The sequence below is a fragment of the Pseudoxanthomonas sp. G3 genome (genome assembly GCF_057654715.1).
Genome location: NZ_CM172805.1, coordinates 1,109,218 through 1,551,460, shown reverse-complemented (window position 1 = coordinate 1,551,460; position 442,243 = coordinate 1,109,218). Strand labels below are relative to the sequence as shown.

Here is a 442,243-nt window from a genome sequence, read left to right as displayed (position 1 = left end):
GGTGAATACCTGGAAGAAACGCGCACCCACGAGCAGGTGCTCACCCGCGTGTTCGAACAGCTGGACATGGACACCGAAGAACAGTCGCCCGGCCGGCAGGTGGTCGCCCATCTGGGTGCATCCCTCGTGCAGGCCATCGAGATGGCGATGAAGACCGGCACGCCGGAGGCCGCCGAACTGGTCGCCGCCGAATGCGTCGTGCTGGCCGAGACGAAGGACCACCAGAACTGGGAACTGATCGGCAAGCTGGTCGAGCAAGGCGGCCCGCTGGCCAACGTCCTTGAGCCGGCCTACAAGGCGGTCGAAAGCGATGAAGACCACCACCTCTACCACACGATGGGCTGGAGCCGGGAGCTCTGGATCCAGTCGCTGGGCATGCCGGCCGTGTTGCCGCCGCCTGAAGAAGTGAAGCAGGTCGAGACGGCCATCGGCGCGTCGCGCGCCGAGCAGAGCCGGGACGAGATGCTGGGCCGCAAGCGCCATTGAGGTCCAGGCACCGAAGGGCGGCTAGTCGCCGCCCTTCTTGCCGATGAAGGTGATCTCGCCGGAGGTTTCAAGCACGGCAAGTTCCACCTTCGCCAGGCTCGCATAGCCGGCGGAGCGGCGTGCGATGGCGAAGTCCCGTTCGCTGACGGCCTGCTTCTTCAGTTCATCCCGGAACAGTTCGCCGTGACGGGCCAGGATCACCGGCCGGCCCTCGACCCAGGCATCGAACTTGCGGTTCTTGGCGGAAAGCCTGCCCACGGCGGCGTTCATCGCCAACAGCGTGGCCGCCAGGATCAAGCCGCCGATCAGCGAGGTGTCGCTGCCGATCAGCGAGTTCTGCACCGCGGTGCCCAGCAACACGACGACCAGCAGGTCGAACGGCGTGAACTGCCCGACCGTGCGCTTCCCGGTGGCGCGCACCATCAGCAGCACGACGACGTAGACGGCGATCGCGCGCAGGACGAACTCCCACCACGGCATGCCCAGTTCGAACAGACTGCGCGTCACGTCTCCCATATCGCGGTTCTCGCTGTCATGGCTTGCCGGCGGGTTTCTCGTTGCCTTCGGCGGTGTAGGCCGGCGGCGAATAAACGTTGAGCGTCTTCAACGGCGTTCGTCCGGTAGCCCGGATCTCGTGCTCCTCGCCCCGCTCGATGACGAGCAGGCTGCCCAGCCGCAGCGCGCGCCGCTCGCCTTCCACCACGGCGATGCCGTGCCCGGCCACGACGAAGACCCATTGGTCGGCCCCCCGATGGCGGTTGCCGGCCCCGCCTTCATGGCCGCCCGGCTTGATCACCATCTGCGCCGCCTGGACGCCATTGCATTCAAGGAGGGGAAGGAAGCCGATCCCCATCCGCGCGTGTCGATACTTCATGGGCCACCGGAATCGCATGCGATTCACACAGCTTGCCGCCGCGGCCGTCACTGCGCCGTGAGCGGCAAGGCGGATGTCGACATGTCCTTCAGGCGCCAACGTCCACCCTGCGACGAACCCAAGGCACACAGGAGACGCCATCGTGCAACCCAAGAAGGAAGAAATCTTCGTGGTGGACGAGCTGGGCCAGCATGTGTCCCTGATCCGGGTGACCCCGTATCACCAGGCCAACGACGTCGGGGGCACATCGTGGGTCGAGGGCACGCCCGAGATCCTCACCGCGGATGGGCTGCAGGTGACGGCCCACCCGGACGGTTCGTTCGAAGTCGTTGCGACGGGGGCCAAGTACCGGCCCGCGCAATAGCTGAATTCCGTCGGCCTACTTCTTCAGCCCCGCGACGACTTCCCGCACGCTGAGGCCCAGTTCGAGCTGCAGGCGCACGTACTCGCGCTCCTTGCGCGACAGGGCGCGGCCGACCTCGATGCGTACGTCCTCGGCCTCCAGGATGCGCAGGATCCGCGGCAGCGCCGAGCCAATGGCGTCCGGGCCGTAACCGGCTTCGCGCAAGGCGGCACTGAGGATGGCTTCGGTATCCATGACGCGTCCAGATCGAATGAGGGCGTCGCATTGTGCGCCAGTGCGTCGGGGATCGGGTAACCCGACGCAAAGCCGCGTTCAGCGTTTCACCACTTCCCGAAGAACGATGAGATGTCGAAGTAGATCTTCTTTTCCTCGCGCGACGGCAACTGGATGGTGATGAGATCCATCGGAACCGCGCCCATCAGCAACGCCTGGGACTTCACTTCCGCGCCCGGATAGTGCTTCTGCAGCCATTGCCGCTCGGCCTGGATGCTGCGTACCCGCACGGCGGATTCGGCCGTCAAGCCATTGGCCTCGGCGCTGCCTTCCCGATGGCCCGATGTCGATTGACATGCTGCCAGCAGCAGGGTGAGTAGCATTATGATCAGAACGCGCTGCATGCGACCTCCCGTTTGAAAATCCATGTCGAAGCCTTTCCGCGGTCAGGGCGTGTCCAACGAGGCGCCGTACCGATATCGGTAGATAAAACGCCGGATGCCGGTGCTGCCGAAGACCAGCCACAGCCCGATGACCAGTTCCGCGAGGGTGGCAAGCACGTTGGCCACCTGCTCGTGCGACCACTCGAAGTAGGCCGCAAGCGCCTGCCGGGTACGGATGAACAGCGTGAGCCAATAGATCGCGTCCACGATGCCATAAGCCAATACCCAGACCCCCATCAGCGTCAGGCCCGTGGACAGCGCCAGCGACGCGTCCATGGGTGGCTCGGTGCGCGGTTCGCGCATCACCGGCAGCAGCCTGCGGGCGATGCTCAGCGGAAAGAACCAGAGCAGCACGCAGATGAGCGCGCCGGAAAGCAAGGCCAGCGCATTGAAGATCGCCCACGCCCTGCCCTGATCGTCCACGGCGAAGAACTGGACGACCCCCGGCACCTGCTTGATCACGCCCAGGAACAGGAACACCGAAAAAAGCCTGACCGCGACGGCGACAAGATCCTCTCTACTCAACATGCTGTCCTCACTGATGCCACCGAATACGTCATCCCTCAACACCCCATCGGCAGCTCGAACGTCACCGTCGTCACCGCCACCCACGCGCCCTTTCGCTGGACCTCCACCCGCACCCGTACCGTGCTGATGCCCACGTAGGGCGACACCGCGCCTACCGCATCGCCCTTGTCGAGATGCGGAAGCCAGCCGTCGGCGATCGTCGGATCGCCCTGCTTCGCTGCATGGGCGCGCACGGCGGCGTCGAGTTCGGCGCGTGTGTAAGCCGGGAAGCAACTGTGCTGTTCGGCGGTGGGGGTCGGCAGGACGAACGACACCGCATCGATGGCGTTGGCGGGTTGCCACGTCGACGTGCAGTGCTTCCAGTCGGTGAGGTCCAGGTGCGGGCCCTCCGCGCCGAGAGCGAGGCTGGTTTCGTACTGCACGCGCACGCGGTAGGTCTCGCCAGGCTTCGCTGGCTGCAGTTGCAGCGTGGTGCCGGACAGATCGTCGCCCAGTTCCACGGGCACGTTCAGCGTCGCGGGCACGGGCCCCTCGTGCGTCCAGCCGGAGAACGAAGATTCTCGATCCGCATGCGGCAGCACGCGCAGGCCCGCCAACGCGGGCGCCTGCGCAACCAACGGCGCGCAGAACAGAACGCCCAGCACAAGTACGACCGCCGCCAACGCGCGCGCCCGACACCGCGGCTGGCTTCCCTGTATCCCTTTCATCCCTGCACCCCATCGGGACGCCGACGTCCCGCGCCGATGGTAGCGCGATCGCGCACGACAGGCCGTCGCGCGGAGCTCCGAAGCCGGGTTAGGATTCCGACGGGCCCGGGAGGGGATGACCGGTGCCCGCCCCGATGACCGACGTCTGGCCGCCTGCGGGAGGGCCGCCATGCTACGCAGTCTCTTTCTGACGGTCGTGCTGTTCGCGCTTGGCGTGCCCTTGGGCGCGCCGCCGGCATTCGCCTTGGATCCGGATACCGGCATCACCCAACTCAAACACAGCCGCTGGATGGCCGACGACGGCGTGCCGCAGGGCATCTATGCGCTGGCGCAGACGCCGGATGGCTTCCTGTGGATCGGCAGCGATGCTGGCCTGCATCGTTTCGATGGCGTGCGTTTCGATCCCGAACCGGCCACGGGGAACGCCGGCTACGCACCGATCTCCGCGCTGATGGTCGCGCGCAACGGCGACCTGTGGATCGGCTACCAGTCCGGACGGATGGCGGTGCTGCGTCACGGCACGCTGCTGGACCGCTCGCTGCCCGCCAGCGACCGTTGGGTGTTCCAGTTCTTCGAGGACCGCACGGGCGCCGTGTGGGCGATGACCGGCAACACCAGTCACCCGCTGATGCGCTACCGGGACGGCCGGTGGGAAGACATCGGCAAGGACTGGGGCTTCGACGCCAATTACGCCTGGTCGATGGCCGAATCCGCCGACGGCCGCCTGTGGCTGGGCGAAGGAAGGGAAACCGTCGTGCTGGCCCCCGGCGAACGCCGCTTTCGCCGCATCGGCATCGAGGAGGTCGTCGAATCGGGCGACAACTTCGGGCTGGTCACCGATCGCGCCGGGCGCGTCTGGCGGTCCAGTCCCCTGAGCGGCACGCGTCGCCTGCCCGATGCGGCCACCACGACGGGCGAACCGGCGAATACGCCCCGCGTGCCCGTCGCCAACGCGAAACACTACTACCGTAGCGCCCTGTTCGACCAGGACGGCGCACTCTGGGGCGTTACCTATTCGGCGGGCATTTACCGTATCGCCAGACCGCATGCGCTGTACGAGGGCGCATCGCCTGTCGAAGAGAGTTTCACCGCCAAGGACGGCCTGTCCTCCGATCGCGCGCAGGCGATCCTCGAGGACCGCGAAGGCAACGTCTGGATCGGCACCAGCGCGGGACTGGACCGCTTCCGCGCGGCAAACATCCGCCCCGCTGCCGGCGTGCCACCGCATTCGCCACTGGGCTACGTGCTGATGGGTACGCGCGACGGCACGGTCTATGTCGCCGATTCGGACAGCCTGCTGCGCATTCCCCCGGGTGGCGAAGCGACCCGCGTACTCGAAGGGCTCGCCAATCCGCAGGCGTTGTGCGAGGACGGCGGTGGCGCGCTTTGGGTGAAGACCGGGGATGCGCTGTTCCGCGGGGTCGGCGGGCACTTCGAGCGCATGCCGATTCCCAAGCAGCGCCGTGCGGCATTGGATTGCGTGGTGACCGCCGATGGCCGCCGCATCTTCAGTCGCGTCCGCGGTGGCCTGATGCGCTACGAGGACGGAGCCTGGATGGACATGCTTCCCGACGCGACGGGAGAAGCAGGCCCGAAGATCCCCGCGATGATTGCGCGTCCCGATGGCAGCCTGCTGCTCTACGCGCGTTCGCAAGGCCTGATGCGCGCCGACCTGCCGGCGACGCGGATGCTGTGGAAACACGCCGACATCCCCGGCAATGAAATCACCGTGCTGCACCCGATCGGGCAGGACGTGATCGTGGCCAGCCTCGGCGGCGTGGCCCGCCTGCGCGCGGACAAGGTGACGCTGCTCAAGCGTCAGGACGCCTGGTTGCAAGGCATCACCGGCATCGCGGAAAGTCGCGACGGCCATATCTGGCTGCAGTCGCGTGCCGGCATCGCCCGCCTGCCGCGCGACGCCTTCCTGCGCAGCTTCGACGATCCGGCGCAGGCGCTGGACGTCGAATTGCTGGACTACGACGACGGCCTGCGCGCACCGCCCGCGCCCGGCTACGCACGCAACAGCGCGCTGGAAGGCGGCGACGGCCGGCTGTGGTTCCTGACGACGGATGGCGTGGCGCAGATCCAGCCGACCCATCTGGTGCGCAATCCGGTGCCGCCGCCGGTGCGGATCGTGGGCTTGGCCTATGGAACGCAGCGGTTGCGCGATCCCTCCTCTGCCACGTTGCCGGCGGGGGTGTCGCGGATCGAGATCGACTACACCGCGCTGAGTCTGAGCATTCCCAAGCGTGTGCGCTTCCGCTACCGGCTGGACGGCGTGGACGAGGACTGGGTCGAGGCGGGTCATCGGCGCCAGGCGTTCTACACCAATCTCGACCCGGGCCAATACCGCTTCCACGTGATCGCGGCGAACGACAGCGGCGTGTGGAACGAGGAAGGCGCGACGCTGGCCTTCACCGTGCCGCCGACGTTCCTGCAGTCGGCCTGGTTCAAGGCGTTGCTCGTGCTGGCCGCCGTCCTGCTGCTGTGGGGCCTGTACGCACTGCGCCTGCGCTACGAGACCGCGCGCCTGCGCGACCGCTTCCAGGGACAGATCGCCGAACGCACGCGCATCGCACGCGAACTGCACGACACGCTGCTGCAGGAATTCCAGGCGCTGACGCTGCGCTTCCAGGGCGCCGTAGACAGCCTGCGCGCGGAGGGACGCACGCACGAGGCTCTGACCCGTGCGCTGGACCGTGCCGACGAAGCCCTCAAAGCTGGCCGCGAGCGCGTGCACGACCTGCGCACGCCGCATACCGGCGACGATCTGGCCGCGGCCCTGCAGGACACCGCAGCGCATCTCGTCGAGGACGGCGCGCTGGACCTGCAGGTCACCGTGGAAGGTGCACGACGAGCGCTGATCGACACGGCCGCTGAGGAAGTGCGCCGCATCGCCGAGGAAGCGCTGCGCAACGTGGTGCGGCATGCGAAGGCGCGCAGTGCGCGCGTGGTGCTGGCCTACCGCGCAGACGGCCTGGCGATGACGATCCGCGACGACGGCATCGGCCTGCATCCGGCGGCGGGCGCCGACCGCGACGGGCACTTCGGATGCGCCGGCATGCGCGAACGCGCACAGCAGCTGGTTGGGCGCCTCGATATCGGCAACGCGCCCGAGGGCGGTACGCGCGTCGAGCTGTTCGTCCCGGCACGGCGCATCTACCGCCGGCGCCGGTGGAGGCTCCGGCCATGGCCGGCAACGCAGGACCCGGACGCCTGACCCGCACGGCGCATCCTCACCGCCTGAACATCCGGCCACCGGTACTGCATCGCTTCACGGGCGCATGACCCGGGCCGACCTATGGTCGGCCAAAGCGTGGAGGACTTCCGATGACGATGATCAGACTGCGGGCCACCGGCACGCGCACCGGTTTTGACGCCCTGGTGGCCGATCTGCACGGCCTGGATGGCGTGGAACGGGCCGAGGAACTGCTGGACCTCATGCCGCATATGGACGATGACGATTCGAGTTCGGCCGGTTTGATGGACGACCGGGGCGGCGACGTGCGGGCACTGGAGGTGGAAGTGGTTTCGGCCTACGCCGACAGCGTCCGCGAAGCCGCCGACGACATCGCCGGCCAGTACGGCCTGGTGATCGAATACGTCGACGACTTCTGAGGCGCGATGGGCGAGCTGGTCTACACCACGGACACGATGCCGGGCTTGCGCCGGCAGCGGCGCGGGCGCGGCTTCGCCTATCGGGACCCACAGGGACGCACGGTCCGTGACGCCGCCACACTGGCGCGCATCCGCCAGCTCGCCATTCCACCGGCGTACACCGATGTGTGGATTTGCGCCGACGCACACGGCCACTTGCAGGCCACCGGACGCGATGCGCGCGGCCGCAAGCAGTACCGCTATCACCGCGACTGGCAGGCCGAACGCGGTGCGCGCAAGTACGATCGCTTGCTCGCCTTCGCCGATGCCCTGCCCCGCCTGCGCCGCCGCATCCGTGCCGATCTGGCTTTGCCTGGCTTCCCGCGCGAGAAGGTGCTCGCACTCGTGGTCGCCCTGCTGGGACAGACGCTGCTGCGGGTCGGCAACGCCAGCTACGAAAAAGCCAACGGCTCCTACGGCATCACCACGCTGCGCAACGTGCATGCGCGTTTCATCGCCGGCAGCGAGGTGCGCTTTGCCTTCCGCGGCAAGGGCGGCAAGGCGCTGGAAGCGCGCGTGACCGATGCGCGGCTGGTGAAACTGGTGCGCCAGTGCCGTCAGCTGCCGGGCCAGGCGCTGTTCCAGTACCGCGAAGGCGACACCGTGCAGCGGATCAGCTCCGGCGACGTCAACGCGTACCTGCAGGAGGCGTTGGGCGGCCCCTTCACGGCCAAGGATTTCCGCACTTGGGGTGCCACCCTGTTCGCCTTCCGCACCCTGGCGGCGACGGAGGTGCCGGAGGCGGAAAGCGCGCGCCAACAGCTTCGCCAAGCCGTGCTGCGCGACACCTCGGCCATCCTGGGCAACACCCCGCGCATTTGCGAGCGCTGCTACGTGGACCCGCGGGTGTTCCAGGGCTGGGAGGACGGCCGCGTACAGCGCGCGGCGGCGCGTGCACGGGGCCAGCGCCAGTGGGAGCAGGCCGCGGTCCGCTTTCTCAAGCGCACGCGCCGCGCCTCATGAGCGGCGCCGGCGTTTCTTTTCGGGAGCGGGCGCGGCCTGCAGTGCGTTCAAGGCGTCGCTGACCGCCGCCAAGTCCTGGCGGCGCCGCGTGTAGTCGCCCCAGGGGTGGGAACCCAACCGGCTCATGCGGCGCGGTGCGGTGGACAAGGTGTAGGCGTTGCCGCCCTTGATCCGGCCCAGTTCCTCCCAGCGCAGCGGCATGGACACCGGCGCGCCCTCGCGCGCGCGCAGCGAGAACGACGCCACGCTGGTCGCGCCGCGGCCGTTGCGCAGGTAATCGATGAAGATCTTGCCGGTGCGGAATTTCTTCGTCGCCGTCGCGACGTAGGCCAGCGGTTCGGAGGCGGCCATCGAATCGGCGAACGCGTGCGCGAAGCCCTTGACCTGCTCCCACGACGCGGCGGGCTTCAGCGGCACCACCACGTGCAACCCCTTGCCACCCGAGGTGCGGACGAATGACGTGAGGCCCAGCGAGCGCAGGCGCTTGCGTACCAGGCGTGCGGCCTCGACCACGCGCGTCCAGGAAACGTCGGGGCCGGGGTCCAGGTCGAAGACGATGCGGTCCGCATCATCCGGCGCATCGGCCATCGCGCCCCACGGGTGGAACTCCAGCGCATTGAACTGCACCAGTTCAAGCAGGCCGGCCTCGTCGCGCACCACGAGGTAATCGGCGCGCGTGCCGCTCTGTTCTTCCAGCGGCACCGCATCGACGCGCTCCATGCCCGGCGTGTGATGTTTCTGGAAGAAACACGGCCGGCCCGCGCCCTGCGGGCAACGCACGATCGACAACGGCCGCCCGACGATTTCCGGCAACAGCCAGCGCGCCATGGCCCGGTAGTAATCGAATACCTGCTGCTTGGTGATGCCGTTGTCGGGAAACACCACGCGCTCGGGGTGGGTCAGTTCGATCGCAGCGGGGGCGGCGCGCGTGCGCTTGGCGGCAGGCATGGGGGCGTCTCCGACAGGGGCGCGCACGTCGCGCAGGTCCGCCGGGCGCTTGTCGCGGCGGATGGTTTTCAGCGAGGGCTGGCGCAGCAGGCCCTGGTTGCCGCGGCCATGGTGGAAGACTTCCGCCACCAGCCGGGGGGTGACCCAGCGGGCGCGCCGCAGTTCCGGGTCGTCCACCTCCACGTGCGCGGTGGGCGTGGCGCTGGCGCCCTTCGCCAGCTGGGTGGCCAGCGTGGCCAACAGCGCGTCGCTGAAGCCGGTACCCACGCGACCCGCATACCGCCAGCCGTTCTGGCCATCGGGCGTGGCCAGCAGCAGCGCACCCAGGCCGCTGCGGCTGCCCTTCGGCGCGGTGTAGCCCATGACGGCGAATTCCTCGGCGTCGCGCTGCTTGATCTTCCGCCAGGCATCGCCGCGACCGGCATGGTAGGGCGCGTCGGCGCGCTTGGAGATGATGCCCTCCAGCCCCCGCTCGATCGCCATCTTCAATGCCTCGTCGCCGCGGCCGACGATGTGCGAACTGTAGACCAGACGGTCCGGCGGCGACTTCAGGATTTCCGCCAGCAGCGCCTTGCGCTGGTACTGCGGACTGCCGGACAGATCCACGCCATCGACCTGCAGGATGTCGAACAGCACGAAGGACAGGGTGGCGTTCTTCTCGCCCGACAGCGTGGCCTGCAACAGGCCGAAATCCTCCTGTCGCCCCGCACCGGCGACCAGTTCGCCATCGAGCACCGCATCCTCGAGATCGAGCGCTTCCAGCGCCCCGACGATCTCCGGCGCCTTGCCGGTCCATTCGCGTTCGTTGCGCGACCACAGGCGCACGCGTCCGCGCCGGATTTCGGCGATCAGGCGGTAGCCGTCCCATTTGGCCTCGTGCAGCCAATCGTCGCCGGCGGGCACCTCCTGCTGGAGCTTCGCCAGTTGCGGGGCGCGGAATCCCGGGTGCTTCGACGTGGCGCGTGCGCCATCGAGCCGGGCGGCACGGTGCGCCCAGCGCTCGCGGGGCGCGGCATTCTCCCCCGCACGGGAGGCCGCACGCGCGCTCGCTTTCGCCGGTGCGCGCTTGCGCCTGGCCGGGCGCGAGCCCGGTGGCGGCGTGACGTCTTCCAGCAAATCATCGGCTTCGCGCGGGCCGGCGAAATCGTCGCGCTCCTTGAACAGCAGCCACTGTGGCTGGCGCGCGGGCGTATGCGTGCGCACCAGGTGCCAGCCTCCCTTGAGCTTGTCGCCGAACATGCGGAAGCGCAGGTGTCCTTTCGCCAGCTGCGCCTCGGCATCGCCATCGGTGCTCCACAGGCCGCGGTCGAAAGTGGCGACATGGCCGCCGCCATACTGCCCCTTCGGTATCTCGCCTTCGAACTCGGCGTAGTCGATGGGATGGTCCTCGACCTCGGCGGCCAGGCGCTTCACGTCGGGGTCGAAACTGGGGCCCTTCGGCACCGCCCAGCTCTTGAGCGTGTCGCCCACCTGCAGGCGGAAATCGTAATGGCGCCGGCTGGCATGGTGCAGTTGCACGACGAAGATGGGGCGCTTGCCGCGCCCGCGCGGCGCGTCCGCGTCCGGCTCGGGGGTGCGGTCGAAACGGCGCTTGCGACGGTATTCCTGCAGGCTCATGGAGGCTCCTCGCCTCCGTTATGACGCCACGCCCGTCAACAGCGCGTGCAAGCAGCCGCCGGAACTACGTGCGGGTCAGCCAGGCGACAGGCTGTTGCGCGCATGCCAGGCGCGCAGGGCGGGCGACACGGCATCGTCGAGCGGCACGTCGAGCACCCGGTAGGCATCGAGCGCGTCGCGCAACGTGGCCCACGGTGTGCCCGACCGCGCGAACGGCCACCCATCCACGGGACCGTAGCGAGCGATCGCGGCCTGCTCGCCCGCGTGCAGGTGTTCGCGCTGCGCGGCCAGTCGCGCCGCCACCCAACGGCGCAGCGGATGCAGGGCGAAACCCGCCTCCTCGAGGGCAGTGCCTGCGGCACGCAAGGCGCTTTCCGCGCCCCGGAACCACTCGGTCCGGCCCGCCGCACGCGCGGGCACGGTGAGTGGCGGCGGCGCGGCGTGCAGGCGGAGATCGCGCTTCAGACGCGTCTCCCACCCCCGGGCCTCGCGCACGCTGCCGGCCTCGGCCAACCAGCCGCGGTCGAGGTCGAAGAATGCGTAGTAGCGCGGCGAAAACGCCTGCATCCGCCGCAGCGGATCGGTGGCGATGCCCAGCTTGGCGTGGTCTTCGTAAGCGCAGGGCAGCACGTACAGGAAGGCGCGTCCGCTGGCGCCGGTGCCGACGCCTTCCACCGGCACGACGCGGCGCCCGCCCGCCATGCGTCAGCGCGATGCCGTCTTGCGCGCTGCCTTCTTCGCAGGCGTCTTCTTCGCGGCCTTGGCCGCCTTCCGCGGGGCCTTCTTCGCGGGCGCCTTCTTCGTCGCCGCCTTCTGCGCCGGCGTGCGCTTCTTGGTATCCAGGCTCTTCTGCAACAGCGCCATGAAATCGACCACGTTGGTGGCGGCGTCCTCGCGCTCGGGCGCGTCGTCGTCCTTGATCGTCGTGGTGGCGCCGCGCGCCTTGATGCGTTTCTTGATGATGGCTTCCAGGCGCTTGCGGAACTCGTCGTGGTAGTCGTCCGGCGCCCATTTCGCCGACATGGAACCGATCAGGCTCTCGGCCATCTCGCGCTCCTTGGCGGTGATGCGGTAATCCGACGCCTTGCCGGTGGGCAGTTTGTATTCCTCCGGATCCACCAGTTCCTGCGGGTAGCGCAACATCATCAGGATCATCGCATCGCCTTCCGGCACCACGGCGCACAGGTATTCCCGCGTGCGGATCACCACCCGCGCCACGCCGACCTTGCCGGTGCTGGCCAGCGTGTCGCGCAGGAGCACGTAACCCTTCTCGGCCTTCTTGCCCGGCACCAGGATGTACGGCTTCTCGAAGAAGCGGAGGCCGATCTCCTCGCGGTCGACGAACGCCTCGACGTCGACGGATTCATGCGTCTGCGGCGCGGCGGAGGCGATGTCCTCCTTCTCGACGACGACGTAGCTGCCCTTGTCGTACTCGAAGGCCTTGATGATGTCCTTCCATGGCACTTCCTCGCCGGTTTCGGCATTGACGCGCTCGAAGCGGATCGGCTTCTTGTCGCGCGAATCCAGCATGCGGAAGCTGATGTCGACCTTGCGCTCGCCCGACATCAGCGAAACGGGGATGTTGAGAAGGCCGAACGAGAGGGTGCCGGTCCAGATCGGGCGCGCCATGGAATGCCTGCCACGGGAAGGGGGGGCCTGCATGCTGGCCAGCGCGGACGAAAGCCGGCGTGAAAGCCCCCGCCCCCGTGCACGCCCATCACATGGTGTGGGTGGGCTTCTCGCCGTTGAGGCTGCCGGCCAGCATCGTCTCGATGCGGTTCTTGATGGCTTCGCCTTCGCTGGTCTCGGCGAACTGCACGCCGATGCCCGCCGCCCGGTTGCCCTGCGCACCCGCGGGCGTCACCCACACCACCTTGCCGGCGACCGGCAGGCGGTCGCTGGATTCGGGCAGGGTGAGCAGCAGGAAGACTTCATCGCCCAGGAAGTAGCGCTTGGGCGTGGGCACGAAGATGCCGCCGCCTTTCACGAACGGCATGTAGGCGTTGTACAGCGCGGCCTTGTCCTTCACTGCCAGCGACAGGATGCCCTGCCGTCCACCTGCTGCATTCATCGACGTCTCCGTGTTTCGGTCAGCGGCGCGCCCCGACAGCGCGTCCGCGATCGCCACCGGCCCACGCCAGCAGCAGTTCCACCATGGCCAAGTCGCCGCGCACCGTGGTCCGCAACAGATCGCGGGTGCGGTTGGCGGCGTCGAACCACGCGGCCAGCTTGGTCAATCGGGCCGGATCGGTCAAGCCGGCGCGGCCCGCCTGTTCCAGCGCGAGGTCCGCCGCGTGGCGCAGGCGCGCGTCGGCGAGTTCGTCATTGGCCCACCGCTGCGCGGTTTCCACCACGCCGATCTCACCCTGCTCCAGCCGCGCGAGATCGCGCGCGACGGCCTGCCGCAGCGCCAGGCCATCGTGGCGCAGCCAGTCGTCGGCCAGGCCCGGATGGCCGCGTGCGGCCTCCAGTGCGCGCTCGGCATCCGCGCCCGCGTGACCCTGCGCGCGCAGCCAGTCGAGCGCCTCGTCGCGCGGCGGCAGGCGGAACTCGATGCGCTGGCATCGGCTGCGAATCGTCGCCGGCAAACGCGCGGGCTGCGCACTGACCAGCCACAGGTAGCGCCCCGGTGCGGGTTCCTCCAAGGTCTTCAGCAGCGCATTGCAGGCGGCGCGGTTGATCGCATCGGCGGGATCGAGGATCGCCACCTGCGCCTGCCCGTATTGCGGCGTGAGCGCCAGCTTCTGCGAAATCTCGCGGACCTGGTCGATGACGATTTCGGTGCGCAGCTTGGTGCCGTCCTTGGTGGGCGCGAACGTCACCACCTGCAGGTCCGGATGCGTGCCCGCGTCGATCAGGTGCGCACTGCGGTCGTTCGGCGCGGGTTCGCCCTGCGCGTCGCGCTGCTGCGCCAGCACGCGCCGGGCCAGGCGATCGACCACCGCACGCTTGCCGAGCCCGGCCGGCCCGCAGACCAGCAGGCCGTGGCCGAGGCGTCCGGCCTCCAGCGCCGCGACCGCATGCTCGTAGGCGCGCTGCTGCCAGGGCGAAAACGCGGTGCTCATGCCAGGTCGCTGTCCGTCAGCGTGCGCAGGTAGGCGGTGATCGCGGCATCGACCGCCGCCGCCACGCCGGCCGGCGGCTGGCCGGCATCGATCACGCGGAAACGCTGCGGTTCGGCGGCCGCGCGCGCGCGGAACCCGGCCCGCACGCGTTCGAAGAAATCGTCCTGCTCGCTTTCGATGCGGTCCGGCCACAGATCGCGGCCGGCGGTGCGCGCGCGACCTTCGCGCACGTCCAGGTCGAGCAACAGCGTCAGGCCCGGCTTCACGCCGACGGCGCGGCGTTCCAGCGCGGCGATCCATTCCGGATCCAGACCGCGGCCGGCGCCCTGGTAGGCATAGCTCGAGTCGGTGAAGCGATCGCTGACCACGAACGCGCCGCGACGCAGCGCCGGGCGCACCACCTCGCGCACATGCTGCGCGCGGGAAGCGAACATCAGCAGCAGTTCGGTCTCCGGCGCGAGCGCTTCGTCCTGCGGATTCAGCAGCAGCTCGCGAATGCGCTCGGCCAGCGGCGTGCCGCCGGGTTCGCGCGTCAGCACCACCTCGTGCCCCTCGGCCTGCAGGCGGTCGCGGATGGCCACGATGGCGCTGGTCTTGCCGGCGCCTTCGCCGCCTTCCAGGGTGACCAGGCGCGGCTGCGAGAGGAGCGCTTCGGTCATGGCGCTGCCGCCTTGCGCAGGGTCTCGCGGCGCTTCACCAGGTAACGCGCGACAGCGGCGTTGTGCTCGGCCAGCGTGGCCGAAAAGACATGCCGCCCGCTGCCGTCGCCGACGGCAACGAAATACAGGGCATCGCCCTCGGCGGGATTCACCGCGGCGCGCAGCGCATCGGCGCCCGGCATCGCGATCGGCGTGGGGGTCAGGCCCTTGCGGGTATAGGTGTTGTACGGCGTGTCGGTGGTCAGGTCGCGGCGGCGGATGTTGCCGTCGTAGCCGCTGCCGATGCCGTAAATGACGGTGGGATCAGTCTGCAGCGGCATGCCGATCTTCAGCCGGCGCGCGAATACGCCGGCGATGGTCGGCCGTTCCTCGGCGATGCCGGTTTCCTTCTCGATGATCGAGGCCAGGATCAGCGCTTCTTCGGCCGACTGCAGCGGGATGTCCTGGGCACGCGCCTCCCATGCGGCCGTCAGCGCCTTCTCCATGGCTGCGTACGCACGCTTGAGCACGTCGAGGTCGGACTCGCTGCGGGTGTAGACATAGGTCTCCGGCAGGAAGCGTCCCTCCGGATGCTGTCCGGGATGGCCGAGCGCGGCCATCAGTTCGGCATCGCTCATCTGCGCGGTCTTCTGCTGCAACGGGACGGCGTTGCGCAGGGCCGCGCGCAGCTGGCGGATGTTCCAGCCTTCCACCAGGGTGACGCGGTACTGCAGCGTGCGGCCTTCGCGCATGCGCTGCAGCAGTTCGCGCGGGGTCAGGGTGGGTTCGAGCGCGTATTCGCCGACCTTCAGCTGGCTGGCGGTATTGGTTTCGCGTGCGAGCAAGCGCCACTGCAGGTCGGAGCCCATCGTCACGCCCTGCTCGCGCAACTTGCGCAGCACGGTGGGGAATGCATCGCCGTTGGCTACCTCGACCGTGGCCTCCGCCGGGCCGCCGATGGGACTGTCGGCGAACCCGCGGTGCCCCTGCCACAGCCACACGCCTGCGCCGACCGCCAGGGTCAGCAGCAGGAAGAACAGGATGACGATAAAACGGCAACCGCGCTTGAGAGCTGACGCCACGCGATCCTCGGCGATGGGAGCAGGCCGTGCAGGATACCCGGTCGCCGTCTCAGGCTGTAGGCGTGGCGTCAGCCTTCCAGCGCCCGCAGCACGCCACGGGCCTTGGCGCGGGTCTCGTCCAGTTCCTTTTCCGGGACCGAGTCGGCCACGATGCCGGCCCCGGTGCGGAAGCGCGCCACGCTGCCGGCGCCGTCGGCGACGATCTCGGCGCTGCGGATCAGGATATTCAGGTCGAGGTCGCCATCGCGGTTGAGCCAGCCGAATGCGCCGGTGTACGCGCCGCGCGGCACCTGCTCGAGCTCCGCGATGATCTGCATGCAACGCACCTTCGGGCAACCGGTGATGGTGCCGCCGGGAAAGGTCGCGCGGATCACGTCGCCGGGCGTGGCATCGTCGCGCAGGTGGCCGCGCACGTTGCTGACGATGTGGTGCACGTGCGCATAGCTTTCCACGGTCATCAGTTCGTCCACCTGCACGCTGCCGGGCGTGCAGACGCGCCCGAGGTCGTTGCGTTCCAGATCGATCAGCATCACGTGCTCGGCGCGTTCCTTCGGGTGGCCGACGAGTTCGCGGATGCGCGCGGCATCGTCGTCGCCTTCGAAGCGCGGACGCGTGCCGGCGATGGGCCGCGTCTCGACCACATCGCCGCGCACCGAGACCAGGCGCTCCGGCGAGGAACTGACCACCGTCCAGTCCGGTGTGGCGAACAGGCCCGCGAACGGGGCCGGATTGGCGGTGCGCAAGCGCGCGTACAGCGCCGCCGGATCCAGCAGCGCATCGAAACGCGCCTGCCACGCCCGCGAGAGATTGACCTGGAAGATGTCGCCGGCGTGCAGGTAGTCGAGGATGCGCAAGACACCGTCGGTGAATGCGGAGGGCGCGTCTTCATCGATCCGGGACGGCGGTCGCCACGCGGGCAACGCCGGCTGCTGCGCGGAGGCCGCCACATCGTCGAGCGTGCGCGCGATCAGCTCGCCCTCCCCGGCTTCAGCCACCACGACGCAATCGCCGGTGCTGCGGTCGCGCAGCACCGCGGCAGGACAACGCAATGCGAGCGCAACGGGCTGGGTATCGGGGCCCTGCGGCAGCTGCAGGACGGGTTCGACCTGCTGCGCCAACTCGTAGGCCAGCAGCAACGCCCAACCGCCGCGGAACGGCCAGCGCGGCTCCTCGCGCAGCGTGCGCTGCGCCTGCCAGTGACGGTCGAGCGCGGCCAGGAAGTCACCGTCTTCGGCCCGGCCCTGCAGGTCGCGGGTGACGCCGTCGGCGCCGAGGCGCAGCCCGGTGCCATCGGCCACCAGCAGGAAATCCCAGCGTCCCTGCGCAGTGCCGGAGGCGACCGATTCCAGCAGGACGGGATAACGCTGCGGGTCCTGCCGATGCAGGGCCAGCATATCGGTAGCGGAGGGAAGCGCGCGGGTTTCGATCATGCCATCGTCGTTCCAGCGAAAGCTTGAACCCAAATTGCTCTACTTGTTCAAGGAACAGGAGGCGAAATCAAGATGGATCCCGGCCTTCGCCGGGATGACGATCTCTTGTCCGCAGTGAAATCAGATCCGCTTGAACACCAGCGTGCCGTTGGTGCCGCCGAAGCCGAAACCGTTCGACACGGCCACATCGATCTTCTTCTCGCGCGCCGTGTGGGGCACGTAGTCGAGATCGCAGCCTTCGCCCGGTTCGTCCAGGTTGATGGTCGGCGGGATGATGCCGTGGTGGATGGCCAGCACGGAAAAGATAGCTTCCGCACCGCCCGCCGCACCCAGCAGGTGGCCGGTCATCGACTTGGTGGAACTGACCATGATCTTGTACGCGTGGTCGCCCAGCGCGCGCTTCATCGCCAGCGTTTCGGCCAGGTCGCCCAGCGGCGTGGAGGTGCCGTGCGCGTTGAGGTACTCCACCTGGTCCGCATTCAGGCCCGCGTCCTTCAACGCCGACCGCATGCAGCGCGACGGACCTTCGCCGTTCTCGCTGGGGGCGGTCATGTGGAACGCGTCCTGCGATGCGCCGAAGCCGGCCAGTTCGCAGTAGATGCGCGCGCCGCGTGCCTTGGCGTGTTCGTACTCCTCCAGCACCAGGATGCCGGCGCCGTCGCCCAGCACGAAGCCGTCACGGTCCTTGTCCCACGGGCGCGAGGCCCGGGCCGGATCATCGTTGCGCGTGGACATGGCCTTCATTGCGCAGAAGCCGCCCACCGAGGTCGGCGACGAGCCGCGTTCGGCGCCGCCGGCGATCATCACGTCGGCATCGCCGTACTGGATGGTGCGCATGGCGATGCCGATGGAGTGGTTCGAGGTGGCGCAGGCGGAGACCGCGGAGTAACCCGGCCCCTTGAGCCCCTTCATGATGCTCAGGTGGCCCGGCAGCATGTTGATGATGGTGCTAGGGATGTAGAACGGGGAAATCTTGCGCGGACCGCCCTCGTGCAGCTTCACCGCGGTTTCCTCGATACCGAGGATGCCGCCGATGCCGGCGCCGATGATGGCGCCGATGCGCTCGGCGTTGGCTTCGGTCACTTCCAGGCCGGCATCGTCCATCGCCATCAGCGATGCCGCCAGTCCGTAGTGGATGAACGAATCCATCTTCTTCACGTCCTTCGGCGAGACGAAGGTCGTGGGATCGAAGCCGCGGATCTCGCCCGCGATCTTCGTGGTATAGCCCTCGGTATCGAAGCTGGTGATCGGGCCCAGGCCCGAGCGCCCGTTGACGATGCCGTCCCAGCTGGTGGCCATGTCATTGCCCAGGGGGGACACCAGGCCCATGCCGGTGATGACGACGCGACGACGCTGGCTCATATCGTATTCCTCATGACTCTTGGCGGCCGCGCCCTACGCAGGCGCATGGGGGCCGGATACGCGCGGGGCCGCATGCGCGGCCCCGACACGGTTTGCTGCAGACGCGGGACTTACGCCTTGACGTGCGCCTTGACGTAGTCGATGGCCTGCTGCACCGAAGTGATCTTCTCGGCTTCCTCGTCCGGAATCTCGCACTCGAACTCTTCTTCCAACGCCATCACCAGTTCAACGGTGTCCAGCGAGTCGGCGCCCAGATCGTCGACGAACGATGCGCTGGTGGTGACTTCTTCTTCCTTCACGCCGAGTTGTTCGACGACGATTTTCTTGACGCGTTCTTCGATGCTGCTCATGGATTCGCTCCAGACGGAGATTGGGTGACTTGTTGGACTCTGCCGACGCTGTGCGAGGGCAAACCGGGGGATAGTGTAGTGGAAACCGGGGGCGTGGGGCAGACAGCTGCAACCACCACCGAATCAATCACTTACAGCTATTTTGTACTACGGCATGTACATGCCGCCATTGACGTGCAGGGTTTCGCCGGTGATGTAGCTGGCCGAGGGCCCGGCCAGGAACGCTACGGCGTTGGCGATATCGGCCGGTTCGCCCAGGCGGCCCAGTGCGATCTGCTCGCCGAGCGCCTTCTTGGTGTCTTCCGGCAGGTCCTTGGTCATGTCCGTGGCGATGAAGCCCGGCGCGACCACGTTGACGGTCACGCCCCGGCTGCCGATCTCCTTCGCCAACGACTTGGAGAACGCGATGATGCCGGCCTTGGCCGCGGCGTAGTTCGCCTGCCCCGCATTGCCGGTGACTCCGATGACGGAGGCAATGTTGATGATGCGGCCCTTGCGCGCCTTCATCATGCCGCGCATCACCGCTTTGGATGTGCGATAGACGCTGGTCAGGTTGGTGTCGAGGATGGCCTGCCAGTCCTCGTCCTTCATCCGCATCAACAGGTTGTCGCGGGTGATGCCGGCGTTGTTGACGAGAATCGAGATACCGCCGAATTCCTTGGTGACCGCATCGATCAGCGCGTCCACGGCGCCGGCGTCGGTCACGTTGAGCTCGCGCCCATGGCCTCCCACGGCTGCGAGGCGCTCGCCGATGGCCTGTGCGCCGGATGCGCTGGTCGCGGTTCCGATGACGGTCGCACCGTGCGCGGCGAGCGTATCCGCGATGGCGGCGCCGATGCCGCGGCTGGCGCCGGTGACCAGCGCGATTTCACCCTGCAGGGGCTTGCTCATGGTGGATGTCCTCGGAACGGGTCCGCGCGATGGCGGCGGACAGGATAAGGGAACGCGCGCAGTCGCGTATCAGGATTGCCAGTCGGCCAAGGCGGACTGGAAGTCGCCGACGCCGCCGATGGCGCGCGCATCCAGCCCCTTGTCGATGCGCTTGACGAGGCCGGCGAGCACCTTGCCCGGACCGCACTCTGCGATGCGCGCCGCGCCGCCCGCTGCCAGCGCCTGCACGCATTCGGTCCAGCGCACCGGCAGGTAGAGCTGGCGTACCAACGCGTCGCGGATCGCGTCCATGCCGTCGTGCGCCTTCGCATCGACGTTCTGCACCACCGGCAGCGACGGCACATGCCACGCCAGGCCCGCCATCACCTCGGCCAGGCGGTTGGCGGCTTCGCGCATCAGCGGCGTATGCGAGGGGACGCTGACGGCCAGCTTCACGACCTTGCGGATGCCGCGTTCGGTGAGCAGCGCGATGGCGCGCTCGACCGCATCGCTATCGCCGCCGATCACGATCTGGCCGGGCGAGTTGTAGTTGGCCGGCACAACGACCTTGCTGTCGGAGGCCAGCGCGCAGACTTCGGCGACCAGCGCATCCTCGGCGCCCAGCACCGCTGCCATCGCGCCAACGCCTGCCGGCGCCGCGTCCTGCATCAGCTGGCCCCGCAGGCGCACCAGGTGGGCACCATCCTTCAACGACAGCGCGCCGGCAGCCACCAACGCGGTGTATTCGCCCAGACTGTGGCCGGCGAGCTGCGCAGGTTGTGCGCCGCCCTGCTGCTGCCACGCGCGCCACACGGCGATGCCGCCGGCGAGCAGCGCGGGCTGCGTGTACTCGGTGCGGTTGAGCATTTCCTCGGGGCCGCCCTGCGACAACGCCCACAGGTCCACGCCGGCGCCTTCGGACGCTTCGATGAATGTCTCGCGCACAATCGGGTACAGCTCGGAAAGCTCGGCCAGCATGCCGACCGACTGCGAGCCCTGGCCCGGGAAGACGAAAGCGAGTTGCGTGGAGGCCACTCGAATACCCTGCACGAAAAATCAGGCGGCGATGATACGGGCGAATCGACTGGATTGTCTGTACCGGGGCGTATGCGCGCACGATGCGGCATCGCGCCGCATGCGGTCGACGGAGGCCGCGCGCGCGTGGAACACGCATCGTCAGAAACGCGAAAGGCGACGCTGTGCAGCGTCGCCTTTCGTCTTGCGGATGCCTGACGTCGTTGCTCAGTAGCGCAGCAGCACCGAGCCCCACGTGAAGCCGCCACCGAAGGCTTCCAGCAGCAGGAGCTGGCCGCGCTCGACGCGACCGGACCGGACCGCCGTATCCAGCGCGAGCGGCACCGAACCGGACGAGGTGTTGCCGTGCTTGTCGACGGTCACGATCACTTGGTCCATCGACATGTCCAGGCGTTTGGCCGTGGCTTCGATGATGCGCAGGTTCGCCTGGTGCGGAATCAGCCAATCCAGATCGTGCTTGTCCAGTCCGTTGGCTTCGAGCGTCTCGTCGACCACGCTGTCGAGCGCCTTCACCGCGTACTTGAAGACGTCGTTGCCCTTCATGTGGATGCGGATGCCGTTGTTCGGCTCGTCCTTGTTGAACCCGGCCGACACGCCGACCGGATTCCACAGCAATTCCTTCTTGCTGCCATCGGCATGCAGGTGGGTACTGAGGATGCCGGTTTCATGGTCGGCCTTGAGCACGGCGGCGCCGGCGCCGTCGCCGAACAGCACGCAGGTGGTGCGTTCGGTCCAGTCGACGATGCGGCTCAGCGTCTCGGTGCCGATCACCAGCGCGGTCTTCGCGTCGCCGCAGCGGATGAACTTCTCCGCCACGCTCAGCGCGTAGATGAAGCCGGAGCACGCGGCATTGACGTCCATCGCAGCGCAGCCGGTCGCGCCGAGGCGCGCCTGGATTAGGCAGGCGGTGGAGGGAAAGATGAGGTCGGGAGTGGTGGTGCCGACGACGATCAGGTCGATCTCGGAAGCATCCACGCCGGCCGCTTCGAGCGCGCGCAGCGCAGCCTGGTAACCCAGGTCGCCGGCGGTCTCGCCTTCGGCGGCGATGTGGCGTTCGCGGATACCGGTGCGGGACTGGATCCACTCATCGCTGGTGTCGACCAACTTCGACAGGTCTTCGTTGGTCAGCACTTTCTCAGGCAAATAGCTGCCCGTACCGGCGATGCGCGCGTAAATGCGCCCCTTGTTGCCCGGCTCGCTCATGCACGCTCCCATTGCCGGCCCGACAGCGGGCCCAGGTTGTCATCGATCATGCGGAAGGCGCGCCCAGCCGAACGGCGGGCGCGCTGCATGGATCAATCTTCCTCGACCGCCGAGGTCTTGGTGGCGATGACCTTCTTGCCGCGGTAATAACCGTCGGCGGTCACGTGGTGGCGCAGGTGCGTCTCGCCCGTGGTCGGGTCGGTGGACAGCTGCTTGGCGGTCAGCGCGTCGTGCGAACGACGCTGGCCACGACGGGACGGGGTGACGCGGGATTTCTGCACAGCCATGGGATTGCTCCAGCTCTTGTATCTGTTGGTGAACCTTTCGGTTCGTGTTGCCAGACCGCCGTAGCGGCTAGTTCTTCTTCAGCGAGGCCAGCGCCGCGAACGGACTGACCTTCGCCACCTCTTCTTCGTCCGCCGCCCATTCGCGTTCCACCGCGTCGGACGCCGGGTCCACTGCCACGACCGGCACGGCGAGGACCAGTTCGTCCTCAACCAGGTCGGCGGGGCGCAGCATGCCGTCTTCCGGCACCAGCAGCGCTTCGTAGTCGGGCGGCAGCGCGGCTTCTTCTTCCTCGCTGCGTACCAGACCCAGCCGTTGCTTCAGCGTCACCGGCAGCACGAAACGCTGCAGGCTGCGCTGGCACACCAACGGTAGGCCGGCCTCGATCTTCAGTTCCAGGTACGGGACCCGCAACGCATCGTGATCGAACTCCACCGTGTAGCGCACGTCGCCTTCGGTATCGGCCAGAAGGCCTTGAAGGCGCGTCATGGCAGACAACGGAAGGCGGCCTTCGAAGCTGCGCCGGTTCGCGACCATGCGCCACGCATCCAGCAGCTCGGGCGTATTCGCGGACATAAGCCGCTGAATGTTAAGGATCAAACCCTGAACTGTCAAACCATCCCACCCGACCACGATGGCTTGCCGCCGGCCCAGCCGGCGGGCAGACTCCCCGCCCCGCTCCCACCGGTCCCGTCCCATGCCGCTGCTGCTCGCCTCCACGTCCCGCTACCGCCGCGAGTTGCTGGAGCGCCTGCGCCTGCCCTTCCATATCGCCCGCCCCGAAGTCGACGAAACCCCGCTGGACGGGGAGACCGTGCCCGCCATGGCCGCCCGCCTGGCCCAGGCCAAGGCGGCCACGATCGCCGCCCAGCACCCGGGCGCCTGGGTCCTGGGCTCGGACCAGGCCGCCGAACTGGACGGCGCCCCGCTGGGCAAGCCCGGACACCGGGACGCCGCCATCGCCCAGCTGTCCGCCATGGCCGGCCGGCAGGTCCGGTTCCATACCGCCGTGGCTCTGGTGCGGGACGACGAGGTCTTGGCGGCGCACGATCTGACCACGGTCCGCTTCCGTGCCCTCGGGCCGGCCGAGATCGAGCGCTACGTGGACGCCGAGCAGCCTTTCGACTGCGCCGGCAGCTTCAAGTCCGAAGGCTTGGGCATCGCCCTGTTCGAGGCCATCGAATCGACCGACCCTACCGCCCTGGTCGGTCTGCCGCTGATCGCCGTGTGCCGGATGCTGCGCGAGGCCGGGTTCGACCTGCCCTGATCCGCCCAGTCAGCGCAAGACGACAGGCTGTTCGGCCCAAGTCTCCACGCTGCCGTCGCCGCCGGTGATCCGCAGCCCCAGCCAATGACGCCCAGCCGGCAACGCGCCGACATCGACGTCTGCCCTGAATTGCACGTGCGGCATTCGTGGGTCGCGCGATGCGTCTTTCAGGAAGCCGCGCAGCCATTCGTTCGCTCCGGCGTCTTCCGCGACGGCGACCACGCGGCCATCCAGGGTGACTTCTATCTTCGCGACACCCACGACGTCCTTCACCGCCCAGCCGCCCACGCTGAACTGACGTTGCACGGTGGCGCCCGCCGACGGCACGTCGATGTTCGCCACGACCGGCGTGATGCATGCACCCTCGCCGCGTGCGGCCGGCAATGGGAACAGCAGGAACCGGCGCGCGCCACGATCAATGTTCACCGGCTGCGCCGGCGGCAACGCGCCGACGACACCGCACAGGTGTTGGTAGTGCGCGAGCAGCGCGCTGAACTTCACGTCGGTCGCGCCGACGACCAGCAGCGTCGGCGCGCTGCGTTCGCCCGCGTCGTGCAGGCCCCACAGCTCAAGCTGCGGCGCGCGGCCATGCTTCCGGTTCAAGGGATGGTCGAGCACGCGGATGTCGGGATTCCCCACTGCGAATCCCAGTTCCGCACCGGTCTTGAAACTGTCGGCCAGCAACACGGTATCGGCGGGCATCCGCGACTGCGCGGCCCGCACTTCGTCCGCCAGCGTGTCCCAGCCGGTGAAGTTCTCGGGGTAGTACTTGCTGCCGGCAAAATGCAGGCGCACGCCCGGCATCGAGACGGCCACGTAATAACCGAGCATGAGCACCGCACCTGCGGTGGTCAGCGTCCACGTTGCCCGACGTAGCGGCGTGCTCCATTCGCGCAGCAACACGGGCACGATGGCCAGCAACGCGAGATAGCCAGGCAATGTCCAATGGAAGCTCACGCGCTCGTTGTCGGCGAAAAAGCCGAGCGCGAAGAAACCAAAGGTGGAGATCGCGCCCAGCAAGGCGAAGTAACGCCTGGCGGCGCCTCGGCCGTCATCGCCGCGCAGTCCGCGCACGCAAATCACCAGGAAGGCCCAGAACAGCAACGGCGTCGCCATGACCGCCTGCACCAGCAGGAAGCGCATGCCGTCGGTGTGGAAGCGCCAGGGGTGACGGTCCAGCAACTGGAAGCGCAAACCCGCGTCCGCGTGCTCGATGTTCCAGCCGAGCAACGGCACCCACGCGAGCATACCCACGACGAGCGCCACCCACACGCGTGCGTCGCGCAACGCCCGTCTGCCTTCCGGCAGCCAGAGCAGTGCGATCAAGCCCACGCCGATCACGCCCGCGAAGCGGTAGTGGCTCAGCGCACCGATCGCCAAGCCCATCGCGAGTTCGATCGCCGCCCATCCGTGCACACCGCGCAGCAAACGCGCGCCCGCGTCGGCGCAGAGCACAGCCGCCACCGCCATCGGCACATCCGGCAGGGCCAGCACACCGAGCGTGCCCGTCAGCGGCATCAGCGTCGTCAGGGTCGCGGCCTGCCAACCGTTGGTGGCATCGCAGGCGCGCATCGCGCAACGCGCGACCAGCCACGGCAATACCGCCGCCAACAGCAGGAACGGCGCGCGCACGGCCAGCACATGATGTCCGCCCAACTCGACCCCGAGTCGGGTCAACCAAGCCGTGAGTCCGGGCAGGTCCGAGTAAGCCGCCGCCAGGTGCTGCCCTTCCTGCCAGTAGAAGGCTTCGTCCACGAACAGCGGCAACCGCGCGGCGATCGCGATCTTGACCACCGTCACGATTGTCCACACCGCGATGAACCATCGTCGCGCGCGTTGTTCTTCGTCCATCTCGCTACACTGCCCGTATCCACGATCGGAACCGAGAGCGCGATGTCCGCCATTCCCAGCACCCGCCCTATGCTATCCGAAGGCCTGGCCGACGCCCTCAAGCGGGCCCAGGCCCAGGTCAATTCGCTGGTGCTGGGCAAGGCGCATGAAGTGCGGTTGGCCTTCGTCGCCTTGCTGTCCGACGGTCACCTGCTGATCGAGGATTTGCCTGGCCTGGGCAAGACCACGCTGGCGCATGCGCTGGCCGCCACCCTGGGCCTGACCTTCCAGCGGGTGCAGTTCACCTCGGACCTGCTGCCGGCCGATGTGCTGGGCGTATCGGTGTACGACGCACAAGCGCGCGCCTTCACCTTCCATCCCGGCCCGGTCTTCACCAACGTGCTGCTGGCCGACGAGATCAACCGCGCCCCGCCCCGCACGCAGAGCGCGCTGTTGGAGGCGATGGCCGAACACCAGGTCACGCTGGATGGCGTGACGCATGCGTTGCCCGACCCGTTCTTCGTCATCGCGACGCAGAACCCCGTCGACCTGTCCGGTACCTATCCGTTGCCGGACTCGCAGCTCGACCGCTTTTTGCTGCGCCTGGCGCTGGGCTATCCAAGCGCGGAATCCGAGCGCGCCCTGCTGGCTGGCACCGACCGGCGCATGTTGATCGCGCAGGCGATGCCGTTGTTGTCTTCGGACGAGGTGATGGCGCTGCGCCAGGCCGTCGGCGATGTGCACGCCAGCGAAGCGCTGATCGACTACGTGCAAGCCGTGCTCACGCGCAGCCGCCAGCAGCCCGGCGTGCGGGTAGGCCTGTCGCCGCGCGCCGGCATCGCGCTGTTGCGGGCGGCCAAGGCCTACGCCCTGCTGCTCGGCCGCCACCACGTGTTGCCCGACGACGTCCAGGCCCTGTTCGCCGCCGTCGCCACCCATCGCCTCGTGCCTGAAGCCGAAGCGGCGTCGGCCGCTGCGCTGGCCAAGGCCATCCTGCACGCGGTGCCGGTGGATTGAGGGTGGCCGGTTTGCGCGCATCGCTGGCACGCCGGCTGGCCCTGCTCGCCCGCCCGCGCGCGGCCGAAGTGTTGCCCGTCCAGCTGGACCGCCGGCGCGTGTATGTCCTGCCGACGGGCTTCGGCCTCTTCTATGCCGCGCTCGTCTTGACGATGGCCTTGGGCGCACTGAACTACAACAACAATCCGGCGTTGCTGATGGCGCTGCTGCTCGGCGCGACAGGGTTGGCGAGCCTGATCTTCGCCCACCTGCAATTGTCCGGCCTGCGCATGGACGCGGTGTCGGCCGACGCGGTGCACGCCGGCGAATCGCTCATGTTGCACGTCGCGCTATCCGCGCACGACGGTCGCCTGCGGCGAGGCCTCAGGCTCGATGGCGCCGAGGCCGTTGCCTTCGCGCCCACGATGTCCGCCGAGGGCGCGGTGGTGGAACTGCGCTTGCCGACGCACCGTCGCGGCTGGCATGACATCGGCCGGCTGCGCGTGTCGACCACGCAGCCCCTCGGCCTGGCGCGTGCCTGGTCGTGGATCTGGCCGCCGCCGTTGCTCGTCTATCCCGCGCTCGAAGTCCTCGGCCCGCCCTTGCCGGAGGGGGGACGCACAGGTCAACGCGCGAAGCTGGACCCGGCCGGTGACGACGTCCACCACCTGCGCGGCTATCGCCCGGGCGATGCCCCACGCACCATCGCGTGGAAGCCCTCCGCGCGGCGCGACATGCTGCTGGTCCGCGAGTACGAGCAACCGGTCGGCGCGGAAATCCGATTGGACTGGGATGCCCTGGGTGCGCTCGCGCACGAGGAACGCATCCGGCGCCTCGCGCACTGGGTAGAGCTCGGCGAACGCGAAGGCCGGCGCTATCGGCTCACGCTGCCTGGCCAGCCACCCCTGGGGCCCGCGAACGGCCCCCTTCACCGCCACCTTTGCCTGCGCGCCCTCGCGCTGATGCCACATGCCGACCGCCCGGCCTGACGCGCCCGTTCCCGACCGCACCAGCCGACTCTGGACGCTGGGAAGCGCAGCGCTGTGCCTGCTGGCGCTGCTGCTGCAGTTGTCGCCCGCGCTGTCGCTCGGGCTCGGTATGGCGGCCGTGGGCTTGGCCACGGCAGCCTGGTGGCGCCCGATGCCCGCCTGGCTTCGCGTGTTGCTGGCGTTTGCCATGCTGGCGGCGGTGATCTATGCCAGTGGCATGCGCTTCGGGCGCGATACGGGCTGCGCGTTGCTGGCTGCGATGCTGGCGATCAAACCCACTGAAACCCTGAGCCTGCGCGACAACCGCAGCTTGGTCGGTTTCGGGTTCTTTGCCCCATTTGCGGCTTTTCTGCTCGACCAAGGACCGATGACGACGACGCTCGGTCTGCTCGGCATTTGCGCCGGATTGATCGCGCTGCAGCGGCTGGCCGACGTCGAGGCGGAGGCGACCGCAAACGCGCCTAGGTTGTTGCCACGCCTGGCGCTGGTCGGTCGCTTGGTGTTGATCGGCCTTCCCTTGGTGCTGGCGGCGTTCTGGTTGTTCCCCCGGCTCGCATCTCCGCTTTGGGGCGTACCAGATCGCGCGCAGGCGAGACCAGGCCTCTCCGACGACATGTCACCGGGCGGCTGGATCGACCTGATGGCCGACGACAGCGCCGCGTTCCGCGCCCAGTTCTTCGGCAGGACGCCCTCTCCGTCACAGATGTACTGGCGTGGCCCGGTCCTGTGGAATTTCGACGGCCGTACTTGGACGCAGTCTACTTGGCTGCGCGGGTTGCCGCCCGCCACGACAACCCGTGCCGACACGGCGTGGGACTACCAGTTGGAAGTCGAGCCCACGGATCGACGCCAGTTGATCGCACTGGATCTGCCCACTTCCGCCCCAGACAGCGCGCATCTGGCTCGTGATTATGGCCTGACCGTCCGCGCGCCCTTGAGCGCACTGACACGCTGGCGCATGCGCTCGGCCGCGCCACTGCGATTCGAAGTGGATCTTCCGCTGACACTCAGGCAACAAGCGTTGCAGTTACCCACCGGGTTCAACCCCCGGACCCTTGGCCTGGGGCGGCAGTGGCGACAGGAAGCGGATGGCAACGACGCCGCCATCGTCCAGCGCGCGCTGGCCTGGATCCGTGAGGAATTCGCTTACACGCTCGACACGCCCCTACCCGGCAGGAACGCCGTGGACGAATTCCTGTTCGACCAGCAGCAGGGCTATTGCGAACACTTCAGTTCCTCGTTCGTTTTCCTGATGCGGGCCGCAGGCGTGCCTGCGCGCGTGGTGACCGGTTATACCGGCGGCGTCTACAACCGCCTGGGGGGTTATTGGGTGGTCCGGCAGATGGACGCCCATGCCTGGGCCGAAGTCTGGCTGCCCGAGCGCGGCTGGGTCCGCGTCGACCCGACCGCGGCGGTGGCGCCAGAGCGCATCTACGATACGCTGGAGGATCAGTTGGGCGAAGGCGAGGCCGCCGGTCCACTCACCCTGGAAGGGTTTGGCAGCGTCAGCGACTGGCTACGACGGGGCTGGAACGACCTGGTGCTCGGTTTCGATGCCCGCCGACAGACGCAGTTACTGGAACGCCTGGGTGCGAACAGACTCGGCGGCGCCGGGCTCGGCGTTCTGTTCGGCCTTGCGGCCATCGGCACGCTCGGCTGGATGGCGTGGTGGCTGGCGCGCGCCGAGCGCGAACGCGATCCCCTGCTGCGCGCCTGGCATCGCCTGGGCCGGCGCTACGCGCGCTTCGGGTTGGGCCGCGAGCCGCACGAAACCGCCATGGACTGGGCGCGCCGCGTCGCCGCACGACGTCCGCACGGCGCGAACCTCCTGTTTTCGCTCAGCCGGCGTTTCGCTGCCGCGCGCTACGCTCCGGATGAGGGGGATCACCGCGCACTGATCGAAGACCTGCGCCGGCACCGCCCGTGACCCACTGGAGACTGGCCATGAACCTTCGTTTCGCTGTCCTCGCCGCTTCCGCCACCGTGCTGCTGTCCGCCTGTGCCACGGCGCCCGCACCGTTGCAGGGCAGCTTCACCCCCGTCAATCCGCGCGACTCGGTCGCGACCCCGCAGGTGGGCGCTTCCGTCCGCTGGGGCGGCCGCATCATCAGCACCACACCGGGCCAGAACAGCACCTGCTTCCAGCTGGTGTCGCGTCCGCTTGCCGCGACGGGCCGCCCGCTGGCGAGCGCGCCGGACGCGACGGACGGCCGCTTCATCGCCTGCCGCGCCGGCTTCTACGATCCGGCCGTGTTCGCCGAGGGCCGCGAAGTGACCTTCGTCGGCAAGATCGATGGCTACGAGAGCACGCGCATCGGCGACTACGACTACCAACTTCCGCGCGTGGCGGCCGAGGTGGTCTACCTGTGGCCCGAAGTGCGCGAAGTCGAGGTCGTGCGCCCCTACCCGTACTACGATCCCTTCTGGGGTCCGCGCTGGGGCCGCTGGGGCTGGTGGTGAACACCGCCATCGCCGCATGAAAAAAGCCGCCCTCGGGCGGCTTTTTCTTTGGGTCCGGTGATGGGTCAGCCCGGTGTGCCGAAGCGTCCCAGCGGTGCCCCGGCCAGCAGGTGCAGGTGAATGTGGAACACCGTCTGCCCCGCGTGTTCGCGGCAGTTCATCACCACGCGGTAGCCGTCCTCGGCGAAGCCTTCGCGGCGCGCGTACTCGGCGGCCGCCAGCGCCAGCCTGCCGACCAGCACCGCCTGCTCCGGACGCGCGTCGTCGAGCGTCGGGATGGCTTCGTGCTTGGGGATGAAGAGCACATGCACCGGCGCTTGCGGCGCGATGTCCTTGAAACCCAGCACCTCGTCGTCCTCGTAGACGATCGTGGCGGGAATCTCGCGACGGATGATGCGGGCAAAGATCGTGTCGGTCATGGTTCGTCTTCCAGGGCGGGTCAGGTCATTTCGCTGCGGCCGCCGAACGCATGCGCCAGCGTGCCGCGATCCACGTATTCCAGCTCGCCTCCCAGCGGCACGCCGTGCGCCAACCGGCTCGGCCGGACACCGTGCTGCCGCGCCAGTTGGGCGAGGTAATGCGCCGTCGCCTCGCCCTCTACCGTGGGATTGGTGGCGATGATCAGCTCGCCCGCTTCGCCCGCAGCCAGCCGGTCCGCGAGCGCATCGAGTCCCAGCTCGCGCGGGCCGATGCCATCGAGCGGCGACAGGCGCCCGTGCAGGACGAAGTACACCCCGCGATACCCAGTCGCCTGCTCGATGGCCAGGCGGTCCGACGGCGATTCCACCACGCACAGTTGATGACGATCGCGGCTGCCGCTGGCGCAGATCGCGCACAACGTGCCTTCGGTGAAGTCGCGGCATTGCGCACAGTGACCGATGCGCTCGAGCGCATCGGCGAGTACGGCGGCCAGGCGCTTGCCGCCGTCCCGTTCGCGATCGAGCAGGTGGTAGGCCATGCGCTGGGCCGTTTTCTGCCCGACGCCGGGCAGCACGCGCAGTGATTCGATGAGCTGTTCGAGCAGCGGACTGGACATCGTCACCCCCGATCCGAACCCGCCCTACACGGGCGTCGGACCGGTGCGCGTCAGAACGGAAGCTTCATGCCCGGCGGCATCGGCATGCCGGCCGTGGCCGCACCCATCCGGGACTTGGACTCGGCATCGACCTTGTTGGATGCGTCGTTGAAGGCGGCCGCGATCAGGTCTTCCAGCATCTCCGCATCGGACAGCACCGACGGATCGATGCGCACCTTCCGGCACTCCTTGGCGCCGGTCAGCGTGACGCTGACCATGCCGGCGCCGGCGTTGCCGGTGACTTCCAGCTTCGCGAGTTCTTCCTGGGCGCGCTGCAGGTTCTCCTGCATCTTCTGCGCCTGCTGCATCAGTTGGGCGATGTTTCCACGCATGTCGTGATCACTCTTCGTAAGGACGGATGGAATCCGGGACGAGCTTGGCGCCATGCTGCTGCACCAGGCGCTGTACATCCGGATGGTTCATGAAGGTTTCCTCGGCCTCGCTCTGCCGCTCCCCGCGCTGCCGGTGGCTGCGCTGCTTGAGCGTTTCGGCATCTGCGGCGGCCGTGGCGGTGGCGAACGCCAGCCGGGGCGCGACGCCGTAGCGTTCGGCGATGGCGTCGGCCAGTTCGCCCAGCGTGCGCTCGGAGCGCAGGTAGTCGAACCCGCTGTCCAACGCCAGCGTCAGCGTGCCGTGGGCGTAACCGGAGAAGGACACGTTCTCGACCAGCTGCTTGCCGACCCCTTTCAGGCCGCACGTGCTGGCGAAATGAAGCCAGGTCTCGGCGTCGATGATGCCGATGTCCGCCGGCATCGCCGTGCGTGCAGCCGGCGCAGCGGGCGGCGGCGCCACCGGGGGGGCGGGCGCCCACGGCGGATCATCGGACGAAGGCGGCGGCGAGACGGCCGTCTTCGCTTCACGGACAGGCGCGGCCGGCGTCGGCATCGCCTCGCGAACGGGCTCAGGGGTGCGTGCCGGCTTGGGAGGCGCCGCGGAAACGGCAGCGCCCGGGTCGGCTACTGCCGGCGCCGGTTTTCCTTCGCCACGCATTTCGCCGTTCTGGGCCGGACGGAACGCCAGCATGCGCAGCAGGCTCATCTCGAAACCCGCGCGCCCGCTCGGCGCCAGGTGCAGGTCGCGCCGGCCGTTGATCGCCATCTGGTACCAGAGTTGGACCACTTCCGGCCGCAACTGCCCGGCGAACGCCTCGACATCCACGCCTTCGGCTTCCACTGCGCCGGAAGGCACCAGCTGGCGTACCTGGATGCGATGGAGCGCTTCGGCCACGGCATCGAGCACGCCGCTCCAGTCGGGGGAAAACTCCGCCAGGCCCGCGATCACGCGCAGCAGCGTGTCACCGTCCCCCTGTGCCAACGCGGCGAGCATCGCGTTGACCTGGGTGCGGTCCACGGTGCCCAGCATCGTGCGCACGCCGTCGTCGCGCAGGGCACCGCCGGCGTAGGCAATGGCCTGGTCGAGCAGCGACAAGCCGTCGCGCAGCGAACCGTCGGCCGCGCGCGCGAGCTGTGCGATCGCCCCGGTATCGGCTTCGATCTGCTCGGCGCCGAGGATCTTGGTCATCTGCCCGCGGATCTGTTCTTCGTCCAGGCGCTTCAGGTTGAACTGCAGGCAGCGCGACAGCACCGTCACCGGCAGCTTCTGCGGGTCGGTGGTGGCGAGCAGGAACTTGACGTGCTCCGGCGGCTCTTCGAGCGTCTTCAGCAGCGCGTTGAACGCCGCCTTCGAGAGCATGTGGACTTCGTCGATCAGGTAGACCTTGAATTTGCCGCGCGACGGCATGTACTGCGCGTTCTCGATCACTTCGCGCACGTCGTCCACGCCGGTGTTCGACGCGGCGTCGATCTCCAGCAGGTCGATGTAGCGGCCGGCGTCGATGTCCAGGCAGGCCGCGCACTGGCCGCACGGATCGGCGCTGGTGCCCTTCTCGCAGTTCAGCGACTTGGCGAAGATGCGGGCGATGGTGGTCTTGCCGACGCCGCGGGTGCCGGTGAACAGGAAGGCGTGGTGCACCCGCCCCGAATCCAGCGCGTTGGTGAGCGCACGGACCACGTGTTCCTGGCCCACCAGTTCGGCAAAACGCTTGGGGCGCCACTTGCGGGCGAGGACAAGGTAGGACATGCCGACATTGTGCCACGGCCGGCAAGCGGCCCCGGCCGAAAGACGCCCGCCACCGGCTTCGCTTGTGGCCTGCTTCACCGGAGGCTAGAATTCACGCCCCTGAAAGCGGCCCGCAGCCGCGTTCAGGTCCCGGAGAGGTGTCCGAGTGGTTGAAGGAGCACGCCTGGAAAGTGTGTAAGCGTCTAAACCGCGCTTCGGGGGTTCGAATCCCCCTCTCTCCGCCAGATTGAAAGACGTAGTGATGGCTCCAGGTCCGTGATGTTTCGCCGGGACGTGGAGAGGGGGTGAGAACCCCCGGGTTCGACAAACCGCGTAGCGGTTTGCACGGCGAAGCCGCCCGCAGGGCGAAGGCGCGCAGCGCCGAGTGAATCCGCCCTCTCTCCGCCAGATTCGATGCATCCCGGCGTATCGGGATGACGGCGAACCGCGCTCCGGCGCGGTTTCGTTTCTATGGTGGCCCCGTCGGCCCCTCGCGACGCTAGGTCGAAAATCCCGCCAGGGCCGGAAGGCAGCAACGGTATCGATCGACGCGGGCGCCGAGGTCAGCCGGCGGGGCCACCGCCTTTTCTGCCACGGGCTATTCACTGACCCCTGCCGTTGCGACGGCATCTTTCTCAGCGCAGCGGAACTACCGCGGGGCGCGGCAGCAACGGTATCGATCGACGCGGGCGCCGAGGTCAGCCGGCGGGGCCACCGCCTTTCCGAAGCCCGAGAATTCACTCTCCACGGCCGTTGCGACGGCATCGTTGCCATCGCGTCCGATCTATCGCGAGGCGCGGCGCGACCACCGCCTTTTCTGCCCGACGGGATGCGCGCGACTCAGTCCGCGATGAGGCCCAGCGCGTCGGGTTCGCGCCCGGTCACCCAATAGTCGATCACCTGCCAGCGCTGGGTGTCGATGACGGCAACCCGGTCGCCGCCGCTGATCGCGACATAAGCGCGGGGGCGGTCCGACGCGACCACCACGCCGATGGGAAGCGCCGCGTTGCCCAGCATGGTGGGCTGGTAGTCCATGTCTTCGCGCGAAAGCGGTACGGTCGCCACGGGTACCTTGGTCCTGGCGTTGAACACGGCCAGCGTAGCCGCGCGCGCATGGGTGACGAAGGCCAGCGCACCGTCGGTGGCGAAGGTCACGCGGATCGGGAAGCCCTTGCTGCTCATGCGGCGCTTGACCGCCAGCGTGCGCGGGTCGTGCACGGTGAGCGTGCCGTCCTCGCGGTTGGTCACCCAGACTTCGGCGCCGTCCGGTCGAACGGCCACGCCTTCCGCGCCCTTACCGGCGGCTTTTTCGATCCTCGCGCCCGTGGTCAAGTCGATCCGGCTGATGGTCCCGGCCTGGATCTTGGTCAGGTAAGCCACCTGCCCGTCCGGCGACAACGCCACCATATGCCCGGTGCCACCACCGACGTCGATGCTCTGCTCCACCTCGCCCGAGGCCACGTCGACCACGATCAGGCTGGCGGACGCTTCGGTGGTGACCAGCACGCGGCGCCCGTCGGCCAGGAAGCGGACGCCATGCGGCGCGCTGTGCTGGCCCAGGTCGATGGTGCGCGTCGGCTTGCCGCCGACGAGGTCCAGCACGGACAGCGTGTTGCCGGACTTCGCACCGCCGTAGTTCGTCACCACGGCGACGCGGCCATCCGGCGCCACCGCGATCTCATGCGGCGCCTCGCCGGTCCGGTATTCGCCGACGCGGCGGCCGTCGCGCAACGAGAGGCGCCAGACGGTGTCGGCGGACTTGTTGCCGACCAACAATTCGGCAGACCGGGCGTCCTGTGCGCACAGGCACGCGAGGGCGACAGCCGTGCCGAAAACGACGCGACGCAGAACGCTCACGGCCCCTCCCCGACGGGATGAAGCCAGTCCGCATCGCCTTCACGGTAATGCTCGCGTTTCCAGATCGGCACACGCTGCTTCACTTCATCGATGATGTAGCGGCAGGCGTCGAACGCGGCTCCCCGGTGCGCGGCACTGACACCGACCCACACCGCCAGGTCGCCGATCGCCAGCGCGCCGACGCGGTGCGCACAGCACGCCGCTAGCACGTCGAAGCGTTCCATCGCCTCGGCAACGATCCGTTCGCCCTCGCGTTCGGCGAGTGCACCATAGGCTTCGTAATCCAGGCCATTCACCGCGCGACCGGCATGATGGTCGCGGACCCAGCCTTCGAAAGTCGCATGGCCGCCGGCACGCGGATCGCGCAGGGCGGCGCCCAACGCAGCGACATCGAGCGGTTCCGCGGAAAGAAGAAAACGGGGCATGGATCAGCCCCCGCTCACGGGCGGGATGAAAGCGACCTCGCTACCGGACCGCAGCGGATCCTGCCAGCGCGCGAATTCGCCATCGACGGCCACACGCAGATGCTCGCGCGGCCAAGCGATCCCATGGCGCATCTGGACCTCCGCATACAGGCCGGAAAGATCGGCCGCGCTGGTGGTGACCGATTCGCGGGCCGCGCCCGCGCGTTCGCGCAGGCTGGCGAAATAGAGCACGGTGAGCGTGACCGTCATGGCGACCCCACATCGCGCTTGCCGCCCCGCTTGGCCACCAGCTTCGCCGGGCCCAAGACGATAGATTGCGACAACGCTTTGCACATGTCGTACACGGTCAGGGCGGCCACCGTGGCACCGGTCAGCGCTTCCATCTCGACGCCCGTGCGGTGCACGGTGCGCACCTGGCATTCGATCAACAACGTGGTCTCGCCGTCCCAGTCGATCGACAGGCGGCAGCCGTCGATGGGTAACGGATGGCAGAACGGGATCAGCTCGTGCGTCCGTTTGACGGCCATCGTCCCGGCGATGATCGCCGTATCGACAATGCCGCCCTTTGCGCTGCGCAGCCCGTTGCGTTTCAGCTGTCTTGCGACCTCGGCGGGAAAGCGTACGCGGCAGGTCGCCCGCGCCTCGCGCGCGGTAGAGGCCTTGCCGGACACATCGACCATTGCAGGCCGGCCGTCGGCGTCGAGGTGGGTCAATGCGGTGCGGGGCATGCGGGTCCTGAGAGTCAGCCGCCGATAAGATACATCTCGACGCGGCGCCGGTCCCGCACTTCCGGGCGGCCACGCAACTCGCTGTAGCGGTCGCCCCGCGCCGACCACAGGCCAGCCACGTGCGCGACCAGCGCATCTTCGCCCTGGCCCAGGACCGCGCGCAGGTCCGTGCCGTCCGATGCGAACAGGCAGGTGAACAACCTGCCATCCGCCGATACGCGAGCGCGGTGGCAGTCGCCGCAGAACGGCGTGCTGACCGAGCTGACGAAGCCCACTTCGCCGCCGCCATCGTCGAATCCATAACGCTCGGCCACCTCGCCCCGGTACTCCGCTTGCAGCGGATGCAACGGCCAGCGCGCGGCGATCCGGTCGCGCAGCACGGACGAGGGGACCATCCGCTCCAGCCGCCAGTCGTTGCTGTCGCCGACGTCCATGAACTCGATGAAGCGCACGACGTGCCCGGTGCCGCGGAAGCGATCGACCAGTGGTAGCACCTCCGCTTCGTTCACGCCCCGCTGGACGACGGCGTTGATCTTCAGGCTCGCGAAACCCGCCGCCACGGCCGCATCGATCCCGGCGAGCACGTCGCCTACCTGTCCGCGCCTGCCCGACATCTCGGCGAACACGGCGGGATCCAATGCATCCAGGCTGACGGTAATGCGCCGAAGTCCTGCGTCATGCAGCGCTTGCGCCTGGTGCGCGAGCAGCACGCCGTTGGTGGTCAGCGCGATGTCGTCCAGACCGGGGATCACAGCCAGCCGTCGCACCAGTTCGGGCAAACGCTTGCGCAGCAGCGGCTCACCGCCGGTCAGACGCAGCTTTCGCACGCCCAGGCGCACGAACGCACGCACGAGGGTGTCGATCTCGTCAAACGACAGGCGCTGCGAGGCATCGGTGCCGTAATCCTCGGGGACCCGGTCGGCCGGCATGCAGTAACCGCAGCGGAAATTGCAGGCATCGATCACGGACAGCCGCAGGTCATGCAGCGGGCGCCCGAGCAGATCGTGCGGCTGGGGCGCGGCGTTCACGGCAGCTCGACGGGCGTTGGCCCGGCCAGCGCGATACCCTCGCCGGGCGACGCGACGCGGTGGCCGCGTGCACGCAAGGCGTCGCCGTCCGCATGGCTGGCGTAGTGGTAGAGCACGCAGCGGGCCAGCAGCGTGGATGGGTATTCGCGCTCAAGGTCGTCGATGCCGCTGTGCGACGGATTCCCGTGCAGCCCGCAATCGTGCGCGATCAATTCGTCAGCATCGGCGTGGCGGACCAGCATCTCTGGAATGGGACGCGTGTCGCCCGTCCACACCACGCTGCCACGCAGGCGCAGGCCGAAGGCGGTCTCCGGCCAGTGGTGCCGCACCGGAAACACCTCCAGTCGCTGTCCGTCGTGCCAGAACGCGTCGCCGACCGGCACCAGCTGGAACGCATCCCAGAAGTTCGCGCCCCCCTCGGCCAGTACGTTCGGATAGCTGGCGATGCGCTGGTGAAGCAGCGGCACCAGCGGCGCCGGCACGTACAAGCGGACCTTGCCGCGTCGGGCCGGGTCGAAATACGTGGCAACGAACAGGCGTTCCATGCCGGCCACGTGGTCAAGGTGCACATGGGTGATGAAGACCGCATCAGGCATATCGCCGTAGCGGGCATGGTACGCGGTCAGGCCCTCGCCGCCGCAATCGATCGTCAGCCACGGTGCGCCGTCGCGCTCCAGCGTGGCCATGGCCGAGCCCAGTTCGACCGCACTGGCGTTGCCCACGCCGAGGAAGCGCAGCACCCACGTCATCTCAGTAACCCCGCGACCAGGCGTGGTCGTACGCGCGACGCAGGTGGGCGAAATCCACGCCGACCTCTTCAGTACTGCGCGCGCCCCGCAGCTTCAGCAACGAGCGCCTGAGGCGGGCCAGGTTCTGTTCGCGCCACGCCGTCGCAGGAATGCGCAGGCGCCCGCGATCGAAGTCGATCAGCCACCCGTGGCCACTGCTGTCGAACAGGATGTTCTGTGCGTTGAGATCGGCATGGTCCAGGCCGGCACGATGGAAGCGCGCCACCAGCCGACCCGTGCTTTCCCAGGGCGCTCGGCCTTCGTCCCGCGATGCGATGTCGGCGAGCGTGCGCACGTCCATCAACCGCTCGACCAAGATGGCGGCGCGGTAGAACATGCCGTCACGCACGTAGCTGGCCGCCACGGGCCGCGGAACCGGCAGGCCACGCGCCAGCAATGCGCGGGTCAGGCGGAATTCGGCAAAACTGCGCGTGCGGTCCGGGCCGTGCCACAGGTAGCGATCGTTGCTGAACCGCGACGCCAGGCCGCCGCGCCGGTAGTGCCGCAGGACGCACTGGCTGGACGGCGCATCGATGAACCAGGCGCCGCCGCGGCCGCCGCTGTCGACCGGCCGGGCGCGCTCGCCCCACTTTTCCGGCAGGAACCAATCCGGGCTCGCTTGCCGCAGGTGTTTGCGGTCGAACAGAATCGCACCGTATCCGCTGCCTTCGCGGAACGGCGTCAGGGATTCCGAGGCGTCAAAACCGACCATTCAGCGAGTCTAACAACACTTGTCCACGATTCCCCAATCGCTCTGCCTGCTTCGCCTGTCCGCCCTGGGCGACGTGACCCATGTCGTGCCGCTGGTGCGCACGTTGCAACGCCACTGGCCGCAGGTGCGCCTGCATTGGGTCATCGACAAGGGAGGCTTCAAGCTGCTGGAAGGGCTGGAGGGCGTGACCTTCCACACCTACGACAAGAAGAGCGGACTGGCCGGCATGCGGGCGCTGCGCGCGGAACTGCCGGCGAAGGGCTTCGACGCGCTGCTGCAGATGCAGGTGGCCCTGCGCGCCAACCTCCTGTCGGCCTTCATCCGTGCACGCCGGCGGATCGGCTACGACCGCAGCCGCTCGAAGGACCTGCACGGCCTGGTGATCAACGAGCGCATCCCCGACCGTCCTGGCATCCACGTGCTGGATGCGATCGGCAGCTTCTGCGAACCGCTGGGCCTGACCCAGGACGAGGTCGTCTGGCGCCTGCCGGTTCCCGAGGACGCATACGCCTGGGCGGCGGCGCAATGGCCTGCGGACGGGCAGCGCACGCTGATGATCTCGCCGTGTTCGAGCCATGAGCGCCGTAACTGGTACGCCGACCGCTACGCCGCGCTCGCCGACCACGCCGCCACGCAGGGTTGGCGCATCGTGCTGTGCGGTGGCCGCAGCGATCTCGAACGCCGCACTGCCGATGCCATCACCGCGGCCATACGCGCCCCTGTGCTGGACCTCGTCGGCAAGGACACGCTGAAGCAGCTGCCCGCCCTGCTCGCCCGCGCCGACCTGGTGGTGACGCCAGACTCCGGCCCCATGCATATCGCCAACGCGATGGGCAGCGCGGTGCTGGGCCTGCACGCCGCCAGCAATCCGCATCGCAGCGGCCCCTACTCCACCACGCGCTATTGCGTGGATCGCTATGACGATGCCGCCCGCAAGTACCGCGGCAAGCCGGCCGCCGACCTCCCCTGGGGCACGAAGATCGAGCACGACGGCGTCATGGACCTCGTGACGGTGGAAGACGCCGTGGCGGCGTTCGAGCGGCGACGCGCCGACCTGGACGGCTGACGTCGTGGACCTCGCCGCCCTGCTCGGGATCCGCTGGCCGCTGCTGCAGGCGCCCATGGCGGGCGTACAGGGCAGCCGGTTGGCGCTCGCCGTGTGCGAAGCGGGCGGCCTGGGCGCACTGCCCGCCGCCGCCCTGACGCCGGACGCGCTCGACACCGAAGTCCGGCGATTGCGCGCAGGCACGGACCGGCCCTGGAACCTCAACTTCTTCTGCCACGCGCCGCCAGCGTCCGACGCCTCGCGCGAGCAGGCCTGGCGTGAGCGGCTGCACGCCGATTACGCGCGCTTCGGCATCGATCCCGCGAACATCGTCGCCGCGCCAGGTCGACGTCCCTTCGACGCCGACGCATTGGCCTTGGTCACGGCGCATCGGCCGGCGGTGGTGAGCTTCCATTTCGGCCTGCCTGCGGAGGCGTTGCTGGCCGGCGTGCGCGACGCAGGCTGCCGCGTGCTGGCCAGTGCGACCACGGTGGACGAAGCGCGCTGGCTACAGGCGCGCGGCGTGGATGCGGTGATCGCGCAGGGCTGGGAGGCCGGCGGTCACCGGGGACACTTCCTGTCCGACGACTTGGACCTACAGTCGGATCTGGCCACGCTGTTGCCGCAGATCGTCGCGGCCGTCGACGTGCCGGTAATCGCGGCCGGCGGCATCGCCGATGCGCGCGACGTGGCCGCTGCGATGGCACTGGGCGCGGCGGGCGCGCAGGTCGGCACCGCCTACCTGTTGTGCCCGGAAGCCGACACGCGCGCGGTTCACCGGCAGGCCTTGCGCCAGGCGCGCGCGACCGCGGTCACCAACGTGTTCACTGGGCGCCCCGCGCGCGGCATCGTCAATCATGCGATGGCCGCCTGGGGGCCGATGGCAGCGGATGCGCCCGCGTTCCCGCTGGCGACCGCCTTCTCCGCCCCGCTGCGCGAGGCGGCCGAGCCGCACGGCCTGGACGACTACTCCCTGCTGTGGGCGGGCCGGTGTTTCCCCGCCTCCGAGGAACGGCCCGCGGCAGCAGTCACCGAAGCCTTGGCGCAGGGCTTCCGCGCGATGCCTTACGGGACGTCGCCGGTGCGGTAGTCCTGGTACGACTTCTCTTCGACGTAGCTCGACCCCAGCGCCAAGTTGATCGCCTTCTTGATACGGGCGCGCTCGTCGTTCTCGATGTAGACGCTGCGCGCCAGGCGGACGAAGGCATCGTCGAAGGCCTGCGCCTTCTCCTTCAATCGCACCTCGTCCTCGATCTCCCACAGCCGTTCATTGACGGCCTTCAGCTGGGCGCGCAGTTCGACAATCGAATGGCCCGCCGCCGGGTGCGCCATCCAGGCCTGCTCGAGCGCCGCCAACTCGTCGCGCACGTTCGCCAGCTTTGCCGGATCGGTCATGCGCTCGGACTTGATCTGCAGGATGGCGATCTTGTCCAGCAGCTCGCCGAACGATACGGGGACGAGGATTTCGGACATGGCAGGCTCCCGGCAAAGAACGCCATTCTAGGCGGCGACTTCCATCGCGGCATCCCTCGCGCGGAGGCCAGAACGCAAAAAGCCCCCTTTCGGGGGCTTTCGCGAATCTGGCGGAGAGGGAGGGATTCGAACCCTCGATACGCTATTAACGTATGCCTGATTTCGAGTCAGGTACATTCAACCACTCTGCCACCTCTCCGGTGGCCCCGGACGCGTCCGGGGCCGTGAATGATACGTGGCGGGCCGCTTCCGGACAAGCCGACGGACATGATTGACGTGCGTCCGCGGCCATCGGCATGCACATCGATGAACCCCGACCGCCCTCCTGCATGCGTCGGCCTTGCCGGTTGTCCTGTCCGTCCGGATCATTGCGTATGAACGGGTAGGCGAAGACCGTCCCACAGCGCAGGACACCATGATCGAATTCGGCCACATCTCCCACGTCGGCCTCCGCAGGGAGCTGAACGAGGACACCTACTACGGCGACAGCGAGCTGGGCCTGTGGCTGGTGGCCGACGGCATGGGTGGTCACGCCTGCGGCGAGGTGGCCAGCGCGCTGGCCCGCGAAACCATCGTCCGCGAGGTGCGCGACGGCACGCCGCTGGCGCAGGCGATCCGCATCGCTGACGAAGAAATCATCCGCACCTCGCGTCGCCGCAACGACACCCTGCCGATGGGCACCACGGTGGTGGCGGCCCGCATCCAAGGCAACCGCTTCGAAGTGGCCTGGGTCGGCGACAGCCGCGCCTATCTCTGGCGCGAGGGCCAACTGGCCCAGCTCAGCCAGGACCACAGCTACGTGCAGGAACTGATCGCGCAAGGCGCGCTGACGGCGGAGCAAGCGCGTTCGCACCCTCACCGCAACGTCGTGACCCAGGCATTGGGAGTCACCGACCCGAACCATCTCAACGTGGAAACGATGACCGGCGAACTACGCCCGGGCATGCAGCTCCTGCTGTGCAGCGACGGCCTGACCGAGGAAGTGGACGACCGCAGCATCGCCGGCACGCTGAAGCACGACGACTGCAGCGCGCAGGAATGCGTGGACACCCTGATTGCCGCTGCGCTGGATGGTGGTGGTTCCGACAACGTCACCGCGATCCTGGTGCGCTGCCACTGACCCGGCTCAGGCGCCGGCCTGCTCCAGTACCGGCGGATCCCACAGGCAACGCCCGCCCGCTTTCTTCCTGAGCTTTTCCAGGCGGGCCTCGTGTGCGGCCAGTTCTTCCGCGGAAACCACCACGCGCGGGCGCTGCCCAGCGCTTGCAGCGTCGAAGGCGATGACCGTCGCCACGGTGGCACCTGCCGTCGCCTCTTCCGCGCCACCGAAACCGATCTCGCTCTGGCCCGCGGTCAGGTTGAGGTAGACATCGCACAGCAGTTGGGCGTCGAGCAGCGCGCCGTGGAGCTGGCGGTGGGTGTTGTCCACGCCCAACCGCTTGCACAGGGCATCCAGCGAATTGCGCTGCCCGGGGAAGCGCTGGCGGGCCAGCAGCAGCGAGTCCTCGACGGTCACGCGATCGGCCAGCCGGCCGTACCGCTCGCCCAGGCGCGACAGCTCGTAATCCAGGAAGCCGACATCGAACGCCGCGTTGTGGATCACCAGCTCCGCCCCCTCGATGAAGGCCAGGAACTCATCCGCGATATCGGCGAACAGCGGCTTGTCCGACAGGAACTCCAGGCTCAGGCCGGTGACTTCGGCCGCGCCCTGTTCGAATTCGCGCTGCGGGTTGATGTACTGGTGGTAGGTGCGCCCGGTCGGCCGGCGTTCAAGCAGTTCGACGCAGCCGATTTCGACGACCCGGTTGCCCTTCTTCCATTCCAGGCCGGTGGTTTCGGTGTCGAGGATGATCTGGCGCATCAGGCGAAGGTTTCCGGGATGGGATTCAGATGGAACAAGCCGACCTCACGCTCTACGTGGGGCAGCATGACCATTCTCTCAAAGACGAATCCCAGCTTCTGCAACAGGCGGATCGAGGCGGCGTTATCGGGATTGACGATCGCCAGCAGGCGACGGGCTTGCAGCCGCCCGCGCGCGTCGGCGATCACGGCCCGCGCCGCTTCCTCGGCATAGCCCTGCCCGACGTACGCCGGTAGCAGCGCATAGCCGATGTCGGGCGCATCCAGGCCCTCGCGGCGCACAAGGCCGCAATTGCCGATCAGCGCGCCCGTTTCCTTCACCTCGACCGCGTACATGCCAAGACCATGGTCTGCATAGCTGCGCAGCGCACCCTGGCGCAGGTACTGCCGCGCCTCGTCAAGCGTTCGCACGCCGCGGTCGGCGATGTTCTGGATGAAGCTCGGTTCGTTCAATAGCGCCAGCATCATGGCGGCGTCGGCGTCGACGCCGTCGTCCATTGCACGCAGGCGCAACCGCGGTGTTTCAGCCACCAGGGATCCCGGCGCGAGCGAGGCCGCGGTCATGCGATGGCTCCGCTGCGGAAGCGCATGGCTTCGTTGCGGGCCAGGACGTCGACGCGCTCGTTGTCCGGGTCGCCGTTGTGTCCCTTCACCCACTTCCATTCGATGCGGTGGCGGCCGGCGGCGGCATGCAGGCGCTCCCACAGATCGCGGTTCTTCACCGGATCACCGCCCGCGGTCTTCCAGCCGCGGCGCACCCAACCGGGCATCCATTCGGTGATGCCTTGGCGCACGTACTGCGAATCGATGTGCAGGGTCACCTGGCAGGTCTCGGTCAGCGCTTCCAGCGCAGCGATGGCCGCCATCAGCTCCATGCGGTTGTTGGTGGTCTGGCCCTCGCCGCCCACCAGTTCGCGCTCCTTCTCGCCGTAGCGCAGGAGGGCGGCCCAGCCGCCGGGGCCGGGATTGCCCAGACAGGAACCATCGGTATGGATGCTGATGTGCTTCATGCGATCTCGTAAAGGTTCAGGCGGCCGGCGCCGCACGCCAGGCGCGGGCGACGGGTGCCGGGGGAATCAGGGCGGCGACGCGCTTTTCCGCTTCCAGCAGGCAGGCGGCCCGCAGCGGCGCGGGGCTGCTGCCCGGGGCGTCAGGAAGTCCGCGCCAGACCGGGCCGTAATGGAGGACATGCTGGGAAGCGGTCAGGCCGGCGGCGGCCAGTTGCAGCCGCCACTGGCCCAATGTCCGAGGCACCAGACCGGTGCGGCGCCATCGCCAGCGGTAGGGGCTCATCGGATTCAGGACGAACAGCCACAGGCGCCCGCCCGGCTCGAGGACACGGGCGCACTCCTGCAACAGCGGCTGGGGATCGCCGGCATCCAGCGCGTGCTGGAGCACGATGACGCCGTACGCCTCGGTCGGCAGCGGCAGCGGCAGCGCGCACTGGACCTGGCCAGAGAGGCGGGAGGAACCCGCCCGGGCCCGCAGGTGCACGCCGCGGGTGGACGGGGCGGCCGTCGCCGCGACCTCCGCCCCTTCGGGCGAAATCCACAGCCAGGGCTGGGGGGTGCGACTGGTGAGCGCCTGGCTGACGCGGGCGTGCTCTGACGCCAGCACCGGTCCGCCGCGCCCGGTCCCGAACCATGCCAGGGCATCGGGTTGACGGGTAAACGCGAAGGCAGGCATGTTCGGATTGTAGAGGACGCCGCCCCTGGGCGTCCGTCACTATCCCGGAGTTCGTCCACCGATGCGCCTGCTCGCCCTGCCCGCCTTCGAGGACAATTACATCTGGGCACTGGTTGATGACGACGGCGATGCGCTGGTGATCGATCCTGGCGACGCCGCACCGGTGCTGGCAGCCACCGGTAATGGCTTGTGGCCGGCCGCGGTGCTGGTCACCCATCACCACCCCGATCACGCCGGCGGCCTGGGCGCACTACGGGAGCGCTGGCCTACCCTGCCGGTGTTCGCGCCCGACGACGACCGCATTCCGGATGCCACCGAACGGGTCGGCGCTGGCGATACGGTGCGGCTGAAGAACTGGACACTCGCAGTGCTCGACGTCCCCGGACACACCCGCAGCCATATCGCGTTCCACGGCGGGGGATCGGAAGGGCCGCCCCATCTCTTCTGCGGCGACACGCTTTTCAGCCTGGGCTGTGGCCGTCTGTTCGAGGGCACGCCGCCGCAGATGCTGGATTCTCTGGACCGCTTGGCATCGTTGTCGCCTGCCTCCCTGGTCTGCTGCGGCCATGAGTACACGCTCGCCAACGGCGCCTTCGCCCAGGCCGTCGACCCGCACAATGCAGCCCTGCGCCGACGCGTCGAGGAAGCCCGCGCGATGCGCCAGGCGGGGCGTCCCTCGTTGCCGGTGACGCTGGGCAGCGAAATCGCCACCAACCCTTTCCTTCGCGTGGATACCGCACCGGTACGCGATGCCGTCGCGCACCGCCTGGGGCGCGCGCCGACCGATCGCGTGGAGACGTTCGCCACGCTGCGGCAGTGGAAGAACGAATTCCGCGCATGAGCATCGGTAATTCCCTGCGCGCCGCAGTCCTGACAGCGCTGCTCGGCGCCGCCCCGTCGATGGCGCTGGCCGCCGATCCCATGGCGACGACGGAGCCGGCGCAATCCCCGTCATCCGAGAGCCTCGCGCCCACCGCTTTGGTGACGGGCCATCAGCGTAGCGGTCTGGAGATCTACCAACGTTTCCGCGATGGCCTGGCCGATCCCGAGTGCGACAGCGCCGCGACCAACGGCCGCTGGAAAAAGCAGTTCGGCCATGCGCCGGGACAGCTCGCGCGCACCGAGGACGATCTACTGCCGTTGTTCGGCTACGTCGTCGACGCGCTGCGCGACGCGCAGCTGCCCACCGAGTTCGCGCTCATCCCGTTCGTGGAAAGCGGCTACAGGCCCGGCGCCCGAAATCCGAACGGTCCGGCGGGGCTGTGGCAATTCATCGGCATCACCGCGCGCAATCACGGCGTGCCGATGCGCGAAGGCTACGACGGCCGCTTGTCGCCCGTTGATTCCACCCAGGCGGCCGTGCGCTACCTCAAGACTTTGCATGGCATGTTCGGCGGCGACTGGCGGCTGGCGGTGATGGCCTACAACGCGGGCGAGTACCGCGTGCTCCAATCGATGCGCCGTGCCGGCATGAACGCGCGCAACGCGCGCCCGGCCGAGCTGCCGGGACTTTCCAGCATCACCTATGCGTATGTCGAGAAGCTGCACGCACTGGCCTGCATCTTCCAGCAGGCGGACGACCGCGATGCCTGGCTGGACCAGCTCGATCGCCCCGTTCCGCGACTGGCCGCCCATACCCTGCCCGACGGCGGCACGCTGGCCTCGTGGGCCACCGCGCATGGACATTCCCCGACATTGCTCAACCGCCTCAATCCGGCCCTGGCGGGGCGTTTCAGTCGCGGTACGCGCCCCCTGCGGCTGCTGGCGCCGAGTCTGGTTGCGGAGACCGACGCCGCAAGCGGGGCCCTCGTCGCAACGGCGAGCGCAGCGACGACCGCTCCGCCGCAGGACGAGGATGCGTCGTCGCCGGGGCGCACGCACACGGTCAAGAGCGGCGAGTCGGCGTGGAGCATCGGCAAGCGGCACGGCATACCCGCCGCCCGCCTGCTGCGCATGAACGGACTGAAGCCTGGGGCCGTCTTGCGTCCAGGCATGGTGCTGCAACTGGACGAAGCTTCGGACGATACCCCCTGAAACAGGAATCCCGCCTTTCGGCGGGATCCTGGAGCGGTTGCATCGTGACCGTTACAGCCGGTCTTCGAACACCTTGACCTTGAAGCGCTTGCGCAGCGCGTCCACGTAGGCCTGCGTGGCGATGCCACCGTTCAATTGAGTCATCTGCTGCTGCATCGTCGCGCGCTCCTCGGGCGGCATGTCGGCCAGCACGCCCTCGGTCACCTTGTTGACCGTGAACACGGCGTAGGCGCCGTTGCCCAGCGCCACCTTGCCCGGCGTCGACTTGCCTTCCACCGGACGTGCCGCTGCGAAGATGGCCTCGTTCGCCTCGGCCGTCGGCATCGGCATGCCGCGGCGCATGCCCGGCAGCTCGTTGAAACGCAGGCCCTCGGCAGCAGCGATGGTGGCGAGTGACTCGCCCTTTTGCAGACGGGCGACCAGCGCGTCCGCAGCGGCGACCGCAGCCTTCTCGCGGCGATCCGCGCGAATCGCGATGATGACCGCCTCACGCGCCTTGTCCAGCGAAAGCGCCTGCTCCGGCGTGTGCTGGGCCACGCGGATCACGACGCTGTGGTTGGGCGCAATCTCGATCGGGTCGCTGACGGTACCGTCCTGCACCAACGTGTCGGAGAACGCCGCGCGCAGTACAGCGGGCACCGTGGCGATACCTTCCGGTGCATTGCGCGAGAACGGACCGACCTTCTGCAACGGCAGGCCCACCGCCTGCGCGGCGGGCGCCAACGCCGTCGGGTTCTTCAACGTCTCGTTGACCACCTTGCCGGCCAGGTCGTTGTAGGCGCGCTCGCGCTCGCTGCCGACTTCTTCGGCCGCCAGTTCGCCGCGCACTTCCTCGAAGCTGCGGCCCGCGCCCGGCTTGATCTCCTTCAGCTGCAGCACGTGATAACCGAAATCGGACTTCACCGGCCCGCGGATCTCACCTGCCTGCATGGCGAACGCAGCGTCTTCGAAAGGTTTGACCATCGATCCGTCCTTGGCGAAGGGCGGCAGTTCGCCTCCTGAGTCCTTGGAACCCGGGTCCTCGGAATTGGCGCGCGCAAGCGCGGCGAAATCGGCGCCTTCGCGCGCCTGCTTGGCGAGCGCGGCCGCTTTCTCCTCGGCCTTCTTCTGGGTAGCGGCATCCGCATCGGCAGCGATCAGGATGTGCGCGACGACGCGCTGTTCCGGCGAGACGAAGCGCGACTTTTCCGCCTCGTAACGCTTGCGCAGCGCGGCCTCGTCGGCGGGTGCGCCGGCTGGCAGCGTGGCGGCGTTGATCTCGATGTACTCCAACGCCACCTGCTCGGGCTGCTTGAAGTCGTTCTTGTGGCCGTCGTACCAGGCCTTGATGTCGGCATCGCTGACCGGAGCGACATCCTCGGCGACCGGCGGCAACAGCGCAATGCCGATGTCGCGGGTCTCACCCAGCAACTTCCACATGCGTTCCTGCTCACCCTCGGTGACGAAATCGGAATCGTTGATCGCCATCGGCACCAGCATCATGCGCAAACGCTCGCGCTGTTCTTCCTCGAATTTCTGCGGCGACAAGGCGGGGACCTGCGAGGACAGCATCAGTTGATACTGCTCGGGGCTGAACTTTCCGTCGACCTGGAACGCCGGCTCGCTCGCGATCATCTTCTGCAAAGCGGCATTGCCGACGACGATGCCGGCGCGCTTGGAACCCAGCGCGAGCACCTTCTGGTCGATCAACTGCTCGAGGACCTTGCGCTTGTTGTCGGCGCTTTCGAACTCGCGCGGATCGAATGCCTCGCCGGCCTGCTGGCGCGCTTGCTGACGCGCCTGCTCGAAGGCCGCGCGGAATTCATCCTGCGTGACTTGTTCTCGCTGCCAGACCATCGACACGGGCCACCACTGCGGCGCGGATTCCCACCACGTCGGCGGAGCCTCGACGACCGCGACATCGCCGGCGGTACCGCCGGTCATGTACTCGTTCACGCCCACAAAGGCGAACGGGATGATCAGCAAGCCGAGGATCAGGCTGGCGATCCAGCCGGAGGTTTTATCGCGGAGTTTCTGCAGCATGTGCGGACGGGACCCGAGTTCGTTCAGCCGCGCAGTTTAGCGCGCCCGCTCACCGGCGTCTCGCCGCCCGACGGCTAGGTTCCGCTACCGTGCAACGCGGAGCGTGGAGGGACGTGCCCGGCGCACGGACAGCAAGAAGCCCGCTTTCGCGGGCTTCTTGGGGTCTTAGTGGCGGAGTGGACGGGACTCGAACCCGCGACCTCCGGCGTGACAGGCCAGCATTCTAACCGACTGAACTACCACTCCGCATCAAGACGAACATTGTAAGGTGGTTTGCGTACTTTCCGCTAGACCATCCGACAAAATTTTTTAACATCGCATCGCCCCGAGGTGGTGGGTGCTGAGGGTTTCGAACCCCCGACCCTCTCCGTGTAAGGGAGACGCTCTACCGCTGAGCTAAGCACCCAGGTGCATCAAGCACCCTGCCATCGGCAGCGAGTCGATTAGTTTACGGCATCCTTCAGGGCTTTGCCAGCCTTGAACGCGGGGTTCTTGGACGCCTTGATCTTGATGGTGTCACCCGTCTTCGGGTTACGGCCCGTGCGGGCGGCACGCTTGCGGACCTGGAAGGTGCCGAAGCCGACCAGCGTCACGCTGTCGCCCTTCTTGAGGGCCTTCGTGATGCTGGAGATGACGGCGTCGACGGCACGGCCGGCTTCGGCCTTGGAGACTTCTGCTTCGTCGGCGACGGCATCGACCAATTCGGTTTTGTTCATTGAGTAACTCCCTTTGCGGAACAACCGCGGAATGAGTAACCGGACCCCGGAGCTTCGCGCGCCCTCGGGACCCGGTCGTTGTTTCCACGCGTTTCGAGGCGTCGCCTGATGCGCGCGGGTGACGTTGTTATACCAGTGCGAAAAATGCCACGCAAGCCGAAAACCCTGTAATGACGCGGGTTTCGGGGGTTTTTAGCGACCGTTCGTCACCGCATTCAGTGCTTCACGCCGGGTTGCTGCGACGCTTTGTCGCCGTCCTTCTCCGAGCCGGGCACGCCACGTTCGGTACCGCCTGCGCCTTCCGCCGGAACGGGCGTCAGCGGACGTTCCAGCGCGAGATCGAGCACTTCATCGATCCACTTCACCGGCACGATCTTCAGCCCTTCGGTTACGTTCGCCGGAATGTCGGCCAGGTCCTTCTTGTTCTCGTCGGGAATGATGACGGTGGTGATGCCACCACGCAGCGCCGCCAGCAGCTTTTCCTTCAGGCCGCCGATCGCAGTCACGCGCCCGCGCAGGGTGATTTCGCCCGTCATGGCGACGTTGGCCCGCACCGGATTCTTGGTCAGCGCCGATACCAGCGCGGTCGCCATCGCGATACCGGCACTGGGCCCGTCCTTCGGCGTGGCGCCGTCGGGCACGTGCAGGTGGACGTCATGCTTCTGCAGGAACTCCGCATCCACGCCGAGACTCGCGGCACGGCTACGGACCACCGACAGCGCAGCGGAGCCGGACTCCTTCATCACGTCACCGAGCTGGCCGGTCAGCAGCATGCCGCCCTTGCCCGGAACCAAGGCGACTTCGATCTGCAGCAGGTCGCCGCCCACTTCGGTCCACGCCAGGCCCGTCACTAGGCCGATCTCGTTCTGCTCTTCGGCACGCCCGAAGTCGTAACGACGGACGCCCGAATACTTCTCTAGGTTCTTCGAGCTGATCTGGACAGCCGCCGCCTTCGCCTTCTTCTTCGCCAGCGCCTTGGGCCCGGCAAGCGCGATCTCCTTCACCACCTTGCGGCAAAGCTTGGCGACTTCGCGCTCCAGATTGCGCACGCCCGACTCACGCGTGTAGTACCGCACCAGGTCGCGGATCGCGCTCTCGGCGATCCTCAGTTCTTCCGGCTTCAGGCCGTTGGCCTTCAACTGCTTCGGCACCAGGTAGCGCTGCGCGATGTTGACCTTCTCCTCCTCGGTATAGCCGGGGATGCGGATCACTTCCATGCGGTCCAGCAGTGGGCCGGGGATGTTGAGCGAGTTGGACGTCGCGACGAACATCACCTCGGACAAGTCCAGGTCGACTTCGAGGTAATGGTCGTTGAAGGCATTGTTCTGCTCGGGGTCCAGCACTTCCAGCAGCGCCGAGGACGGGTCGCCGCGGAAGTCCATCGACATCTTGTCGATCTCATCCAGCACGAACAACGGATTCTTGCTGCCGGTTTTGTTGAGGTTCTGCACGATGCGGCCCGGCATCGAGCCCACATAGGTGCGACGGTGGCCGCGGATCTCGGCCTCGTCCCGCACGCCGCCCAGCGACATGCGGACGAACTTGCGATTCGTCGCCTTGGCGATGCTCTGGCCCAGCGAGGTCTTGCCCACGCCGGGAGGACCGACGAGGCACAGGATCGGGCCGCGCAGCTTCTTCACCCGCGACTGCACCGCGAGGTATTCGAGGATGCGTTCCTTGACCTTTTCCAGGCCATAGTGGTCGGCATCCAACGTGTCCTGGGCGACCTTCAGGTCCTTGCGCACTTTGGTGCGCTTGTTCCAGGGCACGCCGAGCAGCCAGTCGAGGTAGTTGCGGACCACGGCGGCTTCGGCCGACATCGGCGACATCTGCTTGAGCTTGTTGAGCTCGTTGCGCGCCTTCGTTTCCACCGGCTTGGGCATGCCGGCTTCTGCGATCTTGCGGGCGAGTTCTTCCTGCTCGTTCGGCGCTTCGTCCAGCTCACCCAGTTCTTTCTGGATGGCCTTCATCTGCTCGTTGAGGTAGTACTCGCGCTGGCTCTTCTCCATCTGCGACTTCACGCGGCCGCGGATGCGCTTTTCCAGCTGCTGCACATCGATTTCGCCATCGACGAAACCGACGAGCAATTCCAGTCGCTCGCCCACTTCGATGGTCTCCAGCAGGCGCTGCTTGTCGCTCAGGCGCACGCCGAGGTGCGCGGCGATCGTGTCGGCCAGGCGGCTCGGCTCGTCGATACCGGCCAGCGTCTGCAGCAGTTCCGGCGGCAGCTTGCGGTTGGTCTTCACGTACTGCTCGAACAGGCTCATCAGCGAACGCGCGACCGCTTCGATCTCGCGCGGCTCGCGGGCGTCGGTGGAATCGACCTCTTCGCCCTGCCCGTACAGCGATCCGTCGCGTTCGACCACGTTGCTGACGTTGACACGCGCCGTGCCCTCGACCAGGACCTTGATCGTGCCATCGGGCAACTTCAGCAACTGCAGCACCTGCGCCAGCGTGCCGACGGTGTACAGATCGGCAGCGGCCGGGTCGTCGGTCTCGGCGGATTTCTGCGCTAGCAGGATGATGCGCTTGTCGGCTTCCATCGCCTGCTCCAGTGCGCGCATCGACTTGTCGCGACCGACGAACAGGGGAATGACCATGTGCGGAAACACCACCACGTCGCGCAGCGGCAGGACCGGCAGGTCGAGGATTTCAGTCTGGGGGCGGCGGGGCATGGGGGCTCCAGAAAAGTTCGAATTCGGGGGTGTCGAAACACCAATGGGCCCGTTATGGGGCCATCTGGCCAGGGATGCAATAGCGGTCAGGAAACGCCAGTAAAACCAGCGACTTGCGGGACGGCCAGAAAGTGAACAGGCGCCCCGTGGGCGCCTGCGTTCTGATGCATTTTCCGTGCCGGATTACTCGGCCGCGGCGACCTTCGGAGGCGGCGGACTCTGGTAGATCAGGTACGGCTCGGACTTGTGCTCGATGACGGACTCGTCGACGACCACTTTGCTGACATTTTCCATCGATGGCAGGTCGTACATCGTGTCCAGCAGCACCGATTCCACGATCGTGCGCAGACCACGCGCGCCGGTCTTGCGCTTGAGCGCCTTGCGAGCGATGGCCGACAGCGCGTCGGGGCGGAACTCGATTTCCACGCCCTCCATCTCGAACAGTTTCTTGAACTGCTTGGTGATGGCGTTCTTGGGCTCGGTCAGGATCTTGACCAGCGCGGGCTCGTCCAGCTCCTCCAGCGTCGCGACCACCGGCAGGCGGCCGACGAATTCGGGGATGAGGCCGAACTTGATCAGGTCTTCCGGCTCAACGTCGGTCAGCAACTTGCCCGTCTCGGTCTTGCGCTCGGCGCTCTTCACCTTCGCGCCGAAGCCGATGCCGCTGGCTTCCGTGCTGCGCTGCTGGATGATCTTGTCCAGTCCGGCGAACGCGCCGCCGCAGATGAACAGGATGTTCTTGGTGTCGACCTGCAGGAATTCCTGCTGCGGATGCTTGCGACCGCCCTGCGGCGGCACGCTGGCGACGGTGCCTTCGATCAGCTTCAGCAGCGCCTGCTGCACGCCTTCGCCGGACACGTCGCGCGTGATCGACGGGTTTTCGCTCTTGCGCGAGATCTTGTCGATCTCGTCGATGTAGACGATGCCCTGCTGCGCCTTCTCGACGTCGTAGTCGCACTTCTGCAGCAGTTTCTGGATGATGTTCTCGACATCCTCGCCCACGTAGCCCGCCTCGGTCAGCGTGGTGGCGTCGGCGATGGTGAACGGCACGTTGAGCAGGCGCGCCAGCGTCTCGGCCAGCAGGGTCTTGCCGGAGCCGGTCGGACCGGCGAGCAGGATGTTCGACTTGGCCAGTTCGACGTCGTCGTTCTTCTGGCGGCTTTCGATGCGCTTGTAGTGGTTGTAGACGGCCACGGCCAGCGTGCGCTTGGCGCGGTTCTGGCCGATCACGTATTGATCCAAAACCTCGAGAATCTCGCGCGGCTTGGGCAGATGGCTGCGCGCGGACTGGGCCTTCTCCTCCAGCTCCTCACGGATGATGTCGTTGCAGAGCTCCACGCATTCGTCGCAGATGAACACGCTGGGGCCCGCGATCAGCTTGCGGACCTCGTGCTGGCTCTTCCCGCAGAACGAGCAGTACAGGATTTTGGTGCTGTCGCCGGAACGGCCCTGACGATCTTCGCTCATGCTGGTATTACTCGGTCGCTCAACCTGCCCCAGGGGGCTTTCGGTCGGAGAATAGCACACGGTCCCGGCTTGTCAGCCGGGCCCGTGAACAGGGGGATTTGCGCGTGAAACCGGGCCAATCCGGGCAATCAGCCGGCCTGGATGGAATCGTCCGGACGGCGTTCCAGCACTTGGTCGACCAGTCCGTAGGCCTGGGCATCCACCGCGCTCTTGAAGTTGTCGCGCTCGGTGTCGCGCTCGATGGTCTCCAGCGCCTGGCCGGTATGCTTGGCGAGGATTTCGTTCAGGCGGGCACGCAGCGTCAGGATTTCGCGGGCGTGGATGTCGATGTCCGTGGCCTGGCCCTGGAAGCCGCCCAGCGGCTGGTGGATCATCACGCGGGAGTTCGGCAGGGCATAACGCTTGCCCTTCGCGCCGGCCGCCAGCAGCAACGCGCCCATGCTGGCCGCCTGGCCCACGCAGATGGTGCTGACGTCGGGCTTGATGTACTGCATGGTGTCGTAGATGGCCATGCCCGCCGTCACCACGCCGCCGGGCGAGTTGATGTACAGGCTGATGTCCTTCTCCGGATTCTCGGCCTCGAGGAACAACATCTGCGCCACGATGACGTTGGCCACGTGGTCGTCCACGCCGCCCACCAGGAAGATCACGCGCTCCTTCAGCAGGCGCGAGTAGATGTCGTAGGCGCGCTCGCCACGGCTGGTCTGTTCGACCACCATCGGCACCAGGTTGAGGGCTTTGGTTTCGATACTCATCTGTTCTCGCGCCTATCGTTCGGGGGTAGGGGTCCGGCCTAGGATAGCCGGACCGCCTGCCCGGACGGGAGCCCGGCTCAGTTGCGGATGGCTTCCTGGAAGGAAAGCGTCTGCTCGGTGTGCTGGGCGCGCTCGGCGATCCAGTCGATCACCTGCTCCTCCATGACACGACCCTGCAGACTGTTCATCAACTGGGGGTCGTTCCGGTACAACTCAATGACCTGTTCCGGCTCTTCGTAGGTGGAGGCGATCAGGCGCAGGGTCTCGTTCAGGCGCTTGGGGTCCAGGCGCAGCTGGTTGCGGCGGGCCACCTCGCCCACCAGCAGGCCGACCAGCACGCGCTTGCGGGCGGCATCCATGAAACCCTCATGGGCGTTGTCCGGAATCTGGACCTGCTGGCCCTGGCGGCGCGCCTGTTCGGCAGCTTGCTGGACCATCACGCGGGCCTCGTTCTCGACCAGGCGCGGCGGCATCTCGATATGCGAATAGGCGGCGATCAGCTGCTCGCCGACCTCGCGGCGCAGGCGGGTCATGAGCGCACCCTTGAGTTCGCGCTCCAGGTTGCTGCGAATGTCGGCCTTGAACTGTTCGGCATCTCCACCCTTCACGCCGAAGCTGCGGATGAAGTCGCGATCGACCTCAGGCACGACGGACTCCGCCACTTCCGTGACCTTCACGTGGACGTCGACCTGCCGGCCGGCCAGCTGCGGCACGCGCCAGTCGGCCGGAAACGTCACCGACACGGTCTTTTCTTCGCCCTTGGACAGGCCGACTAGGGCCTGCTCGATCTCACCAAACATCACGCCCGAACCGATCAGGGTGGCACCCTTCTCGATGCCTTCGGCCGGCATGCGCTCGTCGCCCGCCTGCGACCAGGTTTCCAGCGAAACGCGGTCGCCGGTCTGCGCGGCACGCTCAACAACCTGGAAGGTGCGGCGCTGCATGCGCAGGTTGTCCACCATCTGCTCGATGTCGGCGTCGGTCACGTCGGCCGTGTGGCGGACCACGCTCAACGTGGCCACATCGATGTCGCCGAAGTCCGGCACGACCTCGAAGGTCGCCACGAAATCCAGTTCGCCCTCACCCTGCTTCTCGATGCGCGGGTTGCCGGCAAGCTGGAGGTCCTGCTCACGCACGGCATTGCTGAACGTCTCGCGCAGCAAGCCGTCCAGGGCTTCGGCGCGCACTTGGTCGCCGTAACGCTGCTCGATGACCTTGGCCGGCACCTTGCCCGGCCGGAAGCCCTTGATGCGCGCGGTGCGCGACAACTCGCGCAGGCGGCCGCCAATGTGGGTGTCCAGACGGTCAGCCGGCAGGCTGAAGCTCATGCGGCGTTCGAGATTGCCGATCGATTCGACCGAAACTTGCATACTCACTGACTCCTGCGGCCACGGCACAGCCGGGGCGATGTTGATAATCCGGGACGCCTGGGACACGGGCGCGAGGCCCGGCCGGCGGAACTTGTTAGTTTCGCCGATTCCGGGGCTGGCTGCCAGCATTGGGCACGGAACGGGCTTGGGCCGCCTTTTAGGGCCTGTCGCCTCGCCCGGATGGCGGGTCTCGCAAGGCACCGCAACGCGCTGGCGGCGACGCCAACGACACGCAGAGGATTGCCAGGGGGTGGTGCGAAAGGAGGGACTCGAACCCTCACGGGGGTTACCCGCTGGAACCTAAATCCAGTGCGTCTACCAATTCCGCCACTTTCGCAGTGCGGAGGATTGTAACCGCGCGCCGGCCGGTGCCGGAAGAAAGACCTTCGGCGCGGCGTGCTACTCCCACTTCCGCACAAAAGAAAAACGCCCGGGGAAACCGGGCGTTTTCGGGTTTGGTGGGCCGTCAAGGATTCGAACCGCGCCTGGACCGAACTCCAGCCACCCTGACCCCGAACGCGCCGCAGCGCGCCCGATGGGTGAACTACCACGCAAAAGAAAAACGCCCGGGGAAACCGGGCGTTTTCGGGTTTGGTGGGCCGTCAAGGATTCGAACCTTGGACCTATTGATTAAGAGTCAACTGCTCTACCAACTGAGCTAACGGCCCCGAAAAACTGGCTGCGTAGTGTAACCGCATCTTCTTTTTGTGTGAACCCCCGCAACCGCGGACGTTCCTGATCAGTGGGGTGGCTGAGGGGACTCGAACCCCCGACATCTGGAATCACAATCCAGTACTCTAACCAACTGAGCTACAGCCACCACTGAAACTTTCCCTGCCGCCGCACACCGGAAGTGGCGCGCCCGACAGGACTCGAACCTGTAACCGCCGGCTTAGAAGGCCGGTGCTCTATCCGGTTGAGCTACGGGCGCCCGGTCCGGATTCTCGCCCTACCCTGTCGGTCACGCCAGGGCAGTCCATCAGCTGGTCGGGGTAGAGGGATTCGAACCCCCGACCCTCTGCTCCCAAAGCAGATGCGCTACCAGACTGCGCTATACCCCGACGAGGGTCCCGGCGTGGCGTCTGGACGCCAACGAGGCCGCGTATTGTCGGAACACGGGGCCCGCCTGTCAAACGAAACATGAAGATCCACGGCTTGGGATATGCTCCTGCGTTGGGGACAGACGTCCGATGACCACATGAGGGGACCATGATACGCAGCGGCAATCCGGCACTGAAGGAATCCACCTTCCTCGACCTCGGCACAGGCAGCGTGGTGTCGCGCGACGGCGGCACGATGACGCTCAACGGTACCGTCAACAAGACCGGCATCCTGCTCCTGTTGACCGTGCTCACCGCGGCGTTCGCCTGGAGCCAGTCCGTCGTCACCGGCCCCGACGGCCAGCCGATGGTGGCGCCCGGCATCGCGATCTACGCACTGGGCGGCGCGATCGGCGGCCTCGTCCTGGCGCTTGTGACCACCTTCAAGAAAGAATGGTCCCCGGTCACCGCGCCGCTGTATGCGCTGGTGGAAGGCTTCTTCCTGGGCGCCATCTCGGCGATGTTCGAACTGCGCTTCCCGGGCATCGTGATGCAAGCGGTACTGCTGACGTTCGGCACGCTGGGCGCGCTGTTGGCCGCTTATCGCAGCGGCCTCATCAAAGCCACGGAAAACTTCAAGCTCGGCGTTGCCGCAGCGACCGGCGGCATCTTCCTGATCTATCTGGTGAGCTTCGTGCTCTCGTTCTTCGGCATCAAAGTGCCCTATATCCACGAATCCGGCCTGATCGGCATCGGTTTCAGTCTGTTCGTGGTGGTGATCGCAGCGCTGAACCTGGTGCTGGACTTCGACTTCATCGAATCGGGCGTGGAGGCCGGCGCGCCGAAGTACATGGAATGGTACGGCGCTTTCGGCCTGATGGTCACGCTGGTGTGGCTGTATGTCGAGTTCCTGCGCCTGCTGGCCAAGCTGCAGTCGCGCGACTGACGCTTGCGGCATGCAGAAAGAAAAAGGGCGCCCTCGGGCGCCCTTTTTTTATGCGCCGCCGACGGCGGCGGCCCTACCCCGGCGCGACGGCCAGACCATAAACAGTACGGTTACGCCAGCCAGCAGCCAGCAGTAGTGCACCTTGCCCATCAGCGCCAGCGGCGACAGGCTGGCCAGCGAGGCGGCCAACAGGATCTGCGCGCCGTAAGGCAGCAGGCTTTGCACGATGCAGACGAAGATATCGAGCACGCTGGCCGCGCGCGCGGGCGGGACGTCATGACGCTCGGCGATGTCGCGGGCCACGCCGCCGCTGATCAGGATGGCTACCGTATTGTTGGCGGTGAACACGTCCGTCAGCGAGGCCAGCGCGGCGATGCACCACTCGCCGGTGCGACGGCCGGTATTTCCGCGGGCGATGCGGGTGATCTGCCTCGCCAGCCAGTCCAGGCCCCCGCTCGCCTTCATCAGTGCGCCCAGACCGCCGATAAACAAGGCCAGCAGGGTGATTTCCACGACGCCCTCAAAACCGGCATAGATGTCGTCGGCGAAGTTGGGCAACGCGTAGTCAGTCGGTCCGAACCATAGGCCGAAGAGCCCCGCCACCACCAGCCCGATGGTCAGCACGACCAGCACGTCCAGCCCGGTGACGGCCAGGACCAAGACCAGCACGTAGGGCAGCACCAGCCAGGCGGAGGTCGGCTCGGCGGCCTCCACCGGCGAGGCGTCCCCCACAACGCCCAGCACCACGAGCGTCAGCAGGGCGGCGGGCAGCGCGATCTTCACGTTCTCGCGGAATTTCTCCCGCACCGTACAGCCCTGGGTGCGCGCCGCAGCGATCGCGGTATCCGAGATCACCGACAGGTTGTCGCCGAAGGTGGCGCCGCCCAGCACGGCGCCCACGACCAGCGCGCGGTCGATGCCGGCGGCATCGGACACGCCCAGCGCGATCGGCGTGACCGCCGCGATGGTGCCCATCGAGGTGCCTACCGCCAGCGAGAGGAAGCCCGCGACGAGGAACAGGCCCGGCAGGATCAGCGCCGGCGGCAACGCACCCACGCCCAACGCGACCACCGCGTCCACGGCCCCGATCTGCTTGGTGACCATGGCGAACGCGCCCGCCAGCAGGAAGATCAGGCACATCAGGATGATGTTGCTGTCGCCGATGCCCTGCAGCAGCGTGTCCATCGCCTTGATGCCGGCGCGATGCGCGATCCACAGGCCCAGCGCGATCGCTGGCAGGATCGCCACCGGCGCGTGAAGGCGGTAGAAGCCCATCGCATCGCCCTGTTCGGTGTAGTACAGCCCGGCACCGAAGAACAACGCGAGGAACAGCAGCAGCGGGGTCAGCGCCAGGGCGCTGGGACGGACGGACATGGCAGGGCCTTCTGCGTGGGGCCGCGGATTGTGCGTGCCGCCAGCGTAGCGTCCAACCCCATGGATGGGACATAGGCGAACAAAAACGGGACGCTGAGCGTCCCGTTCTCGTTCACCGCGTTGTCCGCAGGACTCAGACGCGGCTGGCGATCGCCTTGGCGAACGACATGGTGGTGCCCTCGCCGCCCAGGTCCGGGGTCAGCGAATCCTTGGCTTCCAGCGTGGCGATGATGGCCGCGCGCAGGCGCTCGGCCTTCTCCGGCTGGCCCAGGTGGTCCAGCATCTGGGCCGCGCCCAGCAGCAGTGCGCAGGGGTTGGCGACGCCCTTGCCGGCGATGTCCGGCGCCGAGCCGTGCACGGCCTCGAAGATCGCCGCGTCGACGCCGATGTTGGCGCCCGGCGCCAGACCCAGGCCGCCGACCAGACCGGCGCACAGGTCGGAGATGATGTCGCCGAACAGGTTGGTGGTGACGATGATGTCGAACTGCTCCGGACGCATCACCAGTTGCATGCAGGTGTTGTCCACGATCATCTCGTTGGTCTGGATGTCCGGATACTGCGCGGCCACTTCGCGGGCGACCTTCAGGAACAGGCCCGACGTCGTCTTCAGGATGTTGGCCTTGTGGACGATGGTGACCTTCTTGCGGCCGGTCTTGCGGGCCAGGTCATAGGCGTAGCGCACGATGCGCTCGGAACCCTTTCGGGTGATCTTCTGCGTCAGCAGCGCGGTCTCGCCGTCTTCGGAAATCGACTGGCCCTCACCGATGTACGCGCCTTCGGTGTTCTCGCGCACGGTGATCAGGTCCACGCCCGTCGGGAAGCGCGACTTGGTGTTCGGGAACGACTTCGCCGGGCGCACGTTCGCGTACAGGTCGAAATGGCGGCGCAGCGCCACGTTGATCGAGCTGAAGCCCTCGCCCACCGGCGTGGTCAGCGGGCTCTTCAGGGCTACGCCGTTCTTGCGGATGGAGTCCAGCGTGGCCTGCGGCAGCAGGTCGCCGTGCTTCTCCAGCGCGACCATGCCGGCATCGGCCTCTTCATAGGTCAGGCCGACCTTGAGGGCGTCGAGCACGTACAGGGTGGCGTCCATGATCTCCGGGCCAATACCGTCGCCGCGGATGACCGTAATCGTCTGGGTCATTGAATGGGGTTTCCGAACAGGGGCGCGCGTGCTGGCCGGAGCCGGAGCGGGCGCTATGGGGAAGGTCTGTGCCCGCCATTATGCCCGAGGGCCCCTCGGGGCCCCAAATCGACGATGGTCGGACACCCGGCGCACGGGCCGGGTGGAACGGCTCAACCGTGGTCGTGGGCCGCAGGGGCGGCAGCTTCGCCACCTTCCAGCTGGTCCAGGAAATCCACGGCACGGCGCAAGTGCGGAATGACGATCGAACCGCCCACCACCAGGCCCACCGAGAAGGTTTCGAAGAATTCCTCGCGGGTCACGCCGGCCTCCTTGCACTGGGCGACGTGGTAGCTGATGCAGTCGTCGCAGCGCAGGACCATCGAGGCGACCAGGCCCAGCAGCTCCTTGGTCTTCACGTCGAGCGCGCCTGCCTGGTAGGTCTGCGTGTCCAGGGCGAAGAAGCGGCGCACGACCTGGTTCGGTTCGTCCAGGATGCGCTTGTTCATGCGCTGCCGGAATTCGGTGAACGCCTTCACCCGATCCTGGCTGTCGTCGGCGGCGCTCATGCGGTCTCTCCCGCCAGCAGCGCGTCGAGCTTGCCCGCGCGGTGCAGCGCGATCATGTCGTCGTACCCGCCCACGTGGACGTCGCCGACGAAAATCTGCGGCACGCTGGTGCGCTTGGCCTTGGCGATCATCTTTTCGCGCTCGGCCGGGTCCAGGTCGATGCGCACTTCCGTCCAGGCCTGGCCCTTGCTCTTCAGGAAGTTCTTCGCGGCCACGCAGTACGGACAGATGGCCGTGCTGTAGAGGGTGATTTCCGGCGCGGTGGCGCCTTGCGGGGTGTCGCTCAAGGGAGTTCTCCGGAACGAAAAAGGACGTATGCGGTCCCAGCCAATATCGGGCCGACCGGGCCGGGTTCCAGCGGGCGACGTGGAACAGTGCGGACCGGTACTGGCCCGGTTAACCACGTATTCACTCGCCTGGATCGACGACCGGTCATCCTGATGACGGCGTCATTATCCGCCACGGAGCCTCCATTTGCGCCCATTGTTGCTCGCCACCGCCCTGACCCTCGCCCTCGCGGCCCCGCTGGCAGCTTCGCAGGACAGCCGCCTGCCGGACATCGGTTCCTCCGCCGGCGAGCTGCTCACCCCGGCGCGTCAAGCCCAGTACGGCGGCATGATGCTGCGCGAGCTGCGCAACTACGGCTACCTACTGGAAGACCCGCTGGTCACCGACTGGCTGCAGAGCGTCGGCAACCGCTTGGGCGCCGACAGCGACAACCCGCAGCAGGCTTACACCTTTTTCATGATGCGCGACCGGCAGATCAACGCCTTCGCCACCCTGGGCGGCTACATCGGCATGAACGCCGGTCTGGTGCTGACCGCCGACCGCGAGGACGAAGTGGCCGCGGTGCTGTCCCACGAGATCGCGCATGTCACCCAGCAGCACGTGCTGCGCGGCGTCGAACGGGCGCAGCGGGACCAGGTGCCGATCCTGCTGGGCATGCTGGGCGCCATCGTGCTGGCGCAGGCCGCCGGCGGCAGCTCCAGCGGCGATGCGTCGCAGGCGGCCATCGCCTCCGCGATGGGCCTGATGCAGCAGCGGCAGATCGACTACACCCGCTCCAACGAATCCGAGGCCGACCGGGTCGGCATCCGCACGCTCTCGCGCGCGGGCTACGACATCGACGCGATGGCCGGCTTTTTCGCCAAGCTGCAGCAGGCCACCCGGGTGGCGCGCGGCAGCGGGCGTGAAGCGATTCCCGACTACCTGCAGACCCACCCCGTCACCACCACTCGCATCAGCGAAGCGCGCCAGCGTGCCGATCAGCTGCGCGGCGACCAGGTCACCACGGTCACCGCCGTGCCCGGGGGCGAACGCGTGGAACGCTTCGACCGCCGGGGCATCACGCTGCCGGAAACCCGCAGCGCGAATCCGTTGCTGCCGGTCCCGGTCACCCTGCCGTCGCTCGCCTTCGGCCAGGGCGACACCGGGGACTTCGACTGGGCCCGCGAACGCCTGCGCGCGCTGAGCGCCGACACCCCGTCGGCCGCCGTGCGCGAGTACGAGACCCTGCGTCGCCAGACCGGCAAGCCCCTGGGCGGGCCGCAGCGCTACGGCCTGGCCATCGCCCACCTGCAGGGCGGCGACGTGCGCACGGCGCTGGCCGAACTGCGCCGGCTGGAGAACGACTACCCGGACAGCCTGTGGGTTTCCCTGACCCTGGGCGAAGCCGAATCCCGGACCGGCGACACCGCCGCGGCGAACCGGCGCTTCGACGCCCTGGTCCAGCGCATGCCGCAAAACCGCCCCGTGGCCCTGACCTACGCCAAGGTGCTGAACGAACAGGGCGGTGCCGAGGCCGGCCGCCGCGCCCAGGCCGTGTTGCGCCCGCTGATGGCGCGGGCAGGCGACGACCCGGTCTTCCAGCAACAATTTGCCCGCGCCAACGAACTGGCCGGCGACACCGCCCGGGCGGGCGAGGCCTATGCCGAAGCCGCCTACCTCAACGGGCGCCCCGAACAGGCCCTGATCCAGTTGCAGAATCTCAAGAAGCAAAGCGACCTGGACTATTACGCCCGGGCGCGGGTCGATGCCCGGATCGCTGCAATTACCCCCGAGGTGCTCGAACTGCGCCGTCAGGGCATCCGGGACCCCGACGTGGAGCGTCGCTGACCCCTCCGGATGGGCCGTGTGACAGCCCCGTGGCCCGTCATGTAATCGTCATAAAATTGTCGTCTACTGGCGCAGCCCCCCCACGCCACCGGACGCCGCGTGCAGAAGCACATCCTGATCGTCGACGACGAACCCGCCATCCGCGACATGGTGGCGTTCGCCCTGCGCAAGGGCGAGTACGAGCCCATCCATGCCGGCGACGCCCGCGAGGCCCAGAATGCCATCGCCGACCGTGTCCCCGACTTGATCCTGCTGGACTGGATGCTGCCCGGCACCAGCGGCCTGGAGCTGGCCCGGCGCTGGCGCAAGGACGCCATGACCCGCGATGTGCCGATCATCATGCTGACCGCCCGCGGCGAGGAGAACGATCGCGTGGGCGGGCTTGAGGCCGGCGTGGATGACTACGTCGTCAAGCCGTTCTCGGCGCGGGAACTGCTGGCCCGCATCCGTGCCGTGATGCGCCGCTCCCGCGACGACGACGAGGATGGCAGCGTGGCCGTAGGCAGCCTGCGCATCGACGGTGCCGCGCACCGGGTGTTCGCCGGCGACACGCCGGTACCGATCGGCCCGACCGAATACCGCCTGCTCCATTTCTTCATGACCCACCCCGAACGCGTCTACTCGCGCACGCAGCTGCTGGACCACGTCTGGGGCGGCAGCGTCTATGTGGAGGAGCGCACCGTGGATGTCCACATCCGGCGCCTGCGCAAGACGCTGGAACCGCACGGCCTGGAAAACATGGTGCAGACGGTGCGCGGCTCGGGCTACCGCTTCTCGGCGGCGATGTAGGCGATCGACGGCCCGCGCCGCGCGTCGCTGTCATACATATCTGCCTACAATCGATCCATGCCCCACCACATCCGTTCCGCGTGGTTCAAGACGCTCGGCCAGCTGGCCGGCATCCTGGCGCTGGCCGTGGTCGTCGGCCTGCTGCTGGGCCAAGTATGGCCGGTGGTCACCCTGGCCGCGCTGGGCGTGGTGGCCTGGCATTACTGGCGACTGCGCAAGGTGCTGCTCCGGCTGACCGCGCGGCAACGGCTTGAACCGGCCCAGGGCCAGGGCGTGTGGAACGAACTCGACCGCCTGCTGTTCCGCGGCCAGGCCGAGATGCGCACCCGCAAGCGCCGGCTGCTCGACATGCTGCGCGCCTACCGCGCCGCGGCCGCGGCCCTGCCCGACGCCGTCGTCGTGGTCGAGCGCAACAGCCAGCGCGTGCAGTGGTTCAACAAGGCCGCCGGCAGCCTGCTCGGCCTGCAGTACCCGGCGGATATCGGCGCGCCGGTCGGCGACCGCCTGCAACCCCTGCCGATGTCGCACTGGCTGGCCGCCGGCCGCAACGCCGAGCCGATGCTCGATGCCGCCTCGCCGGTGGACCCGGACCTGCGCCTCAACCTGCGCCTGATCCCCTATTCCGACCAGTACTGGCTGCTGGTCGCGCGCGACGTCAGCAAGATGCTGCGCCTGGAGCAGATGCGCCGCGATTTCGTCGCCAACGTGTCGCACGAACTGCGTACTCCGTTGACCGTCGTGCACGGCTACCTCGACATGCTGGAGCCAACCGAGTACCCGGACTGGGCGCCGATGCTCAGCGAAATGCAGAAGCAGTCCCAGCGCATGACCCAGCTGGTCGAAGACCTGCTGACGCTCTCGCGCCTGGAAGCGCAGGAGAGCCTGCCCGACGAGAACGTCGCGATGGCGCCGATGCTCGCCACGCTGCGCCGCGAAGCCGAAGCACTGAGCCAGCGCCGGCACACCATCGTCGTGCAGGACGACGCCGGCGTGGACCTGGCCGGCTCCAACAAGGAACTGCACAGCGCGTTTTCCAACCTGGTCAGCAACGCGGTGCGCTACACCCCGGTCGGCGGCACCATCACGGTCCGCTTCGCACGCGAAGGCGAGGGCGCCGTGCTCAGCGTGCGCGACACCGGCTACGGCATCCCGTCCTCGCACCTGCCCCGCATCACCGAGCGCTTCTATCGCGTGTCGACCAGCCGCTCGCGCGAAAGCGGCGGCACGGGCCTTGGCCTGTCCATCGTCAAGCACGTGCTCAACCTGCACCAGGCCCGGCTCGAGATCGAAAGCGAAGTCGGCCACGGCAGCACATTCTCCGTGCACTTCGGCGCCGATCGCGTGGAACCGCGCCTCGACGCCCCCACCCCCGCCCTGACGGACCAGACCGCATGAACGCCGCCCTCGACACGACGCCCGCCGCCCCGACCGGTGAAGACGTGCTGCGCGATCCCGCGCTCTACCTCAATCGCGAACTGTCGCAACTGGACTTCAACTTCCGCGTGCTGGCGCAGGCGCAGGACCCGTCGGTGCCGCTGCTGGAGCGCCTGCGCTTCCTGTGCATCTCCTGCACCAATCTGGACGAGTTCTTCGAGATCCGCGCCGCCACCGTCCGCCACGCGCAGGACTTCGGCCTGCCACCCGGCGCCGACGGCATGAGCCCGGCCACCGTGCTCAACAAGATCCACGACCGCGCCGCCGAACTGGTCGACGCGCAATACAAGTGCTGGAACCAAGTCCTGCGCCCCAGCCTGGCCGAAGCGGGCGTGCGCGTGTTCGGCCGCGACAGCTGGAACGCGCGGCAGACGCGCTGGCTGCGCGCCTACTTCCGCAACGAGATCATGCCGGTGCTGTCGCCGCTGGGCCTGGACCCGGCGCATCCGTTTCCGAAGATCCTCAACAAGTCGTTGAACATCGTCGTCGTGCTGAAGGGCAAGGATGCGTTCGGCCGCGCCGGCCACCTGGCCATCGTGCGCGCGCCGCGCTCGCTGCCGCGGATCATCCATCTGCCGCAGCGCGTGTCCGGCGGCGAGCACGATTTCGTCCTGCTGTCCTCGGTGCTGTCGGTGTTCGTCGACGAGTTGTTCCCGGGCATGGAGGTCAAGGGCTCCTACCAGTTCCGCGTGACCCGCAACTCCGAGGTCGTGGTTGACGAGGAGGAAGTGGAGAACCTCGCGCTGGCGCTGCGCGACGAGTTGGTCGGCCGTGGCTACCGCCCCGCCGTGCGGCTGGAGATCGCGCACGACTGCCCCAAGCCCATCGTGCGCACGCTGCTGCAGAACTTCGCCCTGCCCGACAACGCGGTCTACCCGATCAACGGGCCGGTTAATCTCAATCGCGTCATCCAGGTCTACGACCTGGTGCAGCGCCCGGAGCTGAAATACCCCGCCTTCACCCCGCGCACCTTGCGCGACAGCGATGCGATCTTCGAAAAGGTGGCCGACGGCGATGTGCTGCTGCACCACCCCTTCGACTCGTTCGCCTCGGTGCACGAACTGATCAAGCAGGCGGCCGTCGATCCCGAGGTGCTGGCGATCAAGCAGACCCTGTACCGCACCGGCAAGGATTCGGCCATCGTCGATGCACTGGTCCAGGCCGCGCGCAACGGCAAGGACGTCACCGTGGTGGTCGAGCTGCGCGCGCGCTTCGACGAGGACGCCAACCTCGGCGTCGCCGACCGCCTGCAGGAAGCCGGCGCGCAGGTCGTGTACGGCGTGGTGGGCTACAAGACCCACGCCAAGATGCTGCTCATCGTCCGCCGCGAGGGGCGCAAGCTGCGCCGCTACGTGCACCTGGGCACCGGCAACTACCACAGCGGCACGGCGCGCGCGTACACCGACATCGGCCTGATCACGGCCGACCCGGACGTCGGCAACGACGTGCACCTGCTGTTCCAGCAGCTGTCCGGCCTGGCGCCGACCACCAAGCTCAAGCGCCTGTTGCAATCGCCCTTCACCCTGCACCCCGGCCTGATCAAGAAGATCGAACGCGAGGCCAAGCTGGCCAGGGCCGGCAAGCCCGCGCGCATCATCGCCAAGATCAACGCGATCAACGAGCCGCGCATCATCCGCGCGCTCTACGCCGCCTCGCAGGCCGGCGTGCAGATCGACCTGATCGTGCGTGGTGCCTGCGCGCTGCGCCCTGGCGTGCCCGGGATTTCCGACAACATCCGCGTGCGCTCCATCGTCGGGCGCTTCCTGGAACACAGCCGCATCTACTGGTTCGGCAACGACGGTTCGGCGGAACTGTACTGCGCCTCCGCCGACTGGCTGGAACGCAATCTGCTGCACCGCGTGGAGACCTGCTTCCCCCTGCTCGACAAGGACATCGCCGCGCGCGTGTTCAAGGACGGGCTGCAGAACTACCTGGACGACAACTGCAACGCCTGGGAACTGCAGGCCGATGGCAGCTACCTGAAGTTGACCCCCGGCGACGACGCGCCGCACTCGGCGCAGGGCACACTGTTGGCGAAAGTGTAAGAAGCCAGCGGCGCCGCCACCGGCTAAACTGCGCGCATGGTGCCCTTCTCATCCCCCACCTCCCCGCCGTTGCAGGACGGGGACATGCTGGCCGCCATCGACCTGGGTTCGAACAGCTTCCACATGGTGGTCGCGCGTTCCGTCCTGGGCCAGTTGCGCGTCGTGGACCGCCTGCGCGAGACCGTGCGCATGGCCGATGGCCTCGACGGCAAGGGCGGCCTCTCCGCCGCCGCCCGCCAACGCGCACTCGACTGCCTCTCGCGCTTCGGCCAGCGCATCCGCGACATCCCGTCCACGCGCGTGCGCGCGCTGGCCACCAACACGGTGCGCCAGCTGCGCGAGCCGCTCGATTTCCTGGTCCCGGCCGAAGCCGCGCTGGGCAAGCCGATCGAAGTGGTCTCGGGCCGCGAAGAGGCGCGCCTGATCTATCTGGGCGTCGCCCATGCGCAGCCGCCCAAGCCCAACCAGCGACGGCTGGTGATCGACATCGGCGGCGGCTCGACCGAGTTCATCATCGGCCGCGGCTTCGAGACGCTGGAACGCGAAAGCCTGCAGGCCGGCTGCATCGCCAGCACGCGCCGTTTCTTCCCCGGCGGCAAGCTCTCGCGCAAGCGCTGGAAGGAAGCGCTCACCGAGATCGGCGCCGAGTTCCAGCAGTTCGCCGGCCTTTACCGCAGCCTGGGCTGGCAGGAAGCCATCGGCTCCTCCGGCACCAACAAGGCCATCGGCGAGATCTGCGCGGCGATGAAGCTCACCAAGGGCGCCGTAACCGCCGAGGCGCTGCCGCAGGTACGCGACAAGTTGCTGCAGGCTGACCGCATCGAGGACATCGACCTGCCCGGGCTGTCCAACGACCGCCGGCCGATCATCGCCGGTGGCGTGCTGGTGCTGGAGGCCGCGTTCGAAGCGCTGGGCCTGCAGCGCCTGATGGTCAGCAAGGCGGCGATGCGCGAAGGCATCCTGTTCGACATGCTCGGCCGCGGCGGCGACAACGACCCACGCGACCTGTCCACCGCCGCGCTGATGCAGCGCTACGGCATTGACGAGTTCCAGGCCGCGCGCGTGGAAGCCACCGCGATGCGCCTGTTCGAACAGGTCGAACAGAGCTGGGGCCTGGACGACGACGATGCACGCATGCTCGGCTGGGCCGCGCGCCTGCACGAGATCGGCCTGGTCATCGCGCACAGCCAGTATCACGTGCACGGTGCCTACCTGCTGGAGCACTCGGACATCGCTGGTTTCTCCCGACAGGAACAGCAGGTGCTCTCGGCGCTCGTGCGCACGCATCGCCGCAACGTCCCAAAGAACGCCTTCGACGCCCTGCCCGACCGCCTGCTGCTGAGCGCCAAGCGCAAGGCCGCGCTGCTACGGCTGGCCGTCCTGCTGCACCGCTCGCACGACAACGAAGCGATCCCCCGGCTGGACCTGACCGCCCAGGGCGAGCGCCTGGACCTGGTGGTCAGCAAGAAATGGATCGATGCCCGCCCGCTGCTGCGCTCGGACCTGCTGGGCGAGCCCGAGGACATGCAGGGCCTGGGCGTGGCGTTCAAGCCGTTCGTGGCCTGAGTCGGGCCGGCCCTCCACCTCCACTTCTGTGACTTGAAGGTACACTCGGGGCTGCCGAGAGGTCTGCGGCGTGGCCCGTCGCCCGTTGCTCCCACGCCATCCTCCCCGTCCGCCCCTGCGGCGGGAGCAGGCCCGACGGCTGTTGTACTTCGTCGTATGCCTGTCTTCAGGAGGAAGCCGTGATCGATCGAAGAACCCATGAGGACCTGCTGTCCGACGCCTGGCTCGAAGGCGGTCCCGGTGCCGCCGCGATCGGCCGCAACGTGGATCGCATGCTGGATGCGGTGCGCCGCCACCTCGACATGGACGTGGCGTTCGTCTCCGAGTTCAACGGCCGCGACCGCATCTTCCGCCACGTGGCGAGCCGGCTGGACCCGGCCCCGATCCGTCCCGGCGATTCCAGCCCGCTCGAAGAGGGCTACTGCATGCGGGTGGTCGAAGGGCAGATTCCGCAGCTGATCCCCGATACGGCGGCCGTGCCGCTGCTCGCCCATATTCCCGAAACCGCGTTGCTGCCCATCGGCGCCCACCTCAGCGTGCCCATCCAGCTGCGCGATGGCCGTGTGTACGGCACCTTCTGCTGCTTCAGCCTGGCCTCTAATCTGTCGCTCGGCCAGCGCGACCTGCAGATGATGCGCGCCTTCGCCGACCTGCTGGCGTACCAGATCGACGGCGACCTGGACGCCGTGCACGCTCATGAAGAGAAAGTGGCGCGCGTTACCGCCGTACTGGAGCTCGGCCAACCCCACGTGGTGTACCAGCCGATCTTCCGCAGCAGCGAGCGTCGCATCGTCGGCGTGGAATGCCTCTCGCGCTTCAAGCTGGAACCGCAGCGCACGCCGGACGTGTGGTTCGCCGAAGCGCGCGAGATCGGCCTGGGCGTGCGTCTGGAGCTCAATGCCATCCTCTCGGCGCTGGATGGCCTGCGCGGCCTTCCGGGCGATTTCTACGTGGCCCTCAACGTGTCGCCACAGACGATCATCAGCGGGGGCATCGACGGTTACATCGACGATCTCGACCCGCACCGGGTCGTGCTGGAAATCACCGAGCACTCGCTGGTGGACGACTACGGCCTGCTCAACAAGCACCTTGCGCCCTTGCGCGAGGCCGGCGTGCGCGTGGCCGTCGATGACGCCGGCGCGGGCTACGCCAGCATGCGCCACGTGCTGGCGATCCACCCGGACATCATCAAACTGGACCTCAGCCTGACCCGCGACATCGATACCGACTCGCCACGCCGCGCCCTGGCCGCCGCCCTCATCGAGTTCGCGCGCCAGACCCAGTCGCACGTCGTCGCCGAAGGGGTGGAGACCGCCACGGAACTCGCGGCGTTGCAGGCGCTGGGCGTGGACGACGTGCAGGGTTACCACCTGGCACGGCCGCTGGAAGTGGAGATGCTGGCGCAGATGCTGGCCGCCGAACGAACGCGCAACTGATCCGGCGCGACGCTCTGGCATGATGCCGTTCCCGTCCTCCCTGCTTCCTCCATGAAGACCTATCCCCTCGCCGATGGCTTGGCCACGTCTCGCATCGGCTACGGCTGCATGCACCTGAGCCGTGCCTGGGATGCCTCGCCGGTCACTGCGGACGAGCGCCGCAACGCGCAACGGCTGGTGGAAACCGCGCTGGCCCACGGCATCACCCTGTTCGACCATGCGGACATCTATGCGCGCGGCAAGTCCGAGCGGGTGTTCGGCGATGTGCTGCGGGGCTCGCCAAGCCTGCGCGCGCGGATGGTCCTGCAATCGAAGTGCGGCATCCGTTTCGCCGATGATCCGCCGGGCACCCCGCAGCGCTACGACTTCAGCCATGACCACCTCGTGGCGTCGGTCGATGGCAGTCTGGCGCGGCTGGGCGTGGAGTATCTGGATGTCCTGCTGCTGCACCGCCCCGATGCGCTGGTAGAGCCGGAAGAAGTCGCGCGGGCCTTCGATGCCTTGCACGCCAGCGGCAAGGTGCGGCACTTCGGCGTCAGCAATCACACGCCCTGCCAGATCGAGCTGCTGCGCCGCCATGTGCGACAGCCGCTGGTGGCCAACCAGGTGGAAATCAGCCTGTTGCACCTGCCGCTGATCGACGAAGGCGTGGTCGCGAACACCACTGGACATGCCTATGCCTCCGCCGCTGGCACGCTGGACTATTGCCGTCTGCACGACATCTGCGTGCAGGCCTGGTCGCCCCTGGCCAGCGGCAAGCTCGCCAGCACGTCCGAGTTCTCCGACCCGGTGATCCGCGAGACCGCGACCCTGCTTCGCCAACTGGCCGATGCGAAGGGCGTAGCACCCGAAGCGATCCAACTCGCCTGGCTGCTGCGTCATCCCGCGGGCATCCAACCCATCGTCGGCACCACCGACGCCGTCCGTCTGGTGGCCTGCGCCGCAGCGGACGACGTGCCGCTGTCGCGCGAGGAGTGGTATGCGTTGTTTACGGCGGCGCGGGGCGGACGGGTGCCGTAACGGGATGCCTTACGCGTGTCATGCCTAGTGTCCGATCGGATACTGATCTCATTGAATGGAGAATCATCTTGATGCGACTCACCAACGGATGGATGTCACTGATCCTCATTATGCTGCTGGCGTTGTCTCCTGCCACGGCTTTGGCCGGGCTTCCGTTCGAGGCAACGCTGGAGGAAATGGCGGTAGGTGCCGACCATATCTTCGTCGGCCGCGTCACCGGCGTTGACATGATCGATGGCGAGGGGAAGCAGATCACCAACCCCAAGGCACGAACCGGACCCGGATTGCGAAACCAGATCAGGCTTCGGATCACCGTTGACGAAGTCCTGCTGACAAACGCCTCCCACGTACCATCGCACGTGTATGTGCCATTGGCCTCCCACCTCCATTATTCGTTGGGTCAGATCCAGGGCGCGCATGCCACTCCCTCCGAACCGCGCCTAATCCTGTTGCAAGGCCCACGCTTCGAAGGCATCAAGCCGGGGGTCTTCATGCGTCCGCTTGAGGAACGACAGGAGGCCCTCCGCCTGCGCGACGCGGCGCGCTTGCACTCCCTGGCCCCGTAGACTTCTCTCCTGTTAGCCAAACCGCGCCTTTCGAACAAGGGGAATGCATGGGCACCTGGGGTATCGGCTCGTTCGAGAACGACGACGCGGCGGATTTCATGATCGACGCACTCGAGAGCGGCGACCTGTCGCTGCTCGGTGAGGTGTTCGACAACGTGCTGACGTCGACCGAGTATGTAGAAGCGTCCGATGCGACCGTGGCCATTGCCGCGGCGGAGATCGTGGCGGCTGCGCTCGGGCGCCCCACGCCTGCCGCGCAGCAGGAAGAAGGGTTGACGGAGTGGCTTGCCCGCATCCGCCCCACCCTCGATGCCGACCTCGCCACCCGGGCGCGGACGGCGCTGACCCGCATCCTGGCCGACAACTCCGAACTTCGGGAACTGTGGGAAGAGACCGACGAGTTCCAGGACTGGCAGGCCGTCGTCACCGAACTCCTTAGCCACCTCGACCCCTGACCCACCGCGTAGCAACCTTCTCCGCACGACGCCTCTTCTGGACGCCCGATGACCGATCCCTACAATTCGTCCTCCGCCTACGCGCCTTCGCCTGCCACCGGCACGCACCTCAGCGACGCCATGGTGACCACCGCCATGGACCTGCCCGGCTACCGCATCCGCCGCAACCTCGGCATGGTGCGCGGCATCACCGTGCGCTCCCGTTCGATCGTGGGCAACTTCCTGGGAGGCTTGCAGTCGCTGTTCGGCGGCAACATCACCATCTATACCGAGCTGTGCGAACAGGCCCGCGACGAAACCTACCGCGACATGCTGCAGCACGCCCGGCAACTGGGCGCCAATGCGATCGTCGCCGTGCGCTACGACGCCACCGACGTGATGGCCGGCCTTACCGAGGTGCTGTGTTATGGCACGGCAGTGGTGGTCGAACCGCAGGATTTCTAGACCCGATGAAGCCGTCGAAAAACAAACGCCCCTGGCTGCGCCGGCTCGTGCTGCTCGCCCTGGTGCTGGCGGTGTATCCCGCCTTCGTGCTGACGTATACCTGGTCCCACGTCCTGCAGAGCCCGCTGCCCGGCGGCCGGCACGGTCCGCTGGATGCCTACCGGCACACGCTCGCCAGTGCGGTCGTGGCCTATACGCTGGACGCGCGTGCCATCAATCTGGTCAACGGCGTGATGGAACGGCGCGGCAAGCGCGCCAATGCCATGGACATCCACAACAACCTCTTGGGCGCCGGCATCGGCTCTCGCGCCGCCCGCTTCTCGGACATCGAACCGGCCGTGGCGCGCAGCGTGGCGGCCGGCCAGGTCGATGCCGCATCGCCCGACCAGACCACCTGGTTGCCGCAGGACGACTGGAAGGAAGGGTTCGCCTGGTAGCGCGGTCCGCATCGAGCGCCATGGGACTCGTTGTAGATACGGGAGAGTGTCGGCACCGACCGGGCGTCACATACGCGCAAGGCATGCGGGCCATGCGCGTCGCACCCGGGCACATCGCGTCCGACGCGCGTCGCATCCCTCTATAGGCGTCGAGAACGGGAAACCCCGCGCCCCACATGGGGCGCCGGATAGCGCGTCAATGGGATGTCATGGCCTCCCGCTCCCGACGCGGATCCGGCGATCTTCATCCTCACCTGCGATCGGACCTCAGACCCCCACTGTCGGGTCGCGCCACACACGTCACGGCATGGCACGCCATGGAACGGGTATTGAAGGACCACACCTATTGGTCTCTTCGTGGATACCGAATGGCCTCATTCGCGTCCTTTCCGGCATCGCGCGCGTTGCTTGGCCGTATCGGCTGCCATGGGCGAAGTACTGGCCGGCGATGCTCCGGATCATGGCTGTCGATACCGGTGCATGTCTCGCTTGATACCTATTGGTATCAATGGACACACATGGCACGTCACCGTCCATATGCGGCCGTGTGGCGCGCCTTATGCGAGCGTATGGGCGGCCATGCGAAGTGGTATCAAAGCCCATGCGACGGCATAGGTCCCGAGACACGTATAGGCTCGGCTATAGTCGCCCACAGTCACGGCCGGCCCCACGCCGACGGGCAGTCCCTCGCGTTCCTTGCCGGAGGTTGTCATGAAGCGTGTGTTCCGTTTGATCCTGGCCGTCATCGCCGGGCTGTTCGTCGGCAGCCTCGTCAACATGGCGCTGGTCATGCTCAGCGGCCATGTGATCCCGCCCCCTGCTGGCGTGGACACCACCACCCCCGAAGGCCTGAAAGCAGCGATGCCGCTGTTCGCGCCGAAGCACTTCCTGTTCCCGTTCCTGGCCCATGCGATCGGCACGCTCGTCGGCGCGTTCGTCGCCACGCTGGCGACACCCGGGCGGACCCGCGGCCCGGCCTGGGTGGTGGGCGCCCTGTTCCTGACCGGCGGCATCGCCGCGGTTGCGATGCTGCCCTCGCCGCTGTGGTTCGCCGTGGTCGACCTGGTGCTCGGCTACCTGCCGATGGCGTGGCTGGGGCATCGGTTGGCACGGGGCACGCGGCCCGCATGAAGGCACGCGGTCCAACCGCGGGGCACTTCAGATGAAACTGGACGACGTCCGCACGCATGCGCTGTCGCTGGAAGCGGTGACCGAGGCGCCGCACCACACGTATTCTTCGTTCCGTGTGCGCGACAAGATCTTCGTGACCGTCCCGCCGGAGGAAACACACGTACATGTGTTTCTCGGCGAGGAAGACCGCGAGCAGGCCTTGGCGATGTATCCCGCGTTCGTCGAGAAGCTGTTCTGGGGCAGCAAGGTGCTGGGCCTGCGGATCGCGTTGGCGAAGGCCACACCCAGCGTCGTCAGGGCGCTGGTGACCAAGGCCTACAAGGCCCGCGTGCGCAAGGATGCGGGACCGCCCCGCACGCGCCGGACGCGCTGACACCGAAGGGCTGTACGATCGCGCCATGGAAACGCTCATCCTTATCGGCGCACTGGCCGCCCTCGCTACGCTCGGGTGGCGGATGTATCAGCATTACCTGCGCAGGTATCGCATCTGGACCCTGGGCCACCGCTATGCGCTGCCGGTCGGGGAGACGCACACCTTCAGCTTCTCCGCGCGGTTCCTCGAGCATGCGATGGCCATCGACTGCCGCGCACGCGTGAACTATCCGGGCCTGGCCGGCAAGATCGAGGGCAGCAAGAACAACGAATTCTGGGTGGTCACCTGGGAGATCTCCATGCCGGCGAGGCGGAAGGCCTTCGACGACATCCTGCATCGGCTGCACACGTCGATCGACGAGGTTGGTTCGAACACGAACACGATCATCTGCACGTCCAGCCTGCCGGGCAGTGGCACCGGCTTCGTTCTTTACACGACGTGACCTCGGTGATGGCGCACACCCACGAAGCGCAGCTGCTGTCCTACTTCTCCAGACCCACGGACCTGGCCGACGGCCTGCGTGCGTGGCCCGCGTTTCGTGGCGGGACCGGCTACGCGGTGGATCTGTGTGAGGGAGCGGACTGGGTACGTGTGCGCAAGTTGGTCGATGAGGACGAGGACACGGCTTACGTGGTGCTCATCGGTGGTGGCGATGCCGGGCTCTTCGAGCGCGTGCTGCAGGCGGTGGCCCATGCGCTTTCGCATGACAGCGACTATGTCGGCGTCAAGCGCGCCTTGTCCCCACACGTGAGGACCCGCTGGTTGGCGCATCTGCTTGCCGACGAGACCCCCGCCACCTGAACGGTCCCCGCGCCCAGAACGGGCCCAGCGCACACCGTCATCCCACGGTCACCGATCCGACACATCCGCTACATCTCTCGCCCCCAGCATGCGCAAAACGTGGAGCTGCGCATGCGCTTTGCCATCGTCACCGAGACGTACCCGCCGGAAGTCAACGGCGTCGCCCTCACCGTGCAGGGGCTGGAAACCGGCCTGCGCCAGCGGGGGCACGCGGTGTCGCTGGTGCGCCCGCGGCAGACGACCGAGACCGTGGCGCCGGACGATACGCTGCTGGTACGCGGCGCCCGCCTGCCGCGCTACCCCGGCCTGAAATTCGGTCTTCCGGCCACCCGGCGCCTGCTGGCGCAGTGGAAAAATTCCCCGCCGGACGCGATCTACGTGGCCACGGAAGGCCCCTTGGGGTGGTCGGCCGTGCGCGCCGCGCGCCGCCTGGGCATCCCGGTGGCCACCGGCTTCCACACACGCTTCGACGAATACATGCGCGACTATGGCGCGCGCTTCCTCGAACACACCGCGCTGCGCTGGATGCGCCGTTTCCACAATGGCGCGCAGGCCACGCTGGTGCCCACGCGCGAGCTGGCCGATTTCCTGCAGGCGCAGGGCTTTCAGCACGTCGTGCGGCTGGCGCGTGCCGTCGACGCACAGCACTTCAGCCCGGCACGCCGCGACGACACGCTGCGCGCGCAATGGGGTCTGCAGCCGGACGATGTGGCGGTGATCTACGTGGGTCGGATCGCGGCGGAGAAGAACCTGGACCTGTCGATCCGGGCCTTCGAGGCCATCCGGCAACAGCACCCGACCGCGAAGTTCGTCTGGGTGGGCGACGGCCCGCTCCGCGAACCGGTGGCGCAGGCGCATCCGGACTTCATCTTCTGCGGTATCCAGCGCGGCGAAGCGCTGGCGCGCCACTTCGCCAGCGGCGACTTGTTCCTGTTCTCCAGCCACAGCGAAACCTTCGGTAACGTCACCCTGGAAGCGATGGCCAGCGGCGTGCCGACGGTGGCCTTCAACTACGGCGCCGCGCGCGAGCATCTGATCGATGGCGTGCACGGCGCGGCGGTGGACGACGACGAGGCGTTCCTGGCCTCCGCCCTGCGCCTGGCGGCGGACCCGTCGCGGCGCCGTGCGATGGGCGCCGCGGCCGCCACGGCGATGCGCGCCCTGCGCCCCGAACAGGTCGCCGCCGATTTCGATGCCCTGCTGACCGATCTCGCCCTGACCCGGAGAAGCCACCATGCGTCCGCTGTTGCCGCGTAATGCCTTCATGGGCCGGGACACCGGCTGGTGCCTGCGCGCCAATCGCTGGGGCGAGTGGACCGGCGTGCGCCGTTTCTTCGCCGTCGTCAGCCGCCTGGGCGACGGCGTGTTCTGGTACGTGCTGATGGCCGCGCTGATCGTCGCCGACGGCCTGGACGGCCTGGCGGCCTCCGCCCACCTGGCCGGGACGGGCGTGATCGCGCTGACGCTGTACAAGCTGCTCAAGCGCTGGACGCGGCGTCCGCGCCCGTTCGCCTCCGACGTGCGCATCCGTGCGTGGATCGCACCGCTGGACGAATTCAGCTTCCCGTCCGGGCACACGCTGCACGCGGTCGCGTTCACGCTGGTCGCGCTGGCGCACTACCCCGTGCTGGCGCCGCTGCTGATCCCGTTCGCCGGCTGCGTGGCGGCCTCGCGCGTGGTGCTCGGCCTGCATTACCCCAGCGATGTGCTGGCGGCGACCGTGATCGGGTCGGCGCTGGCCGGACTGTCGATCTGGCTGGTGCCCGGCGTCAGCCTGCTGGGCTGATCGGAACGCGTCAGCGCTTGTCCAGTCGGGCGCGCGTGATCGCGGGTTTCAGCTGGCCCGCCCAGTCCCGGTCGTTCGCCACCTGCGCGTCGTCGCGGCTGCGCTCCAGCGCGTCGAAGTCGAGATCGGCGAAGGCCCAGACCTGGTCTCCCGAGGTCTGCACCACCACGCCGTCCGCAGGCAGGCCCCGATCCATCGGCGCGAAGATCGCGGCCTCGCCGGTGTTGATGTCCAGCGCCGGACTCCAAGCCGCTTCGCCCGCCGTCACCGACTGCGCCACGAACACGCGGTTCTCCAACGCGCGCGCCAGGCACCCCACGCGCACGCGGGTGGCGCCGGCCTCGGTGTCGGTGCAGCTGGGCACCAGCAGCAGGCGCGCACCGGCTTCGGCCTGCGCACGCACGGGCAAAGGGAATTCGCTGTCGTAGCAGACGGCCACACCGGCGCGCACGCCGTCCACGTCGAATACGGTCAGCGCGTCGCCGCCGTCGATGACGCCCAGGCCTTTCTCGAACCCGGTGAGTTGCAGCTTGTCCTGCCAGAGGTGCGCACCGTGCGGGGTGAACACATCGCAGCGGTTGCGGTAGCGACCGTTCGCCTTCGCCAGCAGGAAGGTGCCGGCGACGATGTGCAGGTCCAGCGTCTTCGCCAGGTCCGCGTACAGCGCCAACCATGCATCGCGGTATGACTGGATCGCGGCGAGCGAGGCATGCAGGTCTGCCTGCGTGGCGGCATCGAACGTAGCGGCCAGTTCCAGCGACAAGTACTCCGGCAATACGGCGATGTGTGCGCCCTGCGCGGCCGCATCGCCCAGCACGGCCGCCTGGCGTTGCGCGAACGCAGTGAAATCCGCCGGCGCCTGGATCGGATATTTGGCGACGGCGACTTTCATCGGGCAGTCTCCAGCGGGCGCAGCCAGAACGTCAGCGTGTGATCGGTCTCGCCCTGCCCGATTTCGTCCCAGCGCAAGCGCATCGTCATGCCGGGGCGCCGCTCGTAGCCGCGCTTGCCCCAGAACACCTCGTTGCCGCGATGGTTGGCCGGCCTGCGCGAATCATTGTCATCACGATCCACCGCGCAGAACGCGGTCCAGGCGAACCTACCCAGCGCGCGTGCATGCGCCTCGCGATGATCGAAGAAGGCATGGCCGATGCCGCGACCGCGATACCCCGGCAGCAGCACGGATTCGCCGAAATAGAACACGTCTTCCGGATCGAAGGCGCTGTCGAGGAAAGGTTGGCGGAAAGCTTCGGTGTCATCGACCAACGGCAGGCCGGTGGATGCGCCCACGACCTGCGCGTTCTCCATGGCCAGCACGAACAGGCTTTCCGACGAGGCCGCATACGCCGCCAGGTAGTCGCGCTCGTAGGCGAGGTCGCCTTCATAGAGGTAAGGCCAGTCGCGGAACACCGCTACGCGCAGGCGCGCGACGTCGTCCAGCCAGGGCGTGATCTCCGGCCCGCGAAAAAGGCCGATGGTGTGCGCAGAGGTCATCCCTGAACTCTAGCGCACGCCATCGGCCGGGGCGAGACAGCCCGGGGACGTTCAATCCCACCAGCTGTAGACGACGAGGCGTTCGCTCGGCAGCACCACCAGCCAGGTGCCGCCGCGGGTATCACGGGTGAAGTACGCACCTTCCTGCCAGGCGGAGGAGAGCCTGCGGCGCATGCCGGGACCGACGTCCACGTGCATGACGCCCGGCCACAGGCCGGATCCGTCATCCCACTTGCGCCACGTCTCCGGCAGCGGCGACGGTCGCCAGGCTTCGTAGCGCGCCGGTCCACGCGACGACAGCACACCGCGCGCGATGGTGGCGCCGTCGAAGTAGTCCAATCCTTCGCGTTGGATCGCGGTGGCCGCGGCGTCGGACAGTTCCAGCATGACCGCACCATGCGACTCGCACCTCACCAGCAGACCCAGCAGCATGCACTCCAGCTGTCCGGGCGACATCGCGAAGCGCTGCATGCCCGAGGTCTCGATGGCGGACGGCAGCACCTGCTGGGCGCGGTGGTAGATGCGGACGCGGTTCATGGCCCACCCCGCCGCCAGCAGGAGAAGAAGGACCGCGAGCGCGGCCCTCCCCCGATGGCGTTGCCGCTGGCGCGCCATGGCTCAGCGCAGTTCCGTGCCCAGCGCATACCAGTCCACCTTGCGGGTGACCCACATGATCACGGCCAGGATGCCGAACAGCAGCAGCGAGCCCATCAGCAACGCGTTGTCCTCCGATACCAACAACCCGTACAGCACGCCGTACAGCAGCGTCAGCATCGTGGCGAACCCCGCCGCACGCGCCCAGCTATGCAACACACCCGACAGGTAGACGAACTGCAAGCCGATACAGGCGACCGCCGACACCAGGTAGGCCTGCCAGAACGCGATGTGCTCGGAGAGGCTGAGCAGCAGCAGGAAGAAGATCGCCAACGCCAGGCCAACCAGCAGGTATTGCAGCGGATGGATGGGCAGGCGCTTGATCATTTCGAACAGCGCGAAGCCGACGAAGGTCAGCACCACGAACAGGATGCCGTACTTGCTGGCCCGGTCGGCCTGCGTGTAGACGTCGATCGGATCGACCAGGCTGACGTGCAGCGCGTCGACGCTGGTAGTGAGCGGCGCCGCGAGCACGCGGCCGTCGACGATGCGCTCCGCCCGCACATCCGGGCCGTCCTCACCCCGCAGCTGCTTCTGCGCGTTGCTGGCCAGCGAAGAGATCTTCCACGTCGCATTGAAGCCGGACCCGGTGACCTCGCTGGTGGGCGAATAGCCTTCGAACTTCGGATGCGGCCACTTCGATTTGATACGGATGTCGTTGTTGTCGCCCAGCGGCACGACCGACAGCGACTCGGTGCCCTTGAGCAGCAGCTTCATCGCCACGCGCTGGCCCGCCGCCCGGCCCGCCGCGACGGGCGGCAACTCGGCATGGATCCCGTCCAGGCGCGCGCCGAGGTAGCCGGTGCCGGACTTCAGCGGCAGCATGGCGCCATCGACCGTCAGTTCCGGCGTGTCGGCGACACCGCGCACATCGGCAACGCCGAACACGAGGTACGGCGCGCCGTACTGGCGCTCCGCGCCGTTCGCCGAGGGGCCCGGCAGCGCGGGTTCGAACGTGGCGGCAAGATCGGCATGCCACTCGTAGACGCGGACCTTGTACAGGCCCACGGCGCGCTCGGCGGGCTCGAGTCGACCGGTGACCTCCAGCGTTTTCGGCATCTGCAGCAGATGGCCCGTGGTCTTGTCTTCGCGGAGGCGCTTGATGCCCTTGTCGTCCAGCCATTCAGTGCGACGGACCTCGGTCCATGGCACGACGCGGATCGGCCCGGTCACGCGCTGCTTGCCGGCCGTGCCTTCGATGACGCGCTCGACGGCCTGGTGCCGGTAGGCCTCGCGCTCCTGGATGGTGCCCCGGATCATCATCAGGGGGATGAGTAGCAGCAGGACCAGCCCGCCGATGGTGAGGAAACGCAACAGCAATTTCAGTGACTTCATGTCGATGCCCCGATTGGATACGCGGTGCATCGTCCCCGGCCCGTGTGCAACGGGCAGGTGGCCTGTTTGAAGACTGTGTGAAGTGCGGCGTCAGACCGCCGGAAGCGAAAGGATCGCCTCGGCGCCGCCATCGGGACGGTTGCGCAGCGTGGCTTCGCCGCCATGCAGGCGCATCACCTCGCGCACGAACGGCAGGCCCAGGCCGGAACTGCGTTGGCCGTTGTCCGGACGCGGCAGGGAATAGAAACGCTCGAAGACCCGCTCATGCGCGTAGTCCGGCACGCCAGGACCACGATCGCGCACGAAGAAGCGCACCTGCTCGGCGTCGGCTTCGACGGCCAGCTCGACCGTGCCGCCGGCCGGCGAGAACGCGATGGCGTTGTCCAGCAGGTTGCCCAACGCGCGGCGCAGCAGGAAACCGTCGCCTTCGACCGTCCATGCCCCCTGCACCGGCGCCTTCACCACCTGCACGCCGCGCGGCGTCAGCCGGTCGTCCATTGCCTGCACGACGTCGTCGGCGAGCGCGTCGGCCTGCACGCGCTCGCGCCGCTGCAGCCAACCGTGCTGTTCCACTTCCGCCAGCGCGAGCAGCTTGTCGATGGTCTCGGTGAGCCGCTGCTCCTGCGCCTGGATGTTGCGCGCGAAGCGCTGCCGGTCCGCCTCCGGCAGCGGCTCCTGCAGCAGTTCGGCGGCGCCGCGGATGGCGGCCAGCGGGCTTTTCATCTCGTGCGTCAGCGATTGCACGTACTGCTCCACATAGGCCTTGCCGGCCAGCTTGCGGCGCATCGTCTCCAGCGCGCGCCCCAGGTCGCCAATCTCGTCGGCGCGGGGTCGCGGCGGCGGCACGGGTTCGCCGGCGCTGACCGCCTGCGCATAACGGTTGAGCCCGCCGATGCCGCGCACCAGCCACCAGGTCATCAGCACGCCGATCAGCGCGGAGATGCCGATCAGCCAGGCCCCGCGCAGCAGGATGCTGCGCTGGCTGGCGACGATGAAGGGCTCGATGCTGCGGTTGGGCTGCGACAGCGTCAGCACGCCGAGCAGCGTGGCGCGATTGTCGGGGTCGTAGATGGGCGCGGCGACGTGCATGACGGTGTGCGCGGTATCGCCTGGCGCCTCCGGGCTGGACCGCGCGCCGTACTCGCCGCGCAGCGTGCGGTAGACGTCGTTCCAGCGGGAGTTGTCGCGCCCTACATCGCGCCCCTGCGAGTCGAACACGACCACGCCGCGCGCATCGGTGACGGTGACCCGGTAGTCCACGGTGCGCTTCCGGAAACGCCACACCCACGCCTTCGGGTCGCGCTGTTGGGCGAGCGCGACATGGCGCGCGAATGCGCCGTCGGCGATGCGTCCGCCCTTGAGGTCGTCGGCGGCCACTTCGGCCAGCAGGTTGGCGGCATCCACCAGAGTGGACTCCATCGCCTGGCGCACGCCGGGCTTCACTTCATTGACGAAGACGCGCATCACGAAGAAAGCGGCGATGCCGACGATCAGGAAGAAACCGAGGACCAGCTTCAGCCCGAGCCGCATCGGTCAGGCCTCGACGGCGTAACCCAGGCCGCGATGGGTGCGGATCGGGTCGGGGTCGGCACCGGCCGCGCGCAGCTTGGCGCGCAAGGTCTTCACATGCGTGTCGACGGTACGGTCGGCGCTGTCGGCATCGCTGTCCCAGCCGCGGTCCATCAGCTGCGCGCGGCTGAGGATCGCGCCGGGACGCTGCAACAACGCATCCAGCACGGCGTACTCGTAACGGGTCAGGTCGAGCAGCTGCTGGCGATAGCGGATGCGGTGGCCCTCGCGGTCGATGGCGAACGCGCCGCGCGCGATCCAGTCCCCCGCCGATGCCTGCGTCGTGGCGCCCGCGCGGCGCAAGCGCGCCCGCACGCGGGCGACCAGCTCGCGCGGCGAAAACGGCTTGGTGACGTAATCGTCGGCCCCCAGTTCCAGACCCAGCACGCGGTCGATCTCGTCGTTGCGGGCGGTGAGGAAGATCACCGGCACGTCGCTAAACCCGCGCAGCTCGCGGCAGACGTCGAAGCCGCTGATATCCGGCAAGCCGACATCCAGCACCACCACGTCCACGCCGCCGGCGCGCACGCGCGGGGCGACGTCGCGGCCCAGCAGGCAGTGGTCGGCCTCCAGCCCTTCGCTGCGCAACGCATACAGCACGGCATCGGCGATGGCGATTTCGTCTTCGGCAATCAGTACGCGCGGCATGGCGCAAGCATATATGCTGCGCGCCATGAATTACCGCCATGCCTTCCACGCCGGCAACCATGCCGACGTTCTCAAGCACCTCGTCCTGCTGGCCATGGTCGACGCGCTGAAGCGCAAGGACGCCCCGTTCTTCGTGCTGGATACCCACGCCGGCCGCGGCCGCTACCTGCTGGGCGGGGCGGAGAGCCGCAAGACCTCCGAAGCCGATGAAGGCGTGTTCAAGCTGGCCGGCGTGCCTCGACTGCCCGAGCTGGCCGAGCGTTACCTGCGCGCGGTGGAAGCCAACAACCCGGTCGGCGCGCTGGTCGCCTATCCCGGCTCGCCGCTGCTGGTCGCGCAGGCGATGCGGTCGCAGGACCGGCTCGCCGCCTGCGAACTGCAGCCCGAAGAAGCGGCTGCGCTGAAGGAGCTGTTCGCCCACGACGAGCGCGTGGCCGTGCATGCACGGGATGGCTATGCGGCGATGAAGGCCTTGCTGCCGCCGCGCGCGGGCAGCCAGCGGATCGCCCGCGGCCTGGTGCTGATCGATCCGCCGTACGAAGCGCAGGATGCCGAGTACCCGGCCATCACCGCCGCCCTGCGCGATGCGCTAGCACGCTGGCCCGCCGCGACCTACGCCGTGTGGTACCCGATCAAGCAGCGGCGCAGCCTGCTGCCGTTCTTCCGCAAGATGGCCGCGTTACCGTCGAAAGGCGCCTTCGTGGCGGAGCTGCAGGTGCGGCCCGACGATTCCCCGCTGCGCCTCAACGGCAGCGGCATGTTGGTGGTCAATCCGCCCTGGCAATTGGCCGAGGCTCTGGCCCCGGTGCTGCCCGTGCTGGCGGCGACCCTAGGCGAAGCCGGCGCCAGCCATCGGCTGGAGTGGTTGCGCGCGGCAGCCTGACGCGCACGGCGTGTCCACGGGCCTGTGCGAGAATCGGCCCCTCCCCTTCATTCCACAGACCTCTTCCATGGCCGGATCCAGCCTGTTCGCCCTGATCGACGACATCGCCACCCTGCTGGACGACGTGTCCGTGATGACGAAAGTGGCCGCCAAGAAGACCGCGGGCGTGCTGGGCGACGACCTGGCGCTCAACGCGCAGCAGGTCACTGGGGTCAAGGCCGATCGCGAATTGCCCGTGGTGTGGGCGGTGGCGAAGGGCTCGGTGGTCAACAAGGCCATCCTGGTGCCCGCGGCCCTGGCGATCAGCGCCCTGGAGACCTGGCTGCACGGGCGCGGTTACAGCGTCCCCCTGGTCACGCCGCTGATGATGATCGGTGGCGCCTTCCTCTGCTTCGAGGGCGTGGAGAAACTGGCCCACAAGTTCCTGCACAAGGGCGAGGACGAACAGGAACATGCCCAGCGCCTGGCCGCCGTGCAGGACGAAAACGTGGACATGGTGGCGTTCGAGAAGGACAAGATCCGCGGCGCCATCCGCACCGACTTCATCCTCTCGGCGGAGATCATCGTGATCTCGCTCGGCACGCTGGGTGGCCGCACCTTCCTGGAGCAGGTGCTGACGCTGGTCGCCATCGCGGCGATCATGACCGTCGGCGTGTACGGCCTGGTCGGCGGCATCGTGAAGCTGGACGACGCCGGGCTCGCGCTGAGTGCGGACACGCGCGAAAGCGGCTGGGCGCGCTTCAAGCGCGCCTTCGGTCGCGGCATCCTGCGCAGCGCGCCCTACCTGATGAAATTCCTTTCCATCGCCGGCACCGCCGCGATGTTCCTGGTCGGCGGCGGCATCTTGGTGCACAGCATCCCCGCCCTGCACCACGTCATAGAACCGTACACGCACGGCGGCTGGGGCGTGCTGTGGGAGAACCTGTTCAACGCCGGCGTGGGCGTCGTGGCGGGCGCGGTGATCCTGGCCGTGGTCACGACCGTCCAGCGCCTGCGCGGCAAACGCCACGCCGCCTGAACCGCGGCCTGAACGGCCCTCGCCGACCCTCCGGCTTTCATGCGAGCATCCGACCATGACCGCGCCGAAACGCCTGCCGCCCTGGCATGAACACTTCCGCCTGCCCAGCGGGCGCGAACTGCTGATCCGCCCGATCCGCCCCGAGGACGCCGGCCCCATCCAGGGCGCCTTCGGCCTGCTGGGCCCGGAGGAGATTCGCCAGCGCTTCCTCTATGCGTTGAAAGAGCTGACGCCGGAGATGGCCCAGCGCCTGACCCATCCCGACCCCAACACCGAGTTCGCCCTCGTGGCCGCCGAACCGCTGCCGCCGGGCGAGGCGCTGGTGGGTGCAGTCGCGCGTGCGTCGATGGTGGCGCGCACGCGCGATGCCGAATTCGCGATCCTGGTCAGCCATTTCATCGCCGGCCAGGGCCTGGGCCGCCACCTGATGCGCAAGCTGGCCAAGTGGGCGCGCTCGAAGAAGCTGGACCGCCTCTACGGTGATGTGCTCGACAGCAATGAACCCATGCTGCAGCTCGCCCAGTCGTTGGGCTTCAAGCGCGTGCGCGAGGCCGATGGCGCGGGCCTGGTGCGGGTGGTGCTGGACCTCAACGAGGACTCCTGACCGCCGACCGGCGGTCGGCGCACGACGGTGGTTTCCGCGTAGTCGATGGCATGGACGTGGCCCCCGCCACGCATTGGAGTGCCTCATGCCCCGTTATCTGATCGAACGCGACATCGAAGGCGCCGGCCTGATGACGCCGGCCGAGCTGAAAGCCGTTTCCCAGAAGTCCTGCGGTGTGCTGGCCGACTTGGGCCCACAGGTGCAGTGGGAGCACAGCTACGTGACCGACGACAAGGTCTACTGCGTTTACCGCGCGCCCAGCGAAGCGCTGGTGCGCGAACACGCGTTGCGCGGCGGTTTTCCCGCCAATCGCATTTCGCCGGTGGTGGCGATCATCGACCCGCTGACCGCCGAATGAGGCATCGCCCGCGGCGGTGAAGGCCGCCCGCGGCCCTGTTGGTACACTGCGCATCCCTTCGCGCTGGGCACTCCACGGTGTCCGGCGCTGCCGTTGTTTTGTGTACCCATGACCGACGCCAAGAACATCGCCTCCCCTGCTCCCCCGCTGCCGCGTGGCGGCCAATCGCGTGCCTGGTGGCGCGCGCCCGCGTCGCCCACCGCGCTGGCCTGGTCGATCGCCGCTGCTGCCCGCGCCCACGACGGCCCGGTGCTGGTCGTGGCCCGCGACAACCACGAGGCCCACCAGATAGAAGCCGATCTGCACACGCTGCTGGGTGGCAGCGGCGACGACCTGCCGGTGGTGCCGTTCCCGGACTGGGAAACCCTGCCGTACGACCAGTTCAGTCCGCATCCGGACATCGTGTCGCAGCGTCTCGCCGCCCTGCACCGCCTGCCCGCGCTGGCGCGCGGCATCGTCATCGTGCCCGTGCAGACGCTGATGCAGCGCCTGTCGCCGCTGCGGCATATCGCTGGGGGCAGTTTCGACTATCGCGTGGGCCAGCGGCTGGATTTCGATGCGGAGAAGCGCCGGCTCGAGGCCGCCAGTTATCGGCACGTGCCGCAGGTGCTGGACCCCGGCGACTTCGCCGTGCGCGGCGGGCTGCTGGATGTCTACCCGATGGGCGCCGATGCGCCGCTGCGCATCGAATTGCTGGACGACACGGTTGACTCGCTCCGCCATTTCGATCCGGAGAGCCAGCGCTCGCTCGATCGGGTCGAATCGGTCCAGTTGCTGCCCGGCCGCGAAGTGCCGCTGGACGAGCGATCGGTGGACCGCGCGATGACGCTGCTGCGCGACCGCTTCGACGTGGACACGCGTCGCAGCGCGCTTTATCAGGACCTGAAATCGGGGCTGGCGCCGGCAGGCGTCGAGTACTACTTGCCGCTGTTCTTCGATGCCACCTCGACGCTGTTCGATTACCTGCGCGCCAACGCGTTGCCGGTGCTGACCGACGGCTTTGGCGAAGCCGCCGAAGCGTTCTGGGCGCAGACACGCAATCGCTACGAACAGCGCCGCCACGACATCGAGCGTCCGCTGTTGCCGCCGGACGAGCTTTACGTCTCGCCGGACGGCCTGCGCGAGCGGCTCAACCAGCAATCGCGCATCGAAGTGTGCGGCCCGCAGCACAGCCGTCACGCCGATGCGCTGCCGCTGGGCGACCAGCCGTTGCCGCCGCTGCCGGTGGCGGCGAAGGACGCGCCGGCGGGCGAAGCGCTGAAATCGTTCCTGGGCCATTACCCCGGCCGCGTGCTGGTGGCCGCCGATTCGCCCGGCCGCCGCGAAGCCTTGCTGGAAGTCCTGCAGGCCGCGGAGTTGCAGCCGGAGGTAGTGGCCGACTTCGGCGCATTTCTCCCTTCTCCCGCCGGGAGAAGGTGGCGCGAAGCGCCGGATGAGGGTGCGGCGAAGACCACGGCAGCCGAACCACCGCGCACGCTCCGTACCCTCACCCCAACCCTCCTCCCGGAGGGAGAGGGGCTCACACGCTTTGCCATCGCCGTCGCACCGCTGGCCGACGGCTTCGCCCTCGACGATCCGCGCATTGCGGTGCTCACCGAGCGCCAGTTGTTCCCGGAGCGCGCCACCCAGGCGCACCGGCGCAAGCGCACCGGGCGCGAGCCCGAAGCGATCATCCGCGACCTGGGCGAACTCACCGAAGGCGCGCCCATCGTCCACGAAGACCACGGCGTGGGCCGCTACCGCGGCCTGATCGCGATGGACGTGGGCGGCATGCCCGGCGAGTTCCTGGAGATCGAATACGCCAAGGGCGACCGCCTCTACGTGCCGGTCGCACAGCTGCATCTGATCAGCCGCTACTCCGGCGCATCGCCGGAGACCGCGCCGCTGCATTCGCTGGGCGGCGAAGCCTGGGCCAAGGCGAAGAAGCGCGCAGCAGAAAAAGTCCGTGACGTGGCTGCCGAACTGCTGGAGATCCAGGCGCGCCGGCAGGCGCGCGCCGGTTTGGCCCTGCATGTGGACCGGCCGATGTACGAGCCGTTCGCCGCCGGCTTCCCGTTCGAAGAGACGCCCGACCAGCGCGCGGCCATCGAAGCGGTGCTGCGCGACCTGCAGTCCAGCCAGCCGATGGACCGCGTGGTCTGCGGCGACGTGGGCTTCGGCAAGACCGAAGTGGCCGTGCGCGCCGCGTTCGCCGCTGCCAGCGCGGGCAAGCAGGTGGCCGTGCTGGTGCCGACCACGCTGCTGGCCGAGCAGCACTACCGCAACTTCCGCGACCGCTTCGCCGACTGGCCGTTGAAGGTCGAGGTGCTGTCGCGCTTCAAGACCGCCAAGGAGATCAAGGCCGAACTGGAGAAACTCGCCGAAGGCAAGCTGGATGTCATCGTCGGCACCCATCGCCTGCTGCAGCCGGACGTGAAGTTCGCCGACCTCGGCCTGGTGATCGTGGACGAGGAGCAGCGCTTCGGCGTGCGCCAGAAGGAAGCACTGAAAGCCCTGCGCGCCAACGTGCACCTGCTGACACTGACGGCCACGCCGATCCCGCGCACGCTCAACATGGCGATGGCGGGCCTACGCGACCTGTCCATCATCGCCACGCCGCCGGCCAACCGCATGGCGGTGCAGACCTTCGTGACGCCGTGGGACGACGCGCTGCTGAAGGAGGCTTTCCAGCGCGAACTGTCGCGCGGCGGCCAGGTGTACTTCCTGCACAACGACGTGGAGAGCATCGGCCGCATGCAGCGCGAGCTGCAGGAGCTGGTGCCGGAAGCGCGCATCGGCGTCGCCCACGGGCAGATGCCCGAGCGCGAGCTCGAACAGGTGATGCTGGATTTCCAGAAGCAGCGCTTCAACGTGCTGCTGTGCACGACGATCATCGAGTCGGGCATCGACATCCCGAACGCCAATACCATCATCATGAATCGTGCCGACAAGTTCGGCCTGGCGCAGCTGCACCAGCTGCGTGGCCGCGTTGGCCGTTCGCACCACCGGTCGTACGCATACCTGGTGGTGCCGGACAAGCGCAGCATCACCGCCGACGCGCAACGCCGGCTGGAAGCGATCGCCTCGATGGACGAACTGGGCGCGGGCTTCACCTTGGCCACGCACGACCTGGAGATCCGCGGCGCCGGCGAACTGTTGGGCGAGGACCAGAGCGGTCAGATGGCCGAGGTCGGCTTCAGCCTGTACACCGAACTGCTGGAGCGCGCGGTGCGCTCCATCAAGGCCGGCCATCTGCCCGATGTGGACGTGGGCCAGGAGCGTCGCGGCGCGGAGGTCGAGCTGAACGTGCCCGCTTTGATTCCCGAGGATTACCTGCCTGACGTGCATACGCGCCTGACCCTGTACAAGCGCATCAGCAGCGCGCCGCAGAAGGAGGACCTCCGCGACCTGCAGGTAGAGATGATCGACCGTTTCGGCCTGCTGCCGGACCCGGCGAAGTACCTGTTCGCCACCGCCGAGCTGAAGCTGGCGGCCAACGAGTTGGGCATCCGCAAACTGGAACTGGGCGAACACGGCGGCCGCATCGTGTTCGAGAGCAAGCCGAACATCGATCCGATGGCCGTGATCCAGCTGATCCAGAAACAACCCAAGCTGTACGCGATGGACGGCCCCGACAAGCTCCGCATCAAGGTGCCGCTGCCGGATGCGCCCGACCGGTTCAATGCCGCAAAAGGCCTCCTGGCCACCCTGGCCACATGACCGTAGCGTGCGCCATGCGCACGCTACAGCTGCGACTCGATCGGTAGCCAGCCGACCGCACGCGCGACACCGCGGCGCCAGAGGCTGGCTTCGGGTTCGCGCTCCCATATCTTGGGCGGCGTCGACGAGGCGTCCTCCCATCGCAGCGCACCGTCGTGCAACAGGACGCGATAACTCTTGTCCGGTGCGATCTTCGCGTCGTAACTGCGCAGCAGGGCCGCCGCCGCGCCCCGGTCGCGGAACAGGATGCCCATCTCGGTGTTGAGGTTGACCGAGCGGGGATCCAGGTTGAACGAGCCGATGAACCCCTGTTCGCCATCCACGGCGAAGGCCTTGGTATGCAGGCTGGCGCCGCTGGAACCGAACAGGCTGCTGTCCTGGTCGCCGTGCGGCATCAATTCGTACAGCGTCACGCCGCCTTCCAGCAGCGGGATGCGATACGGCGCGTAGCCGCCATGCACTGCCATCACGTCGTTGGCCGCCAGTGAGTTGGTCAGCACGCTGACGTCGACGCCTTCGGCACGCTTGCCGACCAGCCAGCGGGTGCCTTCGTCGCCGGGGACGAAGTACGGCGAGATCACGCGCAGTTCGCGACGCGCTTCGCCCATCGCCTTGCCCAGCCGATGGACCAGCCAGCGTGCCTGGCCCTCGCCTTCGCCCTTGGCGGCGGGATCGGAGTACACCCCCACCTCATCCAGCCAGTACAGCGCGTTGCCGCCCAGCAACGCGGGGAGGCCGGGCGTCGAACGCAAGCGCGCGACATAGGCGCCGGCGCGCGCCGAACGGTAGCCGGTATCGCCATGGGCACGCAGGCGCTCCAGCGCACCCTCCTCGGCCTGGGTCATGGCGGCCAGCGGAATGACCGAGGCGCTGTTCCAGAAGTCATCGAAGATCGCCGACGTCTGTTGTACGGCGGGCCCGATCAGCGCGACGTCGAGGTCGAGGAAGTTGGTCTCGGCGGCGGCATCGAAATACTCGTCGCCGACATTGCGCCCGCCGACCACCGCCACGCGTCCGTCGGCGATCCAAGCCTTGTTGTGCATGCGGCGGTTCATCGCCACCGGCCGCAGCAGCATCTCGCTGGCCCGGCCCAGCACCCCGACCCGGCTGCGCGACGGATTGAACAAACGGACCTCGATGTTGGGATGCGCATCCAGCGCGGCCAGGTGCGAGTCCTTGCCGTGCGCGGTCATGTCGTCGAGCAGCAGGCGCACACGCACGCCGCGGTCGGCCGCGCGCAGTACCTCGTAGCCCAGCAGGTTGCCGGTGAAGTCGTGGTTCCAGATGTAGTACTGCAGGTCCAGGCTGCGACCTGCGGCACGTGCGGCGGCGGCGCGGACAGTGAAGGCGTCGAGGTTGTCGGACAGCAGCGCCATGCCGCTCTGACGTGGGTGCGCGCGCAGCATCGGCGCGACCGCGCGGTCCAGCGGTGTGGCGTCCGCGGCCGTCGGCAGCGCATGCGCGGGCGCGCCCCGTGCGGTCTCGGCAAACCGACCATAGCTGTACAGCGCCACGGCGGACGCCACCACCAGTACCAGCAGACCCAGGCCGATTCGGCGTAGCCACTTACGCATTCCGTTTCCTCCCCTCGCGTGCCCCTATCGTAGGGCTTGCGGTGTGAGGGCCACGCTTGCACCCCCGATCCCGGCGTTGCACCCTCGCCTCCTGCCTTCGCCGAGGATCGCCATGTGCCCCGTGCCCCTGCTCCGTCTCGTAGTCCTGCTGGCGATGGCCCTGCTGGTCGCCGCCTGCAGTACGTCACCTTCGCGCGACACCGCGGACGCGCCGCTGACGTTCATCGTCGTCCGCCATGCCGAGAAGGCCAGCGACGACCCCCAGGATCCCCGCCTGTCCGACGCCGGGCGCGCGCGGGCCGACGCCTTGGCGGTGCGCCTGAAGGACGCGCCGCTGGTGGCCGTGTATGCGACCGAGTTCCGCCGTACCCAGCAGACCGCGCGCCCCACCGCTGACGCCCACGGCATGCCGGTCGGCGCCTACTTCGCGCGGGGCCCGGCGAGGGAGAGCGCCGCGCAATGGAAGCGGACGCACCGCGCCGGCACCGTGCTGGTCGTCGGCCATAGCAATACCGTGCCCGACCTGGTGGCGGCACTGTGCGGCTGTACCGTGCAACCGATGGACGACAGCGAGTACGACCGGCTTTCCATCGTGCGCGTGGATGCGACCGGCCGCGCGACGCTCGAGGTCGAGCGCTACGGCGTCACCGCGCCCTGAGCACGCCCCGCCCGGATGGGGGATGACGCGCAACGGACCGTTTCCGTATCGTCGTCCGGGTCGGCGCCACGCCATGCGATGCTGCGCGCCTCCCACCGAGGACATGCCATGACCACGATCATCGCACCACGCGTGCACGACCTGGGCGGCGGCTTCAACGTGCGCCGCGCCGTTCCCAGCCTGCAGGCCCGCAGCGTGGGGCCGTTCGTCTTTGTCGACCACATGGGGCCGGCCGTGTTCGAGCCCGGACGCGGCATCGACGTGCGCCCACACCCGCACATCGGCCTGGCGACGGTCACCTTCCTCTGGTCGGGCGCGATCAACCACAAGGACACGTTGGGCTCGGAACAGGTGATCTCGCCGGGTGACGTCAATTGGATGACCGCCGGCCGCGGTATCGCCCATTCCGAACGCACGCCCCTCGACGTGCGCACCGGCCGCCACGACGTGCACGGCATGCAGACATGGGTCGCCCTGCCGAAGTCGTACGAGGAAGTCGCCCCCGAATTCCACCACCACGCGGCCGCGACCCTGCCGGTCGTCGACCGGGCCGGTGTGCGTCTGCGCATCATCGCCGGCCGCGCCTACGGCGAGGAATCTCCGGTGAAGGTCTTCAGCGGCACCTTCAACGTGGCCGTTGATCTGCAGCCGGATGCGGAACTGGAGATCGACGCGGGCCACGTCGAGCGTGCGCTGTACGTGTTGGAAGGCGACGCGCAGGTCGATGGCGCCGACATCCCGGAGAAGCACCTGGTGGTGTTCGATCGGGGCAGCCGTCCCATCCTGCGGGCCAAGACGCCGGTGAAGGGCTTGCTGATGGGCGGTGAGCCGCTGGATGCCCCGCGCCACATGTGGTGGAACTTCGTGTCGAGTTCGCAGGAGCGGATCGACCAGGCCAAACAGGACTGGCTGGACGGCCGCTTCGGCCATGTGCCCGGCGAAACCGAATTCATTCCCCTGCCGGAGCGATGAGCCACGGGCGGACGAAATGTGAGTTTTACTTCAGTCGCGTTTGAATCCCGCGCGGCTAACGCAAAGCAAACACGCATCCCTTTCGCGTTCCGCTATCGTGCGCGCACCGTCATGTGACGGGCACGCACGCATTGGGGGCTGGCATGAGTCTGGCAAAGAAACTCGCGGCGGAATTCCTGGGGACGTTCTGGCTGGTACTGGGCGGCTGCGGCAGCGCCGTGCTCGCGGCGAGCTTCGGAGGCGACGGCAACCCGCTGGGCATCGGCCTGCTGGGCGTATCGCTGGCGTTCGGCCTGACTGTCCTGACCGGCGCCTATGCGTTCGGCCACATCTCCGGCGGCCACTTCAATCCTGCGGTCAGTCTGGGCCTGTGGGCGGGCGGGCGTTTCCAGGCGCGCGAATTGCTGCCGTACATCGTGGCGCAGGTCGTGGGCGGCCTGGCGGCCGGCTTCATCCTGTTGCAGATCGCGCAGGGCCAGGCCGGTTTCGCGATCGATCCCAATGCCGCCGGCGCCTTCGCCAGCAATGGCTATGGCGCGATGTCGCCGGGCGGCTACAGCGTCGCGGCGGCGTTCCTCACCGAAGTGGTCCTCACCGCGTTCTTCCTGATCGTCATCATGGGCTCCACGCACGGACGCGCGCCGACGGGCTTCGCGCCCATCGCGATCGGCCTGGCGCTGACCCTGATCCACCTGATCAGCATCCCCGTCACCAATACCTCGGTGAATCCGGCACGCTCCACCGCCGTCGCCCTGTTCGCCGGCCCGACGGCCGTGGGACAACTGTGGCTGTTCTGGCTGGCGCCGGTGCTGGGCGGTCTGATCGGCGGCATGCTGTACGGCTGGCTGGGGCGCGAGCGCACCTGAGCCGCCGCGCGGTGCCCGGCCTCGCGCCGGGCGCCCGCGTGACAGGGGGTGTGACTGGGATCGCCGTTCCCGCGCATAACGCGTTGTTTTGCGGCGCAGCATGGGCTATGGTCGGGCCATTGCCGGGGGAAAACGGCAGGCGACACCGGGGATGACCAAGGGATGGAATCGGCCGCACGGCCTGCCGCGGTGCGCGCAAGAACGCGGAACCGCCCGAAGGGCGACCATCCAGGGGAATGCCATGAAGCTCGTGATCGCCGCCAGTCTCTTCTTCGCTTCCGCCGTCGCAGCGGCGCAGGAAGCCCCGCCCTGTCCCACCCTGCCCGCCAGCGCCGGGCTGCAGTGGGAGCAACGCGTTGACGCCAACTTCATCGCTTGCAAGGCGGTCGCCGCCGACGGGCGCCAGGTCCTCAACGTCATGCTCACGTCGCGCGACCCGAAGATCCGCCTGGAGCGTCGCCTGCGCCAGGAGGAGAGCTCGTTCTCTGGCGAAGAGATCTTCTGGTACCGCCCCGATCTGGCCGGCCAGGAAACCTCGGCCGCCATGGCCTCGCGCCGCATCACCGTCGTCGAGTTGGACAACGACCGCTACGCGCAGGTGTGGATCAACGCCAACTCGCCCGAAGAACTCGGCAGCCTGATTTCGCTGGCGCAGCAACTCGACGTGCGCGCTACCAGCGCGCAGCTGTCCGCCGGCAACTGACCGCCCGGGGCGGGACAGCGTCCCGCCTTCGCGCATCGGTCAGAAGCGGCCTTCCTGGAAATCCACGAAGGCCTGCATCAGCTCCTGTCGCGTGTTCATGACGAAGGGGCCGTGGCGCATCACCGGCTCGCGCAACGGCCGTCCTGCCACCACGATCAGGCGCGCAGGACGACTGCCTGCACGAACCTGCAACACGTCGCCGCCACCGAGCACGCCCATCTCGTGGGTATCCAGCGGCCGCGCTTGGTCGCCCTCGCCGACGGTCAGCGCACCTTCGAACACGTACGCGAACGCGTTGTGCCCGACCGGCAACGCATATTCCCAGGCCTTGCCGGCCTCGAGCGCAATGTCGAGGTAGACCGGATCGGTGGCGGGCTGCGAAATCGGGCCCTGCACGTCGCCGACGGTGCCGGCGATCACCTTCACCTCCACGCCCGCCGCCGGCGTGGCGACCGGAATGCGGTCGGGGGCGAACTCCTGGTACTTCGGGTCCGTCATCTTCTCGCGCGCCGGCAGGTTCACCCACAGCTGGAAGCCGCGCATGCGGCCGGACTCCTGCTCGGGCATTTCCGAATGCACCAGCCCGCGCCCGGCGGTCATCCACTGCACGGCGCCCGGCGTCAGCAGGCCTTCGTTGCCGTGGTTGTCGCGATGGCGCATGCGGCCATCGAGCATGTAGGTGACCGTTTCGAAACCGCGATGCGGATGCTCCGGAAAGCCGGCGAGGTAGTCCTCGGCCTTGTCCGTGCCGAATTCGTCGAGCAGCAGGAACGGATCGAGATCGGGCAGGTCGGGGCCGCCGATCACGCGCGTCAGCTTGACGCCCGCGCCGTCGGACGTGGGTCGGCCGCGGACCGTGCGGATCACGCGGGCGGGGGTGGTATCGGTGAGGGTGGGCATGTTGCCTCCTGGTCAACTGCCGACAAGATGGCACCGGCATGGCCACTTAGGAACGGCAGCCACCGTAACCATCCGTTCCACCCATGGACATCGTGGAGCGGAGCTTGCTCCGCTGTTCCCGCTTCCGTCACCACGGAGCCGAGCAAGCTCGGCTCTTCTGAGCGATCTCCGATCAGGCGATATAGACCGACTTGATGTTCATGAACTCGTGGATGCCATGCTCGGCCAGTTCGCGACCGAAACCCGAGCGCTTGGTGCCGCCGAACGGCAGACGCACATCGCTGCGGACGATGGCGTTGACGAAGGCCGCGCCGACCTGCAGCTGCCGCGCGATGCGGTCGCCACGGTCGGCATCGCGCGTCCACACACTGCCGCCCAGGCCGAAGGTGGTGTCGTTCGCCACGCGCACGGCCTCGGCATCGTCCTTCACCCGCAGGATGCTGGCGACGGGACCGAACAGTTCCTCCTCGTACGCGGGCATGCCCGGTGCGACGGCATCGAGGATCGAGGCCGGATAGCCGGCATGCGAGGCATCGGGCGCGCCGCCGAGCAGCACCTTCGCGCCCTTGGCGACGCTGGCCTGCACCTGCTTGTGGAGTTCGTCGCGCAGGTCCTGTCGCGCCATCGGCGCGAGCGTGGTCGCGTCATCCTGCGGGTCGCCCAGCTGCAGCTTCGCCGCCGCCTCGACGAAGCGCTGCACGAACGCGTCCGCGATGCCCTCCTGCACGATGAAGCGCTTGGCCGCGATGCAGGTCTGGCCTGCGTTGCCGAAGCGCGAGGCCACGGCCCCGGCGACGGTCTTGTCCAGGTCGGCATCGTCCAGGACGATGAAGGCATCGCTGCCGCCCAGTTCCATCACGCTCTTCTTCAGCTGACTGCCGGCATTGGCCGCCACCGAGCGCCCGGCCCGCTCGCTGCCCGTCAGCGTCACCGCGGCGACACGCGCGTCGCGGATCACCTCGGCCGCCTGCTCGTTGTCGATGTGCAGCACGCCGAAGACGCCATCCGGCAATCCGGCCGCTGCCAGCGTCTCCGCGATCGCGTCGGCGCAGCGCGGCACGTTGCTCGCATGCTTCAGCACGGCCACGTTGCCGGCCATGAGGGCCGGCGCCAGGAAGCGGAATACCTGCCAGATGGGGAAGTTCCAAGGCATCACCGCCAACACGCAGCCAATCGGCTCGTAACGCACGTAGCTGCGCTGGCCATCGGTCGCGACGGGCTGGTCCAGCAGGTAATCGGCGGCGTGATCGGCGTAGTAATCGCAAGCGCCGGCACATTTGTCGACTTCGGCCAGGGCTTCCTTGCGCAGCTTGCCCATCTCCGCCGTCATGGTGCGCTGGATGTCGTCGCGGCGTCGGCGCAACTCCGCACCGATGGCGCGCAGCACCTTGCCGCGCTCGGCCAGCGACAGCGCCGCCCACGCGGGGAAGGCGCGCTGCGCAGCGGCGAGCGTGGCATCGACCTGCGCGGCCGTCATCAGTTCGTGGCGGTATTCGACCTGCCCGGTCGCGGGATTGATGGTTTCGACGGTCATGGCTTCTTCTAAGTCGTGGTCTGCCGGAAGAGAAAGGATTCTGGACGCGACGAGGTTATGACGCCGTTGCGGAACCTCTCGACCGTCGCTGGACGTCCGTTGCCGTCGTCCCAGCGTACGCTGGGATGACGAGACAAGGGATTGCGGTCGCACCAGCGTTCGACATGCCCTCCCTGCCCTGCCGCTTGCTACCCGTTGTCTTGCAAGGCCAGCTGCATGTCGCGCTGGCGCCGCTTCTCTTCGCGGTACATGAGCCACCAGCCCAGAAAGGCGGCCACGGTCACCACCAGAATCATCAGCGTGGCGAGCGCATTGATCTTCGGGCTCAGGCCCAAGCGCACTGACGAGAACACCTTCATCGGCAGCGTCGTGGAGCTCGGCCCGGCGACGAAGCTGGCGATCACCACGTCGTCCAGCGACAGGGTGAAGGCGAGTAGCCAGCCCGACACCAGCGCCGGCGCGATGATCGGCAGGGTGATCAGGAAGAACACCTTGATCCGGTTCGCACCGAGGTCCATCGCGGCTTCTTCCAGCGACTTGTCCAGCTCGGACAGCCGTGAAGACACCACCACGGTGACGAACGCCAGGGTGAAGGTCACGTGCGCGATCCAGATCGAAAGGATGCCGCGCGGCTGCAGGCCGACCACCTGGCCCAGCGAGACGAACATCAGCAGGACCGACAGGCCGATGATCACTTCCGGCATCACCAGCGGCGCGGTGATCAGCGCGCCGAACAAGGTCTTGCCGGGGAAGCGCCGCATGCGCGTCATCACAAGCGCCGCCATCGTGCCGAGCACGACCGCGGCGGTCGCCGTCCAGAACGCCACCTTGATGCTGACCCAGGCCGCATCGAGCATCTGCTTGTCGCGGAACAGTTCGCCGTACCACTTGAACGAGAAGCCCGACCACACCGTGGCCAGGCGCGACTCGTTGAAGGAGTACACCATCAGGATGAAGACCGGGATGTAGAGGAAGGCGAAGCCCAGGCCGAGCACCGTCCAGTTGACCGCACGTTGTCCGATCCGGCTCATGTCAGCCTCCCTTCCATCTCGCGCTGCTGCACCCGGTTGAAGATCAGGATCGGGATCAGCAGCAGGATCAGCATGACGATGGCCACCGCCGATGCCGCAGGCCAGTCGCGGTTATTGAAGAACTCGCCCCACAGCACGCGGCCGATCATCAGCGTGTCCGGGCCACCGAGCAGCTCGGGAATGACGAATTCGCCGACCGCCGGGATCATCACCAGCATGCAGCCGGCGATGATGCCCGCCTTCGACAAGGGCAGGGTGATCGTGAAGAACGCCTTCCACGGCTTGGCGCCGAGGTCGTAGGCCGCCTCCAGCAGACGATGGTCGTGCTTGACCAGGTTGGTATACAGCGGCAACACCATGAACGGCAGGTAGCAGTAGACGATGCCGATGTAGGCCGCCATCGGCGTATAGAGGATCTGCAGCGGTTCGTCGATCAGGCCGATCTTCATCAGCAGGTTGTTGAGCAGGCCGTTGTTCTTCAGGATGCCGATCCACGCGTAGACGCGGATCAGGAACGATGTCCACGACGGCAGCACCACCAGCATCATCGCAATGTTGCGCGACGACGGTGGCAGGCGCGCGATCACGTAGGCGATCGGATACGCCACCAGCAGCGCGAGGAAGGTGGAGATCGCCGCGATCTTGATCGAACTGAGGTAGGCCGCGATGTACTGGGAGTCGGTGAACAGCGCCGCATAGTTGCCCAGGTTGAGTTTGAGCGTCAGCGCCTCGTCGATGTACTCGAGGATGGGGGTGTACGGCGGCATCGCGATCGCCAGCTTGGCGAAGGAAATCTTCAGCACGATCAGGAACGGGATCGCGAAGAACAGCAGCAGCCACACGTACGGCACCGAGATCACGCCCCAACGCGGCCCCGGCAGGCGTTTCTGGAGGGAGCGCAGGATGTTCATGAGGTGAGCACCACGCCGTCGTTGTCGCCCCACCACACCCACACTTCATCGTTCCAGGTCATGCCCTCGCTCGCCCAGCGCTGCACGTTGGCGAAGTTGGCCATGAACTTGTAGCCGCTCGGCAGGCGCACGTGGTAAACCGAGTGGCTGCCGAAGTAGGCGATGTCCTCGATCACGCCCTTGGCCTTGTTGTGCGGCTGCGGCGGCTCGGCCTTGCCGATGCCCAGCTTCTCGGGCCGCACCGCGAACGCCACTTCCTGGCCTTCGAAACCCGAGATGCCGTGACCGATGTAGATCGGGTCAGGCAGCTGCGGCGAGCGGATGGTGACGTAGTTCGCTTCGTCCTCCTCCACCGCGCCTTCGATCAGGTTGACCGAGCCGATGAACTCGGCGGCGAAACGGCTGGTCGGCTGCTCGTAGATTTCATCGGGCGTGCCGACCTGGCGGATCCAGCCCTGGTCCATCAGCGCGATGCGGGTGGCCATCGTCATCGCTTCTTCCTGGTCGTGAGTGACCATTACGCAGGTCACGCCCGACTTCTCGATGATGCTGACCAGTTCCAGCTGCATCTGCGAGCGCAGCTTCTTGTCCAGCGCACCCATCGGCTCATCCAGCAGCAGCAGCTTCGGCCCCTTGGCCAGCGACCGCGCCAGCGCCACCCGCTGCTGCTGGCCGCCGGACAGCTGGTGCGGTTTGCGCTTGGCCAGCTTGCCCAGCTGGACCAGGGCGAGCATTTCTTCGACGCGCTTCTTGATGGCGTCCTTCGCCAGGCCGTCCTGCTTAAGGCCGAACGCGATGTTCTGCTCCACCGTCATGTGCGGGAACAGCGCGTAGGACTGGAACATCATGTTGAGCGGCCGCTCGTAGGGCGGCAGGTCGTTGAGCAACTGGCCATCCAGGAAGATCTTGCCGGAGGTCGGCTTCTCGAAGCCGGCCAGGCAGCGCAGCAGCGTGGACTTGCCGCTGCCCGATCCACCCAGCAGCGCGAAGATTTCGCCCTTGCGGATCGTCAGGTTGGTGTCGTCGACGGCCACGAAGCCGTCGAATTCCTTGCGCACGTCCACGATGCGCAGGTACTCCTGCGCGGTCGCCTTGCCGTTCGGTGCCGCGCCGTTGCCCTGTTCTGCCGCCATGGAGTTCCCCGATCGCCGGCGCTGCATCGGCGCCAGCCGTGATGTCGTGCGTGGACCGCCGGATCCGGGGCAGGCCCTGCCCGCCCCGGCCGCGGGACTTACTTGCCGGTCTTCAGTTCCGTCCAGATGCGCGTGTACTGGCGGTCCACGTCCGGCGGGATGATGGCGAAGGTGAAGAGCTTGGCCTCGACCTCGGGGGTCGGGTAAATGGTCGGATCTTCGGTGATCGACTTGTCCATCAACGCCTTCGCCTTCGGCAGGGCGTTCGGATAGCTGATGAAGTTGGAGTTGTTGGCCATCACCTGCGGGTCAAGCAGATAGTTGATGAAGGCGTAGGCCTCCTCGACGTGCTTGGCGTCCTTCGGGATGGACAGCATGTCGAACCACTGCGGCGCACCTTCCTTCGGAATGGCGTAGGCGATGTTGACGCCGTTCTTGGCTTCCGCGGCGCGGTCGCGCGCCTGGATGATGTCGCCCGACCAGCCGACCACCAGGCAGGTGTCGCCATTGGCCATCGCGTCGATGTACTGCGAAGAATGGAAGTTGGTGATGTACGGCCGAATGGTCTTGAGCAGCGCGGCGGCCTTGTCGATCACCGCCGGATCCTGGCTGTTCGGATCCTCGCCCAGGTAGTTCAACGCGATCGGGATGATCTCCGACGGGGTGTCGAGGAAGGTCACGCCGCAGTCCTTCAGCTTGCTGATGTTCTCAGGCTTGAACACGATGTCCAGGCTACCGGCGATGTCCGTGTTGCCGAACGCGGCCTTCACCTTGTCGACGTTGTAGCCGATGCCGGTGGTGCCCCACATGTAGGGAATGGCGTACTGGTTGCCCGGGTCCTGGTTCTCCAGGCGCTTCATGATGGCCGGGTCCAGGTTGGCGTAGTTGGGGATCTTGCTCTTGTCCAGCGGCAGGAACACGCCGGCCTGGATCTGCCGCCCGAGGAAGTTCATCGTCGGCACGACGACGTCGTAGCCGCTGCTGCCGGCCAGCAGCTTGGTCTCCAGGACCTCGTTGCTGTCGAACACGTCGTAGGTGACCTTGATGCCCGACTGCTTCTCGAAGTTCGGGATGGTGTCCTCGGCGATGTAGTCGGACCAGTTGTAGACGTTGACCTGTTTGTCGCCGCCATCGGCCGGCTTGGCGGCGTCGCCTTCGCCGGATTTGCCGCAGGCCGCGAGGCTACAGAGGGCCAGGGTGGTTGCCAGTACGCGCAGTTTCATCAATCTCTCTCCATTCGGCCCGCGAGGGCGGCTTGATGTGGTCCCCGCGTTGGCTCATGGTCGCCGCGGGCGTGCTGTCATTGCAGTGGCCGGTTCCGTGCCGTCGTTGCTCCCCTTCTCCCCTCCCTCTGCGGTGGCGCCGTCCGCTCGCGCGTGCGGCGCCACCATGGCAAAGGGCGCGTCCGTCACGGCCCGCGCCCTCGTGTGCTTCAGCGTCCGGTCTTCAGTTCCGTCCAGATGCGCGTGTACTGGCGATCCACCTCAGGCGGCAGGATCGCGAAGGTGAAGAGTTTCGCGTCCACGTCGGCCGGCGGATAGATCGTCGGGTCGTCCGCGATCGCCTTGTCCACCATCGGCTTGGACGACGGCACCGGATTCGGGTAGGTCACGAAGTTGGTGTTCGCCGCCGCGACCTTCGGGTCCAACAGGTAGTTGATGAAGGCGTAGGCGCTGTCGACGTTCTTGGCGTCCTTCGGGATCGCCAGCATGTCGAACCACTGCGGCGCGCCTTCCTTCGGGATCGAATACGCCACGTTGACGCCGTTGCCGGCTTCGGCGGCGCGGTCGCGCGCCTGGATGACGTCGCCCGACCACCCGACCACCAGGCAGACGTCGCCGTTGGCGAGGTCGTTGATGTACGAGGACGAATGGAAGTTGCGGATGTACGGCCGGATCGTCTTCAGCAGCGCCGCCGCCTTGTCGATGACGGCCGGGTCGAAGCTGTGCGGATCTTCGCCCAGGTAGTTCAGCGCGATCGGGATCAGTTCCGACGGCGTATCCAACACGGTGATACCGCAGTCCTTCAGCTTGGCCGCGTTCTCAGGCTTGAACACCACGTCCCAGCTGCCGGTAATGGCGGTATCGCCGAAGATCGTTTTGATCTTGTCGACGTTGTAGCCGATGCCGCTGGTGCCCCACAGGTACGGCACGGCGTACTGGTTGCCCGGGTCCTGCTGCTCGATGCGCTTGAGCATGGCCAGGTCGAGGTTCTTCAGGTTGGGGATCTTGCTCTTGTCCAGCGGCAGGAACACGCCGGCCTGGATCTGCCGGCCCAGGAAACTCAGCGACGGCACGACCACGTCGTAGCCGCTGCTGCCGGCCAGCAGCTTGGTCTCGACCATCTCATCGCTGTCGAACACGTCGTAGGTCACCTTGACGCCGGTGGCCTTCTCGAAATTGGGGATGGTGTCCTCGGCGATGTAGTCGGACCAGTTGTAGACGTTGAGCGCCTTGGACGGTGCGTCGGCGGCGGCCTTTTCGTCCTTGCCGCCACAGGCGGCCAGGACGGCGGCGGCCAGCATGACGGTGAGGGTCTTGAGCTTCATCGGGGTCTCCATGGAACAGGATCGGGGGAGGGAACCATCATACGCCCGGGGTGCGGCGCCGTGAGGCAGCGCACGCTCGCCCGCACCTATAACCCCAGGTCCGTCGCGGTGTCGTTGAGCGCTTTCCACGTCTTGTCGAACAGCTCGTCGACCTGCGCGCGGGTGATCACCAACGGCGGCGACAGCAGCATCGCGTCCCAGGTGGCGCGCAGGATCAGTCCGTGCTTCAGCGCGTGGTCGCGGCAGCGCGGGCCGACCGTGCCGCGTTCGGGAAAGAACGCGCGCTTGCCCTTGTCCGGCACCAGCTCCAGCGCGCCGACCATGCCGGCAATGCGGGCCTGCCCCACCAGCCGGTGTTCGCCCAGTTCGGCCCAGCGCTGGGCCAGGTACGGCGCCACTTCGGTCTTCGCGCGCTCGACGATCTTTTCTTCCTGCAGGATGCGGATGTTCTCCAACGCCACCGCCGCGCAGACCGGATGGCCCGAATACGTGGCGCCGTGCGCCAGTTCTCCTCCCTGCTCCTTCAGGACCTTCGAGATGCGGTCATTGAACATCGCCGCCCCCAGCGGGATGTAACCGGAGGTGATGCCCTTGGCCACCGGCATGATGTCCGGCTGGAACCCGAAGTACTGCGAACCGAACCACTCACCGGTGCGGCCGAAGCCGCAGATCACTTCGTCGGCCACCAACAGCACGTCGTACTTGCGGCAGATGCGCTCGATCTCGGGCCAGTAGGTTTTCGGCGGAATGTAGACGCCGATGGCGCCCATGATCGGTTCGCCGATGAAGGCCGCCACGCGGTCCGGCCCCAGTTCCAGGATCTTCTGTTCCAGCCGGCGCGCCGCGACCAAGCCGTACTCGTCCTCGGACAGATCGCCGCCGTCGGCGAACCAGAACGGCGGATCGATGTGGTGGATATCCGGAATCGGCAGGCCGCCCTGCTTGTGCATGCCCTTCATGCCGCCGAGGCTGGCGCCGGCCATGGTGGTGCCGTGGTAACCATCGTGGCGGCCGATGAAGATGTTCTTCTGCGGCTTGTCCTGCACGGCCCAGAAATGCCGCACCAGGCGCAGAATCGTATCGTTCGCCTCCGAGCCGGAGTTGACGAAGAAGGCGTGGTTGAGATCGCCCGGCGCGAGTTCGGCGAGCTTGGCCGCCAGTTCGATGGTCGGCTCGGTCGTGCACTGGAAGAAACTGTTGTAGTACGCCAGTTGTGTCATCTGCTTCGACGCGACCTCGCCCAGTTCCTTGCGGCCATAGCCGATGTTGACGCACCACAGGCCGGCGAACGCGTCGAGCAGTTGGTTGCCCTCCGCGTCCCAGACATAGCACCCCTCGCCCTTGGTCAGGATGCGCGTGCCTCGCTTGGCCAGCGCGGCGTTGTCGTTGAACGGATGCAGGTGGTGCTCGGCGTCGAGCTGCTGCAGGGTGCGGGTGTCGAGTCGGGTCATAAGGGCTCCGTGATATCGAGCCCCTCTCCCACCGGGAGAGGGGTTGGGGTGAGGGTCCGGCGGCATCATCAAAGGTGAACCCTCCCGATGTCGCCACACCCTCATCCGGCGCTTCGCGCCACCTTCTCCCGGCGGGAGAAGGGAACAACTATCAGACGTTCAACAACAGGAACTCCCGCTCCCACGAACTGATCACGCGGAAGAAGGTTTCGTACTCCTTGCGCTTGACCGAGATGTAGGCGCGGACGAAGCGCGCGCCCATCAGCTCCTGCAGCGGCTTGCAGCCTTCCAGTTCGTCCAGCGCCTCGCCCAGCGAGCGCGGTAGCTCGAAGCCGATGTCCTGGGCGCTGCTGGTCAGCGGCTCGGTGGGCTTGAGTTGCTCGCGGATGCCCATCAGGCCGCAGGCCAGAGTGCCGGCCATGGACAGGTAGGGATTGGCGTCCGAGCCGGCGAAACGGCTCTCCACGCGCATGTTCTCCGGCGTGTCCATCGGCACGCGCAGGCCGCAGGTGCGGTTGTCGTAGCCCCACTGCACGTTGATCGGCGCCACCTGGCCCAGCGCGAGCCGGCGGTAGGAATTGACGTTGGGGCCGAAGAACGCCATCGCCATCGGCACGTACTTCTGCAGGCCGGCCAGGTAGTGGCCGAAAACCTTGCTGCCCTTGCCTTCCGACTTGCCGGTGAACACGTTGCGGCCCGACTTGATGTCCACCAGGCTCTGGTGGATGTGCATGGCGCTGCCAGGCTCGTTCTCCATCGGCTTGGCCAGGAAGGTGGCGTACACGCCATGGCGCAGGGCCGCCTCGCGCATGGTGCGCTTGAACAGGAACACCTGGTCGGCGCGCGACAGGGCATCGTCGTGGGTGAAGTTCACTTCCAGTTGGGCGGCGCCGGATTCGTGGATCAGCGTATCCACGTCCAGCTCCATCGCCTCGCAGTAGTCGTACATCAGGTCGAGGATGGGGTCGAACTCGTTGACCGCGTCGATCGAATACGACTGCCGTGCCGTCTCCGGACGTCCGGAGCGGCCTGCGGGCGGCAACAGCGGGAAATCCGGATCGGTGTTCTTCTGCACCAGGAAGAATTCCAGCTCCGGCGCCACCACCGGGCGCAGGCCTTCCTTTTCGTAGGCGGCCAGCACGCGACGCAACACGCTGCGCGGCGCCAGCTCATGCGGCTTGCCCTCCTTGGTGTAGCAATCGTGGATGACCTGCGCGGTCGGGTCGGTCGCCCACGGCACCATGCGCACGGTGTCCGGGTCCGGCCGCAGGAACATGTCCGAATCCGAGGGCGACGTCAGTTCGTAATAGTCGTCCGGGTAATCGCCGGTGACCGTGGTGGCGAAGATGCCCTCCGGCAGGCGCGTGCCGTAGTCGTGGCTGAACTTGTCGGCCGGGATGATCTTGCCGCGCGCGTTGCCGGTGATGTCCGGCACCAGGCATTCGACCTCGGTGATGCGGCGTTCCTTCAGCCAACGTCGCAGCGAACTCTCGGACGGTTCAGGTGTTTCGGTCTTCTTGCGTTGGGATTGTTTCTGGCTCATGGGAACGAAGTCGGTCAGGAGGAAAGGCCGGCGTGGTGTCGCCGGGCACGAAGCCGCACGGACGCGTCAGCGTCCGCCCTCCCATGGCGGCGGGTGCCGCCGCCTCATGACGTTCTCCGCGCCGCGCGCACGCGACAGGCATCGCCGAAGGCACGGAAGATCGCGAGATAGAACGGGTTCTCCCGCACCTTCCATTCCGGATGCCATTGCACGGCGAGCATGAAGGCCGGGCCGTCATGGCGATACGCTTCGATCAGGCCGTCCGGTGCCTGCGCTTCGACCACCAGGCCTTCGCCCAGGCGACGCACGCCCTGGCCATGCAAGGAATTCACGACGGCCCGTGTGTCGCCGGCCAACGTGGCCAGCAAGCCGCCCGGCACCAGCACGACGTCGTGCGCCGGACCGTACTGCACATCCAGCGGATCGTCCTTGTTCTCGCGGTGGTCCATGAAGCCGGGCTGCTCGTGCACCTTCTGGTACAGGCTGCCACCGAAGGCCACGTTCACTTCCTGGAAACCGCGGCAGATCGCCAGCACCGGCACGCCCATCTCGATGGCGAGCGGGATCAGCGGCAGATTGGTCGCATCGCGGCGCGGATCCAGCAGGTTGCCCTCGTAGCTGGACTCGTCGCTGTAATGGTGCGGTTCGATGTTGCTGACGGCGCCGGTCAGCAGCAGCCCGTCCAGGCCGGCCAGCACCTCGTGCAGCGGAAGCACCGGGTCCAGCGTCGGCACCAGCAGCGGCAGGCAGCCGGCCCCGTCGACCACCGCGCGCACGTACTTCTCGCCCACGGCGAGGAAGGGATGCGCACCGATTTGCTTGTGGTCGGTCGGCAGACCGACCCGCGGCAGCGGGGTCATGCAGGAAGCCCGGGAGTGGCTTCCAAGGAAGTTAACCCGGCCGTTTTATTTTTACAACACGAACTCCTCTCGCGACGATTTCGGCGCCGATATGGTGCGGCGCGGCACCCATTTAGGGCGTTTTCGTGGTGCGCGGGAATTCCTGCGTTGAGTATTCTTGACGCGCCCGCTGCTCTGCTAAGCTGCGCCGCAGCCTCCAGGAACGCCCTCATGCGCCCCGATTCCGCCGCGTCTCCCCTGCCTGCCGACGATGCCGCCACGCTGGCCTCCCTGCCCGACTGCGAGCAGATCGACCTGCTGTTGCCGGACATGAACGGGCTGCTGCGCGGCAAGCGGGTGACCCGCGACGCGCTGGAGAAGGTGTACCGCGACGGCGTCTGCCTGCCGATGTCGCTGATCGCCACCGACATCACCGGCAACACGGTGGAGGAGACCGGACTGGGGTACGACATCGGCGACGAGGACCGCGTCTGCCGCCCCGTGCCGGGCTCGCTGCGGGCGGTACCGTGGTCGCCCCGTCCGGCCGCACAGCTGCTGCTGAGCATGGAGGATGCGCAGGGCGGCATGTTCGAGGCTAACCCGCGCGAAGTGCTGAAGCGCGTGCTCGCGCGCTACGCCGCGCATGGGCTGAAGCCCGTGGTCGCGGTGGAACTGGAGTTCTACCTGTTCGACCAGCGGATGGACGATGCCGGCCGCCCGCGCACGTCGATCAATCCGGCGACGGGCCAGCGCAACACCAGCACGCAGGTCTACTACATGGAAGACCTGAACGACTACCGCGGCTTCACCGACGCGGTCGCCGCGGCATGCCGCGCACAGCGCATTCCCGCCGACACCGCGGTGGCCGAGTACGCGCCGGGCCAGTTCGAGATCAACCTCAAGCATCGCGACGACGCGCTGCTCGCCTGCGACGACGCCATCTACCTCAAGCGCGCGATCAAGGCCGTCGCGCAGCAGCAGGGCCTGATGGCCAGCTTCATGGCCAAGCCGTTCGCCGGCCAGGCCGGCAGCGGCATGCACATCCACGCGAGCGTGCTGGATGGCGAGGGCCGCAACATCTTCGCCTCGCCACAGGACGCCCCCGCCGACGCGTTGAAGCACGCCATCGGCGGCCTGCAGCGCAGCGACCAGGACTGCCTGCTGCTGTTCGCCCCACATGCCAACAGCTACCGGCGCTTCGTGCTCAACGCCTTCGTTCCGCTCAACGACGTGTGGGGTTACAACAACCGCACCGTCGCCATGCGCATCCCGCACAGCGACGAGGCCAACACCCGCATCGAACACCGCATCGCGGGCGCCGACGCCAACATTTACCTCGTCACCGCCGCCGTGCTGGCCGGCATGCTGCACGGGATCGAACACGGCTTCGACCCCGGCCCGCCGGTGACCGGCAACGCCTACGACCAGACCGAGATCCGCACGCCGTTCTGGCGCGAAGCGATCGCCGCCTTCATGGGCAGCGAATTCATCCGCGAGCAGTTCGGCACGGCGTTCCTGCACATCTACGGCCAGCAGAAGCTCAAGGAAATGCACAGCTTCTACACCGAGGTGACCGACCTGGAGTACGCGTGGTACCTGCGGGCGGTGTGATGAGGCGCGGACCCGCCCACTCCGGCGCCCCTTCCGTCATCCCGGCGCACGCCGGGACCCAGCGCCTTTGCTTTCTGCGACATCCACAGCCGCCCAGACAACAAGGACAAAGACACTGGATTCCGGCGTACGCCGGAACGACGGCACGAGGTGTCCATGAGTTCCGGTAGCTACCCTGCGTCGTGGTACGCCGCCAGCACCCCACCGCTACCCGCGCAGCCGGTGCTGGCAGGACGCATCGACGCCGACGTCTGCATCCTCGGCGCCGGCTATACCGGACTGTCGGCGGCGCTGGAGCTGGCCGAGGCCGGTTACAAGGTCGTGGTGCTGGAGGCTGAGCGCATCGGCTGGGGTGCCTCGGGTCGCAACGGCGGCCAGGCCATCGCGGGTTTCGGTTGCGGCGAAGCCAAGCTGGAAGCGCTGGTCGGCTTCGACGACGCGAAGAAGATGTTCGACCTGTCCGTCGACGGCCTGCGCTGGCTGCGTGGCCGCATCGACCGCCACGGGATCGACTGCGACTGGCGCGACGGCCACGCGACCGTCCCGATCAAGCCGCGCCAGCAGCGCGAGGTCGAACATGCCATCGAGGACTTCAACACCCGCTACGGCCACCCGGTGCAGTGGTGGAGCCGCGAGCGGCTGCGTAGCGAACTGGCCAGCGACCGCTACCTTGGGGCGATGTACGACCCGGTGAGCGGCCACCTGCATCCGCTCGCCTACGCGCTGGGGCTGGGCCGCGCCGCGCTGGAGGCCGGCGTGCGGATCTTCGAAGGCTCGCGCGTCACGCAACTGGTGCGTGGTGCACGGCCCGTGCTGAAGACCGCGACCGGCGAGGTCGTCTGCGACAACGTCATCCTGGCCGGGAATGCGCTGGTGCGCGGCGTCGCGCCGGAACTCGAGTCGCGGGTGATGCCGGTGGGCACCTACATCGCGGCCACACCGCCGCTGGGCGAGGAGCGCGCGCGCGCCCTGATCCGCAACGACATGGCGGTGGCCGACACCAACTGGGCGCTGGACTACTTCCGTCTGAGCCGCGACCACCGCGTGCTGTTCGGCGGCCGCGCGAGCTACTCCACCCTGCCTCCTCCCAACCTACGCGGAGTGATGGCCCGGCGCATGCACCGCGTGTTCCCGCAGTTGCGCGACGTCGGTATCGACTACCTCTGGGGCGGGATGATCGACATCTCGCTCAACCGCGCGCCGCACTGGGGTCGGCTGGCGCCGAACCTCTATTTCGCCCAGGGCTTCTCCGGACACGGACTGATCGCCGCCGGCCTGGCCGGCACCACCCTCGCCCAGGCGATCCGCGGACAATCGGAGCGACTGGACCTGTTCGCGAAGATCGACCACCACCCGTTCCCTGGCGGACGCGCCCTGCGCACGCCGCTGCTGGTGGCCGCGATGGCCTGGTACAAGCTGCGCGACGCGCTCTGGTAGGTCGCCGCCAGCGCGCTTCATTTTCGTGATGGCGCTCTCAAGTCCACGGCCGGCGTGCCGATAGGGAGGCATGGAACCTCCGTAACGCCCATGACGATGCCGACACCCCTGCGTGCTTCGCCCGCACCCGCCAGCCCGTCCCCGCTGCCCCAGCGCATCCTGGTGGTGGAGAACTCGCGCACGCATGCCCGCCTGATCGGCGAGGCGATCGAGCAGAAGCTCAACCTGCCCGTCGTCTACGCCGCCACGCTCGCCGAAGCACGCGCGGCGCTGGAGCGGCACCCGGACTGGTTCATGGCGGTCACCAGCCTGGTGCTGGCCGACGGCAGCCACGACGAGGTCGTGGAGTTCTTCCTGTCCCGCCAGTTGCCCACCGTGGTGGTCAGCGGCGTCTATGACGACGCCATGCGCGAACAGGTGCTGCGTCGGCAGGTGGTGGACTACGTATTGAAGAACACGCCCGGCAGCATCGATTACCTGGTGTGGCTGGTGCAGCGGCTGGAGCGCAACCGGCGCATCGCGGCGCTGATCGTCGACGACTCGCGCTCCGCCCGGCAGCACGCGGCCGCGCTGCTGTCGATGTACGGCTTCCGCGTGGTCGAGGCCGCCGATGGCGAGGCCGGCCTGGCCATGCTGGATGCGAATCCCGACATCCGCCTGGCCATCGTCGACCAGGAAATGCCCGGCATGAAGGGGCACGAATTCACCCGTCGCCTGCGCGCCCGCCACGCCCGCGACCACCTGGCCATCATCGGCATCTCCGGCACCAGCGACGGCAGCCTGGTGCCGCGCTTCCTGAAGAGCGGCGCCAACGATTTCCTGCACAAGCCGTTCTCGCGCGAAGAGTTCTTCTGCCGTGTATCGCAGAACATCGACCAGCTGGAGCTGATCGGCACGCTGCAGGATCTGGCCACGCGCGACTTCCTGACCGGCCTGCCGAACCGCCGCCACTTCCTGGCCGAGTGCCACGCGCTGCTGCCCAACACGCTGGGCCGGCAGCAGGCGGTAACCGCGGCCATCATCGACATCGATCATTTCAAGCACATCAACGACACCTACGGCCACGAGGCGGGCGACGTGGCGCTGAAGGCGGTCGCGCAGACCATCGCGCGCCATGCCGGAACACAGGACCTGGTCGCACGCTTCGGCGGCGAAGAGTTCTGCGCGCTGGTGCCCTATCTGGGAGAAAGCGAGTCGGTGGAGTACTTCGAGTCGCTGCGCGCCGCCATCGAGGCGCTCGAGGTCGACATCGGCGAACGCAAGTTGAAGATGACGGTCAGCATCGGCGCGTTCCGCACGCGCTTCCCCGGGCAGACCCTCAACCACCTGCTGAGCGAAGCCGACCGACGCCTGTACCTGGCTAAGGCTGGTGGCCGGAACCGCGTGGTGTCGAACGGCTGAGACCCTCTCCTTGAGGAGGGACCTCTTCTGTGGGAGCGACGTAAGTCGCGAGCTCTGCCTTCGCTGAGGTAAAAGCTCGCGACTTACGTCGCTCCCACACTTTGCATCCCGACAACGTCCTGCGACTTCCTGTCGCAGCATTGATCCCAATCAATGCCGCGGCGCGGGCGCGCACCTAGATTTCCCTGCATTCCGGCATCCGCCGGCAGGGGACGCGCGATGACACTGCTGATCTGGCAGGACGACATGGACACGGGCATCGACATCATCGATGGCCAGCACCGCCGCATCGTGGAGATGATCAACCACCTCCACGTCACCCAGAAATCGATGGAACGCTTCGCCGTTGGCGAGGTGATCGACGAACTGGTCGACTACACCCTATCCCACTTCGCCTTCGAGGAAGAGCTGATGGAGGAGGCGGGCTACCCGTTCAGCGCCGCGCACAAGCGTGTGCACGAGGTGTTCACCAAACGCGTGTCCGAGTACCGCCTGCGCTTCCAGGCTGGCGAGGACATCGTCGACGAACTGCGCAGCATGCTGTCGCGCTGGCTGTTCAACCATATCCGCAACGACGACAAGGCTTATGCGGACACGGTCAAACGACACCTCAACCAGTTCGTACGCGAGCACCAGCAGGGTGGCTGGCTCAGCCGCACGGTGAAGCGACTGTTCGGGTGACGGGCGTTATGCGTTTGGGGACAGATCTTGCGGTCGTGCGCGGGGCGCACGCTACGTGGATCACGACGGGGAGATCGTAGCGTGCGCCATGCGCACGAACGCATGGCGCCGCATGCGCGCCTCACCGGCGGCGCGGCATCACCACCAGCGCCAGCAACGTCATGACCGCCATCGCTGCCAGATACCAGCCCACCGACGCGAGCCCATAACGTTCGCCCAGCCGCGTGGCGATGTAGGGCGCCGGCGACGCGCCCAGGATGCCAGCCAGGTTGAACGCCAGCGACGCGCCGGTATAGCGCACGGCGGTAGGGAACATCTCCGCCAGGATCGTCCCGCATGGCCCGTAGGTCAGCCCCATCGCGCCCAGCCCCAGCGCCAGGAAGGCAAGCACGCCCAGGTCGCTGCCCGATTCGAGCAATGGCGCGAAGACGAAACCGAAGCCGATGATCAGCACCGTCGCCACGATCATCGCGTTGCGCCGGCCGTAGCGGTCCGCATACAGCGCCGACAGCGGGATGGTCAGTGCGAAGAACAGCACGCCGACCATCTGCAGCATCAGGAAATGCTCACGCGAATAACCGAGCTTGGACGTGCCCCAGCTGAGCGCGAACACGGTCATCAGGTAAAACAGCACGAAGGTCGCCACCAGCGCGAACGTGCCCGCCAGCAGCGCGAACGGATGCTCGCGCACCGCGGTGAGCATCGGCACTTTCACGCGCTCGTCCTTGTCCAGCGCCTTCTTGAAATCCGGTGTCTCGGTGATCCGCAGGCGCACCCACAGGCCCACGAACACCAACGCCGCGCTGGCCAGGAACGGGATGCGCCAACCCCATGCCAGGAACTGCGCGTCGGTCATCATTTCGGTCAGCAGCAGGAAGATGCCGGTCGAGCACAGGAAGCCGATCGGCGCGCCCAACTGCGGGAACATGCCGTACCACGCGCGCTTGCCCGGCGGTGCGTTCTCGGTCGCCAGCAACACCGCACCACCCCATTCGCCGCCCAGACCGATGCCCTGACCCAGCCGGCACAGCGCCAGCAACGCCGGCGCCAGCACGCCCACCTGCGCGTATGTCGGCAACAGGCCGATGACGACCGTGGAGATGCCCATCGTCAGCAACGCCGCCACCAAGGTCGCCTTGCGGCCAATGCGGTCGCCGAAGTGACCGAACAGCGCCGAGCCCACCGGCCGCGCGATGAAAGCCAGCGCGAAGGTGGCGAAGGACTGCAGGGTGGCGCTGGCCGGGTCGCTTTGCGGGAAGAACAGTTTCGGAAAGACGATCACCGCCGCCGTGGCGTAGATGTAGAAATCGAAGAACTCGATCGTGGTGCCGATCAGACTGGCGAACAGCACGCGCCGTGGCGAGTTGGCAGGCGCGGAGGCAACGACGGTAGCGGTCATGGACGGGCCTGTCGGTGGGACGTGGGCGATTCTGGCAGAACGGACAAGGGGCTGTGGGAGCGACGTAAGTCGCGACCTCCGTCCGGTTTGGCAGACATCGGCATCGCGACTTACGTCGCTCCCACAGGAAACACGCTCAGCTGCCCAGATTGATCCAGGTCGCCTTGATCTCGGTGTACTTGTCGAAGGCGTGCAGCGACTTGTCCCGGCCGTTGCCGGACTGCTTGTAGCCGCCGAACGGCGCGGTCATGTCGCCGCCGTCCCAATAGTTCACCCACACGCTGCCCGCGCGCAGCTTGCGCGCCACGCGGTGCGCGCGGCTGATGTCGCGCGTCCACACGCCAGCCGCCAGGCCGTACTCGCTGTCGTTGGCCATCCGCAGCGCTTCTTCCTCGCTGTCGAACGCGATCACCGACAGGACAGGCCCGAAGATCTCCTCGCGGCTGATGGTGTGCTCGTGTGCCACATCGTCGAACACGGTCGGCTCGATGTAGCAGCCACCGCTCACCACCTCGGCACGCTGCCCGCCCAGCGCCAGGCGCGCGCCTTCGGCCTTGCCCTTCTCGATGTAGCCGAGCACGCGCTGCGTCTGCCCTTCGTCGACCATCGCGCCCATCGGCGCGCCGGGATCGAGCGGATGGCGCGGACGCATCGCCTTGCCCGCCTCGACCACGCGGGCGACGAACTCGTCCTTGATGGAGCGCTCGACCAGCAGGCGCGAGGCCGCCGTGCAGACTTCGCCCTGGTTGTAGAAGATGCCGCCGGCCGCGGCCTTCGCCGCGACCTCCAGGTCGTGCGCATCGGCGAAGACGATGTTCGGGCTCTTGCCGCCGCACTCCATGTAGGCGCGTTTCATGTTCGACAGGCCGGCGCACTGCAGTAGGCGCTTACCGACCGCGGTGGAGCCCGTGAACACCAGCCCGTCCACATCCATGTGCAGCGCCAGCGGCTCGCCGGCCGTCTTGCCAAAGCCGGGCACCACGTTGAGCACGCCGGCGGGGATGCCGGCTTCGATCGCGAGCTCGGCCAGGCGGATTGCGGTCAGCGGCGATTTCTCCGACGGCTTGAGCACGATGGAATTGCCCATCGCCAGCGCGGGCGCCAGCTTCCACGTCGCCATCAGCAGCGGGAAGTTCCACGGCACGATGGCACCGATCACGCCCAACGGCTCGCGCGTCACCAGGCCGAGTTCGTCCTGACCGGTGGCGGCGACTTCGCCATACACCTTGTCCAGCGCCTCGGCAGTCCAGCCCATGCAGCGGATGGTCGCCGCGATGTCGACGCTGCGCGCGTCGCCGACCGGCTTGCCCATGTCCAGCGATTCCAGCAATGCCAGTTCATCGGCGTGCCGTTCGATCAGCTGGGTGAGCTTGAGCAGCACCTTCTTGCGATGCGTCGGACGCGCGTTGGACCACGCGCCCGCCTCGAAACTGCGGCGCGCAGCGGCGACGGCGCGGTTGATGTCCTCTTCCTGGCCGTCGGCCACCTGGCCCAGCACGCGCCCATCGATCGGGCTGACGCACTCGAACGTCTTGCCCGAAGCGGCATCGACGTACTTGCCGTCGATGAAAGCCTGCGTACGGATCGACAGCGCACCGGCCATCGCCTGCCAGTCCTGTTGCGTGCGGGGATTGCTCATCGAAGCTCCTGGCTGTGTTCCCTTCTCCCAGCGGGAGAAGGTGGCGCAAAGCGCCGGATGGAGGGGAGAGCGGAGATGCGTTGTCCGAATCATCCGGACTCCATCGCCCCTCACCCCAACCCCTCTCCCGTTGGGAGAGGGGGATGATTTCAAAACGTCGCCGGTGTATTGGCGCTGACGATCACCGCGTCGACATCGCCGACATTGCGGAAGCGGTGCGGCGTCCGGCTTTCGAAGTAATAGCCCTCGCCGGCCTTCAAGACGCGGACCTGCTCGCCGACAGTGACTTCCACTTCGCCGGCGATCACCACGCCGCCTTCCTCGCCGTCGTGCGCCAGCATGCTGTCGCCGGTATCGCTGCCCGGCGGCATCACTTCGCGCAGGATGCACATCTGCCGCTGCGGGCGGTGCTGTCCGACGAGGAAGTAGTGGATACCGTTGCTCCCGACATCGGGCAACTCCTCCGCGACGTAGAACGGGCTGTCCGGCAGCCCCTTCTCCAGGTCCAGGGTGAAGAAGTCGGCCAGCGAAATCGGGATACCGTCCAGCACCTTCTTCAACGAGCTGACCGACGGGCTGACCTTGTTCTGCTCGATCAGCGAGATGGTGCTGTTGGTAACGCCCACGCGCTTGGCCAGCTCGCGCTGGCTGAGGCCTTTGGATTTGCGGACCAGTTGCAGGCGTGCGCCGATGTCCATCACCACCCTGACAGGAAAGCGGAAAGTGTTGCGGGATACTTTACACCCGGGGACCGGCCGGTCAATCCGGGCTTTTCCGGCGATTTGCTCGGCCGATGAACGATGGCGGGCTGGCGCACGTTTGAACCGGGAATCCAACCTCCGGCACGGTTGTAAAGTTTTTTCAACGCGCTAAGCTGCCCGCATCCGTCCCGTCCCCCCCTGGAGCCGCGATGAGCGCCGACGACACCTCAGCCGCCCTGGCCGACCACTACGCACGCCAGAACCTGGAAGCGCCCGGTTCGCTGGACCACTTCTGGATGCCGTTCACCGCCAACAAGCAGTTCAAGGCCAAGCCGCGCCTGCTGGCGAGCGCGTCGGGCATGTACTACAAGGATGTCGACGGCCACGAGGTGCTGGATGCCACCGCAGGCCTGTGGTGCTGCAACGCCGGCCATGCCCGGCCGCGCATCGTCGAAGCGGTGAAGCAACAGGTCGGTACGCTGGACTTCGCGCCCAATTTCTCGATGAGCTCGCCGCTGCCGTTCAAGCTGGCCGAGCGCCTGGCCGCGCTGACGCCGGGCGATCTGAACAAGGTGTTCTTCAGCAACTCCGGGTCGGAAGCCGTCGACAGCGCGCTGAAGATCGCCCTGGCCTACCACCGCGTGCGCGGCGAAGGCCAGCGGACGCGCTTCATCGGCCGCGAGAAGGGTTACCACGGCGTCGGCTTCGGCGGCATGTCCGTAGGTGGCCTGCCGAACAACCGCAAATGGTTCGGTCCCGGCCTGCCGGCGGTGTCGCATATCCGGCACACGCTGGACGTGTCGCGCAACGCATTCTCGAAGGGCCTGCCGCCGCACGGCATCGAACTGGCCGAGGATCTTGAGCGGCAGATCGCCCTGTACGACGCCTCCACGATCGCGGCCGTCATCGTCGAGCCGATCTCCGGATCGGCCGGCGTGGTCATCCCACCGCAGGGCTACCTGCAGCGGCTGCGCGAGATCTGCGACAAGCACGGCATCCTGCTGATCTTCGACGAAGTGATCACCGGCTTCGGCCGCGTCGGCCATGCCTTCGGCGCGCAGCGCTTCGGCGTCACGCCGGACATGATCACCGCGGCGAAGGGCATCACCAACGGCTGCGTGCCGATGGGCGCCACCTTCGTCTCCGAACGCCTGTTCGAGGCCTTCATGAGCGGGCCGGACAACGCCATCGACATGTTCCATGGCTACACCTACTCCGGGCATCCGCTGGCCTGCGCCGCCGCGCTCGCCACGCTGGATACCTACGAGGAAGAGAACCTGTTCGACAAGGCGCTCAGCCTGGGCGACTACTGGCAGGACGCGCTGCACTCGCTGAAGGGGCTGCCGAACGTCATCGACATCCGCAACTTCGGCCTCGTCGGCGCCATCGAGCTGGCGCCGCGCGCGGGCGCGCCTGGGACCCGGGCCTACGACGTCTTCGCCCGCGCCTTCCACGAAGGCCACTTGCTGACCCGGGTGACCGGCGACGTCATCGCCCTGTCGCCTCCGCTGATCGTGGAGAAGGACCACATCGACCGGATCGTGAACATCCTGGCGGACACCATACGGGCAACCGCGTAAAATTACGGACCAACGGCCACAGCGCTCCCCCGCGCGCGAAGCCCCATCCCGCTACTGGAGAGCAACATGCTGATTGGCGTCCCCAAGGAAATAAAGAACCACGAATACCGCATCGGACTTACCCCGTCCGGTGCGCGCGAGCTGGTCTCGAATGGCCACCAGGTCATCGTCCAGCGCGACGGCGGCAAGGCCATCGGCCTGACCGACGAGCAGTACGTCAAGGCGGGCGCGCAGATCGTCGACACGGCCGAAGAGATCTTTGCCCGCGCCGACATGATCATCAAGGTGAAGGAGCCGCAGCCGAACGAGTGCGCCATGCTGCGCCCCGGCCAGGTGCTCTACACCTACCTGCACCTCGCGCCCGACCCGGAACAGACGAAAGCGCTGGTCGCCTCCGGCGCCACCTGCATCGCCTATGAAACCGTCACCGACCGCAAGGGCGGCCTGCCGCTGCTCGCGCCGATGTCCGAAGTGGCCGGCCGCATGTCGATCCAGGCCGGCGCGCATGCGCTGGAGAAAGCGCAGGGCGGTTCCGGCGTGCTGCTCGGCGGCGTGCCCGGCGTGAAGCCGGCCGAAGTGCTGGTGATCGGCGGCGGCGTGGTCGGCATCAACGCCGCCCGCATGGCGATGGGCATGAATGCGCACGTCACCATCCTCGACCGCTCGCTCGACCGCCTGAAGTACCTGGACGAGCTGTACGGCCACCAGCTGACCACCATCTACTCGACCCGCGACGCCATCGAAGAACGCCTGCCGGACACCGACCTGGTGATCGGCGCGGTGCTGATCCCCGGCGCCGCCGCGCCCAAGCTCGTGTCGCGCGACCAGCTGAAGCTGATGCGTCCCGGCTCGGTGCTGGTGGACGTGGCGATCGACCAGGGCGGCTGCTTCGAGACCTCGAAGGCCACCACGCACCAGAATCCGACGTACGAAGTGGACGGCATCATCCACTACTGCGTGGCCAACATGCCCGGCGGCGTCGCCCGCACGTCCACGTTCGCGCTGACCAACGCCACCCTGCCCTTCGCCGTGCAGCTGGCAAACAAGGGTGCGAAGCAGGCCCTGCTGGACGACGAGCACCTGCTCAACGGCTTGAACGTGCACGCCGGCAAGGTGACCTACAAGGCCGTCGCCGACGACCTGGGCTACGCGTACGTGCCGGCGCGCGAGGCGCTGGCGTAAGCCGCTGTTTCCTTCTCCCTGCGCGAGCGGGGAGAAGGTGCCCGAAGGGCGGATGAGGGGCACGCCGGAGCCGCCTCATTCCGCATGGCAACCGGAACTCGAACGTTCGGACACTCGATACACCGCATCGCATTCTCGACAAGGGCGCCGTCGCCCCTCACCCGCCCTCCGGGCACTCTCTCTCCGCACGCGGGGCGAGGGATTCCACCAGGTAGTCCGCCATGGCCGAAGCGATTTCCCACTTCATCAACGGACACACAGCCGCCGGCGCGGGCGACCGCTTCGGCGATGTTTACGACCCCGCCACCGGCACCGTCACCGCGCGCGTGCCGCTGGCCTCGGCCAATGACGTGAAACAGGCGGTGGACGCCGCGTCCGCCGCTTTCCCGGCCTGGGCCGAAACGACGCCGCTGAATCGTGCGCGGGTGATGTTCCGTTTCAAGGAATTGCTGGAGACGCACGCCGGCGACCTGGCGAAGATCATCACGTCCGAACACGGCAAGGTGCTGTCCGATGCCCGTGGCGAAGTGACCCGCGGGCTGGAAGTGGTGGAGTTCGCCTGCGGCATCCCGCACCTGCTCAAGGGCGAGCATTCGATGAACGTCGGCCGCGACGTCGATTCGTGGAGCGAATACGCGCCGCTGGGCGTCGTGGCCGGCATCACGCCGTTCAACTTCCCCGCGATGGTGCCGCTGTGGATGTTCCCGGTGGCGCTGGCGTGCGGCAACACCTTCGTTTTGAAGCCGTCCGAGCGCGATCCGTCTGCGGCCTTGTTCATGGCCGACCTGCTGAAGCGAGCGGGATTGCCGGATGGCGTGTTCAATGTCGTGCACGGCGACAAGGTGGCGGTGGATGCGCTGCTGGACGAACCGCGCGTGCAGGCGCTGAGCTTCGTCGGCTCCACGCCGATCGCCGAATACATCTACGCGCGCGGCAGCGCCAACGGCAAGCGCGTGCAGGCACTGGGCGGCGCGAAGAACCACATGGTCGTGCTGCCCGATGCCGACCTCGACGGCGCGGTCTCCGCGCTGCTCGGCGCCGGCTATGGCTCGGCCGGCGAACGTTGCATGGCGATCTCGGTCGCCGTCTGCGTGGGCGATGCCACCGCCGATGCACTGGTGGCCACGCTCGCACCCAAGGTGGCGGCACTGAAGATCGGCCCCGGCTGCCAAGATCCCGAGATGGGCCCGCTGGTCACCGGCGCGCACCGCGACAAAGTGCGCGGCTACGTCGATGCCGGCGTCGCCGAGGGTGCGGACCTCGTCGTCGACGGCCGCAGCCTCATCGTCGATGGCCACGCCGATGGCTTCTTCCTCGGCGGCTGCCTGTTCGACCGGGTGACGCCCGACATGCGGATCTACCGCGAAGAAATCTTCGGCCCGGTGCTGTGCGTGATGCGTGTGCCGGATCTGGACGCGGCGCTGCGCTTGGTGAACGAACACGAGTACGGTAACGGCACCGCCGTATTCACCCGTGACGGCGGCGCGGCGCGCGAATTCGCGCATCGGGTGCAGGCCGGCATGGTCGGCATCAACGTGCCGATCCCGGTGCCGATGGCCTTCCACAGCTTCGGTGGCTGGAAGCGCTCGATCTTCGGCTCGCTGCACGTGCACGGCCCCGACGGCGTGCGCTTCTACACGCGCCTGAAAACCATCACCGCCCGCTGGCCGGAGACCCACGCGGCCGAGTTTGTGATGCCGACGATGAAGTAAAGTCGGGGCCGGCTCCTGCACGGTACTGGCCCATGTACTTCCCCCGTCCCCGCGTCTTCGCCTCGCTGGCCTGCCTGATGGCGTCATCGGTCGCATCGGCGGGCGAGCCCGTCGCCCAGGTTCGCGTCGCCTTCGATCGCGACGGCATCGTCGCCACGCGCGCAGAGGGCTCGGCCGACCTGGCCACCGGCCGCAGGGTGACGGCCGACGATCCGGTTCGCGTCGCCTCGATCTCCAAGCTGTTGACGTCGATCGGCGTCATGCGGCTGGTCGAAGCCGGCACGCTCGACCTCGACGCAGACGTCTCGACCTACCTGGGCTGGACGCTGCGCCATCCCCGCCACCCGGACACGCCCATCACCCTGCGCCTGCTGCTCTCGCATCGCTCCAGCCTGACCGATGCCGCCGGCTACTACGCCACGCCGCTGGGCACGCCGCTGAAGTCAATCCTCGACGATCCGAAGGCTTGGGACGAGGCGCACGCGCCGGGCACGCATTTCCGCTATACCAACCTCAACTTCCCACTGGTCGCGATGGCGATGGAGAACGCCACCGGCGAGCGCTTCGACCTGCTGATGCACCGCCTGGTGCTGGCGCCACTGAAGCTCGACGCCTGCTACAACTGGGCAGGCTGCGACGACGCCACCGCGACGCGCGCCGTCGTCCTGTACCGCGACGGCGCGGTGGTCCGCGACGACAACCGTGCGGGCAAACCGGCTTGCCCGGTGGTCGTCGCCGACGGCGAACCCTGCGACCTCGCCCGCTGGAAGGCCGGCGAGAACGGTGCGTTGTTCTCGCCCCAGGGCGGGCTACGCATCTCCGCCAACGGGCTGGCGAAGATCGGCCGGCTGCTGCTGAACAACGGCGAGGTGGACGGCGTGCGTTTGCTGTCGCCCGCCTCCGTTACCACGCTGGTGACGCCGCAATGGACCTTCGACGGCCGCAACGGCGTCACCCATGAAGAAGACACCGGCATCAGCGCGGCGAACGCCTTCTTCTGCCGCTACGGCCTGGCCGTGCAGACGCTGGCGACGCCGGTCGCCGGCTGCGGCGATGATCCGTTTGGCGACGGCGTGGCCCGCATCGGTCACTCCGGCGATGCCTATGGCTTGCGGTCGGGGCTGTGGGTGGACATGCGCACCGGCAACGGCGTGGCGTACTTCGCGACCGATGCCGGAGGTTCGCCGGCCGGCGCGCACTCCGCATTCAGCCGCATCGAAGAAAGGCTGGCGGACAGCACCACGCACTGACACCGGATCGACTCAAGAACTCCCTGGACCCGCCGATAAGGCCTACATGTCGCCCCGCGTCGCATCCGCGCGCGGCCAACACGATCCACAGGGGGATCTTGAAATGACGTCACGTCCGACGGTTCTGCTTTGCGATGATTCACGCGCGCTGCGCATGCTGGCGGCGCGCCAGCTCGACGATTGCGGCTTCCAGGTGGTGGGCGAGGCCGGCAACGGTCTTGAAGCCGTCAGCCAGTACCAGGCGCTGAAGCCGGACGTGGTGCTGATGGACCTGGTGATGCCCGAGTGCGATGGCAAGCAGGCCCTCGGCCGGATCCTCGCGCAGGATCCCGATGCCCGCGTGGTGATCCTCAGTTCGCTCGGCGCGCAGAGCGATATCGAGGAATGCCTGAAACTGGGAGCGAAGTCCTACCTGCAGAAACCCATCGATCCGGAAGTGATGGATCGCGTGCTGCACGAAGCGGTCGCCTGACCGCACGCACGTCCTTCCCACTTCCGTACGAGACGAACACCATGGCAGCAAAATTCCTGGGCCAGTTCCTGCTGGAACGCGGCACCATCTCCCCGGCGCAGCTCCTTGCCGCGCTCGACGCGCAACGCGCCTCCAATCCCCTGCTCGGCGAGCTCGCCGTGCACCACGGCATGCTCGATGCCACCCAGGCACGCCGCATCAACGAACGCCAGCGCGCCGAGGACCGACGCTTCGGCGACATCGCGCTCGAGATGGGCTGGTTGAACGAGGGCCAGCTCGATGTGCTGCTCGCCGCGCAGAAGAAGGGCCGCAAGCTGTTCGGCCAGATCCTGGTCGACCAGGGCGCATTGAGCGCCGACCAACTGGAGGCCGAACTGGTTGCGCACCGCCGCGATCTCGATGAAGCCAACCACGCGCTCGCCTTGGGCATCGCCGGCCATGGCCGGGCCGATGCGGTCACCAGCGCGATCCGCGTCTGCAACCGCCTGTTCCCGCGTCTGGTGGGCAGCCAGTGCCAGGCCGCCGGCATCGCCAACGACGCCGCGCTCGATGCCTGCGAGGTCACCGCGCACGTGCGTATCGCCTCCGCCTCCGAATCGTTGCTGGTCGGCGTCGGCTGCAGCCGTGCCACCATGCAGGCGATGGCCTGCGCGTTGCTCTCGCTCTCGCCGGAGCAGTGCGACGACGAGCTCGCACTGGACGCACTGGGCGAGCTGGTCAACGTGCTGATGGGCTACGTGGTACGCGACACGTTGCCCGACGACGCCGCGTACCGCGCGCAGCCGCCATCCACACGGTTGTCGGCGGCGGACCTGGCCGCGACGGGCAGCACGCTGGCGCTGTCAATGACCTCGCAGCGCGGCGACTTCGTCCTGATTGTCGGCTGACGCGCCGGCTTACGCCCGTGTCAGCCGCCACGCGCGGTGGATGCGGGCGTTGCGCTCGAAATCCGGCGGGATCGTGCCCGCGCTGATCTCCTCGCAGCGCGCAAATTCCGCCACGGCGTTCTCGTCCAGCCGGAAGCGACGGAAGTTGTTGCTGAAATACAGCACGCCGCCCGGCGCCAGCCGCGCCACTGCGGCGCGCAGCAACCGCACGTGCTCCTTCTGCACATCGAAATCGTCCGCGCGCGCGGAGTTGGAGAACGTCGGCGGATCGCAGAAGACCAGGTCGTACTCGGCCTGCTCCGCTTCCAGCCAGCGCACGGCATCGGCCTGTACGAGGCGGTGCTTGGCGCCGCCCAGGCCATTCTCGGCGAGGTTGTCCGCACACCACTGCAGGTAGGTACCGGACAGGTCGACGCTGGTCGTGCTGGAGGCCCCCGTCACGGCGGCCTGCACGCTGGCCACGCCGGTGTAGCAGAACAGGTTGAGGAACCGCTTGCCGCGCGCTTCCTGGGCCATCCGTCGGCGCAGCGGGCGATGGTCGAGGAACAGCCCCGTATCGAGATAATCGAACAGGTTGACCCGCAGCAACGCGCCGGACTCGCGCACGAGGATGAACTCGTCGCGTTGCTGCATGCGTCCGTACTTGGAGCCGCCCTTGCCGCGCTCGCGCGCCTTCACCGCGATCTGTTCCTGCGGCACGCCGAAGACCTCGCGCGTCGCGGCCAACAGTTCGCTGAAGCGGCGACGCACGTCGTGCTCGGGGATGCTCGCCGGCGCGGCATACTCCTGCACGTGCAGGAAGGTACGGCCCTGCCCGCCCGCTTCCTCATAGACATCGATGGCCGCCGCGTACTCGGGCAGGTCGGCGTCGTAGGCGCGGTAGCAGGTCACGTGTTCCTGTTCGCGCCAGCGCTTGAACTTCTTCATGTTCTTGCGCAGGCGGTTGGCGACCATCTGTGCACCGTCCGACAACGGCCTGGGTTCGCGCGGCTCGCGGACGGGCGTGGCGACGGGATCGCAGACGATCAACGCGCACTCGATGGCGCCGTTGAACAGCTGGTACTTCTTGGCCGCGCGCAGGCCGGTGGCATAGCCGAGATCGGCATTGCCGCACAGCAGGCTGGCCCGCCACTGCGGCACGGCGCGCTGCAACGCATCGCCGAGGGCGTGGTACAGCTCGGCGTCGGCCGCCAAGCGCTCGTCGTACGGCGGATTGCAGACCACCAATCCGCGCGGCTCCTCGCGGGTCGGCAGCTGCGCCACGTCGCGGGCCTCGAACTGCAGCTGGCCGGCCAGGCCGGCCAACACCGCGTTGTCGCGCGCGGCGCGGATCGCGCCCAGATCGATGTCGCTGCCGAAGAACACCGGCCGCAGCGCCTTGCGCCCGTCCGATTCGCGCTGCACGGCCTCGGCGAACAGCGCGCGCCACGCGGCCACGTCGAAGCCCGACCAGCGGGTCGGCAGCGCGTTGCCGTGTCGCTGCAAACCTGGAGCGACATCCGCGGCCATCAACGCGCCCTCGATCAACAGCGTGCCACTGCCGCACATCGGATCGAGCAGCGCGCCGCCCTCGTGGTAGATCACCGGCCAACCGCCACGCATCAGCACGGCCGCGGCCAGATTTTCCTTGAGCGGCGCGTCGTTCTGGGCCTGCCGCCAACCGCGACGGTGCATCGGGCCGCCGCCCAGGTCGATCGACACCGTCGCGCGCCCTTTGCGTAGCGACAGGTTGATGCGCACGTCCGGCTGCTCCACGTCCACCGAGGGGCGCTCCAGGCCCTGCTGGCGCAGGCGGTCGACCACGGCATCCTTCACCCGTTGCGCGGCATAGCGCGCGTGGGTGATCGCCTCGCCGGAAACATGCGCGTCCACGGCCAGCGTCAGTTCCGGCCGGGTGTGGCTTTCCCACGCGATCGCCATCACGCCGTCGTAGAGCGCTTGTTCGTTCGCGCATTCGAACTCGGCGATCGGCCACAGCACGCGGCTGGCCAGGCGCGACCACAACACGGCGCGCTGCGCATCCACCGGCTCGCCCTCGGCGTTGACGCCAGCGATGGTGGCGGTAGCCTTGGGCACGCCGAGCGCAAGCAGCTCGTCCGCGAGCAGGTATTCCAGGCCTTTGGCGCAGGAGACGAAGAACTTCAAAGTGGAACCTCGTTATGGACGTCACCCCGGCGCAGGCTGGGGCCCAGTGACTTGTCCGCCGCGATCAACGTCGCTGGGTCCCGGCCTACGCCGGGACGACGGTTTTCAGAGAGCGGCGAGCAGCTGCCCGAACGCCTGCGCCGAAGCGTCGACATGATCGGAGAGACGATGCCCGTCGTTGACCAGCAACAGGCGCGCGCGGCGCGCATGCGCCCAGTCCACCACGGCCTGCGCGGGAATCAGTTCGTCGTCCCAGCCATGGATGACCGAAACCGGCACCGCTGCAGCGTCCAACAGCGGCAGCGGGCCCATGCTGATCGGCGGCGCCATCAGGAACAGCCCGCGCACCGGCACCTCCAGCGAAATGCGACCGGCGATGTAGGCGCCCAGACTGGAACCGGCCAGCACCACCGGCCCACGCGACGCGGCGGCCTGCGCCAGCGTGCGCAGGCGCTCCAGACGCGCGACGACATCGCCCAGCGAACTGACATCGCGACGGGCGTCGAGATCGGTGTAGTCCGGCCGCTCGTGGCTCCAGCCCAGGCGTTCGGCCACATCGGCCAGCGCGGTGACCTTGGTGGCGTCGGGACCGCTCTCGAAACCGTGCGACAGGATGCAGTGGCCGCGCATCACAGCGCCTCCACCGCGTCGCCGATGCGGAACGTGCCGCCTTCGACGATCCGCGCGCACAGGCCACCGTGGCCGCGCATCGCGTTGTAGCCGCCCGGGCCCAGCGCGTCTTCCATCCGCGAACAGGGATCGCAGTCCTCGGTTCCCTCGAACACCGCGGTGCCGATGCGGAAGCGACGTTCCTTCAGCGCGACCAGCGGGATCCCGGAGACGACGACGTTTCGGCGCAGCAGCGAAGGCGCCAAGTCCGGACGCTGCGCGAGCGCGGCGATGACCGGCAGGTGCTCGGCCTGGATCAGGGTGATGCCGCGTTTGCCGCTGCCGCCCTTGTAGCGGTCGCCAACCAGGCCGCCACCGGTGACGACCTCGACCGCGTCGGTGGCCACCATGATCTCATCGCGGGCCGGCCGCAGGCCGATCCACTCCACCTTGCCGGCACGCGGCAGGGTGGCCATGAGCTTGGCCAGGGGGGAGTCGGGGTTGAGCGGCATGGGAAACCCGCGCGTCGGAAAGGCCGCCAGTTTACCGGACCGGCCCGTCCCCGGCCCGTTCCGTGCGCCGCCTGCTAGCATCGACGCATGCGCACCGACCCGCCCGTCTTCGCCCCCCACGTGGACCTGTTGCCGTACGAGGACCGACTGGAAGCACGCCCGCTGCAGCAGATCGACCTGGTCGTCATCCACTGCACGGAACTGCCCGACCTGGCGACGGCGCGGCACTATGGCGAACGCATCCTGCACGCGTCCGGCACCGGCAACAGCGGCCACTACTACATCGACCGCGACGGCAGCGTGCATCTCTACGTGCGGCCGCAGCGCATCGCCCACCATGTGCGCGGCTACAACCCGCGTTCGGTTGGCATCGAGCTGGTGAATAGCGGCCGTTACCCCGACTGGCTTGCCACCGGCAGCCAGACGATGACCGAGCCCTACACCGACGCACAGATCGAGGCGCTGGCCGCACTGCTGGAGCACCTGCGACGCGAGCTGCCCGCGCTGCGTTACATCGCCGGGCACGAAGACCTGGATACCGCGCGCGAGCCCGCCACGGACGATCCGGCCGTCACCGTGCCGCGCAAGATGGATCCGGGGCCCCTGTTCCCGTGGGACGTGGTGCTGCGTGCGACCCCGCTGGAGCGCCTGGTGCCCTGACGGGCCACGCACGGGCGGCCGCTATAATCGGCTGTCGCCAAGATTCCAGGCCCTGACGTGCCCGCACCCGAACCCGTCGTCTCCGAACTGATCGAACTGTTGTCGCTGGAGCGGCTGGAAGACAACCTGTTCCGCGGCCAGAGCCGCGACATCGGCACCAAGTACGTGTTCGGCGGCCAAGTGCTGGGCCAGGCCCTGTCGGCCGCGCAGGCCACGGTGGAGGGCGGCGCGGAAGAGCGCCGCGCGCATTCGCTGCACGCGTATTTCCTGCGCGCAGGCAATATCGAAGCGCCGATCGTCTACGAAGTGGACCGCACGCGCGACGGCGGCAGCTTTTCGGTGCGTCGGGTCACGGCGATCCAGCACGGCCGCGTGGTGTTCTTCTGCGCGGCCTCGTTCCAGGCCCAGGAAGAAGGCGCCGAGCACCAGCTGTCGATGCCGGAAGTGCCGCAACCGGAAGACATCGCACCGGCGCCGCCCGTCCCCGCCGAGGTCATGGCCACGCTGCCGCCGAAGGTGCAGCGCTGGCTGTCGCGGCGCGGCCCGTTCGAGTTCCGCCACGTCTACCCGCGCGACGAACTGAACCCGCCCAAGCGCCCGCCGTTCCAACAGGTGTGGTTCCGTTTGAGCGAGCCGGTCGGCGATTCGCCGGAACTGCATCGCGCCCTGCTCGCCTACGCGTCCGATTTCCAGCTGCTCGGCACGGCGACCTATCCGCACGGCATCAGCTATTACCAGCCGAACGTGCAGATGGCCTCGCTGGATCATGCCCTGTGGTTCCACCGCCCGTTCCGTGCCGACGACTGGCTGCTGTATTCGATCGACAGCCCCAGCGCGAGCAGTGCGCGCGGACTGGCGCGCGGGCAGATCTTCGACCGCCAGGGCCGGCTGGTGGCCAGCACCGCGCAGGAAGGCCTGATCCGCGTGGTGCCCGATGCCGAAGCGGCCTCGGCCGTCCCGGCGAAGGACTGAGGACTGACGCATGCGGCAAGTGTTTTCCAGCCAGCGCATCGAGACCGTGGAAGGCGTCGCCAAGATGCTGGGCGATGCAGGCATTCCGGTCTTCATCAGCAATGGCCGCTCGTACCACAGCAAGCGCGGTGGCCAGTTCAGCTATACCGAACCGGTCAAGCCGCAGCTGCAGCCGGCGGTCTGGGTGCGCCATGCCGAAGACCAGCCGCGGGCGCGCGAGTTGCTGCGCGAGGCCGGCCTGATGGAGACCACGCGCCCGGGCTACGGCCCCTCGCTGACGTTCCGCAGCGACCAAGAGCCTGCCGCGACGCCCCAGCGCTCCTGGGCCTGGCGCATCCGCCTGGTCCTGCTGGCGCTGATCGCGTTGGCCGCCGCCATCATGTGGATGCGGCGCCCGGTGCCTGCGCCCCCGGCGCCCGTTCCGGTTCCGCAAGAGCAACCTGCAACGCCCGCCCCTGCAGACGAGGCGCCCGAGGAAGACCGCATCCGCATCCAGCCTGCCACCGGCGGCTGAAGCATGGGATCGGGGGCGATCGGTCACATCCGTCCTCCCGGGCCGTCAGGGTCATCGGCCCACCCGATGATCCATACGCCATGAACGCCCTTGCCCTGGACCTGATGCTGCAAGCCGAACTGCCCGCTGCCGCGCGCGGCAGCCAGGAAGCGTATGGCCGCATCGTCCACGCCTGCCAGAACACCGTCACCGCGATTGCCCTGGCGATCACGCGCGATGTGCAGGCCAGCGAAGACATCGCGCAGGAAGCCTTTCTCAAGGCGTGGCAACAACTGGACCGGTTGAAGAACAGCGCCAGCTTCCTGCCCTGGCTGCGCCAGATCACCCGCAACCTCGCACGCGACTGGCTGCGTGCACAGCACGGCCGCCCGCTGTCGGGCGAAGCGGCCGAGATCGCGATCGGCATGGCCGCCGATCCCGGCCCGACGCCGGCGGAGCGCCTGTTGCAGACCGAGGAAGAGCTCGTCGCCACGGACATCATCTCCGCGCTGCCCGAGGACAGCCGAGAAACCCTGTTGCTCTATTACCGCGAGGGCCAGAGCTCGCAACAGGTCGCCGACCTGCTCGGCCTGAGCGATGCCGCCGTGCGCAAGCGTCTGTCGCGCGCACGCACGATGGTGCGCGACGAGTTGATGCAGCGCTTCGGCGAGTTCGCCCGCTCCACCGCGCCCGGCGCCGCTTTCACGATGATCGTGCTGGGCGGGCTGGTGGGCGCGATGCCGGCGGCAAGCGCGGCGACCGTGATCGGTACGGGCGTCCTCGGAAGCGGCATCGGCCTCGGCAAGCTGGGTACCGGCGGGGTGACCACCGGCGGCATCACCGGCGGCGTGGCCGGTGGCTCGCTGGGCGTCATCTTTGAACAGCTCACCCAGCACCCGGCCGCCCTTGGCGGGATGCTCGGCGGCGTGATCGGCGGGCTGGTCGGCTACGCCTTCACCTGGTGGTATCTCGCCCGCTTCTGCGTGACGGCGCAGGAGCGCCTGCAGGTACGACGGTTCATGGTGCTCAACACCGTCACCGGCTCGGCCTGGTTGTTCTGCCTGATGCTGGCGACCGTGCTCGCCCGTGGGGGAATGGCAATCATGGTGGTCGCCGTCCTCGGCATGTGCGCGCTCAACTACCAGTACCTGGTCACGCTGCCGCGCATCATGGACCCCATCCTGGCCCATCCGTCGAACGCGAAGCGCAAGCGCGGCTACGACTATGTCATCGGCCGCAAGGCCGTGGCGTTCAGCAGCCTGCTGGCGATCGGCGCGATCGTGTTCGTGCTGGTGCGCACGGGCCGCCTGCCGCTGTAGTGTCGCCGTACGCCGGGGTGGGTCACACTTCGGTCCGTCGGTCGTCGTGCCTGTCGGGCCCGGATGCGCCGGGCCGAACACGGAGACCGGATGGACACCCTGGCGATCGAACTTTCCCTGCGCGATGCCCTGCCCGCGGCCGCGCGCGGCGACCAGGCCGCCTACGGCCGCGTGGTCGCGCTGTGCCAGAACGCGGTGACCGGAATCGCCCTGGCGATCACGCGCGATGTGCAGGCCAGCGAGGACATCGCGCAGGAGGCCTTCCTGAAAGGTTGGCGGCAGTTGTCGACGCTGAAGAACCCCGACAGCTTCCTGCCCTGGTTGCGCGAAATCACTCGCAACCTGGCCCGTGACCACCTGCGTGCGCAGCGGCGCCGACCGATGACGGGCGAAACCGCGGAGATCGCATTGACCCTCGCCGCCGACACCGCGCCCACGCCGGCGGAAACGCTGTTGCAGACCGAACAGGAAGCCGCAGCGCGCGAAGTGATCGCGGCCCTGCCGGAGGACAGCCGCGAAGTGCTGTTGCTGTACTACCGCGAAGGCCAGCGTTCGCAGCAGGTCGCCGCGCTGCTCGGCATCACCGATGCCGCTGTGCGCAAGCGCCTGTCGCGTGCGCGCCAATACGTGCGCGAGGAGCTGATAGTCCGCTTCGGGGAATTCGCCCGATCTTCGGCACCCTCCGCCGGCTTCGCCAGCGGCGTGCTCGGCATGCTCGCGATCGCGGCGCCGCCGTCGGCGGGTGCGGTCGTGCTGGGCACGGGCGGTGCCATCGCCGGCAAGGGCGTGTTGAAGTTGGTGGGTGGCGCGCTGGGCGCGACCGCCTTCGGCACGCTGGTGGGCATCGGCGCCGTGTGGTTCGGCATCCGCAAATACCTGCGCGATCCACTGGATGCGCGCGAACGCGAACAGCTGTTGCGCTACGGCACCGTCAACACGCTCGCCATCGTGCTCTTCATCGCCGGCATCAGCGCGTTGGCGCGGATACCGGGCTGGGTCCCGCACACCGCGTTGACGCTGGCCTACATGGCCATCATCGTCTGGACGTCGGGCCGCTGGCTACCGCGCATCCTGCAACGCAGGCAGGCGCGCGACCTGCTGCGCGACCCCGAGGGCGAGCGTCGCAGGATGCAACGGCAGCGCACGTGGCGGATCCTGGGTTGCGTCCTGGCGGTCACGCTGGCGACCGCCGGCCTGTTCGCCGGCCTGCTGATGTCAGGCCGGCTGGTGCTCTGAGCATGGCAAGCGTGCACCCGGATAGCCGGGTGCACGCTTCGTCTCAGCGGCGAGCCGATGTGCCGGCGGCCAGCTCGTCCTTCGACAGGAAGCCGTCCTTGTTCGCGTCGAGCGCATCGAAGCGTGCGGCTAGGCGGCCGTCCTTCACCTCGTCGCGCGACAGGCGGCCATCCTTGTTCGCATCCGCCGTCGCGAAGCGCTCGTCCATGCGCGCCTGCATCCGCTGCCGGGCTTCGGCACGGCGCGCGGCATCGGCCTGGTCGATCTCGGCACGGGTCAGCTTGCCGTCCTTGTCGGCGTCGGCCTTGGCGAACCAGGCGTCGCGGTGCTGCTTGCCGCGCAGGTCGCGGTCGACGCGATCGATCGCACCATCCTTGTTCGCATCCAGCGTATCGAAACGCTCGGCGAACTTCGGATCGGCCGCCGCTTCGACACGGCTGACCTTGCCGTCGCCATCGGCATCCAGCTTCTTGAAGGCGATCCCGCCACGCTCACCGCCGCCATGCCGACCGGGGCCGCGCATGCCCTTGCGGTGCGGACGCTCGTCGGCGCTGAGCTTGCCGTCGCCGTTCTTGTCCAATTCGGCGAAGCGCTCGGCCAGGCGCGGGTGCGCGGCGGCCTCCGCCTTGTCGATCACGCCATCGTTGTTCGTGTCCAGGCTCGCGCGCGCCGGCTTGTGCGCATCGCCCGCCTGGGTGGCGGCCAGCGCGGAACCGGCGCCGAGGGCGGCCAGGACGGCCACGAAAAGCAGGGTCTTGCGATTCATCATGTTCTCCTGAAGACGCGGCGCCCGTTGCGCCACTGCCGGGAAAACGCCTGCGCATGGGCGCGGTTGACGCGCTGACGGACGCGTTCAGCCGGCGGACGGTCGCGACCCACGCGACGGAGGCGCCGCAGTATGCTGCGGGCATGACCCAGGCCCTCGCCCGCGCCCTGTCGATCTTCGGCCACCCGATGCTGGTGCTGCCGCTGGCCGTGGTGGTGATCGCCGCGGGCCGCGGCGACCGTGCGGCGGCCGTCTGGTCGGCGCTGGGCTTCGGCGTGTTCGCTGCGATCGTCATGGGGTACTCGGGCTGGCAGGTACGGTGCGGTCGCTGGCACCACGTGGATGCGAGCGCGCACCACGAACGCGATCACCTGAATCGCTTCCTCCTCGCGGCGCTGGTCGTCGGCGCGGTGCTGGTGGCTTGGCGTGGCACGCAACCCGTGTTCGCGCTGGGCATGGCGTTGTCGGCGGCGGTGATCCTGGTCGCGATGCTGACGGCGCGATGGTGCAAGCTGTCGCTGCATCTGGCGTTCGCGGTGTTCGCGGCCTGGCTGCTGCGCGAACTCGGCACGCCGTGGATGCTGGCGGCGTTGCTGTTCGCAGTCGCCATCGCCTGGTCGCGCCTGGCATTGCACCGGCACGCGCCGCGCGACCTGATCGCCGGTGCGCTCGCGGGCTCGGCCGCCGGCGCTGCATTCTGGCCGCTGGCGGCCCGCTGGATGTCCTGACGATGGGCGAGAATTCCCACCCCATCGACGACCTGAGGCTGTTCCACACCGGCGAGCATCCGTGCGGCTACTGGCCGGACCGGGTAGCGCGCGACCTGGTACTGGACCCGCGCGATCCGCGCCTGCCGCAGCTCTATCCCGACGCGCTCTCATGGGGCTTCCGCCGCTCGGGCGATATCGTCTATCGCCCGCACTGCCGGCAATGCCGCGCCTGCGTGGCGGTGCGCATCCCGGTGGCCGGCTTCGCGCCCGACCGCAGCCAGCGGCGCTGCGCCGCACGCAACGCGCGCGTGGAGACGCGCATCGTCGCCGCGCTGCGAGGCGATGAGCACCTGGCGCTGTACCAGCGCTATCTCGCCGCACGCCACCCGCTCGGCGGCATGGACGACCATGGCGCGACCGAGTTCGACCAGTTTCTCGTGGGCAGTTGGTCGCGCGGCCGCTTCGTCGAGCTGCGCGAGGATGGACAGCTGCTCGCCGTAGCCGTCACCGACGTGATCCCGGGCGCGCTGTCGGCCGTCTACACGTTCTACGACCCGACGCTGGAAGCGCGGAGCCTGGGCACGCTGGCGATCCTGCGGCAGATCGAGTGGGCGCGTCGCGACGGCTACGCGCATCTCTATCTCGGCTACTGGATCGACGGCCATCGCAAGATGGACTACAAGCGGCGCTTCCGGCCGCTGGAACATTTCGACGGCCGCCAATGGCGCCCCGCCGAGTGAGCGGTGCCGGCACGGGGATGTCATCCGCGCGTGGCATCATGGCGGCATGCGAACCCTCACCGCCCTGTTCCCGATGATCCTTGCCTTGGCCGCCTGCAGCGCCGCCCCGCACCGCGACGGTGCCGCGCCGGCAACCGTTTCGATGCGCGTGGCCACCTACAACACCTCGCTGTATTCGGACGAGGCCGGCGGCGTGATCCGCGAGCTGCAAGGCGACAGTGCGCACGCGCGCAAGATCGCCGCCGTGCTTCAGAAGGTACGACCTGACCTGGTGCTGTTGAACGAATTCGATTTCGACGAGAAGCATCGCGCGGCCGATCTGTTCCAGCAGCGCTATCTCGAAGTTGCCCAGCCCGGCGGTGGCGAACCCCTGCACTATCCGTATCGCTACCTGGCGCCGGTCAACACGGGCGTGCAGAGCGGGCTGGACCTGGATGGCAACGGCACTGTCGGCGGCACCGGCCGCGACCGCGGCAACGATGCGTGGGGCTACGGACTGCATCCTGGCCAGTACGGCATGCTGGTGCTGTCGAAGTTCCCGATCGACGAGGCGCAGGTGCGCACGTTCCAACGGCTGCGCTGGAGCACGCTGCCGGGTGCAGTCAATCCGCTCGACCCCGCCAAGGGGCGTCCGTTCTATCCGGACACCATCTGGTCGCAGCTACGCCTGTCCTCGAAGTCGCATTGGGACGTGCCCGTGCGCACGCCGACGGGCACGGTGCATTTCCTGGTCTCGCATCCCACGCCGCCCGTGTTCGACGGCCCCGAAGACCGCAACGGCCACCGCAATGCCGCCGAACTACACCTGTGGCGCGAATACCTCGCTACCGGTGACGCGCCATGGCTATGCGACGACCAGGGCCGCTGCGGCCGCCTGGGCAGCGACGCGCGCTTCGTCATCGCCGGCGACCTCAACAACGATCCGGTCGATGGTGATGGCCACCATGAGGCTATCCTGGAACTGCTCGAACATCCGCGCGTGATGCGCATGGCCACGCCACGCAGCGAAGGCGGCGAGGAAACCGCACTGGCGTACGCCGCCAAGGGCCTGCAGCGCCGCGGCGCGCCGGCACACGTCACCGGCGATTTCGGCCCGCGCTCGGGCGCGATGCGCCTGGACTACGTGCTGCCCTCGACCGGCTTCGCCCTGATCGGCAGCGGCGTGTACTGGCCGAAGAAAGCCGACCCGCACGCCGCCATCGCCGATGGCAGCGACCATCACCTCGTGTGGGTGGACCTTACGCTGTAGGCGGCGTGGACGCGGCCGGAGCAGCCGTTACCCGCGGCCCGAAACCGAACAATGCCTCGCTCTGCGCCGACACGATCATCCGGATCATGCTGCCGGGCACCATCAGTTCCACCTGCACGTCGTGGCCTTCGGCGTCCTTGCCCACCAGCGTCATTTCGGTGAAGGCGCCGCCGGTATCGATCTCCTTGCAGAAGATGTGCGGCCCTTCGGGCTGGTTGGTCAGGTAGGGCTTGATCGCTTCGCCCAGCGCTTCCAGCGCCTGCGGGAAAAAGAACACTGCGTAACCGCCATGGCCGTTCATGCGGGGCCCCTCACTTCAGTTCGATGGTGATGGCCGCCGCGGCGGCGCGGGCCTTGGAACGGGCGACGTCGACGTCCTCGCCCCGCGCCAGCGTCACGCCGACGCGGCGGTGGCCTTCCACGCGCGGCTTGCCGAACAGGCGCAGCGCCGTGTCGGGTTCTTCGAGCGCGCCTTCCACATTGCCGAACACGGGCACGCCATGGCCGTGCGCCAGCATGGCGCACGACGCGGACGGACCGCTCTGCCGGATCACCGGGATCGGCAAGCCGAGGATGGCGCGCGCATGCAGCGCGAATTCGGACAGTTCCTGCGAGACCAGCGTCACCAGGCCGGTGTCGTGCGGGCGCGGCGAAACTTCACTGAACCATACCTCGTCGCCCTTTACGAACAGCTCGACGCCGAACAGGCCCCAGCCGCCGAGATCGTCGGTCACCGCCTTGGCGATCTGCTGCGCGCGTTCCAACGCGCGTGGCGACATCGGCTGCGGCTGCCAGCTCTCGCGGTAGTCGCCGTCCTTCTGCCAATGGCCGATCGGTTCGCAGTACGAGGTGCCGTCGGCGTGGCGCACGGTCAACAGAGTAATTTCGTAATCGAAGTCGATGAAGCCCTCGACGATGCAGCGACCGGCGCCGGCGCGGCCGCCGGTCTGCGCGTAGTCCCAGGCCGGGTCGATGTCCGCTTCGGCGCGCAACGTGCTCTGGCCCTTGCCGGAGGACGACATCACCGGCTTCACCACGCACGGCAGGCCGATCTCGCGCACGGCGTCGCGGTATTGGTCCTGCGTGTCGACGAAACGGTAGGGCGAGGTCGGCAGGCCCAGCGTTTCGGCGGCGAGCCGGCGGATGCCTTCACGGTCCATCGTCAGCCGTGCCGCGCGCGCGGTCGGGATGACCCGGGCCGCGCCCTCCGCTTCCAGCGCCACCAGCGTTTCGGTGTGGATCGCCTCGATTTCCGGTACCACCAGGTGCGGCTGCTCCTGTGCGATCAGCGCGCGGATCGCGGCCGGGTCCAGCATGTCCAGCACGTGCGCGCGATGCGCGACCTGCATCGCCGGTGCATCGGCGTAGCGGTCGGCGGCGATCACTTCCACGCCCAGCCGTTGCAGCTCGATGGCCACCTCCTTGCCCAGCTCGCCCGACCCCAGCAGCAAGACACGGGTCGCGTGGGGGGACAACGGGGTGCCGAGCGTGGTCATCGGGGGCGATCCTGAAAAGGGGGCGCCAGTGTACCGGTCGGCCCGACGTACGGCGCTGGCAGTCCTGTTGACATCTGATATCAAATTGATATCTTTTGATCCATCGAGGACATCCCCGCGGACCGACCATGATCCACGTGATCCATCAGATCCAACGCCGCTGGCCGGCCCATGCGCACCGGGTCGTCCCCGCCTTCCTTCTCCTCTCCGTTGCCCTGCTCGCCGTGGGCGCCGGCCTGTCGCTGCTGTGACCCTGCCCGAGACCATGACCATGAAAGAGAACGCCACGTCGTCGCTGCCCGGAATCCCGACCCTGCTCGGCCTGCTGGTGCTGGGGCTGGGGGTCATCGCCTTGTTCGTGATGGGTGCCGCCGACAAGCAGCCCGCCTACATGGTGGTGGCCGCCCTGCTCGGCTTCGTCGTCATGTTCCTGATGGCCGGCCTCTACAAGCTGGAGCCCAACCAGTCCGCCGTGCTCAGCCTGTTCGGCAAGTACGTCGGCACGGTGAAGGACAACGGCCTGCGCTGGAACAACCCCTTCTTCAGCAAGCGCAAGATTTCGCTGCGCATCCGCAACTTCGAAAGCAGCCGCTTGAAGGTCAACGAGCTGGACGGCAGCCCGATCGAGATCGCCGCCGTCATCGTCTGGCAGGTCGTCGATTCGGCCGAAGCCGTGTTCAACGTCGACGACTATGAGAGCTTCGTGCACATCCAGTCCGAATCCGCGCTGCGTGCGATGGCCTCCAGCTATCCGTACGACCAGCACGAGGAAGGCCAGATCGCGCTGCGCAGTCATCCGCAGGAGATCTCGCAGCACCTGCAGGAGCAGATCGCGGAGCGCCTGGGCAAGGCGGGCGTGGACGTGATCGAAGCGCGCATCAGCCACCTGGCCTACGCGCCGGAAATCGCCCAGGCCATGCTGCAACGTCAGCAGGCCAACGCGGTGATCGCCGCACGTACGCGGATCGTCGCCGGCGCGGTGGGCATGGTCGAGATGGCCCTGGCCGAACTGCAGAAGAACGATGTCGTGAAGCTGGACGAAGAGCGCAAGGCGCAGATGGTCAGCAACCTGCTGGTCGTGCTCTGCGGCGAGCGCGGTACCCAGCCGATCGTCAATACCGGCTCGATCTACTGACCGGCGCCACGCCATGCACGCGCTCGCACCGCTCATCCTCGCGCTCTCCGGCCTGCCCGCGCTGCTCATCGGCGCGTGGGTGAGCCGGGCGCGCGACCCCCGTTCCCGGGGCATGGGCCTGCACTGGGTGCTGATCGGCCTGGCCATCCAGGCTGGCGCGGTCGGGTTGTACTGGGCGGGCGATGACGACCGCCTGGCGCGGGGCATCGTGATCGCGATGGTCGTGCTGGTCAACGCGCTGATCGTGTCGATGGTGTTGCAACTGCGCCGCCACGGGAAGCGCCGGTGAGCGAGAAGCAGGACAAGAAGGCTTATCCGCTGCGCATCAGCGCCGACGTGCTGGCCGCGGCACAGCGTTGGGCCGACGACGAGTTGCGTTCGCTCAACGCGCAGATCGAATACGTACTGCGCGACGCGCTGCGCAAGGCGGGACGGTTGCCCAAGACCGGCTCGACGCCGGACAACGACAAGAAGGAATCGCCATGAATGCCCGATGGAACCACAAGGTCATCGAAGTCCCGTACAAGATGTTCGCGGGCAAGCTCACTGACCGCATCCAGCAGGAGCTGGACAAGATGAGCACGCAGGGATGGGAGCTGGTCAGCACCCTTTTCATCGAACATGAAGTGTCGGTGCGCCTGTTCTTCAAGAAGCCCGCCTGACCCTTCCCCGCACGGAGCCGATGTATGCACCACCCGCAGTACTTCCCCGTCGCTCCGCTGTCCGCCCACGCAGCGTGGTGGCTATGGTTGCCCCTGGTGCTCGCCAGCGGTGCCGGCGTCGCCGCCACGACGATGGAATCGGACGCGCCGCCGTTGGCGGCCTGGCTGACGGCGACCTTCCTCCTGCTCGTCGGCGGGGTCCTCGCGCTTGCGCTGCGTCGGCGGGCGATCGTGCTGGATAATCGCGAATTGCAGGTGCGCGCGACGTTCTACACCAAGAAGCTTGCGGTGGAATCGATCGACCTGGACAAGGCCCGCGTGGTGAGCCTGGAGGAACACACCGAACTCGCGCCGACGCTGAAGACCAATGGCTTCAGCCTGCCGGGCTTCAAGGCCGGGCATTTCCGGCTGCGCAACCTCAACAAGGCGTTCTGCCTGATCACCGACCGCACCCGCGTGCTGACGCTGCCGTTGCGCGATGGCAGCCTGATGCTGGTCAGCCCGGCGCGCCCGGCCGACCTGCTGGCCCGGCTGCGCGAACTGGCGGCGCCCTCGCCGCGTCGCTAAGCTGCGGGCATGCCCCGCCTGCCAGCCCAGCCGCTGAAGTCCGTCCTGCTCAACACCGCGCAGATCGAGCTGTGGCCGGCCGACACCTTGCGCGTGCGCAGCAATACGGATGCGCGCATTCTCACCGGCGCGCACACGGTCCTGCGCCGCAAGGCCGACGGCCGATATCTCGCGGCGGTGTCTTCGCGCGGCGTGCACCCGCTGGTGACGGGCCTGTCGCGCGAACCCGGCCTGGACGAAGCGTGGGACGCGCTGGAACGGTTCGAAGCCGCGACGCGCGGATTCGACGCCGACGCCCAAGGCCTGTTGCCCCTGCACGCCTTGCAGGAGCGCCTGCATGCGCTGGGACTCGATGATGCCTACGGCACGCGCACGGGCCTGGCACTGGTCGCCGAGCCTGCTGCCCTCGCCTTCGCCGGTCGTGATCGCTATCGCCGCCCACTCTGGCTGACGCGCACCGCGGCACGCGGATGGCAGGCGTTGCGCGCGGTCGCGGCGCGCGATGGCATCGTGCTCGAGGCCATCTCCGGCTATCGCAGCCACGATTACCAGCTCGGTATCTTCGAGCGCAAACTGGATCGCGGACAGACCGTCGAGCAGATCCTGACGGTCAACGCGGCGCCCGGCTACAGCGAACACCACAGCGGCCGCGCCCTCGACATCGGTACGCCCGGCGAACCGCCCGCCGAGGAATCCTTCGAGCGCACACCCGCCTTCGCCTGGCTTACCGCTCACGCGGGGGACTTCGGATTCGTCATGAGCTACCCGCGCGACAACCCGCATGGCATCGTGTACGAGCCGTGGCATTGGTACTATCTGGGCCACGACGGCGGTGGGGACCGCTGAAGCCAAGGCCGAACGCCGGCCACCAGGGGGTCGCATGGAGAATCCGTACCAAACGCCAGCGGCGGACGTGATCGCGGCGCCTGCCACGCACACGACGTGGGCCTTCAAGGATCCCACCTGGCTGACCTGGGTCTGCCGCGCTTCCCTGCTCGCCGGCGCCTTGGTTTCGCTATTGATGATCGCCGTGATGGCGCGCCAGTACTCGTTGTTCGAAGAAGCCGCGGTCAATGGCTGGACAGTCGACGACGTTTACGCGGCATCGGGCCTGACCTTCCTCGCCGCGGCACTACTGCAATTCGTCACGATGATGGCGTCGTTCGTGTTCATTGGCATGTGGATCTATCGTGCTGCGTGGAACGGGCGCGGCTTCGCTGGCGCACGGCAACTCGACTTCACCCCCGGCTGGTCGGTTGGTTGGTACTTCATTCCCTTCGCCAACCTATGGAAGCCCTACCAGGCGATGAAGGAAATCTGGCGGGCCAGCGCGCGCCCCGACAAGATCGATGCCGCGGACGTCCCGGGCTGGCTGCCGCTGTGGTGGTTCCTCTGGCTCGCTTTCAATATCGTCAGCAACTTCGCCAGCCGCATGTCCTGGCGAGCGCAGACACCGGAGGCGGAAATGGACGCCGCGCTCGCCTCCATCACGTGCGATGCGATCAATGTGCCGCTGTGCTTCGTCCTCTTGCTGATCATCACGCGCGTGCACCGCATGCAGTGGCAACGCCAGACCGAGCGTCTGCAGGCGCTCGCCGGCTGACGCCGGTTTTCGAACCTAGCCCTGCGACCGCTTCGTCGCCGTCTTGGTCTCGGTGCCGAAATCCGCGATCCGCCACAGGTACTGTGCCGCATAGGTGCGGTACGGGCCCCACTTCTCGCCGCGTGCCAACAACTCCTTCGGCGTCGGCATGACGTCTTGCTTGTCGACAAACTGCGCGCCCTTACGCACGCCCAGGTCGTCGATCGGCAACACATCGGGGCGGCCGAGGCGGAACATCAGCATCATTTCCACGGTCCAGCGGCCGATGCCGCGGATGGGCACGAGCGCAGCGACGATGTCGTCCTCGCTCATCACCGACATCTGCCGCAGGGTCGGGATCTCGCCCCGCTGTTCGCGCGCGGCCAGGTCGCGCAGCGCGAGGGTCTTGTTGCCGGACACACCGCAAGCGCGCAGCGCCGCGTCATCGATCCGGCCCAAGGTGTCGAAATGCAGGCGCGTGCTGCCGATGGCGGTCTCGACGCGTCCGACGATCGTGCTGGCCGCCTTGCCGCTGAGCTGCTGGTAGAGAATGGCGCGCGCGAGCGCGTCCACGGGATCGAACGGCTTTCGCCAGGTGGGCTGCGGCTCGATGTAGCCGATTCGCTTCATCCATGTGCCGAGCTTGCGGTCGCGCCGCGCCAGGTGGTCCCAGGCCTGCTCGGTGTCGAAGCCACGCGCGTGCCGGGGCATGGTGTCAGCGCCGCACCGCGTCGAGCGCCCACAGCACCCACCCCAGCATCAGGGTGATGCCGCCGGCCGGTGCGAGCCGGGTCGGCAAGCCGGCCAACGCTCCGCCGACCAGGCTGCCGGAGAACAGCAGCGTGCCCAGCAACAGCAGCCCGAGCGCCAGCTTGCCGAGGCGCCGCGTGGTTCCCGGCGACAGCGCCGCCAGCGCGAGCCCATGGCCGAAGGCGAACAGGGCCGCGGTCTGCACATGCGACTGCGCCTGTGCGAGTGCGATGCCGTGCGAGGCGTACGCGGACAGGCCCACGGCGGTCGCGGCGAGCAGGCCGCCGCCCAGTGCGAGGAACGAGGGTTTGCGTTGGCGTCGGTCGTAATTCATCGGTGCGCGGATCCCGGCATCGGGCGGGCGTCCTGCCCCGTGGAGGGACCGAATCGGAACGGCGACCCCACAAACGCAACGCGCCGCAAGAAGCGGCGCGTTGGCGTGGAGCTGACCATCCGGGACAGCGGTCCGGGAAGGCTTACTGCTTGACGGCCCAGTAGATGTCGAACTTGCCGTCGGCTTCGAACGAACCATCGACGCCGGACTTCCACGACTCGTAGGGACGATCGACGACTTCGTGGCCCGCGGTCACCGCCCAGGCGCGCAGCGCATTGCGCTGGTTGTCGAGCTCGGCCATGTAGCCGGTGTAGCTGGCGAAGGCAGACTTGCGTGCATCCAGGTGCACGTAGGTCACCGGCGCGCCCGCCGGGATCGTGACCTTCAGCTCGCCCGTGGACGCGACCGGTGCGGCCGGCGCGGCGACCGGCGCCGCACCCTCTGCCGCGGCAGCGTCGGGCTTCGGCGCAGCGCTGCCCTTGCGGACCGGCTGGGCGACGTCAAACGCGTACTTTTCGGCACCGAAGTCGGTCGTGATGATGCGGAGCGGACCGGCGGCGACCAGGCCATTGGCGTCCATCACGCGCTTGATCCATTCCTGGTTGGACTTGATCGAGGCCTTGATGGCGTCGTTGGTGCGGTCGATGTTGCCGGCGTTGACGACCAGCAGGTCTTCAGCGGGCACGTCGACGATCTTGAGGTCGGTCAGCGGGCTGCCTTCGGTGCGGTAATCGAAGTTGGGCACGGTGGCCAGCATGTTGGTCAGCTTGGACAGGCCGGCCTTCACGCTGTCGCCCACGTGGCGGCTGACGTACATGCCCGCATAACGGCCGATCAGGTTCCAGCCGTACTTCACTTCGTACTGCTGGGTGATCTTGACGTTGCGGTTGTTCTTGCCCGACGGCTCCAGCGAGAAAATGCTGCGCTTGTCGGTGCCCATGCGCTTGTCGGTGATCGCGTACACGATCTTGCCCGAACCGCCGGACGGCGCGGGGCGCTCGCTCTCGACGATTTCCCAGCTGCCCTGGCCCCAGGCGGCGTTGGCGGAATTGAAATCGACCTTGGCGCCGACGCCGGAGTTGTTCTCGCCACCGGAGTAACTCAGCTCGTTGGCGGCGCTCGGGATCAGCGGGTTCCAGTCCTTCAGTCGGCGCACGTTGTTCAGCGTGTCGAACACGATGGTCATGCGGCGGTTGGTCTCAACGCTTTCCTGCAGCTCGCGCGAGGACGGCAGAACCAGGCCGATCACCAGGAACAGCGCCAGAACCAGCGCCAACGCAATCACGAACTCGATCAAACGGGTCATTCAGGAAGTCTCCGGGGGCCGGTGCCACGGCCGTGAAAAAAATGCACCGCGCATCCTAGCAGGGTTGCCGGGCTTCGGGCAGCCCACCTGACACCGGTTGGCACCCCTATTCCGGGGCGTATGGAGCCCGCGTTCGAGCTCCCTGCCAGAGGCTCCTGGCGGGAACTCGGCCTGCCGTCACACCAACTGCAATTCGAAGGCCTTCAGCACGGCCCGTGTGCGGTCGCGCACGCCCAGTTTCGAGAGGATGTTGGACACGTGGTTCTTGATGGTGCCCTCGGCCACGCCCAGCGAATTGGCGATCTCCTTGTTCGAGAAGCCGCTGGCCATCAGGCGCAGGATCTCGGTTTCACGGTCGGTCAACGGATCCGGACGGTCGAGGCTGACGAATTCGTTGCGCATGTGCTCCAGGCCGGACAACAGGCGCTGGGTGACCGCCGGCTGCACCAGCGAACCGCCGTCGGCCACCGTGCGGATCGCGCCCACCAGCTGCTCGAGCGAGACATCCTTCAGCAAGTAACCCTTCGCACCGGCCTTCAGGCCCGCCAGGACCAGTTGGTCGTCGTCGAAGGTGGTCAGGATGATGGTGGGCGGCAGCTGGCCGGCCCGCGCGAGGGCCTGCAGGGCCTCCAGGCCCGACATCACCGGCATGCGCATGTCCATCAGCACCACGTCCGGCTGGACCTGGGGTACCAGCTCCACGGCCTGGCGGCCATCCGCCGCCTCGGCGATCACTTCGATGCCGTCGTCCAGCGCCAGCAGGGAGCGGATGCCCTGGCGCACCAGGGTTTGATCGTCGACCAGACAGACACGGATCACGGGGTTCCTCCGGAGCTGAGCTCGGGTGTGGGTTCGGGTGGGGAAACAGGAAGCGGCGCGAGGGCCGGCGTGGCCTCGCTGACCGGCAGGACGACGTGCAGGCAGAAGCCCTGCCCCGGTTGCGTCTCGAAGCGCAACTCGCCGCCGTACTGGGCCAAGCGCTCGCGCATGCCGGTCAGGCCGTTGCCAGCCACGACACGCGGGCTGCCGGCACCGTCATCGCGGGCGTCGATCAGGATCCTGGCGCCCTCGCGCCGGCAGTGCAGCCACAGGTTGCGGGCGCCCGCATGGCGCACCGCATTGGTGATGATCTCCTGGGTGCAGCGCAGCAACACGTGGGCGCGGTGCGGGTCCTCCAGGGTCAGCGGCTCCTCGATATCCATGTGGATGGACAGCGAGGGCACCTTCTCGGCCAGCGGCACCAGCGCGGCGCCCAGGTCGATCGCCCCACTGTCGCGCAGTTGGCTGACGGCTTCCCGCACGTCGGTCAACAGCAGGCGTGCCAGCGTATGCGCCTGGCGGACGTGCTCCTGCGCCCGCCCTTCAGTGATGTGCCCGGCCACCTCCAGATTGAGACTGAGGGCGGTCAGGTGGTGGCCCAGCAGGTCGTGCAGTTCGCGGGAAATACGGGTGCGCTCGTTCACCCGGGCACTCTCCGCCAGCAACACGCGGGTCGCGCGCAATTCGGCATTGAGCCGGCGCTGCTCTTCGCGCGCCTGGGCCTGCTGCCGCGCCACGTAGGTGGTGATCAGCACGAAGGCCGCGAAGCCCACGTAGAACATGGACTGGAACAGGGCTTCCCAGAAGTTGAAGTCGTCGCGGGCCATGAACGACGGCACCAGCAACACGTGGGCGGCGAGCAGCCAGGCCACGGCGAACCGCAGCTCGAGCAACCAGGGCAGCACGCCCGCCATGATCAGCAGCAGCACGGCCCCCAGGCCGGTCTGGGTGTAGAAGCCCACGCCGATGGAGGTCGCGGTCAGCACCATCGCCAGTGGCACGTTCCAGGCGACCGGCAAGCTGTCCCGACGGCCGTCGAGGGCACGCGTGGCCAGCCAGTACACCGCGCCGAACGCGAAATAGCTCAACGCGGTCAGGGGCAGGTTCACGCCCTGCCCGTCCGTGCCGCTCGAAGGCGGCAGCACCCATACATTCAGGATGATGGGAATCCCCACCAGGGCCCACGTGTAGAGGCCTGCGGCGCGCAGCAGGCGGGTATGGCTGAGTCGTCCCAACATCCGGGCATAGTAGGCGGAATCCCCGGCGGCCATGCCCCAACTAAAGTCATGCCGGCATCAGCGCACGCCGAGCCGCCGGGTTCATGCCCCGCTCACCCACTGCCTCGCCGGCTTCGGCGCCACCATGCGATAATCCCGGCTTGGCCGCGTGCCGCCCTGCAAGACCCGTACGGAGTCAGGTAATGTCGATCGTCATCCGCGACGTGCGCGAGCACGAGCTGGATTCCGTCCTAGCCCTCAACAACAATGCCGGACTGGCGATCCTCCCGCTGGATTCGGCCAAGGTCCGCCGCTTCTACGAGACGGCCGAATATTTCCGCGTCGCCGAGCGCGACGGCAACCTCGCCGGTTTCCTGGTCGGTTTCGGCTCATCGGCCGGGCATGACAGCAGCAACTTCGCCTGGTTCCGCGAGCGTTATCCGCAGTTCTTCTACATCGACCGCATCGTGGTCGCCAGCCGCCGTCGTGGCGGTGGCGTGGGCCGCGCGTTCTATGCCGATGTCCAGAGCTTCGCCGAACTGCGCTACCCGCAGTTGGCCTGCGAGGTCTTCCTCGACCACGGCGCCGATCCGGCCCTGCTCTTCCACGGCAGCTTCGGCTTCCGTGAAGTCGGACAGCACGTGATGGCCGAGGCGAACGTCCGCGCCAGCATGCTGATGAAGGAGCTCTGCAGCTACCCCTGGGTACGCGAAACCTACGGCGATGCGCTGCCGGATACCCCCTGGACCCGTACCCGCCTGCTGGCGGACGCCGGCGCACAGCGCCCGACCGGAACATGAGCGTGACCCGGACGCACATGGACTACGAACAGGCCGGCGAACTGAAGATCGGCCAGGTCGGCATCGCCAACCTCCGCATCCGCACCCTCGATGTCGACCAGCTCGTCCGCGAAATGCGCGAGCGGGTCGAGCGCGCACCCAAGCTGTTCGGCCGCGCCGCGGTGATCGTCGACTTCGGCGGCCTGGCACGGATGCCCGATGCCGCCACGGCGCAATCGCTGATCGACGGCCTGCGCGGCGCCGGGGTGATCCCGGTGGCGCTGGCTTACGGCTCGCGCGAAACCGAGGTCCTCGCCGAACAGCTCGGCCTGCCGCTACTGGCCAAGTTCCGCGCGCAGTACGAATCCACGACCGCGGCGCCTGCCCCGGCCGCCGCCCCGCGCCCGGCAGCGACCGAACCCACGCCGGCGAAGCCCGCGCCCGCCGCCAAGGCCGCGGAGACCAAGCCCGGCCTGGTCCAGAAGACGCCGGTCCGTTCGGGCCAGCAGCTGTACGCGGAGAATCGCGACCTCACCGTGCTGAGCACCGTCGGCGCAGGCGCCGAAGTGATCTCCGACGGCTCCATCCACATCTACGGCGCGCTGCGCGGCCGCGCCCTGGCCGGCGCGCGCGGCAACGCCGAGGCGCGCATCTTCTGCCGCGAATTCCATGCCGAACTGGTCGCCGTCGCCGGCCACTACAAGGTGATGGAAGAAGTGCCCAAGGAACTGCGCGGCAAGGCCGTGCAGATCTGGCTGGACCAGGACCAACTCAAGATCGCCGCGCAGGACTGATGCGCGACGCCCCCGAACATAAGAAAGACCAAGGAGAACACCGTTGGCTGAAATCATCGTAGTCACGTCCGGCAAGGGCGGCGTCGGCAAGACCACCACCAGCGCCAGCATCGCCTGCGGGCTGGCCCGCCGCGGCAAGAAGGTCGCGGTCATCGACTTCGACGTCGGCCTGCGCAACCTCGACCTCATCATGGGCTGCGAGCGCCGCGTGGTGTACGACTTCGTCAACGTCACCCAGGGCGAGGCCACGCTGAAGCAGGCCCTCATCAAGGACAAGCGCTTCGAGACGCTGTACGTGTTGGCCGCATCGCAGACGCGCGACAAGGACGCACTGACGAAAGAAGGCGTGGAGAAGGTGCTGAAGGACCTGTCCGACGACGGCTTCGACTTCATCGTCTGCGATTCGCCGGCGGGCATTGAGAAGGGCGCGTTCCTGGCGATGTATTTCGCCGACCAGGCCATCGTCGTGGTCAATCCGGAAGTCTCTTCCGTGCGCGACTCCGACCGCATCCTGGGCCTGCTGGATTCCAAGACCCGCCGTGCCGAGAACGGCGAGCCGCTGAAGGCCAACCTGCTGCTGACGCGCTACAACCCGGCGCGCGTGGAAGGCGGCGAGATGCTCAGCATCAAGGACGTGGAAGACGTGCTGGGCCTGAAGACGCTCGGCGTGATCCCGGAATCGGGCGACGTGCTGAACGCATCGAACAAGGGCGAACCGGTGATCCTCGACCTGGAGTCGCCGGCTGGCCAGGCCTATGACGACACCGTCGCGCGCCTGCTGGGCGAAGACCGCCCGCTGCGCTTCACCACCCTGGAGAAGAAAGGTTTCTTCAGCAAGCTGTTCGGAGGTTGAGCATGGGCCTGTTCGATTTCCTCAAGGCGAAGAAGAACACCGCCGAGACCGCGAAGAACCGCCTGCAGATCATCATCGCGCAGGAGCGCAGCTCGCGTGGCGCACCCGATTACCTGCCGCTGCTGCGCCGCGAACTGCTGGAAGTGATCAAGAAGTACGTCAACGTCGACGTCGACGCGGTCAAGGTCGATCTGATCAAGGACGGCGACCATGACGTGCTGGACATCTCCGTGGCGCTGCCGGAAGGCAACAACTGACGCGCCGAACGCCGTAGAGCGGAGCTTGCTCCGCTCGCAACGTGCCCGTTCGTAACGAAAGGCAGCGGAGCACGCTCCGCTCTATCCATGACGCCCGACGACGCTGCTGCCAACGCTGAGAACGCCGGGGTGATGCGGGTGCGCGACCTGCCACCCGGCGCTGCCGATGCGCTGCTTGCGTCGTACGGCCTGTTGCTCCATGTCGTCGATGAGGGCGCACCGATCCCCGGCAGTTTCTGGGGCGAGCCGGAGGCCGGCGTGATCGCCCACAACGTCTACGTTCGCGCCGATACGCCCGTGCACTCGATGCTGCACGAGTCGTGCCATCTGATCGTGCTCCCGCCCGAGAGGCGCGCCCAGGTGCATACCGATGCTACCGACTCGGTGATCGAAGAGGACGCCACCTGCTGCCTGCAGATCATCCTCGCCGATGCGCTGCCCGGCGTGGGGCGCGAGCGCCTCATGGCCGATATGGATGCCTGGGGGTATACGTACCGGCTCGGGTCCACGCAAGCGTGGTTCGAGCAGGATGCCGATGATGCCCGCGCCTTTCTGAAAGATCGCGGGTTGCCTCACCGCTGAGGCCGCTCTCCCCTTGTAAGAGCGACGTGAGTCGCGACCGCGCACCTTCCGGCCACGTGCGGGGCATCCAGCTGCGGAGGGAACCGGGACGCCGACGTCGAGCGCTCGCGACTCACGTCGCTCCCAAAGGAGGAAGGCCCCCGCACTTGCCGCCCATCCGCCGTCTCACTACCCTTCGGATTCCCGTGCCCGCCGCACCCTGAAGGACGTCCCGTGAAGCACCGCCACCTCCTGCTCGCCCTCGCCATCGGCGCCGGCATCGCCACGCTCGCCGCCTGCAAGAAGGACGAACCTGCCGCGGATACGGCCGCCGCACCCGCCGCGCCGCAGGGCGAGACCGCCGACCAGTTCATCGCGCGCGTCAACGACGAATTCAAGAAGATGTACCCGGAGCTCACCGCCGCGCAGTGGCTGTCGAGCACCTACATCAACGATGACAGCCAGCTGCTGGCCGCCAAGGGCAACGAGCGCTACCTGACCCAGCTCAACAGCTGGATCGAACAGGCCAAGAAGTTCGAAGGCCAGAAGATGTCGCCCGAGACCGCGCGCGCCATCCAGTTGCTGAAGCTCGCCACCGCGATGCCCGCGCCGAAGGATCCGGCCAAGCTGGCCGAGTTGACCCAGATCGCCACCAAGATGGAAGGCACCTACGGCGCCGGCACATATTGCACCGGCGAAGGCGACGCGAAGACGTGCCGCCAGCTGGGCGAACTCGAGGACGTGCTGCGCAGCAGCCGCGACTACGACGCGCAGTTGGACGCATGGCAGGGCTGGCACACGATCGCCCAGCCCATGCGCAAGGACTACACGCGCTTCGTCGAGCTGGTCAACGAAGGCTCCAAGGAAATGGGCTTCGCCGACGCCGGCGAGATGTGGCGCAGCGGCTACGACATGACGCCGGCCGAGATCGCCGCGGAGACCGACCGCCTTTGGGGCCAGGTCAAGCCGCTCTACGAGCAGCTGCACTGCTACACCCGCACCAAGCTGCAAGCCACCTACGGCGTGGAGAAGGGCCAGGTCAACGGCCTGCTGCCTGCGCACCTGATGGGCAACATGTGGCAGCAGGACTGGGGCAACCTGTGGGACATGCTGGAGCCGTACAAGGGCGCCGGCAGCCTCGACATCACCGGCGCGCTGGAGAAGCAGTACCAGGCCGACTACCAGACGGCGCTCGCCAAGGCCGGCCCCGGCCCGGGCACGGAGAAGCTCTTCCAGGCCGAGCGCGAGGCGCAGCTGCAGGTGGCCAAGCAGATGACCGAGCGCGCGCAGGACTTCTACACCAGCCTGGGCATGCCCAAGCTGCCCGAGAGCTACTGGACCAAGACCCAGTTCATCAAGCCGATGGACCGCGACGTGGTCTGCCACGCCAGCGCCTGGGACATGAACATGGCCGGCGATGTGCGCACCAAGATGTGCATCAAGCCGAACGAAGAAGACTTCACCACGATCTATCACGAGCTGGGCCACGTGTATTACTACCTGGCCTACAACAAGCTGCCGCCGCTGTTCCAGACCGGCGCGCACGATGGCTTCCACGAAGCCATCGGCGACACGATGGTGCTGGCGATGACGCCGGACTACCTGAAGTCGATCGGCATGGTGGGGGAACAGCAGCAGAGCAACGAAGCGCTGATCAACGCGCAGATGCGCATGGCGCTGGCCAAGGTTTCCTTCATGCCGTTCGGCCTGATGATCGACCGCTGGCGCTGGGGCGTGTTCGACGGTTCGATCAAGCCGGCCGACTACAACAAGGCCTGGTGGGAGCTGAAGGCGAAGTACCAGGGCGTCGGCCCGGCGACCGCGCGCGGCGAGGAGTTCTTCGATCCGGGCGCGAAGTACCACGTGCCGGGCAACACGCCGTACACGCGCTACTTCCTCTCGCACGTGCTGCAGTTCCAGTTCTACAAGGGCCTGTGCGACGCGGCCGGCTACAAGGGCCCGCTGTACAACTGCAGCTTCTATGGCAACAAGGCGGCGGGCCAGAAGTTCTGGGCGATGCTCGAGAAGGGCGCCAGCCAGCCGTGGCAGGCCACGCTGAAGGAGCTCACCAGCGGCGAGAAGATGGATGCCGGCCCGGTGCTGGAATACTTCGCTCCGCTGCAGGACTGGCTGAAGCAGCAGAATGAAGGCCAGACCTGCGGTTGGCCGGCGGCCGCGCCGGTCGCGGCGGCGGCACCGGCCAAGCCCTGAGTACATCCCTTGGGCGGGCCACCCTCGGCCCGCCCATTCCCGATCCACGCTCCGACACGGAGGTCCGAAGAATGACGCGATCGAACACCCTGCGATGCCTGGCCAGCCTGATGCTGGTTGCCCTGCCCCTGGCCGCCAGCGCCGCGGTGACCCAGGTGTCTGGTGAAGCCAGCCGCACGCCGGCGCAAGCCGCACCTGCATGGAAGCTGGCGCAGTTTCCTGCACGCAGTGTCAGCCATCAGGGCTATCGCGAAATGGCCATCGAGCGCCTCGTCGACATGGAGCGGCGGAACGCACGCCAAGGCGTCAAGGCCGTGCAGATCGGCATCGGCCGCACGCTGAGCGGCGAAGGCATCGACCGCACCACGCCCGCATTGCGCTGGGTACCCCTCAAGTCGGGGGGCGCAGTTGCGCGTCTGAGGGTCGGCTCGCCGGATGCACTGGGTCTGCGCGTGGGCCTGCAGGTGAAGGAGCTGCACCCCCATGTGGAGTTGCGCATCGCGGGCAGCGACGCTCCGCAGCGCATCATCGCCATGCTCACCGCCACCGAGGCGCAGGCGTTCGCCGATGCCGATGGCATTTACTGGACGCCTGCGACCGACGGCGATGCGCAGATCATCGAGGTCTATCGTCCGGCCCACGTCAAGGCGGCGCAGGCGCGCGTGATGGCACCTCAGGCGTCGCATCTGCTCGCCAACAGCGCCAACAATTTCAAGATTGTCGAAAAGGTCGGCGAATCGGGCGGCTGCAACATCAACGCCGTTTGCCGCGTCGACCAGCTGGGCTCGGCCTATGTCGAGGCCAAGAATGCCGTGGCCCACATGGTGTTCAACCTCTACAACACCAGCGGCAGCGTGTTGGGAAGCTATATCTGCACCGGCACCCTATTGAACGACACGACCCCGGCGACGCAGGTTCCCTGGTTCTACTCGGCCGATCACTGCTTCCGCGGTGGCGGCGACCTGCCCGTACAGGACCGGAACAAGGTAGCGGCCAGCCTCACCACCTATTGGGGCTACGAGAGCACCACATGCTCGCCCACCAACGGCAGCAAGAATAATGCAGTGTCAGGCGGCGCCGACATCATGTTCTACGATGCCAACACCGACGCCATGCTGCTGCGGCTGAAAAGTCCCGCGCCGGCGATCGCGACGTTCGCCGGCTGGGACGCCAGCACACTCGCCGCGAATGCCGAGGTCATCGCCATCCATCACCCCTCGGGCGACGCCAAAAAGTATTCGCGCGGACAGCATGTCACCGATGCCTATAGCCAACAGTTCACGGTGGGCTGGCTGGAAGGCACCACAGAAGGCGGCAGCAGCGGTTCCGGCCTGTTCACCCGTTACACCGACAACACCTACCGGGTGCGCGGCGGCCTTTACGGCGGAAGCGCGTCGTGCCTCAACACCGGAAGCCTCTCCACCACGACGAACCGCGACCATTACTCCCGCCTCGACTTGATCTTCCCGCAGATCAAGCAGTGGATCGCCGCCGATCCCGTGCGCGAGAACGGCTCGCAGCCGCTGGTCCGCGGCGCAGGCGCTACGGCCGGCGCCACCGCGCAGACCCAGGGTGCGCGCGTGGCAGGCTCCGTGGATGCCCCGGCATCCGGCACGCGTCCGTCGATCATCCAAAGCCCGCGAGACGCGAAACCGATGCGCACGCAGCGCGAACGCTGATCCGGGGCACCAGGAAGATCGCGAGAAAGGCCGGCGCACGCCGGCCTTTTTCTTTGGACACATAGGGACTTCATCCAAGGCACACGTCACCGACCAACGCTGGGCTTCCCGAACCAACTCGGCCGCTCATGCCCACCGTCCTCGCCCACGCCATCCTCCCACTCGCCGCCGGCATCGCGCTCGGCAGGCACCGCGTGCCTGCGCGGCTGATGCTGGCCGGCATGGCCGTCGCCATGCTGCCCGATGCGGATGTCGCGATGTTCGCGTTCGGCATCGACTACGCGCACGCATTCGGCCATCGCGGCGCGAGCCACTCGCTGGTGTTCGCGCTGGCGTGTGGGCTCGTCGCAACGCGATTCGCGCGGCGATTGAAGGCACCGTCCATCACGACGCTGCTCTTCGTCACGGCCTCCGCCGCGTCCCATCCCCTGCTGGACATGCTGACCGACGGCGGGCTGGGCGTGGCGTTGCTCTGGCCGTGGTCCGACGTGCGCCATTTTGCCCCTTGGCGGATGATCGAAGTCTCGCCGTTCGCGAACCACTTCTTCAGTGCACGGGGAGTTGAAGTGTTGAGGTCGGAAGTGCGCTGGATCATAGGGCCGGCTCTGGCTGCGGCCGCACTTTTGGCGCTAACGAGACGAGCGCTGCGCCGCGATCCTGGCTGATGTCCGCTGCGAGTCAACGCCAGCCGGCATCGCGTGCGGCGCGTTCACCCGCGGCATCCAGCATTTCCTGCTGCCGCGCCTCCACTTCGGCGAGCACCGACGGCGGCAACGCACTCGCTGCCTGCCGGAACTCGCCCTCTTTCCGCTCCGCCTGCCCCAGCGCCACCACGCGCCATTGATCATGATCACGGCAGGCCAAGCCACCCAGCGGCTGCGCGCCGTCTGCAGTGAAGGTGCGGCAATAGCGTCCTTTGTCATCGCGGAAACTCAGGCCTATCGCAAGCGCAGCGTCGGGCCTCGCGTCGGCGGCCAATTGCCGATCCAGCGCACGCGCCAAGTCTGTACCCGCCATCAATGCGCCGCCCTGCATTCGTACTGGCGCCTGCGACGGTCCACCGAAAAAGTACGCCCCGAACAGTACGCCCAGCACCACCGACGCCGCCAACGCCGTCCACTCGGGCCAGCGGTAGTGGCGGACACGTCCCCCCAGCGACGACGGCCGCAGGGCCACGAGATTGTCGGCGGCTGGCGCATGGGGCATTGCATCGGCCCTCATGCCCAAAGTCTCCAGCAAACGCGACGGAGGAGCTTCGTCCTCGATCGGCGCGTATGTCGCCTGCAGCCGCGCGCGCAACGCGCGCTCGCGCCGGGCACGCTCGGCCAGCGCGGGATTGGCCGCAACGACACGCGCCACGTCGGCGGCGGCCGCTTCGTCCAGCTCGCCGTCCAGCCAGGCCATGAATCGTTCTTCGCTCAGTTCGCTCACGCATCGTCTCCCAGCATGTCCTGCAACGCCGTCCGCGCACGCGCCAGTCGGCTGGTCAGCGTGCCGATCGGCACGTCCAGCGCCGCGGCGGCCTCCCGGTAGGCCAGTCCTTCCACCAGCACCAGCATTACGACTTCGCGCTGCTCTGCCGGCAGACGCGCCACCGCCGCCTCGACCGACATCGCCGTATTCCGTGCATCGAACGGCGACTCGCCCACGTGCTCGCCCCACTCCTGCGGCGCCAGCACTTGGCCGCGGCGCTGGCGGGCGCGCACTTCGTCCAGCCAGGCATTGCGGACGATGCCGAAGACCCACGGTTCGAGTCCGTACTCTTCGCGGAACTGCTCCGCGCGGGCCAGCGCGCGCTCCAGCGCGATCTGCACGACATCGTCCGCATCGTGCGCATCGCCGGTAAGGCCGCGCGCAAACCGCCGCAAGCGCGGCAGCATCGCGCAGAGGTTTTCTCGCATCCAGGCATCCGTTGTCTGCTTCATCTGGTCATACGTTCGAGAATGCGGGTTTGTTCCATCGCCGCCCAAGAATATCCAGATTCAGATCCGGCTCATGCGCCGCGCAGCTATGACGTCGTAAGCTGCGCCCGTTCCCGCATGGTACCTCGCCCCTCCGCCATGTCCTGTCTGCTCCTACGTCTGGTCCTCCTCGCAATGGCACTTGCCCTGGCCGCTCCCGCGAATGCACAGCGCGCGTTGGCGCAAGCCACGCGCACGGTCCCGGGCGTGGACCAAGTCCTGCGACTGCCCGGCCAGGCGCTCCGTGACATGCAGGAGGTGGCGGACCCGCTGACCGGCGCCACGCTGCGACCCGTGATCGATCGTGCGCGCGAAAGCCGGCGCCTGCTCCGTCGCCACCCTGACCTGCTCGATCGCGATCCCGCGGGCGAACTGGTCATGAAGCAGCGCGTGGTGGCGATCGAACCCTCCGCCGATGCGCTTGCGCGTTCTTTCGCCGCAGGCTTCATCGAGGTGGAGCGCCGGAATCTGGAAGAACTCGATATCCGGGTCGTCGTCCTGCAGGCGCCGGCAAAGCTCGACACGCGCGCAGCGATTGCCCTGCTGCGAGAACTCGACCCGGACGGCAGCTACGACTACGACCACCTGTATCTGCGGAGCGGCGCGGACGCGCCTTCTGCGGCGGAAGCTGCCACGACGACGGTATCGGCGCCTGCGGCATCCATGCGCGTGGGCCTGCTCGATGGGGGCGTCGACAGCACGCATCCGGCGCTGGCCAATACGCGCACGCAGGCATGGGGCTGCAACGGCAAACGTCTGCCCGACGCGCACGGTACGGCGGTAGCGTCACTGTTGATGGCGGGTTCGGCGGGCACGCTGTATGCCGCCGATCTGTGGTGCGGACAACCGGTGGGAGGCGCGTCGACCGGCTTGGCGCAGGCATTGGCCTGGATGGCGCGCGAGAAGGTGGTCGTGATCAATGTCAGTCTGGTCGGCCCGGACAATGCGCTGCTGCATCGCGCGGTGAACGCCCTGGTGGAGCGGGGCCACGTGCTGGTGGCGGCGGTCGGCAACGATGGACCTGCCGCGCTGCCGTTGTACCCGGCGGCTTACCCGGGCGTGATCGGCGTGACCGCCGTCGATCGCCGTCAGCGCCCCCTGCCCGAAGCCGGGCGTGGCCAGCAGGTGGATTTCGCCGCCACGGGAAGCCAACTGCGCGCGGCAGGTCCGAAGGGCGGATGGGTCACCGTGCGGGGCACGTCGTTCGCTGCGCCACGGGTCGCGCACCTGGCGGCATCGCATAGTGGCGAACTGCGGCCAGGCAACGCGGACGCCGTCGTGCAGACGCTGGGGCGCGCCGCACGCGACGCAGGTGCACCCGGCCGCGACGATATCTTCGGAATAGGCATTCTGGAAAACTGAATCGCTTCTGAGTTTTCAGGTCCACGCGGGATTAAATCCGCGCACCGGCTCGTATCCCTCCTGAGCGCCGCGGATTGGCCGCGGCCCCCAGGAGATCGAACCATGAAGACTGCCCTGTTGTTCAGTGCCTTTCTCGCCACCGGCCTTTTCACCGCTACCGCGCAAGCGCAGAACGCTTCCACCAACGGAAGCGCGGCCGCATCCGCCGAGGCTGCCGTTCAAGGCGCGGCGAACACCGCCAGCATCGACGCGTTGGCGCAGCGCTATGCGGAAGCGGCTGGCTCTCTCGACGCAGCGACCGGCCTGGTCAACGAGCTGCGCGACGGCACCGCGGGCCGGGCTGCGATGGGGTATGCCGAGATCGACAGCACGCTGGCGTTGGCCTCGAAGCTGGTCGCCGATGGCAAGGCCGCCAGTCTGGACGGCGCCGTCGATGCCGTGCTCGATCTTCGTGCCGATCGGCTGACCGGAAACCAGCTCGTGCGCAGCGTGGAGAGCAAGCTGGGTAGCGCCACCTCCACGGTGAACGATGCGACTTCGCGGCTGGGCCAGACGGTGCGTGGCGTTTCGTCCGGAGTGGGTGTGGGCGCGTCGGGCCAGGCGGGCGTGGATGTCCGCACGGATCAGGGCAATGCGCGCATCGACGTGGGCGGTACTGCCGCAGGCCGGAGCGAGGCGGCCAGGCCGGCGGCCGAACTGCGCGGCAACGGCGGTATCGGTGTGGGCGCCGATGTGCGACCGAACCTGCCGGTGTTGCGGCCGCTGCTGGGCAACTGACCCACGTTCCACGTGAGCCGGGCGCAGGGAAGCGCCCCATCTCCCTTCCCATCACAGGTTACCCATCATGATGCTGCGCCTACTTCCTGCCGCGCTCGCGTTGTCCCTGTGCGGCACCGTACAGGCCGAGGACGGCGTCACGCTGGCCACTGGCATCGACTACAGCAGCGGCCGCTACGGCAGCGATACGACCACCGAGATCTTCGCCGTGCCGGTCGCCGCCACCTGGACGCGCGGCGCGCTCACCGCACGCGTCAGCGTGCCCTGGCTGCGCGTCTCCGGGGACCCCAACGTTCTGCCCGGCCTGGGCGGCGTCGACAACACCAATCCGCTGGGCCGCGGCCGACTGCCGCTGATCGGCGATGTCGGCCAGCCGCCGGCCACGCAGCGCCAACGCGGCACCGCATCCGGCGTGGGGGACGTCACCACCACGCTCACGTGGTCGCAATCGCTGGGGGCGAAAGCCGGTATCGACCTGGGCGTCAACGCCAAGATCGCCACCGCTGACGAGGACAAGGGGCTTGGCACCGGCGCCAACGACTACGGCGCCGCGCTCGATCTGTACCGCGACTTCGGCGGCACCGTGCTGTTCGGCGGCGTGGGTCACACGCGGCTCGGTGATTCCCGGTACATCGATCTGGACCGGGTCAACAGCGCCAATGTGGGTGTAAGCCGGCCTGTCGGCGACGGACGCTGGGGGGCGATGTTCGAGCACCGCACTGCCAGCGTCAGCGGTCGCGAAGACCGCCGGGAAGCCACGCTGTTCTACGCGCTTCCGAACGCATCCGGCGGCCGCCTTCAGGTGTATGCCCGGCACGGCTTGACCGACGGCAGCCCGGACTGGGGCGCGGGAGTTTCGATCAGCCGCGGCTTCTAGCGCTACATCGCGGCGGCATCAGTTCACGTCCGGTGCGGCATCAGGCTTGTTCGCCTTCATCTGCTCGGCCATCTGCTGCTCGAACTGCTCCAGCGTGAGGCCCTGCGCCGCGGCTTCGATCACCGCCGTATCGCGCAGCTCATCGGAGTACACCAGGCGCACCGCATTGCCCTGCGCCTCGTGCAGCGCCGCTGCCTGCTTGATCATCGCCAGCACTTCGGCGGCGCTGTCGGAACTGCCGGCGATGCGACCATCCATGCCCAGCACCCACACACCCGCCTGGCGCACGATGCCGGCGAGCAGGTCGCCCTGCGGATTGCGCAATTCCGCGTGCGGCTCGATCGCCGGTGCGTTGGCGCGCGCCACGTTGCGTTCTCGGGTCGCCTTGCGCTTCTTCGCTTCGCGTCGGGCCTTGGACTGGATGGACATGGGGATATCTCGCGGGAGGTCAGAGGTGATCGGTGGGCTCAAGCGCGGCCGGTGCGCGCGGACACGCGGGTTGGCGACGGCTGGCGTGCGCCTCCCACTGCCACATCAGCCAGCCGACCAGCACGAAGCCGGCCATACCCATCGCCAAGTGCAGGCCATGGTGGCTCAGCAGCGGCGAGAGCACGCCGGCGATGATGGCGTTCACCACCAGGTTGCTGAAGGCCTGCAGCGACGACGCCGCACCGCGCTGGCGCGGGTACATGTCGAGGATGGCCAGGGTCAGGATCGGGAACACCAGCGCCACGCCCAACGCCGCCAGCATCATCGGCAGCACCGCCCATGGCACCCGGATGTCCGCGCCGGCCCACGCGTTGTAGCCCACGTTCGCCACCATCGCCAACGCCATGCAGGCGTAGCCGATCTTCACCAGGCGCGCACCTTCCACGCGGCCGGCCGCACGTCCCGAGAGGAACGCGCCCAGCACCATGCCGCCGATGGTCGGCAGGAACAGCCACGCGAACTGCTGCTCGTTGAGGTGCAGCAGGTCCATCACGAAGGCGGGCGCCGAGGCGATGTACAGGAACAGGCCACCGAAGCTCAGCGAACCGGCCAGCGCCAGGCGCAGGAAGCGGCGGTTGCGGACGATGCCGACGTAATCGCGCAGCAGATGGCGCGGCGACACCTTCAGGCGCACCTCGGCCGGATGGGTCTCAGGGAGCCACACCGCCACCGCGACCAGCAGCAGCAGCGAGAACGCGGCCAGAAACCAGAAGATCATCGGCCAGGCGCTCCAGCCGAGGATCCAGCCACCGACGATCGGCGCGATGGCCGGCGCGATGCCGAAGATCATCGACACCTGGCTCATCAGCCGTTGCGCATCGTCGCCCTGGCGCGCGTCGCGGATCACCGCGCGGCCGACGATGAAGCCGACGCCCGCCGACAGGCCCTGCAGCGCGCGGAACAGCAGCAGCGTGGCCATGTCGGTCGCCAGTGCGCAGCCGGCCGAGGCCAGCAGGAACACGAACAGGCCACCCTGGATCACCCGCTTGCGCCCGAACGCGTCCGACAGCGGCCCATGCACCAGGCTCATCAGGGCGTAGGTCAGCAGATAAGCGCTGATGGTCTGCTGCATCGCCACCTTGTCCGCGCCGAGTTGCGCGCCCATCGCCGGGAAGGCCGGGAAGATGGTGTCGATGGAGAACGGGCCGAACATCGCCAGCCCGCCCAGCAGCAGGGCCAGGCGGCGGTTGGAGATGGCGTGGGGGGCACTCATTGCGCGGGACGCTCCGGACGGGCGCGGCGGGCCACCATGAACAGGCCGCGCCGGCGGCACATGGTACGCCGAAACCGCCGGCCGTCCCGTCGCCGGGCCATCACGGGCTATAATCGCCCCGCACTACCCGGTGGGAGAAGCCCGTCGCACGCGACCGGCTGCCGAAGGCGCAAACGCCCGTAATCGCTCAGGCCCGATACCACCACTGCAGCAGACACTCTGGAGAGACCGGCCGCCTCGCGGCAGCGCCGGCGCCGAAGGGGCACGAAGTACGCGACCCTCGTCGGCGCGCTTCCAAACTCTCAGGCAAAAGGACAGAGGGGCATCCCACGTGCGGTTTCCGCGCGCCGGTCCTTCTTGCCCTTCCCGGATGCCTGCCATGTCGAACACCCCCACCCTGCGCGAGCTCGAGCACCACGGCGCGTTCCTCGAACGCCACATCGGCCCCAACGATGCCGAGATCGCGCACATGCTGCGCGTCGTCGGCCACGACTCGCTGGACGCGATGACCGACGCCATCGTGCCGGCCAACATCAAGTCCGCGCAGCCGCTGGCCCTGCCCGCGCCGATCAACGAAGAAGAGGCGCTGGCGAAGATCCGCGCCGTCGCCGACCGCAACCAGGTCTTCCGCAGCTTCATCGGGCAGGGCTACTACGGCACGCACACGCCGAAGGTCATCCTGCGCAACATCCTCGAGAACCCGGCCTGGTACACCGCCTACACGCCCTACCAGGCCGAGATCTCGCAGGGCCGCATGGAAGCGCTGATCAACTTCCAGACCATGGTCGCCGACCTGACCGGTATGGAGATCGCCAACGCCTCGCTGCTGGACGAAGGCACCGCCGCTGCCGAAGCGATGACGCTGGCCAAGCGGTCGGCCAAGTCGAAGTCGAACACCTTCCTGGTCGCCGGCGACACCCACCCGCAGACGCTCGAAGTGCTCGCTACCCGCGCCGAACCGCTGGGCATCACCGTGGACGTGGTGCGCTCCACCGACGCCTTCCACGAAAAGCTCGCCGCCGGCGACTACTTCGGCGTGCTGGTGCAGTACCCCGCTTCCAGCGGCTGGGTCGAGGAATGGTCGAAGGACGCCGAGACCATCCACGCGCACAACGCCCTGTTCGTCGTCGCCACCGACCTGCTCGCGCTCACCCTGCTGAAGTCGCCGGGCGAAATGGGCGCCGACATCGTCGTCGGCAATTCGCAGCGCTTCGGCGTGCCGTTCGGTTTCGGCGGTCCGCACGCGGGCTTCATGGCCTGCCGCGACGCCTACAAGCGCAGCATGCCGGGCCGCCTGATCGGCGTGTCGGTCGATGCCGAAGGCAAGGCGGCCTACCGCCTGACGCTGCAGACGCGCGAGCAGCACATCCGTCGCGAGAAGGCCACCTCCAACATCTGCACCGCGCAGGTGCTGCTGGCGGTGATGGCGAGCATGTACGCCGTCTACCACGGCCCCGAAGGCCTGAAGCGCATCGCCGGCCGCGTCGCCCGCCTGACCGCCATCCTCGCCGAAGGCCTGCGCACGCTGGGCTACCCGGCCGTGCACGCCAGCGCGTTCGACACGCTGTGCATCGAACCGGGCGATGCCCGCGACGCCATTCTCGCCCGCGCCCGCGCCGCCCGCATCAACCTGCGCGAACGCGGCAATGGCTCGCTGTGCATCTCGCTGGACGAGACCACCACCCGCGCCGATGTCGAGACGCTGTGGGCCGTGTTTGCCGGCGAAGGCGCCGCGTTGCCGTCGGTCGACGCGCTGGACGCCAGCGCGCCCTCGCTGATCCCGGCCGCCCTGCGCCGCACCAGCGCGTTCCTGACCCACCCGGTGTTCAACACGCACCACAGCGAACACGAACTGCTGCGCTACATGCGGGCGCTCTCCGACAAGGATCTGGCGCTGGACCGCACCATGATCCCGCTGGGCAGCTGCACCATGAAGCTCAACGCCACCGCCGAGATGATCCCGGTGACGTGGCCGGAATTCGGCAACATCCATCCGTTCGCGCCGGCCGAGCAGTCGCAGGGCTACACGCAGCTGATCGACGAGTTGGAAGCGATGCTGGTCGAATGCACCGGCTACGACGCCGTCAGCCTGCAGCCGAATTCCGGCGCGCAGGGCGAGTACGCCGGCCTGCTCGCGATCCGCGCCTACCACCGCGCGCGCGGCGAGAGCCACCGCGACATCTGCCTGATCCCCGAATCCGCGCACGGCACCAACCCGGCCAGCGCGCAGATGTGCGGCATGACGGTGGTGGTGACCAAGTGCGACGCCAACGGCAACGTGGACGTGGAAGACATCCGCCGCGCCGCCGAGAAATACAGCGACCGCCTGGCCGCGATCATGATCACCTACCCGTCCACGCATGGCGTGTTCGAGGAAGACGTGGTCGCGATCTGCGACATCGTCCACCAGCACGGCGGCCAGGTGTATACCGACGGCGCCAACATGAACGCGCTGGTCGGCGTCGCCAAGCCCGGCAAGTGGGGCTCGGACGTCTCGCACCTCAACCTGCACAAGACCTTCTGCATTCCGCACGGCGGCGGCGGCCCCGGCGTGGGCCCGTGCGCGGTGAAGGCGCACCTGGCGCCCTACCTGCCGAAGAAGCTCGGCGGCGAAGGCGATGTCGGCATGGTCAGCGCGGCCAGCTTCGGCAGCGCCAGCATCCTGCCGATCAGCTGGATGTACGTCACCCTGATGGGCGCCTCCGGCCTGCGCAAGGCCACCCAGGTGGCGCTGCTCAACGCCAACTACATCGCCAAGCGCCTGGAAGCGCACTACGAGACGCTCTACACCGGCCGCAACGGCCTGGTCGCGCACGAGTGCATCCTCGATCTGCGCCCGATCAAGGACGCCACCGGCATCAGCGCCGAGGACGTGGCCAAGCGCCTGATCGACTTCGGCTTCCACGCGCCCACGCTGAGCTTCCCGGTCGCGGGTACGCTGATGGTCGAGCCGACCGAAAGCGAATCGCAGCACGAACTGGACCGCTTCATCGACGCGATGATCGAGATCCGCGAAGAGATCCGCGCTATCGAAGACGGCCGCCTGGACCGCGACGACAACCCGCTGAAGAACGCGCCGCACACCGCCACGATGGTGATGGCCAGCGAGTGGACCCACGCCTACCCGCGCGAGCTGGCCGCGTTCCCGCTGGCCACGCTGAAGCTGCAGAAGTACTGGCCGCCGGTCGCGCGCGTGGACAACGTCTACGGCGACAAGAACGTCATGTGCGCCTGCATCCCGGTGGATGCGTACAAGGAAGACGTCGAAGCCTGAGGGCGACGCCGAGCGTGACGAAAAAGCCCCGCCGATGCGGGGCTTCTTCTTTCAGCGCAACGCGGCCAAGGCGACCGCGTCCGCCCCTGCGGGGAAATGCAGCTGCCCGGTCGCGTCGTGGACCGCGTCCCAGACCGCCTGCGCGACATCGGTTTCCTGGGTGAACGCGCTGGCGCCGGCAAACCCGGCGAACACGTCCTGCGCATAGCGCGCGTATGCCTCCGGCACCAGGCCGCGCATGCGCTCTTCGCCATTGGCCGCGAACCGCGTGGTGGGTGCGTAGCCCGGTTCGACCAGGCGCACCGCCACGTCGAACGCGCCGAGTTCGTGGGCGAGTGAGGCGGTGAAGCCTTCGATCGCCGTCTTGCTGGCGGTGTACGCCGCCACCAGCGGCATCGGCGCCAGCGTCGCGCTGGAGGTGACGTTGACGACGGTGCCGGCGCGGCGCGCGCGGAACTGCGGGATCACCGCCTGCGTCATCGCCATCGTGCCGAACGTGTTGGTCTCGAAGATCTCGCGCACCGTGGCCATCGGCGTGGCTTCGAACGCGCCGAACAGACCCAGCCCCGCGTTGTTCACCAGCACGTCCAGCGGACCGGCGGCGTCGAGCGCGGCGGCGATGCTGTCCGGGCGGGTCACGTCCAACGCCAGCACGCTAAGGCGTTCGTCGTGCGGCAGCAGATCGGCGCGCGGCGTGCGCATCGTGGCGATGACGCGCCAGCCCTGGGCGTGGAAGTGGCGCGCGGTCTGCAGCCCGTAGCCGGAGGAGCAGCCGGTGATGAGGATGGTCTTCATGGGGGAGGTCCCGGGTGGTTGAACAGGCCGCCACGATAGGCGAGCATCACCGGATGCTCCATTACATTCCGTCCACCATTCTTCTCGGATCGTCCGGATGTCCGACCCGCTCTCCGACATCGTCCGCCTGCTCCGGCCCCACGCCGCGTTCTCCAAGGGGATCAGCGCCGCCGGCCGCTGGGCCGTGCGCTACGCCACCTTCGGCGAGCCCAGCTTCTGCATCGTCCAGGAAGGCCGGTGCGTGCTGGCCGTGGACGGGGAAGAGGCGATCACCCTCGAGGCTGGCGATTTCGTGCTGCTGCCGGCCACACCGGGCTTCCTGCTGTCGGACGGCCTGACCCAGCTGCCCACCCACATCGATCCCGTCCGCGATCCGCTGCCCGACCGCGACGTCCGCCATGGCCGCCAGGACGGTCCGCCGGAGGTGCGGCTGCTGGGCGGCTGGTTCCGCTCCGAATCGCAGGAGCCCGCACTGCTCGCCTTGCTGCTGCCCACGCTGGTGCACGTGCGCGGCGTGCCGCGGTTGTCGAACCTCGTGACCCTGTTGAGCGATGAAGCGGACCACGACTGGCCGGGGCGCGCCGTGGTGCTGTCGCGACTGGTGGATCTGCTGCTGGTCGAATCCCTGCGCGCCACGCCGGGCGCGTCCGCGCCGCCCGGACTGCTGCGCGGATTGGCCGATGCGCGTCTGGCGCCCTCATTGCGGGAACTGCATGCGCGTCCGGCGCATGCGTGGACCGTCGAGCAGTTGGCCGAGCGCGCCGCACTCTCGCGCTCGGCCTACTTCGAGCGTTTCACCCGTGCGCTGGGCGTGGCCCCGATGGGTTATCTGCTCGCGTGGCGCATGGCGCTCGCACGCGAATTGCTGCGCGAGGGACGTGCCAGCGTGGCCGACACCGCCGAACAGGTGGGCTACCGCTCGGTGAGCACCTTCAGCATGGCCTTCCATCGCCACACCGGCATGCCACCCCGCCGCTACGCGCGCCAGCACGAAGCCACGCCCCGCGACGCGCGGCTATCATCGCCGCCATGACCGACCTCACCGCGCTCGCGCTGGATGCCCTGATCTTCATCGGCCTGGCCTGGGTGGCTTGGCGCGCGCTGCAGCGCTCCATCCCCATCGCGGTCATCCCGATCATCCTCGGCCTGCTGCTGGCGGCGACCGGCGTGCTGCCCGCCGGCTGGGGCGTGCCGTCGAAGCTCGGCGACCAGATCGGCTTCATCGGCGTGCTGCTGCTCGCCTTCACCGCCGGCCTGGAAACGCGCCAGTCCGCGCATCTGCCCAGTGCACCGAATGCCGCGCCGCTACCGCGCGCGCAGGCGCTGCGTTTCATCGCCAGCGCCGGTATGGCGCTGCTGTTGCCGTTTGTCGCCGGCACGCTGGCGGCGCATTACTACTTCACCGGCCTGCCGGGCTGGGATGCCCCGAAGGGCGGCGCGTGGATGGGTTCGCTGGCGATCGGCCTGTGCATCGCGGTCAGCGCATTGCCGGTGCTGATCGGCATCATCCGCGAGCTCGGTCCGCTGCATCGCCCGCTCACCCAGATCGCCCTGCGCATCGCCGTGATCGACGACGCGGTGCTGTGGACCGGCCTGGCGCTGCTGCTGCTCGCGGCCGAAGGCGGCTCGCTGCTGGCCAGCGCTTCGCCGGTTTCTGCGGTGGCGGTGGGCGTGCTGGTCGTGCTCGCCTTCGCGGGTCGCCTGGCGCAGCGCGCGCAGGCGGTACCGCCCGCATGGGCGGTGTGGATCGCTTTGCCGCTGTTCCTCGTCGCTGGTGCCTGGGCCAGTTCGCAACTGGGCCTGCATGCCTTGCTCGGCGCCTACTTCGGTGGCGCGATGGTGCCCTCCACGTGGTCGCGTCGCGTGCCGGTGGAACGCCTCGGCCAGTTCGCCCTGATCGGCATCGCGCCGCTGTTCTTCGGCCACAGCGGATTGAAGATCGATGGCAGCGTGCTGGGCTGGGCGTCACTGCAGGCTTCGCTGGTGCTGCTGGGGGTGGCGGTGGTCGCCAAACTCGTCGCCGTGCTCGCCTGCCCGCCCTCGTCCACGCTATCGCGCCGCGACGCGCTCGCCGTCGGCGCGCTGTTGCAATGCAAGGGCCTGATGGAAATCGTCGCGGCCACCATCCTGCGCGACCAGGGCCTGCTGTCCGAACACGCCTTCGCCGCGCTGGTCACCCTAGCCGTGCTGTCGACGCTGCTGACCGGCCCGTTCTTCCGCGCGCTAGTGAAGCGTCGGGTCACCGCCGAGGCAGGCGATCGCCAGCCGGTGTGACCGCGCTACGCGTCCGGCTCAAGCATCCAGATAGGGACGCGTCGTCTCCGTCAGCCACGCCATGAAGGCCTGCACCCGCTGCGGCAGATGGCGACGATGCGCGTACAGCAGCGTCAACGGCATCGGCTCGGCCGCGTACTGCGACAGCACTTCCACCAGCAACCCCTGGTCCACCAGCGTGCGCAGGCCGGCGATCGGTGCCTGGATCAGCCCGAGCCCGGCAATGCACGCGGCTTCGTAGGCGTCGGAACTGTTCACCGTCAGTGCGCCTTCCATCGGCACGCTGGTGTAGCGCACGCCGTCCCAATATTCCCAGCCATCAGGCTTGCCGCCGAACTGACTGGCGTAGTGGATCAACCGATGCGCATGCAGATCGTCCGGCGACTGCGGCACGCCATGACGCTGCAGATACGCGGGGCTGGCACAGGTCACCACGCGCAACTGGCCCAACGGCCGCGCGATCAGGCTGGTATCGGCCAGCGTGCCCACGCGCACCACGCAGTCGAAGCCTTCGCGCACCACGTCCACGAGGCGGTCGGTGCAACTCAACTCCAATGCCAGCTGTGGATGCTCGTCCAGGAACGCCGGCAGATGCGGCAGCACGAAATTCCGTGCGAAGCGCGCCGGCATGTCCACGCGCAGGCGCCCGCGCAAGGCCTGCGGTGAGCGCGCGAACAGATGCTGCACCTCGTCCATGTCCGCCAGCAGATCCTGGCAGCGCTCGTAGAACGCCTGCCCGTCCTGGGTCAGCTGCACACGGCGCGTGGTCCGGTGCAGCAGTTGCGTACCCAGCCAGGCTTCCAGCTGCTGCACGGCGGTGGACACGCTGGCCTTGGGCAGGCCCAGGCTGTCGGCGGCATGCGTGAAGCTGGCCATCTCGGCCACCCGGACGAAGGCCTGCATGGCGTCGAGGCGGTTCATGGTGGCTCCGAAGATTGTTCGTCATGGACGAACGGTCCAATCAGTCTAAGCCGATTTATCCAAATATTCCCGCCCAATACAGTGCCTCCACGGTGAATCCACCGCCTTTCCCGACTGGAGACCTGCCATGACCCTGACCGCTTCCTCCCCCCTCACCCTGATCACCGGCGGCAGCCGCGGCCTGGGCCGCAACATGGCGCTGGCTGTCGCCCGCCAGGGCCACGACGTGCTGATCACCTACCGCAGCCAGCAGACCGAAGCGGCGGCCGTCGTCGCCGAAATCGAAGCGCTCGGCCAGCGCGCCGCGGCGCTGCCGCTGGAGGTGGGCCAGAGCGACACCTTCGACGCCTTCGCCGACGCCGTGCGCGCGCAGCTCGCTGCTTGGGGCCGCGATCGCTTCGACCATCTGGTGAACAACGCCGGCATGGGCGTGCACGCGGAATTCGCCGAGACCACGCGCGCGCAGTTCGATGCGCTGGTCGACGTACACCTGAAGGGACCCTTCTTCCTGACCCAGACGTTGCTGCCCCTGATCGCCGATGGTGGCCGCATCCTCAACATCTCGTCGGGCCTGGCCCGCTTCGCTCTGCCCGGCTACGCGGCGTATGCGGCGATGAAGGGTGCGATGGAAGTACTGACGCGCTACCAGGCCAAGGAACTGGGCGCGCGTGGCATCGCCGTCAATATCGTCGCGCCGGGCGCGATCGAAACCGATTTCGGGGGCGGCGCCGTGCGCGACAACGCGCAGCTCAACGCCCTCATCGCCTCGCAGACCGCGCTCGGCCGCGTGGGCGTGCCCGACGACATCGGCGGCGTGGTGGCTTCGCTGCTTTCGCCGGCCAACCGCTGGGTCAACGCGCAGCGCATCGAAGCGTCGGGGGGGATGTTCCTGTAAGCAGTCGGGCGTCCTTCCCCTCTCCCTGCGTCAGCGGGGAGAGGGTGCCGAAGGCGGGTGAGGGGCGAACGGAACCAGCACGAACGAAACATCGCCATGGTGCTTCCGCGTGCGGCGCTTGCCCCTCATCCGCCCTCCGGGCACCTTCTCCCCGCCACGCGGGGAGAAGGCAGCAGCACGCGCTAGAACTCCACCTTCACCGACGGCGCACTGCGCTTCGCCTCACCGTGGTAGACGGCTTCGATGTTGTTGCCGTCCGGGTCGAGCACGAACGCGCCGTAGTAGCCGGGATGGTAATCGCGCAGGCCGGGCGCGCCGTTGTCCTTGCCGCCGTGCGCGAGCGCGACCTCGTGGAAGCGGTCCACCATCGCGCGATCCTGCGCCTGGAACGCGAGATGGTGGCGGCCGGTGAGCTTGCCTTCCGCCGCTTCACTGTCGGCCGTGGACACGAACAACTCGTCGGCCCAGAAATAGTCTCCGCCCTCGCCCGCCATCGGAATGCCGAGCACTTCGAATACGGCCGCGTAGAACGTACGGCTGGCCTCCAGGTCGCGCACGACCAGCTGGATATGGTCGATCAGGCGACCGCGGTGCAGTTCATGGGTTTCCATGGCAGGACCTCCGGTGATGGTCGCGGCAGTATCCGCGCGCATTGTGGACAGCGAGTGTCCGCGACGCGCCGTTAAGGCGGCCTCGACAGCGCGTGATGAGCGGGCCGGGGCTCGTCCGGCGCGGGGACGCGCTACGCTGCGCGCATGGACTCCCTGATCGCCGCTGCCGGACGCGCTCTGAACATGGGAGACGTGCTCGGCGCGCTGAAGCACGTCGGCTGGCGCGAGGATCCCGCGGCGCTGGCCGTGCGCGGCATCGCCATGGCGCAGCTGGGCGACTACCCGCGCGCACGCGACCTGTTGCGTCGCGCCGCGCGCCGCTTCGGTCCACGGGAGCCGCTCGCACGCGCACGCTGCGTGGTCGCCGAAGCGGAGGTCGCCCTCGCCCTGCGCGATTTCGGCGCCGCGCCCCAGCGCCTGGACGAAGCCGCCCTGGCCCTGTCGACGCGCGGCGACCGCGCCAATGCCCGCCATGCGCAGCTGATCGCGCTGCGCCGTTCGCTGCTGCTCGGGCGGCTGGAGGCCGCGCGCGCCGCGTTGGCCGCGCTGGATCTGGACGGCGCTCCCGCGTCCCACCATGCCTTGGCCGGCCTCGCGGCGGCGGAGCTGGCGATGCGCTCATTGCGCACGCGCGAGGCGCGACGGGCCCTGCAACGCGCACAGGCCGCCGCGGCGCAGGCGCGCATTCCGTCGCTGACGACGGAGATCGCGCAACTCGAATCCCTGCTGCAGCGTCCCGCGGCGCGCATCCTGCATGCCGGCCACGAACAACCGGTCACGCTGGACGAGGTGGAAGCCCTGCTCGCCTCCGGTGCGTCGCTGGTCGTCGATGCCGTGCGCCACGCCGTGCGCGATGCCAACGCTGTGGAATCGCTTGCGCGGCGGCCGGTGCTGTTCGCGTTGTTGCGTGCGCTCGCCCTCGGCTGGCCCGACGATGTCGAACGCTCGACGCTGATCGCGCGCGTCTTCCGCATGCGCGATCCGGACGAAACGCACCGCGCCCGCCTGCGCGTGGAGATCGGGCGCCTGCGGCGCCTGCTCGCGCCGTTCGCCGAGGTTCTCGCCACCGCACGTGGCTTCCAGCTCGCGCCGCACGGCCGGCGCGGCGTGGTGGTGCTGGCGCCGCCGGTCGAAGGCGAACAGGGCGCGCTGCATGGCCTGCTCGCCGACGGCATGGCCTGGTCCACCTCGGCGCTGGCGCTGGCCACCGGCGACAGCCAGCGTGCCGTGCAACGCGCGCTCGCGAGCATGGAGACCGCCGGCCAGGTCCGCGCCCTCGGTCGGGGCCGCGCCCAGCGATGGGTGGTGCCGCCGCTGGTGGGATTCACGACGATCTTGTTACTCCCCGCCTCGCCGACGGCTGCGTAGATTGGCCCCATCCCCGCGCAACCGGAGCACGCCATGAACGACACCCCGCATCACGACACCGCCGTCAGCACCGCCGAGATCGCCCGCGAATACGGCCCGTTCGAGACCAGCAGCGGCATTGCCGGCGTCACCCATGACGGTACGCACGTCTGGGCCGCCACCGGCGAGCGCCTGATCGCCATCGATCCGGCCAGCGGCGACATCGCGCGCAGCCTCGCGCGTCCGGCCGACGCCGGCACCGCGTACGACGGCACCCACCTCTACCAACTCGCCGAAGCGCGCATCGACAAGATCGATCCCGCCACCGGCGCGGTGCTCGCGTCGATCCCCGCGCCGGGCCTGGGTGGCGATTCCGGCATGGCCTGGGCCGACGGCAGTCTTTGGGTGGGCCAGTACCGCGACCGCCGCATCGTGCAGATCGACCCGGCCACCGGCGCCGTGCTGCGCACGATCACGTCGGACCGTTTCGTCACCGGCGTCAGCTGGGTCGACGGCGAACTCTGGCACGGCACCTGGGAAGGCGACGACAGCGACCTGCGCCGCATCGACCCCGACGATGGTCGCGTGCTGGAACGCCTCGCGCTGCCCGACGGCGTGCATGTCAGCGGCCTGGAGTCCGATGGCGGCGACCTCTTCTACTGCGGCGGCGGCCGCAGCGGCCTGGTGCGTGCCGTGCGTCGTCCCGCACGCACCGGCTGATCGCCCGCCACCTGGCGGTCCCGTTTTTCGACCGCGTTCCCGATGCCCCATGGCATCGGTACGGGCGATGCGTGCCTGCATCGCCCGCCTTCCCCCACCACCTGGAGTCCGCGATGAACATGTTTGCCCACGACACACCTGCCATCGTGTCCCACGATGCCTGGCGCAAAGCCCGCCTCGCCCTGCTCGCGCGCGAGAAGGAACTCACCCGCCTGCACGATGCGATCGCACGCGAACGGCGCGCCCTGCCCTGGGTGCGGGTGGAGACGCCCTACACGTTCGACACACCGCAAGGCACGCGCACATTGGCGGAGCTGTTCGACGGCCGTCGCCAACTGATGGTCCAGCACTTCATGTTCGCGCCCGGATGGGAACAAGGCTGCAAGAGCTGCTCCTTCATGGCCGACCATCACGCCGGGTCGCTTGCGCACCTTGCCCAGCGCGACCTCACCCTGATCGCCGTGTCGCGCGCACCGCTGGCGGATATCGAGACGTTCCGCCGCCGCATGGGCTGGACGTTCCCGTGGGTCTCGTCATTCGGCACCTCGTTCAATCACGACTTCGGGGTGAACTTCACCCAAGAGGAGATGGCGCGCGGTGCGGTGGACTACAACTACGTGCGCCAGCCGTTCCCGCACGAGGAAGCGCCCGGCATCAGCGTGTTCGTGCGGGACGATGACGGCCAGGTCTTCCATACCTATTCGCGCTTCGGCCGCGGCGTCGAAACGATGATGCACACCTACTCCCTGCTGGACCTCACTCCGCAGGGCCGCGACGAGGACGAAGAGGACTATCCGATGGCGTGGGTGCGCCACCACGACCGCTACGACACGGCACCGGTCGCCGCGGCCGGTGGATGCTGCGCGGCCAAGCCCTGAGGCCCACCGTCGTGCCGCTGTCCGATGCGTGGCCGTGGCTCGCCGTAGCAGGCCTTGGTGCGTTGCATGGCCTGAGTCCGGCGAACGGCTGGATGTTCGCCGCAGCGCAGGCCACGCGCAGCGGCGACGCACACGACGTACGCCGCGCCCTGCTGCCGATCGCCCTCGGCCACGCGTCCTCGGTGGTGCTGGTGGTGGCGCTGGTGATGCAAGGTGTCTGGCGCGCGCCGCAGCACCTGTACGGGGTGGCGGGCGGGTGCCTGCTTGCGCTCGCGGCGTGGCGATGCGTGCGACGGCCGCGCGCCTCGGTCGCGCATTGATCGCGTGCAGGCCTGGCGGCCTGGTCCTGCCTGATGGGCACCGCGCACGGCAGCGGCCTGATGTTGGTGCCTGCGCTGTTGCCGCTGTGCATGACGAACGGGCCCGCCGGTGCGATCACCGCCACCGGCTCGTTCGCATGGATGCTGGCGGCGGTCGCCCTGCACATGCTGGCGATGCTCGCCACCACGCAGCTTATCGCCCGAGGGATGTGTCGCGGACTGCGCCATCGCGCATTCCTGCTGGAGGCCGTGTGGACGCCGCTGTTCGCCCTGACGGGCGTTGCGCTGATCGTGCTGCGCTGAAGACGCTACGCGTTCTTTACGCCGACGCGGGCGCGATGGCATGGCGGCTTTACGCCACCGCGACCTATCGTGGCCACACCGCACGCGACGTGCGCCACACCCCGTTCCATGTCCATCCTGATCCTGCGCGGCCCGCATGCCGTGCTTTCCGACACCCCCTTCCTCGACCGCCCGCTGCGTGAGCGCGCGAAGGCCGCCGGCCAGTCATTGCATTGCCGCGCCTTCGCCAATGCCCGCGAGCTGGTGACCGGCCTGCGCCGCGCGCGTCGCGAACGCACCGACCTGCTGCTGCTCGATGTCGGCGACCTGGCGATGCGTGACGTATCGCAGGCCCACGCCGTGCGCGACGCCCTCGACGGCTTGCCTGCGCCCTACATCGAAGTGCACGACGACGCCACGCATGCGTTGGAACCGCGCGTGCAGCCCCAGCACGCACCGCTGGTCACCGTGATCCTGCGCGACGACCTGCCGCGCGCCTACGCGATGGCGCTGGACATCGCGCTGCGCCGCCTGCACCGCTCCGCCACCGCGGAGACCCTCCATGCCTGAGCCGGAGCCCCTCATGTCCATCCTCGTCATCCGCGGCCCCGAGCGCCATGATGCGTTCACCAACTCGCCGCCGCCGTTGCCGCCGTCCGTGCTGGGTGCGCTGGTGCAGCGCGCCGGCTGCGCCGGACAGACCCTCGCCGTGCGCAGTTGCGGTTCGGCCACCGAGGTGCTGACCGCGCTGCGCCTGGCCAACGAGTGGGGCGTGCGCGCGACGCTGCTCGACCCCGGCGCGCTCACCGACCATCCCCTAGTGCAGCGCGCCGTGCAGGGCCTCACCCATCCCTATGTGGAAGTGCACGACGATCTCGGTACGCACGAACCCGCCCTGCCCACCGCCACCGGCCATCGCCTGGCGGTTGTCGAAGGCTACGGCGCGCGCAGTTATGCGCTGGCGCTGGAGATCGCGCTTGAACGCCTGGGCTGTACGGAGTGCGAATGCGATGTGCACGTCGGCACCTGAGAACCCCACGTCGATCGCCCACTACTTCGCCGACTACGAGGTCTACGACGGCGGCCACTGCGTCGCCTGGGGCCAGGTAACGCTGGCCTGCACGCCGGACACTGCGGTGCAGGCGCTGCGCACGCAAGCCGCCGCACACCAGGGCGTGGAGGTCGGCGCGGTCCGCCTGCGGACGATCAGCCGGCTCTGAGCGCGCCGCGCGAGGGTGGTGTCACCGAACCGTCATCCGCGCCGCGTACCTTGCCGCCCTTTCCGACGGGCGGGACGGGACCTTGGCCGAACACGCGATCCGCGCGCTCACGCGCGTGTTCACCGACCAAGCCCCTGCGCTGCGCGGCTTCTTCGCTCGTCGCGGTGCCAACGACGAAGCCGACGACCTGGTGCAGGAAACTTACCTGCGCTTGTTGCGCGCGCATCAGGGACACGGCGAGGGCATCGCCAATCCCGAGGCCTACCTGTTCACCGTCGCCCTGAACCTGGCACGCGAACAGGCCGCGCGCCGGCAACGCTCACCGGTGCCGATCGAGGACATCGAGCAGGTGGCCGCGCTCGTCAGCCATGCCGAAGGCGTGGAGGACGCAACGGAACGCGCGCAACGCCGGCAGCACATGCAGGCGCTGCTGGCCAGCCTGCCGGCGCAGACCCGCGCCGTGCTCGTCATGCAGTACCGCGACGGCCTGACCTACCGCCAGATCGGCGAGCGCCTTGGCGTGTCGCCGCACATGGTCAAGAAGCACGTGGTGCGCGGCCTGGCGGTCTGCCGCCGCGCGATGGGAGCGGGCGGATGAGCGCGTCCCTGTTCCCGCCCGGCGCCGCCGCAGCCGCCACGCGCGAAGCCGCCTATTGGCATGTCATGCAGCGCGAAGGCGCGCTGAGCGCGGTCGACCAGCAGCGCTTCATGGATTGGCTGGTGGCCTCGCCCATACACCTGCGCGAGTACCTGGCCATCGCCAGCGTCGCCGCCGAGATCGGCGATGCGGTGCGCAGCCTGCCAGCGGACACGGCCACGGCGCAGGCGCGCGACAACGTCGTGCCGCTGCCGCTGCGTCCTTCGCGCCCTGCCGCCCCACGCACACCGGCCCGCCGCTTGCCGCGCATCGCGGCGGCAGCCGCGCTGCTGCTCGGCGTCGGCATCGTGTTGCATGTCGCACAGCCCTCTTCACGCTACTACGTCGCCCAGCAGGGCGTGCCGCGCGTGGTGACGCTGGAAGACGGCACGGTGATGCACCTCAATGCGGAAAGCGAAGTCACCGCCACCGTCGGCCTGCTGCGCCGGCGCATCGCGCTGACACGTGGCCAGGCGAGTTTCGTCGTCGCCGACGACCGGCGTCCGTTCACCGTGCAGGCGGCCGGGCTGGAGGTGCGCGACATCGGCACCACCTTCGATGTGTCGCTGCAACGCGACCAGGCGCGCTTCAGCGTGGCCGAGGGCCGCATCCACGTGGTCGACCGCGACGGCAAAGGTCGCCTGCTCGCCGACCTGGCGGCCGGGCAATCCGCGCGTGTGGCCTATGCCGACCACCAGGTCAGTGTGGTGGAAGAAGATGTTGAGGCCATGACGGCCTGGTGGCAACGTCGCGTCGTATTCCGCGACGAACCGCTGCGGGACATTGCCGACCGCTTCAATCGCATGAACACCATGCGCCTGCGCGTGGACGACAGCGAAGCCGGCGCCCTGCGCCTGACCGGCAACCTGCGCGCGGACGATGTCGCCTCGCTGCGCGCATTCCTGGAAGAACAACCCGCGCTCGCCGTTAGCGTCGACGCGCACGAGATCCGCGTGCGTTCGCAGCGTTCACCGGCGCACGGCACGGACTGACGCCGGCGCTGTAAGAAAAAATTCACGAGGAAACCGGTGCCCGATCGACGCCGTGCACCCTCGTAGTGAGGTGTGCGCGCGAGCGATCGCACGCCACCACCCCACATCACCGGATCCCACGATGCGCCGAATCCTCGTCCTTTCCATCGCGCTCGCCCTGCAGGCCGCGACGTCCACCGTTGCCGCGCAGGCGGCGAAGCCCGCGACCGATGCCATTCCCTCGCAGTCACTCGACAGTGCGCTCAACGCACTCTCGCGCCAGACGGGTCTGCAGTTCGTCTACCACGCGCAGGCCGGCAATCCACGCACGCGCGCGATTCCCGCGGGGCTCTCGTCCGACCAGGCGCTCGCGCAGCTGCTCGACGGCACCGGCCTGCGCTACCGCTACCTCAATGCGGGCACCGTGACCATCGAACCCGACACGGCCACGTCGCCGGCGACGCCCGCACCGGCGCCCGCGCCCGCCACGCCAGTTCCCGCACCCACCGCCGCTGCCGAGGCGCCGCAGGCACAGGAGCTGGAGAGCATCGAGGTGGTGGGCAGCTACAGCCGCAGCCTGGAACAGGCCGTCGACATCAAGCGCTACAACGTGGGCTTTTCCGATTCGATCGTCGCCACCGACGTGGCTGACTTTCCCGAACAGAACCTGGCCGAAGCGCTGCAGCGGATGCCCGGCGTGACCATCGAGCGCAACAAGGGTATGGGCAGCAAGGTCAACGTGCGCGGCCTGCCGTCCGAGTACACCCACGTCTCCATCAACGACCTGGCCACCGCGTCCGGCAGCGGCGGGCGCGACGTGGAGTTCGACCTGTTCGCGTCGGAGATCATCCAGCAGGTGACCGTGCAGAAGTCGCCGACGGCGGCCGACGAAGAAGGCGGCATCGCCGGATCGGTGAAGATCTCCACCGCGCGCCCGTTCGACTACACCGGCCGCAAGCTGGTGGCCTCCGCCGAAGGCGCGCACAACTCGATCTCCGAGGAGACCGACCCGAAGTTCGCGTTCCTGGCCAGCGATACCTGGGGCGACTGGGGCGCGTTGGTGTCGTTCTCGCACGCCGAGCGCACCAACCGCACCGATTCCACTTCCGGCATCAACTTCCGCCCGATGTCGCGCTTCCTCGGCGCGTCCGGCACGCGCGGCTCGCAGGCCGAAGCGGTGATCGAACGCGACACCGGCTGGGTCATCAACAACCGCGCCAACACGGACGAAAGCAACCTGATCGTGTTCCAGGACAAGGTGGGCGACCGCGTCTACCTCAACGACCAGGAGAAGTGGGGCGCCACCGCCTCGCTCCAGTACAAGCCCAGCAACACCTTCAGCCTGACGTTCGACGCGATGCTCGGCGGCTACGACACCACCGAGGACGAGTACGACGCCGCGGCCTACTCGGCCTCCAGCCGCAGCACGCTGGAGACCATCCACGCGTACGACGACACCACCCTGTCCGAGTACGGCATGCTGGTGCTGCGCGATGTCTCCTACACCGCCACCCAGCATGAGTTCCTCAGCAAGGAACGCATCAACGAGACCGACTACGCCCAGTACAGCCTGGCGCTGGACTGGAAGAACGACGTCTGGGCGGTAGACGCGATGGCCGGCTACTCCGGCGCCGAGAAGACCCTGGACTACGCCAACCTCAAGCACGTGGCCTACGCGCCGTCGCGCACGCGCTGGACCGGCCGCAGCGGCGAAACGATCCCCAGCGCCAGTTCGGCAGGCTTCGACATGTACAACTCGCCGTCGCGCTATCTGTTCGAGGCCTACGAAACCACGCTGGAGAAGATCAGCGACGACAAGTACGCCGCGCAGGTCAACGCGACCCGCACGCTGGACCTGCCCTTCCTGCCGGCGCTGCAGAACATCCAGTTCGGCGGCCGCTACACCGACAAGTCCAAGGAGCGGAACTACGGCGAACTGAAGATCACCGGCCCCGGTCCCGGCGATACGTCCTGGGTCAACACGCGCACGCTGGCCGACAGCCCGCTGCAGGCGATCGGCGACATCGTCCCCGGCGGCCACTACACCGTGAAGGATCTCGACTGGCAGCAGGTCTCCAATGATTTCGCCCGCGGCTACTTTCGCTATCCCGGCTTCCGCACCCCGTTCGACGATGCGCAGTACTACCGCGTCGACGAGGAAGTCACTGGGCTGTACGCGATGGCCAACTTCGGCTTCAACCTCGGCCGTGTACCGATGACGGTGAACGCCGGCGCGCGCTACGTCGATACGCAGGTGGTGTCGTTCGGGTACCACCCGGTGCAGAATCCCGACGGTTCCACCGGCTACACCGATACGCCGGTGTCGAAGGACGGCAGCTACACCGATGTGCTGCCCAGCATGAACGTTACCGCCGAACTCGCCGACGGCCTGCTGCTGCGTGCGGCGGCCTCCGAGACGCTGATCCGCCCCGCGCTGACCGACGTGGCCTACAAGCGCACGGCCAGCTGGAGCTCGTTCCGCTTCACCGACGGCAACCCGGACCTGAAGCCCACCTACGCCAAGCAATGGGAAATCGGCCTGGAGAAGTACCTGTCCAACGGCGGCCTGCTGGCGGCGTCGTACTTCCGCAAGCGCATCGACGGCGTGGTGGTGAACGCGCTCACCGGCGTGGTCGAGGACGTGGCCGTCTACAACGCCAACGGCACCCTCAACGGCTATTACGACTTCGACGTGTACCAGCCGGTCAACGCCAAGGGCTCGTACGACGTGGGCGGCATCGAGCTGATCGCCAACCTGCCGCTGGGCAGCGTGCACGAAGCGCTGGACGGCTTCGGCATCAACGCCAACTTCACGATGCTGGACAGCTCGCTGGCCGGCGAATCCGACCTCGGCATCCGCACGCCGATGCCCGGCCTGGCCGAACAGACCTGGAACTTCACCGCGTACTACGAGAACGCGCGCTTCGACGCGCGTGTGTCGTACAACCACAAGGACGAGTACGTGGAGTCGATCGGCTACAACATGTACCCGATCTGGCGCGACGCCTACGGCCAGCTCGACGTGTCCATCGGCTACCGGATCAGCGACCATCTCAAGCTCAGCCTGAAGGGCATCAACCTGACCGACGAAGCGACCAGCGGTTACACGATGGATCCGTCGTTCCCGACCATGTACGAGAAGTCGGGCCGCCGCATCAGTCTGGGCCTGCGCGCGGACTTCTGAGCCCCGGCGCGCCGCCGGCAGCTGCTGCGGCGCGCTTCTTCTTCCTGCGATCCCGCCGCACGCGCGGCGGCATCGCCGTGCCTTGCGAGGTATCCGATGCGCGCATTCCTGCTGGTGGCCGTGCTGGCCGCTCCCCTCTCCGCCTGTGCCGCCGACGCCGGCGCGGGCCGCACCTGGCAACCGGGCGATCACCACGTGCACAGCGAGTGGAGCGTGGACTGGGACCGTTCCACCACCCCGCCCACGCCGGTGCCCGGCGGCGATTCGCCGTACACGCGCACGCGCAATGCGCAGCAGGCGTCGCGCTACGGCCTGACGTGGATGGTCCACACCGATCACGGCGGCCCAGGCCATTCCGTGGTCACCCGCGACCATGCCTGGCCTGCGCTGCAACAGGCGCGCCGCGATGTGCCCGCGCTGGTCCAGTTCAACGGCATGGAATTCGATGTGCCCGCTGCCGAACACGCCTCGCTGATCATCGCGCCAAGCGCGCGGGAGCGCGATGAGCTGGTGGAGATCGAACGTCGCTTCAGCCGCAACGAACCGGTCGACGGCGTGCAGCGCGACGACCTGCAGACCATGCTCGCGGCGCTGGCGCACATGCGTACCCTGCCTGCGCCGCCGCTGATGGTCGTCAACCATCCCTCGCGCACCGCCACCGGCGTGGGCCAGTGGGGCGAAGTGGAACCGGCCGAACTGCGCGCGTGGCACGACACAGCGCCACGCGTGCTGGTCGGCATGGAAGGTGCGCCCGGCCATCAGGCGATCCGCAGCGAGCGCGGCCTGTACCGCAACGCGGCAGCGCCGACGTTCGGCGGCTTCGACCAGATGACCACCCAGGTCGGCGGCGTCTGGGACACGCTGCTCGCCGAAGGCCGGCGCTTCTGGATCACCGCGACCTCGGATTCGCACCACAACGTGCGCGATGGCGGGCGCGACTACGACCCCGGCGAGTACAGCAAGACCTACGTGTGGGCTCGCCGCGACGCGCACGACATCCTCGATGGGCTGCGCCATGGCCGCATGTTCGCCGTCACCGGCGACCTGATCGACGCACTGGAACTGACGGTCCGCGCCGCCGACGGCAGCACGCCTGCGGCCACGCTCGGCGACACGCTGACGCTGCCGGCGGGCAGCACGATGCACGTCGAACTGAAAGTGCGCCAGCCTGCCACGCCCAACGCGCACGGCCAGCATCCTGCCTTGGCGCAGCTGGAACTGATCGTTGGCCACGCAGGTGGCGGCGAGGCGCCGCGCATGCAGACGCGACGCTGGAACGCGCACGAATGGCGCACCGAAGGCCGGTGGAAGATCGTGCGCTGGGACCTGCCCGTGCCTGAGGGCGGCGCCTTCGTCCGTGCGCGCGGCAGCAGCACGCGGGAGCCCACGCCGCTGCCCGATGTGCCGGGCGAAGACCCGTGGCAGGACCTCGCGTTCTATGCCAACCCGGTGTTCGTCGAGGTCCCGCGCGACGCCGCACGCTGAGCCTGACAAAGCACGACGCGGCAAGACAGCGCGGGTTCACGCCTTCGTGTGATGCGGCACGCAGTTTCACGCGCAGTGCGGGCGCGCGTTGACATCGTCTTTGCGTACCTGCCGCGACACTGCACGTGTGGTCGGTGCCGCGTCGCGGCCAACCGGATCCAGGTGAACAGCCACGGCGACCACTAGGACACCGTTGTGCGAAGCCCTAGCTTCGCCCAGCATGGCTGCAGCATTGCGTCCCCGTCGATAGGATCGCTGGCGCGGTGTCCTCTTATTCCTGGCGGCGCACAAGCGCTGCTCCTTCTCCCTTCTCTCCGCCTGGCGGAGAGAAGGGGGCGGCAGGCCAGATGATGAGGCACACGCGTTGAGCATCGACGCTTTCGCGTCATTAGTGTGTCGCTGGACCCATCGCGTGCCTTTCGGTGCCTCCGGCATCGTTGCCCTTACGCCGTCGTCACCCTCTCCCGCAGCGTGGGGCGAGGAGGCACTGCGCATTGCGCATCATGATGGAGACAGTGCACTTGCCGTGCTTCATGCCTTCTCCCCGCCCAGCGGGGAGAAGGTGGCCGAAGGCCGGATGAGGGACACGCTTGATGTGTCCATCTGCGCGCCCACCGCCCTCACCGCCATCGCCAGCAGACCCGCCGTCGACAACGGCCCGTTACCGGGCACGCTGCCTTCGCAGCCGCGACGTGCGCGCCGTACGCGACGACGGCCCGCGTCGGGCGACCCGCGCTTCATACGTTGGGCGGCGGCGGCAAACGCACGCGCGGCGTGGGCTCGGCCAGCGACGCCAGCGATTGCAGCTGGCAGAAGGTGGCGTCATAGGCGGCCACTTCTTCCTGGTACTGGCAAAGCGCGCGGAAGGGATTGCGTGCGGACAGCGCCTGCGCGGTGGCGCGCAACTGCTGGCCGTCGGGATGGGTCTGGACCAGCGCCGCCACCCAGACGGTGAGCGCTTCGAGCTGGCCGGTGGTGCGGGCGTCGCTGGTTTCCAGACGATCCAGCAGGTTGTGCAGATGGGTTTGCGAGTACAGCAACATGGGGCGTGGCATCCGGTGCGTGATCACCGCGGCCTGGCCCCTGTTCCAGCGCGTCGGTTTTCCTCTGTCACGGGCGGTGCCACGGCATCCGGCCACCGTTGGGCGGCCGGAGTCAGGCGCCGTTGGGGAAGGCGTGACTTCCGGCCTACGCCGTGCGCCTGCGCGTCATCCGCGCAGGTTCACCTCGGCCACCTTGTCCTCGTAGTCCTCCTTGGGATCCACGCCGAACAGCAGCTTCATGCCGGCCCACAGGCTGTGCTCGTTGAGCCAGATCTCGGCGTGCTCGGCGTCGAAGCGCAGCAAGGCGAGCTTGGGATCGTCCTTGCCTTCTTCGTACCAAGCCGCGACGAAGGGATTCCACAGCCGGTCGATCACCTCGCGGTCGTCGTCGCGCACTAGCGCGCCCTGCAGGCTGGCGAACAGGTCATGGCCCATCGAAGCGAACGTGGCGATGGCGCGTTGCGGCGTGGTGGCGCGCTGCGCCAGCAGGTTGTCGGTGGCGGTGAAGATCCACAGCGGACCGCGGCCTTCATGCTCCAGCAGCGCCGTCATCGGCCGCGTGTGGCCGTCTTCGGCACCGTCCAGGCCCAGCATCAGGGTACGGTCGGACTTCAGCGCCTTCCACAGCTTCTTCTCGAGTTCTTCGGGGGTATGCATGTGCGGTGTCCTCGTCGATGGATGCGCCTTACCGTAGGCGGGCGGATGTAGGGCAGATGTCAACGTGGCGTGGAAGCGTCAGTGAAGGGTCATGTTTGTCGCGTGCGCCTCACGCCGCGCACTGGCAGGTGAATGCGCACGATCGGCTTTCACTTGAGGTTCGCAAACGCGCGCGCAGGCTGGCGCCGCGATACCCACCAGGAGAAGCGCATGAAGACCTCCCGCATCGTACTGTCGCTCGGCCTGCTGTCGGTGATGTCGGCCGCCGCCGCGCAGAACAGCTACTACGGCCCGGAAGATGAGGGCCGCCGCTTCAGTGACGGCAGCAAAGTCGAATGCCGCAACGTGGAAGTGCAGAAGAACAGCCGCGACCCGAACCGCGTGGCCGGCACCGCCATCGGCGCGGTGATCGGTGGCCTGCTGGGCAACCAGGTGGGCAGCGGCAACGGCAAGAAGGTCGCCACCGTGGGCGGCGCCGTCGCCGGCGGTGCGATCGGCCGCCAGGTCCAGGGCAACAGCCAGGAAAGCAAGGGCGATCGCATCGTCGAACGCCGCTGCGAGCGCGTGTACCGCTAACGCCCCTGCCCTGTGGGACAGGTGCGCCGGCGCCTGCGGTGACGAGGCCGCAGGCGCCTTTCTTTTGCCTGCATCAGGCGGGCATGTCCGTGACCGGCAACCCTGCGCGTAGCCGGGCGTTCTCGGCTTCCAGCCGTCCGTAAGCGCGGAACAGCGACCACGTGCCCCAGACGCCGAGCACCAGCGCGTGCGCGAACGGCACGGCGGCCACGGCCATCAGCCACACCAAGGCATCGCCTTGCATCGGCCGCATCCAGGGAAGCGCCATCAGGCCTTGGTTGACGATGGCCATCGCGGTGGACACCACCAGCAGACAGAAGCTGACGTGCCTGAAGCGACGCCAGGCCTGCCATTGCAGCACCAGCACCACGCCGCTGCACAGCAGCCCCGCCACGATGAATGCCCAACTGAGGATCATGTAAGCAGGCATGCCAACTCCGGGGATGGAATGCCCGGATCATAACGGCCCGAACATGCATCGCCGCGAGCAGCCGCGGCGTGCGTCAGCCGAGCAACCCGTACGCGGCGACGGTGGCGGTGCGCTCGGGTTGTTCTTCCACCGGGCGCGGCGGGCTGATCAGGTAGCCCTGCAGGCGGGTGCAGCCCATGCCAGCCAACAGCTGTTTCTGCTCGGGCGTTTCCACGCCTTCGGCCACCACGTCCAGGCCGAGTTGCCGGCCCAGGTGCACGACGGACTGCACGATGGCCGCTTGGCGCGAACCGGGGACCAGCTGGTGCACGAACTGGCGGTCGATCTTCAATTCGTGCACCGGCAGGTGCGCCAGGTACGAGAGGCTGGAATAGCCGGTACCGAAATCGTCCACCGAGATACGCGCGCCGGCCTCGGCCAGGGCCTCCAGCACGCGCGCGGTGCGTTCGCGTTCCACCATCGCCATCGATTCGGTGATCTCCAGCGTCAACACGCCGGCGGGCAGGCCATGGCGACGCATCGCGCTGCGCACCTGCGCCACCAGATGTTCACTGCGCACCTGCGCGGCGGAGAGGTTCACCGATACGGTCGGCACGCGCGCGCCGGCGCGCTGCCAGGCGGCCCACTGCCGGCAGGCTTCGTCCAGCACCCAGGCGCCGAGTTCGACGATCAGCCCCACCCGTTCGGCCAGGGCGATGAAGCGGTCGGGCATCACCAGGCCCAGGCGCGGATGGCGCCAGCGCACCAGCGCTTCCATGCCGGCCAGGCCGTTGTCGAGGGCGCGGATCTGCGGCTGGTAGTACAGCACCAGCTGGCCGCGCTCCAGCGCGCGGCGCAGGTCGTAGGTCAGCTGCAACTGGCCCTGCGCGCCTTCGCTCATCGAGGGCTCGTACAAGGCCATGCCGTTGCGACCGGATTCCTTGATGCAGTACATCGCCGCATCGGCGTGCGCCATCAGCGCGTCCGCGTCCTGGCCGTCGCCGGGATACAGCGCGATGCCGATGCTGGCGGTGACGCGCACGTCGTCGTGGTCTTCCAGCTTCATCGCTTCGCCCAGGCGCGCCAGCAGGCGCTGGCCCAGCACCGTGGCCTCGCTGGCGCCGCCCACGGCGGCGGCCATGACGAATTCGTCCCCGCCCAGCCGCGCCACGGTGTCGCCGGGCGCGATCATCTGCCGCAGCGTGGTGGCCACGCGCACCAGCAGCGCATCGCCCACGTGATGGCCGAAACCGTCGTTCACGCCCTTGAAGCCGTCCAGGTCGATGAAGAGCACGGCGAAGCGGCTGCCGTCGCCCTGCGCCCGCGCGATCCGCTGCTGCAGGTAGTCCACCAGCTGCAGGCGGTTGGGCAGGCCGGTAAGCGCGTCGTGCAGCGCCAGATGAGTGAGCTGCTGGTTGGCCTGTTGCAGCGAGGCCGACAGGCGCGCGGTGCGTTCGTGCAGCAGGCGGTCGAGCACGCTGGCGCCGATGGCGGTGCCCAGCACGGCGGCGTTGATGACCACCAGCAGCCACGCCAGCGAATCCGGCGACAGGCCCGCGCGCAGGGCGGCGCCGCACATCGAGCCTTCCGGGAAGTGGGCTGCGGCCATGCCGGTGTAGTGCATGCCGACGATGGCCACGCCCATCACCGCCGCGGCCAGCGCGCGGTGCAGGCGTTCGTGGTGGACGTCCTCGCGCAGGCGGTAGGCGATCGCCAGCGCGCCGCCGGCGGCGGCGATCGCGATCAGCACGGAGACGATGAACCAGCCCGGGCGGTAGACGATGTGCGGGTCCATCCGCATGGCGGCCATGCCCACGTAATGCATGGCGGCAATGCCCATGCCCATCACCACGGCGCCGCTGAACAGGCGCGCGCGGCTGACCTGTTCGCGGGTGACCAGCCACAGCGCGTAGCCGCTGGCGGCAACGGCCAGCAGCAGGGACAGCAGGGTGATGCCGATGTCGTAGCCCAGGCGGATCGGCAGGCGCAGCGCCAGCATGCCGATGAAGTGCATGGACCACACGCCGATGCCCATCGCCAGGGCGCCGCCGGCCAGCCACCAGCGCTTGGCCACCGCGTCGCTGGCGCGGATGCGGCCGGTGGTCTTCAGCGCCGCATACGAGGCCAGGGCGGCCACGACGAACGACGTGGCCACCAACTCCGGCACATAGGTTGCGACCAGCCCCTTATCCATGGAAACGCACTGACCCTTCCCCTTGCTGACGGTGATAGCGGCCGCCGCCCCGGAAGCATGATGCCGTCAGCGCAGCGACACGGCGCGCATGTCCGGGAGTGCGGCCTGCGTCACGGAATGGACCCCTCCGCGGGGCGCGCGCCGCAGGCGCCGGCCGTCACGACGCGTCCGCCACTTCCTGTCCGCTTCCTGCCCGCGCCGCATGCGCGAGGCCCGTCCGGTCACCGTGCCCGCCGGGGTCCTGCCCCACCGGCAGGCGCATGACGAACACGGTGCTGCCGGCGTCGACCTGCGCACTCACCTCGCCCCCATGCGCGCGGGCGATCTCGCGCACGATGAACAAGCCCAGTCCCAGGCTGGCATGCTCGCCCTTGTTCGCGGCCGTCGAACCGCGTCGCAGGGGGTCGAACAAGGTGTTGAGCGCCTCGGCTGACAGCGGGGCGCCCGCATTGCTCACGGTGATGAGCACCTGATCCTCCTCGCCGGCCACGGCGACGCGGATCTCCTTGTCGGGCTCACCGTATTTCGCGGCGTTGGTCACCAGGTTGTGCACGGCCTCGCGGATGCGCGTGTCGTCGAACTGCCCGTGCGCCTCGCCCTGCACCTGCAGCGCGATGCGTGCATCGGGCAGCGTGGCGCGCAGCAGGTCGACTTCCTCGGCCACGGGCACGGACAGATCGCAGGCGACGCGTTGCAACTTGATACCCGCGCCCACCGTGCTCTTGCTGTAGTCCAGCAGCGCATCCACCAGGCGGCTCAGCTGCACGCCACCCCGGAGGATGAATTCGGCGGCCCGCGCATGCGGCGTGCCCTTCGTGCTCTCCACCAGCAGTTCCGCCCGGCCGACCACGGCGGTCAGCGGCCCCCGCAGGTCGTGGCCCAGCGCGCCCAGGAAGACATTGCGCCACGACTCCACGGTGCGGGAGAACTCCACCAGCGATTCGGCCACGGCCTGGTCGATGGCTTCGTTGAAGCGGATCAGATCGTCCACGGCGTCGGCCATCAACGCCTTGTCGGCGGCCCACAGGCTCAACACCGAGGCGCGCAAGGCGCGGTATTCGGCGATCATCTGATTGACGCCGAAGCCGTCGTCGGCGCGGCTGCGGCCGTGGCTGCGGGCGGCCGATTCCGGCCCGGCATGGAGCGGTGCGCGGCCGAGCGACTTGGCGCGCTGCTGCGCCGCGGTCTGCGGCGTACGCAGGTCCGCCACGATCTCCTGCAGGATGTGCGGAATATCGTTGCGCAGGCGCTGCATGTTCAAGCGCGCGTGACTGGGCGCCTGGGTGATGGCGAACTCCACGGCGTCGTCGAGGATCCGTTGCGTATTGGCTTGGATGAAGTCGGCAAGTCGCATGAGCACTCCGTGTTGCAGATACGGTGTCGAATAGGTGGTGTCAGTCGGTCCCCCGGTCATGAGTGGATACAGGTCAGTCGGTCAGGCTGCGCGGATCGCGGGGATCGTCGATGTGCGGGGATTCCTCTGGCGGATCCGGGCCGACGGGCACGTCGTCCGGATCGCCGGGGTCGCGCGGCATCGGCGGCCTGCCCGGATCCTCGGGGGCATCGGGATCGCTGGGCGTGCCGGGCTCGCTGGGCTTCCCGGGTTCGGACGGCGTGCCGGGCGTGCTCGGCCTGCCCGGTTCGGTCGGCGTCCCGGGCGGCGTGGGCTCGGGCGTGCCATGCATCGCCGCCGCGCGCAGGTCGGAGCGCATGGCCGCGGCCAGATCGGGCGCGGCAGGCGTCACGTGGGCGTGGGGAGACATCATGGCGGCGTCCTCGTTTGCGAGCGTCCAGCCTCGCGACCTCCGTGTTTTCGATCCGTGATGAGAGCGTTGTGATTTTCAGCTTCTGGTCACGCGCAGGGCGCTAGCACCACTGCACGCTGAACGCGTGGACTGCGCGCGCACGATCTCTTTACGCGATGCGACCCAGCATGCACCCATGCTCTGCCAAGAACGCATCGACGCGCGTCTGAACGACGCCGAATTCCTCGTCCTTTCCGGCGCCGATGTCGGCGACCCGCAGCAGTTCCTCCGCGGCCTGTGGATGCAGGTCTACGACCGCGCACCGATGCATCTGCGTTCGTCGGTGCTGCGACGGCTGCATGCGTTGTCGCGGCGCCTCGGGGTCAGTTACGTGCACGGCGACGGCGGCCCTGCCCCACCCTGAGCGGACGGCACGTGTCGACGACGCGGCGCGCCGCGCGCTTACTGCCGGGGATACACGCGCGTCAGCGCGTTCTCGATGTCCTGCCGGCGGAACGGCTTGGCCAGCACCGGCGCATCGGCGAACCGTTCGGGCAGCCCCTGCTGGCCGTAGCCGGTGGTGAAGAGGAAGGGCACGCCCTGCGCGCGCAGCGCGTCGGCCACCGGGAACGACGGCGTGCCCGCCAGATTGACGTCTATGATGACCAGATCGGTCTGCGCATCGGGCAGATCGGCCAGCGCCTGATCCACCGACGCCGCGCTGCCGGCCACCTCGTAGCCCAGCGTGGGCAGCAGGTCTTCCAGCAGCATCACCAGCATGGATTCGTCTTCCACGATGAAGACGCGCGGGGCGGTATCGGAGGTCGTCATGCGGCTACGTCCAGGTCGGGCATGGGAGCGGTGATCCGGCAGTGCACGCCGGCGGGTTCGAAGTTCAGTTCCACGTCGCCGCCCAGGTCGTGGCGCAGGCCGCGCTCGATCAGGCGCGAGCCGTAGCCGCGGCGCGCGGGCGGCACCACGGGCGGGCCGTCGCTTTCCTGCCAGTGCAGCACCAGTACGCGGTGCCCGGTGCGCAGCTCCGACGCCCAGTGCACGCGCACGCGCCCCGTACGGCCGGACAAGGCGCCGTACTTCATGGCATTGGTGCACAGCTCGTGCAGGGCCATCGACAAGGCCAGGGCGCGCTGCGGGTCCAGCTGCATGGCCGGGCCGTCGATGTCGAAGCGGTCGGCATCGTCCTCCAGGCAGGGCGCGATGGCGGTGCGCACGATGTCGTGCAGCGGCGCGTGGTCCCACTCCTGGCGGGTCAGCACGTCGTGCGCCTGCGCCAGCGCATGCAGGCGGGATTCGAAGCGGTCGAACGCCGGGCCGATGTCGGTGGCGCCGCGCAGGGTGCGCAGGGCGATGGACTGCACGATGGCCAAGGTGTTCTTGACGCGGTGGTTGAGCTCGTTGAGCAGCAGGCGCTGGTGTTCTTCGTGCTGCTTGCGCGCGGTGATGTCGGTGGCGGCGCCGAACCATTCGCTCACCTCGCCGCCGATCGGGCGGATGGGCACGGCGCGGGAGGCGATCCACACCCAGGCGCCGTCCTCGCGGCGGACGCGGTGTTCGACATTGAGCGTGGTCTGGGAGGCGCGGGCGCGGGCGATGGCGTCGGCCACGCGGGCGCGGTCCTCGGGGTGCACCAGAACCTCCAGCCAGTCGGGGGTCAGCGAGCCGTGCCGGCCCAGCAGCAGGCTGCCGCCGACGATATCCACCTCGCTCCAGTCGGCGTTGGTGCGGTAGACCAGGTCGGAGGTGGCATCGACCATGGCGGCCAGGCGTTCTTCGCTGCGGCGGCGGGCTTCTTCGTGCAGCTTGCGCTCGGTGACGTCGCGGGTGGTGCCGGCGACGGCTTCCACTTCGCCGTCGGGGCCGAGGACGGGCATCAGCAGGTAGTCGTAGATGCGGCGGCCGTTGGTGCCGTTGAAGGGCACGTCGCCGCGCACGGGCTGGCGGGTGGCGACGACCTGTTCGATCTCGCGGTCGTGCATGGCGGCGTGCCAGGGTTCGTAGCCCAGTTCCAGGCAGTTCTTGCCGATGGCTTCGTCCCAGGTCTTGCCCCACATGGCCAGCAGCGCGGCATTGGCGTAGGTAAAGCGGTGCCGCAGGTCCCACATGTAGACCAGGTCGGGCGTGGTTTGCAGGAGGGTTTCGTACAGGCGAACGCGCTGTTCTGCGGGGGCGTGCGCACCGCCTGCCATCAAGGAGCGATCCATTGAAAGACGGGGTCTGATGTGGCGATGGCTCACACTACCGCCCGTCGGCGTGCTCGACCTGTGAAACTTGGCAGGGGGCAAGCGCACGGCGCGGCTCCGGTTCAGAAAACGCGCAAAAGAAAGGCCCCGTGCGGGGCCTTTGGTGACGCGCTGCGGCAGGGCTCAGCCGTTGCCGCCGCTGTCGGCCCCGGCGGACGCCGCGCTGCGGCGGCTGAAGCGGGAGGCCAGTTCGCGGCGGGCTTCGTCCACGCCCTTGTCCTTGCCGGCGACCTTGATGACGCCGTAGACCTCGAGGGCGGCATTCATCAGGTCGCTGCCCAACGCGAGTTCGGTATCGGACGCGCGTTGCATGAGGTGGGCGAGTCGGGCGGCGCGGGGGCGCAGGGCGTCCAAGGCCAGGTGGTCCTGGCGGAAGGCCTCGAAGTCGAAGTCGCGCGGCATGAGGCCGGCGTGTTGCTGGGCGACGGCCAGTGCGCTGGTGCAGAAGGCGCGGGATTTGTTGCCCATCTTCACCAGGTCGGAGCGTTCTTCGACGGTGAGGGCGATCAGGAGGTCGAGCTCGGCTTCGAGGGCGGCCAGGGCGCCGTCGATGCGCTCCAGGCGGTCGGGCTGGAACGTCAGGGCGATGCGGTTCTGCGTCATGTGATTGCGTCCTTTCAGGTTGTACCGGCCGGGTCCGGCCGGCATGGGCAGCCTACTGCCGCGCACCCGCATTGCGACGCCCTGCCCCGCTAATGGAGTAGTTCTCACACGACGCTGCACGATTAGGCAAAAAAGAGCGACGCGAGGCCGAAAAACATCCAACGTTTCACCAAAAAGGGGCAACGTTGGATGTATGTGTGAGAAGAAACACCGAAAAAGAGGGAACGTTGGACCTTAGTGTGAGAAGAAAGGCCAAAAAACATCCAACGTTGGATCTATGTGTGAGAAGAAAGGCCAAAAAACATCCAGCGTTGGATGTTTGTGTGAGAAGAGAGGCCGAAAAACATCCGACGGTGGATGTTTGTGTGAGAAGAGAGGCCGGAGAACACCCGACGGTGGATGCTTGTGCAAGGAGAGACGCGCTCTCCCTCTGAACTAGTAAGTATTCCTTGTCAGTTCGTTCAGGTTTGGACTACTGCCAGTAGGAGCATCAACGCTTGGCGTACAACTCGACGAACTGCAACGGCGACAGGCCATGCAGGGACATGTGGGGTCGCGACATGTTGTAGCGAACCCTCCAGTCATCAAGCATCCGCTGCACCTCGGCCAGGCTGCGGAACCTGTACCAGTCCAGGACCTCTTTCCGCATCGTCCGATGGAAGCGCTCAACGTAAGCGTTGTCCGATGGCTGGTGAACGCGGGAATAGTGCCTTCTCACTTTGTTGCGTTTGGCCCATTCCTCGTAGGCGCAACTCTTGAACTGCACGCCATTGTCTGTCTGGAGGACATGGGGACAACGCTGCTGGGAAACGAGGTCCTCCAGCACCGCCACCACCGCTGCCGCCGTCTCTCGCGGAAACACGCGGCACGCAACGCACTCCCGGCTGTAGGTATCGATGACTGACAGTACGTAGTAGCGCTTGCCGTTCGGCAATGCATCAACCAGAAAGTCCATCGCCCATGTCTGGTCTCGCGCCCCCGCTGGTAGCAAGCGCTTTACCACGCGCACCGGTACGTCCACCGGCTTGTTCCGCCACTTGATCTGCAGGCGGGCGCGCTGATAGGTCAACAACGCCTCGGCCCGAGAGATACCGTGGTAGTAGCGGAGTGCATCAAACATGCCGCGGAATCCCCTGCCTGGGTTCTCTTCGAGGAACGCCCTCATTGAGGCGACCAATCGCTCATCGCTTTGGCCACGCTCGCACTTCTGCCCAACAGCTTCATTGATGCCGCACACCATGTTGGCCTGTCGCCTCGACAGGCCGTGACCGGCCTGGATGGTGGCTGCGTAGAGACCGCGCCGAGCAGGCCGGGGCTCCAAACGCTTGATGATGGCGGTGGCTGCCTTCAAGCCATCCGACTTGTATTTCAGCTGTTGGTTGAGATTCCAATTTGCATGCTCGAGGGTCCGAACCCTCGTCAACCATTCCGCATTCAAGCCCATGTAGGGCCGCCACCAACTCACCGCGTCGGGTGAAATGCCGAACGCCCGAGCTACGGATGACCTGGTTTCGCCCTCCTCGAGCCTCCGCAGCAGACGCGCCACTTGTTGAAGGCTCAACTTCCCATGCGGCCCCAGCCGGGCGGAGTGCTTGGACACGGCCTTGGTCATGATGCCTTTGCCCCAACCGAGGGGTTTTGAAACTAGTCCCTTAGGTGTTTCCGCTGCGTGGAGGCAAATGCATCTATGGCGGGAACTCGCCCTGCCTTTGCAAGCCACCCAACATGTCATCCAGACCGTCGGCGATGGTTTCCAGCCCCGCACCCCAGTGAAACCCCTCGATCGGGGACGAAGGGCTGCCGGCAGGCGGCGTGTAGCCCTTGGCGAGCTCTGCCAACAGCCAGAGGTGCTCAGTAAGACGACAGAGTTGGGCGTGGCGTTCTTCGCTCAGCAGGTAGCCAGCCGCGGGGACAACGTAGGTAGACATAGGTGTACTCCAATCCTTGGATACGGCCCGCTCGCTGGTGCGAAGCGGGGTGTCGGGAGGCTCGAACCGCAAGAGGACGGCGGGCGTATTTCCCTTTCGGGTGTTGTGGCCCACTCCCGACATAGCGCTACGTCGGCTCTGCCCGCAGGGGCAAAAGAAAGCCACCCGGTTCCGGAGGTGGCACCGCTTCTTGGGGAGTTTCGAGGCTCCGACAAACACTATCGGCGGGACGCCCCTAGACAGGCCACCCCTGTCAGACGCCGCTGGCCACGCCATATACTCACATTTGGTGTTCTACCAGAGTGTTGTCCATGGGGATCTCGGAGCTACAGGAAGCACTCAGGCAGTTCGCTGCCGAAAGGGATTGGGAGCAGTTCCATACGCCAAAGAACCTGGCGGCATCGCTATCCATCGAAGCTGCGGAGGTACTCGAGCACTTCCAGTGGCTAACCGACGAGCAGAGCCGAAATCTCAAGCCAGAAGCACGCGAGAAGGTCGGTCATGAGATCGCTGACGTCCTCCTCTACTTGCTGCAACTGGCAGATCAGTTGGAGATAGACCCACTGAAAGTGGCAGAAGAAAAGTTGGCCCTCAACGCCGCCAAGTATCCTGTTGAGAAGGCAAAGGGAAGCAGCAAGAAGTACACCGAGTTGTAAAAAATACCGCCAAGGGGAAGGCACGCGTGATCGTCTATCAGGCCACCAAGACGAAGTTCTTGGATGAAGCAGACAACCGCAATATCGAAGATGTCGTGAGCGAGGCTTATCAGCTGAAGACTGGCCGGCGCGTATCCGATGCCGAGTTCAACTCCTGGGCAGCATCACTGAGGGAGATGGCCCGTGTGCTTCGCGATCCAGACATTCCTGCGGACATAGGTGTTGGCGTTGAGTTCGGCATTCCACAGACTGCTAAACGCATCGATTTCGTACTCTCCGGAGAGAACGAAGCTGGCGTCCCTCACGCAATAGTCGTTGAACTGAAGCAATGGTCCTCGGCGAAACTTAGCGAGAAGGACGGACTCATCATCGCGCAGCGTGGTGGCCGAGCCGAAACTGAAGGCCCCCATCCCAGTTATCAAGCTTGGTCGTATGCAGCGCTGCTCAATGGTTTCAACGAAGCGGTCTACGAATCCGGCACGGCGCTTAAGCCATGCGCATACCTGCACAACTACCGGGATGACGCGGTTATTCGTGACGCTCGGTATACCCCATACCTTGAGAAAGCTCCGACCTTCTTGAAGGGGGAAGGCGAATTAAGGAAGCTCCGAGAGTTCATCAAGCAACACGTCAAGAAGGGCGACAACGGAGATCTCCTCTACAAGATGGAGAACGGCCGCATCCGTCCCTCGAAGATGCTGGCTGACAGCCTCGCGAAGATGCTCAAGGGCAATGACGAGTTTGTGCTCGTAGACGACCAGAAGGTCGTTTACGAGACCTGTCTCGCCCGCGCGGAGCATGCCAGTGATAACCGCAAGCAAGTCGTCATCGTCAAGGGCGGACCCGGAACCGGAAAATCCGTTGTGGCAGTCAATCTACTTGTCGCACTAACCAAGCGCGGCCAGGTAACCAAGTACGTATCCAAGAATGCTGCGCCTCGCGCTGTGTATGCAGAAAGGTTGGCCGGCCAGGTGCGTACGGCGGAAGTCAAGAACATGTTTTCCGGCTCAGGCGGGTTCTTCGAAACCGAGCCGAATGTATTCGACACATTGGTTGTCGACGAAGCGCATCGGCTTAACGCCAAGAGTGGTCTTTATGGGAATCTCGGCGAGAACCAGGTAATGGAGATCATCCGTAGTGCCAAGTGCACGATCTTCTTCGTGGATGACGACCAGATTGTGACACTCGCCGATATCGGCCACACCGAAGAACTAAAGCGCTGGGCCTCCGCTGCCGGCGCCGAGATCACGACGCTCGAGCTTTCGTCCCAGTTCCGGTGCGGTGGCTCGGATGGTTACATCGCTTGGCTGGACAATTTGCTTGGCGTTCGAGAAACGGCGAATCTCAATTTCGACCGTGGCGACTTCGATTTCCGGATCATCGACTCGCCCGTGGAGCTGCACAACCTGATTAGAGAGAAGAACAAGGCCAACAACCGATCGCGCGTTGTGGCTGGTTATTGCTGGGACTGGAAGAGCAAAAAGGATAGGAGCGCCTACGACATTGTGATTCCAGAGTTCGACTACAGGGCGCAATGGAATCTCGGCTACGACGGAAGCCTCTGGATCATGGCAAGCAACTCAGTGGAGCAGATTGGCTGCATTCACACGTGCCAAGGGCTGGAACTCGACTACGTGGGAGTAATCGTTGGGCCCGATCTATCCTGGCGCGATGGCAAATCATTTGCCGACCCAACAAAAAGGTCGAAGCAAGATCGCTCTGTTCGCGGGTACGCATCAAGAATGGAGAGAGATCCCAGCACCAAGTCTCTGGGCGAATTGATTGTTAGGAATACCTACAAGACCTTGATGACGCGCGGCATGAAAGGATGTTTTGTCTACTTCTCAGACGAAGCATCGAGCCGTGAGGTCAAGCAGATCTTAGTGAGCACGGATCAATGAATCTCAGCGAGACCTTGGAGCGCGTAATCGAGCTCCAGAAGAAATATAACTCTAGAAGCACGCCGGAAATGAAGGAGCGTGGCTTCCATATCCGAACCAGCACCCCCAATCTCCTTAAGAGTATCCAGAGAGAGATCAGCGATGTATCCGGAATATCGCCCTCCGACTTATTGATCAAGGGGAGAGACGCGACCGGACGAATGGCAGAGATACCCTGGGTGCGATTCTCATCGCGATCAAGATCACCCAGCGCAACGAAAGGCTGGTATGTGGTTCTGCTTTTCCGAAAGGACGGCGCAGGGGTCTACCTAGCCCTAGCGCACGGATCCACTCATTTCTCTGGCGGCTCTTTTGTCTCTCGATCTTCCGCCGAGTTGGCGGGACTGATGTCCTGGGCCAGAAAGCAGCTTCCCGCGGATGAGCTCGACTTAGATGGCATCACAAGCGATGTAGTGCTCGCCGCAAAGGGCGGACTTGGGAGAGCATATGAACAATCTTGCGTTGTTGCGTTTTTCTATCGTTCTGGAAAGGTTCCTGACGACCAGGAGATCCACAAGAATGTTCTTACGATGGCCTCACTACTTGGTCGACTTTACGCAGCCGAACAACTAGGAAGGAGTCCACTGTCTGAGAACCCTGATGTACTGGCGGCACGAAAGCTGATCGAGCAGATCGCAAAGCCAAATGTAAATCAGGGCCAGGGATTCATCATCTCAAGTGCCGAACGCAAAGCTGTCGAGCTTCAAGCCATGAAAGCTGCAACCGAGCTTCTTGAGTCGCTTGGATACATCTGCAAAGACGTGAGCTCAAGCGGATCTTTCGATCTCTTGGCAACGAAGGATGGCATGGAAGTAAAGGTAGAAGTAAAAGGCACCACGGGAACTGCAAGTTCAATACTTCTAACGGCTAACGAAGTCGAGCTCCATCGTGGCGAAAACCCCAATAACGCACTAATCGTAGTTCATAACATCAATCTCTTGCGCACAAGCAATGGTCCACTTTGCACAGGAGGAACTGTCAAATACTGGATCCCATGGCTCGTTGAAGAGAGCCGACTGACGGCGACCGCGTACAGCTACAGACTTCTTTGAAGCTGCTACCTCATAGATATCAACCGAAATCGGCTTGATAGAAAGTTTTCAACTGCTTGCCCGCCCTCTTCCAGAACGCCCCTAAGGAGTGAGACTAGATCCGAATCACAGATGGGAACGATCAGATGATGGTTCGCCCTCCACGCATCACTACATCTAGCCAGAAGCCGATCCATATCGTCGACCGCCCTAAATAGAAGAAGGCCAACACATCCGTGGTTTACAGAGAACCTTCCGATCATTTGATCGACCTCCGGATTCTCTAGTTCTCTCGAGTAGTTCTTGCATTCAACCTTCACGAACTGCGCCGGCACGTGAGAGACCTGATGAATTCTATAAAAAAATCCAGATCTCGCCGCGTTGTCGAACACAACATCTATTCTCTTTCTACCTTCGTTTATCTCGCACTCAACTATCGGGGACGTCAGGTTTGGATAGAAGAGAAACTCCAGCGCGCCCACGCACAATCTGTGATACCTAGATGCATCAACTGGACCAGAATCGATACTCGCAAGCTGATCCAGCAAGTAGCTAACTACCGCGGCAGGATCCTCGTCAGACAGCTCATAGTTCTGCAGTGACGAAGAATTCGTAGCCACCCAATTTTTGAAGTCAGCGAATACCCGAGGATGGTTCCTCGTGAACTCGGTAACAAACTCTTTCGAGTATGGAGCAATGGTCTGCTCAAGGGATGCCTTGGTGACGAAGGGCGCGCCGTCCCTTCTATGCTGAACAAGCGCGGTCATCATCTCGATGTTTTCGTGCTGCAAGTACTCAAGAACGAAGCCGCTGTAGTACTTCTTTGGCGTGTACTTCTTTACAAAGGACACGACCGACTTGGGGGTAAGCAGAATTTTTCTACCCTCGATTACAAGGGCCTCTGAATAGTCGCTTTTCCATCGGCGCTCGGCTGAATTCCAGAAGAATCCCGTTGGTCTCTGCAGATCCTGCGGGATCCCCCAGAGATCGCACTGACTCTTGGTGTAGTCGATGAGGTGACGACGAACAATATTGGTCGTCATGTCGGAGACTTTGTCTTTATCGATGCCAGGAATAAAGAGCCTGAAGTCTTCCAGGTCCCCTACGACTCCTGAACTAATAGCATCACTGCCAATGATGCTCTCAAATAAACGATCAGCATCAAACTGCCCGATGGCCCGACCTTGGGGATCACCTCTAGAAAGCCCCAGGCATGTCTCATTAGGTTCGTGCAGGTGATCGAACATGGCTCGAGCCCTGACTAGCTCGCCTGCGCGCACTAGCTCGACGAAAGTTTGAAAGAAGTTCTTTATTGTTTGACTAGCCCCCCTAGACCAGGCATCACTTCTAATCCCGATGAAGAATGGGTCCAAGAAAAGCGGAGTGTCTCTGTCGGTGTCAATATCAACGAAATCAACCTGACTCTGCGTAACGCCGAGATTGAACCGTTCGGTGATCCTCACTACACCTACCTCGCTAGGGAAATCTCCCCTAGCAAGATATGTCATCTCTTTCCCTTCCGCTTAGCGGCAGCGCACGCGCCTTTGCCCAATTGCCGCGTTTGTGGCGCAGTCGTTCGAGCGCAACCAGCACGCAGGGCGGTCAGTCCCGAAGCTTCAACGTCGGGTTCTCATCGATCGTGCCGTCTTCCCGCACCACCACGTAGCGGTCGCCTTCGCGGTTGAACAGCACCGGGATGGGGGTCTTGAAGAGCGGGCGGCGGACGAACTTCAGGTGCCAGTGGAAGGTTTCCATGGTGTGGATGGTGGCCTGCTGCTCCGGCGTGAGGCCGGCCAGCAGCGTGGCGTCGTCCATCTTGTTGGCGCCGGTGCGGCGCTCGGGCGTGCGGGGGGCGGCGCCGGGGGCGTCCGGCGGAGGGGGGCTGCCTGGGCGGTGCGGATCCGACATCCGGTGGGGGAACTCCTGATGGCGTGGAACGGGAACGGGAATGCCTGCCATGCGGCAGGACGCCACCTTGTATCGGCCGAGTTCAAGGAAGCGTGAGGGTGGCGTTGTCGTGGGGGGGATGGGTTCAGGGGAGCGGCGAGGTTCGCGCTCGCCCCTCATCCGCCTTCGGCACCTTCTCCCCGCCTTGCGGGGAGAAGGAACAGCATGGGAAGGAATGGGATCAGGCGCGCAGGACGAGGGACTGGCTTTCGTCGAGGGTGCCGTCTTCGTGGATGACCACGTGGCGGGTGTAGTCGCGGTCGAACAGCACCGGGATGGGCGCCTGGAACAGCGGACGGCGCACGAAGGCCAGGCGCCACTGGAAGATTTCCAGCGCTTCCAGCGTGGTCAACTGCGCGGGCGTCAGGCCGGCGCGCAAGGCGTCCGCGTTCTGCATGGACGCGCCCTTGCGGCGCTCTGGCGTGCGCGGCGCCGCGGCCTGCGGGGCGGAGGCCGGCCAGGGGCCGGTGATGACGGAAGCGTGGGCGGCAGGGCGATGCATGGGGGCTCCAACGACGACAGCGATCTCTGTGGCTTGTAACGGCCGGTCGCGGCCGCTTTTTAGGGTGCTGTGGTCGATGCAAGCCGCGTGCCGGAAGCAGGCGCGCGCATGAAAAAAGCCCCGCTTGTGGCGGGGCTCTCCAGTCGCTGGGTCCCGGCGTGCGCCGGGACGACGGCTTAGGCGAACGGATCCTGCAGGACCATGGTGTGGTCGCGGTCCGGGCCGGTGCTGACGATGGCCAGCGGGCAGCCGGAAAGTTCTTCCAGCGCGCGCAGGTAGGCACGGGCGGCCGGCGGCAGCTTGTCCCACTCGGTGATGCCGTGGGTGTTCTCTTCCCAGCCCGGGAACTCCAGGTACACCGGCGTGCACTCTTCCCAACCGCCGGCATCCAGCGGCGCGTACTCGGTGCGCTTGCCGCGGTACTCGTAGGCGATGCAGATCTTCAGCTTCTCCATGCCGTCCAGCACGTCGAGCTTGGTGATGCACAGGCCGGAGATGCCGTTGATGGCCACGGCGCGCTTGAGCGCGACGATGTCCATCCAGCCGCAGCGGCGCGGACGGCCGGTGGAGGCGCCGTATTCCTGGCCACGATCGCGGATGCCCTGGCCGATCTCATCGTCCAGCTCGGTCGGGAACGGACCGCCGCCCACGCGCGTGGCGTAGGCCTTGCAGATGCCCAGCACGTAGTCGATGGCGTCCGCGCCCACGCCGGTGCCGGCGAACGCGCCGCCGACGGTGGTGTTGGAACTGGTGACGTAGGGATAGGTGCCGTGGTCGATGTCGAGCAGCGCACCCTGCGCGCCTTCGAACAGCACGCGCTTACCCTGCTTGCGCAGGTCGTGCAGGATGCCGGCCACGTCGGACTTCATCGGCTGCACGTACTCGCCGAAGGCGAGCGCTTCATCGTAGGTCTTCTGGAAGTCGACCGCCTCCACGCCCAGGTACTTGGTCAGCACGAAGTTGTGGTAGTCCAGCGCCGTGCGCAGCAGCTCTTCCAGCTGCTTGGGGTAATGCAGGTCGGCCACGCGGATGCCGCGGCGCGCCACCTTGTCTTCGTACGCCGGACCGATGCCGCGGCCGGTGGTGCCGATGGCCTTGCCGCCGGCGGCCTTCTCGCGGGCCTGATCCAGGGCGATGTGGTACGGCATGATCAGCGGGGTGGCCGGGGAGATCTTCAGGCGCGAGCGCACTTCCACGCCGGCCGATTCCAGCTCGGCGATTTCCTTCATCAGGGCCGCTGGCGAGAGCACCACGCCGTTGCCGATCAGGCACAGCGCGTCGGGGCGCAGGATGCCGGACGGAATCAGGTGGAGCACGGTCTTCTTGCCACCGATGACCAGGGTGTGGCCGGCATTGTGGCCGCCCTGGAAGCGGACGACGGCACCGATTTCCTCGGTGAGCAGATCGACGATCTTGCCCTTGCCTTCATCGCCCCACTGGGCGCCGAGAACGACGACTGACTGACCCATGACGGGTAACTCCTCGCTTGGTGGCGGCCATCGGGGCCGCCGGGAAGGGTCGTGTCGGGCTTGGCGCCGTTGCTGCCGGCAGGCTCCATCGGGGAGCCGCCCGCCACGCCGGGCCCAGACACGGAAAAAGCCGGCGGGTATCCCACGCAGGGGGCCCGTCCGGCTTTTGTGCATTATCCGGGTTTCCGGGGGCGGGGGCTACCCTGGGCCAGCGGCCGCGCTGGGGGGTTCAGGAGTCGCGCCAAAAGCAGCCCCTCATCCGGCCTTCGGCCACCGTCTCCTCGCAGGCGGGGAGAAGGAAGCGTGCCGTGAAAGTCCACGCGAAGAGCGCCCTTCATCGGCCTTCGGCCACCTTGTCCCCGCAGGCGAAGAGCAGCGCCGATCCGGCCTTCGGTTCCCTTCTCCCGCTTACGAGGAGAAGGAAGCCGCGGGGAGTGCCTCCCTCTCCTGAAAAGTGGAGGAGAAGGCAAAGCAGCAGGACGCGGCTTTCCCCTTCTCCCTGCGAAGCGGGGAGAAGGTGGCCGAAGGCCGGATGAGGGGCGCTTTCCGATCCGCCCATGCTGCGCTGCCCGATACAGCGCAGATTGCCGTGCACCGACCCTCCCTGCATCAGGAGGACAACACGATGCGGGGAAAGACAAACCACGCGCGCGAACGTCGGCTACGGCGCGACCAGACCGAAGCGGAGCGGGTGCTGTGGCAACACGTGCGCGACCGGCGCCTGCTGGGGTGGAAGTTCCGGCGGCAACGCCGGGTAGGGCCCTACTTCGCCGATTTCACCTGCACGGAAGGACATCTCATCGTGGAACTGGATGGCAGCCAGCATCTCGATGCGGTCGAGCACGACGCGGCGCGCACGAGGTTCCTGGAGACGCGGGGATTTCGAGTGCTGCGATTCTGGAACGATGACGTGCTACGCGAGACGGATGCTGTGCTGGACGCCATCGCTGCCGCGCTCGCCCCTCATCCGCCCTCCGGGCACCTTCTCCCCGCTTGCGGGGAGAAGGGAAAGCATGGGGTCGCTTGCGGGGAGAAGGGAAAGCATGGGCCCGCTTGCGGGGAGAAGGGAAAGCATGGGCCCGCTTGCGGGGAGAAGCGTGCCGCGTTCAGCGCTTCAGCGCCCAGAGGAACGTCAGGCCGAAGATCAGGATGAAGCCGCCCACGGCGCGGACCTGGCCGTCGGACATCTGCAGCAGTTGGACGGCCGCGCGCTTCCAGCCGGCGGGGATGGCGAACAGCACCAGGCCTTCCAGGATGGCGACCAGGCACAGGGCGGACCAGAGTTCGGGCATGGGGGCGTGTCCTGGCCCGCGCGGTGCGGCGGGCGACGGGGAAAAGCGGAGGGGCCGGAATGCAACCGGCCGCCCTGGGGGGCGGCCGGCGGCGGAGATCAGCGATCGTTCTTCATGTACTGGAGGAACGGGTCGTCCTTGTCCAGGACGATCACGCCCTGCCCGTCCGCGAACGAGGCGCGGTAGGCCTCCAGGCTGCGCTGGAAGGCGTAGAACGCCGGGTCGCGGTTGGCGGCGGTGCCGTAGATGCGGGCGGCTTCGGCGTCGCCTTCACCGCGCAGCTTCTGGGCGTCGCGTTCGGCTTCGGCCACCAGCACGGTCTGGTCGCGGTCGGCCTGCGCGCGGATCGTGCGCGCCTGCTCTTCGCCCTCGGCGCGCAGGCGGCTGGCTTCCTGCCGGCGCTGGGCGCTCATGCGCTCGTACACGTTCTGCAGCACGTCGTTGTCCGTCGGCAGGTCGACCTGCTTCAGGCGGATGTCGACGATGCGCATGCCCAGGGCTTTGGCGTCTTCGTTGATAGCGGTCAGCTGCTTGGCGATCAGCTCGTTGCGGTCGCCGGAGACCAGCTGGCGCAGCGTGCGCGAGTTGATCTCGTTGCGCAGCGAGCTGGTGATGATCGGCGAGAGGCGATCGGTGGCGACAGTGTCGACGCCGCCGGTGGCGCGGTAGAACGCGCCCACGTCCTGGATGTAGCCGATGGCGATGAAGTCGACCAGCACGTCCTTCTGCTCGGAGGTGAAGTAACGCGCGGGCGTCATCTCCAGCACCTGCAGCTTGGTGTCGAACACGCGCGCGCTCTCCACCAGCGGCAGCTTGAAGCGCAGGCCGGGCTTGATGTCGGTGCGGACCACGCGGCCGAGGTTGAAGACCATCGCGGTTTCGCCTTCGCGCACCACGTAGACCGAGCCCATCAGGCCCAGCAGCAGGGCCACGGCGATGCCCACCAGCAGTGAAATCCTCATCGTTGGGCCTCCTCGCGGCCAGCCGGTCGCGGCGTGCGCACCGGGCTGCGGATAGTGGACGGGGTGCTGTCGACCTGCGGCATCACCACATCGGCCGGCAGCGGCGCGGCCGGCGTCGACGCCGGCGAGCTGGCGCCCGCCATCGGCACATAGATCAGCTGGCGGCCATCGCCGCCGATCACCTTGCGGTTGTCGGCCAGCACCTGCTGGACGGTTTCCAGCCACAGGCGCTTGCGGGTGACCTCGGGCGCGTTCTTGTATTCGTCCTGCAGCAACGCGAAGCGCTGCGCATCGCCCTGTGCGCGGGCGACGATGGCGGACTTGTAGCCTTCGGCCGCGGTGCGGCGGCGGGCGGCTTCACCGCGGGCTTCCGGCACCACCTTGGCCGCGTAGGCCTGGGCTTCGTTGATCAGGCTCTCGCGTACCTGCTGCGCGCCGTTGACGGCGTCGAAGGCGGGCTGCACTTCTTCCGGCGGACGGGCGTCCTGCAGTTCCAGCGTATTGACCACCAGGCCGGTGCGGTACGCGGCCAGCGACGCCTGCAGGCGTTCGCGAGCGGCTTCGGCCAGCGGACCGCGCTGGTTGATCACGGCGTTGAAGTCCGAACGGCCGACCTGCTCGCGCACGGCGCTCTGCGCGGCCTGCTCGAGCACGGCCACCGCTCCGCGCGTGCCGTACAGGTACAGCTGCGGGTCGCTGATGCGGTACTGCACGTTGAACTGGATGCGGACGATGTTCTCGTCGCGCGTCAGCACGGACACCGTGTTGTTGAAATTGTTGACCTGGGTGGCATTGACCTTGGTCACGCTCTCGATGGGCCAGGGCCACTTGAAGTTGGGGCCGGGCTGCATGGTGCGGGCGTACTGGCCGAAGCGCAGGACCACGCCGCGTTGCTGTTCGCCGATCAGCTGGAAGCTGGAGAACAGGACCAGGATGCCCAGTCCGATCAGCACCCAGCGCAACGGGTTGCCGCCACCGCCGCCACCGGCACCGCCGAACAGGCCGCGCAGGCGGTCGATCACGTCACCCAGGCCGCCGCCCTGACCTTTGCGGGGCTTCCAGCTGTTGTTCCGGTTGCCGTTGTTGCCGGATCCGCCGCTACCAGAGCCGCTTCCAGGGGTGTTCCAGGCCATGCCCACTCCGTTTGAAAGGTTCGCGCGGGCCGCGGGGCCGGCGCGTTCTCGATTCTACTAGATAGGGGCACCCTGGCCGGGAGGCAAGGCCGGGAGGTCATGGGATCCGGGAACCGGCTCCCTGTAGGAGCGACGTAAGTCGCGACCGCACGGGTGGATCGCCTGAGATACGTACCCGTGCGCGGAGACGCCGCGGTCGCGACTCACGTCGCTCCTACAACAGCACGACAGCGCCGGCGCCCTACTGCTGCCAGTCTTCCGCAGCCGCCTTCGGCAACAGCGCTTCCAGCGGGTGGCCGCCGGCCTGCGAGGCCAGGCGTTGCGCGTCGGCCAGGGCGAGGTCGACGGTGACGCGCCAGCCGTGTTCGTCGAAATCCTCCGACAGCACCGCGCCCAGCGCGTGCAGGCGCGAGCGCAGACGGGCCGAGTGCGCGGGCAGTTGCAGTTCGCCACGCACGCGCTGGAAGCCCAGCCGCTGCGCCAGCGCGCCCTTCAGCAGGTCGATGCCCTGCCCGTCGCGCGCGGAAATCCACACGCGTTCGCGCGCGCGGCCGATGCCGACGGCGTCGCTGCCTTCTTCGCCGGCATCCGGATCGGGCTGGTCATGGCGTGGCCCGGCGCCTTCGATGCGGTCGATCTTGTTGAACACCAGCATCTGCGGCAGGTCGCCGGCGCCGATCTCCTGCAGCACCTCATCGACCTGGGCGATGCGCTCCTCGCGGTGCGGATCGGCAGCATCGACGATATGCAGCAGCAGGTCGGCTTCGCGCGCCTCACTCAGGGTGGAGCGGAACGCGGCGACGAGTTCGTGCGGCAGGTCGCGCACGAAGCCCACGGTGTCGGCCAGCACCACCGCGCCGCCGGGCAGGTCGATACGGCGCACGGTGGGGTCCAGGGTGGCGAACAGCTGGTCGGCCGCGTAAGCCTCCGCGCCGGTCAGCACGTTGAACAACGTGGACTTGCCGGCGTTGGTGTAGCCGACGAGGGCCACGCGCGGCAGTTCGCTGCGCACGCGGGCGCGGCGCATCTGGGTACGCTGCACTTCCACCTTCTCGAGCCGTTTCTGCAACTGTTCGACGCGTTTCTGCAGCAGGCGGCGGTCGGTTTCCAGCTGGGTTTCGCCGGGGCCGCGCAGGCCGATGGAGCCGCCGCGCTGGCGCTCCAGGTGGGTCCAGCCGCGGACCAGGCGCGTGGCCATGTGGCGCAGCTGCGCCAGTTCCACCTGCAGCTTGCCTTCGTGGCTGCGGGCGCGCTGGGCGAAGATGTCCAGGATCAGCCCGGTGCGGTCGAGCACGCGGCGCTGCAGAAGTTTTTCCAGGTTGCGTTCCTGGCCGGGCGAGAGCGGGAAGTTGACCAGCACCAGGTCGGCGCCCGTCGCATCGGCGGCGGCCTTCACTTCATCCAGCTTGCCGCTGCCGATCAGGGTGGACGGATTGGGGCGATCGAGGCGCGCGGTGATCAGCGCGGCGATGCTGGCGCCCGCCGAGCGCGCCAGGTCGCTGAACTCCTCGGTGACGCCGTCGTCGAGACGGCCGCTCGCATACGGCTGGATCAGCAGCGCATGCTCGCCCTTGCGGGATCTTTCAAACAATGGGGTCGTGCCTCTTCAAGCGAGGCACGCATTATCACGCGGTTTCGTCGTCGCCGCCTTCCACGCCGTCTTCACCCTGCTGCACGTAGCCGCCGCCGGGCCCCACGCGCACGTTGCGGGCCGGCACCACCGTGGAGATGGCGTGCTTGTAGACCATCTGGCTGACCGTGTTGCGCAACAGGACCACGAACTGGTCGAAGGATTCGATGGTGCCCTGCAGCTTGATGCCGTTGACCAGGTAGACCGACACCGGCACGCGCTCGCGCCGCAGTGCATTCAGGAAAGGATCCTGCAGGGATTGCCCCTTGGACATGACGTACTCCCGCCTTGCGTTCTTATAGTAGGTATGGGTGGTGCTGACCCCGGTGCGGCAAACAGCTCCCCTGCCGACCCGGAGCCCCGATGTTACACAACTCCGGCCCCGGGGGGCGCCGCCAAGTCAGGCAGCCGGTCCCAGTTCCGCGACGGGGACCCGGCAGGCTCAGCCACGCGGCAGGAACAGGTCCAGCGCCTGGGTGAGCCGCGCGCCGTCGGTGGCGGGGTCGAACCAGCGGGCATCGAGCTCGCCACGCAGCCAGGTGAGCTGCCGCTTGGCCAGCTGGCGGGTGGCCTGGATGGCGCGTTCGCGGAAGGCCGCCGCATCGCTCTGCCCGTCCAGGAACTCCCATGCCTGGCGGTAGCCCACTGCGCGCACGGCGGGCAGGTCCAACGGCGCAGCCACGGCCTGCAGGCCGGGCAAGGCGCGCAGGCGGCGGACTTCGTCGAGGAAGCCCTGCGCCAGCATCAGGTCGAAGCGCTGCGCGATCCGCGCGTGCAGCACGGCGCGATCGGCCGGCGCCAGCACCAGCTTGAGCACGCGGAACGGCAGACGCGCGCGGCGCGCTTCGCGCTGCCACTGGCTGATCGACGTGCCGGTCAGGCGGAACACTTCCAGCGCACGCTGGATGCGTTGCGGGTCGGTGGCGTGGATGCGTGCACCGGCCTCGGGATCCACGCGCGCAAGTTCGGCGTGCAGCGCCGGCCAGCCCACCTGCAACGCCTGTGCGGTGATCTGTTCGCGCAGTGCGGCATCGGCGGGGGGCATCGCCGCCAGCCCTTCGAGCAGGGCCTGGAAGTACAGCCCGGTACCGCCGGCCAGCACCGGCAAGCGGCCGCGGGCGACGATGTCGTCCATCGCGCGGCGCGCATCCGCAGCGAAATCGGCGGCCGAATACGCCTGCCATGGATCGCGCACGTCCAGCAGGTGATGCGGCACGCGCGCCTGTTCGTCGGCGGTGGGCTTGGCCGCGCCGATATCCAGGCCGCGATAGACCAGCGCGGAATCGACGCTGACGATCTCGCCATTGAAGCGCTCCGCCACCTCCAGCGCGAACGCCGTCTTGCCCGACGCGGTCGGGCCCATGATGGCGATGGCGGCGGGACGATCGGCGAGCGGCATGCGGGCATTGTCGCATCCGCGGCCAGGCGTCCCCATCAGAGCGGGCCGAGGCTATTCGTCGTCGGGCCAACGGATCGTCGGCGTGGCGGCAGCCTTGCGCAGCGACGGCACCGCGGCGACGGCGTTCCAGACCTTGAGCGCGTCGACGGTGGCGGCGACATCGTGCACGCGCACGATCATCGCGCCGCGCTGGGCGGTGATCAGGTGGGCGGCGACGGAGCCGGCCACGCGGTCCGCCGGCACGTCGCGACCGGTCAGCTCGCCGATGCTGCGCTTGCGCGACAGCCCGGCCAGCACCGGCACGCCGAGTTCGACGAAGCGCTCGAACTGCGCGAGCAACTGCAGGTTGTGCGCCGTGTCCTTGCCGAAGCCGAAACCCGGATCGACGACGATGCGTTTCTTCGTTATGCCAGCCATTTCTGCGGCGAAGATGCGCTCGGCCAGGAAGCGGTGCACCTCCCCGACCACGTCGTCGTACCGCGGTGCGGCCTGCATCGAACGCGGCTCGCCCTGCATGTGCATCAGCACCACCGGTACGCCGAGCGCGGCCGCGGCATCGAGCGCGCCATCGCGGCGCAGGCCGTAGACATCGTTGATCATGCCTGCGCCCGCCTGCACGGCGGCGCGCATGACCTCGGGCTTGGAGGTGTCGATGCTGATCGGCACCGGTACCTGCGCGGCCAGGCGCTCGATCACCGGCACGACGCGGCGCAGTTCCTCCTCCACGTCGACATCCGCGGCACCGGGGCGGGTGGACTCGCCGCCGATGTCGAGCAGGTCGGCGCCTTCTTCCACCAGTTTCAGCGCGTGCGCGACAGCCGCGTCGGTGGTGTCGTGCGCACCGCCGTCGGAGAACGAGTCCGGGGTGACATTGACGATCCCCATGACCTGCGGGCGGTCGAGTCTGAGGAGGCGGCCGGCACAGTCGAGCTGGGGAACGGTGTCGAACATGGGCGGGAAAAAAAGAAAGGCCAGACGCGAGTCTGGCCTTTCATCGTCATGCTGGCAACGCGCCTCAGGTCTGCGCGGCCGGACCGCCGATCGGCGGCAGCGGACGCGATTCGGGCTTGTCGTCGTCCTTGCCGGACTTGTTCCAGCCCATCGGCGGCGGCGGATCGCGGCCTTCCATGATGGCGTCGATCTGCGGCGCATCGATGGTCTCGTACTGCAGCAGCAGGTTGGACATCGTGTGCAGCTTGTCGAGGTTCTCGGTGAGGATGGTCTTGGTCCGCGCATACGCACGATCCAGGATGCCGCGCACCACTTCGTCGATCCGACGCGCCGTCTCGTTGGAGACGTTCTTGTGCTGGGTGACCGAGCGACCGAGGAACACCTCGTCCTCTTCCTCGCCGTAGGCGATCGGGCCCATCTCGTCGCTCAGACCCCACTTGGTGACCATGTTGCGGGCCATCTTGGTGGCGCGTTCGATGTCGTTCGAGGCACCGGTGGTGACCTTGTCCGCGCCGAAGATCAGTTCTTCCGCCACACGGCCGCCGTACAGCGAGCACAGCTGCGATTCGATGGCGACGCGGTTCATCGAGTACTTGTCGCCTTCGGGCAGGTACATCGTCACGCCCAGCGCGCGGCCGCGCGGGATGATGGTGACCTTGTAGACCGGGTCGTGCTCCGGCACCAGACGGCCGACGATGGCGTGGCCGGCCTCGTGATAGGCGGTCAGCGTCTTCTCGTCCTCGCTCATCGCCATCGAACGGCGCTCGGCGCCCATCAGGATCTTGTCGCGCGCGCGGTCGAAGTGGTCCATGCGGACTTCCTTCGCGTTCTCGCGGGCGGCGAACAGGGCGGCCTCGTTGCAGAGGTTGGCCAGGTCGGCGCCGCTGAAGCCGGGGGTGCCGCGCGCGATGACCATCGGCTCGACGTCGTCGGCCAGCGGCAGCTTGCGCATGTGCACGCGCAAGATCTGTTCGCGGCCCTTCACATCGGGCAGGCCCACCACGACCTGGCGGTCGAAGCGGCCCGGACGCAGCAACGCCGGGTCGAGCACGTCGGGACGGTTGGTCGCAGCGATGACGATGACGCCTTCGCCGCCTTCGAAGCCGTCCATCTCGACCAGCAGCTGGTTCAGCGTCTGCTCGCGCTCGTCATGACCGCCACCCAGGCCGGCGCCGCGATGGCGGCCGACGGCGTCGATTTCGTCGATGAAGATGATGCACGGGGCGTGCTTCTTGGCCTGTTCGAACATGTCGCGCACGCGGCTGGCGCCGACGCCGACGAACATCTCGACGAAATCCGAACCGGAAATGCTGAAGAACGGGACCTTCGCCTCGCCGGCGATGGCCTTGGCCAGCAGCGTCTTGCCGGTGCCGGGCTGGCCGACCATCAGCACGCCACGCGGGATCTTGCCGCCCAGCTTCTGGAACTTGCCCGGGTCGCGCAGGAACTCGACCAGCTCGCCCACTTCTTCCTTCGCTTCGTCGCAACCGGCGACGTCGGCGAAGGTGACCTTCACCTGGTCCTCGCCCTGCAGCTTGGCGCGCGACTTGCCGAAGGACATCGCGCCCTTCGCGCCGCCACCGCCGCCCTGCATCTGGCGCATGATGAAGATCCAGAAGCCGATGATCAGCAGCACGGGCAGGAAGTTGAACAGGATCGCGACGAGCGAGATGCCGCTGTCCGGCTGCTCACGGTCGAAGGTGACGTTCTTGCTGATCAGCTCATTGACCAGGCTGGGGTCCTGGGGGCCGTAGACCGTGCCGGTCTGGCCATCCTTCCGCTTGAAGGTGATGGCGTTCGTCGACAGGTTGCTTTCATTGGTGAACTTCACCGACGCCACGCGGCCCGCTTCGACTTCCTGCAGGAACTCGGAATAGGTGACGGCGCCCCCGGCGGTACTCGCGCCGCCCTTGGGCGAGAAGCTCTGGAAGACCACCATCAGCACGACGGCGACGACTACCCACAGCAGCAGATTCTTGGTCAGGTCGTTCATCCTCATCGGCTCCGGCGTTCCTCTTTCGTAATACGCACTTTACGTCACCTTACTTGATCTGGATTCGCTTGCCCTGCCCCAGGGCGTAGACCTCGGGGGAGCGCTTGCGGGAGGCATCCGGCTTGCGGATCGCCACCTTGTCATAGCGGCGGCGAAGCTCGCGGATGTAGTCGTCGGAACCGGCACCCTGGAAAAGCTTGATCAGGAACGCCCCGCCCGGCTTCAGGTGGGCGTCGGCGAACTCCATGGCAAGTTCGGCCAGATGCATCATCCGCGGCTGGTCGACCGCATCCACACCACTCTTATTGGGGGCCATATCCGACAGCACAAGGTCCACGGGCGCGCCGTCCAGCATGGCTTCCAGTTGGGATAGAACGCTGTCCTCCCTGAAATCCCCATGAAGGAAGTCCACCCCCGCCAGCGGCGGCATGTCCAGGATGTCCATGGCCACGACACGGCCGCTGTCGCCCATCGCCTGGCGGACGAACTGCGACCAGCCGCCGGGGGCAGCGCCCAGGTCCACCACCACCATGCCCGGCTTGAGCAGGCGGTCGCGCTCCAGCAGTTCCTCCAGCTTGTAGGCCGCGCGCGAGCGCAGGCCCTCGGCCTGGGCCTTCTTCACGTAGGGGTCGGAGAAGTGTTCCTTCAGCCAGCGCTGGCTGCTCTTGCTGCGGGTAGCCATGACGGCGAGGTCTCCGGGCACGCTGCGACGGGGGCCGCCGGAGCCGTTCTGGGGGGGGGGGTGGCCATGATACCCTGATCCCCCTTTTCGACCCGTACCGTGCCGCATGCCTGTCGCCCTGACCGCCGCCCAGACCCGTTTCCTGCGCGGACAGGCCCATGACCTCAAGGCGCTGCTGCAGATCGGCAACAAGGGCGTCACCCCTGCCTTCATCGCGGAGCTGGATGGCGTGCTGGAGCAGCACGAACTGGTCAAGGTGAAGGTGGCAGGCGAAGACCGCGACGCCCGCGACGCCATGATCGGCGACCTGGCCGAGAGGACCGACGCGGCCCTGGTGCAGCGGATCGGCCACACCGCCGTGCTGTACCGCCCGAGCAAGGAACGCCGGCACATCGTGCTGCCGCGCGGCTGATCCCAGCGCAGGCCGACCGCCATGCAGCTGAGCCACGAACTTCCCGACTACGCCTTCACCCTGCGCTCCGCCGACGGGCAACACGCGCGCGTCAATGACCGCACGCTGGTGGCGAGCTTCATCCTGTCCCCGCAGCAACTGGTCGAGGACTGGCCGGTGCATGACAGCGCGACGCTGACCGCCGAGGACCTGGCGCCGCTGCTGGCGCTGCAGCCGGAAGTGATCCTGCTGGGCACGGGTGAGCGTCAGGTATTCCCGCCTGCTGCGGCGATGGCGGCGTGCCTGCGCCAGGGCGTGGGCCTGGAAGTGATGACCAACGCTGCCGCCGCCCGCACGTTCAATGTGCTGGCCGGCGAATCGCGGCGCGTCGTCGCGGGTTTCCTGCTGGCGCCTCGCTGATTCGGCCGCGACGAATGCGTCGCGCCTTCTTACTGCTCCTCGCCTGCCTGCCGATGGCGGCCTGCCTCGCTCCCGGACCGGACGAAGCCGCGCGCTTCGCCACATGGCAGGCCACGCCCCAGGCCGCGCGCCTGCCCGACTACGAACGTGTGCTGGCTGAAGGCCGCGTCGCGGACGTCGTGCCGATGCAGGCCCTGCTGCGTTCGAGCCGGCGATGGAAGGCCTGCGGGGCGGAAGAATTCCTGCTGCCGCCCGCGGATCGCGCCGCCGCCATCGTCCCCACGCTGCGCGTGGTGCAGCGCCTGCAGGCGGCGGGGTGGCTGGAGGGCCGGGGCATCCGATCGGGCTACCGGTCCGTTGAGCTGAATGCGTGCTCCGGCGGAAGTTCGCGCAGCCGGCACCTGCACAACACCGCGCTGGACTTCGACCTGGCCAGCGACGCCCACGTCGATGACCTGTGCCGGTTCTGGCGCACCCAGGGCCCTGCCCTGGCGATGGGCCTGGGTTTCTACACGCCGACGAAGATCCACATCGACACGTCCGGGTACCGCACCTGGGGCAACGACTATCGGCGCGGCACGTCGCTCTGCATCAGCCGCGCCCAGACGCCGTAATGATCCGATGGCCATGCGCCAGTCGCGTCGGCCTGGTTGAGGATGATGCGCGCATCCATCACGCGGAAGACGCCGCGTTGCGCGAACACATGATCGATGCGCACCGGCGGATGGCCGAGGTACGGATTGAGGGTGGCGTGCGCAGGCGTGTTGGGATCTTCGCCGGCGTGCGCCTCCGCATAGGCGTCGGCGAAACGCGCGACCAGCGCCGTCAGTTCCGGCGTGTGCGAGCGGGTGTTGAAATCGCCACCGATCACCGATGGCACGTCGCCCGCCGTGGCATCGACCAGGTCGAGCAACCCCGCGATCTGTTGCGCGCGGATCGCGCCGCCCGCGGGCGTGTAGTGCAGATGGGTGACGTAGACGTTCAACGGCCGACCTTGCACGGTGGCGCGGACCCAGCCGGCGGTGCGGTAGTCGTCCAGTGGCGCCAGCTTCACTTCGCGCGATGCGTCGATCTTGCCCTTCACCAGGATCGCGTTGCCATAGCGGCGCGCCTGCGCGGGCGCATCGGCGGAGAAGAAGCGGTACTCGTACCCGAGCCGGGACGCCAGCACCTGCGCCTGGTTGGGAAGCGACGCGTCCTGCAGCACTTCCTGCAACACGATCACGTCGGGCGGGAGTGTGCGCAATTCGGCCACGATCAGGTCCTGACGACGCGGCCAGTCCTGTTTGTCGTGCCAGAGGTTCAGCGTGACCACGTCCAGCGACATGGTCTTGCGTGGCGGTTCGCGGACCGCCGACGCGCAACCGGCCAGCGCCCACAGCGCAGTGATCAACAGCGCGGCGGCAAGGCGGCCGCGTCGCGCCGGACCGACGTTCATCGCGCCGGCAGGTATTGCAGCGGATCGACGGGCTTGCCGTTGTGGCGGATCTCGAAGTGCAGCATCTCGCGCGATGCGCCGCTGCTGCCCATTTCGGCGATCTGCTGGCCGGCCTTCACGCTCTGCCCCTCATTGACCAGACGTTTGCGGTTGTGGCCGTAGGCGGACAGCCATTGCTCGCTGTGCTTGACGATGATCAGCTCGCCGTAGCCGACCAGGCCCGCGCCGGAGTACACCACCACGCCATCGGCCGCCGCGCGCACCGACTGGCCGCCGCTGCCGGCGATGTCGATGCCCTGCTTGGTGGCATCGCCGGTGACGAACCGGCCGATGAGATGGCCGTCCGCGGGCCACCGCCAGGCGAAACCGCTGTTCGCCGGCGCGGGCGTTGCCGCGGGACGCGTGATCGGTGCGGGAGGAGGCGTCGGGCGCGTGGTCGTGCCGGTCGAGGGGCGCGTCGGAGTCGTCGTCACGGCAGGACGGCTGCCGCTGGCGGGATAGAGCTTGAGCGACTGCCCGGGGTAGATCGTGTACGGCGGCGCGATGCCGTTCCAGGCCGCGAGATCCTTCACGTCGACGCCGTTGCGGAAGGCGATGCCGTACAACGTGTCGCCGCGCTGCACGCGCACGGTCGCGCCCGGCTTGGCCTGCGAGGGCTTGCGTGTGGACGACGATGCCGAGGGCTCACGCACCACCGTGGTCGAACAGGCGGCGAGCATCGCCACGGCCAGGCCGATCAAAAGGGCGCGTGTCATGCGGAAGCCGATGCGGTGCGTCGTGGTCATGCGTTTGGTCGTGTCCTCGCTGGGCGCGGCGGCGCGGCGTCAGCCGGTCAGCCGCTGGAAGAGTTCGCGTACGGCCACCCCACCGCCGCCGATCAGCACACTGAAGTAGACGATCGTCCCGATGTTCGCCAGATGGCCCAGCAGGATCGCGCCGCCATCGCGCTGGATGAAGCCGATGGCGTAGAGCAGCAGGGCCAAGGCTGGCAGGGTATTGCTGAACGGTACGAATCCGAAGGGCGCCATCAGCAGCAGCGCGGCAAGGATGAAGGCCAGGTTGTTGAACACGCCCTGCCCCGGACCGTCGACGAGGAAACGCAGCCGGTGCGGACGGCTGATCTTCTCCATCCTGCGCACCCACACCAGCCCGCCCGTCAGGCCCGGCCGCAGTCGGTCCGCAGGCAACGCCTTGTGCTTCACGCGTGCCGGCAACCACAGCGGCCGATTGAACAGCCGGCTGATGCCGACCAGCAGGATGGCCGCGCCGAACACCGTGCTCACGCCGGGGATCGATACGGGAATCAGGAACACCAGCGTCAGCAGGATGGTGAGCAGCAGCAGGCCTTCGTCGCTGAAGACTTCCAGCAACTCGCCAAGGCTCAAGGTGTCCGGCGGCAGCCGTTCGATGATGCCCTCGAGCTGCTGGCCCAGCGAAGCGGTCGGGTCGATGCTTCCGGTGCGTGGCGTCTCGGTCATATCAGTCCAGCGTGCCCGACAGCAGCGGCACGAACACGACCGGCGCCAGCGTGGTTTCCTCGACGCTGCCGTCCTCGCGCTTCACCAGCCGTACCAGCGACTGCGAACCGCTGCCGCCCACCGGCGCGACGAGCTGCCCACCCACCGCGAGCTGCTCGACCAGCACCGGCACCAGCGCCGGCGCGGCGGCGGTGACGATGATGCCGTCGTACGGACCATGCTCGGCCCAGCCGATGCGGCCGTCGTCGTGCTTGCTGCGCACGTTCATGCCCAATTGGCGCAGGCGCTTGCGAGCCTGGCGCAGCAGATCGCCGATGCGCTCGACTGTGTAGACCTCCAGCCCGAGGATCGCGAGCACCGCGGCCTGGTAGCCGGAACCGGTCCCGATCTCGAGCACCTTCTTCGGTGCGTTCTGCAGCAGCACTTCGGTCATCCGCGCGACCACCCACGGCTGCGAGATGGTCTGGCTGTGTCCGATCGGCAGTGCGGTGTCTTCGTACGCACGCGTCGCCAGCGCTTCATCGACGAACAGATGGCGCGGCAGCGTGCGGATGGCGTTGAGCACGCGCTCGTCGGCGATGCCGGATTCGCGCAGGCGTTCGACCAGACGGTCGCGCACGCGCTGCGAGGTCATGCCCATGCCCACCGCTTCGGGCTGCAGCCGCAAGCGCGGCGTCACGCCGAATCCTCCAGCGCTGCGGTGAGTCCACCGACCCAGCCGGCGACCTTCTCCAGCGCTTGGTAGCGGGTCAGGTCGACGTGGATCGGCGTGATCGAGATGTGGCCGGTGCGTACGGCGTGGAAATCGGTACCGGGGCCAGCGTCCTGCTCGCGACCGGCGGGTCCGATCCAGTAGACCGTGTTGCCGCGCGGATCGGGCTGCGGGACGCAGGCCTCGGAGCGGTGGCGATTGCCCAAGCGGGTGACTTCGAAACCGCGTACGTCGGCCCATGCCAGATCCGGCACGTTGACGTTGAGGATGGTGTCGGCGGGCAACGGGTCGGACTTCAGGCGCGCCACGATTTCCACGGCAGCGCGCGCGGCGGTTTCGTAGTGCTTCGCGTCGTGGTTCTTGGTGGCCAGCGACATCGCCACCGCCGGCAGGCCCAGGAAGCGCCCTTCCATCGCGGCCGACACGGTGCCCGAATAGATGACGTCATCGCCCAGGTTGGCGGTGTTGTTGATGCCCGACACCACGATGTCCGGCTCGAATTCCAGCATGCCGGTCAGGGCCAGGTGGACGCAGTCGGTCGGCGTGCCCGCGATGCTGCACGTGTAGTGATCGATGCGCTTGAGCCGGATCGGCAGATCGAGCGTCAGCGAGTTGCTGGCGCCGGAGCGGTCGCGGTCGGGCGCGACCACATACACCTCATGGCCCGCGCTGCGCAGGCCCTCTGCCAGGATTCGGATGCCGGGGGCGTCGACGCCGTCGTCGTTGCTGACCAGTACGCGCATGGGTTTCCTCGGGGACAGCCCCATGATACCGGAACCGCGCCTACGCTTGCCGCACTCACGCGATCTGGTCGCGATCCGGTGATGCCGCTACGCTGACGGCATGGCCAAGCCCTCGCCCCCCGACGACGACGATGCCGCCCTGTTCCGCGACGCGATCGGCGATGTGCGACGGCTGGACGACACGCCGCTACCGCCTCGCAAGGCGCCGCCGAAGCCGCGCGCACGTATGGCGGAACGGGACGAGTTGGACGCACGCAGCGAGTTCCAACGCGGCCTGGACGCGGTGGATCTCCTCGCGGCGGGCGATGTGCTCAGCCATCGGCGCGACTCGGTACCACCGCGGGTGTTCCAGCGATTGAAGCGCGGACAGTTCTCGGCCCAGGACGAACTGGACCTGCACGGGGCCACGGCCTTGCAGGCGGAGGGCTTGATGCGGCAGTTCCTGGCGGAAGCGCACCAGCACGACCACGGCTGCGTCCGCATCATTCACGGCAAGGGCGCGCGTTCGGACGCCGGCGCGCCGGTGCTCAAGAACGTGGTGGATCGCGTCCTGCGCCAGCGCGCGGACGTGCTTGCGTTTCATTCGGCGCCGCCCGCGCAGGGCGGCACCGGTGCAGTGCTGGTGCTGCTGGCGCGCCGTTGAGCGTGCTGCGGATGGTCAGTGGGCGGTCGCGATCGGCACCATCACCGTCTTCGTGGGGGGATTGACCCAGACGACACGGGTACCGCGCACTTTGGCCACGGTGTTGACGTAGCCCACGTAATCTTCATCCACCTGCGTCTGGCGCTGCATCAGCGGCGCATCCGACGTGCGCGCCGTCTGGGTGCTGGCGCAGCCCACAAGCGATACGGTGAGGAACAGGGTAGAGGCAAGGCAGTTGAGGCGACTCATGGCGACCTCCTAGAAGCGGGAACGATCTACGACCCTCACGGCCGGCGATGAGGCGATCCGCCGCCGCTGTTTCCGCTTATACGCCCGCTTACACGCGCCGGCAGTGCTGACCTGCGCTTTCCGACGAACGGCTCAGGAACGGGGCGCCTCGCTGACATCCCCCAATTCGTGCAGCACGCCCGTCGCGTAGCTACCAGGCGGAAGCGCGAACGTCAGCCGCAGCGCGTCCGGACCGATCCAGTCCCACGCGAGGCTATCGAGCCTGAGGCGGAGCGCACGGCGTTCCTGCCGGAGCCCTTCGCGCTCCAGCCCCGCTTTCAACGCGAGCGCATCATCAGCGAGCATCGCCGCGTCCTCGCACGCCCGCGCGGCGGCCTGTGCACGCGATTCGCCCTCGCCCCACAAGGGGCCGGTCGGGTGGATATCGAAGTCCGCCAGGCGCTGCGCCAGCGCCTCGCTCCATGGCTCCGGGCCGAACACGCTGCGGCTGCCGGCGAGCATCCACACCTCGCCGTCGAGGCCCCGGTTCCAACTGCCATCCGCGAGCCTGGCCGCGAGGACGCGGTTGAACAGTTCCGAGCGCGCCGCCGACAGCAGTATCGAGCGCTGATCGCGTCGTACCCGGCGCCCGGCGAACATCGCCAGCGCGGCCGCCACGTTGCCGCCATCGCGACCGAAGCGCTGCTCGCCGAACCAGTTCGGCAATCCCCGGGCCGCGATCTCGCCAAGCCGCGCATCGATGGCATCCCGCTCGCCGGTCACGTCGCGCAACACCAGTTCGAAGCGATTGCCGGCCAGCGCGCCCCGCGGGAGTTTACGGGCATGCCACGACGCGCCGATGACCTTCATGTCGTCCGACACCAGGCCGGCGAGGTCCGGTGCCACTTTGCGCGGCAGGTGCACGCTGAAACGCTGGCGGGTGACGGCGTGCCGGTCCTTCAGGCCCGCGTAGCCGACGCCCATCTCGGCGATGCCCGCCCAGCTCGCGATGCGCTTGGCCGCGAATGCGGTATTCATGCCGCGCTTCTCGATCGTCAGCAGCAGGTGCTCGCCCTCCCCGGAGGGTTCGAAACCGGGGAGCTCCTCGACAAAGAAATCCTCGGGCGTGCGGCGGAAACATGCCGTCAGCACGGGCGCGCCGAATGCGCGCGGCAGGGCTTCGCTCACGCCTTCACCAGCAACACGACGGCCTGCGCGGCGATGCCTTCGCCCCGACCGGTAAAGCCGAGCGTCTCGGTAGTGGTGGCCTTGATACTCACCGCATCCACCCCGATCCCAAGATCCTGCGCCACGCAGGCGCGCATGGCCTCGGCATGCGGCCCCACCTTGGGGCGCTCGCAGATGACGGTGACATCCGCATTGCCGACGCACCAGCCGCGCTCCCGCAGCAGGGCATCGCAATGGCGCACGAAGGCGCGACTGTCGGCGCCCTTCCAGCGATCATCGGAAGGCGGGAAATGCTTGCCGATATCGCCCAGCGCCAGCGCGCCCAGCATGGCGTCGCACAGCGCGTGCAGGACGACATCACCATCGCTGTGCGCCAGCACGCCGCATACGTGCGGCACGCGCACGCCGCCGAGCATGATGTGGTCGCCCTCGCCGAAGGCATGCACGTCAAAGCCATGGCCGATGCGGATGTTCAACGTGTCAGGCATGGCAATCCCGTATCGGTCAGGCGCGACGCGCCAGCTCGAACTCGAACCGTTCGAGATCCGCGCGCGTGGTGATCTTGAAGTTACTTTCCGCGCCTTCGACGAGCAACGGCCGCAGGCCCTGCCGCTCCATCGCCATGGCCTCGTCGGTCACTTCAATGCCGTCGGCGGTCGCCGCTTCCAGCGCACGCGTCAGTTGCAGGCGGCGGAACAATTGGGGGGTGAACGCGCGCCACAGCCGTTCGCGCGGCTCGGTGCCGTCGATACCGCCGTCATCGCCCGCCCGCTTGAGCGTGTCGCGCACGGGGGCAGCCAGGATCGCACCGACGGGGTCGTTTCGACCACGTTCCAGCAGCTGCGCCAAGTCTTCGCGACCGAGGTTCGGTCGCGCCGCGTCATGCACCAGGACGAAGTCGTCCGCACGCACGCTGGCCGGCAGCGCCTGCAGCCCGGCCAGCACGGAAGCAGCGCGTGTCGCGCCGCCCGTGCAGGTGATCAGGGGCCGTCCGTCGTACTCGCTCCAGCCCGGCCAGTCCGGATCGTTCTCCGACACCGGCACCACCACGCCTTCCAACGCGTCGTGCGCGAACAGTGCCTGCAGCGTCCAGGCAATGAGTGGACGATCGCGCACGCTCAGGTACTGCTTCGGCAGCTCACTGCCGAACCGGGTGCCGCGACCGGCGGCCGGCACCACCGCCCAGACACCCGCCATCAGGGAGCGGCCTCTTCTTCCGTCTCGGCCGCGGCCGCATCGCCGGTCGGCGCGGCGGGGACCGATTCGACCACGCGATAGAACTTCTCGCCCGGCTTGATCATACCCAGCTCGCTGCGGGCACGCTCCTCCACCGCCGATTCGCCGGACTTCAGATCCTCGACTTCGGCGGCGAGCGCGTCGTTGCGTTCCTGCAGGCCTGCGTTCTCGCGCTTCTGCAGCTCGACCTGTTGTTCCAGCGCGACGACCTGGCCCGAACTGCCGACGCCGAACCAGAACTTGTACTGCAGCCATCCCAGCAGCAGTACCAGCACCAGCAGAAGCCAGGGCGCCTTGCGCATGGATTACTTCTTCAGCGAGACGAAGGCGTTGCGGCCGGCATAGCGCGCCTTGCTGCCGAGCGCCTCTTCGATCCGCAGCAGTTGGTTGTACTTGGCCACGCGGTCGCTGCGGCACAGCGAGCCGGTCTTGATCTGGGTCGCCGTGGTGGCCACCGCAATGTCGGCGATGGTAGTGTCCTCGGTCTCGCCGGACCGGTGCGACACGATCGCCGCATAGCCTGCGTGGTGCGCCATGGAGATCGCTTCCAGCGTCTCGCTCAGCGTGCCGATCTGGTTGACCTTGATCAGGATGGCGTTGGCCGTGCCGGACTCGATGCCTTCCTTGAAGATCTTCGGGTTGGTGACGAACAGGTCGTCGCCGACCAACTGCACCTTCTTGCCGATCCGGTCGGTCAGCAGCTTCCAGCCCGCCCAATCGTCCTCGGCCAGACCGTCCTCGATCGTGATGATGGGGTACTGCGCGGCCCAATCGGCCAGGAAGTCCACGAACTGCTCGCTGGTCAGGCGCTTGTTCTCGCCCACCAGGTGGTACTTGCCGTTGTCGAAGAACTCGCTGGAGGCCACGTCCAGGCCCAGCAGCACGTCCTCGCCTACGGTGTAACCGGCCCTGCCGATCGCCTCGAGGATGGTGTCCAGCGCTTCCACGTTGCTGCGGAAATCCGGGGCGAAGCCGCCCTCATCGCCGACTGCCGTACTCAGGCCATGGCCCTTCAGCACCGACTTCAGCGAGTGGAAGATCTCGGTACCGGCGCGCAACGACTCGGCGAACGAATCGAAGCCGACCGGCAGCACCATGAACTCCTGGAAGTCCACGTTGTTGTCCGCATGGGCACCGCCGTTGATGATGTTCATCATCGGCACCGGCAGGGTCACGTCGCCGGTGGCGAGGTACTGCCACAGCGGCTGCTTCTTCGAGGCCGCCACCGCATGCGCGTTGGCCAGCGACACGCCCAGCAGCGCATTGGCGCCCAGCCGGCCTTTGTTCTCGGTGCCGTCCAGGTCGATCAGGCGACGGTCCAGCCCTTCCTGGTCGGCGGCATCGAAGCCCTTCAGTGCCGCGGCGATCGTGGTGTTGACGTTCTCCACCGCCTTGCGCACACCCTTGCCCAGGTAGCGCGTCTTGTCGCCATCGCGCAGTTCCACGGCTTCCTTGGTGCCGGTCGAGGCGCCGGACGGCACCATGGCGCGACCGAAGGAACCGTCGTCCAGCGTGACCTCGGCTTCGAGGGTGGGATTGCCGCGGGAATCGAGGATTTCGCGGGCGTGGATCTTGGCGATGGTGGTCATGGTGTCGATCGGGGGTCCGTGGATTGGAGTTGTCGTACGAACGTCAAGGTAGCTCGGGTATGGGCGGGATCGTGCTGGGAAAATCGAACCGAAAACGGGTGGACATCGCGCAGACCCTGTGGCTGCCCTGCGCGCGCGTACGAAGAAACAAAGATTAACGCTGTTTTCCCTTCGACATCTGGCGAAGTTATCCAGGGTCCGCATGAAGGCGGGGGCGGCGGGGGCGGAATTGGCATGTCGGGAACCGCACGCCAAACCACGCCACCCGTCAAAGTCCCTCGAGCCGGTGGTTTGCCCTTCAGGATCTCCACCACTTCAAAGTCGGCGGTTGCGAGGAAGTAGGGATTTCGTGCCTCCTGCGCGCGCTCAGCGTAGTTCTCGAGCCTTGCGACGAAGATCTCATGGCTTTCGCTGTACGCCTTGGACAAGTCTTGGGTCGGGTCGCCCGAACCCATTTGACAGGCGTCCGCGCGTGGCACCGCCGCCGTTACGGCCACCAGCACAACCAGCATCCCGCCAGTCGCTCGATTCATGGCTTAGACCGTCGACTCCAGAAACCCGTTCTTCTTGGTGATCGTATCCAGCGCCAGCAGCGTTTCCAGCAGCGCTTCCATCTTGTCCAGCGGCCACGCGTTCGGGCCATCGGACAGGGCCTTGGCGGGGTCCGGATGCGTCTCCGCGAACAGGCCGGCCACCCCGACGGCGACCGCCGCGCGCGCCAGCACCGGCACGAATTCGCGCTGGCCACCCGAGCTGGTGCCCTGCCCGCCAGGCAACTGCACCGAATGGGTCGCGTCGAACACGACCGGGCAACCAGTATCGCGCATCACGCTCAACGAACGCATGTCGCTGACGAGGTTGTTGTAGCCGAAAGACGCGCCACGCTCGCATACCAGGATGTCCTGATTACCGGTGGACTTGGCCTTGTCAACCACGGGCCTCATGTCCCACGGCGACAGGAACTGGCCTTTCTTGATGTTGACCGGCTTGCCCGCCGAGCAGACTTTCTTGATGAAGTCGGTCTGGCGCACGAGGAAAGCAGGCGTCTGCAGCACGTCGACGACGGCAGCGACCTCATCCATCGGCGTGTACTCGTGCACGTCGGTCAGCACCGGCACGGCGACCTGCTTCTTCACCGCATCCAGCACCTTCAGGCCTTCTTCCATGCCGGGGCCGCGGAAGCTGGTGCCGGAGGTGCGGTTGGCCTTGTCGAAGCTCGACTTGAAGATGAAGTTCATCCCCAGCTTGCCGGTGATTTCCTTCAGGCGGCCAGCCACGTCGATCTGCAACTGCATCGATTCGATCACGCACGGGCCGGCGATCAGGAACAGGGGCTGGTCGAGACCGACGTCGAATCCACAGAGTTTCATTCATCACTCCTTCGTTGCAGGCGCCGCGGGCGGCGCCGGTGCAGGACAGTTACGCGCGCGCTTCCTTCAACAGCTTGCCGCCGGCTTTCTTCTCGCGGGCGGCGCGGATGAAGCCGACGAACAGCGGATGGCCGTCGCGCGGCGTGGACAGGAATTCCGGATGCGCCTGGCAGGCCAGGAACCACGGGTGCACAGCGCGCGGCAGCTCCACCATTTCCACCAGCAGGTCGTCCATCGACTTGGCAGCGACCACCAGGCCGGCGTCTTCCAGCTGCGTGCGGTACCGGTTGTTGAACTCGTAGCGGTGGCGATGGCGCTCGGCCACCACGTCCTTGCCATACAGCTCGCGCGCAAGCGTGCCGGGCTTCAGGCGCTGCTCCTGCAGCCCCAGGCGCATGGTGCCGCCCAGGTCGGAGCGTTCATCGCGCTTCTCGATCTCACCGGCTGCGGTGCGCCACTCGGTGATCAGGCCGATGACCGGATGCGGCGACTGCTTGTCGTTCTCGGTGCTGTTGGCATCGTCCAGGCCCGCCACATGGCGCGCATAGTCGACGACCGCCGCCTGCATGCCGTAGCAGATGCCGAAATAAGGCAATTTCTGTTCGCGCGCGAAGCGCGACGTCAGCACCTTGCCCTCGAAACCGCGATCGCCGAAACCGCCCGGCACCAGGATGCCGTCCACGCCCTGCAGCAGGGCCATGTCGGTGCCTTCCAGATCCTGCGCCTCGATCCACTTCAGATTGACGCGCGTGCGCTGGCGCAGGCCACCATGCTTGAGCGCCTCGCCCACGGACTTGTATGCATCCTGGTGGTCGACGTACTTGCCGACGACGGCGATGGTGACCTCATCCAGCGGGTTGAGCGTGGCGTCGACCGCCGCTTCCCACTCGGAAAGATCCGCGGACTTCGCGTTATCGATGCGGAACTGGCGCAGGACGATCTCGTCCAGGCCTTGGCCGTGGAGGCCCATCGGAATGCGGTACAGCACGTCCACGTCCGGCACGCTGATGACGGCGCGCTCGGGCACGTTGGTGAACAGCGAGATCTTGCGGCGCTCCGAATCCGGAATCGGTTGCTCGGACCGGCACAGCAGCACGTCGGGCTGGATACCGATCGAACGCAGCTCCTTCACCGAGTGCTGCGTCGGCTTGGTCTTCAACTCGCCGGCGGCCGCCACGTACGGCACCAGCGTCAGGTGCATGAAGAGGGCCTTCTCGGGGCCACGCTCGGTACGGATCTGGCGGATGGCTTCCAGGAACGGCAGCGATTCGATGTCGCCCACCGTGCCGCCGATCTCCACCAGCGCCACGTCAAAGCCTTCGGTGGCCTCGTCGATGCAGCGGCGGATCTCGTCGGTGATGTGCGGGATCACCTGCACCGTGGCGCCGAGGTAGTCGCCGCGGCGCTCCTTGCGGATCACGTTCTCGTAGATCCGGCCGGTGGTGACCGAGTTCTTGCGGCTCAGGCGCGTGCGCACGAAGCGCTCGTAATGGCCCAGGTCCAGGTCGGTCTCGGCGCCGTCGTCGGTGACGTACACCTCGCCGTGCTGGAACGGGCTCATGGTGCCCGGGTCGACGTTGATGTAGGGGTCCAGCTTCATCATCGTGACCTTCAGGCCACGTGCTTCAAGGATGGACGCAAGCGAAGCCGCGGCGATGCCCTTGCCTAGCGAGGACACAACGCCGCCGGTAACGAAAATCAGGGGAGTCATGGGCGGGGCTCCGGAAAGCCATAGTCTACAGGCAACGCGTGTCGCCCGAAAGCGCGACGCCCCGCCGAAGCGGGGCGTCCTAGATCGTCAGATGGGCGCGAAACCCTTGCTGCGCAAGGCTTTCGAGATGGAATGGATCAGGGCTTGCGCTCTTCCTCTTCCTCGCCGGCCTTCTTCTGCTGGCCCTCGGCGGCCTTGCGCTTGGCGGCAGCCTCGTTGGCCGCACGGCGGCGCGCCTTGGCCTCCGGATCAGACGGATCACTGGTCTGAGACTGGTCCTGCTTCGGCTTGTCGGCATCGGCGCCCACCTTGGACTGGGCGAACGCGTGGACCGCGAACAGCGCGCCGGCGACGGCGGCGGAGAGCAGCAACAGGTTGCGCGACTTCATGGCAAAGGCTCCTCGTGGATGGTGGAAATCTGGGGGCGCCGGGCGGCGATCCCAAGGGCATCCCTGTCCACGCGCGCAGTTTCAGCCGGTGCGACTGAACATGGCAAAAATCCGGGTCAGGCGGCACACTGCGCCGTCGCTGGGGCCAGACCCCGGCCCGCACCCGGAAGACACACACGCATCATGAGCAGTCGCTACAACGCCGCCGATATCGAAGTCCTCTCCGGCCTGGACCCCGTCAAGCGCCGGCCGGGCATGTATACCGACACCGCGCGTCCCAACCACCTGGCGCAGGAAGTCATCGACAATGCGGTGGACGAAGCACTCGCCGGCCACGCGGGCAGCATCGAGGTCACCCTGTTCAAGGACGGCAGCTGCGAAGTGTCCGACGACGGGCGCGGCATGCCGGTGGACATCCACCCGGAGGAGAAGATCCCCGGTGTCGAACTGATCCTCACGCGCCTGCACGCGGGCGGCAAGTTCAGCAACAAGAACTACACGTTCTCCGGCGGCCTGCACGGCGTGGGCGTGAGCGTGGTGAACGCGCTGTCGACGTTGGTGGAAGTGCATATCAAGCGTGAAGGCAGCGAACATCGCATCACCTTCCGCAACGGCGACCGCGCCACACCGCTGGAAGTCGTGGGCAGCGTCGGGAAGAAGAACACCGGCACCCGCGTGCGGTTCTGGGCCGATCCGAAGTACTTCGACACGCCGAAATTCAACGTACGCGCCCTGCGCCACCTGCTGCGCGCCAAGGCCGTGCTGTGCCCGGGCCTGAACGTCACCCTGTTCGATGAAGCCACCGGCGAGCGCGACAGCTGGCATTACGAGGATGGCCTGCGCGACTACCTGAAGGGCGAGATGGCGGGGCGCGAACTGCTGCCGCCGGACATCTTCGTCGGCCAGCTGAAGAAGGACAGCGAAGTCGTCGACTGGGCGGTGGCCTGGGTGCCGGAAGGCGAACTGGTGCAGGAGAGCTACGTCAACCTGATTCCGACCGCCCAGCACGGCACGCACGTCAACGGCCTGCGCAGCGGCCTGACCGATGCGCTGCGCGAATTCTGCGACTTCCGCAACCTGCTGCCGCGCGGCGTGAAGCTGGCGCCGGAAGATGTGTGGGACCGCGTGACCTTCGTGCTCTCGCTGAAGATGACCGACCCGCAGTTCAGCGGCCAGACCAAGGAACGGCTCTCCTCGCGCCAGGCTGCCGGCTTCATCGAGGGCGCCGCCCACGACGCCTTCAGCCTGTGGTTGAACCAGCACGTCGACCTGGGCGAGAAGATCGCGCAGATCGCCATCGAGCGCGCCAGCGCCCGCCTGAAGACCGAGAAGCAGGTCGTCCGCAAGAAAGTCACCCAGGGCCCCGCCCTGCCCGGCAAGCTGGCCGACTGCATCAGCCAGGACCTGTCGCGCACCGAGCTCTTCCTGGTGGAGGGCGACTCGGCCGGCGGTTCGGCCAAGCAGGCGCGCGACAAGGATTTCCAGGCCATCCTGCCGCTGCGCGGCAAGATCCTGAATACCTGGGAAGTCGCCTCGGGCAGCGTGCTCGCGTCGCAGGAAGTGCACGACCTGGCCGTCGCGATCGGCTGCGACCCCGGCAAGGACGACATCAGCGGGCTGCGCTACGGCAAGGTGGTGATCCTCGCCGACGCCGACTCGGACGGCCTGCATATCGCGACCCTGCTGAGCGCGCTGTTCCTGCGCCATTTCCCCGCCCTGGTCGCGGCCGGCCACGTGTTCGTCGCGATGCCGCCGCTGTTTCGCGTCGACGTGGGCAAGCAGGTGTTCTATGCGCTGGACGAAGAAGAGAAGCGCCTGCTGCTGGAAAAGATCGAGCGCGAGAAGATCCGCGGCTCGGTCAACGTCACCCGCTTCAAGGGCCTGGGCGAGATGAATCCCGCGCAGTTGCGCGAATCCACCATCCACCCCGATACACGCCGTCTGGTGCAGCTCACCGTCGACGACGATCTGCAGACGCGCGGCCTGATGGACATGCTGCTGGCGAAGAAGCGTGCGGGCGACCGCAAGACGTGGCTGGAAACCAAGGGCGACTTGGCTTCGCTCGAAGTTTGACGACCCGCGATCGTGTGTCGGCGGGAGCGTTCCGCCGGCATTGAACGCCGCGTTCACCCTGCCGGTGCGATAACGCCGGCATGGCTTCGACGTCCTCGTTGGATCAACACGCTTACACCTTCGGCCTGGAGGAGGAATACTTCCTCGTGCGCCGCAACGGGCGCCGGCTGCGCCATATGCCGCGCCTTTTCTTCGCCGACTGCCGCGACGCCCTGGGCGAACGCTTCGGCAGTGAAATGCTGCAGACCCAGGTCGAAGTCCAGACCGGCGTGCACGACGATCCGCAGGCCGCCGAGCGTGATCTGCGCACGCTTCGCCGCACCGTCGCGGACATCGCGCATCGGCACGGGCTGGGGATCCTGGCTGCCGGCACGCATCCGTCCGCGCAATGGCGCGGACAGCGCAGCACCGAGAAGCCGCACTACGATCAGGTGATGGGCGAACTGCAGATGCTCGGTCAGCGCAACCTGCTGTGCGGATTGCATGTGCACGTGCAGCCTGCCGACCCGGACCAACGCATTACGCTGATGGCGCGCACGCAGCCGTTCCTGCCCCTGCTGCTGGCGCTCAGCACGTCCTCGCCCTTCTGGATGGGTCATGCCACCGGCCTGATGGGCTACCGCCAGACGGCTTACCAGGAAATCCCCCGCACCGGGCTGCCGCCCCTGTTCGCCAACCAGGCCGAATACGACCACTACGTGCAGCGCATGACGGAGGGGCGTGCGATCCAGGATGCGAGTTTCCTGTGGTGGGCGCTGCGTCCCTCGCTTGCTTTCCCGACCCTGGAGTTGCGCGTCACCGATGCTTGCACCGACGTATGCGATGCGCTGGCCATCGCACAGCTCTACCGTTGCCTGGTGCGACACCTGGAACGTCGGCCCTCGCTACACGCCACGCTGCGCGCGAGCGACCAGGCGATCATCGCGGAGAATCTGTGGCGCGCGCAGCGCTACGGTTTCGACGCCGGGCTGATCGACCTGGGCAGCCATCGTCTGGTCGGCGTGCGCGAGATGCTGGAGAACACGCTAGAGGCGCTGGACGAGGACATCCGGGCACTGGCGTGCACGACGCAGGTCGAGCGTGTGTGGCGCATCCTCGAGGACGGCACCAGCGCGCACGGACAGCTGCAGCGCTATCGCGACCGACGACAGGCCGGCGACACCCACGCCGAGGCCTTGGGCCACGTCGTGCAGTGGCTCGCCGACGCGACCGCGACGGCCTAGCGGGACTCAGCGCGGGGCCGTCGTCTTTTGCTGCGAAACGACGAAGACACCGGCCATGACCAGCAGCGTGCCCGCGACCTGCCAGGGCCCCATCGGCTCACCAAGGAGGAGCATACTGAGGATGATGGTCGACACCGGTCCGATCATGCCGACCTGCGCCGCCAGCGCCGAGCCGATCCGCGCCACCGCCATCATCACCGCCAGCACGGGGAGCACCGTGCACAGCGTACCGTTCACCAGCGACAGGGCGTACACCTGCCACGGCAGAGCGAGCGCCTCCATCGGTCGTAGCAAGACGAACTGCAGCAGGCACAGGACGCTTGCCACGCTGCTCGCATAGGCCGTCAGGCGGACCGCGCCCACACGCTGCACCAGTTCGCCACTGCCAACGAGATACAACGCATAGGCCAGCGCGCTACCGAACACCAGCGCGCTGCCCAGCGCGATGTTGGATCCGCCCACCTGCAGATCGTGGCCGAACGCGAGCGCCACGCCCGCATAGCTGACCAGTAGCGCGGCGGCCTGCCGACGCGAGATGCGGCGACCGAAGGCCAGCCAACCAATCAGGGCGACCAGCGTCGGGGTGAGATAGAGAATCAGCCGTTCCAGCGTGGCCGTGATGTAGGCCAGGCCGGCGAAATCCAGGAAGCTGGCCAGGTAATAGCCCAGGAAGCCGAGCAACAGGATGCGTCCGCGATCCGCCTTGCTCAGCGGCGTGCTACGACGCGCGGCCCACGCGCCCATCGCCAGGAAGAACGGGAACGCCACCAGCATGCGCAGCGCCAGCAGCGTGATCGCGTCCGTGCCGTAGCGGTAACCGAGTTTGACGATGATGGCCTTGCCGGAGAACGCGATAGCGCCGAGCGCCGCGAGCACCAGGCCCGAGCGACTGACCGCCTGGAGCACGGGCCGCGCAGGCGGCGCGTCCACCGCGGCCGCGGGGGCCACATCCAGCGGTTGTGCGAGTTCGTCGTCCGCCTTGGGCCGAGTCATTCGCGCGCCATCACGCCAACGTGCATTCCAGCAACCGACGGATCAGCGCCTGCGTGCGGATGGCACGTTCGGGCAGATAGACGAAGCTGTCCTCGTCCATGTAGTTCAGCTGCGCCAATTCCAGCTGCACGGCTTGCACGTGGTTTGCCGGGTCGGCGTAGTGCCGGGTGATGTAACCGCCGCGGAACCGCCCGTTCACGACGAAGCTGTAATCCGACTGCGACGCCAGCACGTTTTCCAACGCCTGCTGCAAGGCCGGCGAGCAGCTGGCGCCCCCCGCGGTACCCAGGTTGAAATCGGGCAACCGACCCTCGAACAGGAACGGCACTTCACTGCGGATCGAATGCCCTTCCCACAGCACGACGCGGCCATGCTGGTCGCGGATGCGCCCAAGCTCCTGCTCGAGCGCCAGGTGGTACGGCCTCCAATAGGTATCGACGCGCTCGGCGATCTCCTCCGGCGTCGGCACCTGATCCGGCAGGTACACCGGATCGCCGCTGAAGCGGACGACGGGGCACAAGCCGGTGGTGTTCTGCCCGGGATACAGCGAGACATCGTCTTCCGGCCGGTTGAGGTCGACGACATAGCGCGAGTATGCCGGCACGATGATCGACGCACCGAGCGCTCGCGCGAAGTCGTACAGCTCGGCGACGTGCCAGTCGGTGTCCGGGACGCGCCGCGCCTCGGGCGTCAGGCGCGTGGCGATCGCGTCGGGCACGCGCGTGCCGTTGTGCGGCAAGCTGATGAGCAGGGGCGCAGTGCCCGGATGCAGCGTGTAGGTATCCATGCCGGCATTGTATCGCCGCGCCCTGTCCGCGCATTCAGCGCATCAGCACCACTTCCTCGGCACTGGTGGGATGGATGGCAACGGTGTCGTGAAGGTCGGCGAGCGTGACGCCCTTCTTCAGCGCCACCGCGAACCCCTGCAGCATTTCGTCGGCGCCCTCGCCCAACAGGTGGATGCCGACCACCCGTTGCTCCTCGCCCACGCAGACCAGCTTGAACAGGCTGCGCTGCGGCGAATCGGCCAAGGCATGCAACATCGGACGGAACCGTGCCGTGTAGGTCTTCACGCCTTCCCCATGCGCTGCACGCGCTTCGGCTTCGGTCTGGCCGACCTTGCCGGCAGGCGGGTGCGAGAACACGACCGTGGCGATGTCCCGGTAATCGAGGCGCGCCTCCGCCTGCCCACCGAACACGCGATCCATCAGGCGTCGCGCCGCCGCGATGGCCACCGGCGTGAGCGCCGCCTGGCCGGTGACGTCACCGACGGCATGGATGCCCGCCACGGCGGTATCTTGCCACGCATCCACCTGCACGAAGCCACGGGCATCCAGCGTCACCCCGACGGCCTCCAGGCCGATCCCGCGCGTATTCGGCGTGCGTCCCGTGGCGAAGATTAGTCCGTCGAAGCGCTCGCTTCGCGTCCCGTCTTCGGCCAGCACGGTCACGCCCCCATCGGCCGCCTCCTCCAGCGCCGCAACGGCATAGCCGAACTGCACGCGCACGCCATGCTGGCGCATGTCGTCGGCCAGCTCCAGCGCGATCTGCTCGTCGAAACCGTCCAGCAGCCGTGGGCCACGCACGAACAACTCGACCTGGCTACCCAACGCCTGCAACACGCCCGCCAGTTCCACTCCCACGTAGCCACCGCCCACGATGGCCACGCGCCGCGGCGCCGCGCACAGGTTGAAGAAGTCGTCGGATACCTGGCCCAGCCGCGCGCCGGGAATGTCCGGTCGCGACGGCCTTCCGCCCGTGGCGAGCAGGAGGTGCGCGGCGCGAAGCGGAACGCCGTCGGCGTTCACCACCGTATGTGCGTCCTGCAGCCGCCCATGGCACGGCATCAGCACGACGCCGCTTTCGTCGAGCCGCTTCAGGTAGCTGGCGTGTATGCCCGCGATGTAGCGCTGGCGATGGACGATGAACTCCTTCCAGTCGAGCACCGGCGGCGGCACATCGAATCCCAGCGACGAGGCGAGCGCAATCTTCTGCGACAACTCGGCGGCCAGCCACATGGCCTTTTTCGGCACGCAGCCGACATTGACGCAAGTGCCGCCCAGTTCCTTCGGCTCCAACAGCGCTACGCGCGCGCCATGCGATGCGGCGCGGAAAGCACCGGCGAGTCCGCCAGAACCCCCGCCGATCACGACCAGGTCGAACTCTTGAGGCGTCATGCGAATCGCTCCGGTCGATAAGGCGTGGGATCGAAGGCCGGCGCGCGGCCCGTCATCAGGTCGGCCATCAACTGGCCGGTGGCGGTGCTCATGCTGATCCCGAGCATGCCGTGGCCCGCGGCGAGCCAGACGTGGCGTTGGTTCGGTGCGCGACCGAGCAGCGGCAGATCGTCCCAGGTCATCGGCCGCCAGCCGCACCAGCGTTCGCGCACCTCCGGCCCCACGGGGTCATGCAGGAACTCACGCGCACCGCGCTCCAACGCGGCGAGCCGGGTCGCGTTGAGGCTGTCGTCGTGGCCGGAGAATTCCATCGTACTGCCCAGCCGGAAGCCGCTGTCCCACACGGTGACGCACACCGAGCGGTCTTTCAGCACCATCGGATGACGCGGCACCGTCGATGGCCGCGAATACGTGATCGAATACCCCTTGCCGGGCTGGATGGGCGCGCGCACCCCCAGCGTCTTGGCGAACGCGGGCGTCCACGCACCCAACGCGATCACGGCGTCGCGACCTGCACGCGGACCCTGGTCCGTCGCGATGCGCACCCCATCGTCTGCCGGCTCCAGGCGTTCCACCCGGCAGTATTCGTCGATGATGCCGCCGCGCGCGCGGACCGCCCGAGCGAGCTCGGCCACGTAGCGGTCGGGGCGCAGGCGCGCATCGCCGGGAAACCGGATCGCGCCCGCAATACCTGGCCGCATGGCCGGCTCCTCGCGCTCGTATTCGCCACCATCGAAGGTCTGCGTGGCGATGCCGAACTCCTTCAGCACCACGCTTTCGTCCACGTACTGTTGGAACTTGCGAGCATCCCGGAAGACGTAATCGAGGCCCTCTTCCTCGAACTCGCATTGCAGGCCGTAGCGGTCCACCCAGTCCACCAGCCGAGCACGCGCATCGTTAAGCAGCGCCGCACGCGCCTGCGTGCTCTGCCGCCAGTCGCGCAGGTTGCAGCGCGCGGCGAACCGCACCAGCCAATGCCACAGACCGGGATCGATGCGCGGTTTGAGGTAGAGCGGCGCGTCGGGCGTAAACATCCAGCGCAACGCCTGCGCCACCACGCCGGGCGCCGCCAGAGGGGGCGCATGGCTGGGCGTGATCGTGCCGCAGTTGCCGTGCGACGCGCCGCCGCCCGCGCGGCCGGCATCGATGACGCGCACACCGCGGCCGCATTCCAATAACGCCAGCGCGGTCGCCAGGCCGATGGCGCCGCCACCGATGATGAGGACGTCGTCGTGGGGGGGATTCACCCCGATAGTGTAGTCCCAATCACCGCGATGGCAGGCGCATCGGCTGCAGCGACGCGTACGTCAGCGAACGCCATGCCCACTCCATCGGTCCGAAGCGGAAGCGCGACAGCCATGCGTGGCTCAGCGCCACCTGCACGCTGAAGAGCGCCACCGCGAACAACGGCTGCCAGGCACGCGGAAGCTGCTCGAAATATCCCAGGCCGTAGCCATAGAAGATCCACGTGCAGACCAGCGACTGCATCAGGTAGTTGGTCAGGGCCATGCGTCCTGCCGGCGCCAGCACCGAAAGAATGCGTGCGGCCGCGGGCGTCTCCAAGGCTTTCAGGATCCACGCGAGGTACCCCAGGCACATCAACAGGTTCGCCGTCATCTGCAGGGCGAAGGCCGTCGATACGCGCAGGTTGAAGGTCGTCGGCTCCATCGTCGGCGACAGTGCCACCGAGCCGAGCATGGCCAGCAGGCCCACCGGCAAGGCGACCCAGCGCAACAGGGCATAGAGACGGCCGAACTCGCGCGGCCGCGCGATGGCGCCGCTGCGTACGAACCACGCACCCAGCAGGAAAAGACCGAACGCGATGAAGCCGAACATGGTGATATTGCTCAGCGCCATGCCCGTACTCTTCAGCCGTTGCCACGTGGCCTCGCCATAGCTGCCGCTGCCGTAAGCCGTCCGTTCGCTCTCGATCAGCGCCTGCATCTGCGCGCCGATCTCGCCCATCGCCTTGTCCCAGCCTTCGGTCCCGCCCAGCAGCGAGCCCATGGCCCCCATCAGGTACATGAAACCGATCGGCATGACGTAGGCGCCAAGCCCGAACCAGGGATACCAGTGATGCGACAGCGGGCGGAACGCGAGCAGCAGGAACGAGCACAGCGCGTACATCATCAGGATGTCGCCCGCCCAGATGAAGATCGCATGCACCATGCCGATCGCCAGCAGCACCAGTCCGCGACGCCAGTAAACGCCGGCGAACGGCCGCCCCGCCAGCTCGGCACGCTGCGACATCACCGCGAAGCCCATGCCGAACAGCAGCGAGAACAGCGTGTAGAACTTGCCTTGCACCAGCACGTAGACCAGCAGGTCCACCGCGCGGTCCGCCCCCGTCAGCGTAGGATCGAGGCCGTTGGCCGACGCCATCACCGGTCCCACGAAACCCTCCAGGTTCATCAGCAGGATGCCGAGCAGCGCGAAACCGCGCAGCACGTCCATCGCGCCGATGCGCTCCGACACCGCCACAGGTGCCAGGTTCTCCGTGATCGTCGCTGTCATTACGTTCCCCCCGGATCGAGGCCCGATTAGAACACGCCGCGTGAGGCAACCTGCGTGCCAAAAGGAACGGCCCGCGTTCGCGGGCCGTTCGGAAGGCACGTCGGACGCGGCTCAGTGGTGATGGCCGCCGTCGCCGTGCACGTGGCCGTGCTCGAGTTCTTCGGCGCTGGCCTCGCGGACTTCGACGATCTCGACGTCGAAGTGCAGGTCCTTGCCCGCCATCGGGTGGTTGAGATCGACGTCGACCACGCTCATGCCTACCTTCTCGATGGTGACGGCGCGCGGACCGAAGTTGGTCTGCAGCACGACCTGCTGGCCCGGGATCAGGCGCTGGTTGCCGAAGTGCTTCTTGGGCACGCGCTGGGTCAGGCCGTCGCGACGCTCGCCATAGGCATCGGCCGCGGCGACATCGACGCCGAAGCTCTCGCCCGCTTCACGGTCCTGCATCGCGTTCTCGAGGCCCGGGATGATGTTGCCGTGGCCGATCAGGATCGCCAGCGGTTCGCGGTCCTTCGAGCTTTCGATCGGCTCCTGGCCGGCTTCGGAGACGGTGTAGTGGAAACGGACGACGCTGTCTTTTGCGATTTTCATGCGGGACTCTGGGCGGGGCCTGCCGGCCGGCAGGACAGGAGCGGCTTGTGGGCCGCGAGGGAATGCGGCGAAGATGCGCCGCGATGAAGGCCCGACATTATCCCGGCTTGCCCATGCCCGCGCCACTTCGGCGCTGGATCGCCCTGGCGCTGTGCGCCGGCGCACTGGCCCTGGCCGGGTGCGGCGGCTCCAAGCCCCAGGCCCGCAAAGCTACGCCCCCGCCCGCCCAGCGCGACTGGCCGGTTGTGCAGGCCGAGGATCCCGCGGCCGCCACGGCCGTACTGATGCGGGCGATCGGCCTGGTGGGCACGCCTTACCGGTACGGCGGCAACACCCCGGAGTCGGGATTCGACTGCAGCGGCCTGGTGACCTACGTCTTCCGCGACATGCTGGATGTCCGCCTGCCGCGCACCTCGCGAGAACTGGCCCAGGTCCAGGGGCCGAAGATCGAGCCGCGTCGCCTGGCGCCGGCCGACCTGGTGTTTTTCGGCAGCCGCGGCAGCGTCACCCACGTGGGCATCTATGTGGGCGAGGGCCGGTTCGTCCACGCCCCCAGCACCGGCGGCACCGTCCGACTGGACCACCTGGACGGGAGCTACTGGCGGGACCATTACACGGGTGCGAAACGCGTCCTTCGTTAGGAATCGGTCAACTCTGTGACAGCCGACGTTCACACTTAACGAATAAATAACGATTTCTGAACCAAATCGGTCCGATCAGTCGGCATTATCGTGATCATCTTGTGAAACCCATCCGCGCGTGACGACCGACGACCTGCCGCCAGGCCTGCCAGCCGCCACCCACCGCTCCATGCGGGGGGTCACCCGAATCCTCCTCAGCCTGTCGCTCTGCGTCGTCGCCTCCACGGCCGTCGCCCAGACCGCGCCTGCGGCCAGCGACACCGACGCCGCCCTACCCAGCGGTGACGTCGTTGAAGCGCCGGCCGCGGCGGCGCCGACCAAATCGGTCACCACCAGCGTCAAGGAAAAGGCCGCCGAAGCGGCGACTGCCACCCTCTCCGCCCTGCTTCCGCGCCTGGCCGCCAGCGACACGCTGCCGCTGGTCGACCGCTCGGCGATGGTCGCCGGCGATATCAGCAAGCTGCTGTCCGCCTACGATCTCAGCAAGGAAGGCGTCGTCGCCCAGGAACAGCAAGGCGGCAAGGTCCAGGCCGTCCTGCAGCGCGCACTCGCCCTCATGGGCACACCGTACCGCTGGGGCGGCACCTCGCCGGACAGCGGCTTCGATTGCAGCGGCCTGGTCGGTTACGTATTCCGCACGGCGCTCGGCATCGAACTGCCGCGCGTGTCCCGCGACATGGCCAGCAAGGCCGATGCGCAATTGGTCGGCACCCGCGAAGACCTGCGTCAGGGCGACCTGGTGTTCTTCGGCCTGAAGGGCCGCGTGAACCATGTCGGCATCTACGTCGGCGAAGGCCGCTTCCTGCACTCGCCCAGCCGGGGCAAGGACGTACGCGTGGATACGCTGCTCAGCGGCTACTGGGGCAACCGCTACCTCAGCGGGCGTCGCGTCGCGATGTAAGCGGCACGCGATCCGCGCACGATGAAGGCCGCCCTGTGCGGCCTTTTTCTTTTGCACGTGACGGTGCAGCGCAACTTGCGCCGTACGGTCGATTGCCGCCATCCTCCGGCATGCGCAACCAAGTTGCGCGCACTACCTGTTTTCTTCGCGCCGAAGGGGAGTCGTACGCGATGCAGGCCTCACTGCTGACCAATCTGCTGCTGCCGTTGGCCTTGGGCATCATCATGCTCGGGCTGGGACTGGGACTGACGCTGGAGGACTTCCGCCGCGTCGCGCGCTATCCACGTGCGGTGCTGCTCGGCCTGGCCTTGCAGACCTTGCTGTTGCCGTGGGCTGCGTTCGGACTGGCGCTGGGCTTCGGCCTGCCGGCCGAACTCGCCGTCGGCCTGATGCTCCTCGCCGCCTCGCCCGGCGGCGCCACCGCCAACATCTACAGCCACCTCGCCCGCGGCGACGTGGCACTCAACATCACCCTCACCGCGATCAACAGCCTGCTCTGTTTGCTGACGCTGCCGGTGATCCTCAATCTGTCGCTGGAGTATTTCCTCGGTGCCGGCCAGTACGTTCCGCCACCGACGAAGAAGGTAGTCGAAGTGGCCGCCATCATCCTGCTGCCGGTCGCGATCGGCATGCTGCTGCGCGCGAAGGCGCCGAGCTTTGCAGCACGGGCGGAGAGGCCGATCCGGCTGTTGTCGGTGCTCGTGCTCGCCCTGCTGGTGGTCGCCGCCGTCGTACAGGCATGGGACACCCTGGCGACCTACTTCGCAGCCGTCGGCCTGGCCTGCCTGCTGTTCAACCTGATCAGCATGGGCACCGGTTACGTCGCGCCGCTGGCCCTGCGCCTGCCGAAGAAGCAGGCGATCGCCATCGCCATGGAGATCGGCATCCACAACGGCACGTTGGCGATCTTCATCGCACTCAACGTGCTGGAGAAGCCGACCATCTCCGTGCCGGCCGCGGTCTACAGCTTGTTGATGTTCGTTACGGCCGGCGTGTTCGCCTGGTGGGTATCGCGCGGCACGCGTGACACCGTGGCCTAGCTGTCGCTTCCCGGTCCGCGTGCCACGTAAGCCATGCTGATGGACGCGGGCGCGGTCTCGGCGAAACCGAACTGCGCATAGAGGTGGCGGGCTTCGCCATCGGCGACCAGCATGACGTACGCCGACGGCGGAGCATTCGCGCGCAGCCATGCATCCAGCGCCGCCATGATGCGTTTGCCCAAGCCCAGCCCCTGGTGGTCGCGCTGCACAGCGATATCCACGACAACGAACACGGTGCCGCCGTCTCCCACGATCCTACCCATGCCGATCACCTCGCCCGCCTTCACCAGGCTGACGCCATACAGCGTGTTCGACAGACCGCGTTCGGCGGCTTCGTGCGACTTGGGCGACAGGCCGGTTTCGGCGCGCAGGCGACGATAGGTCGTCGCGTCCGGGAATGACGCGACGAGTTCGATAGCTTCCGTGTCACTCATGGTGTCGGCGAGGGGTCATCCGCGAGGCCGACATTGGTCGATGCCGATTCGTAGATCTCGCGGTCCAACAAACCGGTCTCCTTCGCCACCAGCACCGGCACCAGCATCTGCCCGGTCACGTTGGTCATCGTGCGCATCATGTCGAGGATGCGGTCGATCGCCACCAGCAGGCCGATGCCTTCCAGCGGCAGGTTGGCCGCGCTCAGCACCAGCGTGACCATCACCGTGGCCGTGCCCGGCACGCCGGCGGTACCGAAGCTGCCCAGTACCGACGCCAACAGGATGACGAAGTACTGGTTCATCGACAGGTCCAGCCCAAAGTACTGGGCTACGAAGATCGACGTCAGCGCCGGGTAGATCGCGCCGCAACCGTCCATCTTGATGCTCGCGCCCAGCGGCACGGCGAACGCCGCGTAATCCTTGTCCACGCCCAGGTTGTGGGTGACGCTGCGCAATGCCACGGGCATCGAGGCAAAGCTGGACGAACTGACGAAAGCCACCTGCATGCCCGGCGCCGCACCACGGAAGAACTTCCACGGGTTCAGGCCATGCGCCAGCAGCAGGCTGCCGTAGACCACGACGATGTGGATTGCGCAGGCCACGTACAGCGCACCGATGTAGCTGCCCAGCGGCAGCAGCTTTTCGAAACCGTACGTACCCACCAGCGCACCGATCAGGCCGAACGTGCCCAGTGGCGTCATCTCCAGCACGAAGCGGGTGACCTGCACCATCGTGTCGCTCGCTTCGCCAGCCAGCTTGCGCAGGCCCGCGCTGCGCTCGCCCAGCCTCACCAGGGCGAAGCCGAGCAGGCCTGCGAAGAAGATCACCTGCAGGATCTTGCCTTCGGTGAGCGCCTTGAAGGGATTGGCCGGCACGATGTCGAGCAGCACCTGCACCGGCGTCGGCACTTCGCGCACCTGGTAATCGGGCGCCATCATCAGCCCGGTCAGTCCCTTGCCCGGCTGCACCACCCAGCCCACGACCAGGCCCACGCAGACAGCCAGTGCCGCGGTCGCGGCGAACCACAAGAACGTGCGCCCGCCGAGCGCGGCCACCGACTTCTGCCCGTGCAGGCTCGACACCGCATTGATCACGGCGAAGAACACGAGTGGCACCGCGATCATCTTGATCAGGGTGACGTAGAGATCGCCCAACGGCTTGAGCCAGGTCCCTGCGGCCGGCCCCAGCAGCCAGCCCGCGAGCGCACCCAGCACGAAGCCGGCGACCACGCGCTGCCAGAACGGGATCTTCAACCAGGCCGAGACCAGCTTCATCCAGACGACTCACGTAAGCGGACAGAACACCTTAGCCGAAGCCCTTCGATGGGGCGACCTTGCGGGCGGAATGCCGGGTGTCATGAACAGGACACTGCCCGGACGGCATAATGATCCGTCTGTCCTCCCCCGGTTCATCATGCATCTGCGTTCCCTCGTCTCGCCGCTTGCCGGCATGACCCTGCTTACCGCACTGGCCGGCTGCGCCAGCACCTCGCCCGCCGCGCCGTCCGCCCTTCGCGTCGAAGTCGCGCCGGTGGCCCACCCGCAGGGCGAGACACCGCAATGGTGGTACCGCAGCGGCGCCGCGAAAGCCGCCGGCAACGGGGCGATGCAGGGCCGCGCGAAGAACGTCATCGTCTTTCTTGGCGACGGCATGAGCCTCACTACCGTGGCTGCCGCGCGCATCTTCGAAGGGCAGCGAAAGGGGGCGCCGGGCGAGGAGAACCTGCTGAGCTGGGAGCGCTTCCCGCACACCGCCTTCAGCAAGACCTACAACACCGATTCGCAGACGCCCGACTCCGCCGGCACGATGACGGCGGTCGCCACGGGCGTGAAATCCCATATGGGCGCCATCGGTGTCTCGGCCGGCCGCAAGAACGACTGCGCCGACAGCCGCGGCAAGCACCTGCTCAGTTGGTTGACGCTCGCCGACAGCGCGGGCCTGGCGACGGGCGTGGTCACCACCGCGCGACTGACCCATGCCACACCGGCCGCGACGTATGCGCATGTCCCGCACCGCGATTGGGAAAACGACAGCGACCTGCCCGAAGAAGCGATTGCCCAGGGCTGCACGGACATTGCGCAGCAGCTGCTTGCGGCCGCGCGCTTCGGCCATGGCCCGACGGTCGCGCTGGGTGGCGGCCGCGGCGAGTTCCTCCCCGTCGACGTGCGCGATCCGGAAGAAGACGACAAGGTCGGTCAGCGCCTGGACGGCCGCAACCTGGTCGCCGAATGGCAGCAGGCGCATCCGCAGGGCGCTTACGTCACCAACACGCAGCAGCTGAAAGCCGCCGCCGATGCACCGCAACTGCTGGGCCTGTTCGAGTACGACCACATGCAGTTCGAGCACGACCGCCGCAAGGACGATCAGGGTGAGCCCTCGCTCGCCGACCTCACCCGCGCCGCGATCCGCACGCTGTCACGCAATCCCGAGGGCTTCGTGCTGCTGGTGGAAGGCGCGCGCATCGACCACGCCAACCACTACGGCAATGCGTACCGCGCGCTCGACGAGACCGTCGCGATGTCCGACGCCGTGCAGGCCGCGCTCGCCGCGACCTCGCGCGACGACACGCTGATCCTGGTCACCGCCGACCACTCGCACACGCTGAACTTCGTTGGCTATCCGGTACGCGGCAATCCCATCCTCGGCAAGGTGCGCGGCCAGGGCGGCGAAGACGACACGCCCGGCGACCTCGCCCGCGACCAGACCGGCATGACCTTCACCACGCTGACCTACGCCAACGGCCCCGGCTACACCGGCGCCAGCAACCGCCAACCGGCCGGTCCGAAGACGTTCCTGCATGCGCCCAGCAGCGTGGAACCGTCAGAAGGCCGTCCCGACCTGAGCCATGTCGACACCGAGCATCCGGACTACCTGCAGGAAGCTCTCGTGCCGTTGAAGTCCGAATCGCACGGTGGCGAAGATGTGGGCATCTGGGCCATCGGCCCCGGCAGCGACGCCTTCCGCGGCACGCTGGAGCAGAACACGATCTACCACGTCATCGTCCAGGCCACGCCCAAGCTGCGCGCGCGCCTGTGCGCCGCCGGCACCTGCGACGCCAACGGCGTGCCGGTGGAGCTGCCGAAGATCGGGGATTTCGAGAAGAAGTGAACCCACGCGCCGGCAAGCCCGGCGCCGCGCTTCAGAACGGCTTGGCGAGCACAAGCCACACAATCGCGATCAACGCGAACAGCGGCAGTTCGTTGAACCACTTCAATGCCGTCGGCGAGGGCAGCGACTTGCCTTTCGCCACGCCCTTGAGCCAGCGGCCGGTGATGATGAAGTGCCCCAGCACCAGCGCGACGAGCGTCAGCTTCGCGTGCAGCCAACCGCCGCTGATGCTGAAGTAGAACCACAGCACGCCGCCCAGGATCACCGCGATACCGAACATGCTGTGGCCGAAGCCGTACAGCCGACGGCCCATCAGCAACAGGCGGGCCTGCACGTCGGGCTGTCCGGTCGTCTCGGCCAGGTTGACCAGGATGCGCGGCAGGTAGAACACCGTCGCCATCCAGGCGATGACGAAGACGAGATGGAAAGTCTTGACCCACAGGTACATGCGGCTGGCTCCGACTGGCTGCGCGAAGTGTGCGACGCATAGGATACCGCGCCGCATCGCGTAAGCTTGCCGCCTTCCGTAGCCCGGGGACGCGCATGACCAAGCTCTATGACGCCGACTACTTCAAGCGCTGGTACCGCGATGGCGACATCGGCGGCGCACCGCGGCTCGCGCGCAAGGTCGCGATGGCAGTGGCGGTAGCCGAGTACCACCTGGAACGGCCGATCCGCACGGTGCTCGACATCGGCTGCGGCGAAGGCGCGTGGCGCGCGCCGTTGCTGAAGCTGCGGCCGAAGGTGCAGTACCTGGGCTTCGACAGCAGCGAGTACGCGATCCGCCGCTTCGGGCGCACGCGCAACCTGCACTACGCGCGCTTCGAGGACTTCCAGTACCTGCGCCCGTGCGAGCCCGTCGACCTGCTGGTGTGTTCGGACGTGCTGCATTACGTGCCGACCCGCGAACTGAAGCGCGGCCTCCCCGGATTGGCGGAACTGTGCGGCGGCGTGGCGTTCCTCGAAACCTTCGCCAGGGAAGACGCGTTCGACGGCGACCACGAGGACTTCCAGCCGCGCAAGGCCGCCTGGTACCGGCAGGCCTTCAATGGCGAAGGTTTCCAGTCGATCGGTAACCACTGCTGGCTGGCTCCCCGCCTGGCGGGCGATGTCGCAGTACTGGAGGCGGCGGACTATCGGCCGATAACCTGAACAGGCCACGCGCGGCACCCTCGCCTTTGGGGTATGCTGCGCCGCAGCACCACGCACCAAAAGCGGGATTCCGGACAGCCATGACCTTGTACCAACTGCACGAACTCGGACGCGCATGGATGGCGCCGCTGGCCTACATGGCCGAAGCGAACGCGCGCATCTTCTCCGCCCCGACCAGTTGGTTGTCCAACATGCCGGGCGCCGAGCGCATCGCCGCCGGCAACGAACTGATCTACCGCATCGGCAAGGACTACGAGAAGCCCGCGTGGGATATCCATGAGGTCGACGTCGAAGGCCGCACCGTGCCGGTGGTGGAACAGGAGATCGTCAAGAAGCCGTTCTGCCGGCTGTTGCGCTTCAAGCGCTACACCGACGACGCCGAAACGATCACTACGCTGAAGGATGATCCCGTCGTCCTGGTCGTGGCACCGCTCTCCGGCCACCACGCCACCCTGCTGCGCGATACCGTGCGCACGCTGCTGCGCGACCACAAGGTCTACGTGACCGACTGGGTCGACGCGCGCATGGTGCCGTCGTCGGAAGGCGCTTTCAGCCTCGACGACTACGTGGCCTACGTGGAGGACTTCATCCGCCACATCGGCGCCGACAAGCTGCACGTGATCAGCGTCTGCCAGCCGACCGTGCCGGTGCTGGCCGCGGTCTCGCTGATGGCCGCGCGCGGCGAAGCCACGCCGCGTTCGCTGGTGATGATGGGCGGCCCGATCGATGCGCGCCGCAGCCCCACCGAAGTGAACAGCCTGGCCACGCGCAATCCGCTGTCGTGGTTCGAGAACAACGTAATCAACACGGTGCCGATGCCTTACCCGGGCGAAGGCCGTCGCGTGTATCCCGGCTTCCTGCAGCATGCGGGCTTCATCGCGATGAACCCCAGCCGCCACTTCATGTCGCACTGGGACTTCTATGCAGACCTGGTGAAGGGCGATCTGCAGGACGCCGAATCGCACCGCAAGTTCTACGACGAATACAACGCCGTGCTCGACATGCCGGCGGAGTATTACCTGGACACGATCCGCACCGTGTTCCAGGAGTTCCTGCTGCCGCGTGGCAAGTGGAAGGTCAATGGCGAACTGGTGAAGCCGTCGGCCATCAAGAAGACCGCGCTGATGAGCATCGAGGGCGAGCTGGACGACATCTCCGGCCAGGGCCAGACCGCTGCGGCGCACGATCTGTGCACGGGCATTGCGAAGGCCCACCACAAGCACCTGACCGTGGAGGGCGCGGGCCACTACGGCATCTTCAGCGGCCGCCGCTGGCGCGACAACGTCTATCCGCAGGTGCGCGACTTCATCGCCCGGTACGCGGGCTGACGTCACAACGTAGAGCCGAGCTCGCTCGGCTCCGCGCGGTGACGGGAAACACCGAAGCAAGCTTCGCTCGACGCACGAAAAAAGCCGCCCGATGGGCGGCTTTTTTGGCGTGATACTCGGGGCGATCTCACACCACAGGCGAGCGCACCAGCAAATGCTTGGCCAGCCAGCCGTGGAAAATACCCACGAAGCGCGCGAGGTGCAGCGTCGCGAACAGCAGGACGAAGCCGATGAGGGACAACAGCGGCAGCAGCCAGGGCGCATCGTCGACGACGCTCCAGTTACCGAAGCTCAGCACGTAGTCGAAGGGCAGGAAGTACGCCACCGGCGCGGCGATCAGTCCCAGCGACAGCGCCAGCAGGGTGATGGCGACCGAGAAGTACAGCACGCCCAGCGGATGCATCAGCAGCAGGTACAGCATGGCGGTCCACGTGCGGCCGTCGGTGAAAAGCTCCTTCAAGCGCGTCGTCCACGGCTTGTCGCGCTGCGTGTAGAGCGGACGGCGTGGCATGCGTTCACCAAGCAGCACCTCCACTACACGTCCCTCGACCAGCGAGAGCAGCCGCACCGACATCAGGAACAGCAGCAACAGCGGGATGCCGATGATCAGGATCAATAGACCCAGCGACAGGCTGGCGCCGGTGACGACCCAGGTGAAGTAGAACGTACCGGTCGCCAGCGACAGCAGCATGTAGAACAACGCGCCATAGGTCCGCGGATCGGCGGCGACGCCGAAGAACCGGCCGAGCGTCGACGTGCGCTTCGGCGGGACGGGTGGGCGCAGCGCCTTGGCGACGGTGACCTCGGTTTCGCGATAGATCCCGGCGACCTCCTCCGGTGCGCCGTAGCTGCCCGCGACCGACGCGATCACCTCGGCTTCCGATTTGCCGGGGTTTTCGGCCAGTTCCGAGCGCAGGTATTCCTCGGCGTCGTACACGGCATCCTGGATCATCGCCTTGTCGGCGCCGGCCAGGGCCGCACGCAACTGATCAAGGTACTCGGGGATGGTGGTGGGCAGGCGGCTGCCCGAAGCGGTGGTGGTGGTGTTCATGCAGGAATCCCCTCAAGCACGGAATCGACGGAATCGCGGGTGGCCCGCCAGGCGGCGGCCCAGGACTGCAGGGTCTGCCGCCCTGCCTCGGTGATGCGGTAGTAGCGCCGCGGCGGGCCGGCGACAGAAGGCTCGACGAAACTGTCCAGCATGCCGCCGCCCTCCAGGTTGCGCAGCACCGGATACAGCGCGCTCTGCTTGCCGCTGAGCACCCCGTCGCCCACGCGCTCCAGCTGTTTGGCGATCAGGTAGCCGTACAGCGGCTCGCCGGCCCGGGCCAGCACCGCCAGCAGCGCCAGCGATACGGTGCCGGCGCTGAGCTCTTTCTGGAACTTCTTCAGATGGATATCGGGCTCGTTCATCGCTCCCCCTTTGCGGACCGGCCGCTAGGTTGGAGAGGATGCTATTGCGAACTTTGATATAGCGAATGTGCCAGTAGTCACTGGGACCGGCGGCCTCCCTACAATCGGTCCACCTTCCGCCCCGGATCCGCCATGCGCCTGCCCCTCCTGCTGCTCGCCTGCCTGTTCGCCCTGTCCACCGCGCATGCGGCCGAGCCGCCGAAGTACCTCAGCGCCAAGGAGATCCTGGACGCCTCGCCGGACGCCGACTGGCGCACACTGGATCCGGCGAACACGCTCTATATGGACGTGCCAGGTGGACGTGTCGTGATCGAGCTGGCGCCGCCCTTTGCGCCCGAGCACGTGGCCAACATCCGCACGCTGGCGCGCGAGGGCTTCTGGAACGGACTGGGCATTTACCGCTCTCAAGACAACTTCGTGGTGCAGTTCGGCGATGCCGATGCCGAAGACGCGGCGAAGGCGAAATCACTCGGCACGGCGAAGACGAAACTGCCGGCGGAGTTCGCACGCGCGTCCAAGAGTGTTTCTTTCACCCGACTGCCGGACGCGGACGGCTGGGCGCCCGAAGTCGGCTTTGTCGATGGCTTCCCGGCGGGACGCGACCCCAAGACGAGCGAGGTCTGGCTGGCGCATTGCTACGGCGCGCTGGGCGCCGGCCGGGGCGGTCCGCCTGACAGCAGCAATGGCAGCGAACTCTACGTGGTCACCGGCCAGTCGCCGCGGCAACTCGACCGCAACATCACCCTGGTCGGCCGCGTGGTGAAAGGGATGGAATTGCTCAGCGCGATTCCCCGCGGCCCGGAGCCGATGGGCTTCTACGAGAACGCGGGCGAACGCACGCCCATCGCGGCGATCCGCCTCGCCAGCGACGTGCCGGAAAACGAACGCACGCCGCTGCAGGTTCTGCGCACGGACTCGAAGACCTTCGCCGCGGCCACCGAAGCGCGCCGCAATCGCCGCGATGGCTGGTACGTGCGCCCTGCCGGCCATATCGACCTGTGCAACGTGCCGCTGCCGGTGCGCACGCCGCCGACCCGCTGAGTCTTCCCGAGCGCTGCCCCGACCGGTGGCGCTTGACAGCGGCGCCCTTCACTTAGATATTTAGCAAATACGTTAATTATCTAAGTGCATATGACGGTCGACCGCATCTTCGACGCCCTCGCCTCCCGCCCGCGTCGCGAAATCCTCGCCTACCTGTCCGCACAGGAACTCACCGCCGGCGAGATCGCCGCACGCTTCGACATGAGCGCGCCGGCCATCTCGCGGCACCTGTCCGTGCTCGAGGCCGCCGGCCTGGTCAGCAGCGACAAGCGCGGCCAGTTCGTCTTCTACCGGCTGGCGCCCGACAACCTGGTCAACACGCTCACCGGCTTCGCGTTCGAAGTCTGCCCCACCGCCGGCCCGCTGAAGCGCGAAGCCAAGGCGCGCGCGCGCAAGACCGCCACGCCCAAACCCCGCTGAATCCTCGAGGAGCCTCCATGCACCGCCATGCCGACGTCGTCCCGGGTTTCCCGACCGCCCGCATCCGTTCGTATTCGGGCGGCTTGCCGGTGGAGGTGGTGCTGCTGGCGCAGCTGGGGCCGGGCGCCGGCGATCGACTGCACGCGGACGCCGGCGCGCTGCAGCGCGCGCATCCCGGCTTCGTGGATGCGCTCGACGAACCCTCGGCGCGCATCGCGGCGCCGGATTTCGAGGCGGGCGAACGCAGCGCGCTGTACACCTTTACCGTCGGCGCCAACGGCCACCCCTTCCATCGCCACGCCGGGCACCGCACGTTCACCGCGGTCACTGGCAGCGGCGGCGCGCGCTTGCGTTTCTCGACCGCATCCGACGAACAGCTCGCGCGCGACCCCGCGCATTTCGCCGCCGCCCTCCACCATGTCGACCTGCCGGCCGATGCGCTTTTCAGCGTGCGCTTCGGCGGCGGCACTTGGCACCAGTTCGCACCGTTGCAGGCGGCTAGCACGCATCCGGTACTGTTCGCACTGTCTTGCCACACGGACGAACTCGGTGGCCTGCCGCACGGCGCCTTGCAGGACCAAGTGCTCGCCGGCGAGGCGAACATCGCGACGCTGACCGAAACGCTGCCTCCTTCCGTGCAGGCGTGGCTGGCCGCGCATCCCGCGCATGTGGCGCGCATCCCGACCGTTCGACTTGCCCTACATGCGCCGCCCGGCAGCTGGCAGCAGCATCTCTGTGCCGGCCTGCGCGCACCTGCCGGTCGCGTCCGCACGCGGTTGGCGGGCTGGTGCGGCGAGATCGGCTTCGTCGAAGGCCGCGCATCAGCCGTGAAGTCGCTGCCCTCGCCGCCGGACGGATCGCTGCTGTTGGACGAACTAGCGGGCTTCCACCACCAAGACACCTTCAGCCTGCATCTGCAGGGGAGGGCGAACGCGACGGCATCGGCCCTGCTGGCCGACGTGCTGGAAGGTTTCCTCCAGTACCGCCCGACCGGCGTTACCCAGCTGATGCGATTGAGGAATGTGTTGGTACGGCCGTTGCGCCTGCGTACCTCGCCATTGGGATGCCCGGTGTCCTCGCTGCTGTCGTCGGGCGATGGGCCGCTGTTCGCCGGGCGCTATCCCGTGCTGGCGCAGCGGATCGATGCGGATGGGCGGCGCGCACAGGTGATCCTCGGCGCGGACGATCGCCATCTGGCGTTCCGCTCCTGCGTGGGCGTGCAGATCACCGACGCCGGTGTGGACATCAGCCTGGGCACACGCGTGCAGTGCGCCAATGTCTTCGGGCGCGCGTACATGGCCGCCATCAGCGGTGTGCACCACGCCTACATCGCGCCGGCGATGCTGCGCATGGCGGTGGAAGGCGCGGCGCAGCGGCACGCGCCCCTGACGCTCGCGCAGGGCTTGTTCGCCTGACGCCGCTCAGGCGGCGCGCTGGCTGGCCGCCACGCTGCCCAGGATCAGTGCGCCGGCGGCGAGCATCGCCAGTGTGACCGGTTCGCCCAGGAACGCCCACGCAAAGCCCGCGCCGAACAGCGGCACTAGGTAGGTCACCGTCGATGCGCGCGCCGGACCGATGCGTTGGATCAGCCGGTAATACAACAGGAAGGCATAGCCGGTGCAGACCACGCCGATGGCGATGGCCGCGCCCCATGCGCTGTTGGAAATCGCCCCGGTCGGCCAGTGCGTCACCGCGAACGGCAGCACCAGCAGTGCCGCGCAACCCAGCGTCGCCGCCGCGGCGGCGGCCGGCGGAATGCCCGCAAGATGCTTGCGCACGAGATTGACGCCTACGCCATACAGCAACGCCGCCGTGGAGCCAGCCACCACCGCACCGCCCACGCTCAGGCCACCGGCCTTGCTGGTGGCCAGAACCACCACGCCCACGAAGCCGACCAACAACGCGAGCGACCGGCGCGTACCGATCTTTTGCCCGAAGAACAGGAAGCCCACCAGCGCCGTGAACAACACGGTCATCGCATTGCAGATCGCGCCGATCGCCGCGGGCGAACGCTGTGCCGCCCACGCGAACAGCAGGAACGGGATCGCCGAATTGATCGCGCCGATAATGGCCAGCCGCGGCCACATGCCGGCACGGAAATGCGCGCGCTCGCGCCACAGGAAGGGCAGCAGCACCAGCGCGCCCAGCGCGAGCCGCACCTCGACCAACGCGAACGGGCCGAACGGATTCGCCGCGATGCGCATGAAGAGGAACGAGCTGCCCCAGATCGCGCCCAGCGCCAGCAGTTCCAGCGGCGTGCGCCAGTCGCGCCCCACCACCTCGGGGGAGGCGCCCACGGTCGTCGTTGCCTGTGCCATCGCCGCACCCTTGTTCGTGTCTGCCGTCATTCTGGCGGATTCGGCAGACCCGACAAGCGCGTACCATACGGGCAAGCGACAAATCTGGTTTGTGCCTGGAGCCGTCATGAGCCTGCGCCCCGCCCTGCTGCCCGCCCTGGGCGTATTCGCCGCCGCCGCGCGCCACCAGAACTTCGCGCACGCCGCCGACGAGCTGCACCTCACGGCCAGCGCCGTCAGCCATCATGTGCGCAAGCTGGAGGGGATGCTGGGCGTGGTCCTGTTCCAGCGGCATGCGCGCGGCGTGAAGCTGACGATGGAAGGCCGGCAACTGGCGGATGCGGCCAATGCAGCGCTGGGCGACATCGATGCGGTCGCCTCCCATCTGCAACTGTCCGGCAAGACGACCACGCTGCGCATCACCACGCTGCACTCGCTGGCCTATTGCTGGCTGCTGCCGCGGCTGCCCCGTTTCTGCGCGCGGCATCCGCACATCCGCCTGCACGTCGACACCGGCATCGCGCTGACCCGGTTCGACGACGAAGGGCCCGAGCTCGGCATCCGCCACGGCCCCGGGCATTGGACGGGCCTGACCGCGCACCACCTGATGGACGACGAACTGTTCCCGGTCGCCTCGCCGGCCCTGCCGGGCATCGAAGCGATCCAGGAGCCGCGCCAGATCGCCCAGTTGCCGCTGGTGACTGACCTGGCACTGCAGGGCTGGCGCGACTGGTTCCGCGCCGCCGGGGTGCGAGGGCTGCGGCTGCCGCCGATGCACAGCTTCAACGACAGCACCGACGCGATGCGCGCCGCCGTGTATGGCGTAGGCGCCGCACTGGCGCGCCGGCATGTCGCCCAGCCCTATCTGCAGCGTTACGAACTCGTGCGCCTGCCCGGCCCCGCGTTAAAAGCTCGCTTTGCGTATTACGCCGTGCATCCGGCACACAAGCCGCCGAGCGCCGCGGCGCAGGCCTTCATCGACTGGCTGAAGGAAGAGGCTCGCGACGAGCGCACGCCGCTGCCTCCGATGCCGGACGACTTCCTGGGCCGCGCCCATCGCTAGAGGCTGGCGCCGTCGAACGGGCTCACGTTGAGCGAGGCGAGATCCACGCCCGGCAGGCAGCGCACATTGACGGCCGCCATCATGGCGCCTGTCTTCGGGTGTGCGGCTTCGCCGTACGGCGCGATGCCGCAGGTGGCGCAAAAGTGGTGCTGGATGTGGTGCTTGTTGAAGGTGTAGGTGGACAGGGCCGCTTCCGGCGTCTTCAACACCAAGGCGTCGCGCGGCGTGAACCACAGCAGGCCCCCGCGCCGGCGGCACAGCGAGCAATTGCAGTCGATCACTTCGTTGACCTCGCCTTCGACCTCGAACGCGATGCGCCCGCAGTGGCAGCTTCCTTCGTGCTTCATGACAGCGTTCTCCGTGGTCCGGGGGGCCAGCGTATATCGAATGGCACGGGCGCAGGCATGACCTTCGGCCTATGCTCTGCGTTCCGATCACCGCCGCACTGCAACAGGACTCCCATGCGCAAGACCCTGCTCGCCGCCGCCCTCCTGGCCTCGCTGGCCGCCTGCCAGAAGAGCGAAGCCCCCACCGCCGCCCCGGGCGCCGACACCGCGTCCGCGACGGCCGATACCGCCAAGGCCGATGCCGCCTTCGCCGACCTGTCCAAGCGCGCGCTCGAGGGCTGGCTGCAGCTTTCGCCCGTCAGCGCCACCCAGATCGGTGAACACAAGTACGACGGCGAGCTCGACGACCTGAGCGCGGCCGGCCGGCAGAAGGGCCTGGACTTCAGCAAGAAGATCCTGGCCGAACTGGATGCCACCGACGTCGCCGCGCTGTCGCGCGAGAACCAGGTCGATGCGGCCATCCTGCGCAACCAGCTGCAGTACGACATCTGGACGGCGGAAACACTGCAGAGCTGGGCATGGGATCCGCAGGTCTACAACAACGTCGCCGGCGGCGCGATCTACGGACTGATGGCACGCGAGTTCGCGCCGCTGCCCGAGCGCCTGAAGTCCGCCACCGCACGCATGCAGAAGATTCCCGCGCTGCTGGCGCAGGCGCGCGAGAATCTCGATCCGGCGCGCGTACCCAAGGTGCATGCCGAGACCGTCGCCAAGCAGAACGCCGGGATCCTCAGCATCGTCGACACCTTCATCACACCGAACCTCAAGGACCTGCCGGAGGCCGATCGCGCGCAGGCGCAGCTCGCCATCGACGGCCTGAAGGCCGCCGTGGCCGAACACCAGGCGTGGCTGGACAGGACGCTGGTGCCGAACGCCAAGGGCGACTTCCGCATCGGCCAGGCGCTGTACGACCAGAAGCTGCAGTTCGCCCTGCTCTCCTCGCTGTCGCGCGCCGACATCAAGCAGCGCGCCGAAGGCGAGCTCAAGCGCGTGCGCGAGGAGATGTACGGCATCGCCCGCACCGTGCTGAAGGACAAGCCCGGCGCGCCGGCCCTGCCCGAGACGCCCACCGCCGACGAGCAACAGAAGGCGATCGAGGCCGCGCTTGAGCTGGCCTATGCGGAGCGCCCGGCGCGCGACAAGGTGGTGCCGGACGCCGAAGCGGCGCTGGCGCAGGCCACCGAGTTCGTCCGCAAGCACGACCTGGTCACGCTGCCGGACGCGCCGGTGGAAATCATCGAGATGCCGGAGTTCCAGCGCGGCGTGGCGGTGGCGTACTGCGATTCGCCCGGCCCGCTCGACAAGAACCTGAAGACCTTCTACGCCGTCTCGCCGATCCCGGAGGAATGGGACCAGAAGCAGGTCGACTCGTTCCTGCGCGAATACAACAGCCGGATGATCCACCTGCTGAGCATCCACGAGGGCACGCCGGGCCACTACCTGGAAGGCTGGCACTCGGCCAAGTTCCCGTCCACGCTGCGCGCCGTGCTGCGCTCGGGCATGTTCGCCGAAGGCTGGGCGGTCTACACCGAGAAGATGATGGCCGACGCCGGCTACCTCGACAACGATCCGCTGTTCCGCCTGGTGCAGATGAAGTTCTACCTGCGCACGATCGCCAACGCCATCCTCGACCAGGGCGTGCAGGTGGATGGCTGGACGCGCGAACAGGCGATGGACCTGATGGTGCGCCAGACCTTCCAGCAGGAGCGCGAAGCCGCCGGCAAGTGGACGCGCGCGCAGCTGACGTCCGCGCAACTGCCCACGTACTTCGTCGGCGTGCAGGAGCACTTCGACATGCGCAAGGCGGCGGAAGCCAAGCAGGGCGCGCAGTTCAACCTGAAGGCCTACCACGACCAGGTGCTGTCGTACGGCGCACCGCCGGTGCGCTTCGTCCGCCAGCTGATGCTGGACGAGCCGATCAAGTGACGTCCCGGCGCGCGCACAGCGCGCCTTTGCCGGGACGTCATCCCCGCGAACGCGGGGATCCAGCGACTTCCCGGCACCGTGTAGAGCGGAGCTTGCTCCGCTCATTCTCCCGCAGCACGGCGTAGAGCGGAGCTTGCTCCGCTCCTTCGCGGAAAAAGCAGCCGAGCAAGCTCGGCGCTACGCCAGGCGCGACGTCGCCACGATCACACCGTTGGCATCGGCGTAGATCCAGTCGCCCGGCGCGATCGACACGCCAGCGAACGCCACGGGCACGTCCACCTCGCCCAGGCCGAGCTTCTCGGTCTTCATCGGATGCGAAGCCAGCGCCTGCACGCCGAGCGGCAAGGCGGCGAGCGCATCGACGTCGCGCACGCAGCCGAAGATGAGGAAGCCGGACCAGCCGTGCGCCACCGCGTTCGCCGCGATCTGGTCGCCCAACAGCGCGCGGCGCAGCGACCCGCCGCCATCGACCACGATGACCCGACCTTCGCCCGGCGAGGCCGCCAGTTCGCGCACGCGCGAGTTGTCCTCGAAGCACTTCACCGTCACCGCCGATCCGGCGAAGGCAACGCGTCCGCCATAGCCGCGGAACACCGGCTCGGCGACCCGCACGTCTGGGAAGTGGTCGCAGAGGTCGGGCGTGGTCCAAGACATGCGGCATCTCCGAGGGCGCGGGTTGACCGCATGGTAACGCGGGCACGACGCACACCGGGCTATGCTTCGCGCATGAACGACCTCTTCGCTTCCCCGCCCCCTGTCTCCACCGACGGCATCCGTGTCGGCATCGGCGGCTGGACCTTCGCGCCCTGGCGCAAGAACTTCTATCCCGATGGCCTGGTGCAACGGCGCGAGCTGGAATACGCCAGCCGCCAGCTGACCGCCATCGAGATCAACGGCACCTACTACAGTGCGCAGAAGCCGGCGACCTATGCCAGCTGGCGCGACCAGACGCCGAACGGCTTCGTATTCTCGGCCAAGGCGCCCAAGCGGATCATGCAGTCGCGTTCGCTGGCATCGACGCGTGCGCAGGTCGAGGACTTCGTCGGCGGCATCGCCGAACTCGGCGCGAAGCTGGGGCCGCTGGTGTGGCAGTTCGAAGCGGGCCGCCGCGTCGACCGCGAGGAACTGGACGCCTTCCTGGCACTGCTCCCGCGGGAGATCGACGGACGACCGCTGCGGCATGCACTCGAAATCCGCGATCCGGCAGCCGTCGACGCCGACCTGATCGACCTCGCGCGTCGCCACCAGGTCGCCACGGTCTTCACCGATTCCACCGACTATCCTTCCTTCGCCGACCTCACCGCGGACTTCGTCTATGCGCGCCTGATGCGCTCGCAGCCGATCGACACCGGCTACCCGCCAAAGGAACTCGCGCTGTGGGCCGAACGTGCACGCGCATGGTCGCGTGGCGAAGACATCGCCGAGCTGCCGCACGTGGGCGAACCCGGGCCGACGCTGCCGCGACGCGATGTGTTCGTCTACTTCATCAGCAGCGCGAAGGAACGCAATCCGGCCGCGGCGATGGCGCTGATCCGGAAGCTCGCGGCGTAGTGCGTCAGTAGCGCAGGGGCCGCTTCACGATGATCCACGTGGCCACGCCGATGCCGACCATGCAGGTGAACGCCACGTAGTGCGCCGGCGCCAACGGCCCCCAGGCGGCGGACAACCATGCGATCAGCGGTGGCGTCAGTCCGCCGAACACCGCATAGGCTACGTTGTACGAGAACGACAGGCCGGAGAAGCGCACCTCCGGCGGAAACGCCGCGACCATCAGCGCCGGCGTCACCCCGACCACGCCGCAGCAGAAGCCGGCCAGCGTATACCAGGCGACGAACTGCGCCTCATGGCCCGACAGCAACGCGCCGTAGAGCGCATACGCGGCCACGCCCAATCCCAGCGAGCCGGACAACAGCGCACGCCCCACCCCGATTCTGTCCACCGCCCACCCGGCGGCCAGGCAGCCGAACACCAGTGCCAGCGTCGCCAGGCTGTTGCCACGGAAGGCGACCGCCGGAGCGATACCGAAGCTGGTCTGCACCAGGGTTGGCGTCAGCAGCACGACCACCACGATCGCCGCGGTCAGCTGCCAGGAGGCGAGGAACGACAGCAGCACCGCCGGCCGATGCTCCGCCAGCACCTGCTTCACCGGCACCTGCCGCGCCAGCTGGCGGCGTTCGCGCATTTCGACGAACACCGGCGTCTCCTCCAACCAGCGCCGCAGCCACACGGCGACGAACCCGAACACGCCGCCGAGCAGGAACGGCATACGCCACACCCACGCCTGCACTTCGGCAGCGCTGTAGCGCGCATTGATCCACGCCGCCAGCAGCGAGCCGATCAGGATGCCGGCGGTCAGGCCTGCCGTCAGCGTGGCGCAGGCAATGCCTACGCGGTTGCGGGGCACGTGCTCGGCGACGAAGACCCACGCGCCCGGCACTTCGCCGCCAACGGCGATGCCTTGCACGATCCGCATCGCCAGCAGCAGCAACGGCGCCAGCACGCCGACCTGCGCGTGCGTGGGTAACAGGCCGATCAGCAGCGTGGGCACCGACATCATGAAGACACTGAGCGTGAACATCCGCTTGCGTCCCAGCCGGTCGCCGAAGTGCGCCATCACGATGCCCCCCAGCGGGCGCGCCACGTAACCCGCGGCGAAGATGCCGTAAACCTGCAGCTGCGCCAACCACGGCGCCGTGCCGGGCGGGAAGAACAAGGCGCCCAGCACCTTGGCGAAGAAGACGAACACGACGAAGTCGTAGAACTCCAGCGCACCGCCCAGCGCCGACAGACCGAGCGTCTTCGCGTCGCGCCGGTCGAAAGGGCGCGGTATCGGAGGCGATGCGGTGGTGGCGGTCATGCGGAGGTCCTGGATGTCAGCACGGGCGTTGCGCGCGAACATTGCATGCCAACCGACATGCGTCTAGCACCCTCGCCTCCCTGTAGGAGCGACGTCAGTCGCGACCGTCCCCCCAACGCGTCCGTAGACATCGGCGAACCGACGGACCGCGGACGATGCAGCTTCATCTGATCGGACAACGTGCGGTCGCGACTGACGTCGCTCCTACAGGGAGGATGCAAGGCGACGGCCGAGCACGCGATCCACACCCACGATGAGCACCCCCAGCGCCACGAACACCACCATGACCCCCACCGCATTGATCGCCACCTTCGCCCAACCCAGCTGGCCGACATCGATGAAGGGATACGGGTATTCGCCCAGCCAAGCGCCGCGCACGAATACCCAGACCACATAAGCCAGCGGAAACAACAGCCATACCGCTACGTCGCGCCAGCGCAAGGTCCCGTGCGGCACGCAGGCCAGCCACCACGCCCAATACGCCAGCGGCACGGCATAGTGCAGGCCGGTATCGGCCCACCACTGCGCGCCCTGCGGCTGCCACAGGTGACGCAGGATGAAGAAGTAGATGCTCCCGGTGACACCGATGTAGAGCGCGACCGCGCCCCGCACGCGCGCCTGCGCGAAAAAGCCGACCCGCCCCGTGGCGGCGGTGAAGGCCGCCAGCGCCACCGCAATGTTGCTGAGGATCGTGAAGTAGGTAAGGAAGCGCACCGTGCCCAGCGCGATTCCTATGTTGTCGCGGGTCAGCTGCACGAGCAGTACGTACTGAAGGACTAACGCCGCCAGCGCCAGGCTGCCGACCAGGCCAGCGCACACGCGGGACACCAGGGACAACGGAGCGGGCGGCATCGGCGGTGTTCCCGTTCACGGCGATCGGCGAAGCTTGCCACGGCCAACCCGGATCGGCGAGTGGTCCCGTCGCCAGCGTCCCGTGGCTTCGGCGACAATGCGCCCATGCCGATGACACCGACCGCCAAGGCCCAGCTGCAGATCCACCTGTGCGTACTCCTGTGGGGCTTCACTCCCATCCTGGGCAAGCTGATCAGCCTGTCGGCGCTGCCTCTGGTGTGGTGGCGCATGCTGATCGTGGTCGCGGCGCTGGCGCTGCTGCCGCGCGTCTGGCGCGGCCTGCGCGCGATGCCGTTGAGGCTGGTGCTGGCCTACTGCGGCATCGGCCTGATCGTCGCCCTGCACTGGCTGACGTTCTACGGCGCCATCAAGTTGTCCAACGCGTCGGTGGCGGTGACCTGCATCGCGCTGGCGCCCGCCTTCACCTCGGTGATCGAGCCCTGGCTCACCCGGCGCCCGTTCTCGTGGCGCGAACTGTTGTTCGGCATCGCGGTGCTGCCCGGCGTCGCGCTGGTGGTCGGCGGCATTCCCGACGGCATGCGCCTGGGCGTGCTGGTGGGCGCGCTGTCGGCGCTGCTGGTCGCGGTGTTCGGCCCGCTCAACAAACGCCTGATCGATCACGGCGAACCGCTGACCATCACCGGGCTGGAACTGGGCGCGGGCACCCTGCTGCTGACCGCGCTCGCACCGCTGATGCCGATGCTGTTCCCCGCCTTCGCCGGCGACCTGTTCGTGCTGCCCGGTTGGAAGGACGGCGCACTGCTGGTGATCCTGTCGCTGGCCTGCACGCTGCTGCCGTTCGCGCTGTCGCTGGTCGCGCTTAAGCACCTGAGCGCGTATGGCGTGCAGCTGGTCACCAACCTGGAGCCGGTCTACGCCATCGTGCTGGCGATCGTGCTGCTGGGCGAACAGCGCGAACTGACCCCGCTGTTCTACCTCGGCGTCGGCATCATCCTGGCCGCGGTGTTCCTGCACCCGCTGAGCCAGCGCAAGAAGCACATCGAGCACCCGGAGGTGCTGGGCACCTCCGAGGCGAAAGGCATCGTCGACTGACGCGTTTCAGCGGGCGACGACGACCGGTACCGGGCTGGTCGCGATGACCTTCAGCGCCACCGAGCCGATCAGCAGTTGCTTCAACGCGCCGCGGCCGTGCGTGCCCATCACTACCAGGTCCGCCTTGGCGGCCTTGGCCTGCTTGACGATGCTCTCGGCAGGCTCGCCGACGAGCACTTTTTCGATGAAAGGAATCTGCGCGCGCTTCAGCGCGGTGCGCGCCTTTTTCAGCGCATAGGTACCGTTCTCGGCGTGGTAGCGCTCCACGCCGTCGCTGCCCAGCTCCAGGGCGACCGACCGCAGCAGCGGCGGGTCGACGTACAGCAGGGTCACGGTCGGCGTGTCCGCCAGCGACTTGCTCAGCTCCACCAGATGGCGGACGGCCGCCAGGCCGATCTCGCTTCCGTCCACAGCCAACAGGATCTTCATCGTCGTGCTCCGTTGGGGGCGGCCGCACGCTGCGCCGCCGACGGAGGCAGGATGCGTCAGTCCGCCGCAGACCGCATTGATCCGGATCAACTCAAGCGGCGGCGACCACCACGCGATCGCGGCCATTGCGCTTGGCCTCGTACAAGGCCTGGTCGGCGCGGCGGAACATGGTTTCGGCGGTGTCGTCGCGCAGCCGTGCCGCCACGCCGATGCTGACGGAAATCGGCAGGCCCATCGGCAGCAGGCCCACGCTCTGGCGCATGAATTCGCACTGCAGGCGGGCTTCTTCCAGGGTGGCGCCCGGCATCAGGATGACGAACTCCTCGCCGCCGTGGCGCGCCGCCAGGCCCCGGCCGGCGGCCTGCGCTTTCAGCATGTCGGCCAGCGCCACCAGTACGCGGTCGCCTTCGTCATGGCCATGGATGTCGTTGACCGTCTTGAAGTGGTCCACGTCGAGCACCGCGACGGCGAGCGGATCGCCGCTCTGCGCGGCCTTCTGCATGGCGCCGTCCAGCGCAGCGGTGAAGGCGCGCCGGTTCGGCAATCCGGTCAGCGGATCGGTGCGCGTCTGTTCGGAAAGATCGGCGTTCTGCTGCTCCAGCTGGTCCTGGTAGCGCTGCATCTGCTGCTCGTACCAGTCGCGCTCCTGAAGCTGGTGTCTCAACTGCTTGCTCACGCGGCGCAGCTCCAGCAACTGCACGATCTGCCGCGACAGCGCATCCAGCGCCTCCAGCTGGAACGGCGCCAGCTCGTGCGGCTGGTCGTCCACCACGCACAGCGCACCCAGCGCGAACCCGTCCTGAGTCACCAGCGGCGCACCGGCGTAGAAACGGATGCCGTTCGCCGCGGTCACCAGCGGGTTGTCGGCAAAGCGCTCGTCGCGGGTCGCATCGGACACCACGGTCGCGGCATTGGGGTCCAGCACCGTGTGCGCGCAGAACGAGGTGTCCAGCGAGGGGTCGGGGCTCTCCATCCCGACCTGCGCCTTGAACCACTGGCGGTCACGGTCGATCAGCGTCACCGCCGCCATCGGCACGCCGCAGATGCCGGCGGCGATACGGACCAGGTCGTCGAAAGCCCGTTCGGGCTCGCTATCGAGGATGTCGAAGCTGCGCAGGGCAGCGAGGCGTTGTTCTTCGTTGTCGGGCTTGGGCGGACGACTCATGCCGGCGCGGTGAGTGCAGGGACCGGCGGAGTATGCCTGCAGTCCGCAACGGCGGAAGTCCTCCCCACAGGGGCTGACGTCACGCTATGACGTCACCAGCTTTCCTGCTGGGGCAGCAGGCCGCGCAGTTCCTGGTCGGTCAGGTTGCGCCAACGGCCGGGCTTGAGGTCGCCCAGCTTGACGTTGTCGATGCGTACGCGCCGCAGCTGGGTGACGCGGTAATCGAAGGCCGCGGCCATCAGGCGGATCTGCCGGTTCAGGCCTTGGGTCAGGGTGATGCGGAAACCGAACTTGGCGATCCGGCTGGTCCTGCACGGCAGCGTCATCTGCCCATGCACGCGCACGCCGCGCGCCATGCCGCGCAGGAACTCGTCGGTGACCGGCTTGTTCACCGCCACCAGGTATTCCTTCTCGTGGCGGTTCTCCGCACGCAGCACCTGGTTGACGATGTCGCCGTTGCTGGTCAGCAGGATCAGGCCTTCCGAATCCTTGTCGAGCCGGCCGATCGGGAAAATGCGCTGCTCGTGGCCGATGAAGTCGACGATGTTGTCCTTCACCGAGGATTCCGTGGTGCAGGTGATGCCGACCGGCTTGTTCAGCATGATGTAGACGTGCCGGCGCTTGCCGGCTTTCGCCGCGCGCATCTTCAACGGCTGGCCATCGACGAGGACCTCGTCGCCCTCGCCCACCACCGCGCCGGTACCGGCGGCGATGCCGTTGACGGTGATGCGCCGCTCGGCCAGCAGGCGGTCGGCTTCGCGGCGGGAGCAGAAGCCGGTTTCGGCGATGTATTTGTTGAGGCGGACAGTCATGCCGCCATTATCCGGGATCGGCCGTCCCGCGTCGCCGCCCGCGTCAGGCCGGTTCGGCCACGGCCGGACGCGGCGCGTCCGCGCCCAGCTCCGCCAGCGGGCACGGCACGTGCACCGCAAAGCCCTGCACGTAGCCGATGCCGAGTTCGCGGAGCTGCGCCATCACGCCCTCGCACTCCACCCACTCGGCGATCGTGACCTTGCCCAGCGCCTGCCCCATCTGGCTCATCGACCGCACCAGGGCCAGGTCGGATTCGCCTTTGGCCAGGTCGCGGATGAAGGCACCGTCGATCTTCAGAATGTCCACCGCCAACCGCTTGAGGTAGCCGAACGAGGACAGCCCGCTGCCGAAATCGTCCAGCGCGATGCGGCAGCCACGTGCGCGCATCGTGCCGATGAAGCGGCACGCATCGTCCAGGTTGGCGATCACCGCAGTTTCGGTGATCTCGAAGCACAGCCGCTGCGCCACCCCCGGATGCCGGTCGAGCAGCAGATTGACGTGGTCGAGGAACGCGGGATCGGCGATCGATTGCGCGGACACGTTGACATGGCACAGATCGAGGCGGAGCAGGTCGGCGGGGTGCCGTGCGAAGTACTTGCACAGGCCATCCATCACCGCGCGGTCGACCGACATGCCCTGCCCGTAGCGTTCCATGGCCGGCAGGAACACGCCGGGAGCGTGAACGTGGCCCGCCGTATCGCGCAGCCGCACCAGCACCTCGTACTGCAGGCGGTCGCTGCCGTCCAGGGCGACGATGCGCTGCGCGTAGAGCAGCAGCCGGTCCTCCGCGATCGCCAACTGCGTGTGCGCCACCCACTCCAGTTCGTGGCGGCGGCGCGCCAGGCTCGGGTCCGAATCGCGGTAGCAACGGATGCGGTTGCGGCCCTCTTCCTTGGCCATGTAGCAGGCCGCATCCGCAGCGCGCAGCAGCCAGTCCACGTCGACCGCCGCATCGTTGATCTCGGCCACGCCGATGCTGCAGTTGAGTCCGAAGGCTCGTCCGTTCCACAGGAACGAAGCCTCCGCGAGCGAAACTTGGATGCGCGCCATCGCCGCTTCGGCCTCTTCCAGCGTGGCGTCGTGCAAGAGGATCGCGAACTCATCGCCCCCCAGTCGGCCCAGCCAGTCGTCGCCACGCAATTGGGCGGAGATACAGCCGACGAAATGGCAGAGGAAGCGGTCGCCGGCTTCATGGCCGCAGGTGTCGTTGACCAGCTTGAACTGGTCCAGGTCGATGTAGCAGAGCGTGTGCCGTCCCGCGCAGCCGCGCGCCTGGCCCAACGCGCCCGCGAGGCGCCGCGCGATCTCGCGGCGGTTGATCAGCCCGGTGAGTTCGTCGTGGCTGGCCTGGTGGGCGATCTCGCAAGCGAGTTCGTGCGCATCGGACACGTCTTCCACCAGCACGAAGAGGCGGTCGTCGCCTTTCGCATGCGCCACCAGCGATGCCGTCCAACGCACCCAGCGCGTCGCGCCATCCTGGCGCACCAGCCGGCGCTCGCCGGGCGCGAGCAGTCGCTCCCAGTCGATGCCGCCCTGCGCATCGAGCCGCACGTCGTCGTCATGCAGCACGTCGTGCAGGCACAGCGCGCGGAGTTCCTGGAGCGGCCGTCCGAGGATCTGCGCGAGCGCTTCGTTGGCCTGGGCGAAGCGGCCGTCGCGATCCAGCTTGAGCATGCCGACCGCGGACTGGTGGAAGGCCATGCGGAATTCGCTTTCCGTCTCGCGCACGCGCCGCAGCGTCTTGCGCATCACGTGCAGCGCGTAGGCCGACAGCCCGAGGAACGCCAACGCGCTCAGCGCGAGCAGCACGTGCCGCATGAAGTCCGCCCCCTCGGCCAGCGAACGCGAGAACGCGATCTCGCGCGGACGCAGGCGCGCGTCGATCGCGGTGAGTTCGCGCTGGTACGCCCGCACTTGCGGCGCGTCCAGGCTGCGCGCGGCCTGCTGCGCCTCCAGGGCATCGGCCAGCCGCACCAGGTGCAGGATCTCGACTTCGGCTTCGCGCCACAGGCGGACGGAATCGCGGAAGTACGGCGCGTTGCTCAGCGCGCGGTACATCCGGATCATGCGGTCGAGATTGCCGGGCGCATTGCCGCCCTGGAGGAAGCCGGCGCGCGCGGCGGCCAGGTCGACCGGCTCCTGTTCCAGCGCCAGCCGCGCCGCACGATCCCCCAGCGGGACCTGCAAGGCGCTGCGCGCCTCCGCCAGGTCGGCGGGATTGCCGTGGCTGGCGTAGCGGTAGAGGCTGTGCACGGCGCGCTGCTGGGCCTTGGACCAATGGCTCTCGCCGATGATGTACGCGGTCGCGCCCGCCTGGCTCTCGAGGATGGCAGCGGTCGACAGCGCGCCCAGCGCGGACAGCAGGATCAGCACCATCACCCGCGCGGGCAGACGCCTGAGTCCCCGGTCATTGTCGGTGCCGGCGGGGTCGCCGACCGGTGCCGCATCCTTGTTGTCCACGTACCGCTCCCGTGGGTGCTGCCGCTGCGCAGGGACCACAGTCGCAGGCCCCCGCGCTCGTTCATCGGCCCCAGCGGCTCCGGCTTGAGGCGACGGGCGCCTCGCCGCCCTGATGGACCGACCAGTGGTCGTGCTGCGTCAGGTGTCGCCGTCCAGGGCGACTTCCGCCTCGACCACTCGGTCGCGCCCGGCGCGCTTGGCGCGGTACATCGCCGCATCCGCACGGCGCAGCAACGACGCCGCATCGACATCCTCCAGCGTGAAGGTGGCCAGCCCGATGCTGGCGGTCACCGCCAGGCCCGGGATCGCCAGGCCGTCGCCAGCCGCGCTGACTTGCGCGCGCATCTGCTCCAGGCGTCGGCGAGCGGCCTCGCCGCCAACGCCGGGCAGCAGCACGAGGAACTCCTCGCCCCCCATCCGGATCACGTCCGCAGGCGTACGCACCGCAGACGTCAGCATGGTGGCCACGGCCACCAGCACGCGGTCGCCGACCGCATGCCCGTGGATGTCGTTGATGCGCTTGAACAGGTCGATGTCGAGGAAGCCCACCGACAGCGCGCCCGCCCCGCCCCGCGCGTCGGCCATGTGCTGCTCGAGCCGCTTGAGGCCGGCGCGCCGGTTCGGCAGCCCGGTGAGCTCGTCGGTATCGGCCAGCGCGCGCATCTCGTCGCGCTGCCGACGCAGGTGGCCCAGGCGCAGGTTCAGCACGTAAGCGCTGACGGTGAGGAACCAGGTGATCGACAGCTGGATGGCTTCGACGCGGTACTCGATCAGCGCTGCGCTGTGGGCCAGATCCATGAGGATCATCGCCAGGAACGGCAGCACCGCGGCGATCGCCGCCAACGCATCCGCACGGCGGCGGCGCAGGTTCGCCAGTCCCAGCGCGAGGATCGCCGTGCAGCCCACCGCGAAGCCTGTGTCCATGCCCACCGCCAGCCGCGACAGCGCGCTCAGCGGCAGCCACAACGCGGCCACCGCGGTGGCGCAGACTGCGGCGGTCAGCCAGGGCAGCCAACGCTCCGTGGCTGGCCAGGCGCGCGCGGCGCCGACCAGCAGCCACATCACGTAGAGCAGCACCGGCAAGGCCAGGCACGAGAACGCGACCAGCCAGCGCGATTCCTGGTCACCGATCGGCAACCACGGTTCGGGATAGCCGCTCAGGCCACTGAGCACCGCCTGGCCCAACACGGTGAGCGTGCACAGCAGCGTGTAACCCAGGAACACGCGGTCGCGCGTGCTCAGGAAGCCCATCAAGGCCATGAAGGCCAGCGCGATCGCGATGGCCAGGCAGGACGTGCGTACCAGCAGGCGCGCGGTGTCGACCTGCTGCACCGGGCTGGGCGCGCCGATCCGCACGGTGGGGATCCAGCCGGGTTTCAGCGGCGTCGCCCATGCCACCTGGATCGGCTCGTGGTTGCCGGCCGGCGGCACCACCACCATGCCGACGCCGGCACGGAAACGGGAATCGCGCGTGCGCGCATCGTGCATCCGCCCGCAGATCTCGCGGTCGCCGTGGTGCACCCGGACTTCACCGGCGAAGATGTTGAAGACGTTGACCGCCTGCGGCGCGCCGGACCAGCCCTCGGGCGGCGCGGGAATCTCGACCCGTTCGGTCAGTTCGGCCTGCATCGCGGGCGTGCAGTGACGCTGAGGGGCTTGTTCGGACGTCGGTGCGCCGGCGACCAAGTAGTCCCGGCCGACCTGCGGGGCGGCGAAGGCCAGGCACGGCAGTGCACAGAGCAGCAGCAGCCACCCTGCGATCACGCCTCGTTGCCTCCCCCTTGCCTTCACGAACACTCCGGTACGTCGCCGCTTCCCGACATCCGGTGCGCTGGCTTGCGTCTACGAAATGCAACTTCCATGCCACTCGCCGGCGCCCCTGCGCCGGCATCCCGTCACTCCTGCCGCGGCGGTCCCTTGCGGTGCGGTTTGGCGGCAGGCTTGCCTGCTCCGAACGGTTTGCCGCCGGAGGGCCTGCCCTTGCCCGGACCACCGAACTTGCGCGGCGGCGCGGAACCCGGGCCGGCCCCGGCGCCCTCGCCGGGCTTGTGGATGCGAAGCTGCTGGCCGGACACCCAGACCTTCTTCAGGTGCATCAGCACCTCGCGCGGCATGCCTTCGGGCAGGTCCAGCGTGGTGTGGTCGTGCTGGATGTCGATCCGGCCGATGTAGCGGCTTTCCAGGCCTGCTTCGTTGGCGATGGCGCCGACGATGTTGGCGGGCTTCACGCCATGCGCGTGGCCCACTTCGATGCGATAGGTCTCCATCCCCACCTCCGGCGCACCGCGCGAGGGCTTGTCGGCACGCGGACGGTCGGTGTCCGGGCGTTCAATCTTCGAACGCTCCGGCTTGTCGAAGCTGCGCGCCGGCCGATCGCCAGCAGCGTCGTCATGGCGGCGCGGACGGTCGTCGCGCTCGCGGCGCGGGGCGTTGCCGTAGGTCTCGCTGCGGGTCGGGCGCGCCTCGCGCGGGGTGCGCTCCTGCGACAGCAGCAGTGGCGTGTCGCCCTGCACCAGCTGCGCCAGTGCGGCGGCGATGTCCACCGCCGGCACGTTCTGCTCGCGCTCGTAGCGCTCGATCAGCGCGCGGTACTCGCCCGCCTTGCCCGAGGCCAGGGTGTCGGTGATGCGGCCGAGGAACTTCTCCACGCGACGATCGTTCACCGCCTCCACGCTGGGCAGCTGCATTTCTTCGATCGGCTGGCGCGTGGCGCGCTCGATCGCGCGCAGCATGCCCTTCTCGCGCGGGGTCACGAACAGGATCGCATCACCCGTGCGGCCGGCACGGCCGGTACGGCCGATGCGGTGCACGTAGCTCTCGGTGTCGTACGGAATGTCGTAGTTCAGCACGTGGCTGATGCGCTCCACATCCAGCCCGCGCGCGGCCACGTCGGTGGCCACCAGGATGTCCAGCTTGCCATCCTTGAGCTGCTGGATGGTCTTCTCGCGCGCCGCCTGCTGCATGTCGCCGTTGATGGCCGCGGCGGCCAGCCCGCGCGCCTGCAGCTTGTCGGCCAGTTCCTCGGTCGCCGCCTTGGTGCGGGCGAAGACGATCATGCCGTCGAACGGTTCGACCTCCAGGATGCGGGTCAGCGCATCCAGCTTGTGCATGCCGCTGACCCACCAGTAACGCTGGCGGATGTTCGCCGAGGTGGTGGTCTTCGAGGCGATGTTCACCTCGACCGGCTCTTTCAGATAGGTCTGCGCGATGCGGCGGATCGCCGGCGGCATGGTCGCGGAGAACAGCGCCACCTGGCGCGTGTCCGGCGTTTTCTTCAGCACGGTCTCGACGTCGTCGATGAAGCCCATGCGCAGCATTTCGTCGGCTTCGTCCAGCACCAGCGTGGTCAGGCCGGACAGGTCCAGCGAACCGCGTTCGAGGTGGTCGATCACGCGGCCGGGCGTGCCGACGACGACGTGCACGCCGCGCTTCAGCGCCTGCAGCTGCGGGTAGTAGCTCTGGCCGCCGTAGATCGGCAGCACGTGGAAGCCGGGGATCTTCGCCGCGTATTTCTGGAACGCCTCGGCCACCTGGATCGCCAGTTCGCGCGTGGGCGCCAGCACCAGCGCCTGCGGGCTGCCGGCATTCAGATCGATGTTGGCCAGCACCGGCAGCGCGAACGCGGCGGTCTTGCCGGTACCGGTCTGCGCCGTGCCCAGCACGTCGCGGCCGGCCAGCATGGCCGGGATGGTCGCGGCCTGGATCGGCGACGGGCTTTCGTACCCCACCTCGGTGACCGCCGCCATGACGGGCGCGGGCAGGCCGAGATCGGCGAACAGCAGAGGGGCGGACGAGGGGGATTCGGTAGACATGCGGGAACTCCGGGGCGTCGCGGAGCCGCACGCCGAGCCGCATATTGTGCGCCTTGGGGGCCCTTCGTGTCGCGTTGCAGCGAAAACGGCGTGAAATCAGCCGTTGGGCGCTGCGGCGACCGCCACACCGGCCAGCCAGCGCAGCAGGGAATCCACGTCCTGTTCGGCGCTACCTGTAGCCGCTCCGCCGGTGCGCGTCGGATCGCTGGCCCATTGCGCGACCAGGGCAGCGCGGTCCCGCGTGCCGTCCATCAGGGGCAGCAGCGCGCGCGCGGCCGGCGACAGCTCCAGGCCCTCGTGCCAGAGGTCGGCGGCGTGGGGGCTGTCCGGCGCCTGCGCGGCGACCATGGCCCGTACGCCCGCATCCACGTGTGGCCGCTCCAGCGAGGTATGTCCGGGGACGGCCTGGCCCCGGATCCGGGCCACGCCCTTCACCACCAGCAACTGCAGCAGTTCGTCGGTTGCCGCTTCAACCCGCTCCCGCGGCAAGCGGTCCGGGCCGCGCTGGGCTTCGAACGCATGCGCGACCAGTTCATCCCGCGACACCGTCGCCGGCCAGCGGGCAGTGAGCAGGTCGAACGCGCATTTGGCCGCGCTCAGACCGGTGCCGATGCTGGTGCCGTCCTGCGTGCCGAATTGCTGCACCGAACCATCCTGTCGCGTCGCGCCGTCGCGGCATGGCATGCGAGCGGCGAAATGCAGCGCCTTCAGACGCGCGCGGTCCAGGACGAAGTCGCGCGTACCATGCGCCGCGCGCACCAGCAACGTCTGCCGGAACGCGCGGTTGATCGCAAAATCCAGGTACTGCTCCATCCGCACCTGGTCGTGGCCGAAGGCGCGCTGCAGCGGCTCGGCAATCTGCGCGCCGTAGTTCGCCGGCACCATCATCGAGGGCTGCGCTTCGGCCAGGTAATCCAGCCCGTGGCCGCGTGCGCGGGCGAGAAAATCCCGGAAATAGCACGGCCGGTTATCGGGCTCGAGGTACTCGTGCGCGATGTAGTGGTCGTTCGGATCACGCAGGTACTGCAGGTTCTCCTCCAGCACATGCGCCATCAGCCCGTTGCGCGGCGCCACTTGATGCAGGAACCCCACCATGGCACGCGCGTACGCCACCTGTTCTTGCGTGCTGTCGCGACCTTCGCTGTGCAGCAGCATCGCGTCACGCAGCATTTCCTTGGCCTTCCAGCCCGGGTACGTGTTGTAGCTGACGAACACCACGCCGTCCTCGGACAAGCATTGACTGCACACCCGAAGCATCTCGTCCTGGATCTCCGTCGGTACCCAGCTGTAGAGGCCGTGGCAGACGATGTAGTCGAACCGGCCCAGCGCCGCCACATCGAGCGCGGCCAGGTCGCCGGCCATCATCCGCATGTTCTGCAGGCCCATCCGGATCACCTGCGCACGCCCGGCTTCCACCTGCACCTCGGACAGGTCCAGGCAGACCGCCTGCCCCGCGGGATTGCGGACCGCAAACGGGATGACATTGCCGCCGGACGCCCCGCCCAGTTCGAGCACCCGCGCCGTGCGCGGGTCCGGTGCGGTGTGGCCGAACAGCCAGGCCACGGCGGCGAGGTGTTCGGGGGCGCACTGGGGGTAAGCGTACGACGCATAGGGAACGCTGTCGTAGCGCACGCGCACGTGGTCGAGGTGGGTCGTCATGATGGAGAGCGTCGAAGGCTGGCGGGAGCCCGTGACGGACCCGATGCCACATTTTCACATATCGGACGCACCGGCACGGACGAAGCGCGGAACCGGCTCGTACCGGTGCGGACGAGTCAGTGCAAACGGGCCTGTGATGTTTTTCCCGCCGTGGCGAATCACCCTCCTGACCGCACAATCGACCCGGTGCCGGAATGGAAACGACCCTCGCCATGACCTCCCCGACGGACACGGACGCCCGCGACGGCTTCCAGGCCCTGCTGCAGGCCCACCGCGGCATCGTCGCCAAGGTGGCCGGCACCTACGCCTGGCACCCGGACGACCGCGACGACCTGATGCAGGAGATCGCCACCCAGCTCTGGCGCGCGTGGCCCGGCTACGACCCGCAGCGCCCCGCCGCCACGTGGATGTACCGGATCGCCTTGAACGTGGCGATTTCCTACGTGCGCAGCCGTACCCGTGGCGTCCAGCCGGATACGTGGAACGAGGCCCACCACGACCTCGTGGACCCGCATGCGCACGACCACGAGGGCCGCCAGCAGGTCGACCTGCTGTACCGCTTCATCCACGCGCAACCGCCGCTCGACCGCGCCTTGCTGCTGCTTTACCTGGAGGACCGCAGCTACCGCGAGATCGCCGACGTGCTCGGCCTGAGCGAGACCAACGTGGCCACCAAGATCAGCCGGCTGAAGCAGCGCGTCCGCAACGAACTCTGACCTGACGACGACAGGAACCTCCTCATGGAACTCGATGATCTGAAAGCGGCCTGGCAGAGGCTGGGCGACCGCCTTGAGCGGCAGGAAGCCATCCAGTGGCAACTGCTGCGCGACCGCAAGCTGGACCGGGTGCGCGCCAGCGTGCGTCCACTGTTCTGGGGACAGGCGCTGCAGGCTGCGCTGGGTATCGGCCTGCTGGTGCTGGGCGTGGCCTGTTGGGGTCGCAACACGGGCGTACCCGGCCTGTTCGCCACCGGTATCGCCCTGCACGCCTTCGGCGTGATCACCCTGGTGATGGCCTTCATCACCATGAGCCTGATCGGCACCATGGACTACACCGCCCCGGTGCTGAAGATCCAGAAGCGGTTCGCCCTGCTGCGCCGTTTCCATGCAATCAACGCAACCGTCTGCGGCGCACCGTGGTGGATCATGTGGGTGCTGGTGGTGGTGGGTTTCGCCGGCCTCGGCGACGTCGATCCGGCGGCCGGCACGCCCGCATGGATCAGCTACAGCCTGCTGCTGGGTCTGGCAGGCTTCCTGGGCACGGTGGCGATCGTGTTCTGGCGGCGCGCACGCCGGCCATCGACGGCCGCCGGCTGGGAGGAAAGCGAGGGCATCCGCCGCGCCCGCGCCCAGTTGGAAGAGATTGCGCGCTTCGAACGCGAGTGAACGGGCGCTGCCTTACACTGCCCGCATGCAGACCATCGACTTCGATCTCGACCGCGACCACGTGGAACTCAACCAACTGTTGAAGCTGGTCGGCCTCGCCGACAGCGGCGGCCAGGGCAAGGCCCTCGTCGCCAGCGGCGAGGTGACCGTCGATGGCGAAGTGGAACTGCGCAAGACCGCGAAGATCCGCGCCGGCCAGGTCGTCCGCCTCGGCGATGCGGAGATCCGGGTGGTGGGCATCGAAGGCTGACCCGCCCTCCCCGCGTGTCGATGCCCCGTTCTCACACGAAGCCTCGCTCTACTCACACTAAGACTCGGCGTTGGGTCTTTTTCCCTCGCGCGTGAGTGAAAAAGTCTCGCTCTACTCACACCAAGACTCGGCGTTGGGTCTTTTTCCCTCGCGCGTGAGTGAAAAAGTCTCGCTCTACTCACACAAAGACTCGGCGTCGAGTCTTTTTCCCTCGCGCGTGAGTAAAAAAGTCTCGCTCTACTCACATTAAGACTCGGCGTCGAGTCTTTTTCCCTCGCGCGTGAGTAAAAAAGTCTCGCTCTACTCACACTAAGACTCGGCGTTGAGTCTTTTTATCTCGCGCTCGAGTTAAAAAGCCTCGTCCAGGCGCTCGTCAGTCGGCGGTGCCGGCTTCCGGCGGCGGCGCGGCGTTCGCGTCGTCCGGCGCCTCCGGCACGGTTTCCACGTCCGCCATGCGATCGAACTCCGACAGCGGGCTGTCGGCCGGGCACTTCGCGTCGGGGAACCGGAACTGCTCGCGCAGCTTCAGGCCGCAGGACTGCATTTCGTCCAGGCCGGCGCCGGCGGTCTTGCATTCGGTATCGAAGCTGCGCATGAAAGCGTCGCGGCGCATCACGAAATCCTCGCCACAGCGGCGCATCAGCTGCAGGCGGTCGAGGTCGTCCTGTGCGGCGTTGGTGCCGTCCAGGCCGTATTCCTGCAGTTCGTCCTTGCTGAGCAGGCGCAGCCTACGGTTCGGCACGGTCATCATCAGGTCGGCCACGGCCACCGCCACGCCGTTGCGCGACAGATAGTCCTTCACCCGGTCGTAGACGCCGCGCAGTTCCTCGTTGAGTTCGCTGCGGGTGGTGGCGGTGGAACTCATGCGGATGATCCGGTGCACGCCGACCTTGCCGGAGATCATGCGGTTGTCGCCCGCACCCAGTACGAACACGCAGGCGCTGTGGCAGACCGAGCCTTCGCGCACCCAGATGGTCCAGCCGTTGGCGCCGATCGCGTCGCCGGCGCGGATGGCGTCCTCCACCTGCCCGCCGGCCGAGTCCAGGTCCAGGATGCGCTTGTGGATGCCCATGCGGTCGGCGATGTCGGCCACGCGGGTGACCAGATCGGTGAAATCGGCCGCGATCTTGCCCTGGTAGCGCAGGCGCAGCACGCCACCCTTCTGGCACGGCGACAAGGCGTCGACCACGCTGAAGAAGGCCAGCGATTCCAGCGGCATGCCATCGCCGTCCTCGGTGGTGTAGTCGGCCTGGCAGCTGACGTACGCCGTGCCCGAGGTCACCTTGGCGGTCGGCCATTCGGTGGGCAGGCCGTCGCCGGACTTCCTGGATTCAGTGGAGACCGGGCCGGTGGACACCGCCCCGTCGCCGCGTTCGGCCTGCTGTGCGGGCGTGTCTTTCGGCGCTTCGACCGGCGCCTGCGCCAGCGCGTCGGGCGCGACGTCCTGCGAGCCCACACGGCAGCCCGACAGCATCAGGGCGGCCAGCAGCAACAGGGGCATCAGGGGGGAGATACGGGACAGCATCCGGTCGGTCGCACAACGCCCGCGCGCCTGCGCGCGGATCTGAGGGGGTTCGCCCCTAGTCTAGTGTGAATCGGATACGCCAGCCCTGCCCTGCGATGAACCTGGGGCGCACGTCCTTACAGCAGCGCCCACAGCACCTGCAGCAGGCCCCATAGCGAGACCGCCCACACGACCGTGCGCAGATAGGGCACGCCGGCGGCATACAGCGGCACGTAGACCAGGCGCGCCCAGAAATAGCACTGCGCACCCAGCGCGGTGGTGGCATCGCCGCGTTCCAGCACGACCACCGCGAGCACGGCGGCAGCGAAGAACGGGAAGGTCTCCAGGAAGTTGCGCAGCGCGCGATCCACCCGCGCCGCCACGCCGGTCACCGGCGGCAGCACCGCATCGCGCGCGCCCACGTTCCACTTCAGGCCGCGCTGGTGCGTGGTCAGCGCCGCACCCAGCAGCACGTGCACCAGGCCCAGGGCGACGGACCAGGCCAGCATCTTCAGTTCGATCGGCATCGCGGACGCTCCAGTGAAGGGTCCGCGGAATATAAGCCCCGCTGCCGCATCCGCGCGCCGGCCTCATCTGCGCACGGCGGTGCAATCGAGGTGTGAACGGGGATGGGAAGGTGGGCCCCGCCACCGTCACCCCGGATTACCGCTCATGCCGGACACTCCCCACGACATCGATCTGCAACGACGGCAGCTGATGCTGGCCGGCGCGGCCATCACCGGCGCGGCGTTCCTGCCGCTGGCCGCGTGCAGCCGCAGCGAGGCGCCCGCTTCCGCCGCATCGCCGCTTCCTCCCCCTTCCTCCACCCTCGAGAGAACCGCCATGGGCCTGTTCACCACCAAAGACGACGTGCAGATCTATTTCAAGGACTGGGGCCCGAAGGACGGCCCCGTCGTCACGCTCAGCCACGGCTGGCCGCTGAACGCGGACAGCTGGGAATCGCAGGCCTACCACCTGGCGGCCAACGGCTTCCGCGTGATCGCGCATGATCGCCGCGGCCACGGGCGCTCCAGCCAGCCGTGGGACGGCAACGACATGGACCACTATGCCGACGACCTGGCGCAGCTGATCGAACACCTGGACCTGAAGGACATCACGATGTTCGGCTTCTCCACCGGCGGTGGCGAAGTGGCGCGCTACATCGGACGCCATGGCACGAAGCGGGTGAAGAAGGCCGGCCTGGTCTCCGCCGTGCCGCCGTTGATGGTGAAGACGGAGGCCAATCCCGGCGGCCTGCCGATCGACGTGTTCGACGGCATTCGTGCCGGGCTGCTTGCCAACCGCTCGCAGCTGTTCAAGGACATCCCCACCGGTCCCTTCTTCGGCTACAACCGGCCCGGCGCGAAGCCGTCGCAGGGCGTCATCGATGCGTGGTGGTTGCAGGGCATGACGGGCGGGCACAAGAACACGTACGACAGCATCAAGGCGTTCTCGGAAACCGACTTCACCGAGGACCTGAAGAAGTTCGACGTGCCGACCATCATCATCCACGGCGACGACGACCAGATCGTGCCGATCGACGCCGCCGCGCGCGCCTCGGCCAAGCTGGTGAAGAACAGCCAGTTGGTGGTCTACCCCGGTGCACCGCACGGCATCACCGACACGCACAAGGACAAGCTCAACGCCGACATGCTGGCGTTCGCCAAGAGCTGACCGCCGCACCGCACCGGCGCGCATGAGTGCGCGCCGGTTCTGCCAACCCCGTTCACCCATTGCACGGGCCGCTTGCGGGCCGGCGGCGATTTCGGTATCACGGTGCCCGGGGCGTCGGCCCCGCAGGGGAAGGCATTGGCAATACACCAGGACCTACGGCGTCCCATGCAATGGGCACAGCGCTTTGCGGCTGCCTTGGCGTGGGTGATGGCGGCCGGGTTCACCTTGGTGAACATGGACAGCGGCCATTTCGTCGACGACAGCGTGCCGGTGGTCGGCGTGCTGGTGGCCATCGCCACCTGGCGCAGCGAACAGCGTCAAGTGCGCGTCGCGGTGGCGGGGCTGCTGTCGGTGCTGTTCCTCGTGCATGCCTGGCAGTTCCACGCCCTCGGCAGCTGCCTGGTGCTGGCGGCCACCACGATCATCGCGTGGGCACGGCTGTGGCGCGGCTACTGGCCTGAATTCATCATGCGGGTATTCGCCGCGGCCCTACTGTTGCTGGCGGTGCAACCGGTGCTGGGCGCCTTGCAGCCGGCCAGCGCGCCGGCCGAAATCGGCTGGTCGCTGGCGCTGTCGGCACTGGCGATGTTCCTGCTGGTCTACACGCCGTCGCTGCGTGCAGGACGGGCGCTGGATACCAGCACGGAGCTGGTCGCGTTCGTGCTCGCCTTCAGTGTGGTGGCGCTGGTGGGCTGGCACGCCCCGGGCAGTCTGGTCGGCCGGATGGGCGTGGCGTACACGCCGATGCGACCCATCTCGACGCTGACCCTGGCCCTGCTCGCCATGGCCTTGCTGCTGCGGCAGCGCGACCAGGAACGCGCGGCCTGGACCCTGATGGGCATCGTGGCCATGCCGCTGGTGCTGACCCTGCTGCAGACGGTCGCCGGCATCACCACACCGTTGAACGCGCTGCTCCATGCCTGGGGTTGGTTGCCGCGCGCCACCTCGCCCATGATTGGGGGCTATACCGATTACGGCGTGCTGACCACCTGGCTGGCGGTGGCGCTGTTGCCGGAGCCGTTGCAGCGGTGGGAGAACGCGCGGTGGGGCATCGTGCGTGGCCTGGGCATCGCGATGGCCTCGGTGGCCGGCATGGCCGCCCTGGGCCTGCTGATCCAGCTGCCGTACCACCGGGAAGGCATGTCGATGTACCAGATCTCGCTGACCGCCACCGCCCAGCTCGGCGCGATGGGGCTGGCGCTGGCGGTGGCGGGCGAGAATTCGTTGCGCGAGCGCCTGTTCGGCGTGCTGCCGATGGCCGCAGCGTTGGTGTTGGGCGGCATGTTCTGGCTGGCGGCCACCGCCGATCGCGACGCGATGGCGCGGCGGGTGATGGAAACGCAGACCGCCAGCGCATCGGCGACCTTCCAGCGTGGCGTCGAACTGCGTCGCAGCGCATTGCGGCAGCTGTCGTCCTCGTTGGTGGCCGCGCGCCCCGATGCGGCCGAAGACTTGTTCAACCGCCACGTAGCCGACATGGTGAAAACGTACGCCGCCTTCCGCGTGGTGCGCAGCGTCGGCGATGCCGGCGAATTCCGCTGGATGGCACCGGGCTTCGATGCGCCGGCGGCGCCCTCGCCGCCGCTGCCTGTCGCCGACGAGGGCCACCTGCTGCCGGTGCCGGGCGGCTGGTGGCTGACCGTCGACAACGGCGGTCGCCGCACGCAGGCCTTCATCGCGCTGGACGATTTCATCCGCACGCTCAACAAGGCGGTCTTCTCCGACCGCCCCGTGCGCGCCACGGCCGACGGCATGCCCACCGTCGAGCAGGGCGAGCCGATCGGCGAACCCTTGTCGTTGCAGACCGTGGCCCTGCCCGGCCACGAGGTGGAACTCGCGCTGTGGGCACCGCCGGCGCTGACCTCGTTCGCGCTGCCGCGCGCGCTCGTCGTCGGCGGCCTGAGCAGCGGCCTGCTGATCGCATTCGTGCTGTTCCTGCTGGATCTGTCGCGTCGCCGCTCCACCGAGGCGGCGGAAACCGCGCGTTCGCTGCTGACCGAAACCGAGCGCCGGCTCGACGCACAGCGCCGGCTCAACGAAGCCGCCGCGATGGACAACGCCACCGGCCTGCCGCGCTTCTCCGCGCAGGCCACGCTGATCACCGAGCAGATCGCCGCGCAGACGCCATCGGGCCACGGCCTGGCCATCGTCGACCTGGACGGCTTCGGCATGGTCAACGATTCGTTCGGCCACGACGGCGGCGACGAAGTGCTGCGCCGCATGGGCCAGCGCATCTCCGGCGCCTGCGGCGAACACGGCCGCGTCTACCGCTACGGCGGCGAAGGCTTCCTGGTGCACTTCCCGGATACGGACATCGACCAGCTCAGCCACTGGGCCGAAGAGATCCGTCGCGCGGTGGGGCAACCCATCGCGCTGTATTCCACCCATCCCTCGTTCACCGTCACCGCCAGCATCGGCCTGGCGCATGCGCCGGAGCACGGCACCGACCTGCAGGGCCTGTTGCGCAGCGCGGACGACGCGCGCCACCTGGCCAAGCGCGCCGGCCGCAACCAGGTGCGCCTGCCTTCCGCCGGTGCGCTGCAGGAAGCCAACGACCGTCTCAGCCGCGTCACCGCGCTGCGCGAAGCGGTCGCGCGCGGCCAATTGCGGTTGGTGTATCAACCCGTCGTCGACGGCGGGACACTGCAGCTCAACGGCTTCGAGGCGCTGGCGCGCTGGCGGCATCCGGCGTGGGGTGACGTGCCTCCATCGGTGTTCATCCCGCTGGCCGAAAGCGCGGGCCTGATGGAAGACATCGGCCACTTCGTGCTGGAACAGGCCTGCCAGCAACTCGCACGCTGGCGCGCGATGGGCCTGCGCACGCTGAGCATGGCGGTGAACCTGTCGCCCAGCCAGCTCGGCCAGCCGACACTGGCGCCGTGGATCGCCGACTGCCTGCAACGGCATGCGTTGCCGGCGAACGCGTTGACGCTGGAACTCACCGAGAGCGTGCTGGTGGAGGACATGGGCGCGGCGCAGCAGATGCTGCAGGCATTGCACGCGCTGGGCGTGCGCCTGGCGCTGGACGACTTCGGCACCGGCTACTCCAGCATGGCCTACCTGCAGCGCCTGCCGCTGGACATCATCAAGATCGACCGCAGCTTCGTGGACGGCATCGCCGCCGAAAGCACGGATCGCGCCATCGCGCGCACGATCCTCGTGCTGGCGCACGAAATGGGCCTGCGCACGATCGCCGAGGGCGTGGAAACGGCCGAGCAGATGAGCGCATTGCAGCAGATGCGCTGCGACGAGATGCAGGGCTACTTCTTCGGTCGTCCGATGGAGGTCGACGAAGCCACCACCCTCGCCCGCGGCCAACTGCGGCAGGCGATGGGCTGACGGACAGCCGCGCTATCCCGCGCGCAACTGCGCCATGAACGCGCGCCCGGCGGGCCCCGGCGGGGTGTCCTTCCGCCACACCGCGCGCATCGGCATCTGCGCGTACCGCGGATCGGCGTCGGCGATGCGCAGGCGTTTCAGGCGGCCGGCCGCGAGATCCTCTTCGACGATGTGCAGCGGCATGTGGCCCCAGCCCAGGCCTGCGCGCAGGAACGCATGTTTCGCGCCGAGATCGGCCAATCGCCAGGTCAACGGCGACTGCACCGCGAAATCACGACCGGCGGTCAGCGGCGTACGGTCGGTGAGCACCAGCTGCACGTGTTTCGCCGCGGTCTTTGCCGGCACGGTGCCGCGCAGGCCGGCCATCGCATGCGTGGGCGCGGCGACGGTGACGAAGGGCACCGACAGCAGCGGTTCCGCCACCACGTCGTCAGGCAGCTCGGGCAGCGAGCCCACCACGCCGATCCGGCAAGTACCGTCGAGCACGGGCTGGATCACGCCGCCCAGCACTTCCACGTACAACCGCAGCGGCGTGTGCGGGAACGCGCGGCCGCTGTGCGCCGCGGCACGCGTCAGCGCGTCCATCGGGAACATCACGTCCACCGCGACCGACAGTTCAGGCTCCAGCCCTTCGGCCACGCTGCGCGCACGCGCCTTGAAGGTGTCCATGTGTTCGGCGACCGCACGCGCTTCGAGCAGCAGCAAGCGACCGGCTTCGGTCAGCTGCGGGTAGCGGCTGCTGCGATCGAACAGGGTGACGCCGAGTTGCAGTTCGAGGTTGGCCAGTGTCTGGCTGACCACCGATTGGGCGCGCCGAAGCTTGCGGCCTGCGGCGGAAAAGCTGCCCTGTTCGGCGGCGGCGATGAAGGTGCGGAGCTGGTCGAGCGTGACGGCATCGAGCATGTATCGCTCCAGACGATGGATATCATCGAAATATATAGGCTTCCGGGATGTGTCGCTACGGCCTAACCTGCGCCCCGTACCCGCTGTACCCACCACCCCATTCCCCGGAGTCCACCATGTCCACCGTTACCGTCACCCCGACCACCACCCGCGTTCCCGCCCTGCGTGGCGCTGCCGACCTCGTCGGCCGCAGCCTGCTCGCCTCTCTCTTCATCATCTCCGGCCTCGGCAAGCTCGCCGCCTACGCCGGTACCGCCGGCTACATGGCGTCCGTCGGCGTCCCTGGCGCATTGCTGCCGCTGGTCATCGCGCTGGAAGTGCTGGGCGGCCTGGCGATCGTCGCCGGCTACAAGACCCGCATCGTCGCCAGCCTGCTGGCGGTGTTCTCGATCGCCAGCGCGGTGCTGTTCCACAGCAACCTGGGCGACCAGATCCAGCAGATCATGTTCCTGAAGAACTTCGCCCTGGCCGGCGGCTTCATCACCCTGGCCGCCCGCGGCGCCGGCGGCTGGAGCATCGACAACCGCTGAAGCCCGCATGCTTCACGGACCACGAGGAACGCCGGCGCACGCCGGCGTTCTTTATTTCCGCATGTGCCCGCACGCGGGTACAAGCCGGCACGGATGCCGCATGCCAGCGTGCACGCTGTCCCTTCGCGGAACGTCGCATGCGCGCTCGCCTCCTGCTCGTTCTCGGTCTTGCCGCCATGTCGGTCGCCGGATCGTCCCTTGCGGCGGAGGCCGGTCGCCTGCCGGTGACGCCGTTCGCCACGCTCCCTTCCGATGCGCGACATCCGGAGAGCCTGGACGTCGATCCGGCGACCGGCGAGGTCTACGTCGGCACCTTCGATGCACGCGTGCCGGAGTCCGCACGCAACAATCAGCTGCTGCGCTTCGCCGCCGACGGTCGCCTGCTGGCGCAGCGCCGCTTCGGGCCCACGCCGCTCACCGGCGTCGCCTTCCGCGACGGCCATGTCTATGTGCTGAATTTCGGCGCGTCGAAGCTGCAACGCTTGCCGGCACGTTTCGATACGGACAGCGCCATCGAAGACGTCGCCACCTTCGCGGCGCTGTCGCCGGCGGCACCGCCCGCCCGGCGCATCGACAATCCCGATGGTAGCCACGACACGATCACGTTCGGCTCGCAGGGTTTCCCGGCCATCAACGGCATGGTGTTCGACCGCGCCGGCACGCTGTACGTGTCCGATTCGTTCCAGGGCGCGATCTATCGCATCGCGAACGCTACCGCCTGCCGCCCGTGCACGGTAGACGTGTTCGCGCGTGATCCGTTGCTGGGCACCACCGGTCCGCTGCCGTTCGGTGCGAACGGCATGGCGTTCAACGCCGACGAATCGATCCTTTACATCAACAACGCCGGCGACGGTCGCCTGCTACGCAAGCGGATGCCCGAGGGTGCGATCGAAGTGCTCGCGGACGGCGTCTACGGTGCCGACGGCCTGCTGTTCCATGCCGGCCTGCTGTGGGTGTCGGCCAACCAGATCGACACGCTGGTGGCACTGGACGAGCGTGGCCGCGTCCGCCATCGTGCCGGCGACTTCCTCGGGGTGGACGACCAGGGCGCACCCCTCGGGCTGCTGTTTCCCGCGGCCAGCGGCGTGCAGGGGCGCCGCATGATTGTGGCCAATCTGGCCCTGCCGCTCACCGCCGCCGTCGGCGATGAGTGGGAAGAGGACGTCACCCGCTGGAACCTCATGCAGTTCGATCTTCCCGATCCGCCGCCGCCTGCCCACTGAGGAACATCCCATGCTCAACATCACCCCGTTCGGTTGGTTCCATACCGCGATCAGCCTGGTCTCGCTGTTCGGCGGCCTGTACGCGCTGCTGCGCTACCACGACATCCGCTATGCGACGCCGCTGGGCAAGACGTACACCTGGTTCACCGTCGCGACCTGCCTGACCAGCTTCTTCCTGATGCGCACCGGCAAGCTTAGCGAAGCGCATGGCCTGACGGTGCTGACGCTGATCGTGCTGGCGGTGGCGCTCCTGCTCGGCCGCAACGCCGTGTTGGGATCGTGGCGCCACGTGGCGGCGTCGCTGGCGTTCACGCTGACCGTGTATTTCCACTTCATTCCCGGCTTCACCGAAACGCTGACCCGCGTGCCGATCGGCGCACCGCTGGTATCCGGTCCGCAGGATCCACTGCTGCAGAAGCTGGTGGGCGGCACCTTCCTGGTGTTCCTCGTCGGCATGGCGCTGCAGGTGCGGGCGTTGCGCCGCGGACGCACGACGTTGGCCCAGCCCGCGACCTGAGCCGCAGACGCGGCCATGCTGACCGCGTTGCCCACCCTGGACGCGCTGCTGGATACGCACGCCGCGGCACTGGGCGCCGACGCCATCGGATACCGCCACCACGCCTACCGGGTGGCGAACTTCTACTGGTTGCTCGCGCCCGGCGACGCGGATGCGCTTGAAAAACTGAGTATCGTCCTCGCCTTCCACGATCTCGGGATCTGGACGGCCGGCACGTTCGACTATCTGCCGCCGTCGCGCCAGCTGGCGTGCGCGCACCTTCAGGCTAACGGCCGCGAAGCCTGGCGCGACGAGATCGACGCGATGATCAATGCCCACCACCGGATCCGCACGCTGCCCGCCGACACGCAGGCGAGCGTGGAGGCCTTTCGTCGTGCGGACTGGATCGATGTCAGCCGCGGCGTGCGCCGTTTCGGACTGCCCCGCGCTGCGGTACGCGAGGTGATCGCCGCGTTCCCGAATGCGGGTTTCCACCGGCGCTTGGCGATGCTGACGCTGCAGCAATGGCGGCGGCATCCGCTGGATCCGCTGCCGATGATGCGCTGGTGAGGCGATAGGCCTGCCATCCCGACGAACGGTCATTGACTAATATAGTTAGGACTCCTAACTTACGTGCCATGATCGATACTCCCTTCCAACGCAGGCAGGCGACGCGTGGCCTGGAACAGCTGGCCCACTTGGTGCGCGCCCAATCGTGGCGCCAGGACGGCACGCCCTCGCTGCCGCCCACGCAGGCCGCGGTGCTGCGGATGCTGCAGGGCGTGCAGGACGGCCTGCGTGCCCGCCAGATCGCCGAGCGCCTGGGCGTGTCACCGGCAAGCCTCAGCGACTCCTTGAAGGCGCTGGAAGGCAAGCAATGGATCCGCCGTACGCCCGACCCCGACGATGCGCGCGCCGCGCGCGTGAAGCTGACCTCGGCCGGTTCGCGCCTGGCCAGCCAGTTGCAGCGCCCAGACCAGGGCATGGGATCGCTGGTCGAATCACTGGGCGACGCCGATCTCGCCGCACTGCTGCGCGTCACCCAACTGCTCGTCAACGAAGCGCAGGAACACGGCTTGGCCACCGGTCTGCGGACCTGCCTGGGCTGTGAGTTCTTCCGGCCGTTCGCCTCGGGCGAACGCGGTGCCCCGCACGTCTGCGCATTTGTCGACAAGCCCTTCGGCGATGCCGAACTGCGGGTGGACTGCGCGGAGCAGCGGCCCGCGGACGACGACATCCGCCGCGGAAGCGTGCTTCGCTTCCGCCAACCGACTCCGCCGTAGCGGAAAAAGAAGGACGGCGCCCGACTGCCATCGGACACCGCCCTGTACCTCCCACCCACCCTAGCGAGAGCAAGCAAGAGGAATTTCATTATGCGCCAGAACACCCCCCGACGATTCGCGTTGGCCGCCGCACTCGCGCTGGCCATCGGCGGTGTGCACGCCCACGACGGCAAGGCCCACACCGGCGGCATCCCATTAGCCGCCAACCAGGCGGTGACCGCCGATTTCGACATCGTCCACACCAAGATCACCACGGACAAGAACATCGCCACGTTCCACATGGCCGTGTCCGGCAAGGCCGGCAAGAGCACGCCGGCCGCCACCGGCAAGCTGGCCGGCAGCGATGTGTTCTCCTACGTGTGGCCGACCACCATCGATCCGTACGAAGTCGGCTTCGAGAAAGGCGCCGGCATCCTGGCGATGGCGGTCACCGCCCACCCCGACTTCGACGACACGCCGCTGTACGACGAGAACGGCGACGGCAAGCGCGACAACGATGGCAACCTGTGGCACAGCCATTGGGTCGTGCTGAAGCCGAACGAGACCTGCGGCCCGGGTGCGCTCGCCGTGGTTGATATCCCCGAAGGCAGCAAGCCGCGGTTGCCGAAGACTTGGCCGGGCTTCCCCATCCTGCTCGACAGCCCGGGCTGGAGTCCCACGCTCAATGCCGAAACGGTGGAAGTGAAGGTGCCGTTCGACGACATCGGCGTGGTCACCGCCGGCAGCTTCGACGGCGTCACTGCCGGCCTGCGCGTCAATGCCAGCGTGCATGCGCCGCTGCTGTGCGTGGTGGACGTGTTCAAGGTCGCCTCCAGCAACCTGAGCCTGCCCGGCAAGCCGAACAAGTAAGCCCATCCCCCGTCGCGCCGGTCCACGCCGGACCGGCTGCGACCCTCAGAGATACTCCCCATGACCGCCCTTGATCGCCCGGCGCCACTTTGGCAGGTGGACCGCTGGTTCAACACGTCCCGTCCCTTGTCGCTGGAAGCGCTGCGCGGCAAGGTCATCGTGCTGGAGGCCTTCCAGATGCTGTGCCCGGGCTGCGTGTCGCACGGCCTGCCGCAGTCGTCGCGCGTGCACGCGACGTTCCCTGCGGATCAGGTCGCCGTCGTCGGCCTGCACACCGTGTTCGAACACCACGCGGCGATGACGCCGGTGGCCTTGGAAGCCTTCCTGCACGAGTACCGCATCGCCTTCCCTGTCGGCGTGGACCGCCCCGGCACGCACGGCCCCGTCGCGCAGACGATGGACGCCTACGCCATGCGGGGTACCCCGACACTGGTGCTGATCGATGCGCAAGGCCGGATCCGCCACCAGCATTTCGGCCAGGTCAGCGACCTGATGCTGGGCGCGCAGATCGCGGCGCTGGTGCATGAGGCGGAGATGGTTACGCAGGCAACGAAATCTGCACTCAGTACGGAACCGGGATGTGGCCGGGAAGGCTGCGCCCTGCCTGCCTGAGGAGGGTGGCCGCTACCGCCTGTCGGCCGCGTTGGAACTGACACAGGGGCTTCACGGCGCGTTCGCGCCACTCAGGTTTGGATAGCGCCATGCACCGCACACCCGCCCCGTTCCCGCTGCTGCACCGCCTGGCCTTCATGGGCCTCGGCGTCTCGCTGGCGGTGCTCGGCAGCGCGTTGTTTCCCTGAGCGACGCTAGCGTGATGGTGCGTGCGGATCAAGATCCGCTGCCCACGCCAGTGCCTTCGCACGCTCCTCCTGCGCGAACGTACGCACCTCGGTAGTCGGCAAGAGATGCGCGGCGAATTCGGTGGCCGCCACCAGCCAGCGCTTGTCGGTGACGATGGCCGCGCGCGCGAAGCGACCGAATTCGCCCAGCTTCGATGCCGCATAGCGCAGGTCCTTCCCGATCGCCTCCAGCGACACACCCTGCATGTCGCTGAGGTCGCTCAGCACGGCAATGCGCGGAAACTGCGCCAGCCGCGCCTCCAGGTCGGCGATGCAGGCGTCGTAGTCCTCGCCGCTGAGCTGGCCGGTGAACCGGTACGCGGCCACATACGGCGGACTGGTCAGGGTTTCGATCATGCAGACACTCCCTCGTGCGGAAGCGGCGACCATAGCCGCCGCTGCACATCAGGGTGTCAACAGGGCTTCACGAAGCTGGATCGCGGGCCACGTCGCGCCCCATCACCATTTCGATCACGCGCGCCGAACCGCCTTCATGGAATCCGGTCTGCGGCGCGAAGTCGCGCGGGTTGTGGAACGTGCCGAATAGCAGGTCGAACACGGGCAGCTCCGAATAGTTCTGCCGATGCAGGCCACGCGCATGGTGCCAGGAATGCATCTCCGGCCGTTCGACGAACCAGCCCAGCCAGCGCGGTGTGCGCACGTTGGTATGGGTCAGCATCGCCAGCAACGTGGCCGACAGCAGCGCCGCCGTCGTGGCTTGCGGACTGAGGCCGACGATCACCGTCAGCGCGAGGCTGCCGACCGCCGTCCAACCCAGCGTGTCGAGCGGACTGAACCAGAACGCACTGAACGTATCCAGGCGTTCCGTGCTGTGGTGAAGTTGGTGACCGAAGCGCCACAGCCAGTCGTTGCCGTGGATCGCGCGGTGCCATGCGTACGCACAGGCCTGGTAGACCAACAGGCCGACCAGCCCGCCGATTGGCCACCAGAGATGACTCAGGTCGAACAGCTGCAGCGGCAGCAGGAACTGCGTCCACAGCAGCGGCAGGTATGAGGACAGCAGGAAGTAGAACACCGTCGCCAGCAGGCCGCGCGTGCGCCAGCGCGCGATGCGCGGCAAGGCGCGGGCGGGAGCGATCGCTTCCCACAGCATCAGCGCGGCATACATGCCGAAGAAGGCGAAGGACAGCGGATGAAGCAGGAGTTCGAGGGGCGTTGGCATGGCGGCGACGGCTCTGGTCTACTACGGGGGAGGCGGCACGATAGGGGCTGCCGCGCCCTGACACCGCAGCCATTTCCGCCGCCAACCTGACATTTCCGTCATGCCGCGCCGCGAACGCCCCACCATCGCCCTGCTCGCCACCCACGGCGCCGCCGCTTCGGTGCTGTACGGCATGTACGACCTGTTCCATTCGGCCGGGCGCGACTGGCCGCCGATGATCGGCCTGCCGCCGGGCGAATCGGTGTTCCGGCCGTTGTTGGCCGCCCGCGACACCGCGCCGTTGAACGTCGTGAACGGCATCGTGGTCACCCCGGAAATCGCCCTGCGCGACCTGCCCGCGCCCGACTTCATCTGCATTCCGGACCTGGCCATCTATCCCGGCGACATCGCGCTGCACGGCTACGAGGAAGAAGCGCGCTGGCTGCGCGATTGCCATGCGCGTGGCAGCGTGATCGCCGCCGCCTGCACCGGGGCGATGCTGCTCGCCGAAACCGGTCTGCTCGATGGCCACGATGCCACCACGCACTGGGCCTATTGCGACGCGCTCGCCGCGCGCCATCCCCGCGTCCGCGTGCATCCGCAGCGCGTGGTCGTCACCGCCGGACCCGACCAGCGGCTGGTCATGGGGGGCGGCGGCTCCAGCTGGCACGACCTGGCGCTGTACCTGATCGCACGCGTGGCGGGCATCGAGTGTGCGATGCAGACCGCGCGCGTGTTCCTGATCGACTGGCACCAGACCGGCCAGCAACCGTTCGCAAGCCTGGCACGCACGCGGACGACGTCGGACGCGGCGGTCGCGCACGCGCAGGTGTGGATCGCGCAGCACTACGACGCGCCCTCGCCCGTCGCCGGCATGTTGCAGGCCAGCGGTCTGGCCGAGCGCACGTTCGCCCGCCGCTTCCAGCAGGCGACCGGGCTGTCGCCGCTGGACTACGTGCATACGCTGCGCCTGGAAGAAGCCAAGCAGCAACTCGAAGCCGGCGACGACGTCGTCGAAGCCATCGCGCAGGCGGTCGGCTACGAGGATGCGGCGTACTTCAGCCGGTTGTTCCGCCGCAAGGTGGGGCTGTCGCCCGCGCAGTACCGCCGGCGCTTCGGCGGCATGCGGCGGATGCTGCAGCGAGCGGGGGCTCAGTAGAACGCGACGCCCGGCCGCAGCACGCCGTGGAAGAAGGCCAGCAACGCCAGCGCCGCGATGAGCAAGGCACCCAGTGTCACGCGTCCGACTACCCGCGGCGTGGCCGCGCGGGCCTGCGCGGCGCCCGCGAGCATCCACAGCACGCCGGGTACGGTCACCAGGACCGGCAGCAGCACCACTTCCAGCCATTCGCGCGGCACGCGGTAGGGAAGCACCGCCACCATTCCCAGCAGCGCAGGGAGCACGATCCACCCGCCGACATGCCGCATGCGGGCGCGTGGCGTACCGGCATCCTCGGCCAGCGCCAGCGCCGGGGGCAGCAACGCCAGCGCCACGCACGGCATCGCCACCAGCGCGAGCACCGCGAGGAGGGACTTGGTGGCCATGGACAGCTGCAGATAATCCATCGCCATGCCGACATCGCTGCCACCGCTCAGGGCGCCGATCACGACCTGCGGCAATGCCATCAGCAGGCCGCAGAACGCCAGCCAGACCAGCGCCATGCGCCGCACCGGCGTGCGCCCCGCTCCGCGGCGTGCCGCCCACAGACAGGCCAGCCCCATCACGGCCGTCGCCAACGCGCCCGTGCCCTGGAACAGCGCTGCCAGCGGGTGTTCGCCTTCCCAGCGGTGGTTGTTGTGGAACAGCGTGGGCATCAGCCCTGGCGTCAGTGCCTTCGGCAGCACCAGGAAGACTTCCTGCACGAAGAACGTCAGGTTGAACGCCAGCACGTAGAGCAACAGGGAACCGAACAGGGCGCGCCAAGGAAAAGGTGCCGCCGCCACATGGTTGCGGGTGGTTCGCGCGCGCCAGGCATTCCGCAACAGCCAAGCCAGCGGTAGCGCCAGCGCAACGAGGGCCGACGCCCACAGCAACCCCGCCATGTGCGTCATGCGGCCGCCTCCGCGCCCTGGCGGCGCAGCGACCAGAAGCCGATGTCGCGCCGCACGCGGTAACCGAGGCGTTCGTACAACCCCAGCGCGCGCGGATTCTCGTAGCTGACGTGCAGGAACGGTTGCCGCCCGTGCGCGAGGGTGTCGTTGGTCAGCCACGTAGTGAGCTGGCGCGCGTAGCCGTGGCCGTTGAACTCCGGGTGCGTGCAGATCGCGCTCATCTCGCGATGGCCCTCGTCGCCGAGGCGCTCGCCGATCATCGCGGCCAGGCGACCGTCGCGGTAGATGCCGAAGTAGCGGCCCATGTCCATCGTCCGCGCGCGGAAGTAGTGCGGATACACCAGCGCCGTCAGCGCCAGCACATCGGCGCGCTGCGCTTCGCCCAGCGGCACGATGTCCGGGCCGTCCATCGGCGCGAGCGGTGCATCGCAGACCATCTGTGCGAGCGGACGAAAGCCTTTCAGCTGCCACCCCGCCGGCAAGACGGGGGCGATCCCCAGCAGATACACCGACTCCCCCGACGCCACCAGCCGGTCGAGCGCATCGTCCACGCGCGCATCGCTCGCGGGCACGCCCAGGAAGGGTGCGTAGTCGGCCGGGTAGCGCGCGACATCGCCGGCACGCAGGGCGATGCCGCGGTGGATCGAATCGAGGGCGGACCAGAACGGGTTGTCGAGGGACGTCGTCATCGGCATGCACGCGGGAAGAACCCCGATTATCCATGCACCGGGCCCTCGTGCATCCGACAGGGGCGCTCCGTATGCTGCGCGCATGACGACATCGCCCGCTTTCCGCTTCCTGCGCCGCGCCGCGGCCTGCGCGTCCGTCCTGCTGCTGGCCGGCTGCGTCACCGCACCACCCACGCCCACGCGCCCTCCGGCGGATACGCGCAGCGAGATCGTGCGGCGCATGCCGACGAAGGTCGCCGAGCGCGAGCGCTGGGCGGCCGACATCGAGACGGCTTTTGCCGCGCAGCGCATCGAGCCCAACAGCGAGAACATCTGCGCGGTCCTCGCGGTCACCGAGCAGGAATCCGGTTACGTGGCCAACCCGGCCGTCGCCAACCTGCCGAAGATCGCCCGCGGCGAGATCGACCGCCGCGCGGCCGCCCTGCATGTGCCGACCTTCCTCGTCGATGCCGCGCTGGCGCTCCGCTCACCCGACGGCCGCTCGTACGCCGATCGCCTGCGCACGGTGCGTACCGAGCGCGACCTGAGCGACATCTACGAAGACATGATCGGCAGCTTGCCGCTGGGCAAGCGCCTGTTCGCGGACTACAACCCGGTGCAGACCGGCGGACCGATGCAGGTGTCCATCCCGTTCGCCGAAGCCAACGCAACGCGCTATCCCTATCCCGTCGAAGGCAGCATCCGGGACGAGGTCTTCACGCGGCGCGGCGGCCTCTACTTCGGCATCGCCCACCTGCTGGGCTACCAGACGCCGTACACACGCAAGGTGCACCGCTTCGCCGATTACAACGCCGGTTGGTATGCCAGCCGAAACGCGGCCTTCCAGAGCGCGGTCGGGATCGCCGCCGGAACGAGGCTGGCGTTGGACGGCGACCTGTTGAATCCGGGAGCGCCGATGGACAAGCCCGGGCAGACCGAGCGCGCCGTGCGCACGCTGGCCAGCGACCTGCGCATGGATGAACGCGAGATCCGCGACGCGCTCCAACGCGGCAACCGCCTCGACTTCGACGACACCCCGCTCTACAGCCGGCTCTATGCGCTGGCCGAAGCACGCGCTGGCAAGCCGCTGCCGCGCGCGATGATCCCCGGCATCACGCTGGAAAGCCCGAAGATCACCCGCGAGCTGACCACCGCCTGGTTCGCCACCCGTGTGGATGAGCGCTACCGGCGCTGCCTGCAGCGCTAGCCGCCCAGTCCCGCCCACCAGCGAGCGTAGGCCTGCCAGGCCGCGGTGCCGGGCACCACATGCATCAGCACGAAATTCAGCGCGAACACGGCCGCCACGAAGCGGAACACGCCGCGCCCGCGCGGCGCCGCTCGATCGAACACGATCAGCACCGCCAGGATCGCGAAGGTCAGCGCATAGCCGCCCCACGAGGGATTGAAACGCGCGCCTTCCGGCAGCAGCGCCAGCATCAGGCGGGCGGCCGCGGGATCGATCATCACCAGTGCCGTGGCCACCATGTAGCGTGCGTGCAGGGCCGAGTCGCGCCGGTGCACGATCGCCAGGCCCCAGAACAGCGCCAGCATCACCGACGCCGCCGTACCCAGGTACAGAAGCATCGACTGCAGCCCGAACATCTCCGGCGGCGCGGCCGCGATCCGCAGATGCGACAGCCACAGCGCGGTGATCAGCACGCCCGGCATCACGCCATAGGAGAACTGCCCCACCTGGCGATGCAGCGCCATGCGGCGGGTGCGGATGAGCCAGGGCTGCACCAGCAGCATCGCCAGCCAGGCGATCATCAGGCCTGCATGCAGGTGAGTAACGGCGTCGGCCAGGCCCAACCGGCTGAAATAGGTCTTCCAGAAGCCCACGCCCACCAGCGCCACCAGGCCCCACATCCATACGCCACTGCCGATGCCCCACGGACCGGATCGGCGCGGCACCGCGCCCGTTGCAGAAACCGCCATCACGCCACCTTTGTCTTGATCGTGGCAGGTTGAACGCCCGCGCCGGCAGGCACCGGCCAGCCGCCTGTCGAATTCCGTCCCGTCCGTTCGTCGCGTTCAGGAAGGCGTCATTCCGACGCCGCTTTCCCGGAGGTTCCCATGCCCTACATCGATGGTTTCGTGGCCGCCGTGCCGAACGAGAACAAGCAGAAGTTCATCGAACACGCCCATCTTGGCGATCCCGTGTTCATCGAGCAGGGAGCCACGCGCGTGGTCGAGTGCTGGGAGGACGACGTGCCCGATGGCAAGGTCACCGACTTCCGCAGGACCGTGCAGGCGAAGTCCGACGAAAGCGTGGTGTTCTCCTGGATCGAATGGCCCGACAAGGCCACGCGCGACGCCGGCATGCAGAAGATGATGGACGACCCGCGCATGTCGCCGGAGAACAATCCCATGCCGTTCGATGGCAAGCGCCTGATCTACGGCGGCTTCGTGCCGACGCTGGAACTGGGCGACAGCGCGGGCACGTCGTCCTACGTGGACGGCTTCATCCTCGCCGTGCCGACGAAGAACAAGGTGGCGTTTACCGACTATGCCACCACGTTCGACACGATCTTCATGGGCTACGGCGCCACCCGCATCGTCGAGGGCTGGGGCGACGACGTACCGCGCGGCAAGCAGACCGACTTCTTCCGCGCCGTGGATGCGAAGGATGACGAGACCGTCGCGTTCTCGTGGGTGGAGTGGCCGGACAAGGCCACGCGCGACGCCGGTATGCAGAAGATGATGGAGGACCCGCGCATGGATCCGTCCAACAAGGACAACCCGCCGATGCCGTTCGACGGCCAGCGCATGGTCTACGGCGGCTTCACGCCCGTCGTGGAGCTGCGCGGCTAGACGTGCGGAGTACGCGACGGCCCGGCGGCCGGGCCGTCGCAGGGTGTTGGCTTGCAGGGCGGCTCAACGGGTCTCCGACAAGGCGTGCAGGATGTCGACATAGGACTTTTCGATATCGGCCAATCCCGCCGCCTTCACGCCTTCGGCCGGGTGGATCAGCATGAACTCGTCGGGCCCGTGCGCACCGGTGCCGTAACCCAGTCCGCCGAACACGAACGGCAGATCCAGCGTGCGCGTGAACTGGTAGAACGGCGCACTGCCTCCGAGCCAGGGCGAGACCCGCGTCCTGGCGCCGTACTTGTTCAGCACGCCCAGCATGGCCTGCACGAGCGGTGCCTCGACCGAGGTCGAGGCGGCGGGATAGCCAGACATCGGACGCAGCACGATATCGCTGAAACCCTTGGCGTCCAGATGCGTACGAATCATCCGGTAGACGTCATCCGGTTCCAGACCGGGCGGCAATCGCGAGTCCATCTTGGCGGTGGCCACATGCGGCAGGATGGTCTTGATGCCCTCCCCGGTGTAGCCGCTCCACAGGCCATCCACATTGAGCGTGGGGTCGTACAGGTCGCGCACGATCGCATCGCGCCCGGTCAGCCCGTCGATCCAGCGCGAGACGCCGAAGCTGCGCTGCACCGTCGCGTCGTCGGCGCCCGCAGCCAGGGCGTTGATCAGGCGCTGCTGCTCCACCGTCGGCGCCTTCACCGACGCGTAGTACCCCGGGATAGCGATGGTGTTGCCGTCGGGCGTGGTCATCGAGGCGATCGCCTGCACTAGCCGGAGCGTCGGCGAGTCGACCAACGACTTCAAGGAGCCGTGCACCTCGGACTTCGCAGGGCCTCCCCACGCGCCACCCTTGGATTCGAGCTCGAAGTACACGATGCCCTTCACGCCGAGATTCAGCGACGCCGAGCCATCCGGCCGCTGGATGTTCATCGGGAAGAACGCCCCATCGGCCTTGCGCAGGCGATCCAACCACGGTTCGATGACCTTGCCGAAGTTCGGCGAACCCAGCTCTTCCTCGCCCTCGGCGATCACGTACAGGTTCACCGGCAGCGTGCCATCCGTCTTGATCATGGCGTCCAACGCATTCAGGAACGCGCGTTGCGGCCCCTTCTGGTTGGTGGCGCCGCGCGCCATCAGCACCGTACCGTGCTCATTCCTGACCAGGGAACCGGCGAAGGGGTCGTCGATCTGCCAGTTGTCCTCGATCGGTTGCACGTCGTACATCATGTAGACGACGAGCGTCTTCTCGGCGCCCGCATCGTAGTAACCCAGTACGCCCGGATGCCCGGGCGTCTCCACCTTTCGCACTTCCCGGAAACCCAGCGCGCGCAAGTCGTCGGCGACCAGATTCGCCATCGCGTCGATGCCGTCGTCTTGCGCACTGATGGAACGCTGCCTCACCCAGCGTTGCAGCTGCAAGGTATGCGCGTCGATGTCGGCATCGATCCTTGCGTAGACCGCGTCATGCTTGCCGGGATAGGCCGGCACGCGAGACGCATCGAACGCCTCCGACGTGGACCAGGGATAGGTAGGCCGGGGCGAATCCGCGGCAAGCGCAGGCGCCATGCCCGTGCACAGCAACGCAAGAAGAAGACAGGACGACAACGCGCGCAGACTGGACATCATCACTCCGGGATGGGTTGCGATGATCGCACCCTACACGAGCCGGCTCGCAGGGCTTGCGACGAGCACGCTACGGATGTTCTGCCCCGATGACATCCCGGCGTGGCGGACCCGCACACGCCGGGGGCCACGCCGGATCGGCGCCAGGCGCCAGATCCACGAGGAAGAACTCGCCCGAGGCGGCGCCGTCGGCCTGGGCGAAGAGCACGCGCTTCCCATCCGGCGACAACAGAGGGCCCACCTGGAAGACATCGTCGCGCGCAGGCACCCGACCGCGTTGGCGCCAGCCATCGTCTTCGCGGTCGTATACGTAAAGATGTGATCGCGTGCCGCGGTTGGCCACCACGACCAGCACGCGCCCGTCCCGCGAAAGATCGGCTTCGTACTCGTCGCCCGCGGTATTGACCGGCGTAGGCAACGGCGTCACTTTCCACCGCCCATCGTCATGTGGCGTGGCGAACCAGAGATCGCGGCCTCCGACGCCCCCGGCGCGATGCGAACCGAACAGCAGGCGCCCATCCGCCAGCGGACGCGGCAGCAGCTCGGTATGCGGCGTATTGACGGGGGCGGGCAACCGCTCCGGTTCGCCCCAACGCCCGTCGGCGAGGCGGGTGACGCGCCAGATATCGAGATCGCCCGGCGTCGTGCGGTCGCTGGCGTAATAGAGCCAGGCGCCGTCGGGGCTGTAGGCGGGGTCCGTCTCCAGCGCGGGAGCCGGACCCGCGAACGCAGGCTCTCGGGGAGCGCCCCACTGCCCGCCTTCGCACGTCGAGATCAGCAACCGATACCGATCGAACGCGGGCGGCGCGCGGAAGAAGGTGAGTTCGCGACCATCGGGGGAAAACACCGGGGACGATTCGTACTGGTCGGAGGAAAGCGCGGGTGGTGTCCACCGCACGGGCGACGTGGGTACCACGATATCCGACGCGGGCGCCGCGTGGGACATCGCAGCAAGCAGCACCAACGGAAGCCATAACGCCGAACGGACGGACATGCCATATCTCCTCTGGATCACGTGCGACCGTACAGTCCCCGTGCGCCGGGACGTAGCGAGCATTGCGCAACCCAGCCTTGAGCCGGCTTCAAGGTACGCCGGGTTCCGTTCAAGCCTGCGACTGGCTAGGGTACGCAACTCCAAGGAGACGAACATGATCAGAACAGGCGGTTGCCGATGCGGCGCGGTGCGCTACACCTTGAGCGCGGAACCCCTCGCGGTAAGGCTTTGCTGGTGCCGCGACTGCCAGTACTGGACCACCGGCAATGCGGCGGTGAACATCCTCGTTCCGCGCGATGCCGTGCGGGTAGACGGTGAACTGGCCGGTTGGGACAGCGTCGCGGACAGCGGCCACCACATGCGCCGTTCGTTCTGCCCGCGCTGCGGCACGCCCGTGTTCAGCGAAGCGCGCGAAACCCCCGAACGCATGGTGATCCGTGTGGGCACCCTCGACGATGGCACCGACATCGTGCCGACCACCGTCATCTGGACCGATTCGGCGCCGGCGTGGGCCATGATCGATCCCGCGCTGGAGGCATTCCCGCGACAACCGTAAGTCAGTCCTCCTGCGGACGCGGGCGACCGGGAATCCGCCGACGCGGCGCCTGCGCTTCGCGTTCGTCCATGTCGCGAACGCGACGCCCGGCTTCACGGATCAGGTCTGGCAGAAGGTGCGCCTCGGGCAGGTGCTTCCAGTACTTCTGCGGCATTTCCTGCCGCATCATGCGGACGTTCAAGCGCGCGGGATTGAAAATGCTGGCGTAGTACGTCCGCCACAGTGCATCCTCGGCGTCGTCACCCGGCACGTCGGCGCGTTGCGCACCTTCGCCCGCCCACAGCTGCGCTCCGTCCCACTGCACGCTGCGATACGGCGTGAGGATCGCCCAGCGCATGCCGGCGAAGCGGCGCATGAAGAACGGAGCGACCCGGTCGACGATGAAGTGGTCCGGCTCGAACCATGCCAGGTAGGCGTTGTCTTCGCCCTCGATCTGGCGGAAGCGCACGAACGCCTTCATCTTGTGCGTATCGCGGCGCACGGCCTGGGCCAGCCGCGTGGCGCGATGCACGTCGGCATCGGTGGCGCGGTCAAGCAGCGCGCGTTGGCCCTCGCCGATCCGCCACAGCAGGCGGTACAGCAACGCATGACGGCCGATGTCGCGATGGCACAGCACGGCGGCGGCGAGCGCCATGAAATCCGCCGGTACCGAAAGGCCCGTGCGCCGTGCCGCTTGCGAGGACACCTCGTCGCCGCCCAGCAGTCCGCCCTGGGCATCGGCTTGCCACTCGACGGCGTCTGGAGGCAGTCCGGCCTCCCAGGCCTGCCGCGCCTGCGCACGCCAAGCATCCAGGTCCCAGGCCGGCATGACGGTGGCGCGGAACACGCTCGTGTTCAGCCGAACAGATCGGCTTGGCGTGGTGCCGGGGCGAGTTCGCGCCGCAGTCGTACGGGATCGTCCAGGCGCTGCCGCGGATGGTGGTCCAGCAGCACGATGAACGGCAGCACTTTCTGCAGCGGCGCGCGCAGTCGGGCGAGGTCGGCCACACGCAGGCGGCCCTGGCGACGCGAGTCGATGATCCGCTGCACGTTGCGCGCGCCCAGGCCAGGCACGCGCAACAGCATCTCGCGCGGCGCTGCGTTGAGGTCGACCGGGAAACGATCCGGGTGGCGCAGCGCCCACGCGAGCTTGGGGTCGATGTCCAGGTCGAGCATGCCACCCTGCGCGGCATCTTCGCCGACGATTTCCCCGACCTCGAACCCGTAGAACCGCAACAGCCAGTCGGCCTGGTAGAGACGATGCTCGCGCTGCAGGGGCGGCGCCCGCAGCGGCAACTGCGTGGAGGCATCCGGGATGGGACTGAAGGCGGAGTAGTACACGCGACGCATGCGGAACTGTCGGTACAGCGCGTCGCTGCTGACCAGGATGTCGCGATCGTCCGCCGCGTCGGCACCGACGATCATCTGCGTGCTCTGCCCGGCCGGTGCGAACTTCGGCGGACGCTTGCGCCCCGGCTTCGCCTCCTGCTTCGTCGGCTTCGCCGCCTGGATGCGCGTATGCAGCTCGCCCATCGCAGCGCGGATGCCGTGCGCCTGTTTCTGCGGCGCCAACTGCTTCAGACCGGCTTCCGTCGGCAGTTCCACGTTGATGCTGAGGCGGTCGGCATACCGGCCGGCGGCGGCGAGCAGTTCCGGCGAGGCCTCGGGAATGGTCTTCAGGTGGATATAGCCTGCGAACCGATGATCCTCGCGCAGGCTGCGGGCGACCTCCACGAGCTGCTCCATCGTGTAATCGCCGTTGCGGATGATGCCGCTGGAGAGGAACAGGCCTTCGATGTAATTGCGCTTGTAGAACTCCAGCGTCAGCCGTACGACTTCGGCCGTGGCGAAGCGTGCGCGCGGCACGTTGCTGGACACCCGGTTGACGCAGTAGGCGCAGTCGTAGATGCAGAAGTTGGTCAGCAGGATCTTCAGCAACGACACGCAGCGGCCGTCCGGCGTGTAGGAGTGGCAGATCCCCATCCCTTCCGTGCTTCCCACGCCGCCCTTGCCCAGCGAATGGCGCTTGCCGGCGCCACTGGACGCGCAGGAGGCATCGTACTTGGCCGCGTCGGCCAGGATCGCCAGCTTGTCCTTCAAATGCATGCGCCGATTCTATCCGCCGGCATCTCCAAACGTGAGACGGAAACCGGGCTACGGCATTCATCAACGTGATGCCGCCCTCTCGTCAGCGTGAAGGCCGTCGCCCAGCGGCTGCGTTGCGTTCGCGGGACCTCTTCGCGTCCCTCCACTCGGCCCTTCGCACGCAAACGGTTCATGGCGCGATCCAGGCGCCGCTATTCGCACCAGCGCTGTGCGACACGCCCAAAGCGTATGGAATAACGAAAATTACCTTTGTGTCAGCGCGTATCGTGATGTGACATGAGCCACACTTTCCGCCATTTATCGCCGCCTAAGGTTCAGAGGCGGCACTGCAGTGCGTCATTCCAGTGCCGAAGAGAGAGGGCCTTCACCACCACACTTGTTTAGGGGCGCAGCACATGGGCAAGAGAGCGGAACCGTACGTACGAATGACCAGGGCGCCGTTGGCGTCCGCCGTGAAATGGGCCTTGGCGGCCGCCGCGCTGGTCGGCAGCAGTACCGCCGTCGCGCAGACCGCGGAGACACCGCCCGCACCGACACCCACGCCCACCACCGAAGAAGCGACGACACTGGACACCGTGTCGGTGCTCGGCAGCCGCGGCCAACCGCGCAGCGTTTCCTCCTCCGCCGTGCCGATCGACATCATCAGCGCCGAGGAGTTCCGCAACCAGGGCTCGACCGATGCTCTGGACCAGCTGCGCGTGCTGGTGCCGTCGTTCAACGTCAGCACCATCCCGATCGATGACGCGGCCAGCCTGATCCGTCCGGCCAACCTGCGCGGCCTGCCGCCGGACAACACGCTGGTGCTGGTGAACGGCAAGCGCTTCCATCGCTCCGCGGTCATCACCTTCCTCGGCCACGGCCTGTCCGATGGTTCGCAGGGCCCCGACCTGTCCGTATTCCCGTCGCTGGCGCTCGAGCAGGTGGAAGTGCTGCGCGACGGCGCGGCGGCGCAGTACGGCTCCGACGCGATTGCCGGCGTGGTCAACTTCGGCCTGAAGAAGATCAGCGAAGGCGGCGCGTTCGAGGCCTTCGCCGGCCAGTACTACGAAGGCGACGGCTTCACCACCCAATACTCGGCGCAGATCGGCTTGCCGCTCACCGCGCGCGGCTACGCAACGCTGACCGCCGAATGGCGCCAGGCCGACGACACCTCGCGCAGCGTGCAGCGCGACGATGCCGCCGCCGCGATCGCGGCGGGATATCCGGACGTGCCGGTGCCGGCGCAGATCTGGGGTTCGCCGAAAGTGGACGACGATCTGAAGTTCGTCGCCAACCTGGGCATCAGTGGCGACAGCGTGGACGTCTACCTGTTCGGCAACTACGCCCAGCGCGACGTGGACGGCGGCTTCTACTACCGCAACCCGACCGCGCGCTCGGGCGTGTACTCCAACGATGGCGGCGCGACCCTGCTGATCGGCGACACCACCGGCGCGGGCGGCTGCCCCACCATCGCTCTGCGCGATGGCGCCGGCAACCTGATTCCCTACAGCACCGTGAGCGCCGCCGTCGCGGCCCTGCCGTCGAACTGCTTCACCTTCCTGTCGTCATTGCCGGGAGGTTTCACCCCGCGCTTCGGCGGCAGCCTGGAAGACATGTCCGTGGTCGGTGGCGTCAAGGGCACCTGGGGCAATGCGTGGCATTGGGATGCCAGCGTCACCTACGGCCGCAACGACATCGACTTCGTCATCTACAACACGGTCAACGCCTCACTGGGCGCCGCGCAGCCCGCTGGCCTGCGTTTCTCGCCGGGTGGCAACACGCAGACCGAAAAGGGCGTGAACTTCGATGTCGGCACCGATTTCGAGACGTCGTTCACTGCCCAACCGGTGCGCCTGTCGGCCGGCACGGAATGGCGCGAGGAAAGCTTCGAGGTGAAGGCGGGCGATGCCGCCTCCACCGGCATCGGGCCGCTGACCGAGCAGGGCTTCGCGCTCGGCTCCAACGGCTTCAACGGCTTCAATCCGCGCACGGCGGGTGAATGGGATCGCAAGAACTGGGCCGTGTACCTGGACCTGGAGGCCCAGTTCACCGAGCAGCTGCTGTTGGCCGCCGCCATCCGCCACGAGGACTTCGACGACTTCGGCAGCACCACCAACGGCAAGCTGACGGCGCGTTTCGACGTGTCGGATACGTTCGCGCTGCGCGGCGCGTACAACACCGGCTTCCGCGCGCCCACGCCCGGCCAGGCGAACATCAGCCAGATCAGTACCGCCTTCAACGGCAGCGTGCTGGAGGACATCGCCACCCTGCCGCCAACCAATCCCATCGCGATCCTCAAAGGCTCCCGCCCGCTGACGCCGGAAGAGTCGAAGAACATCTCGCTGGGCATGGTGTGGAGCAGCGGCGACTGGCTGGTCACCCTGGACGGCTACCGGATCGAGGTGGAAGACCGCATCGCCCTCAGCACCAGCTTCGCACTGACGCCCGAGGAACGCGATGCGCTGGTCGATTCCGGCAATCCGGAAGCGGCCTCGCTGAGTTCGGTCACCTACTTCGGCAACGCGTTCGATACCACCACCACCGGCGTGGACCTGGTGGCCAGCGTGGAAACCGACCACTTCGGCGGCACGACGACCTATTCGCTGGCCGCGAACTGGAACAAGACCGAGGTGGACCGGTACGACCCCAACTTCATCAACGAAGCCCGCGTCTACAAGATCGAGGAATCGCTGCCGAAGACCAAGGGCTACTTCAGCATCAACCACCAGCGTCCGGTCTTCCACGCCAATCTGCGTTTCGGCTACTACGGCTCCTGGTACGAGGATCACCTGGACAGCGGCGCGATCACCGTGGAAGACGGCGGTCTGCCGATCTACGAGGACAGCACGGTCATCGTCGATGCCGAGGTGGGCTGGAAGTTCGCCTCCGGCCTGTACGTCAACGTCGGCGCGCAGAACCTGTTCGACGAGACCCCGGACGACAACCCGTGGGGTGCGGCCGTGGCCGGCGCAGCTTATCCGGTGCATTCGCCTTACGGTTTCAACGGCGGTTTCTACTACGCACGCGTGGGCTGGAAGTTCTGATCCATCCTGACCGGTTTGCCGGTCCCCAGGCCGGTGCCCCTCGCGGGCACCGGCTTTTTTCTTTGACGTCTAACGCGGCGACGTGTCGCGGGCGACACCCACGGCCACCTCAGCGACCAGTCCACGCAACCACTGGTGCGCGGGATCGTGGCGATAGCGCACGTGCCACGCCATCTCGAGCGGGAACGTCCCGAGGTCCACCGGCGCCGGCAGCACCTTCAGGCGCGGATCGCGCGCCAGGTGCCTGCAGATCAACTTCGGCAGCGTCGCGCAATAGTCCGTGGCGGCGACCAGCTCGGGGATCGACAGGAAGTGCGTCACCGACACGACGACGTCGCGGCGCAGCCCCTGCTTCTCCAGCGCCTGGAACAGGCCCGCGCGCAGTTTGCCGGGGGGCAAAACATTGACGTGCTTGAGCTGCTCGTACTGCACCTTCGACAGGCGCTTGTTGACCACCGGATGATCCGCGCGCACCACGCAGGCCAGTCCGTCGTCCATCAGGTGCTGCACCACCAGGTTGTCGGGGGGTGCCACGATGCGTCCCAGCACCATCGCGGTCTCGCCGGAGATCGCGCCGGTTTCGGCCAGGTCGGTCCCATAGGGCGTCAGCCGAAGCCTGATACCGGGCGCGCGTTCGCGCAGCCGCGCGACGATGGCGGGCACGAGCACGAATTCCACGTAGCTGTTCGGCGCCAGCGTGAACAGGCGCTCCGCCTTCGATGGATCGAATTGCCGTTGCCCCAACACCAGCGCATCCACCTGCGACAGCGCCGCGGCGATGCCGGGCGCCAGCGCGATCGCCTTCTGGGTTGGCTGCATGCCGTAGCGCTCGCGGATGAACAACGGATCCTGCAGCGTGTCGCGCAGGCGCGCGAGCGCGTTCGACAGCGCCGGCTGGGTGATGCCCAGCCGTTCGGCCGCACGGGTGACGTTGCGCTCTTCCATCAGCGCGAGGAACACCGGCAGGAGGTTGAGGTCGTAGCGCACCCAGTCATATTGATGTGGATATATCTGGAATTCAACGAATAAATTGGATGAATGCCTTGCGGGCGCGCATCCTGCCTTCACACCGGCGGGGCGCCGGTCCGGCAAGCGAAGGCGCCCCTCCTCCCTCTTCTTCCGGAGTGCTGCCATGTCGTCCGCCGTCCCGCTCCCCGCCTTGTTCTCCCCCACCCGCCTGGGTGCCTTCGAGGTCCGCAATCGGATCGCGATGGCGCCGCTCACCCGTTCGCGCGCCGGTATGGATGGCGTGCAGACGCCGCTGGCCATCGAGTACTACCGGCAGCGCGCCTCGGCCGGCCTGATCGTCACCGAGGCCACCAACATCTCGCGCCAGGGTCGCGGCTACGCCTACACGCCCGGCCTCTATACCGATGCCCACGTCGCGGCATGGAAGCCGGTGACCGACGCCGTGCATGCCCAGGGTGGGCGCATCGTCGTGCAGTTGTGGCATGTGGGCCGCATGTCGCACAGCAGCCTGCAGGAAGGTGACGCGGCGCCGGTGGCGCCCTCCGCGATCCAGGCCGGCGGCAGCGTGTTCACCGAAGCCGGCCATCAGCCGCCGACGATGCCGCGCGCGCTCGCCACCGAGGAGATTCCCGGCATCATCGAGGACTACCGCCAGGCGGCGATCCGCGCCAAGGCGGCGGGTTTCGACGGCGTGGAAGTGCACGCCGCCAATGGTTACCTGCTGGAGCAGTTCCTGCGCGACAGCACCAACCATCGCGACGACCGTTACGGCGGCTCGCTGGAGAACCGCGCGCGCCTGCTGCTGGAGGTGACCGCCGCCGTCGCCGAGGTGTGGGGCGCCGACCGTGTGGGCCTGCGGCTGTCGCCGCTGTCCACCGCCGTGGGCGACACGCCGCTGGACAGCCACACGATGGAGACACACCTGTACGTCGCCCGCCGCCTGGGCGAGATGGGGCTGGCCTACCTGCATGTGGTCGAGGGCCAGCTGCACGCCGGCAACGGCGCCGACGCCTTCGACGTGCAGGCCCTGCGCGCCGCTTTCGGAGGCGCATACATCGGCAACAACGGCTACGACCGGCAGCGCGCGCTCGACGCTACCGCCAACGGTCATGCCGACATGATCGCCTTCGGCAAGCCTTTCATCGGAAACCCCGACCTGGTCGAACGCCTGCGCACCGATGCGCCGCTGTTCGATGCACCCTTGTCCGCCTACTTTGGGGGTAGCGCCGAAGGCTATACGCACTTCACCCTGCCCGAGGCCGTCGCGGCCTGACTGCGGCCACCCTCATCCACGCTCACGCATCCAGGAGTCCACCATGTCCCTCCACGACCTGCTTCCCGGCAAGCTCGGTTTCGGCACCGCCCCGCTCGGCAACATGTTCCGCGACATTCCGGAGGCGGAAGCGCGTGCCACCGTCGACGCTGCCTGGAACGACGGCATCCGCTACTTCGACAACGCCCCGTTCTATGGCGCCGGCCTGGCCGAACTGCGCATGGGCGAGGCGCTGGCCGACAAGCCGCGCGACGCCTATGTCATCAGCACCAAGGTCGGGCGCCTGGTCCTGGACGAGGTGGAAGACGTCAGCGCGCGCGACCTCGGCGAGAAGGGCGACGTCTTCAAGTACGGCCGTCCCAACAAGATCGTCAACGACTACTCCTACGACGCCACCTTGCGTTCGATCGACGACAGCCTCGCCCGCCTGAAGACCGACCGCATCGAGATCGCCTGGGTGCATGACGTGGCGCAGGACTTCTATGGCGATGAGTGGCTGGCGATGTTCGAACAGGCGCGCACCGGCGCCTTCAGGGTGTTGGACCGCCTGCGCGATGAGGGCACCATCAAGGCCTGGGGCCTGGGCGTGAACCGGGTGGAGCCGATCGAACTGCTGCTGGAACTGGAAGGCCCGCGCCCGGACGGCTTCCTGCTGGCGGGCCGCTACACCCTGCTGGACCATAGCCGCGCCCTGCAGCGGGTGATGCCGAAGGTCGCCGAACGCGGACTCGGCATCGTGGTCGGTGGGCCGTACAGCTCAGGCGCACTGGTCGGCGGACCGAACTTCGAATACGCGCCGGCCACGCCGCAGATCCTCGACAAGGTGGCGCGCATCAAGGCGCTCGCCGACCGCCACGGCATCAGCATGAAGGCGGCGGGCCTGCAGTTCGCGCTGGCCAATCCCGCGGTCGCCGCCGTCATCCCCGGCGCGAGCAAGCCAGGCCGCATCGCCGAAGACCGCGCCGCACTGGAGGAAATCGTGCCCGTGCAGTTCTGGCGCGACCTGCGCAGCGCGGGCCTGGTCGCTGTGGACGCGCCGCTGCCGGGCATCGGCTGATCGCACGCCCTCGGCCAGACAGGAGCGCGTTCGCGCGCGAACAACACTGGGCCGACCCGGGAATGCCTCCGCGAGGTCCCTGGCGGCGACGACGCTATAGCTTGAACAGCGGCTGCAACCGTTGCGCCAGCCAGCCGGGGAACCGCAGTGGCGCATCCAGCGCGGAAACGCAGATGCACGCGGCCCCGGGCACCGTCACCGGCTGGTGCTCGACATCGCTGTCGAGGTCGGCGACATCACCAGGCGCGAAATGGCCAAGCGCATCGTGGTAGGCGCCGCGCAGGATCTGGGTCAGTTCGGTACCGCCATGGCTGTGCACCGGCATGCTGCGGCCAGGGCCGATCTTCAGCATCAGCAGCGTGCCCGTCTTCGTGCCGGTGGCACGGATGCAATGCACGCCCGGCGCCATCCAGCGCCATTTCAGCGCGCGATAGGACGGACCGAAGTAGGGGTGCAGCGGCGTCGGCAGGCGGTCGTCGTCCTCGTACGGCGCGCCACGCGGCGCGGGTGCCGCAGCCACCGGGAGCGGCGCATCCAGCCGGTCGAGCATGGCCGCGCGCAGATCGGCCAGGCGGCCCGTCGACGGTTGCGCCGGCTGCTGGTGCTCGACCAACTGGCCGCCGATGCGTTCGGCCTCCTGCACCCGCGCACGGCAATGCGCGCAGGTCTCCAGATGGGTAGCGGCGACGATCGCCACTTCCACGGTCAGCGCGCCGGCGGCGTAACTGACCACGGTGGACGGATCGAGATGATGGTGCGGATTCACGACGTACCCCTTACCTGGCCCTGCAGGCGCAGGAACGCGCGCCGCAGGTGCGACTTCACCGTACCGAGCGGCATGCCGAGTTCGTCGGCGATGTCCTGGTGACTCTTGGCTTCGAAATACGACATGCGCATCAGGCGCGCCTGCACGGCGGGCAGTTCCTCGATACGGCGCTGCAGATGGGCATGCTCGGCGTAATCCTCCGCCGACGAGAACGGGCGGGCCAGGTCCTCGTCGGCCGCGGGGCCGCCCTCTTCCAGCACCTGGACCCAGCCCGGCTCGCGCCGGACGCGATCAATGTGCAGGTTGCGCCCGATCCGGAACAGCCAGGTGGACACTGCGCCCTGCTGCGGGTCGTACATCGCGGCGCGCTGCCACAGCCGCAGCATCGCTTCCTGCGCCAAGTCCTCGGCGACCGCCTCGGGATTGCCCAGGCCGCGCAGGTAGAGGCACAGCCGCGGCATGAAGTGGTCGTACAGGCGCATGAAGCTGGCGCGGTCGCGCAGGCGTGCGACGGCGACCATGTCGCCGGCCCAGTCGTGGGCATCCCGCGGGGAAGGCGTGGGTGTGGACACCGGCCGGGTCGTCCCGGGGGACGACGGTCTCCTTGTGAAGTCGGAGGGCATGGTAAGCCAGAGATCCCGTTGTGGTGCGTGATGGCGGCGTGTACGCGGGAGCGGACCGATTGGATGCACCCCGCTGCCTGCATCCGCCGGGTCCGCGCGCGCGTAGAGGCGGGGCTCCCCAAAAAGGAACGATCGATGCCCGCTTACCGTCCCCTGTTGGGCCTCCTGCTCGCCTGCCTGGCCGTCCCCGCGGCCGCGACGACGGACATCCTGCGGCAGGAGGCGCGGGCCTACGCGCGCAAGGGCGACACCCTGCTGTACCGCGAGTCGCACTGGCGCTACCGGCAGGACGGGCTCGCCCACCGTCTGGTGCTGTACCGCTGTCCCGACGGCCGCGCCTTCGCCCGGAAAACGGTCGTGGAACGCGCCTCGGCGCAGGCGCCGGATTTCGACTTCGAGGATGCGCGCGACGGTTATCGCGAAGGCGTGCGCAGCGGCCCCCGGGGACGCACGGTCTACGTGCGCGCTTCGTCCGGCGCGTCTCCTCGCGAACGCACGATCGCGCTGCCGCCGGGCGCGGTCATCGATGCCGGCTTCGATGCCAGTGTCCGCCGGCACTGGGAGGCGCTGCGCGCAGGGCGCGAGGTGGATCAGCCCTTCCTGCTACCCAGCCGCATGGCCTTCATGCCGGTGAGCCTGCGCCCGGGCGGCGCGGTGCGCTGGTCCGGCATTCCCGCGCAACGCCTGACGATGCGGCTGGACCGGTGGTACGGCTTCGTCGCCCCGACGATGCAGCTGACCTACGCCGACGCCGACCAGCGCCTGCTCGAATTCGCCGGCATCGCCACGATCCGCGACGACGCGGGCAAGCACCAGGACGTGCGCATCGTGTTTCCGGACCCGGCCGCGCCCGCCGACGCCGATGCGCTCGGTCGCGCGCGCGCTACGCCATTGGTGCGCAGCTGCGGACGCTGAGCGCGTCCTGCATCCGATCGTCGCCGCCCTGCGTATGCCCCACCAACGCAGCGGAGAGACCGCCATGCCGGCCAGTGCTTCATCCCCCCGCACGCCGGCCCTCCGGCGCTCCACGCTCCGGCGCTGGTTCGACACCCAGGCGCACGCGGACGACGACGACGCGCGCGGGGATCGCATCGACTGGCTGCGTGCGATTCCCTTCATCGGTCTGCATCTGGCCTGCATCGCGGTGTTCTGGGTCGGCGTCTCGCCCGTGGCCGTGATCGTGGCCGTCGCGCTCTATGCCGTGCGCATGTTCGCGATCACCGCGTTCTACCATCGCTATTTCTCGCATCGCACCTTCCGTACCTCGCGCGCACTCCAGTTCCTGGCCGCGCTGGTCGGTGCGTCCAGCGTGCAGCGCGGCCCGTTGTGGTGGGCGGCGCACCACCGCAACCACCATCGGCACGCGGACACGGCCGCCGATCCGCATTCGCCGACGCAGCGCGGCTTCTGGTGGAGCCACGCCGGCTGGTTCCTGACCCGCGAGGGCTTCCGCACCGACTGGTCGCGCATCCCTGACCTGGCCGGCTATCCCGAACTGCGCTGGCTGGACCGCTACGACACCGCGGTGCCGGTGCTGCTCGCGGCCGCGCTCTATGCCTTCGGCGAAGGGCTGGAACGCTTCGCGCCCGGGCTCGGCACCAACGGCCCGCAGTTGCTGGTGTGGGGCTTCTTCGTCTCCACCGTGGTCTTGTTCCATGCGACGGTCACCATCAACTCGCTGGCGCACCGGTTCGGGCGCCGCCGTTTCGACACGCGTGACGACAGCCGCAACAACCTCTGGCTGGCCCTGCTGACCTTCGGCGAGGGGTGGCACAACAACCACCATTTCTTCCCCGGTACCGCGCGACAGGGCTTTCGTTGGTGGGAAATCGACCTCACCTGGTACGGGCTGCGGCTGCTTGCCCTGTTCGGGTTGGTACGCGACCTCAAGCCTGTCCCCGCCTGGGTGCTGGCCAAGGCGAGGTCCTGAGCATGCGCATCGCCGTCATCGGTTCCGGCATCGCGGGTCTGGCCTCGGCCTGGTGGCTGTCGCAGCGGCACGAGGTGGTGCTGTTCGAAGCCAACGACTACCTGGGCGGCCACACCCACACCCATACCGTCGAACAGGCCGGGCGCAATTACCGCATCGACAGCGGTTTCATCGTGTTCAATCCGTTGCACTATCCATTGCTGTGCGGACTGTTCGATGAGCTCGGCGTCGCCTCGCAGCCGACCACGATGAGCTTTTCGGTGCACAGCGAGCGCAGTGGCGTGGAGTACAACGCCACCTCGCTGTCCACCTTGTTCTGCCAGCGGCGCAACCTGTTGTCCCCGCGTTTCTGGGGCATGCTGCGCGATCTCGCACGCTTCTACCGCGAAGCACCCGCCTTGCTGGAGAGCCACGACGCTGGCCCCACATTGGGCGAGTATCTGCAGCATGGCGGGTACGGGGCCGCGTTCCGCGACGAGCACTTGGTACCGATGGCCTCGGCCCTGTGGTCCTCACCGCCACAGGGCATCCTCGCTTTCCCGGCGCGCTACCTGGTCCAGTTCATGGCCAACCACCACATGCTGATCCTCGGCGAACGCTCGCCCTGGCGCGTGGTGACGGGTGGCTCGGCAACGTATGTGGCCGCGCTGCGGGCACGCTGGCGCGTGCAGGAGCGGCTGTCCTGTCCCGTGCTGGCGGTCCGCCGCGACGCCGAGGGCGTGGACGTGGAGACGCGGCAAGGCCGCGAACGCTTCGACCACGTGGTGATGGCCGGGCATAGCGACGACATGCTCGCCCTGTTGCAGGACGCCGATGCGGCCGAGCGCGAGGTGCTGGGTGCCATCCGCTACCAGTCCAACGACACGGTGCTGCACACCGATGCGCGCCTGCTGCCGCGCAACCGCAAGGCGTGGGCCGCCTGGAACGCGCATGTACCGCGGGACCCCTCGGCCCCCTGCACCGTTAGCTACTGCATGAACCTGCTTCAAAGCGTCGATTCGCCTTCGCCCTTCATCGTCACGCTCAACCGCAGCGAGGCCATCGATCCGGCGCGCATCCTGCGCCGCATGCATTACCGGCACCCGGTCTACGACCGGGCCATGGTCGCGGCGCAGGCCCGCAAAGCCGAGATCCAGGGGCATCGGCGCACGTGGTTCGCCGGCGCGTACTGGGGCTGGGGCTTTCACGAAGACGGCATCCGCAGCGCGCGGGCACTGGTTGATGCGTTCGAGGCGCAGCGCCCTGCGGCGACGCCGCAGCCACATGCCGAGGCGGTGCCGGCATGAGTACGGCGCTCGCCAGTGCGGTCTATGAGGGCTGGGTCCGGCATCGCCGCCATGCGCCTCGACCGCACGCCTTCCGGTACCGGATGGCGCAGCTCTACCTGGACCTGGACGAACTCGACCATGTGTTCGACCGTCGCTGGCTGTGGTCGGTGAATCGGCGCAACCTGGCCGCGTTCCATCGCGACGACTACCTCGCCCCGCATGACCAGCCGCTCGCCGAGGCGGTGCGCGACCGCGTCGCCCGACACCTCGGACATCGTCCTGCCGGTCCGGTGCGGCTGCTGACCCACCTCCGCTACGGCGGGTATGTCTTCAACCCGGTGAGTTTCTACTACTGCTTTCAGCCCGACGGCACGACGCTCGATGCCGTCCTAGCCGAGATCACCAACACCCCCTGGCGCGAGCGGCACAGCTACGTGTTGCCGATCCGGGAGGGCACTCCGCACGGCGCAGGCTGGGAATGGGGCTTCGACAAGGCGTTCCATGTCTCGCCATTCCTGCCGATGGAGTGCGCCTACCGTTGGCGTTTTGATGCGCCCGACGAAGCCCTGCGCGTCCACATGCAGGTCGACCGCGAAGGCCAGCGCGCGTTCGATGCCACGCTTACCCTGCTGCGTCGACCCTTGGGTGGCGCCTCGCTGGCGCGCGTGCTGTGGCGCTACCCGCTGATGACCGCCCAGGTGATGACCGGCATCCACTGGCAAGCGCTACGCCTATGGCTCAAGCGCACGCCGGTCCACGACCACCCTTCCCTCGCCCGCGAGACCCCATGAACGAGATCGCCGCTTCCGCCGCGTCCCCCACCTTCGGCGCCCTCGACCGCCTGCTGCGTTCGCAACTGCTGGCCCGTCTCGATGCGCTGGACCACGGCGTGCTGGTCGTGCGCGATGCCCTGGGCGAACACCGCTTCGGACACGCCGGGCCTGACGCGTTGCCGACGATACACCTGTGGATCGACGACCCGGCGTTCTACCGTGCCGTCGCGGCCCAGGGCAGCGTCGGCGCGGGCGAGGCCTACATCGCGGGGCAATGGCGCTGCGACGATCTGGTGGCGCTGGTGCGGCTGCTCGTGCGCAATCGTGCGTTGCTCGATGGCATGGAAACCGGACTGGCGCGCCTCGGCGGCTGGGCGTTGCGCAGCTGGCATGCGCTTCGCCGCAACACGCGTGAGGGCAGCCGACGCAACATCGCCGCGCACTATGACTTGGGCAACGACTTTTTCGCGCTGTTCCTGTCGAAGGACCTCATGTACTCCTCGGCAATGTTCGCCTCGCCCGACGACGATCTGGAGACCGCGTCGTACCGCAAGCTCGACGCGGTCTGCCGCAAGCTGGCGCTGACGCCGGAAGACCGGGTAATCGAGATCGGTACCGGTTGGGGCGGATTCGCGCTGCATGCGGCGCGCCACTACGGCGCCCACGTCACCACCACCACGATCTCGCGCGAACAGCATGCCCTGGCCAGCCAGCGCGTCGCCGAAGCGGGCCTGCAGGACCGCGTCACCCTGCTGCTGCAGGACTACCGCGACCTGCAGGGCGAATACGACAAGCTGGTGTCGATCGAGATGATCGAAGCGATCGGCGCCCAGTACCTGGATACCTTCTTCGGCAAGCTCGGGCGCCTGCTGAGGCCCGGGGGCCACGCCCTGCTGCAGGCGATCACGATCGAGGACCACCGCTACGTGCAGGCGCGCGATTCGGTGGACTTCATCAAGCGCTTCGTCTTCCCCGGCAGCTTCATCCCGTCGCTCAACGCCATGTATGCCGCCAAGACCCGCGCCAGCGACTTGCAGGTCGTGCACCAGGAAGATTTCGGCCTGTCGTACGCCTACACGCTGCGCGCCTGGCGGCGCCGCTTCATGACCCGGCTGCACGAGGTGCGCGAACAGGGCTTCGACGAGCGCTTCACCCGGTTGTGGGAGTTCTACCTCGCCTACTGCGAAGGCGGTTTCCTCGAGCGCTCCATCGGCGTGTCGCACCTGCTGATGGCGCGTCCCGGCCACGCGTCGGAGGCCACATGAACCTGTTGCACGCGCTGGCGATGGTCGCGCTGCTGGCTGCGGCGATCATGACGCTGGGCTGGGTGTGGCAGCGGCGACGACACAACGCCGGCATCGTCGACGTCTTGTGGTCGGCCTGCGTCGGCGGTAGTGCCGTGCTGCTGGCCGCGCTGGGCGATGGCGCTTGGCAGGCCCGCGTCGCCCTGGCCGTGCTCGGCGGCCTGTGGGGCGCGCGGCTGGCCCTGCACCTGTGGCACCGCGTGCGCAGCGAGCCGGAAGATGGCCGCTACCGCTATCTGCGCGACCATTGGCAAGGCCACCAGGGCAAGTTCTTCCTGTTCTTCATGGCCCAAGCGCTGCTGGTGGTGCTGTTCGCGCTGCCCTTCGCCGCCGCGGCACGCAGTCCGGTCGCCACCGTATGGCCCTGGATCGCGCTGGCGGTGGCGATCTGGGTGGGCAGCGTGGTCGGCGAGGCGATCGCTGACCGCCAGCTGGCGCGTTTCCGCGCCAATCCCGCCAACCGCGGCAGGACATGCCGCGACGGCCTGTGGCGATACTCGCGTCACCCCAACTACTTTTTCGAATGGCTCCACTGGTTCGCCTACGTCGCGCTCGCCATCGGCTCGCCTTGGGCCTGGCTGTCGTGGTGCGGGCCGGTGGTGATGTACGTGTTCCTGCGCTGGATAAGCGGCATCCCCTACACCGAGGCGCAGGCGCTGCGCACCCGCGGCGACGAGTACCGCGAGTACCAGCGCACCACGCCGATGCTGTTCCCCTGGTTTCCCAAATCCGCCACCAAGGAGGCGACACGATGAACGCGATGGTGGAAGAACTGGCTGCCGACCGCGCCGCTCCCGGCCTGCTGGGCCTGGCCGAACGCGGCCTGCTGCCGGATGCACTGGTCCGCGCCGGCATCCGCCGGCTGTGCGCGCAACGCCTGCACGACGAGCGTGCGGGCGGGCAGGAGGCGCAGTCGGCCCTGCTCGCGCACCGCCTGCGCGGTCTGCGCCAGGGCGCGCTGGCGGTGCACACCGACGCCGCCAACCGACAGCATTACGAACTGCCCGCGGATTTCTTCCGCCACTGCCTCGGTCATCGCCTGAAGTACAGCAGCTGCTTCTACCCCACGGGCGAGGAGACACTGGACCAGGCCGAGGACGCCATGCTCGCGCTGTACGGCGAACGCGCCGCGCTGGAGGATGGCCAGGAGATCCTCGAACTCGGGTGCGGCTGGGGCTCGTTGACGTTGTGGATGGCCGAACGCTATCCGAACGCGCGCATCACCGCGGTCTCCAATTCGCACTCGCAGCGCCGCTTCATCGAGGCGCGCTGCAACGAACGCGGCCTGCGCAACGTGAACGTCATCACCTGCGACGTCAATCAACTGCAGCTCGAAGCCGGACGCTACGACCGCTGCGTGTCGGTGGAGATGTTCGAGCACGTCAGCAACCATGCCGCGCTGATGCGTCGCATCCACGATGCGCTACGGCCCGGCGGGCAGCTGTTCGTCCACATCTTCGTCCATCGCGACCTGATGTATCCCTTCGAGACCCAGGGCGAAGACAACTGGATGGGCCGGCACTTCTTCACCGGCGGCATGATGCCGTCGGCGGACCTGCTGCTGTTCTTCCAGGAACACCTGAAACTGCAGGAACGCTGGCTGCTGGACGGTACGCACTACCAACGCACCGCCAACCACTGGCTGGCCCGCCACGACGCCAATCGCGATGCGGTGATGGCGGTGCTGCGCGAAGCCTACGGCGACGCGGCCGCCCTCTGGAACCAGCGCTGGCGCATGTTCTGGATGGCGTGCGCGGAACTGTTCGGCTATCGCGATGGCCAGGAATGGCTGGTGGCGCACTACCGCTTCCAGCGCGGCACCACGGAGGCCTGACATGCGCGCCCTACCCCTCACCCTGCTCGCCCTGGTGGTCGCCGCGACGGCGGTCGGCTGCCGCCCGGGCAACGTCAAGCCTTCCATCACCACGGCCGCGCCGGTGGACGTGGACCGCTTCATGGGCGACTGGTACGTGATCGCCCACATCCCTTCGTTCCCGGAGCGCGACGCCTACAAGGCCGTGGAGTCGTACGCGCGCCTGCCCGATGGCCGCATCCAGACGACCTTCCGCTACCGTAAGGGCGCGCTGGATGGCCCCGAGAAGACGATGCATCCGGTCGGCACCGTGGCGCCCGGCACCGGCGGTGCGGTCTGGGGCATGCAGTTCGTGTGGCCGATCCAGGCCGAGTACGTGATCTCGTACGTCGATGCCGATTACCAGCAGACGATCGTCGCACGCAGCAAGCGCGACTACGTCTGGCTGATGGCGCGCACGCCAACGATCTCCGACGCGGACTACCAGGCCCGCCTTCGCCAGATCGAAGCGCTGGGCTACGACATCTCGAAGATCCGGCGCGTGCCGCAGTGAGCGCGCAGCGGTAGCCCGGGTAGAGCGCAGCGAAACCCGGGGCCTGCCGACGGGCGCAGCGAAAACCACGTCCTGCGCTATACGTGGCACGGCGGCGATTGGGAGACCGCGATCCTCGGGTTTCGCTGCGCTCTATCCGGGCTGCGCAGAGATAAAGAGCTATTCGCCGTCCGCGGCTGTTGCCGGGCACGCGTCGCCTGTCCAATCGATGGGCAGGTTACCGCGGGCGACGAAGGCGTGGAACGTGGAGTGTGGCCAATCCGCCACGCGGCTGACCAGGCCATGCCTGACAGGGTTGAAATGTACGTGGTCGATGCGCCGCGCGAGGCTTTCAGCATCGCGAATCGTGGCCTCCCAGAATCTGCGTGCCCACAGCTGCCTTTCCTCGCCAGGCCGTCGCGCGATCCGGATGCCGCGCGCGAGCAGGCGTACCGTGAATTCGCGCTTGATCAGCCGCCAGCGCATCGAATAGCGATCGTCGCCTTCCGGCAAGCGCAGCGCGGCATGCAGATGATCCGGAAGGATCACCATGGCAAGGATCGAGAACGGATGCCGACCGCGTACAGAACGAATCGCGGCCCGCAATTCGTCCACATAATCCACCAGCGTGGCGGCCGACCGGTTGGCGAGCGTCAGAGTGAAGAAGTACGTCCCACCCGGGACACGTGAGCGGCGGTACTGGACCATGGGGGCCAAACTACCGGCCCGGCAAGCCGACGCACATCGGAGAATATCTCTTCGCAAAGTGAGGAAAAGCACGGATTCACGTAGCCCGGGTAGAGCCGCAGGCGAAACCCGGGGTCCGCGATCTTAGGCCGCTCGCTGCAACGTGCACCTCGGAGGCCCCGGGTTTCGCTGCGCTCTACCCGGGCTACGTGGCTGGAACCTGCATCACGGGTGCCCCGGGTTTCGCTGCGCTCTACCCGGGCTACGGCGGTTAGACCATCGGAAGCTTCAACCCCTGTTCCTTGGCACACTGCTGCGCGACCTCGTAGCCCGCATCGGCGTGGCGCATCACGCCGGTGCCGGGATCGTTCCACAGCACGCGGGCGATGCGCTTGTCGGCGGCGACGCTGCCGTCGCAGACGATGACCACACCGCTGTGCTGGCTGTAGCCCATGCCGACGCCGCCGCCGTGATGCAGTGACACCCAGGTGGCGCCGCCCGCGACGTTCAACATCGCGTTGAGCAACGGCCAGTCGGACACGGCATCGCTGCCGTCCTTCATCGCTTCGGTTTCGCGGTTCGGCGAGGCCACGCTGCCTGAATCGAGGTGGTCGCGGCCGATCACCACCGGTGCTTTCAGTTCGCCGTTGCGGACCATCTCGTTGAACGCCAGGCCCAGCTTGTGGCGCAGGCCCAGGCCGACCCAGCAGATGCGCGCCGGCAGGCCCTGGAAGCTGATGCGCTCGCGCGCCATGTCCAGCCAGCGGTGCAGGTGCGCATCGTCAGGGATCAGCTCCTTCACCTTGGCATCGGTCCTGTAGATGTCTTCCGGATCTCCGCTCAGCGCGACCCAGCGGAACGGGCCCACGCCGCGGCAGAACAACGGGCGCACATAGGCCGGGACGAACCCGGGGAAGTCGAACGCGTTCTTCAAACCCTGGTCGAACGCCATCTGGCGGATGTTGTTGCCGTAGTCGAACGTGGGCACGCCCCTCTGATGGAACGCCAGCATCGCTTCCACGTTCACGCGCATGGACTGCTTGGCCGCATCGCGCACGCGCTCGGGTTCGGCCTTCTGTTCGGCCAGCCACTGCTCCACCGTCCAGCCGATCGGCAGGTAGCCGTGCACCGGATCGTGCGCACTGGTCTGGTCGGTGACGGCATCCGGGCGCACACCACGCTTCACCAGCTCCGGCAGGATCTCCGCCGCATTGCCGAGCAGGGCGATCGACTTCGCCTCGCCGGCCGCGGTGTACTTCGCGATCCGCGCGAGGGCGTCGTCGAGATCGGTCGCCTGTTCGTCCACGTAGCGCGTGCGCAGGCGCATGTCGATACTGGACTGCCGACATTCGATATTGAGCGAGCTCGCGCCGGCCAGTGCCGCCGCCAGCGGCTGCGCGCCGCCCATGCCGCCGAGGCCGGCCGTAAGGATCCACTTGCCGGTCAGGTCGCCACCGTAGTGCTGGCGACCCATTTCCACGAAGGTTTCATACGTGCCCTGCACGATGCCCTGGCTGCCGATGTAGATCCACGAGCCGGCCGTCATCTGGCCGTACATCATCAGGCCCTTCTTATCGAGCGCGTTGAAGTGCTCCCAGGTGGCCCAGTGCGGCACGAGGTTGGAGTTGGCGATCAGCACGCGCGGCGCATCGGGATGCGTGGGGAAGATGCCGACCGGTTTGCCGGATTGCACCAGCAGGGTTTCGTTGTCGTCGAGTTGGCGGAGCGATGTCAGGATGGCGTCGTAGCAGGCCCAGTCGCGCGCGGCGCGGCCGATGCCGCCGTAGACGACCAGCGAGGTGGGATCTTCCGCGACTTCCGCGTCCAGGTTGTTCTGCAACATCCGGTACGGCGCTTCGCTGAGCCAAGACTTGCAGGTGAGCGTGGCGCCGCGGGGCGCGCGGATGTCCCGGGACGGGTCGTGGCGGGGTTCGGACATGGCGGGTTCCAGATGCAGGTATGCGCCCATTATCGGCGGGAGGCCCCGCCCCGCGCGAGCCACGACGATGCTGCAGTGCGCGATGGTGTGCGTGGCAGAATCCGGCCATAAAGACCTTTCGCCCTTTTATCTCCGTAATCCTGCTGGCCGGCCTGCTGGCGGCGGCACCCGCACCCGCCGCGGTCCCCGACCGCGTGCTCGTCTTCACCAAGACGGCCGGATTCCGCCACGACGCGATTCCGGTGGCGGTCGCGACGGTACAGCGCCTCGCGGCGGACGAAGGCATGACGGCGGACCACACCGAAGATGCACAGGCCTTCACCGCCACGAATCTGGCGCGCTACCGCGTGGTGGTCTTCGCCAGCACGACGGGCGACGTCCTCGACGAGCAGCAGCAGGCGGCGCTGGAAGGCTTCTTGCGCCAGGGCGGCGGATTCGTCGGCCTGCACGCGGCCGCGGACACGGAGTACGACTGGCCCTGGTATGGCGACCTGGTCGGCGCGTACTTCAAGAGCCACCCGCCCGGCCTGCAGTCCACGCACGTGCAGCCGGAGCGCGAGGGCAGACCCGCGGGAGCACGCTGGCCCATCACCGACGAGCTTTACAACTACCGCGCCAATCCGCGCGGCAAGGTACGCGTCATCGCCACGGTCGATGAGCGCGAATACGACGGCGGCACGATGGGCGCGGACCATCCCATCGCCTGGTGCCACGCCTTCGATGGTGGCCGCAGCTGGTACACCGGGCTCGGCCACGATGCGGCGGTGTACGCCGATTCGCATTTCATTGCGCAGCTCGTGCGCGGCCTGCGTTACGCGTCGGGACGTTCCGACGACTGCTGACCCCTTCGCGCTTCCTCGGGCGGCGAAGGGGACAGCGCGCGCGCCTCAATGGACCGACGGATCTAGCGTGCGCAAGGCGTCGGCGAGATTCGTGTGGCCGGTGCGGTCCAGATCGTCCTTCGAGTAGGAACGCCCGGGCTGGCCGTTGCATACCGTCTTGGCATCGCGCTGGCGGATGCGGCTGCCTGTCTGGCGAACGCAATTGGCTTCGGACAGGCGCGGCTTGTCTTCGGTCTTGCCCGATGCGGGGGCGGACGCTGCGATCTCCACCGCACGATCTGCAACGAGGGCGGGCGTAGGCTCCGGCGTCGAGGCCGGGGACTGGGCCTGCGCGGTGGCCGTCATCAGGCAGGCGGCCAGGGCCAGGAGGGTGAGGTGTTTCATGGGGGGGCTCTGGAGGGGCTTGGTCTACACGGTACGCCCCAGCGTGCCACCGCGTCGCAGCCGTTCCCGGACTGGTTCAGGCGACCCTTAGGCCGCCGGGCACTGCGCCCTGCGCCCGTCGTGGAAGCGCTGCACCGCGGCCGCATCCGCTTTCTGCGGCGCCACGCCATCGTCGAACAGCACCTGCCAGACGCCCTCGTCGCTAAGGTGCCAGACCGAGCCGAAGCGGCCGATCCGGGCCTCGCCGGTCTTCGGGGCCTCGTACAGCGCTGGACCGCTGGAATAGGCCGTGCGCCCGTCGCCGCCCAGGGTCACCACGGCCGGGTACCAGCTCAGCTTCAAGGCCGTGCCTTCGATCAGCGGCGTCCACTCGCGCGTGATGGCCTCGCGGCCGCGGGTGGGCTTCTGGCTCACGCCGAAAGCGGCATCCGGGTGCAGATGCTCGGCGAACGCGGCGGCGTCGTGGTCCGCAACCGAGCGGGCGAAGCTCAGTTCGCGCTGCCAGACCGCGCATTCGGCTTCGCGGGCGGCCTCAGGCATAGCGGCAACGGCCTGGCCCGTGGCGAGCGCCAGAGCCAGCGTGAACGAAAGTCGGACGAGCATTGTCATGCGGAATGTCCCGGAGTCTGCCAAGCTGTGGCTGATTCCAGCTTTTCCACGCACCGCATGCGCCTGCCATTGGTCAGGGTGACGCTGCTGGCGGTCCTGCTCTGGACCACCGGTTGCGCCACCGCTCCCGCCCCCCCGCCCCCGCCCGCGCAGCACAGCGTCGTCCTCATCTCCATCGACGGCCTGCCCGCCAGCGCCCTGCAACAGGGCGATACGCCGCACCTCGATGCCCTTGCCGCCGCCGGCACGCGCGCAGCATGGATGAATCCGTCGTACCCGGTGCTGACGTTTCCGAACCATTTCACCCTGGTCACCGGGCTGCGGCCCGACCGCCACGGCATCATCCACAACAGCATGCGCGACGAGGCTGTCGGCGGCTTCAAGGTCGCCGACAAGGCCGCCGGCGCCGATGCGCGCTGGTGGCAAGGCGAGCCGATCTGGAACACCGCCGAAAAGGCCGGCCTGCGCACGGCCATCTGGGCATGGCCGGGCAACGCCGCTCCGATCAACGGTCGTCGGCCGACCCGCTGGGTGCCGTACTCGCCCGAGGTCGGCGCGGCCGAGCGCGCCGACCAGGTCGCCGGTTGGCTGACCGAACCTGTCGCCACGCGCCCGCGGCTGGCCGCGCTGTATTTCGAACGCGTCGACAACGTGGGCCACGACAAGGGCCCGGATGCGCCGGAAACGCGGGCGGCGATCCGTGAAGTCGATGCGGCGGTCGGTCGCATCATGCAGGCGCTGGACGCGCACGGGCTGCGCGACACGACCGACGTGGTCGTGGTGTCCGATCACGGCATGGCGCCCGTGCGGCCGGACCAGTACATCGCACTGGAGGACATGGCGACGATCGAACAGGCCGAAGCGGTCAGCACCGGCCAGGTGATCGGCTTCAATCCTCGCGCCGGTCACGAGGCGTCCACTGAGCGCCGCCTGCTGGGGCGCCATGACCACTACACCTGCTGGCGCAAGCAGGACCTGCCTGCGCGCTGGCATTACGGCACGCATCCGCGCGTGCCGGCGATCGTTTGCCAGTTCGACGAGGGCTGGAATGGGTTACCGGCCGAGCAGCTGCGCCGCGTCCCGAAGGACAGGTTGAATCGCGGCTCGCACGGCTACGACAACGCGTTGCCCTCGATGCGCGCCGTGTTCATCGCGGCCGGCCCCAGCTTCCGGCGCGGCACGACGCTGCCGGCGTTCGACAATGTCGACGTGTATCCGCTGCTGGCGGAACTGTTGGGTCTCGCCCCTGCGCGCAACGACGGTACCGCAGAGACGTTTACGCCGGTGCTGGCACCGCGGACAGCCCCGACCCATTGATGTCCGGAAACGGTGAGTCGGTGCGCGGGGGCGGTGCTAGCCTGCGTCCATGGCCCCACCCGACGCCACCGCCCTGCCCGACCGTCACGTCTGCGAACAGGCGCGCCTGAGCCGCGACGCGCGCTTCGACGGCCTGTTCTTCACGGCGGTCACCAGCACGCGCATCTACTGCCGGCCGGTGTGCCCGGCGCCCGCGCCGAAGCCGCAAAACATCGTCTACTACCGGAACGCCGCCGCTGCCGAAGCGGCAGGCTTCCGTCCCTGCCTGAGGTGCCGCCCGGAGCTCGCACCCGGCGACGGCGCCTGGCGCCGCGGCGATGAAGTGGTGGCGCGCGCGTTGAAGCTGATCGACCAGGGCGCGCTGGTCGACGCGCCCCTGGTCGATCTCGCGCATCGCGTGGGGCTGGGCGAGCGGCAGCTGCGTCGCCTGTTCACCGATCGCCTCGGCGCCACCCCCGTCGAGGTGCACGGCACGCGCCGCCTGCTGTTCGCCAAACAACTGTTAACGGAAACCACGCTGCCGATCACGCAGGTCGCCCTCGCTGCCGGCTTCGGCAGCCTGACCCGGTTCAATACGGCCTTCCGTGACGAATACCGGATGGCGCCGCGCGATCTGCGCAAGCGCGAGACGCCGCCGATGCACGACGTGATGACCTTGCGGCTCGGCTACCGTCCGCCGTACGACTTCACCGCGATGCTCGACTTCCTGCGCGGCCGCGCGTTGCCCGGGGTGGAAGTCGTCGACGAGCGCAGCTACCTGCGCGTGATCGGCACGCCGGACGCGCCGGGCTGGCTGCGGGTCAGTGCCTGGGATGCCACCACGCACGCGTTGAAGCTCGAACTGCACGGCGGCGCGCCCGCCGAGCTGCTGCAGATCGTCCATCGCCTGCGTCGCATGTTCGATCTGGACGCCGATCCTTCCGCGATCGCCGATGCGCTGGGCGACGATCCACGCCTGCACCCCTTGATCGCGGCGCGTCCGGGCCTGCGCCTGCCCAGCGGCTGGGATGGTTTCGAGATCGCGGTGCGCGCGGTGATCGGCCAGCAGGTCAGCGTGGCCGCGGCACGCACACTGACCGCGCGCCTGGCCGAACGGCATGGCGTGCCGCTGGCGATGGACATTGCGGGATTGACGCACCTGTTCCCCACGCCGGACGCCCTCGTCGATGTCGACCTGACGGACATCGGCCTGACCCGCGCGCGCGCCGACACGATCCGCGGGTTGTCGCGCGCCCTGCTCGACGGTCGCGTCGATTTCCGTCCGGAGCGTACGCTGGACGATTTCACCTCGCGCTGGGTCGCCCTGCCCGGCATCGGCCCGTGGACGGCGCACTACATGGCCCTGCGTGCGCTCGGCCATCCGGATGCATTTCCCGCCGATGACCTGGTGCTGCAGAAGGCCGTGCCGACCGATGGCACCCGGATGACGGCGAAGGCGCTGACGGCGCGCGCGGAGGCGTGGCGGCCGTGGCGCGCGTACGCCGTGATCCATCTGTGGAAGGGCAGTATGTCGGCGTCGAAACCTCCCGCTGTTGTGGGGGCGACGTAAGTCGCGATGAGGCTCTACCGGTAGCCTTTCGCGACTTACGTCGCTCCCACAGGAAACACCTCGCACGTCTTCACCGTCAGTTCCCCTACCCTGCCCCCACCATGATCCTGTTCCGCCACCTCGATAGCCCCGTCGGCACGCTGACCTTGGCCGCGACCGACGACGGCCTGCATGCGATCGAATTCCCGCGCAACCGGCATCCGGCCGACCGAGAAGGATGGGTGCGCGGCGAGCATCGGGTGTTGGACATGACCGCGCGGCAGCTGGACGACTATTTCGCGGCGAAGCGTCGCGATTTCGACCTCCCGCTCGCGCCACGCGGCACCGACTTCCAGCGCACCGTGTGGATGACGCTGGCCGGCATCGACTATGGCGAGACGATCAGTTACGCGCAGCTCGCGCAGCGAGTCGGCAAGCCCACGGCGATGCGCGCGGTGGGCGCGGCGAATGGGCGCAATCCACTGCCGATCGTGCTGCCCTGCCATCGCGTGATCGGGGCCGACGGCGCGCTCACCGGATTCGGCGGCGGCCTGCCGACCAAGCAGTTCCTGCTGGAACTCGAAGGCGCGTTGCCGCGCGCGAACGACCTGTTCGGCTGAGGCCTACATCCCGCGGAAGCGTTGCTGGAACGCACCGCTAACCGGCAGCACGTCGCTGCGTCCCTTGACGCTGAGCTGGTGGCGGCCGAGTTCGTCCTTTCGCACGCGGTCGATGGCTTTCACGCGGACCAGCACGCCGCGGTGTACCTGCCAGAACACGTCGGGGTCCAGACCGCCCAGCAGCTCCTTCAACGGCATGCGGATGATGGCTTCATCGTCAGCGGTCACCACGCGCACATACTTGTCCTGCGCCTGGAAGAACAGCACGTCGTCGACGGCGATCATGCGTACGCTGTCGCCGACGCTGGCCGTGATCCAGCGGATCAGGCGGTCGCCCTGCGGACGCAGTCGTGCTTCCAGGTCATCGATCAGCGCGCGCATGTCCGGCGTACGCGCATCCACCAGGCGCGCCTGCACCCGGGCGACCGCCTGGGCCAGCCGTGCGTCCTGCACCGGCTTGAGCAGGTAGTCCGCCGCGCCGGCCTCGAACGCGCGGATGGCGTAATCCTCGTAAGCCGTGGTGAAGACGACCAGCCCGCCCTGCGCCACGACCTGCCGCGCCACATCCAGGCCGCTCACGCCCGGCATACGGATGTCGAGAAAGGCGACGTGTGGCCGGTGTCGGGCCACGGCGTCAAGAGCGGCAAGGCCATCTTCGCAGACCGCGACGACGTCGAGCTCCGGCCAGGCGGCGCGCAACTGCTGCTGCAACGCACGGCGCTGCGGCGCTTCGTCTTCAGCGATCAGGGCGGTGACGGCATTCATGCCATCGACCCTAGCGGCACACGGATTTCGGCGCAAACGCCGCGACCGCCGGTGGCGGGCGCCAATGCGAAGCCCGCACGCGTCCCATAGCGTGCCGCCAGCTGCTCGCGCACGTTCGCCAGGCCTACGCCGGTGCTCAGGCCGGGCTGCAGGCCGGCACCGTCGTCGCGTACCTGCACACGCAGCACATCGCCCTCGCGGGACGCGTCGACCTCGATCCGACCCGGACCGGGACGCGGCTCGATGCCATGCTTGATCGCGTTCTCCACCAGCGTGATCAGCAACGAGGGCGGGAAAGGCAGCGCACGCAGGGTGTCGTCGGCGCGTATGGCATAGGCGAGCCGTCCGCCCATGCGTACCTGCATCAGTGCCAGGTAGCTGCTGCAGATATCCAGTTGCTGGCCGAGCGTGGCGTGCAGACCGCGGTCGTCCCGCAACTTGGGGATGGTGGCGCGCAGGAAGTCGACCAGCGCATCCAGCGTGGCTTCCGCCTGCGCGGGATCCTGTCGTACCAGGGCACGCACCGAGGCCAGCGTGTTGAACAGGAAGTGCGGTTCCACCTGCGCTTGCAGCACGCCCAGGCGGAGGTCGGCTTCGTGCACGCGGCCTTCCAGCGCGCTGAGTTCGCGCACATGGTGGTGCTCGTCCCAGCGACGGTGTTCGCTGAAATACGCACGCAACGCCAGGCCGCCGCCGAACAGACCGTAGATCACCACCAACGCGGCGACATTGATCGCCAGTCCGATCGCCTGCACCAGCGGCGTGGGCGTCGGAGGCTTCATCGCCAGGCCCGCGGCCGCCAGGCTCGGCTTGATCAGCTGCTCGATGTAGGACGACGCCACGCGATCGACGAAAAAGCTGAGCACCATGCCGAGCAGCACCGCGATCACCACCGCCTTGCGTTCGTGCGCCACCGGCCAGGCGCGGTGGCGCACGGCGGTGGCCAGCGCCGGGCCCAGCGTCGCCATCAGGCTGAAGGCGATGAACTGCGTGAGGGCCACCTTGATCGCGACGCCCGCGTCCTGCACCGCCACGCCAGTGCCGGTGCCGATGAATGCAGCGACCACCGCGATCACCGTGCAAAACAGGAGGCTGCGACCCAGCAGCCAGCGCAGGCCGAACACGGGGTACTGGCGGTAGCGGCTCCATACTGCGTTGCCCCCCACGAGCACTTCCGCGGGCAACTTCTGGCGCAGGGCGTAGGTACGCTCCATGCTTAGTTCCTGGCGCCGCGCAATTGCTGGCCGGCCTGCTTCAGGGTCAGTGCGATGACCTTGCCCGCGGCGTCGCGTTCGAAGCGGATCTCGGCGCCGACCGCGTCCATCACGAACACATCGCGTTCGACCGCCTGCACCGGCAGCGCCGGCTGGCCGGTGCCCTGAATGGTCAGCGTCTCGCCCTGCGCCTTCACAGTGAGCGAAAACCCTGGCACCAACGGATACTCGCCGTCGTACTCGCGCAGCGCAGCCGCGTCGACCTTCAGCACTGGCTTCGGTGCCGCATCGATGCGCTTGGCCGGCATCACACCGCCCATCTGCATCCACGTGAACGTCTGACCGTCCGCCGTACGCTGCGGGCGCAGCACGGCATCGAACTCGCGCGGGTAGAAATCGCCGGCGCTGTCGTACCCCATCGCATACGCGCCCTGCCCGGCGGCCTGGACCTCCAGCGTGTCGCCCTTGCGACGCAACGTCATCTTCATGCCACTGGGCAGCCGGTACTCGCCCACGAGCGCATCCAGCAACGCGCCGTCGGGCGTGGCCTCGCGTCGTGGCGTGCCGAGCGGGAAGCTGGCATCGACCAGGTGCAGGCCCAGCGACCCCAGGCTGCCGATCGAATTCCACGTGGTGTCGGACAGGATCACGACGCCGCGCTGCTTGTCCTTGTCGAACGACACGAACGATGAAAAGCCGCCCGTGCCTCCTTCATGCACGTGCACCGTACGCCCCGCGACGGGCATCAGCATCCAGTTCATCGCCATCGGGGGGGTATCCGACACCTTCTGCTGCGACCGCTGCAGGGCGGCCGAGATCGGCGTGGATGCGGCTCCCAGCTGGCCCTGCACGTAGCGCACCATGTCATCGAGCGTGGCGCGCACGCCGCCGACGCCTGCCAGGTTGGTCTGGAAGTGCCAGGCCGACGCGGCCCGCGCATTCGGCGTGTGGCCCACGGCCGCACGCACCCCCGCGGGCGCCGTGTTGACGTAGGCACTGCGCATGCCGAGCGGCGCGAACAGGCGTTGCTTCAGCAGCGTCTCCATGTCGGTGCCAGCACGACGCGCGACGGCGTACGACAGCACCATCGAGGCGAAGTTGGAGTACTCGAACTTTGTGCCCGGCGCGGTCGTCAGGGTAACGTCACCGAGCGAGGCGAGCAGCGCGGCTTCGTCCAGCTTCGCGTACGGGTCGGCCATGTCCGGCGCTGCCATGCGCGCAGGCAGCGCGGGCAGTCCCGACGTATGGGTCACCACATGTCGCAACAGGATCGGCTTGCCCTGATAGTCCGGCAGCTTCGTACCTTCGGGCAGCCACGCGGACAGCGGATCGTCCAGCGAGCCCTTGCCTTGGTCGATGAGATCGGCGAGCAGCGCCGCCGTCATCGTCTTGCTGACCGAACCGATCTCGAACGCGGTGTCGGGACCGATGCGCGCGGCGTCCTTCGCCTGCGCGCATTGGTAGGTGCGGGCGACCGTGCCGGCTTCGACAACGGCCACGGCCATGCAGGCCCCGGTGCGGTCTTCGTGCAGTCGCTGGCGGACGACGCCGGCCAGGGCGTCTTCGGTCATGGCGTGGGCGGGCGTGAAGACGCTGGCGCCGGCGGCGACCAGCGTGAGGGCGATCGTGTGGGCGTAAGCCATGGCCGTGCTCCTGTCGGGATGGTCGCCATGCTGACGGACGCCGCCGAGCCGCGTGTGGGTCTGCGATGGGCGACCCGGTGGCCACGACGAACCCCGCGATCCGGGCGACGACCGGCCCGCCACCGTCAGTCGGCCAGCAACTGGCGCACCGTTGCGCTGTAGCGCTGTGCGATGGCGTCGCGATCGATATGCCGCCCCTCAGTCACCACGTCACGTCCCCCGACGCGCACCTGCCTGACCAACGGTCGGTTGCCGGCGAACAGCCAGCGATCGACCAGATCCTCTACCGAAGCACCCGCCAGGGCCGGCGCATCGGCGTCCAGCCAGACGCCTTCCTCAGCGTCGTGCGGCAGGCCGGTCGCATCGGCTTCGCTCTCAAGCACGCCGGCGAGCAGCGTTCGCCCGACGCTGGGTGAGCCCGGCAGCACCGCGATGTTGCGGTGGCGCGTGGAGAGCCGCTGGCCGTATTCCAGCCAACGCAGTTCTTCCACCGGCGACACCGACACGTGCGAATCCGACCCGATGCCCCAGCGGCCATCGGCGTGCAGAAAATCGCGCAGCGGAAACAGGCCATCGCCAAGGTTCGCTTCGGTTGTGGGACAGATCGCGACGGTGGCGCCGCTGGCGGCGATGCCGCGCGTTTCCTCCGGCGTCAAATGGGTGGCGTGCACCAGCGTCCAGCGACGGTCGACCCGGAACTCGCGCAACAGCCATTCCACCGGGCGTGCATTGCGCAGCGCCAGGCAATCCTGCACTTCGCCCACCTGCTCGGCGATGTGGATATGCACCGGCGCGTCAGGCGGCAGCGCAGCGAGCACCTCGCGCATCGCGGCTTCCGGCACCGCGCGCAGGCTGTGGAAGGCGCAGCCGATGCGCAGGCGCTCGTCCTGCAATGGACGCAGGATCTCGAGCAGTTGAAGGAAACCGTCCACGTCGTGACCGAACCGGCGCTGGCGCACCGACAGTTCGCGGCCATCGAAGCCGCCGGTCATGTACAGCACCGGCAACAGGGTCATGCGGATACCCGTGTCGCGCGCGGCGGCGATCAGGGCCTTCGACATCGCCGCCGGATCGTCGTACGGCGTGCCATCGGGCTGATGGTGCACGTAGTGGAATTCGCATACGCGGGTGTAGCCGGCTTCCAGCATTTCGGCATACAGCTGCGTCGCGACGGCGTAGGTGCGCTCGGGCGTCATCCGCGCTGCGAAGCGGTACATGATCTCGCGCCACGTCCAGAAGCTGTCTTCCGGGTTCGTCTGGTGCTCGGCCAGCCCCGCCATCGCCCGCTGGAACGCGTGCGAATGCAGGTTGGCGATGCCGGGCACGCGCCATCCGGCGTCGGTGGCGACGACCTGGCCTGCGAGGGAATCGGGATTCGACATGGCGGTGCTTACGGCCGGCGACAGGGGTGCGTTAGGCTACCGCGTCGTCCCTGCCAAGACACGCCCGCAAGGGCTGCCCATACTCATGCTCGCCATCGTCCTCTCACTGGTCGCCGTCGCCGTCTCGCTGATGGTGGTGTTCATTGCCGTACACGCGCAGAAGAAGAAGACTCAGGCAGGTCATGGCGCGAGTGGTCATGCCGGCGATGCCAGTCATTCCGGGCATGGCGAGATGGGGTGCGCCTCGGATGGCGGCGGCTGCGATGGCGGCGGAGGCGACTGACGCCATGGAGACGCGCTGGGACGGCCTGCTGGTCAACGCACGCTTGGTCACGCTGGCCGGCGATGCCGGTTATGGCGTGGTGGAAGACGGCGCCCTCGGCTGGCGCGATGGCCGGTTCGTGTTCGCGGGCCACCAGGACGCGCTGCCTGCCGCGGCCGACGCGCTGGCCGGCGAGGTCCTGGACGCACAAGGCGATTGGGTCACACCCGGTCTGATCGATTGCCATACCCATGTCGTGTTCGCGGGCGACCGTGCCGCCGAATTCGAGCAACGCCTGCAGGGCGCCAGCTACGAAGACATCGCGCGTGCGGGCGGCGGCATCGTGTCCACCTTGCGCGCCACCCGCGCCGCGAGCGAGGACGCCTTGCTGGCCGCGTCACTTCCGCGCGCGCGCGCCTTGCGCGACGACGGCGTGACCACGTTGGAGATCAAATCCGGCTACGGCCTGGACTTCGACAACGAACGGAAGATGCTGCGCGTGGCGCGCCGCCTGGGCGAGGTGCTCGGTATCTCGGTCCGCACCACCTTCCTCGGCGCGCATGCACTGCCGCCCGAGTATGCCGGACGCGCCGACGACTACATCGACGCGGTCTGCCGCTGGCTGCCCAACCTGCAGGAGGAAGGGTTGGTCGATGCGGTGGATGCGTTCTGCGAGCGCATCGGGTTTTCCGCGGCGCAAACGCAGCGTGTGTTCGAAGCGGCGCGCACACTCGGCCTCCCGGTGAAGCTGCATGCCGACCAGCTCAGCGATGGCGATGGTGCCGCGCTTGTGGCGCGCTTCGAGGGCCTGTCGGCCGACCACGTGGAATACGCGTCCGAGGCCGGCGTTGCGGCGATGGCGTGCGCGGGCAGCGTTGCCGTGCTGTTGCCGGGCGCCTTCCACGTGCTGCGCGAAACGAAGCTGCCGCCGCTCGATGCGTTCCGCGCGCATGGCGTGCCGATGGCGGTGGCGACCGACTGCAATCCCGGCACCTCGCCACTGCAGTCGCTGCGCCTGGCAATGTCGCTGGCCTGCACGCATTTCCGGCTGACCCCGGAAGAAGCGTTGCGCGGCGCGACGGTACATGCGGCACAGGCATTGGGATTCACCGACCGTGGACGCCTCGCCGTGGGGCTGCGTGCGGACTTCGTCCGTTGGCGCATCGGCCAGCCGGCGCAGCTGGCGTACTGGCTGGGCGGCGATCTGGTGTCGGCCGTGCATGTCGGTGGACGTGCAGTGGGTACGCCTTGAAAAGCAAAACCCCGGCCGGAGCCGGGGTTTCGTGGTCGCGTCCGGCATGGCCGGCGCGGAGGGCTTACTTGGCGACAGCCTTCTTGGTCACGGCCTTCTTCGCCGGCGCCTTCACCACCGCCTTCTTGGCGGTCGCGGTCGCCGCGATGCCCGCCTTGGCCACCGTGCGCTTGCGCGCGTTGCCGTAGCTGGACGAATAGCGCTTGCCCTTGGCCGTCTTGCGATCACCCTTGCCCATCGTTGTTCTCCTGATTCATTGAAAAGTCCGCCCGGGGGTAAGGGCGGTAGCAGGGGCGCCGACCGTTCCGGGGCGCCCGCGCAGGGCCGCAAAGCCTACCACAGCCGGGCCTTTTCCCTTCTGCCCGCGCTGACGGGCGGGCTCAGTGGGCGCAGCTGGCGTCGTGGATGTGCCAGTGGTTCAGGCGCAGGTTGAGGAGGTGGGCCAGGCCGACCAGCATGCCGCCCACGGTCATGACGATCGCATGCGGCACGACGGATTCGTGCAGCGGCGTGTACAACACCCCGGCCCACAGCGCCGCCAGGCCGAACAGCAGCATGCCCAGCGCGCGGAAGGCGCGGTGGCGACGGTAGCCCCAGACCAGGCTGAAGAGGCCGAGGATCGTCACGAAGGTCACGAAGGCCCGCTCGAACCCGTCGCCCAGCCATACCGACAGCCCCAGCGACGGGATCGCCGCCAGCAGCAGGGGCGTGATCGCGCAGTGCAGGGCGCAGACCAGCGAGCCCGCGGCGGCGAACCGGTCGATGAAGGAGCGGAGGGAGGACTTCATGGCCACAAGTATGACTTCCGGGAGGGTTATATTGTCACTATTGGTATATTATAACATCATCAGCAACCCCAGATGAGTGCCCCCAGCCCATGCCATCCCTTCGCCGCGTCGCCCGTCCCACCCCCCGTCTGCTTGCCACCGCCATGACCCTGGCGCTCGCCTCCCCGGCCGCTTTCGCCAACGACGCCGGCGCGCCCCAGGCCAAAGACCTGGACGCGGTGGTGGTCACCGCCTCGCCGCTGAAGGGCAACACCGAATCCGTGGCGACCCCCGTGGAGGTGCTCTACGGCGAAGACCTGGACAAGGCCAAGGCCGGCACGCTGGGCGAAACGGTCGCCAAGCTCCCGGGCGTGCAGACGACCTATTTCGGCACCGGCGTCGGTCGGCCGATCATCCGCGGCCAGGAGGGCCCGCGCGTGCAGGTGCTGTCCGGCGGCATCGGCTCGATGGACGCCTCCACCGTCAGCGCGGACCACGCGGTCAGCATCGAGCCTTTCCTCGCCGACCAGATCGAAGTGCTCAAGGGCCCGGCCACCCTGCTGTTCGGCAGCGGCGCCATCGGCGGTGCGGTCAACGTGGTCGACGGCCGCCTGGCCGAATCGATCCCCGACGAGCCGTTGAGTGGCCGCGCGGAAGTGCGTGGCAACACGGTCAACGACGAGCGCACCGGCATGTTCCGCCTTGATGGTGTCAGCGGGAACTGGGTGTTGCACGTCGATGGTCTGGTCCGCGACACCGATGACTATGACATCCCCGGCGTCGCCATCCTGCACGACCATGAGGAAGGCGAAGAGCACGAGGAAGAACCCCAGCCGAACGGCACGCTGCCAAACAGTTCGGTGCAGACGCGCGCGGGTGCGGTCGGTGCGACCTATCTCGGCGACCGCGGTTACTTCGGCGTGGCCGCCAGCACGTACCGCAGCAACTACGGCATCCCCGCCGGCGCACACGTACATGGCGAGGAAGACCACGACCATGACCACGACGGCGAAGCGGACCATGACGAAGAAGCCCACGAGGAGGGCCCGGTCCGCATCGACATGGCACAGAACCGGTTCGACCTGAAGGCCGGCGTCTACGAGCCGGTGTCGTTCCTGCAGAGCGTCAACCTGCGCGCGGCCTGGAACGACTACGAGCACGTCGAACTGGAAGGCGGCGACATCGGCACGCGTTTCAGCAACGAAGGCTACGACGCCCGCCTGGAAGCGGTGCAGAAGGCGTGGAACGGCTGGCGTGGTGCGTTCGGCCTACAGTTCGGCAGCACCGATTTCAGCGCGGTCGGCGAAGAAGCGTTCGTGCCCTCGACGGTGACCGACACGCTGGGCCTGTTCGTCGTGCAGGAGAAGGACTTCGGCCCTTGGAAACTCGAACTCGGCGGGCGCTACGACCAGGTCAAGCTGAAGCCCGACGATCGCGCATCGACCGACTTCGACGCGGTCAATCTGTCGGCAGCGGCGATCTGGCGCCTCAGCGACGGCTTCGATCTGCGCTTCGGCCTGGACCGTTCCGAACGCGCGCCGACCAATGAGGAACTGTTCGCCGGCGGCACGCATGTGGCCACGCAATCCATCGAGATCGGCGACGCGACGCTCGACACCGAGAAGGGCGTGCGCGCGGAGATCGGTGCGCACTGGCACACCGACCGCGTCGAGTTAAAGCTGGCGGTGTACCAGACGAAGTTCAAGGACTTCATCTACCTCACCGACACCGGCGTGGAGGAGGAAGGTTATCCGGTGCGCCTGTGGACGCAGGACGACGCCACCTTCACCGGCGCCGAGGCCGAAGCGAAGATCCAGCTGGCCGACACGGCCGCCGGCGCCTGGGACCTGCGCGTGTACGGCGACTACGTGCGTGCAGAACTCGACGGCAGCGGTACGCGCACCGTGGCATTCGAAGTGCCGCATGGTGACCACACGCACGGCTACGAAGTCGACATCGCGCAGGGCGGCTACCTGCCCCGCATTTCGCCGATGCGTTTCGGTGCCGACCTCGGCTGGTCGTTGGGTGGCTGGCGCGCGTCGCTGGGTGCGGTGCGCTACAGCAAGCAGGACGATGTGGCGCAGAACGAGGCGCCGAGCGATGGCTATACGCTGGTCGATGCGCACCTGGCCTATCGCTGGGACCGCACCGCGTCCAGTTGGGAAGTCTTTCTCGATGGCAGCAACCTGACCGACGAAGAAGCGCGTCCGCACACCTCGCTGCTGCGCGACTACGCGCCGTTGCCGGGGCGCGGCGTCGCGTTCGGCCTGCGCGCGTACTTCTGATCGGGTCCTGAGGTTCCTCCCCCGGGCGGCTGGCCGTGATGGCAGCCGCCCTTCTTGACAGCAATTAGGTGCATATACACATAATTTACCCCCCGCCACGCGAGCCGTCGCCATGTCGCCCTCCCCCACGCCCAGCGTGTGCACCTGTTTCCGCCTCCGGCGCGCCAGCCGGCGCGTGACGCAGGTGTACGACCATGAACTGGCCGGGGTCGGCCTCAGCCTGAACCAGTACTCGATCCTCCGCCGTACCGAACGCGAACCGCGCGCGCTCGGCGGACTGGCCGAGGAACTCGGCATGGACCGCACCACCCTGACGCGCAACCTGTCGCCCTTGGTGGATGCGGGTCTGCTGGAAACCGTGCGCGGCGAAGATGCTCGCCAACGCCTGGTGGCGCTGACGACCGAGGGCCGCGCCCGCCTCACCCGCGCGAAGCCGCGCTGGCAGCGCGCCCAAGCCGTCATCGACGACCTGATGGGCGACGCCGCCGTCCAACGCCTGCACGGCGAACTGGACCGCCTGGATGGCCTGCTGCGCCAGCATCTCGGGGAGGCCGCATGAATACCGTCGCGTCATCGACCACGCCACGCATGCACTGGGGCCTGCTGCTCGCGGCCTCCGCCACCCTGATGATCACCATGGGTGCGCGCCAGACGACGGGGCTGTTCGTCGCCCCGATCCACCAGGACACCGGCATCGGCATCGCCGCGATCAGTTTCGCCCTCGCCATCGGCCAGTTCACCTGGGGCGCCGTGCAACCGGTGTTCGGCGCGGTCGCCGACAAGCGCGGCTCGACCGGCGTGCTGATCCTCGGCGCGGTACTTCTTTCGCTGGGGCTGGCGCTCACTCCGCACCTGACCTCGCCGTGGGGATTGATGTTCACCCTGGGCGTCCTGACCGCCGCTGGCGCCGGCGCCGGCAGCTTCTCGATCCTGATCGGCGCCACCGCGCAGCAGTTGGCGCCCGAGAAGCGTTCCTTCGCCGCCGGCTTCATCAACGCAGGCGGTTCGCTAGGCCAGTTCGTGTTCGCACCGCTGGTGCAGGCCGTCATCGCGTTCGCCGGCTGGGCCAGCGCCATGTACACGCTGGCCGTCGCCTCGCTGCTTGCGATCCCGCTCGCGTTCCCGTTGCGCAAGAAGACCGCATCGATAGCGGGCGCGGCGACCGCCACCGCGATCGGCGACATCAGCCTCAAGCAGCAGATCGCGATCGCCCTGCGCGATCGCAGTTACTGGATGCTGCACCTCGGCTTCTTTACCTGCGGCGTGCACATCGCCTTCCTGGTGACGCACCTGCCGGGCGAAGTGGCATTGTGCGGGCTGCCGGCAAGCGTGTCGGCCGTCGCGCTGATGCTGATTGGCCTGTTCAACGTGGCGGGCAGCCTGATCGCCGGCGCACTCGGCCAACGCGTGCGGATGAAGTGGATCCTCGCGGTGATGTACGCCAGTCGTGCGGTGATGATCGCGCTATACCTGATCTCGCCGCCCACGCCATTGACGTTCTACATCTTCGCCGCCGCGCTCGGCTTCACCTGGCTGGCCACGGTGCCGCCGACCGCGGGCCTGGTCGGCAAATTGTTCGGGCCGCGCTACCTGGGCACGTTGTTCGGCCTGACGTTGCTGTCGCACCAGATCGGCGGCTTCTTCGGCGCATGGCTTGGCGGCCTGGCGCTGGAACGCTCGGGCGACTACACGTGGATGTGGTATCTCGACATGGTGCTGGCGCTGATCGCGGCGGCGGCCAACCTGCCGATCCGCGAACGCTCACCGAGTGCGGTGCCGGCAGCAGCATAAACAGGTTGGTTGTGGGAGCGACGTAAGTCGCGATAGACCACAGCGGCGTGTCATCGCGACTTACGTCGCTCCCACATCTATCAATACGCTAGGCTTCGGCGCAACGGGCGCACAGCCCATGCACTTCCAGCGTCTGCGCTTGCGGCTGGAAGCCCAGCGCCTTGGCGCGCGCGTCGAGCGCGGCGACGACGTCGCGATCTTCCAGCTCCACTGCGCTGTGGCAGCGGTCGCAGATGAGGAATGGCACCGAATGCTGTGCGCTGTTGGGGTGATGACAGGCGACGAAGGCGTTCATCGACTCGAGCTTGTGCACGAAGCCGTTCGCCATGAGGAAATCCAGCGCACGGTAGACCGTTGGCGGCGCATCGGCACCGACGCCCTTCGTCGATCGCACCCACTCCAGCAGTTCGTAAGCCTTGACCGGCTTGCCGGCTTCGGCGATCAGTTCCAGCACGCGGGCCCGGATGGGCGTGAGACGCAGGCCGCGCTCATGGCACGCACGCTCCACCGCCGCCACGAACGCGCGGGCGTCGTGGACGTGGTGCTTCGGGTCGGTGCAGGCGTGGGCGTGCGGCATGGGCGGTCCCGGATCAGGCGGTCACACCGGTCTTGATGAGTGCGGCGTCGATGCGTTTCAAGGCTTCGTCGCGACCGGCCAGATAGACGGTGTGGGAAATGTCGGGACTGACCTGGGTGCCGGTGATGGCCACGCGCAGCGGCTGGGCGACCTTGCCCATGCCGATGCCGAGCGCCCCCGCGGCGTCGTGCAGCGCCACGCCCACGGCGTCGGCGGTCCACTCGCCCACGGCCGCCAACACCTCGCGCGCCTTGGCCAGCGGTGCGTGCGCGGCGGCGACCAGGTGCTTGGTCACGGCCGCCTCGTCGTAGGCCTCCAGCGGCTGATACCAGACCAGCGCTTTCTCGGCCATGTCCTTCAGCGTCTGCACGCGGTCGCGCAGAGCGACCACCACGTCGGCCGGCGCGGGACCGCGGGCCAGGTCCACGCCGAGCTTCTCCAACTGGTAGACCAAGTGCGGCGCGATGTCCCCGGGCGCGTCGGTCTTCAGGTAGTGCTGGTTCACCCAGCCGAGCTTGGCCATGTCCAGGCGCGCGGCTTTGGAGTTCACGTCCTTCACGTCGAACAGGTCGATCAGCTCCTGACGCGAGAACAGTTCCTGGTCGCCGTGCGACCAGCCCAGCCGCGCCAGGTAGTTGATCAGTGCGTGCGGCAGATAGCCGGCGTCCTTGTACTGCATCACGTCGGCCGCGCCGGTGCGCTTGGACAGCTTGGCGCCCTGCTCGTCCAGGATCATCGGCATGTGGGCGAACGTCGGCACCGGCGCGCCCAGCGCTTCGTAGATGTTGATCTGGCGCGGCGTGTTGTTGATGTGGTCGTCGCCGCGGATGACCTCGGTGATGCCCATGTCCCAGTCGTCCACAACCACGGCGAAGTTGTAGGTGGGGTAGCCGTCCGGGCGGAAGATCACCATGTCGTCGAGTTCGCTGTTGGCGATCTCGATCCGGCCCTTGATCAGGTCGTCGAAGGCGACGACGCCATCGAGCGGATTCTTGAAGCGGATGACGCGATTCGGATCGTCGCGATGCGGCAGGTTCTGCTCGCGCGCGGCGCCGTTGTAGCGCGGCTTCTCCTGCTTCGCCATGGCGGCCTCGCGCATGGCGTCGAGTTCTTCGCGCGTTTCGTAGGCGTAGTAGGCCTTGCCGGCGGCGACGAGTTGCTCGGCCACCTCGCGGTAACGGTCGATGCGGTGGGTCTGGTAGATCGGGCCTTCGTCGTAGCCCAGGCCCAGCCAGTCCATCGCCTCCAGGATCGCGTCGATCGCCGCCTGCGTGCTGCGCTCGCGATCGGTGTCCTCAATGCGCAGGATGAACTCGCCGCCGCGGTGGCGCGCTTCCAGCCAGCAGTACAGCGCCGTGCGGGCGCCACCGATGTGGAGGTAGCCGGTGGGACTGGGGGCGAAACGGGTACGGCAGGCCATGGGGAACTCGGGGAACGGAATGCCGCCGATTTTAACCCGCGCGCGGCGCGTTTCCCCTGCTCGTTCAGGCGGAGGGCTTAGAATCCCCGCATGACCATGCTCTTCATCTCGGACCTGCACCTGGACGCCGAACGCCCCGCCGTGACCGCGCTGTTCGGGGCGTTCATGCAGGGGGAAGCCCGTCGCGCCGACGCGCTCTACCTCCTGGGCGATCTGTTCGAGGCCTGGGTAGGCGATGACGATCCCTCTGAGACCGGCGCCTATGTCGCGGCCCGCATCCGCGAGGTGGCCGATGCAGGCGTGCCGGTGTTCTTCATCCGCGGCAACCGCGATTTCCTGGTCGGCGACGCGTTCGCACGACGCGCGGGCATGCGGATCCTGCCCGACCCCGCGGTCGTCATGCTGTACGGCAAGCCGGCGATCCTCATGCACGGCGACCTGCTGTGCACAAGCGACGTGGCGTACCAGGCGTTTCGGGCGCAGACGCGCAACCCGGCCTGGCAGGCGCAGTTCCTGGCGCAGCCGCTGGCCGCGCGCCTCGCGTTCGCCGCGCAGGCGCGGGCCGCCAGCGCCGCACACCAGGGCGGCATGAAGCAGAACGACAAGGCGCAGTTCGAGACGTTGACCGACGTGACGCCCGCGACCGTGCAGGCCACGCTGGCCCAGTTCGGCATCGACATGCTGATCCATGGCCATACGCACCGCCCAGCGATCCACGATCTCATGGTCGGTGATCGCGACTGCAGGCGGGTCGTGCTGGGCGATTGGTACGACCAGGGGTCGGTGCTGCGGGTGGAACCCGACGGGATGACGCTGGATTCGATGTCGCTGTAGAGCGGAGCTTGCTCCGCTGCCGTTCTCTGGGACAGCGCAGCCGAGCAAGCTCGGCTCTACGGGGCCTCAAGCGCCGCTAGCTCATCCTCGTCGAAGCCGGCCAGCAGGCGCGCTTCGATATTGAACGGACCGTGCAGGTAACCGCCGGCGTATTCCTTCAACAGCTCGCGGAAACGCGCACGAGGTTCAATGCCCCGCTGCGCGCAATACCAGCGATACCAGCGCGAACCGGCGGCCACGTGCGCGACTTCCTCGCGCAGGATCAGATCGAGGATCGCGACCGTCGCGTCGTCGCCGAGTTCGCGCAGCTTCACGATCATCCCCGGCGTGACGTCCAGCCCCCGCGCCTCGAGCACGCGCGGCACCAGCGCCATCCGCGCCAGGCCATCGTGGGCGGTCTTCTCGGTCATCTCCCACAGGCCGTTGTGGGCATCGAAGTCGCCGTACGCGTAGCCGAGTTCGTGCAGCCGGTTGCGCAACAGCACGAAGTGGCGTGATTCGTCATGCGCCACCTGTACCCAGTCGGCATAGAACGCCGCGGGCAGGCCGCGGAAGCGGTAGACCGCATCCCACGCCAGGTCGATGGCGTTGAGCTCGATGTGCGCGATGGCATGGATGAAGGCGGCGCGGCCCTGCGGACTGCCCAGACCGCGGCGCGGCAGCTCGCGCGGATGAACCAGCACAGGCCGGGCCGGTCGGCCGGGCATCCGGATCGGCTCAGGCGCCGGCGCATCGTCGGGCACCGCCAGTTCGCCGCGCAGGAATGCGTCGGCGTGGCGCTGGGTCAGTGCGACCTTCTCATCGACGTCCGCCGCCGCAAGACAGGCGCGTGCGGCCTCGAACAGCGTGGCCATGCGGCGGGCGCCGGCTCAGCCGACGCGGCGCTTGCGCTTGGCCTCGTCCGAACGCATCTGCTCGATGCGCTCGAAATAACCGGGTTCGATGCCGGTGACGTAGTTGCCGTCGAAGCAGGACGAATCGAAGCGCGGCAGGTTCGGGTTGCCCTCGCGCACGGCGGCCTCGAGGTCGTCCAGGTCCTGGTAGATCAGCCAGTCGCAGCCGAGCAGCTTCTCGATCTCCTCGACACTGCGGCCATGCGCGACCAGTTCGTCCGCCGCCGGCATGTCGATGCCGTAGATATTGGGGTGGCGCACCGGCGGGGCGGCGCTGGCCAGGTAGACCTTGCGCGCACCGGCGTCGCGCGCCATCTGCACGATCTGCTTGGAGGTCGTGCCGCGGACGATGGAGTCGTCCACCAGCAGCACCACGCGGTTGCGGAATTCCAGATTGATCGGGTTGAGCTTGCGGCGCACCGACTTCACCCGCTCGCCCTGCCCCGGCATGATGAACGTGCGGCCCACGTAGCGGTTCTTGATGAATCCTTCGCGGTACTTCACGCCCAGCACGTTGGAGATCTCCAGCGCGGCATCGCGCGAGGTATCCGGGATGGGGATGATCGTGTCGATGTCGTGGTCGGGACGCAGGCGCAGGATCTTCTCGCCCAGCTTCACACCCATGCGCATGCGCGCCTTGTGGACCGACACGTTGTCGATCATCGAGTCCGGACGCGCGAAGTAGACGTACTCGAAGATGCAGGGCGCGTGCTCCTGCGGCTCGGCGACGATCTCGCTGAACAGCTCCCCGCGCGCGGTGATGACGAGGGCCTCGCCGGGCTGCACGTCGCGCACGCGCGCGAAGCCGAGGATGTCCAGCGCCGCGGACTCCGAAGCCACGATGTATTCGATGCCTTCGTTGTGCTCGCGCTTGCCGAGAACCAGCGGGCGGATGCCGTGCGGGTCGCGGAACGCCACCAGGCCCAGGCCCAGCACCACGCTGACCACGGCATAGCCGCCCTTCACGCGACGATGCACGCCGGCGACGGCGCGGATGGCGGTCTCGGGGCTGAGCGTGCGCTGCAGGTCCAACTCGTGCGCGAACACGTTCAGCAGCACTTCGCTGTCCGAGTCGGTATTGATGTTGCGGCGGTCCTGGGCGAACACTTCCTGGCGCAACGCATCGGTGTTGATCAGGTTGCCGTTGTGCGCCAGCGCGATACCGTACGGCGAATTCACGTAGAACGGCTGCGCCTCGTCCATGCCTTCGGAGCCGGCGGTGGGATAGCGGCAGTGGGCGATGCCCACGCGGCCCTCCAGCACGCTCATGGCCTTGGCGCTGAAGACGTCCCGCACCAGCCCGTTGTCCTTGTGCACGCGCAGCCGCGTGCCGTCCGCGGTGGCGATGCCGGCCGCATCCTGGCCGCGATGCTGGAGGACGGTCAGCCCGTCATAAAGCTGGCCGGCAACGTTCTGGTTGCCGACGATTCCGACGATGCCGCACATGGTGACCTACTCCGGTTTCGACTCGGGCGAAGCTGCAGGGGGGACGCGCTCCTGCGACGCGCCGGAGTCGTCCAGCGGCAGGGGCAAGGGTTGCAGGCGCGCATTATCGCCCGTGGGGACGTGGTTGCCAAAGTCCAGTTCCTGCACGGTCCATTCCGGCAGCCAGCGTGAAAGCCACTGCGCCCCGGGCAGCAAGACCGGCACGACGGATGAACGTTGCCATTCAGGTTCGCGCGGCAAATCGGTGAACGCCGCGAGCAACAGGACGATGCTGGCCACGAATCCGCCCCGAAGCAGCCCCAGCACCAGCCCCAGCACCCGATCGACGCCGGACAGTCCGACGGACTTGATCATCTTCCTGACGCACCAACTGGTCAGGCCGACCACCACCATCACGCCGATGAAGCTCAGCGCGTAGCCCCCCAGCAGGTCGGCGGACCCCGGCGGACCGTCATCGGAGAGCCAGGTCGCCACGTCGGCACCGTGGTGGAACGCGACCCACCCCGCCAGCACCCAGGCGATCACCGAGGCGAGCACGCCGATGAAGCCGCGCATCGCGCCGAACAGCGTCGACACGCCGATGATGGCGACCAGGGTGAGGTCGAGCACGCTCACGCGGCGCGCCCTGCGGTCGCGAGGAGGCGCGTCGGCATCAGGGGTGCGGGCGCACCATGCCGTCGATGCCCACCTTCGCAGCGACCTGCGCCTTCAGGCGGTCGGCTTCCGCGCGATCGGCCACGGGGCCCACCCGCACGCGGCTCAGGGCGCCCTTGTCGGTGCGCACCTGTTCGACGAAGGCGCTGAAGCCGGCGGCGCGCACGCGGTCGCGCAGTTTGTTCGCGTCGGCGACGTTGGAGAACGCGCCGAGCTGCACGGCGTAGCCCACGCCGGCGGCGGCGGGCTTGGCCGGTTCTGCCGGCTTCGGCGCCGGGGTGGCAGGCTTGGCCACCGGAGCCGGCGTGGGCTTGGTCTCGGCCACGACCGGCTTGGTCTCCGTCGGCGCGGGCTTGGCGACCGGCTTGGCCGGCTCGGGCGGCAGCGCCTGGGTGGTCACCGCCGGCGTCGACGACGCGGCGTTGGCGACAGAAGGCGCAGGCGTTGGCGCGGTGGGCGCTGGTGTGGTCGACGCATCCAGGGTCACCACCTGTGCGTTGACGTCGCCGCGCACCTTGACCGCGTCCAGGCGCGCGGCTTCGGCCTGCGCACGATCGACATAGGGACCCACGCGCACGCGGAAGGCCTGCTTGCCATTGATGGTGGCGGGTTCGACGAAGCCGGGCAGCTTGGCCTGCTTCACCCGGGCCAGTACGGCGTCGGCATCGGCCTGGGTGGCGTATGCGCCGAAGCTGACCGCAAAATCGCCGCCTGCGGTGGCCGGTGGTTGCAGCGCGCCCTCGGCAGGCGCCGGCTCGGCGGCGGGCGCGGCGATCTGGCCATCCAGCCCCACGGCGCCATTGGCCGGTGCGTTGCCGGGCGTGACCAGCGGGAGTTCGCGCGTTTCGTACTCGCCATCGGGCGCTGCGGGCACCTCGAGCGGCACGTCGGACACGCCGCTGTCGGGCGCCGGTCCCTTGACCAGCATGGGAAGGAAGATGACGGCCAGTGCGACCAGCACGACGGCGCCGATCAGGCGCTGTTTCAGGGCGGTATCCATCCAGGTCCAGGGCAGCAGCGGCGGGAATGCTGTGGCGATTATACGGCGCGGTTTCGGCCGCTCCTCGTCATCGACCTGAATGCAGCGCCTGCATCGCGTCGGCGACGGTGTGGAAGGAACCGAACACCAGCACGCGATCGCCCGGCTTCGCCACCGCCAGGACGGCATGCAGTGCGTCAGCGACACGCGCATGACGGCTCGCGTCCGCCGCCGCGGTGTCGGCGAGCCGTGCGGCGAGCTGGTCGGCGGACTGCGCGCGTGGGCCCGCATCGAGCCCGGCCAGGTGCCATCGCAACGGCGCGCCCGCGAAGGCATCCACCACGGACGTCACGTCCTTGTCGGCCAGCGCCGCGAACACGGCATGGGTGTCGCCCGCGGCGGGATGCAGCTGCAGCCAGGCCGCGAGTTCGCGCGCCGCCTGCGGGTTGTGGCCGACATCGAGGACCACGTCCACCTCGCCCTGCGGCATGCGCTGCAGGCGTCCCGGTAGTGCAGCGTTCGCCACGCCCTGGGCGAAGGCCTCGTCAGGGATCGCCTCGCCCGGCAGCGCGCGCAGCGCCGCGATCGCGCTGGCGGCGTTCGCCCGCTGCGCCGGCGCAGACAACGCAGGCATCGGCAGCAGCAACTCGCCGCCTACCTCGCGCCAGCGCCACCGCTTGCTGTCGACGGGCTCGTGGAAGAAGTCGCTGCCCAACCGCAAAGCGTTCGCCCCGATGGCGTACGCATGGCGCAGTACGCTGGCAGGCGAATCGACCTCACCCAGCACCAGCGGCTTCCAGGCGCGCGCGATACCGGCCTTCTCGCGGCCGATGGCCTCGCGGTCTTCGCCCAGCCAGTCGGTATGGTCGATGTCGACGGTGGTGATGACCGCGACGTCGGGATCGACCAGGTTGACGGCATCCAGTCGGCCGCCCAATCCCACTTCCAGCACCGCCAGGTCCAGACCGGCCCGCTCGAACAACCACAACGCCGCCAGCGTGCCGAATTCGAAATAGGTCAGCGGCGTAGCGCCGCGGGCGGCTTCGACCGCGTCGAACGCGGCCACCAGCGAGGTGTCGCCGGCTTCGGTGCCGTCGATGCGCACGCGCTCGTTGTAACGCAGCAGGTGCGGCGAGGTATACGCGCCCACCTTCCAGCCCGCGGCGCGCGCGATGGCCTCGATGAAGGCGACGGTGGAACCCTTGCCATTGGTGCCCCCCACCGTGATGACACGCGCGGCAGGCTTGCCGAGCGCCATCCGCGTGGCGACCTCGCGCACGCGCTCCAAGCCCATGTCGATCGACTTGGGATGCTGTTGCTCGATGTAGGCGAGCCACTGCGGGAGATCGGTACGCGCCATGCCGGCCTGCAGATGCGTTACAGCGCGCGGTGCTTCGCTTCGCCGAAGAACGGGGTGTGGTGCGCGCAGTCGTTCAGGCGCACAACCTCCAGCTGGTCGACGCTCGGGCCTTCCAGCAGGTTGAGCGTGGTTGGCGCCTGGCGGAAGCTCCACAGCTTGGCGATCGGCAGGCCGAGGATGCGGCACAGCAGGACGCGGTTCACGGCGTCGTGCGCGACGATCAGCAGGGTGTCGTCATCGCCCAGGCCTTCCGCGGCGCGGGCAAGGCCGCGCCACGAGCGGTCCAGCACCTGGCGCAGCGATTCGCCGCCCGGCATCAGCACGGTATCGGGCTCTTCGCGCCACGCCAGCAGGCGGGCCGGGTCCTTGTCCTGGATCTCGCTGGCCAGCAGGCCTTCCCATTCGCCATGGGCGATTTCCTGCAGGTCGGCGTCGGTCTGCAGCATGTCCGCGCGCGCGTCTCCCAGGGCAAGCTTGGCGGTTAGCTGCGCGCGTGCCAGCGGCGAGGCCACCGCGCGATCGATGCGAACATCCTTCAGGCGTAGGCCTAATGCGTTCGCCTGCCCTTCGCCGACCGGCGACAGCGGGATGTCGATCTGGCCCTGGTAGCGGCCTTCGGCGTTCCAGGGCGTTTCGCCGTGACGGGCAAGCAGGATGCGCATGCGTGGTGATGTCCGTTGAAGGTGAGCCGGCGTTGCTTCCATACGCCGGAAACGAAGAAGGGAGCGGATGATAACCGCTCCCGTCCCGTGCCTGCCGCTCAGTTGCAGGTGTTACTTGCCGACCCCCATCTCCGTCAGCAACTGCGGCGCCGGATAGACCTCCTGCATGATCCAGCGCAGGTAGCGGCCGTCGACGGCGATCATGCGGGTCATCTTCGGGTCGAACACCCAGTTGGAGCTCACCGACTCCCAGTTGCCGTCGAACGCCAGGCCGACCAGCTTGCCGTGCGCGTCGAGCACCGGCGAACCGGAATTGCCGCCGGTGATGTCCAGGTCGGAGAGGTAGTTCACCGGCACCGAGCCGATGCGCTTGTCTTCCAGTCCGCCATAGCGCTTGGCGGCCACCGCATCAAGCAGCGCCTTCGGCGAATCGAACGGATCCTGCCCGGTCTCCTTCGCCACCACGCCTTCCAGCGTGGTGAACGGGGTGTACGCCACGCCATCCTTCGGCGTGTAGCCCATCACGTTGCCGAAGGTGATGCGCAGGGACAGGTTGGCATCCGGATAGACGAACTCGCCCTGGCTCTTCTTGTAGTCGGCCAGCGCCTGCAGGTAGACCGGGCGCGCCGCGAGGTTCTCGCCAGTGCGCGTCTTGCGCTCCTGTTCCAGCTTCAGCAGCGTCGGCATCACCGCCACCGCGTACTGGATCGCCGGATCCTTGCTGGCTTCGAACGCCTTGCGATCGGCGGCGAACCATTTCAGCCGCTCCTCGGTGGTACCCAGTTTGGTGCCGGCCAGGCGATCCAGCGCGCGCTTCACGGCCGCGGCGTTGTTGCCGCCGAGCCACGCGTCCACCGCAGCGACACGCTGGTCGGCCGGCAACTTCAGGTATTCGCCCAGCCAGTACGCTTGCAGCTGGCGATCCATCGCCGGCACGTAACGGCGCTCGAGCTGCTTCAGGCCGCCCTCGATGGCCGGCAGGTCGCGTTCCTGATAACCGGATTCGCGTTCGGCATTGGGCTTCTCGCGCTCGATCGACAGGCGATACAACTGCGTGGCGGAACCTACCATCGCCGTGTTGTTGAACATCGCCAGGGTCAGGTCGCGCTCGCGCGTGGCCTTGTTCTGCTCAAGCAGCGCGAGCAGCTTCGCGTGCGCGTCCAGCGCCGGCTGGCCCTTGGCGCCTTGGCCCTTCAGCCAGGCGAGCACGGCGGCCTCTTCACGCTGCTTCTGTCCGGCGGCGTCGATGCGCTTGAAGCCTTCCAGCTGGCCATCGTAGTTCTTGCTGGTGTTGTTCCAACTGGCCATGGTCGCGGCGTACTTCACCTGGATGTCGGCGTTCTTCTTGCCGGCCTCCTGCACCATCGCGATCTGGTTCTTGTAGTGGCGCGCGATGGTCGGGTAGGTCCACTGCGCGGTGTTGTCGAACTCGGCGGCCAGCGCGTAGCGGTTGGTCGAGCCCGGGTAGCCGGCGACCATGACGAAATCGCCTGCGCCCAGCGGCTTGTCGGCGAACTTCAGCCAATGCTTCGGCCGGTACGGCACGTTGTCCTTGGAGAACGCCGCCGGCTTGCCGTCCTTGCCCACGTAGGCGCGGTAGAAGGCGAAGTCGCCCGTGTGGCGCGGCCACATCCAGTTGTCGATGTCGCCGCCGTACTTGCCCACGCTGCCCGGCGGCGCGTACGCCAGGCGCACGTCCTTGATCTCCAGGTTCTTGAACAGGCGATAGGTGTTGCCGCCGGAGAAGCTGTAAAGGCGGCAGCGGAAACCGGCCTCGGCCTCGCAGTCGGCGATCAGCTTCTTCTCGAACGTCTCCAGCGCCTTGGTGCGCGCCAACGCATCGCCGCCGGCCGAGGCGATGGCGGCCTTCGCGTCCTTCGTCACGTCGGTGATCTCGTCCAGCACGAACACGCGCGCATTCGGTCCCGCGCTGACTTCATCGTCCGGGGTCGGCGCGTTGAAGCCGTTCTTGATCAGGTTGTTCTCGGCGGTGGAGTTCAACTGGATGGCGCCGTACGCGCAATGGTGGTTGGTGACCACGAGGCCGTTCGGCGACACGAAGCTGGCGGTGCAGCCGCCCAGCGCGACCACCGCACCCATCGGGTCGCCGGTCAGGTCGGAGATCTGCTTGGGCGACAGCTTCAGGCCGGCCTTCTTCAGCGGTCCGGCGATTTCGGGCAGTTGCTGCGGCACCCACATGCCCTCGCCCGCCTGGGCGACCTGGGCGGCGAGCAGGGACAGCGGGACCGCGATGGCGGCGGCGAGCAGGTTCGGACGCATGGAAACCCCGGGACTGGCAGGAAAGTCTCGATTGTAATGAACCTGTCACCGCGGCCGACCCATGACTTTCGTCCTAGGAACAGGGGCGTCCGCGCACGTATGCCTGTCAAGGCGCCCTGCAACAGGGCCGCCCGGAGGCGGGGCGTATAATCCGCGCCCTCATTCCCTGGATCGACGCCCGATGGCACAGACGATGAAGGCGCTGGTGAAGCGCGAGGCCGGCAAAGGCATCTGGATGGAGGAGTTGCCCGTCCCCCAGCCCGGCCCCAACGAGGTGCTGATCAAGCTGGAGAAGACCGCCATCTGCGGTACCGACCTGCACATCTACCTGTGGGACGAGTGGAGCCAGCGCACGATCAAGCCCGGCCTGACCATCGGTCATGAGTTCGTCGGCCGCATTGCGCAACTCGGTTCCGCCGTCACCGGCTACGAAGTCGGCCAGCGCGTGTCGGCCGAGGGCCACATCGTCTGCGGCCACTGCCGCAACTGCCGTGGTGGCCGCCAGCACCTGTGCCCGAACACCGTGGGCATCGGCGTGAACCGCAATGGCGCCTTCGCCGAGTACATGGTGATGCCGGCGAGCAACCTGTGGCCGATCCCGGACCAGATCCCCAGCGAGCTGGCCGCGTTCTTCGACCCCTACGGCAACGCGGCGCACTGCGCGCTGGAATTCGACGTGGTCGGCGAGGACGTGCTGATCACCGGCGCCGGCCCCATCGGCATCATCGCCGCGGGCATCTGCAAGCACATCGGCGCGCGCAACGTGGTGGTCACCGACGTCAACGACTTCCGCCTGAAGCTGGCCGCCGACATGGGCGCGACCCGCGTGGTCAACGTGGCCAACCAGTCGCTGAAGGACGTGATGGCCGACCTGCACATGGAAGGCTTCGACGTGGGCCTGGAGATGAGCGGCAATCCGCGTGCCTTCAACGACATGCTCGACTGCATGTACCACGGCGGCAAGATCGCGCTGCTCGGCATCCTGCCGAAGGGCGCCGGCGTGGACTGGGACCGCATCATCTTCAAGGGTCTCACCGTGCAGGGCATCTACGGCCGCAAGATGTACGAGACCTGGTACAAGATGACCCAGCTGGTACTGAGTGGTTTCCCGCTGGGCAAGGTGCTGACGCACCAGTTGCCGATCGACGACTTCCAGAAGGGCTTTGACCTGATGGAACAGGGCAAGGCGGGCAAGGTGGTATTGAGCTGGAACTGACGTCGCATCATCTTCAGACAAAGAAAAGGGCGCCGCGAGGCGCCCTTTTTTATCCCCGTGTCGGAACTCAGGGAACCGCGATACCGATCGTGAGCACCAGGCCGGGCTTGTAGATGTCCGACGCGCTGCGCAGGTCCGAGGCGTCCGAACCGAAGGTGTCGTAGTAGCCCAGCGTCGCGGTCGCCTTGCCGAACGACTTGGACAGCGTGATGGAGCCGTCGTAGTAGTCCGCACGGCCATCGCTACCGTAATCGATCGAGGTGTAGCCCGTGCTCGCGCCTACCGAGAAGCCGGTGTCGCCGATGTCGTAGCTCGCCGAAACGCCGGCGTAGATTTCTTCGGCACCGGTGTTGCTGTAGTCATCCGCGTAGGCCAGGATGCCGCCGACCGTGACCGGGCCGCTCCGGGTCACCTTCGCGAGGTACTCGTTGTAATCGATGTCGCCATAGTCGCTGGAAGCGCGCTCGTAGGTGTAACGGTTCACGCCCAGGTCGATGTTCCAGGAATCGTTGAGATCCTTGTTCCAGCCGACGAAGTAATCCACTTCGATGTCAGGCCCACCCCGGCCAAAGTCCACGTTCGACGCCCATGCACCCGCATACAGGCCGAACGGCGCCGAGTACGTTGCACCCACCTGGAACGCCGGCTTGTTGTCCGTCTGGGAGACGCCGCGGAACACGTAGTCGGACGTGGCGGTGAAGGTGGCGCTGAACGGGGACTCTTCTTCCTCGGCCTCCTGAGCGAAAGCGGACATCGGCAGGGCCAGCAGCAGGGCAGTGGCGAGGGCGGTGTAGAGCTTGACGGGCTTCATCCGGATTCTCCTTAGTCGAGTGATCGTGGGCAGGCGAAGCGCGTGGAACGTCGTACAACCGTCATCACGACTTCACTATTTTTTAACTGCGCCTTGATAGTGCGACGCAGCAATCACTCACGTCAAGTACCCGCCGGACGAGCGGAGAATTGGTTTCTTTTTCAATTAATTCATGCGCTTACGCCGCATCACACTGGTGCCGGCGCACCAGCGCGGGGAAACCACCCGTACCGTTTTGGTGCCAAACGGATTGCCTGCCCGGGGCGGGTAGCGTCACCGTCATGATCGGCCGGCAGCTCGATTTCCACTTCGTCCCCTGCCTCCAGCCGCGCGCGCAGCCGCAACCGCGGCCCATTGCGCTGAGCGTCGACGATCGTCGCCGGCCAGCCGGTCCCGTCATCGACCAGACGCAGATCCTCCGGTCGCACGAACACTTCGGCGTCGCCCTGTCCGCGCGTGTCGTGCGCCGCCAGCGGCAGGCCCGCCGCATGCAGCGCACCGGATTCCCACCGCGCCGGCAATCGATTCACCGCGCCGACGAAGGAATAGACGAACGGCGACGCGGGCGCGTCATAGGCATCCGCCGGGCTGCCCAGTTGCTCGATGCGGCCGCGATGGAGGATGGCGACGCGGTCCGCCAGCTCCAGCGCTTCTTCCTGGTCGTGGGTGACGAAGATCGTGGTGAGGCCCGTGCGGTCGTGCAGTTCGCGTAGCCAGCGGCGCAGGTCGCGGCGCACCTGCGCATCGAGGGCGCCGAACGGTTCGTCCAGCAGCAGTACGCGCGGCTCGATGGCCAGGGCACGAGCGAGCGCGACGCGCTGGCGCTGGCCGCCCGACAACTGCGCGGGATAACGTCCGCCCAGGCCATCGAGCTGCACCAGCGAGAGCAGCTCGGCGACGCGCGCGCGGATCGCCGCGTCAGCCACCCGTTGTTTGCCGCGCCGTACGCGCAGGCCGAAGGCGATGTTCTCGTCCACCGTCAGATGGCGAAACAGCGCGTAGTGCTGGAACACGAAGCCCGCGCGCCGGGCCTGCACGCTCAGTGAGGTGGCATCCTCGCCATCGAACAGGACGCGGCCGCCATCGGCCTGCTCCAGGCCCGCGATCACGCGCAACAGCGTCGTCTTGCCGGAACCCGAAGGCCCCAGCAACGCAAGCAATTCGCCCTGGCGGATGTCGAGGCTGACGTCGTCAAGCGCGGCGAACGTGCCGAAACGCTTCTGCAGGTGATCGATCTTGATGCTCATGGTGTCGTCTCAGTGCCGATGGTTGGCGGCCAGCGCTTCGCCGTGCCGCCATTCGAGCCAGGTCTTCAGCGCCAGCGTCAGCAGCGCGGTAAGCGCCAGCAGCGAGGCCGCGGCGAAGGCGGCGCTGTAGGCATATTCGTTGTAGAGGATTTCCACGTGCAACGGCAGCGTGTTGGTACGGCCGCGGATATGGCCGGAGACCACCGAGACGGCACCGAACTCGCCCAGCGCGCGCGCACTGCACAGCAGCACGCCGTAGAGCAATGCCCAGCGGATGTTGGGCAACGTCACGCGCCAGAAGGTCTGCCATCCACTGGCGCCCAGGCTGAGCGCGGCGAGCTCCTCATCGGTGCCCTGCTGCTCCATCAACGGCATCAGTTCGCGCGCGATGAAGGGGAACGTCACGAAGATCGTGGCCAGCACGATGCCCGGCAACGCGAAAATGATCTTCGGCAGCTGCAGGTGCAGTTCCCCCAGCAGCGGCAACGACAGGCGCCAGCCTTCGTCCACCAGGGCATAGGCCCACCCTTGCGCACCGAAGATCAGCACGTAGATCAGGCCGGCGACCACGGGCGACACCGCGAACGGCAGGTCGATCAGCGTCACCAGCCAGCGCTTGCCCCGGAACTCATGCTTGCTGACTGCCCAGGCGGCCGCCACGCCAAATACCAGGTTGAGCGGCACGACGATGCCGGTGACCAGCAGCGTCAGCTTCACCGCGGCGAGCGCATCGGCCTCGCTGACGGCGGCGAGGAAGGCGTCCCATCCACCGCGCAGCGCTTCCACGAACACCAACGCCAGCGGCAACAGCAGGAACGCGAGCAGGAAGCCGAGCGCGCCGAGCACCAACAGCACCTGCACCCAGGCGGGCTCGGTGGTGACGGCATGGCGACGCGGCGGAGCGGATACGCGGGGCTCCACGGATACGGACTCCGGTGGCAAGGCGATCACGGCCGAAAGGGAGTCGCCCATGTTACCCCCCCGCCCGCTTGCCGGTGCGCTGCAAACGCGCCTGCAGCGTGTTGATCACCAGCAACAGCGCGAACGACAACAGCAGCATCGCGGCGGCGATGGCGGTGGCGCCTTCGTAGTCGAACTCTTCCAGCTTGATCGTGATCAGCAGCGGTGCGATCTCGGACACCCCGGGCAGGTTGCCGGCGATGAAGATCACCGAACCGTATTCGCCCACGCCGCGCGCGAACGCCAGGGCGAATCCCGCGAGCACGGCGGGCCAAAGCGTAGGCAACACGACGCGCCGCACGGTCTGCCAGCGGCTGGCGCCGAGCGTGGCGGCCGCTTCCTCAAGCTCGGTCTCGACCTCCGCCAGCACCGGCTGTACCACGCGCACCACGAACGGCAAGCCGATGAAGACCAGCGCCACGGTGATGCCGAGCGGCGTGTAGGCCACCTTGATGCCCGCCGCTTCCAGCCATTGCCCGAGCCACCCGGTCGGGCCATACAGGGCCGTCAGCGCGATGCCGGCGACGGCGGTCGGCAACGCGAAGGGCAGGTCGATCATCGCGTCGAACGCGCGCTTGCCCGGGAAGCGGTAGCGCACGAACACCCACGCCACCAGCGTGCCCATCACCGCATTGAAGGCCGCCGCCGCAAGCGCGGTGCCGAAACTGATGCGCAAGGCGGCGAGCACGCGCGGCTCGGTCCAGACCGACCACAGTCCCGCGATCCCCAGACCGCTGGCCTTGAAGAACAGACCGACCAGCGGGATCAGCACGATCAGCCCCAACCACAGCAGCGTGTAGCCGAGGCTGAGACCGAAGCCGGGAATGACGCGACGATGGCGCGCCCTCCCCGGCAACACGGACGACACGACCGCCATGCTTACTTCGCCTGGATCTGGTCGAACACGCCACCGTCGGCGAAATGCGTGGCCTGCGCCTTGGCCCAGGAACCGAAGACACCGTCGATCGTCACCAGTTCCAGCTTCGGGAAGCGCGCGACATCCTCCGGCGCGGCGTACTGCGGATAGCGCGGCCTGTAGTAGTGCTTGGCCGCGAGCCGCTGCCCGGTCGGCGAGTACAAGTACTTCAGGTAGGCCTGCGCGACGTCACGGGTGCCATGCTTGTCGACGTTGCGGTCCACCAGCGTGACCGGCGGCTCGGCCAGGATCGAGAGCGACGGCACCACGATATCGAACTTGTCCGGCCCCAGTTCCTCGATCGACAGGAAGGCTTCGTTCTCCCACGCCAGCAGCACATCGCCGATGCCGCGCTGGACGAAGGTCGTCGTGGAACCGCGCGCGCCCGTGTCTAGCACCGGCACGTTGCGGAACAGGGCCCGCACGAAGTTGCGTGTCTTGGCTTCATCGCCCTTGAAGATCTTCAGGCCATACGCCCACGCGGCAAGGTAGTTCCAGCGCGCGCCACCCGAGGTCTTCGGGTTCGGCGTGATGACCGAGATGCCCGGCTTCACCAGATCGTGCCAGTCGCGGATCTTCTTCGGATTGCCCTTGCGCACCAGGAACACGATGGTGGAGGTATAAGGCGCGCTGTTTTCGGGCAGGCGCGACTGCCAGTTCGCCGGGAACAGCTTGGCGCGCTGGGAAATCGAGTCGACGTCGTAGGCCAGCGCCAAGGTCACCACATCGGCCTCGAGACCGTCGATGACCGAGCGGGCCTGCTTGCCGGAACCGCCGTGCGAGGTTTCGATGCTGACTTTCTGCCCTTTGGTCTTCTGCCAGTCCGCGGCGAAGGCGGTGTTGAACTCGCGGTAGAACTCGCGTGTCGGATCGTACGACACGTTCAGCAGCTTGACGTCCTTGGCGCCAGCGGCGGCGGCGGCGGTCAGGCCGAAGGCCAGCAGGGCGTTGCGGAGATGACGGCGGAGGGAAATCTTCATGGCTTGTCTCCGGGAATCAGAAGGCGACCTGGAGTCGCGAGAACACGGCTTTTTCGTCTTCGCGGTCCGCGCCCGCGGCGGCCCCGCCCTCGAACTGCGTATCCAGATAATTGACGACCAGCTTCAGGTTGCTGGTGAGGTACCAGTTGACGCCCAGCGTCCAGGCTTTGGCGCGCCGCGCCGATACGGCCGGATCAGCGAACAGCGGAAAGGCGCCGTCGTCGATCTCCAGTTCACCATACCGCCCGACCAGCTCGAATGCACCCCAGCCGCCGCCGGGGCTGAACGGTGCGGACGGCTTGACCACGCCGCGATAGCTGGCGTCTTCGCCGGTCAGCACCCAACTGGCGGTCGCCTGCCAGGCGGTGTTCTCCAGATCGGCGCGCGTGCCTGCTGCCGCGCCGCTGGTGACCAACAGTTCCTGCTTGGACGCGATGTATTCGGCCAGCAGGCCGAAACGTCCTCGATAGAGGTAGCCCTGCGGCGAGATCCGGCTGTGTTCGCCTTCGGCGGCAACCGCCGTGCGGTAGTTGAAGAACTGCGCCTGCCCCTGCGTGCGGTAGCGCGGCAGGAAGTTATTGCCCGTGCTCTGCTTGTCGCCGATGCTGCCGGCGATGCCGAAACCGAGCCCCGACCACGAACTGCTGGTGTTCTTGAAGGGCTCGAAGAAAATCCGGCCGGCGTATTCGAACTCGTCGTCCGGATTGGTCGTGGCCGCGTCGCGGCCATCCGGCGCACCGTTGTAGACGCCCGCCACGTAGCTGACGCGCCCTTCGGCGAATTCGCCCTGCGCCTGGACACCGAGGTCGCGGTTGGGCGCCAGTTCGGTCGGGAAGCTGCGCTCGATCAGGGCGATCGCGCCTCCGGACTGCAACCGCTCCAGCCCGATCGGCCCCTTCACCTTGCCTGCGCGCAGCGTGAAGGCGGGGTCGAGCTTCACGTCGACATAGGCATCGACGATGGTGGCGCTGTCGCCGGCGAACTCGGGCGTCAGCCGGAACGCGACCAGCTTGCCCAGCGAGCCTTCGATCGTCGGGCGGATGCGGCGGAACAGGAACGTATCGTTCTGGGGCACCGCATCGTCATCGAAGAAGAAACGCGCGTCGCCCTGTACCAGTCCCCGCAACTTGAACTCGAAATCCCCGTTGGCGGACTTCAGCGACGCCCCCTTGTCGTTCACCGCGACCACCGGCGCCTCCTTGGCCTTGGCCGCCGCTTCTTCCTGCTGCAATTCAAGGCGGCGCTCCAGGATGCGCAAGCGCTGGTCCAGATCCCCCAACGTGGCCGGCCCGGTTTCGCCCTCGGCCGTTACCGGCGCGGGCGCATCGCCGACGCGCTGCTCCAGCGCCTCCAGGCGTTTCAGCAGCTCCTGTACTGTCGGCTGGCTCTGGGCGGAAGCCGGCATGGCCAGCGAACAGGCCAGCGCGCCCAGGATGGCGACGCCCTTGCCCTTCCGCTTGCCGAGCCTTGGAGGTATCCGCATGACCGCATGTCCCCGAAATGGCCGCTGTGGGCCGGAGAGGCGATGCTGCGGGCGCACATGCAGGCAGGGAAATAAGGAAACGGCGGACGCTTATTCCCGCGCTGCATAACGGCGGGGACGGTCGGAGTGGACGGGTAGAATGGCCGCTTTCCCGGATACCCGCCCTCATGTCCCATCCGCTGACCGCCCACTACGCCGCCACCCTGGACGAGATCCGCGCCCAGGGCCTGTTCAAGTCCGAACGCATCATCACCGGCCCGCAGTCGGCCGAGATCACCCTGGAAGACGGCCGCACGGTGTTGAACTTCTGCGCCAACAACTACCTGGGCCTGGCCGACCACCCGGACATCATCCAGGCGGCGAAGGACGCGCTGGATACGCACGGATTCGGCATGGCATCCGTGCGATTCATCTGCGGCACGCAAGACCTGCACAAGCAGTTGGAGAAGACGATCGCCGACTTCTTCGGCACCGAGGACACCATCCTCTACGCGGCCTGCTTCGATGCGAATGGCGGTCTGTTCGAGCCGCTGCTGGGCGAAGAAGACGCCATCATCTCCGATGCGCTGAACCACGCTTCGATCATCGACGGCGTGCGCCTGTGCAAGGCCAAGCGCTTCCGTTACGCCAACTGCGACATGGCCGACCTCGAAGCCCAGCTGCAGGCCGCGGACGCCGCCGGCTGCAGGACCAAGCTGATCACCACCGACGGCGTGTTTTCTATGGACGGCTTCATCGCGCCGCTGGACGAGATCACCGCGCTGGCGAAGAAGTACGGCGCCCTGGTCCATATCGACGAATGCCATGCCACCGGCTTCCTGGGTGCGACCGGCCGCGGTTCGGCCGAAGTGAAGGGCGTGCTGGACAAGATCGACATCTTCACCGGCACGCTGGGCAAGGCGATGGGCGGGGCGCTCGGCGGCTTCACCACGGCGCGGCGCGAAGTCATCGAACTGCTGCGCCAGCGCTCGCGCCCCTACCTGTTCTCGAACTCGTTGCCGCCGCATGTCGTGGCCGCGGGCATCAAGGCATTCGAGATGCTGTCCTCGGCCGGCGAGCTGCGCGAGCGACTGCGCGAAAACACGGCGTACTTCCGCGAGCGCATGACGGCGGCGGGTTTCGAGATCAAGCCGGGGGTGCACCCGATCAGTCCGGTGATGCTGTACGACGCGCCGCTCGCGCAGCGCTTCGCCGAGCGTTTGCTGGAAGAGGGCATCTACGCGATCGGCTTCTTCTTCCCGGTGGTGCCCAAGGGTCAGGCGCGCATCCGCACGCAGATGAGCGCGGCGCATACGCGCGAGCACCTGAACCGCGCCATCGACGCCTTCATCCGGATCGGTCGCGAACTGGGCGTGGTGCCGGCATAACCGTCACCCCGTCCTCAAGCGCTCAACGCGCGCGCTTGGTCGAGCTGGTCGAACTCTTCGGCTTGGCCGGCGCACCCTTGGCGACGCGGATGCCGCGCGCCTTCATCCAGGCATCGAACTCTTCGGCCGTCATGCTGCGGCCGTTCTGCTGCATGTCGAAGCGATGGCCATGCGGCCCCGCTGTGACGGTCACGACATCTTCCTTGGGCGCGCTCTTGCCGCCGGTGCCCGGCGCATGGCTGGCGCACCCCGCCAGCAGGCCGAAGGCAAGCAGCAGTACACAACGCGCCGACGGGCGCGCGATCAGGTTCAACATGACTTTTCCCCATTGGTCTGTCGCCAGCGAGTGTAGGCAGGCGCCACGCGCGGAACCCGGACGTTGGTCGCGCAATCAGCGTCCGCCCGTCGGCGCGAGCGCGTCGCGTTCCTGCGCGTCGAGCAGGCGCCAAGCGCCCTTGGCGAGCGTACCCAGTTCGATGCCCCCGATCGCCACCCGCACCAGCCGCAGCACGCGGATGTCGAAAGCCTCGAGCAACCGGCGGATCTGCCGGTTGCGTCCTTCGTCCAGGACGATCTCCAGCCACGCGTTGCGTTCGCCCGAACGCAGCAACCGCGCATGGCGCGCCGACAGATGCTGGCCTTCCACGTCCACGCCCGCCTGCAACGCCTCGAGCAATGCCTCATCCGGCACGCGATCGACTTGCACGTGGTAGGTCTTGTCGGGGCCATGCGTCGGATCGGTGATGCGCGCGGCCCACTCCGGATCGTTGGTGAACAACAAGAGTCCTTCGCTGGCCTTGTCCAGGCGGCCGACCGGCGCGATCCACGGCAGGCCCGTGCCTTCCAGGCAACGGTAGACCGTGTCGCGCCCCTGCTCGTCGCGGGTGGTCGTGACCAGGCCGCGCGGCTTGTTGAGCATCAGGTAATGACGTGGCGTTGTGGCAGGCGCCTGGCCATCGACCCGCACCACATGGCGGCCGGCGACGATGGGGAACTCAGGATCGCGGACGATACGCCCATCCACGGACACGCGCCCTTCTTCGATCCAGCGCGCGGCTTCGCTGCGCGAGCACACACCCTGCTTGGACAGCACGCGCGCCAGGCCATGGCGCACGACGGGCGTCGCATCGGCGCGAGGGCGCGAACGAGCGCGCCCTCGAAGGTCACGAGGCGGTCGCGGTGCAGGCATTGCGTGGATGCAGAAAGAAACGGCCGGGATACCGGCCGTCGGGAATCAGTTCTTCTTCGCCGGTTCGGCCGGCGCCGGTGCGGGCGCGGCCGCTGGGGTGCCCGGCGCCTTCACGACGCGCACGCCGCGGGACTTCATCCAGGCATCGAACTCGTCGGCCGTCATGCGCTTGCCGTTCTGGCTCATGTCGAAGCGCCACGGCGTGTTGTCGTGCGCGGTCTTCGGCTGGTAGGCGGCCGGGCTATTGGCAACGGCAGCGGCCGGTGCGCCGGTCGGCGCAGGTAGCGCCTTGGCGACGTTGCGGCACCCTTCGATGCGCAGGCGCAACAGGACGCGGTCGACCGACTGCGCTTCATCGAACACATGCGAAGCCAACACGCCCGACGGTGCGCCGAGCTGCGTCGCGGTAGCGGTGAATTCCGGCGCGACCGGCGCGATCACGGTGGCCGGGGACTTCAGCGGCGCCGGCACCAGGCCGCTTGCGCAATCCGGGGCGGCGTAGGCGGCAGGAATGGCGGCGATGCACAGCAGGCTGGCAAGAACGTGGCGGCGCATCGGGCAACTCCTGGATTTCTCAACGTGCCGGGAGTTTAGGCAGCGCGTCCGGGCATGGCAAGAAAATGCGGGGCAGCGCGTGCACCGATGCAAAAACGCGGCGCTCGATCACGCAAGGTGCGCGAACGGCGCCGGAAAAAAGAAGCCCGGCACAAAGCCGGGCTTCGGTACTGCGGGAAGAGCGTCCGATCAGTTCTGGACGTTCAGTTCCGTACGACGGTTGCGCTCGCTCTTGCAGCCCGGCAGGGTCTGCGCGGTCGGCTCCAGCGGACGGCTCTCGCCGTAACCCACCGGGCCCACCAGACGCGAAGCGTTGACGCCGTTGCTGGTCAGGTAGTCGTACACGGTCTGCGAACGACGCTGCGACAGCGACTGGTTGTAGGCGTCCGCACCGCACAGGTCGGTGTGGCCGGCCACTTCGACGCGCAGGTCGGGGTAGCGCTTCAGGATCTCGGCGGCTTCGCTGAGGATCGCGATCGCATCCGGACGCAGCGTCGACTTGTCGAAGTCGAAGTTCACGCCCTTCAGGTCGATCGACACCTGCACCGGGCAGCCGTCCGGACCGATGGTCTGGCCAGCCTGCGAACCGGGGCACTTGTCGTCGCAGTTGTTGACGCCGTCGCCGTCGTCATCCAGGTCCGCGCAGGTGGTGGTCGGAGCCGGAGCCGGAGCCGGGGCGGCTTCCGCCTTCGGACCCAGCGGGATCACGACGCCGACCGAAGCCAGCACGTCGCCGAACCAGCTCTCTTCCTGCTGGTGGATGCCGCCTTCGGCGGTGTAGCTCTGGTCGTCGAAATCAGCGCGGTAGGCCACTTCGGCACGCACGGCGACGCGCTTGTCGAACGTGGTCTGCAGACCCAGGCCCAGCTTCGCGGCCAGGTTGTTGTCACGGCGCTGGGCCGGCGAGTTCGGGCTGTTGATCACGTACTCTTCTTCTGAACGCTGCACGCCCAGACCCGTCACGATGTACGGGTTCCAGCCGCGACCTTCCTTGATGAAGTGGCGACGCAGATCCAGCGACAGGCCGTACTGGCTCCAATTCAGGTCTTCGTTGAAGGAGAAGTTCGGATTCTGATAGTTCAGTTCGCCATCGAGCGACCAGTTCGGGCTGATGAACTTGCCCAGGCCCAGGGTCAGGAACTGGGTGTCTTCGGTACGACGATCGTTGTCCTGCTGGTTCCAGCCGGCCGAACCCGTCAGGTACCAACGGTCATCGAATTCCTGCGCCATCGCAGTGTTCGCGAGGCTCAGGCCGCCCAGCAGCGCGGCGCAGAGAATCTTCTTGTTCATTTGCAGCTCCTTGGAAAGGTTCAGTTGTAGAAAACCAAAAACGTTGCTTCGTGGTTCCGGCGATTCTTTTTGTTATTCGAGGCGACAGACTCCCGTCGCCTTGCTGAACAGATTATGCGTGGGTACGTGAAGACTGTGTTAACGGTACCATAACAAGTTGGGCAAGGTTAACACTCTTCCCGCGAACTGGCACGGATCGCGGCCGAAGGGGACCAGGCAGTCCTTTGTCGAAGCTCCTCAAGTCACTTTCCCGGCAACACACTGATGCGTGCACGCGCCTTGGTAGGACCGCCCGTAGGCACGATGCTGGGTAGATGGATACGCCACTTCCCGCTTCGCTTCCGAGCCTCTTCCTTTCTCACGGCTCGCCGATGATGGCGCTCGAGGATTCCCCCACCGGCCGTTTCCTGGACCACCTTGGCGAACGAATGCACCGCCCGCGCGCCATCGTCGTGGCATCAGCCCACTTCATCCATGCGCGCCCGACCGTCACGGCGACGCCCTCGCCCCGCACGATCCACGACTTCGGCGGTTTCCCCGAGGCGCTCTACCGCATCGAGTACCCCGCCGCGGGGGCCCCGGCGCTGGCGGAGCAAGTCGCCGCGCAACTCCAGAACGCCGGCTTTCCGGCCCAGGTCGATGCGGCGCATGGACTGGACCATGGTGTCTGGGTGCCGCTGCGGCGGATGTATCCCGACGCCGACATCCCCGTGATCGCGCTGTCGGTGAACCCGGCACAGACAGCCGAATGGCATTACCGGCTGGGACAGGCCTTGGCGCCGCTGCGCGCGGAAGGCGTGCTGGTGGTGGGATCCGGCGGGTTTTCGCATAACCTGCGCGCTTTGGACTGGCAACATGCCAAGGCGGCGCCGTACGACTGGGTGGCGGCGTTCACCGATGCCCTGCGCGAGCGGCTGCTGGCTGGCGACATCGCCGGTGCACTGGACTGGACCGGACTGCCCGACGCCCACCGCAACCACCCGACCACCGAGCACCTGTTCCCGCTGTACGTCGCCCTCGGTGCCGGCGGCGAAAATGCCCGAGGCAGGCTGCTCCACCACGACGTCGAAATGGGCGGACTGGCCTTGGATGCGTTCGCCTTCGAACCCGCCTGATCAGGCCTGCAGGCCACGCTCCCAAGGCGGGTTGTCGCCAAACTGCGCGATCAGGAAGTCGGTGAAGGCCCGAACACGCGGCGGTACCAGCCGGCGTTGCGGCATCACCGCGCTGATCGCGGTCGTGGCCAGCGGATAGTCCGGCAACACCACCTGCAACCGACCGGCACGCAGGTCATCGGCGACGTGCCACAGCGAGTGAATGACGATGCCCTCGCCCGCCAGCGAGGCATCGCGCAGGACTTCGCCAAAGTTGCTTTCGAAGCGGCCCTGCACGCGCACCGCCACCTCGCCGCCTGTCGGCGAACCCAGCCGCCACACGTCCTGGCGGCCGCCGCTGCCGAACAGCAGCAAGCAGTCATGCTGGGCCAAGTCCTCCGGTACACGTGGACGGCCGCGCCGACGCAAATAGTCGGGCGAGGCGCACAGCACGCGCCGGTTAGGCGCGATCCGCCGCGCGACCAGGCGTGAGTCATCGAGTGCGCCGATCCGGATGGCCAGGTCGAAGCCTTCGCTGACCAGGTCCACCACGTTGTCGCTGAGGTGGATACTGAGCCTCAGCTTCGGATGGCGCGCGAGGAAGGCCGGCAGCAGCGGCGAAACGTACTGGCGTCCGAATGAGGCGGACGTGGTCACCCGCAACGTACCGGCGACTTCGCGCGCGGCTTCGCGCAGGCCCGTGCCCAGCGTTTCGAGTTCCTCCACCAGCACCCGGCCCTGCTCGGCCAGCGCGGCACCTTCCGGCGTCGGGTGCAGACGGCGCGTGGTCCGGTGCAGCAGGCGCACCCCCAACTCCTTCTCCAGCCGTTTCAGACGCTGGCTCGCCACCGCGACCGACAGGTCGAGGCTGTGGGCCGCCGCCGTGATCGACCCGAGGTCGAGCACACGCAGGAACAGGGCGAGGTCGCCGACACGGTCCATTATCAACAATCCATTGATAGTGATTCGACATATTCACCGTTTCTCATCGTGAAGGGAAGGCGCAAGCTGCGCGCCTTGTTTCCCTTCCCGCTACCTCCATGACCCCCGCCCCCTCCTCTTCGCGGCTGCCGCTGGGCCTGTACGCACTGACGGCCGGCGCGTTCGGCATCGGCACCACCGAGTTCGTCATCATGGGTCTGCTGATGCAGGTCGCCGCCGACCTTCATGTGTCCATCGCCGCCGCCGGCCTGCTGATCTCCGGCTACGCGCTGGGCGTGTTCGTCGGCGCCCCGCTGCTGACGGCTGCCACCAACCGGATGCCGCGCAAGGCGGTGCTGGTCGCGCTGATGGTCGTGTTCACGCTCGGCAACCTGGCCTGTGCGCTGGCACCCAGCTATGAACTGCTGATGGTGGCGCGCGTGGTCACCTCGCTGGCGCACGGTACGTTCTTCGGCGTGGGCGCGGTCGTGGCGACCGGTCTGGTCAGCGAAGAGCGCAAGGCATCTGCGATCTCCATCATGTTCACCGGCCTGACCGTGGCCACGCTGCTCGGCGTGCCTGCGGGTGCCTGGCTGGGCCTGGAGTACGGCTGGCGCGCGACGTTCTGGGCGGTGACCGCGATCGGCGTGTTCGCCACCGTCATCATCGCCACGCTGGTGCCGGCCGATCGAAGTGCGCCGACGCCGCTGCCGTTCCGCGAGGAGCTGCGCGTGGTCACCCGTCCGCAGGTGTTGCTGGGCCTGCTGATGACGGTGCTGGGCTTCGGCGGCATGTTCACCGTGTATACCTACATCCAACCCCTGCTGACGCAGGTGACCGGCTTCGCCGATGCGGCCGTTTCGCCGATCCTGCTCGTGTTCGGCGTGGGCATGATCGTCGGCAACCTGCTGGGCGGACGCTTCGCCGATCGCCGGTTGGCAACGGCTCTGCTCGGCACGTTGGCGTTGCTGGCGCTGGTGATGGGCGTGATGAGCTTCGCGCTGTACAGCCGCTGGGCGATGATCCTCTTCACCGGCCTGCTCGGCGCCGCCGCCTTCGCGACCGTTTCGCCGCTGCAGTTGTGGGTGCTACAGAAAGCGAGCGACGCGCAGAGCCTGGCGTCCAGCCTCAATATCGGTGCCTTCAACCTCGGCAACGCGCTCGGTGCATGGCTGGGCGGCGTGGTGATCTCGCAGGGGCTGGGCCTGTCGGCCTTGCCTTGGGTCGCTGCCTTGGTTCCGGCCTCCGCCTTTGCCGTCGCCCTGTGGTCGCTCACGCTGGAGCGCCGCCAGCGCTTCGCGCTTGCCGCCGATTGCGCGTGACGCTCCCTTCGTCGCATCGTCCCATCGTTTCGCGCGTCGCATCCCGGCGCGCGCCCTGACTCACCACGAGGATCCTCCATGAAAGCTGTCGCCCTGACCCGTTACCTGCCCATCGACGATCCGCAATCGCTGCTGGACGTCGAACTCGAGACCCCCACCGCCACCGGCCATGACCTCCTCGTGCGCGTGGAAGCGGTGTCGGTAAACCCGGTCGACACGAAAGTGCGCTCCCCCAAGCCGCAGGTCGAAGCGCAGCCGAAAGTGCTGGGCTACGACGCTGCGGGCGTGGTCGAAGCCGTCGGCGACGCGGTGACGCGCTTCAAGCCCGGCGACACCGTCTACTACGCCGGCGACATCACCCGCCCCGGCAGCAACGCCCAGTTCCAGCTGGTCGACGAGCGCATCGTTGGCCGCAAACCCGCGTCACTGGATTTCGCGCAGGCCGCGGCATTGCCGCTGACCACGATCACCGCGTGGGAGTTGTTGTTCGACCGCATGCCGTACGCACCGAACGACGGCGGCGCCGGCAAGTCGCTGCTGGTGATCGCCGGCGCGGGCGGCGTAGGTTCCATCGCCATCCAGTTGGCGAAGCGCGCCGGCTTCAGCGTCATCGCGACGGCATCGCGCCAGGACACGATCGACTGGTGCAAGGCGCTGGGCGCCGACCACGTGATCAACCACCGCCAGCCGCTTGGCCCGCAGCTGAAGGCCCTCGGCTTCGACACGATCGATGCGGCACTGAACCTGGCCGACACCGACCGTTACTGGACCGAGCTGGGCGAACTGCTGGCGCCTCTCGGCCATGTCGGACTGATCGTGGAACCCAAGGGCGAGCTCCGCATCGGCGACCCGTACAAGGCCAAGAGCATCGGCATCCATTGGGAGATGATGTTCGCGCGGCCGCGTTTCCGCACTGCCGACATGGGCGAACAGGGCGCGCTGCTGGATCGCGTGGCCGACCTGATCGACGCCGGCGCACTGCGCGGCACGTTGACCGACACGCTGTCGCCGATCAACGCCGCCAACCTGCGCGAAGCGCATCGCCGGCTGGAGTCGGGCACGACCATCGGCAAGCTGGTGCTCGCCGGCTGGTAAACGAGGATTGACTGTGGGAGCGACATGAGTCGCGACTGGACAACGGAGATGCGTGCATCTCCTGAGGGTCCATCGCGACTCATGTCGCTCCCACAGCATCACCCGGGATCACGCGGCCGCGGCGTCTCCGCTGCGGTCGCGCTTCAACACCGCCACCGGCTCCGCCCAGGCGCTCGCGGCGCGTCGCTTGCTGGTCGCGAGCACCAGGTCGGACGGCTCGAACACGTTGACGTTGTGCGTGATCGGCGTGGTCAGGATGTACTGCGCATCGGTCGAGCGCAGGAAACGGCCGACCTTCTCGATATTGGCCACATCCAGGTGCGCGAACGGTTCGTCGATAAAGACGAAGCCGCCCGGCTGTTCCTCATCGCGCAGCAGCGCCACCAGCAGCAGCAGCGACTTCATTACCTGCTGGCCACCGGACGCTTCGCCGTCGTCCAGGCCGATCCAGCCCTTGCGGTCGAAATCGAAGCGCACGGTCAGGCCGGCCTGGGCCAGCGCCGTATCCTCGTTCACCAGCTCGGGCAGTTCCGCATCCACGCCGATGCCTGCCAGTTCTCCCAGCGAGGCCAGGTTGCGCTTGTAGCGGCGCACCGTTGCGCGCAACACATTGATGTAGGCGCCGCGCGCTTCTTCGGTCAGACGGCGCGCACGGTGCAGGTGGGCTTCGCGCTTGCCAATGGCCGCCTCCAGCCCGGCGTGGTCCGCCGCGAACTTGTCCCGCAACGCGACGCACCCCTCGTCCTCGACATAACCGCCGCGCGCGATGCGCTCGTCGATGCGTTCGAGTTCACGCCGCACCGCACTGGCGCTCTCGTACTCCTCCCGCGCCGCACGCAGCGCCGCTGCGCTGCGCCACGCCACCGGCATCTGTGCACGGCGCTTGCGGAAGTCGAGGATCCGTTGCGCGAGCGCGAGACGCTCCTGGCCGATCTGTTGGCCACGCTCGTGCAGCTCGCTGGCGAGTGCCTTGATCTCGCCGGCGCGGCTGGCCGCTGCAATGCCCTCGGCCTTGTCTTGTGCTTCGAGTGCGTCGAGTTGCTGGCGCGCCTCCGCCAGTGCGGCGCCGGCCTCGGCGGCCGCCTCCGCCAGTGCAGGTATCCGCTCGGCGGCGTCGGCGAACTCGGCCGCGCGCGTCACCAGTTCCTGCCCGGCATCGAGGCCGAGCAGGCGCGACTGGGCGGTGTCGAGTTGGCGACGCAGCGACGCCAGTGCATCCTCGCGCACCTGCGCGCGATCCTGCAGCATCGCCTGCTCCGAGCGCAGCGATGCAAGGTTCGCCTGGCGCGCACCGGCACCAAAATGATGCGCACCGCCCCCGATGTGGCGACCACCACGCTGCTCGCGCAGATAACCCTTGGCGGTGATCCAGTCCTGCCCCTTCGGCAATCGATGGCCCGCTTCGACATCGGCCACGCGCTGCAGGCGATCGAGATGCCGCGGCAGCCACGCGGGTGGATCGTCGGAGAAACGGATCACCTCCAGCAGCGAGCCCTTCGTCGCCTTCTCCACCGGCGTGCGGTCGGCGACGACGAAGTGCCGGTATTGCAGCTGTTCGCCGAGGCGCCAGGCCTCGCGCGCGTCTTTGGGGTGCTCAAGCAGTACCAGGTGCCGGTAGGGCGCGAGCACGGCTTCGACCGCCGTCGCCCACTCGGGATCGACGACGTCGACCAGCTCGGTCAGCACGCGGTGGGCGATGCCCTGACGATCCAGCGCGGCGCGGAAGTCGCGCTCGAACGGCTCGACCACCCGGCCACCGCCGCTGATGGCCGCCACCTGCGCGGCGATCTCGCCGCTGCGCTGGCGATCGCGTTCGGCCTCCAGTTTCAGTTCGGCCTGGCGGCGTCGACCATCTTCCAGTTCGCGGCTCAGGGCATTGACATCGGCGCCGCCGCGTTCGGCCTGCAGCCTGGCTAGTTCGTCGTGGCGACGCACCAACGACTCGGCGTCGCGCGCGCGGTCGCGCGCTTGGGTGAACACCGCTTCCGCCTGCCTGAGCCGGGCCCGCGTGTCGGCCAGATCGGATCCGGCGCGATCGCGCTGCACTTGCGCAGCCACTTCCTGCGCCAACAGGTTAGCGTGCGCGCGCTGGCGTTCCCGCAAGGCGCGGCGCAGGCCGGTCAGGCGCGGGCGCGCACCCTCGATGGCGGCGCGCTGGTCGGCCAGTTCCACCTTCGGCGCGATCTCGGTCTGCAGCCGGTTGCGCTGCGAGCGCAACGACAGGCCATCCTCGAACGAGCGCACGTCGGCGCGCGACGATTCCAGCCTGACGTGCAGCTCGGCCAAGCCCTGCTGGAGCTGGGCGATCTCCTTCTCCACGTCAAACTGCTCGTTGCGGGCGCGCTGATAGTCGTCGAGCACCGCCTTGTCTTCGAACACGTCGAAGACCAGTTGCAGCAGCTCGCGCGGCGACAGCTGGCACAGCTTGTCGGTGGCGCCCTGCTCCAGCGTCAGCACGCGGCAGATCGCGCGGCTCAAGCCGGCACCCGCCAGGCGCACACGGTAGTCGCGCACGCCCAACCAATCGCCGCCCTGTTCCAGGGTTTCCACCGGCACATCGCCGGCGACGATCTGGTAGTCCCGCGACCAGTCGCCGCCCCGCTTGCGGATGCGGCAGGCGATGGTCACCTGCTCGTCCATGTGCGGGAAGAACGCACGCTTGCCGCGGCGGTCGACCGGATTGCTGACCACCGCGCGCAACCAGGCGTACGGTTTGCCGTTGTGGCGCAGGTAGGTCTTGTAGTCGCGCGCCATGTCGCGGTCGTCGATGGCCAGCAACGTACGCAAGGCATCGAGCAGCGTGGTCTTGCCGGAGCCGTTCGGCCCCACGACGGTGATGATCGAGGCGTCCAGCGGCAGCGTGTAGCGCTGCCAGTAGTCCCAATGGACGACTTCCAGGCTGCGGAATTCAAACATCGGCTTGGTCCTCGTTCATTTCATCCATGCTTTCGTCCACCGGCGCGGGCGCATTCGCCTGCGAGGCGCGCGCTTCCTCGATCACGTGCGCGAGGGCGCCGTCCATCACGCGGCTGGCGATGCGCTCGTAGTCGAACGCCAGGTCCAGCAGCGGACCTTCGTGAATGCGCTCGCGACGGCGCACGATGAAGCCGTGCCGCTGCAAGGTGCCCAGGCTCATCTGCAGGCGGCCCTTGCCACCCAGGCGGTCGGCGAAATCCGCGAGCAGCGTGCGCTCGTTGAGCGGCTCGACCATGTCGCCGCCGACCGGCACCGGCTTCAGTTCGGCGAACATCTGTTCCTGCTCGTGCTGGCGCTCGCCTTCCTGGCGGGCGATCTGGCGCTGGCGCTTGGGCAGCACCAGCAGCGCCCACAGCACCACCAGCAACGCGATGGCGTCGCGGCCCAGGGACAGGTTGCTGGCGGCCCACGCGTCGCCGTGGCCGAAGACGTCGCTCTCCTGGCCGCGCGCGATGCCGACGGCGACATGCGCCGCGTAGGGATGTTCAAGCAACCGCAGCCCGGCGGCCGCCAGGCGGCGGTCCAGGTCGTCGCGCAGGTCGGCGTCTACAAGCACCTGGCGCACGGCGCGGTCTTCGCGCGGCAGCCAGCGCTCGGCCAGCAGCCGGGCGATCAGGGAAGCGATGGGGTCGTTCATGCGGTGCGGGCTTTCTTCTTGCGGGAGGGCGCCGGCTCGGCCTGCGCCTCGGAGGTCTGCGGCAGCAGGCGGCCGCGGCTCATGTAGGCCACGCCGGCGCGCTGCACGGGTTCGAATTCGGCATCGACATGCCACTGCATCGGCAGCTGCGCCAGCGACGCGGCCACGCCATGGCGGTTCTCGGCACCGGCATCGCCGATCAGGCCGAGCAACGACAGGCGGTACGCGCTGAGCGCGAACCCGTCCTGCGGCACCCAGTCCGACAGCGGCGCTTCGGCATCCAGCGCCGCCAACTGATCGAACCACTGCTCGGCATGGCCGTAGTCGTTCTGCACCACCGGTGCCTGCGACTCCACGGGCGCAGCCTGCGCCGGCGGCAGCGAGGCATCGTCCTGCGCCGCGCGTTCGCGCTCCACCAGTTCGTATTCGGCCACGTCCAGTGCGATCGGCCCCAGCGCGAATGCCGGTTGCGGCAGCCGCGCGAGCACGTCGTCGGCCAGCGCCACCAGCGCGCTGGCATCCGTCGCGCGCAGGTAGCGGTTGACGTCGGACGACGACAGACCGCTCGCACCGAGGTGGACGCGGTGACGGTCGAGCTGGTTGAGGGCGCGCTGGAACACCGACGCCTGCCGCAGCAGCGCGCTCTGAGCGCGCCCGATCTGCTGGGCGACGCGGTGGGTCGCGGTGTCGAGTTCGCCATCAGCGGCGATATCGCGGATCAGCGCCGTGCCCTTCTCCACCCACTGCCAGACCGATTGCAGGGTGTCGGCGGCGCGCTGGATGCGGTGCTCGGATCCGCTGAGCACGGCCTGGTCGAAGTCCTCGCGCAATTCATTGAGCCGCGACAGCAGGTGTTGCAGGTCGTCGGCACCGACGCGGCCCATCGCCTGGCCCGCGGCGAGCTGCGTCGTGACGTAGGCCAGTTCATCGCCCTCCCGGTTGAACTGCAGCAACAGGCCGATCGACGCCAGCGCCTGGCGGCCGACCGGGCTGATGCGATAGCGCTGGCTGGGGGCGTCCCACAGCAGCAGGCCGTTCTCGCGCAGGCGGCCGAGCACGGTGTCGAACTTGACGGGGTCCAGGTAGGCGAACTGCTCGCGGAGTTCCTGCGGCGACCAGTCCGGCGCCTGTCCGCGCTCGCCGATGGTGCGCAGGACCAGCAGGCGCACCATGACGCTCTCCTCGCCGCCGTGGAACAGCGTCGAGAAGGCCCGCAGCAGGTCGCGGGCGTTGAGCAGGGGATGGAGGTCCGGCAGGTCCGCGGCGGCGATGCCGGCGCGCAGGTAGTCGTGCAGGGGCGGTGAGGCGGTATCCATGAAGAGCCGGGAACCTGGGTAGCCCATGGTCCCCGAGCCGCCGACGCCGGACAACTCTTGCAAGCCGGCCGGGTCTGTGCCCTGCTTCGCGCCGCGGATGCCGCTTGCGCCGGACGCGCTGGCGCGGCATCGTTCGCTCCTTCCATACGCACGCGTATCCATCGCCCGCATGACGTCGACCGCCGCCGCCACCGACTCCACGCCCTACCCCCATCTGTTCACCCCGCTGGACCTGGGCTTCACGACGGTCCGCAACCGCGTGCTGATGGGGTCGATGCACACCGGGCTGGAGGATCGGGCGAAGGATTTCCCGCGCTTGGCCGCGTACTTCGCCGAACGCGCCGCCGGCGGGGTGGGCCTGATCGTCACCGGCGGCTTCTCGCCCAACCTGGTGGGCTGGCTGAAGCCGTTCGGCGGCAAACTGTCGTGGCCGTGGGAGGCGCGGCCGCACAAGTTCGTGACCAAGGCCGTCCACGAGCACGGCGCGAAAATCTGCGCGCAGCTGCTGCATGCCGGCCGATACGGCTACCACCCGCTGACGGTGGCGCCGTCGAAGTTGAAGGCGCCGATCAATCCGTTCACGCCACGCGCCCTGTCGGCACGGGGCGTCGAGCGCCAGATCAGCGCCTATGCCAACGCGGCCAAGCTGGCGCGCGACGCCGGCTACGACGGCGTGGAAATCATGGGTTCGGAAGGCTATTTCATCAACGAGTTCACCGCGCCCCGCACCAACAAGCGCAACGACGCCTGGGGTGGCACGCCGGAGAAGCGCATGCGCTTCGCGGTGGAGATCGTGCGGCGCGTGCGCGAGGCCGTCGGCCCGGACTTCATCATCATCTACCGGCTCTCGTTGCTGGACCTGGTCGAGGACGGCAACCGGTGGGACGAGATCGTCCTGCAGGCCCAGGCCATCGAAGCGGCGGGCGCGACGATCATCAATTCCGGCATCGGCTGGCACGAGGCGCGCGTGCCGACCATCGTCACCTCGGTGCCGCGCGCGGCCTTCGTGGACGTGACCGCCAAGCTCAAGACACACGTGCGCGTGCCGCTGGTGGCGACCAATCGCATCAACATGCCGGAGGTGGCCGAAGGCATCCTCGCCGCCGGCAAGGCCGACATGGTCTCCCTGGCGCGTCCGCTGCTGGCCGACCCGCAATGGGCGAACAAGGCTCGTAGCGGTCTGCCACAGGCGATCAACACCTGCATCGCCTGCAACCAGGCCTGCCTGGACCACGTGTTCGAGAACAAGCTGGCCAGTTGCCTGGTCAACCCGCGCGCCTGCCACGAAACGGACCTCATCTATAAGAAGACCTTCGCGCCGAAGACCGTCGCCGTGGTTGGTGCGGGGCCGGCGGGTCTGGCGTGCGCCACCGTCGCCGCCGAGCGCGGCCACCGCGTCACCCTGTTCGACGCGGCCGACGAGATCGGCGGGCAGTTCAACTACGCCAAGCGGATCCCGGGCAAGGAGGAGTTCCACGAGACCTTGCGTTACTTCCGCCATCGGCTGGAGGAAACCCGGGTGGAGGTGAAACTCGCCTCGCCCGTCGCGGCGGCCGACCTGAGCGGCTTCGACGAGGTCGTGCTGGCTACCGGCATCACCCCGCGCAAGGTGGCCTTTCCGGGTGCCGACCACGCCAAGGTGGTCAGCTACGTGGACGTGCTCTCGGGCCGGGTGACGGTGGGCGCCCGCGCGGCGCTGATCGGCGCCGGCGGCATCGGCTTCGACGTGGCCGAATACCTGACCCACGAAGGCCACTCGCCCTCGCTGGACCCGGCTCGCTGGATGGCCGAATGGGGCGTGGACCCGAGCTTCGAGGCCCGCGGCAGCTTGGTCCGGCCGCAGCCGGAGCCACCGGTCCGGGAGATCTGGCTGCTGCAGCGCAGCCCCGGGAAGCCCGGCGCCCGCCTCGGCAAGACCAGCGGCTGGGTGCACCGGGCCACGCTGAAGGCCAAGCAGGTGAAGATGCTGGGCGGGGTGGAGTACCTGGGCGTGGACGACGCCGGCCTGCGCATCCGCGTGGACGGGGCCGACCAGCTGCTGCCGGTCGACCACGTGGTGGTCTGCGCCGGCCAGGAGCCGCGCCGCGACCTGCAGTCCGACCTGCTTGCCGCCGGCCGCACGCCGCACCTGATCGGCGGCGCCGACGTGGCCGCCGAGCTCGACGCCAAGCGCGCCATCGACCAAGGCAGCCGGCTGGCGGCGCGCCTGTAATCCTCCTGCCGTCGCGTCGAGCTTGCTCGACACCGAACGCTTTGAATCCGGGAAATCCCCCCAAAAGCAGCGGAGCAAGCTCCGCTCTACGGTGCCGCATCTTGCGACACCCTTCACAATTCCAGCCAGACGCCGGGGGGCCGCGTCAAGCCGCCCCGTTCAGGCCGAGTTGGGTCGCCCCCGCCTACCTTGCGCGCACTTTCCGGCCCGCCGCCCAGTTCAGGCGGGCTGAGCCCGGCGCCCGGATCCCTTCTCGATCCGGCCTTGCCGGTCCCCGGGCAGCCCGTGTGAAGGCTGCCTCCCCATAACGCCCTGCCGCGTCCCATCGATGTCCTTCCCTGCGTATTGGGAGAGGCAGGGGCGCGGGAAAGACGGAGCAAGGAGTTCCCATGAAACTGGCCTGGATCCTATGGCTGTCGCAGATGTTGCCGCAGCCGGCCGCCGATTCGCTTTGCCTCAGCACCACCGTTTACCTGGAAGCCCGCGACCAGACCCTGCGCGGCCAACAGGCCGTCGCCGAAGTGGCCTTGCGCCGCCGCGACAGCGGCCTGTGGGGCGACTCCGTCTGCTCCGTGGTCACCGCCCGCAAGCAGTTCGCTCCGACCATCGTCGGCCCCAACACCCGCCTGCAGAATGCGGATGCCTGGGCCAAGTCAGTGAGCGTGGCCCTCAACGCCGAGCGCAACTGGGCCCTGCCGCCCGGCCAGCGCAAGGAGATCGTCCCGGGCGCCAGCCATTTCATGGCGCACCAGATCGCCAGCCCAAGTTGGCGCAATGCCTACCACGTGGCGACGATCGGCGATCACACGTTCCTGCGCGTGCAGAAGCTCAAGCCCCGCTCCTGAGAACGAGCGCTTTCGAAGCCACGCGAGCCAGCGCACCGATCCGTTCGCCGCAGCAGGACCCGCATGGCCCCTACTCTCCCCTCCCTGCGGGAGAGGGCAAGGGGTGAGGGCAAACCGCCACGATGCCTGCGGTTCGTACACAACACGATCCGTTGCACTGCGCATCACGCTGGAAACGTTGAAGGCCCGCGATAATCGCGGGCCTTTCATTGCAGGGGACACCATGAAGCTCTACACCAAGCCCGGCGCGTGCTCGACCGCCGACCACATCGCGCTGCAGTGGACCGGCCAGCCGTTCGACGTGCAGGTGATGACGGCCGCCGAGATGAAGGAGCCGGCCTACCTGGCGATCAATCCCACCGGCGCGGTACCGGCGATCGTCGATGGAGACTTCGTGCTGACCCAGAACGCGGCCATCATGGGCTACATCGCCGACACGTATCCGCAGGCGCGCCTCGCCGGCGACGGCTCGCCGCAGCAGCGCGCGCAGGCGGCGAAATGGCTGGCCTTCGTCAACTCCGACGTGCATCCGGCGTTCCATCCGCTGTTCGGGCCGGCGCGCTTCATCGGTGACGAAGCGCAGTTCGAGGCGGTGAAGCAGGCCGCGCGCAAGCGCCTGCGCGGGCTGTTCGAGCAGGCCGACAGGCAGCTCGAAGGCCGCGACTGGCTCGCGGGTTTCCGCAGCTTCGCGGATCCCTACTTCTACATCACGCTGCGCTGGGCCGAGCGCACCGGTGTGGATCTCGCGGGTCTGGCGAACATCGCCGCATTCAAGCAGCGCATGGAGGCCGATGCCGGCGTGCAGGCCGCGTTGAAAACCGAAGGCCTGGTCTGATTCCGCCCGGCGCGCGTCACGCCAGCGACGCGCGCACGTCCTCCAGCCATCGCGTGGCGAAGGTGTGGTCGCGCGCCTTCGTCAGCGCGGTGGCGACATCCGGCAGCAGCGCTTCCAGATCGTCGGCGTTGGCGCACCGCTCGACCTTGAGCTGCAGGAAGTACCCCTTCAGTCCGATATGCGACCGGATGTCGTCGGTGATGCGCGCATACAGCAGGTTGTAGCGCTCGGCCGAGGTCATCGCCACCGCGGGCGCCTTCGGGGCCGCCACTGCCGCCACTGCCGCCAGCATCGATGCCGCGCCGGAGCGTCGTTCGATCAGGCCATCGGCGGCCAACAGGCTGAGCGCATCGTCCGGAGCATGCAGGCCGCTCATCATCGCCTGCAGTTCGTCGTCGCTGCGCTGGCCGTCCACCAGCAACAGGATCGAACGCAGCCCCGCAGGCAGCTTGCGCGTGCGCTGCTGGATCTCGTTGCGTCCGGCCTCGGTCTTGCACCATCTGGTCTGCATGGCATTCCCCCACGCCGCGCGGTGGGCCCCTCCCACGGCTACGGCGTTCCCCTGTCCGCCAGTAGTACCCCGGCCCGGCCCTCCCCCGCTGCCACGCGGGTCACACAAACGGCACGGGGCCGCCCGACCTTCGTCGAACGGCCCCGCGGGACGGCGATGCGCGGACTTCAGCGCTGGTCGATCGGCACGAAGGCCAGATCCTCGGGCCCCGTGTAATTGGCGCTCGGGCGGATGATCTTGCCGTCGATGCGCTGCTCGATGACGTGCGCGCTCCAGCCGCTGGTGCGGGCGATCACGAACAGCGGGGTAAACATCGCCGTCGGCACGCCCATCATGTGGTAGCTGACCGCGCTGAACCAGTCCAGGTTCGGGAACATCTTCTTGATGTCCCACATCACCGACTCCAGGCGCTCGGCGATGTCGTACATCTTCATGTTCGACTGCTCGGCCGACAGGTCCTTCGCCACCTGCTTGATGACCTGGTTGCGCGGGTCGGCGACGGTGTACACCGGGTGGCCGAAGCCGATCACCACTTCCTTGCGCTCCACCCGCGCCTTGATGTCGGCTTCCGCTTCGTCGGGCGATTCGTAGCGCTTCTGCACTTCGAAGGCCACTTCGTTGGCGCCGCCGTGCTTCGGGCCGCGCAGCGCACCGATGCCGCCGGCGATGGCCGAATGCATGTCGCTGCCGGTGCCGGCGATGACACGGCAGGTGAAGGTGGAGGCGTTGAACTCGTGCTCGGCGTACAGGATCAGCGAGGTGTGCATGGCGCGCACCCACGACTCGCGCGGCTTCTCGCCGTGCAGCAGGTGCAGGAAGTGGCCACCAATGGAGTCGTCGTCGGTTTCCACGTCGATGGCGCGACCGTTATGGCTCCAGTGGTACCAGTACAGCAGCATCGAACCCAGCGACGCCATCAGCTTGTCGGCGATGTCGCGTGCGCCCGGATGGTTGTGGTCGTCCTTTTCCGGCGAGACGCAGCCCAGCACGGACACGCCGGTGCGCATCACGTCCATCGGGTGCGCGGACGGCGGCAGTTCCTCCAGCGCCGCCTTCACCGCCGCCGGGATGCCACGCAGCGACTTCAGCTTGGCCTTGTACGCGGCCAACTCGGCGCGGTTGGGCAGCTTACCGTGCACCAGCAGGTGCGCGATCTCTTCGAACTCGCTGGTGGTGGCGATGTCGAGGATGTCGTAACCGCGGTAATGCAGGTCGTTGCCGCTGCGGCCGACCGTGCACAGCGCGGTGTTGCCGGCGGCGGTGCCGGACAGGGCAACGGATTTCTTGGGTTTGAAGGGAACGGCAGCGTCTGACATTGCAACACCTCTTGATGATGTAAAGCCCCTCTCCCACCGGGAGAGGGGTTGGGGTGAGGGTACGGCGAAGTCCGCAGTGGCTCGGACATCACTGACTTCGCCGTACCCTCATCCGCCCCTACGGGGCACCTTCTCCCGATGGGAGAAGGGGAAAGCTATTTTTTTGTCGCGAATAAGGCGTCGAGCTTCTGCTCGAACGCGTGGTAACCGATACGGTCGTACAGTTCCTCGCGCGTCTGCATCGTATCGACCACGTTCCTCTGGTGGCCGTCGCGACGGATCGCTTCGTACACGTTCTCGGCGGCCTTGTTCATCGCGCGGAACGCCGACAGCGGGTACAGCTGGATCGCCACGCCGACCGAAGCGAGTTCGTCGCGGGTGAACAGCGGCGTCTTGCCGAACTCGGTGATGTTGGCCAGCACCGGCACCTTCACCGCCTCGACGAAGCGCTGGTAGGTGGGCAGGTCGTAGGCGGCCTCGGCGAAGATGCCGTCGGCACCCGCCTCGACGCAAGCGATGGCGCGCTCGATGGCGGCGTCCACGCCCTCGACCTGGATGGCGTCGGTACGCGCGATTAGAAAGAAGTCCGCGTCGGTCTTCGCATCGGCGGCGGCTTTCACGCGGTCGACCATCTCACCGGCCGAGACGATCTCCTTGCCCGGACGATGGCCGCAGCGCTTGGCGCCGACCTGGTCCTCGATGTGGCAGGCGGCGGCACCGGCCTTGATCAGCGACTTCACCGTGCGCTCGATATTGAACGCGCTGGGACCGAAGCCGGTGTCGATGTCGACCATCAGCGGCAGGTCGCAGACGTCGGTGATGCGACGCACGTCGATGAGCACGTCTTCCAGCGTGTTGATGCCCAGGTCGGGCAGCCCCAGCGATCCTGCGGCGACGCCGCCGCCGGACAGGTAGATCGCCTTGTAGCCGGCGCGCTTGGCCAGCAGCGCGTGGTTGGCGTTGATGGCGCCGATCACCTGCAGCGGCGATTCGGCGGCGAGCGCGGCGCGGAATGTCGCGCCGGCGGACGGGGTGCTCATTGCGACGGACTCCTCTCGGTGAGCGAGCGGTCCCGGCTAGGCCGGGACCGGAGGTGCGTGAAGGGTACGCCCCTCTTCGGGGGGCAAATCTGGCACCATCCGCAGGGTTGATCAATCTTGATCGAACGAATCAATATTTCTCCATGGCCTCCGCGACCGACCTGCTCTCCGCCCGCGACACCTGCCGCCTGCTGGGCATCAGCCAGGCCACGCTGTACGCCTACGTGAGCCGCGGCCTGCTGGAATCGCGCCCGGGCAAGGACCACCGCAGCCGCCTCTACCTGCGCCAGGACGTGGAACGGCTGGCCCAGCGCAAGCAGGTGGGGCGCGGGGCGGCCCGGGGCGCCGCGCAGAGTCTGGATCGCGGCTTGCCGGTGCTGGAGACGCGGATATCGCTGATCCGCCCGGACGGCCCGTACTACCGCGGGCGTTCGGCGATCGGCATGGTCCACGACGGCGCCACGCTGGAAGACGTCGCGCGGCAACTGTGGGACTGCGGCGACGAGGACCCGTTCGCCGCCCCCACGCTGGCACAGTGGCCCGCCGTTGTGGCGCCGCTCGCCTCCGACGCCGCGCTGCCGCCGCTGGAACGCGCGATGGCCGGCATTCCGCTGCTGGCGCTGGACGTGCGCCACTCCTTCAACTCCGCGCCGCGCGTGCGCCACGAGATCGCCGCCGGCCTGCTGCGCCACAACGCGGCGCTGCTGGTCGCGCAAGCGCCGTCGGATGCGCCGGTGCACCGCGTGCTCGCGCAGGCCTGGCACCCGGGCGACGATGGATTCGCCGATCTCGTCCGTGCCGCGCTGGTCGTTTGCGCAGACCACGAATTGAATGTCTCGGCCTTTGCCGCACGCGTGGTGGCCTCCACCGGCGCGCATCTGCACGCCACCGTCTGCAGCGGCCTCGCCGCGCTGTCCGGGCCACGCCACGGCGGCGCGACGGCGCGCGCGTACGCGCTCATCGCCGATGCACGCGAGGCAGGACACGCGCGCCGCTTCATCAGCGAGCGCTGGCAGCGTGGCGATGATCTTCCAGGCTTTGGCCACGCGCTGTATCCGCAGGGCGATCCGCGCGGCAACGAGTTGCTGGCGCGCGCACGCGAGCGCCACGCAGGCGAGCGCGAAATGGCCGCATTGGAAACGCTGATCGCCGCGACCGAAGACATCAGCGGCCTGCGTCCGAACATCGACTTCATGCTCGCGGCGATCTGCCACCTCAACCGCCTGCCGGCGACGCCCGCGCTGGTGATGTTCGCTGCGGGCCGCCTTGCCGGCTGGCTGGCGCACGCGCTGGAACAACAGGCGCAGGGCCGTCTGATCCGTCCACGCGCCAGCTACACCGGCATCACGCCTCCGGCGTGATGTCCGCGCGCAGGTTTGACATCGCGCGCGCGGGCAGGGACCCTGCGGACGTCCGTCCACCGTATCGCCCGCAATGCGCCCTGCCCTCGTCCTGTGCCTGCTGCTGACGATGATGACTCCGACCACCATCGCCCGGAACGCCGACAACCCGCACCCACCGGCCAGCACGTCGACGCCGGTTCCACCGCTGCCCGCGTGGCTGCCCGCGCTCGATGCCCTGTACGACGCCGAACTGCGCGCGCCGGGGTTGGAGGACCGTGTCTTCACCGCGGAGCATTGGTGGTCGGTGGCCACGCCGCTGCTGGCGCCGGCGCATGGCTTCCGGATCGAGGAAATCGGCCGCAGCGTGGAAGGTCGTCCCTTGCGGCATGTCCGTTGGGGTGACGGAAAGAAGACCGTACTGCTCTGGTCGCAGATGCACGGCGACGAGAGCACGGCGACGATGGTGCTGGCGGACCTGTTCCGCTTCCTCGGCGAACACCCCGATCATCCGCTGGTGACGCGGTTGCGCGCGAACACCACGCTGCACGTCTTCCCCATCGTCAATCCCGACGGCGCCGCGCGCTTCCAGCGCCGCAACGTGCAGGGCATCGACATCAACCGCGATGCGCGGATGCTGGCCACACCGGAAGCGCGCACGCTGAAGGCGCTGTACGACCAGGTGAAGCCGGTGTACGGCTTCAACCTCCACGACCAACGCGTGGGCTACCGCGCCGGCGACTCCGACCGCGGCACTGCCATCGCCCTGCTATCGCCGCCGTACAACCACGCCGCCGACGTCAACGATGTCCGCACGCGCGCCATCGAAGTGGCCGGCGTCATCCGCGCCGCGCTGGAGCCCTACCTCGCCGGCCACATCGCGCGCTGGGACGAGACCTTCGATCCGCGCGCGTTCGGCGACCTCACCACGCAGTGGGGTACCAGCACCGTGCTGATCGAGGCCGGCGGCATCGAGGGCGACGTGCAGAAGCAGCGCCTGCGCAAGCTCTACTTCCTCGGCCTGGTGGCCGCGCTCGACAGCATCGCGACCAGCAGCCACGCAGGCGTATCGCCTGCGCTCTATCGCGAACTGCCGGAGAACGGCGATGTCTGGCCGGACCTGCTGGTGCGCGGCGGCACCTTGGCCGTGCCGGGTCGCCCGCCGATGAAGGCCGATCTGCTGATCAATTTCCGCAATCCGCTGACGGAAACCGACGGTGCCATCGCCGATGTCGGCGACCTTCGCGCGAAAAAGGCCCGTCGCACCCTCGATGCGCGCGACCTGTTCATCGTGCCGATCCCGGGGCATGCGGGCGAGCGCACGGTGATCGAAGCCAACGACGACGGCGACAACGACGAACCGCGCTCACCCCTGCCGCTCACGCCCGGTGCAAGCGCGCGCTTCGTGCTGAGCCGCGATCCGCACGGCCGCGACGTGGTGTGGACGCTCGATGGCAGCGTGGACCCGGCGACGCCGTCGCCTCCGGCCCGCTGACCGTCAGCTGCCGACCTCAGGCCCGCGCTGCAGGGCACGCTTCACTTCTTCCAGCGCGTTGGGATCGTCCAGCGTGGAGAGATCGCCGGGATCCGCACCCTGCGCCAGCGCCTGCAGCGAACGCCGCAGCAGTTTGCCCGAACGCGTCTTCGGCAACGCGTTGACGATGTAGACGCGCGCCGGGCGCGCGACCGCCCCCAGGCTCTGCTCCACCGTGCGACGCATGCCATCGGCGGCCTGCACGCGCTCGTGCGGTTCGTCGGTGGCTTGGCGCAACGTGGCGAACACCACGGACACCTGCCCTTTCAGTTCGTCCGCCACGCCGATGACGGCGGCTTCCGCGACCGCCGGGAATCCGGACACGGATTCCTCGATCTCGCGCGTGCCCAGGCGATGCCCGGCGACGTTGATGACGTCATCGGTGCGGCCGAGGATGAAGGTGTAGCCGTCCTCGTCGCGGATCGCCCAGTCCAGCGAGCTGTACAGCAGCTCCTTGAAGTGGCTGAAGTAGCTGGACAGGAAGCGTGCGTCGTCGTTCCAGATCGTCGTCATGCAACCGGGTGGCAGCGGCGGCGGCATCACCAGCACGCCCTTCTGGCCAGGGCCGACTTCCTCGCCGGTGCTTTCGTCGATCACCTTCATGCGATAGCCGAGATTCGGGAAGCCCGGTGAACCGAAGCGCACGGGCTTCATGTCCAGGCCAGGCAACAGCGTCAACGCCGGCCAGCCGGTCTCGGTCTGCCAGTAGTTGTCGATGACCGGCTTGCCGATCGCATCGGTGATCCAGTGCGCGGTGGGCTCGTCCAGCGGCTCGCCGGCCAGGAACAGGTACTTCAGTTCTGACAGGTCGTGGCGCTTGATGAAGTCGATGTCGTGCTTCTTCAGCACGCGCACCGCCGTGGGCGAGGAGAACATCGTGCGCACGCCGTATTGCTCGCACAGCGCCCACCAGATGGCTGCGTCCGGCGTGATCGGCAGCCCCTCGTACAGCACCGAGGTGGCGCCGACGATCAGTGGGCCGTACACGTTGTAGGAGTGTCCCACCGCCCAGCCGACATCGGACGTGGAAAACATCACCTGCCCCGGCCCCACGTCGAATACCGTGCGCATCGACAGCGCCAGCGCGACGGCATAGCCGCCGACGTCGCGCTGCACGCCCTTCGGCTTACCGGTGGTGCCTGAGGTGTAGAGCAGGTAGCTGGGCTCGTTCGATTCCAGCCACTCGACCGGCACATCGGTTTCGCCTACTTGCGCACGCAACGCGGCGTAGTCCTCGTCGCGGCCGGGCACTTTGGGTTCGGCAGGATCCAGGCCGCGGGAGACGATCAGCACCTTGGCCGGCGGCGCCACGGCCTTCATGCAGGCTTCGTCGACCAGCGCCTTGTACGGAATGACCTTGCCGCCGCGACTGCCCGCATCGGCGGCGATCAGCAGCTTCGGTTGCGCGTCGTCGATGCGCAGCGCCAGGTTGTGCGCGGCGAAACCGCCGAACACCACCGAATGCACGGCGCCGATGCGCGCGCAAGCCAGCATCGCGAACACGGCTTCTGCCATGTTCGGCATGTAGATGACCACGCGGTCGCCGCGGCCGACGTCGAGCCGCTTGAGCACGGCGGCGAAGGCATTCACCTCGCGGTACAGCTCGCGATAGGTGATCTCGCGGGTGACATCGGTCTCGGTCGACACCGCCACCAGCGCCAGCTGTTCGCCACGTTCGGCGAGATGGCGATCCACCGCGTTGTAGCAGAGGTTGGTCTGGCCGCCGACGAACCAGCGGCGGAAGGGCGGCTTCGAATAGTCGAGGATCTGCTGCGGCGGCATGTGCCAGTGGATGGCCTTGGCTTCCTCGCCCCAGAAGGCTTCGGGCTGCTCGATCGAGCGCCGGTAGACGTCTTCGTATGCCATGCGATCCTCCCAGATGCAGCGACTGCGGGCAGCATAGTCCTGCACCCCGGCGGCGACCTTCCTACCTTGGTCGCATGGGACATGCTGTCGCACCCAAACGAAAACGCCGGGTGTTAACCCGGCGTTTTCTTGTCAGTTGCGGTCCGCGATCAGTCCAGCAGGTGCGCCACGCCGCTGCGCTCTTCTTCCAGCTCGGCCAGCGTCTTGTCGATGGCCTTCTGGCTGAAGTCGTCGACCGGCAGATCCTTCACCATGGTGTACTCGCCATTCTCGGTGGTGACGGCGAAGCCGAACATCACGCCCTCCGGGATGCCGTAGCTGCCGTCGGACGGAATGCCCATCGTCACCCACTTGCCGTTGCTGCCCAGCACCCAGTCGCGCACGTGGTCAATGGCGGCGTTGGCAGCCGACGCGGCCGACGACAGGCCGCGCGCCTCGATGATCGCGGCGCCGCGCTTGCCGACCTGCGGGATGAAGGTATTCGCGTTCCAGTCGGCGTCGCCGATCTTGTCCTTCAGCGACTGGCCGTTGACGGTGGCGAAGCGGTAGTCCGGGTACATGGTCGGGCTGTGGTTGCCCCACACGACCAGCTTCTCGATGTCGCCCACGGCCACGCCGGCCTTGTTGGCCAGCTGCGACAGCGCACGGTTGTGGTCCAGGCGCAGCATCGCGGTGAAGTTCTTCGACGGCAGGTCCGGCGCGGACTTCATCGCGATGTAGGCGTTGGTGTTGGCCGGGTTGCCGACCACCAGCACCTTGACGTTGCGGCTGGCGACCTTGTTCAGCGCCGCGCCCTGGGCGGTGAAGATCTTGGCGTTCTCCAGCAGCAGGTCCTTGCGCTCCATGCCCGGGCCGCGCGGACGCGCGCCGACCAGCAGGGCCACGTCGGCGTCCTTGAACGCGACTTCCGGATCGTCGGTGCCGACGATGCCGGCCAGCAGCGGGAACGCGCAGTCTTCCAGCTCCATGATCACGCCCTTCAGCGCGGCCTGGGCCTTCTCCAGCGGCAGCTCGAGCAGCTGCAGGATGACCGGCTGGTCCTTGCCCAGCATTTCGCCGGAGGCGATGCGGAACAGCAGCGCGTAGCCGATCTGGCCAGCAGCGCCGGTGACGGCAACACGGACGGGGGTTTTCATGGTGCGGATCCTCAAGGTTTCGTAGGGCAGGCGTCGGCCCACCGCGTGGGGACAGCGTGGGCCGTAGCCCACAGTGCGATTACTTCAACTCGGCGAAAAATTCCTGGAAGCGTTGCAAGCCCGGCGCGAGTTGCGGCGTCGGGCAGGTGTAGCTGATGCGCAGCGCGCGCGGCTCGCCGAACGCCGAACCCGGCACGCAGGCCACGCCCTTGGCATCGAGCAGCGCATTGCAGAAATCGACGTCGTTGGCGATCGGCGTGCCGTTGTGCGACTTGCCGAACGCGCAGCTGATGTCCGGGAACACATAGAACGCGCCCTGCGGCCGCGGGCAGACCACGCCGGGGATCGCCTCCATCGCCGCCAGCACCTGGTCGCGCTTGGCCTGGAACTCGGCGTTCTTGGCCACGGGCACGTCCTGCGGACCAGTCAGCGCGGCGATCGCCGCGGCGGTGACGACTTCCGGCACGTTGGTGATGTGGTTGGAGTTCATCGTGGTCAGCGCTTTCGCGACCGACTCGGGGCCAGCCATGAAGCCCACACGCCAGCCCGGCATGCCATAGGTCTTGGAGAGCGAATCGACGAACACCGTGCGGTCGCGCAGCTCCGGCCGTGCCTGCACGAAATTGGTGTACGCCAGGCCGTCGAACAGCATGCGGTTGTAGATGTCGTCGGTGACGATCCAGGTGTCCGGATACTTCACCAGCACGTCGGCGAGCGCGGCGACTTCCTCGCGCGTGTAGACCATGCCCGTCGGATTGGACGGGTTGTTGAACAGGAACACCTTGGGCTTGTGCGTCGCCAAGGCCTCGTCGAGCTGCGCGGGCGGGAGCTTGTAGTCCTGGTTCGCCGCGCACGGCAGCGGCACCGCATTGGCGTTGACGATGTCGGCGATGTCGGCGTAGGTGGTCCAGTACGGCGACGGATAGACGAGGGTGTCGCCTTCGTCCAGCAGCGACTCGGCCAGGTTGTACAGGATGTGCTTGGCGCCGATGCCGGTGGACACGTTGGCGCGCGTGTAGCCGGTCAGGCCCAGCGCCTCGATGTGCTGCAGGAAGGCGTCGAGCAGCGCATCGGTGCCGCGGTTGCTGCCGTACTGTCCGGAGTCTTTCGCCAGCGCTTCGCGTGCGGCCTGGTAGACATGGTCGCCGGGCAGGAAATTGGGGACGCCGATCGAGAAGCTGATGATGTCGCGGCCTTCGGCCTTGAGCTTCTTGGCCTTTTCGGCCACCGCCATGATCGCACTGGGCTTGGCGCGACCGATGCGCCGGGCAAGCAGGGGCATTGCACAACCTCGCGTGGAAACGATTAGAGAGCGTCGCCGCCGTCTTTTTGCGGCGCAAAATGGTATCACGCCACCCCACTTCGACCGACTAGCCCATGGTCTACGTCGATCGGGTCAACACCCCGGCGTCACTGGTAGTCCACTACGTCGCCCAGGTCGTAGTTCTCGTCGAAATAGGCCTGCCACTGTGCGTAGGCGCCGCGCAGGCAGGCGGGGGTCTGGCAGGCGTCGAGTTGGCGGGTGGCGGCCTGGACCGTGCGGTCGCCGTCGGGATAGCGATCAGCCAATTCCTTGAACTGCCGGCGCATGCCGGCGTCCAGCGCACCAAATTCTTCGTGTCCGCAGACCAGCGCGGCGCGGACGCTGCCGGCCGGGGCGTCGGTGTCGCACTCGGCGGGCGCTGACGATGCGTGGGCGGTCTCGACGGCCGCAGCGAGTTCGCTGCGATCGCGCTCGGTCAGCCGGCGCACGAAGCCCAGGTCGTCGGTCTGGCCGGCACCCCACGTAATGCGCAGGGTGAAGCCGTTTCCGCTCTGGTCCTGCAGTTTGCGCAGGGTCACCGTCTCGCTGGGCCCGGTCTCGGAGGTCAGGTGCAGGGCCAGCGTGCCGTTGTCCAGGTCGACATCCTCGACCTGCCCATTCAGCCACGCACCGTCGCGTGCGATCCGCAGGCCCGTGTCAGGCTGCCAGGCGATGGCGTACAGGGTTTCGGCATCGTCGCCTTCGCTGTGGTCCGTGCTCCAGAGGCCTTCCAGGCTCTGCTGGAAGCTCTCCGCCGATGCGTCGACGGCGGTCGCGGCGGCGGGGTCGGTCGGCGGAGCCTCGTTGTCGTTCCTGCAGGCGCCCAGCACCAGGGCGGTGGCGAGCAGCAGGGCCATGCGCATTGCGCGCCGGCGGCGATCCTTCATTCGGAGCTCCTGACGGGAAAGGGCCGGCCACGGTCGGCCGGCCCTTCATTCCATCACGCCGACAGGAAGCGATTCCACTCGGCCACGCGCTCGGCCTTGGCGGCCAGCACGGCGTCCGCGTCACCTTCGATGGTGACTTTGGTGATCAGGTCGCCCTGCTTCACCGCATCGACCACGTCCAGCCCTTCGACGACCTTGCCGAACACGGTGTGCTTGCCGTCCAGCCACGGGGTGGGCACGTGGGTGATGAAGAACTGGCTGCCGTTGGTGTTCGGGCCGGCATTGGCCATCGAGAGCACGCCGCGCTCATGGCGCACGCCGTTGGTGGTCTCGTCCTCGAAACGGTAGCCCGGGCCGCCGCGACCGGAGCCTTCCGGGCAGCCGCCCTGGATCATGAAGTCGGCGATGACGCGGTGGAAGTTCAGACCGTCGTAGAAGCCACGCTTGGCCAGGTTGACGAAGTTGGCCACGGTCAGGGGGGCCTTGTCGGGGTACAGCTCGATCTTGATCGGGCCGCGGGAGGTATCGAAGGTGGCGATCAGCTGGCTCATGGGATGGTTCTCCGGGGTGAAATGAGGAAACGGGTGATGCGCCACGCCAGCCAGACCACCCAGGCCATGCCCAGCCCGAGCATCAGGCCGGCCACGAGCGCCAGGGGAAGGCCCAGCGAGGGCCCCACCCTCCCGACCAGCGGATGGTCGGGGTTGTAGTGCAGGAACAGGCCAAAGCCGCGGACGGACGCCCATGCCAGCTGCCAGATCACGGCGCCGACGAGCGATTTCAAGGGGAACCCGACGCTGGCCGTGTTCATCTTGGAGGTTTTCCGCCAAATCAGGTGCTTAGGACACAAGAGCCCGCTATAATACGCCGCTTCCTTTCCCCACTTGTGCGCGCCCGCTCGCGCCCCTTCGGCATGTCCATCCAAAACCTCCGCAATATCGCGATCGTCGCGCACGTCGACCATGGCAAGACCACCCTCGTCGACCAGCTGCTGAAGCAGTCCGGCACCCTCTCCGAGCGCACCGTGCTGGCCGAGCGCGTGATGGACAGCAACGACCAAGAAAAGGAACGTGGCATCACGATCCTGGCGAAGAACACCGCCATCACCTGGAACGGCAACCGCATCAACATTGTCGATACCCCCGGCCACGCCGACTTCGGTGGCGAGGTGGAGCGCGTGCTGTCGATGGTGGACACCGTGCTGATCCTGGTCGACGCGATGGACGGCCCGATGCCGCAGACGCGCTTCGTGACACAGAAGGCGTTCGCGATGGGCTTCAAGCCGATCGTGGTGATCAACAAGGTCGACCGCCCGGGCTCGCGTCCGGAGTGGGTCGTGGAGCAGGTGTGGGACCTGTTCGACCGACTGGGCGCCACGCCCGAGCAGATGGACTTCCCGATCGTCTACGCCTCGGCGCTGAACGGCTACGCCGGCCTGGAAGACACCGTCCGCGGCGGCGACATGACCCCGCTGTACGAAGCGATCATGCAGCACGCGCCGAAGCCGGAAGTGGATCCGGACGGCCCCTTCCAGATGCGTATCAGCCAGCTGGACTACAACAACTTCGTCGGTGTGATCGGCATCGGCCGCATCCAGCGCGGCACGCTGAAGAAGAACATGCCCGTCGCGGTCATCGACCGCGAAGGCAAGAAGCGCCAGGGCAAGGTGCTGCAGGTGCTCGGCTTCCTGGGCCTGGAGCGCATCGAGCAGGACAGCGCCGAGGCCGGCGACATCGTCGCCATCTCGGGCATCCAGGACCTGACGATCTCCGACACCGTTTGCGCGCTGGACACCCCGGAAGCGCTGCCGGCGCTGACCGTCGACGAGCCGACCATCAGCATGACCTTCCAGGTGAACAACTCGCCGTTCGCCGGCAACAAGGACCTCTCGGGCGGCAAGTTCCTCACCAGCCGCCAGCTGAAGGAGCGCCTGGAGCGCGAGACCGTGCACAACGTGGCGCTGAAGGTCGAACAGTTGGATGACGCGGACAAGTTCCTGGTCTCCGGCCGTGGCGAGCTGCACCTGTCGGTGCTGATCGAGAACATGCGCCGCGAAGGCTACGAATTGGCCGTGTCGCGTCCTGAAGTGATCATCAAGGAAATCGATGGCCAGCTGATGGAGCCGATCGAGCAGCTCGTCGTCGACGTGGAGGAAACCCACCAGGGCGGCGTGATGGAGAAGCTCGGCGTCCGCAAGGGCCAGCTGAAGAACATGGAGCCGGACGGCAAGGGTCGCGTGCGTCTGGACTACATGATTCCGGCGCGCGGCCTGATCGGCTTCCAGAACGAGTTCAAGACCCTGACCCAGGGTTCGGGCCTGCTGTTCCACGTGTTCGATCATTACGGCCCGAAGGAACAGGGCGCCATCGCCAAGCGTCTGAACGGCGTGATGATCGCCAATGCGCCGGGCGCCACGCCGGCCTACTCGCTGGGCCCGCTGCAGGAGCGCGGCAAGCTGTTCGCCGCCGAAGGCGACAACGTGTACGAAGGCCAGCTGATCGGCATCCATTCCAAGGACAACGATCTGACTGTCAATGCGATCAAGACTAAGCCGCTGACCAACATGCGCGCCTCGGGCAAGGACGATGCGATCCAGCTGACGCCGGCGATCAAGTTCTCGCTGGAACAGGCGCTGGATTTCATCGACGACGACGAGCTGGTCGAGATCACGCCGAAGGAAATCCGCCTGCGCAAGAAGCTGTTGACCGAAAGCGACCGCAAGCGCGCCTCGCGCGCCGCCTGATCGCCGCACCGCGTCTTGGAGCCCTCCGCGTACAACCCGGATCCCAAGGCGCATCCCGGCCTGCACGCCATCGCCCTGTTCGAGGGCGCCAAGGGCGTGCTGGCTCTGGCCTTCGCCGGCGGACTGCTGGCGTTCGGCCCGGATCGCCTGCGCGAGAGTGTCCAGGCGATCGTTGCCCGCTTCATCCCCGACGCCGGTCCCGGCGTGATGAGCCAGTGGCTCGACCGCATCAACCCCGAGTCGGTCCATGTGGCCGTGCTGATCATCGCCGTCTACGCCGGCTTGCGCCTGCTGGAAGCCTGGGGACTGTGGCGCGCCCGCGCCTGGGCCTCGTGGCTGGGCTGCATCGGCTCGGCCGCCTACCTGCCGCTGGACGTCTACGCGCTCTACCACCACCCCGGCTGGCACACCTGGGCGCTGCTCATCGTCAATCTGCTGGTCGTGTGGGTGCTGTGGCGCGACATCCGCCGGCGCAAGCGGATTTGACGCGCAGGTAGCCGCTGCGTAGCCTGCGGCAACTTCGCGAAGGTATCCGCATGCGTCGATTCTTGCTGCCGTTCGGCCTGATGCTCGCCCTGGCGGCCTGCCAGCCGGCGCCGCCGCAGGCCGCCACGCCGCCGGCACCGACCGACTTCATCTATGCCGAACTGGATGTGGCCGACCTGCAGACGCGCATGCAGGCAGGCGAACTCGACAGCCGACGCCTGACGCAGGCCTACCTGGACCGCATCGCCGCCGTCGACAAAGCGGGACCGCAGCTCAATGCCGTCATCGAAGTGAACCCGGACGCGCTGAAGGAAGCGGCGCTGCGCGACGTGGAGCGCCGCGCCAACGCCGTACGCGGCCCGCTGCACGGCATCCCGGTGCTGCTGAAGGACAACATCGACGCCGTGCCCATGGCGACCTCCGCCGGCTCGCTGGCGCTGAAGGACTTCCGCCCGGGTCAGGACGCCTTCCTCGTGCGCCGCCTGCGCGAAGCCGGCGCGGTCATCCTGGGCAAGGCCAACCTGAGCGAATGGGCGAACTTCCGCTCGATGCACTCGACCTCCGGCTGGAGCGGGCGCGGTGGACAGACGCGCAATCCCTACGCGCTGGATCGCAATCCCTGCGGCTCCAGCTCCGGCAGCGCGGTCGCCGTCTCGGCGAACCTGTCGGCGGTCAGCGTGGGCACCGAGACCGACGGCAGCATCCTGTGCCCGGCGGCCGTCAACGGCGTGGTCGGGCTCAAGCCCACCGTGGGACTGGTCAGCCGGCAGGGCATCCTGCCGATCTCGCACAGCCAGGACACGGCCGGCCCCATCGCCCGCAGCGTGTCCGATGCGGCGCTGCTGCTCAGCGTGCTGGCCGGGCGGGACCCGGCTGACGCCGCGACCATGAACGCCACTTGGAACACCACGCTGGACTACAGCGCGCGCCTCAAACCCGGTGCGCTCCAGGGTGCACGCATCGGTGTGCTTCGCAGCAAGGCGGACATCCATCCCGACGCCGCGGCCGCCCTCGAGGAGGCCCTGCGTGTGCTGCGCGAGGCCGGTGCCACCGTCGTCGACACGGAGATCCCCACCGACGGGCAGTGGAACGCGGACGAGCTCACCCTGATGCTCTACGAGTTCAAGCACGGGCTCGAGCGCTACCTGTCCGAACGCAAAGCGCCGCTGACCACGCTGACCCAGCTCATCGGTTACAACCAGCAGTACCGGCTGTCGGAGATGCCCTACTTCGGCCAGGACCTGTTCGAGCGCGCCAACGAGAAAGGCGGCCTCGGCGAAGCGGACTACATCACCGCACGCAGCCGTGCGCGGCGGTTGGCGGGGCCTGAAGGCATCGACGCGGCGCTCAAGGCGCAGCAACTGGACGCGCTCATCGCACCCACCACCGGCCCCGCGTGGTTGACCGACCACAACGCTGGCGATCACTTCCCTGGCGCGGGCTATGGCGCGGCAGCGGTGGCGGGCTATCCCAGCCTCACCGTGCCCATGGGCCACAGCGATGGCCTGCCGCTCGGCCTGACCTTCATGGGGCCGGCCTGGAGCGAGGCGCGCCTGATCGCATTGGGCTATGACTATGAGCAGCGCACGCGGGCACGCAAGCCGCCCGAATACTGGCCCAGCCTGCCTGCCCGTGCCGACGGGCGCTGACCAGGCTTCACTGTGAGCCATCCGGCGCAAGGGAGTGCTTGCAGGCGTACCGGGTTCGTGGCGTCATAGCCGGTAACCAGCAGGTGGGGACGACACGCGTGGCGTCTGGCGCGGACCGGGGGTCGGAACGGCGGGCATTCGGTGGATCCGGATCCACCGCACGCCGGCGAGAGCGCAACCTCAACTCGTTGGCGTGGGGCGTCCTGGTCGTGGCCTGCCTGCTGTCGCTGTGGACAGGCCTGATCGCCTGGCGCCAGGCCCGAGACCATGCCCACGCCCAGTTCGACGCGCGCGCCGACGCCGTAGCCACCGCGGTCGCGACCCACATGAATGCCTACGAGGACACCGTGCGCGCCGCCGCTGCGGTGCTAGAGGGCCGCCAGGACATCGACCAGGACAGCTTCTACGCCTTCGTCGAGAAGCTGCAGGTGCCCACCCGCCAGTCGGGGGTACACGGGTTGGGCTTTGCCCGTTACGTGCGCGCGGCCGATCGCGATGCCTACGTCGCCGCGCAACGCGTGCGCTACGGCGACGCCTTCGCCATCCACCCTGCCGGCGACCGCGGCGAATACGTGGTGATCGACCTGCTGTACCCGGATGCGCCCGGCATGCGTCCGCTGCTGGGCAAGGACGTGATGGCGGAAACCGTCCGTCGGGGCGCGATCGAGTCCGCACGCGATACCGGCGAACTCGCCGCCGCACCGCTGGTCGCGCTCGGCGACGCCTCCCGCGGCAGCATCGGCCTGCCCGGCTTTCTGCTGTACGCACCCGTTTACGCCGATTCGGTGGCCGCGCGCGAGGGTGTGGAAGCGCGGCGGTCGCTGTTGCGCGGGTTCGCGACGGCCGGCTTCGGTTGGCAGCAGGTGATGGACGACGCGATCGGGCGCACGGACGGCGGCGAGTTCGACCTGCAACTGCTCGCCCGCGACCATGGCGGCGAACCGATCTACCAGACCCGCACGTTGCGCGACCGCCACGGCGAGGCGTGGAAGCCCGCCTTCACCTCGCAGCGCGACCTGCGCCTGCTGGGCAGCTCGTGGCGGCTGGTGCTGCAGTCGCCGCCGATGCGCGAAGCCTTGCCAGGCCAACTGCCCATCCTGCTGCTTTCGTTGTGCGGCATCGGCCTGGGCGTGCTGCTGTTCCTGTTGCTGCGCAGTCTGGCACGCACCGAGCGACGCAGTCGCGCGCTTCTGGATGCCGTGGCCGACCACCTGCCCGCCCTGATCGCCTACATCGATGCGGAAGGCCGCTACGGTTTCGCCAATCGCGCCAGCCGCACGTGGTCTGGCGCGCACGAGGCCTGGAGCGAGCGCCCGCTGGACGAGGTGCATGCGGCCGATCCGGCGTTCCTGGCCTCGCTGAAGCAGGCGATGCGCGACTGCACACCCGAGCATTGGGTCGCCTGGGATGCCGAGATCGGCAAACCCGCGCGTCCCGTGCACCTCTACCTGGTGCCCGACGTGGAGCCCAACCAGCGCATCGCCGGCTGGTACCTGATGGGGAACGACGTCAGCGAGCAGCGCCAGGCGCACCGTGAGCTCGCGATGGCGCGCGACCACCTGAAGCGCGTCACCGACCGTCTCCCCGCGCTGATCGCGCAGTTCGACACGCAACAGCGTCTGGTCTTCACCAACCGCGCGTGCGCCGAACAGGTCAAGTGGCGCGCACCGCTGCGCATCGGCGCGCATATGCGCGACCTGTTCGGCGAAGACGCTTACGCGCGGCGCCTGCCGCACATCGAGGCCGCACTGGCCGGGCGCGACGGCGATTTCGAAAGCAGCTTCAGCATGGTGGACGGCGTGCGCCGTCTGCACAGCTTCTACACGCCCGACGTGGACGAGGACGGCGTGGTATCGGGCTTCTTCGTGATGGCGATCGACATCACCGAGAAGGCACGCCTCGAACACGCACTGCACAATGCGAACGAGCTGGCGGAGGTGACGCTGACGTCGATCAGCGAAGCCGTCATCACGGTGGACGTGCAGGGCCACGTCACCTACATGAACCCCGCGGCCGAAGCGCTGAGCGGCTGGAACCTGGAGCAGGCGCTCGGCGAGTCGCTCGACCGCATCGCGCCGCTGGCGCGCGTGGAAGCCTCCGAGGAAGCGGACGCGGACCACCCGCTCGCGCAGCCGGGCGATCTGCAATTGGCGCGCCGCGACGGCTCGCGCATTCTGGTCGAGCGCTCGCTGTCGCCCATCCACGATCGCGATGAGCGACTCATCGGCAGCGTCATGGTCCTCCGGGACATCACCGAATCCCGCGCGCTGAGTTCGCGCATGACCTACCTCGCCCACCACGATGCGCTCACCGGGCTCCCGAACCGGCTGCAGCTCAACGAGCGCCTGGGCCAGGCGATCACCCACGCCACCAATCACGGCAACGGCATCGCCGTGCTGTTCCTGGACCTTGACCTGTTCAAGCACGTCAACGACGCGCTCGGCCACCACACCGGAGATGAGTTGCTGCAACAGGTCGCGCGCCGCATCCAGCGCAATATCGGCAACCTCGGCACGGTCTATCGCACCGGGGGCGACGAATTCGTGGTGCTGTTGCCGAACGTGGTGACGCGCGAGAACGTGCTGCAGGTCGCCGACCGCCTGCTGGCGCTCAGTGGCACGCCCTACACCGTCGCCTCGCACGAACTGCACCAGGCCTTCAGCATCGGCATCAGCTTGTTCCCGGAAGACGGGTACGACGCCGGCACATTGATGATGCGCGCGGATGCCGCCATGTACCTGGCCAAGCGCAACGGCCGCAACGCCACTCGCTTCTACACGCGCGAACTGGCGTCGAGTGTCGACGCGCGCATCGAACTGGAGAACAGCCTGCGTCGCAGCCTGCGCAATGGCGACCTCGTCCTCCACTATCAGCCGCAGATCGATTGCCTGACCGGCCGCATCGTCGGCGTCGAGGGGCTCGCGCGCTGGCAGCGCGGCGAACGCCTCGTCATGCCGGGCGAATTCCTGCCGATCGCGGAAGAGACGAACCTCATCGTCGACATCGACCAGTGGGCGATTCGCGCCGCCTGCCGGCAGAACCGCATCTGGCAGCAGGCCGGGCTTCCGCCGATCCGGGTATCGGTCAACATCGCCGCGGCGAACTTCGATACCGACGACCTGGTCGACACCGTCGTCGGCGCGCTGGAAGACAGTGGGCTCGCCGCCGAGTTCCTCGAACTCGAAGTCACCGAGACCACGCTGATGCGCGATGTCCAGCGAACCGATCGCACGCTGCGCGCGTTGAAGGCGCTGGGGGTCCGCATTGCGATCGACGACTTCGGTACCGGCTTTTCCAGCCTGAGCTACCTGGGCAACTATGGCTTCAACGTGCTGAAGATCGACCAGTCCTTCATCCGCGACGTCTCGGAACCGAACCAAGCGGCGATCACACGGGCGATCATCGGCCTGGCCGACCAGCTCCAGTGCCGCACCATCGCGGAAGGCGTCGAAACCGCCGCGCAGGCCGCCTGGCTGGCCGCCAACGGCTGCGACGAGTTGCAGGGCAATTACTTCAGTACGCCGGTGCCGGCGCCCGAGTTCGCGCGCATGTACGCGCGGGCGAAGACATGGACCATCCCGCCGGCGCCGCACGCCGTGCCTACGCACGGCGCGTGACGCAACGCCTCAGCGCGTCGCGGGCGCGGCCGCCTGGTTCTGCTTGCGCACGATGCACATCGCGATCTCCAGCGACTGCTCGTAGTTGAGGCGCGGATCGACCGTCGAGCGGTAGGCGCGCTCCAGGTCGGCATCGGTGAGCTCGCGCGCGCCGCCCGTGCACTCGGTGACGTCTTCGCCGGTCAGTTCCAGGTGCACGCCGCCCAAGCGCGTGCCCGCCGCGGCATGCAGGTCGAAGGACTGCTCGACCTCGCTGCGGACGTTGTCGAAACGACGGGTCTTGAAACCATTGCTGGTGCTTTCCGTATTGCCGTGCATCGGGTCGCAGACCCACAGCACGCGGCGACCGTCGCGACGGACGGCGTCCAGCAGCGGCGGCAGTTTCTCGGCGATCTGCGCCGCGCCCATCCGATGGATGAAGGTCAGGCGTCCGGCTTCGTCTTCCGGATTCAGCACGTCGATCAGACGCAGCAACTGATCCGGCGTGACCGACGGGCCTACCTTGATCGCGATGGGGTTACGCAGGCCGCGCAGGTACTCCACGTGCGCGCCATCCACCGCCGCCGTACGCATGCCGATCCACGGGTAGTGCGTGCTGAGGTTGAACCAGCCCCACTGGCGCGGCACCTCGCGCGTCAGCGCTTCTTCGTACGGCAGCAACAACGCTTCGTGCGAGGTGTAGAAGTCGATGCGGTTGAGATTGTGCACCTCGGAGCCCGACAGGGTTTCCATGAACCTCACCGCATCGCCGATCGAGGTGACCATGTGCTGGTACTCGTTGGCCAGCGGCGAGTAGCCCACCCAGTTGAGGTTCCAGTATTCCGGGTGATGGAGGTCGGCAAACCCGCCATCGATCAGGGCGCGCACGAAGTTCATCGTCATTGCCGAGCGCGCATGCGCCTTGATCATGCGTCGCGGATCGGGAAGCCGCGCCTCGGCCGTGAACTCAGGCCCATTGACCACATCGCCGCGGTAGCTTGGCAGCGTGACGCCATCGCGCGTCTCCATGTCGGCCGAACGCGGCTTGGCGTACTGACCGGCGAACCGCCCCACGCGCACCACCGGCAGGCGCAGGCCGTGCACCAGCACTAGGCTCATCTGCAGCAGGACCTTGAGCCGGTTGGAAATCAGCCCGGATTCGCAGTCGGAGAAGTTCTCCGCGCAGTCGCCGCCCTGCAACAAGAAGCGCTTGCCTTCCTGCGCTTCGGCAAGCTGCTTCTTCAGCGAGAAGATCTCCCACGACGTCACCAGGGGCGGCAACTGGCGTAGTTCGCCCAGCGCGGCCTCCAGCGCCCCGGCATCCGGGTAGGTGGGCATCTGCATCGCGGGACGCGAACGCCAGGTGTCCGGCGCCCAGTTCGGCGGCAGATTGACGGCGCGCAGGGGGCGGTCGGTGGGGTTCATGGCAGGACTCCTTGCGGCCCACCATCCTGACAGACTGGTGCGCCGCGTCAAATCAGCGGAAGGTCGAGGTCTTGCGGGCGCGGAAGCCGATCCACAGCGCCCAGATGGCGAGCAGCACGAACCACACCAGGCTCCACATCGGCATGGTCAGGCCGAGGAAACTCCAGTCGACGGTGCTGCAGTCGCCCTTGGCGGACAGCACCTTCTGCGCGACACCGAGCCAGGTGTTCGTCTCGATCATGTAGTCCCAACCCGGCCCGCAACTCGGCATCAGCGGCGGGAACACCTGTACCCATACGTGCCGCCCGGCGATGCCGATGCCCGCGGCGGCGGCGATGAACGTCAGCGTGCCGTAGATCCTGCGGCCACCGGCGCGACGCGGGCCGTGCAGCGCGCCCAGCAGGAACAGCACGCCCGTCGCCGCGAAGGCGAGCCGCTGGAAGATGCAGAACGGACAGGGTTCCAGGTGCTGCACGAACTGCACATACAGCGCGTAGCCAAGCAGGCTCGCGCAGATCGCGAAGCCCAGAAAGCACTGCGCGCGGAAACTCCAACGGAGAGGATTCATCGGCACCGGTCGCATGGGGGTTGCCGCATTATCCACAAGCGGACGCATCCACGTCACCTGCGGCCATCCGCCGCACCCCGGGAACGCGCGACCTGCCCCAAAACGCAAAAGCCCCGACGATGGTCGGGGCTCTCGCTTGATGCCTTTGCGTGCACCTTACTCGGTCGCCGCTTCCGGACGATCGACCAGCTCGACGTACGCCATCGGCGCGTTGTCGCCGGCGCGGAAGCCGCACTTCAGGATGCGCAGGTAGCCACCCGGGCGCGACTGGTAGCGCGGGCCCAGCGTGGTGAACAGGGTACCGACGGCTTCCTTGTCGCGCAGGCGGGCGAACGCCAGGCGGCGGTTGGCCACGCCATCGATCTTGCCGAGGGTGATCAGCGGCTCTGCGACGCGGCGCAGCTCCTTGGCCTTCGGCAGGGTGGTCTTGATCAGGCCGTGCTTGATGAGCGAGGCGGCCATGTTGCGGAACATCGCTTCGCGATGGGCGCTGGTGCGGCTGAACTTGCGGCCGGCTTTCTGGTGGCGCATGGGTTGGATTCCTGAAGAAGAGTGGGACGTTGGATTTCGCTGTCGCCATCCAGGCGTTGCAACTGTGGACTGCGGGTGGTCCTAACCGGCCATCCTTGACCGGAGCGCCGCGGGCCTTCAGGTCCGTCGACGTGGGTGTTGCAACGGAGCTCCCGCGCGGACGCAGGAGCTCCGGGTTACATCATCAGCCGAGCATGCCGTGCTGGGCGACACCGGCCGGCGGCCAGTTTTCCAGCTTCATGCCCAGGGACAGGCCGCGCTGCGCCAGGACTTCCTTGATCTCGGTCAGCGACTTCTTGCCGAGGTTCGGGGTCTTGAGCAGTTCGACTTCCGTCTTCTGGATCAGGTCGCCGATGTAGTAGATGCTCTCGGCCTTCAGGCAGTTGGCCGAACGCACCGTAAGCTCCAGATCGTCGATCGGGCGCAGCAGCACCGGATCCACGCCGCTGGCAGCCTGCTTCGGCGCGCCGCGGTCGCGGTGCGTGAAGTCACCGAACACCGACAGCTGGTCGCTGAGGATGTCGGCGGCGGTGCGCACGGCTTCCTCGGCGTCGATCGTGCCGTTGGTCTCGATGTCCAGGACCAGCTTGTCCAGGTCGGTGCGCTGCTCGACGCGCGCGGCTTCTACCGCGTACGCGACGCGACGGACCGGCGAGAACGAGGCGTCCAGCACCAGGCGGCCGATGGCACGGGTTTCTTCATCCGGACGACGACGGGCGGCAGCCGGCTGGTAGCCGAAACCACGCTCGATCTTCAGGCGCATGTTCAGCGCCGTGTCCTTGGTCAGGTTGCAGATGACCAGTTCCGGATTCAGGATCTCGACGTTGTGGTCGGTCTTGATGTCGCCGGCGGTCACCACGCCCGGGCCCTGCTTGGCCAGGCTCAGGGTGGACGAATCGCCGGAGTGGATGCGGATGGCCACATCCTTCAGGTTCAACAGCACTTCCAGCACGTCTTCCTGCATGCCTTCGATGGTGCTGTATTCGTGCAGCACGCCATCGATCTCGACTTCGGTGATCGCGAAGCCGGGGATCGACGACAGCAGCACGCGGCGCAACGCATTGCCGAGCGTATGGCCGTAACCACGCTCCAGCGGTTCGATGACCACCTTCGCACGGTTGCCGGTCAGGCGCTCGATCTGCGGGCCGCGGGGGCGCAGCACTTGCTGAGTAATACCCGTCATGTTGCTTTGTCTCCTGCGGTCCCCCGGTCGCCCGGGGGTGCGTGAATGAATTACTTCGAGTACAACTCGACGATCAGCGCTTCGTTGATGTCGGCGGGCAGGTCCGAACGCGCCGGAACCGCCTTGAACACGCCGCTGAACTTCTTCGCATCGACTTCGACCCACGACGGGTTCAGGTCGAGCTGCTCGGCGACCGTCAGCGACTCCTGCACGCGGAGCTGCTTCTGGGCCTTCTCCGACAGCGCGATCGCGTCACCGGCCTTGACCTGGTAGGAAGGCAGGTTGACCGGCTTGCCGTTGACCAGCACGCCACGGTGCGAGACCAGCTGGCGGGCGGCCGGACGGGTCACGGCGAAGCCCATGCGGTAGATGACGTTGTCGAGGCGGGTTTCCAGCAACTGCAGCAGGTTCTCGCCGGTGTTGCCCTTCTTGGTCGAGGCCTTCTTGTAGTAGTTGCGGAACTGGCGCTCCAGCAGGCCGTAGATACGCTTGACCTTCTGCTTCTCGCGCAGCTGGGTGGCGTAGTCGGACAGCTTGCCCTTGCGGGCGGTGGCGCCGTGCTGGCCGGGCTTTTGCTCCAGCTTGCACTTGGAGTCCAGCGCACGGGCCGGGCTCTTGAGCGACAGGTCGGCGCCTTCGCGGCGCGCGAGCTTACAGGTAGGACCGATATAACGAGCCATTTCTTATCGCCCCCTTAGACGCGACGCTTCTTCGGCGGACGGCACCCGTTGTGCGGGATAGGCGTCACGTCGATGATGTTGGTGATCTTGTAGCCCACGTTGTTCAACGAACGCACGGCCGACTCACGACCCGGACCCGGGCCCTTGATGCGGACTTCCAGCGACTTCACGCCGTAGTCCAGAGCGGCACGGCCGGCCTTTTCGGCAGCCACCTGCGCCGCGAACGGCGTGGACTTGCGGGAACCGCGGAAACCGGCACCACCCGAGGTCGCCCAGGAAAGCGCATTGCCCTGGCGATCGGTGATGGTGACGATGGTGTTGTTGAAAGAAGCGTGGACGTGGGCGACGCCGTCGGTGATGACGCGCTTGATCTTCTTCTTGACTTTGGCAGCAGCTGGCTTGGCCATGATGGTCGCCCCTTACTTCTTGATGGCTTTGCGCGGACCCTTGCGGGTGCGGGCATTAGTGCGGGTGCGCTGGCCACGCAGCGGCAGGCCACGACGGTGACGCAGGCCGCGGTAGCAGCCCAGGTCCATCAGTCGCTTGATGGCGATGCCGACTTCACGACGCAGGTCGCCTTCGACCACGTACTTGCCGACTTCGGCGCGCAGACGCTCGACTTCCGGCTCCGACAGGTCGCGGATCTTGGTGGTCGACACGACGCCAGCGGCTTCGCAGACCTTCTTGGAACGGGTACGGCCGATGCCGTAGATGCTTTGCAAACCGACCCAGACATGCTTCTGGGCAGGCAGGTTGACACCTGCAATACGCGCCATGACGCGGTTCTCCAACTGTGAGTATTGGCCCGTGTACGATCATCCCGGGCGGGATTTCGCACAGACAGGCGGAGTGAACTGGAAATTGTAGCAAGATCCGGGGTTCCAAGGAAGTCCGTGCCGGCAAAGCCGGCGGCAGACCCGGCATGGGGAGTGTGCCCATGCTCCGGCGCCGGAACCTGCCTGGTGCGGGATCGGGGATTTCCCCCTGCCCCGCCCCGCCCGCGCTACTCTGGCGCAGGGACTGGCTGGCTCTCACCCCCGCGCCGGATCGCCGCGGAGGCCGCCCATCTAAGTCAGCCGGCCGCGAAGGGCCGGACTGGTGCGGAATGACCCGCGATTATACCTCAGCCACGGGGGGCAAGACCGCCCCGCGAACCGCCCTTCAAATTGGCCTTCTTCAGCAGGCTCTCGTACTGGTGGGACATCAGGTGCGCCTGGATCTGCGCGATGAAGTCCATCACCACCACCACCACGATCAGCAGCGAGGTGCCACCGAAGTAGAACGAGGTGCCCAGCTGCGTGCGCATCACTTCCGGCAGCAGGCAGACCGCCACGAGGTACAGCGAACCGATCGCCGTCAGGCGGGTCAGCACGCCGTCCACATAGTCGGCCGTGGCCTTGCCAGGACGGATGCCCGGAATCAGCGCGCCGGACTTCTTCAGGTTCTCTGCGGTTTCCTGGGAGTTGAACACCAGGGCCGTATAGAAGAACGCGAAGCCGATGATCATCGCGGCGAACACGATCATGTGCAGCGGCTCGCCCGGAGCCAGCGCATTGGAAATACGCTGCAACCACGTGGCGGCGCCCGTGCCCTGGCCCGACCACATCGCCAGCGTCGCCGGGAAGGCCAGGATGCTGGAGGCGAAGATCGGCGGAATCACGCCGGCCATGTTGAGTTTCAGCGGCAGGAACGACGTCTGGTTCATGTACGCGTTGCGGCCACCCTGGCGGCGTGCGTAGTTCACCGTGATCCGGCGCTGTCCGCGTTCGACGAACACGACCAGAAACGTGAAGCCCAGCACGACCAGCGCGATCACCAGCAGCGAGATGAAGCTCAGCGTGCCGTCGCGGAACGCCCCGACAGTCTGGATGACCGCACCCGGCAGCCCCGCCACGATACCGGCGAAGATGATCAGCGAGACGCCGTTGCCGATGCCGCGCTCGGTCACCTGCTCGCCCAGCCACATCAGGAAGATGGTGCCTGCGGTCAGCGCGACAACGGCGGTCAGCACGAAGCCCATGCCCGGCGCGTACACCACCGGCATGCCGCCCGGAGCGACCTGGTTCTGCAGCGCGGTGGCGATGCTGCCGCCCTGCACGACCGCCAGCAGCACGGCGCCGATGCGCGAGTACTGGGTGATCTTGCGGCGACCGGATTCGCCTTCCTTCTGCAGCGCCTTCAGGCTCGGGAAGATATGCACGCCCAGCTGCATCACGATCGACGCCGAGATGTAGGGCATGACGTTGAGCGCGAAGATGCTGAAACGGTGCAGGGCGCCGCCCGAGAACATGTTGAACATGTCCACGATGCCGCCGCCCTGCGCCTGCATCATCGCAAGCATGGCATCGGGATTGACGCCCGGTACCGGCACGAAGCAGCCGATCCGGTAGACGATCAACGCGCCCAGGACGAACAGCAGGCGCTGGCGGAGTTCGGTGAACTTGCCTGCGCCTGCCAGCGCACTGGCGGCATTACCCTGCGCCATGCGTCCGTTACTCCTGCACGCTGCCGCCGGCAGCCTCGATGGCGGCCTTGGCACCGGCCGTGGCGGCCACGCCCTTCAGCACGAACTTCTTGGTGAGTTCGCCCTTCTTGACGATCTTGGCGCGCTTGGCGGTGCTCGGCACCAGCTTGGCGGCACGCAGCGCGGCGAAGTCGATCTCGCCGGCTTCCAGCTTCTCGAGCTGGTACGACAGCACTTCGGCGCAATCCAGCTTCAGCTTGGAGCGGAAACCGACCTTCGGCAGACGCTTGATCAGCGGCATCTGGCCGCCTTCGAACTTCGCCTTGATCTTGCCCTTACCGGCGCGCGCGAACGAGCCCTTGTGGCCGCGACCCGCCGTCTTGCCCAGGCCGGAACCGATACCGCGACCGACGCGGGTGCGCTCGGTACGGGCGCCCTCGGCGGGCTTCAGTGTGTTGAGACGCATGTTGATTACTCCTCGACCTTGACGAGGTAGTGAACCTTGGCGATCAGACCCCGCACCTGCGGGCTGTCCTTCAGTTCACGCACATCGTTGAGCTTGTTCAGGCCCAGCGCCTTCACCGACAGGCGGTGACGCGACTGGGAACCACGCAGGCCGCGCACCAGGCGCACCTTGACGGTCTTGTTGGACTCGTTAGCCATTGAGGAGTTCCTCCACCTTCTTGCCGCGCTTGGCCGCGATGCGCGACGGCGACTGCATGTCGCTCAGGCCCTTGAGCGTGGCGCGCACCAGGTTGATCGGGTTGCGCGAACCGACGGCCTTGGCCAGCACGTTCTTCACGCCCACCGCTTCCAGCACGGCGCGCATGGCGCCGCCGGCGATGACGCCCGTACCTTCCGAGGCCGGCTGCATGAACACGCGCGCCGCACCGTGGCCGGCCTTCACCGGGTGCCACAGCGTGCCGTTGTTCAGATCGACATTCAGCATGCCCTTGCGGGCATATTCCATCGACTTCTGGATGGCGACCGGCACTTCGCGCGCCTTGCCGTAACCGAAACCGATCTTGCCGTTGCCATCGCCCACCACCGTCAGCGCGGTGAAGGTGAACTGGCGGCCGCCCTTGACGGTCTTGCTGACGCGGTTGACCGCGACCAGCTTCTCGATCATGCCGTCGTCGACTTTCTCTTCGCGGTTGCGATCGCGATCGCGGCCCCGCGGTTGACGTTCTTCTGCCATTGCTTGAATTCCTTGGTTGATGGGTATGTACGGCTGGGCCGCTTATGGTTGTGGTGTGGAACGGTGAAGCGTCGTTCGCTGCAGAAGAGCGGACGCGCCCGGCGCAGCCTGCGCCGGCAGGTCAGGGCATGGGATCGCCCCATGCCTTCCAAGCTTAGAACTGCAGGCCACCCTCGCGGGCGGCATCGGCCAGCGCCTTGATGCGGCCGTGGTAGCGGTAGCCCGAGCGGTCGAAGGCGACCTTCTCGATGCCCGCGGCCTTGGCGCGCTCGGCGATGATCTTGCCGACGCGTGCGGCGGCGTCGCTGTTCTTGCCGTTCTTCAGGCCATCCTTCACGTCGGCCTGCAGGGTGTTCGCCGACGCGATCACCTTGGCGCCGTCGGCGGTGAACAGCTGGGCGTAGATGTGCTGGCCGGTGCGCAGCACCGACAGGCGCGGCACGCCGAGCTCGCGGATGTGGGCGCGGGTCGACTTGGCACGGCGCAGGCGGGCGATGTTCTTGATGCTCATGATCTGGTTCCTCGAAGCCGAAGGCCCGGTTAGGCCTTCTTTGCTTCCTTGCGGATGATGGTTTCGTCGGAGTACTTCACGCCCTTGCCCTTGTAGGGCTCCGGCGGACGGAAACCGCGGATCTTGGCGGCGACTTCGCCAACGCGCTGCTTGTCGGCACCCTGGACCAGGATTTCGGTCTGGGTCGGGGTGGCGATGGTGATGCCTTCCGGCGTCTTGAACAGGATCGGGTGCGAGAAACCCAGCGACAGGTTCAGGTCCTTGCCCTGCATCGCAGCGCGGTAACCCACGCCCACCAGCTCGAGCTTGCGCTCGAAACCTTCCGACACGCCCTTGACCATGTTGGCCAGGATCGCGCGGATGGTGCCGGTGAGGGCGTCGTCGGCCGGGGTCGCCGGCGACAGGTTCGCAACGCCGTTATCGACATTGATGTCGACGCCAGCGGGCTTGGCGATGGACAGGGTGCCCTTCGGGCCCTTGACGTTGAGGGTCTCACCCTGGACGTTCAGTTCGACGCCCTTCGGGAGATTGATCGGCTTCTTGGCTACGCGGGACATGTGTGGGCTCCTTCGCTTAGGCCACGAAGCACAGGACTTCGCCACCGACGCCGGCCGCACGGGCCTGCGCATCGGTCATGATGCCCTTCGAGGTGGAGATGATGGCGACGCCCAGGCCACCGAGGACCTTCGGCAGTTCGGCCTTGCCACGGTACTGGCGCAGGCCCGAACGGGACACGCGGCTCAGCTTCTCGATGACCGGCTTGCCTTCGAAATACTTGAGAACGATCTCGAGCTCGGCCTTGTTGTTCTCGGTCTTCGTCACGCGGACGTCGCCGATATAGCCTTCCGCCTTGAGGACGTTGGCGATCGAGGTCTTGATCTTGGAGGACGGCATCTTCACCGTCGGCTTGCCCACAGCGGCGGCATTGCGAATGCGCACCAGCATGTCGGCGATGGGATCAGTCATGCTCATTAGAGTCTGCCTTATGAGTAGCACCGATATCCGCTTTCGCGAAAATCTAGGTTGTGCCTGGACACCCCCAGGTGGGTGGCGGGTGGCCCGCCCTCCCCGGCCAAGCCGTGGGAGCCGAACATTGTACAACAACTAGTCCGGCATGTGCCGGACTTGTCTCTTCATCCCGTGCGACCTCCCTTGCGGGCGCCGCCGGAGGTCGTTACCAGCTGGCCTTGCGCAGGCCGGGCACGTCGCCGCGCATGGTGGCTTCGCGCAGCTTGTTGCGGCCCAGTCCGAACTTGCGGTAGACGCCGCGCGAGCGACCGGACAACTCGCAGCGGTTGCGCTGGCGGCTCGGCGAGGAATCGCGCGGCAGCTTCTGCAGCTTGGTGGCCGCGTCGATCTTCTCTTCGTACGACGCCGTCGTGCTGGACACGATCTTCTTCAGCGCATCGCGCTTGGCGGCGTACTGCTTGGCCAGCTTTTCCCGCTTGATGTCGCGGTTGACCATCGAGGTCTTTGCCATGATGTCTTTTTCCTAGCGAATCAGTTGCGGAACGGGAACTTGAACGCTTCGAGCAGCGCCTTCGCTTCGGCGTCGTTCTTGGCGGTCGTCGTGATGGCGATATCCATGCCGCGGATCGCGTCGACGGCGTCGAAATCGATTTCCGGGAAGATGATCTGTTCCTTCACGCCCATGTTGTAGTTGCCGCGACCGTCGAACGAACGGCCGGACACGCCACGGAAGTCGCGGACGCGCGGCAGCGAGATGCTGATCAGGCGGTCCAGGAATTCGTACATCTTGGCGCGACGCAGGGTGACCTTGCAGCCGATCGGCCAACCATCGCGGATCTTGAACGAAGCCACCGACACGCGGGACTTGGTCGTGATCGGCTTCTGGCCGGTGATCTTGGCCAGGTCGGCCACGGCGTTTTCCAGGATCTTCTTGTTGGTCGCCGCTTCACCCACACCCATGTTGATGGTGATCTTGGTGATCTTCGGCACTTCCATCGGATTGGTGTAGCCGAACTTCTTCATCAGAGCCGGCGCCACTTCTTCCTTGTAGATTTTTTCGAGACGGGTGGTCATGTCCTCATTCCTCAGGCGTCGAGCGCCTCACCGCTGGAGCGGAACACACGCAGTTTGCGTCCATCCTCCAGCACCTTGAAACCGATACGCTCGCCCTTGCCCGTCGCCGGGTTGAACAGCGCGACATTGGAGATGTGGATCGAGCGCTCGCTCTCCACCACGCCACCCGCGATACCGGCCTGCGGGTTCGGCTTGGTGTGGCGCTTGACGACATTCACGTTGGAGACGACCACACGGTCACCGTCCACGCGCACCACGTCGCCCTTCTTGCCCTTGTCCTTGCCGGTGATGACGACGACCTGGTCGCCCTTCTTGATACGGTTTGCCATTTCTATGTCCTCCGCTCAGAGCACTTCAGGCGCGAGCGAAACGATCTTCATGAACTTCTCGGAGCGCAGCTCGCGGGTCACAGGCCCGAAGATGCGGGTGCCGATCGGCTCCTGCTTGTTGTTGAGCAGCACGGCGGCGTTGCCGTCGAAGCGGATCAGCGAACCGTCGGGACGGCGAACGCCCTTGCGGGTGCGCACGACCACGGCGTCGTAGACTTCGCCCTTCTTGACCTTGCCGCGCGGAATGGCGTCCTTCACGGTCACCTTGATGATGTCACCGATGCCGGCGTAACGGCGCTTCGAGCCGCCCAGCACCTTGATGCACATCAGTTCCTTGGCGCCGGAGTTGTCGGCCGCGTCAAGGTAGCTCTGCATCTGGATCATGATTCAGATCTCCTCTTATTCAGCCGCACGGGTGATGATTTCCACCACGCGCCAGTTCTTGGTCTTGGACAACGGGGCGATCTCGGTCACACGCACCACGTCGCCTTCCTTGCAGCTGTTGTCCGCGTCGTGCGCGTGCAGCTTCGTGGAACGCTTGATGTACTTGCCGTACAGGGCGTGCTTGACCTGACGCTCCACCAGGACGGTGACCGTCTTGTCCATCTTGTTGCTGACGACGCGGCCTTCGATGGTGCGTTGCGCTTTGTCTTTGTTATCGCTCATCTTGGTCGCTCCTTACTTCTGGCTGCCCAGCAGGGTCTTGACGCGAGCGATCTCGCGGCGGACCCGGCGGGTTTCATGCGTCTTCGGCAGCTGGCCGGTCACCTTCTGCATGCGCAGGGAGAACTGCTCCTTGCGCAGCTCGGTCAGGTGGGCCTTGAGCTCGTCAGCCGACTTCTCGCGGAGTTGCTTGAGTTCCATTAGCGCACCGTCCGGGTCACGAAAGTGGTGGTGACCGACAGCTTGGCCGCGGCCAGGCGGAACGCCTCGCGCGCGATGTCCTCGCTGACGCCTTCGATTTCATAGATCATGCGGCCCGGCTGGATCTGGGCGACCCAGTATTCGACGTTGCCCTTACCCGAACCCATTCGCACTTCGATGGGCTTCTTGGTGATCGGCTTGTCGGGGAACACACGGATCCACATCTTGCCGCCGCGCTTCACGTAGCGGCTGATCGAGCGGCGGGCCGCTTCGATCTGGCGCGCGGTCAGCTGACCGTGCGCCGTGGCCTTCAGGCCGTACTCGCCGAAACTGACGAGGTTGCCGCTCCAGCTCAGGCCTTCGTTCCGGCCCTTGTGCATCTTGCGGTATTTGGTTCGCTTGGGTTGCAACATGACTGATTACCTCGCGTCGCGGTCACGAGCCGGGCGCGACGGACGTTCGCTGCGCTCGGGGCGCGCGTCGTCCTGCTTCTCCTGACCCACCTGGCTGAAATCGAAGATTTCGCCCTTGTAGACCCACACCTTGATGCCGATGATGCCGTAGGTGGTCTTCGCCTCGGCAAAACCGTAATCGATGTCGGCACGCAGCGTGTGCAGCGGCACGCGGCCTTCGCGGTACCACTCCGAACGGGCGATTTCGGCACCGTTGAGGCGGCCAGCCACGTTGACCTTGATGCCCAGGGCACCGAGGCGCATCGCGTTGCCCACGGCGCGCTTCATCGCGCGACGGAACATGATGCGGCGCTCCAGCTGCTGCGCGATCGACTCGGCCACCAGCTGGGCGTCCAGCTCGGGCTTGCGCACTTCGGTGACGTTGATGTGCGCCGGGACGCCCATCAGGTCGCTCACTTCCTTGCGCAGCTTCTCGATGTCCTCACCGCGCTTGCCGATCACCACGCCCGGACGGGCGGTGTGGATGGTCACGCGCGCCGTCTTGGCCGGACGCTCGATCAGGATCTTGGAGATACCGGCCTGGGCCAGCTTCTTGCGAAGCATCTCGCGCACCTTGAGGTCCGCAGCCAGGTAGTCGGCGTAGTCGCGCTTGTTGGCGAACCACTTGGAATTCCAGTCCTTGGCGATGCCCAGGCGGATGCCGGTCGGATGAACTTTGTGACCCATACTTATTTGCCCTCGCCCACGACCACGGTGATGTGGCTGGTGCGCTTAAGAATGCGGGTACCACGGCCCTTGGCACGGGCCATGAAACGCTTCAGCACCGGACCTTCGTCGACCATGATGGTCTTGACCTTCAGCTCGTCGACGTCGGCACCCTGGTTGTTCTCGGCGTTGGCGATGGCGGACTCCACGACCTTCTTGATCAGGTGGGCGGCCTTCTTGTCCGAAAACTTCAGCAGGTTGACGGCGCGTTCGGCCGACAGGCCACGCACCTGGTCGGCGACCAGGCGGGCCTTCTGCGGGGAGATGCGCGCGGTGCGCAGGATGGCTTTCGCTTCCATGGTCATCTCTCCTTACTTCTTGCCGCCGGCTTTCTTGTCGCCACCGTGACCCTTGAAGGTACGCGTGACGGCAAACTCGCCGAGCTTGTGGCCGACCATGTTCTCGTTGACCAGCACCGGAACGTGGTTCTTGCCGTTGTGCACGGCGATGGTGAAACCCACCATCTCCGGCAGGATCATGGAGCGGCGCGACCAGGTCTTGATCGGCTTCTTGCTGCCGCCCGCGGCCTCCACCTTCTTGACGAGGTGGTGATCGACGAACGGGCCCTTCTTGAGTGAACGTGCCATGGTCGATTAGCCCCTACGATCGCGGACGATGAATTGCTGCGTGCGCTTGTTCTTGCGCGTCTTGTAACCCTTGGTCGGGACACCCCACGGGGTGACCGGGTGCGGGTTGCCCTGGCCGGCCTTGGCCTCACCACCACCGTGTGGGTGGTCGACGGGGTTCATGGCCGCACCACGGACGGTCGGCTTGACGCCGCGCCAACGCTTGGCACCGGCCTTGCCCAACTTCTCCAGGCTGTGCTCGTCATTGCCGACTTCGCCGACGGTGGCGCGGCACTCGACCTGCACCTTGCGCATTTCGCCGGAGCGAAGGCGCAGCGTGGCGAAACCCTGTTCGCGGGCGACCAGCTGCACGGCGGCGCCGGCGGCGCGGGCGATCTGCGCGCCCTTGCCCGGCTTCAGCTCGATGCCGTGGATCGTCGTACCGACCGGGATGTTGCGCAGCGGCAGCGTGTTGCCGGCCTTGATCGGGGCATCGCTACCGGCGATGACCTGGTCGCCGGCCTTCAGGCCCTTGGGGGCGATGATGTAGCGGCGCTCGCCATCGACGTAGCACAGCAGCGCGATGTGCGCGGTGCGGTTGGGATCGTATTCGATCCGCTCCACGCGCGCCGGAATGCCTTCCTTGTCGCGCTTGAAGTCGATCAGGCGATAGTGCTGCTTATGGCCGCCACCGATGTGACGGGTGGTGATGCGACCGTGGTGGTTGCGGCCACCGGTCTTGCTCTGCTTCTCAAGGAGCGGCGTGTGCGGCGCACCCTTGTGCAGGTCGGGCGTCACCACGCGGACGGCGGAACGGCGGCCGGCGGAGGTGGGTTTGAACTTCATCAATGGCATGTGGGTCTACCTCAGGCCTTGGCCGACACGTCGATGGCCTGGCCATCGGCCAGACGCACGTACGCCTTGCGCCAGTCGCCGCGGCGGCCGGCGCGGTTACGGAAGGACTTGTTCTTGCCCTTCACGTTCACCACGTTGACCGTCTCGACCTTGACGTCGAACAGCTGCTCGACCGCGGCCTTCACATCGGCCTTGGTGGCATCGCTCGAGACTTCGAAGACGTATTGATTGGAAACTTCCTGCAGGCGCACGGTCTTCTCGGAGACACGCGGAGCACGCAGCACGGCAAAAATCTTCTCGTTGCTGATCATGCCAGCCACTCCTCGATCTTCTTGACGGCGTCGGTCGTGATCACGACCGAGTCAGCGCCGACCAGCGCCGCCGGGTCTAGGCCCTGCACGTCACGCACTTCCACATAGGGAAGGTTGCGGGCGGACAGGTACAGGTGCTCGGAGGCGTCCTCAGTGACGATCAGCGGGCGCTGACCAACGTCCAGGCCCTTCAGCTTCTCGACCAAGCCTTTGGTCTTGGTCGCGTCGATGTCGAACGCTTCCACGATGGTCAGGCGGTTCTGACGGTTCAGTTCCGACAGGATGGCGCTGATGGCCGCGCGGTACATCTTGCGGTTGACCTTCTGCGCGAAGCTGCGCGGCTTGGCCGCGAACGTGACGCCGCCGCCGACGAAGATCGGCGCGGTCAGGGCACCGTGACGGGCACCGCCACCCTTCTGCTTCTTGGACTTCTTGGTGGTGCCGTTCACTTCGGCGCGCGTCTTCTGCGCCTTGGTGCCTGCACGACCGGCGTTGCGGTAGGCAACGACGACCTGGTGAACCAGATCCTCGCTGAACTCGCGGCCGAACACGTCGTCGGAGACCGACAGCTTGTTGGCGCTACCGTTAATGGCTAGTTCCATGGTCGTTCTCCTCAACCCTTGCTCGCCGGACGCACGATCACGTCGCCACCCGGCGCACCCGGCACGGCGCCGCGGACGGCGATCAGGCCGCGCTCGGCGTCCACGCGGACGACTTCCAGGTTCTGCGTGCTCTGCTGCACGGCACCCATGTGGCCGGACATCTTCTTGCCCGGGAACACGCGACCCGGCGTCTGGCGCTGACCGAGCGAACCCGGCGAGCGGTGCGACAGCGAGTTACCGTGGGTGGCGTCACCCATGGTGAAGTTCCAACGCTTGATGGTGCCCTGGAAGCCCTTGCCCTTGGTCACACCCTGGACGTCGACCTTCTGGCCGACCTCGAAGATGTCGGCCTTGATCTCGCCGCCAATGGCGAAGTCGCCCAGCTTGTCGGCTTCGACACGCAGTTCCCACAGGCCACGACCGGCTTCGACCTTGGCCTTGGCCAGGTGACCGGCGACCGGCTTGGTGACGAGCGAGGCGCGGCGCGCGCCCACGGCAACCTGCACGGCGCTGTAGCCGTCGGTTTCCGGGGTTTTGATCTGGGTGATGCGGTTCGGGGTGGCTTCGATCAGCGTCACCGGGATGGACCTGCCATCTTCGGTGAACACGCGGGTCATGCCAGCCTTGCGGCCGACGAGACCCAACGAATATTTCTTCGCGGTCATGGTCGTGGCCTCAGGTCAGCTTGATCTGGACGTCGACGCCGGCAGCCAGTTCGAGCTTCATCAGCGCGTCCACGGTCTTGTCGTTCGGGTCGACGATGTCGAGCACGCGCTTGTGCGTGCGGGTCTCGTACTGGTCGCGCGCGTCCTTGTCGACGTGCGGGGACACCAGGACGGTGTAACGTTCGATCTTGGTCGGCAGCGGGATCGGGCCGCGCACCTGCGCGCCGGTCCGCTTGGCCGTCTCAACGATCTCGCTGGCCGAGCGGTCGATCAGACGATGATCGTACGCCTTGAGCCGGATTCGGATCTTTTGGTCCGCCATGACGGTGTTCCTTCGTTAAAGAGCGACGGGCGCGGCCTCTGGGATGCCTTGCCCCGGTTAGTCCAAGCTGATTCATTCCCCACCGCCCGCGAGGACTCCACGGACGGGCAGCGCCTGAATCGGCTGGGGATTCTTCCTGAAAAACAAGGCAGGCCGGTAAACCGGCCCGCCCAGACATGAAAGTATAGGACGCGTGACATATCCCGTCAACCACCGGGACGCCCTGCCCGGCCCGAGGCCTGCAGGATGGCACGCGACACTCCGTGTCTGGCGAACACGAGGTGCTTCCTGCACCTCTTTTCGCGGTAGGCCGGCGGCCTCCCAGGGGGCGCCGGCGGGTATTGCGATCCTGAATAGCGGTCGCCATTCGGGGGCCGGCATTGTAGCCGCGTATTGCCAAGGTCGCAAGCGCTTTGCGCCGCCACCTTTACTGCGATCAGGCCGGGCGAGCCGGCCTGATCGAACACGCGTCTCGCAAGAAAGCGAGACGCGCCGAACCGGCTTACTTGATGATCTTGGCCACCACGCCGGCGCCGACGGTACGGCCGCCTTCGCGAATCGCGAAACGCAGGCCTTCGTCCATCGCCACCGGGTTGATCAGGGTCACCGTCATCTTCACGTTGTCGCCCGGCATCACCATCTCCACGCCTTCCGGCAGCTGCACCGCACCGGTGATGTCGGTCGTGCGGAAGTAGAACTGCGGACGGTAGCCCTTGAAGAACGGCGTGTGGCGGCCGCCCTCGTCCTTGCTCAGCACGTAGACTTCGGACTCGAACTCGGTGTGCGGAGTGATCGAACCGGGCTTGGCCAGCACCTGGCCGCGCTCCACGTCGTCACGCTTGGTGCCGCGCAGCAGCAGACCGGCGTTGTCGCCCGCCTGGCCCTGGTCCAGCAGCTTGCGGAACATTTCCACGCCCGTGACCGTGGTCTTCTGGGTCGGACGGATACCGACGATTTCGATTTCGTCGCCCACCTTGATGATGCCGCGCTCGATACGACCGGTCACCACGGTGCCGCGGCCCGAGATCGAGAACACGTCTTCCACCGGCATCAGGAACGGCTTGTCGATGTCGCGCTCCGGGGTCGGGATCCAGGTGTCCAGCGCGTCCACCAGCTTCAGGATCGCCGGCACGCCGATCTCGCTCTGGTCGCCTTCCAGCGCCAGACGGGCCGAGCCCGAGATGATCGGGGTGTCGTCGCCCGGGAACTCGTACTTGCTCAGCAGCTCACGGACTTCCATCTCCACCAGCTCCAGCAGCTCGGCGTCGTCCACCATGTCGGCCTTGTTCAGGAACACGACGATGTACGGCACGCCCACCTGGCGCGACAGCAGGATGTGTTCACGCGTCTGCGGCATCGGGCCGTCGGCGGCCGAGCACACCAGGATCGCGCCGTCCATCTGGGCCGCACCGGTGATCATGTTCTTCACGTAGTCGGCGTGCCCCGGGCAGTCCACGTGCGCGTAATGGCGCGAGGCCGATTCGTATTCCACGTGCGCCGTCGAAATCGTGATGCCGCGCGCCTTCTCTTCCGGCGCCGCGTCGATCGCGTCGTACGCCTTGAACTCGCCACCGAAACGCTCCGCGCCAATCTTCGTCAGCGCCGCCGTCAGCGTCGTCTTGCCGTGGTCAACGTGGCCAATCGTGCCCACGTTCACGTGCGGCTTGGTGCGTTCGAATTTACCCTTTGCCATTGTCTTTACCTCTGTGATTCGTGATTCGTGATTCGTGGCTGGCTTGACGCGGTACCGTGCTCTCGCGAATCACGGATACCGAATCATCCATCACGCCTTTTAGTTCTTCTTGACGACCGCGTCGGCGATGTTGGCCGGCGCTTCCGCGTAGTGGTCGAACTCCATCGAGAACGTGGCGCGACCCTGCGACATCGAACGCAGCGTGGTGGCGTAGCCGAACATCTCGCCCAGCGGCACCATCGCGTTGATCACCTTGCCGGACGGACTGTCGTCCTGGCCCTGCAGGATGCCGCGACGACGGCTCACGTCGCCCATCACATCACCCAGATAGTCTTCCGGGGTGACGATCTCGACCTTCATCATCGGCTCCAGCAGCACCGGCTGCGCCTTGCTGAAGGCTTCCTTGAACGCCATCGAGCCGGCGACCTTGAACGCCATTTCGTTGGAGTCGACGTCATGGAACGAACCGTCCACGGCTTTGATCGCCACGTCCACGACCGGGAAGCCGGCCAGCGGACCGCTCTTCATCGCGTCTTCGATGCCCTTGCCGGCCGCAGCGACATATTCCTTCGGCACCACGCCACCCACGATGGCGCTTTCGTAGGAGAAGCCCACGCCGCGCTCGACCGGCGACATCTCGATGACGATATGGCCGTACTGGCCACGACCGCCCGACTGGCGCACGAACTTGCCTTCCTGCTTGACGGCCTTGCGGATCGTTTCGCGGTAGGCCACCTGCGGCTTGCCGACGTTGGCTTCCACGTTGAACTCGCGCTTCATGCGATCAACGATGATTTCCAGGTGCAGCTCGCCCATGCCGGAGATGATGGTCTGGCCGGACTCTTCGTCGGTACGCACGCGGAACGAGGGGTCTTCCTGCGCCAGGCGGCCCAGGGCGAGACCCATCTTTTCCTGGTCCGACTTGGTCTTCGGCTCGACCGCCATCGAGATGACGGGCTCCGGAAACACCATGCGCTCCAGCGTGATGATGTGATCCTGCGCGCACAGCGTGTCGCCGGTGGTGACGTCCTTCAGGCCCACCGCCGCGGCGATGTCGCCCGCGCGCACTTCCTTGATCTCGTCGCGCTGGTTGGAGTGCATCTGCAGGATACGGCCCACGCGCTCCTTCTTCGACTTGACCGGGTTGTACACCTGGTCGCCGGAGTTGAGCACGCCCGAGTAGACGCGGAAGAACGTGAGCGAACCGACGAACGGGTCGGTCATGATCTTGAACGCCAGCGCGGAGAACGGCTCGTTGTCACCGGCCTTGCGGCTGTCTTCCTTCTCGTTCTCGTCGATGCCCTGCACCGGCGGACGATCGGTCGGCGACGGCAGCAACTGGATCACGCCGTCGAGCATGGCCTGCACGCCCTTGTTCTTGAACGCGGAGCCGCAGTAGACCGGAATCACTTCCACCTTCAGGGTGCGCTCGCGCAGGCCCGCGATGATCTCGGCCTCCGACAGGTCACCCTCGTTGAGGTACTTGTCCATCAGCTCTTCGCTGGCCTCGGCCGCAGCCTCGACCATGAAGGCACGGTCGGTCGCCGCGCGCTCGGCCAGCTCGGCCGGAATGTCGCGGTACTCGAACTTGGTGCCCTGCGAAGCGACATCCCAATGGATGTACTTCATCTTCAGCAGGTCGATGACGCCCTCGAATCCGTCTTCGGCGCCGACCGGCACCTGCATGGGCACCGGATAGGCACCCAGGCGGGCCTTCAGCTGCTCGACGACCTTGTCGAAATTCGCACCGGTGCGGTCCATCTTGTTGACGAACGCGAGGCGCGGCACGGCGTACTTGTTCGCCTGGCGCCACACGGTCTCGGACTGCGGCTGCACGCCGCCGACGGCACACAGCACGAACACCGCGCCGTCGAGCACGCGCAGCGAACGCTCGACTTCGATGGTGAAGTCGACGTGGCCGGGGGTGTCGATGATGTTGAAGCGGTGCTGCGGCAGGGACTTGTCCATGCCGGTCCAGAACGCCGTGGTGGCGGCGGACGTGATGGTGATGCCGCGCTCCTGCTCCTGCTCCATCCAGTCCATGGTCGCGGCACCGTCGTGCACTTCACCGATCTTGTGGCTGACGCCGGTGTAGAACAGGATGCGCTCGGACGTGGTGGTCTTGCCGGCGTCGATGTGCGCCATGATGCCGAAATTGCGGTAACGCTCGATGGGAGTGGTGCGAGCCACGACAGTCTCTCTTTTCTGATGGAGGGCCGGCAGGATGCCGTGGCCTTCCGTGGAGGGCGGATCTTCAGATGGCCGAATGCCGCCTTTCGGCGGCCTTCGGGGGCGGGGCGCGGAAGCGCGTCCCAGGGGCACCGAGATGGTGCCGAAGGCCCTTGCTTGCAAGGGCCCGCAGGCCGTTACCAGCGGTAGTGCGCGAACGCCTTGTTCGCTTCCGCCATGCGGTGGGTCTCTTCACGCTTCTTGATGGCGCCGCCGCGGTTCTCGGAGGCGTCCAGCAGCTCGGCCGCCAGCTTGCGCGGCATGGAGTTCTCGCCACGCTTGCGGGCGGACTCGATCAGCCAGCGCATCGCCAGCGCCATGCGGCGCGAGGAACGCACTTCGACCGGCACCTGGTAGGTGGCGCCGCCGACACGGCGGGACTTCACTTCGACGGCCGGGGAGACGTTGTCCAACGCCTTCTCGACCAGCTCCAGGGCGTTCGGATTCTTCTCGCCGATCACGTCCATGGCGCCGTAGACGATCTTCTCGGCGACGGACTTCTTGCCGCTCAGCATCACCATATTGATGAAGCGGGCGATCGTCTGGCTGCCGTGCTTGGGGTCCGGCAGGATTTCACGTTGGGGGGCAGAGCCTTTGCGCGACATGTTCGTTTATTCCTTAAGCCTTGGGACGCTTGGCGCCGTACTTGGAACGGCCCTGGCGGCGCTTGGCGACGCCCGAGGCGTCCAGCGAACCGCGCACGGTGTGGTAACGCACGCCCGGCAGATCCTTGACGCGGCCGCCGCGCACGAGCACCACGGAGTGCTCCTGCAGGTTGTGGCCTTCACCGCCGATGTAGCTGATGATTTCTTCCTGGTTGGTCAGGCGCACCTTGGCGACCTTGCGCAGAGCCGAGTTCGGCTTCTTCGGGGTCGTCGTGTAGACGCGGGTGCACACGCCGCGACGCTGCGGGCAGTTGTCCAGCGCGGGCGACTGGCTCTTGTAGGTGGGGGCCTGCCGCGGCTTGCGGACCAGCTGATTGACGGTTGCCATAATGGATTCTTCGTGTGAAGGCCGGAGCCTTGTTTGACATGAAAACGAAGGCAGGCCGCGAGACGGCCCACCTAGACGGAAAAGTATAGCCGGCCATCCGCCCGACCGTCAACGCGACGGGGGTGGATGCCTGCCAACCGACTGCGATCCCGCCCTTCCTGGGCCGAAAACGAGGCGCTCCCTGCGCCTCATTTCGTGGTCTGGGGCGGCCCGAAGGCCGCCGGATGGTGCGTTTTAGCTGGCGCTGGACTCCTCGCCGGCGTCATCGGTCGCCACGGCGGCGGCCGGGGCCGGCGCTTCACTGCTGCCGCCCGACAGGGCGTCCACCTCGGCCTCGGTCAGACCGGAGGCGTTACGGCGGCGCTGGTTGTGGTACGCCAGGCCGGTACCGGCCGGGATCAGACGGCCGACAATGACGTTCTCCTTCAGACCGCGCAGGCTGTCGCGGGTGCCGCGCACGGCCGCCTCGGTCAGCACGCGGGTGGTCTCCTGGAAGGAGGCCGCGGAGATGAACGACTCGGTCGCCAGCGACGCCTTGGTGATGCCCAGCAGCACCGGGTCGTACTTCGCCGGAATCTCGTTGCGAGCCAGCAGCTTGGCGTTCTCTTCGATGAAGCGCTGCTTCTCGATCTGCTCGCCCGCCAGGAACTTGCTGTTGCCGGCATCGGTGATTTCCACCTTGCGCAGCATCTGGCGGGTGATGACCTCGATGTGCTTGTCGTTGATCTTCACGCCCTGCAGGCGGTAGACGTCCTGGATTTCCTTGACCAGGTAGGCCGCCAGCGGCTCGACGCCCAGCAGGCGCAGGATGTCCTGCGGGCTCGGCTCGCCGTCCACGATGGTTTCGCCCTTGGCCACGTGCTCGCCTTCGAACACGATGATCTGGCGGAACTTCGGAATCAGCTCCTCGTGCTCCGAACCATCGGTGTCCTTGATGATCAGGCGCTGCTTGCCCTTGGTGTCCTTGCCGAAGCTGATGACGCCGGAGCGCTCGGCCAGGATGGCCGGGTCCTTCGGCTTGCGGGCTTCGAACAGGTCGGCCACGCGCGGCAGACCACCGGTGATGTCGCGGGTCTTGGAGGCTTCCTGCGGCACCTTGGTGACCACGTCGCCCACGCCGACCGGCGCGCCGTCCTGCAGGTTGACGATGGAGCGCGGCGGCAGCAGGTACTGCGCCGGCAGGTCGGTGCCCGGGATGCTCAGGTCCTTGCCGTCCTTGTCCACGATGCGGACGATCGGACGCAGGTCCTTGCCCTGCGAGCCGCGACGCTTCGGATCGGTGATCTCGCGCGACGCCAGGCCGGTCAGTTCGTCGGTCTTCTCGATGACGGTGACGCCGTCGACGAAGTCCACGAAGCGCACGAAACCGGCCACTTCCGACACGATCGGGTGGTTATGCGGGTCCCAGTTCGCCACGGCCTGGCCGGCGGTGATCTGGTCGCCATCCTTGACGGTGATCGTGGCGCCGTACGGCAGCTTGTAGCGCTCGCGCTCGCGGCCATGGCCGTCGAGCACCGACAGTTCGCCCGAACGCGAGACCGCGACCAGGCTGCCGTTGGCGTGTTCGACGAACTTCAGGTTGTTGAACTTGATCGAACCGGTCGTCTTGACGGTGATGTTGTCCACCGCCGCCGCACGCGACGCCGCACCACCGATGTGGAACGTACGCATGGTCAGCTGGGTGCCGGGCTCGCCGATCGACTGCGCGGCGATGACGCCGACCGCTTCGCCGATGTTGACGATGTGGCCACGGGCCAGGTCGCGGCCGTAGCAGTGCGCGCACACGCCGAACTCGGATTCGCAGGTGATGGTGGAGCGCACCTTCAGGGACTGCACGCCGGCATCTTCCAGCTTCTGCACCCAGGCTTCGTCCAGCAGCGTGTTGCGGGTGACGATCGGATCTTCGTCGTTGCCCGGCAGGAACACGTCCTCGGCCACGATGCGGCCCAGCACGCGGTCGCGCAGCGGTTCGACTACGTCGCCGCCTTCCACGATCGGAGTCATGGTCAGGCCTTCCAGCGTGCCGCAGTCGACCTCGGTGATCACTACGTCCTGCGCCACGTCGACCAGGCGGCGGGTCAGGTAACCGGAGTTCGCGGTCTTCAGCGCGGTATCGGCCAGGCCCTTGCGGGCACCGTGGGTGGAGTTGAAGTACTCCTGCACGTTCAGGCCTTCGCGGAAGTTCGCCTTGATGGGCGTCTCGATGATCGAACCGTCGGGACGGGCCATCAGGCCGCGCATGCCGGCCAGCTGGCGGATCTGCGCCTGGCTACCACGGGCGCCGGAGTCGGCCATGATGTACAGCGAGTTCATCGACTTCTCGTTGATGGTCTCGCCCTTGGCGTTCTTCACCTTGTCGGTACCGATGGTGTCCATCATCGCCTTGGCGATGCGCTCGTTGGTGCGCGACCAGATGTCGACCACCTTGTTGTAGCGCTCGCCGGCGGTGACCAGGCCGCTCTGGTACTGCTCCTGGATCTCCAGCACTTCCTGTTCGGCTTCGCCCAGGATGCCCTTCTTCTCGGCCGGGATCAGCATGTCGTCGATGCCGATCGAGACACCTGCACGCGTGGCGTACGCGAAGCCGGTGTACATCAGCTTGTCGGCGAACACGACCGTGTCCTTCAGGCCCAGCATGCGGTAGCTGGAGTTGATCAGGCGGCTGATGGCCTTCTTGTTCAACTCGGTGTTGGCCAGCGCGAACGGCAGGCCCTCCGGCAGGATCTCCGCCAGCAGCGCGCGGCCGATCGTGGTGTCCACGATGCTGGTCTGCTTGCTGCGCGCGCCCTGCTCGTCGACCACGGTCTCGGTAATGCGCACCTTGACCTTGGCATGCAGCTCGACGGCACGGTTGTCGTACGCGCGCTTGACCTCGGCGATGTTGGCGAACGCCATGCCCTCGCCCTTCTTGTTCTCCAGGGCACGGGTCATGTAGTACAGGCCGAGCACGACGTCCTGCGAGGGCACGATGATCGGCTCGCCGTTGGCCGGCGACAGGATGTTGTTGGACGACATCATCAGCGCGCGCGCTTCCAGCTGGGCTTCCAGCGAGAGCGGCACGTGGACGGCCATCTGGTCACCGTCGAAGTCGGCGTTGAACGCGGTGCAGACCAGCGGATGCAGCTGGATGGCCTTGCCTTCGATCAGCACGGGCTCGAACGCCTGGATGCCCAGGCGGTGCAGGGTCGGCGCGCGGTTCAGCAGCACCGGGTGCTCGCGGATCACCTCTTCCAGGATGTCCCAGACTTCGGCTTCTTCGCGCTCGACCAGCTTCTTGGCGGCCTTGATCGTCGTGGCCAGGCCGCGGCGCTGCAACTTGGCGAACACGAAGGGCTTGAACAGCTCAAGCGCCATCTTCTTCGGCAGGCCGCACTCGTGCAGGCGCAGGGTCGGACCGACCACGATGACCGAACGACCCGAGTAGTCGACGCGCTTGCCCAGCAGGTTCTGGCGGAAGCGGCCCTGCTTGCCCTTGATCATGTCGGCCAGCGACTTGAGCGGGCGCTTGTTGGTACCGGTGATGGCGCGGCCGCGGCGGCCGTTGTCCATCAGGGCGTCAACGGACTCCTGCAGCATGCGCTTTTCGTTGCGCACGATGATGTCGGGCGCGTTGAGCTCGAGCAGGCGGCGCAGGCGGTTGTTACGGTTGATGACGCGGCGGTACAGGTCGTTCAGGTCGGAAGTCGCGAAACGGCCGCCATCCAGCGGCACCAGCGGACGCAGGTCCGGCGGCAGCACGGGCAGCACGGTCATAACCATCCATTCCGGACGGTTGCCCGATTCCAGGAACGCTTCGATCAGCTTGATGCGCTTGGTGAGGCGCTTGAGCTTGGTCTCGGAGTTGGTGCTGGCGATCTCCTCGCGCAGGTTCACCATCTCGGCCTGCAGGTCGATGGTGCGCAGCAGGTCGTAGACGGCCTCGGCGCCCATGGCAGCGTCGAAATCGTCGCCGTGCTCCTGGCGGGCCTGCATGAACTGCTCTTCGGTCAGCAGCTGGCGGCGCTCGAGCGAGGTCAGGCCCGGCTCGGTGACGACATAAGCTTCGAAGTACAGCACCCGTTCGATGTCACGCAGGGTCATGTCCAGCATCAGGCCGATGCGCGAAGGCAGCGACTTCAGGAACCAGATGTGCGCGACCGGGCTGGCCAGGTCGATGTGGCCCATGCGCTCGCGGCGCACCTTGGCCAGCGTCACTTCCGTGCCGCACTTTTCGCAGACCACGCCGCGGTGCTTCATGCGCTTGTACTTGCCGCACAGGCACTCGTAGTCCTTGATCGGGCCGAAGATGGCCGAGCAGAACAGGCCGTCGCGCTCGGGCTTAAACGTACGGTAGTTGATGGTTTCCGGCTTCTTCACTTCGCCGAAGGACCACGAGCGGATCAGGTCCGGCGAGGCCAGCGCGATCTTGATCGCGTCGAAGTCCAGCGTCTGGCGCTGCTGGTTGAAGAGGTTGAGCAGGTCTTTCATTTTGTTTCTCCGTCAGGAGGAATCTTTGTCGGGGGCGGGATGACGGTGTTCGCAAGGCGCGGAGGCAACGAAATGCTCCGCGCCGTCGCGATCAGTCTTCCAGTTCCATGTTGATGGCGAGCGAGCGGATTTCCTTCACCAGTACGTTGAAGGATTCCGGCATGCCCGCGACCATCTCGTGGGCACCATCGACGATGTTCTTGTACATCTGGTTGCGGCCCTGCACGTCGTCCGACTTGACCGTCAGCATTTCCTGCAGGGTGTGCGCCGCGCCGTAGGCTTCCAGCGCCCAGACTTCCATTTCACCAAAGCGCTGGCCACCGAACTGCGCCTTGCCGCCCAGCGGCTGCTGGGTGACGAGCGAGTACGGACCGGTGGAACGCGCGTGCATCTTGTCGTCCACCAGGTGGTTCAGCTTCAGCATGTGCATGTAGCCGACCGTGGTATGGCGATCGAACGCTTCGCCGGTGCGGCCGTCGTACAGCTGGGTCTGGCCGCTGATGGGCAGGTCCGCGAGCTCAAGCATGTGCTTGATCTCGGTTTCGGCCGCGCCGTCGAACACCGGGGTGGCCATCGGCACGCCGTCGGTCAGGTTCTTGGCCAGCGCGATCAGTTCCGCGTCGCTGAACTGATCCAGGTCCACGCGGTCCTCGCCCAGCTTCTGGTCGTGGTTGTAGATCTGGGTCAGGAACTTGCGCAGGTCGGCCACCTTGGCCTGGGCGTCCAGCATGTCCTGGATCTTCTTGCCCAGCCCCTTCGCCGCCCAGCCCAAGTGCACTTCCAGCACCTGACCGATGTTCATACGCGACGGCACGCCCAGCGGGTTCAGCACGATGTCCACCGTCTCGCCATTGGCCATGTACGGCATGTCCTCGACCGGCACGATGGTCGACACGACGCCCTTGTTGCCGTGGCGGCCGGCCATCTTGTCGCCCGGCTGGATGCGGCGCTTCACGGCCAGGTAGACCTTGACCATCTTCAGCACGCCCGGGGCGAGGTCGTCGCCGGCAGTGATCTTGCCGCGCTTGTCGGCGAAACGACGCTCGAACTCCTTCTCGTGCGCCTGGATCTGCATCTGGGCGCGCTCGATGGCGTCGGACGCGTCATCGTCCTTCATGCGCAGGGTGAACCACTCGGCCTTCTTCAGACCGTCCAGGTAGGCGTCGGTGATCGCGTCGCCCTTCTTCAGGCCGGCGGGACCGCCGTTGGCGACCTTGCCGACCAGCTGCGAGCGCAGACGGGCGTAGATCGCGCCTTCCAGGATGCGGAACTGGTCGTCGAAGTCCTTCTTGACGCGCTTGATCTCGTTTTCCTCGATCTGGCGCGCGCGCTTGTCCTTCTCGATGCCGTCGCGGGTGAAGACCTGCACGTCGATGACGGTGCCGTCCATGCCCGGCGGCACGCGCAGCGAGCTGTCCTTCACGTCGGAGGCCTTCTCGCCGAAGATCGCGCGGAGCAGCTTCTCTTCCGGGGTCAGCTGGCTTTCGCCCTTCGGCGTCACCTTGCCCACCATGATGTCGCCGGCGCGGACTTCCGCACCGATATACACCACGCCGCTCTCGTCCAGGCGGTTCAGCGCCTGCTCGGAGACGTTCGGGATGTCGGCGGAGATTTCTTCCGGCCCCAGCTTGGTGTCGCGCGCGACGCAGGTCAGCTCTTCGATGTGGATGGTGGTGTAGCGATCCTCTTCCACCACGCGCTCGGAGAGCAGGATGGAGTCTTCGAAGTTGTAGCCGTTCCACGGCATGAACGCGATCAGCATGTTCTGGCCCAGCGCCAGCTCGCCGATGTCGGTCGAGGGACCGTCGGCCAGCACGTCGCCGCGCGCGACCACGTCGCCCACGTTCACCAGCGGACGCTGGTTGATGCAGGTGTTCTGGTTGGAACGCGTGTACTTGATCAGCGAGTAGATGTCGACGCCGGCATCGGTTTCGCCGGAGATCTCGCTCTCGTTGACCTTGACCACGATGCGGCCGGCGTCGATCTGCTCGACCACACCGCCACGACGGGCGTTCACGGTCACGCCCGAGTCGCGCGCCACGGCGCGCTCGATGCCGGTACCGACCAGCGGCTTCTGCGCACGCAGCGTAGGCACGGCCTGGCGCTGCATGTTCGCGCCCATCAGCGCGCGGTTGGCGTCGTCGTGCTCCAGGAACGGCACCAGCGCCGCGGCGACCGACACGGTCTGCATCGGCGAGACGTCCATGTAGTGCACTTCGCTCGGCGGCTTCAGCAACGATTCGCCCTGGTAGCGGCAAGGCACGAACTGCTCGGTCAGGCGGCTCTTGGCGTCATGCAGCGCGTTGGCCTGCGCGATGACGTATTCGTTCTCCTCGATCGCCGACAGGTACTCGATCTCGTCGGTGATCGTGCCGTCCACGACCTTGCGGTACGGCGTCTCGAGGAAGCCGTAGCTGTTGGTGCGCGCGTACACGGCCAGCGAGTTGATCAGGCCGATGTTCGGGCCTTCCGGCGTCTCGATGGTGCAGACGCGACCGTAGTGGGTCGGGTGCACGTCGCGCACTTCGAAGCCGGCGCGCTCGCGGGTCAGGCCGCCCGGGCCCAGGGCCGAGACGCGACGCTTGTGCGTGACTTCCGACAGCGGGTTGTTCTGGTCCATGAACTGCGACAGCTGCGAGGAGCCGAAGAACTCCTTGATCGCGGCGGCCACCGGCTTGGCGTTGATCAGTTCCTGCGGGGTCAGGCCCTCGGACTCGGCCATCGACAGGCGCTCCTTCACGGCGCGCTCGACGCGGACCAGGCCCACGCGGAAGACGTTCTCGGCCATCTCGCCGACCGAACGCACGCGACGGTTGCCCAGGTGGTCGATGTCGTCCACGGTGCCGCGGCCGTTGCGGATCTCGGTCAGGACCTTGATGACGTCCAGGATGTCCGAAGTCTCGCCCAGCTCGGCGACCAGGCGCTTGGCTTCTTCATCGTTGCGCGCGCCGAAGTACTTCTTGTCGTACAGCACGGCTTCGCCGGTGGTTTCCTTGCGGCCCACGCGGCGGTTGAACTTCATGCGACCGACGTTCGACAGGTCGTAGCGCTCGAACGTGAAGAACAGGTTGTGGAACAGGTTCTGCGCGGCATCCTTGGTCGGCGGCTCGCCCGGGCGCATCATGCGGTAGATCTCGACCAGCGCTTCGAGCTGCGTCTTGGTCGGGTCGATGCGCAGGGTGTTGGACAGGTAAGGGCCACGGTCCAGGTCGTTCACCCACAGCGTGCCCACGGCGTCGACACCGGCCTTGCGGAACTTGGCCAGCTGGTCTTCGGTGACTTCGTCATTGGCGGCTGCCAGCAGTTCGCCGGTGTTCGCATCGATCACGTCGTGCGACAGGATGCGGCCCACGAGGTATTCGTCCGGCACGGCCAGGGCGGCGATGCCCGACTGTTCCAGTTGCTTCACGTGGCGCGCGGTGATGCGCTTGCCGGCCTCGACGATGACCTTGTCACCGTCGGCCAGATCGAAGTTCAGCGTCTCACCGCGCAGGCGCTCGGCGACCAGTTCAAGCTGCACGCCTTCCGGCAGGATGTGGAAGGTGTTGACGTCGAAGAACTCGTTGAGCATCTCCTCATTGGAGTAGCCCAGCGCGCGCAGCAGGATGGAGACCGGCAGCTTGCGGCGGCGGTCGATACGTGTGAACAGCGCGTCCTTCGGATCGAACTCGAAGTCCAGCCAGGAGCCGCGGTAAGGAATGATGCGGGCGCTGTACAGCAGCTTGCCCGAGCTGTGCGTCTTGCCGCGGTCGTGGTCGAAGAACACGCCCGGCGAACGGTGCAGCTGCGAGACGATGACGCGCTCGGTGCCGTTGACGATGAAGGTACCGTTGTCGGTCATGAGCGGAATCTCGCCCAGGTAGACCTCCTGCTCCTTCACGTACTTGATGGCCTTGGTGGACGACTCGCGGTCGTAGATCACCAGGCGCACGGTCACGCGCAGCGGGGCGCCGTAGGACAGGCCGCGGTTGCGGCACTCGCGCTCGTCGAACACGGGCTCGCCGAGCTTGTAGCCCACGTATTCCAGCGCCGCGTTGCCGCTGTAGCTGGCGATCGGGAAAACCGACTTCAGCGCAGCGTGCAGGCCCTTGTCGTCGCGCTTGGCGGGATCGGCATGCTCCTGCAGGAACTCGCGGTAGGAATCGACCTGGATGGCCAGCAGGAACGGGACCTCGAGGATCGACCGCTGCTTGCCGAAATCCTTGCGGATGCGCTTCTTCTCGGTGAACGAATATGTCGTCATGTGGCTGTGCCTTTGGCAGCGTGGGGCGCGCGTCCGCGACCGCACGGGGGGACATTCTTTCGAACGGGTGAATTTTCAGTTGGAAGTCGCTGGTATTGCCGGCACCAGCACGCCTTCTGCCGCTACTTCCAACTACAAACTCGCATTTACATCGCTACGTCTTGAAACGACCGAAGGCCAGGGGCTTTCGCCCCCGGCCTCGGGTTGTCGCCTGAGCAATCCGGCGACGGATACGACTTACTTGACTTCGACGCTCGCACCAGCGGCTTCGAGTTCCTTCTTGAACTTGTCGGCGTCTTCCTTCGACACGGCTTCCTTCAGGACGCCGCCGGCCTCGGTGAGGTCCTTGGCTTCCTTCAGGCCCAGGCCGGTGATGGCGCGGACGGCCTTGATCACGTCGACCTTCTTGGCGCCGGCGTCCTTCAGGACAACGGTGAATTCGGTCTGCTCTTCGACCGGGGCGGTGGCGGCGGCCGGACCGGCAGCGGCGACGACCGGGGCGGCGGCGGAGACGCCGAACTTCTCTTCGATGGCCTTGACCAGCTCCATCACTTCCATCAGGGTCTTGCCGGCAATGGCGTCGACGATCTGCTCGTTGGAAAGGGACATTGTGTTTACCTTTGGAAATTATCTGGGATTAGGGTTCGTAGAACCGTAGAAGACGTCGAATCAGGCTTCGGCCGGGGCTTCGGCGGCGGCTTCCGCCGGCGCTTCGCCACCGCCCTGCTTGTCGGCCACGGCCTTGACGGCGCGGGCGAACATCGAGGCCGGTTCGGCCAGGACGCGGGCCAGCATGGCCAGGGCCTGATCGCGGGTCGGCAGCGACGCCAGGACTTCCACATGGCTGGCCGGATACAGCTGGCCACCCACGGAGACGACCTTCGGCTGCAGCTTGTCGTTACCCTTGGCGAATTCCTTGATCAGGCGACCGGCGGCGCCGGGCTCCTCGGTCGAAAACGCATACAGCAGCGGACCGACGAGCTTGTCCTGGACAACCTCGAACTCGGTACCGGCCACGGCACGCACGGCCAGCGTGTTCTTGACAACCTTCAAGTACACGCCGGTCTCGCGGGCCTTCTTGCGCATCGCGGTCATCTGACTGACCGTGGTGCCTGCGTATTCGGCGGCGACCAGGGAGTGCGCCTTGGCGGCGACGTCTGCCAGTTCGGCGACTACTTCTTGCTTCTGGGACAGATTGAGAGCCATACACTCCTCACTTATTGACTCCGCTCGCGGCTCCTGCCGTTCGCGGTCCTGGACGGCACCCTTCCCTGGGTCCCGGGGACGCAGAGGTCCCGGCGGTGGCCTGTCTGACTGGCGACCCTGCGGTCGTGCTCCAGAAAACTTCCAGAAGGCGGCACCATCTGCGCAGGCGCATTCCCGGGGGAATGGATTAAGCGATCCCGCTAGCCACGACGGCGATTCCCTGCCAGCACGAGCTTCCCTGCCCGTCGTCGTTGCGCGCTGACCGCACCTGCGGTCTTTGACGGCTGTCGCTTGCACCGGGATTCCGGCCTGAGCGACTGCCCTCAAAAGGTTGGGAACGAGTGTTGAGGAACGAGGAACGAGTGGGCCTTGGCAGTGCCGCTTCTACTCGTTTCTCACTCCTCTCCTCTCGTTCCTGCTTATTGCTTACTTCAGGGACAGCGAGGACTGGTCCACGGTCACGCCGGGGCCCATGGTCGAGCTGACCGAGATCTTCTGCAGGTACTGACCCTTGGAGGTGGCCGGCTTGGCCTTCACCAGATCGATCAGCAGCGCCTGCAGGTTCGACTTCAGCGCTTCGTCATCGAAGCTGGCCTTGCCGATGGTGCAGTGGATGATGCCGGCCTTGTCGGTGCGGTAGCGCACCTGGCCCGACTTGGCGTTCTTGACCGCCTCGGCCGGGTTCGGGGACACGGTGCCGACCTTCGGGTTCGGCATCAGGCCGCGCGGGCCCAGGACCGTACCCAGCTTGCCGACCACGCGCATCGCGTCCGGCGTGGCGATGACCACGTCGTAGTTGATGTCGCCGGCCAGCATCTTCTCGGCCAGGTCGTCCATGCCGACGGCTTCGGCGCCAGCGGCGGCGGCTTCGTCAGCCTTGGCGCCAGCCGGGGCGAACACCGCCACGCGGACCGACTTGCCGGTGCCGGCGGGCAGCACGGTGGAGCCACGGACCTGCTGGTCCGACTTCTTGGCATCCACGCCCAGGCGCACGGCGACGTCGACGGACTCGACGAACTTCGACTTCACCGCGGTCTTGATGATCTTCAGGGCCTCGTCAATGGCGTACGCCTTGCCGGGGGTCACGGCGGCCAGGATGGCCTTCTGTCGCTTGTTCTGTGCCATCTCTTAACCCTCTACCGTCAGGCCCATGGAGCGGGCGGAACCCGCGATCGTGCGCACCGCTGCGTCCAGATCGGCCGCGGTCAGGTCGGGCTCCTTCGCCTTCGCGATGTCCTCGAGCTGCTTGCGGGTGACCTTGCCCACCTTCTCGGTGTTCGGGCGCTTGGAGCCGGACGTGATGCCAACGGCCTTCTTCAACAGGATCGACGCCGGCGGCGTCTTCGTGATGAAGGTGAAGGTACGGTCGGAGTAGGCCGTGATGACCACCGGAATCGGCAGACCCGGCTCCAGCTTCTGTGTGGCGGCGTTGAACGCCTTGCAGAATTCCATGATGTTCAGGCCGCGCTGGCCCAGCGCAGGACCGACCGGCGGCGAGGGGTTGGCCTGACCGGCCTTCACCTGCAGCTTGATGTAACCGACAACTTTCTTTGCCATGTGAGTACTCTCCGGGTGCTAGCGCCTGTGAAGGCTCCCCATCGGACCGGGAAAATCACGCGTCCCGGCATCGCGTATCTCGAACGCGTCAATGGCCGCCCTGAGGCGGCCACGGCTCCTGCCCGGCTCAACCGTTCAGGGAGCCGCGCAGTATAACAGGGTTTTGGCGGGCCCGCTTGGGCGGGCCCGGCCGCCGACTCAGGCCTTCTCGACTTGGCCGAATTCCAGTTCCACCGGGGTGGAACGGCCGAAGATCAGCACTGCCACACGCAGGCGGCTCTTCTCGTAATTGACTTCCTCGACCACGCCGTTGAAGTCATTGAACGGACCATCGGTGACGCGGACCATCTCGCCCGGCTCGAACAGCACTTTCGGCTTCGGCTTCTCGACGCCTTCCTGGACGCGGTCCAGGATGGCCGCAGCCTCTTCATCGCGGATGGGTAGCGGACGGTCGGCGGTGCCACCGATGAAGCCCAGCACTTTGGACGTGTCCTTCACCAGGTGCCAGCTTTCGCTGTCCATGCGCGGGATGCCGCCTTCGTCGTGGGTCTCGATCTGCACCAGCACGTAGCCGGGGAAGAACTTGCGCTCGGAACGGCGCTTCTGGCCGGAGCGCATTTCCACGACTTCTTCAGTCGGGACAAGCACGTCGCCGAACTTTTCCTGCATGCCATCGCGGACGATGCGGTCGCGCAGGGCCTGGGCTACCGACTTCTCGAAGCCCGAATAAGCATGGACGACATACCAACGCTTCACTGCGACACTCTCCTCAACGGCCAAAATTCAGGAACTTCTCGATCAGCCACTGGATGGTGAAATCGAAGCCGGCCAGGATCAGGCTAAGCAGGATGACGACCACGATGACCACCCACGTGGTGCGGGTCGCTTCCTCGCGGGTCGGCCACACGACCTTGCGCAGCTCGAAACGGGACTCGGCCAGGAACTCGCGCGTATCGCGGCCCTTGGCGGTACCCAGGAACACCAGCGCGCCCAGCACCAGGCCCGCGACTACCGCCAGCGAACGCAGCGGCGTAGCCCACTGGCCATTGAAGAACCACCAGGCCACGAGGCCCGCGACGACCAGCGCAAGCGCCAGCGCGTACTTGGCGATATCGCCCGCGGAGGTGGCGGCCGCCTTGGATTGTTCGACCTTGCTGTTCAAGTCAGTGTCGCTCTTTGCTCTGGAGGGAGCGCCGGGAAACCCGCACTCCGGGGAAGGAAGTGGCACGCCAGGAGGGACTCGAACCCCCAACCTGCGGTTTTGGAGACCGCTGCTCTGCCAATTGAGCTACTGGCGTATCGGTACAGCTACAACCTTCCCTTAGACGGCGAAGGCGGACCGAGGTTCCGGCCCGCCCTTCGCGCTATCCGGCGAACCCGTCGCCGGGACCGCAGGGGCTTACTTGATGATCTTGGCCACCACGCCGGCGCCGACGGTACGGCCGCCTTCGCGAATCGCGAAACGCAGGCCTTCGTCCATCGCCACCGGGTTGATCAGGGTCACCGTCATCTTCACGTTGTCGCCCGGCATCACCATCTCCACGCCTTCCGGCAGCTGCACCGCACCGGTGATGTCGGTCGTGCGGAAGTAGAACTGCGGACGGTAGCCCTTGAAGAACGGCGTGTGGCGGCCGCCCTCGTCCTTGCTCAGCACGTAGACTTCGGACTCGAACTCGGTGTGCGGAGTGATCGAACCGGGCTTGGCCAGCACCTGGCCGCGCTCCACGTCGTCACGCTTGGTGCCGCGCAGCAGCAGACCGGCGTTGTCGCCCGCCTGGCCCTGGTCCAGCAGCTTGCGGAACATTTCCACGCCCGTGACCGTGGTCTTCTGGGTCGGACGGATACCGACGATTTCGATTTCGTCGCCCACCTTGATGATGCCGCGCTCGATACGACCGGTCACCACGGTGCCGCGGCCCGAGATCGAGAACACGTCTTCCACCGGCATCAGGAACGGCTTGTCGATGTCGCGCTCCGGGGTCGGGATCCAGGTGTCCAGCGCGTCCACCAGCTTCAGGATCGCCGGCACGCCGATCTCGCTCTGGTCGCCTTCCAGCGCCAGACGGGCCGAGCCCGAGATGATCGGGGTGTCGTCGCCCGGGAACTCGTACTTGCTCAGCAGCTCACGGACTTCCATCTCCACCAGCTCCAGCAGCTCGGCGTCGTCCACCATGTCGGCCTTGTTCAGGAACACGACGATGTACGGCACGCCCACCTGGCGCGACAGCAGGATGTGTTCACGCGTCTGCGGCATCGGGCCGTCGGCGGCCGAGCACACCAGGATCGCGCCGTCCATCTGGGCCGCACCGGTGATCATGTTCTTCACGTAGTCGGCGTGCCCCGGGCAGTCCACGTGCGCGTAATGGCGCGAGGCCGATTCGTATTCCACGTGCGCCGTCGAAATCGTGATGCCGCGCGCCTTCTCTTCCGGCGCCGCGTCGATCGCGTCGTACGCCTTGAACTCGCCACCGAAACGCTCCGCGCCAATCTTCGTCAGCGCCGCCGTCAGCGTCGTCTTGCCGTGGTCAACGTGGCCAATCGTGCCCACGTTCACGTGCGGCTTGGTGCGTTCGAATTTACCCTTTGCCATGGCTGCTAGTTCTCGAGTGGATCGTCAATGGGAAGTGGTGCTCACGAAAGGAATCGAACCTTCGACCTCCTCCTTACCAAGGAGGTGCTCTACCGACTGAGCTACGTGAGCGTGGAACCGGTTGGTGTTGCCTGGACTTGCTGCAGACCCTGTACTGGCGTTCAGTGGAGCGGGAGACGGGAATCGAACCCGCACTAGTAGCTTGGAAGGCTACAGTTCTACCATTGAACTACTCCCGCACCGGGAGACCACACAACTCGAAACAACAACGAAAAACTGGTGGAGGGAGGTGGATTCGAACCACCGAAGGCGTAAGCCAGCAGATTTACAGTCTGCCCCCGTTGGCCGCTTGGGTATCCCTCCGGGATCACCGGACTGACCGGCCAGGCGGCCAAATCAAACCAGGGTGAAACAGCCCGAGATTTTGGCGTGTACCGGACCGTCTGTCAACGCGCCCGATGCACTTTTTTCTCAGACGTTGAATCGGAAATGCAGGACGTCGCCTTCCTGCACGCGGTACTCCTTGCCTTCCAGGCGCAGGCGACCCGCGTCGCGCGCGCCCGCCTCACCCCGGTACTTGAGGAAGTCGTCGAACGCGATGGTCTCGGCCCGGATGAAGCCCTTTTCGAAGTCCGTATGGATGACCGCAGCCGCCTGGGGCGCGGTGGATCCGGCCTTCACCGTCCAGGCCCGCACTTCCTTCACGCCGGCGGTGAAATAGGTCTGCAGGCCCAGCAGCGTGTAGGCGGCCCGGATCACCCGGTTCAGGCCCGGCTCGTCCAGGCCGAGATCGGCCAGGAAGGCGTCACGGTCGGCGTCGTCCAGTTGGGACAGCTCTTCCTCGATGGCGGCCGAAACCGGCACCACCTGGGCGCCCTCGGTGGCGGCGCGCGCGCGCACGGCCTCCAGGTGCGGATTGTTCTCGAAGCCATCCTCCAGCACGTTCGCCACGTACATCACCGGCTTCAGGGTGAGCAGGAACAGGTCGCGGACCAGCGCCCTCTCTTCCTCGTCCAGGCCCAGCGCGCGGCCGGGCTTGCCGTCGTTGAGGCCGGCCTGCAGCTTCTGCAGCACGGGCTTGCGCGCGATGGCGTCCTTCTCGCCCGCCTTGGCCGAGCGCTCCGCGCGGTTCAGCGCCTTTTCGACGCTTTCCAGGTCGGCCAGCGCCAACTCGGTATCGATGGTCTCGATGTCCGAAATCGGGTCGATCCGGTTGTTCACGTGGATGACGTCGTCGTTCTCGAAGCAGCGCACCACATGGGTGATCGCGTCGACCTCACGGATGTGGGCCAGGAACTTGTTGCCCAGGCCCTCGCCGCTGGCCGCGCCGGCGACCAGGCCGGCGATGTCGACGAACTCCACCGCGGTCGGGATGACCTTCTGCGGCTTCACGATCTCGGCGAGCTGGTTGAGGCGCGGGTCCGGCACCGGCACCACGCCCACGTTCGGCTCGATGGTGCAGAACGGGAAGTTGGCCGCGGCGATGCCCGCCTTGGTCAGCGCGTTGAACAGGGTCGACTTGCCGACGTTCGGCAGACCGACGATGCCGCATTTAATGCCCATATTCGAGAAGTGAGTCGTGAGAAGTCAGGAGTGAGTGACGCGCGCGCCCCTCACTCCTCACTGCTCTCCACTCACGCCGGCTTTGCAGTGTGCAAGCGTGTCATCGCATCCATGAAATTGCCCGCCACCGCGAGCGGCAGCACGTCAATGGCATCGTCGATCGCCCGCGCGATCAGGATCTCGTCGTCCTTGCCGGGCTTGCCCAGCACCCAGCCGGTCACCCGGTCCTTGTGCCCAGGATGGCCGATGCCGATCCGCAGGCGGTGGAACTTGCCGTGGCCCAGGTGCTGGATGGTGTCGCGCAACCCGTTCTGGCCGCCGTGGCCACCATCGAACTTGAGTCGCGCCGTGCCCGGTGCCAGGTCAAGCTCGTCGTGCGCCAGCAAGGCTTCCTCGGGGGCGATCTTCCAGAACCGCAACGCCGCAGCGACCGATTTGCCACTCAGGTTCATGTAGGTGGCCGGCTTCAGCAGCCAGACCGGCTGCCCGGCCACGATGACCTTGGCGGTCTCGCCGACCAGCTTGCTCTCCAGCCCGAACCGCTCACCCTGCCGGTCCGCCAGGGCGTCGACAAAATGGAACCCGGCGTTGTGCCGGGTTCGGGCATGTTCGGTACCGGGATTGCCCAGTCCGACAATGAGGCGCAAGCCTGCCATGGGGACGCACCGCGCACCTGCGCCCGCGCGAGCGGGCGCAGGCTCACGCGATTACTTGTCGTCCTTCTTGGCGACCTTCGACGCCGGCACTTCGGCCGACTCCGCCGGAGCTTCCTCGGCCTCTTCCTTGCCGTGCTTGGCGATCACGACGGCGACGTCGTGTTCCTTGCCCAGCTTCAGCTCGGGGATGGTCACGCCGGCCGGCAGCTTGACGTCGGACAGGTGGATCACCGCGCCGATGGCCAGGTCGGCCAGGTCGATCTCGATGAACTCCGGCAGGTCCTTCGGCAGGCACTCGACGACGACTTCGTTCAGTTCGTGGGTGACCACGACTTCGGCGGACTTGCCGGCGGGCGACTTGTCTTCGTTGAGGAAGTGCAGCGGCACCGCGGTGCGCAGCGTCTCGTTCTCGTTCACGCGCTGGAAGTCCAGGTGCATGATCTGCTGCTTGTACGGATGGCGCTGGATGTCGCGCAGCAGGACCTTCTGGATGTCGCCATTGAGGCTCAGGTCCAGGATCGACGCGTAGAACCAGTCGTTCTGGCTGGCAAGCCAGACTTCGTTGTGGTTCAGCTGGATGCTGACCGGCTTGAGTTCGCCACCGTAGACGATGGCAGGCACGGCACCCGCGTGACGGAGGCGGCGGCTCGCACCCTTACCCTCGTCTGCGCGGCGCTCGACCTTGATTTCATGTGTCTTAGCCATTTGCTTCACTACCTAGGTTGTTGGATCGCCCTGCGGCGATCTGATGAAAGGCTCATCCGCGACCAGATGAACCCGGAAAGCCACGCCCCGATGAACTGGCGCGCGGCGGAGACTCAATCGACGTACAACGAACTGACCGACTCGCCAAAGGCGATGCGGCGGATCGTTTCCGCCAGCAGTTCCGCCACCGACAGCTGGCGGATCTTGCTGCAGCCCTGCGCCTGCGACGAGAGCGGGATGGTGTCGGTGACAACGAGTTCGTCGAGCACCGAGTTGTTCAAGTTGTCCACCGCCGGGCCCGAGAGCACGGGATGGGTGCAGTACGCCGCCACCTTCTTGGCGCCGTGCTGCTTCAGCGCCGCCGCCGCGGCGCAGAGGGTGCCCGCGGTGTCGACGATGTCGTCCACCAGCACGCAGTCCTTGCCTTCCACGTCGCCGATGATGTTCATCACCGTGGCAACGTTGGCGCGCGGACGGCGCTTGTCGATGATCGCCAGATCGGCATCATCGAGGCGCTTGGCGACCGCGCGGGCGCGCACCACGCCACCGACGTCGGGCGACACGACCAGCAGGTTCTCCGTGCCGTAAGCGCGCCAGATGTCGGCCAGCAGCAGCGGGGACGCATACACGTTGTCGACCGGGATGTCGAAGAACCCCTGGATCTGGTCCGCATGCAGGTCCACCGTCAGCACGCGGTCCGCGCTCACCGCACCGAACATCTTCGCCGCCACCTTCGCCGTGATCGGCACGCGCGAAGAGCGCATGCGGCGGTCCTGGCGGGCGTAGCCGAAGTACGGAACCACCGCGGTGACGCTGGCGGCCGATGCGCGCTTGAGCGCGTCGATCAGGACCAGCAACTCCACCAGGTTCTCGGCACTCGGCGCGCAGGTCGGCTGCACGACGAACACTTCCTGCCGGCGCACGTTCTCCTGGATCTCCACCTGCACTTCGCCATCGGAGAACCGGGACACCAGCGCCTTGCCCGGACGCACGCCCAGCTCGCGGCAGATGCTGCTCGCCAACGGCTTGTTGGCGTTGCCGGAGAACACAAGCAGGTTACGTTCGTCTTGCATGGGTCGTCTCGGCGGATGCGGCTGGACTATGGATTGGCAGGGGCGGAAGGATTCGAACCTACGAATGCCGGGATCAAAACCCGGTGCCTTAACCACTTGGCGACGCCCCTAGGCGTTTTTCTCCATCCCGCGGACCTGCGCCAGCGCATCCAGCAGCGGCGAGCGCGCCGCGCCCTGCACCACCCAGGCGCGCAGCCCGGCAGGCAGGGACATCAGCGCAGCGTCGGCAGCGGCCCAGTCGGCGAACTGCACGAAGCAGCCACCACCCGAGCCGGTCAGACGCGCACGGCCGACATGCGAAAGTGCCGACAGCACCGCCTCGATGGCAGGCTCCCGGCGACGCACGACCGGCTCGAACGCATTGCCGAGCAACGATCCCGAAACGAAGTCCGATATTTTCGCGGGTGCAGCATCACGCGTCAAATCCGGAGATTGGAACAGGGCCGCGGTGGGCACGTGGACGCCGGGGTCGACCAGCAAATACCAGGCCTCGGGCAGCGACAGGGGCGTCAGAACCTCTCCCACCCCCTCGGCCCAGGCATTCTCACCACGCACGAAGACCGGCACGTCCGCGCCCAAGCGCGCACCCAACCCGCACAGCGTGGCCGTGTCGAGACCTGCGCCCCAGAGATGGTTCAGGGCCACCAAAACGGTGGCCGCATCGGACGAGCCGCCGCCGAAGCCGCCACCCGCCGGAATACGCTTTTCGATGCCGATATCGACACCTTGGCCGATATTGGCTTCCACTTGCAGCAATTTGGCTGCCCGAACCAGCAGATCATCGGCCTCTGCCACCCCTGGCACCGACTCGCCGATGCGGCGCACCTGGCCGTCGTCGCGCAGACGCAGGTGGACGGTGTCGCCCCAGTCCAGCAAGCGGAACACGGTCTGCAGCAGGTGGTAGCCATCCGCGCGTCGGCCGGTGATCTGGAGGAACAGGTTCAGCTTCGCAGGGGCCGGCCAGTCCGACCAGCCTTGTTCCGCGGGGAATGCGGTCACGGCGACCCCAGCTGCCACTGGTCGATGGCGAGCTTCACCGTCGCGCCCTCTCGGCGCGCCTCGATGCGGCGCGGCATAACCGGCTGGGCGCCTTCGGCAGGTGTCCACTCCAGGTAGTCCACCCGCCATCCGCGCTGATGAAGCGTGCGCAGGTAGCCGTCGGTGCCATATTCGGCGAGCTCGGTCGGCGCGGTAGGGTCCTCCAGGCCGCGCGCCCAGCGCGCGAGCGAGGCGAGCGGAATATTCCATCCGGTGGCCTCCCCCAGCAGGCGCTCCGCATCCGCGCCTTCCCGTGTGCCGCCTTCGAGCCCTTCCAGCCGTGCTGCGCCGGACGCCAGGTCGCCACTCAGACGCCAGCTCTGCCGGGTCACCGGTGCGCTCAGGGCGACTTCGTACGCCGTCGAGGCCGTTTGTTTCCAATCGATCCGGCCACTGCCGCCCTTGCCGTTGGCGTTCACCGCCACGCGCCCGGCGAACGTCCAGTCCGTGCGCGCTTCCAGCCATGCCTGCCGGCTTGCCTGCGCGGTGCGTGCCGACGCCAGGGCGGCCGCATCGGTCAGCACGGGCGCATCGGAGGTGGGGCCGCGCGTGGCGCAGCCTGCCATCGACAGGGCGACCAGCCCTGCCGCAAGAAAACGGAACGTGGTCATGCGCCGGTCTTCTCCAGCGCCCGCAGCAGCGAGCGGTTGTCGGGGTCGATCTTGCGCGCCTCTTCGAAGAACCGGCGCGCTTCGTCCTTCTGCCCCATCACCCACAGCACCTCGGCGACGTGGGCGGCGATCTCGGCGTCCTTCTGCATCGTGAAGGCGCGACGCAATTCCACCAGCGCCTCCGCGTTGCGACCCAGGCGATACAACACCCAACCGTAGCTGTCGATGATCGCCGCATCGTCCGGCGCGGCAGTACGTGCGCGATCGATCAGTTCCAGAGCTTCCTGGTAGCGCGTGGTGCGGTCGGCCAGCGTGTAGCCCAAGGCATTCAAGGCGGCGACGTTGTCCGGCTCGATCACCAAGATGCGGCGGAAATCGGCCTCGGCATGCTCGATGCTGTCGCGACGCTCCCACGCCAGGCCGCGCGAGTACAACAGCGCAAGATCATCCGGATAAGCCGCCAAGCCGCGCGCGAACACATCCAGTTCGCCCTCGGCTTGACCGTCTTTCTGCCGCAACTCGGCTTCCATCAGGTAAGCATCGCGTCGCGCGCCATCCTCGACGCTGGCGTCGGCCTGCAGCGCGCGCGCTTCGGCGAACGCCTCGTCCTTGCGGCCCAGGTCGAACAGCGCGGAAATCGCCCGCAAGCGCGCTTCGGACCGCTGCTCGCCGGCCGGTACGCTGCGATACCAGGCCAGGGCTTCATCGTGTCGCTTCAGGAATTCGGCCATCTGCCCGAGCAGCAGCCGCCGATCCGGACTGAACTCCGTGGGCTGGTCCGCGCCGTTCGCCGTCTTCTTCACCTCTTCATACAGTGCGGTGAGCGCCGCCGTGTCCTCCGCCTTCGCCAGCAGACGCGCGCGCAGTCCGTAGGTCAGCGTGTCCTGCGGGCCTTCGCCCAGCGCGCGCGACGCCGCCACCGAATCACCCAGGCGGTCGTACTCCTCGGCCAGTTTCAGGCGCAGCCCGCTGTCGCCGGCGGCCTTGGGCAGCAAGCCATCCAGCACCTTGCGCGCCTCGTCCTTGCGGTCGGCCTGGATGAACTGGCTGGCCTGCAGCAGCACCACCTGGGGCTCGCCGGAGAAGCGCTTCACTACGTCGGCGACCATGCGCTCGGCCAGTGCCGGCTGGTCGAGCTGCTGGGCCAGGCCGGTAAAGGCCAGCCACGCCTGCAAGGTGTTGGGAATGGCGCCGTCGTTGACCAGCTCGCGCAGCAGTCGCGCGGCGAGTTGGGGGTCCTTGCTGCCGCTGGCCAGCGCGGTCAGCGCGTGGCGCCAGCCCAATTCTTCCGGCTCCTTCATCAACGCGGCCAGTTCCCGCCGCGCGACCCGCGCCTGCCCTTGTCGCAGGGCCAGCGTGGCTTCGGCGCCACGGAGCGCCAGCGTGCGTGGGGATCGCGCGCGCCACAGCTTGAGGGCCTCGGCGGCGCGGGCGTCATCCTTGGCCAGCAGCGCGATGCGCGTGGCCCGCTCGGCCAAACCGGCGTCGTCGTCCCGGCGAGCGGCATCAAGGTACCAGCGGGCGGCATCCGGCAACTGGCCGGCCTGCAGGGCGAACTCGCCCGCCATCACCGTGGTCAGCGCATCGTCCTGGCGCTCGACGCGCGCGCCGGACGGCGCGGCTGTCGCCAGTGGGGCCAAGACCCCCAGGACCAGCGCGGCGAGGGTGGTACGCATCATTTCGGGCATGAAGGTCATGTCGGCCGTAAAATGGCGGCCCTGATGAGCCAGCAGCTTACTGCAAGCACCTGAACGATGACGTTGTGGGTCCTCGGATTGAACCACCAGACCGCGCCGGTCGACCTGCGCGAACGGGTGGCCTTCGACGCCGGCACGGTGCCGCACGCGTTGTCGTCGCTGCGCGCGCTGCCGGCGGTGGCGGAAGCGGCCCTGCTCTCCACCTGCAACCGTACCGAACTCTATGCCGTAGCCGAGGATGGCGATGTGCTGGCCAGCTGGCTGGCCACGCACGCCGACGGGCTGGACGGCTATCTGTACCGCCACCGTGACGCGGACGCCGTACGCCACTTGTTCCGCGTGGCGACGGGCCTGGATTCGATGGTGCTGGGCGAACCGCAGATCCTGGGCCAGGTGAAGGACGCCTGGGCCATCGCGCGCGAACACGGCGCGCTGGGCAACCGCTTGGACCGCCTGTTCCAGCAGACCTTCGCCGTGGCCAAGCGCGCGCGCACCGACACGCGCGTAGGCGCCAACCCGGTCTCGGTCGCCTCCGCCGCCGTGCGGCTGGCGCAGAACTCGTTCTCCCGGCTCAGCGACTCCACCGTGCTGCTGGTCGGCGCCGGCGAAACCATCGAGCTGGCCGCCAAGCATCTCAGCGAAGGCCGCGTACGCCGCCTGCTGGTCGCCAACCGCACCTTGGCCCACGCGCAGGAGCTGGCCACCCGCCACGGCGGCTACGCGCTGCCGCTGACCGAACTGGACCGCCACTTGGCCGAAGCCGACGTGGTGTTCTCCGCCACCGCCGCGCGCGAGCCCGTCGTGTTGCAGGCGCAAGTCGCCGCCGCGCTGGCCAAGCGCAAGCACAAGCCGATGCTGCTGTTCGACCTGGCCGTGCCGCGCGACATCGAGTCCTCGGTGGCGGACCTGCGCGATGCCTACCTCTACACCGTGGACGACCTGGAGCGCGCCGTCGAAGACAACCGGCGCGGCCGGCGTGAAGCCGCCGATGCAGCCGAGGCGATCATCGACGTGCAGGTCGGCCGCTTCATGGAGAGCCTGCATGCCGGCACCTGCACCGAACCGCTCAAGCGCCTGCGCGCGCTGGGCGAGTCGACCCGCGAGGATGTGCTGGCCAAGGCCCGCCAACAACTCGCCAACGGCCGCGAGCCGGAGCAGGTGCTGGAGTTCCTCGCCCATACGCTGACCAACCGCCTGCTGCATCCGCCCACCGCCGCGCTGCGCGAAGCCGCGCTCAGCGGCGACGGCGACCTCGTGCGCGCCGCCGATCGCCTGTTCCCCGCGCAGGCGCCGTATTCGCATTCGAAGAAAGACGATGACGCCGACGCTGCGCCGTAAGCTCGAAGCGCTGGCCGAACGCCGCGAAGAACTCGAACGCCTGCTCGCCGATCCCGGCGTGATCGGCGATGGCGAGCGTTTCCGCGCCTTCTCGCGCGAATTCGCCCAGCTGGAACCCGTGGCCACTGCGATGGCCGACGAGAAGCGCGCGCAGGCCGACCTGGCCGCGGCGCGCGCGATGCGCGAAGACCCCGAACTGGCCGAACTCGCCGATGAGGAGATCGAGGCCGCACAACGGCGCCTGGCCGAGCTCGACGATGCCCTGATGCTGTTGCTGCTGCCCAAGGACGGACGCGACGACGGCAACCTGTTCCTGGAAGTGCGCGCCGGCACCGGCGGCGACGAAGCGGCGATCTTCGCCGGCGACCTGTTCCGGATGTATGCGCGCTACGCCGAGCGTCACGGCTGGAAGGTCGAGGTCGAATCGGACAACCCCGGCGAACACGGCGGCTACAAGGAAATCGTCGCCCGCATCGTCGGCCGCGGCGCGTACTCCAAGCTGAAGTTCGAATCCGGTACCCATCGCGTGCAGCGCGTGCCGGAGACCGAATCGCAAGGCCGCATCCACACCTCGGCCGCCACCGTGGCGATCATCCCGGACGTGGACGAGGTGGACGACATCGTCATCAACCCGGCCGACCTGAAGGTCGATACGTTCCGCTCTTCCGGCGCGGGCGGCCAGCACGTCAACAAGACCGAATCGGCGATCCGCATCACCCACGTGCCCACCGGCGTGGTGGTGGAGTGCCAGACCGAGCGCAGCCAGCACGCCAACCGCGACAAGGCGATGAAGCGCCTGAAGGCGCAACTGCTGGAGGCCGAACGCAGCAAGCAGCAGGCCGCGCAGGCCGAGACGCGGCGCCTGCAGGTCGGCAGCGGCGACCGCAGCCAACGCATCCGCACCTACAACTTCCCGCAAGGGCGAATCACCGATCACCGCGTCGAAGGCCTGACCCTGTACGATCTGCCCAACATCATCCAGGGCGATCTGGACGAACTGATCGACCGCCTTGGTCGTGAGCATCTGGCCGACGAACTGGCCCGCCTGACGGAGTCCGCATGACAACCACGATGGTCCGCCGCGCCGGTTTGAACCACCTGGATGCCGTGTCGCAGCTGTTCGATCTCTACCGGCAGTTCTACGGCAAGCCGAGCGACCCGGCGCTGGCGCGCGACTTCATACGGGCACGCATGGAGCGCGACGAATCCGTGGTCCTGCTCGCCTGGCAGAGCGAACACGCCGTCGGCTTCGTGCAGCTTTACCCCGCGTTCTCCTCCGTCAGCGCCGCCCGCGTCTGGATCCTCAACGATCTGCTGGTGCTGCCCGAGGCGCGTCGCAGCGGCGCGGCGCGCGCCCTGCTGTCGGCCGCCTCCGACTTCGCACGCGACGACGGCGCGTTGCGCCTGGAACTGGAAACCGACCACGACAACCACACGGCGCAGGCCCTCTATCAGGCACTGGGCTGGACGCTGTACGACGGCACACTGCGCTACCGCCTGCCGCTCCGCTGACGCGCGAGTGCGCTATCGTTCGCGGCATGAGCCATGCCGACGACCTGATCCCGCTGCACCTCTGCGTGCTGACCGTTTCGGACAGCCGCACCCTCGCCGATGACCGCTCCGGCGATTACCTGGCCGACGCCCTCGCACACGAAGGCCACCACCTGTACGCCCGCGCCCTGCTGCCCGACGACCGCTATCGCCTGCGCGCGCAGGTCTCGCAATGGATCGCCGATCCCGCGGTGGACGGCATCCTCGTCACCGGCGGCACCGGCTTCACCGGCCGCGACTCCACGCCCGAAGCGCTGCTGCCGCTGCTGGACAAGGAAATGCCGGGCTTCGGCGAACTGTTCCGGCAGATCAGCTTCGACGAGATCGGCACCTCGTCGTTGCAATCGCGCGCGTTCGCGGGCCTCGCCAACCAGACGTTCCTGTTCTGCCTGCCAGGGTCGACCTCCGCCTGTCGTACCGCGTGGGAAAGCATCATCCGCGCGCAGCTGGACGCGCGCACCAAGCCCTGCAACCTCGCCACGCTGCGTCCCCGCCTGAAGGAATGAGCCAGGAGATCCGCGATGTCGCTTGATACCACCCTGCGCCTGCTCGCCAAGGCCAGCGGCCTGACCGCCGCGGATCTCGCCGCCGCCATCCCGCGCGCCGGCGTGGCCACGGTGAAATCCTGGATGGCCGGCGACAAGCTGCCCGGCCGCGACCAGCTCAATGCGCTGGCACGCGCGCTCGGCGTGCCCGCCGGCGCACTGCTGTCCGAACTCGCCTCCACGTTCGATCCCGCGCGCACGCAGGGCGAACACGACCTGCTCGCGGCCTACCGCGCCCTCAACACCCGCCAGCAGGGCGCCCTGCTGGAGGTCGCGCGCAGCATGGCCGGACACCCCGCACGCCGCAAACGCTGATCCCTCCCCGCCGCACAGGACGACGCGATGAAGCCGCTCAAGCGCAAGGACTACGAAGCCCGTCTGAAACCGCTGCAACTGGAACTGGCCGCGATGGCGCGGTGGGCCTCCCACTGCGGCGCGCGCATCGTGGTGGTGATGGAAGGCCGCGACACCGCCGGCAAGGGCGGCGCGATCGGCGCGATCACCGAACACCTCAACCCGCGCCAGTGCCGTGTGGTGGCGTTGCCCAAGCCGAGCGAACGCGAAGCGACGCAGTGGTATTTCCAGCGCTACATCTCGCACCTGCCGGCCGCGGGCGAGATCGTGCTGTTCGACCGCAGCTGGTACAACCGGGCCGGCGTCGAGAAGGTGATGGGCTACTGCACCGACGACCAGTACGAGCGCTTTCTGCAGCAGGCGCCGGTGTTCGAACGCGGCATCACCGACGACGGCATCCTGCTGTTCAAGTACTGGCTGTGCGTGGACCAGGCCCAGCAGGAAGAGCGCTTCGCCGAGCGCGCGGAAGAGCCGCTGAAGAGCTGGAAGCTGTCGCCCATCGACCTGAAGGCGCGCGAGAAGTACGCCGACTACACCGCCGCGCGCGAAGCCATGCTCAAGGCCACCCATACGGCGCATGCCCCGTGGACGCTGGTGGATTTCAACGATCAGCGCGTCGGCCGCCTGACCCTCCTGCGCGACCTGCTCGACCGCCTGCCCGACACCCGGGTGCCGATCGAACCCCTGGGCCTGCCACCCCTGCGGGGCAAGCTGCACAAGGAACGCTACGGCGTGCTCAAGCCGATCAAGCCGCAGCGCGGCGGTTGATCGTGCGGCTGCCCTTTGTGGCCGCGCTGTGGCTGGCGGCTTCGCGCGCGATGGCGCAGGACGCGGCCGGCGCGGAAGAAGCGCCCAAGGACGACGCCTCGGCAACAACATTGGAAACGATGATCGTCCGGCCGGAGCCGGAGGAAGTGGTGGATCTCTACCGCTTCCGCAATCCCATCGACGTCGACGCCGGCGCACTCGACGAGCGCTGGCGCGAGCCGCCCAGCCTGGAACAGCTCGGCAAGAACGGCGGCATCGTGCCGGTGCTCGCCGGCACGGCGGCGCAGCAGATCCAGAAGGGTGCGCGCAAGATACCCGGCTGGAAGGAGCCCGTGCAGGCGGCCGTCGCGCGGCCACCGCCGTTGAGCGAAGACCAGGCCGCGCGCGCGTTGCGCTTGCAGGAAGCGACCGAGCCCTGAGGCGTCCGTCAGCCGATGACACAACCCGCACGCACCGTCGACGCCCTGCATGTCAGCGACCAGGGCGTCACCGGACGTCAGTCCCGTGTCCGTAGAACCTCTTTCCTGACAACCACGACCTGTCCCCGCACCCGACGTGCCATCCACGGGTCGCCACCGGACAAGACACGGTCATGACGTGTCGGTGCGCCGCGCACCAGGCGGCATGCGCAGCGATGGCCTGCGCGCACGCGCGTCTTCGCGGGTGACGCGCCGCGTGTCGCGCGTCCGCATGTTCCGTCTGCTTACCAACGCAGGCAGGACATCGCAGCGCCAACAATTGCGATAGCCCAACTGCATCACATCGGTTCACGCGTGCGTGCGGCATACCGGCATCCGGCGGACCGACGCGGCCCGTCCACCCCCACACCGCACTACCCGGCACGACGGGGACTGCCCTGCAGTCCGCGACCTTCACCTTAGGCAAGGCTATGGGAGAGTGAACATGTTGAGGAGCTTGGGCAGGACTTACGGGCTGATCGCCTTACTGGCGATGGCCGGCAGCGGCAGCGCCTACGCGCAGACCGTCAGCTGCAGCGGCATACCCGCGTGGACGGCATCCACCATCTACAACCCCGGCGACAAGCTGGTGTACCAGAACCGGCTGTACGAGGCGAAGGTCCAGATCTGGAATGCGCCACCCACGCATTGCACGACCTGCGGCTGGTATCAGGACCTCGGCGCATGCGGCACCGGCACCAACCAGCCGCCCAGCGTTGCGCTGACGGCGCCCGCCAACGGCGCCACCGTCGCCACCGGCAGCACGGTGACCGTCAGCGCCACCGCCAGCGACAGCGATGGCACCGTCGTGAGCGTGGAATTCTTCCGCGGCACAGCGTCGCTGGGCGTGGACACCACGGCGCCGTATGCCGCGACCTGGACCAATGCGACGGCCGGCAGCCACGCCTTCCGCGCCGTCGCCACCGACAACGGTGGCGCGACCGCGCAGTCGGCCACTGCCACGATCACCGTGGCCACGCCCTCCGACGCCATCGCCCCCAGCGTGCCGACCGGCCTGAACGCGCCTGCGAAAACCGCGTCCAGCGTGTCGCTGGCATGGAATGCCTCTACCGACAACAGCGGCGGCAGCGGCGTGGCCGGTTACGACATCTACCGCAATGGCACGCTCGCGGGCTCGGCCAGCGGCACCAGTTTCACCAGCACGGGGCTGGCGGCCAACACGACCTACAGCTTCACCGTCCGTGCGCGCGACAATGCCGGCAATGCGTCCGCGCAGAGCGGCGCCCTCAGCGTGACCACATCGGCGGCCAGCGATACCGTCGCTCCCTCGGTGCCCACCGGTCTTGCAATCGTCGCCCAGACGAGCAGCAGCATCTCGCTGGCGTGGAACGCCTCCACGGACAACAGCGGCGGCAGCGGCGTGGCCGGCTACGACGTCTACCGCAATGGCGCGCTTGCCGGATCACCCAGCGGCAACACTTACACCGTGACCGGCCTGGCCGCGGCCACCAGCTACAGCTTCACCGTGCGCGCCCGCGATGTGGCCGGCAACGCGTCGGCGCAGAGCAGCGCCCTCAGCGGCAGCACCACGTCCGGCGGCGGGGGCGGCAACAAGCGGCTGCTCGGTTACTTCGTGCAGTGGGGCATCTATGCGCGCAACTACCGGGTGAAGAACATCGACATCAGCGGCACGGCCGCCAAGCTCACGCACATCAACTACGCCTTCGGCAACGTCCGCAACAACCGGTGCGAGGTCGGCGTGACCCAGCCCAGCAACGAAGCCACCGGTGCGGGCGGCGATGCGTTCGCCGACTACACCAAGGCCTTCAGCGCGGCGGAAAGCGTGGATGGCGTGGCCGACACCTGGGACCAGCCGCTGCGCGGCAACTGGAACCAGCTGAAGGAACTGAAAGCCAAGCATCCCGGCCTGAAGGTGCTGATCTCACTGGGCGGCTGGACCTGGTCGCGCGGCTTCTCCGAAGCGGCCAAGCCGGCCAACCGTCAGGCCTTCGTGGCCTCGTGCATCGATGCCTACATCCGCGGCAACCTGCCCGTTACCGACGGCGCCGGCGGTACGGGCGCGGCGCTGGGCGTGTTCGACGGCATCGACCTGGACTGGGAGTACCCGAATGCCTGCGGCCTCAGCTGCGGCACGGCGGAGGACCGCGCCAACTTCACGGCACTGCTCGCCGAGTTCCGCAGCCAGCTCAACGCGGTGCGCCCCGGCCTGCTGCTCACGGTGGCAGTGGGGGCCGGCGTGGACAAGATCGCGGCCACCGATCCGGGCCAGTACGCGCAGTACCTGGATTTCATCAATCTCATGAGCTACGACTTCCACGGCACATGGGAGCCGCGCACCAACCACCACTCGGCGCTGTTCGATTCGCCCAACGATCCTTCCACGGGTGACGTCCGCTTCTACAACAGCAACGATGCGGTCGAGGCCTTCCTGGCGCGCGGCGTGCCGGCCTCCAAGTTGAACCTGGGCATCGGCTTCTACGGCCGGGGCTGGACCAACGTGCCCAACGTCAACAACGGCCTGTACCAGAGCGGCAGCGCCGCCGCGGGCACGTACGAAGCAGGCAACGAGGACTACCGGGTGCTGAAGAACCTGGCCTGGCCTAGCTTCATCGATCCAGTGGCGCGCGCGCACTGGATCTACAACGGCACCACGTTCTGGTCGTTCGACAACCCGGCGATCGTCACCGAGAAGATGAACTACGCCAAGGTGCAGGGACTGGGTGGCGCGTTCTTCTGGGAGCTCAGCGGCGACGATGCGCAGGGCACCCTGGCCAAGACGATGAGTGCGGGACTGGAGTAACCGCCGTCAGCGCAGGGAAGCGGCCGCAGGGCCGCTTCCTTGCCTGTCGTGACGAAGGACGCTTCAGCCGGTCACGAAGCCTGCTTGCACGACCCCGTCCCACGCGCTGCGCGCCACGGCGTCGACGCGGGCCGCGGGCGGCCCGTGCTGCAGCCAGGCCTCCAGCGCATCGAGCGCAGCGGGATCGCCGTCGGCGATCACTTCGACGCGCCCATCCGGCAGGTTGGTCGCGCGCCCGCTCAGGCCCAGGTCCAACGCACGTTCCCGCGTCGACGCGCGGAAGAACACGCCCTGCACCTTGCCGCTGACGAGGAAGCGCACGGCCGGCATCAGGCCTTCGCTTGCGGCCCGCCCGCGGCGGCGATCGCGGCTTCGATCTCCTTGCCCGTCACCGGGCCGAGGAACTGTTTGGCGACCTTGCCGTCCGGCGAGATCAGGTAGGTCAGCGGCAGGCCGCGCGGCGTGGCGAAATCCGCAGGCGGGTTGTACACGTCGAGGACGGCGATGGGATACACCACCGGGCGCTCGGCCAGGAAGGCCTTCAGCTCGTCCGCCTCGATTTCTTCGTAGGCCAGGCCGATCACCTCGATGTGCGCGTTGTCCCTGTCCAGCGCGGACAGGTCCGGCATTTCCTTCAGGCACGGCGCGCACCACGTGGCCCAGAAATTCACCACCACCCACTTGCCGCGATGCGCGGCCAGCGTGTAGTCGGCACCGTCCAGGGTTTTCACCTGCAAGGTCGGCATCTCCGCCGTCCGCTCGGCGGGCTTCTCCGCATCGGGATCGACGTCCTGCACATGCGCCTCGATGGCGGGCTGCGCCGCTTCGGACGGTGCAGAGCCGGCGTTGCACGCCGCAAGCGACAGCACGACGGCAAGCGACAAGGCGGAAACGGACTTCATGCGGGCTCCTGGTGGGTATCGGTGTACAGGTCGCTGACACGCTTCTTCAGCAATTCGCGCAGCGGCACGCGCAGATCGTCCAGCGCGGTGCGTGCGGCGCGGCCGAGCGCATCGTCGTGGAACGGCAGGTGCGCCTCGGCGACGGGCACGCGCAGCTTGCAGGCCTCGTACAGGTCGCCCAGGGTCAGGTCGTCGAGGTCGCGGGACAGCAGCCACTCGCCTTCCTCGTCGCGGCGGAGCAGGTTGATCCCCGCAAGCTGGCCGAGCATCTGCTGGATCAGCGAATCGGTCAGCATGGGTTCCATCGCCAGGATCTGATCGCTGTGCAGGCCCCTGCCCTGCTCGCGCGCCTGCGCGAACCGGCCCAGCATGCGCAGCAGGCCGTACAGCTCGTAGCCCAGCGGCAGGCGCAGCGCCACCGGCTGGTAGCGGAACGCGGCCATGCCGGAGGCGAGCGAGGCCCCCAGCAGCACCGCCACCCAGCAGAGGAAGATCCACAGCAACAGGATCGGTGCGGCGGCCACCGCGCCATAGATCTTCTGGTACGCGCTGAAGCTGCCGAGATAGACGCCCAGGCCCCACTTCGCCAGTTCCAGCAAGACCGTCGCCAGCAGCGCGCCGGCCACGGCATAGCGCCACTTGATGGTCCGGTGCGGCACCACGCGGTAGATCACCACGATGGCGGCGAATTCGATCAGCACCGGCGCCAGGCTCAGCGACAGCGTCTGCAGCCACTTGCCGCCGCTGGTCGCGAACACGGGAAGCGCGTAGAAGCGCGCCGACAGCGCCAGCGAGGCCGCGGCCATCAGCGCGCCCAGCGTCAGCACGGTCCAGTAGACCAGGAAGCGCGACAGCTTCGGCCGTGCGCTGTGCACCCGCCAGATGCGGTTGAAGGTCGCCTCGATGCTGTTGAGCGTGATCAGCAGCGACACGACCAGCGCGATCACGCCCACCGCGGTGAGCTTGCCGGTGTTGTCGAGGAAGCCGTCCAGCTTGGTTTTCAGGCTTGCCGCGGCGCCCGGCAGGAAGTTGGCGAAAATGTAGTCGCGCAACTGGTCGCTCCACTCCTGGAACGTGGAGAACGCCGACAGCACGCCGAACACCACCATCGCCAGCGGCACCAGCGCGAACAGCGTGGTGTAGGCCAGCGAACCGGCGGCCTGGAACAGGCGGTCGTCGAGGAAGCGCTTGGCCAGGAAACGGAAGAACGTGCCCATCCGCGCGCGGTCTCGCACGCGTTCGGTCCAGCGGTTCAACGAGTCCAGGGGCTCCATGGGCGGAAGCGTAACCGATAGGCCAAGGGCACGACATCGCCGATACTGGGCACTCCCCGAACGACGAAGACGGCCCATGCCCGAGATCCTGGTGCTCTATTACAGCCGCGGCGGTTCCGTGGCGAAGCTGGCGCGGCAGATCGCGCGGGGCGTGGGCGAAGTGGACGGCATGACGGCCCGCCTGCGCAGCGTGCCGCCGGTGGCCGCAGTGACGCAGCAGGCCGCACCGCCCGTGCCCGAGGACGGCGCGCCCTACGTGGAGCGGCAGGACCTGGTCGAGTGTGCGGGCCTGGTGCTGGGCAGCCCCACCCGTTTCGGCAACATGGCCGCACCGGTCAAGCATTTCATCGACGGGCTCGGTGCCGAATGGGCCAGCGGCACGCTGGTCGGCAAACCGGCGGCGGTGTTCACCTCCACCGCCACCCAGCACGGCGGCCAGGAGTCCACCCTGCTCTCCATGCAGGTGCCCTTGCTGCATCACGGCTGCGTGATCGTCGGCATTCCCTTCACCGAACCGCAGCTCAGCACCACGCGCACCGGCGGCACACCTTACGGCGCCAGCCATGTCGCCGGCGGCGAGAACGATCCGCACCCGAGCGACGAGGAAGCCGCCCTCGCGCGCGCGCTCGGCCGTCGCGTGGCCGACATCGCCCGCCGCCTGGAGGCACGCTGATGGAACGCTCCCGCCTGATCCTGGCCGGCCTGCTGCAACTGCTGGCCATCCTCTATGCCGTGTGGTTCTACGGCGACCGCCAGTACACGCTCGCCCTGCTGCTGTTCTCGCTGCCGCCCCTGCTGCTGATGATCGGCGTGATGACGCGGCGGCGCACTGCGGCGTTCTGGGCCGGCGTGGCGGCGCTGTTCTGGTTCTCGCATGCGGTGATGGTGGCCTGGGCCGATCCGGTGAAGGCCCCCTTCGCCTGGGCCGGCATCGTGCTGTCGATCGGGATCGTCATCGCCACCAGCTGGCCGGCCTTCGCCAAGCGGTTCGGCAAGAAGGCGTGATGCGCTTCGTCGCCGCCCTGCTGCTATGCCTGCTGGCGCCGTGCGCGTGGGCGCAGGACGCGGTCTGCGAACCGGCCGATCCGGTCCGCGTGGCCAACCGCGACGGCAGCACGCTGTCGCTGTCCACCGAATGTCACTCGCCGGAAACGCGCCGCTATGTCGCCGTGCTCGGTTGCGAAGCGGGCCGCGTCTGCGACCGACGGGAGATCGAGCAGGACGCCGCCGAGACGCCGATGGGCCACGCGGCCCTGGCGGACATCGACCAGGACGGATGGCATGAAGTCGAAGTCCGCGGCATGTGCGGTGCCGGCCCCAACTGCGACGGCGATCTCTACCGCATCGATCCAGCGACGCGCACGCTGGTGCACTTTTTCACCGGCGGCTATTACGAACTGCGGGTGATCGACGGCTGGCTGGTGGAGGCCGGGCGTTCGAGCTGCTGCAGTTGGGAATTCCACCTGTGGAAGCTCGACATGCCCCGTGCGCTGCCGCTGGAGTACGGCAGCATGGACCTGATGGTGCAGGTGGATGCCAGCGGCGACGACGCCGGCAACGTGACCCGCGTCGCCTGCACGTTCACCCGGCAAAGCGGCGATAATCCGCAGGTGGTGGCCCCGCCCTCGCGCGCGCTGGAAACGATCTGCGAGCACTACGGCGAGCCCTACGACCTGACACCCCCGGACACAACGCCAGGCGCGCCCTAAGCGCCGGCAGGAGCCACGAGATGGAAGAGCTGCTGATCGTCACCACCGGTGGCACGATCGACAAGATCTACTTCGACGACAAGTCGGACTACCAGATCGGCGACCCGCAGATCGGCATGATCCTGCGCGAGCTGGGGGTGACGTTCCGCTTCACGGTCATCCCGATCCTGCGCAAGGATTCGCTGCACATCACCGACGAGGACCGCGAGCTAATCCGCGCGACCATCGCCGCGCAGCCGACCAAGCACGTGCTGGTCACGCACGGCACCGACAGCATGGTGCAGACCGGCCACGTGCTGGCCTCGATCCCGGACAAGACCATCGTGATGACCGGCGCGCTGAGCCCGGCCCGCTTCCGCGGCTCGGATGCCGAATTCAACATCGGCTGCGCCATCGGCGCCGTGCAGTCGCTACCCACCGGCGTCTACATCGCCATGAACGGCCGCATCTGGGACCCGGCGAAGGTCCGCAAGAACGTGGCGGCGAATCGGTTCGAAGCGGTGTGAGGCGGTAACACACGCACTCCCTGAAACGACAAGGCCCGCTGATGCGGGCCTTGTGCTTTGCGGAAGAAGGAAGTGTTTTCCGACCCTTGCGGCGCAATCGGCAAACGCACGCCGATGCTATTCCGTCTTTCCAAGCGCCACGCCTACGGCGGCGAGATGGCAAACGCGCAGAGGCTCGACGACAGCGGGACCGCCTTTGCGCCCAGGGCCTCGTAGAGCGAGATCGCCCTGTGGTTGTTGGAACGCACGTTGTTGATCAACAGTTCGCGACATCCCTCGTCACGTGCCTTCTGTCGCAGTCGCTCGATCACCGTACTTCCAAAGCCACGCGAGCGCATGTTCGAATCAATCTCGATCTTCTCCAGGACGAAGCGTTCGCCGGACTCGAACCAGCCGTGGGCGCGCCCTACCCGGCGGCCATCAAGCCACGGCTCGATGACGTAGTGCCGCCGCTGCTGGCTTTCTTCGAAGCGCCAGTCTGTTTTCCATTGGAGAGGGGTTGCTTTCAATCAGGGTCTACTTGGCTGCGATGGCCGCACACCCGCGTCACGCCGGGCCGGGCCGCGGCCTGGGCGAAGGGAGTCAGGCCGGAAGGGGCACGCAGGATACCTGTCCCGAGCTGAATCGCCGCGCAGTCGGTGCGGCGCGTGCCGGTTACCACGGCACCGGCAAGATCGAACATCCGGGCTTCGGGCCTAGAGCCTCTGGCAACCTTTCATGCGAAATCGCGCCCAAGCCCCGTCGCATCGCGAAGCGGATTCGGCCCGGGTGGGTCACCAGGCGGGGCCGCGCAGATGTGTTCCCACCGCCGACCGACCTGCCGCGTGATGATCCCGGTCAGCGCGAACTGCACCGGCGGGATCAGTAGCCACCAGTAATCGGCGAAGAAGCGCGAGATGCCTACCAGCCATGCCCCATGGGCGATGTCGGCCGCTTCGAGCTGCGGCGCGATGAATATGCCGTGTGCCTCGATAGGTAATAGGATCGCGAAGCCCAAAAACGAAAACACCCCGTAGACCAAGGCCGCAACGGTTCCCACAAAGAGAAAAGGCGAGGCCAGGAACGCCGGCGCCTGAAAGCCCACAGCGCGGGCCACCAAACGGGCGCGAAAGACACCAGGAAATCTCAGTTCCCCCTGCCCTGGACATCCTCGGGCGCAGCAGGCTCATCATCGCCCTCCTGAACATCCTCCACGACATGCCTAAGAAGATGATGGGTCATGCATGCGCCCCGCAGGCGACAGCATCCACCGCCGCGCCTCCCCGTTACAGACTCAGCGCGCGGTCAATACCGGGTAGGGATTGATCGGGGTGCCCTTCCACCATTGTTTTTCGGGGCCGAGCTGGAAGATGGCGAAGTGCAGGTGCGGTGCATCGGGGCTGGCGTTGCCGGTGGCACCCACGTAACCGATCACTTCGCCGCGCCGGATCTGCTGTTTTTCCGCCAGTCCGTCGGCATAGCGGTCCAGGTGGGCGTAGTAGTAGGCGTAGCGACCGGTGGGCTCGAACTGATAGATCGTCAGGCCACCGCGTTCGCTGGTGAAGAGTTTTTCCACGTGCCCGTCGGCCACGGCGAGGACGGGCGTGCCCTTGGCGGCCATGATGTCGATGGCGTCGTGGGAACGCCCCTCGCTGCGGGCATCGGTGTAGGTATCGGTGAGCTCTGCCGCACTTACGCCCTGCACGGGAAGCAGCAGCGCGGCGGGCGTGGGCACCCCGGTGCCTGCACGCGGCGGCGGAACCGCAACGGACGGCACGCCTGCGTCGCTCGCCACCGCAGGCGTACTCGCCGCGCGCGATGGTGCTCCCGCGCCGCGCGGTTCGATCATCGGCGGTGCCACCGTGCGTGCCGCCTCGGTGCGCGGCGTGGGCGCGATCTCCACGCCGCTCCACACCACCGCACCCAGCGTCACCACCAGCAGCAGGACCAGCACGTACTTCATGCTAGTCCTGCATCACGACAGGGGTGGACGGCGCAACGGCCGCGGCCACGCGTTCGACATCCCAGTTCGTCAGCCGCACGCAGCCATGGGATTGCGCCTTGCCCACGGTGGCCGGCTCGGGCGTGCCGTGCAGTCCGTAATGCGGCTTGGAGAGATCGATCCACCGCGTGCCCACGGGACTGTTCGGGCCGGCAGGCAGTTTGGCCTTGGCATGCGAAGGATCGGCGTCCCAGAACAAGGCCGGGTTGTAGTGGAAGGTGGGATGGATCGCGGTGCCGAGGATCTTCCACTCGCCCAGCGGCAGCGGATCCTTCTCGCTGCCCGAGGACACCGGGAACTGGGAGGCGACGTTGCCCGCGGCATCGATCAAGGCGAGCGTGGAGTCGGACTTGTCGATCAGCACGCGGGCGGCCTTGGGCGGGGCCCCGACATCGGCCACGTTTGGCACCCGGATCTCGGTGCCCGCCTGGGCGAAGTCCACGCCGGGATTCAGTTTTTCGAGCAGCGCCGGGGCCACGTGGAAGCGCTCGCCGAGGGCTTCGCGCAGCGATGCGAAGCCCAGCGACGGTAGCTTCGCCTGCGCCATCATGTCGTTGGGAATGCGGACGTACTGCTGGCCCACATCTTCGACGGTCAAGGTGTAGGCGGTGATGACGGCGGGCGCGCCTGCGTTCAAGGCCGCCCACGTCGCCTGATCGAGTTCGCCGGTGACGGCCAGGCCCTTGGCGGCCTGGTAGCCCCGCAGCGCGCGCCGCTGGTTGGACCCGGACAGGCCATCGATTTCACCAGGCGAAAAGTGCGCCCGGTCGAGCAGCACCTGCGCACGCACCAGACCCGCCACGCCCTCCCGCACGGCCGGATCGTTCGCCTGCGCGGCGAGGGGCGTGGGGTCGTTCGCGAAGGAAGAGGCCGAGGCGAGGGCGAGCAAACCGGTGGCAAGGATTCGCGTGGGCATGAGCGGGGCTCCGGTGATAGTGCCCGCATCTTCGAAAGGCCGATGTCATCGCTGCGTCAAGCGTCCCCGCCGACCGGCGCGGGCAACGGCGCCGCAGGTCGCCGGTGTGCGGGAAGTGCTCACCCCCCTCGCTTCGCCTTGTGGTACGCCACCAACGCATTCGCGTGGCCATGGCCCAGCTTGTGTTCGGTCTTCAACAACGCCACCTGCTCCATGTGCTTGCGGTCGCTGACGGCATCCAGCACCTTGAACCAGTGCTCCACCGGCTTGCCGTACTGCTTCTCTATCGACGGGAAGTAGGACGCCGGGCCTTTCACTTTTTCATTCGTCGTCATGCGGGTCTCTCCTCGTGGCTGGCGGCGGCTGCCCCATTGGCTGCCGGGATACCGCCATGCGTGTTCGACGAAACTGCGTGCCTGAGATCGACATGCCGCCGCCGGCTGCCCTCCGCGCGGCGCCTGGCTGTCCTTGCCATGCCCCATGAAAGGGCGTAGAAGGGTTGCGCGCACACTCTCGGCGCCTATGAGCGCCCACGATGCAACCGAAAGAAGCGTGCGAAGCGGGCATTGTGCTGCGCATCGAATTCGCCGAGCGCAAGAACGCCCTCGGCATGGGTTACGTACAGGCACGCGCGAACTTCAGGAGCGCGCAAGCGCCCTGCACTGTCTACGTCGTCACCCGCGAACTCCACGCCACGCCCGAGGCCGCCGAAGACGAGATCCTCAAGATCGCGCGTCGGCAGGGCTGGGGCATCGTCTAAATTCGCAGCACGCTCCCACCGGCACGCACGGTCGGCGGACTCCCAACACCTGCGGCCCCGATGCGGGTTCGCGCTCGCGCCGACCGCCCTGTGCATCGATACGCGCCGCCTCGTCACGCGCGTTCGGCCCGCCCACCGGCTTGCCGTTCCGCAGAACCGACTCAGCCGCGCCTGGCGCATCCCGCGATCGGCCTCAACGTGAGAAGACGCGCCGAAGAGAGGCAACGTTGGATCTTTGTGTGAGAAGAAACACCGAAAAACATCCGACGTTGGACCTTTTTGTGAGAAGAAAGACCAAAAAACATCCAACGTTGGATCTTTGTGTGAGAAGAAAGGCCAAAAAACATCCAACGTTGGATCTTTGTGTGAGAAGAAAGGCCGAAAAACATCCGACGCTGGATCTTAGTGTGAGAAGAAAGGCCGAAAAACATCCAACGCTGGACCTTAGTGTGAGAAGAAAGGCCGAAAAACATGCAACGCTGGACCTTAGTGAGAGAAGAAACACCCCAAAAGGGTCAACGTTCCACCTGAGTGTGAGAAGAAAGGCCGAAACGCCCTCGGTGTGAGAAGAGCACCGATAACGCGCCAACGAGGATTTCGGTAGGCGCGAGGGCACCCACGGTCGCCGCCCCGCTTTGCGGCGCACGACGACGGCCCCGCCTCGCAGGGCCGTTGTCGCGGTGCGCTTACTTCGCTGCCTGGCCCGCGTGCCGTGCCGCCTGGTCAATCGTGTCGGCGACCACCTTGGGTTGGGTCATGAACACCGCGTGGCTGGCGGAAACCCGGGTGATGCGCGCGTTGATGCGCTCGGCCATGTGGATGAGCATGGCCTGGTCGAACGCCTTGTCCTCGGTGGCGATCACGGCCCAACTGGGCTTGCTGCGCCAGGCGGCGTGCGTCAGCTTCGTGCCGAACGCGGCCATGTTGATGGGCACCTGCGAATCCCGCAGGAAGGCCGCATCGGCATCGGTGGTGTCGTGGGCGAAGCCTGCCTTGAATTTGTCCGGACGGATGAAGCCGAACCCGTCGCTGGAGGTCTCGATCACGAATTCCGGCGTCGGCGCGAAGCCGGTGTACTGCTGGGCCGTGGTTTCGCCCGCGTCCGGCGCCAGTGCCGACACGTAGACCAGACCGACCACCTTGTCGTGCACGCCGGCTTCGGTGATGACCGTGCCGCCCCACGAATGGCCGACCAGGATGGCCGGGCCGTCCTGGCGGTCCAACACGCGGCGGGTGGCCTGCACGTCGTCGGCGAGCGAGGTCAGCGGGTTCTGCACGATGGAAACGCGGTAACCGCGCGCGGTCAGGTCGTCGTAGACCGGGCGCCAGCCGGCGCCATCGGCGAAGGCGCCGTGCACCAGCACCACGTTCTTTACCGCAGCGGTCGTGCCCTGCCCGGCATCGCCGGCCCGGGCCAACGGAGAAAGGACGGCAGCCAAGGTGGCCGCGAACAGGAGGGGAATCAGCTTGGACATGGTGGTTTCCTTGGCGTGAGTAGGGAGGCGGCGCGTCGGCCGGCACGGCTACTGTGCGACGCCCGCCCGGACTATCGGCTACCGAACGTCCCGGAAACTTGATCAATCGTGCCGTTCTTCCCGCCCCCATCGAACCGCCACCGCCAAGACAGCCCGCTCACGGAAAAAAGAACCCCGGCCTAGGCTGGGGTCTTGTTGCTCATCGCGGCGCGAGCCTCATCCGCAGCCGAGCGGCAACCTCAGGGGGTTCTTCTGGCCCTGGCCGCACGGTACTGGCCTTTGTCGCCGGCCCGCATTCCGCCCGGGTCGGCATGGGTGCAGATGACGCCCCCGCATAGGACCGCATCGGAAGCGTAGAAGGCCTGCACGACCGGTATGGCGTCTTCATAGCGCTGGAGTTCCTCTTTCGCGGTGGACAGTTCACGGCGGTAATAGCCCAGCACCATCGAGGCGACCAGCACCACCAGCAGCAGAGTCGTGCCGATAGCGGCAAACCACAGCCACACCGTTGTTCCCACGCCGCGCAACTGCGCGGACGTGGCGGATACGGCATGGGTGTACTCGGCGGCGACGGGGGAAACTGCTTCTCGGGCATCCTGCACAATCCGCGTGCCGGCCCCTTCCACGATAGCCGCCACATCGCGACGGAACTGGCCTGCTTCCTGCCGCAACGACTGCACGTGCTCGTTGATCGTCGCGCTCATGCGCGCCTCACGCTGGACCATTTCGGCACGCAGCGTCATCAGCGCCTTGATGGCCTCGGGTGGTATCGCGGCAGCAGGTATGGCGTTGATGTCTTCCATGACAACTCCTTGTTCTCGATTTCCGTGTGGATGAAATTTTCCGGCGATCACCTAGCGCGCCATCTGCCGGTCCTGCGACTGCGCCTGCTCTACGGCCTGGTGTTGGGCGAGCCATTGGTTTCCCTGTGCTTCCATGTGCCGGCCTTCTGCTGAGCGGGCGAATTCGGTTGCGGCACGGTCGGCGGCTGCACTATCGCCGGACATCACCGCAGCGAGGTAGCGATCTACCGAGGAGTCACTCGCCCCCAACTCATGCCCTTGTCGGCCCTGCCGGTCATCAGCGGGAGCATCGGGCCTCCGAGGGAGGGGTAGTTGCCGTGGCTCCTGCTCCTCCTCACCGCCGCGGTTCACGTCATGAAAGAGACCTCCCTCCGTCGACGTGAGCACGTATTGCCAGCGGGTCTGTTGGGGATTGGCTCGGGCAGCATTGTTAAAAGCGAGGTAATCCTCGGGGTGGATCGTCTGGCAACCGGCCGAATCCGTGTTCCCGCGCGAGCCACTATGAATCTTGAAGCTTCGATTCAGGTCCTGCACACCGTTGATGTCATTGTGGGTGAACCAGCCATCGCCATTGCTGTCGCGCTGCAACCGATGCGCGTCTCGCGGCGCCCTCAACTGTTCGGCTGAAGGCCTGAATGCGTCAGTCGTCCCGGCCAATCGTGGGTTCGGATGGTCGGCATCCGCCATCTCGATGGTCCCCTCGGCCAGTCTACCCATATCCATGATGCCGTCACGGTTAACGTCCTCGCCCTCGCTTCGGCGCCATGCCACATTGGCGTACGGCGTGTTCTCGCGGCGCGGACCAGGTTGCGCGCGTTCGTCATATTGGGCGGTGGGCTCGGTACTCGCGCGATCGGCGATGAACACGTGACGCTCGCCATTGGCCTGCTTTCGGAGCACAACGATATGGTCGTCATAGACCCCAGTCCCACGCGAGTCACGATCACCCATCGAGGCCAACGTGGATGTTTCCTTGCGCAACCCAAGCAGCACGCTCTCCCCGTTCTGCAGTGCATCCGATGCCGCCTGGCTTCCTCGCGTCGCCACGATGCTGGCATAGACGTCGAACTTTTGCGCCGTGGTCAGGCCAATCAGCTCATTGGGCTCGTTGATCTCTCGGCCGTTGTAGTCCGGGACTCTGGGGGGCTGCCCAGCCTGCCTCAGACGTTCGAGCGCGGGCACGAACGCTGGCGATCGCAATCCACCAGACTGATGAATCTCATCGATCTGTGCCCGTGCACCGACGGACACGTACCGATCCAACGCCTCCTGCACGATTCTGCGCTCACCCTGCCTTTCGGTCTCAAGTAGGTGCAATGCCTGGTCGGGTTGGCCTTGCCGCATCCGTGCGATCACTCGATCCGCGACGGCACGAATGTCGATATCCGATGCATTCGTGGGATGGGGGTTGGTCATGGCGTTGCCCCCCTCGTTTGCTCAATATCGTCCTCGTCGACGAACGGATCCTCGTTTCGGCCTTGAGACGGGTCACCAGCAAGACACCTCACATCCGGCCGCAGTGGATCGCAGTTGGGCAGGGGCCATAGCGCTCTGGGGACGCGCTGCCGGAGCTCGAAGTTCTTCCCGTTCCAGACCACAAAGCCAAGATGCAAGTCACTTCCCAATCGCCGGGCCTCAGGTACCCAGTCGGGCATCGGGACCGGATCGTAGTCATGGTCGTCTGTCCGGCCAGGAGGAGAGGCGTCCTTGAGGGATATGGTCCACCGCATGACCGGCGCACGCGCCAGTCTCGTGGTCTCCAGATAGGGCACGAAGGGCGCGGTCAATGCCTGCTCAGCCTGCGTCATCGCAGGCGCTGGGAGATACTCCCCGGTAACGTCACGCAGGCTCCCTTTGCGCGACCACCTGTAAAGCCGCGGCTCGGCATGCGCCGCCTTGCAGGCTTCCGTTTCGACCAGATATTCGCCTTCCCGTGCTATCAAGGGATCGTGATCGATGCACTTGAAAGGACCGATCACCAGATAGACGGTGTCGGATGGCTGCGTTCCCTCGAACGAGCGTATCTGGATGCCTTCCAGAATATCGATATTGGCCATGAAGTCTGGCCGTTTCCCGCGCCCTGGCAGCGCCAAGTAGGGCTGCGATCGGCGCGTCTGATCCGCGCGGACGTCAGTTGGGAGAAAGATGTGCTCGGTCGGGATCGCGACGAGTACTTCGGCAAGATGCCGGGGCAGCAAACCCAAGCATGCTCTGTTGAGCCCGCCATATCGCGTTCTACCGCTATCGTCGTTGGGGTCTTCCGGACACCACTGCGCACCCATCCCTTTCTCCACTTCATAGGGAGTCCAGGGATCGGGAGTACTGGGTGGCGCACTCGGAAGTGTCGAGCCAAGCGAGACGGGTCCTGGAGAAATCGCCCCCGGCCGGTCGGATGCGTTGCGGTGAACGGCGCCGCATGCGCTCATGGCGGCCACTGTTGCGAGAATGGCGAGAAGCTTCCTTTGCATCTACAACCTCCTGTTGATCATGCTGGCGCGCCGTCGCTGGTACTTCAATTCCGCCAGAGCAAGTCCGCGCTCACGTCCATATCTACATCAGTCGCTCATCGAATGCATGTGCCTCATCCCGATTGACTCCACAGACCGATGCGACTCGGCAGCATCTGCAGAGAATGTGATTGACGCAGCCTCCGCCTCCAATGGGGAAAGTGACAAAAAAGAACCCCGGCCTAGACCGGGGTTCTTCCTGCACCTCCCTGTGCCCCCAGCGGGGAACCTTAGAAGGTGATGCTCCAGCTGTTGATGTAGCCGGTGTCGACGCTGGCGCGGTCGCGGGCGCGCAGGCGCCAGCTGCCGTTGAACGCTTCGCTCGACAGGTTGACCGTGTAGGTCTGGTTGATGTTGTCCGCGCTGCCGCCGGTGCGGTTGTGCAGCACGTACACCGAGCCGTCCGGCGCGATCAGATCGACGATCAGGTCGCCGATGTAGGTGTGCACGATGTTGACCGCCACCTGCGCATTGCTCGGCGCATTGCCCGTACGGCCCGACACGGCGATGGTGCTGCTGATGCCCGTGGTGTTGTTGTCCGGGATCGCGTAGTCCGTGCCGTTGCTGTAGGTGGTCGTGCCGCCGCCCGGCGGCGTGCCGCCCTGCGCCGCCACCACCGCACCGTCGGCGTTGGCAATACCCGCGCCGCAGCCGCCTGAGCAGGTGCCCGGCAACGGGCGTGCGGTGCTCTTCAGGAGACTTTCCACCTGCGCCGGGGTGAGCGGCGACGGCGCGGCGGCCTGCATCAGCGCGACCACGCCGGCCACGTGCGGCGCCGCCATCGACGTGCCGTTGTACGACGCGTAGCTGGCGCTGCCGGGCGTGGTGGTACCCGTGTTGAGCGTGGACAGGATGCTCTGGCCCGGCGCGGAGATGTCGATGCCCGTGCCGTAGTTGGAGAAGCTGGCACGCGAGCCCGATGAGGTCGTCGCCGCAACGGCCACGACGTTCGGGCAGTTCGCCGGCACCGCGCTCGACACATTGGTATTGCTGTTGCCGGCCGCGACGACGACCGTGGTGCCGCGACCGACCGCGCCATTGATCGCGTTCTGGTAGGTGGCCGAGCACGTACCGCCGCCACCGAGCGACATGTTGATCACTTCGGCCGGGTTGGCATTGGCGGGCACGCCGCTGACGGTGCCGCCGGAGGCCCAGGTGATCGCATCGGCGATGTCGGAGGTCAGACCACCGCAACGGCCCAGCACGCGCACCGGCACCACCTTCGCGCCGAACGCGGTACCGGCCACGCCGGTGGCGTTGTTGGTGACCGCCGCGACCGTACCGGCCACGTGGGTGCCGTGCCAGCTGGAATTGGTCACCGGCGAACCGCTGTAGCACTCGCCTGCCACCGGGTTCCAGTCGCCTTCGTCGTTCGGGTTGGAGTC

General features: G+C 67.5%; 448 protein-coding genes, 14 tRNA genes, 1 other RNA gene, 5 pseudogenes and 1 riboswitch (2 of these 469 running past the window's edge). Of the genes and pseudogenes, 188 read left to right on the top strand and 280 right to left on the bottom strand.

Annotated elements, in window-relative coordinates; genetic code table 11:
* Positions 1-486: the 3' portion of a hypothetical protein gene (locus AC23D6_RS07430; RefSeq protein ID WP_487752129.1), read on the top strand. Its footprint begins 138 nt before the window's first position; the window shows 486 of its 624 coding nt (coding positions 139-624); its start codon lies beyond the left edge, outside the window; it ends in the stop codon at positions 484-486.
* Positions 487-507: 21 nt separating this feature from the next.
* On the opposite strand, the gene AC23D6_RS07425 is transcribed toward AC23D6_RS07430, so the two are convergent.
* Together AC23D6_RS07425 and AC23D6_RS07420 are read right to left on the bottom strand one after the other, a co-directional pair.
* A complete protein-coding gene (locus tag AC23D6_RS07425; protein ID WP_487752586.1) occupies positions 508-966 on the bottom strand; it encodes a DUF421 domain-containing protein in 459 nt (152 codons plus the stop codon).
* Between the two features lie 52 nt (positions 967-1,018).
* Positions 1,019-1,360, bottom strand: a complete 342-nt coding sequence (locus AC23D6_RS07420) for a cupin domain-containing protein (protein ID WP_487752585.1) — start codon at positions 1,358-1,360, stop codon at positions 1,019-1,021.
* A 142-nt stretch (positions 1,361-1,502) separates the two neighbouring features.
* Here AC23D6_RS07420 and AC23D6_RS07415 point away from each other — a divergent pair, with 142 nt between their 5' ends.
* Positions 1,503-1,724, top strand: a complete 222-nt coding sequence (locus tag AC23D6_RS07415) for a hypothetical protein (protein WP_487752128.1) — start codon at positions 1,503-1,505, stop codon at positions 1,722-1,724.
* Positions 1,725-1,739: 15 nt separating this feature from the next.
* Here the strand turns inward: AC23D6_RS07415 and AC23D6_RS07410 are convergent, their stop codons facing one another.
* The 4 genes from AC23D6_RS07410 to AC23D6_RS07395 form a co-directional block, all read right to left on the bottom strand.
* On the bottom strand, positions 1,740-1,958 hold the full coding sequence (locus tag AC23D6_RS07410; RefSeq protein ID WP_487752127.1) for a polyprenyl synthetase: 219 nt from the start codon (positions 1,956-1,958) through the stop codon (positions 1,740-1,742).
* Positions 1,959-2,044: 86 nt separating this feature from the next.
* Positions 2,045-2,341, bottom strand: a complete 297-nt coding sequence (locus tag AC23D6_RS07405; RefSeq protein ID WP_487752126.1) for a hypothetical protein — start codon at positions 2,339-2,341, stop codon at positions 2,045-2,047.
* A 42-nt stretch (positions 2,342-2,383) separates the two neighbouring features.
* The gene (locus AC23D6_RS07400; RefSeq protein WP_487752125.1) at positions 2,384-2,908 is read right to left on the bottom strand and encodes a hypothetical protein; all 525 of its coding nucleotides are present in this window, start codon (positions 2,906-2,908) and stop codon (positions 2,384-2,386) included.
* A gap of 35 nt (positions 2,909-2,943) precedes the next feature.
* Complete coding sequence (locus AC23D6_RS07395) at positions 2,944-3,552, bottom strand: hypothetical protein (protein WP_487752124.1); 609 nt, start codon at positions 3,550-3,552, stop codon at positions 2,944-2,946.
* A gap of 232 nt (positions 3,553-3,784) precedes the next feature.
* Between AC23D6_RS07395 and AC23D6_RS07390 the strand changes: the two genes are divergently transcribed.
* From AC23D6_RS07390 to AC23D6_RS07380, 3 genes are all read left to right on the top strand, one after another.
* On the top strand, positions 3,785-6,835 hold the full coding sequence (locus tag AC23D6_RS07390) for a sensor histidine kinase (protein WP_487752123.1): 3,051 nt from the start codon (positions 3,785-3,787) through the stop codon (positions 6,833-6,835).
* A 110-nt stretch (positions 6,836-6,945) separates the two neighbouring features.
* Positions 6,946-7,233, top strand: a complete 288-nt coding sequence (locus AC23D6_RS07385) for a hypothetical protein (protein WP_487752122.1) — start codon at positions 6,946-6,948, stop codon at positions 7,231-7,233.
* Between the two features lie 6 nt (positions 7,234-7,239).
* On the top strand, positions 7,240-8,235 hold the full coding sequence (locus AC23D6_RS07380; RefSeq protein ID WP_487752121.1) for a DNA topoisomerase IB: 996 nt from the start codon (positions 7,240-7,242) through the stop codon (positions 8,233-8,235).
* On the opposite strand, the gene ligD is transcribed toward AC23D6_RS07380, so the two are convergent.
* From ligD to AC23D6_RS07305, 15 genes are all read right to left on the bottom strand, one after another.
* Positions 8,230-10,800 carry a DNA ligase D gene (gene ligD, locus AC23D6_RS07375; RefSeq protein ID WP_487752120.1) on the bottom strand — a complete coding sequence of 857 codons (2,571 nt, stop codon included), beginning with the start codon at positions 10,798-10,800 and terminating at the stop codon, positions 8,230-8,232. The genes AC23D6_RS07380 and ligD overlap by 6 nt on opposite strands.
* A gap of 75 nt (positions 10,801-10,875) precedes the next feature.
* On the bottom strand, positions 10,876-11,502 hold the full coding sequence (locus AC23D6_RS07370; protein WP_487752119.1) for a GIY-YIG nuclease family protein: 627 nt from the start codon (positions 11,500-11,502) through the stop codon (positions 10,876-10,878).
* Positions 11,503-11,505: 3 nt separating this feature from the next.
* Entirely contained in the window at positions 11,506-12,429 is a 924-nt protein-coding gene (gene ku / locus AC23D6_RS07365) for a non-homologous end joining protein Ku (RefSeq protein WP_487752118.1), read from the bottom strand.
* A gap of 88 nt (positions 12,430-12,517) precedes the next feature.
* A complete protein-coding gene (locus tag AC23D6_RS07360) occupies positions 12,518-12,871 on the bottom strand; it encodes a PilZ domain-containing protein (RefSeq protein ID WP_093486701.1) in 354 nt (117 codons plus the stop codon).
* 19 nt (positions 12,872-12,890) lie between these two features.
* Positions 12,891-13,865, bottom strand: a complete 975-nt coding sequence (locus tag AC23D6_RS07355) for a DNA polymerase III subunit delta' (protein WP_487752117.1) — start codon at positions 13,863-13,865, stop codon at positions 12,891-12,893.
* Positions 13,862-14,524, bottom strand: a complete 663-nt coding sequence (gene tmk / locus AC23D6_RS07350; protein ID WP_487752116.1) for a dTMP kinase — start codon at positions 14,522-14,524, stop codon at positions 13,862-13,864. Before tmk ends, AC23D6_RS07355 begins: the two co-directional genes overlap by 4 nt.
* Complete coding sequence (gene mltG, locus AC23D6_RS07345; protein WP_487752115.1) at positions 14,521-15,585, bottom strand: endolytic transglycosylase MltG; 1,065 nt, start codon at positions 15,583-15,585, stop codon at positions 14,521-14,523. The genes tmk and mltG overlap by 4 nt, the downstream gene beginning before the upstream one ends.
* A gap of 68 nt (positions 15,586-15,653) precedes the next feature.
* Entirely contained in the window at positions 15,654-17,015 is a 1,362-nt protein-coding gene (locus tag AC23D6_RS07340; RefSeq protein ID WP_487752114.1) for an aminodeoxychorismate synthase component I, read from the bottom strand.
* Positions 17,016-17,135: 120 nt separating this feature from the next.
* On the bottom strand, positions 17,136-18,344 hold the full coding sequence (gene fabF, locus AC23D6_RS07335) for a beta-ketoacyl-ACP synthase II (protein ID WP_487752584.1): 1,209 nt from the start codon (positions 18,342-18,344) through the stop codon (positions 17,136-17,138).
* 143 nt (positions 18,345-18,487) lie between these two features.
* The gene (gene acpP, locus AC23D6_RS07330; RefSeq protein WP_014161144.1) at positions 18,488-18,727 is read right to left on the bottom strand and encodes an acyl carrier protein; all 240 of its coding nucleotides are present in this window, start codon (positions 18,725-18,727) and stop codon (positions 18,488-18,490) included.
* A 147-nt stretch (positions 18,728-18,874) separates the two neighbouring features.
* Positions 18,875-19,618, bottom strand: coding sequence for a 3-oxoacyl-ACP reductase FabG (gene fabG, locus AC23D6_RS07325; protein WP_487752113.1), 744 nt, complete (start codon positions 19,616-19,618; stop codon positions 18,875-18,877).
* 69 nt (positions 19,619-19,687) lie between these two features.
* On the bottom strand, positions 19,688-20,632 hold the full coding sequence (fabD, locus tag AC23D6_RS07320) for an ACP S-malonyltransferase (RefSeq protein WP_487752112.1): 945 nt from the start codon (positions 20,630-20,632) through the stop codon (positions 19,688-19,690).
* Between the two features lie 207 nt (positions 20,633-20,839).
* Positions 20,840-21,835 (bottom strand): beta-ketoacyl-ACP synthase III, encoded by a 996-nt coding sequence (locus AC23D6_RS07315; RefSeq protein ID WP_487752111.1) that lies wholly within the window; start codon positions 21,833-21,835, stop codon positions 20,840-20,842.
* 92 nt (positions 21,836-21,927) lie between these two features.
* Positions 21,928-22,122, bottom strand: coding sequence for a 50S ribosomal protein L32 (gene rpmF / locus AC23D6_RS07310; protein WP_056880637.1), 195 nt, complete (start codon positions 22,120-22,122; stop codon positions 21,928-21,930).
* Between the two features lie 67 nt (positions 22,123-22,189).
* On the bottom strand, positions 22,190-22,696 hold the full coding sequence (locus tag AC23D6_RS07305; RefSeq protein WP_487752110.1) for a YceD family protein: 507 nt from the start codon (positions 22,694-22,696) through the stop codon (positions 22,190-22,192).
* Positions 22,697-22,817: 121 nt separating this feature from the next.
* On the opposite strand from AC23D6_RS07305, the gene AC23D6_RS07300 reads away from it, so the two are divergent.
* Positions 22,818-23,387 carry a Maf family protein gene (locus AC23D6_RS07300; protein WP_487752109.1) on the top strand — a complete coding sequence of 190 codons (570 nt, stop codon included), beginning with the start codon at positions 22,818-22,820 and terminating at the stop codon, positions 23,385-23,387.
* 9 nt (positions 23,388-23,396) lie between these two features.
* Here the strand turns inward: AC23D6_RS07300 and AC23D6_RS07295 are convergent, their stop codons facing one another.
* Positions 23,397-25,238, bottom strand: a complete 1,842-nt coding sequence (locus tag AC23D6_RS07295) for an ArnT family glycosyltransferase (protein ID WP_487752108.1) — start codon at positions 25,236-25,238, stop codon at positions 23,397-23,399.
* A 42-nt stretch (positions 25,239-25,280) separates the two neighbouring features.
* Between AC23D6_RS07295 and AC23D6_RS07290 the strand changes: the two genes are divergently transcribed.
* From AC23D6_RS07290 to AC23D6_RS07275, 4 genes are read left to right on the top strand one after another with little or no spacing between them, the layout of a single operon-like run.
* Positions 25,281-26,234: an AAA family ATPase gene (locus tag AC23D6_RS07290; protein WP_487752107.1), complete on the top strand. Its 954-nt coding sequence runs from the start codon at positions 25,281-25,283 to the stop codon at positions 26,232-26,234.
* 2 nt (positions 26,235-26,236) lie between these two features.
* A complete protein-coding gene (locus AC23D6_RS07285) occupies positions 26,237-27,202 on the top strand; it encodes a DUF58 domain-containing protein (protein ID WP_487752106.1) in 966 nt (321 codons plus the stop codon).
* Positions 27,183-29,129 carry a transglutaminase TgpA family protein gene (locus AC23D6_RS07280; RefSeq protein ID WP_487752105.1) on the top strand — a complete coding sequence of 649 codons (1,947 nt, stop codon included), beginning with the start codon at positions 27,183-27,185 and terminating at the stop codon, positions 29,127-29,129. The genes AC23D6_RS07285 and AC23D6_RS07280 overlap by 20 nt, the downstream gene beginning before the upstream one ends.
* 17 nt (positions 29,130-29,146) lie before the next feature.
* Positions 29,147-29,662: a Slp family lipoprotein gene (locus AC23D6_RS07275; protein WP_487752104.1), complete on the top strand. Its 516-nt coding sequence runs from the start codon at positions 29,147-29,149 to the stop codon at positions 29,660-29,662.
* 65 nt (positions 29,663-29,727) lie between these two features.
* Here AC23D6_RS07275 and AC23D6_RS07270 read toward each other — a convergent pair whose 3' ends face one another.
* Genes AC23D6_RS07270 through dnaX form a run of 4 tightly spaced genes read right to left on the bottom strand, consistent with a single transcriptional unit; the run spans position 29,728 to position 32,816 of the window.
* The gene (locus tag AC23D6_RS07270) at positions 29,728-30,081 is read right to left on the bottom strand and encodes a histidine triad nucleotide-binding protein (protein WP_487752103.1); all 354 of its coding nucleotides are present in this window, start codon (positions 30,079-30,081) and stop codon (positions 29,728-29,730) included.
* Between the two features lie 20 nt (positions 30,082-30,101).
* Positions 30,102-30,698, bottom strand: coding sequence for a recombination mediator RecR (recR, locus tag AC23D6_RS07265; protein ID WP_487752102.1), 597 nt, complete (start codon positions 30,696-30,698; stop codon positions 30,102-30,104).
* Positions 30,699-30,748: 50 nt separating this feature from the next.
* Positions 30,749-31,069: a YbaB/EbfC family nucleoid-associated protein gene (locus tag AC23D6_RS07260; protein WP_093297077.1), complete on the bottom strand. Its 321-nt coding sequence runs from the start codon at positions 31,067-31,069 to the stop codon at positions 30,749-30,751.
* Between the two features lie 7 nt (positions 31,070-31,076).
* Positions 31,077-32,816, bottom strand: coding sequence for a DNA polymerase III subunit gamma/tau (gene dnaX / locus AC23D6_RS07255; RefSeq protein WP_487752101.1), 1,740 nt, complete (start codon positions 32,814-32,816; stop codon positions 31,077-31,079).
* Positions 32,817-32,947: 131 nt separating this feature from the next.
* On the opposite strand from dnaX, the gene AC23D6_RS07250 reads away from it, so the two are divergent.
* Both AC23D6_RS07250 and ffs read left to right on the top strand, forming a co-directional pair.
* Positions 32,948-33,040, top strand: a tRNA-Ser gene (locus AC23D6_RS07250).
* 235 nt (positions 33,041-33,275) lie between these two features.
* Positions 33,276-33,372: signal recognition particle sRNA small type (gene ffs / locus AC23D6_RS07245), an RNA gene on the top strand.
* 263 nt (positions 33,373-33,635) lie between these two features.
* Here ffs and AC23D6_RS07240 read toward each other — a convergent pair.
* From AC23D6_RS07240 to AC23D6_RS07210, 7 genes are read right to left on the bottom strand one after another with little or no spacing between them, the layout of a single operon-like run.
* Positions 33,636-34,652: a beta-propeller fold lactonase family protein gene (locus AC23D6_RS07240; RefSeq protein WP_487752100.1), complete on the bottom strand. Its 1,017-nt coding sequence runs from the start codon at positions 34,650-34,652 to the stop codon at positions 33,636-33,638.
* Positions 34,649-35,077, bottom strand: coding sequence for a molybdenum cofactor biosynthesis protein MoaE (locus AC23D6_RS07235; protein WP_487752099.1), 429 nt, complete (start codon positions 35,075-35,077; stop codon positions 34,649-34,651). Before AC23D6_RS07235 ends, AC23D6_RS07240 begins: the two co-directional genes overlap by 4 nt.
* A gap of 3 nt (positions 35,078-35,080) precedes the next feature.
* Entirely contained in the window at positions 35,081-35,326 is a 246-nt protein-coding gene (moaD, locus tag AC23D6_RS07230) for a molybdopterin converting factor subunit 1 (protein ID WP_487752098.1), read from the bottom strand.
* Positions 35,323-35,805: a cyclic pyranopterin monophosphate synthase MoaC gene (moaC, locus tag AC23D6_RS07225; protein ID WP_487752097.1), complete on the bottom strand. Its 483-nt coding sequence runs from the start codon at positions 35,803-35,805 to the stop codon at positions 35,323-35,325. The genes moaD and moaC overlap by 4 nt, the downstream gene beginning before the upstream one ends.
* Before the next feature lie 14 nt (positions 35,806-35,819).
* Complete coding sequence (gene moaA, locus AC23D6_RS07220) at positions 35,820-36,833, bottom strand: GTP 3',8-cyclase MoaA (RefSeq protein WP_487752096.1); 1,014 nt, start codon at positions 36,831-36,833, stop codon at positions 35,820-35,822.
* Positions 36,830-37,582, bottom strand: coding sequence for an MBL fold metallo-hydrolase (locus tag AC23D6_RS07215; protein ID WP_487752095.1), 753 nt, complete (start codon positions 37,580-37,582; stop codon positions 36,830-36,832). Before AC23D6_RS07215 ends, moaA begins: the two co-directional genes overlap by 4 nt.
* Position 37,583: 1 nt before the next feature.
* Positions 37,584-38,333, bottom strand: a complete 750-nt coding sequence (locus AC23D6_RS07210; protein WP_487752094.1) for a 3-deoxy-D-manno-octulosonic acid kinase — start codon at positions 38,331-38,333, stop codon at positions 37,584-37,586.
* 19 nt (positions 38,334-38,352) lie between these two features.
* Here AC23D6_RS07210 and AC23D6_RS07205 point away from each other — a divergent pair, with 19 nt between their 5' ends.
* Together AC23D6_RS07205 and AC23D6_RS07200 are read left to right on the top strand one after the other, a co-directional pair.
* Positions 38,353-39,399 (top strand): glycosyltransferase family 9 protein, encoded by a 1,047-nt coding sequence (locus AC23D6_RS07205; protein WP_487752093.1) that lies wholly within the window; start codon positions 38,353-38,355, stop codon positions 39,397-39,399.
* A 4-nt stretch (positions 39,400-39,403) separates the two neighbouring features.
* Complete coding sequence (locus tag AC23D6_RS07200; RefSeq protein WP_487752092.1) at positions 39,404-40,468, top strand: NAD(P)H-dependent flavin oxidoreductase; 1,065 nt, start codon at positions 39,404-39,406, stop codon at positions 40,466-40,468.
* Here AC23D6_RS07200 and AC23D6_RS07195 read toward each other — a convergent pair.
* Both AC23D6_RS07195 and AC23D6_RS07190 read right to left on the bottom strand, forming a co-directional pair.
* On the bottom strand, positions 40,444-40,851 hold the full coding sequence (locus tag AC23D6_RS07195; RefSeq protein ID WP_487752091.1) for a DUF6165 family protein: 408 nt from the start codon (positions 40,849-40,851) through the stop codon (positions 40,444-40,446). The genes AC23D6_RS07200 and AC23D6_RS07195 overlap by 25 nt on opposite strands.
* 108 nt (positions 40,852-40,959) lie before the next feature.
* Positions 40,960-41,050, bottom strand: a tRNA-Ser gene (locus AC23D6_RS07190).
* Between the two features lie 216 nt (positions 41,051-41,266).
* On the opposite strand from AC23D6_RS07190, the gene AC23D6_RS07185 reads away from it, so the two are divergent.
* Complete coding sequence (locus tag AC23D6_RS07185; RefSeq protein ID WP_487752090.1) at positions 41,267-41,971, top strand: PP2C family protein-serine/threonine phosphatase; 705 nt, start codon at positions 41,267-41,269, stop codon at positions 41,969-41,971.
* Positions 41,972-41,977: 6 nt separating this feature from the next.
* On the opposite strand, the gene dnaQ is transcribed toward AC23D6_RS07185, so the two are convergent.
* The 4 genes from dnaQ to AC23D6_RS07165 are packed head-to-tail and all read right to left on the bottom strand — an operon-like array spanning position 41,978 to position 44,397.
* The gene (gene dnaQ, locus AC23D6_RS07180; protein WP_487752089.1) at positions 41,978-42,712 is read right to left on the bottom strand and encodes a DNA polymerase III subunit epsilon; all 735 of its coding nucleotides are present in this window, start codon (positions 42,710-42,712) and stop codon (positions 41,978-41,980) included.
* Positions 42,712-43,275, bottom strand: a complete 564-nt coding sequence (locus AC23D6_RS07175) for a GNAT family N-acetyltransferase (RefSeq protein WP_487752088.1) — start codon at positions 43,273-43,275, stop codon at positions 42,712-42,714. Before AC23D6_RS07175 ends, dnaQ begins: the two co-directional genes overlap by 1 nt.
* Positions 43,272-43,721, bottom strand: a complete 450-nt coding sequence (gene rnhA / locus AC23D6_RS07170; protein WP_487752087.1) for a ribonuclease HI — start codon at positions 43,719-43,721, stop codon at positions 43,272-43,274. Before rnhA ends, AC23D6_RS07175 begins: the two co-directional genes overlap by 4 nt.
* Positions 43,722-43,737: 16 nt before the next feature.
* Positions 43,738-44,397, bottom strand: coding sequence for a class I SAM-dependent methyltransferase (locus AC23D6_RS07165; protein ID WP_487752086.1), 660 nt, complete (start codon positions 44,395-44,397; stop codon positions 43,738-43,740).
* A 61-nt stretch (positions 44,398-44,458) separates the two neighbouring features.
* Here AC23D6_RS07165 and gloB point away from each other — a divergent pair, with 61 nt between their 5' ends.
* A complete protein-coding gene (gene gloB / locus AC23D6_RS07160) occupies positions 44,459-45,238 on the top strand; it encodes a hydroxyacylglutathione hydrolase (RefSeq protein WP_487752085.1) in 780 nt (259 codons plus the stop codon).
* Complete coding sequence (locus AC23D6_RS07155) at positions 45,235-46,431, top strand: lytic transglycosylase domain-containing protein (RefSeq protein WP_487752084.1); 1,197 nt, start codon at positions 45,235-45,237, stop codon at positions 46,429-46,431. Before gloB ends, AC23D6_RS07155 begins: the two co-directional genes overlap by 4 nt.
* A gap of 51 nt (positions 46,432-46,482) precedes the next feature.
* Here the strand turns inward: AC23D6_RS07155 and AC23D6_RS07150 are convergent, their stop codons facing one another.
* The 13 genes from AC23D6_RS07150 to AC23D6_RS07090 form a co-directional block, all read right to left on the bottom strand.
* Positions 46,483-48,453 (bottom strand): SurA N-terminal domain-containing protein, encoded by a 1,971-nt coding sequence (locus AC23D6_RS07150; RefSeq protein ID WP_487752083.1) that lies wholly within the window; start codon positions 48,451-48,453, stop codon positions 46,483-46,485.
* A gap of 169 nt (positions 48,454-48,622) precedes the next feature.
* A tRNA-Asp gene (locus tag AC23D6_RS07145) sits at positions 48,623-48,699 on the bottom strand.
* Between the two features lie 85 nt (positions 48,700-48,784).
* A tRNA-Val gene (locus tag AC23D6_RS07140) sits at positions 48,785-48,859 on the bottom strand.
* 37 nt (positions 48,860-48,896) lie between these two features.
* The gene (locus AC23D6_RS07135; protein ID WP_487752082.1) at positions 48,897-49,169 is read right to left on the bottom strand and encodes an HU family DNA-binding protein; all 273 of its coding nucleotides are present in this window, start codon (positions 49,167-49,169) and stop codon (positions 48,897-48,899) included.
* A gap of 215 nt (positions 49,170-49,384) precedes the next feature.
* Positions 49,385-51,844, bottom strand: a complete 2,460-nt coding sequence (gene lon / locus AC23D6_RS07130; RefSeq protein ID WP_487752081.1) for an endopeptidase La — start codon at positions 51,842-51,844, stop codon at positions 49,385-49,387.
* A gap of 183 nt (positions 51,845-52,027) precedes the next feature.
* Entirely contained in the window at positions 52,028-53,311 is a 1,284-nt protein-coding gene (clpX, locus tag AC23D6_RS07125; protein ID WP_487752080.1) for an ATP-dependent Clp protease ATP-binding subunit ClpX, read from the bottom strand.
* Between the two features lie 128 nt (positions 53,312-53,439).
* Positions 53,440-54,066: an ATP-dependent Clp endopeptidase proteolytic subunit ClpP gene (gene clpP / locus AC23D6_RS07120; RefSeq protein WP_487752079.1), complete on the bottom strand. Its 627-nt coding sequence runs from the start codon at positions 54,064-54,066 to the stop codon at positions 53,440-53,442.
* A 77-nt stretch (positions 54,067-54,143) separates the two neighbouring features.
* A complete protein-coding gene (gene tig, locus AC23D6_RS07115; RefSeq protein ID WP_487752078.1) occupies positions 54,144-55,436 on the bottom strand; it encodes a trigger factor in 1,293 nt (430 codons plus the stop codon).
* 251 nt (positions 55,437-55,687) lie between these two features.
* Positions 55,688-55,773: transfer RNA gene (locus AC23D6_RS07110), tRNA-Leu, on the bottom strand.
* A gap of 255 nt (positions 55,774-56,028) precedes the next feature.
* Positions 56,029-56,104, bottom strand: a tRNA-Lys gene (locus AC23D6_RS07105).
* 75 nt (positions 56,105-56,179) lie between these two features.
* Positions 56,180-56,256: transfer RNA gene (locus tag AC23D6_RS07100), tRNA-His, on the bottom strand.
* A 34-nt stretch (positions 56,257-56,290) separates the two neighbouring features.
* Positions 56,291-56,367 (bottom strand) — tRNA-Arg (locus AC23D6_RS07095).
* A 53-nt stretch (positions 56,368-56,420) separates the two neighbouring features.
* Positions 56,421-56,497 (bottom strand) — tRNA-Pro (locus AC23D6_RS07090).
* 151 nt (positions 56,498-56,648) lie between these two features.
* Between AC23D6_RS07090 and AC23D6_RS07085 the strand changes: the two genes are divergently transcribed.
* Positions 56,649-57,422, top strand: coding sequence for a Bax inhibitor-1/YccA family protein (locus AC23D6_RS07085; RefSeq protein WP_487752583.1), 774 nt, complete (start codon positions 56,649-56,651; stop codon positions 57,420-57,422).
* Positions 57,423-57,470: 48 nt separating this feature from the next.
* On the opposite strand, the gene AC23D6_RS07080 is transcribed toward AC23D6_RS07085, so the two are convergent.
* The 4 genes from AC23D6_RS07080 to grxC form a co-directional block, all read right to left on the bottom strand.
* Positions 57,471-58,796, bottom strand: a complete 1,326-nt coding sequence (locus AC23D6_RS07080) for a Na+/H+ antiporter NhaC family protein (RefSeq protein WP_487752077.1) — start codon at positions 58,794-58,796, stop codon at positions 57,471-57,473.
* A 133-nt stretch (positions 58,797-58,929) separates the two neighbouring features.
* The gene (locus AC23D6_RS07075) at positions 58,930-59,937 is read right to left on the bottom strand and encodes an isocitrate dehydrogenase (RefSeq protein WP_487752076.1); all 1,008 of its coding nucleotides are present in this window, start codon (positions 59,935-59,937) and stop codon (positions 58,930-58,932) included.
* Positions 59,938-60,089: 152 nt separating this feature from the next.
* Positions 60,090-60,485, bottom strand: a complete 396-nt coding sequence (locus AC23D6_RS07070) for a carboxymuconolactone decarboxylase family protein (protein WP_487752075.1) — start codon at positions 60,483-60,485, stop codon at positions 60,090-60,092.
* Positions 60,482-60,772 (bottom strand): glutaredoxin 3, encoded by a 291-nt coding sequence (gene grxC, locus AC23D6_RS07065; RefSeq protein WP_487752074.1) that lies wholly within the window; start codon positions 60,770-60,772, stop codon positions 60,482-60,484. The genes AC23D6_RS07070 and grxC overlap by 4 nt, the downstream gene beginning before the upstream one ends.
* Positions 60,773-60,959: 187 nt before the next feature.
* Here grxC and AC23D6_RS07060 point away from each other — a divergent pair, with 187 nt between their 5' ends.
* From AC23D6_RS07060 to AC23D6_RS06980, 17 genes are all read left to right on the top strand, one after another.
* Positions 60,960-62,600, top strand: a complete 1,641-nt coding sequence (locus tag AC23D6_RS07060) for a M48 family metalloprotease (protein ID WP_487752073.1) — start codon at positions 60,960-60,962, stop codon at positions 62,598-62,600.
* 99 nt (positions 62,601-62,699) lie between these two features.
* Positions 62,700-63,389 (top strand): phosphate regulon transcriptional regulator PhoB, encoded by a 690-nt coding sequence (phoB, locus tag AC23D6_RS07055; RefSeq protein WP_185895703.1) that lies wholly within the window; start codon positions 62,700-62,702, stop codon positions 63,387-63,389.
* Between the two features lie 57 nt (positions 63,390-63,446).
* Positions 63,447-64,784, top strand: a complete 1,338-nt coding sequence (gene phoR, locus AC23D6_RS07050; RefSeq protein WP_487752072.1) for a phosphate regulon sensor histidine kinase PhoR — start codon at positions 63,447-63,449, stop codon at positions 64,782-64,784.
* The gene (gene ppk1, locus AC23D6_RS07045) at positions 64,781-66,868 is read left to right on the top strand and encodes a polyphosphate kinase 1 (RefSeq protein WP_487752071.1); all 2,088 of its coding nucleotides are present in this window, start codon (positions 64,781-64,783) and stop codon (positions 66,866-66,868) included. The genes phoR and ppk1 overlap by 4 nt, the downstream gene beginning before the upstream one ends.
* A 36-nt stretch (positions 66,869-66,904) precedes the next feature.
* On the top strand, positions 66,905-68,434 hold the full coding sequence (gene ppx, locus AC23D6_RS07040; RefSeq protein WP_487752070.1) for an exopolyphosphatase: 1,530 nt from the start codon (positions 66,905-66,907) through the stop codon (positions 68,432-68,434).
* Positions 68,435-68,613: 179 nt separating this feature from the next.
* Positions 68,614-69,870, top strand: coding sequence for a sensor domain-containing phosphodiesterase (locus tag AC23D6_RS07035; protein ID WP_487752069.1), 1,257 nt, complete (start codon positions 68,614-68,616; stop codon positions 69,868-69,870).
* Between the two features lie 51 nt (positions 69,871-69,921).
* Positions 69,922-70,890, top strand: coding sequence for an aldo/keto reductase (locus AC23D6_RS07030; RefSeq protein WP_487752068.1), 969 nt, complete (start codon positions 69,922-69,924; stop codon positions 70,888-70,890).
* Between the two features lie 71 nt (positions 70,891-70,961).
* Positions 70,962-71,456, top strand: coding sequence for a hypothetical protein (locus AC23D6_RS07025; protein ID WP_487752067.1), 495 nt, complete (start codon positions 70,962-70,964; stop codon positions 71,454-71,456).
* Between the two features lie 47 nt (positions 71,457-71,503).
* On the top strand, positions 71,504-71,911 hold the full coding sequence (locus AC23D6_RS07020) for a DUF4259 domain-containing protein (RefSeq protein WP_487752066.1): 408 nt from the start codon (positions 71,504-71,506) through the stop codon (positions 71,909-71,911).
* Positions 71,912-71,959: 48 nt separating this feature from the next.
* Positions 71,960-72,355 (top strand): YbjQ family protein, encoded by a 396-nt coding sequence (locus tag AC23D6_RS07015; RefSeq protein ID WP_487752065.1) that lies wholly within the window; start codon positions 71,960-71,962, stop codon positions 72,353-72,355.
* A gap of 5 nt (positions 72,356-72,360) precedes the next feature.
* Positions 72,361-72,792 (top strand): hypothetical protein, encoded by a 432-nt coding sequence (locus AC23D6_RS07010; protein ID WP_487752064.1) that lies wholly within the window; start codon positions 72,361-72,363, stop codon positions 72,790-72,792.
* Between the two features lie 711 nt (positions 72,793-73,503).
* Entirely contained in the window at positions 73,504-73,923 is a 420-nt protein-coding gene (locus tag AC23D6_RS07005) for a hypothetical protein (RefSeq protein WP_487752063.1), read from the top strand.
* 31 nt (positions 73,924-73,954) lie between these two features.
* Complete coding sequence (locus AC23D6_RS07000) at positions 73,955-74,296, top strand: MmcQ/YjbR family DNA-binding protein (protein ID WP_487752062.1); 342 nt, start codon at positions 73,955-73,957, stop codon at positions 74,294-74,296.
* A 25-nt stretch (positions 74,297-74,321) separates the two neighbouring features.
* Entirely contained in the window at positions 74,322-74,738 is a 417-nt protein-coding gene (locus AC23D6_RS06995) for a hypothetical protein (protein ID WP_487752061.1), read from the top strand.
* A gap of 8 nt (positions 74,739-74,746) precedes the next feature.
* On the top strand, positions 74,747-75,097 hold the full coding sequence (locus AC23D6_RS06990) for a hypothetical protein (protein WP_487752060.1): 351 nt from the start codon (positions 74,747-74,749) through the stop codon (positions 75,095-75,097).
* A 111-nt stretch (positions 75,098-75,208) separates the two neighbouring features.
* Positions 75,209-76,354 (top strand): glycosyltransferase family 4 protein, encoded by a 1,146-nt coding sequence (locus AC23D6_RS06985; protein ID WP_487752059.1) that lies wholly within the window; start codon positions 75,209-75,211, stop codon positions 76,352-76,354.
* Positions 76,332-76,883 carry a phosphatase PAP2 family protein gene (locus AC23D6_RS06980; protein WP_487752058.1) on the top strand — a complete coding sequence of 184 codons (552 nt, stop codon included), beginning with the start codon at positions 76,332-76,334 and terminating at the stop codon, positions 76,881-76,883. Before AC23D6_RS06985 ends, AC23D6_RS06980 begins: the two co-directional genes overlap by 23 nt.
* A gap of 10 nt (positions 76,884-76,893) precedes the next feature.
* Here the strand turns inward: AC23D6_RS06980 and AC23D6_RS06975 are convergent, their stop codons facing one another.
* The 6 genes from AC23D6_RS06975 to creB form a co-directional block, all read right to left on the bottom strand.
* A complete protein-coding gene (locus AC23D6_RS06975; RefSeq protein WP_487752057.1) occupies positions 76,894-77,775 on the bottom strand; it encodes a carbon-nitrogen hydrolase family protein in 882 nt (293 codons plus the stop codon).
* Positions 77,772-78,377 carry a GNAT family N-acetyltransferase gene (locus AC23D6_RS06970; protein ID WP_487752056.1) on the bottom strand — a complete coding sequence of 202 codons (606 nt, stop codon included), beginning with the start codon at positions 78,375-78,377 and terminating at the stop codon, positions 77,772-77,774. The genes AC23D6_RS06975 and AC23D6_RS06970 overlap by 4 nt, the downstream gene beginning before the upstream one ends.
* 51 nt (positions 78,378-78,428) lie before the next feature.
* Positions 78,429-78,914 (bottom strand): hypothetical protein, encoded by a 486-nt coding sequence (locus AC23D6_RS06965; RefSeq protein WP_487752055.1) that lies wholly within the window; start codon positions 78,912-78,914, stop codon positions 78,429-78,431.
* An 81-nt stretch (positions 78,915-78,995) separates the two neighbouring features.
* On the bottom strand, positions 78,996-80,366 hold the full coding sequence (gene creD, locus AC23D6_RS06960) for a cell envelope integrity protein CreD (protein ID WP_487752054.1): 1,371 nt from the start codon (positions 80,364-80,366) through the stop codon (positions 78,996-78,998).
* Between the two features lie 90 nt (positions 80,367-80,456).
* Entirely contained in the window at positions 80,457-81,896 is a 1,440-nt protein-coding gene (gene creC / locus AC23D6_RS06955) for a two-component system sensor histidine kinase CreC (protein ID WP_487752053.1), read from the bottom strand.
* Positions 81,897-81,899: 3 nt separating this feature from the next.
* Positions 81,900-82,583 carry a two-component system response regulator CreB gene (gene creB, locus AC23D6_RS06950; protein ID WP_487752052.1) on the bottom strand — a complete coding sequence of 228 codons (684 nt, stop codon included), beginning with the start codon at positions 82,581-82,583 and terminating at the stop codon, positions 81,900-81,902.
* 25 nt (positions 82,584-82,608) lie between these two features.
* Here creB and AC23D6_RS06945 point away from each other — a divergent pair, with 25 nt between their 5' ends.
* The 5 genes from AC23D6_RS06945 to mfd all read left to right on the top strand — a co-directional run bounded on the left by AC23D6_RS06945 (position 82,609) and on the right by mfd (position 89,145).
* Positions 82,609-83,466, top strand: coding sequence for a 23S rRNA (adenine(2030)-N(6))-methyltransferase RlmJ (locus AC23D6_RS06945; RefSeq protein ID WP_487752051.1), 858 nt, complete (start codon positions 82,609-82,611; stop codon positions 83,464-83,466).
* Between the two features lie 67 nt (positions 83,467-83,533).
* Positions 83,534-84,484, top strand: coding sequence for a DUF808 domain-containing protein (locus tag AC23D6_RS06940; RefSeq protein WP_487752050.1), 951 nt, complete (start codon positions 83,534-83,536; stop codon positions 84,482-84,484).
* 55 nt (positions 84,485-84,539) lie between these two features.
* Positions 84,540-85,088 (top strand): N-acetyltransferase family protein, encoded by a 549-nt coding sequence (locus tag AC23D6_RS06935; protein WP_487752049.1) that lies wholly within the window; start codon positions 84,540-84,542, stop codon positions 85,086-85,088.
* A gap of 85 nt (positions 85,089-85,173) precedes the next feature.
* Positions 85,174-85,446, top strand: coding sequence for a DUF4242 domain-containing protein (locus AC23D6_RS06930; RefSeq protein WP_487752048.1), 273 nt, complete (start codon positions 85,174-85,176; stop codon positions 85,444-85,446).
* A 108-nt stretch (positions 85,447-85,554) separates the two neighbouring features.
* Positions 85,555-89,145 (top strand): transcription-repair coupling factor, encoded by a 3,591-nt coding sequence (mfd, locus tag AC23D6_RS06925; protein ID WP_487752047.1) that lies wholly within the window; start codon positions 85,555-85,557, stop codon positions 89,143-89,145.
* Between the two features lie 23 nt (positions 89,146-89,168).
* Here mfd and AC23D6_RS06920 read toward each other — a convergent pair whose 3' ends face one another.
* Positions 89,169-90,719: a phospholipase D family protein gene (locus AC23D6_RS06920; protein WP_487752046.1), complete on the bottom strand. Its 1,551-nt coding sequence runs from the start codon at positions 90,717-90,719 to the stop codon at positions 89,169-89,171.
* Between the two features lie 121 nt (positions 90,720-90,840).
* On the opposite strand from AC23D6_RS06920, the gene AC23D6_RS06915 reads away from it, so the two are divergent.
* The 4 genes from AC23D6_RS06915 to AC23D6_RS06900 all read left to right on the top strand — a co-directional run bounded on the left by AC23D6_RS06915 (position 90,841) and on the right by AC23D6_RS06900 (position 93,918).
* Positions 90,841-91,377, top strand: a complete 537-nt coding sequence (locus AC23D6_RS06915) for a SixA phosphatase family protein (protein WP_487752045.1) — start codon at positions 90,841-90,843, stop codon at positions 91,375-91,377.
* A 108-nt stretch (positions 91,378-91,485) separates the two neighbouring features.
* Complete coding sequence (locus AC23D6_RS06910) at positions 91,486-92,349, top strand: pirin family protein (RefSeq protein WP_487752044.1); 864 nt, start codon at positions 91,486-91,488, stop codon at positions 92,347-92,349.
* Between the two features lie 143 nt (positions 92,350-92,492).
* On the top strand, positions 92,493-93,215 hold the full coding sequence (aqpZ, locus tag AC23D6_RS06905) for an aquaporin Z (protein ID WP_487752043.1): 723 nt from the start codon (positions 92,493-92,495) through the stop codon (positions 93,213-93,215).
* A gap of 241 nt (positions 93,216-93,456) precedes the next feature.
* Positions 93,457-93,918: a hypothetical protein gene (locus AC23D6_RS06900; protein ID WP_487752042.1), complete on the top strand. Its 462-nt coding sequence runs from the start codon at positions 93,457-93,459 to the stop codon at positions 93,916-93,918.
* A 39-nt stretch (positions 93,919-93,957) separates the two neighbouring features.
* Here the strand turns inward: AC23D6_RS06900 and AC23D6_RS06895 are convergent, their stop codons facing one another.
* The 10 genes from AC23D6_RS06895 to AC23D6_RS06850 all read right to left on the bottom strand — a co-directional run bounded on the left by AC23D6_RS06895 (position 93,958) and on the right by AC23D6_RS06850 (position 105,829).
* A complete protein-coding gene (locus AC23D6_RS06895) occupies positions 93,958-94,818 on the bottom strand; it encodes a pirin family protein (RefSeq protein WP_487752041.1) in 861 nt (286 codons plus the stop codon).
* Between the two features lie 172 nt (positions 94,819-94,990).
* A complete protein-coding gene (locus tag AC23D6_RS06890; protein WP_487752040.1) occupies positions 94,991-96,352 on the bottom strand; it encodes an NAD-dependent succinate-semialdehyde dehydrogenase in 1,362 nt (453 codons plus the stop codon).
* Between the two features lie 188 nt (positions 96,353-96,540).
* Positions 96,541-97,383, bottom strand: a complete 843-nt coding sequence (locus AC23D6_RS06885; RefSeq protein ID WP_487752039.1) for an ABC transporter permease subunit — start codon at positions 97,381-97,383, stop codon at positions 96,541-96,543.
* Positions 97,380-98,294: an ABC transporter permease subunit gene (locus tag AC23D6_RS06880; RefSeq protein WP_487752038.1), complete on the bottom strand. Its 915-nt coding sequence runs from the start codon at positions 98,292-98,294 to the stop codon at positions 97,380-97,382. The genes AC23D6_RS06885 and AC23D6_RS06880 overlap by 4 nt, the downstream gene beginning before the upstream one ends.
* On the bottom strand, positions 98,291-99,427 hold the full coding sequence (locus AC23D6_RS06875; RefSeq protein WP_487752037.1) for an ABC transporter ATP-binding protein: 1,137 nt from the start codon (positions 99,425-99,427) through the stop codon (positions 98,291-98,293). Before AC23D6_RS06875 ends, AC23D6_RS06880 begins: the two co-directional genes overlap by 4 nt.
* A 98-nt stretch (positions 99,428-99,525) precedes the next feature.
* Complete coding sequence (locus AC23D6_RS06870) at positions 99,526-100,650, bottom strand: polyamine ABC transporter substrate-binding protein (RefSeq protein WP_487752036.1); 1,125 nt, start codon at positions 100,648-100,650, stop codon at positions 99,526-99,528.
* 209 nt (positions 100,651-100,859) lie between these two features.
* On the bottom strand, positions 100,860-101,975 hold the full coding sequence (locus AC23D6_RS06865; RefSeq protein WP_487752035.1) for a polyamine ABC transporter substrate-binding protein: 1,116 nt from the start codon (positions 101,973-101,975) through the stop codon (positions 100,860-100,862).
* A gap of 86 nt (positions 101,976-102,061) precedes the next feature.
* Entirely contained in the window at positions 102,062-103,426 is a 1,365-nt protein-coding gene (locus AC23D6_RS06860; protein ID WP_487752034.1) for an aspartate aminotransferase family protein, read from the bottom strand.
* A 151-nt stretch (positions 103,427-103,577) separates the two neighbouring features.
* Positions 103,578-104,969 carry a glutamine synthetase family protein gene (locus AC23D6_RS06855; protein ID WP_487752033.1) on the bottom strand — a complete coding sequence of 464 codons (1,392 nt, stop codon included), beginning with the start codon at positions 104,967-104,969 and terminating at the stop codon, positions 103,578-103,580.
* A 104-nt stretch (positions 104,970-105,073) separates the two neighbouring features.
* A complete protein-coding gene (locus AC23D6_RS06850; RefSeq protein ID WP_487752032.1) occupies positions 105,074-105,829 on the bottom strand; it encodes a gamma-glutamyl-gamma-aminobutyrate hydrolase family protein in 756 nt (251 codons plus the stop codon).
* Positions 105,830-106,039: 210 nt separating this feature from the next.
* On the opposite strand from AC23D6_RS06850, the gene AC23D6_RS06845 reads away from it, so the two are divergent.
* From AC23D6_RS06845 to AC23D6_RS06830, 4 genes are all read left to right on the top strand, one after another.
* On the top strand, positions 106,040-107,419 hold the full coding sequence (locus AC23D6_RS06845) for a glutamine synthetase family protein (RefSeq protein ID WP_487752031.1): 1,380 nt from the start codon (positions 106,040-106,042) through the stop codon (positions 107,417-107,419).
* A 156-nt stretch (positions 107,420-107,575) separates the two neighbouring features.
* A complete protein-coding gene (locus AC23D6_RS06840; RefSeq protein WP_487752030.1) occupies positions 107,576-108,856 on the top strand; it encodes an NAD(P)/FAD-dependent oxidoreductase in 1,281 nt (426 codons plus the stop codon).
* A 96-nt stretch (positions 108,857-108,952) separates the two neighbouring features.
* Positions 108,953-110,257, top strand: coding sequence for a diguanylate cyclase (locus tag AC23D6_RS06835; RefSeq protein ID WP_487752029.1), 1,305 nt, complete (start codon positions 108,953-108,955; stop codon positions 110,255-110,257).
* 219 nt (positions 110,258-110,476) lie between these two features.
* Positions 110,477-110,938 carry a bacteriohemerythrin gene (locus tag AC23D6_RS06830; RefSeq protein WP_487752028.1) on the top strand — a complete coding sequence of 154 codons (462 nt, stop codon included), beginning with the start codon at positions 110,477-110,479 and terminating at the stop codon, positions 110,936-110,938.
* A 121-nt stretch (positions 110,939-111,059) separates the two neighbouring features.
* Here the strand turns inward: AC23D6_RS06830 and AC23D6_RS06825 are convergent, their stop codons facing one another.
* From AC23D6_RS06825 to AC23D6_RS06815, 3 genes are all read right to left on the bottom strand, one after another.
* Positions 111,060-112,337: an MFS transporter gene (locus AC23D6_RS06825; RefSeq protein ID WP_487752027.1), complete on the bottom strand. Its 1,278-nt coding sequence runs from the start codon at positions 112,335-112,337 to the stop codon at positions 111,060-111,062.
* A gap of 136 nt (positions 112,338-112,473) precedes the next feature.
* Entirely contained in the window at positions 112,474-113,976 is a 1,503-nt protein-coding gene (locus tag AC23D6_RS06820; protein ID WP_487752026.1) for an aldehyde dehydrogenase, read from the bottom strand.
* A 149-nt stretch (positions 113,977-114,125) separates the two neighbouring features.
* The gene (locus AC23D6_RS06815) at positions 114,126-114,674 is read right to left on the bottom strand and encodes a cupin domain-containing protein (RefSeq protein ID WP_487752025.1); all 549 of its coding nucleotides are present in this window, start codon (positions 114,672-114,674) and stop codon (positions 114,126-114,128) included.
* A 212-nt stretch (positions 114,675-114,886) separates the two neighbouring features.
* On the opposite strand from AC23D6_RS06815, the gene aptA reads away from it, so the two are divergent.
* The 6 genes from aptA to AC23D6_RS06785 all read left to right on the top strand — a co-directional run bounded on the left by aptA (position 114,887) and on the right by AC23D6_RS06785 (position 121,760).
* Positions 114,887-116,257, top strand: coding sequence for an omega-aminotransferase AptA (gene aptA, locus AC23D6_RS06810; protein WP_487752024.1), 1,371 nt, complete (start codon positions 114,887-114,889; stop codon positions 116,255-116,257).
* Positions 116,258-116,323: 66 nt separating this feature from the next.
* Entirely contained in the window at positions 116,324-117,439 is a 1,116-nt protein-coding gene (gene ald / locus AC23D6_RS06805) for an alanine dehydrogenase (RefSeq protein ID WP_487752023.1), read from the top strand.
* A gap of 221 nt (positions 117,440-117,660) precedes the next feature.
* Entirely contained in the window at positions 117,661-119,151 is a 1,491-nt protein-coding gene (locus AC23D6_RS06800; RefSeq protein WP_487752022.1) for a CoA-acylating methylmalonate-semialdehyde dehydrogenase, read from the top strand.
* 32 nt (positions 119,152-119,183) lie between these two features.
* The gene (locus AC23D6_RS06795) at positions 119,184-120,401 is read left to right on the top strand and encodes a serine hydrolase domain-containing protein (protein ID WP_487752021.1); all 1,218 of its coding nucleotides are present in this window, start codon (positions 119,184-119,186) and stop codon (positions 120,399-120,401) included.
* 103 nt (positions 120,402-120,504) lie between these two features.
* A complete protein-coding gene (locus tag AC23D6_RS06790) occupies positions 120,505-120,873 on the top strand; it encodes a response regulator (protein WP_487752020.1) in 369 nt (122 codons plus the stop codon).
* 41 nt (positions 120,874-120,914) lie between these two features.
* The gene (locus AC23D6_RS06785; protein ID WP_487752019.1) at positions 120,915-121,760 is read left to right on the top strand and encodes a cyclic di-GMP-binding domain-containing protein, MshE-related; all 846 of its coding nucleotides are present in this window, start codon (positions 120,915-120,917) and stop codon (positions 121,758-121,760) included.
* Between the two features lie 9 nt (positions 121,761-121,769).
* Here the strand turns inward: AC23D6_RS06785 and rlmKL are convergent, their stop codons facing one another.
* From rlmKL to AC23D6_RS06770, 3 genes are all read right to left on the bottom strand, one after another.
* A complete protein-coding gene (gene rlmKL, locus AC23D6_RS06780) occupies positions 121,770-123,905 on the bottom strand; it encodes a bifunctional 23S rRNA (guanine(2069)-N(7))-methyltransferase RlmK/23S rRNA (guanine(2445)-N(2))-methyltransferase RlmL (protein ID WP_487752018.1) in 2,136 nt (711 codons plus the stop codon).
* Positions 123,906-124,010: 105 nt separating this feature from the next.
* Positions 124,011-124,538, bottom strand: a complete 528-nt coding sequence (locus AC23D6_RS06775) for an alpha/beta hydrolase (RefSeq protein ID WP_487752017.1) — start codon at positions 124,536-124,538, stop codon at positions 124,011-124,013.
* A complete protein-coding gene (locus tag AC23D6_RS06770) occupies positions 124,535-125,026 on the bottom strand; it encodes an MOSC domain-containing protein (protein ID WP_487752016.1) in 492 nt (163 codons plus the stop codon). Before AC23D6_RS06770 ends, AC23D6_RS06775 begins: the two co-directional genes overlap by 4 nt.
* A gap of 87 nt (positions 125,027-125,113) precedes the next feature.
* On the opposite strand from AC23D6_RS06770, the gene AC23D6_RS06765 reads away from it, so the two are divergent.
* From AC23D6_RS06765 to AC23D6_RS06745, 5 genes are all read left to right on the top strand, one after another.
* The gene (locus tag AC23D6_RS06765) at positions 125,114-125,686 is read left to right on the top strand and encodes an N-acetylmuramoyl-L-alanine amidase (RefSeq protein ID WP_487752015.1); all 573 of its coding nucleotides are present in this window, start codon (positions 125,114-125,116) and stop codon (positions 125,684-125,686) included.
* Positions 125,687-125,743: 57 nt separating this feature from the next.
* Positions 125,744-126,658: an acyl-CoA thioesterase II gene (tesB, locus tag AC23D6_RS06760; RefSeq protein ID WP_487752014.1), complete on the top strand. Its 915-nt coding sequence runs from the start codon at positions 125,744-125,746 to the stop codon at positions 126,656-126,658.
* A gap of 10 nt (positions 126,659-126,668) precedes the next feature.
* Positions 126,669-127,172, top strand: a complete 504-nt coding sequence (locus AC23D6_RS06755) for a putative signal transducing protein (protein WP_487752013.1) — start codon at positions 126,669-126,671, stop codon at positions 127,170-127,172.
* An 80-nt stretch (positions 127,173-127,252) separates the two neighbouring features.
* Positions 127,253-128,470, top strand: a complete 1,218-nt coding sequence (locus AC23D6_RS06750) for an RNA polymerase sigma factor (RefSeq protein WP_487752012.1) — start codon at positions 127,253-127,255, stop codon at positions 128,468-128,470.
* Positions 128,471-128,560: 90 nt separating this feature from the next.
* Positions 128,561-129,706 (top strand): RNA polymerase sigma factor, encoded by a 1,146-nt coding sequence (locus AC23D6_RS06745; RefSeq protein WP_487752011.1) that lies wholly within the window; start codon positions 128,561-128,563, stop codon positions 129,704-129,706.
* 43 nt (positions 129,707-129,749) lie between these two features.
* On the opposite strand, the pseudogene AC23D6_RS06740 reads toward AC23D6_RS06745, so the two are convergent.
* Positions 129,750-129,884, bottom strand: a pseudogene (locus tag AC23D6_RS06740) (EF-hand domain-containing protein); the annotation flags it as partial.
* A gap of 63 nt (positions 129,885-129,947) precedes the next feature.
* Positions 129,948-130,475 (bottom strand): annotated as a pseudogene (locus AC23D6_RS06735) (EF-hand domain-containing protein); the annotation flags it as partial.
* A gap of 140 nt (positions 130,476-130,615) precedes the next feature.
* Here AC23D6_RS06735 and AC23D6_RS06730 point away from each other — a divergent pair.
* Genes AC23D6_RS06730 through AC23D6_RS06720 form a run of 3 tightly spaced genes read left to right on the top strand, consistent with a single transcriptional unit; the run spans position 130,616 to position 133,171 of the window.
* Complete coding sequence (locus AC23D6_RS06730; protein WP_487752010.1) at positions 130,616-131,200, top strand: hypothetical protein; 585 nt, start codon at positions 130,616-130,618, stop codon at positions 131,198-131,200.
* A 2-nt stretch (positions 131,201-131,202) separates the two neighbouring features.
* Complete coding sequence (locus tag AC23D6_RS06725) at positions 131,203-131,922, top strand: arginyltransferase (protein ID WP_487752009.1); 720 nt, start codon at positions 131,203-131,205, stop codon at positions 131,920-131,922.
* A 46-nt stretch (positions 131,923-131,968) separates the two neighbouring features.
* Positions 131,969-133,171, top strand: coding sequence for an endonuclease/exonuclease/phosphatase family protein (locus tag AC23D6_RS06720; RefSeq protein ID WP_487752008.1), 1,203 nt, complete (start codon positions 131,969-131,971; stop codon positions 133,169-133,171).
* On the opposite strand, the gene AC23D6_RS06715 is transcribed toward AC23D6_RS06720, so the two are convergent.
* Both AC23D6_RS06715 and purT read right to left on the bottom strand, forming a co-directional pair.
* On the bottom strand, positions 133,161-133,472 hold the full coding sequence (locus tag AC23D6_RS06715) for a hypothetical protein (RefSeq protein WP_487752007.1): 312 nt from the start codon (positions 133,470-133,472) through the stop codon (positions 133,161-133,163). The genes AC23D6_RS06720 and AC23D6_RS06715 overlap by 11 nt on opposite strands.
* A 10-nt stretch (positions 133,473-133,482) precedes the next feature.
* Positions 133,483-134,667 (bottom strand): formate-dependent phosphoribosylglycinamide formyltransferase, encoded by a 1,185-nt coding sequence (purT, locus tag AC23D6_RS06710; RefSeq protein ID WP_487752006.1) that lies wholly within the window; start codon positions 134,665-134,667, stop codon positions 133,483-133,485.
* A gap of 128 nt (positions 134,668-134,795) precedes the next feature.
* Between purT and AC23D6_RS06705 the strand changes: the two genes are divergently transcribed.
* The 8 genes from AC23D6_RS06705 to AC23D6_RS06670 all read left to right on the top strand — a co-directional run bounded on the left by AC23D6_RS06705 (position 134,796) and on the right by AC23D6_RS06670 (position 138,634).
* Positions 134,796-134,918 (top strand): hypothetical protein, encoded by a 123-nt coding sequence (locus tag AC23D6_RS06705; protein WP_487752005.1) that lies wholly within the window; start codon positions 134,796-134,798, stop codon positions 134,916-134,918.
* 140 nt (positions 134,919-135,058) lie between these two features.
* On the top strand, positions 135,059-135,802 hold the full coding sequence (locus AC23D6_RS06700) for an SPFH domain-containing protein (protein ID WP_447941102.1): 744 nt from the start codon (positions 135,059-135,061) through the stop codon (positions 135,800-135,802).
* Between the two features lie 13 nt (positions 135,803-135,815).
* A complete protein-coding gene (locus AC23D6_RS06695; protein ID WP_487752004.1) occupies positions 135,816-136,091 on the top strand; it encodes a hypothetical protein in 276 nt (91 codons plus the stop codon).
* Positions 136,088-136,288 (top strand): type II toxin-antitoxin system antitoxin, encoded by a 201-nt coding sequence (locus tag AC23D6_RS06690; protein ID WP_487752003.1) that lies wholly within the window; start codon positions 136,088-136,090, stop codon positions 136,286-136,288. Before AC23D6_RS06695 ends, AC23D6_RS06690 begins: the two co-directional genes overlap by 4 nt.
* Positions 136,285-136,464 carry a DUF4177 domain-containing protein gene (locus tag AC23D6_RS06685; protein ID WP_487752002.1) on the top strand — a complete coding sequence of 60 codons (180 nt, stop codon included), beginning with the start codon at positions 136,285-136,287 and terminating at the stop codon, positions 136,462-136,464. Before AC23D6_RS06690 ends, AC23D6_RS06685 begins: the two co-directional genes overlap by 4 nt.
* 24 nt (positions 136,465-136,488) lie before the next feature.
* Positions 136,489-137,031 carry a PH domain-containing protein gene (locus AC23D6_RS06680; protein ID WP_487752001.1) on the top strand — a complete coding sequence of 181 codons (543 nt, stop codon included), beginning with the start codon at positions 136,489-136,491 and terminating at the stop codon, positions 137,029-137,031.
* Positions 137,032-137,040: 9 nt separating this feature from the next.
* Positions 137,041-137,877, top strand: coding sequence for a M15 family metallopeptidase (locus AC23D6_RS06675; RefSeq protein WP_487752000.1), 837 nt, complete (start codon positions 137,041-137,043; stop codon positions 137,875-137,877).
* A gap of 34 nt (positions 137,878-137,911) precedes the next feature.
* Positions 137,912-138,634, top strand: a complete 723-nt coding sequence (locus AC23D6_RS06670) for a DUF4328 domain-containing protein (RefSeq protein WP_487751999.1) — start codon at positions 137,912-137,914, stop codon at positions 138,632-138,634.
* Between the two features lie 15 nt (positions 138,635-138,649).
* Here the strand turns inward: AC23D6_RS06670 and AC23D6_RS06665 are convergent, their stop codons facing one another.
* From AC23D6_RS06665 to AC23D6_RS06645, 5 genes are all read right to left on the bottom strand, one after another.
* On the bottom strand, positions 138,650-139,324 hold the full coding sequence (locus AC23D6_RS06665; RefSeq protein ID WP_487751998.1) for a DNA-3-methyladenine glycosylase family protein: 675 nt from the start codon (positions 139,322-139,324) through the stop codon (positions 138,650-138,652).
* Between the two features lie 4 nt (positions 139,325-139,328).
* The gene (locus tag AC23D6_RS06660; protein WP_487751997.1) at positions 139,329-139,697 is read right to left on the bottom strand and encodes a DUF423 domain-containing protein; all 369 of its coding nucleotides are present in this window, start codon (positions 139,695-139,697) and stop codon (positions 139,329-139,331) included.
* Positions 139,698-139,839: 142 nt separating this feature from the next.
* Positions 139,840-141,003: a polyketide cyclase gene (locus tag AC23D6_RS06655; RefSeq protein WP_487751996.1), complete on the bottom strand. Its 1,164-nt coding sequence runs from the start codon at positions 141,001-141,003 to the stop codon at positions 139,840-139,842.
* A gap of 177 nt (positions 141,004-141,180) precedes the next feature.
* Positions 141,181-141,822, bottom strand: a complete 642-nt coding sequence (locus tag AC23D6_RS06650) for a response regulator (RefSeq protein WP_487751995.1) — start codon at positions 141,820-141,822, stop codon at positions 141,181-141,183.
* Positions 141,819-143,060: a sensor histidine kinase gene (locus AC23D6_RS06645; RefSeq protein WP_487751994.1), complete on the bottom strand. Its 1,242-nt coding sequence runs from the start codon at positions 143,058-143,060 to the stop codon at positions 141,819-141,821. Before AC23D6_RS06645 ends, AC23D6_RS06650 begins: the two co-directional genes overlap by 4 nt.
* Before the next feature lie 182 nt (positions 143,061-143,242).
* Here AC23D6_RS06645 and AC23D6_RS06640 point away from each other — a divergent pair, with 182 nt between their 5' ends.
* The 8 genes from AC23D6_RS06640 to AC23D6_RS06605 all read left to right on the top strand — a co-directional run bounded on the left by AC23D6_RS06640 (position 143,243) and on the right by AC23D6_RS06605 (position 150,838).
* Positions 143,243-143,839: a GNAT family N-acetyltransferase gene (locus AC23D6_RS06640; RefSeq protein ID WP_487751993.1), complete on the top strand. Its 597-nt coding sequence runs from the start codon at positions 143,243-143,245 to the stop codon at positions 143,837-143,839.
* Positions 143,840-143,841: 2 nt separating this feature from the next.
* Positions 143,842-144,612 (top strand): septum site-determining protein MinC, encoded by a 771-nt coding sequence (gene minC, locus AC23D6_RS06635; RefSeq protein ID WP_487752582.1) that lies wholly within the window; start codon positions 143,842-143,844, stop codon positions 144,610-144,612.
* Positions 144,613-144,655: 43 nt separating this feature from the next.
* Positions 144,656-145,465, top strand: a complete 810-nt coding sequence (gene minD / locus AC23D6_RS06630) for a septum site-determining protein MinD (RefSeq protein ID WP_487751992.1) — start codon at positions 144,656-144,658, stop codon at positions 145,463-145,465.
* A gap of 2 nt (positions 145,466-145,467) precedes the next feature.
* A complete protein-coding gene (gene minE, locus AC23D6_RS06625) occupies positions 145,468-145,722 on the top strand; it encodes a cell division topological specificity factor MinE (protein WP_093486953.1) in 255 nt (84 codons plus the stop codon).
* 132 nt (positions 145,723-145,854) lie between these two features.
* On the top strand, positions 145,855-146,304 hold the full coding sequence (locus AC23D6_RS06620) for a hypothetical protein (protein ID WP_487752581.1): 450 nt from the start codon (positions 145,855-145,857) through the stop codon (positions 146,302-146,304).
* A gap of 213 nt (positions 146,305-146,517) precedes the next feature.
* On the top strand, positions 146,518-148,494 hold the full coding sequence (locus tag AC23D6_RS06615; protein ID WP_487751991.1) for a M2 family metallopeptidase: 1,977 nt from the start codon (positions 146,518-146,520) through the stop codon (positions 148,492-148,494).
* 71 nt (positions 148,495-148,565) lie between these two features.
* Entirely contained in the window at positions 148,566-150,173 is a 1,608-nt protein-coding gene (locus AC23D6_RS06610) for a trypsin-like serine peptidase (RefSeq protein WP_487751990.1), read from the top strand.
* Positions 150,174-150,301: 128 nt separating this feature from the next.
* Entirely contained in the window at positions 150,302-150,838 is a 537-nt protein-coding gene (locus AC23D6_RS06605; protein WP_487751989.1) for a metal-dependent hydrolase, read from the top strand.
* 13 nt (positions 150,839-150,851) lie between these two features.
* Here AC23D6_RS06605 and AC23D6_RS06600 read toward each other — a convergent pair whose 3' ends face one another.
* Positions 150,852-151,604, bottom strand: coding sequence for an anti-sigma factor family protein (locus AC23D6_RS06600; protein WP_487751988.1), 753 nt, complete (start codon positions 151,602-151,604; stop codon positions 150,852-150,854).
* Complete coding sequence (locus tag AC23D6_RS06595) at positions 151,601-152,098, bottom strand: RNA polymerase sigma factor (protein ID WP_487751987.1); 498 nt, start codon at positions 152,096-152,098, stop codon at positions 151,601-151,603. Before AC23D6_RS06595 ends, AC23D6_RS06600 begins: the two co-directional genes overlap by 4 nt.
* Before the next feature lie 171 nt (positions 152,099-152,269).
* On the opposite strand from AC23D6_RS06595, the gene AC23D6_RS06590 reads away from it, so the two are divergent.
* The 3 genes from AC23D6_RS06590 to AC23D6_RS06580 all read left to right on the top strand — a co-directional run bounded on the left by AC23D6_RS06590 (position 152,270) and on the right by AC23D6_RS06580 (position 155,150).
* Positions 152,270-153,496: a S8 family serine peptidase gene (locus AC23D6_RS06590; RefSeq protein ID WP_487751986.1), complete on the top strand. Its 1,227-nt coding sequence runs from the start codon at positions 152,270-152,272 to the stop codon at positions 153,494-153,496.
* Positions 153,497-153,598: 102 nt separating this feature from the next.
* A complete protein-coding gene (locus tag AC23D6_RS06585; protein WP_487751985.1) occupies positions 153,599-154,273 on the top strand; it encodes a hypothetical protein in 675 nt (224 codons plus the stop codon).
* A gap of 67 nt (positions 154,274-154,340) precedes the next feature.
* Complete coding sequence (locus tag AC23D6_RS06580) at positions 154,341-155,150, top strand: transporter (RefSeq protein WP_487751984.1); 810 nt, start codon at positions 154,341-154,343, stop codon at positions 155,148-155,150.
* 18 nt (positions 155,151-155,168) lie between these two features.
* Here the strand turns inward: AC23D6_RS06580 and AC23D6_RS06575 are convergent, their stop codons facing one another.
* Positions 155,169-155,579: a hypothetical protein gene (locus AC23D6_RS06575; protein ID WP_487751983.1), complete on the bottom strand. Its 411-nt coding sequence runs from the start codon at positions 155,577-155,579 to the stop codon at positions 155,169-155,171.
* Between the two features lie 19 nt (positions 155,580-155,598).
* On the bottom strand, positions 155,599-156,852 hold the full coding sequence (locus AC23D6_RS06570; RefSeq protein ID WP_487751982.1) for a multidrug effflux MFS transporter: 1,254 nt from the start codon (positions 156,850-156,852) through the stop codon (positions 155,599-155,601).
* Between the two features lie 209 nt (positions 156,853-157,061).
* A riboswitch (glycine riboswitch) is annotated at positions 157,062-157,180 on the top strand.
* 42 nt (positions 157,181-157,222) lie between these two features.
* Between AC23D6_RS06570 and gcvP the strand changes: the two genes are divergently transcribed.
* Complete coding sequence (gcvP, locus tag AC23D6_RS06565; RefSeq protein ID WP_487751981.1) at positions 157,223-160,126, top strand: aminomethyl-transferring glycine dehydrogenase; 2,904 nt, start codon at positions 157,223-157,225, stop codon at positions 160,124-160,126.
* A gap of 51 nt (positions 160,127-160,177) precedes the next feature.
* On the opposite strand, the gene AC23D6_RS06560 is transcribed toward gcvP, so the two are convergent.
* Positions 160,178-160,921: an SDR family oxidoreductase gene (locus AC23D6_RS06560; protein WP_487751980.1), complete on the bottom strand. Its 744-nt coding sequence runs from the start codon at positions 160,919-160,921 to the stop codon at positions 160,178-160,180.
* 97 nt (positions 160,922-161,018) lie between these two features.
* Between AC23D6_RS06560 and AC23D6_RS06555 the strand changes: the two genes are divergently transcribed.
* Together AC23D6_RS06555 and AC23D6_RS06550 are read left to right on the top strand one after the other, a co-directional pair.
* Positions 161,019-161,954, top strand: coding sequence for an AraC family transcriptional regulator (locus AC23D6_RS06555; protein WP_487751979.1), 936 nt, complete (start codon positions 161,019-161,021; stop codon positions 161,952-161,954).
* Positions 161,951-163,195, top strand: coding sequence for a cation:proton antiporter (locus AC23D6_RS06550; RefSeq protein WP_487751978.1), 1,245 nt, complete (start codon positions 161,951-161,953; stop codon positions 163,193-163,195). The genes AC23D6_RS06555 and AC23D6_RS06550 overlap by 4 nt, the downstream gene beginning before the upstream one ends.
* An 18-nt stretch (positions 163,196-163,213) precedes the next feature.
* Here the strand turns inward: AC23D6_RS06550 and AC23D6_RS06545 are convergent, their stop codons facing one another.
* On the bottom strand, positions 163,214-164,116 hold the full coding sequence (locus AC23D6_RS06545; protein ID WP_487751977.1) for a LysR family transcriptional regulator: 903 nt from the start codon (positions 164,114-164,116) through the stop codon (positions 163,214-163,216).
* 127 nt (positions 164,117-164,243) lie between these two features.
* Here AC23D6_RS06545 and AC23D6_RS06540 point away from each other — a divergent pair, with 127 nt between their 5' ends.
* A complete protein-coding gene (locus AC23D6_RS06540; RefSeq protein WP_487751976.1) occupies positions 164,244-165,011 on the top strand; it encodes an SDR family NAD(P)-dependent oxidoreductase in 768 nt (255 codons plus the stop codon).
* Between the two features lie 182 nt (positions 165,012-165,193).
* On the opposite strand, the gene AC23D6_RS06535 is transcribed toward AC23D6_RS06540, so the two are convergent.
* Positions 165,194-165,622, bottom strand: coding sequence for a VOC family protein (locus AC23D6_RS06535; RefSeq protein WP_487751975.1), 429 nt, complete (start codon positions 165,620-165,622; stop codon positions 165,194-165,196).
* A gap of 144 nt (positions 165,623-165,766) precedes the next feature.
* On the opposite strand from AC23D6_RS06535, the gene AC23D6_RS06530 reads away from it, so the two are divergent.
* The 12 genes from AC23D6_RS06530 (at position 165,767) to AC23D6_RS06475 (ending at position 176,666) form a co-directional block, all read left to right on the top strand.
* The gene (locus tag AC23D6_RS06530; RefSeq protein WP_487751974.1) at positions 165,767-166,990 is read left to right on the top strand and encodes a helix-turn-helix domain-containing protein; all 1,224 of its coding nucleotides are present in this window, start codon (positions 165,767-165,769) and stop codon (positions 166,988-166,990) included.
* 33 nt (positions 166,991-167,023) lie between these two features.
* On the top strand, positions 167,024-167,689 hold the full coding sequence (locus tag AC23D6_RS06525) for an NHL repeat-containing protein (protein WP_487751973.1): 666 nt from the start codon (positions 167,024-167,026) through the stop codon (positions 167,687-167,689).
* A gap of 113 nt (positions 167,690-167,802) precedes the next feature.
* Positions 167,803-168,567, top strand: coding sequence for a DUF899 domain-containing protein (locus tag AC23D6_RS06520; RefSeq protein ID WP_487751972.1), 765 nt, complete (start codon positions 167,803-167,805; stop codon positions 168,565-168,567).
* The gene (locus AC23D6_RS06515; protein ID WP_487751971.1) at positions 168,546-168,887 is read left to right on the top strand and encodes a hypothetical protein; all 342 of its coding nucleotides are present in this window, start codon (positions 168,546-168,548) and stop codon (positions 168,885-168,887) included. Before AC23D6_RS06520 ends, AC23D6_RS06515 begins: the two co-directional genes overlap by 22 nt.
* Positions 168,888-168,920: 33 nt before the next feature.
* Complete coding sequence (locus tag AC23D6_RS06510; RefSeq protein ID WP_487751970.1) at positions 168,921-169,190, top strand: hypothetical protein; 270 nt, start codon at positions 168,921-168,923, stop codon at positions 169,188-169,190.
* 108 nt (positions 169,191-169,298) lie between these two features.
* Positions 169,299-169,739 (top strand): hypothetical protein, encoded by a 441-nt coding sequence (locus AC23D6_RS06505; protein WP_487751969.1) that lies wholly within the window; start codon positions 169,299-169,301, stop codon positions 169,737-169,739.
* 13 nt (positions 169,740-169,752) lie between these two features.
* Positions 169,753-170,199, top strand: coding sequence for a 3-dehydroquinate dehydratase (locus AC23D6_RS06500; protein ID WP_487751968.1), 447 nt, complete (start codon positions 169,753-169,755; stop codon positions 170,197-170,199).
* A complete protein-coding gene (locus AC23D6_RS06495) occupies positions 170,180-170,389 on the top strand; it encodes a hypothetical protein (RefSeq protein ID WP_487751967.1) in 210 nt (69 codons plus the stop codon). The genes AC23D6_RS06500 and AC23D6_RS06495 overlap by 20 nt, the downstream gene beginning before the upstream one ends.
* 82 nt (positions 170,390-170,471) lie before the next feature.
* Complete coding sequence (locus AC23D6_RS06490) at positions 170,472-170,987, top strand: RNA polymerase sigma factor (protein WP_487751966.1); 516 nt, start codon at positions 170,472-170,474, stop codon at positions 170,985-170,987.
* Positions 170,984-172,018, top strand: a complete 1,035-nt coding sequence (locus tag AC23D6_RS06485) for a FecR family protein (RefSeq protein ID WP_487751965.1) — start codon at positions 170,984-170,986, stop codon at positions 172,016-172,018. Before AC23D6_RS06490 ends, AC23D6_RS06485 begins: the two co-directional genes overlap by 4 nt.
* 121 nt (positions 172,019-172,139) lie before the next feature.
* Entirely contained in the window at positions 172,140-175,181 is a 3,042-nt protein-coding gene (locus tag AC23D6_RS06480) for a TonB-dependent receptor (RefSeq protein ID WP_487751964.1), read from the top strand.
* Positions 175,182-175,277: 96 nt separating this feature from the next.
* Positions 175,278-176,666 carry a CehA/McbA family metallohydrolase domain-containing protein gene (locus AC23D6_RS06475; protein ID WP_487751963.1) on the top strand — a complete coding sequence of 463 codons (1,389 nt, stop codon included), beginning with the start codon at positions 175,278-175,280 and terminating at the stop codon, positions 176,664-176,666.
* A gap of 737 nt (positions 176,667-177,403) precedes the next feature.
* On the opposite strand, the gene AC23D6_RS06470 is transcribed toward AC23D6_RS06475, so the two are convergent.
* Complete coding sequence (locus AC23D6_RS06470; protein WP_487751962.1) at positions 177,404-177,709, bottom strand: hypothetical protein; 306 nt, start codon at positions 177,707-177,709, stop codon at positions 177,404-177,406.
* Positions 177,710-177,874: 165 nt separating this feature from the next.
* A complete protein-coding gene (locus AC23D6_RS06465) occupies positions 177,875-178,366 on the bottom strand; it encodes a pyridoxamine 5'-phosphate oxidase family protein (RefSeq protein WP_487751961.1) in 492 nt (163 codons plus the stop codon).
* Positions 178,367-178,576: 210 nt separating this feature from the next.
* On the opposite strand from AC23D6_RS06465, the gene AC23D6_RS06460 reads away from it, so the two are divergent.
* Complete coding sequence (locus AC23D6_RS06460; protein WP_487751960.1) at positions 178,577-178,942, top strand: glycine zipper 2TM domain-containing protein; 366 nt, start codon at positions 178,577-178,579, stop codon at positions 178,940-178,942.
* A gap of 73 nt (positions 178,943-179,015) precedes the next feature.
* Here AC23D6_RS06460 and AC23D6_RS06455 read toward each other — a convergent pair whose 3' ends face one another.
* The 4 genes from AC23D6_RS06455 to AC23D6_RS06440 form a co-directional block, all read right to left on the bottom strand.
* On the bottom strand, positions 179,016-179,372 hold the full coding sequence (locus tag AC23D6_RS06455; RefSeq protein ID WP_487751959.1) for a hypothetical protein: 357 nt from the start codon (positions 179,370-179,372) through the stop codon (positions 179,016-179,018).
* A gap of 73 nt (positions 179,373-179,445) precedes the next feature.
* The gene (locus tag AC23D6_RS06450; RefSeq protein WP_487751958.1) at positions 179,446-181,545 is read right to left on the bottom strand and encodes a putative bifunctional diguanylate cyclase/phosphodiesterase; all 2,100 of its coding nucleotides are present in this window, start codon (positions 181,543-181,545) and stop codon (positions 179,446-179,448) included.
* A 157-nt stretch (positions 181,546-181,702) separates the two neighbouring features.
* Positions 181,703-182,899 (bottom strand): ATP-binding protein, encoded by a 1,197-nt coding sequence (locus AC23D6_RS06445; RefSeq protein WP_487751957.1) that lies wholly within the window; start codon positions 182,897-182,899, stop codon positions 181,703-181,705.
* Positions 182,900-182,972: 73 nt separating this feature from the next.
* Positions 182,973-183,311 carry a hypothetical protein gene (locus AC23D6_RS06440; RefSeq protein ID WP_487751956.1) on the bottom strand — a complete coding sequence of 113 codons (339 nt, stop codon included), beginning with the start codon at positions 183,309-183,311 and terminating at the stop codon, positions 182,973-182,975.
* Between the two features lie 175 nt (positions 183,312-183,486).
* Here AC23D6_RS06440 and AC23D6_RS06435 point away from each other — a divergent pair, with 175 nt between their 5' ends.
* On the top strand, positions 183,487-183,714 hold the full coding sequence (locus AC23D6_RS06435; RefSeq protein WP_487751955.1) for a hypothetical protein: 228 nt from the start codon (positions 183,487-183,489) through the stop codon (positions 183,712-183,714).
* Between the two features lie 38 nt (positions 183,715-183,752).
* Here AC23D6_RS06435 and AC23D6_RS06430 read toward each other — a convergent pair whose 3' ends face one another.
* The 5 genes from AC23D6_RS06430 to AC23D6_RS06410 all read right to left on the bottom strand — a co-directional run bounded on the left by AC23D6_RS06430 (position 183,753) and on the right by AC23D6_RS06410 (position 188,079).
* Positions 183,753-184,121, bottom strand: a complete 369-nt coding sequence (locus AC23D6_RS06430) for a response regulator (protein WP_487751954.1) — start codon at positions 184,119-184,121, stop codon at positions 183,753-183,755.
* Positions 184,118-185,494 (bottom strand): sensor histidine kinase, encoded by a 1,377-nt coding sequence (locus AC23D6_RS06425; RefSeq protein ID WP_487751953.1) that lies wholly within the window; start codon positions 185,492-185,494, stop codon positions 184,118-184,120. Before AC23D6_RS06425 ends, AC23D6_RS06430 begins: the two co-directional genes overlap by 4 nt.
* A gap of 177 nt (positions 185,495-185,671) precedes the next feature.
* The gene (locus AC23D6_RS06420) at positions 185,672-186,151 is read right to left on the bottom strand and encodes a hypothetical protein (RefSeq protein ID WP_487751952.1); all 480 of its coding nucleotides are present in this window, start codon (positions 186,149-186,151) and stop codon (positions 185,672-185,674) included.
* 490 nt (positions 186,152-186,641) lie between these two features.
* A complete protein-coding gene (locus tag AC23D6_RS06415) occupies positions 186,642-187,763 on the bottom strand; it encodes an IS3 family transposase (RefSeq protein WP_487751951.1) in 1,122 nt (373 codons plus the stop codon).
* Between the two features lie 73 nt (positions 187,764-187,836).
* The gene (locus tag AC23D6_RS06410; RefSeq protein ID WP_487751950.1) at positions 187,837-188,079 is read right to left on the bottom strand and encodes a hypothetical protein; all 243 of its coding nucleotides are present in this window, start codon (positions 188,077-188,079) and stop codon (positions 187,837-187,839) included.
* A 311-nt stretch (positions 188,080-188,390) separates the two neighbouring features.
* On the opposite strand from AC23D6_RS06410, the gene AC23D6_RS06405 reads away from it, so the two are divergent.
* The 3 genes from AC23D6_RS06405 to AC23D6_RS06395 are packed head-to-tail and all read left to right on the top strand — an operon-like array spanning position 188,391 to position 191,727.
* Positions 188,391-188,735 (top strand): nucleotide pyrophosphohydrolase, encoded by a 345-nt coding sequence (locus AC23D6_RS06405; RefSeq protein WP_487751949.1) that lies wholly within the window; start codon positions 188,391-188,393, stop codon positions 188,733-188,735.
* 26 nt (positions 188,736-188,761) lie between these two features.
* Positions 188,762-190,636 carry a DNA/RNA helicase domain-containing protein gene (locus AC23D6_RS06400; protein ID WP_487751948.1) on the top strand — a complete coding sequence of 625 codons (1,875 nt, stop codon included), beginning with the start codon at positions 188,762-188,764 and terminating at the stop codon, positions 190,634-190,636.
* Positions 190,633-191,727 (top strand): MrcB family domain-containing protein, encoded by a 1,095-nt coding sequence (locus tag AC23D6_RS06395; protein ID WP_487751947.1) that lies wholly within the window; start codon positions 190,633-190,635, stop codon positions 191,725-191,727. Before AC23D6_RS06400 ends, AC23D6_RS06395 begins: the two co-directional genes overlap by 4 nt.
* A 5-nt stretch (positions 191,728-191,732) precedes the next feature.
* Here AC23D6_RS06395 and AC23D6_RS06390 read toward each other — a convergent pair whose 3' ends face one another.
* From AC23D6_RS06390 to AC23D6_RS06375, 4 genes are all read right to left on the bottom strand, one after another.
* Entirely contained in the window at positions 191,733-193,214 is a 1,482-nt protein-coding gene (locus tag AC23D6_RS06390; protein ID WP_487751946.1) for a hypothetical protein, read from the bottom strand.
* A 94-nt stretch (positions 193,215-193,308) separates the two neighbouring features.
* Entirely contained in the window at positions 193,309-193,614 is a 306-nt protein-coding gene (locus tag AC23D6_RS06385) for a hypothetical protein (RefSeq protein WP_487751945.1), read from the bottom strand.
* 220 nt (positions 193,615-193,834) lie between these two features.
* Entirely contained in the window at positions 193,835-194,155 is a 321-nt protein-coding gene (locus AC23D6_RS06380) for a hypothetical protein (protein WP_487751944.1), read from the bottom strand.
* A gap of 176 nt (positions 194,156-194,331) precedes the next feature.
* Positions 194,332-195,624, bottom strand: a complete 1,293-nt coding sequence (locus AC23D6_RS06375; RefSeq protein WP_487751943.1) for an adenylosuccinate synthase — start codon at positions 195,622-195,624, stop codon at positions 194,332-194,334.
* A gap of 625 nt (positions 195,625-196,249) precedes the next feature.
* On the opposite strand from AC23D6_RS06375, the pseudogene AC23D6_RS06370 reads away from it, so the two are divergent.
* Positions 196,250-196,603: pseudogene (locus AC23D6_RS06370) on the top strand (endonuclease domain-containing protein); the annotation flags it as partial.
* Between the two features lie 127 nt (positions 196,604-196,730).
* Here the strand turns inward: AC23D6_RS06370 and AC23D6_RS06365 are convergent.
* The 9 genes from AC23D6_RS06365 to rlmE all read right to left on the bottom strand — a co-directional run bounded on the left by AC23D6_RS06365 (position 196,731) and on the right by rlmE (position 205,666).
* Positions 196,731-196,916 carry a DUF2065 domain-containing protein gene (locus AC23D6_RS06365; RefSeq protein WP_487751942.1) on the bottom strand — a complete coding sequence of 62 codons (186 nt, stop codon included), beginning with the start codon at positions 196,914-196,916 and terminating at the stop codon, positions 196,731-196,733.
* A gap of 98 nt (positions 196,917-197,014) precedes the next feature.
* Positions 197,015-197,878 (bottom strand): protease modulator HflC, encoded by an 864-nt coding sequence (gene hflC / locus AC23D6_RS06360; protein ID WP_487751941.1) that lies wholly within the window; start codon positions 197,876-197,878, stop codon positions 197,015-197,017.
* Positions 197,875-199,011 (bottom strand): FtsH protease activity modulator HflK, encoded by a 1,137-nt coding sequence (gene hflK, locus AC23D6_RS06355; RefSeq protein ID WP_487751940.1) that lies wholly within the window; start codon positions 199,009-199,011, stop codon positions 197,875-197,877. Before hflK ends, hflC begins: the two co-directional genes overlap by 4 nt.
* Positions 199,012-199,252: 241 nt before the next feature.
* Entirely contained in the window at positions 199,253-200,602 is a 1,350-nt protein-coding gene (gene hflX, locus AC23D6_RS06350) for a ribosome rescue GTPase HflX (protein WP_487751939.1), read from the bottom strand.
* A gap of 34 nt (positions 200,603-200,636) precedes the next feature.
* The gene (gene hfq / locus AC23D6_RS06345) at positions 200,637-200,915 is read right to left on the bottom strand and encodes an RNA chaperone Hfq (protein WP_487751938.1); all 279 of its coding nucleotides are present in this window, start codon (positions 200,913-200,915) and stop codon (positions 200,637-200,639) included.
* Positions 200,916-201,083: 168 nt separating this feature from the next.
* The gene (gene miaA, locus AC23D6_RS06340) at positions 201,084-202,040 is read right to left on the bottom strand and encodes a tRNA (adenosine(37)-N6)-dimethylallyltransferase MiaA (protein WP_487751937.1); all 957 of its coding nucleotides are present in this window, start codon (positions 202,038-202,040) and stop codon (positions 201,084-201,086) included.
* A gap of 51 nt (positions 202,041-202,091) precedes the next feature.
* Positions 202,092-202,991 (bottom strand): dihydropteroate synthase, encoded by a 900-nt coding sequence (gene folP, locus AC23D6_RS06335; RefSeq protein ID WP_487751936.1) that lies wholly within the window; start codon positions 202,989-202,991, stop codon positions 202,092-202,094.
* A 64-nt stretch (positions 202,992-203,055) separates the two neighbouring features.
* Entirely contained in the window at positions 203,056-204,984 is a 1,929-nt protein-coding gene (gene ftsH, locus AC23D6_RS06330; RefSeq protein ID WP_487751935.1) for an ATP-dependent zinc metalloprotease FtsH, read from the bottom strand.
* Between the two features lie 49 nt (positions 204,985-205,033).
* Positions 205,034-205,666 (bottom strand): 23S rRNA (uridine(2552)-2'-O)-methyltransferase RlmE, encoded by a 633-nt coding sequence (gene rlmE, locus AC23D6_RS06325; protein ID WP_487751934.1) that lies wholly within the window; start codon positions 205,664-205,666, stop codon positions 205,034-205,036.
* A gap of 106 nt (positions 205,667-205,772) precedes the next feature.
* Between rlmE and yhbY the strand changes: the two genes are divergently transcribed.
* The 3 genes from yhbY to AC23D6_RS06310 are packed head-to-tail and all read left to right on the top strand — an operon-like array spanning position 205,773 to position 207,091.
* The gene (yhbY, locus tag AC23D6_RS06320) at positions 205,773-206,078 is read left to right on the top strand and encodes a ribosome assembly RNA-binding protein YhbY (protein WP_487751933.1); all 306 of its coding nucleotides are present in this window, start codon (positions 205,773-205,775) and stop codon (positions 206,076-206,078) included.
* A 21-nt stretch (positions 206,079-206,099) separates the two neighbouring features.
* Complete coding sequence (locus AC23D6_RS06315) at positions 206,100-206,477, top strand: Mth938-like domain-containing protein (protein WP_487751932.1); 378 nt, start codon at positions 206,100-206,102, stop codon at positions 206,475-206,477.
* 14 nt (positions 206,478-206,491) lie between these two features.
* On the top strand, positions 206,492-207,091 hold the full coding sequence (locus tag AC23D6_RS06310; RefSeq protein ID WP_487751931.1) for a D-Ala-D-Ala carboxypeptidase family metallohydrolase: 600 nt from the start codon (positions 206,492-206,494) through the stop codon (positions 207,089-207,091).
* On the opposite strand, the gene AC23D6_RS06305 is transcribed toward AC23D6_RS06310, so the two are convergent.
* The 5 genes from AC23D6_RS06305 to surE are packed head-to-tail and all read right to left on the bottom strand — an operon-like array spanning position 207,043 to position 210,848.
* Positions 207,043-207,915, bottom strand: a complete 873-nt coding sequence (locus AC23D6_RS06305; RefSeq protein WP_487751930.1) for an endonuclease/exonuclease/phosphatase family protein — start codon at positions 207,913-207,915, stop codon at positions 207,043-207,045. The two genes, AC23D6_RS06310 and AC23D6_RS06305, sit on opposite strands and share 49 nt — an antisense overlap.
* Positions 207,912-208,700, bottom strand: coding sequence for a peptidoglycan DD-metalloendopeptidase family protein (locus tag AC23D6_RS06300; protein WP_487751929.1), 789 nt, complete (start codon positions 208,698-208,700; stop codon positions 207,912-207,914). Before AC23D6_RS06300 ends, AC23D6_RS06305 begins: the two co-directional genes overlap by 4 nt.
* 39 nt (positions 208,701-208,739) lie before the next feature.
* The gene (locus AC23D6_RS06295; RefSeq protein WP_487751928.1) at positions 208,740-209,393 is read right to left on the bottom strand and encodes an exopolysaccharide biosynthesis protein; all 654 of its coding nucleotides are present in this window, start codon (positions 209,391-209,393) and stop codon (positions 208,740-208,742) included.
* Between the two features lies 1 nt (position 209,394).
* Positions 209,395-210,072, bottom strand: coding sequence for a protein-L-isoaspartate(D-aspartate) O-methyltransferase (locus tag AC23D6_RS06290; RefSeq protein ID WP_487751927.1), 678 nt, complete (start codon positions 210,070-210,072; stop codon positions 209,395-209,397).
* A complete protein-coding gene (surE, locus tag AC23D6_RS06285; protein ID WP_487751926.1) occupies positions 210,069-210,848 on the bottom strand; it encodes a 5'/3'-nucleotidase SurE in 780 nt (259 codons plus the stop codon). The genes AC23D6_RS06290 and surE overlap by 4 nt, the downstream gene beginning before the upstream one ends.
* A 100-nt stretch (positions 210,849-210,948) precedes the next feature.
* On the opposite strand from surE, the gene AC23D6_RS06280 reads away from it, so the two are divergent.
* Positions 210,949-211,491, top strand: coding sequence for a Smr/MutS family protein (locus AC23D6_RS06280; RefSeq protein ID WP_487751925.1), 543 nt, complete (start codon positions 210,949-210,951; stop codon positions 211,489-211,491).
* 15 nt (positions 211,492-211,506) lie between these two features.
* Here the strand turns inward: AC23D6_RS06280 and AC23D6_RS06275 are convergent, their stop codons facing one another.
* The 9 genes from AC23D6_RS06275 to AC23D6_RS06235 form a co-directional block, all read right to left on the bottom strand.
* On the bottom strand, positions 211,507-211,740 hold the full coding sequence (locus AC23D6_RS06275) for a hypothetical protein (RefSeq protein ID WP_487751924.1): 234 nt from the start codon (positions 211,738-211,740) through the stop codon (positions 211,507-211,509).
* A gap of 132 nt (positions 211,741-211,872) precedes the next feature.
* Positions 211,873-212,907, bottom strand: coding sequence for a tRNA pseudouridine(13) synthase TruD (gene truD / locus AC23D6_RS06270; RefSeq protein WP_487751923.1), 1,035 nt, complete (start codon positions 212,905-212,907; stop codon positions 211,873-211,875).
* Positions 212,904-213,395 carry a 2-C-methyl-D-erythritol 2,4-cyclodiphosphate synthase gene (gene ispF, locus AC23D6_RS06265; RefSeq protein ID WP_487751922.1) on the bottom strand — a complete coding sequence of 164 codons (492 nt, stop codon included), beginning with the start codon at positions 213,393-213,395 and terminating at the stop codon, positions 212,904-212,906. Before ispF ends, truD begins: the two co-directional genes overlap by 4 nt.
* Before the next feature lie 16 nt (positions 213,396-213,411).
* Positions 213,412-214,104: a 2-C-methyl-D-erythritol 4-phosphate cytidylyltransferase gene (gene ispD, locus AC23D6_RS06260; RefSeq protein ID WP_487751921.1), complete on the bottom strand. Its 693-nt coding sequence runs from the start codon at positions 214,102-214,104 to the stop codon at positions 213,412-213,414.
* The gene (ftsB, locus tag AC23D6_RS06255; RefSeq protein ID WP_487751920.1) at positions 214,104-214,445 is read right to left on the bottom strand and encodes a cell division protein FtsB; all 342 of its coding nucleotides are present in this window, start codon (positions 214,443-214,445) and stop codon (positions 214,104-214,106) included. Before ftsB ends, ispD begins: the two co-directional genes overlap by 1 nt.
* 3 nt (positions 214,446-214,448) lie before the next feature.
* Entirely contained in the window at positions 214,449-215,732 is a 1,284-nt protein-coding gene (eno, locus tag AC23D6_RS06250) for a phosphopyruvate hydratase (RefSeq protein ID WP_487751919.1), read from the bottom strand.
* Positions 215,733-216,268: 536 nt separating this feature from the next.
* A complete protein-coding gene (kdsA, locus tag AC23D6_RS06245; RefSeq protein WP_487751918.1) occupies positions 216,269-217,102 on the bottom strand; it encodes a 3-deoxy-8-phosphooctulonate synthase in 834 nt (277 codons plus the stop codon).
* 49 nt (positions 217,103-217,151) lie between these two features.
* A complete protein-coding gene (gene pyrG, locus AC23D6_RS06240; protein WP_487751917.1) occupies positions 217,152-218,813 on the bottom strand; it encodes a CTP synthase in 1,662 nt (553 codons plus the stop codon).
* 137 nt (positions 218,814-218,950) lie between these two features.
* Positions 218,951-219,202, bottom strand: coding sequence for a hypothetical protein (locus AC23D6_RS06235; protein ID WP_487751916.1), 252 nt, complete (start codon positions 219,200-219,202; stop codon positions 218,951-218,953).
* 183 nt (positions 219,203-219,385) lie between these two features.
* Here AC23D6_RS06235 and parE point away from each other — a divergent pair, with 183 nt between their 5' ends.
* Positions 219,386-221,275 carry a DNA topoisomerase IV subunit B gene (gene parE / locus AC23D6_RS06230; protein ID WP_487751915.1) on the top strand — a complete coding sequence of 630 codons (1,890 nt, stop codon included), beginning with the start codon at positions 219,386-219,388 and terminating at the stop codon, positions 221,273-221,275.
* A gap of 80 nt (positions 221,276-221,355) precedes the next feature.
* Positions 221,356-222,498, top strand: a complete 1,143-nt coding sequence (locus AC23D6_RS06225; protein WP_487751914.1) for a carboxylate-amine ligase — start codon at positions 221,356-221,358, stop codon at positions 222,496-222,498.
* Positions 222,499-222,504: 6 nt separating this feature from the next.
* Here the strand turns inward: AC23D6_RS06225 and AC23D6_RS06220 are convergent, their stop codons facing one another.
* The 6 genes from AC23D6_RS06220 to AC23D6_RS06195 all read right to left on the bottom strand — a co-directional run bounded on the left by AC23D6_RS06220 (position 222,505) and on the right by AC23D6_RS06195 (position 228,773).
* Positions 222,505-223,491, bottom strand: a complete 987-nt coding sequence (locus AC23D6_RS06220; RefSeq protein WP_487751913.1) for a DMT family transporter — start codon at positions 223,489-223,491, stop codon at positions 222,505-222,507.
* 10 nt (positions 223,492-223,501) lie between these two features.
* Entirely contained in the window at positions 223,502-224,278 is a 777-nt protein-coding gene (hutG, locus tag AC23D6_RS06215) for an N-formylglutamate deformylase (RefSeq protein ID WP_487751912.1), read from the bottom strand.
* 34 nt (positions 224,279-224,312) lie between these two features.
* A complete protein-coding gene (gene gorA, locus AC23D6_RS06210) occupies positions 224,313-225,668 on the bottom strand; it encodes a glutathione-disulfide reductase (protein ID WP_487751911.1) in 1,356 nt (451 codons plus the stop codon).
* Positions 225,665-226,915: an NAD(P)/FAD-dependent oxidoreductase gene (locus tag AC23D6_RS06205; protein ID WP_487751910.1), complete on the bottom strand. Its 1,251-nt coding sequence runs from the start codon at positions 226,913-226,915 to the stop codon at positions 225,665-225,667. The genes gorA and AC23D6_RS06205 overlap by 4 nt, the downstream gene beginning before the upstream one ends.
* A 19-nt stretch (positions 226,916-226,934) precedes the next feature.
* Positions 226,935-228,182 (bottom strand): DUF418 domain-containing protein, encoded by a 1,248-nt coding sequence (locus tag AC23D6_RS06200; protein ID WP_487751909.1) that lies wholly within the window; start codon positions 228,180-228,182, stop codon positions 226,935-226,937.
* A gap of 111 nt (positions 228,183-228,293) precedes the next feature.
* Positions 228,294-228,773 carry an FKBP-type peptidyl-prolyl cis-trans isomerase gene (locus tag AC23D6_RS06195; RefSeq protein ID WP_487751908.1) on the bottom strand — a complete coding sequence of 160 codons (480 nt, stop codon included), beginning with the start codon at positions 228,771-228,773 and terminating at the stop codon, positions 228,294-228,296.
* A gap of 83 nt (positions 228,774-228,856) precedes the next feature.
* Between AC23D6_RS06195 and AC23D6_RS06190 the strand changes: the two genes are divergently transcribed.
* The 3 genes from AC23D6_RS06190 (at position 228,857) to AC23D6_RS06180 (ending at position 231,355) form a co-directional block, all read left to right on the top strand.
* Positions 228,857-229,414, top strand: coding sequence for a C40 family peptidase (locus tag AC23D6_RS06190; protein WP_487751907.1), 558 nt, complete (start codon positions 228,857-228,859; stop codon positions 229,412-229,414).
* A gap of 118 nt (positions 229,415-229,532) precedes the next feature.
* Positions 229,533-230,315 (top strand): C40 family peptidase, encoded by a 783-nt coding sequence (locus tag AC23D6_RS06185; RefSeq protein ID WP_487751906.1) that lies wholly within the window; start codon positions 229,533-229,535, stop codon positions 230,313-230,315.
* A 170-nt stretch (positions 230,316-230,485) separates the two neighbouring features.
* Positions 230,486-231,355: a bile acid:sodium symporter family protein gene (locus AC23D6_RS06180; RefSeq protein ID WP_487751905.1), complete on the top strand. Its 870-nt coding sequence runs from the start codon at positions 230,486-230,488 to the stop codon at positions 231,353-231,355.
* Here the strand turns inward: AC23D6_RS06180 and AC23D6_RS06175 are convergent.
* Together AC23D6_RS06175 and AC23D6_RS06170 are read right to left on the bottom strand one after the other, a co-directional pair.
* The gene (locus AC23D6_RS06175; RefSeq protein ID WP_487751904.1) at positions 231,352-231,789 is read right to left on the bottom strand and encodes a GNAT family N-acetyltransferase; all 438 of its coding nucleotides are present in this window, start codon (positions 231,787-231,789) and stop codon (positions 231,352-231,354) included. The genes AC23D6_RS06180 and AC23D6_RS06175 overlap by 4 nt on opposite strands.
* Positions 231,786-233,063, bottom strand: coding sequence for a dicarboxylate/amino acid:cation symporter (locus AC23D6_RS06170; RefSeq protein ID WP_487751903.1), 1,278 nt, complete (start codon positions 233,061-233,063; stop codon positions 231,786-231,788). Before AC23D6_RS06170 ends, AC23D6_RS06175 begins: the two co-directional genes overlap by 4 nt.
* Positions 233,064-233,202: 139 nt before the next feature.
* Here AC23D6_RS06170 and AC23D6_RS06165 point away from each other — a divergent pair, with 139 nt between their 5' ends.
* A complete protein-coding gene (locus tag AC23D6_RS06165) occupies positions 233,203-234,897 on the top strand; it encodes an alkaline phosphatase family protein (RefSeq protein ID WP_487751902.1) in 1,695 nt (564 codons plus the stop codon).
* A 31-nt stretch (positions 234,898-234,928) separates the two neighbouring features.
* On the opposite strand, the gene AC23D6_RS06160 is transcribed toward AC23D6_RS06165, so the two are convergent.
* The gene (locus tag AC23D6_RS06160; RefSeq protein WP_487751901.1) at positions 234,929-235,345 is read right to left on the bottom strand and encodes a CopD family protein; all 417 of its coding nucleotides are present in this window, start codon (positions 235,343-235,345) and stop codon (positions 234,929-234,931) included.
* A gap of 95 nt (positions 235,346-235,440) precedes the next feature.
* On the opposite strand from AC23D6_RS06160, the gene AC23D6_RS06155 reads away from it, so the two are divergent.
* Together AC23D6_RS06155 and AC23D6_RS06150 are read left to right on the top strand one after the other, a co-directional pair.
* Positions 235,441-236,049 (top strand): class I SAM-dependent DNA methyltransferase, encoded by a 609-nt coding sequence (locus tag AC23D6_RS06155; RefSeq protein WP_487751900.1) that lies wholly within the window; start codon positions 235,441-235,443, stop codon positions 236,047-236,049.
* A gap of 80 nt (positions 236,050-236,129) precedes the next feature.
* Positions 236,130-237,377: a polyhydroxyalkanoate depolymerase gene (locus AC23D6_RS06150; RefSeq protein ID WP_487751899.1), complete on the top strand. Its 1,248-nt coding sequence runs from the start codon at positions 236,130-236,132 to the stop codon at positions 237,375-237,377.
* 127 nt (positions 237,378-237,504) lie between these two features.
* Here AC23D6_RS06150 and AC23D6_RS06145 read toward each other — a convergent pair whose 3' ends face one another.
* A complete protein-coding gene (locus tag AC23D6_RS06145; protein WP_487751898.1) occupies positions 237,505-238,428 on the bottom strand; it encodes a sensor domain-containing protein in 924 nt (307 codons plus the stop codon).
* Entirely contained in the window at positions 238,425-238,790 is a 366-nt protein-coding gene (locus tag AC23D6_RS06140; protein ID WP_487751897.1) for a PadR family transcriptional regulator, read from the bottom strand. Before AC23D6_RS06140 ends, AC23D6_RS06145 begins: the two co-directional genes overlap by 4 nt.
* Positions 238,791-238,922: 132 nt before the next feature.
* Between AC23D6_RS06140 and AC23D6_RS06135 the strand changes: the two genes are divergently transcribed.
* From AC23D6_RS06135 to AC23D6_RS06125, 3 genes are all read left to right on the top strand, one after another.
* Positions 238,923-239,831: a peptidylprolyl isomerase gene (locus tag AC23D6_RS06135; RefSeq protein WP_487751896.1), complete on the top strand. Its 909-nt coding sequence runs from the start codon at positions 238,923-238,925 to the stop codon at positions 239,829-239,831.
* A 90-nt stretch (positions 239,832-239,921) separates the two neighbouring features.
* Positions 239,922-240,251, top strand: a complete 330-nt coding sequence (locus AC23D6_RS06130) for a metalloregulator ArsR/SmtB family transcription factor (protein WP_093296658.1) — start codon at positions 239,922-239,924, stop codon at positions 240,249-240,251.
* 17 nt (positions 240,252-240,268) lie between these two features.
* Positions 240,269-241,666: a DUF2867 domain-containing protein gene (locus tag AC23D6_RS06125; RefSeq protein WP_487751895.1), complete on the top strand. Its 1,398-nt coding sequence runs from the start codon at positions 240,269-240,271 to the stop codon at positions 241,664-241,666.
* 6 nt (positions 241,667-241,672) lie between these two features.
* Here AC23D6_RS06125 and AC23D6_RS06120 read toward each other — a convergent pair whose 3' ends face one another.
* A complete protein-coding gene (locus AC23D6_RS06120) occupies positions 241,673-242,569 on the bottom strand; it encodes a DMT family transporter (protein WP_487752580.1) in 897 nt (298 codons plus the stop codon).
* Positions 242,570-242,675: 106 nt separating this feature from the next.
* Here AC23D6_RS06120 and AC23D6_RS06115 point away from each other — a divergent pair, with 106 nt between their 5' ends.
* Positions 242,676-243,611 (top strand): LysR substrate-binding domain-containing protein, encoded by a 936-nt coding sequence (locus tag AC23D6_RS06115; RefSeq protein WP_487751894.1) that lies wholly within the window; start codon positions 242,676-242,678, stop codon positions 243,609-243,611.
* On the opposite strand, the gene AC23D6_RS06110 is transcribed toward AC23D6_RS06115, so the two are convergent.
* The gene (locus tag AC23D6_RS06110; RefSeq protein WP_487751893.1) at positions 243,608-243,958 is read right to left on the bottom strand and encodes a GFA family protein; all 351 of its coding nucleotides are present in this window, start codon (positions 243,956-243,958) and stop codon (positions 243,608-243,610) included. The genes AC23D6_RS06115 and AC23D6_RS06110 overlap by 4 nt on opposite strands.
* Before the next feature lie 114 nt (positions 243,959-244,072).
* Here AC23D6_RS06110 and AC23D6_RS06105 point away from each other — a divergent pair, with 114 nt between their 5' ends.
* Complete coding sequence (locus AC23D6_RS06105) at positions 244,073-245,884, top strand: DUF885 domain-containing protein (protein ID WP_487751892.1); 1,812 nt, start codon at positions 244,073-244,075, stop codon at positions 245,882-245,884.
* A 177-nt stretch (positions 245,885-246,061) separates the two neighbouring features.
* On the opposite strand, the gene rraA is transcribed toward AC23D6_RS06105, so the two are convergent.
* Positions 246,062-246,538, bottom strand: coding sequence for a ribonuclease E activity regulator RraA (gene rraA / locus AC23D6_RS06100; protein ID WP_487751891.1), 477 nt, complete (start codon positions 246,536-246,538; stop codon positions 246,062-246,064).
* A gap of 72 nt (positions 246,539-246,610) precedes the next feature.
* Between rraA and AC23D6_RS06095 the strand changes: the two genes are divergently transcribed.
* Positions 246,611-247,435 (top strand): DUF72 domain-containing protein, encoded by an 825-nt coding sequence (locus AC23D6_RS06095; protein ID WP_487751890.1) that lies wholly within the window; start codon positions 246,611-246,613, stop codon positions 247,433-247,435.
* Positions 247,436-247,439: 4 nt separating this feature from the next.
* Here the strand turns inward: AC23D6_RS06095 and AC23D6_RS06090 are convergent, their stop codons facing one another.
* Together AC23D6_RS06090 and AC23D6_RS06085 are read right to left on the bottom strand one after the other, a co-directional pair.
* Positions 247,440-248,741 (bottom strand): MFS transporter, encoded by a 1,302-nt coding sequence (locus AC23D6_RS06090; protein ID WP_487751889.1) that lies wholly within the window; start codon positions 248,739-248,741, stop codon positions 247,440-247,442.
* Between the two features lie 204 nt (positions 248,742-248,945).
* Positions 248,946-249,593: a Pr6Pr family membrane protein gene (locus AC23D6_RS06085; protein ID WP_487751888.1), complete on the bottom strand. Its 648-nt coding sequence runs from the start codon at positions 249,591-249,593 to the stop codon at positions 248,946-248,948.
* Between the two features lie 105 nt (positions 249,594-249,698).
* Here AC23D6_RS06085 and AC23D6_RS06080 point away from each other — a divergent pair, with 105 nt between their 5' ends.
* On the top strand, positions 249,699-250,646 hold the full coding sequence (locus tag AC23D6_RS06080; RefSeq protein WP_487751887.1) for a DMT family transporter: 948 nt from the start codon (positions 249,699-249,701) through the stop codon (positions 250,644-250,646).
* 6 nt (positions 250,647-250,652) lie between these two features.
* Here the strand turns inward: AC23D6_RS06080 and AC23D6_RS06075 are convergent, their stop codons facing one another.
* From AC23D6_RS06075 to AC23D6_RS06045, 7 genes are all read right to left on the bottom strand, one after another.
* On the bottom strand, positions 250,653-251,075 hold the full coding sequence (locus tag AC23D6_RS06075) for a universal stress protein (protein ID WP_487751886.1): 423 nt from the start codon (positions 251,073-251,075) through the stop codon (positions 250,653-250,655).
* Positions 251,076-251,166: 91 nt separating this feature from the next.
* Positions 251,167-252,240, bottom strand: coding sequence for a GGDEF domain-containing protein (locus AC23D6_RS06070; protein ID WP_487751885.1), 1,074 nt, complete (start codon positions 252,238-252,240; stop codon positions 251,167-251,169).
* Positions 252,241-252,332: 92 nt separating this feature from the next.
* Positions 252,333-253,052, bottom strand: coding sequence for a pseudouridine synthase (locus AC23D6_RS06065; RefSeq protein ID WP_487751884.1), 720 nt, complete (start codon positions 253,050-253,052; stop codon positions 252,333-252,335).
* Between the two features lie 43 nt (positions 253,053-253,095).
* Positions 253,096-255,513, bottom strand: a complete 2,418-nt coding sequence (locus AC23D6_RS06060; RefSeq protein WP_487751883.1) for a putative bifunctional diguanylate cyclase/phosphodiesterase — start codon at positions 255,511-255,513, stop codon at positions 253,096-253,098.
* A 138-nt stretch (positions 255,514-255,651) separates the two neighbouring features.
* Positions 255,652-257,277, bottom strand: coding sequence for a GGDEF domain-containing protein (locus tag AC23D6_RS06055; protein ID WP_487751882.1), 1,626 nt, complete (start codon positions 257,275-257,277; stop codon positions 255,652-255,654).
* A 131-nt stretch (positions 257,278-257,408) separates the two neighbouring features.
* Positions 257,409-259,325 carry a DEAD/DEAH box helicase gene (locus AC23D6_RS06050; protein WP_487751881.1) on the bottom strand — a complete coding sequence of 639 codons (1,917 nt, stop codon included), beginning with the start codon at positions 259,323-259,325 and terminating at the stop codon, positions 257,409-257,411.
* A 96-nt stretch (positions 259,326-259,421) separates the two neighbouring features.
* Positions 259,422-260,984, bottom strand: a complete 1,563-nt coding sequence (locus AC23D6_RS06045; RefSeq protein WP_487751880.1) for a methyltransferase regulatory domain-containing protein — start codon at positions 260,982-260,984, stop codon at positions 259,422-259,424.
* A 212-nt stretch (positions 260,985-261,196) separates the two neighbouring features.
* Between AC23D6_RS06045 and AC23D6_RS06040 the strand changes: the two genes are divergently transcribed.
* Genes AC23D6_RS06040 through AC23D6_RS06030 form a run of 3 tightly spaced genes read left to right on the top strand, consistent with a single transcriptional unit; the run spans position 261,197 to position 262,619 of the window.
* Positions 261,197-261,700 carry an RNA polymerase sigma factor gene (locus AC23D6_RS06040; RefSeq protein WP_487751879.1) on the top strand — a complete coding sequence of 168 codons (504 nt, stop codon included), beginning with the start codon at positions 261,197-261,199 and terminating at the stop codon, positions 261,698-261,700.
* 24 nt (positions 261,701-261,724) lie between these two features.
* Positions 261,725-262,369 (top strand): hypothetical protein, encoded by a 645-nt coding sequence (locus AC23D6_RS06035; RefSeq protein WP_487751878.1) that lies wholly within the window; start codon positions 261,725-261,727, stop codon positions 262,367-262,369.
* Positions 262,370-262,394: 25 nt separating this feature from the next.
* Positions 262,395-262,619: an RNA-binding S4 domain-containing protein gene (locus AC23D6_RS06030; RefSeq protein ID WP_487751877.1), complete on the top strand. Its 225-nt coding sequence runs from the start codon at positions 262,395-262,397 to the stop codon at positions 262,617-262,619.
* A gap of 373 nt (positions 262,620-262,992) precedes the next feature.
* Here the strand turns inward: AC23D6_RS06030 and AC23D6_RS06025 are convergent, their stop codons facing one another.
* Both AC23D6_RS06025 and AC23D6_RS06020 read right to left on the bottom strand, forming a co-directional pair.
* Positions 262,993-264,144, bottom strand: coding sequence for a COG3904 family protein (locus tag AC23D6_RS06025; protein ID WP_487751876.1), 1,152 nt, complete (start codon positions 264,142-264,144; stop codon positions 262,993-262,995).
* A 116-nt stretch (positions 264,145-264,260) separates the two neighbouring features.
* Entirely contained in the window at positions 264,261-264,650 is a 390-nt protein-coding gene (locus AC23D6_RS06020; RefSeq protein ID WP_487751875.1) for an MAPEG family protein, read from the bottom strand.
* A gap of 190 nt (positions 264,651-264,840) precedes the next feature.
* Here AC23D6_RS06020 and AC23D6_RS06015 point away from each other — a divergent pair, with 190 nt between their 5' ends.
* Together AC23D6_RS06015 and AC23D6_RS06010 are read left to right on the top strand one after the other, a co-directional pair.
* The gene (locus AC23D6_RS06015; protein ID WP_487752579.1) at positions 264,841-265,797 is read left to right on the top strand and encodes an alpha/beta fold hydrolase; all 957 of its coding nucleotides are present in this window, start codon (positions 264,841-264,843) and stop codon (positions 265,795-265,797) included.
* A 165-nt stretch (positions 265,798-265,962) separates the two neighbouring features.
* Entirely contained in the window at positions 265,963-269,136 is a 3,174-nt protein-coding gene (locus AC23D6_RS06010) for a putative bifunctional diguanylate cyclase/phosphodiesterase (protein WP_487751874.1), read from the top strand.
* 12 nt (positions 269,137-269,148) lie between these two features.
* Here AC23D6_RS06010 and AC23D6_RS06005 read toward each other — a convergent pair whose 3' ends face one another.
* Entirely contained in the window at positions 269,149-270,039 is an 891-nt protein-coding gene (locus tag AC23D6_RS06005; protein WP_487751873.1) for a LysR family transcriptional regulator, read from the bottom strand.
* Between the two features lie 116 nt (positions 270,040-270,155).
* Here AC23D6_RS06005 and AC23D6_RS06000 point away from each other — a divergent pair, with 116 nt between their 5' ends.
* The 7 genes from AC23D6_RS06000 (at position 270,156) to AC23D6_RS05970 (ending at position 275,032) form a co-directional block, all read left to right on the top strand.
* Positions 270,156-270,569 (top strand): DoxX family protein, encoded by a 414-nt coding sequence (locus tag AC23D6_RS06000; protein ID WP_487751872.1) that lies wholly within the window; start codon positions 270,156-270,158, stop codon positions 270,567-270,569.
* A gap of 137 nt (positions 270,570-270,706) precedes the next feature.
* Positions 270,707-271,792, top strand: a complete 1,086-nt coding sequence (locus tag AC23D6_RS05995) for an SMP-30/gluconolactonase/LRE family protein (protein ID WP_487751871.1) — start codon at positions 270,707-270,709, stop codon at positions 271,790-271,792.
* 10 nt (positions 271,793-271,802) lie between these two features.
* On the top strand, positions 271,803-272,309 hold the full coding sequence (locus tag AC23D6_RS05990) for a hypothetical protein (RefSeq protein ID WP_487751870.1): 507 nt from the start codon (positions 271,803-271,805) through the stop codon (positions 272,307-272,309).
* A 15-nt stretch (positions 272,310-272,324) separates the two neighbouring features.
* On the top strand, positions 272,325-272,858 hold the full coding sequence (locus tag AC23D6_RS05985) for a hypothetical protein (protein ID WP_487751869.1): 534 nt from the start codon (positions 272,325-272,327) through the stop codon (positions 272,856-272,858).
* Between the two features lie 68 nt (positions 272,859-272,926).
* Entirely contained in the window at positions 272,927-273,571 is a 645-nt protein-coding gene (locus tag AC23D6_RS05980; protein ID WP_487751868.1) for a MarR family winged helix-turn-helix transcriptional regulator, read from the top strand.
* A gap of 90 nt (positions 273,572-273,661) precedes the next feature.
* A complete protein-coding gene (locus AC23D6_RS05975) occupies positions 273,662-274,420 on the top strand; it encodes a hypothetical protein (RefSeq protein ID WP_487751867.1) in 759 nt (252 codons plus the stop codon).
* A gap of 60 nt (positions 274,421-274,480) precedes the next feature.
* The gene (locus tag AC23D6_RS05970; RefSeq protein WP_487751866.1) at positions 274,481-275,032 is read left to right on the top strand and encodes a redoxin domain-containing protein; all 552 of its coding nucleotides are present in this window, start codon (positions 274,481-274,483) and stop codon (positions 275,030-275,032) included.
* A 194-nt stretch (positions 275,033-275,226) separates the two neighbouring features.
* On the opposite strand, the gene AC23D6_RS05965 is transcribed toward AC23D6_RS05970, so the two are convergent.
* A complete protein-coding gene (locus AC23D6_RS05965) occupies positions 275,227-275,616 on the bottom strand; it encodes a SpoIIAA family protein (protein ID WP_487751865.1) in 390 nt (129 codons plus the stop codon).
* 67 nt (positions 275,617-275,683) lie between these two features.
* Complete coding sequence (locus AC23D6_RS05960) at positions 275,684-276,442, bottom strand: sterol desaturase family protein (RefSeq protein ID WP_487751864.1); 759 nt, start codon at positions 276,440-276,442, stop codon at positions 275,684-275,686.
* A 100-nt stretch (positions 276,443-276,542) separates the two neighbouring features.
* Here AC23D6_RS05960 and AC23D6_RS05955 point away from each other — a divergent pair, with 100 nt between their 5' ends.
* On the top strand, positions 276,543-277,580 hold the full coding sequence (locus AC23D6_RS05955; RefSeq protein WP_487751863.1) for a GlxA family transcriptional regulator: 1,038 nt from the start codon (positions 276,543-276,545) through the stop codon (positions 277,578-277,580).
* Here the strand turns inward: AC23D6_RS05955 and AC23D6_RS05950 are convergent.
* The gene (locus AC23D6_RS05950; protein ID WP_487751862.1) at positions 277,574-278,473 is read right to left on the bottom strand and encodes a hypothetical protein; all 900 of its coding nucleotides are present in this window, start codon (positions 278,471-278,473) and stop codon (positions 277,574-277,576) included. The genes AC23D6_RS05955 and AC23D6_RS05950 overlap by 7 nt on opposite strands.
* Entirely contained in the window at positions 278,470-279,162 is a 693-nt protein-coding gene (locus AC23D6_RS05945; RefSeq protein WP_487751861.1) for a GNAT family N-acetyltransferase, read from the bottom strand. Before AC23D6_RS05945 ends, AC23D6_RS05950 begins: the two co-directional genes overlap by 4 nt.
* Before the next feature lie 82 nt (positions 279,163-279,244).
* Between AC23D6_RS05945 and AC23D6_RS05940 the strand changes: the two genes are divergently transcribed.
* On the top strand, positions 279,245-280,348 hold the full coding sequence (locus AC23D6_RS05940) for a DUF1615 domain-containing protein (RefSeq protein ID WP_487751860.1): 1,104 nt from the start codon (positions 279,245-279,247) through the stop codon (positions 280,346-280,348).
* Here AC23D6_RS05940 and AC23D6_RS05935 read toward each other — a convergent pair.
* A complete protein-coding gene (locus AC23D6_RS05935; protein ID WP_487751859.1) occupies positions 280,345-281,076 on the bottom strand; it encodes a hypothetical protein in 732 nt (243 codons plus the stop codon). The two genes, AC23D6_RS05940 and AC23D6_RS05935, sit on opposite strands and share 4 nt — an antisense overlap.
* A gap of 138 nt (positions 281,077-281,214) precedes the next feature.
* On the opposite strand from AC23D6_RS05935, the pseudogene AC23D6_RS05930 reads away from it, so the two are divergent.
* Together AC23D6_RS05930 and AC23D6_RS05925 are read left to right on the top strand one after the other, a co-directional pair.
* A pseudogene (locus AC23D6_RS05930) lies at positions 281,215-281,577 on the top strand (DUF1428 domain-containing protein); the annotation flags it as partial.
* Positions 281,563-281,952, top strand: a complete 390-nt coding sequence (locus AC23D6_RS05925; protein ID WP_487752578.1) for a DUF1428 domain-containing protein — start codon at positions 281,563-281,565, stop codon at positions 281,950-281,952. The pseudogene AC23D6_RS05930 and the gene AC23D6_RS05925, both read left to right, overlap by 15 nt.
* A 63-nt stretch (positions 281,953-282,015) precedes the next feature.
* Here the strand turns inward: AC23D6_RS05925 and AC23D6_RS05920 are convergent, their stop codons facing one another.
* Both AC23D6_RS05920 and AC23D6_RS05915 read right to left on the bottom strand, forming a co-directional pair.
* Positions 282,016-283,581 (bottom strand): M20/M25/M40 family metallo-hydrolase, encoded by a 1,566-nt coding sequence (locus AC23D6_RS05920; RefSeq protein WP_487751858.1) that lies wholly within the window; start codon positions 283,579-283,581, stop codon positions 282,016-282,018.
* A 70-nt stretch (positions 283,582-283,651) separates the two neighbouring features.
* Positions 283,652-284,575: a TolB family protein gene (locus AC23D6_RS05915; protein ID WP_487751857.1), complete on the bottom strand. Its 924-nt coding sequence runs from the start codon at positions 284,573-284,575 to the stop codon at positions 283,652-283,654.
* 154 nt (positions 284,576-284,729) lie between these two features.
* Here AC23D6_RS05915 and AC23D6_RS05910 point away from each other — a divergent pair, with 154 nt between their 5' ends.
* On the top strand, positions 284,730-285,131 hold the full coding sequence (locus AC23D6_RS05910; protein ID WP_487751856.1) for a GFA family protein: 402 nt from the start codon (positions 284,730-284,732) through the stop codon (positions 285,129-285,131).
* Positions 285,132-285,144: 13 nt separating this feature from the next.
* Here AC23D6_RS05910 and AC23D6_RS05905 read toward each other — a convergent pair.
* Positions 285,145-285,957 (bottom strand): annotated as a pseudogene (locus AC23D6_RS05905) (TIGR03915 family putative DNA repair protein); the annotation flags it as partial.
* 8 nt (positions 285,958-285,965) lie between these two features.
* A complete protein-coding gene (locus tag AC23D6_RS05900) occupies positions 285,966-287,216 on the bottom strand; it encodes a putative DNA modification/repair radical SAM protein (protein WP_487751855.1) in 1,251 nt (416 codons plus the stop codon).
* 452 nt (positions 287,217-287,668) lie between these two features.
* Between AC23D6_RS05900 and AC23D6_RS05895 the strand changes: the two genes are divergently transcribed.
* Positions 287,669-290,239 (top strand): TonB-dependent receptor plug domain-containing protein, encoded by a 2,571-nt coding sequence (locus AC23D6_RS05895; protein ID WP_487751854.1) that lies wholly within the window; start codon positions 287,669-287,671, stop codon positions 290,237-290,239.
* Between the two features lie 69 nt (positions 290,240-290,308).
* Here AC23D6_RS05895 and AC23D6_RS05890 read toward each other — a convergent pair whose 3' ends face one another.
* The gene (locus AC23D6_RS05890) at positions 290,309-291,226 is read right to left on the bottom strand and encodes a LysR family transcriptional regulator (protein WP_487751853.1); all 918 of its coding nucleotides are present in this window, start codon (positions 291,224-291,226) and stop codon (positions 290,309-290,311) included.
* A gap of 145 nt (positions 291,227-291,371) precedes the next feature.
* Between AC23D6_RS05890 and AC23D6_RS05885 the strand changes: the two genes are divergently transcribed.
* Together AC23D6_RS05885 and AC23D6_RS05880 are read left to right on the top strand one after the other, a co-directional pair.
* On the top strand, positions 291,372-292,481 hold the full coding sequence (locus AC23D6_RS05885; RefSeq protein WP_487751852.1) for an alkene reductase: 1,110 nt from the start codon (positions 291,372-291,374) through the stop codon (positions 292,479-292,481).
* Positions 292,482-292,524: 43 nt separating this feature from the next.
* The gene (locus AC23D6_RS05880) at positions 292,525-293,538 is read left to right on the top strand and encodes an aldo/keto reductase (RefSeq protein WP_487751851.1); all 1,014 of its coding nucleotides are present in this window, start codon (positions 292,525-292,527) and stop codon (positions 293,536-293,538) included.
* Between the two features lie 94 nt (positions 293,539-293,632).
* Here AC23D6_RS05880 and AC23D6_RS05875 read toward each other — a convergent pair whose 3' ends face one another.
* Both AC23D6_RS05875 and AC23D6_RS05870 read right to left on the bottom strand, forming a co-directional pair.
* Positions 293,633-294,304 carry a ChrR family anti-sigma-E factor gene (locus tag AC23D6_RS05875; RefSeq protein ID WP_487751850.1) on the bottom strand — a complete coding sequence of 224 codons (672 nt, stop codon included), beginning with the start codon at positions 294,302-294,304 and terminating at the stop codon, positions 293,633-293,635.
* Positions 294,301-294,927, bottom strand: a complete 627-nt coding sequence (locus AC23D6_RS05870) for a sigma-70 family RNA polymerase sigma factor (protein ID WP_487751849.1) — start codon at positions 294,925-294,927, stop codon at positions 294,301-294,303. Before AC23D6_RS05870 ends, AC23D6_RS05875 begins: the two co-directional genes overlap by 4 nt.
* 135 nt (positions 294,928-295,062) lie before the next feature.
* Between AC23D6_RS05870 and AC23D6_RS05865 the strand changes: the two genes are divergently transcribed.
* The 8 genes from AC23D6_RS05865 (at position 295,063) to AC23D6_RS05830 (ending at position 302,568) form a co-directional block, all read left to right on the top strand.
* Positions 295,063-295,842: a hypothetical protein gene (locus AC23D6_RS05865; protein ID WP_487751848.1), complete on the top strand. Its 780-nt coding sequence runs from the start codon at positions 295,063-295,065 to the stop codon at positions 295,840-295,842.
* 64 nt (positions 295,843-295,906) lie between these two features.
* Positions 295,907-296,857: an acyl-CoA desaturase gene (locus AC23D6_RS05860; protein ID WP_487751847.1), complete on the top strand. Its 951-nt coding sequence runs from the start codon at positions 295,907-295,909 to the stop codon at positions 296,855-296,857.
* 2 nt (positions 296,858-296,859) lie between these two features.
* Entirely contained in the window at positions 296,860-298,143 is a 1,284-nt protein-coding gene (locus AC23D6_RS05855; protein WP_487751846.1) for an NAD(P)/FAD-dependent oxidoreductase, read from the top strand.
* Entirely contained in the window at positions 298,140-298,916 is a 777-nt protein-coding gene (locus tag AC23D6_RS05850) for a DUF1365 domain-containing protein (RefSeq protein ID WP_487751845.1), read from the top strand. The genes AC23D6_RS05855 and AC23D6_RS05850 overlap by 4 nt, the downstream gene beginning before the upstream one ends.
* Positions 298,913-300,163 carry a class I SAM-dependent methyltransferase gene (locus AC23D6_RS05845; protein WP_487751844.1) on the top strand — a complete coding sequence of 417 codons (1,251 nt, stop codon included), beginning with the start codon at positions 298,913-298,915 and terminating at the stop codon, positions 300,161-300,163. Before AC23D6_RS05850 ends, AC23D6_RS05845 begins: the two co-directional genes overlap by 4 nt.
* Positions 300,160-300,957 carry a DUF1295 domain-containing protein gene (locus AC23D6_RS05840; protein WP_487751843.1) on the top strand — a complete coding sequence of 266 codons (798 nt, stop codon included), beginning with the start codon at positions 300,160-300,162 and terminating at the stop codon, positions 300,955-300,957. Before AC23D6_RS05845 ends, AC23D6_RS05840 begins: the two co-directional genes overlap by 4 nt.
* Positions 300,954-302,036, top strand: coding sequence for an SAM-dependent methyltransferase (locus tag AC23D6_RS05835; RefSeq protein WP_487751842.1), 1,083 nt, complete (start codon positions 300,954-300,956; stop codon positions 302,034-302,036). The genes AC23D6_RS05840 and AC23D6_RS05835 overlap by 4 nt, the downstream gene beginning before the upstream one ends.
* A gap of 1 nt (position 302,037) precedes the next feature.
* Complete coding sequence (locus AC23D6_RS05830) at positions 302,038-302,568, top strand: lipocalin family protein (RefSeq protein ID WP_487751841.1); 531 nt, start codon at positions 302,038-302,040, stop codon at positions 302,566-302,568.
* A 159-nt stretch (positions 302,569-302,727) separates the two neighbouring features.
* On the opposite strand, the gene AC23D6_RS05825 is transcribed toward AC23D6_RS05830, so the two are convergent.
* Complete coding sequence (locus tag AC23D6_RS05825; RefSeq protein WP_487751840.1) at positions 302,728-303,255, bottom strand: REP-associated tyrosine transposase; 528 nt, start codon at positions 303,253-303,255, stop codon at positions 302,728-302,730.
* Positions 303,256-303,505: 250 nt separating this feature from the next.
* A complete protein-coding gene (gene hutU / locus AC23D6_RS05820) occupies positions 303,506-305,173 on the bottom strand; it encodes a urocanate hydratase (protein WP_487751839.1) in 1,668 nt (555 codons plus the stop codon).
* 194 nt (positions 305,174-305,367) lie between these two features.
* Here hutU and AC23D6_RS05815 point away from each other — a divergent pair, with 194 nt between their 5' ends.
* The gene (locus tag AC23D6_RS05815) at positions 305,368-306,015 is read left to right on the top strand and encodes a ThuA domain-containing protein (protein ID WP_487751838.1); all 648 of its coding nucleotides are present in this window, start codon (positions 305,368-305,370) and stop codon (positions 306,013-306,015) included.
* A gap of 45 nt (positions 306,016-306,060) precedes the next feature.
* Here the strand turns inward: AC23D6_RS05815 and AC23D6_RS05810 are convergent, their stop codons facing one another.
* Both AC23D6_RS05810 and AC23D6_RS05805 read right to left on the bottom strand, forming a co-directional pair.
* On the bottom strand, positions 306,061-306,399 hold the full coding sequence (locus tag AC23D6_RS05810) for a hypothetical protein (RefSeq protein WP_487751837.1): 339 nt from the start codon (positions 306,397-306,399) through the stop codon (positions 306,061-306,063).
* Between the two features lie 87 nt (positions 306,400-306,486).
* The gene (locus tag AC23D6_RS05805) at positions 306,487-307,008 is read right to left on the bottom strand and encodes a YybH family protein (protein ID WP_487751836.1); all 522 of its coding nucleotides are present in this window, start codon (positions 307,006-307,008) and stop codon (positions 306,487-306,489) included.
* Between the two features lie 57 nt (positions 307,009-307,065).
* Between AC23D6_RS05805 and AC23D6_RS05800 the strand changes: the two genes are divergently transcribed.
* From AC23D6_RS05800 to AC23D6_RS05790, 3 genes are all read left to right on the top strand, one after another.
* Positions 307,066-308,325, top strand: a complete 1,260-nt coding sequence (locus AC23D6_RS05800; RefSeq protein ID WP_487752577.1) for an alkaline phosphatase family protein — start codon at positions 307,066-307,068, stop codon at positions 308,323-308,325.
* A gap of 49 nt (positions 308,326-308,374) precedes the next feature.
* Complete coding sequence (locus AC23D6_RS05795; protein ID WP_487751835.1) at positions 308,375-309,874, top strand: DNA-3-methyladenine glycosylase 2 family protein; 1,500 nt, start codon at positions 308,375-308,377, stop codon at positions 309,872-309,874.
* Between the two features lie 101 nt (positions 309,875-309,975).
* A complete protein-coding gene (locus AC23D6_RS05790) occupies positions 309,976-310,473 on the top strand; it encodes a methylated-DNA--[protein]-cysteine S-methyltransferase (protein ID WP_487751834.1) in 498 nt (165 codons plus the stop codon).
* Between the two features lie 3 nt (positions 310,474-310,476).
* Here AC23D6_RS05790 and AC23D6_RS05785 read toward each other — a convergent pair whose 3' ends face one another.
* The 4 genes from AC23D6_RS05785 to AC23D6_RS05770 all read right to left on the bottom strand — a co-directional run bounded on the left by AC23D6_RS05785 (position 310,477) and on the right by AC23D6_RS05770 (position 315,477).
* Positions 310,477-311,238 (bottom strand): LytR/AlgR family response regulator transcription factor, encoded by a 762-nt coding sequence (locus AC23D6_RS05785; RefSeq protein ID WP_487751833.1) that lies wholly within the window; start codon positions 311,236-311,238, stop codon positions 310,477-310,479.
* Positions 311,235-312,452: a sensor histidine kinase gene (locus AC23D6_RS05780; RefSeq protein WP_487751832.1), complete on the bottom strand. Its 1,218-nt coding sequence runs from the start codon at positions 312,450-312,452 to the stop codon at positions 311,235-311,237. Before AC23D6_RS05780 ends, AC23D6_RS05785 begins: the two co-directional genes overlap by 4 nt.
* A 2-nt stretch (positions 312,453-312,454) precedes the next feature.
* The gene (locus AC23D6_RS05775) at positions 312,455-314,095 is read right to left on the bottom strand and encodes a serine hydrolase (RefSeq protein WP_487751831.1); all 1,641 of its coding nucleotides are present in this window, start codon (positions 314,093-314,095) and stop codon (positions 312,455-312,457) included.
* A 125-nt stretch (positions 314,096-314,220) separates the two neighbouring features.
* On the bottom strand, positions 314,221-315,477 hold the full coding sequence (locus AC23D6_RS05770; protein ID WP_487751830.1) for a formimidoylglutamate deiminase: 1,257 nt from the start codon (positions 315,475-315,477) through the stop codon (positions 314,221-314,223).
* On the opposite strand from AC23D6_RS05770, the gene AC23D6_RS05765 reads away from it, so the two are divergent.
* Complete coding sequence (locus AC23D6_RS05765) at positions 315,476-315,760, top strand: hypothetical protein (RefSeq protein ID WP_487751829.1); 285 nt, start codon at positions 315,476-315,478, stop codon at positions 315,758-315,760. The genes AC23D6_RS05770 and AC23D6_RS05765 overlap by 2 nt on opposite strands.
* Positions 315,761-315,764: 4 nt before the next feature.
* Positions 315,765-316,991, top strand: coding sequence for an imidazolonepropionase (gene hutI / locus AC23D6_RS05760; protein ID WP_487751828.1), 1,227 nt, complete (start codon positions 315,765-315,767; stop codon positions 316,989-316,991).
* Between the two features lie 64 nt (positions 316,992-317,055).
* Here hutI and AC23D6_RS05755 read toward each other — a convergent pair whose 3' ends face one another.
* Together AC23D6_RS05755 and AC23D6_RS05750 are read right to left on the bottom strand one after the other, a co-directional pair.
* Positions 317,056-317,229: a 30S ribosomal protein THX gene (locus tag AC23D6_RS05755; protein ID WP_093487254.1), complete on the bottom strand. Its 174-nt coding sequence runs from the start codon at positions 317,227-317,229 to the stop codon at positions 317,056-317,058.
* 142 nt (positions 317,230-317,371) lie between these two features.
* The gene (locus tag AC23D6_RS05750) at positions 317,372-317,779 is read right to left on the bottom strand and encodes a MerC domain-containing protein (RefSeq protein WP_487751827.1); all 408 of its coding nucleotides are present in this window, start codon (positions 317,777-317,779) and stop codon (positions 317,372-317,374) included.
* A gap of 89 nt (positions 317,780-317,868) precedes the next feature.
* On the opposite strand from AC23D6_RS05750, the gene AC23D6_RS05745 reads away from it, so the two are divergent.
* The 3 genes from AC23D6_RS05745 to AC23D6_RS05735 all read left to right on the top strand — a co-directional run bounded on the left by AC23D6_RS05745 (position 317,869) and on the right by AC23D6_RS05735 (position 321,834).
* Positions 317,869-320,043: a TonB-dependent receptor gene (locus AC23D6_RS05745; RefSeq protein ID WP_487751826.1), complete on the top strand. Its 2,175-nt coding sequence runs from the start codon at positions 317,869-317,871 to the stop codon at positions 320,041-320,043.
* Positions 320,044-320,155: 112 nt separating this feature from the next.
* The gene (locus AC23D6_RS05740; protein ID WP_487751825.1) at positions 320,156-320,602 is read left to right on the top strand and encodes a MarR family winged helix-turn-helix transcriptional regulator; all 447 of its coding nucleotides are present in this window, start codon (positions 320,156-320,158) and stop codon (positions 320,600-320,602) included.
* The gene (locus tag AC23D6_RS05735) at positions 320,599-321,834 is read left to right on the top strand and encodes an MFS transporter (protein WP_487751824.1); all 1,236 of its coding nucleotides are present in this window, start codon (positions 320,599-320,601) and stop codon (positions 321,832-321,834) included. Before AC23D6_RS05740 ends, AC23D6_RS05735 begins: the two co-directional genes overlap by 4 nt.
* Before the next feature lie 88 nt (positions 321,835-321,922).
* Here the strand turns inward: AC23D6_RS05735 and AC23D6_RS05730 are convergent, their stop codons facing one another.
* Positions 321,923-322,411, bottom strand: a complete 489-nt coding sequence (locus tag AC23D6_RS05730; protein WP_487751823.1) for a transcriptional repressor — start codon at positions 322,409-322,411, stop codon at positions 321,923-321,925.
* Between the two features lie 13 nt (positions 322,412-322,424).
* Positions 322,425-323,831, bottom strand: coding sequence for a glutamate--tRNA ligase (gene gltX / locus AC23D6_RS05725; RefSeq protein WP_487751822.1), 1,407 nt, complete (start codon positions 323,829-323,831; stop codon positions 322,425-322,427).
* A gap of 90 nt (positions 323,832-323,921) precedes the next feature.
* Here gltX and lpxH point away from each other — a divergent pair, with 90 nt between their 5' ends.
* Positions 323,922-324,665 (top strand): UDP-2,3-diacylglucosamine diphosphatase, encoded by a 744-nt coding sequence (gene lpxH / locus AC23D6_RS05720; protein WP_487751821.1) that lies wholly within the window; start codon positions 323,922-323,924, stop codon positions 324,663-324,665.
* A 56-nt stretch (positions 324,666-324,721) separates the two neighbouring features.
* Here the strand turns inward: lpxH and AC23D6_RS05715 are convergent, their stop codons facing one another.
* The 7 genes from AC23D6_RS05715 to AC23D6_RS05685 all read right to left on the bottom strand — a co-directional run bounded on the left by AC23D6_RS05715 (position 324,722) and on the right by AC23D6_RS05685 (position 332,939).
* Entirely contained in the window at positions 324,722-325,519 is a 798-nt protein-coding gene (locus AC23D6_RS05715) for a ferritin-like domain-containing protein (RefSeq protein WP_487751820.1), read from the bottom strand.
* A gap of 15 nt (positions 325,520-325,534) precedes the next feature.
* Positions 325,535-327,004, bottom strand: a complete 1,470-nt coding sequence (gene purF, locus AC23D6_RS05710; RefSeq protein WP_487751819.1) for an amidophosphoribosyltransferase — start codon at positions 327,002-327,004, stop codon at positions 325,535-325,537.
* Positions 327,005-327,010: 6 nt separating this feature from the next.
* On the bottom strand, positions 327,011-327,619 hold the full coding sequence (locus AC23D6_RS05705; RefSeq protein ID WP_487751818.1) for a CvpA family protein: 609 nt from the start codon (positions 327,617-327,619) through the stop codon (positions 327,011-327,013).
* Between the two features lie 37 nt (positions 327,620-327,656).
* Positions 327,657-328,658, bottom strand: coding sequence for an SPOR domain-containing protein (locus AC23D6_RS05700; RefSeq protein ID WP_487751817.1), 1,002 nt, complete (start codon positions 328,656-328,658; stop codon positions 327,657-327,659).
* Between the two features lie 67 nt (positions 328,659-328,725).
* A complete protein-coding gene (gene folC / locus AC23D6_RS05695) occupies positions 328,726-329,997 on the bottom strand; it encodes a bifunctional tetrahydrofolate synthase/dihydrofolate synthase (RefSeq protein WP_487751816.1) in 1,272 nt (423 codons plus the stop codon).
* A gap of 17 nt (positions 329,998-330,014) precedes the next feature.
* On the bottom strand, positions 330,015-330,659 hold the full coding sequence (locus AC23D6_RS05690) for a histidine phosphatase family protein (protein WP_487751815.1): 645 nt from the start codon (positions 330,657-330,659) through the stop codon (positions 330,015-330,017).
* 111 nt (positions 330,660-330,770) lie between these two features.
* Positions 330,771-332,939 carry a S46 family peptidase gene (locus AC23D6_RS05685; protein ID WP_487751814.1) on the bottom strand — a complete coding sequence of 723 codons (2,169 nt, stop codon included), beginning with the start codon at positions 332,937-332,939 and terminating at the stop codon, positions 330,771-330,773.
* A 181-nt stretch (positions 332,940-333,120) separates the two neighbouring features.
* Between AC23D6_RS05685 and tdh the strand changes: the two genes are divergently transcribed.
* On the top strand, positions 333,121-334,155 hold the full coding sequence (gene tdh, locus AC23D6_RS05680; RefSeq protein ID WP_487751813.1) for an L-threonine 3-dehydrogenase: 1,035 nt from the start codon (positions 333,121-333,123) through the stop codon (positions 334,153-334,155).
* 67 nt (positions 334,156-334,222) lie between these two features.
* Here the strand turns inward: tdh and AC23D6_RS05675 are convergent, their stop codons facing one another.
* The 6 genes from AC23D6_RS05675 to AC23D6_RS05650 form a co-directional block, all read right to left on the bottom strand.
* Entirely contained in the window at positions 334,223-334,966 is a 744-nt protein-coding gene (locus AC23D6_RS05675) for a TorF family putative porin (RefSeq protein WP_487751812.1), read from the bottom strand.
* Between the two features lie 188 nt (positions 334,967-335,154).
* Positions 335,155-336,213: a sulfate/molybdate ABC transporter ATP-binding protein gene (locus tag AC23D6_RS05670; protein WP_487751811.1), complete on the bottom strand. Its 1,059-nt coding sequence runs from the start codon at positions 336,211-336,213 to the stop codon at positions 335,155-335,157.
* A gap of 9 nt (positions 336,214-336,222) precedes the next feature.
* On the bottom strand, positions 336,223-337,185 hold the full coding sequence (gene cysW, locus AC23D6_RS05665; protein WP_487751810.1) for a sulfate ABC transporter permease subunit CysW: 963 nt from the start codon (positions 337,183-337,185) through the stop codon (positions 336,223-336,225).
* Between the two features lies 1 nt (position 337,186).
* The gene (cysT, locus tag AC23D6_RS05660) at positions 337,187-338,050 is read right to left on the bottom strand and encodes a sulfate ABC transporter permease subunit CysT (protein ID WP_487751809.1); all 864 of its coding nucleotides are present in this window, start codon (positions 338,048-338,050) and stop codon (positions 337,187-337,189) included.
* A 2-nt stretch (positions 338,051-338,052) separates the two neighbouring features.
* Entirely contained in the window at positions 338,053-339,069 is a 1,017-nt protein-coding gene (locus tag AC23D6_RS05655; RefSeq protein WP_487751808.1) for a sulfate ABC transporter substrate-binding protein, read from the bottom strand.
* 16 nt (positions 339,070-339,085) lie between these two features.
* Positions 339,086-340,552: an OprO/OprP family phosphate-selective porin gene (locus tag AC23D6_RS05650; protein WP_487751807.1), complete on the bottom strand. Its 1,467-nt coding sequence runs from the start codon at positions 340,550-340,552 to the stop codon at positions 339,086-339,088.
* 167 nt (positions 340,553-340,719) lie between these two features.
* Between AC23D6_RS05650 and kbl the strand changes: the two genes are divergently transcribed.
* A complete protein-coding gene (kbl, locus tag AC23D6_RS05645; protein WP_487751806.1) occupies positions 340,720-341,919 on the top strand; it encodes a glycine C-acetyltransferase in 1,200 nt (399 codons plus the stop codon).
* Between the two features lie 22 nt (positions 341,920-341,941).
* Here the strand turns inward: kbl and AC23D6_RS05640 are convergent, their stop codons facing one another.
* From AC23D6_RS05640 to AC23D6_RS05625, 4 genes are all read right to left on the bottom strand, one after another.
* Positions 341,942-342,235, bottom strand: a complete 294-nt coding sequence (locus tag AC23D6_RS05640; protein WP_487752693.1) for a hypothetical protein — start codon at positions 342,233-342,235, stop codon at positions 341,942-341,944.
* Between the two features lie 75 nt (positions 342,236-342,310).
* Positions 342,311-343,108 carry a pseudouridine synthase gene (locus AC23D6_RS05635; protein ID WP_487751805.1) on the bottom strand — a complete coding sequence of 266 codons (798 nt, stop codon included), beginning with the start codon at positions 343,106-343,108 and terminating at the stop codon, positions 342,311-342,313.
* Positions 343,109-343,153: 45 nt separating this feature from the next.
* A complete protein-coding gene (locus AC23D6_RS05630; RefSeq protein ID WP_487751804.1) occupies positions 343,154-343,663 on the bottom strand; it encodes a hypothetical protein in 510 nt (169 codons plus the stop codon).
* 189 nt (positions 343,664-343,852) lie between these two features.
* Positions 343,853-344,953 carry an OmpA family protein gene (locus AC23D6_RS05625; protein ID WP_487751803.1) on the bottom strand — a complete coding sequence of 367 codons (1,101 nt, stop codon included), beginning with the start codon at positions 344,951-344,953 and terminating at the stop codon, positions 343,853-343,855.
* A 371-nt stretch (positions 344,954-345,324) separates the two neighbouring features.
* On the opposite strand from AC23D6_RS05625, the gene AC23D6_RS05620 reads away from it, so the two are divergent.
* The gene (locus AC23D6_RS05620) at positions 345,325-346,068 is read left to right on the top strand and encodes a DODA-type extradiol aromatic ring-opening family dioxygenase (RefSeq protein ID WP_487751802.1); all 744 of its coding nucleotides are present in this window, start codon (positions 345,325-345,327) and stop codon (positions 346,066-346,068) included.
* Here the strand turns inward: AC23D6_RS05620 and AC23D6_RS05615 are convergent, their stop codons facing one another.
* Positions 346,069-346,989: a LysR family transcriptional regulator gene (locus AC23D6_RS05615; RefSeq protein ID WP_487751801.1), complete on the bottom strand. Its 921-nt coding sequence runs from the start codon at positions 346,987-346,989 to the stop codon at positions 346,069-346,071.
* A gap of 98 nt (positions 346,990-347,087) precedes the next feature.
* On the opposite strand from AC23D6_RS05615, the gene AC23D6_RS05610 reads away from it, so the two are divergent.
* Positions 347,088-348,290: an MFS transporter gene (locus AC23D6_RS05610; RefSeq protein WP_487751800.1), complete on the top strand. Its 1,203-nt coding sequence runs from the start codon at positions 347,088-347,090 to the stop codon at positions 348,288-348,290.
* A 78-nt stretch (positions 348,291-348,368) separates the two neighbouring features.
* Positions 348,369-349,385 (top strand): zinc-binding alcohol dehydrogenase family protein, encoded by a 1,017-nt coding sequence (locus AC23D6_RS05605; protein WP_487751799.1) that lies wholly within the window; start codon positions 348,369-348,371, stop codon positions 349,383-349,385.
* A 108-nt stretch (positions 349,386-349,493) separates the two neighbouring features.
* On the opposite strand, the gene AC23D6_RS05600 is transcribed toward AC23D6_RS05605, so the two are convergent.
* The 3 genes from AC23D6_RS05600 to AC23D6_RS05590 are packed head-to-tail and all read right to left on the bottom strand — an operon-like array spanning position 349,494 to position 354,314.
* Entirely contained in the window at positions 349,494-352,301 is a 2,808-nt protein-coding gene (locus AC23D6_RS05600; protein WP_487751798.1) for an AAA family ATPase, read from the bottom strand.
* Positions 352,294-352,998 carry a hypothetical protein gene (locus tag AC23D6_RS05595; protein WP_487751797.1) on the bottom strand — a complete coding sequence of 235 codons (705 nt, stop codon included), beginning with the start codon at positions 352,996-352,998 and terminating at the stop codon, positions 352,294-352,296. The genes AC23D6_RS05600 and AC23D6_RS05595 overlap by 8 nt, the downstream gene beginning before the upstream one ends.
* Positions 352,995-354,314, bottom strand: coding sequence for a hypothetical protein (locus AC23D6_RS05590; protein WP_487751796.1), 1,320 nt, complete (start codon positions 354,312-354,314; stop codon positions 352,995-352,997). The genes AC23D6_RS05595 and AC23D6_RS05590 overlap by 4 nt, the downstream gene beginning before the upstream one ends.
* A gap of 169 nt (positions 354,315-354,483) precedes the next feature.
* Here AC23D6_RS05590 and AC23D6_RS05585 point away from each other — a divergent pair, with 169 nt between their 5' ends.
* The 3 genes from AC23D6_RS05585 to AC23D6_RS05575 all read left to right on the top strand — a co-directional run bounded on the left by AC23D6_RS05585 (position 354,484) and on the right by AC23D6_RS05575 (position 358,206).
* On the top strand, positions 354,484-356,526 hold the full coding sequence (locus tag AC23D6_RS05585) for an FAD-dependent oxidoreductase (protein WP_487751795.1): 2,043 nt from the start codon (positions 354,484-354,486) through the stop codon (positions 356,524-356,526).
* Positions 356,527-356,915: 389 nt separating this feature from the next.
* Positions 356,916-357,371, top strand: coding sequence for a cell wall hydrolase (locus tag AC23D6_RS05580; RefSeq protein ID WP_487751794.1), 456 nt, complete (start codon positions 356,916-356,918; stop codon positions 357,369-357,371).
* Between the two features lie 223 nt (positions 357,372-357,594).
* Complete coding sequence (locus AC23D6_RS05575; RefSeq protein ID WP_487751793.1) at positions 357,595-358,206, top strand: glutathione S-transferase family protein; 612 nt, start codon at positions 357,595-357,597, stop codon at positions 358,204-358,206.
* 16 nt (positions 358,207-358,222) lie between these two features.
* Here AC23D6_RS05575 and AC23D6_RS05570 read toward each other — a convergent pair whose 3' ends face one another.
* From AC23D6_RS05570 to prpB, 3 genes are all read right to left on the bottom strand, one after another.
* Positions 358,223-358,717: a hypothetical protein gene (locus tag AC23D6_RS05570; protein ID WP_487751792.1), complete on the bottom strand. Its 495-nt coding sequence runs from the start codon at positions 358,715-358,717 to the stop codon at positions 358,223-358,225.
* Between the two features lie 167 nt (positions 358,718-358,884).
* The gene (gene prpC / locus AC23D6_RS05565; RefSeq protein WP_487751791.1) at positions 358,885-360,033 is read right to left on the bottom strand and encodes a bifunctional 2-methylcitrate synthase/citrate synthase; all 1,149 of its coding nucleotides are present in this window, start codon (positions 360,031-360,033) and stop codon (positions 358,885-358,887) included.
* 155 nt (positions 360,034-360,188) lie between these two features.
* Positions 360,189-361,073: a methylisocitrate lyase gene (prpB, locus tag AC23D6_RS05560; RefSeq protein ID WP_487751790.1), complete on the bottom strand. Its 885-nt coding sequence runs from the start codon at positions 361,071-361,073 to the stop codon at positions 360,189-360,191.
* 143 nt (positions 361,074-361,216) lie between these two features.
* Between prpB and AC23D6_RS05555 the strand changes: the two genes are divergently transcribed.
* Together AC23D6_RS05555 and AC23D6_RS05550 are read left to right on the top strand one after the other, a co-directional pair.
* Positions 361,217-362,434: a citrate synthase family protein gene (locus tag AC23D6_RS05555; protein ID WP_487751789.1), complete on the top strand. Its 1,218-nt coding sequence runs from the start codon at positions 361,217-361,219 to the stop codon at positions 362,432-362,434.
* A 73-nt stretch (positions 362,435-362,507) separates the two neighbouring features.
* A complete protein-coding gene (locus AC23D6_RS05550) occupies positions 362,508-363,908 on the top strand; it encodes a M14 family zinc carboxypeptidase (protein WP_487751788.1) in 1,401 nt (466 codons plus the stop codon).
* 3 nt (positions 363,909-363,911) lie between these two features.
* On the opposite strand, the gene prpE is transcribed toward AC23D6_RS05550, so the two are convergent.
* The 6 genes from prpE to AC23D6_RS05520 all read right to left on the bottom strand — a co-directional run bounded on the left by prpE (position 363,912) and on the right by AC23D6_RS05520 (position 369,950).
* Complete coding sequence (gene prpE, locus AC23D6_RS05545; protein WP_487751787.1) at positions 363,912-365,813, bottom strand: propionate--CoA ligase; 1,902 nt, start codon at positions 365,811-365,813, stop codon at positions 363,912-363,914.
* Between the two features lie 149 nt (positions 365,814-365,962).
* Positions 365,963-366,949: a malate dehydrogenase gene (locus tag AC23D6_RS05540; protein ID WP_487751786.1), complete on the bottom strand. Its 987-nt coding sequence runs from the start codon at positions 366,947-366,949 to the stop codon at positions 365,963-365,965.
* A gap of 79 nt (positions 366,950-367,028) precedes the next feature.
* Positions 367,029-368,231, bottom strand: coding sequence for a pyridoxal phosphate-dependent aminotransferase (locus tag AC23D6_RS05535; RefSeq protein WP_487751785.1), 1,203 nt, complete (start codon positions 368,229-368,231; stop codon positions 367,029-367,031).
* A 128-nt stretch (positions 368,232-368,359) separates the two neighbouring features.
* Entirely contained in the window at positions 368,360-369,139 is a 780-nt protein-coding gene (locus tag AC23D6_RS05530) for a lysozyme inhibitor LprI family protein (protein ID WP_487751784.1), read from the bottom strand.
* A 53-nt stretch (positions 369,140-369,192) separates the two neighbouring features.
* On the bottom strand, positions 369,193-369,690 hold the full coding sequence (locus AC23D6_RS05525) for a peptidylprolyl isomerase (protein WP_487751783.1): 498 nt from the start codon (positions 369,688-369,690) through the stop codon (positions 369,193-369,195).
* Positions 369,687-369,950, bottom strand: a complete 264-nt coding sequence (locus tag AC23D6_RS05520) for a hypothetical protein (RefSeq protein ID WP_487751782.1) — start codon at positions 369,948-369,950, stop codon at positions 369,687-369,689. Before AC23D6_RS05520 ends, AC23D6_RS05525 begins: the two co-directional genes overlap by 4 nt.
* A 102-nt stretch (positions 369,951-370,052) precedes the next feature.
* Here AC23D6_RS05520 and typA point away from each other — a divergent pair, with 102 nt between their 5' ends.
* The 4 genes from typA to AC23D6_RS05500 all read left to right on the top strand — a co-directional run bounded on the left by typA (position 370,053) and on the right by AC23D6_RS05500 (position 377,634).
* Positions 370,053-371,882: a translational GTPase TypA gene (gene typA, locus AC23D6_RS05515; RefSeq protein ID WP_487751781.1), complete on the top strand. Its 1,830-nt coding sequence runs from the start codon at positions 370,053-370,055 to the stop codon at positions 371,880-371,882.
* A gap of 15 nt (positions 371,883-371,897) precedes the next feature.
* A complete protein-coding gene (locus AC23D6_RS05510; RefSeq protein WP_487751780.1) occupies positions 371,898-372,368 on the top strand; it encodes a DUF2127 domain-containing protein in 471 nt (156 codons plus the stop codon).
* A 65-nt stretch (positions 372,369-372,433) separates the two neighbouring features.
* Positions 372,434-374,017: an amidase gene (locus tag AC23D6_RS05505; protein ID WP_487752576.1), complete on the top strand. Its 1,584-nt coding sequence runs from the start codon at positions 372,434-372,436 to the stop codon at positions 374,015-374,017.
* 188 nt (positions 374,018-374,205) lie between these two features.
* On the top strand, positions 374,206-377,634 hold the full coding sequence (locus AC23D6_RS05500; RefSeq protein WP_487751779.1) for a bifunctional diguanylate cyclase/phosphodiesterase: 3,429 nt from the start codon (positions 374,206-374,208) through the stop codon (positions 377,632-377,634).
* A 9-nt stretch (positions 377,635-377,643) separates the two neighbouring features.
* On the opposite strand, the gene AC23D6_RS05495 is transcribed toward AC23D6_RS05500, so the two are convergent.
* From AC23D6_RS05495 to AC23D6_RS05230, 54 genes are all read right to left on the bottom strand, one after another.
* A complete protein-coding gene (locus tag AC23D6_RS05495; protein WP_487751778.1) occupies positions 377,644-379,038 on the bottom strand; it encodes a class II 3-deoxy-7-phosphoheptulonate synthase in 1,395 nt (464 codons plus the stop codon).
* A gap of 52 nt (positions 379,039-379,090) precedes the next feature.
* Positions 379,091-379,606: a disulfide bond formation protein B gene (locus tag AC23D6_RS05490; RefSeq protein ID WP_487751777.1), complete on the bottom strand. Its 516-nt coding sequence runs from the start codon at positions 379,604-379,606 to the stop codon at positions 379,091-379,093.
* Between the two features lie 156 nt (positions 379,607-379,762).
* The gene (gene rplQ, locus AC23D6_RS05485) at positions 379,763-380,137 is read right to left on the bottom strand and encodes a 50S ribosomal protein L17 (protein ID WP_056878833.1); all 375 of its coding nucleotides are present in this window, start codon (positions 380,135-380,137) and stop codon (positions 379,763-379,765) included.
* Positions 380,138-380,321: 184 nt separating this feature from the next.
* The gene (locus AC23D6_RS05480; RefSeq protein WP_056878832.1) at positions 380,322-381,320 is read right to left on the bottom strand and encodes a DNA-directed RNA polymerase subunit alpha; all 999 of its coding nucleotides are present in this window, start codon (positions 381,318-381,320) and stop codon (positions 380,322-380,324) included.
* A gap of 50 nt (positions 381,321-381,370) precedes the next feature.
* Complete coding sequence (rpsD, locus tag AC23D6_RS05475) at positions 381,371-382,000, bottom strand: 30S ribosomal protein S4 (protein ID WP_055941309.1); 630 nt, start codon at positions 381,998-382,000, stop codon at positions 381,371-381,373.
* 14 nt (positions 382,001-382,014) lie between these two features.
* The gene (gene rpsK / locus AC23D6_RS05470) at positions 382,015-382,407 is read right to left on the bottom strand and encodes a 30S ribosomal protein S11 (protein ID WP_055941307.1); all 393 of its coding nucleotides are present in this window, start codon (positions 382,405-382,407) and stop codon (positions 382,015-382,017) included.
* 12 nt (positions 382,408-382,419) lie between these two features.
* Positions 382,420-382,776, bottom strand: a complete 357-nt coding sequence (gene rpsM / locus AC23D6_RS05465; protein ID WP_056878872.1) for a 30S ribosomal protein S13 — start codon at positions 382,774-382,776, stop codon at positions 382,420-382,422.
* Between the two features lie 347 nt (positions 382,777-383,123).
* Positions 383,124-384,485, bottom strand: coding sequence for a preprotein translocase subunit SecY (gene secY, locus AC23D6_RS05460; protein ID WP_093487356.1), 1,362 nt, complete (start codon positions 384,483-384,485; stop codon positions 383,124-383,126).
* Positions 384,486-384,492: 7 nt separating this feature from the next.
* On the bottom strand, positions 384,493-384,936 hold the full coding sequence (rplO, locus tag AC23D6_RS05455; RefSeq protein WP_175455805.1) for a 50S ribosomal protein L15: 444 nt from the start codon (positions 384,934-384,936) through the stop codon (positions 384,493-384,495).
* The gene (gene rpmD / locus AC23D6_RS05450; protein ID WP_055941302.1) at positions 384,936-385,127 is read right to left on the bottom strand and encodes a 50S ribosomal protein L30; all 192 of its coding nucleotides are present in this window, start codon (positions 385,125-385,127) and stop codon (positions 384,936-384,938) included. The genes rplO and rpmD overlap by 1 nt, the downstream gene beginning before the upstream one ends.
* Positions 385,120-385,662 carry a 30S ribosomal protein S5 gene (gene rpsE / locus AC23D6_RS05445; RefSeq protein ID WP_267793386.1) on the bottom strand — a complete coding sequence of 181 codons (543 nt, stop codon included), beginning with the start codon at positions 385,660-385,662 and terminating at the stop codon, positions 385,120-385,122. The genes rpmD and rpsE overlap by 8 nt, the downstream gene beginning before the upstream one ends.
* A 154-nt stretch (positions 385,663-385,816) precedes the next feature.
* The gene (rplR, locus tag AC23D6_RS05440; RefSeq protein ID WP_487751776.1) at positions 385,817-386,173 is read right to left on the bottom strand and encodes a 50S ribosomal protein L18; all 357 of its coding nucleotides are present in this window, start codon (positions 386,171-386,173) and stop codon (positions 385,817-385,819) included.
* A gap of 29 nt (positions 386,174-386,202) precedes the next feature.
* Positions 386,203-386,730: a 50S ribosomal protein L6 gene (gene rplF / locus AC23D6_RS05435; RefSeq protein WP_487751775.1), complete on the bottom strand. Its 528-nt coding sequence runs from the start codon at positions 386,728-386,730 to the stop codon at positions 386,203-386,205.
* Positions 386,731-386,746: 16 nt separating this feature from the next.
* Positions 386,747-387,145 carry a 30S ribosomal protein S8 gene (gene rpsH / locus AC23D6_RS05430; RefSeq protein ID WP_162109785.1) on the bottom strand — a complete coding sequence of 133 codons (399 nt, stop codon included), beginning with the start codon at positions 387,143-387,145 and terminating at the stop codon, positions 386,747-386,749.
* 202 nt (positions 387,146-387,347) lie between these two features.
* Complete coding sequence (rpsN, locus tag AC23D6_RS05425; protein ID WP_487751774.1) at positions 387,348-387,653, bottom strand: 30S ribosomal protein S14; 306 nt, start codon at positions 387,651-387,653, stop codon at positions 387,348-387,350.
* 20 nt (positions 387,654-387,673) lie between these two features.
* Positions 387,674-388,216 carry a 50S ribosomal protein L5 gene (rplE, locus tag AC23D6_RS05420; protein WP_055941290.1) on the bottom strand — a complete coding sequence of 181 codons (543 nt, stop codon included), beginning with the start codon at positions 388,214-388,216 and terminating at the stop codon, positions 387,674-387,676.
* 11 nt (positions 388,217-388,227) lie between these two features.
* Positions 388,228-388,545 (bottom strand): 50S ribosomal protein L24, encoded by a 318-nt coding sequence (gene rplX, locus AC23D6_RS05415; protein WP_162109788.1) that lies wholly within the window; start codon positions 388,543-388,545, stop codon positions 388,228-388,230.
* 15 nt (positions 388,546-388,560) lie between these two features.
* Positions 388,561-388,929, bottom strand: a complete 369-nt coding sequence (gene rplN, locus AC23D6_RS05410) for a 50S ribosomal protein L14 (RefSeq protein WP_013535986.1) — start codon at positions 388,927-388,929, stop codon at positions 388,561-388,563.
* A gap of 15 nt (positions 388,930-388,944) precedes the next feature.
* Positions 388,945-389,211 carry a 30S ribosomal protein S17 gene (rpsQ, locus tag AC23D6_RS05405; protein WP_093296353.1) on the bottom strand — a complete coding sequence of 89 codons (267 nt, stop codon included), beginning with the start codon at positions 389,209-389,211 and terminating at the stop codon, positions 388,945-388,947.
* A gap of 12 nt (positions 389,212-389,223) precedes the next feature.
* Positions 389,224-389,409: a 50S ribosomal protein L29 gene (gene rpmC, locus AC23D6_RS05400; RefSeq protein ID WP_055941284.1), complete on the bottom strand. Its 186-nt coding sequence runs from the start codon at positions 389,407-389,409 to the stop codon at positions 389,224-389,226.
* On the bottom strand, positions 389,409-389,822 hold the full coding sequence (rplP, locus tag AC23D6_RS05395; protein ID WP_055941282.1) for a 50S ribosomal protein L16: 414 nt from the start codon (positions 389,820-389,822) through the stop codon (positions 389,409-389,411). The genes rpmC and rplP overlap by 1 nt, the downstream gene beginning before the upstream one ends.
* Positions 389,823-389,828: 6 nt before the next feature.
* Positions 389,829-390,548 (bottom strand): 30S ribosomal protein S3, encoded by a 720-nt coding sequence (gene rpsC / locus AC23D6_RS05390; protein ID WP_056878821.1) that lies wholly within the window; start codon positions 390,546-390,548, stop codon positions 389,829-389,831.
* Positions 390,549-390,550: 2 nt separating this feature from the next.
* Positions 390,551-390,886, bottom strand: coding sequence for a 50S ribosomal protein L22 (rplV, locus tag AC23D6_RS05385; protein WP_079724420.1), 336 nt, complete (start codon positions 390,884-390,886; stop codon positions 390,551-390,553).
* A gap of 12 nt (positions 390,887-390,898) precedes the next feature.
* Positions 390,899-391,174, bottom strand: coding sequence for a 30S ribosomal protein S19 (gene rpsS / locus AC23D6_RS05380; protein ID WP_093296350.1), 276 nt, complete (start codon positions 391,172-391,174; stop codon positions 390,899-390,901).
* Between the two features lie 6 nt (positions 391,175-391,180).
* Positions 391,181-392,008, bottom strand: a complete 828-nt coding sequence (rplB, locus tag AC23D6_RS05375; RefSeq protein WP_487751773.1) for a 50S ribosomal protein L2 — start codon at positions 392,006-392,008, stop codon at positions 391,181-391,183.
* An 11-nt stretch (positions 392,009-392,019) separates the two neighbouring features.
* Positions 392,020-392,319: a 50S ribosomal protein L23 gene (gene rplW, locus AC23D6_RS05370; protein ID WP_487751772.1), complete on the bottom strand. Its 300-nt coding sequence runs from the start codon at positions 392,317-392,319 to the stop codon at positions 392,020-392,022.
* On the bottom strand, positions 392,316-392,921 hold the full coding sequence (rplD, locus tag AC23D6_RS05365; protein WP_487751771.1) for a 50S ribosomal protein L4: 606 nt from the start codon (positions 392,919-392,921) through the stop codon (positions 392,316-392,318). Before rplD ends, rplW begins: the two co-directional genes overlap by 4 nt.
* Before the next feature lie 11 nt (positions 392,922-392,932).
* A complete protein-coding gene (rplC, locus tag AC23D6_RS05360; protein ID WP_487751770.1) occupies positions 392,933-393,586 on the bottom strand; it encodes a 50S ribosomal protein L3 in 654 nt (217 codons plus the stop codon).
* A gap of 10 nt (positions 393,587-393,596) precedes the next feature.
* Positions 393,597-393,908, bottom strand: coding sequence for a 30S ribosomal protein S10 (rpsJ, locus tag AC23D6_RS05355; protein ID WP_022968186.1), 312 nt, complete (start codon positions 393,906-393,908; stop codon positions 393,597-393,599).
* A gap of 502 nt (positions 393,909-394,410) precedes the next feature.
* The gene (tuf, locus tag AC23D6_RS05350) at positions 394,411-395,601 is read right to left on the bottom strand and encodes an elongation factor Tu (protein WP_487751764.1); all 1,191 of its coding nucleotides are present in this window, start codon (positions 395,599-395,601) and stop codon (positions 394,411-394,413) included.
* 99 nt (positions 395,602-395,700) lie between these two features.
* The gene (gene fusA, locus AC23D6_RS05345; protein ID WP_487751769.1) at positions 395,701-397,791 is read right to left on the bottom strand and encodes an elongation factor G; all 2,091 of its coding nucleotides are present in this window, start codon (positions 397,789-397,791) and stop codon (positions 395,701-395,703) included.
* 176 nt (positions 397,792-397,967) lie between these two features.
* Positions 397,968-398,435 carry a 30S ribosomal protein S7 gene (rpsG, locus tag AC23D6_RS05340; protein WP_056879074.1) on the bottom strand — a complete coding sequence of 156 codons (468 nt, stop codon included), beginning with the start codon at positions 398,433-398,435 and terminating at the stop codon, positions 397,968-397,970.
* Between the two features lie 13 nt (positions 398,436-398,448).
* The gene (rpsL, locus tag AC23D6_RS05335; RefSeq protein WP_055945224.1) at positions 398,449-398,823 is read right to left on the bottom strand and encodes a 30S ribosomal protein S12; all 375 of its coding nucleotides are present in this window, start codon (positions 398,821-398,823) and stop codon (positions 398,449-398,451) included.
* A 234-nt stretch (positions 398,824-399,057) separates the two neighbouring features.
* Positions 399,058-403,290, bottom strand: coding sequence for a DNA-directed RNA polymerase subunit beta' (rpoC, locus tag AC23D6_RS05330; protein WP_487751768.1), 4,233 nt, complete (start codon positions 403,288-403,290; stop codon positions 399,058-399,060).
* A 91-nt stretch (positions 403,291-403,381) separates the two neighbouring features.
* Positions 403,382-407,533 (bottom strand): DNA-directed RNA polymerase subunit beta, encoded by a 4,152-nt coding sequence (gene rpoB, locus AC23D6_RS05325; RefSeq protein ID WP_487751767.1) that lies wholly within the window; start codon positions 407,531-407,533, stop codon positions 403,382-403,384.
* 237 nt (positions 407,534-407,770) lie between these two features.
* Positions 407,771-408,142: a 50S ribosomal protein L7/L12 gene (gene rplL, locus AC23D6_RS05320; protein WP_487751766.1), complete on the bottom strand. Its 372-nt coding sequence runs from the start codon at positions 408,140-408,142 to the stop codon at positions 407,771-407,773.
* 60 nt (positions 408,143-408,202) lie between these two features.
* Positions 408,203-408,739 (bottom strand): 50S ribosomal protein L10, encoded by a 537-nt coding sequence (gene rplJ / locus AC23D6_RS05315; protein WP_093487379.1) that lies wholly within the window; start codon positions 408,737-408,739, stop codon positions 408,203-408,205.
* A gap of 426 nt (positions 408,740-409,165) precedes the next feature.
* Positions 409,166-409,864 (bottom strand): 50S ribosomal protein L1, encoded by a 699-nt coding sequence (gene rplA, locus AC23D6_RS05310; RefSeq protein WP_093296322.1) that lies wholly within the window; start codon positions 409,862-409,864, stop codon positions 409,166-409,168.
* 3 nt (positions 409,865-409,867) lie between these two features.
* The gene (rplK, locus tag AC23D6_RS05305) at positions 409,868-410,296 is read right to left on the bottom strand and encodes a 50S ribosomal protein L11 (RefSeq protein ID WP_055945202.1); all 429 of its coding nucleotides are present in this window, start codon (positions 410,294-410,296) and stop codon (positions 409,868-409,870) included.
* A gap of 198 nt (positions 410,297-410,494) precedes the next feature.
* Positions 410,495-411,052, bottom strand: a complete 558-nt coding sequence (gene nusG, locus AC23D6_RS05300) for a transcription termination/antitermination protein NusG (protein ID WP_334180639.1) — start codon at positions 411,050-411,052, stop codon at positions 410,495-410,497.
* Positions 411,053-411,065: 13 nt separating this feature from the next.
* Positions 411,066-411,458, bottom strand: coding sequence for a preprotein translocase subunit SecE (gene secE / locus AC23D6_RS05295; RefSeq protein ID WP_487751765.1), 393 nt, complete (start codon positions 411,456-411,458; stop codon positions 411,066-411,068).
* A gap of 60 nt (positions 411,459-411,518) precedes the next feature.
* A tRNA-Trp gene (locus tag AC23D6_RS05290) sits at positions 411,519-411,594 on the bottom strand.
* A gap of 101 nt (positions 411,595-411,695) precedes the next feature.
* Positions 411,696-412,886: an elongation factor Tu gene (tuf, locus tag AC23D6_RS05285; protein ID WP_487751764.1), complete on the bottom strand. Its 1,191-nt coding sequence runs from the start codon at positions 412,884-412,886 to the stop codon at positions 411,696-411,698.
* Positions 412,887-412,921: 35 nt separating this feature from the next.
* Positions 412,922-412,997, bottom strand: a tRNA-Thr gene (locus AC23D6_RS05280).
* Positions 412,998-413,051: 54 nt separating this feature from the next.
* A tRNA-Gly gene (locus tag AC23D6_RS05275) sits at positions 413,052-413,125 on the bottom strand.
* A gap of 38 nt (positions 413,126-413,163) precedes the next feature.
* Positions 413,164-413,249: transfer RNA gene (locus AC23D6_RS05270), tRNA-Tyr, on the bottom strand.
* Positions 413,250-413,357: 108 nt separating this feature from the next.
* Positions 413,358-414,449 carry a redox-regulated ATPase YchF gene (gene ychF, locus AC23D6_RS05265; protein ID WP_487751763.1) on the bottom strand — a complete coding sequence of 364 codons (1,092 nt, stop codon included), beginning with the start codon at positions 414,447-414,449 and terminating at the stop codon, positions 413,358-413,360.
* Positions 414,450-414,520: 71 nt separating this feature from the next.
* A complete protein-coding gene (gene pth, locus AC23D6_RS05260; protein ID WP_487751762.1) occupies positions 414,521-415,105 on the bottom strand; it encodes an aminoacyl-tRNA hydrolase in 585 nt (194 codons plus the stop codon).
* Between the two features lie 51 nt (positions 415,106-415,156).
* Entirely contained in the window at positions 415,157-415,810 is a 654-nt protein-coding gene (locus tag AC23D6_RS05255) for a 50S ribosomal protein L25/general stress protein Ctc (protein ID WP_487751761.1), read from the bottom strand.
* 113 nt (positions 415,811-415,923) lie between these two features.
* Positions 415,924-416,883: a ribose-phosphate diphosphokinase gene (locus AC23D6_RS05250; protein WP_487751760.1), complete on the bottom strand. Its 960-nt coding sequence runs from the start codon at positions 416,881-416,883 to the stop codon at positions 415,924-415,926.
* Between the two features lie 34 nt (positions 416,884-416,917).
* Positions 416,918-416,993 (bottom strand) — tRNA-Gln (locus tag AC23D6_RS05245).
* Positions 416,992-417,882, bottom strand: coding sequence for a 4-(cytidine 5'-diphospho)-2-C-methyl-D-erythritol kinase (gene ispE / locus AC23D6_RS05240; RefSeq protein WP_487751759.1), 891 nt, complete (start codon positions 417,880-417,882; stop codon positions 416,992-416,994). The genes AC23D6_RS05245 and ispE overlap by 2 nt, the downstream gene beginning before the upstream one ends.
* Positions 417,879-418,532, bottom strand: coding sequence for a lipoprotein insertase outer membrane protein LolB (gene lolB, locus AC23D6_RS05235; protein ID WP_487751758.1), 654 nt, complete (start codon positions 418,530-418,532; stop codon positions 417,879-417,881). The genes ispE and lolB overlap by 4 nt, the downstream gene beginning before the upstream one ends.
* The gene (locus tag AC23D6_RS05230) at positions 418,529-420,220 is read right to left on the bottom strand and encodes a tetratricopeptide repeat protein (protein ID WP_487751757.1); all 1,692 of its coding nucleotides are present in this window, start codon (positions 420,218-420,220) and stop codon (positions 418,529-418,531) included. The genes lolB and AC23D6_RS05230 overlap by 4 nt, the downstream gene beginning before the upstream one ends.
* 66 nt (positions 420,221-420,286) lie before the next feature.
* On the opposite strand from AC23D6_RS05230, the gene hemA reads away from it, so the two are divergent.
* The 8 genes from hemA to AC23D6_RS05190 all read left to right on the top strand — a co-directional run bounded on the left by hemA (position 420,287) and on the right by AC23D6_RS05190 (position 428,025).
* Positions 420,287-421,567 carry a glutamyl-tRNA reductase gene (gene hemA / locus AC23D6_RS05225; RefSeq protein ID WP_487751756.1) on the top strand — a complete coding sequence of 427 codons (1,281 nt, stop codon included), beginning with the start codon at positions 420,287-420,289 and terminating at the stop codon, positions 421,565-421,567.
* The gene (gene prfA / locus AC23D6_RS05220; protein ID WP_487751755.1) at positions 421,545-422,630 is read left to right on the top strand and encodes a peptide chain release factor 1; all 1,086 of its coding nucleotides are present in this window, start codon (positions 421,545-421,547) and stop codon (positions 422,628-422,630) included. The genes hemA and prfA overlap by 23 nt, the downstream gene beginning before the upstream one ends.
* Entirely contained in the window at positions 422,627-423,079 is a 453-nt protein-coding gene (locus AC23D6_RS05215; protein WP_487751754.1) for a GNAT family N-acetyltransferase, read from the top strand. Before prfA ends, AC23D6_RS05215 begins: the two co-directional genes overlap by 4 nt.
* A gap of 26 nt (positions 423,080-423,105) precedes the next feature.
* The gene (moaB, locus tag AC23D6_RS05210) at positions 423,106-423,624 is read left to right on the top strand and encodes a molybdenum cofactor biosynthesis protein B (RefSeq protein ID WP_487751753.1); all 519 of its coding nucleotides are present in this window, start codon (positions 423,106-423,108) and stop codon (positions 423,622-423,624) included.
* 15 nt (positions 423,625-423,639) lie between these two features.
* Positions 423,640-423,978: a helix-turn-helix domain-containing protein gene (locus AC23D6_RS05205; protein ID WP_487751752.1), complete on the top strand. Its 339-nt coding sequence runs from the start codon at positions 423,640-423,642 to the stop codon at positions 423,976-423,978.
* A 27-nt stretch (positions 423,979-424,005) separates the two neighbouring features.
* Entirely contained in the window at positions 424,006-424,785 is a 780-nt protein-coding gene (gene ppk2, locus AC23D6_RS05200) for a polyphosphate kinase 2 (RefSeq protein ID WP_487751751.1), read from the top strand.
* A gap of 2 nt (positions 424,786-424,787) precedes the next feature.
* A complete protein-coding gene (locus tag AC23D6_RS05195; RefSeq protein WP_487751750.1) occupies positions 424,788-425,204 on the top strand; it encodes a hypothetical protein in 417 nt (138 codons plus the stop codon).
* A gap of 484 nt (positions 425,205-425,688) precedes the next feature.
* Positions 425,689-428,025, top strand: a complete 2,337-nt coding sequence (locus AC23D6_RS05190) for a glycosyl hydrolase family 18 protein (protein ID WP_487751749.1) — start codon at positions 425,689-425,691, stop codon at positions 428,023-428,025.
* A 63-nt stretch (positions 428,026-428,088) separates the two neighbouring features.
* Here the strand turns inward: AC23D6_RS05190 and AC23D6_RS05185 are convergent, their stop codons facing one another.
* The 3 genes from AC23D6_RS05185 to AC23D6_RS05175 are packed head-to-tail and all read right to left on the bottom strand — an operon-like array spanning position 428,089 to position 430,201.
* Positions 428,089-428,355 carry an acylphosphatase gene (locus tag AC23D6_RS05185; RefSeq protein ID WP_487751748.1) on the bottom strand — a complete coding sequence of 89 codons (267 nt, stop codon included), beginning with the start codon at positions 428,353-428,355 and terminating at the stop codon, positions 428,089-428,091.
* Positions 428,355-428,927: a TlpA family protein disulfide reductase gene (locus AC23D6_RS05180; RefSeq protein WP_487751747.1), complete on the bottom strand. Its 573-nt coding sequence runs from the start codon at positions 428,925-428,927 to the stop codon at positions 428,355-428,357. Before AC23D6_RS05180 ends, AC23D6_RS05185 begins: the two co-directional genes overlap by 1 nt.
* Entirely contained in the window at positions 428,924-430,201 is a 1,278-nt protein-coding gene (locus AC23D6_RS05175; protein WP_487751746.1) for a YihY family inner membrane protein, read from the bottom strand. The genes AC23D6_RS05180 and AC23D6_RS05175 overlap by 4 nt, the downstream gene beginning before the upstream one ends.
* Positions 430,202-430,277: 76 nt before the next feature.
* Here AC23D6_RS05175 and wrbA point away from each other — a divergent pair, with 76 nt between their 5' ends.
* From wrbA to AC23D6_RS05155, 4 genes are read left to right on the top strand one after another with little or no spacing between them, the layout of a single operon-like run.
* Complete coding sequence (gene wrbA, locus AC23D6_RS05170; RefSeq protein WP_487751745.1) at positions 430,278-430,874, top strand: NAD(P)H:quinone oxidoreductase; 597 nt, start codon at positions 430,278-430,280, stop codon at positions 430,872-430,874.
* Positions 430,874-431,206: a DUF2069 domain-containing protein gene (locus AC23D6_RS05165; protein ID WP_487751744.1), complete on the top strand. Its 333-nt coding sequence runs from the start codon at positions 430,874-430,876 to the stop codon at positions 431,204-431,206. Before wrbA ends, AC23D6_RS05165 begins: the two co-directional genes overlap by 1 nt.
* Positions 431,206-431,910 (top strand): hypothetical protein, encoded by a 705-nt coding sequence (locus AC23D6_RS05160; RefSeq protein WP_487751743.1) that lies wholly within the window; start codon positions 431,206-431,208, stop codon positions 431,908-431,910. The genes AC23D6_RS05165 and AC23D6_RS05160 overlap by 1 nt, the downstream gene beginning before the upstream one ends.
* Positions 431,911-431,930: 20 nt before the next feature.
* A complete protein-coding gene (locus tag AC23D6_RS05155) occupies positions 431,931-432,416 on the top strand; it encodes an asparaginase domain-containing protein (protein WP_056879779.1) in 486 nt (161 codons plus the stop codon).
* 143 nt (positions 432,417-432,559) lie between these two features.
* Here AC23D6_RS05155 and AC23D6_RS05150 read toward each other — a convergent pair whose 3' ends face one another.
* The 5 genes from AC23D6_RS05150 to AC23D6_RS05130 form a co-directional block, all read right to left on the bottom strand.
* Positions 432,560-432,925 carry a GNAT family N-acetyltransferase gene (locus AC23D6_RS05150; RefSeq protein WP_487751742.1) on the bottom strand — a complete coding sequence of 122 codons (366 nt, stop codon included), beginning with the start codon at positions 432,923-432,925 and terminating at the stop codon, positions 432,560-432,562.
* 206 nt (positions 432,926-433,131) lie between these two features.
* Positions 433,132-433,512, bottom strand: coding sequence for a hypothetical protein (locus AC23D6_RS05145; protein ID WP_487751741.1), 381 nt, complete (start codon positions 433,510-433,512; stop codon positions 433,132-433,134).
* Positions 433,513-433,689: 177 nt separating this feature from the next.
* Positions 433,690-434,358, bottom strand: coding sequence for a M23 family metallopeptidase (locus AC23D6_RS05140; protein ID WP_487751740.1), 669 nt, complete (start codon positions 434,356-434,358; stop codon positions 433,690-433,692).
* Between the two features lies 1 nt (position 434,359).
* On the bottom strand, positions 434,360-435,313 hold the full coding sequence (locus AC23D6_RS05135) for a L,D-transpeptidase family protein (RefSeq protein WP_487751739.1): 954 nt from the start codon (positions 435,311-435,313) through the stop codon (positions 434,360-434,362).
* Between the two features lie 119 nt (positions 435,314-435,432).
* A complete protein-coding gene (locus AC23D6_RS05130; protein ID WP_487751738.1) occupies positions 435,433-435,648 on the bottom strand; it encodes a DUF4287 domain-containing protein in 216 nt (71 codons plus the stop codon).
* Between the two features lie 200 nt (positions 435,649-435,848).
* Here AC23D6_RS05130 and AC23D6_RS05125 point away from each other — a divergent pair, with 200 nt between their 5' ends.
* Both AC23D6_RS05125 and AC23D6_RS05120 read left to right on the top strand, forming a co-directional pair.
* Complete coding sequence (locus tag AC23D6_RS05125) at positions 435,849-436,073, top strand: hypothetical protein (RefSeq protein WP_487751737.1); 225 nt, start codon at positions 435,849-435,851, stop codon at positions 436,071-436,073.
* Between the two features lie 239 nt (positions 436,074-436,312).
* On the top strand, positions 436,313-436,639 hold the full coding sequence (locus AC23D6_RS05120; protein ID WP_487751736.1) for a hypothetical protein: 327 nt from the start codon (positions 436,313-436,315) through the stop codon (positions 436,637-436,639).
* A 120-nt stretch (positions 436,640-436,759) separates the two neighbouring features.
* Here the strand turns inward: AC23D6_RS05120 and AC23D6_RS05115 are convergent, their stop codons facing one another.
* The 5 genes from AC23D6_RS05115 to AC23D6_RS05095 all read right to left on the bottom strand — a co-directional run.
* Positions 436,760-437,548 (bottom strand): alpha/beta fold hydrolase, encoded by a 789-nt coding sequence (locus tag AC23D6_RS05115; protein ID WP_487751735.1) that lies wholly within the window; start codon positions 437,546-437,548, stop codon positions 436,760-436,762.
* A 239-nt stretch (positions 437,549-437,787) separates the two neighbouring features.
* A complete protein-coding gene (locus tag AC23D6_RS05110; protein WP_487751734.1) occupies positions 437,788-438,351 on the bottom strand; it encodes a hypothetical protein in 564 nt (187 codons plus the stop codon).
* Positions 438,352-438,402: 51 nt separating this feature from the next.
* Positions 438,403-439,767 carry a hypothetical protein gene (locus tag AC23D6_RS05105; protein WP_487751733.1) on the bottom strand — a complete coding sequence of 455 codons (1,365 nt, stop codon included), beginning with the start codon at positions 439,765-439,767 and terminating at the stop codon, positions 438,403-438,405.
* On the bottom strand, positions 439,764-440,408 hold the full coding sequence (locus AC23D6_RS05100) for a hypothetical protein (protein ID WP_487751732.1): 645 nt from the start codon (positions 440,406-440,408) through the stop codon (positions 439,764-439,766). The genes AC23D6_RS05105 and AC23D6_RS05100 overlap by 4 nt, the downstream gene beginning before the upstream one ends.
* Before the next feature lie 680 nt (positions 440,409-441,088).
* Positions 441,089-442,243, bottom strand: the 3' portion of a protein-coding gene (locus tag AC23D6_RS05095; RefSeq protein WP_487751731.1) for a S8 family peptidase. The gene runs 636 nt beyond the window's last position; 1,155 of the gene's 1,791 nt are visible here — the last part of the coding sequence; the start codon falls outside the window, past its right edge — the gene reads right to left on this strand; it ends in the stop codon at positions 441,089-441,091.

What these genes read in the sequence shown, in the direction of transcription:
- AC23D6_RS07425 (WP_487752586.1), bottom strand. Translation starts at nt 966, where the DNA reads ATGCCGTGGTGGGAGTTCGTCCTGCGCGCGATCGCCGTCTACGTCGTC.
- AC23D6_RS07420 (WP_487752585.1), bottom strand. Translation starts at nt 1,360, where the DNA reads ATGAAGTATCGACACGCGCGGATGGGGATCGGCTTCCTTCCCCTCCTT.
- AC23D6_RS07410 (WP_487752127.1), bottom strand. Translation starts at nt 1,958, where the DNA reads ATGGATACCGAAGCCATCCTCAGTGCCGCCTTGCGCGAAGCCGGTTAC.
- AC23D6_RS07405 (WP_487752126.1), bottom strand. Translation starts at nt 2,341, where the DNA reads ATGCAGCGCGTTCTGATCATAATGCTACTCACCCTGCTGCTGGCAGCA.
- AC23D6_RS07400 (WP_487752125.1), bottom strand. Translation starts at nt 2,908, where the DNA reads ATGTTGAGTAGAGAGGATCTTGTCGCCGTCGCGGTCAGGCTTTTTTCG.
- AC23D6_RS07390 (WP_487752123.1), top strand. Translation starts at nt 3,785, where the DNA reads ATGCTACGCAGTCTCTTTCTGACGGTCGTGCTGTTCGCGCTTGGCGTG.
- AC23D6_RS07385 (WP_487752122.1), top strand. Translation starts at nt 6,946, where the DNA reads ATGACGATGATCAGACTGCGGGCCACCGGCACGCGCACCGGTTTTGAC.
- AC23D6_RS07380 (WP_487752121.1), top strand. Translation starts at nt 7,240, where the DNA reads ATGGGCGAGCTGGTCTACACCACGGACACGATGCCGGGCTTGCGCCGG.
- ligD (WP_487752120.1), bottom strand. Translation starts at nt 10,800, where the DNA reads ATGAGCCTGCAGGAATACCGTCGCAAGCGCCGTTTCGACCGCACCCCC.
- AC23D6_RS07370 (WP_487752119.1), bottom strand. Translation starts at nt 11,502, where the DNA reads ATGGCGGGCGGGCGCCGCGTCGTGCCGGTGGAAGGCGTCGGCACCGGC.
- ku (WP_487752118.1), bottom strand. Translation starts at nt 12,429, where the DNA reads ATGGCGCGCCCGATCTGGACCGGCACCCTCTCGTTCGGCCTTCTCAAC.
- AC23D6_RS07360 (WP_093486701.1), bottom strand. Translation starts at nt 12,871, where the DNA reads ATGAATGCAGCAGGTGGACGGCAGGGCATCCTGTCGCTGGCAGTGAAG.
- AC23D6_RS07355 (WP_487752117.1), bottom strand. Translation starts at nt 13,865, where the DNA reads ATGAGCACCGCGTTTTCGCCCTGGCAGCAGCGCGCCTACGAGCATGCG.
- tmk (WP_487752116.1), bottom strand. Translation starts at nt 14,524, where the DNA reads ATGACCGAAGCGCTCCTCTCGCAGCCGCGCCTGGTCACCCTGGAAGGC.
- AC23D6_RS07340 (WP_487752114.1), bottom strand. Translation starts at nt 17,015, where the DNA reads ATGATCGAAACCCGCGCGCTTCCCTCCGCTACCGATATGCTGGCCCTG.
- fabF (WP_487752584.1), bottom strand. Translation starts at nt 18,344, where the DNA reads ATGGGCCTGGTGTCCCCCCTGGGCAATGACATGGCCACCAGCTGGGAC.
- acpP (WP_014161144.1), bottom strand. Translation starts at nt 18,727, where the DNA reads ATGAGCAGCATCGAAGAACGCGTCAAGAAAATCGTCGTCGAACAACTC.
- fabG (WP_487752113.1), bottom strand. Translation starts at nt 19,618, where the DNA reads ATGAGCAAGCCCCTGCAGGGTGAAATCGCGCTGGTCACCGGCGCCAGC.
- AC23D6_RS07315 (WP_487752111.1), bottom strand. Translation starts at nt 21,835, where the DNA reads ATGAGCGAGCCGGGCAACAAGGGGCGCATTTACGCGCGCATCGCCGGT.
- rpmF (WP_056880637.1), bottom strand. Translation starts at nt 22,122, where the DNA reads ATGGCTGTGCAGAAATCCCGCGTCACCCCGTCCCGTCGTGGCCAGCGT.
- AC23D6_RS07305 (WP_487752110.1), bottom strand. Translation starts at nt 22,696, where the DNA reads ATGTCCGCGAATACGCCCGAGCTGCTGGATGCGTGGCGCATGGTCGCG.
- AC23D6_RS07300 (WP_487752109.1), top strand. Translation starts at nt 22,818, where the DNA reads ATGCCGCTGCTGCTCGCCTCCACGTCCCGCTACCGCCGCGAGTTGCTG.
- AC23D6_RS07295 (WP_487752108.1), bottom strand. Translation starts at nt 25,238, where the DNA reads ATGGACGAAGAACAACGCGCGCGACGATGGTTCATCGCGGTGTGGACA.
- AC23D6_RS07290 (WP_487752107.1), top strand. Translation starts at nt 25,281, where the DNA reads ATGTCCGCCATTCCCAGCACCCGCCCTATGCTATCCGAAGGCCTGGCC.
- AC23D6_RS07280 (WP_487752105.1), top strand. Translation starts at nt 27,183, where the DNA reads ATGCCGACCGCCCGGCCTGACGCGCCCGTTCCCGACCGCACCAGCCGA.
- AC23D6_RS07275 (WP_487752104.1), top strand. Translation starts at nt 29,147, where the DNA reads ATGAACCTTCGTTTCGCTGTCCTCGCCGCTTCCGCCACCGTGCTGCTG.
- AC23D6_RS07270 (WP_487752103.1), bottom strand. Translation starts at nt 30,081, where the DNA reads ATGACCGACACGATCTTTGCCCGCATCATCCGTCGCGAGATTCCCGCC.
- recR (WP_487752102.1), bottom strand. Translation starts at nt 30,698, where the DNA reads ATGTCCAGTCCGCTGCTCGAACAGCTCATCGAATCACTGCGCGTGCTG.
- AC23D6_RS07260 (WP_093297077.1), bottom strand. Translation starts at nt 31,069, where the DNA reads ATGCGTGGAAACATCGCCCAACTGATGCAGCAGGCGCAGAAGATGCAG.
- dnaX (WP_487752101.1), bottom strand. Translation starts at nt 32,816, where the DNA reads ATGTCCTACCTTGTCCTCGCCCGCAAGTGGCGCCCCAAGCGTTTTGCC.
- AC23D6_RS07235 (WP_487752099.1), bottom strand. Translation starts at nt 35,077, where the DNA reads ATGCCCCGTTTTCTTCTTTCCGCGGAACCGCTCGATGTCGCTGCGTTG.
- moaD (WP_487752098.1), bottom strand. Translation starts at nt 35,326, where the DNA reads ATGACGGTCACGCTCACCGTGCTCTATTTCGCCAGCCTGCGCGAACGC.
- moaC (WP_487752097.1), bottom strand. Translation starts at nt 35,805, where the DNA reads ATGCCCCGCACCGCATTGACCCACCTCGACGCCGACGGCCGGCCTGCA.
- AC23D6_RS07215 (WP_487752095.1), bottom strand. Translation starts at nt 37,582, where the DNA reads ATGACGTGGGTGCTGCGCTTCCTCGGCGTGGGCAACGCCAGTGCGGTC.
- AC23D6_RS07210 (WP_487752094.1), bottom strand. Translation starts at nt 38,333, where the DNA reads ATGGTCGGTTTTGACGCCTCGGAATCCCTGACGCCGTTCCGCGAAGGC.
- AC23D6_RS07195 (WP_487752091.1), bottom strand. Translation starts at nt 40,851, where the DNA reads ATGTCCGAAATCCTCGTCCCCGTATCGTTCGGCGAGCTGCTGGACAAG.
- AC23D6_RS07185 (WP_487752090.1), top strand. Translation starts at nt 41,267, where the DNA reads ATGATCGAATTCGGCCACATCTCCCACGTCGGCCTCCGCAGGGAGCTG.
- dnaQ (WP_487752089.1), bottom strand. Translation starts at nt 42,712, where the DNA reads ATGCGCCAGATCATCCTCGACACCGAAACCACCGGCCTGGAATGGAAG.
- AC23D6_RS07175 (WP_487752088.1), bottom strand. Translation starts at nt 43,275, where the DNA reads ATGACCGCGGCCTCGCTCGCGCCGGGATCCCTGGTGGCTGAAACACCG.
- rnhA (WP_487752087.1), bottom strand. Translation starts at nt 43,721, where the DNA reads ATGAAGCACATCAGCATCCATACCGATGGTTCCTGTCTGGGCAATCCC.
- AC23D6_RS07165 (WP_487752086.1), bottom strand. Translation starts at nt 44,397, where the DNA reads ATGCCTGCCTTCGCGTTTACCCGTCAACCCGATGCCCTGGCATGGTTC.
- gloB (WP_487752085.1), top strand. Translation starts at nt 44,459, where the DNA reads ATGCGCCTGCTCGCCCTGCCCGCCTTCGAGGACAATTACATCTGGGCA.
- AC23D6_RS07155 (WP_487752084.1), top strand. Translation starts at nt 45,235, where the DNA reads ATGAGCATCGGTAATTCCCTGCGCGCCGCAGTCCTGACAGCGCTGCTC.
- AC23D6_RS07150 (WP_487752083.1), bottom strand. Translation starts at nt 48,453, where the DNA reads ATGCTGCAGAAACTCCGCGATAAAACCTCCGGCTGGATCGCCAGCCTG.
- AC23D6_RS07135 (WP_487752082.1), bottom strand. Translation starts at nt 49,169, where the DNA reads ATGAACAAAACCGAATTGGTCGATGCCGTCGCCGACGAAGCAGAAGTC.
- lon (WP_487752081.1), bottom strand. Translation starts at nt 51,844, where the DNA reads ATGCCCCGCCGCCCCCAGACTGAAATCCTCGACCTGCCGGTCCTGCCG.
- clpX (WP_487752080.1), bottom strand. Translation starts at nt 53,311, where the DNA reads ATGAGCGAAGATCGTCAGGGCCGTTCCGGCGACAGCACCAAAATCCTG.
- clpP (WP_487752079.1), bottom strand. Translation starts at nt 54,066, where the DNA reads ATGAGTATCGAAACCAAAGCCCTCAACCTGGTGCCGATGGTGGTCGAA.
- tig (WP_487752078.1), bottom strand. Translation starts at nt 55,436, where the DNA reads ATGCAAGTTTCGGTCGAATCGATCGGCAATCTCGAACGCCGCATGAGC.
- AC23D6_RS07080 (WP_487752077.1), bottom strand. Translation starts at nt 58,796, where the DNA reads ATGTCCGTCCGTCCCAGCGCCCTGGCGCTGACCCCGCTGCTGCTGTTC.
- AC23D6_RS07075 (WP_487752076.1), bottom strand. Translation starts at nt 59,937, where the DNA reads ATGACCCAGACGATTACGGTCATCCGCGGCGACGGTATTGGCCCGGAG.
- AC23D6_RS07070 (WP_487752075.1), bottom strand. Translation starts at nt 60,485, where the DNA reads ATGAGCGCCGCCGACGACAGCCAGGATCGGGTGAAGGCGTTCACCGAA.
- phoR (WP_487752072.1), top strand. Translation starts at nt 63,447, where the DNA reads ATGCCCCACCACATCCGTTCCGCGTGGTTCAAGACGCTCGGCCAGCTG.
- ppk1 (WP_487752071.1), top strand. Translation starts at nt 64,781, where the DNA reads ATGAACGCCGCCCTCGACACGACGCCCGCCGCCCCGACCGGTGAAGAC.
- ppx (WP_487752070.1), top strand. Translation starts at nt 66,905, where the DNA reads ATGGTGCCCTTCTCATCCCCCACCTCCCCGCCGTTGCAGGACGGGGAC.
- AC23D6_RS07030 (WP_487752068.1), top strand. Translation starts at nt 69,922, where the DNA reads ATGAAGACCTATCCCCTCGCCGATGGCTTGGCCACGTCTCGCATCGGC.
- AC23D6_RS07025 (WP_487752067.1), top strand. Translation starts at nt 70,962, where the DNA reads ATGCGACTCACCAACGGATGGATGTCACTGATCCTCATTATGCTGCTG.
- AC23D6_RS07020 (WP_487752066.1), top strand. Translation starts at nt 71,504, where the DNA reads ATGGGCACCTGGGGTATCGGCTCGTTCGAGAACGACGACGCGGCGGAT.
- AC23D6_RS07015 (WP_487752065.1), top strand. Translation starts at nt 71,960, where the DNA reads ATGACCGATCCCTACAATTCGTCCTCCGCCTACGCGCCTTCGCCTGCC.
- AC23D6_RS07010 (WP_487752064.1), top strand. Translation starts at nt 72,361, where the DNA reads ATGAAGCCGTCGAAAAACAAACGCCCCTGGCTGCGCCGGCTCGTGCTG.
- AC23D6_RS07005 (WP_487752063.1), top strand. Translation starts at nt 73,504, where the DNA reads ATGAAGCGTGTGTTCCGTTTGATCCTGGCCGTCATCGCCGGGCTGTTC.
- AC23D6_RS07000 (WP_487752062.1), top strand. Translation starts at nt 73,955, where the DNA reads ATGAAACTGGACGACGTCCGCACGCATGCGCTGTCGCTGGAAGCGGTG.
- AC23D6_RS06995 (WP_487752061.1), top strand. Translation starts at nt 74,322, where the DNA reads ATGGAAACGCTCATCCTTATCGGCGCACTGGCCGCCCTCGCTACGCTC.
- AC23D6_RS06990 (WP_487752060.1), top strand. Translation starts at nt 74,747, where the DNA reads ATGGCGCACACCCACGAAGCGCAGCTGCTGTCCTACTTCTCCAGACCC.
- AC23D6_RS06985 (WP_487752059.1), top strand. Translation starts at nt 75,209, where the DNA reads ATGCGCTTTGCCATCGTCACCGAGACGTACCCGCCGGAAGTCAACGGC.
- AC23D6_RS06980 (WP_487752058.1), top strand. Translation starts at nt 76,332, where the DNA reads ATGCGTCCGCTGTTGCCGCGTAATGCCTTCATGGGCCGGGACACCGGC.
- AC23D6_RS06975 (WP_487752057.1), bottom strand. Translation starts at nt 77,775, where the DNA reads ATGAAAGTCGCCGTCGCCAAATATCCGATCCAGGCGCCGGCGGATTTC.
- AC23D6_RS06970 (WP_487752056.1), bottom strand. Translation starts at nt 78,377, where the DNA reads ATGACCTCTGCGCACACCATCGGCCTTTTTCGCGGGCCGGAGATCACG.
- AC23D6_RS06965 (WP_487752055.1), bottom strand. Translation starts at nt 78,914, where the DNA reads ATGAACCGCGTCCGCATCTACCACCGCGCCCAGCAGGTGCTGCCGTCC.
- creD (WP_487752054.1), bottom strand. Translation starts at nt 80,366, where the DNA reads ATGAAGTCACTGAAATTGCTGTTGCGTTTCCTCACCATCGGCGGGCTG.
- creC (WP_487752053.1), bottom strand. Translation starts at nt 81,896, where the DNA reads ATGCGGCTCGGGCTGAAGCTGGTCCTCGGTTTCTTCCTGATCGTCGGC.
- creB (WP_487752052.1), bottom strand. Translation starts at nt 82,583, where the DNA reads ATGCCGCGCGTACTGATTGCCGAAGACGAAATCGCCATCGCCGATGCC.
- AC23D6_RS06945 (WP_487752051.1), top strand. Translation starts at nt 82,609, where the DNA reads ATGAATTACCGCCATGCCTTCCACGCCGGCAACCATGCCGACGTTCTC.
- AC23D6_RS06940 (WP_487752050.1), top strand. Translation starts at nt 83,534, where the DNA reads ATGGCCGGATCCAGCCTGTTCGCCCTGATCGACGACATCGCCACCCTG.
- AC23D6_RS06935 (WP_487752049.1), top strand. Translation starts at nt 84,540, where the DNA reads ATGACCGCGCCGAAACGCCTGCCGCCCTGGCATGAACACTTCCGCCTG.
- AC23D6_RS06930 (WP_487752048.1), top strand. Translation starts at nt 85,174, where the DNA reads ATGCCCCGTTATCTGATCGAACGCGACATCGAAGGCGCCGGCCTGATG.
- mfd (WP_487752047.1), top strand. Translation starts at nt 85,555, where the DNA reads ATGACCGACGCCAAGAACATCGCCTCCCCTGCTCCCCCGCTGCCGCGT.
- AC23D6_RS06920 (WP_487752046.1), bottom strand. Translation starts at nt 90,719, where the DNA reads ATGCGTAAGTGGCTACGCCGAATCGGCCTGGGTCTGCTGGTACTGGTG.
- AC23D6_RS06910 (WP_487752044.1), top strand. Translation starts at nt 91,486, where the DNA reads ATGACCACGATCATCGCACCACGCGTGCACGACCTGGGCGGCGGCTTC.
- aqpZ (WP_487752043.1), top strand. Translation starts at nt 92,493, where the DNA reads ATGAGTCTGGCAAAGAAACTCGCGGCGGAATTCCTGGGGACGTTCTGG.
- AC23D6_RS06900 (WP_487752042.1), top strand. Translation starts at nt 93,457, where the DNA reads ATGAAGCTCGTGATCGCCGCCAGTCTCTTCTTCGCTTCCGCCGTCGCA.
- AC23D6_RS06895 (WP_487752041.1), bottom strand. Translation starts at nt 94,818, where the DNA reads ATGCCCACCCTCACCGATACCACCCCCGCCCGCGTGATCCGCACGGTC.
- AC23D6_RS06890 (WP_487752040.1), bottom strand. Translation starts at nt 96,352, where the DNA reads ATGACCGTCGAAACCATCAATCCCGCGACCGGGCAGGTCGAATACCGC.
- AC23D6_RS06885 (WP_487752039.1), bottom strand. Translation starts at nt 97,383, where the DNA reads ATGAGCCGGATCGGACAACGTGCGGTCAACTGGACGGTGCTCGGCCTG.
- AC23D6_RS06880 (WP_487752038.1), bottom strand. Translation starts at nt 98,294, where the DNA reads ATGAACATCCTGCGCTCCCTCCAGAAACGCCTGCCGGGGCCGCGTTGG.
- AC23D6_RS06875 (WP_487752037.1), bottom strand. Translation starts at nt 99,427, where the DNA reads ATGGCGGCAGAACAGGGCAACGGCGCGGCACCGAACGGCAAGGCGACC.
- AC23D6_RS06870 (WP_487752036.1), bottom strand. Translation starts at nt 100,650, where the DNA reads ATGAAACTGCGCGTACTGGCAACCACCCTGGCCCTCTGTAGCCTCGCG.
- AC23D6_RS06865 (WP_487752035.1), bottom strand. Translation starts at nt 101,975, where the DNA reads ATGAAGCTCAAGACCCTCACCGTCATGCTGGCCGCCGCCGTCCTGGCC.
- AC23D6_RS06860 (WP_487752034.1), bottom strand. Translation starts at nt 103,426, where the DNA reads ATGACCCGACTCGACACCCGCACCCTGCAGCAGCTCGACGCCGAGCAC.
- AC23D6_RS06855 (WP_487752033.1), bottom strand. Translation starts at nt 104,969, where the DNA reads ATGAGCCAGAAACAATCCCAACGCAAGAAGACCGAAACACCTGAACCG.
- AC23D6_RS06850 (WP_487752032.1), bottom strand. Translation starts at nt 105,829, where the DNA reads ATGACCCCGCTGCCGCGGGTCGGTCTGCCGACCGACCACAAGCAAATC.
- AC23D6_RS06845 (WP_487752031.1), top strand. Translation starts at nt 106,040, where the DNA reads ATGCGCCCCGATTCCGCCGCGTCTCCCCTGCCTGCCGACGATGCCGCC.
- AC23D6_RS06840 (WP_487752030.1), top strand. Translation starts at nt 107,576, where the DNA reads ATGAGTTCCGGTAGCTACCCTGCGTCGTGGTACGCCGCCAGCACCCCA.
- AC23D6_RS06835 (WP_487752029.1), top strand. Translation starts at nt 108,953, where the DNA reads ATGCCGACACCCCTGCGTGCTTCGCCCGCACCCGCCAGCCCGTCCCCG.
- AC23D6_RS06830 (WP_487752028.1), top strand. Translation starts at nt 110,477, where the DNA reads ATGACACTGCTGATCTGGCAGGACGACATGGACACGGGCATCGACATC.
- AC23D6_RS06825 (WP_487752027.1), bottom strand. Translation starts at nt 112,337, where the DNA reads ATGACCGCTACCGTCGTTGCCTCCGCGCCTGCCAACTCGCCACGGCGC.
- AC23D6_RS06820 (WP_487752026.1), bottom strand. Translation starts at nt 113,976, where the DNA reads ATGAGCAATCCCCGCACGCAACAGGACTGGCAGGCGATGGCCGGTGCG.
- AC23D6_RS06815 (WP_487752025.1), bottom strand. Translation starts at nt 114,674, where the DNA reads ATGGACATCGGCGCACGCCTGCAACTGGTCCGCAAATCCAAAGGCCTC.
- aptA (WP_487752024.1), top strand. Translation starts at nt 114,887, where the DNA reads ATGAGCGCCGACGACACCTCAGCCGCCCTGGCCGACCACTACGCACGC.
- ald (WP_487752023.1), top strand. Translation starts at nt 116,324, where the DNA reads ATGCTGATTGGCGTCCCCAAGGAAATAAAGAACCACGAATACCGCATC.
- AC23D6_RS06800 (WP_487752022.1), top strand. Translation starts at nt 117,661, where the DNA reads ATGGCCGAAGCGATTTCCCACTTCATCAACGGACACACAGCCGCCGGC.
- AC23D6_RS06795 (WP_487752021.1), top strand. Translation starts at nt 119,184, where the DNA reads ATGTACTTCCCCCGTCCCCGCGTCTTCGCCTCGCTGGCCTGCCTGATG.
- AC23D6_RS06790 (WP_487752020.1), top strand. Translation starts at nt 120,505, where the DNA reads ATGACGTCACGTCCGACGGTTCTGCTTTGCGATGATTCACGCGCGCTG.
- AC23D6_RS06785 (WP_487752019.1), top strand. Translation starts at nt 120,915, where the DNA reads ATGGCAGCAAAATTCCTGGGCCAGTTCCTGCTGGAACGCGGCACCATC.
- AC23D6_RS06770 (WP_487752016.1), bottom strand. Translation starts at nt 125,026, where the DNA reads ATGCCGCTCAACCCCGACTCCCCCCTGGCCAAGCTCATGGCCACCCTG.
- AC23D6_RS06765 (WP_487752015.1), top strand. Translation starts at nt 125,114, where the DNA reads ATGCGCACCGACCCGCCCGTCTTCGCCCCCCACGTGGACCTGTTGCCG.
- AC23D6_RS06755 (WP_487752013.1), top strand. Translation starts at nt 126,669, where the DNA reads ATGCGGCAAGTGTTTTCCAGCCAGCGCATCGAGACCGTGGAAGGCGTC.
- AC23D6_RS06750 (WP_487752012.1), top strand. Translation starts at nt 127,253, where the DNA reads ATGAACGCCCTTGCCCTGGACCTGATGCTGCAAGCCGAACTGCCCGCT.
- AC23D6_RS06745 (WP_487752011.1), top strand. Translation starts at nt 128,561, where the DNA reads ATGGACACCCTGGCGATCGAACTTTCCCTGCGCGATGCCCTGCCCGCG.
- AC23D6_RS06730 (WP_487752010.1), top strand. Translation starts at nt 130,616, where the DNA reads ATGACCCAGGCCCTCGCCCGCGCCCTGTCGATCTTCGGCCACCCGATG.
- AC23D6_RS06725 (WP_487752009.1), top strand. Translation starts at nt 131,203, where the DNA reads ATGGGCGAGAATTCCCACCCCATCGACGACCTGAGGCTGTTCCACACC.
- AC23D6_RS06720 (WP_487752008.1), top strand. Translation starts at nt 131,969, where the DNA reads ATGCGAACCCTCACCGCCCTGTTCCCGATGATCCTTGCCTTGGCCGCC.
- AC23D6_RS06715 (WP_487752007.1), bottom strand. Translation starts at nt 133,472, where the DNA reads ATGAACGGCCATGGCGGTTACGCAGTGTTCTTTTTCCCGCAGGCGCTG.
- purT (WP_487752006.1), bottom strand. Translation starts at nt 134,667, where the DNA reads ATGACCACGCTCGGCACCCCGTTGTCCCCCCACGCGACCCGTGTCTTG.
- AC23D6_RS06705 (WP_487752005.1), top strand. Translation starts at nt 134,796, where the DNA reads ATGATCCACGTGATCCATCAGATCCAACGCCGCTGGCCGGCCCATGCG.
- AC23D6_RS06700 (WP_447941102.1), top strand. Translation starts at nt 135,059, where the DNA reads ATGGTGGTGGCCGCCCTGCTCGGCTTCGTCGTCATGTTCCTGATGGCC.
- AC23D6_RS06695 (WP_487752004.1), top strand. Translation starts at nt 135,816, where the DNA reads ATGCACGCGCTCGCACCGCTCATCCTCGCGCTCTCCGGCCTGCCCGCG.
- AC23D6_RS06685 (WP_487752002.1), top strand. Translation starts at nt 136,285, where the DNA reads ATGAATGCCCGATGGAACCACAAGGTCATCGAAGTCCCGTACAAGATG.
- AC23D6_RS06680 (WP_487752001.1), top strand. Translation starts at nt 136,489, where the DNA reads ATGCACCACCCGCAGTACTTCCCCGTCGCTCCGCTGTCCGCCCACGCA.
- AC23D6_RS06675 (WP_487752000.1), top strand. Translation starts at nt 137,041, where the DNA reads ATGCCCCGCCTGCCAGCCCAGCCGCTGAAGTCCGTCCTGCTCAACACC.
- AC23D6_RS06670 (WP_487751999.1), top strand. Translation starts at nt 137,912, where the DNA reads ATGGAGAATCCGTACCAAACGCCAGCGGCGGACGTGATCGCGGCGCCT.
- AC23D6_RS06665 (WP_487751998.1), bottom strand. Translation starts at nt 139,324, where the DNA reads ATGCCCCGGCACGCGCGTGGCTTCGACACCGAGCAGGCCTGGGACCAC.
- AC23D6_RS06660 (WP_487751997.1), bottom strand. Translation starts at nt 139,697, where the DNA reads ATGAATTACGACCGACGCCAACGCAAACCCTCGTTCCTCGCACTGGGC.
- AC23D6_RS06655 (WP_487751996.1), bottom strand. Translation starts at nt 141,003, where the DNA reads ATGACCCGTTTGATCGAGTTCGTGATTGCGTTGGCGCTGGTTCTGGCG.
- AC23D6_RS06645 (WP_487751994.1), bottom strand. Translation starts at nt 143,060, where the DNA reads ATGTTGGGACGACTCAGCCATACCCGCCTGCTGCGCGCCGCAGGCCTC.
- AC23D6_RS06640 (WP_487751993.1), top strand. Translation starts at nt 143,243, where the DNA reads ATGTCGATCGTCATCCGCGACGTGCGCGAGCACGAGCTGGATTCCGTC.
- minE (WP_093486953.1), top strand. Translation starts at nt 145,468, where the DNA reads ATGGGCCTGTTCGATTTCCTCAAGGCGAAGAAGAACACCGCCGAGACC.
- AC23D6_RS06620 (WP_487752581.1), top strand. Translation starts at nt 145,855, where the DNA reads ATGCGGGTGCGCGACCTGCCACCCGGCGCTGCCGATGCGCTGCTTGCG.
- AC23D6_RS06610 (WP_487751990.1), top strand. Translation starts at nt 148,566, where the DNA reads ATGACGCGATCGAACACCCTGCGATGCCTGGCCAGCCTGATGCTGGTT.
- AC23D6_RS06605 (WP_487751989.1), top strand. Translation starts at nt 150,302, where the DNA reads ATGCCCACCGTCCTCGCCCACGCCATCCTCCCACTCGCCGCCGGCATC.
- AC23D6_RS06595 (WP_487751987.1), bottom strand. Translation starts at nt 152,098, where the DNA reads ATGAAGCAGACAACGGATGCCTGGATGCGAGAAAACCTCTGCGCGATG.
- AC23D6_RS06590 (WP_487751986.1), top strand. Translation starts at nt 152,270, where the DNA reads ATGGCACTTGCCCTGGCCGCTCCCGCGAATGCACAGCGCGCGTTGGCG.
- AC23D6_RS06585 (WP_487751985.1), top strand. Translation starts at nt 153,599, where the DNA reads ATGAAGACTGCCCTGTTGTTCAGTGCCTTTCTCGCCACCGGCCTTTTC.
- AC23D6_RS06580 (WP_487751984.1), top strand. Translation starts at nt 154,341, where the DNA reads ATGATGCTGCGCCTACTTCCTGCCGCGCTCGCGTTGTCCCTGTGCGGC.
- AC23D6_RS06575 (WP_487751983.1), bottom strand. Translation starts at nt 155,579, where the DNA reads ATGTCCATCCAGTCCAAGGCCCGACGCGAAGCGAAGAAGCGCAAGGCG.
- AC23D6_RS06570 (WP_487751982.1), bottom strand. Translation starts at nt 156,852, where the DNA reads ATGAGTGCCCCCCACGCCATCTCCAACCGCCGCCTGGCCCTGCTGCTG.
- gcvP (WP_487751981.1), top strand. Translation starts at nt 157,223, where the DNA reads ATGCCTGCCATGTCGAACACCCCCACCCTGCGCGAGCTCGAGCACCAC.
- AC23D6_RS06560 (WP_487751980.1), bottom strand. Translation starts at nt 160,921, where the DNA reads ATGAAGACCATCCTCATCACCGGCTGCTCCTCCGGCTACGGGCTGCAG.
- AC23D6_RS06555 (WP_487751979.1), top strand. Translation starts at nt 161,019, where the DNA reads ATGTCCGACCCGCTCTCCGACATCGTCCGCCTGCTCCGGCCCCACGCC.
- AC23D6_RS06550 (WP_487751978.1), top strand. Translation starts at nt 161,951, where the DNA reads ATGACCGACCTCACCGCGCTCGCGCTGGATGCCCTGATCTTCATCGGC.
- AC23D6_RS06545 (WP_487751977.1), bottom strand. Translation starts at nt 164,116, where the DNA reads ATGAACCGCCTCGACGCCATGCAGGCCTTCGTCCGGGTGGCCGAGATG.
- AC23D6_RS06540 (WP_487751976.1), top strand. Translation starts at nt 164,244, where the DNA reads ATGACCCTGACCGCTTCCTCCCCCCTCACCCTGATCACCGGCGGCAGC.
- AC23D6_RS06535 (WP_487751975.1), bottom strand. Translation starts at nt 165,622, where the DNA reads ATGGAAACCCATGAACTGCACCGCGGTCGCCTGATCGACCATATCCAG.
- AC23D6_RS06530 (WP_487751974.1), top strand. Translation starts at nt 165,767, where the DNA reads ATGGACTCCCTGATCGCCGCTGCCGGACGCGCTCTGAACATGGGAGAC.
- AC23D6_RS06525 (WP_487751973.1), top strand. Translation starts at nt 167,024, where the DNA reads ATGAACGACACCCCGCATCACGACACCGCCGTCAGCACCGCCGAGATC.
- AC23D6_RS06520 (WP_487751972.1), top strand. Translation starts at nt 167,803, where the DNA reads ATGAACATGTTTGCCCACGACACACCTGCCATCGTGTCCCACGATGCC.
- AC23D6_RS06515 (WP_487751971.1), top strand. Translation starts at nt 168,546, where the DNA reads ATGCTGCGCGGCCAAGCCCTGAGGCCCACCGTCGTGCCGCTGTCCGAT.
- AC23D6_RS06510 (WP_487751970.1), top strand. Translation starts at nt 168,921, where the DNA reads ATGGGCACCGCGCACGGCAGCGGCCTGATGTTGGTGCCTGCGCTGTTG.
- AC23D6_RS06505 (WP_487751969.1), top strand. Translation starts at nt 169,299, where the DNA reads ATGTCCATCCTGATCCTGCGCGGCCCGCATGCCGTGCTTTCCGACACC.
- AC23D6_RS06500 (WP_487751968.1), top strand. Translation starts at nt 169,753, where the DNA reads ATGTCCATCCTCGTCATCCGCGGCCCCGAGCGCCATGATGCGTTCACC.
- AC23D6_RS06495 (WP_487751967.1), top strand. Translation starts at nt 170,180, where the DNA reads ATGTGCACGTCGGCACCTGAGAACCCCACGTCGATCGCCCACTACTTC.
- AC23D6_RS06485 (WP_487751965.1), top strand. Translation starts at nt 170,984, where the DNA reads ATGAGCGCGTCCCTGTTCCCGCCCGGCGCCGCCGCAGCCGCCACGCGC.
- AC23D6_RS06480 (WP_487751964.1), top strand. Translation starts at nt 172,140, where the DNA reads ATGCGCCGAATCCTCGTCCTTTCCATCGCGCTCGCCCTGCAGGCCGCG.
- AC23D6_RS06475 (WP_487751963.1), top strand. Translation starts at nt 175,278, where the DNA reads ATGCGCGCATTCCTGCTGGTGGCCGTGCTGGCCGCTCCCCTCTCCGCC.
- AC23D6_RS06470 (WP_487751962.1), bottom strand. Translation starts at nt 177,709, where the DNA reads ATGTTGCTGTACTCGCAAACCCATCTGCACAACCTGCTGGATCGTCTG.
- AC23D6_RS06465 (WP_487751961.1), bottom strand. Translation starts at nt 178,366, where the DNA reads ATGCATACCCCCGAAGAACTCGAGAAGAAGCTGTGGAAGGCGCTGAAG.
- AC23D6_RS06460 (WP_487751960.1), top strand. Translation starts at nt 178,577, where the DNA reads ATGAAGACCTCCCGCATCGTACTGTCGCTCGGCCTGCTGTCGGTGATG.
- AC23D6_RS06455 (WP_487751959.1), bottom strand. Translation starts at nt 179,372, where the DNA reads ATGCCTGCTTACATGATCCTCAGTTGGGCATTCATCGTGGCGGGGCTG.
- AC23D6_RS06450 (WP_487751958.1), bottom strand. Translation starts at nt 181,545, where the DNA reads ATGGATAAGGGGCTGGTCGCAACCTATGTGCCGGAGTTGGTGGCCACG.
- AC23D6_RS06445 (WP_487751957.1), bottom strand. Translation starts at nt 182,899, where the DNA reads ATGCGACTTGCCGACTTCATCCAAGCCAATACGCAACGGATCCTCGAC.
- AC23D6_RS06440 (WP_487751956.1), bottom strand. Translation starts at nt 183,311, where the DNA reads ATGATGTCTCCCCACGCCCACGTGACGCCTGCCGCGCCCGATCTGGCC.
- AC23D6_RS06435 (WP_487751955.1), top strand. Translation starts at nt 183,487, where the DNA reads ATGCTCTGCCAAGAACGCATCGACGCGCGTCTGAACGACGCCGAATTC.
- AC23D6_RS06430 (WP_487751954.1), bottom strand. Translation starts at nt 184,121, where the DNA reads ATGACGACCTCCGATACCGCCCCGCGCGTCTTCATCGTGGAAGACGAA.
- AC23D6_RS06425 (WP_487751953.1), bottom strand. Translation starts at nt 185,494, where the DNA reads ATGGCAGGCGGTGCGCACGCCCCCGCAGAACAGCGCGTTCGCCTGTAC.
- AC23D6_RS06420 (WP_487751952.1), bottom strand. Translation starts at nt 186,151, where the DNA reads ATGACGCAGAACCGCATCGCCCTGACGTTCCAGCCCGACCGCCTGGAG.
- AC23D6_RS06415 (WP_487751951.1), bottom strand. Translation starts at nt 187,763, where the DNA reads ATGACCAAGGCCGTGTCCAAGCACTCCGCCCGGCTGGGGCCGCATGGG.
- AC23D6_RS06410 (WP_487751950.1), bottom strand. Translation starts at nt 188,079, where the DNA reads ATGTCTACCTACGTTGTCCCCGCGGCTGGCTACCTGCTGAGCGAAGAA.
- AC23D6_RS06405 (WP_487751949.1), top strand. Translation starts at nt 188,391, where the DNA reads ATGGGGATCTCGGAGCTACAGGAAGCACTCAGGCAGTTCGCTGCCGAA.
- AC23D6_RS06395 (WP_487751947.1), top strand. Translation starts at nt 190,633, where the DNA reads ATGAATCTCAGCGAGACCTTGGAGCGCGTAATCGAGCTCCAGAAGAAA.
- AC23D6_RS06390 (WP_487751946.1), bottom strand. Translation starts at nt 193,214, where the DNA reads ATGACATATCTTGCTAGGGGAGATTTCCCTAGCGAGGTAGGTGTAGTG.
- AC23D6_RS06385 (WP_487751945.1), bottom strand. Translation starts at nt 193,614, where the DNA reads ATGTCGGATCCGCACCGCCCAGGCAGCCCCCCTCCGCCGGACGCCCCC.
- AC23D6_RS06380 (WP_487751944.1), bottom strand. Translation starts at nt 194,155, where the DNA reads ATGCATCGCCCTGCCGCCCACGCTTCCGTCATCACCGGCCCCTGGCCG.
- AC23D6_RS06375 (WP_487751943.1), bottom strand. Translation starts at nt 195,624, where the DNA reads ATGGGTCAGTCAGTCGTCGTTCTCGGCGCCCAGTGGGGCGATGAAGGC.
- AC23D6_RS06365 (WP_487751942.1), bottom strand. Translation starts at nt 196,916, where the DNA reads ATGCCCGAACTCTGGTCCGCCCTGTGCCTGGTCGCCATCCTGGAAGGC.
- hflC (WP_487751941.1), bottom strand. Translation starts at nt 197,878, where the DNA reads ATGAGGATTTCACTGCTGGTGGGCATCGCCGTGGCCCTGCTGCTGGGC.
- hflK (WP_487751940.1), bottom strand. Translation starts at nt 199,011, where the DNA reads ATGGCCTGGAACACCCCTGGAAGCGGCTCTGGTAGCGGCGGATCCGGC.
- hfq (WP_487751938.1), bottom strand. Translation starts at nt 200,915, where the DNA reads ATGTCCAAGGGGCAATCCCTGCAGGATCCTTTCCTGAATGCACTGCGG.
- miaA (WP_487751937.1), bottom strand. Translation starts at nt 202,040, where the DNA reads ATGCCGCTCGCCGATCGTCCCGCCGCCATCGCCATCATGGGCCCGACC.
- folP (WP_487751936.1), bottom strand. Translation starts at nt 202,991, where the DNA reads ATGTTCGACACCGTTCCCCAGCTCGACTGTGCCGGCCGCCTCCTCAGA.
- ftsH (WP_487751935.1), bottom strand. Translation starts at nt 204,984, where the DNA reads ATGAACGACCTGACCAAGAATCTGCTGCTGTGGGTAGTCGTCGCCGTC.
- rlmE (WP_487751934.1), bottom strand. Translation starts at nt 205,666, where the DNA reads ATGGCTACCCGCAGCAAGAGCAGCCAGCGCTGGCTGAAGGAACACTTC.
- yhbY (WP_487751933.1), top strand. Translation starts at nt 205,773, where the DNA reads ATGCCTGTCGCCCTGACCGCCGCCCAGACCCGTTTCCTGCGCGGACAG.
- AC23D6_RS06315 (WP_487751932.1), top strand. Translation starts at nt 206,100, where the DNA reads ATGCAGCTGAGCCACGAACTTCCCGACTACGCCTTCACCCTGCGCTCC.
- AC23D6_RS06310 (WP_487751931.1), top strand. Translation starts at nt 206,492, where the DNA reads ATGCGTCGCGCCTTCTTACTGCTCCTCGCCTGCCTGCCGATGGCGGCC.
- AC23D6_RS06305 (WP_487751930.1), bottom strand. Translation starts at nt 207,915, where the DNA reads ATGAACGTCGGTCCGGCGCGACGCGGCCGCCTTGCCGCCGCGCTGTTG.
- AC23D6_RS06300 (WP_487751929.1), bottom strand. Translation starts at nt 208,700, where the DNA reads ATGACCACGACGCACCGCATCGGCTTCCGCATGACACGCGCCCTTTTG.
- AC23D6_RS06295 (WP_487751928.1), bottom strand. Translation starts at nt 209,393, where the DNA reads ATGACCGAGACGCCACGCACCGGAAGCATCGACCCGACCGCTTCGCTG.
- surE (WP_487751926.1), bottom strand. Translation starts at nt 210,848, where the DNA reads ATGCGCGTACTGGTCAGCAACGACGACGGCGTCGACGCCCCCGGCATC.
- AC23D6_RS06280 (WP_487751925.1), top strand. Translation starts at nt 210,949, where the DNA reads ATGGCCAAGCCCTCGCCCCCCGACGACGACGATGCCGCCCTGTTCCGC.
- AC23D6_RS06275 (WP_487751924.1), bottom strand. Translation starts at nt 211,740, where the DNA reads ATGAGTCGCCTCAACTGCCTTGCCTCTACCCTGTTCCTCACCGTATCG.
- ispF (WP_487751922.1), bottom strand. Translation starts at nt 213,395, where the DNA reads ATGCCTGACACGTTGAACATCCGCATCGGCCATGGCTTTGACGTGCAT.
- ispD (WP_487751921.1), bottom strand. Translation starts at nt 214,104, where the DNA reads ATGGCGGGTGTCTGGGCGGTGGTGCCGGCCGCCGGTCGCGGCACCCGG.
- ftsB (WP_487751920.1), bottom strand. Translation starts at nt 214,445, where the DNA reads ATGCGCAAGGCGCCCTGGCTTCTGCTGGTGCTGGTACTGCTGCTGGGA.
- eno (WP_487751919.1), bottom strand. Translation starts at nt 215,732, where the DNA reads ATGACCACCATCGCCAAGATCCACGCCCGCGAAATCCTCGATTCCCGC.
- kdsA (WP_487751918.1), bottom strand. Translation starts at nt 217,102, where the DNA reads ATGAAACTCTGTGGATTCGACGTCGGTCTCGACCAGCCCCTGTTCCTG.
- pyrG (WP_487751917.1), bottom strand. Translation starts at nt 218,813, where the DNA reads ATGACTCCCCTGATTTTCGTTACCGGCGGCGTTGTGTCCTCGCTAGGC.
- AC23D6_RS06235 (WP_487751916.1), bottom strand. Translation starts at nt 219,202, where the DNA reads ATGAAGTCGCGCAACCTGTTGCTGCTCTCCGCCGCCGTCGCCGGCGCG.
- parE (WP_487751915.1), top strand. Translation starts at nt 219,386, where the DNA reads ATGAGCAGTCGCTACAACGCCGCCGATATCGAAGTCCTCTCCGGCCTG.
- AC23D6_RS06225 (WP_487751914.1), top strand. Translation starts at nt 221,356, where the DNA reads ATGGCTTCGACGTCCTCGTTGGATCAACACGCTTACACCTTCGGCCTG.
- AC23D6_RS06220 (WP_487751913.1), bottom strand. Translation starts at nt 223,491, where the DNA reads ATGACTCGGCCCAAGGCGGACGACGAACTCGCACAACCGCTGGATGTG.
- hutG (WP_487751912.1), bottom strand. Translation starts at nt 224,278, where the DNA reads ATGGATACCTACACGCTGCATCCGGGCACTGCGCCCCTGCTCATCAGC.
- gorA (WP_487751911.1), bottom strand. Translation starts at nt 225,668, where the DNA reads ATGACGCCTCAAGAGTTCGACCTGGTCGTGATCGGCGGGGGTTCTGGC.
- AC23D6_RS06200 (WP_487751909.1), bottom strand. Translation starts at nt 228,182, where the DNA reads ATGACAGCGACGATCACGGAGAACCTGGCACCTGTGGCGGTGTCGGAG.
- AC23D6_RS06195 (WP_487751908.1), bottom strand. Translation starts at nt 228,773, where the DNA reads ATGAAAATCGCAAAAGACAGCGTCGTCCGTTTCCACTACACCGTCTCC.
- AC23D6_RS06190 (WP_487751907.1), top strand. Translation starts at nt 228,857, where the DNA reads ATGAAGGCCCGACATTATCCCGGCTTGCCCATGCCCGCGCCACTTCGG.
- AC23D6_RS06180 (WP_487751905.1), top strand. Translation starts at nt 230,486, where the DNA reads ATGCAGGCCTCACTGCTGACCAATCTGCTGCTGCCGTTGGCCTTGGGC.
- AC23D6_RS06175 (WP_487751904.1), bottom strand. Translation starts at nt 231,789, where the DNA reads ATGAGTGACACGGAAGCTATCGAACTCGTCGCGTCATTCCCGGACGCG.
- AC23D6_RS06170 (WP_487751903.1), bottom strand. Translation starts at nt 233,063, where the DNA reads ATGAAGCTGGTCTCGGCCTGGTTGAAGATCCCGTTCTGGCAGCGCGTG.
- AC23D6_RS06165 (WP_487751902.1), top strand. Translation starts at nt 233,203, where the DNA reads ATGCATCTGCGTTCCCTCGTCTCGCCGCTTGCCGGCATGACCCTGCTT.
- AC23D6_RS06160 (WP_487751901.1), bottom strand. Translation starts at nt 235,345, where the DNA reads ATGTACCTGTGGGTCAAGACTTTCCATCTCGTCTTCGTCATCGCCTGG.
- AC23D6_RS06155 (WP_487751900.1), top strand. Translation starts at nt 235,441, where the DNA reads ATGACCAAGCTCTATGACGCCGACTACTTCAAGCGCTGGTACCGCGAT.
- AC23D6_RS06150 (WP_487751899.1), top strand. Translation starts at nt 236,130, where the DNA reads ATGACCTTGTACCAACTGCACGAACTCGGACGCGCATGGATGGCGCCG.
- AC23D6_RS06145 (WP_487751898.1), bottom strand. Translation starts at nt 238,428, where the DNA reads ATGAACACCACCACCACCGCTTCGGGCAGCCGCCTGCCCACCACCATC.
- AC23D6_RS06140 (WP_487751897.1), bottom strand. Translation starts at nt 238,790, where the DNA reads ATGAACGAGCCCGATATCCATCTGAAGAAGTTCCAGAAAGAGCTCAGC.
- AC23D6_RS06135 (WP_487751896.1), top strand. Translation starts at nt 238,923, where the DNA reads ATGCGCCTGCCCCTCCTGCTGCTCGCCTGCCTGTTCGCCCTGTCCACC.
- AC23D6_RS06130 (WP_093296658.1), top strand. Translation starts at nt 239,922, where the DNA reads ATGACGGTCGACCGCATCTTCGACGCCCTCGCCTCCCGCCCGCGTCGC.
- AC23D6_RS06125 (WP_487751895.1), top strand. Translation starts at nt 240,269, where the DNA reads ATGCACCGCCATGCCGACGTCGTCCCGGGTTTCCCGACCGCCCGCATC.
- AC23D6_RS06120 (WP_487752580.1), bottom strand. Translation starts at nt 242,569, where the DNA reads ATGGCACAGGCAACGACGACCGTGGGCGCCTCCCCCGAGGTGGTGGGG.
- AC23D6_RS06115 (WP_487751894.1), top strand. Translation starts at nt 242,676, where the DNA reads ATGAGCCTGCGCCCCGCCCTGCTGCCCGCCCTGGGCGTATTCGCCGCC.
- AC23D6_RS06110 (WP_487751893.1), bottom strand. Translation starts at nt 243,958, where the DNA reads ATGAAGCACGAAGGAAGCTGCCACTGCGGGCGCATCGCGTTCGAGGTC.
- AC23D6_RS06105 (WP_487751892.1), top strand. Translation starts at nt 244,073, where the DNA reads ATGCGCAAGACCCTGCTCGCCGCCGCCCTCCTGGCCTCGCTGGCCGCC.
- rraA (WP_487751891.1), bottom strand. Translation starts at nt 246,538, where the DNA reads ATGTCTTGGACCACGCCCGACCTCTGCGACCACTTCCCAGACGTGCGG.
- AC23D6_RS06095 (WP_487751890.1), top strand. Translation starts at nt 246,611, where the DNA reads ATGAACGACCTCTTCGCTTCCCCGCCCCCTGTCTCCACCGACGGCATC.
- AC23D6_RS06090 (WP_487751889.1), bottom strand. Translation starts at nt 248,741, where the DNA reads ATGACCGCCACCACCGCATCGCCTCCGATACCGCGCCCTTTCGACCGG.
- AC23D6_RS06085 (WP_487751888.1), bottom strand. Translation starts at nt 249,593, where the DNA reads ATGCCGCCCGCTCCGTTGTCCCTGGTGTCCCGCGTGTGCGCTGGCCTG.
- AC23D6_RS06080 (WP_487751887.1), top strand. Translation starts at nt 249,699, where the DNA reads ATGCCGATGACACCGACCGCCAAGGCCCAGCTGCAGATCCACCTGTGC.
- AC23D6_RS06075 (WP_487751886.1), bottom strand. Translation starts at nt 251,075, where the DNA reads ATGAAGATCCTGTTGGCTGTGGACGGAAGCGAGATCGGCCTGGCGGCC.
- AC23D6_RS06070 (WP_487751885.1), bottom strand. Translation starts at nt 252,240, where the DNA reads ATGAGTCGTCCGCCCAAGCCCGACAACGAAGAACAACGCCTCGCTGCC.
- AC23D6_RS06065 (WP_487751884.1), bottom strand. Translation starts at nt 253,052, where the DNA reads ATGACTGTCCGCCTCAACAAATACATCGCCGAAACCGGCTTCTGCTCC.
- AC23D6_RS06050 (WP_487751881.1), bottom strand. Translation starts at nt 259,325, where the DNA reads ATGTCTACCGAATCCCCCTCGTCCGCCCCTCTGCTGTTCGCCGATCTC.
- AC23D6_RS06045 (WP_487751880.1), bottom strand. Translation starts at nt 260,984, where the DNA reads ATGACGACCCACCTCGACCACGTGCGCGTGCGCTACGACAGCGTTCCC.
- AC23D6_RS06040 (WP_487751879.1), top strand. Translation starts at nt 261,197, where the DNA reads ATGACCTCCCCGACGGACACGGACGCCCGCGACGGCTTCCAGGCCCTG.
- AC23D6_RS06035 (WP_487751878.1), top strand. Translation starts at nt 261,725, where the DNA reads ATGGAACTCGATGATCTGAAAGCGGCCTGGCAGAGGCTGGGCGACCGC.
- AC23D6_RS06030 (WP_487751877.1), top strand. Translation starts at nt 262,395, where the DNA reads ATGCAGACCATCGACTTCGATCTCGACCGCGACCACGTGGAACTCAAC.
- AC23D6_RS06025 (WP_487751876.1), bottom strand. Translation starts at nt 264,144, where the DNA reads ATGCTGTCCCGTATCTCCCCCCTGATGCCCCTGTTGCTGCTGGCCGCC.
- AC23D6_RS06020 (WP_487751875.1), bottom strand. Translation starts at nt 264,650, where the DNA reads ATGCCGATCGAACTGAAGATGCTGGCCTGGTCCGTCGCCCTGGGCCTG.
- AC23D6_RS06015 (WP_487752579.1), top strand. Translation starts at nt 264,841, where the DNA reads ATGCTGGCCGGCGCGGCCATCACCGGCGCGGCGTTCCTGCCGCTGGCC.
- AC23D6_RS06010 (WP_487751874.1), top strand. Translation starts at nt 265,963, where the DNA reads ATGCAATGGGCACAGCGCTTTGCGGCTGCCTTGGCGTGGGTGATGGCG.
- AC23D6_RS06005 (WP_487751873.1), bottom strand. Translation starts at nt 270,039, where the DNA reads ATGCTCGATGCCGTCACGCTCGACCAGCTCCGCACCTTCATCGCCGCC.
- AC23D6_RS06000 (WP_487751872.1), top strand. Translation starts at nt 270,156, where the DNA reads ATGTCCACCGTTACCGTCACCCCGACCACCACCCGCGTTCCCGCCCTG.
- AC23D6_RS05995 (WP_487751871.1), top strand. Translation starts at nt 270,707, where the DNA reads ATGCGCGCTCGCCTCCTGCTCGTTCTCGGTCTTGCCGCCATGTCGGTC.
- AC23D6_RS05990 (WP_487751870.1), top strand. Translation starts at nt 271,803, where the DNA reads ATGCTCAACATCACCCCGTTCGGTTGGTTCCATACCGCGATCAGCCTG.
- AC23D6_RS05985 (WP_487751869.1), top strand. Translation starts at nt 272,325, where the DNA reads ATGCTGACCGCGTTGCCCACCCTGGACGCGCTGCTGGATACGCACGCC.
- AC23D6_RS05980 (WP_487751868.1), top strand. Translation starts at nt 272,927, where the DNA reads ATGATCGATACTCCCTTCCAACGCAGGCAGGCGACGCGTGGCCTGGAA.
- AC23D6_RS05975 (WP_487751867.1), top strand. Translation starts at nt 273,662, where the DNA reads ATGCGCCAGAACACCCCCCGACGATTCGCGTTGGCCGCCGCACTCGCG.
- AC23D6_RS05970 (WP_487751866.1), top strand. Translation starts at nt 274,481, where the DNA reads ATGACCGCCCTTGATCGCCCGGCGCCACTTTGGCAGGTGGACCGCTGG.
- AC23D6_RS05965 (WP_487751865.1), bottom strand. Translation starts at nt 275,616, where the DNA reads ATGATCGAAACCCTGACCAGTCCGCCGTATGTGGCCGCGTACCGGTTC.
- AC23D6_RS05960 (WP_487751864.1), bottom strand. Translation starts at nt 276,442, where the DNA reads ATGCCAACGCCCCTCGAACTCCTGCTTCATCCGCTGTCCTTCGCCTTC.
- AC23D6_RS05955 (WP_487751863.1), top strand. Translation starts at nt 276,543, where the DNA reads ATGCCGCGCCGCGAACGCCCCACCATCGCCCTGCTCGCCACCCACGGC.
- AC23D6_RS05950 (WP_487751862.1), bottom strand. Translation starts at nt 278,473, where the DNA reads ATGACGCACATGGCGGGGTTGCTGTGGGCGTCGGCCCTCGTTGCGCTG.
- AC23D6_RS05945 (WP_487751861.1), bottom strand. Translation starts at nt 279,162, where the DNA reads ATGACGACGTCCCTCGACAACCCGTTCTGGTCCGCCCTCGATTCGATC.
- AC23D6_RS05940 (WP_487751860.1), top strand. Translation starts at nt 279,245, where the DNA reads ATGACGACATCGCCCGCTTTCCGCTTCCTGCGCCGCGCCGCGGCCTGC.
- AC23D6_RS05935 (WP_487751859.1), bottom strand. Translation starts at nt 281,076, where the DNA reads ATGGCGGTTTCTGCAACGGGCGCGGTGCCGCGCCGATCCGGTCCGTGG.
- AC23D6_RS05920 (WP_487751858.1), bottom strand. Translation starts at nt 283,581, where the DNA reads ATGTCCAGTCTGCGCGCGTTGTCGTCCTGTCTTCTTCTTGCGTTGCTG.
- AC23D6_RS05915 (WP_487751857.1), bottom strand. Translation starts at nt 284,575, where the DNA reads ATGTCCGTCCGTTCGGCGTTATGGCTTCCGTTGGTGCTGCTTGCTGCG.
- AC23D6_RS05910 (WP_487751856.1), top strand. Translation starts at nt 284,730, where the DNA reads ATGATCAGAACAGGCGGTTGCCGATGCGGCGCGGTGCGCTACACCTTG.
- AC23D6_RS05900 (WP_487751855.1), bottom strand. Translation starts at nt 287,216, where the DNA reads ATGCATTTGAAGGACAAGCTGGCGATCCTGGCCGACGCGGCCAAGTAC.
- AC23D6_RS05885 (WP_487751852.1), top strand. Translation starts at nt 291,372, where the DNA reads ATGTCGTCCGCCGTCCCGCTCCCCGCCTTGTTCTCCCCCACCCGCCTG.
- AC23D6_RS05880 (WP_487751851.1), top strand. Translation starts at nt 292,525, where the DNA reads ATGTCCCTCCACGACCTGCTTCCCGGCAAGCTCGGTTTCGGCACCGCC.
- AC23D6_RS05870 (WP_487751849.1), bottom strand. Translation starts at nt 294,927, where the DNA reads ATGCCCTCCGACTTCACAAGGAGACCGTCGTCCCCCGGGACGACCCGG.
- AC23D6_RS05865 (WP_487751848.1), top strand. Translation starts at nt 295,063, where the DNA reads ATGCCCGCTTACCGTCCCCTGTTGGGCCTCCTGCTCGCCTGCCTGGCC.
- AC23D6_RS05860 (WP_487751847.1), top strand. Translation starts at nt 295,907, where the DNA reads ATGCCGGCCAGTGCTTCATCCCCCCGCACGCCGGCCCTCCGGCGCTCC.
- AC23D6_RS05855 (WP_487751846.1), top strand. Translation starts at nt 296,860, where the DNA reads ATGCGCATCGCCGTCATCGGTTCCGGCATCGCGGGTCTGGCCTCGGCC.
- AC23D6_RS05850 (WP_487751845.1), top strand. Translation starts at nt 298,140, where the DNA reads ATGAGTACGGCGCTCGCCAGTGCGGTCTATGAGGGCTGGGTCCGGCAT.
- AC23D6_RS05845 (WP_487751844.1), top strand. Translation starts at nt 298,913, where the DNA reads ATGAACGAGATCGCCGCTTCCGCCGCGTCCCCCACCTTCGGCGCCCTC.
- AC23D6_RS05840 (WP_487751843.1), top strand. Translation starts at nt 300,160, where the DNA reads ATGAACCTGTTGCACGCGCTGGCGATGGTCGCGCTGCTGGCTGCGGCG.
- AC23D6_RS05835 (WP_487751842.1), top strand. Translation starts at nt 300,954, where the DNA reads ATGAACGCGATGGTGGAAGAACTGGCTGCCGACCGCGCCGCTCCCGGC.
- AC23D6_RS05830 (WP_487751841.1), top strand. Translation starts at nt 302,038, where the DNA reads ATGCGCGCCCTACCCCTCACCCTGCTCGCCCTGGTGGTCGCCGCGACG.
- AC23D6_RS05825 (WP_487751840.1), bottom strand. Translation starts at nt 303,255, where the DNA reads ATGGTCCAGTACCGCCGCTCACGTGTCCCGGGTGGGACGTACTTCTTC.
- hutU (WP_487751839.1), bottom strand. Translation starts at nt 305,173, where the DNA reads ATGTCCGAACCCCGCCACGACCCGTCCCGGGACATCCGCGCGCCCCGC.
- AC23D6_RS05810 (WP_487751837.1), bottom strand. Translation starts at nt 306,399, where the DNA reads ATGAAACACCTCACCCTCCTGGCCCTGGCCGCCTGCCTGATGACGGCC.
- AC23D6_RS05805 (WP_487751836.1), bottom strand. Translation starts at nt 307,008, where the DNA reads ATGACAATGCTCGTCCGACTTTCGTTCACGCTGGCTCTGGCGCTCGCC.
- AC23D6_RS05800 (WP_487752577.1), top strand. Translation starts at nt 307,066, where the DNA reads ATGCGCCTGCCATTGGTCAGGGTGACGCTGCTGGCGGTCCTGCTCTGG.
- AC23D6_RS05795 (WP_487751835.1), top strand. Translation starts at nt 308,375, where the DNA reads ATGGCCCCACCCGACGCCACCGCCCTGCCCGACCGTCACGTCTGCGAA.
- AC23D6_RS05790 (WP_487751834.1), top strand. Translation starts at nt 309,976, where the DNA reads ATGATCCTGTTCCGCCACCTCGATAGCCCCGTCGGCACGCTGACCTTG.
- AC23D6_RS05785 (WP_487751833.1), bottom strand. Translation starts at nt 311,238, where the DNA reads ATGAATGCCGTCACCGCCCTGATCGCTGAAGACGAAGCGCCGCAGCGC.
- AC23D6_RS05780 (WP_487751832.1), bottom strand. Translation starts at nt 312,452, where the DNA reads ATGGAGCGTACCTACGCCCTGCGCCAGAAGTTGCCCGCGGAAGTGCTC.
- AC23D6_RS05775 (WP_487751831.1), bottom strand. Translation starts at nt 314,095, where the DNA reads ATGGCTTACGCCCACACGATCGCCCTCACGCTGGTCGCCGCCGGCGCC.
- AC23D6_RS05765 (WP_487751829.1), top strand. Translation starts at nt 315,476, where the DNA reads ATGGCGGTGCTTACGGCCGGCGACAGGGGTGCGTTAGGCTACCGCGTC.
- AC23D6_RS05770 (WP_487751830.1), bottom strand. Translation starts at nt 315,477, where the DNA reads ATGTCGAATCCCGATTCCCTCGCAGGCCAGGTCGTCGCCACCGACGCC.
- hutI (WP_487751828.1), top strand. Translation starts at nt 315,765, where the DNA reads ATGGAGACGCGCTGGGACGGCCTGCTGGTCAACGCACGCTTGGTCACG.
- AC23D6_RS05755 (WP_093487254.1), bottom strand. Translation starts at nt 317,229, where the DNA reads ATGGGCAAGGGTGATCGCAAGACGGCCAAGGGCAAGCGCTATTCGTCC.
- AC23D6_RS05750 (WP_487751827.1), bottom strand. Translation starts at nt 317,779, where the DNA reads ATGAAGTCCTCCCTCCGCTCCTTCATCGACCGGTTCGCCGCCGCGGGC.
- AC23D6_RS05745 (WP_487751826.1), top strand. Translation starts at nt 317,869, where the DNA reads ATGCCATCCCTTCGCCGCGTCGCCCGTCCCACCCCCCGTCTGCTTGCC.
- AC23D6_RS05740 (WP_487751825.1), top strand. Translation starts at nt 320,156, where the DNA reads ATGTCGCCCTCCCCCACGCCCAGCGTGTGCACCTGTTTCCGCCTCCGG.
- AC23D6_RS05735 (WP_487751824.1), top strand. Translation starts at nt 320,599, where the DNA reads ATGAATACCGTCGCGTCATCGACCACGCCACGCATGCACTGGGGCCTG.
- AC23D6_RS05730 (WP_487751823.1), bottom strand. Translation starts at nt 322,411, where the DNA reads ATGCCGCACGCCCACGCCTGCACCGACCCGAAGCACCACGTCCACGAC.
- gltX (WP_487751822.1), bottom strand. Translation starts at nt 323,831, where the DNA reads ATGGCCTGCCGTACCCGTTTCGCCCCCAGTCCCACCGGCTACCTCCAC.
- lpxH (WP_487751821.1), top strand. Translation starts at nt 323,922, where the DNA reads ATGACCATGCTCTTCATCTCGGACCTGCACCTGGACGCCGAACGCCCC.
- AC23D6_RS05715 (WP_487751820.1), bottom strand. Translation starts at nt 325,519, where the DNA reads ATGGCCACGCTGTTCGAGGCCGCACGCGCCTGTCTTGCGGCGGCGGAC.
- purF (WP_487751819.1), bottom strand. Translation starts at nt 327,004, where the DNA reads ATGTGCGGCATCGTCGGAATCGTCGGCAACCAGAACGTTGCCGGCCAG.
- AC23D6_RS05700 (WP_487751817.1), bottom strand. Translation starts at nt 328,658, where the DNA reads ATGGATACCGCCCTGAAACAGCGCCTGATCGGCGCCGTCGTGCTGGTC.
- folC (WP_487751816.1), bottom strand. Translation starts at nt 329,997, where the DNA reads ATGGCGCGTACCGATCTCCCGCAGTGGCTCGCCTACATCGAGCAACAG.
- AC23D6_RS05690 (WP_487751815.1), bottom strand. Translation starts at nt 330,659, where the DNA reads ATGCGCATCCTGCTTGCCCGTCACGGCGAAACGCCCTGGAACGCCGAA.
- AC23D6_RS05685 (WP_487751814.1), bottom strand. Translation starts at nt 332,939, where the DNA reads ATGCGTCCGAACCTGCTCGCCGCCGCCATCGCGGTCCCGCTGTCCCTG.
- tdh (WP_487751813.1), top strand. Translation starts at nt 333,121, where the DNA reads ATGGCACAGACGATGAAGGCGCTGGTGAAGCGCGAGGCCGGCAAAGGC.
- AC23D6_RS05675 (WP_487751812.1), bottom strand. Translation starts at nt 334,966, where the DNA reads ATGAAGCCCGTCAAGCTCTACACCGCCCTCGCCACTGCCCTGCTGCTG.
- AC23D6_RS05670 (WP_487751811.1), bottom strand. Translation starts at nt 336,213, where the DNA reads ATGAGCATCAAGATCGATCACCTGCAGAAGCGTTTCGGCACGTTCGCC.
- cysW (WP_487751810.1), bottom strand. Translation starts at nt 337,185, where the DNA reads ATGGGCGACTCCCTTTCGGCCGTGATCGCCTTGCCACCGGAGTCCGTA.
- cysT (WP_487751809.1), bottom strand. Translation starts at nt 338,050, where the DNA reads ATGGCGGTCGTGTCGTCCGTGTTGCCGGGGAGGGCGCGCCATCGTCGC.
- AC23D6_RS05655 (WP_487751808.1), bottom strand. Translation starts at nt 339,069, where the DNA reads ATGAAGATTTCCCTCCGCCGTCATCTCCGCAACGCCCTGCTGGCCTTC.
- AC23D6_RS05650 (WP_487751807.1), bottom strand. Translation starts at nt 340,552, where the DNA reads ATGCGGATACCTCCAAGGCTCGGCAAGCGGAAGGGCAAGGGCGTCGCC.
- kbl (WP_487751806.1), top strand. Translation starts at nt 340,720, where the DNA reads ATGTCCCATCCGCTGACCGCCCACTACGCCGCCACCCTGGACGAGATC.
- AC23D6_RS05640 (WP_487752693.1), bottom strand. Translation starts at nt 342,235, where the DNA reads ATGTTGAACCTGATCGCGCGCCCGTCGGCGCGTTGTGTACTGCTGCTT.
- AC23D6_RS05635 (WP_487751805.1), bottom strand. Translation starts at nt 343,108, where the DNA reads ATGCCTGCACCGCGACCGCCTCGTGACCTTCGAGGGCGCGCTCGTTCG.
- AC23D6_RS05630 (WP_487751804.1), bottom strand. Translation starts at nt 343,663, where the DNA reads ATGCGCCGCCACGTTCTTGCCAGCCTGCTGTGCATCGCCGCCATTCCT.
- AC23D6_RS05625 (WP_487751803.1), bottom strand. Translation starts at nt 344,953, where the DNA reads ATGAACAAGAAGATTCTCTGCGCCGCGCTGCTGGGCGGCCTGAGCCTC.
- AC23D6_RS05620 (WP_487751802.1), top strand. Translation starts at nt 345,325, where the DNA reads ATGATGGCGCTCGAGGATTCCCCCACCGGCCGTTTCCTGGACCACCTT.
- AC23D6_RS05615 (WP_487751801.1), bottom strand. Translation starts at nt 346,989, where the DNA reads ATGGACCGTGTCGGCGACCTCGCCCTGTTCCTGCGTGTGCTCGACCTC.
- AC23D6_RS05610 (WP_487751800.1), top strand. Translation starts at nt 347,088, where the DNA reads ATGACCCCCGCCCCCTCCTCTTCGCGGCTGCCGCTGGGCCTGTACGCA.
- AC23D6_RS05605 (WP_487751799.1), top strand. Translation starts at nt 348,369, where the DNA reads ATGAAAGCTGTCGCCCTGACCCGTTACCTGCCCATCGACGATCCGCAA.
- AC23D6_RS05600 (WP_487751798.1), bottom strand. Translation starts at nt 352,301, where the DNA reads ATGTTTGAATTCCGCAGCCTGGAAGTCGTCCATTGGGACTACTGGCAG.
- AC23D6_RS05595 (WP_487751797.1), bottom strand. Translation starts at nt 352,998, where the DNA reads ATGAACGACCCCATCGCTTCCCTGATCGCCCGGCTGCTGGCCGAGCGC.
- AC23D6_RS05590 (WP_487751796.1), bottom strand. Translation starts at nt 354,314, where the DNA reads ATGGATACCGCCTCACCGCCCCTGCACGACTACCTGCGCGCCGGCATC.
- AC23D6_RS05585 (WP_487751795.1), top strand. Translation starts at nt 354,484, where the DNA reads ATGACGTCGACCGCCGCCGCCACCGACTCCACGCCCTACCCCCATCTG.
- AC23D6_RS05580 (WP_487751794.1), top strand. Translation starts at nt 356,916, where the DNA reads ATGAAACTGGCCTGGATCCTATGGCTGTCGCAGATGTTGCCGCAGCCG.
- AC23D6_RS05575 (WP_487751793.1), top strand. Translation starts at nt 357,595, where the DNA reads ATGAAGCTCTACACCAAGCCCGGCGCGTGCTCGACCGCCGACCACATC.
- AC23D6_RS05570 (WP_487751792.1), bottom strand. Translation starts at nt 358,717, where the DNA reads ATGCAGACCAGATGGTGCAAGACCGAGGCCGGACGCAACGAGATCCAG.
- prpC (WP_487751791.1), bottom strand. Translation starts at nt 360,033, where the DNA reads ATGTCAGACGCTGCCGTTCCCTTCAAACCCAAGAAATCCGTTGCCCTG.
- prpB (WP_487751790.1), bottom strand. Translation starts at nt 361,073, where the DNA reads ATGAGCACCCCGTCCGCCGGCGCGACATTCCGCGCCGCGCTCGCCGCC.
- AC23D6_RS05555 (WP_487751789.1), top strand. Translation starts at nt 361,217, where the DNA reads ATGGCCTCCGCGACCGACCTGCTCTCCGCCCGCGACACCTGCCGCCTG.
- AC23D6_RS05550 (WP_487751788.1), top strand. Translation starts at nt 362,508, where the DNA reads ATGCGCCCTGCCCTCGTCCTGTGCCTGCTGCTGACGATGATGACTCCG.
- prpE (WP_487751787.1), bottom strand. Translation starts at nt 365,813, where the DNA reads ATGGCATACGAAGACGTCTACCGGCGCTCGATCGAGCAGCCCGAAGCC.
- AC23D6_RS05540 (WP_487751786.1), bottom strand. Translation starts at nt 366,949, where the DNA reads ATGAAAACCCCCGTCCGTGTTGCCGTCACCGGCGCTGCTGGCCAGATC.
- AC23D6_RS05535 (WP_487751785.1), bottom strand. Translation starts at nt 368,231, where the DNA reads ATGCCCCTGCTTGCCCGGCGCATCGGTCGCGCCAAGCCCAGTGCGATC.
- AC23D6_RS05530 (WP_487751784.1), bottom strand. Translation starts at nt 369,139, where the DNA reads ATGAAGGATCGCCGCCGGCGCGCAATGCGCATGGCCCTGCTGCTCGCC.
- AC23D6_RS05525 (WP_487751783.1), bottom strand. Translation starts at nt 369,690, where the DNA reads ATGAGCCAGCTGATCGCCACCTTCGATACCTCCCGCGGCCCGATCAAG.
- AC23D6_RS05520 (WP_487751782.1), bottom strand. Translation starts at nt 369,950, where the DNA reads ATGAACACGGCCAGCGTCGGGTTCCCCTTGAAATCGCTCGTCGGCGCC.
- typA (WP_487751781.1), top strand. Translation starts at nt 370,053, where the DNA reads ATGTCCATCCAAAACCTCCGCAATATCGCGATCGTCGCGCACGTCGAC.
- AC23D6_RS05495 (WP_487751778.1), bottom strand. Translation starts at nt 379,038, where the DNA reads ATGAACCCCACCGACCGCCCCCTGCGCGCCGTCAATCTGCCGCCGAAC.
- AC23D6_RS05490 (WP_487751777.1), bottom strand. Translation starts at nt 379,606, where the DNA reads ATGAATCCTCTCCGTTGGAGTTTCCGCGCGCAGTGCTTTCTGGGCTTC.
- rplQ (WP_056878833.1), bottom strand. Translation starts at nt 380,137, where the DNA reads ATGCGCCACCAGAAAGCCGGCCGCAAGTTCAGCCGCACCAGCGCCCAT.
- AC23D6_RS05480 (WP_056878832.1), bottom strand. Translation starts at nt 381,320, where the DNA reads ATGACGGGTATTACTCAGCAAGTGCTGCGCCCCCGCGGCCCGCAGATC.
- rpsD (WP_055941309.1), bottom strand. Translation starts at nt 382,000, where the DNA reads ATGGCTCGTTATATCGGTCCTACCTGTAAGCTCGCGCGCCGCGAAGGC.
- rpsK (WP_055941307.1), bottom strand. Translation starts at nt 382,407, where the DNA reads ATGGCCAAGCCAGCTGCTGCCAAAGTCAAGAAGAAGATCAAGCGCGTC.
- rpsM (WP_056878872.1), bottom strand. Translation starts at nt 382,776, where the DNA reads ATGGCGCGTATTGCAGGTGTCAACCTGCCTGCCCAGAAGCATGTCTGG.
- secY (WP_093487356.1), bottom strand. Translation starts at nt 384,485, where the DNA reads ATGGCGCAGGGTAATGCCGCCAGTGCGCTGGCAGGCGCAGGCAAGTTC.
- rpmD (WP_055941302.1), bottom strand. Translation starts at nt 385,127, where the DNA reads ATGGCTAACGAGTCCAACAAGACCGTCAAGGTGCGCCTGGTGCGCGGC.
- rpsE (WP_267793386.1), bottom strand. Translation starts at nt 385,662, where the DNA reads ATGGCAGAAGAACGTCAACCGCGGGGCCGCGATCGCGATCGCAACCGC.
- rplR (WP_487751776.1), bottom strand. Translation starts at nt 386,173, where the DNA reads ATGAGCATCAAGAACATCGCCCGCCTGCGCCGTGCCAAGTCGACCCGC.
- rplF (WP_487751775.1), bottom strand. Translation starts at nt 386,730, where the DNA reads ATGTCCCGCGTAGCCAAGAAGCCGATCAATCTCCCGAAGGGCGTCGAA.
- rpsH (WP_162109785.1), bottom strand. Translation starts at nt 387,145, where the DNA reads ATGAGCATGACTGATCCCATCGCCGACATGCTGGTGCGCATTCGCAAT.
- rpsN (WP_487751774.1), bottom strand. Translation starts at nt 387,653, where the DNA reads ATGGCAAAGACCTCGATGGTCAACCGCGACATCAAGCGGGAAAAGCTG.
- rplE (WP_055941290.1), bottom strand. Translation starts at nt 388,216, where the DNA reads ATGACCACCCGTCTCGAAAAAATCTACAAGGAAGAAGTGGCGCCGGCT.
- rplX (WP_162109788.1), bottom strand. Translation starts at nt 388,545, where the DNA reads ATGGCAAACCGTATCAAGAAGGGCGACCAGGTCGTCGTCATCACCGGC.
- rplN (WP_013535986.1), bottom strand. Translation starts at nt 388,929, where the DNA reads ATGATCCAGATGCAGAGCTACCTTGACGCGGCCGACAACTCCGGCGCC.
- rpsQ (WP_093296353.1), bottom strand. Translation starts at nt 389,211, where the DNA reads ATGAGCGATAACAAAGACAAAGCGCAACGCACCATCGAAGGCCGCGTC.
- rpmC (WP_055941284.1), bottom strand. Translation starts at nt 389,409, where the DNA reads ATGGAACTCAAGCAACTCCGCGAGAAGTCGGCTGACGAGCTCAAGGCC.
- rplP (WP_055941282.1), bottom strand. Translation starts at nt 389,822, where the DNA reads ATGTTGCAACCCAAGCGAACCAAATACCGCAAGATGCACAAGGGCCGG.
- rpsC (WP_056878821.1), bottom strand. Translation starts at nt 390,548, where the DNA reads ATGGGTCACAAAGTTCATCCGACCGGCATCCGCCTGGGCATCGCCAAG.
- rplV (WP_079724420.1), bottom strand. Translation starts at nt 390,886, where the DNA reads ATGGAAGCGAAAGCCATCCTGCGCACCGCGCGCATCTCCCCGCAGAAG.
- rpsS (WP_093296350.1), bottom strand. Translation starts at nt 391,174, where the DNA reads ATGGCACGTTCACTCAAGAAGGGCCCGTTCGTCGATCACCACCTCGTC.
- rplB (WP_487751773.1), bottom strand. Translation starts at nt 392,008, where the DNA reads ATGCCATTGATGAAGTTCAAACCCACCTCCGCCGGCCGCCGTTCCGCC.
- rplW (WP_487751772.1), bottom strand. Translation starts at nt 392,319, where the DNA reads ATGATCAGCAACGAGAAGATTTTTGCCGTGCTGCGTGCTCCGCGTGTC.
- rplD (WP_487751771.1), bottom strand. Translation starts at nt 392,921, where the DNA reads ATGGAACTAGCCATTAACGGTAGCGCCAACAAGCTGTCGGTCTCCGAC.
- rplC (WP_487751770.1), bottom strand. Translation starts at nt 393,586, where the DNA reads ATGACCGCGAAGAAATATTCGTTGGGTCTCGTCGGCCGCAAGGCTGGC.
- rpsJ (WP_022968186.1), bottom strand. Translation starts at nt 393,908, where the DNA reads ATGGCGGACCAAAAGATCCGAATCCGGCTCAAGGCGTACGATCATCGT.
- tuf (WP_487751764.1), bottom strand. Translation starts at nt 395,601, where the DNA reads ATGGCAAAGGGTAAATTCGAACGCACCAAGCCGCACGTGAACGTGGGC.
- rpsG (WP_056879074.1), bottom strand. Translation starts at nt 398,435, where the DNA reads ATGTCGCGCAAAGGCTCTGCCCCCCAACGTGAAATCCTGCCGGACCCC.
- rpsL (WP_055945224.1), bottom strand. Translation starts at nt 398,823, where the DNA reads ATGGCAACCGTCAATCAGCTGGTCCGCAAGCCGCGGCAGGCCCCCACC.
- rpoC (WP_487751768.1), bottom strand. Translation starts at nt 403,290, where the DNA reads ATGAAAGACCTGCTCAACCTCTTCAACCAGCAGCGCCAGACGCTGGAC.
- rpoB (WP_487751767.1), bottom strand. Translation starts at nt 407,533, where the DNA reads ATGACGACATATTCGTTCACCGAGAAGAAGCGCATCCGCAAGGATTTC.
- rplL (WP_487751766.1), bottom strand. Translation starts at nt 408,142, where the DNA reads ATGTCCCTTTCCAACGAGCAGATCGTCGACGCCATTGCCGGCAAGACC.
- rplJ (WP_093487379.1), bottom strand. Translation starts at nt 408,739, where the DNA reads ATGGCTCTCAATCTGTCCCAGAAGCAAGAAGTAGTCGCCGAACTGGCA.
- rplA (WP_093296322.1), bottom strand. Translation starts at nt 409,864, where the DNA reads ATGGCACAGAACAAGCGACAGAAGGCCATCCTGGCCGCCGTGACCCCC.
- rplK (WP_055945202.1), bottom strand. Translation starts at nt 410,296, where the DNA reads ATGGCAAAGAAAGTTGTCGGTTACATCAAGCTGCAGGTGAAGGCCGGT.
- tuf (WP_487751764.1), bottom strand. Translation starts at nt 412,886, where the DNA reads ATGGCAAAGGGTAAATTCGAACGCACCAAGCCGCACGTGAACGTGGGC.
- ychF (WP_487751763.1), bottom strand. Translation starts at nt 414,449, where the DNA reads ATGGGCATTAAATGCGGCATCGTCGGTCTGCCGAACGTCGGCAAGTCG.
- pth (WP_487751762.1), bottom strand. Translation starts at nt 415,105, where the DNA reads ATGGCAGGCTTGCGCCTCATTGTCGGACTGGGCAATCCCGGTACCGAA.
- AC23D6_RS05255 (WP_487751761.1), bottom strand. Translation starts at nt 415,810, where the DNA reads ATGGCTAAGACACATGAAATCAAGGTCGAGCGCCGCGCAGACGAGGGT.
- AC23D6_RS05250 (WP_487751760.1), bottom strand. Translation starts at nt 416,883, where the DNA reads ATGCAAGACGAACGTAACCTGCTTGTGTTCTCCGGCAACGCCAACAAG.
- lolB (WP_487751758.1), bottom strand. Translation starts at nt 418,532, where the DNA reads ATGACCACGTTCCGTTTTCTTGCGGCAGGGCTGGTCGCCCTGTCGATG.
- AC23D6_RS05230 (WP_487751757.1), bottom strand. Translation starts at nt 420,220, where the DNA reads ATGCCCGAAATGATGCGTACCACCCTCGCCGCGCTGGTCCTGGGGGTC.
- hemA (WP_487751756.1), top strand. Translation starts at nt 420,287, where the DNA reads ATGACGTTGTGGGTCCTCGGATTGAACCACCAGACCGCGCCGGTCGAC.
- prfA (WP_487751755.1), top strand. Translation starts at nt 421,545, where the DNA reads ATGACGCCGACGCTGCGCCGTAAGCTCGAAGCGCTGGCCGAACGCCGC.
- AC23D6_RS05215 (WP_487751754.1), top strand. Translation starts at nt 422,627, where the DNA reads ATGACAACCACGATGGTCCGCCGCGCCGGTTTGAACCACCTGGATGCC.
- moaB (WP_487751753.1), top strand. Translation starts at nt 423,106, where the DNA reads ATGAGCCATGCCGACGACCTGATCCCGCTGCACCTCTGCGTGCTGACC.
- AC23D6_RS05205 (WP_487751752.1), top strand. Translation starts at nt 423,640, where the DNA reads ATGTCGCTTGATACCACCCTGCGCCTGCTCGCCAAGGCCAGCGGCCTG.
- ppk2 (WP_487751751.1), top strand. Translation starts at nt 424,006, where the DNA reads ATGAAGCCGCTCAAGCGCAAGGACTACGAAGCCCGTCTGAAACCGCTG.
- AC23D6_RS05190 (WP_487751749.1), top strand. Translation starts at nt 425,689, where the DNA reads ATGTTGAGGAGCTTGGGCAGGACTTACGGGCTGATCGCCTTACTGGCG.
- AC23D6_RS05185 (WP_487751748.1), bottom strand. Translation starts at nt 428,355, where the DNA reads ATGCCGGCCGTGCGCTTCCTCGTCAGCGGCAAGGTGCAGGGCGTGTTC.
- AC23D6_RS05180 (WP_487751747.1), bottom strand. Translation starts at nt 428,927, where the DNA reads ATGAAGTCCGTTTCCGCCTTGTCGCTTGCCGTCGTGCTGTCGCTTGCG.
- AC23D6_RS05175 (WP_487751746.1), bottom strand. Translation starts at nt 430,201, where the DNA reads ATGGAGCCCCTGGACTCGTTGAACCGCTGGACCGAACGCGTGCGAGAC.
- wrbA (WP_487751745.1), top strand. Translation starts at nt 430,278, where the DNA reads ATGCCCGAGATCCTGGTGCTCTATTACAGCCGCGGCGGTTCCGTGGCG.
- AC23D6_RS05165 (WP_487751744.1), top strand. Translation starts at nt 430,874, where the DNA reads ATGGAACGCTCCCGCCTGATCCTGGCCGGCCTGCTGCAACTGCTGGCC.
- AC23D6_RS05160 (WP_487751743.1), top strand. Translation starts at nt 431,206, where the DNA reads ATGCGCTTCGTCGCCGCCCTGCTGCTATGCCTGCTGGCGCCGTGCGCG.
- AC23D6_RS05155 (WP_056879779.1), top strand. Translation starts at nt 431,931, where the DNA reads ATGGAAGAGCTGCTGATCGTCACCACCGGTGGCACGATCGACAAGATC.
- AC23D6_RS05140 (WP_487751740.1), bottom strand. Translation starts at nt 434,358, where the DNA reads ATGAAGTACGTGCTGGTCCTGCTGCTGGTGGTGACGCTGGGTGCGGTG.
- AC23D6_RS05135 (WP_487751739.1), bottom strand. Translation starts at nt 435,313, where the DNA reads ATGCCCACGCGAATCCTTGCCACCGGTTTGCTCGCCCTCGCCTCGGCC.
- AC23D6_RS05130 (WP_487751738.1), bottom strand. Translation starts at nt 435,648, where the DNA reads ATGACGACGAATGAAAAAGTGAAAGGCCCGGCGTCCTACTTCCCGTCG.
- AC23D6_RS05125 (WP_487751737.1), top strand. Translation starts at nt 435,849, where the DNA reads ATGCAACCGAAAGAAGCGTGCGAAGCGGGCATTGTGCTGCGCATCGAA.
- AC23D6_RS05115 (WP_487751735.1), bottom strand. Translation starts at nt 437,548, where the DNA reads ATGTCCAAGCTGATTCCCCTCCTGTTCGCGGCCACCTTGGCTGCCGTC.
- AC23D6_RS05110 (WP_487751734.1), bottom strand. Translation starts at nt 438,351, where the DNA reads ATGGAAGACATCAACGCCATACCTGCTGCCGCGATACCACCCGAGGCC.
- AC23D6_RS05105 (WP_487751733.1), bottom strand. Translation starts at nt 439,767, where the DNA reads ATGACCAACCCCCATCCCACGAATGCATCGGATATCGACATTCGTGCC.
- AC23D6_RS05100 (WP_487751732.1), bottom strand. Translation starts at nt 440,408, where the DNA reads ATGGCCAATATCGATATTCTGGAAGGCATCCAGATACGCTCGTTCGAG.